The sequence below is a fragment of the Thomasclavelia ramosa DSM 1402 genome, from assembly GCF_014131695.1.
Classification (GTDB): domain Bacteria; phylum Bacillota_I; class Bacilli_A; order Erysipelotrichales; family Coprobacillaceae; genus Thomasclavelia; species Thomasclavelia ramosa.
On sequence record NZ_CP036346.1, the window covers coordinates 2,189,761 to 2,651,133 of the forward strand.

The 461,373-nt window shown below is 31.5% G+C and carries 406 protein-coding genes, 19 tRNA genes, 1 other RNA gene, 2 pseudogenes, 1 riboswitch and 1 other annotated feature (2 of these 430 cut by a window edge); of the genes and pseudogenes, 76 read left to right on the forward strand and 352 right to left on the reverse strand.

What is annotated here, in order from left to right; all coding sequences use genetic code 11:
- The 7 genes from EYR00_RS10605 to EYR00_RS10635 form a co-directional block, all read right to left on the reverse strand.
- Positions 1-316 carry the 5' end (the start) of an ABC transporter ATP-binding protein gene (locus tag EYR00_RS10605; RefSeq protein WP_003536346.1) on the reverse strand. It extends 1,418 nt beyond the left edge of the window, so the window shows 316 of its 1,734 coding nt (coding positions 1-316); its start codon is at positions 314-316; its stop codon lies off the left edge, out of view.
- Positions 317-371: 55 nt separating this feature from the next.
- Positions 372-800 carry a MarR family winged helix-turn-helix transcriptional regulator gene (locus EYR00_RS10610; RefSeq protein ID WP_003536344.1) on the reverse strand — a complete coding sequence of 143 codons (429 nt, stop codon included), beginning with the start codon at positions 798-800 and terminating at the stop codon, positions 372-374.
- Between the two features lie 127 nt (positions 801-927).
- Positions 928-1,689 (reverse strand): nitroreductase family protein, encoded by a 762-nt coding sequence (locus EYR00_RS10615; protein ID WP_003536342.1) that lies wholly within the window; start codon positions 1,687-1,689, stop codon positions 928-930.
- A gap of 64 nt (positions 1,690-1,753) precedes the next feature.
- The gene (locus EYR00_RS10620) at positions 1,754-3,349 is read right to left on the reverse strand and encodes an ABC-F family ATP-binding cassette domain-containing protein (protein ID WP_003536340.1); all 1,596 of its coding nucleotides are present in this window, start codon (positions 3,347-3,349) and stop codon (positions 1,754-1,756) included.
- 742 nt (positions 3,350-4,091) lie between these two features.
- The gene (locus tag EYR00_RS10625; protein WP_008791366.1) at positions 4,092-4,706 is read right to left on the reverse strand and encodes a manganese catalase family protein; all 615 of its coding nucleotides are present in this window, start codon (positions 4,704-4,706) and stop codon (positions 4,092-4,094) included.
- Positions 4,670-4,951, reverse strand: coding sequence for a spore coat protein CotJB (locus EYR00_RS10630; protein WP_003536321.1), 282 nt, complete (start codon positions 4,949-4,951; stop codon positions 4,670-4,672). Before EYR00_RS10630 ends, EYR00_RS10625 begins: the two co-directional genes overlap by 37 nt.
- Positions 4,948-5,082 (reverse strand): spore coat associated protein CotJA, encoded by a 135-nt coding sequence (locus tag EYR00_RS10635; protein WP_003536319.1) that lies wholly within the window; start codon positions 5,080-5,082, stop codon positions 4,948-4,950. Before EYR00_RS10635 ends, EYR00_RS10630 begins: the two co-directional genes overlap by 4 nt.
- Before the next feature lie 142 nt (positions 5,083-5,224).
- Here EYR00_RS10635 and EYR00_RS10640 point away from each other — a divergent pair.
- Positions 5,225-5,298: transfer RNA gene (locus tag EYR00_RS10640), tRNA-Trp, on the forward strand.
- A 122-nt stretch (positions 5,299-5,420) separates the two neighbouring features.
- On the opposite strand, the gene EYR00_RS10645 is transcribed toward EYR00_RS10640, so the two are convergent.
- The 4 genes from EYR00_RS10645 to EYR00_RS10660 all read right to left on the reverse strand — a co-directional run bounded on the left by EYR00_RS10645 (position 5,421) and on the right by EYR00_RS10660 (position 9,432).
- Entirely contained in the window at positions 5,421-6,713 is a 1,293-nt protein-coding gene (locus tag EYR00_RS10645; protein ID WP_003536317.1) for a DUF2812 domain-containing protein, read from the reverse strand.
- Between the two features lie 355 nt (positions 6,714-7,068).
- The gene (locus EYR00_RS10650; RefSeq protein ID WP_008791364.1) at positions 7,069-7,386 is read right to left on the reverse strand and encodes a PadR family transcriptional regulator; all 318 of its coding nucleotides are present in this window, start codon (positions 7,384-7,386) and stop codon (positions 7,069-7,071) included.
- Between the two features lie 105 nt (positions 7,387-7,491).
- Positions 7,492-8,529, reverse strand: coding sequence for an NAD(P)H-dependent amine dehydrogenase family protein (locus EYR00_RS10655; RefSeq protein WP_008791363.1), 1,038 nt, complete (start codon positions 8,527-8,529; stop codon positions 7,492-7,494).
- A gap of 72 nt (positions 8,530-8,601) precedes the next feature.
- Complete coding sequence (locus tag EYR00_RS10660) at positions 8,602-9,432, reverse strand: MerR family transcriptional regulator (RefSeq protein ID WP_003536311.1); 831 nt, start codon at positions 9,430-9,432, stop codon at positions 8,602-8,604.
- Positions 9,433-9,549: 117 nt separating this feature from the next.
- Between EYR00_RS10660 and EYR00_RS10665 the strand changes: the two genes are divergently transcribed.
- A complete protein-coding gene (locus EYR00_RS10665; RefSeq protein WP_003536309.1) occupies positions 9,550-11,307 on the forward strand; it encodes an ABC-F family ATP-binding cassette domain-containing protein in 1,758 nt (585 codons plus the stop codon).
- A 140-nt stretch (positions 11,308-11,447) separates the two neighbouring features.
- Here the strand turns inward: EYR00_RS10665 and EYR00_RS10670 are convergent, their stop codons facing one another.
- The 5 genes from EYR00_RS10670 to ftsE are packed head-to-tail and all read right to left on the reverse strand — an operon-like array spanning position 11,448 to position 15,471.
- Positions 11,448-11,804 (reverse strand): prolyl oligopeptidase family serine peptidase, encoded by a 357-nt coding sequence (locus EYR00_RS10670; protein WP_307726363.1) that lies wholly within the window; start codon positions 11,802-11,804, stop codon positions 11,448-11,450.
- Positions 11,762-13,132: a transglutaminase-like domain-containing protein gene (locus EYR00_RS10675; protein WP_003536305.1), complete on the reverse strand. Its 1,371-nt coding sequence runs from the start codon at positions 13,130-13,132 to the stop codon at positions 11,762-11,764. The genes EYR00_RS10670 and EYR00_RS10675 overlap by 43 nt, the downstream gene beginning before the upstream one ends.
- A 15-nt stretch (positions 13,133-13,147) precedes the next feature.
- Entirely contained in the window at positions 13,148-13,837 is a 690-nt protein-coding gene (locus tag EYR00_RS10680) for a GNAT family N-acetyltransferase (protein ID WP_009300018.1), read from the reverse strand.
- A gap of 39 nt (positions 13,838-13,876) precedes the next feature.
- Positions 13,877-14,788, reverse strand: coding sequence for a permease-like cell division protein FtsX (gene ftsX, locus EYR00_RS10685; protein WP_003536301.1), 912 nt, complete (start codon positions 14,786-14,788; stop codon positions 13,877-13,879).
- A complete protein-coding gene (ftsE, locus tag EYR00_RS10690) occupies positions 14,788-15,471 on the reverse strand; it encodes a cell division ATP-binding protein FtsE (protein WP_003536299.1) in 684 nt (227 codons plus the stop codon). The genes ftsX and ftsE overlap by 1 nt, the downstream gene beginning before the upstream one ends.
- Positions 15,472-15,657: 186 nt before the next feature.
- Between ftsE and EYR00_RS10695 the strand changes: the two genes are divergently transcribed.
- On the forward strand, positions 15,658-15,873 hold the full coding sequence (locus EYR00_RS10695) for a hypothetical protein (RefSeq protein WP_003536298.1): 216 nt from the start codon (positions 15,658-15,660) through the stop codon (positions 15,871-15,873).
- A gap of 44 nt (positions 15,874-15,917) precedes the next feature.
- On the opposite strand, the gene EYR00_RS10700 is transcribed toward EYR00_RS10695, so the two are convergent.
- From EYR00_RS10700 to EYR00_RS10715, 4 genes are all read right to left on the reverse strand, one after another.
- Positions 15,918-16,775, reverse strand: a complete 858-nt coding sequence (locus EYR00_RS10700; protein ID WP_003536297.1) for a YitT family protein — start codon at positions 16,773-16,775, stop codon at positions 15,918-15,920.
- 13 nt (positions 16,776-16,788) lie between these two features.
- Entirely contained in the window at positions 16,789-17,886 is a 1,098-nt protein-coding gene (gene prfB, locus EYR00_RS10705) for a peptide chain release factor 2 (RefSeq protein ID WP_003536296.1), read from the reverse strand.
- Positions 17,886-20,519 (reverse strand): preprotein translocase subunit SecA, encoded by a 2,634-nt coding sequence (gene secA, locus EYR00_RS10710; RefSeq protein ID WP_003536295.1) that lies wholly within the window; start codon positions 20,517-20,519, stop codon positions 17,886-17,888. The genes prfB and secA overlap by 1 nt, the downstream gene beginning before the upstream one ends.
- 99 nt (positions 20,520-20,618) lie before the next feature.
- Positions 20,619-20,816, reverse strand: a complete 198-nt coding sequence (locus EYR00_RS10715) for a cold-shock protein (protein ID WP_003536291.1) — start codon at positions 20,814-20,816, stop codon at positions 20,619-20,621.
- A gap of 270 nt (positions 20,817-21,086) precedes the next feature.
- On the opposite strand from EYR00_RS10715, the gene EYR00_RS10720 reads away from it, so the two are divergent.
- Together EYR00_RS10720 and EYR00_RS10725 are read left to right on the forward strand one after the other, a co-directional pair.
- Positions 21,087-22,190, forward strand: coding sequence for a DEAD/DEAH box helicase (locus EYR00_RS10720; protein WP_003536288.1), 1,104 nt, complete (start codon positions 21,087-21,089; stop codon positions 22,188-22,190).
- A complete protein-coding gene (locus EYR00_RS10725) occupies positions 22,157-22,786 on the forward strand; it encodes a ComF family protein (protein ID WP_008791358.1) in 630 nt (209 codons plus the stop codon). The genes EYR00_RS10720 and EYR00_RS10725 overlap by 34 nt, the downstream gene beginning before the upstream one ends.
- 173 nt (positions 22,787-22,959) lie before the next feature.
- Here EYR00_RS10725 and EYR00_RS10730 read toward each other — a convergent pair whose 3' ends face one another.
- Positions 22,960-23,415 carry a MarR family winged helix-turn-helix transcriptional regulator gene (locus tag EYR00_RS10730; protein ID WP_008791357.1) on the reverse strand — a complete coding sequence of 152 codons (456 nt, stop codon included), beginning with the start codon at positions 23,413-23,415 and terminating at the stop codon, positions 22,960-22,962.
- A gap of 125 nt (positions 23,416-23,540) precedes the next feature.
- On the opposite strand from EYR00_RS10730, the gene EYR00_RS10735 reads away from it, so the two are divergent.
- Positions 23,541-25,100, forward strand: a complete 1,560-nt coding sequence (locus EYR00_RS10735) for a ClC family H(+)/Cl(-) exchange transporter (protein ID WP_003536281.1) — start codon at positions 23,541-23,543, stop codon at positions 25,098-25,100.
- A 50-nt stretch (positions 25,101-25,150) separates the two neighbouring features.
- Here EYR00_RS10735 and EYR00_RS10740 read toward each other — a convergent pair whose 3' ends face one another.
- Genes EYR00_RS10740 through EYR00_RS10750 form a run of 3 tightly spaced genes read right to left on the reverse strand, consistent with a single transcriptional unit; the run spans position 25,151 to position 28,531 of the window.
- Positions 25,151-26,590 carry an NAD(P)/FAD-dependent oxidoreductase gene (locus EYR00_RS10740; protein WP_003536279.1) on the reverse strand — a complete coding sequence of 480 codons (1,440 nt, stop codon included), beginning with the start codon at positions 26,588-26,590 and terminating at the stop codon, positions 25,151-25,153.
- Positions 26,591-26,626: 36 nt separating this feature from the next.
- Complete coding sequence (locus EYR00_RS10745; RefSeq protein WP_003536278.1) at positions 26,627-27,904, reverse strand: PTS sugar transporter subunit IIC; 1,278 nt, start codon at positions 27,902-27,904, stop codon at positions 26,627-26,629.
- A 15-nt stretch (positions 27,905-27,919) separates the two neighbouring features.
- Complete coding sequence (locus tag EYR00_RS10750; RefSeq protein WP_008791356.1) at positions 27,920-28,531, reverse strand: AAA family ATPase; 612 nt, start codon at positions 28,529-28,531, stop codon at positions 27,920-27,922.
- Between the two features lie 50 nt (positions 28,532-28,581).
- Between EYR00_RS10750 and EYR00_RS10755 the strand changes: the two genes are divergently transcribed.
- On the forward strand, positions 28,582-29,271 hold the full coding sequence (locus EYR00_RS10755; RefSeq protein WP_003536276.1) for a MurR/RpiR family transcriptional regulator: 690 nt from the start codon (positions 28,582-28,584) through the stop codon (positions 29,269-29,271).
- A gap of 81 nt (positions 29,272-29,352) precedes the next feature.
- Here EYR00_RS10755 and EYR00_RS10760 read toward each other — a convergent pair whose 3' ends face one another.
- Both EYR00_RS10760 and EYR00_RS10765 read right to left on the reverse strand, forming a co-directional pair.
- A complete protein-coding gene (locus tag EYR00_RS10760; protein WP_003536274.1) occupies positions 29,353-29,799 on the reverse strand; it encodes an S-ribosylhomocysteine lyase in 447 nt (148 codons plus the stop codon).
- Entirely contained in the window at positions 29,787-30,668 is an 882-nt protein-coding gene (locus tag EYR00_RS10765; protein ID WP_003536272.1) for a DegV family protein, read from the reverse strand. The genes EYR00_RS10760 and EYR00_RS10765 overlap by 13 nt, the downstream gene beginning before the upstream one ends.
- A gap of 96 nt (positions 30,669-30,764) precedes the next feature.
- On the opposite strand from EYR00_RS10765, the gene EYR00_RS10770 reads away from it, so the two are divergent.
- Positions 30,765-31,364 (forward strand): YigZ family protein, encoded by a 600-nt coding sequence (locus EYR00_RS10770; protein ID WP_008791355.1) that lies wholly within the window; start codon positions 30,765-30,767, stop codon positions 31,362-31,364.
- A 54-nt stretch (positions 31,365-31,418) separates the two neighbouring features.
- Positions 31,419-31,883, forward strand: coding sequence for a dUTP diphosphatase (locus tag EYR00_RS10775; protein WP_003536269.1), 465 nt, complete (start codon positions 31,419-31,421; stop codon positions 31,881-31,883).
- A 4-nt stretch (positions 31,884-31,887) separates the two neighbouring features.
- On the opposite strand, the gene EYR00_RS10780 is transcribed toward EYR00_RS10775, so the two are convergent.
- From EYR00_RS10780 to EYR00_RS10885, 23 genes are all read right to left on the reverse strand, one after another.
- Positions 31,888-32,250, reverse strand: coding sequence for a metal-dependent transcriptional regulator (locus EYR00_RS10780; protein ID WP_003536267.1), 363 nt, complete (start codon positions 32,248-32,250; stop codon positions 31,888-31,890).
- Positions 32,250-32,855 (reverse strand): class I SAM-dependent methyltransferase, encoded by a 606-nt coding sequence (locus tag EYR00_RS10785; RefSeq protein WP_003536264.1) that lies wholly within the window; start codon positions 32,853-32,855, stop codon positions 32,250-32,252. The genes EYR00_RS10780 and EYR00_RS10785 overlap by 1 nt, the downstream gene beginning before the upstream one ends.
- A 57-nt stretch (positions 32,856-32,912) precedes the next feature.
- A complete protein-coding gene (locus tag EYR00_RS10790) occupies positions 32,913-33,491 on the reverse strand; it encodes a TetR/AcrR family transcriptional regulator (protein ID WP_008791354.1) in 579 nt (192 codons plus the stop codon).
- A gap of 141 nt (positions 33,492-33,632) precedes the next feature.
- Complete coding sequence (gene mfd / locus EYR00_RS10795) at positions 33,633-37,067, reverse strand: transcription-repair coupling factor (RefSeq protein ID WP_003536260.1); 3,435 nt, start codon at positions 37,065-37,067, stop codon at positions 33,633-33,635.
- Positions 37,068-37,075: 8 nt separating this feature from the next.
- Entirely contained in the window at positions 37,076-37,630 is a 555-nt protein-coding gene (gene pth / locus EYR00_RS10800) for an aminoacyl-tRNA hydrolase (protein ID WP_003536259.1), read from the reverse strand.
- A 10-nt stretch (positions 37,631-37,640) separates the two neighbouring features.
- On the reverse strand, positions 37,641-39,725 hold the full coding sequence (gene pulA, locus EYR00_RS10805) for a type I pullulanase (RefSeq protein WP_003536258.1): 2,085 nt from the start codon (positions 39,723-39,725) through the stop codon (positions 37,641-37,643).
- A 167-nt stretch (positions 39,726-39,892) separates the two neighbouring features.
- The gene (locus EYR00_RS10810; protein ID WP_003536257.1) at positions 39,893-42,289 is read right to left on the reverse strand and encodes a glycogen/starch/alpha-glucan phosphorylase; all 2,397 of its coding nucleotides are present in this window, start codon (positions 42,287-42,289) and stop codon (positions 39,893-39,895) included.
- 24 nt (positions 42,290-42,313) lie between these two features.
- Complete coding sequence (gene glgB / locus EYR00_RS10815) at positions 42,314-44,176, reverse strand: 1,4-alpha-glucan branching protein GlgB (RefSeq protein WP_003536253.1); 1,863 nt, start codon at positions 44,174-44,176, stop codon at positions 42,314-42,316.
- 208 nt (positions 44,177-44,384) lie between these two features.
- Positions 44,385-45,389 carry a LacI family DNA-binding transcriptional regulator gene (locus EYR00_RS10820; RefSeq protein ID WP_040434197.1) on the reverse strand — a complete coding sequence of 335 codons (1,005 nt, stop codon included), beginning with the start codon at positions 45,387-45,389 and terminating at the stop codon, positions 44,385-44,387.
- A gap of 171 nt (positions 45,390-45,560) precedes the next feature.
- The gene (locus EYR00_RS10825; protein WP_003536251.1) at positions 45,561-47,315 is read right to left on the reverse strand and encodes a glycoside hydrolase family 35 protein; all 1,755 of its coding nucleotides are present in this window, start codon (positions 47,313-47,315) and stop codon (positions 45,561-45,563) included.
- 19 nt (positions 47,316-47,334) lie between these two features.
- A complete protein-coding gene (locus tag EYR00_RS10830) occupies positions 47,335-48,696 on the reverse strand; it encodes a PTS sugar transporter subunit IIC (RefSeq protein ID WP_008791349.1) in 1,362 nt (453 codons plus the stop codon).
- Between the two features lie 310 nt (positions 48,697-49,006).
- Positions 49,007-50,701 (reverse strand): phospho-sugar mutase, encoded by a 1,695-nt coding sequence (locus tag EYR00_RS10835; RefSeq protein ID WP_003536249.1) that lies wholly within the window; start codon positions 50,699-50,701, stop codon positions 49,007-49,009.
- Between the two features lie 77 nt (positions 50,702-50,778).
- Positions 50,779-51,276, reverse strand: a complete 498-nt coding sequence (locus EYR00_RS10840) for a cob(I)yrinic acid a,c-diamide adenosyltransferase (protein ID WP_003536248.1) — start codon at positions 51,274-51,276, stop codon at positions 50,779-50,781.
- Positions 51,277-51,278: 2 nt separating this feature from the next.
- The gene (ybaK, locus tag EYR00_RS10845) at positions 51,279-51,758 is read right to left on the reverse strand and encodes a Cys-tRNA(Pro) deacylase (RefSeq protein ID WP_003536247.1); all 480 of its coding nucleotides are present in this window, start codon (positions 51,756-51,758) and stop codon (positions 51,279-51,281) included.
- A gap of 83 nt (positions 51,759-51,841) precedes the next feature.
- Positions 51,842-52,111 carry a phosphocarrier protein HPr gene (locus tag EYR00_RS10850; protein ID WP_003536246.1) on the reverse strand — a complete coding sequence of 90 codons (270 nt, stop codon included), beginning with the start codon at positions 52,109-52,111 and terminating at the stop codon, positions 51,842-51,844.
- A gap of 136 nt (positions 52,112-52,247) precedes the next feature.
- Entirely contained in the window at positions 52,248-53,339 is a 1,092-nt protein-coding gene (locus EYR00_RS15615; RefSeq protein ID WP_003536244.1) for a phosphotransferase enzyme family protein, read from the reverse strand.
- A gap of 6 nt (positions 53,340-53,345) precedes the next feature.
- Positions 53,346-54,269 carry a nucleotidyltransferase family protein gene (locus EYR00_RS15620; protein WP_003536242.1) on the reverse strand — a complete coding sequence of 308 codons (924 nt, stop codon included), beginning with the start codon at positions 54,267-54,269 and terminating at the stop codon, positions 53,346-53,348.
- A 50-nt stretch (positions 54,270-54,319) separates the two neighbouring features.
- Entirely contained in the window at positions 54,320-56,473 is a 2,154-nt protein-coding gene (gnpA, locus tag EYR00_RS10860; protein WP_003536240.1) for a 1,3-beta-galactosyl-N-acetylhexosamine phosphorylase, read from the reverse strand.
- 2 nt (positions 56,474-56,475) lie between these two features.
- The gene (locus tag EYR00_RS10865) at positions 56,476-57,594 is read right to left on the reverse strand and encodes an ABC transporter ATP-binding protein (protein WP_003536238.1); all 1,119 of its coding nucleotides are present in this window, start codon (positions 57,592-57,594) and stop codon (positions 56,476-56,478) included.
- Positions 57,595-57,606: 12 nt separating this feature from the next.
- Positions 57,607-57,774 (reverse strand): DUF6903 family protein, encoded by a 168-nt coding sequence (locus EYR00_RS10870; RefSeq protein WP_003536236.1) that lies wholly within the window; start codon positions 57,772-57,774, stop codon positions 57,607-57,609.
- An 11-nt stretch (positions 57,775-57,785) separates the two neighbouring features.
- Entirely contained in the window at positions 57,786-58,661 is an 876-nt protein-coding gene (locus EYR00_RS10875; RefSeq protein ID WP_003536234.1) for a carbohydrate ABC transporter permease, read from the reverse strand.
- Between the two features lie 14 nt (positions 58,662-58,675).
- Positions 58,676-59,572, reverse strand: coding sequence for a carbohydrate ABC transporter permease (locus EYR00_RS10880; protein WP_003536232.1), 897 nt, complete (start codon positions 59,570-59,572; stop codon positions 58,676-58,678).
- Between the two features lie 61 nt (positions 59,573-59,633).
- A complete protein-coding gene (locus EYR00_RS10885) occupies positions 59,634-60,983 on the reverse strand; it encodes a carbohydrate ABC transporter substrate-binding protein (protein ID WP_003536229.1) in 1,350 nt (449 codons plus the stop codon).
- A 183-nt stretch (positions 60,984-61,166) separates the two neighbouring features.
- Between EYR00_RS10885 and EYR00_RS10890 the strand changes: the two genes are divergently transcribed.
- Positions 61,167-62,009, forward strand: coding sequence for an AraC family transcriptional regulator (locus tag EYR00_RS10890; protein WP_003536228.1), 843 nt, complete (start codon positions 61,167-61,169; stop codon positions 62,007-62,009).
- Positions 62,010-62,046: 37 nt separating this feature from the next.
- Here EYR00_RS10890 and EYR00_RS10895 read toward each other — a convergent pair whose 3' ends face one another.
- From EYR00_RS10895 to EYR00_RS10945, 11 genes are all read right to left on the reverse strand, one after another.
- Positions 62,047-62,181 carry an IS3 family transposase gene (locus tag EYR00_RS10895; protein ID WP_081446370.1) on the reverse strand — a complete coding sequence of 45 codons (135 nt, stop codon included), beginning with the start codon at positions 62,179-62,181 and terminating at the stop codon, positions 62,047-62,049.
- Positions 62,182-62,637: 456 nt separating this feature from the next.
- Entirely contained in the window at positions 62,638-63,759 is a 1,122-nt protein-coding gene (locus EYR00_RS10900) for a prenyltransferase/squalene oxidase repeat-containing protein (RefSeq protein ID WP_003536226.1), read from the reverse strand.
- A complete protein-coding gene (locus EYR00_RS10905; RefSeq protein ID WP_003536224.1) occupies positions 63,756-64,445 on the reverse strand; it encodes an ECF transporter S component in 690 nt (229 codons plus the stop codon). The genes EYR00_RS10900 and EYR00_RS10905 overlap by 4 nt, the downstream gene beginning before the upstream one ends.
- On the reverse strand, positions 64,442-65,959 hold the full coding sequence (locus tag EYR00_RS10910) for an ABC transporter ATP-binding protein (protein WP_003536222.1): 1,518 nt from the start codon (positions 65,957-65,959) through the stop codon (positions 64,442-64,444). Before EYR00_RS10910 ends, EYR00_RS10905 begins: the two co-directional genes overlap by 4 nt.
- On the reverse strand, positions 65,952-66,824 hold the full coding sequence (locus tag EYR00_RS10915; RefSeq protein ID WP_003536220.1) for an energy-coupling factor transporter transmembrane component T: 873 nt from the start codon (positions 66,822-66,824) through the stop codon (positions 65,952-65,954). The genes EYR00_RS10910 and EYR00_RS10915 overlap by 8 nt, the downstream gene beginning before the upstream one ends.
- Positions 66,825-67,544, reverse strand: coding sequence for a DUF4430 domain-containing protein (locus EYR00_RS10920; RefSeq protein WP_003536217.1), 720 nt, complete (start codon positions 67,542-67,544; stop codon positions 66,825-66,827).
- Between the two features lie 73 nt (positions 67,545-67,617).
- Positions 67,618-67,787: riboswitch (cobalamin riboswitch) on the reverse strand.
- An 871-nt stretch (positions 67,788-68,658) separates the two neighbouring features.
- Positions 68,659-69,702, reverse strand: a complete 1,044-nt coding sequence (locus EYR00_RS10925) for a class I SAM-dependent methyltransferase (RefSeq protein ID WP_008791340.1) — start codon at positions 69,700-69,702, stop codon at positions 68,659-68,661.
- A gap of 4 nt (positions 69,703-69,706) precedes the next feature.
- Positions 69,707-71,131 carry a hypothetical protein gene (locus EYR00_RS10930; RefSeq protein ID WP_003536213.1) on the reverse strand — a complete coding sequence of 475 codons (1,425 nt, stop codon included), beginning with the start codon at positions 71,129-71,131 and terminating at the stop codon, positions 69,707-69,709.
- A 141-nt stretch (positions 71,132-71,272) separates the two neighbouring features.
- Complete coding sequence (locus EYR00_RS10935) at positions 71,273-71,491, reverse strand: DUF6465 family protein (RefSeq protein ID WP_003536211.1); 219 nt, start codon at positions 71,489-71,491, stop codon at positions 71,273-71,275.
- 193 nt (positions 71,492-71,684) lie between these two features.
- Entirely contained in the window at positions 71,685-73,508 is a 1,824-nt protein-coding gene (typA, locus tag EYR00_RS10940) for a translational GTPase TypA (RefSeq protein ID WP_003536209.1), read from the reverse strand.
- Between the two features lie 120 nt (positions 73,509-73,628).
- Positions 73,629-74,246 carry a pentapeptide repeat-containing protein gene (locus tag EYR00_RS10945; protein WP_003536208.1) on the reverse strand — a complete coding sequence of 206 codons (618 nt, stop codon included), beginning with the start codon at positions 74,244-74,246 and terminating at the stop codon, positions 73,629-73,631.
- A gap of 116 nt (positions 74,247-74,362) precedes the next feature.
- Between EYR00_RS10945 and EYR00_RS10950 the strand changes: the two genes are divergently transcribed.
- A complete protein-coding gene (locus EYR00_RS10950) occupies positions 74,363-75,847 on the forward strand; it encodes a hypothetical protein (protein ID WP_003536207.1) in 1,485 nt (494 codons plus the stop codon).
- A 19-nt stretch (positions 75,848-75,866) separates the two neighbouring features.
- Here EYR00_RS10950 and EYR00_RS10955 read toward each other — a convergent pair whose 3' ends face one another.
- From EYR00_RS10955 to EYR00_RS11060, 22 genes are all read right to left on the reverse strand, one after another.
- Positions 75,867-77,867, reverse strand: coding sequence for an FtsX-like permease family protein (locus tag EYR00_RS10955; RefSeq protein ID WP_003536206.1), 2,001 nt, complete (start codon positions 77,865-77,867; stop codon positions 75,867-75,869).
- Positions 77,854-78,621 carry an ABC transporter ATP-binding protein gene (locus tag EYR00_RS10960; protein ID WP_003536205.1) on the reverse strand — a complete coding sequence of 256 codons (768 nt, stop codon included), beginning with the start codon at positions 78,619-78,621 and terminating at the stop codon, positions 77,854-77,856. Before EYR00_RS10960 ends, EYR00_RS10955 begins: the two co-directional genes overlap by 14 nt.
- Positions 78,622-78,694: 73 nt before the next feature.
- The gene (locus tag EYR00_RS10965; protein ID WP_003536204.1) at positions 78,695-79,702 is read right to left on the reverse strand and encodes a sensor histidine kinase; all 1,008 of its coding nucleotides are present in this window, start codon (positions 79,700-79,702) and stop codon (positions 78,695-78,697) included.
- The gene (locus tag EYR00_RS10970; RefSeq protein WP_003536203.1) at positions 79,699-80,364 is read right to left on the reverse strand and encodes a response regulator transcription factor; all 666 of its coding nucleotides are present in this window, start codon (positions 80,362-80,364) and stop codon (positions 79,699-79,701) included. Before EYR00_RS10970 ends, EYR00_RS10965 begins: the two co-directional genes overlap by 4 nt.
- A 49-nt stretch (positions 80,365-80,413) precedes the next feature.
- Positions 80,414-83,371, reverse strand: coding sequence for an EAL domain-containing protein (locus EYR00_RS10975; RefSeq protein ID WP_003536202.1), 2,958 nt, complete (start codon positions 83,369-83,371; stop codon positions 80,414-80,416).
- 88 nt (positions 83,372-83,459) lie between these two features.
- Entirely contained in the window at positions 83,460-84,116 is a 657-nt protein-coding gene (locus EYR00_RS10980) for a GDSL-type esterase/lipase family protein (protein ID WP_009300006.1), read from the reverse strand.
- 47 nt (positions 84,117-84,163) lie between these two features.
- Positions 84,164-85,852 carry an ABC transporter ATP-binding protein gene (locus EYR00_RS10985; protein WP_003536199.1) on the reverse strand — a complete coding sequence of 563 codons (1,689 nt, stop codon included), beginning with the start codon at positions 85,850-85,852 and terminating at the stop codon, positions 84,164-84,166.
- A gap of 3 nt (positions 85,853-85,855) precedes the next feature.
- A complete protein-coding gene (locus tag EYR00_RS10990) occupies positions 85,856-87,646 on the reverse strand; it encodes an ABC transporter ATP-binding protein/permease (RefSeq protein WP_003536193.1) in 1,791 nt (596 codons plus the stop codon).
- A 186-nt stretch (positions 87,647-87,832) separates the two neighbouring features.
- Positions 87,833-88,108, reverse strand: a complete 276-nt coding sequence (locus EYR00_RS10995) for a hypothetical protein (protein ID WP_003536191.1) — start codon at positions 88,106-88,108, stop codon at positions 87,833-87,835.
- 15 nt (positions 88,109-88,123) lie between these two features.
- Positions 88,124-88,960: a PTS system mannose/fructose/sorbose family transporter subunit IID gene (locus EYR00_RS11000; protein ID WP_003536189.1), complete on the reverse strand. Its 837-nt coding sequence runs from the start codon at positions 88,958-88,960 to the stop codon at positions 88,124-88,126.
- Between the two features lies 1 nt (position 88,961).
- Positions 88,962-89,798 carry a PTS mannose/fructose/sorbose/N-acetylgalactosamine transporter subunit IIC gene (locus tag EYR00_RS11005; RefSeq protein ID WP_003536187.1) on the reverse strand — a complete coding sequence of 279 codons (837 nt, stop codon included), beginning with the start codon at positions 89,796-89,798 and terminating at the stop codon, positions 88,962-88,964.
- Positions 89,799-89,825: 27 nt separating this feature from the next.
- Positions 89,826-90,317, reverse strand: a complete 492-nt coding sequence (locus EYR00_RS11010; RefSeq protein ID WP_003536186.1) for a PTS sugar transporter subunit IIB — start codon at positions 90,315-90,317, stop codon at positions 89,826-89,828.
- A 12-nt stretch (positions 90,318-90,329) separates the two neighbouring features.
- Positions 90,330-90,755 carry a PTS sugar transporter subunit IIA gene (locus tag EYR00_RS11015; RefSeq protein WP_008791332.1) on the reverse strand — a complete coding sequence of 142 codons (426 nt, stop codon included), beginning with the start codon at positions 90,753-90,755 and terminating at the stop codon, positions 90,330-90,332.
- Positions 90,756-90,896: 141 nt separating this feature from the next.
- The gene (locus EYR00_RS11020; protein WP_003536184.1) at positions 90,897-92,192 is read right to left on the reverse strand and encodes an extracellular solute-binding protein; all 1,296 of its coding nucleotides are present in this window, start codon (positions 92,190-92,192) and stop codon (positions 90,897-90,899) included.
- Positions 92,185-92,859, reverse strand: a complete 675-nt coding sequence (locus EYR00_RS11025) for a response regulator transcription factor (RefSeq protein ID WP_003536183.1) — start codon at positions 92,857-92,859, stop codon at positions 92,185-92,187. Before EYR00_RS11025 ends, EYR00_RS11020 begins: the two co-directional genes overlap by 8 nt.
- The gene (locus tag EYR00_RS11030) at positions 92,852-94,162 is read right to left on the reverse strand and encodes a sensor histidine kinase (RefSeq protein ID WP_008791331.1); all 1,311 of its coding nucleotides are present in this window, start codon (positions 94,160-94,162) and stop codon (positions 92,852-92,854) included. The genes EYR00_RS11025 and EYR00_RS11030 overlap by 8 nt, the downstream gene beginning before the upstream one ends.
- The gene (locus tag EYR00_RS11035; RefSeq protein WP_003536179.1) at positions 94,162-95,127 is read right to left on the reverse strand and encodes a sugar ABC transporter substrate-binding protein; all 966 of its coding nucleotides are present in this window, start codon (positions 95,125-95,127) and stop codon (positions 94,162-94,164) included. Before EYR00_RS11035 ends, EYR00_RS11030 begins: the two co-directional genes overlap by 1 nt.
- 131 nt (positions 95,128-95,258) lie before the next feature.
- Positions 95,259-96,659, reverse strand: coding sequence for a glycoside hydrolase family 32 protein (locus EYR00_RS11040; protein ID WP_003536177.1), 1,401 nt, complete (start codon positions 96,657-96,659; stop codon positions 95,259-95,261).
- 11 nt (positions 96,660-96,670) lie between these two features.
- On the reverse strand, positions 96,671-98,566 hold the full coding sequence (locus EYR00_RS11045) for a sucrose-specific PTS transporter subunit IIBC (RefSeq protein ID WP_003536175.1): 1,896 nt from the start codon (positions 98,564-98,566) through the stop codon (positions 96,671-96,673).
- A 143-nt stretch (positions 98,567-98,709) separates the two neighbouring features.
- Positions 98,710-99,708, reverse strand: a complete 999-nt coding sequence (locus EYR00_RS11050; protein WP_003536174.1) for a LacI family DNA-binding transcriptional regulator — start codon at positions 99,706-99,708, stop codon at positions 98,710-98,712.
- A gap of 178 nt (positions 99,709-99,886) precedes the next feature.
- Positions 99,887-101,107 carry a YdcF family protein gene (locus tag EYR00_RS11055; RefSeq protein ID WP_003536173.1) on the reverse strand — a complete coding sequence of 407 codons (1,221 nt, stop codon included), beginning with the start codon at positions 101,105-101,107 and terminating at the stop codon, positions 99,887-99,889.
- A gap of 505 nt (positions 101,108-101,612) precedes the next feature.
- Positions 101,613-103,091, reverse strand: a complete 1,479-nt coding sequence (locus EYR00_RS11060) for a family 1 glycosylhydrolase (RefSeq protein WP_003536172.1) — start codon at positions 103,089-103,091, stop codon at positions 101,613-101,615.
- A 203-nt stretch (positions 103,092-103,294) separates the two neighbouring features.
- Here EYR00_RS11060 and EYR00_RS11065 point away from each other — a divergent pair, with 203 nt between their 5' ends.
- From EYR00_RS11065 to EYR00_RS16135, 4 genes and pseudogenes are all read left to right on the forward strand, one after another.
- Positions 103,295-104,617: an aspartate kinase gene (locus EYR00_RS11065; protein ID WP_003536170.1), complete on the forward strand. Its 1,323-nt coding sequence runs from the start codon at positions 103,295-103,297 to the stop codon at positions 104,615-104,617.
- 100 nt (positions 104,618-104,717) lie between these two features.
- Positions 104,718-104,975 (forward strand): hypothetical protein, encoded by a 258-nt coding sequence (locus EYR00_RS15625; protein ID WP_009301278.1) that lies wholly within the window; start codon positions 104,718-104,720, stop codon positions 104,973-104,975.
- Between the two features lie 255 nt (positions 104,976-105,230).
- A complete protein-coding gene (locus EYR00_RS16130; RefSeq protein ID WP_003536166.1) occupies positions 105,231-105,506 on the forward strand; it encodes an IS3 family transposase in 276 nt (91 codons plus the stop codon).
- Positions 105,437-106,021 (forward strand): annotated as a pseudogene (locus tag EYR00_RS16135) (transposase); the annotation flags it as partial. The gene EYR00_RS16130 and the pseudogene EYR00_RS16135, both read left to right, overlap by 70 nt.
- 123 nt (positions 106,022-106,144) lie before the next feature.
- On the opposite strand, the gene EYR00_RS11085 reads toward EYR00_RS16135, so the two are convergent.
- The 41 genes from EYR00_RS11085 to EYR00_RS11285 form a co-directional block, all read right to left on the reverse strand.
- Positions 106,145-107,917, reverse strand: coding sequence for an immunoglobulin-like domain-containing protein (locus EYR00_RS11085; RefSeq protein WP_003536164.1), 1,773 nt, complete (start codon positions 107,915-107,917; stop codon positions 106,145-106,147).
- 16 nt (positions 107,918-107,933) lie between these two features.
- Entirely contained in the window at positions 107,934-108,329 is a 396-nt protein-coding gene (locus EYR00_RS11090; protein ID WP_008791326.1) for an RrF2 family transcriptional regulator, read from the reverse strand.
- Between the two features lie 258 nt (positions 108,330-108,587).
- Positions 108,588-109,193 (reverse strand): recombinase family protein, encoded by a 606-nt coding sequence (locus tag EYR00_RS11095; RefSeq protein WP_003536161.1) that lies wholly within the window; start codon positions 109,191-109,193, stop codon positions 108,588-108,590.
- A 245-nt stretch (positions 109,194-109,438) separates the two neighbouring features.
- The gene (nox, locus tag EYR00_RS11100; protein ID WP_003536142.1) at positions 109,439-110,767 is read right to left on the reverse strand and encodes a H2O-forming NADH oxidase; all 1,329 of its coding nucleotides are present in this window, start codon (positions 110,765-110,767) and stop codon (positions 109,439-109,441) included.
- 123 nt (positions 110,768-110,890) lie between these two features.
- Positions 110,891-112,384, reverse strand: a complete 1,494-nt coding sequence (glpK, locus tag EYR00_RS11105) for a glycerol kinase GlpK (RefSeq protein WP_003536141.1) — start codon at positions 112,382-112,384, stop codon at positions 110,891-110,893.
- Positions 112,377-112,748 carry a DUF1667 domain-containing protein gene (locus EYR00_RS11110; RefSeq protein WP_008791325.1) on the reverse strand — a complete coding sequence of 124 codons (372 nt, stop codon included), beginning with the start codon at positions 112,746-112,748 and terminating at the stop codon, positions 112,377-112,379. Before EYR00_RS11110 ends, glpK begins: the two co-directional genes overlap by 8 nt.
- A gap of 1 nt (position 112,749) precedes the next feature.
- Entirely contained in the window at positions 112,750-113,994 is a 1,245-nt protein-coding gene (locus EYR00_RS11115) for an NAD(P)/FAD-dependent oxidoreductase (RefSeq protein ID WP_003536139.1), read from the reverse strand.
- The gene (locus EYR00_RS11120; RefSeq protein ID WP_003536138.1) at positions 113,987-115,426 is read right to left on the reverse strand and encodes an NAD(P)/FAD-dependent oxidoreductase; all 1,440 of its coding nucleotides are present in this window, start codon (positions 115,424-115,426) and stop codon (positions 113,987-113,989) included. The genes EYR00_RS11115 and EYR00_RS11120 overlap by 8 nt, the downstream gene beginning before the upstream one ends.
- Positions 115,427-115,595: 169 nt before the next feature.
- Complete coding sequence (locus EYR00_RS11125; RefSeq protein ID WP_003536137.1) at positions 115,596-116,465, reverse strand: DMT family transporter; 870 nt, start codon at positions 116,463-116,465, stop codon at positions 115,596-115,598.
- A gap of 40 nt (positions 116,466-116,505) precedes the next feature.
- Positions 116,506-117,948 carry a glycoside hydrolase family 1 protein gene (locus EYR00_RS11130; protein ID WP_003536136.1) on the reverse strand — a complete coding sequence of 481 codons (1,443 nt, stop codon included), beginning with the start codon at positions 117,946-117,948 and terminating at the stop codon, positions 116,506-116,508.
- Positions 117,949-118,012: 64 nt separating this feature from the next.
- Positions 118,013-119,176: a YibE/F family protein gene (locus tag EYR00_RS11135; protein WP_003536135.1), complete on the reverse strand. Its 1,164-nt coding sequence runs from the start codon at positions 119,174-119,176 to the stop codon at positions 118,013-118,015.
- A gap of 46 nt (positions 119,177-119,222) precedes the next feature.
- Entirely contained in the window at positions 119,223-121,736 is a 2,514-nt protein-coding gene (locus EYR00_RS11140; RefSeq protein ID WP_003536134.1) for a purple acid phosphatase family protein, read from the reverse strand.
- A gap of 269 nt (positions 121,737-122,005) precedes the next feature.
- Complete coding sequence (locus tag EYR00_RS11145; RefSeq protein WP_003536133.1) at positions 122,006-122,689, reverse strand: HAD family hydrolase; 684 nt, start codon at positions 122,687-122,689, stop codon at positions 122,006-122,008.
- A 4-nt stretch (positions 122,690-122,693) separates the two neighbouring features.
- Positions 122,694-123,356 carry an HAD family hydrolase gene (locus EYR00_RS11150; RefSeq protein WP_022008080.1) on the reverse strand — a complete coding sequence of 221 codons (663 nt, stop codon included), beginning with the start codon at positions 123,354-123,356 and terminating at the stop codon, positions 122,694-122,696.
- A 73-nt stretch (positions 123,357-123,429) separates the two neighbouring features.
- Complete coding sequence (locus EYR00_RS11155; protein WP_003536131.1) at positions 123,430-124,815, reverse strand: glycoside hydrolase family 1 protein; 1,386 nt, start codon at positions 124,813-124,815, stop codon at positions 123,430-123,432.
- Between the two features lie 405 nt (positions 124,816-125,220).
- The gene (locus EYR00_RS11160) at positions 125,221-126,426 is read right to left on the reverse strand and encodes an ATP-grasp domain-containing protein (protein ID WP_003536130.1); all 1,206 of its coding nucleotides are present in this window, start codon (positions 126,424-126,426) and stop codon (positions 125,221-125,223) included.
- Positions 126,427-126,438: 12 nt separating this feature from the next.
- Complete coding sequence (locus EYR00_RS11165; RefSeq protein ID WP_003536129.1) at positions 126,439-127,176, reverse strand: esterase family protein; 738 nt, start codon at positions 127,174-127,176, stop codon at positions 126,439-126,441.
- A complete protein-coding gene (locus EYR00_RS11170; RefSeq protein WP_003536128.1) occupies positions 127,176-128,366 on the reverse strand; it encodes an ATP-grasp domain-containing protein in 1,191 nt (396 codons plus the stop codon). The genes EYR00_RS11165 and EYR00_RS11170 overlap by 1 nt, the downstream gene beginning before the upstream one ends.
- Before the next feature lie 139 nt (positions 128,367-128,505).
- Positions 128,506-129,363, reverse strand: coding sequence for a type II secretion system protein (locus EYR00_RS11175; protein ID WP_003536127.1), 858 nt, complete (start codon positions 129,361-129,363; stop codon positions 128,506-128,508).
- A gap of 20 nt (positions 129,364-129,383) precedes the next feature.
- A complete protein-coding gene (locus EYR00_RS11180) occupies positions 129,384-130,427 on the reverse strand; it encodes a type IV pilus twitching motility protein PilT (protein ID WP_008791315.1) in 1,044 nt (347 codons plus the stop codon).
- A 9-nt stretch (positions 130,428-130,436) separates the two neighbouring features.
- Positions 130,437-132,107 carry a GspE/PulE family protein gene (locus EYR00_RS11185; RefSeq protein ID WP_003536125.1) on the reverse strand — a complete coding sequence of 557 codons (1,671 nt, stop codon included), beginning with the start codon at positions 132,105-132,107 and terminating at the stop codon, positions 130,437-130,439.
- 17 nt (positions 132,108-132,124) lie between these two features.
- Complete coding sequence (locus EYR00_RS11190) at positions 132,125-133,549, reverse strand: type II secretion system protein (RefSeq protein ID WP_003536124.1); 1,425 nt, start codon at positions 133,547-133,549, stop codon at positions 132,125-132,127.
- A gap of 37 nt (positions 133,550-133,586) precedes the next feature.
- Entirely contained in the window at positions 133,587-134,519 is a 933-nt protein-coding gene (locus tag EYR00_RS11195) for a type II secretion system protein (RefSeq protein WP_003536123.1), read from the reverse strand.
- Positions 134,516-134,980 carry a hypothetical protein gene (locus tag EYR00_RS11200; RefSeq protein ID WP_003536122.1) on the reverse strand — a complete coding sequence of 155 codons (465 nt, stop codon included), beginning with the start codon at positions 134,978-134,980 and terminating at the stop codon, positions 134,516-134,518. Before EYR00_RS11200 ends, EYR00_RS11195 begins: the two co-directional genes overlap by 4 nt.
- A gap of 17 nt (positions 134,981-134,997) precedes the next feature.
- Positions 134,998-135,630, reverse strand: coding sequence for a type II secretion system protein M (locus EYR00_RS11205; RefSeq protein ID WP_003536121.1), 633 nt, complete (start codon positions 135,628-135,630; stop codon positions 134,998-135,000).
- A complete protein-coding gene (locus tag EYR00_RS11210) occupies positions 135,623-136,267 on the reverse strand; it encodes a hypothetical protein (RefSeq protein WP_003536120.1) in 645 nt (214 codons plus the stop codon). Before EYR00_RS11210 ends, EYR00_RS11205 begins: the two co-directional genes overlap by 8 nt.
- An 8-nt stretch (positions 136,268-136,275) precedes the next feature.
- Positions 136,276-137,172 (reverse strand): type IV pilus biogenesis protein PilM, encoded by an 897-nt coding sequence (pilM, locus tag EYR00_RS11215; RefSeq protein WP_040434195.1) that lies wholly within the window; start codon positions 137,170-137,172, stop codon positions 136,276-136,278.
- 10 nt (positions 137,173-137,182) lie between these two features.
- The gene (locus EYR00_RS11220) at positions 137,183-138,376 is read right to left on the reverse strand and encodes a type II secretion system F family protein (RefSeq protein ID WP_003536118.1); all 1,194 of its coding nucleotides are present in this window, start codon (positions 138,374-138,376) and stop codon (positions 137,183-137,185) included.
- Between the two features lie 13 nt (positions 138,377-138,389).
- Positions 138,390-139,154, reverse strand: a complete 765-nt coding sequence (locus EYR00_RS11225; protein WP_009299990.1) for a prepilin peptidase — start codon at positions 139,152-139,154, stop codon at positions 138,390-138,392.
- 226 nt (positions 139,155-139,380) lie between these two features.
- Positions 139,381-139,815 (reverse strand): prepilin-type N-terminal cleavage/methylation domain-containing protein, encoded by a 435-nt coding sequence (locus tag EYR00_RS11230; RefSeq protein WP_040434194.1) that lies wholly within the window; start codon positions 139,813-139,815, stop codon positions 139,381-139,383.
- Between the two features lie 240 nt (positions 139,816-140,055).
- Positions 140,056-140,883, reverse strand: a complete 828-nt coding sequence (locus tag EYR00_RS11235; RefSeq protein WP_008791306.1) for a helix-turn-helix transcriptional regulator — start codon at positions 140,881-140,883, stop codon at positions 140,056-140,058.
- Positions 140,884-141,302: 419 nt separating this feature from the next.
- Positions 141,303-142,763, reverse strand: a complete 1,461-nt coding sequence (locus EYR00_RS11240; protein WP_003536114.1) for a DUF1846 domain-containing protein — start codon at positions 142,761-142,763, stop codon at positions 141,303-141,305.
- Positions 142,764-142,945: 182 nt separating this feature from the next.
- Positions 142,946-144,583 carry an alpha,alpha-phosphotrehalase gene (gene treC / locus EYR00_RS11245; protein ID WP_008791305.1) on the reverse strand — a complete coding sequence of 546 codons (1,638 nt, stop codon included), beginning with the start codon at positions 144,581-144,583 and terminating at the stop codon, positions 142,946-142,948.
- Positions 144,584-144,599: 16 nt separating this feature from the next.
- Complete coding sequence (gene treP / locus EYR00_RS11250) at positions 144,600-146,492, reverse strand: PTS system trehalose-specific EIIBC component (RefSeq protein ID WP_003536112.1); 1,893 nt, start codon at positions 146,490-146,492, stop codon at positions 144,600-144,602.
- A gap of 101 nt (positions 146,493-146,593) precedes the next feature.
- Complete coding sequence (locus tag EYR00_RS11255) at positions 146,594-148,378, reverse strand: MutS-related protein (RefSeq protein ID WP_226814537.1); 1,785 nt, start codon at positions 148,376-148,378, stop codon at positions 146,594-146,596.
- 23 nt (positions 148,379-148,401) lie between these two features.
- Positions 148,402-149,115 carry a trehalose operon repressor gene (gene treR, locus EYR00_RS11260; protein ID WP_003536110.1) on the reverse strand — a complete coding sequence of 238 codons (714 nt, stop codon included), beginning with the start codon at positions 149,113-149,115 and terminating at the stop codon, positions 148,402-148,404.
- Between the two features lie 34 nt (positions 149,116-149,149).
- Positions 149,150-149,908: an HAD-IIB family hydrolase gene (locus EYR00_RS11265; RefSeq protein WP_008791301.1), complete on the reverse strand. Its 759-nt coding sequence runs from the start codon at positions 149,906-149,908 to the stop codon at positions 149,150-149,152.
- 85 nt (positions 149,909-149,993) lie between these two features.
- The gene (locus tag EYR00_RS11270) at positions 149,994-151,013 is read right to left on the reverse strand and encodes a M42 family metallopeptidase (RefSeq protein WP_008791300.1); all 1,020 of its coding nucleotides are present in this window, start codon (positions 151,011-151,013) and stop codon (positions 149,994-149,996) included.
- Positions 151,014-151,179: 166 nt separating this feature from the next.
- The gene (locus EYR00_RS11275) at positions 151,180-152,685 is read right to left on the reverse strand and encodes a L,D-transpeptidase family protein (RefSeq protein ID WP_003536107.1); all 1,506 of its coding nucleotides are present in this window, start codon (positions 152,683-152,685) and stop codon (positions 151,180-151,182) included.
- Positions 152,686-152,790: 105 nt separating this feature from the next.
- The gene (locus EYR00_RS11280) at positions 152,791-153,396 is read right to left on the reverse strand and encodes an HAD family hydrolase (protein WP_003536106.1); all 606 of its coding nucleotides are present in this window, start codon (positions 153,394-153,396) and stop codon (positions 152,791-152,793) included.
- On the reverse strand, positions 153,389-154,570 hold the full coding sequence (locus EYR00_RS11285; protein WP_003536105.1) for an aminotransferase-like domain-containing protein: 1,182 nt from the start codon (positions 154,568-154,570) through the stop codon (positions 153,389-153,391). The genes EYR00_RS11280 and EYR00_RS11285 overlap by 8 nt, the downstream gene beginning before the upstream one ends.
- A 114-nt stretch (positions 154,571-154,684) precedes the next feature.
- Here EYR00_RS11285 and EYR00_RS11290 point away from each other — a divergent pair, with 114 nt between their 5' ends.
- Entirely contained in the window at positions 154,685-155,020 is a 336-nt protein-coding gene (locus EYR00_RS11290; RefSeq protein WP_003536104.1) for a P-II family nitrogen regulator, read from the forward strand.
- 41 nt (positions 155,021-155,061) lie between these two features.
- Here EYR00_RS11290 and EYR00_RS11295 read toward each other — a convergent pair whose 3' ends face one another.
- The 8 genes from EYR00_RS11295 to EYR00_RS11330 all read right to left on the reverse strand — a co-directional run bounded on the left by EYR00_RS11295 (position 155,062) and on the right by EYR00_RS11330 (position 161,735).
- The gene (locus EYR00_RS11295) at positions 155,062-155,673 is read right to left on the reverse strand and encodes a hypothetical protein (RefSeq protein ID WP_003536103.1); all 612 of its coding nucleotides are present in this window, start codon (positions 155,671-155,673) and stop codon (positions 155,062-155,064) included.
- 39 nt (positions 155,674-155,712) lie between these two features.
- Positions 155,713-156,153, reverse strand: a complete 441-nt coding sequence (locus EYR00_RS11300; protein ID WP_003536102.1) for a DUF1307 domain-containing protein — start codon at positions 156,151-156,153, stop codon at positions 155,713-155,715.
- Positions 156,154-156,573, reverse strand: coding sequence for an NUDIX hydrolase (locus EYR00_RS11305; protein ID WP_003536101.1), 420 nt, complete (start codon positions 156,571-156,573; stop codon positions 156,154-156,156).
- Positions 156,574-156,692: 119 nt separating this feature from the next.
- A complete protein-coding gene (trxA, locus tag EYR00_RS11310) occupies positions 156,693-156,998 on the reverse strand; it encodes a thioredoxin (protein ID WP_003536100.1) in 306 nt (101 codons plus the stop codon).
- A gap of 46 nt (positions 156,999-157,044) precedes the next feature.
- Complete coding sequence (locus tag EYR00_RS11315) at positions 157,045-158,601, reverse strand: hypothetical protein (RefSeq protein WP_003536099.1); 1,557 nt, start codon at positions 158,599-158,601, stop codon at positions 157,045-157,047.
- A 2-nt stretch (positions 158,602-158,603) separates the two neighbouring features.
- Positions 158,604-160,493: an ABC transporter permease gene (locus tag EYR00_RS11320; RefSeq protein ID WP_226814538.1), complete on the reverse strand. Its 1,890-nt coding sequence runs from the start codon at positions 160,491-160,493 to the stop codon at positions 158,604-158,606.
- Complete coding sequence (locus EYR00_RS11325) at positions 160,468-161,370, reverse strand: ABC transporter ATP-binding protein (RefSeq protein WP_003536097.1); 903 nt, start codon at positions 161,368-161,370, stop codon at positions 160,468-160,470. The genes EYR00_RS11320 and EYR00_RS11325 overlap by 26 nt, the downstream gene beginning before the upstream one ends.
- Positions 161,370-161,735: a GntR family transcriptional regulator gene (locus EYR00_RS11330; RefSeq protein WP_003536096.1), complete on the reverse strand. Its 366-nt coding sequence runs from the start codon at positions 161,733-161,735 to the stop codon at positions 161,370-161,372. The genes EYR00_RS11325 and EYR00_RS11330 overlap by 1 nt, the downstream gene beginning before the upstream one ends.
- A 183-nt stretch (positions 161,736-161,918) precedes the next feature.
- Here EYR00_RS11330 and EYR00_RS11335 point away from each other — a divergent pair, with 183 nt between their 5' ends.
- The 3 genes from EYR00_RS11335 (at position 161,919) to EYR00_RS11345 (ending at position 165,469) form a co-directional block, all read left to right on the forward strand.
- On the forward strand, positions 161,919-162,785 hold the full coding sequence (locus EYR00_RS11335) for a DegV family protein (protein WP_003536095.1): 867 nt from the start codon (positions 161,919-161,921) through the stop codon (positions 162,783-162,785).
- A 78-nt stretch (positions 162,786-162,863) separates the two neighbouring features.
- Complete coding sequence (gene rnjA / locus EYR00_RS11340) at positions 162,864-164,654, forward strand: ribonuclease J1 (RefSeq protein ID WP_003536094.1); 1,791 nt, start codon at positions 162,864-162,866, stop codon at positions 164,652-164,654.
- On the forward strand, positions 164,651-165,469 hold the full coding sequence (locus tag EYR00_RS11345; RefSeq protein ID WP_003536093.1) for a metallophosphoesterase: 819 nt from the start codon (positions 164,651-164,653) through the stop codon (positions 165,467-165,469). The genes rnjA and EYR00_RS11345 overlap by 4 nt, the downstream gene beginning before the upstream one ends.
- A 13-nt stretch (positions 165,470-165,482) precedes the next feature.
- Here EYR00_RS11345 and argB read toward each other — a convergent pair whose 3' ends face one another.
- The 6 genes from argB to EYR00_RS11375 form a co-directional block, all read right to left on the reverse strand.
- Positions 165,483-166,346 (reverse strand): acetylglutamate kinase, encoded by an 864-nt coding sequence (gene argB, locus EYR00_RS11350; RefSeq protein WP_003536092.1) that lies wholly within the window; start codon positions 166,344-166,346, stop codon positions 165,483-165,485.
- 27 nt (positions 166,347-166,373) lie between these two features.
- Positions 166,374-167,597 (reverse strand): bifunctional ornithine acetyltransferase/N-acetylglutamate synthase, encoded by a 1,224-nt coding sequence (gene argJ / locus EYR00_RS11355; RefSeq protein ID WP_008791291.1) that lies wholly within the window; start codon positions 167,595-167,597, stop codon positions 166,374-166,376.
- Between the two features lie 13 nt (positions 167,598-167,610).
- On the reverse strand, positions 167,611-168,648 hold the full coding sequence (argC, locus tag EYR00_RS11360) for an N-acetyl-gamma-glutamyl-phosphate reductase (protein ID WP_003536090.1): 1,038 nt from the start codon (positions 168,646-168,648) through the stop codon (positions 167,611-167,613).
- Between the two features lie 45 nt (positions 168,649-168,693).
- Positions 168,694-168,905 (reverse strand) — a binding site (T-box leader).
- 84 nt (positions 168,906-168,989) lie between these two features.
- Positions 168,990-170,600: an ABC transporter permease gene (locus EYR00_RS11365; protein ID WP_008791289.1), complete on the reverse strand. Its 1,611-nt coding sequence runs from the start codon at positions 170,598-170,600 to the stop codon at positions 168,990-168,992.
- Positions 170,593-171,306, reverse strand: a complete 714-nt coding sequence (locus EYR00_RS11370; protein ID WP_003536088.1) for an ABC transporter ATP-binding protein — start codon at positions 171,304-171,306, stop codon at positions 170,593-170,595. The genes EYR00_RS11365 and EYR00_RS11370 overlap by 8 nt, the downstream gene beginning before the upstream one ends.
- A 219-nt stretch (positions 171,307-171,525) precedes the next feature.
- Positions 171,526-172,662 carry an AI-2E family transporter gene (locus tag EYR00_RS11375; RefSeq protein ID WP_003536087.1) on the reverse strand — a complete coding sequence of 379 codons (1,137 nt, stop codon included), beginning with the start codon at positions 172,660-172,662 and terminating at the stop codon, positions 171,526-171,528.
- A gap of 159 nt (positions 172,663-172,821) precedes the next feature.
- On the opposite strand from EYR00_RS11375, the gene EYR00_RS11380 reads away from it, so the two are divergent.
- Together EYR00_RS11380 and argH are read left to right on the forward strand one after the other, a co-directional pair.
- On the forward strand, positions 172,822-174,033 hold the full coding sequence (locus EYR00_RS11380) for an argininosuccinate synthase (protein ID WP_009299976.1): 1,212 nt from the start codon (positions 172,822-172,824) through the stop codon (positions 174,031-174,033).
- Positions 174,034-174,075: 42 nt separating this feature from the next.
- Positions 174,076-175,455, forward strand: a complete 1,380-nt coding sequence (argH, locus tag EYR00_RS11385; protein WP_003536085.1) for an argininosuccinate lyase — start codon at positions 174,076-174,078, stop codon at positions 175,453-175,455.
- 84 nt (positions 175,456-175,539) lie between these two features.
- Here argH and EYR00_RS11390 read toward each other — a convergent pair whose 3' ends face one another.
- The 3 genes from EYR00_RS11390 to purM form a co-directional block, all read right to left on the reverse strand.
- Positions 175,540-175,935 (reverse strand): hypothetical protein, encoded by a 396-nt coding sequence (locus tag EYR00_RS11390; RefSeq protein WP_003536084.1) that lies wholly within the window; start codon positions 175,933-175,935, stop codon positions 175,540-175,542.
- Between the two features lie 173 nt (positions 175,936-176,108).
- The gene (locus EYR00_RS11395; RefSeq protein WP_003536083.1) at positions 176,109-176,246 is read right to left on the reverse strand and encodes a MerR family DNA-binding transcriptional regulator; all 138 of its coding nucleotides are present in this window, start codon (positions 176,244-176,246) and stop codon (positions 176,109-176,111) included.
- Positions 176,247-176,338: 92 nt separating this feature from the next.
- On the reverse strand, positions 176,339-177,586 hold the full coding sequence (purM, locus tag EYR00_RS11400) for a phosphoribosylformylglycinamidine cyclo-ligase (RefSeq protein WP_008791283.1): 1,248 nt from the start codon (positions 177,584-177,586) through the stop codon (positions 176,339-176,341).
- 235 nt (positions 177,587-177,821) lie between these two features.
- Between purM and vanR the strand changes: the two genes are divergently transcribed.
- Positions 177,822-178,514, forward strand: coding sequence for a VanR-ABDEGLN family response regulator transcription factor (gene vanR / locus EYR00_RS11405; protein ID WP_003536081.1), 693 nt, complete (start codon positions 177,822-177,824; stop codon positions 178,512-178,514).
- Positions 178,507-179,592, forward strand: a complete 1,086-nt coding sequence (locus EYR00_RS11410) for a sensor histidine kinase (protein ID WP_008791282.1) — start codon at positions 178,507-178,509, stop codon at positions 179,590-179,592. Before vanR ends, EYR00_RS11410 begins: the two co-directional genes overlap by 8 nt.
- Positions 179,593-179,676: 84 nt before the next feature.
- Here EYR00_RS11410 and EYR00_RS11415 read toward each other — a convergent pair whose 3' ends face one another.
- Positions 179,677-180,690, reverse strand: a complete 1,014-nt coding sequence (locus EYR00_RS11415; protein ID WP_003536079.1) for a glycoside hydrolase family 25 protein — start codon at positions 180,688-180,690, stop codon at positions 179,677-179,679.
- A 230-nt stretch (positions 180,691-180,920) separates the two neighbouring features.
- Between EYR00_RS11415 and EYR00_RS11420 the strand changes: the two genes are divergently transcribed.
- Positions 180,921-181,445 carry a VanZ family protein gene (locus EYR00_RS11420; RefSeq protein ID WP_022007501.1) on the forward strand — a complete coding sequence of 175 codons (525 nt, stop codon included), beginning with the start codon at positions 180,921-180,923 and terminating at the stop codon, positions 181,443-181,445.
- 112 nt (positions 181,446-181,557) lie between these two features.
- Complete coding sequence (locus EYR00_RS11425) at positions 181,558-182,286, forward strand: C39 family peptidase (RefSeq protein ID WP_003536077.1); 729 nt, start codon at positions 181,558-181,560, stop codon at positions 182,284-182,286.
- Between the two features lie 24 nt (positions 182,287-182,310).
- Here EYR00_RS11425 and EYR00_RS11430 read toward each other — a convergent pair whose 3' ends face one another.
- Together EYR00_RS11430 and EYR00_RS11435 are read right to left on the reverse strand one after the other, a co-directional pair.
- Positions 182,311-183,135: a MurR/RpiR family transcriptional regulator gene (locus tag EYR00_RS11430; RefSeq protein ID WP_003536076.1), complete on the reverse strand. Its 825-nt coding sequence runs from the start codon at positions 183,133-183,135 to the stop codon at positions 182,311-182,313.
- Positions 183,136-183,138: 3 nt separating this feature from the next.
- Positions 183,139-183,921: a metallophosphoesterase gene (locus EYR00_RS11435; protein WP_003536075.1), complete on the reverse strand. Its 783-nt coding sequence runs from the start codon at positions 183,919-183,921 to the stop codon at positions 183,139-183,141.
- A 103-nt stretch (positions 183,922-184,024) separates the two neighbouring features.
- On the opposite strand from EYR00_RS11435, the gene EYR00_RS11440 reads away from it, so the two are divergent.
- Positions 184,025-184,669 (forward strand): PTS sugar transporter subunit IIB, encoded by a 645-nt coding sequence (locus tag EYR00_RS11440; RefSeq protein WP_003536074.1) that lies wholly within the window; start codon positions 184,025-184,027, stop codon positions 184,667-184,669.
- A gap of 8 nt (positions 184,670-184,677) precedes the next feature.
- On the opposite strand, the gene argF is transcribed toward EYR00_RS11440, so the two are convergent.
- From argF to hflX, 3 genes are read right to left on the reverse strand one after another with little or no spacing between them, the layout of a single operon-like run.
- Positions 184,678-185,664 carry an ornithine carbamoyltransferase gene (argF, locus tag EYR00_RS11445; RefSeq protein WP_003536073.1) on the reverse strand — a complete coding sequence of 329 codons (987 nt, stop codon included), beginning with the start codon at positions 185,662-185,664 and terminating at the stop codon, positions 184,678-184,680.
- Positions 185,665-185,723: 59 nt separating this feature from the next.
- Positions 185,724-185,915 carry a hypothetical protein gene (locus EYR00_RS11450; RefSeq protein WP_003536072.1) on the reverse strand — a complete coding sequence of 64 codons (192 nt, stop codon included), beginning with the start codon at positions 185,913-185,915 and terminating at the stop codon, positions 185,724-185,726.
- Between the two features lie 13 nt (positions 185,916-185,928).
- Positions 185,929-187,158 carry a GTPase HflX gene (hflX, locus tag EYR00_RS11455; protein WP_008791277.1) on the reverse strand — a complete coding sequence of 410 codons (1,230 nt, stop codon included), beginning with the start codon at positions 187,156-187,158 and terminating at the stop codon, positions 185,929-185,931.
- Positions 187,159-187,212: 54 nt separating this feature from the next.
- On the opposite strand from hflX, the gene EYR00_RS11460 reads away from it, so the two are divergent.
- The 5 genes from EYR00_RS11460 (at position 187,213) to EYR00_RS11480 (ending at position 191,222) form a co-directional block, all read left to right on the forward strand.
- Positions 187,213-188,127: a nucleoside recognition domain-containing protein gene (locus tag EYR00_RS11460; protein ID WP_008791276.1), complete on the forward strand. Its 915-nt coding sequence runs from the start codon at positions 187,213-187,215 to the stop codon at positions 188,125-188,127.
- Between the two features lie 120 nt (positions 188,128-188,247).
- Positions 188,248-189,105: a Cof-type HAD-IIB family hydrolase gene (locus EYR00_RS11465; RefSeq protein ID WP_008791275.1), complete on the forward strand. Its 858-nt coding sequence runs from the start codon at positions 188,248-188,250 to the stop codon at positions 189,103-189,105.
- 117 nt (positions 189,106-189,222) lie between these two features.
- A complete protein-coding gene (locus EYR00_RS11470) occupies positions 189,223-189,612 on the forward strand; it encodes a Fur family transcriptional regulator (RefSeq protein ID WP_003536068.1) in 390 nt (129 codons plus the stop codon).
- A 24-nt stretch (positions 189,613-189,636) separates the two neighbouring features.
- Positions 189,637-190,221: a rubrerythrin gene (rbr, locus tag EYR00_RS11475; protein ID WP_003536067.1), complete on the forward strand. Its 585-nt coding sequence runs from the start codon at positions 189,637-189,639 to the stop codon at positions 190,219-190,221.
- A 296-nt stretch (positions 190,222-190,517) separates the two neighbouring features.
- A complete protein-coding gene (locus EYR00_RS11480) occupies positions 190,518-191,222 on the forward strand; it encodes a restriction endonuclease (RefSeq protein ID WP_003536066.1) in 705 nt (234 codons plus the stop codon).
- Here EYR00_RS11480 and EYR00_RS11485 read toward each other — a convergent pair.
- From EYR00_RS11485 to aroE, 4 genes are read right to left on the reverse strand one after another with little or no spacing between them, the layout of a single operon-like run.
- Complete coding sequence (locus EYR00_RS11485; protein ID WP_003536065.1) at positions 191,212-191,862, reverse strand: TIGR01906 family membrane protein; 651 nt, start codon at positions 191,860-191,862, stop codon at positions 191,212-191,214. The genes EYR00_RS11480 and EYR00_RS11485 overlap by 11 nt on opposite strands.
- Positions 191,852-192,361, reverse strand: coding sequence for a tRNA (cytidine(34)-2'-O)-methyltransferase (locus tag EYR00_RS11490; protein WP_003536064.1), 510 nt, complete (start codon positions 192,359-192,361; stop codon positions 191,852-191,854). The genes EYR00_RS11485 and EYR00_RS11490 overlap by 11 nt, the downstream gene beginning before the upstream one ends.
- Positions 192,362-192,949 (reverse strand): RdgB/HAM1 family non-canonical purine NTP pyrophosphatase, encoded by a 588-nt coding sequence (gene rdgB / locus EYR00_RS11495; RefSeq protein ID WP_003536063.1) that lies wholly within the window; start codon positions 192,947-192,949, stop codon positions 192,362-192,364. It abuts the gene before it with no gap.
- Positions 192,949-193,818 carry a shikimate dehydrogenase gene (aroE, locus tag EYR00_RS11500; protein WP_003536062.1) on the reverse strand — a complete coding sequence of 290 codons (870 nt, stop codon included), beginning with the start codon at positions 193,816-193,818 and terminating at the stop codon, positions 192,949-192,951. The genes rdgB and aroE overlap by 1 nt, the downstream gene beginning before the upstream one ends.
- 123 nt (positions 193,819-193,941) lie before the next feature.
- Between aroE and chbG the strand changes: the two genes are divergently transcribed.
- Positions 193,942-194,682: a chitin disaccharide deacetylase gene (gene chbG / locus EYR00_RS11505; protein ID WP_008791272.1), complete on the forward strand. Its 741-nt coding sequence runs from the start codon at positions 193,942-193,944 to the stop codon at positions 194,680-194,682.
- Positions 194,683-194,819: 137 nt separating this feature from the next.
- On the opposite strand, the gene EYR00_RS11510 is transcribed toward chbG, so the two are convergent.
- The 5 genes from EYR00_RS11510 to EYR00_RS11530 form a co-directional block, all read right to left on the reverse strand.
- Positions 194,820-195,572 carry a MurR/RpiR family transcriptional regulator gene (locus tag EYR00_RS11510; RefSeq protein ID WP_003536060.1) on the reverse strand — a complete coding sequence of 251 codons (753 nt, stop codon included), beginning with the start codon at positions 195,570-195,572 and terminating at the stop codon, positions 194,820-194,822.
- 56 nt (positions 195,573-195,628) lie between these two features.
- Positions 195,629-196,375 (reverse strand): metallophosphoesterase, encoded by a 747-nt coding sequence (locus tag EYR00_RS11515; protein ID WP_008791271.1) that lies wholly within the window; start codon positions 196,373-196,375, stop codon positions 195,629-195,631.
- A gap of 141 nt (positions 196,376-196,516) precedes the next feature.
- Positions 196,517-197,521 carry a nucleoside/nucleotide kinase family protein gene (locus EYR00_RS11520; protein ID WP_226814563.1) on the reverse strand — a complete coding sequence of 335 codons (1,005 nt, stop codon included), beginning with the start codon at positions 197,519-197,521 and terminating at the stop codon, positions 196,517-196,519.
- Positions 197,522-197,558: 37 nt separating this feature from the next.
- Positions 197,559-198,098, reverse strand: coding sequence for an ECF transporter S component (locus EYR00_RS11525; RefSeq protein WP_040434193.1), 540 nt, complete (start codon positions 198,096-198,098; stop codon positions 197,559-197,561).
- A 670-nt stretch (positions 198,099-198,768) separates the two neighbouring features.
- On the reverse strand, positions 198,769-199,527 hold the full coding sequence (locus EYR00_RS11530) for a formate/nitrite transporter family protein (RefSeq protein ID WP_008791268.1): 759 nt from the start codon (positions 199,525-199,527) through the stop codon (positions 198,769-198,771).
- A gap of 198 nt (positions 199,528-199,725) precedes the next feature.
- Between EYR00_RS11530 and EYR00_RS11535 the strand changes: the two genes are divergently transcribed.
- From EYR00_RS11535 to EYR00_RS11545, 3 genes are all read left to right on the forward strand, one after another.
- Positions 199,726-200,889: an MFS transporter gene (locus EYR00_RS11535; RefSeq protein ID WP_008791267.1), complete on the forward strand. Its 1,164-nt coding sequence runs from the start codon at positions 199,726-199,728 to the stop codon at positions 200,887-200,889.
- A gap of 38 nt (positions 200,890-200,927) precedes the next feature.
- Positions 200,928-201,086 carry a hypothetical protein gene (locus EYR00_RS11540; protein ID WP_003536039.1) on the forward strand — a complete coding sequence of 53 codons (159 nt, stop codon included), beginning with the start codon at positions 200,928-200,930 and terminating at the stop codon, positions 201,084-201,086.
- Positions 201,087-201,167: 81 nt separating this feature from the next.
- A complete protein-coding gene (locus tag EYR00_RS11545) occupies positions 201,168-203,072 on the forward strand; it encodes an NAD(+) synthase (RefSeq protein WP_040434192.1) in 1,905 nt (634 codons plus the stop codon).
- A 42-nt stretch (positions 203,073-203,114) separates the two neighbouring features.
- On the opposite strand, the gene groL is transcribed toward EYR00_RS11545, so the two are convergent.
- The 13 genes from groL to EYR00_RS11610 form a co-directional block, all read right to left on the reverse strand.
- Positions 203,115-204,731, reverse strand: a complete 1,617-nt coding sequence (groL, locus tag EYR00_RS11550) for a chaperonin GroEL (RefSeq protein WP_003536029.1) — start codon at positions 204,729-204,731, stop codon at positions 203,115-203,117.
- Positions 204,732-204,744: 13 nt separating this feature from the next.
- Complete coding sequence (locus EYR00_RS11555) at positions 204,745-205,005, reverse strand: GroES family chaperonin (protein ID WP_003536027.1); 261 nt, start codon at positions 205,003-205,005, stop codon at positions 204,745-204,747.
- Positions 205,006-205,127: 122 nt separating this feature from the next.
- On the reverse strand, positions 205,128-206,462 hold the full coding sequence (locus EYR00_RS11560) for an MATE family efflux transporter (protein ID WP_003536025.1): 1,335 nt from the start codon (positions 206,460-206,462) through the stop codon (positions 205,128-205,130).
- 112 nt (positions 206,463-206,574) lie between these two features.
- Entirely contained in the window at positions 206,575-207,063 is a 489-nt protein-coding gene (locus tag EYR00_RS11565) for a PTS sugar transporter subunit IIA (RefSeq protein WP_003536023.1), read from the reverse strand.
- Positions 207,064-207,075: 12 nt separating this feature from the next.
- The gene (locus EYR00_RS11570) at positions 207,076-207,567 is read right to left on the reverse strand and encodes a hypothetical protein (RefSeq protein ID WP_003536021.1); all 492 of its coding nucleotides are present in this window, start codon (positions 207,565-207,567) and stop codon (positions 207,076-207,078) included.
- A 15-nt stretch (positions 207,568-207,582) separates the two neighbouring features.
- Entirely contained in the window at positions 207,583-208,911 is a 1,329-nt protein-coding gene (locus tag EYR00_RS11575; RefSeq protein WP_008791263.1) for a 6-phospho-alpha-glucosidase, read from the reverse strand.
- 16 nt (positions 208,912-208,927) lie between these two features.
- On the reverse strand, positions 208,928-210,517 hold the full coding sequence (locus tag EYR00_RS11580; protein ID WP_003536005.1) for an alpha-glucoside-specific PTS transporter subunit IIBC: 1,590 nt from the start codon (positions 210,515-210,517) through the stop codon (positions 208,928-208,930).
- Between the two features lie 179 nt (positions 210,518-210,696).
- Positions 210,697-211,344 (reverse strand): DUF4867 family protein, encoded by a 648-nt coding sequence (locus tag EYR00_RS11585; RefSeq protein ID WP_003536004.1) that lies wholly within the window; start codon positions 211,342-211,344, stop codon positions 210,697-210,699.
- 1 nt (position 211,345) lies between these two features.
- Positions 211,346-211,798 (reverse strand): ribose 5-phosphate isomerase B, encoded by a 453-nt coding sequence (gene rpiB / locus EYR00_RS11590; RefSeq protein WP_003536003.1) that lies wholly within the window; start codon positions 211,796-211,798, stop codon positions 211,346-211,348.
- Between the two features lie 3 nt (positions 211,799-211,801).
- Complete coding sequence (locus tag EYR00_RS11595; RefSeq protein WP_008791261.1) at positions 211,802-212,293, reverse strand: PTS sugar transporter subunit IIA; 492 nt, start codon at positions 212,291-212,293, stop codon at positions 211,802-211,804.
- A 9-nt stretch (positions 212,294-212,302) separates the two neighbouring features.
- On the reverse strand, positions 212,303-213,238 hold the full coding sequence (locus EYR00_RS11600; protein WP_003536001.1) for a DUF7916 family protein: 936 nt from the start codon (positions 213,236-213,238) through the stop codon (positions 212,303-212,305).
- A 1-nt stretch (position 213,239) separates the two neighbouring features.
- The gene (locus tag EYR00_RS11605; protein WP_003536000.1) at positions 213,240-213,890 is read right to left on the reverse strand and encodes a ribulose-phosphate 3-epimerase; all 651 of its coding nucleotides are present in this window, start codon (positions 213,888-213,890) and stop codon (positions 213,240-213,242) included.
- 23 nt (positions 213,891-213,913) lie between these two features.
- The gene (locus tag EYR00_RS11610; protein WP_003535999.1) at positions 213,914-215,275 is read right to left on the reverse strand and encodes a PTS transporter subunit EIIC; all 1,362 of its coding nucleotides are present in this window, start codon (positions 215,273-215,275) and stop codon (positions 213,914-213,916) included.
- Between the two features lie 288 nt (positions 215,276-215,563).
- Here EYR00_RS11610 and EYR00_RS11615 point away from each other — a divergent pair, with 288 nt between their 5' ends.
- On the forward strand, positions 215,564-216,580 hold the full coding sequence (locus EYR00_RS11615; protein ID WP_008791259.1) for a LacI family DNA-binding transcriptional regulator: 1,017 nt from the start codon (positions 215,564-215,566) through the stop codon (positions 216,578-216,580).
- A gap of 102 nt (positions 216,581-216,682) precedes the next feature.
- Here EYR00_RS11615 and EYR00_RS11620 read toward each other — a convergent pair whose 3' ends face one another.
- The 3 genes from EYR00_RS11620 to EYR00_RS11630 all read right to left on the reverse strand — a co-directional run bounded on the left by EYR00_RS11620 (position 216,683) and on the right by EYR00_RS11630 (position 220,074).
- Positions 216,683-217,474, reverse strand: a complete 792-nt coding sequence (locus EYR00_RS11620) for a MurR/RpiR family transcriptional regulator (RefSeq protein ID WP_003535997.1) — start codon at positions 217,472-217,474, stop codon at positions 216,683-216,685.
- A 131-nt stretch (positions 217,475-217,605) separates the two neighbouring features.
- Positions 217,606-218,952, reverse strand: a complete 1,347-nt coding sequence (locus EYR00_RS11625) for a 6-phospho-alpha-glucosidase (protein WP_003535996.1) — start codon at positions 218,950-218,952, stop codon at positions 217,606-217,608.
- A gap of 150 nt (positions 218,953-219,102) precedes the next feature.
- Positions 219,103-220,074: a DUF4352 domain-containing protein gene (locus EYR00_RS11630; RefSeq protein ID WP_003535995.1), complete on the reverse strand. Its 972-nt coding sequence runs from the start codon at positions 220,072-220,074 to the stop codon at positions 219,103-219,105.
- A gap of 480 nt (positions 220,075-220,554) precedes the next feature.
- Between EYR00_RS11630 and EYR00_RS11635 the strand changes: the two genes are divergently transcribed.
- Positions 220,555-222,303: a diguanylate cyclase domain-containing protein gene (locus tag EYR00_RS11635; protein ID WP_003535992.1), complete on the forward strand. Its 1,749-nt coding sequence runs from the start codon at positions 220,555-220,557 to the stop codon at positions 222,301-222,303.
- Positions 222,304-222,443: 140 nt separating this feature from the next.
- Here EYR00_RS11635 and abc-f (EYR00_RS11640) read toward each other — a convergent pair whose 3' ends face one another.
- The 11 genes from abc-f (EYR00_RS11640) to EYR00_RS15900 all read right to left on the reverse strand — a co-directional run bounded on the left by abc-f (EYR00_RS11640) (position 222,444) and on the right by EYR00_RS15900 (position 229,557).
- Positions 222,444-223,919, reverse strand: coding sequence for a ribosomal protection-like ABC-F family protein (gene abc-f / locus EYR00_RS11640; protein ID WP_008791255.1), 1,476 nt, complete (start codon positions 223,917-223,919; stop codon positions 222,444-222,446).
- Between the two features lie 217 nt (positions 223,920-224,136).
- On the reverse strand, positions 224,137-224,487 hold the full coding sequence (locus EYR00_RS11645; protein ID WP_003535988.1) for a hypothetical protein: 351 nt from the start codon (positions 224,485-224,487) through the stop codon (positions 224,137-224,139).
- A 51-nt stretch (positions 224,488-224,538) separates the two neighbouring features.
- Complete coding sequence (locus EYR00_RS11650) at positions 224,539-225,549, reverse strand: ROK family protein (RefSeq protein ID WP_003535986.1); 1,011 nt, start codon at positions 225,547-225,549, stop codon at positions 224,539-224,541.
- Positions 225,550-225,552: 3 nt separating this feature from the next.
- The gene (locus tag EYR00_RS11655; RefSeq protein ID WP_003535984.1) at positions 225,553-226,170 is read right to left on the reverse strand and encodes a PTS sugar transporter subunit IIB; all 618 of its coding nucleotides are present in this window, start codon (positions 226,168-226,170) and stop codon (positions 225,553-225,555) included.
- A 374-nt stretch (positions 226,171-226,544) separates the two neighbouring features.
- On the reverse strand, positions 226,545-226,754 hold the full coding sequence (locus EYR00_RS11660) for a hypothetical protein (RefSeq protein WP_003535982.1): 210 nt from the start codon (positions 226,752-226,754) through the stop codon (positions 226,545-226,547).
- Between the two features lies 1 nt (position 226,755).
- Positions 226,756-227,301, reverse strand: a complete 546-nt coding sequence (locus EYR00_RS11665; RefSeq protein ID WP_003535980.1) for a cyclase family protein — start codon at positions 227,299-227,301, stop codon at positions 226,756-226,758.
- Between the two features lie 36 nt (positions 227,302-227,337).
- Positions 227,338-227,724, reverse strand: a complete 387-nt coding sequence (locus EYR00_RS11670) for a cupin domain-containing protein (protein ID WP_003535978.1) — start codon at positions 227,722-227,724, stop codon at positions 227,338-227,340.
- Entirely contained in the window at positions 227,715-228,167 is a 453-nt protein-coding gene (locus EYR00_RS11675; RefSeq protein ID WP_003535975.1) for a GNAT family N-acetyltransferase, read from the reverse strand. The genes EYR00_RS11670 and EYR00_RS11675 overlap by 10 nt, the downstream gene beginning before the upstream one ends.
- Before the next feature lie 73 nt (positions 228,168-228,240).
- Positions 228,241-228,684: a DUF3021 domain-containing protein gene (locus tag EYR00_RS11680; RefSeq protein WP_003535973.1), complete on the reverse strand. Its 444-nt coding sequence runs from the start codon at positions 228,682-228,684 to the stop codon at positions 228,241-228,243.
- 3 nt (positions 228,685-228,687) lie between these two features.
- Positions 228,688-229,131, reverse strand: a complete 444-nt coding sequence (locus EYR00_RS11685; protein WP_003535972.1) for a LytTR family DNA-binding domain-containing protein — start codon at positions 229,129-229,131, stop codon at positions 228,688-228,690.
- A gap of 303 nt (positions 229,132-229,434) precedes the next feature.
- The gene (locus EYR00_RS15900; RefSeq protein ID WP_008791252.1) at positions 229,435-229,557 is read right to left on the reverse strand and encodes a hypothetical protein; all 123 of its coding nucleotides are present in this window, start codon (positions 229,555-229,557) and stop codon (positions 229,435-229,437) included.
- Between the two features lie 200 nt (positions 229,558-229,757).
- Between EYR00_RS15900 and EYR00_RS11690 the strand changes: the two genes are divergently transcribed.
- The gene (locus EYR00_RS11690; RefSeq protein WP_003535968.1) at positions 229,758-230,378 is read left to right on the forward strand and encodes a LexA family protein; all 621 of its coding nucleotides are present in this window, start codon (positions 229,758-229,760) and stop codon (positions 230,376-230,378) included.
- Positions 230,379-230,414: 36 nt separating this feature from the next.
- Here the strand turns inward: EYR00_RS11690 and EYR00_RS11695 are convergent, their stop codons facing one another.
- The 5 genes from EYR00_RS11695 to EYR00_RS11715 all read right to left on the reverse strand — a co-directional run bounded on the left by EYR00_RS11695 (position 230,415) and on the right by EYR00_RS11715 (position 235,510).
- On the reverse strand, positions 230,415-231,206 hold the full coding sequence (locus tag EYR00_RS11695) for a Cof-type HAD-IIB family hydrolase (RefSeq protein ID WP_003535965.1): 792 nt from the start codon (positions 231,204-231,206) through the stop codon (positions 230,415-230,417).
- A 127-nt stretch (positions 231,207-231,333) separates the two neighbouring features.
- A complete protein-coding gene (locus tag EYR00_RS11700; protein WP_003535963.1) occupies positions 231,334-231,732 on the reverse strand; it encodes a rhodanese-like domain-containing protein in 399 nt (132 codons plus the stop codon).
- The gene (bcp, locus tag EYR00_RS11705; protein ID WP_003535961.1) at positions 231,725-232,186 is read right to left on the reverse strand and encodes a thioredoxin-dependent thiol peroxidase; all 462 of its coding nucleotides are present in this window, start codon (positions 232,184-232,186) and stop codon (positions 231,725-231,727) included. Before bcp ends, EYR00_RS11700 begins: the two co-directional genes overlap by 8 nt.
- Before the next feature lie 218 nt (positions 232,187-232,404).
- A complete protein-coding gene (locus tag EYR00_RS11710; protein WP_008791249.1) occupies positions 232,405-233,085 on the reverse strand; it encodes a fructose-6-phosphate aldolase in 681 nt (226 codons plus the stop codon).
- Positions 233,086-233,098: 13 nt separating this feature from the next.
- Positions 233,099-235,510 (reverse strand): glycyl radical protein, encoded by a 2,412-nt coding sequence (locus EYR00_RS11715; RefSeq protein ID WP_003535958.1) that lies wholly within the window; start codon positions 235,508-235,510, stop codon positions 233,099-233,101.
- A 211-nt stretch (positions 235,511-235,721) separates the two neighbouring features.
- On the opposite strand from EYR00_RS11715, the gene EYR00_RS11720 reads away from it, so the two are divergent.
- Entirely contained in the window at positions 235,722-236,621 is a 900-nt protein-coding gene (locus EYR00_RS11720; RefSeq protein ID WP_003535957.1) for a glycyl-radical enzyme activating protein, read from the forward strand.
- 25 nt (positions 236,622-236,646) lie between these two features.
- Here EYR00_RS11720 and EYR00_RS11725 read toward each other — a convergent pair whose 3' ends face one another.
- The 7 genes from EYR00_RS11725 to EYR00_RS11755 all read right to left on the reverse strand — a co-directional run bounded on the left by EYR00_RS11725 (position 236,647) and on the right by EYR00_RS11755 (position 244,586).
- Positions 236,647-237,399, reverse strand: a complete 753-nt coding sequence (locus tag EYR00_RS11725) for a DeoR/GlpR family DNA-binding transcription regulator (RefSeq protein WP_008791248.1) — start codon at positions 237,397-237,399, stop codon at positions 236,647-236,649.
- 117 nt (positions 237,400-237,516) lie between these two features.
- Positions 237,517-238,179, reverse strand: coding sequence for an MBL fold metallo-hydrolase (locus EYR00_RS11730; RefSeq protein WP_003535955.1), 663 nt, complete (start codon positions 238,177-238,179; stop codon positions 237,517-237,519).
- A 71-nt stretch (positions 238,180-238,250) separates the two neighbouring features.
- Positions 238,251-240,467, reverse strand: coding sequence for a thiamine pyrophosphate-dependent enzyme (locus EYR00_RS11735; protein WP_003535954.1), 2,217 nt, complete (start codon positions 240,465-240,467; stop codon positions 238,251-238,253).
- The gene (locus EYR00_RS11740; protein ID WP_003535953.1) at positions 240,442-241,557 is read right to left on the reverse strand and encodes a 2-oxoacid:acceptor oxidoreductase family protein; all 1,116 of its coding nucleotides are present in this window, start codon (positions 241,555-241,557) and stop codon (positions 240,442-240,444) included. The genes EYR00_RS11735 and EYR00_RS11740 overlap by 26 nt, the downstream gene beginning before the upstream one ends.
- Positions 241,558-241,871: 314 nt before the next feature.
- The gene (locus EYR00_RS11745) at positions 241,872-242,690 is read right to left on the reverse strand and encodes a Cof-type HAD-IIB family hydrolase (RefSeq protein ID WP_008791243.1); all 819 of its coding nucleotides are present in this window, start codon (positions 242,688-242,690) and stop codon (positions 241,872-241,874) included.
- 128 nt (positions 242,691-242,818) lie between these two features.
- On the reverse strand, positions 242,819-243,460 hold the full coding sequence (locus tag EYR00_RS11750) for an HAD family hydrolase (RefSeq protein ID WP_008791242.1): 642 nt from the start codon (positions 243,458-243,460) through the stop codon (positions 242,819-242,821).
- Between the two features lie 10 nt (positions 243,461-243,470).
- Positions 243,471-244,586 (reverse strand): ROK family transcriptional regulator, encoded by a 1,116-nt coding sequence (locus EYR00_RS11755; protein WP_003535950.1) that lies wholly within the window; start codon positions 244,584-244,586, stop codon positions 243,471-243,473.
- A 198-nt stretch (positions 244,587-244,784) separates the two neighbouring features.
- On the opposite strand from EYR00_RS11755, the gene EYR00_RS11760 reads away from it, so the two are divergent.
- A complete protein-coding gene (locus EYR00_RS11760) occupies positions 244,785-245,384 on the forward strand; it encodes a hypothetical protein (protein WP_003535948.1) in 600 nt (199 codons plus the stop codon).
- 215 nt (positions 245,385-245,599) lie between these two features.
- Positions 245,600-245,836, forward strand: coding sequence for a hypothetical protein (locus EYR00_RS11765; RefSeq protein ID WP_003535946.1), 237 nt, complete (start codon positions 245,600-245,602; stop codon positions 245,834-245,836).
- Positions 245,837-246,103: 267 nt separating this feature from the next.
- On the opposite strand, the gene EYR00_RS11770 is transcribed toward EYR00_RS11765, so the two are convergent.
- The 18 genes from EYR00_RS11770 to EYR00_RS11850 all read right to left on the reverse strand — a co-directional run bounded on the left by EYR00_RS11770 (position 246,104) and on the right by EYR00_RS11850 (position 263,704).
- Positions 246,104-247,459 (reverse strand): MATE family efflux transporter, encoded by a 1,356-nt coding sequence (locus tag EYR00_RS11770; RefSeq protein WP_003535944.1) that lies wholly within the window; start codon positions 247,457-247,459, stop codon positions 246,104-246,106.
- Between the two features lie 173 nt (positions 247,460-247,632).
- Positions 247,633-248,820 (reverse strand): nickel pincer cofactor biosynthesis protein LarC, encoded by a 1,188-nt coding sequence (gene larC, locus EYR00_RS11775; RefSeq protein WP_003535941.1) that lies wholly within the window; start codon positions 248,818-248,820, stop codon positions 247,633-247,635.
- Complete coding sequence (gene larB / locus EYR00_RS11780) at positions 248,817-249,557, reverse strand: nickel pincer cofactor biosynthesis protein LarB (RefSeq protein ID WP_003535939.1); 741 nt, start codon at positions 249,555-249,557, stop codon at positions 248,817-248,819. The genes larC and larB overlap by 4 nt, the downstream gene beginning before the upstream one ends.
- Before the next feature lie 3 nt (positions 249,558-249,560).
- Positions 249,561-250,277 (reverse strand): energy-coupling factor ABC transporter ATP-binding protein, encoded by a 717-nt coding sequence (locus EYR00_RS11785; protein WP_003535937.1) that lies wholly within the window; start codon positions 250,275-250,277, stop codon positions 249,561-249,563.
- Positions 250,277-251,044, reverse strand: coding sequence for an energy-coupling factor transporter transmembrane component T family protein (locus tag EYR00_RS11790; protein WP_003535935.1), 768 nt, complete (start codon positions 251,042-251,044; stop codon positions 250,277-250,279). The genes EYR00_RS11785 and EYR00_RS11790 overlap by 1 nt, the downstream gene beginning before the upstream one ends.
- Positions 251,037-252,041, reverse strand: a complete 1,005-nt coding sequence (locus tag EYR00_RS11795) for an energy-coupling factor ABC transporter permease (RefSeq protein WP_008791238.1) — start codon at positions 252,039-252,041, stop codon at positions 251,037-251,039. Before EYR00_RS11795 ends, EYR00_RS11790 begins: the two co-directional genes overlap by 8 nt.
- 57 nt (positions 252,042-252,098) lie before the next feature.
- Positions 252,099-252,509 (reverse strand): DUF3842 family protein, encoded by a 411-nt coding sequence (locus EYR00_RS11800; protein ID WP_003535931.1) that lies wholly within the window; start codon positions 252,507-252,509, stop codon positions 252,099-252,101.
- Positions 252,499-253,272, reverse strand: coding sequence for an ATP-dependent sacrificial sulfur transferase LarE (gene larE / locus EYR00_RS11805; protein ID WP_224209019.1), 774 nt, complete (start codon positions 253,270-253,272; stop codon positions 252,499-252,501). The genes EYR00_RS11800 and larE overlap by 11 nt, the downstream gene beginning before the upstream one ends.
- A 201-nt stretch (positions 253,273-253,473) precedes the next feature.
- The gene (locus tag EYR00_RS11810) at positions 253,474-254,082 is read right to left on the reverse strand and encodes a biosynthetic peptidoglycan transglycosylase (protein ID WP_003535927.1); all 609 of its coding nucleotides are present in this window, start codon (positions 254,080-254,082) and stop codon (positions 253,474-253,476) included.
- An 81-nt stretch (positions 254,083-254,163) separates the two neighbouring features.
- Positions 254,164-254,295: a hypothetical protein gene (locus tag EYR00_RS15905; protein ID WP_003535924.1), complete on the reverse strand. Its 132-nt coding sequence runs from the start codon at positions 254,293-254,295 to the stop codon at positions 254,164-254,166.
- Between the two features lie 134 nt (positions 254,296-254,429).
- Entirely contained in the window at positions 254,430-254,879 is a 450-nt protein-coding gene (locus EYR00_RS11815; RefSeq protein WP_003535922.1) for a GNAT family N-acetyltransferase, read from the reverse strand.
- A gap of 86 nt (positions 254,880-254,965) precedes the next feature.
- Positions 254,966-255,097 (reverse strand): DUF2589 domain-containing protein, encoded by a 132-nt coding sequence (locus tag EYR00_RS16140; RefSeq protein ID WP_003535920.1) that lies wholly within the window; start codon positions 255,095-255,097, stop codon positions 254,966-254,968.
- A gap of 99 nt (positions 255,098-255,196) precedes the next feature.
- Entirely contained in the window at positions 255,197-255,466 is a 270-nt protein-coding gene (locus EYR00_RS11825; RefSeq protein WP_003535919.1) for an acylphosphatase, read from the reverse strand.
- Between the two features lie 440 nt (positions 255,467-255,906).
- Entirely contained in the window at positions 255,907-257,766 is a 1,860-nt protein-coding gene (locus tag EYR00_RS11830; protein ID WP_003535917.1) for a BglG family transcription antiterminator, read from the reverse strand.
- 100 nt (positions 257,767-257,866) lie between these two features.
- Positions 257,867-258,898, reverse strand: coding sequence for an SIS domain-containing protein (locus EYR00_RS11835; RefSeq protein ID WP_009299954.1), 1,032 nt, complete (start codon positions 258,896-258,898; stop codon positions 257,867-257,869).
- Between the two features lies 1 nt (position 258,899).
- A complete protein-coding gene (locus EYR00_RS11840) occupies positions 258,900-260,177 on the reverse strand; it encodes a 6-phospho-beta-glucosidase (protein ID WP_040434186.1) in 1,278 nt (425 codons plus the stop codon).
- A gap of 2 nt (positions 260,178-260,179) precedes the next feature.
- Positions 260,180-261,421 carry a PTS sugar transporter subunit IIC gene (locus tag EYR00_RS11845; RefSeq protein ID WP_022007599.1) on the reverse strand — a complete coding sequence of 414 codons (1,242 nt, stop codon included), beginning with the start codon at positions 261,419-261,421 and terminating at the stop codon, positions 260,180-260,182.
- Positions 261,422-261,703: 282 nt separating this feature from the next.
- Positions 261,704-263,704, reverse strand: coding sequence for an FAD-dependent oxidoreductase (locus tag EYR00_RS11850; protein ID WP_003535908.1), 2,001 nt, complete (start codon positions 263,702-263,704; stop codon positions 261,704-261,706).
- A gap of 104 nt (positions 263,705-263,808) precedes the next feature.
- Between EYR00_RS11850 and EYR00_RS11855 the strand changes: the two genes are divergently transcribed.
- Positions 263,809-264,378 carry a TetR/AcrR family transcriptional regulator gene (locus EYR00_RS11855; RefSeq protein WP_117791992.1) on the forward strand — a complete coding sequence of 190 codons (570 nt, stop codon included), beginning with the start codon at positions 263,809-263,811 and terminating at the stop codon, positions 264,376-264,378.
- A 216-nt stretch (positions 264,379-264,594) separates the two neighbouring features.
- Here the strand turns inward: EYR00_RS11855 and EYR00_RS11860 are convergent, their stop codons facing one another.
- From EYR00_RS11860 to EYR00_RS11915, 12 genes are all read right to left on the reverse strand, one after another.
- Positions 264,595-266,001 (reverse strand): flippase, encoded by a 1,407-nt coding sequence (locus EYR00_RS11860; RefSeq protein WP_040434184.1) that lies wholly within the window; start codon positions 265,999-266,001, stop codon positions 264,595-264,597.
- Between the two features lie 47 nt (positions 266,002-266,048).
- The gene (locus tag EYR00_RS11865) at positions 266,049-267,287 is read right to left on the reverse strand and encodes a nucleotide sugar dehydrogenase (protein ID WP_003535905.1); all 1,239 of its coding nucleotides are present in this window, start codon (positions 267,285-267,287) and stop codon (positions 266,049-266,051) included.
- A gap of 226 nt (positions 267,288-267,513) precedes the next feature.
- Positions 267,514-268,581: a glycosyltransferase family 4 protein gene (locus tag EYR00_RS11870; RefSeq protein WP_003535904.1), complete on the reverse strand. Its 1,068-nt coding sequence runs from the start codon at positions 268,579-268,581 to the stop codon at positions 267,514-267,516.
- Positions 268,582-268,729: 148 nt separating this feature from the next.
- Entirely contained in the window at positions 268,730-269,401 is a 672-nt protein-coding gene (locus EYR00_RS11875; RefSeq protein WP_182481621.1) for an O-antigen ligase family protein, read from the reverse strand.
- Between the two features lie 410 nt (positions 269,402-269,811).
- Entirely contained in the window at positions 269,812-270,858 is a 1,047-nt protein-coding gene (locus EYR00_RS11880; protein WP_003535901.1) for a glycosyltransferase, read from the reverse strand.
- A gap of 9 nt (positions 270,859-270,867) precedes the next feature.
- The gene (locus EYR00_RS11885) at positions 270,868-271,995 is read right to left on the reverse strand and encodes a glycosyltransferase family 4 protein (protein WP_003535900.1); all 1,128 of its coding nucleotides are present in this window, start codon (positions 271,993-271,995) and stop codon (positions 270,868-270,870) included.
- A complete protein-coding gene (locus EYR00_RS11890) occupies positions 271,996-272,601 on the reverse strand; it encodes a sugar transferase (RefSeq protein ID WP_003535899.1) in 606 nt (201 codons plus the stop codon).
- 9 nt (positions 272,602-272,610) lie between these two features.
- Positions 272,611-273,297 (reverse strand): acetyltransferase, encoded by a 687-nt coding sequence (locus EYR00_RS11895; protein ID WP_003535898.1) that lies wholly within the window; start codon positions 273,295-273,297, stop codon positions 272,611-272,613.
- A complete protein-coding gene (locus tag EYR00_RS11900) occupies positions 273,288-274,514 on the reverse strand; it encodes an ATP-grasp domain-containing protein (protein WP_003535897.1) in 1,227 nt (408 codons plus the stop codon). The genes EYR00_RS11895 and EYR00_RS11900 overlap by 10 nt, the downstream gene beginning before the upstream one ends.
- 15 nt (positions 274,515-274,529) lie before the next feature.
- Positions 274,530-275,738, reverse strand: coding sequence for a DegT/DnrJ/EryC1/StrS family aminotransferase (locus tag EYR00_RS11905; RefSeq protein WP_040434180.1), 1,209 nt, complete (start codon positions 275,736-275,738; stop codon positions 274,530-274,532).
- Positions 275,739-275,873: 135 nt separating this feature from the next.
- Entirely contained in the window at positions 275,874-276,374 is a 501-nt protein-coding gene (locus EYR00_RS11910) for a transcription termination/antitermination NusG family protein (RefSeq protein WP_003535892.1), read from the reverse strand.
- An 8-nt stretch (positions 276,375-276,382) separates the two neighbouring features.
- Complete coding sequence (locus EYR00_RS11915) at positions 276,383-276,889, reverse strand: transcription termination/antitermination NusG family protein (protein ID WP_008791227.1); 507 nt, start codon at positions 276,887-276,889, stop codon at positions 276,383-276,385.
- A 262-nt stretch (positions 276,890-277,151) separates the two neighbouring features.
- Here EYR00_RS11915 and EYR00_RS11920 point away from each other — a divergent pair, with 262 nt between their 5' ends.
- Positions 277,152-278,285: a tyrosine-type recombinase/integrase gene (locus tag EYR00_RS11920; RefSeq protein ID WP_003535883.1), complete on the forward strand. Its 1,134-nt coding sequence runs from the start codon at positions 277,152-277,154 to the stop codon at positions 278,283-278,285.
- Positions 278,286-278,527: 242 nt separating this feature from the next.
- Here EYR00_RS11920 and EYR00_RS11925 read toward each other — a convergent pair whose 3' ends face one another.
- From EYR00_RS11925 to EYR00_RS11965, 9 genes and pseudogenes are all read right to left on the reverse strand, one after another.
- Positions 278,528-279,313: an ABC transporter ATP-binding protein gene (locus tag EYR00_RS11925; protein ID WP_003535880.1), complete on the reverse strand. Its 786-nt coding sequence runs from the start codon at positions 279,311-279,313 to the stop codon at positions 278,528-278,530.
- Positions 279,313-280,185: an ABC transporter permease gene (locus tag EYR00_RS11930; protein ID WP_003535879.1), complete on the reverse strand. Its 873-nt coding sequence runs from the start codon at positions 280,183-280,185 to the stop codon at positions 279,313-279,315. Before EYR00_RS11930 ends, EYR00_RS11925 begins: the two co-directional genes overlap by 1 nt.
- A 4-nt stretch (positions 280,186-280,189) precedes the next feature.
- The gene (locus tag EYR00_RS11935) at positions 280,190-281,182 is read right to left on the reverse strand and encodes an ABC transporter substrate-binding protein (RefSeq protein ID WP_003535878.1); all 993 of its coding nucleotides are present in this window, start codon (positions 281,180-281,182) and stop codon (positions 280,190-280,192) included.
- A gap of 1,051 nt (positions 281,183-282,233) precedes the next feature.
- Positions 282,234-282,437 carry a hypothetical protein gene (locus tag EYR00_RS11940; RefSeq protein ID WP_003535877.1) on the reverse strand — a complete coding sequence of 68 codons (204 nt, stop codon included), beginning with the start codon at positions 282,435-282,437 and terminating at the stop codon, positions 282,234-282,236.
- 59 nt (positions 282,438-282,496) lie between these two features.
- Complete coding sequence (locus tag EYR00_RS11945) at positions 282,497-284,527, reverse strand: transglutaminase-like domain-containing protein (protein WP_003535876.1); 2,031 nt, start codon at positions 284,525-284,527, stop codon at positions 282,497-282,499.
- Entirely contained in the window at positions 284,527-285,432 is a 906-nt protein-coding gene (locus tag EYR00_RS11950; RefSeq protein WP_040434177.1) for a DUF58 domain-containing protein, read from the reverse strand. Before EYR00_RS11950 ends, EYR00_RS11945 begins: the two co-directional genes overlap by 1 nt.
- Before the next feature lie 2 nt (positions 285,433-285,434).
- Positions 285,435-286,367, reverse strand: a complete 933-nt coding sequence (locus tag EYR00_RS11955; protein WP_003535868.1) for an AAA family ATPase — start codon at positions 286,365-286,367, stop codon at positions 285,435-285,437.
- Positions 286,368-286,547: 180 nt separating this feature from the next.
- Positions 286,548-287,918: a sodium-dependent transporter gene (locus EYR00_RS11960; protein ID WP_003535867.1), complete on the reverse strand. Its 1,371-nt coding sequence runs from the start codon at positions 287,916-287,918 to the stop codon at positions 286,548-286,550.
- Positions 287,919-288,033: 115 nt separating this feature from the next.
- Positions 288,034-288,885, reverse strand: a pseudogene (locus EYR00_RS11965) (AraC family transcriptional regulator).
- A gap of 354 nt (positions 288,886-289,239) precedes the next feature.
- Between EYR00_RS11965 and EYR00_RS11970 the strand changes: the two are divergent.
- Both EYR00_RS11970 and EYR00_RS11975 read left to right on the forward strand, forming a co-directional pair.
- Positions 289,240-290,187 (forward strand): magnesium transporter CorA family protein, encoded by a 948-nt coding sequence (locus EYR00_RS11970; protein WP_008791220.1) that lies wholly within the window; start codon positions 289,240-289,242, stop codon positions 290,185-290,187.
- 88 nt (positions 290,188-290,275) lie between these two features.
- Positions 290,276-291,151: a LysR family transcriptional regulator gene (locus EYR00_RS11975; RefSeq protein ID WP_003535859.1), complete on the forward strand. Its 876-nt coding sequence runs from the start codon at positions 290,276-290,278 to the stop codon at positions 291,149-291,151.
- Between the two features lie 107 nt (positions 291,152-291,258).
- Here the strand turns inward: EYR00_RS11975 and EYR00_RS11980 are convergent, their stop codons facing one another.
- Together EYR00_RS11980 and EYR00_RS11985 are read right to left on the reverse strand one after the other, a co-directional pair.
- A complete protein-coding gene (locus EYR00_RS11980) occupies positions 291,259-291,567 on the reverse strand; it encodes a hypothetical protein (RefSeq protein WP_226814486.1) in 309 nt (102 codons plus the stop codon).
- 105 nt (positions 291,568-291,672) lie between these two features.
- Positions 291,673-292,875, reverse strand: a complete 1,203-nt coding sequence (locus EYR00_RS11985) for a class I SAM-dependent rRNA methyltransferase (protein ID WP_003535856.1) — start codon at positions 292,873-292,875, stop codon at positions 291,673-291,675.
- 400 nt (positions 292,876-293,275) lie between these two features.
- On the opposite strand from EYR00_RS11985, the gene abc-f (EYR00_RS11990) reads away from it, so the two are divergent.
- The gene (abc-f, locus tag EYR00_RS11990; RefSeq protein ID WP_003535849.1) at positions 293,276-294,862 is read left to right on the forward strand and encodes a ribosomal protection-like ABC-F family protein; all 1,587 of its coding nucleotides are present in this window, start codon (positions 293,276-293,278) and stop codon (positions 294,860-294,862) included.
- A gap of 124 nt (positions 294,863-294,986) precedes the next feature.
- On the opposite strand, the gene EYR00_RS11995 is transcribed toward abc-f (EYR00_RS11990), so the two are convergent.
- The 5 genes from EYR00_RS11995 to EYR00_RS12015 form a co-directional block, all read right to left on the reverse strand.
- Positions 294,987-295,787, reverse strand: coding sequence for an aldo/keto reductase (locus EYR00_RS11995; protein ID WP_003535847.1), 801 nt, complete (start codon positions 295,785-295,787; stop codon positions 294,987-294,989).
- Positions 295,788-295,891: 104 nt separating this feature from the next.
- Positions 295,892-296,821 (reverse strand): AEC family transporter, encoded by a 930-nt coding sequence (locus tag EYR00_RS12000; protein WP_003535845.1) that lies wholly within the window; start codon positions 296,819-296,821, stop codon positions 295,892-295,894.
- Positions 296,822-296,860: 39 nt separating this feature from the next.
- Positions 296,861-297,721 (reverse strand): aldo/keto reductase, encoded by an 861-nt coding sequence (locus EYR00_RS12005; RefSeq protein ID WP_009299925.1) that lies wholly within the window; start codon positions 297,719-297,721, stop codon positions 296,861-296,863.
- A 13-nt stretch (positions 297,722-297,734) separates the two neighbouring features.
- Positions 297,735-297,989 carry a hypothetical protein gene (locus EYR00_RS12010; RefSeq protein WP_003535840.1) on the reverse strand — a complete coding sequence of 85 codons (255 nt, stop codon included), beginning with the start codon at positions 297,987-297,989 and terminating at the stop codon, positions 297,735-297,737.
- A 167-nt stretch (positions 297,990-298,156) separates the two neighbouring features.
- Positions 298,157-299,632 (reverse strand): family 1 glycosylhydrolase, encoded by a 1,476-nt coding sequence (locus tag EYR00_RS12015; protein ID WP_003535839.1) that lies wholly within the window; start codon positions 299,630-299,632, stop codon positions 298,157-298,159.
- Positions 299,633-299,761: 129 nt separating this feature from the next.
- On the opposite strand from EYR00_RS12015, the gene EYR00_RS12020 reads away from it, so the two are divergent.
- Positions 299,762-300,640: a LysR family transcriptional regulator gene (locus EYR00_RS12020; protein WP_003535837.1), complete on the forward strand. Its 879-nt coding sequence runs from the start codon at positions 299,762-299,764 to the stop codon at positions 300,638-300,640.
- A gap of 80 nt (positions 300,641-300,720) precedes the next feature.
- Here EYR00_RS12020 and EYR00_RS12025 read toward each other — a convergent pair whose 3' ends face one another.
- The 15 genes from EYR00_RS12025 to EYR00_RS12095 form a co-directional block, all read right to left on the reverse strand.
- Complete coding sequence (locus EYR00_RS12025) at positions 300,721-301,542, reverse strand: MurR/RpiR family transcriptional regulator (RefSeq protein ID WP_009009267.1); 822 nt, start codon at positions 301,540-301,542, stop codon at positions 300,721-300,723.
- A gap of 56 nt (positions 301,543-301,598) precedes the next feature.
- The gene (locus tag EYR00_RS12030) at positions 301,599-303,089 is read right to left on the reverse strand and encodes a DUF4127 family protein (RefSeq protein ID WP_003535834.1); all 1,491 of its coding nucleotides are present in this window, start codon (positions 303,087-303,089) and stop codon (positions 301,599-301,601) included.
- Position 303,090: 1 nt separating this feature from the next.
- Positions 303,091-303,858: an HAD-IIB family hydrolase gene (locus EYR00_RS12035; protein WP_003535833.1), complete on the reverse strand. Its 768-nt coding sequence runs from the start codon at positions 303,856-303,858 to the stop codon at positions 303,091-303,093.
- Entirely contained in the window at positions 303,848-305,122 is a 1,275-nt protein-coding gene (locus EYR00_RS12040) for a PTS sugar transporter subunit IIC (protein WP_003535832.1), read from the reverse strand. The genes EYR00_RS12035 and EYR00_RS12040 overlap by 11 nt, the downstream gene beginning before the upstream one ends.
- A 15-nt stretch (positions 305,123-305,137) precedes the next feature.
- A complete protein-coding gene (locus tag EYR00_RS12045) occupies positions 305,138-305,815 on the reverse strand; it encodes an N-acetylmannosamine-6-phosphate 2-epimerase (protein ID WP_003535831.1) in 678 nt (225 codons plus the stop codon).
- 196 nt (positions 305,816-306,011) lie between these two features.
- Positions 306,012-306,761: a GNAT family N-acetyltransferase gene (locus tag EYR00_RS12050; protein WP_003535829.1), complete on the reverse strand. Its 750-nt coding sequence runs from the start codon at positions 306,759-306,761 to the stop codon at positions 306,012-306,014.
- Positions 306,762-306,792: 31 nt separating this feature from the next.
- The gene (locus tag EYR00_RS12055) at positions 306,793-308,919 is read right to left on the reverse strand and encodes an EAL domain-containing protein (RefSeq protein ID WP_003535828.1); all 2,127 of its coding nucleotides are present in this window, start codon (positions 308,917-308,919) and stop codon (positions 306,793-306,795) included.
- A 433-nt stretch (positions 308,920-309,352) separates the two neighbouring features.
- Positions 309,353-309,763, reverse strand: coding sequence for a hypothetical protein (locus EYR00_RS12060; protein WP_003535827.1), 411 nt, complete (start codon positions 309,761-309,763; stop codon positions 309,353-309,355).
- Positions 309,764-309,875: 112 nt separating this feature from the next.
- Complete coding sequence (locus EYR00_RS12065; RefSeq protein WP_040434172.1) at positions 309,876-310,616, reverse strand: class I SAM-dependent methyltransferase; 741 nt, start codon at positions 310,614-310,616, stop codon at positions 309,876-309,878.
- Positions 310,617-311,775: 1,159 nt separating this feature from the next.
- Positions 311,776-312,128, reverse strand: a transfer-messenger RNA (tmRNA) gene (gene ssrA / locus EYR00_RS12070).
- A 3-nt stretch (positions 312,129-312,131) separates the two neighbouring features.
- Positions 312,132-312,584, reverse strand: coding sequence for an SsrA-binding protein SmpB (smpB, locus tag EYR00_RS12075; RefSeq protein ID WP_003535825.1), 453 nt, complete (start codon positions 312,582-312,584; stop codon positions 312,132-312,134).
- A gap of 17 nt (positions 312,585-312,601) precedes the next feature.
- Complete coding sequence (rnr, locus tag EYR00_RS12080) at positions 312,602-314,872, reverse strand: ribonuclease R (protein WP_003535818.1); 2,271 nt, start codon at positions 314,870-314,872, stop codon at positions 312,602-312,604.
- Between the two features lie 49 nt (positions 314,873-314,921).
- Positions 314,922-315,152, reverse strand: coding sequence for a preprotein translocase subunit SecG (gene secG, locus EYR00_RS12085; RefSeq protein ID WP_003535816.1), 231 nt, complete (start codon positions 315,150-315,152; stop codon positions 314,922-314,924).
- Between the two features lie 113 nt (positions 315,153-315,265).
- Positions 315,266-315,745, reverse strand: a complete 480-nt coding sequence (locus EYR00_RS12090; RefSeq protein WP_003535814.1) for a GNAT family N-acetyltransferase — start codon at positions 315,743-315,745, stop codon at positions 315,266-315,268.
- Positions 315,738-317,426: an MraY family glycosyltransferase gene (locus EYR00_RS12095; protein ID WP_003535811.1), complete on the reverse strand. Its 1,689-nt coding sequence runs from the start codon at positions 317,424-317,426 to the stop codon at positions 315,738-315,740. Before EYR00_RS12095 ends, EYR00_RS12090 begins: the two co-directional genes overlap by 8 nt.
- A gap of 104 nt (positions 317,427-317,530) precedes the next feature.
- Between EYR00_RS12095 and EYR00_RS12100 the strand changes: the two genes are divergently transcribed.
- On the forward strand, positions 317,531-318,679 hold the full coding sequence (locus tag EYR00_RS12100) for a DUF871 domain-containing protein (protein WP_003535809.1): 1,149 nt from the start codon (positions 317,531-317,533) through the stop codon (positions 318,677-318,679).
- Positions 318,680-318,722: 43 nt separating this feature from the next.
- Here the strand turns inward: EYR00_RS12100 and EYR00_RS12105 are convergent, their stop codons facing one another.
- The 6 genes from EYR00_RS12105 to EYR00_RS12130 form a co-directional block, all read right to left on the reverse strand.
- Entirely contained in the window at positions 318,723-319,511 is a 789-nt protein-coding gene (locus tag EYR00_RS12105) for a Cof-type HAD-IIB family hydrolase (protein ID WP_003535808.1), read from the reverse strand.
- A 56-nt stretch (positions 319,512-319,567) separates the two neighbouring features.
- Complete coding sequence (locus tag EYR00_RS12110) at positions 319,568-320,737, reverse strand: YibE/F family protein (protein WP_040434168.1); 1,170 nt, start codon at positions 320,735-320,737, stop codon at positions 319,568-319,570.
- 66 nt (positions 320,738-320,803) lie between these two features.
- Complete coding sequence (locus EYR00_RS12115; RefSeq protein WP_008791198.1) at positions 320,804-323,041, reverse strand: purple acid phosphatase family protein; 2,238 nt, start codon at positions 323,039-323,041, stop codon at positions 320,804-320,806.
- Positions 323,042-323,312: 271 nt separating this feature from the next.
- Complete coding sequence (locus EYR00_RS12120; RefSeq protein WP_003535797.1) at positions 323,313-323,585, reverse strand: hypothetical protein; 273 nt, start codon at positions 323,583-323,585, stop codon at positions 323,313-323,315.
- Between the two features lie 448 nt (positions 323,586-324,033).
- Positions 324,034-324,912, reverse strand: a complete 879-nt coding sequence (locus EYR00_RS12125; protein WP_003535794.1) for a MurR/RpiR family transcriptional regulator — start codon at positions 324,910-324,912, stop codon at positions 324,034-324,036.
- Between the two features lie 55 nt (positions 324,913-324,967).
- On the reverse strand, positions 324,968-330,235 hold the full coding sequence (locus EYR00_RS12130) for an Ig-like domain-containing protein (protein WP_040434166.1): 5,268 nt from the start codon (positions 330,233-330,235) through the stop codon (positions 324,968-324,970).
- Positions 330,236-330,618: 383 nt separating this feature from the next.
- On the opposite strand from EYR00_RS12130, the gene EYR00_RS12135 reads away from it, so the two are divergent.
- Positions 330,619-331,485, forward strand: a complete 867-nt coding sequence (locus EYR00_RS12135; RefSeq protein WP_003535792.1) for a MurR/RpiR family transcriptional regulator — start codon at positions 330,619-330,621, stop codon at positions 331,483-331,485.
- Positions 331,486-331,523: 38 nt separating this feature from the next.
- Here EYR00_RS12135 and EYR00_RS12140 read toward each other — a convergent pair whose 3' ends face one another.
- From EYR00_RS12140 to EYR00_RS15915, 7 genes are all read right to left on the reverse strand, one after another.
- A complete protein-coding gene (locus tag EYR00_RS12140) occupies positions 331,524-336,392 on the reverse strand; it encodes an immunoglobulin-like domain-containing protein (protein ID WP_003535791.1) in 4,869 nt (1,622 codons plus the stop codon).
- A 187-nt stretch (positions 336,393-336,579) separates the two neighbouring features.
- A complete protein-coding gene (locus tag EYR00_RS12145; RefSeq protein ID WP_040434163.1) occupies positions 336,580-339,609 on the reverse strand; it encodes a carbohydrate binding domain-containing protein in 3,030 nt (1,009 codons plus the stop codon).
- Positions 339,610-339,777: 168 nt separating this feature from the next.
- The gene (mreB, locus tag EYR00_RS12150; protein ID WP_003535789.1) at positions 339,778-340,767 is read right to left on the reverse strand and encodes a rod shape-determining protein; all 990 of its coding nucleotides are present in this window, start codon (positions 340,765-340,767) and stop codon (positions 339,778-339,780) included.
- 106 nt (positions 340,768-340,873) lie between these two features.
- Positions 340,874-341,515, reverse strand: coding sequence for a M23 family metallopeptidase (locus tag EYR00_RS12155; RefSeq protein WP_003535787.1), 642 nt, complete (start codon positions 341,513-341,515; stop codon positions 340,874-340,876).
- Positions 341,516-341,559: 44 nt separating this feature from the next.
- Positions 341,560-342,477, reverse strand: a complete 918-nt coding sequence (gene spoIID, locus EYR00_RS12160) for a stage II sporulation protein D (RefSeq protein WP_003535786.1) — start codon at positions 342,475-342,477, stop codon at positions 341,560-341,562.
- A 43-nt stretch (positions 342,478-342,520) separates the two neighbouring features.
- Entirely contained in the window at positions 342,521-342,721 is a 201-nt protein-coding gene (locus tag EYR00_RS12165) for a DUF1146 domain-containing protein (protein WP_003535784.1), read from the reverse strand.
- The gene (locus EYR00_RS15915) at positions 342,721-342,852 is read right to left on the reverse strand and encodes a hypothetical protein (RefSeq protein ID WP_003535783.1); all 132 of its coding nucleotides are present in this window, start codon (positions 342,850-342,852) and stop codon (positions 342,721-342,723) included. Before EYR00_RS15915 ends, EYR00_RS12165 begins: the two co-directional genes overlap by 1 nt.
- A gap of 84 nt (positions 342,853-342,936) precedes the next feature.
- On the opposite strand from EYR00_RS15915, the gene EYR00_RS12170 reads away from it, so the two are divergent.
- From EYR00_RS12170 to EYR00_RS12190, 5 genes are all read left to right on the forward strand, one after another.
- The gene (locus tag EYR00_RS12170) at positions 342,937-343,851 is read left to right on the forward strand and encodes an aldo/keto reductase (RefSeq protein ID WP_003535782.1); all 915 of its coding nucleotides are present in this window, start codon (positions 342,937-342,939) and stop codon (positions 343,849-343,851) included.
- Complete coding sequence (locus EYR00_RS12175; protein ID WP_003535781.1) at positions 343,851-344,378, forward strand: GNAT family N-acetyltransferase; 528 nt, start codon at positions 343,851-343,853, stop codon at positions 344,376-344,378. The genes EYR00_RS12170 and EYR00_RS12175 overlap by 1 nt, the downstream gene beginning before the upstream one ends.
- 51 nt (positions 344,379-344,429) lie before the next feature.
- Positions 344,430-344,825, forward strand: coding sequence for a hypothetical protein (locus EYR00_RS12180; protein WP_003535780.1), 396 nt, complete (start codon positions 344,430-344,432; stop codon positions 344,823-344,825).
- A 105-nt stretch (positions 344,826-344,930) separates the two neighbouring features.
- Positions 344,931-345,614, forward strand: coding sequence for an ABC transporter ATP-binding protein (locus tag EYR00_RS12185; RefSeq protein ID WP_003535778.1), 684 nt, complete (start codon positions 344,931-344,933; stop codon positions 345,612-345,614).
- Position 345,615: 1 nt separating this feature from the next.
- Positions 345,616-348,102, forward strand: coding sequence for an ABC transporter permease (locus EYR00_RS12190; protein ID WP_040434160.1), 2,487 nt, complete (start codon positions 345,616-345,618; stop codon positions 348,100-348,102).
- A gap of 111 nt (positions 348,103-348,213) precedes the next feature.
- Here the strand turns inward: EYR00_RS12190 and EYR00_RS12195 are convergent.
- The 9 genes from EYR00_RS12195 to EYR00_RS12235 form a co-directional block, all read right to left on the reverse strand.
- A tRNA-Glu gene (locus tag EYR00_RS12195) sits at positions 348,214-348,289 on the reverse strand.
- Between the two features lies 1 nt (position 348,290).
- A tRNA-Asn gene (locus EYR00_RS12200) sits at positions 348,291-348,366 on the reverse strand.
- A gap of 2 nt (positions 348,367-348,368) precedes the next feature.
- Positions 348,369-348,442: transfer RNA gene (locus tag EYR00_RS12205), tRNA-Gly, on the reverse strand.
- Positions 348,443-348,596: 154 nt separating this feature from the next.
- Positions 348,597-349,109 carry a hypothetical protein gene (locus EYR00_RS12210; protein WP_003535775.1) on the reverse strand — a complete coding sequence of 171 codons (513 nt, stop codon included), beginning with the start codon at positions 349,107-349,109 and terminating at the stop codon, positions 348,597-348,599.
- Between the two features lie 67 nt (positions 349,110-349,176).
- Positions 349,177-349,899 carry a M15 family metallopeptidase gene (locus EYR00_RS12215; protein WP_008791190.1) on the reverse strand — a complete coding sequence of 241 codons (723 nt, stop codon included), beginning with the start codon at positions 349,897-349,899 and terminating at the stop codon, positions 349,177-349,179.
- A 98-nt stretch (positions 349,900-349,997) separates the two neighbouring features.
- Positions 349,998-350,660, reverse strand: coding sequence for a hypothetical protein (locus tag EYR00_RS12220; RefSeq protein WP_003535769.1), 663 nt, complete (start codon positions 350,658-350,660; stop codon positions 349,998-350,000).
- A complete protein-coding gene (locus EYR00_RS12225) occupies positions 350,650-352,089 on the reverse strand; it encodes a sensor histidine kinase (RefSeq protein ID WP_003535768.1) in 1,440 nt (479 codons plus the stop codon). Before EYR00_RS12225 ends, EYR00_RS12220 begins: the two co-directional genes overlap by 11 nt.
- Positions 352,089-352,745, reverse strand: coding sequence for a response regulator transcription factor (locus tag EYR00_RS12230; RefSeq protein ID WP_008791188.1), 657 nt, complete (start codon positions 352,743-352,745; stop codon positions 352,089-352,091). Before EYR00_RS12230 ends, EYR00_RS12225 begins: the two co-directional genes overlap by 1 nt.
- Before the next feature lie 100 nt (positions 352,746-352,845).
- Positions 352,846-352,919: transfer RNA gene (locus EYR00_RS12235), tRNA-Gly, on the reverse strand.
- Positions 352,920-353,100: 181 nt separating this feature from the next.
- On the opposite strand from EYR00_RS12235, the gene EYR00_RS12240 reads away from it, so the two are divergent.
- Genes EYR00_RS12240 through EYR00_RS12250 form a run of 3 tightly spaced genes read left to right on the forward strand, consistent with a single transcriptional unit; the run spans position 353,101 to position 355,750 of the window.
- A complete protein-coding gene (locus EYR00_RS12240; protein ID WP_003535766.1) occupies positions 353,101-354,039 on the forward strand; it encodes an ABC transporter ATP-binding protein in 939 nt (312 codons plus the stop codon).
- Between the two features lie 2 nt (positions 354,040-354,041).
- Positions 354,042-354,788: an ABC transporter permease gene (locus EYR00_RS12245; RefSeq protein ID WP_003535765.1), complete on the forward strand. Its 747-nt coding sequence runs from the start codon at positions 354,042-354,044 to the stop codon at positions 354,786-354,788.
- 11 nt (positions 354,789-354,799) lie between these two features.
- Positions 354,800-355,750 (forward strand): ABC transporter permease, encoded by a 951-nt coding sequence (locus EYR00_RS12250; protein WP_003535761.1) that lies wholly within the window; start codon positions 354,800-354,802, stop codon positions 355,748-355,750.
- Positions 355,751-355,796: 46 nt separating this feature from the next.
- On the opposite strand, the gene EYR00_RS12255 is transcribed toward EYR00_RS12250, so the two are convergent.
- The 7 genes from EYR00_RS12255 to EYR00_RS12285 form a co-directional block, all read right to left on the reverse strand.
- Positions 355,797-355,870, reverse strand: a tRNA-Gly gene (locus tag EYR00_RS12255).
- Between the two features lie 5 nt (positions 355,871-355,875).
- Positions 355,876-355,964 (reverse strand) — tRNA-Leu (locus EYR00_RS12260).
- A 19-nt stretch (positions 355,965-355,983) separates the two neighbouring features.
- Positions 355,984-356,059: transfer RNA gene (locus EYR00_RS12265), tRNA-Lys, on the reverse strand.
- An 8-nt stretch (positions 356,060-356,067) separates the two neighbouring features.
- Positions 356,068-356,143, reverse strand: a tRNA-Gln gene (locus EYR00_RS12270).
- A 5-nt stretch (positions 356,144-356,148) separates the two neighbouring features.
- Positions 356,149-356,231: transfer RNA gene (locus EYR00_RS12275), tRNA-Tyr, on the reverse strand.
- A 4-nt stretch (positions 356,232-356,235) separates the two neighbouring features.
- A tRNA-Thr gene (locus tag EYR00_RS12280) sits at positions 356,236-356,311 on the reverse strand.
- Positions 356,312-356,326: 15 nt separating this feature from the next.
- Positions 356,327-356,402, reverse strand: a tRNA-Val gene (locus EYR00_RS12285).
- A 590-nt stretch (positions 356,403-356,992) separates the two neighbouring features.
- Here EYR00_RS12285 and EYR00_RS12290 point away from each other — a divergent pair.
- The 3 genes from EYR00_RS12290 to EYR00_RS12300 all read left to right on the forward strand — a co-directional run bounded on the left by EYR00_RS12290 (position 356,993) and on the right by EYR00_RS12300 (position 360,663).
- Entirely contained in the window at positions 356,993-359,044 is a 2,052-nt protein-coding gene (locus EYR00_RS12290) for an elongation factor G (protein ID WP_003537358.1), read from the forward strand.
- A 102-nt stretch (positions 359,045-359,146) separates the two neighbouring features.
- The gene (gene galE, locus EYR00_RS12295) at positions 359,147-360,145 is read left to right on the forward strand and encodes a UDP-glucose 4-epimerase GalE (protein ID WP_003537357.1); all 999 of its coding nucleotides are present in this window, start codon (positions 359,147-359,149) and stop codon (positions 360,143-360,145) included.
- A gap of 98 nt (positions 360,146-360,243) precedes the next feature.
- Positions 360,244-360,663: a hypothetical protein gene (locus EYR00_RS12300; protein ID WP_003537356.1), complete on the forward strand. Its 420-nt coding sequence runs from the start codon at positions 360,244-360,246 to the stop codon at positions 360,661-360,663.
- Between the two features lie 75 nt (positions 360,664-360,738).
- Here EYR00_RS12300 and alr read toward each other — a convergent pair whose 3' ends face one another.
- Together alr and EYR00_RS12310 are read right to left on the reverse strand one after the other, a co-directional pair.
- Positions 360,739-361,812 (reverse strand): alanine racemase, encoded by a 1,074-nt coding sequence (gene alr / locus EYR00_RS12305; RefSeq protein ID WP_003537355.1) that lies wholly within the window; start codon positions 361,810-361,812, stop codon positions 360,739-360,741.
- A gap of 86 nt (positions 361,813-361,898) precedes the next feature.
- Positions 361,899-362,885, reverse strand: a complete 987-nt coding sequence (locus tag EYR00_RS12310; RefSeq protein ID WP_003537353.1) for a LolA family protein — start codon at positions 362,883-362,885, stop codon at positions 361,899-361,901.
- A gap of 92 nt (positions 362,886-362,977) precedes the next feature.
- On the opposite strand from EYR00_RS12310, the gene EYR00_RS12315 reads away from it, so the two are divergent.
- The gene (locus tag EYR00_RS12315; protein ID WP_008791142.1) at positions 362,978-363,178 is read left to right on the forward strand and encodes a DUF378 domain-containing protein; all 201 of its coding nucleotides are present in this window, start codon (positions 362,978-362,980) and stop codon (positions 363,176-363,178) included.
- Between the two features lie 12 nt (positions 363,179-363,190).
- On the opposite strand, the gene EYR00_RS12320 is transcribed toward EYR00_RS12315, so the two are convergent.
- The 8 genes from EYR00_RS12320 to EYR00_RS12355 all read right to left on the reverse strand — a co-directional run bounded on the left by EYR00_RS12320 (position 363,191) and on the right by EYR00_RS12355 (position 374,221).
- Positions 363,191-363,814: an HAD family hydrolase gene (locus tag EYR00_RS12320; RefSeq protein ID WP_003537348.1), complete on the reverse strand. Its 624-nt coding sequence runs from the start codon at positions 363,812-363,814 to the stop codon at positions 363,191-363,193.
- Entirely contained in the window at positions 363,814-364,515 is a 702-nt protein-coding gene (gene deoD, locus EYR00_RS12325; RefSeq protein WP_003537346.1) for a purine-nucleoside phosphorylase, read from the reverse strand. Before deoD ends, EYR00_RS12320 begins: the two co-directional genes overlap by 1 nt.
- Positions 364,516-364,517: 2 nt before the next feature.
- Positions 364,518-364,985: a hypothetical protein gene (locus EYR00_RS12330; protein WP_003537344.1), complete on the reverse strand. Its 468-nt coding sequence runs from the start codon at positions 364,983-364,985 to the stop codon at positions 364,518-364,520.
- A gap of 87 nt (positions 364,986-365,072) precedes the next feature.
- A complete protein-coding gene (locus EYR00_RS12335; protein WP_022007392.1) occupies positions 365,073-365,513 on the reverse strand; it encodes a hypothetical protein in 441 nt (146 codons plus the stop codon).
- A gap of 12 nt (positions 365,514-365,525) precedes the next feature.
- Entirely contained in the window at positions 365,526-366,182 is a 657-nt protein-coding gene (locus EYR00_RS12340; RefSeq protein WP_003537341.1) for an ABC-2 transporter permease, read from the reverse strand.
- The gene (locus tag EYR00_RS12345) at positions 366,182-367,030 is read right to left on the reverse strand and encodes an ATP-binding cassette domain-containing protein (protein ID WP_003537340.1); all 849 of its coding nucleotides are present in this window, start codon (positions 367,028-367,030) and stop codon (positions 366,182-366,184) included. The genes EYR00_RS12340 and EYR00_RS12345 overlap by 1 nt, the downstream gene beginning before the upstream one ends.
- A gap of 3 nt (positions 367,031-367,033) precedes the next feature.
- Positions 367,034-367,405, reverse strand: coding sequence for a GntR family transcriptional regulator (locus EYR00_RS12350; RefSeq protein ID WP_008791138.1), 372 nt, complete (start codon positions 367,403-367,405; stop codon positions 367,034-367,036).
- A 123-nt stretch (positions 367,406-367,528) separates the two neighbouring features.
- Entirely contained in the window at positions 367,529-374,221 is a 6,693-nt protein-coding gene (locus EYR00_RS12355) for a glycoside hydrolase family 3 N-terminal domain-containing protein (RefSeq protein WP_003537338.1), read from the reverse strand.
- A gap of 155 nt (positions 374,222-374,376) precedes the next feature.
- Here EYR00_RS12355 and EYR00_RS12360 point away from each other — a divergent pair, with 155 nt between their 5' ends.
- The 4 genes from EYR00_RS12360 to EYR00_RS12375 all read left to right on the forward strand — a co-directional run bounded on the left by EYR00_RS12360 (position 374,377) and on the right by EYR00_RS12375 (position 376,897).
- On the forward strand, positions 374,377-375,075 hold the full coding sequence (locus EYR00_RS12360; protein ID WP_003537337.1) for a GntR family transcriptional regulator: 699 nt from the start codon (positions 374,377-374,379) through the stop codon (positions 375,073-375,075).
- An 87-nt stretch (positions 375,076-375,162) separates the two neighbouring features.
- Positions 375,163-375,528, forward strand: coding sequence for a hypothetical protein (locus EYR00_RS12365; protein ID WP_003537335.1), 366 nt, complete (start codon positions 375,163-375,165; stop codon positions 375,526-375,528).
- 15 nt (positions 375,529-375,543) lie between these two features.
- Positions 375,544-375,969, forward strand: a complete 426-nt coding sequence (locus tag EYR00_RS12370; RefSeq protein WP_003537333.1) for an NfeD family protein — start codon at positions 375,544-375,546, stop codon at positions 375,967-375,969.
- A gap of 13 nt (positions 375,970-375,982) precedes the next feature.
- Positions 375,983-376,897, forward strand: a complete 915-nt coding sequence (locus EYR00_RS12375; protein WP_003537330.1) for an SPFH domain-containing protein — start codon at positions 375,983-375,985, stop codon at positions 376,895-376,897.
- A 103-nt stretch (positions 376,898-377,000) separates the two neighbouring features.
- On the opposite strand, the gene EYR00_RS12380 is transcribed toward EYR00_RS12375, so the two are convergent.
- The 7 genes from EYR00_RS12380 to EYR00_RS12410 form a co-directional block, all read right to left on the reverse strand.
- Positions 377,001-377,153, reverse strand: a complete 153-nt coding sequence (locus EYR00_RS12380; RefSeq protein WP_167309590.1) for a hypothetical protein — start codon at positions 377,151-377,153, stop codon at positions 377,001-377,003.
- 93 nt (positions 377,154-377,246) lie between these two features.
- On the reverse strand, positions 377,247-378,005 hold the full coding sequence (locus tag EYR00_RS12385) for a MurR/RpiR family transcriptional regulator (RefSeq protein WP_003537326.1): 759 nt from the start codon (positions 378,003-378,005) through the stop codon (positions 377,247-377,249).
- Complete coding sequence (locus EYR00_RS12390; protein ID WP_003537324.1) at positions 378,005-378,760, reverse strand: MurR/RpiR family transcriptional regulator; 756 nt, start codon at positions 378,758-378,760, stop codon at positions 378,005-378,007. The genes EYR00_RS12385 and EYR00_RS12390 overlap by 1 nt, the downstream gene beginning before the upstream one ends.
- A gap of 113 nt (positions 378,761-378,873) precedes the next feature.
- Complete coding sequence (locus EYR00_RS12395) at positions 378,874-379,362, reverse strand: PTS sugar transporter subunit IIA (protein ID WP_003537320.1); 489 nt, start codon at positions 379,360-379,362, stop codon at positions 378,874-378,876.
- Position 379,363: 1 nt separating this feature from the next.
- A complete protein-coding gene (locus tag EYR00_RS12400; protein ID WP_003537319.1) occupies positions 379,364-380,695 on the reverse strand; it encodes a 6-phospho-alpha-glucosidase in 1,332 nt (443 codons plus the stop codon).
- 19 nt (positions 380,696-380,714) lie between these two features.
- The gene (locus EYR00_RS12405) at positions 380,715-381,206 is read right to left on the reverse strand and encodes a hypothetical protein (RefSeq protein WP_008791127.1); all 492 of its coding nucleotides are present in this window, start codon (positions 381,204-381,206) and stop codon (positions 380,715-380,717) included.
- Positions 381,207-381,231: 25 nt separating this feature from the next.
- Positions 381,232-382,791: an alpha-glucoside-specific PTS transporter subunit IIBC gene (locus EYR00_RS12410; RefSeq protein WP_009301236.1), complete on the reverse strand. Its 1,560-nt coding sequence runs from the start codon at positions 382,789-382,791 to the stop codon at positions 381,232-381,234.
- 249 nt (positions 382,792-383,040) lie between these two features.
- Here EYR00_RS12410 and asnB point away from each other — a divergent pair, with 249 nt between their 5' ends.
- Positions 383,041-384,870, forward strand: a complete 1,830-nt coding sequence (gene asnB / locus EYR00_RS12415; RefSeq protein WP_226817383.1) for an asparagine synthase (glutamine-hydrolyzing) — start codon at positions 383,041-383,043, stop codon at positions 384,868-384,870.
- An 8-nt stretch (positions 384,871-384,878) separates the two neighbouring features.
- Here asnB and EYR00_RS12420 read toward each other — a convergent pair whose 3' ends face one another.
- From EYR00_RS12420 to EYR00_RS12445, 6 genes are all read right to left on the reverse strand, one after another.
- The gene (locus EYR00_RS12420; protein ID WP_003537312.1) at positions 384,879-385,256 is read right to left on the reverse strand and encodes a hypothetical protein; all 378 of its coding nucleotides are present in this window, start codon (positions 385,254-385,256) and stop codon (positions 384,879-384,881) included.
- A 64-nt stretch (positions 385,257-385,320) separates the two neighbouring features.
- Positions 385,321-386,079 carry a type I 3-dehydroquinate dehydratase gene (aroD, locus tag EYR00_RS12425; protein WP_003537310.1) on the reverse strand — a complete coding sequence of 253 codons (759 nt, stop codon included), beginning with the start codon at positions 386,077-386,079 and terminating at the stop codon, positions 385,321-385,323.
- A gap of 146 nt (positions 386,080-386,225) precedes the next feature.
- The gene (locus EYR00_RS12430; protein ID WP_003537308.1) at positions 386,226-387,110 is read right to left on the reverse strand and encodes an ROK family protein; all 885 of its coding nucleotides are present in this window, start codon (positions 387,108-387,110) and stop codon (positions 386,226-386,228) included.
- Between the two features lie 240 nt (positions 387,111-387,350).
- On the reverse strand, positions 387,351-388,262 hold the full coding sequence (locus EYR00_RS12435; RefSeq protein ID WP_003537306.1) for an ABC transporter permease subunit: 912 nt from the start codon (positions 388,260-388,262) through the stop codon (positions 387,351-387,353).
- Positions 388,243-389,178, reverse strand: a complete 936-nt coding sequence (locus EYR00_RS12440; protein ID WP_003537304.1) for an ABC transporter ATP-binding protein — start codon at positions 389,176-389,178, stop codon at positions 388,243-388,245. The genes EYR00_RS12435 and EYR00_RS12440 overlap by 20 nt, the downstream gene beginning before the upstream one ends.
- Entirely contained in the window at positions 389,171-392,290 is a 3,120-nt protein-coding gene (locus tag EYR00_RS12445; RefSeq protein ID WP_003537302.1) for an FG-GAP repeat domain-containing protein, read from the reverse strand. The genes EYR00_RS12440 and EYR00_RS12445 overlap by 8 nt, the downstream gene beginning before the upstream one ends.
- Positions 392,291-392,580: 290 nt before the next feature.
- Between EYR00_RS12445 and brxF the strand changes: the two genes are divergently transcribed.
- A complete protein-coding gene (gene brxF / locus EYR00_RS12450) occupies positions 392,581-393,009 on the forward strand; it encodes a BREX-3 system P-loop-containing protein BrxF (RefSeq protein WP_003537301.1) in 429 nt (142 codons plus the stop codon).
- A gap of 17 nt (positions 393,010-393,026) precedes the next feature.
- Here the strand turns inward: brxF and EYR00_RS12455 are convergent, their stop codons facing one another.
- From EYR00_RS12455 to EYR00_RS12505, 11 genes are all read right to left on the reverse strand, one after another.
- The gene (locus tag EYR00_RS12455; protein WP_003537300.1) at positions 393,027-393,635 is read right to left on the reverse strand and encodes a V-type ATP synthase subunit D; all 609 of its coding nucleotides are present in this window, start codon (positions 393,633-393,635) and stop codon (positions 393,027-393,029) included.
- Between the two features lie 2 nt (positions 393,636-393,637).
- Positions 393,638-395,080, reverse strand: coding sequence for a V-type ATP synthase subunit B (locus EYR00_RS12460; protein ID WP_008791119.1), 1,443 nt, complete (start codon positions 395,078-395,080; stop codon positions 393,638-393,640).
- Between the two features lie 13 nt (positions 395,081-395,093).
- A complete protein-coding gene (locus EYR00_RS12465; protein WP_003537298.1) occupies positions 395,094-396,845 on the reverse strand; it encodes a V-type ATP synthase subunit A in 1,752 nt (583 codons plus the stop codon).
- 15 nt (positions 396,846-396,860) lie between these two features.
- Positions 396,861-397,457: a V-type ATP synthase subunit E gene (locus EYR00_RS12470; RefSeq protein ID WP_003537297.1), complete on the reverse strand. Its 597-nt coding sequence runs from the start codon at positions 397,455-397,457 to the stop codon at positions 396,861-396,863.
- Positions 397,458-397,469: 12 nt separating this feature from the next.
- Positions 397,470-397,778 carry a V-type ATP synthase subunit F gene (locus EYR00_RS12475; RefSeq protein WP_003537296.1) on the reverse strand — a complete coding sequence of 103 codons (309 nt, stop codon included), beginning with the start codon at positions 397,776-397,778 and terminating at the stop codon, positions 397,470-397,472.
- A gap of 19 nt (positions 397,779-397,797) precedes the next feature.
- On the reverse strand, positions 397,798-398,229 hold the full coding sequence (locus tag EYR00_RS12480; protein WP_003537295.1) for an ATP synthase subunit C: 432 nt from the start codon (positions 398,227-398,229) through the stop codon (positions 397,798-397,800).
- Between the two features lie 20 nt (positions 398,230-398,249).
- Positions 398,250-400,142: a V-type ATP synthase subunit I gene (locus tag EYR00_RS12485; RefSeq protein ID WP_003537294.1), complete on the reverse strand. Its 1,893-nt coding sequence runs from the start codon at positions 400,140-400,142 to the stop codon at positions 398,250-398,252.
- 12 nt (positions 400,143-400,154) lie between these two features.
- Complete coding sequence (locus EYR00_RS12490; protein WP_003537293.1) at positions 400,155-401,516, reverse strand: V-type ATP synthase subunit I; 1,362 nt, start codon at positions 401,514-401,516, stop codon at positions 400,155-400,157.
- Positions 401,517-401,529: 13 nt separating this feature from the next.
- Positions 401,530-402,561, reverse strand: a complete 1,032-nt coding sequence (locus EYR00_RS12495) for a V0D/AC39 family V-type ATPase subunit (RefSeq protein ID WP_003537292.1) — start codon at positions 402,559-402,561, stop codon at positions 401,530-401,532.
- 12 nt (positions 402,562-402,573) lie between these two features.
- Entirely contained in the window at positions 402,574-402,882 is a 309-nt protein-coding gene (locus EYR00_RS12500) for a hypothetical protein (protein WP_003537291.1), read from the reverse strand.
- A 231-nt stretch (positions 402,883-403,113) separates the two neighbouring features.
- Complete coding sequence (locus EYR00_RS12505) at positions 403,114-403,575, reverse strand: DUF2798 domain-containing protein (protein WP_003537285.1); 462 nt, start codon at positions 403,573-403,575, stop codon at positions 403,114-403,116.
- Positions 403,576-403,803: 228 nt separating this feature from the next.
- Here EYR00_RS12505 and EYR00_RS12510 point away from each other — a divergent pair, with 228 nt between their 5' ends.
- Complete coding sequence (locus EYR00_RS12510) at positions 403,804-405,549, forward strand: M24B family metallopeptidase (protein ID WP_008791117.1); 1,746 nt, start codon at positions 403,804-403,806, stop codon at positions 405,547-405,549.
- A gap of 92 nt (positions 405,550-405,641) precedes the next feature.
- Here the strand turns inward: EYR00_RS12510 and nrdG are convergent, their stop codons facing one another.
- From nrdG to EYR00_RS12560, 10 genes are all read right to left on the reverse strand, one after another.
- Complete coding sequence (gene nrdG, locus EYR00_RS12515; protein WP_003537283.1) at positions 405,642-406,157, reverse strand: anaerobic ribonucleoside-triphosphate reductase activating protein; 516 nt, start codon at positions 406,155-406,157, stop codon at positions 405,642-405,644.
- Between the two features lie 7 nt (positions 406,158-406,164).
- Positions 406,165-408,468: an anaerobic ribonucleoside triphosphate reductase gene (locus EYR00_RS12520; RefSeq protein WP_008791115.1), complete on the reverse strand. Its 2,304-nt coding sequence runs from the start codon at positions 408,466-408,468 to the stop codon at positions 406,165-406,167.
- A 153-nt stretch (positions 408,469-408,621) separates the two neighbouring features.
- Positions 408,622-410,247, reverse strand: coding sequence for a B12-binding domain-containing radical SAM protein (locus EYR00_RS12525; protein ID WP_003537281.1), 1,626 nt, complete (start codon positions 410,245-410,247; stop codon positions 408,622-408,624).
- A gap of 40 nt (positions 410,248-410,287) precedes the next feature.
- Positions 410,288-411,535: a M15 family metallopeptidase gene (locus EYR00_RS12530; RefSeq protein ID WP_003537280.1), complete on the reverse strand. Its 1,248-nt coding sequence runs from the start codon at positions 411,533-411,535 to the stop codon at positions 410,288-410,290.
- A gap of 29 nt (positions 411,536-411,564) precedes the next feature.
- Positions 411,565-412,119: a Fe-S-containing hydro-lyase gene (locus tag EYR00_RS12535; RefSeq protein WP_003537279.1), complete on the reverse strand. Its 555-nt coding sequence runs from the start codon at positions 412,117-412,119 to the stop codon at positions 411,565-411,567.
- Positions 412,116-412,958, reverse strand: coding sequence for a fumarate hydratase (locus EYR00_RS12540; protein WP_003537278.1), 843 nt, complete (start codon positions 412,956-412,958; stop codon positions 412,116-412,118). The genes EYR00_RS12535 and EYR00_RS12540 overlap by 4 nt, the downstream gene beginning before the upstream one ends.
- 36 nt (positions 412,959-412,994) lie before the next feature.
- On the reverse strand, positions 412,995-413,810 hold the full coding sequence (locus tag EYR00_RS12545; protein WP_003537277.1) for a MurR/RpiR family transcriptional regulator: 816 nt from the start codon (positions 413,808-413,810) through the stop codon (positions 412,995-412,997).
- 297 nt (positions 413,811-414,107) lie between these two features.
- On the reverse strand, positions 414,108-415,079 hold the full coding sequence (locus EYR00_RS12550) for a dipeptidase (protein WP_003537276.1): 972 nt from the start codon (positions 415,077-415,079) through the stop codon (positions 414,108-414,110).
- A gap of 11 nt (positions 415,080-415,090) precedes the next feature.
- Positions 415,091-415,945, reverse strand: a complete 855-nt coding sequence (locus tag EYR00_RS12555) for a DegV family protein (RefSeq protein ID WP_003537275.1) — start codon at positions 415,943-415,945, stop codon at positions 415,091-415,093.
- A gap of 14 nt (positions 415,946-415,959) precedes the next feature.
- Positions 415,960-416,220 carry a hypothetical protein gene (locus EYR00_RS12560; protein WP_003537262.1) on the reverse strand — a complete coding sequence of 87 codons (261 nt, stop codon included), beginning with the start codon at positions 416,218-416,220 and terminating at the stop codon, positions 415,960-415,962.
- Between the two features lie 66 nt (positions 416,221-416,286).
- On the opposite strand from EYR00_RS12560, the gene EYR00_RS12565 reads away from it, so the two are divergent.
- Both EYR00_RS12565 and EYR00_RS12570 read left to right on the forward strand, forming a co-directional pair.
- On the forward strand, positions 416,287-416,523 hold the full coding sequence (locus EYR00_RS12565) for an RDAC family protein (RefSeq protein WP_003537261.1): 237 nt from the start codon (positions 416,287-416,289) through the stop codon (positions 416,521-416,523).
- Positions 416,524-416,666: 143 nt separating this feature from the next.
- Positions 416,667-418,085 (forward strand): 6-phospho-beta-glucosidase, encoded by a 1,419-nt coding sequence (locus EYR00_RS12570; RefSeq protein WP_003537260.1) that lies wholly within the window; start codon positions 416,667-416,669, stop codon positions 418,083-418,085.
- Between the two features lie 84 nt (positions 418,086-418,169).
- On the opposite strand, the gene EYR00_RS12575 is transcribed toward EYR00_RS12570, so the two are convergent.
- The 4 genes from EYR00_RS12575 to EYR00_RS12590 form a co-directional block, all read right to left on the reverse strand.
- On the reverse strand, positions 418,170-419,915 hold the full coding sequence (locus EYR00_RS12575) for a DUF2207 family protein (protein ID WP_003537259.1): 1,746 nt from the start codon (positions 419,913-419,915) through the stop codon (positions 418,170-418,172).
- Position 419,916: 1 nt separating this feature from the next.
- Positions 419,917-420,471, reverse strand: coding sequence for a LemA family protein (locus EYR00_RS12580; RefSeq protein ID WP_003537258.1), 555 nt, complete (start codon positions 420,469-420,471; stop codon positions 419,917-419,919).
- 128 nt (positions 420,472-420,599) lie between these two features.
- Complete coding sequence (locus EYR00_RS12585; RefSeq protein WP_040434256.1) at positions 420,600-425,294, reverse strand: glycoside hydrolase family 2 TIM barrel-domain containing protein; 4,695 nt, start codon at positions 425,292-425,294, stop codon at positions 420,600-420,602.
- A gap of 259 nt (positions 425,295-425,553) precedes the next feature.
- On the reverse strand, positions 425,554-429,696 hold the full coding sequence (locus tag EYR00_RS12590) for a DUF4832 domain-containing protein (protein ID WP_003537254.1): 4,143 nt from the start codon (positions 429,694-429,696) through the stop codon (positions 425,554-425,556).
- 291 nt (positions 429,697-429,987) lie between these two features.
- Here EYR00_RS12590 and EYR00_RS12595 point away from each other — a divergent pair, with 291 nt between their 5' ends.
- Positions 429,988-430,701, forward strand: coding sequence for a GntR family transcriptional regulator (locus EYR00_RS12595; protein ID WP_008791108.1), 714 nt, complete (start codon positions 429,988-429,990; stop codon positions 430,699-430,701).
- A gap of 23 nt (positions 430,702-430,724) precedes the next feature.
- Here the strand turns inward: EYR00_RS12595 and EYR00_RS12600 are convergent, their stop codons facing one another.
- Positions 430,725-430,922, reverse strand: a complete 198-nt coding sequence (locus EYR00_RS12600; protein ID WP_003537250.1) for a hypothetical protein — start codon at positions 430,920-430,922, stop codon at positions 430,725-430,727.
- Positions 430,923-430,997: 75 nt separating this feature from the next.
- A complete protein-coding gene (locus tag EYR00_RS12605) occupies positions 430,998-431,783 on the reverse strand; it encodes a MurR/RpiR family transcriptional regulator (RefSeq protein ID WP_003537247.1) in 786 nt (261 codons plus the stop codon).
- Positions 431,784-431,937: 154 nt separating this feature from the next.
- Here EYR00_RS12605 and EYR00_RS12610 point away from each other — a divergent pair, with 154 nt between their 5' ends.
- Positions 431,938-433,083, forward strand: coding sequence for an MFS transporter (locus tag EYR00_RS12610; RefSeq protein WP_009300738.1), 1,146 nt, complete (start codon positions 431,938-431,940; stop codon positions 433,081-433,083).
- 49 nt (positions 433,084-433,132) lie between these two features.
- Here the strand turns inward: EYR00_RS12610 and EYR00_RS12615 are convergent, their stop codons facing one another.
- The 10 genes from EYR00_RS12615 to EYR00_RS12660 form a co-directional block, all read right to left on the reverse strand.
- On the reverse strand, positions 433,133-436,603 hold the full coding sequence (locus EYR00_RS12615; protein ID WP_003537243.1) for a DUF4082 domain-containing protein: 3,471 nt from the start codon (positions 436,601-436,603) through the stop codon (positions 433,133-433,135).
- A 329-nt stretch (positions 436,604-436,932) separates the two neighbouring features.
- A complete protein-coding gene (locus EYR00_RS12620; RefSeq protein WP_008791104.1) occupies positions 436,933-438,438 on the reverse strand; it encodes a family 1 glycosylhydrolase in 1,506 nt (501 codons plus the stop codon).
- 2 nt (positions 438,439-438,440) lie between these two features.
- Positions 438,441-439,772, reverse strand: coding sequence for a PTS sugar transporter subunit IIC (locus EYR00_RS12625; RefSeq protein WP_008791103.1), 1,332 nt, complete (start codon positions 439,770-439,772; stop codon positions 438,441-438,443).
- A gap of 295 nt (positions 439,773-440,067) precedes the next feature.
- The gene (locus tag EYR00_RS12630; protein WP_003537237.1) at positions 440,068-441,990 is read right to left on the reverse strand and encodes a BglG family transcription antiterminator; all 1,923 of its coding nucleotides are present in this window, start codon (positions 441,988-441,990) and stop codon (positions 440,068-440,070) included.
- A 585-nt stretch (positions 441,991-442,575) separates the two neighbouring features.
- Positions 442,576-442,659 (reverse strand) — tRNA-Leu (locus tag EYR00_RS12635).
- Positions 442,660-442,667: 8 nt separating this feature from the next.
- Positions 442,668-442,743, reverse strand: a tRNA-Thr gene (locus EYR00_RS12640).
- Between the two features lie 12 nt (positions 442,744-442,755).
- Positions 442,756-442,831, reverse strand: a tRNA-Val gene (locus tag EYR00_RS12645).
- Between the two features lie 4 nt (positions 442,832-442,835).
- Positions 442,836-442,911 (reverse strand) — tRNA-Glu (locus tag EYR00_RS12650).
- A 1-nt stretch (position 442,912) separates the two neighbouring features.
- A tRNA-Asn gene (locus EYR00_RS12655) sits at positions 442,913-442,988 on the reverse strand.
- A gap of 102 nt (positions 442,989-443,090) precedes the next feature.
- On the reverse strand, positions 443,091-443,957 hold the full coding sequence (locus tag EYR00_RS12660) for a hypothetical protein (RefSeq protein WP_009300724.1): 867 nt from the start codon (positions 443,955-443,957) through the stop codon (positions 443,091-443,093).
- A gap of 131 nt (positions 443,958-444,088) precedes the next feature.
- Between EYR00_RS12660 and EYR00_RS12665 the strand changes: the two genes are divergently transcribed.
- Together EYR00_RS12665 and EYR00_RS12670 are read left to right on the forward strand one after the other, a co-directional pair.
- On the forward strand, positions 444,089-444,949 hold the full coding sequence (locus tag EYR00_RS12665) for an SPL family radical SAM protein (RefSeq protein WP_008791054.1): 861 nt from the start codon (positions 444,089-444,091) through the stop codon (positions 444,947-444,949).
- Positions 444,950-445,126: 177 nt separating this feature from the next.
- Positions 445,127-445,202, forward strand: a tRNA-Lys gene (locus tag EYR00_RS12670).
- Positions 445,203-445,300: 98 nt separating this feature from the next.
- Here EYR00_RS12670 and EYR00_RS12675 read toward each other — a convergent pair.
- From EYR00_RS12675 to EYR00_RS12695, 5 genes are all read right to left on the reverse strand, one after another.
- Entirely contained in the window at positions 445,301-446,779 is a 1,479-nt protein-coding gene (locus EYR00_RS12675) for a family 1 glycosylhydrolase (RefSeq protein ID WP_003537231.1), read from the reverse strand.
- 3 nt (positions 446,780-446,782) lie between these two features.
- The gene (locus EYR00_RS12680) at positions 446,783-448,174 is read right to left on the reverse strand and encodes a PTS transporter subunit EIIC (RefSeq protein ID WP_003537230.1); all 1,392 of its coding nucleotides are present in this window, start codon (positions 448,172-448,174) and stop codon (positions 446,783-446,785) included.
- 81 nt (positions 448,175-448,255) lie between these two features.
- Complete coding sequence (locus tag EYR00_RS12685; protein WP_003537228.1) at positions 448,256-449,125, reverse strand: PRD domain-containing protein; 870 nt, start codon at positions 449,123-449,125, stop codon at positions 448,256-448,258.
- A gap of 15 nt (positions 449,126-449,140) precedes the next feature.
- The gene (locus EYR00_RS12690; RefSeq protein WP_003537226.1) at positions 449,141-449,608 is read right to left on the reverse strand and encodes a PTS sugar transporter subunit IIA; all 468 of its coding nucleotides are present in this window, start codon (positions 449,606-449,608) and stop codon (positions 449,141-449,143) included.
- Between the two features lie 672 nt (positions 449,609-450,280).
- Positions 450,281-450,356, reverse strand: a tRNA-Thr gene (locus EYR00_RS12695).
- 133 nt (positions 450,357-450,489) lie between these two features.
- Between EYR00_RS12695 and EYR00_RS12700 the strand changes: the two genes are divergently transcribed.
- Complete coding sequence (locus EYR00_RS12700; RefSeq protein WP_003537224.1) at positions 450,490-453,696, forward strand: SNF2-related protein; 3,207 nt, start codon at positions 450,490-450,492, stop codon at positions 453,694-453,696.
- 113 nt (positions 453,697-453,809) lie between these two features.
- Positions 453,810-454,031, forward strand: coding sequence for a hypothetical protein (locus EYR00_RS12705; RefSeq protein WP_003537221.1), 222 nt, complete (start codon positions 453,810-453,812; stop codon positions 454,029-454,031).
- Positions 454,032-454,187: 156 nt separating this feature from the next.
- Here EYR00_RS12705 and EYR00_RS12710 read toward each other — a convergent pair whose 3' ends face one another.
- From EYR00_RS12710 to EYR00_RS12720, 3 genes are all read right to left on the reverse strand, one after another.
- The gene (locus EYR00_RS12710) at positions 454,188-456,179 is read right to left on the reverse strand and encodes a glycosyl hydrolase (protein WP_003537219.1); all 1,992 of its coding nucleotides are present in this window, start codon (positions 456,177-456,179) and stop codon (positions 454,188-454,190) included.
- Positions 456,180-456,191: 12 nt separating this feature from the next.
- Complete coding sequence (locus tag EYR00_RS12715; protein WP_003537217.1) at positions 456,192-460,583, reverse strand: fibronectin type III domain-containing protein; 4,392 nt, start codon at positions 460,581-460,583, stop codon at positions 456,192-456,194.
- Between the two features lie 285 nt (positions 460,584-460,868).
- Positions 460,869-461,373 carry the 3' portion of a MurR/RpiR family transcriptional regulator gene (locus EYR00_RS12720; protein WP_008790974.1) on the reverse strand. Its footprint extends 263 nt past the window's final position, so only the last 505 of its 768 coding nucleotides appear in the window; the start codon falls outside the window, past its right edge; it ends in the stop codon at positions 460,869-460,871.

The window sequence follows — 461,373 nt, forward strand, 5'->3', positions numbered from 1 at the left end:
CAATATTAGCAAAAGAAAAATCTTGAATATTGTAATACATTGCCTTTCTTAGATTTTTAGCAAAACCTGTTGAGGCCTTAGCGGCATATTTACCAGCCAAACCTCCTGCCGCTAAAGAAATAAAGGAAGCGAGCAATGTAATGATTCCTAATTTAACAACCATATTCATATCTCTAACTTCTATTCCCTTATCAATGATCATCGCCATTAAAAGTGGAATTACAACTTCCAAAATAACTTCAACCACAACAAGTACAGGTGTTAAGATCGTATCTTTTTTATACTCTTTTATTTGGGCTAAAAGTGTTTTTAACATTTATATACCTCCCTAAAAATTAAATAGCGTGCTATGAATAACAGTAAAATAAATATTAAGAATTACTTCTTAATATCTTAATCAAATAACTTTGTAAATTGTCTATTTCTTCTTTTGATAATGATTCAACTAATTTTTCATCAGACTGTTGGAAAACAATCCGTAGCTGTTTATCCAGTTCTAAGGCCTTTTCAGTTACTTCAATATTTTTAGCACGAGCATCATGACGACACGGTACCCGGGTAATTAATCCCTTTACTTCTAAACGATTCAAAATTCCAGTAACTGTAGGATTAGAAATATCTAATTCTTTTTCAATATCTTTTTGATTCACACTAATTCCTTTGTCGTGAGATTTAAACAAATAAATTAATGTAAATGTCTGTGAAGCAGTTAATCCAAATTTACTAAATTGTTTATTTAAATGCTGTTCATGTAAATAAAAAACTTGTTTGATTAAAAATCCAATTTTTTTATTTGGCATTTTACCACCTCCAAAATAAATAGCACGCTATATATTATATGCAAATATTAGCAAATGTCAACTATCTTTCAATAATTATTTATCATCTTTATAAGAGCTGATAAACGATAAAAAGCTAAGAATCATCTTAGCTTTCTTCATCCTCTTTTCCCCATTGTTCAATCCATAATTTAGATGAACGAGACATTTCTTCAATAAATGGATCAGTCCATTTGCGATTATAAATATCATCGACAAAACTTCGTCCCCCACTGCTGCGATTAGCTAAAACTGCTCGATCATCAAACATTTTTACTAACTTTTCATCATCAAATTTTTCATAACGATCAACACTAACAACATATTTAGAATCAAAACGAGCAGGCTTAGTTCGATGTTGCTGCTGTTCTGTCGGATAACCCATTACAAGCATCCCCACTGGAGCTGTATATTGAGGTAAATTTAATAATTCACGATGTACTTCATACTGCTCAATGATATCACCGATAAAACAACTTCCTATTCCTAAACTTTCAGCTGCAACAACGGCATTTTGAGCTGCAATCAAAGTATCACTAAATGCTAATAAAAAATCACCATATGATGGCGAACGCATCTGTTCTTCACCATGATAATATTTAAATGCATCATACCATTTTTGATAATCAGCAACAAAGATTAAAACTAGGGGTGCTTTTGCAATAAACGGCTGATTATCACACGTCTTCGCTAATTTTTCTTTAATAGCCTGATCTTGTATATCAATAATCGAATATAATGTCATATTCCCTGCAGTCGGAGCCTGAATGGCTGCATTAAAAATTAATTGTTTTTCTTTAGCCTCAATTGGTTTATCTTGATATACACGAACCGATTTACGCTCAAATAACTGCTTAATTGTATTATTCATAATTTTCCTCCTGAAATCCCTATTGTCTATATTATACACAAAATAACAAGTAGATACCTAGTATCTACTTGTTATTTTCTTTATATTCTAAATATTCATCATATGTTGATAAACGATCTAAAATACCATTTTCATTAAATTCAATAATTCGATCAGCAATTGTTTGAACAAACTGATGGTCATGGCTGGTAAATAAAATATTCTCCTTAAAATTAATAAGTCCTTGGTTTAGGGCTTGAATTGATTCCAAATCAAGGTGATTAGTTGGTTCATCTAAAACTAAAACATTAGCTTCGGCCATCATCATCTTAGCCAGCATACAACGAACCTTTTCGCCTCCTGATAATACCGAAGCTTTTTTTAGCGCTTCTTCACCAGAAAACAACATTCTTCCTAGCCAGCCCCGAAGATCTTGCTCATATTCATCTTTAACCGAGAATTGACGCAACCAGTCTACTAAAGTTAAATCACAGTTATTAAAAAACTCGGAATTATCTTTAGGAAAATATGATTGTGACGTCGTTACTCCCCATTGGAAAGTTCCTTCATCCGGTTCAATTTCACCCATAATGATTTTAAAGAATGTCTCTGTTGCTTTAACATCGCCGACGAAAGCTACTTTTTCTTTAGGATTAATTGAGAAACTAACATTATTTAATAATTTAATACCATCAACTGTTTTTGATAATCCTTCTACTTTTAAAACAATATTTCCAACTTCTCGACCTGGTTTAAAAGCGATAAACGGATAACGACGAAGAGAAGGCTTAATATCAACCATTTCTAAGTTATCTAATAATTTTTTTCTTGAAGTTGCCTGCTTAGCTTTAGAAGCATTAGCACTGAACCGCGCAATGAATTCTTCCAATTCTTTTTTCTTAGCCTCTGCCTTTTTATTTACTTCTTTAGCTTGTTGTAATTGTAATTGGCTATATTCATACCAAAAATCGTAATTACCAACATATAATTGAATTCGCGAGTAATCAATATCAGCAATATGTGTACAAACTTTGTTTAAGAAATAACGGTCATGGCTGACAACAATAACAGTATTTTTAAAATTCAATAAGAAGTTTTCTAACCAGCGAATACTGTCTAGATCAAGGTGGTTAGTTGGTTCATCTAATAATAAAACATCAGGATTCCCAAATAATGCCTGAGCAAGCAAAACTTTTACTTTTTGGTTTCCATCTAATTCTTTCATTTTTAAATTATGTAACTCTTCACCAATCCCTAAACCATTAAGCATGATTTCTGCATCTACTTCGGCATTCCATCCATCCATTTCTGCGAATTCACCTTCAAGTTCAGCTAACTTGATTCCGTCTTCATCATTGAAATCAGGTTTAGAATATAATACTTCTTTTTCTTGCATAATTTCATAAAGACGTTTATTACCCATGATAACAGTTTCTACAACACCATTTTCATCATAAGCAAAATGATCTTGCTTCAAGACCGATAAACGTTTATGTGGTTCTAAAATTACTTCACCTTTATTAGGCTCAATTTCTCCAGCTAAAATTTTTAAAAAAGTACTCTTACCAGCTCCATTAGCACCGATGATTCCATAACAATTACCATCAGTGAATTTAACACTTACATTTTCAAACAAGGCACGATCACCATATTGTAAAGATACATTTTGTGTAGATATCATTAATTAAACTCCTTTTTACTAAGTCACATTATTATGTCATAAAGCAATGATTAAATCAATATAATTTATCATAAGATTGTTCAAATCAAGCTAATTATAACAATATTAGTATCTATCTTCATCATTATTTATTTTCCATAACAAAAAATAATTTAAATCTCCCATCTAAAATCAATATCAATATTTTAATGATGTAAAAAAAGCCGAGCTAATAAAATCCTTTGCCCAACTGAATTTATTACAACGAAAATCGAACAAATAATAGAATAGAAGAATAAATTCAGTGATCTATTGTCCCTCCCATTGAACCGTATGTACGGGTCTCGTATACGGCTCTACATTTATATCGCTATCACAAACTCTTAAGATAGTAATCGAGGGGATTGACTAAACCTAGTTTGTCTCTTTTCTTTATACCTAAAACTTTTGATGATATTGTAAAATTTACGACATTCATCGCACTTCTTCTATACCATCCTAATCTTGTATTCACACATTTATATATTTCTTCTTCACTAAACCCGCATCGACATGCCTTGTTTAGCTTCATTAAATTTCTATTCGTAACCTCGAAGATTTTGTTACACTACTTCTTTCACCCATAACATCGCTGTTAATGACTTGCGGTTCACTATACTTGGCGGTAAATACCCGTGGTTGGGCTTTCACCAACTAGATGTATGCCATGCGCGGCACACTTAAAAAAACAATACAATGAAGTATCTCATTGTATTGTTTTAATTTACTTTTTATTGCATTTACCATTTCTAAATGCTGGATTATAGGCATAGTAATTATCACTGTTTAAATGCCCTTTAACGATCTCCAACGCTTCAGCAAATCTTTGATAATGAATAATTTCACGTTCTCTTAAGAAACGAATCGGTTTTTTTATTTCCTCATCATCAACAAGAGCTAAAATGTTATCATAAGTTGTACGTGCTTTTTGCTCTGCCGCCATGTCCTCCGTTAAATCAGTAATTGGATCGCCTTTAGATTGGAAATAGGCCGCTGTAAAAGGTACATTACTTGCACCTTGTGGATAAATTCCCAAAGTATGATCAACAAAATATTTATCATAACCTTGTGCTTTTATTTGATCAATTGTTAAATCTGTAGTTAATTGATATAAAATTGCACTGATCATTTCAACATGGGCTAATTCTTCAGTACCAATATCTGTCAATAACGCTTGAATTTCTGGATATGGCATTGTATAGCGTTGAGATAAATATCTAAGTGCCGCTCCAAGCTCTCCATCAGGTCCGCCTAATTGGTCAATAATAACTGCCGCTGCTTTTGCATTCGGTTTAGTAATGTTTATAGGGTATTGCAAACGTTTTTCGTACAACCACATTTATGATCACCTACCCATGGCCAAGGTGCAGATAAGTAATCGTTTTGGTAAGCTCCAACTTCTCGATTTACTAAAGCATGACCTTGTTTTTGATATTCTTTTTTTGCTGCTTTTAAACGTGTTGCTGCCTCATTAAAATAATTCATCGCTTCTTTATCACAGGGATGAGTATCAATAAATAATGCAGAATCTTGCACTGCAAAATCCAACATCATGATTTGCATTAATAGATCATCATTTTTCATCGGCATAACTCACCCCATGGCAAATCTAACTCTTCAAAGATAGTTCCAGAGTGAAAAGCTTTAACAATTGGATATATCTTTCTAAATTCTTGGCATTTTATTGATGAAATACCTAACTCTAATTTATTCATTAAATTCCTCCTTCTACTCTAAATTATGAATATTGAAATAATTCGTATAGGTTAACATCACAAGAAACTTATTTATAATATTTATTAATTTTTTATTTACAAGATTTTACAATTATGTTATTATTAATTGGCAGTTGGAAATAGAGGTATAGTTCAATGGTAGAATACCGGTCTCCAAAACCGTTGATGTGGGTTCGACTCCTACTACCTCTGCCAGTAAACAAATAAGTGGCTAATTAAGCCACTTTTTTATTTATTAAAAAGAATTATCTGGAAATTTTATCATCACTTTTTCAATCAATAACTTTATCAACAACTGTTTGAAGTAATGAATCATTTTAAGATAAATAGTACTTTAGAATCTCATCGATTTTGGTATCTTCTTTTTTTACTATTAATAATATTTGTTTATTTTTAATTGCTACAAATGTATTATCAAAATAATAGCATTTATCAGCATACTCAGTTTGAATATACTTAAATTTTTTTATCGCTTGTAAATAATTTAAATATTTTACATCATTAGTAGACCATTCCCCTGTCGTTTCAACAATTGCATCAATTTCTATTTCATCAGGAATCCTGCTATCTCGCTCCACGCCACAAACTATTTCTTCAAATACCTTATTTGCAATATAATTATTTAAACATTCATATTTACTTTCTAAAAAAATCAATTGCTCTCCTTCATAAGAAGTATTAACATAATTACTAACTAAAATCGACCGCGTTGAAGTGCTCTCAACGTTTATTCCCTTTTGTAAAGGCTGAATAGTTTTAATATTAATATCAAAATCAATATTTTGCATTGCAATCACAAATACTACAACTAATACCATTGCAACAGCAGTCTTCCCTCGTCTAAGTGTACTATTAATTTCATGGTAAGCTTTCTTATTGATATAATAATTATATATTTCAAAACCACCAATTACTATTATCAGGCCGATCAAAACAAACGGGTTATATACTACAATATCAATTATCACTAAAGTTAAGATAAATAATAGAATCAGCCCAATTAACTTTTCAATTATAAAACATAGTTTTATCCATTTTTTTAACGATTTTTTATTTTCTTGTTGGCGATTGATACTTAGCTTCATCAAGAATAGTGCAATACCATCGATAACAAACATTAAAGCTATAAAGATATATAAATAATGACCGAAAAACAGCTTTGTATTAAGAAAGAAACTGCCAAGAGTATATCGAATTACCAATAAATTCATTTTCCATATACTTGAGTTTATAATCAATAATATTAATGCACATCCAATTATTAAAAAAACATGGAAATATTTATATATGTTGCCTAATGCCATTAGCCTTGCTGCTTCATCTGTATGTAGATTCGCTGCATTAATATCTTCATTATAAAAGAATGAAATTTCTCTATAATTGTCAACAAAGCGATAGCCTTCTAAAGTGATCATTTCAAGATAATCAGGTGTTAAAAGATTATAATCCATTTGATATTTAACTTTTCTGGGCGACCGCCGTTCAAATTTAAAAAAAGTTGTTCCCACTTTCACTAAATACCAGCCATCTTGTGCCATTTTTTCTAAATAGGTAATACATTCATCTTCATAAAGTAACAAATCATTGAGCAATCTATATTTAACCTTCACTATGTTCTCCCACTTTCCATAATTTAAAATAAAATTTCCCCATGTAATTTTTATTAAAAAAAGCCATTAAATAAATTAACAATTGCCAATATCAATACGCAAATCAACTACCGCTAAATCTTCGGTATAAAAATTTTGATACATTTATAAATATCTATAAACATATACCAGTTATCAAATCTTTATATTCATCACTATGCAGGTGATAATCAACTTGATATTTTAAATTCTGAGATTTTTCCCTTACAAAAATAAAATTTAATAGTTCTTAAAATCCAGCCATTTCTTGCCTAATAAATTTAATTGACTTAGATATTCCTCCTCATCTATAAACAGCATATCATATCTTTTTATTTTAATTTTTATCTTGATTTACCTCATTCAAAGCTTTTATCTGCATTTCCAGTTTCCGCTTTTCCTCTTGCAGTTTATATTTACCTATTTTTGTAATCTGGTAAATTTTTTTTCGATCAATCTCACTTACTAATTCAATATAACCATCATTTTGAAACCGCGATAAGAGAGTATATAAAGTTCCTGCTCCTACCCTTATCTCATCATTTGTAATTCGCATAATTTCATTCATAATTTCATAGCCGTGTCGAGGAACATTCAATACTACTAAAATATAGAACATTTGAGGCGTGAGTGTTTCAAACTCTTTTCTTGCCATTTTTACCACCCTTATATCGATTATCGATACTCTTCTTACTTTTATTATACACTAACTATGTTGATAATCAATATAGTTAACTAAAAAAAGAATCCCAAAGGATTCTTATTCATCACAATACAAATGCATTGGATATGATAGATATTCTAATTCATCTAATTTTTCAACTGTCATATATCCTGGTGGCGCTAATAAAATAGATGGGATACGATTAACTACGGTTGCACATGTATGTTCAACTGTCGCAGGTTTTTGAACATAGAAACTTACATCAGGTTCACCTTTAATTTTCCAGTCGCACATATCACCATCATCAGGTCCATAGACTTTACCAATACATTGAGTTTCAATGATTGGTCCTTGGAAAGTTTCTGTTGTAACTACCGCAGACATTCCGATACAATTTCCTTTCGGAATTGTTTCACCCAATGTTTCTGAATATAAATCAGTATCATAAAAATATGGTACACATTTTTGTGTTTGCGATTTGATTGTCCATCCCATTTTATTGCACAACGCTTCATTTGAATTCCATACATAAGCTGGTTCTAATGTCTCAGGATGAGCAAGTTCTTTTTCAAATTGTTCAGGACTAAATCCAGCTCCATGAGCTTTAGCAAGTGCTAAACCATAATCTTCAACATTATAAGAAACTGCACCCTCAATTTTATCAATACGTTGACATCCAGCAGCAACTGTTCCAATCATATTGATCCAGTATATATCCTGCATTCCTGAACCAACGATTGTGCACCCTGTTTCTTTAGCTAATTCATCTAATTTATTAGTAAGTTTTGATGAAGTAGTCCATGGATAAATTGCCTCTTCACATGTTGTTACAACATTTATTCCACGGCGAACACATTTTTCAAAATGAGGATAGCAATCTTCCATAAAACTAAATAATGTGACTACTGCAATATCTGGATCACATTCATCTAACACAGCATCTGCATCATCACTGATCGTTACCCCTAGATTAAATCCTAATTCTGCAAATTCACCAATATCCTTGCCTACAACATCAGGATTTACATCGATAGCACCAACAATATCAGCACCTTTTTCATATAGATAACGGATTATATATTTTGCCATTTTTCCGCATCCATACTGTACAACTCTAATTTTTTCTTTATTCATCTTGATTACCTCCATATACTCTAAGTATAAACTTTATTGTTACCATAAGGTCAAGAATTTGTGAAATAATTATCAAATTTTTATTGGAACTTGTAACCTTAAATACATATTTCTTTGTTTATCGTTAAATATCAAAATATCATTCAAACTTTCGCATAGATAATCCCCGACTATTGTATAATTTTTAGATTCAATTTCATCAAAAAGACGATGTGCATATTCCTTTTCTTTAGTAAAATCATCACAATAAATACATAGATACATATTAGCTGGAATTGTTTCTTTTTTTAACGGAATTTCTTTTTTATCATCAATAAAAACAAAAATTTCAGTTGCACAAAATTTTCTTTTCAAAACATATTCCTTACGCAAAATAGTTCCTGGATTAAAAAAGATTGTTGGAGGTAAAGCTTGTTTAATGAGATCATCTTTAAATTCCCTTAATAATTCTTCATAAACATCTAGATCATAATCATAAAAATTTACTTTTTCATCAACATAGAGCATCGTTCTTTTATTTATAAATTCTAATGTGATCATTCCAACTTTTGGGGCAGCTTTAAAAAGTTCAAATGAATCAATTGTTTTTTGAATTGCTGCTTTTTGCTCATTTAATTGAATAATTTGATTGTTAATCTGTAGCTTACTTTCTTCTAGTTTTTCCTGTAATAATTCTAAATTTTTTGAATCAAAAATTTCTTTGATTTCTTTTAAAGTCATTCCCAAATTCTTTAAATACTGAATTATGTCAAGTCGTGCAGACTGACCAATATCATAGAGTCGATATCCGTTATGTTCATCTACATAAGCTGGTTTAAATAAACCCATTTTGTCATATAATCTTAGGGTTTGTTCAGTTACGTTATTTAATTTTGCCATTTTCCCTATTGTATAACGTTTCATTTAAATCACCCATAAACATTATACCAAGAATAAGGTTTTTTGGTAATTGAGATGATAATATTTCGTTTACAAATTTCTATTCCATGATAGAATAGAAGAAGGTTTAAGGAGACGTATATGTTAATAAGTGCAAATAATTTATCAAAAACGAATGGTATTAAAAATATTGTTGATAATGTTACTTTTTCAATTGAAGAAACCGATAAAGTTGCTTTGATTGGAGTTAATGGTACGGGGAAAAGTACCTTGTTGAAAGTCATTGCTGGAAATGAAAATTATCAGGGAGATATTATTAGAAAAAAAGATATGACAATCTCATACTTACCACAAAACCCTGATTTTGATCCTAATAACAGCGTTATTAAACAAGTTTATAAATTAATTGATGCCAGCGAAGTTAATGAATATGAAATCAAAGCAATTTTAAATAAGTTTGGAATTACTAATTATGAACAGTTAATTAAAGAATTATCAGGTGGTCAGCAAAAGCGTATTGCGCTTGCAATCACCTTGCTAAAACCATGTGATCTCTTAATTCTCGATGAACCAACTAATCATCTAGATAACGAAATGATTGAATATTTAGAAAAATATTTAATTAAGTTCAACAAAGCCATTCTAATGGTTACCCATGATCGTTATTTTCTTGAACGAGTTACCAATAAGATCATGGAAATTGATCGTAGCAAAATTTATGAATACACTGCTAACTATTCAAAATTCCTTGATTTAAAAGCACAACGCGAAGAAGCTGATCTAGCTTCCCAAAGAAAAAGAAAATTATTCTTAAAAAAAGAATTAGAGTGGGTTAGAGCTGGAGTTCAGGCTAGAACTACTAAAAGCAAAGAGAGACTTCAACGATTTGAACAGCTCAACAATATTTCTGATATTCAAACTATTAATCAAGTAGAATTAATCAATACTGCTTCTAGACTTGGTAAAAAGACAATTGAGTTGAAAGATTTGAGTATGTGCTACGATGATCATACCTTGTTTAACAACTTTTCTTACTTATTTAAACGAACAGATCGAATTGGAATCCTCGGAATAAATGGTTGTGGTAAAAGCACCCTTCTAAAGATTATCGCTAAAGAGTTAGAACCAAGCAGTGGATCAGTTACTCATGGAGATACAATTAAAATCGGATATTTTAAACAGATGAATGATGGTCTTGATGAAAATATGCGCGTGATTGACTATATCAAACAAACAAGTAATGATTTAAAAACCCTTGAAGGCAGCTTTACTGCTAAACAAATGTGTGAACGTTTCCTTTTTGATTCAAGTTTACAACATACTTATATTGCTCGTTTATCAGGTGGAGAAAAACGTCGTCTATATTTGTTGAATATTTTGATGCAAGCTCCCAATGTACTATTGTTTGATGAGCCAACTAACGATTTAGATATTTCCACTTTAGCTATTCTTGAAGATTATCTTGATAGTTTTAATGGCATAGTCATTACCGTATCTCATGATCGTTATTTTCTTGATCGTATTTGTGATGGCTTATTCGTTTTTAAGAATCAACAAATCACTTATTGTAATGGTGGCTATAGCAGTTATATCGATATTTCTGAACAACAAAATAAGAATAAAAGCGACGGAGCTTTAAAATATAAAGAACAGAAAAAACTTCAAAGTGCTATTCGCTTAAGTTTTAAAGAAAAACAAGAACTTGAAAATATGGAAAAGGTTATTCTTGAGTTTGAACAACAAATCAAAATTATTAATGAACAAATGAATGAGTATCAAAGTAATTATAATAAATTGTCAGAATTATCAAATCAGCGTGACTATTTAAATGAACAACTTGAGATTAAAAATGAACGCTGGTTAGAGCTATTAGAAAAACAAGAACAAAGTCAAAAATAAAATAGCGCCTTATGCGCTATTTTATTTATATTGATTTAAAAAATTATGATAACATCAAAGACCGCTCTAACATAAAAAATTGAACGCTCATGATCAGCTTTAGCAACTTTGCATAAAGTTGCATTATAACCATACTCTTTTTATTTTTGATATAATTCTACTGATTGTTCAAAAGGAACAACATGATCCTTAGAACCATGCAGAATAAGAATTGGTAGCAAATTCATTTTCGCTTCAAGATAAGATACCGGTGATGCTTCACGATAGAGAACTTCATCATCCTCGCACCAGCACCCCAACAAATCATAAATATTTGTCATTTCTTTTTCATTATATTTACTAAAACCTTGATTGAAAGTTAAAAAGTTAGTCACACCATATAAATCGATCATTCCCTCAACATCTTGGGGATATTCTAGAAAAGTTTGATAACTATAATTTTTAACTTTTATAATTAAACTTTCTTGATCTCTAGTACTTCTAAATGTAAATCGTATTCATCTAAATACAGCCCACGATCTTCAAACTCAGCCTCACCAGTTTGATTATCATATGGATCTTGACGAATAAATTGTTTCGGTGGATAAAGATCGTATTGATATTCACTATTTGCAGGCATTCTAAACGGATCAAGGTGTCCAAAATAATACTGCCATCGTTCCTGATCACCATTACGATAAGCAGAACCTCCAAAAGAACAATCAGCATATAACCAGCCATATGGAGCAATATAAAATCTTGCCCAATCATGATTACCGATATCCTGTGGAGTTACATATAAACCTGCTTGCCAACGGGCAGGAATCCCCACGCAACGACATAAAGTAATAAATAATAGTGCTTGAACACCACAATCACCTTTTCCACCTAAAGCAGCATACTCAGGAATATTGGGAATTGTGTAATAATTCCGAACAAATGAATAGGTTATGTGAGTTGTAATATACTCATATATTAATTTAGCTTTAATTAAATTATTTGTCTCGTCTTTAACTATTTCTTTTGCCAAAGACTTTAAATAAGGGGTAAAAACAATATGCGGTGCTTGTTCATGTAAATAAAAATTAGGTTGACTTTCTAAAACATCTTCGGGTTTAAGTTCTACATATTTCATCTCATTATCATATTCATACTCCACATAAAAATCTTTAACCTGATCAATATTTTCTTCAAAATAGATAGTTCGCTGTGGATGACTTCCGTCATTTAAATATTTGTATTGCGGCATTGTCGCAATTAATTTAAAATTCTTAACTTGACAATCTTCTAACGGCAAAGGAAGATGAATTTTAATTTTTTTATTTGAATCTGATGCCTTGATCTTAATTCCCGTCTTTAAACGAAAATGATATGTTAATTGTCCCTTTGTTTTAATTTCATGTATTGCATTATTAAGCAGTGCAAAATTTGCTTCACGACTTTCAACTTTGCTTTTATCAAACAAACGTGCAGCATAATCATTTCTAGTCTTTAAAATGTTATCAAAAAAATCAGCTCTAAAGTATGGTTGTCCTTCTACAAAAATCCATTCTACCGCATTTTCATCTTGTAATTTTTCTAGTTCCTCATCACTAAAATCATTAAAATTATTATGACAAATTTTTAAAGCTTCTTCATATGATAACGGATATTCTTTAGGTATTCTACGAATAATTTCTTTTTCATGAAGCAGTCGTTTTTTTAAAGCTATTGGAATATCATTAGCTAATTTTGCATCAATTATTCTTTTCATTCTTGTAAAACTACCATGCCATTTTAATTTTAATAATTCCTCTGGCAACGGAATTTGTAAATACTGTAAGTCATCAAAATTATAATTTCCCATTATTCTTTCCTTTCTTTACATATACCAGGTGATAATATCATCAGAACGCTCATAGCCTAATTTTTCATGTAGTCGCATTGATGGATAATTATCTACTTCTACTTGTAAATAAATAATTTCGTTTTCAGCAATTAGTTTTTGCATTAAATACTGTTCTAGAGCCTGAGCTATTCCAAGACGTCGATATTCTTTAATTACTTCAACAAAACCAATTGTTCCCTCTATATGACGCCCAGCAAATCCAACAATCTGCTTTTCAATAAACGCACCCACAAATACATTAGCATCAATTCGTTCAAGCAAATATGCTTCTTCAATCGGAGTAGAATAATTTTCTTTAATAAATTCAAAATATTCCCTCCCAATTTCTTTAATTTCAACGATTGGGTTATTAATTATTCTAACATATTTTTTTAAATAGCCATACTGGTAAGCTACAATTTCTTTATTTAATCTCCATTTTTGATTAATTATATTAAAATATTTATCATTGTGAATTGCTAGCATTGAGCACTTATCTATTTGTTTAAGTAATTGTTCAGCAATTTTTTCATCTTTGAATGCAAGCATATAGATATCCTCAAATTTAAGCATTATTCCTGCCTGATTATAATATTTTATCTTAGCACCATGTTCAAGAGCATATATTAAATCTAAATTATTAAGATAATCTTGTTTAAGAAATTTTAATATCTCATTTTTCATCATTCCTACTCCTATTAAAAAAACAGGCACTGCCTGTTTTTAGAATTTTAAGAATCGTCTAATTGAAACAAAGCTTCCAACCAAACCAACGCCAGCCCCTACAGCAGCAATAACTAGTGAGAAATCGCGGATAAATGGCATTGGTGGTTTTAGTGCTAACATTGCTGACATTAATGCACCATTAGCGTAATCATATACCATTCCATAACCATAAACTAAAACAATAATCGGGATAATTGATCCAATTAGACCAATCAACATTCCTTCAAGCATAAAAGGAATACGGATATACCAGTTACTAGCACCGACCATACGCATAATACTGATTTCAGTTTGACGCGCTGTGATCGTGATTTTAATTGTATTAGCGATCATAAATAATGCAATAATGGCAAGTCCGACAATAAAAATCGATCCTCCAGTTTGAATAGTTTTCAAAGTTTTTACCATATCTTGTGTTGATTGTCCACCATAACTTGTTTTATTGACATTTGGTATTTCTTGAATCTTTTCAGCGATTTTAGCAATATTTGCTGCATCATCAACTTCTACTTCATAAGCCCCACCTAATGGGTTATCTGCTCGGTATGATTCAAATAAAGCAGCACCTTCATCACCTTGAGTTTCAATTAATTTATCTAATTCTTGATCTTTAGTATAATAAGTAATCTTTTTTACTCCAGAAATAGCTTCTATTTGTGGCCCAACTGCTTGTTCAGCAGCTTCGTCTATATATCTATCTAATTTTACATAAATACTAACTCCCTCTTCAATGTTCGAACTAATATCTTGAACATTTAAAGCTAAAACACCAATTACACCAATTAAAACAAGCGTAATCGTAACAGCGAAAATTGATGAAAATGACATTACACCATTACGCCATATATTTTGAACTGCCGTTTTAAAATGTTTAGGCAGATTTTTCACACAACTAATCAACTCGTTCATTAAATATCGTAACCTCCTAAACTAGTGTCCGCATTAACACATCCATTTTCAATCAAAATAGTTCTCTTTTTATGTTCTTGAACAATTTTACTGTCATGAGTAACTACTAGAATAGTAGTATTCTGTTGTTCATTAATTCTCTCTAAAAGATTAATAATTTCTTCAGATGTTTCTGGATCTAAGTTTCCTGTTGGCTCATCAGCAATTAGCACTTTTGGTTTGTTGACAATTGCACGAGCAATTGCTACACGCTGCTGTTGACCACCTGAAAGTTCATGTGGAAAAGCATTGACTTTATCCTCAAGTCCTACTAACTCTAAAGTGGCTCTAACGCGACGACGGATTTCTACACGTGGAGTATCAATTACTTCTAACGCGAACGCAACATTTTCGAAAACTGTCTTTTTTGGTAGAAGTCTAAAATTTTGAAATACAACCCCGATATTACGACGAAAATAAGGAACTTTTCGATTTTTAATTTTTGATACATCGCGCCCTACAACCTCTACTTTCCCTGAAGTTGCTTTTTCTTCGCGATATAAAAGCTTTATAAATGTTGATTTACCAGCACCAGTAGTACCAATAACATAAACAAATTCACCTGGTTCAATCGTAAGATTCATATCATTTAAAGCTCTTACACCAGTTTTATAGATTTTCGTTACATTTGTAAGTTTTATCATATTTATTGCCGTATTCGACTAACCCCTTTCTATTATTATATTTATATATATTCAATTTTATTATATTCAATTTTCCTAGAGTCCGATTTTACTCCACGCATATTATAGCATACTTTATCGAATAAAGGCACAAATACTATTATTATATCGCAATTTTATGATACAATAAATTAAAGAGGTGACAGTATGAAAAAAGTGTGCCCAGTTTGTCAAACCACGCTTAAAACTAACTGCTTTATTAAGGATAATGGCATTTCTACACTTAGCTATTTAGAACTTATTATTAAAGATGATGATTTCAAAAAAACTAATTATGAATTGAAAAGCTGCTATTGTCCTAACTGCGGTCATGTTGAATTTTTTGTTGATTTAAATAATCCTGAAAAAAATAAAAATGATTGATCACAAAAAGTACAACAAAAAAAGAAATCTTATGATTTCTTTTTTTATAAATCAATTGGTGGCAACGTGAAACCACGCCCCCTTACACTATGAGTAGCATTACTAATAATAAATGCAGTTGGATCAATCGCTAAAATCATGTCATTTAATAAATGCAGCTCACGTTTCGACACAACAGCCATTACCGCATATTGATTTTTTTGATGATATCCAGTTGTAACATTTAATAATGTACAGCCACGATTAATATCCTCAAAAACAATTTTTCGGATTTCCTGCCATTTAGGAGAAATAACAGTTACTTGTACTTTAGTTTCCCCCAACATCATAACTTGATCCATCACAATCGTTGTAATAATCACTACTGTAATTCCATATAAAACCTGTTCAATTGTAATTGGACAAAAAATCACCTGAAAAAGCAAAATTGCACAGTCAAATATATTAATCAGCCAGGCAACTGAAAAGCCGGTTTTTTTATTAACAATCAATGGAGGAATGTCCATTCCCCCAGTACTGGCTCCAACTCTTAAAACTAGTCCTAACCCTAAGCCAATACATAATCCGGCATATAGAGTTGATAATAAAGCATCACTAGTAATCGTTGATAAAGCAGGTACGCGTTCTAAAATTGCTAAAAAAGTTGGATATAAAAATGTACTTAACAAGGTTCCAGCTGCAAACTTTTTACCAAAGTAAAAATAACCAACAACAAACATTACAATATTTATTGCATACACAGTATAGGAAATATTTATTCCTGTCAATGATTTGACAGCAATCCCGATACCTGAAGCACCACCTGTAATCAACCCAACCGGGGTAATAAAAGCACAGATTCCTAACGCTAAAATAAAATTACCGACAATAATAATCAGTGTTTCATAAATATGCTTCTTCACGATGTCGTCCTCCTTACAATGCTGATTTTAAATAGGCATATATAAATCCATCAAGATCCCCATCTAAAACAGCTTTGGGATTATTAGATTCATATCCACTACGATTATCTTTCACTAGCGAATACGGATGAAGTACATATGATCTAATTTGTGAACCCCATGCTATTTCTTTTTGCTCTCCTTTTAATTCTTTTAATTCACTAGCTTGTTTTTCCAGCATCAACTGATATAACTTGCTTTTTAACATTACCATTGCTTGTTCACGGTTTTGAATTTGACTTCGCTGGCTTTGACAGGTTACAACAATATTAGTAGGTAAATGTGTAATTCGAACTGCTGAATCAGTTTTGTTGATGTGTTGACCACCGGCTCCACTAGCTCGATAAGTATCTATTTTCAAGTCAGTACTTTGAATCTCAATTTCAATCTCGTTATTAAATTCGGGCATTACATCAACCGATGCGAACGAAGTATGACGGCGTTTTGCTGAATCAAAAGGTGATAAGCGCACTAAACGATGAACTCCCTTTTCTGCCTTTAAATGTCCATATACATTATCCCCTTTTATTAACATTGTAACCGATTTTATTCCTGCCACATCACCATCTAAATAATCTAAAACCTCGACTTTCCAGCCTTTATTAGCAGCATAACGTTGATACATCCTAAATAACATTTCTGCCCAGTCTTGACTCTCTGTTCCACCTGCTCCAGGATGAATTTCAACGATTGCGTTTAAATCGTCATGTTCACCAGACAATAACATCATTGTCTCAAATTTTGATAATTCTTTTTCAAAAACAGTATAATCACTTTCAAGAATTTCCTTAAATTCTTGATCCTCAGTATTCTTTACAAGCTCATATGTTTCATCTAAACTAGTTAATGTCGTTTCTAATAAATCATATTGATCAGTTGTTTTTTTCATCTTATTTAACTTATCATAAGTCACTTTAGCTTTATTAGCATCATCCCAAAATCCCTCTTGTAGTGTGATTACGGTGAGCCCCTCAATCTCTCGACGATATGCTTCAATATCAATTGATTGATAAAACTCCGTCATTAATAAATGGGCTTTAGTAAGCCCATTTTTAATTTCGTATAATTCCATTACTTAAATGTAAGTTCCATCTTTAGATGAGGGATAGTTTGTTCTACTTCACTACCAGGACGGATTCCCATATGGACAATATTACGAGAAATTGCATCTGCAATACTTGATGTCATTTGTTCAAACATGTAGAAAGCTTCTTCTGTATATTCAGCTAAAGGATCTTTTTGCGCATAAGCTCTTAAATAAATACCATTACGTAATTTAGTCATAGCATCAATATGATTGATCCAAGTATAGTCAATCACTCCTAAAAGAATACTTCTTTCATATTGTAATTTCTTTTCTGGCTCTAACTCTTTATTAAAACGACTAATATACTGATTGAAAACTAAATCCGTTAATGTTTCAATTAATTTTTGTGGATCTTTTTGTAATGCTTCACAGTTACTAGCTTCTACTTCAACTAATAACATATAGTTTTTAGCAACAAAATCAACAACTCCAGCAACATCTACAATATCATCTTTTCCATCATGTTTTGTAAATTGGCGGACAGTCATTTCTATTGCTTGATTAAACATTCCTTTAACGATAGCATCCAAATTTTCTTCAGACATAATATCATCACGCTCTTTATACATGATTTCACGTTGTTGACGCATTACATCATCATACTCAAGAATATGTTTACGAGAATCGAAGTTTTGACCTTCAACACGTTTTTGAGCACCTTCAATTGCTTTAGTAACCATTTTATTTTCAATTGCTTGATCATCTTCTAAATAATCTGTAAATGATTTTAATCTTTCTCCAGCGAAACGTTCCATTAAATCATCTTCAAATGATACATAGAAAACCGAATAACCAGGATCTCCTTGACGACCAGAACGTCCTCGCAACTGATTATCAATACGGCGAGATTCATGGCGTTCTGAACCAATTACTGCTAAACCGCCAATTTCAGCAACACCTTCACCTAATTTAATATCGGTACCGCGACCAGCCATGTTGGTGGCGATCGTTACCGCTCCACGTTGTCCAGCTTTTTCAATAATTTCAGCTTCTTTAGCATGATTTTTAGCGTTCAAAACGTTATGTCTTATTTTACGACGATCTAACATTTTTGATAATACTTCAGATGTTTCAACAGAAACAGTCCCAATCAAAATCGGTTGACCATATGAATTACGAGCTTCTACTTCTTCACATAAAGCTTTGAATTTATTAGCTCTAGTAGAATAAATCTTATCATTGCGATCATCACGAATAACTGGACGGTTAGTTGGAATCTCAATAACACGCATATTATAAATCAATCTAAATTCTTCTTCTTCAGTTTTAGCTGTTCCTGTCATCCCTGCTAATTTATTAAATAATCTAAAGAAATTTTGATAAGTAATTGTTGCTCTAGTTTCTGTTTCTTCTTTAATTGGAACACCTTCTTTAGCTTCGATTGCTTGATGTAATCCATCAGAATAAGCACGACCAGGCATAACACGACCTGTAAATTGGTCAATAATCATAATTTTTGCATTACGAATATCACGAGTACCATCTTCTGTAGCAACCATATATTCAACATCGCGAGTCATTGTATAGTTAGCTTTCAAAGCTTGATTAATATGATGCACTAATGCAGTATGTTGTGGGTCATATAGGTTATCCAACTTAAAACCTTTTTCAGCTTTAGCAATTCCATCAGGTGTTAAAGCAACCGTCTTACTTTCGATATCAACTTCATAATCTTTATCTTGTTTCAAAGATTTAACAAAACGGTCAGCTTGTAAATATAACGCTGCTGTATTTTTACGACCACCAGAAATAATTAATGGTGTTCTTGATTCATCGATTAAAATTGAATCGACCTCATCGACAAGGGCATAATTTAACCCTTTTACTAATACTTTATCCTCTAAACGAGTTACCATGTTATCTCTTAAATAATCAAATCCTAATTCGGCATTGGTTGTATACGTAACATCACACCCATGAGCTTCTTGTTTTTGTTCAGGTGTTAGCTCCCGTTTATTCAATCCAACTGTTAATCCCAAAAAGTTAAATACTTTGCCATTATTTACAGCATCACGTCCTGCTAAGTAATCATTAACAGTAACAACGTGAACACCATTACCAGTTAAAGCATTTAAATATACTGGAAAAATCGAAGTTAATGTTTTACCTTCACCAGTCTTCATCTCTGCAATATCACCTTCATGTAATGTGATACCACCCATCAACTGTACTTTGAAAGCTTTTAGGCCTAATTGACGATAAGCAGCTTCACGAACTGTAGCATAGGCATCAATAATTATGTCATCAAGCGTTTTACCATTAGCTAGAGCCTCTTTGAAAATACTAGTTTGACCCGCTAATTCTTCATCACTCATCGCTGCATATTTTGATTCTAAAGCAATTACTTCGTCAGCCATTTTATCTAATTTTTTTAATTGTTTTCGTTCATCGTCAAAAACACCTTTAATTCTCCCAATAAAGCTTTTTTTTGTTGAATGTGGTGTTGTATTAAATGGAATTACTTCACCATTATAGATTCCTTGGAAATCTTCAACCTTTATATCTTCACCGGTTTGATCTTGCAAATCAACGATATTTGTTACTGCTTCAGGATTTAATCCCTCTTTTTCATTTTTCTTTTTTAACTCTTTTCTTATTTGCTCTTTTCTACTAGCCATGAAATACGCTCCTCTTTAATAGGTTTAGTCTACCGTATTATAACATTTAAATATATTATTTTAAAGTCCAAATTAAAAGACAAGGTTTTATCCCTTGTCTTAGATTTTAACAACATGTTTTGCTTGCATCCCACGGTCACTTTGATAAAGCTCAAATTCTACTAGTTCACCTTCATTTAAAGTCTTATACCCATCTTGAGTTATTTGACTATAATGAACAAATACATCTTTGCCTTCACCACGATCAATGAATCCAAAACCTTTTTCTGCGTTAAACCATTTCACTTTTCCTTGCATCTCATTCACCCCTTTAATAATATGGTCAATGTTAGTATATTATTATTGTTTTCAAAGATGAATTCATTTCACTCGACAAAGTTTGCCAATATAAGAATTTTGTTCTATTTTGATAGAACTGTTGTCGCGTCAAGTATAAATTCGGTAATCAAAGTCGATATATGCTCTATTTTCATTTAAAAAAAATAAAACTTTCTTGAAACAAATTTAGCATCAAGTTGAGACCCTTTTATTAGCATCTTGAGTTACAATATAAGTGGGTGATATAAGATGATTTGTCCACGATGTAAGAATCAAGATTCACAATATTTTTATACTTTCAAAAATATTACTTATTGCCGTAAGTGCGTTAAGATCGGTTCAACTTGTTTTTCTCCTTCACAGTTACCTTCTATTATTAAGACAGTTGATTATCAGCTCGACTACGAATTAACACCATTACAAAATAATATTTCCAGACAATTACTTCAACGTTATCAACAGCATCTCAACACTTCCCTTAAAGCGGTTTGTGGTGCCGGTAAAACAGAAATAACTTATGAGGTCATTAAATATGCACTAAACCAGGGGCAGCGAGTCTGCTTTACTACACCGCGAAAAGAACTAGTAATTGAATTAGCAAAGCGATTGCAAAGTCAATTCAAAAATATTTCAATAACCACTGTTTATGGCGGTCATAGTGAATTGGTAGATGGGCAATTTATTATTTGTACTACTCATCAGTTATATCGCTATCCCCAATATTTTGACTTATTAATTTTAGACGAATTGGATGCTTTCCCTTACGTAAATAACGAAGTCTTAATTGGTCTACTCCAAAACAGCATTAAAGGCAACTATATTTATATGTCTGCAACTCTAACCAATCAACCAGATTTATTAATGACCAAACGATATCATGGTTATCTTCTAGATGTTCCCAAGTGCTATCTAACTTCATCTTTGGTAATGTATCTTTGGGCAATTAAAAAAATTAGAGATTTTGTCAGAAAGAAAAAACCCGTACTTGTTTATGTTCCCACCATACAATTAACAAATACAGTTGCCCGCATCTTTAAACTGTTTAAACTTAAAAGTCATGCTATCAGCTCTAACACTAAAGATATTCAAAAATTTATAGAACGTCTTAGACATCATCAATTAGATGTTTTAGTTACAACGACTATTTTAGAGCGCGGCATCACCATCGATAATGTTCAAGTAATTATTTTATACGGCAATAATCGGATATATACAACTGCTACATTGATTCAAATATGTGGACGAGTAGGTCGTAAAACAGCACATCCCAGTGGAAGTATTAGTATTTTTACTCCATACAAGACCAGGGCAATTAAAGAGTGTCTCAAAACAATCAAGCAGGACAATGCTTAATCTGTTTTAATGATCTCAATAAATCACCTAGCTTATATCATCTTTATTATCATGCTACACTATGTTTTCATTGTCTTAACCAATTTTCAATCTATAATCGAACTCATGACTATCATGGTTACAAACTTACGATTTTATATTACTATAACGATTTCTTTAAACAATTGTTATTTCAATATAAAGGACAAGGTGATTATGCTTTAAAAGATGCTTTTTTGAATGCATATCCTCATTTTAAAACCAAATATCGGCGTCATCTCATCGCGCTTGTTCCCAGCAGCCAACAAGACGATCTAAGACGAGGTTTTAACCCAAATGAAATGATTGTAAGAAGTTTTAGTAATCATATTTTTACTGGTTTATACAAAAATTCCGCCTATAAACAGACCAGCCAAACTGATCGCAGTCAAGTAAGTCAGATTATCAAGATTAAAGATGGTCAGCGGTTATATAATCAAAATGTGATAATTTTTGATGATGTTATTACCTCAGGCAATACTATTATGACTTGTGCAAAAGTTATCAGTTCCTATCAGCCCAAAACAATTAGTATAATCGTTATGGCAAGTAATCAATTAGATAAATTATTTAAATAAATATTACACACTAAAACTTGTGTTTTACCACTAATAATATCGTTTTAAATAACCATTAAATATAGTGTAACGTAAATACTTTTCTACTTAAAGGGCAAGAATTTAATTTCTTGCCCTTTTATTCCTTATTTTTTAATCATATTTATCTTTAAGCAAAAAAAGTGGCTGCCCACTTATTTTTCTTCTAATGCCTTTTTATAATTATCCAAATCCAACTTAATCTTCTTTAACGTATTAAAGACCCAGTCAACTCGATCGTCAGGAATTGCTGATTTGTATAAATCTGCCAATTCATGATGGAACTGTTCATGAATAGCCAATGCTTCATGTCCCTTATCCGTTAACTTTAGATAATAAACTCGTTGGTCTTTACTTGATCTCTCTTTAACTAAAAAACCTTTTTCAACTATTTTCTTTACTGCTGTTGTCAATGTTCCCATCGTTACACTTAATGACTTAGCCACATTAGTCATTGAAGGAAATTCTACCTTATCCACTGCATCAAGGACATGAGTTTCACTCATCGATAATTCCTTAAATTTGCTCTTCTTGAGGTACAATTCTTGTATAACCATTGCTTCATTAAAAACATCAACTACTGTCTCGATTGCATCTGAGCGTTTGTCCATTCCTATCACCTCCTTAATTGTACAATATTTTGTCAATAATTGAAACATTTATTGTTTCTGCTTCAAAACAACCTTTGAATTTTACTACTAATCGTTCTATAATGTCCTAGGAATGGGGAGTAGATATGAAAAATAGATTAATTAAAACATTAAATATCAAAAGATTTAAATTAGTATTATTACTAGAAGGTTTGCTGGTCGGAATATTAGCGGGATTAGTAATTGTTGGATATCGAATTTGTTTAACTAATGGAGCTCTTTGGTTACAGCGAATTTTAGCCTATTGTAAACAATCAATATTCACAATAATTATCTGGTTTGTTATCCTATTTGTGATAGCACTAGTTGTCACAAAATTACTCGATTGGGAATCATTAATTTCTGGAAGCGGGATTCCACAGCTTGAAGGAGAATTGGCAGGTAAGATTGATGCCAAATGGTGGCGAGTTTTGATTGCTAAATTTTTTGGTGGTTTCTTAGCTAATTTTTCTGGTTTAGCCCTTGGTCGTGAAGGTCCTTCAATTCAATTAGGGGCAATGGTTGGTAAAGGAATTGGTAAAGTTTTAAAACGTGGTAAGACTGAGGAACGCTATTTACTTACTTGTGGTGCCAGTGCCGGATTAGCAGCTGCTTTTCATGCCCCGCTGGCAGGAGTAATGTTTGCCCTTGAAGAAGTACATAAACATTTTTCTGCCCCACTATTGATTTCAGTGATGACCTCATCAATTGCCGCCGATTATCTTATGAGTTCTATTTTAGGAATGGCTCCTGTATTTTCTTTCAATATTCATGGAACTCTGCCTACCCAATACTATTGGATGGTTATTATTTTAGGAATCATTTTAGGGCTGCTTGGCGCTTTTTATAATAAAGCCTTACTATTTGTTCAAAGCCTCTATAATCACTCAAAGCATTTAAATAACTATACTAAATTATTAATACCTTTTATTTTGGCAGGAATTTTAGGATTCACTGTTCCTCAGCTATTAGGTAGTGGCGATACTTTGGTCGACTTATTAATCGAAGGAAAATTAACAATGTCCTTAATTCTTCTTTTGCTGGCAGGGAAATTCTTATTTGCAATTACCTGCTTTGGCTCAGGAGCTCCAGGTGGAATTTTCTTCCCACTATTAGTAATTGGCTGTTTGATTGGTGGTGCTTTTGCTAATATCTCCGTCGATTACTTAGGTTTAGATCCTATTTATATTAATAATTTTATTCTACTGGCTATGGCTGGTTATTTTACTGCAATTGTAAGGGCTCCAGTGACAGGAATTATTCTGATTTTTGAAATGACAGGTTCTTTAAATCACCTCTTATCAATTGCTATTGTTACTATCGTTGCTTATGTTGTTGCCGATTTATTAAAATCTAAACCAATTTACGAAAGTTTGTTAGAAAATTTATTAAAGAAAAGAAGTCTTCCAACTCCACAGGGAGTTGGAGAAAAAGTATTATTAGATTTTATGATTTTACATAATTCTCCATTGGATAATCATTTAGTTAAAGAAATTCAATGGCCTAATCACTGCTTGATTGTTTCACTTAGACGTGATGGACAAGAATTCATTCCCCATGGTGACACTTATTTAAAAGCCAGTGATAGTATTATTGTCATGTGTGATAAAATAGATGAAAGCTATATTTATGATACTCTTTCAGCTCTAACAACTGAACAAATTTAATTAATAAAAGATAGTTATAAAATAAAGCGTGAAATCTAAATTAAATGATTTCACGCTAATTTACTATCTCTATTTTTTATTGTCCCAATAATATGACGTGCTACGATGATTCCGTTTGCTCCTGCCTGAGCCAGCCCTCTTGTTAATCCGGCTCCATCACCTGCTACATACAGATCATCTATTTCACATTCAAACCCTTCTCTTACCTTTGGCCGCGCTGAATAGAATTTCGCTTCCACTCCATACAGCAACGTATGCTCATTCGCTATCCCCGGTGTTACATTATCCAGTGCCTCAATCATCTCGATAATTGATTTCATCGTGTTGTACGGTAATACCAGCCCCAGATCTCCCGGTACCGCCTCTGCTAAGGTCGGCTCTGTATACCCTTCTTTCAAACGCTTGTAAGTCGTTCTTCTCCCTTTCTTGATATCTCCATATCTTTGCACCATGACTGATCCGTTTGACAGCTTGTTCGCCAGTCTGCTCACCTCATGTGCAAATTCATTCGGTTCATTGAACGGCTCGCTGAAGGTATGGGATACCAGCAGCGCAAAGTTGGTATTCTTGCTCCCCAGCTTCGGATCATGATAGGCATGTCCGTTCGCCAGCATCGTCCCGCTGTGATTCTCTATTACTACATGCCCTGACGGATTTGAACAGAATGTTCTTACTTTTGTTCCGACACTTGTATTATAGACAAATTTACCTTCATACAGATTGCTGTTGATCTCTTCCATTACGATATTGCTGGTCTCTACCCGCACTCCTATATCGACCTGATTATTATAAAGCTCCAGTCCATGCTGTTTCAGTACTTTTGTCAGCCAGGCAGAACCGTCTCGTCCCGGTGCCAGTACGATCTTCTTCGCTTTGATGACCTCATCATTTTCCAGAACTACCCCGACAGCATGTCCGTCTTCAACCAGTACTTCCTTTACAGCTGTTCTAAATGCCATATCAATATGTTCTTTCAGTTCCGTTGACATTTCTGTCATGATCCGCAGATTCTCTTCTGTTCCTAAATGTCTTACCTTGGCCCGCAGCAGTTTTAATCCTACTGCATAGCCTCGATGTTCAATTTCTTTGACCTTGTCAGTCGTAGGATCCGTTATTTCTCTGGTTGCTCCGTGTTTTAAATAAAGATTGTCAACATAGTTGATTACATCTTCAACCTCATTGGTTGAAAGATAGTCAGTCAGCCAGCCGCCAAATTCACTGGTAATATTGAATTTACCGTCAGAATAGGCACCGGCACCGCCAAATCCGGCTGTAATCGAACAGGCAGGAAGACAGCCCGGTTCATTGTTCCTGATGATTGGACAGGACTTGATCTTCTTTTCCTTGATCGGACAGTGACGTTTCATAACATCCTGACCTTTATCTATAAGCAATACGTTCAATTCCGGCTGTTTCAAATACAGTTCATAGCAGGCCATGATTCCTGCTGGTCCCGCTCCAACAACCACAACATCATAATTATTTTTCATCTTTCCTCCATATTAAAAGTGGCATCGGCCACTTTATTATTCTGCTTCATTTGCAAGTGTGTTTTTTTCATAAACTTTAAAAAATGGATAATATACTCCAACTGAAATAATAATCAAAACAATCATGAAGATTACATTACGAATATCCAATGCTGACAAAAAACCTTGAGCAAAAAATGGCGTAAATGATGGATCAACTATATATCCCATTGAAACTAATCCAATTTTTTGAACTAAATACCCTAAACCAATCGAAATACACGGCATTACTAAAAACGGTATCGATAAAATTGGATTTAATACAATCGGAGCCCCAAACATGATTGGCTCATTAATTCCACAAATCCCAGGAACAATACTTAAACGACCAATCGAGCTAATATGCTTAGATTTAGAACGACACATTAATAAAACCAATCCTAAAGTATTACCAGCTCCACCTAATAAAGCATATCTAAACATCTGTAAATTCATGATTGCTGTTGGATCTTTTCCTAAATTTACTAATTCACCATTTAGTCCCGTATTCGCAATCCCCAAAGCAAAAACTATTGGAAATACAATTGAAGAACCATTAATTCCAAACATCCAAAGAATATTTGAAAATAAATAAATTCCCATAAACATCCAAACATTATCAACCCCTGAAATTGCAGGTGTTAAAAACGACATAATTAAATTTGGCATACTTTTCCCTGATAAAGCTACTAAAATCAAATTAGCCCCATAAATAACAATGATATTTAGCGCTAATGGCATTAAACTATTTACAAAATTAGTCACTGCACTAGGAACACTATCTGGAAAAGTAAAGACTATTCGATGACTGACTACTCGTGAAATCTCTACTGATATTAATGAAATTATTAAAGCAACAAATAGACCATCCGCACCTAAATAACTCATTGTAATAGCTCCATCCTTTAATGGAGCTGCAACCATTAAAAAAGTACACATCGAAATTATCCCATAAACCGAAGCTTTCATCTTATAACTTTCAGCTAAGCAATAAGCAACCCCAAAAGCTGAAATCAAACCAACTAAGCCCATTGTATAATTATATGGTAAAGTTAAAACATCATAATTAGCTAAAGCAAATTGTTTCCAGCTAATTAAAAACTTTAAAAAGATATTTCCTGTATTCAAATCAACCAAGTCTAAATTAATTGGCGGATTGGCAATAATTAAGAAAACTGACCCTACTACGATTAATCCTAATGACATCATCATACCCGATGAAATTGCTTGAAGATGTCGCTGCTGAGCCAATTTATTTGCAATTGGTCCTAATAATTTCTCTAATTTACTAATCAATTTTTTATCCCCCTATTAAAATTGCCAACCATTAAAAGTGAACGCTGTTTCACTAACATTCTCTGGATCATATTCTTCAAGAATTTTTGCATAGCGTTCTTTATAATCGTTATCCACCTCCATTTGTGGAATAACTTTACTAGCTTCATTCAAGAAATGGAATGAATCACGCCCCATGGCTTTTCCTCTTACTGTATGCTTGTCTAAAGCAACATCAGGTATTTCCGGTAATTTTCCCATCGCAAAAGATTTAATACAGATATTTTTTAATAAATCACTAGAACGATCTTTTTGACAACTGCATAAATATCTAATCGCGTGGATAAAATACATTGGTTGATCACCATCAGCATAATCAAAATGTTTTGACATTTGATATAAATTATTTACTAATACTGCAGCCATCGGATCTCCCATTCCAATATCTTCTACCGAAATAGTTAATAATCGACGCCACATTTTTTCTAATAATTCCGGTGAAGAAATATACATTTCATAGGCGAACATACATGCCTGTTCTTCTAAACTGCGACGAATTGATTTCTGTAAAGCTGATATTACCTCATCTCCAGCATAACCATTTCTTGTAATAATCTTTGACCATGGGTCGTACATCGTTTTTGCCATAAACTTGCTCCTTTTTCTAATCTGTGACATAATCTAATTGAGGTGATAATATGAATATCGAACATTTAAGAGATAAATTTGATTTAAATGAACTTGAATTAGCATTAGTTAAATATCTTGAAGATAATCAAAATAATTTAAAAGATATTACGATTCGGCAAATGGCCAGCGCTAATTTCACATCTACTTCTGCAATTTATCGTCTTTGCAATAAATTTGGTTTTAGTGGCTACAGTGATATGATCTATCAGCTGTCATCATCGAATAATACCCAGCTTTTTTCTCCTGATGATCTTGAACAATATATTCCAGCATTCATTGAATTATTAAATAAACATCGTCAACATAATATCATCGTTTTTGGGATGGGATTCTCTGCTCCAATTGCTGATTATTTGCAACAGCGTCTAACCCTAAATGGATTTTATGCAATGAATGTTGTCCATACTGAAATGCTTGATATTAAATATCAAGATAATTCCCTATTTATTGTGATTTCTAATTCTGGAATTACACCCCGATTAGTTGAAATTGTCGATAATGCTTTTAAAAATAACATCGATATAATTAGTTTTATTGCCAATGAAAATTCTAATCTTTATCAAAATGTAACACTACCAATTATTGTTGGTTCTTATAATTCATTTACTCATAACAATTTAGTACCAAATACCTTCTTTGGTCAGGTTCTAATTGTTTTTGAATCACTCCTTTATACATATTTGTCCTCTATAGAATAATATACGCTTATAATGACAAAATTAAATAGATGTTCTCGATAAAAAAACATGTTTCAAAATTCGAAACATGTTTTAATTTAACTATAAATAATGATATTCATGCTGCCATTCGCTAGTAACAAAATGTTTAGCCGCAGCTTTAGCTTTTTCTAAATCCATAAATGAGTAATTGCCACATTCTTCCATCTTCGCTCCAGGTATGGGTTCTTGCCAATTTGCAATCTGTTCAAATAATTCACGTACAATTTTGATTACTCGAGCCAAATCTAATTCTTTTGTAATTAAATAAAAACCTGTCATACATCCCATTGGTCCAAAATAAATTATTTTATCTTTGTTTTCGCCGTTACGAAGTAATGTTGCCCCGATATGTTCAATTGTATGAGCACCACGAGGATCTAAAGCAGGCTCTAAATTAGGTGTAGTCATGCGGATATCAAATGTTGTTAATTCACCATCTATCCGAGATACATAGACACCTTTTGTTAACTTTGTATGGTCAACACTAAAACTTGTTATTCGTTCCATGTTAATCCCTCGTATTTTTTTATATATTGATATCCAACACCACCAACACCCATATGTGCTCCTACAACCGCTGGTAACTCTCGAACGGTAATCTCACATTCACCAATTCGATCAATAATCGCCTGTTTCATTTGATGAGCTAAATCATCAACTAAGACATGTTCAATAGCAATAATAAAGTCTTTATTGTTCAATCCACATTCATTAACTAAATGATCAACTATCTTTAAGTTGGCTTTTTTCACCGTTCTAACTTTATCTAAAGTATCGATCTTACCGCCCAACTCATAATTTAATTTCATTACCGGCACTATTTTTAATAAGTTCCCCAATAGTGCTACCGCTGGAGTGATTCGTCCGCCTTTCTTTAAATGGTCTAAATTAGGTGCCATAATCACAGTCGCTGAATCCTCAACCATTGCTGTTAAAATCGTTTCAATTTCCGCAACACTTTTACCATCATCAATTAATTTTTTAGCAACCCTAATTAAATAGCGATGATTACTAGCCGTACCCTTAGTATCAATTAACGTAACTGGTACTCCCACCATATCACAAGCCAATTTCATTCCATTCAAGGTTGAAGATAATCCAGTTGCAATCGGCAAAGCAATAATATGATCATATCCCGCATCTTTAATTCTATGAACTGCATTTTGAATTGAACCTGTTGAAGGCTGTGATGTCATCACCATTTCCCCAGTTTTATTCATTCTTTCAAATACTTCATTAGCACTTATTTCTTCTAAATCTAAATATGTTTTATTACCCATTGTAATCGTTAAAGGTACAATATAAATTCCTTGATCTTCTAACGAACCAATTGGTAACTGGCATCCACTATCTGCTAAAACAGCTATTTTTTTCATGGTCTCGCCCTCCCTATAATTACGTAACTAATATACCAAATTTATCATACTTTTGCTAGTAATATGTGTTATGATAATAAAGAAATGAGGGATTTAATGAAATCAGTACGTGAAATAACTACATATAAATGGATAATTAAAAAATCAGAATTTATTTGTACTTTAATACCGTGTAATGACGAAACTGCAATTGATAATATTATTAAAGAATATCAAGAAAAATATCATGATGCTACTCATAACTGTATTGCTTATATCGTTGGTACCCAAAAACGTGCCAATGATAACGGGGAGCCGAGCGGAACTGCCGGTCTACCAATGTTAGATGTTTTAGAAAAAAATAAACTTACTAATATCATTGCTATTGTTACAAGATATTTTGGCGGGATTAAATTAGGAGCTGGCGGTTTAACTCGAGCTTATCGTCAAAGTGTTGCTGATGCTTTAAAAGGAGCTGAGATTGTAGAAAAATTCAGTGTTCCTTTATATAAAATTACAGTGGATTATTCATACACTAAAAAATTTGAACACTTAATTAAAGTACATCATATTAAATGCATTAATACCGAGTATTTAGATCGGGTTAGTTATACCTGTTATCTTGAAAATGAATCTTTTCTAACTATTATTCAAGATCTAACCAATAATACCTATACAAAAGAATATTTGCGTCATGATTATATTGAATTATCATAATTCATGAAAATGTCACATAAAAGAGTATAATAATACTTAAGAGGTGATAATTAAATGAATGAAATTAATAAAATCTACCAAGCGCATATGAGCCACGAATTAAAATTGGTCGTTGATCCTAATCATGCTGTTTTAAATAAAGATAAGGTTGAAGCAAAAGTACTAGCTTTTCTTTGTGAATTAGGTAAAGTCGGTGAAGAAGCAAAAGTATTTAGCTTTTGGGATAATTCATCTGCCAATAACAAAGAAATCCTTAACTATTATACTGATGCCCTTCATATGTTGATGTCAATCGGATTTGAATTGCACGTTGACAAACTCAAGAACTATCAAGAAATCAACAACTCCAACAATATTGCCAATCAACTAATCAAGGTTTATCAAAGCGCATTGAAAGTTAATGAAACCTACAGTTTTGAAGCATTCCAAAACTGTATTGATGATTATTTTACATTAGGTTTTAAAATCGGTCTTGATTTTGATACGATTTTAGCAAATTACAGTTCACAAAAAGACTAAACAATTAATTGTTTAGTCTTTTGTCTTTAAGTAACATCTCAATAAATTTTTGATCAAAATCACTTTCTAATTTATCCGCATATAATCTTGCTTCATATGAAGTTAACCCTAAAGCCAATATCCATCGATAAACTTGCTGATAACTTTTCAAACTTTCTTGTGCCAACATACTTCCCCGCTCTGTTAAAGTAATGTTATTTTTAATAAGATCAATATACCCTGCTTTTTTCAATTGTTTAATTGCAATTGAAACACTTGAACGTGCGTATCCTAGAGATAAAGCCAAATCAATTTGACGTACCTTTTTTCCCTCCAACAATAATTGATAAATATATCGTAAATATTTACGATTTGTTGCTTGTATCATTATTTTACTCCTTTGATCATGTAAGCACTATTCGATACCTTTATCCATTTTATTTCATGAAATAATTCTTCCAAGAACGAAATCATTTCTTTTTTTGAATAAATTCTAACATCCCCATCTTTATTAAAGCGAATAAAATAATTCATAACCTGCCGAGCAATGACTGGCAAATATGTGTCACCAATAATCAATGTTCCCCCAATTTTTAAAACACGATATATTTCTGCAATGGCTTTTTGAGGATTTGGATAGTGATGAAATGAATCATTACAATAAACAATATCAAAAGTTTGATCAAAAAATGGCAAATTCTCACTATCTCCTACTACTAAAGTCGCCTTATTCTTAAGTTGGTGTTTAGCCTTTTCAATCATTTGTGATGATAAATCAATTCCTGTAAGATGTCGATGTGAATCCTCACTAATAACTTGTTTCATTAAAGCTCCTGTCCCGCATCCTAAATCAAGTACTTCCTCACCATAACAGCGAATAATTTCATTTAAAAGATATGGATAAATTTTACGGGCATGTTTTCCATAAAAAGTAGTATCATATTTTGAAGCCTGTAAGTCAAATGTTTGTCTAGATTGTTCTTTTTTATTCATAATGCCCTCCTTAAATGAACGATGTTCATTTTTTTGTTTTAATTTTAATCCCTAGAGTCAGGGATTAAATTTCATTAATTGATTAACATACTGATTCAATAATTTTGCAACTTCATGATGATCAATATTACTTTTAGATAATAATCCAACTTGACCATATATAATAAAACTAATTAATGCCTCAGGATTTTCAATATATATTTCTTTAGCTGCAATAGCTTTTTTTACTGCTTCTAATAAATGTGGATACATATATTTGCATAATTTGATTGATAATTGTTCATGTAATTCTTCATTTTCAACACGATGAAAAAAATCATAATATTGCATATTTGAATGCTCATCACCTATTGAAGTAAATAATGCATCTATCTTATCTTTAATCGTAATAGTAGAATCATGTAAAATAGCAAGATAACTATTACAACACTCTTCAATATAAAGATCGATTGCTGTATTAAATAGTATTTGTTTTGAATCAAAATAGCGATAACACAAACCTAACGAAACTCCCATTGTCCTAGCAATATCACGCATTGATGTTTGCGCGTATCCTTTTTCACTAAATAATTGCATCGCAGCTTTGATAATCTCTTTTTTTCGTTCAATTGTTTTATTAAAACGCTGACTAGTCATCTCATCATCTCTTTTCACACTTATTATATGCTATCATCAACAAGCATTCAATGAACATTGTTCATTTTTTGTTAGTTTTTCTAACAAAAAAAAGAGATTTGCTTTAAAAACAAATCTCCCTATTCAAGAATACTCTGTTTGCTAACTGTTTAATGTCGTTATCAATTGATTGATTCGCTCAAGCCATTGATCACCTTTTGGCAAGACAATTACAATTTTACCACCTAATTGCCTAAACACAGGTTTAGTGAAAAGTCGATTGACTAATTCAAACAATTGATCCCCTTTAACATTTTGACTATATCCTTTAGTAAAAGTAATTTCCATCTTCCCTTTAACTTCCGCTAAGTTTTCAATAATTTCAGTAGATGCTAAAATATCTAACTTCCGTTTTTCTACTAATGTACTTACTTCCTCTGGTAATTTACCGTAATAATCAATAAATTCTGATTTTAGATAATCAACACCGCTTATCGTTTTGGCATTATCTAGACGCTGATATAGTTCAAGTTTTTCAATATCACTAGATACATAATCATGAGGAATATATCCATCAACTTTGACATTAACACTTTTGATTTCTTTTTCTGCTTCCACATCCTCTTTACCCATTTTTTCGTTAATAGCATCTTGAAGAATCTTCATATACATCTCAAAACCAATTGAATCAATAAAGCCTGATTGTGTACCACCCAAAATATCTCCTGAACCGCGAATTGCTAAATCACGCATAGCAATTTTATATCCACTTCCTAATTCAGTAAACTCCTTAATTGCCTTAAGCCGTTTACTAGCTTCTTCATTTAAAACTTTAGTAGGATTATATAACAAATAAGCATATGCACCACGATTACTTCTCCCTACGCGCCCTTTAATCTGGTATAACTGACTTAATCCAAATTTATCAGCGTCTTCAACAATAATCGTATTTGCATTAGGAATATCGATTCCTGTTTCAATAATCGTTGTGCAAACGAGAACATTAAATTCCTTGTTCACAAAACGCATCATTACATCTTCTAATTCATTTTTATCCATTTGCCCATGACCTACCGCTACCCTTGCCCCAGGTACTGATAAAGTAATATTATAAGCAACATTAGCAATCTGACTAGTTCGGTTATACAAATAGAAAACCTGTCCATCACGAGCTAATTCTCGTTCAATGATCTGTTTAATTAAAACATTATTTTTTTCAATAACATATGTTTGAACTGGCTGACGATTCTTAGGAGGAGTTTCAATTTGTGACAATCCGCGAATTCCCATCAATGACATTTGTAAAGTTCGAGGAATCGGGGTAGCTGTAAGGGTCAAAACATCAATAGTTTTACGATACTCTTTAATTTTCTCTTTTTGTTTAACACCAAAACGCTGTTCTTCATCTATACATAATAATCCAATATCTTTAAAAACAATATCCTTTGATAAGATTCGATGTGTCCCTACAAGCAGATCAATATTTCCTAATTTTAAATCACTTAGTATCTGCTTCTTTTCCTTAGTCGATGTAAAGCGATTCAATAAAGCAATTTTGACAGGAAAATCCTTAAATCGTGCAATCATTGTTTTATAATGCTGCATTGATAAAATTGTTGTGGGACACAAAAAAGCAACCTGTTTATTTCCTAGAATAGCCTTAAATGCTGCTCTTAAAGCAACTTCCGTTTTCCCAAATCCAACATCTCCGCATAGCAAGCGATCCATCGGCTGACTCTTTTCCATGTCGGCTTTAATTTCTTCAACTGAACGTAACTGGTCAACTGTTAATTCATAACCAAATGAGCGTTCAAACTCCAGCTGAATCTCACTATCACTTGGGAAAGCATAGCCAGGCTGATTAATACGAGCAGAATAAATTTCAATTAACTTATCAGCAATATCATCAACTTTACTCCGTGCTTTGGCTTTTGTTTTCTGCCATTGTGAGCCTCCCAATTTATTAATTTTAGGAACTTTACCCTCATTACTTGAATACTTCCTAATCATCTTAAATTGTTCAACCGGTATATATAAAGTATCGTCTCCAGCATAGGCTACATATAAATAATCTTTATGAAATCCTTGAACTTCTAATGTTTTAATTCCTAAGTATTGCCCTATCCCATGATTATCATGTACAACATAATCACCAATATTTAATTCTTGATAATCTTTTAAAACCTTTGCATTCTTATACTTAAAATATTTTGGTTTTTTAATATTACGTGTTTTGAATAATTCATTTGCACTTATAATAACAATTTTTTCATCAACTAATTCGATTCCAAAACCAATTTTATTTACCGCAATATTCAACCCCGGATATATTTCATCTTTTATCCCAATCAAAGTATATGCCATTTCATGACGATCAAATAATTCAGTCATTAATTTTAATTGATGATCATCATCTAAAGCTACAACAACTTTTGATAACTTTAAATAAGCTCTAATTTGATTAATAATCATTGCCTCATCATCATTATTGATCATAATAGCACGAGCATTAAACAACACATCTTTATCACTTTGAGCAAAAGGTTTAAAATTAACTGATTTTCTATCAATCACTTCATATAAATCTCTAAATAGATTCAAACCTTTAATAGTTTTCCCAATACTAGCCAATTCTTGATAATAATAATGATTTTCTTCTAAATAGTTCTTATAAGCAAAATTAATATCATGATTGTTTGCTTGGATGATTAGCGGGGTATCGAGATAATCTAATAAACTAGCTGTCTGATTAAATAAATTAAAATAACCATACATCGTAAAACTAGTATCATGATTCCGCAAATTTTCTTGATCTATTGATACTTTACTTAAATAATCTTCTTGATATAACTCATCAAGTTCTTCAATCTGCCGGTCTCTTAAATCATTGATTTTACTTAAAACAGCCGGGACTTCTTGTTCATCATATAAAATATCACTAGCGGGAATAATGGTTACTTCTTTAACCTTTTCTATCGTTCTTTGACTATTTTGATTATAAAAACGTATATTATCAATCTCATCATCAAAAAATTCAATCCGTAATGGATTATCATATTGAATTGAAAAAACATCGATTACTCCACCACGTTTAGAAAAATAAAACGGCTGATCTACTCGCGGTGCTGATGTATAACCAGCCTTGATCAAAAGTTTTTGCAAATCATATATATCAATTTGCATTCCTGTTTTTAGATTTAAACAATTATCTAAAAATAACTGTCTACTTGGTAAATACCGTACCAGGGCCTGTCCATGAGTAATTAAAATTTTAGGCTGATCAGTTGTCAATTGATATAAAGCATCAATTCGCTGTCCTAATAGTTCTGGCGATGAGGCTAAAGCTTCAATTCGATATGACTCATCAACTGGAAAAAATAAGCTGTCTTTTTCATTAATCAATGAAATCTGTTGATACAACAAGTTAGCCTCATACTGATTTGGTTTAATTACAATAATATCTTTTTGTAATGTCAAAAAGGCACTAGTTACTAATAGTGCCTCATCGTTAAGATCATTAACAATGATATTCCCCTCTCCCTTTAACAATGTTTTAAAGGCAGGGTTTTGTTTCAATATTTCATCTATCTTCTTCATATAAACCTCTAATTATAACGATTCATAATGTAATCAAAATCATGATCAAGATAATCCAAAACAGCATCACTAGCCTTATCAATTCCTTGATTGATTGCTTCAGTCTCCTCTTTTGCAAACCTTGATAAAACATAATCAACTACTTTCATATACTTGTGACGATCAATTCCCACACGAATTCGTTTAAAATCTTGACTAGATAAATGAGCGATAATGTTTTTTATCCCATTATGCCCCCCAGCGCTGCCAGTTTTACGTAATCTTAATTTACCAACCGGCATATCCAGATCATCATAGATAACAATAATATCTTCTTTATCCAGTTTAAAAAAATTCATTGCAGCAATTACTGACTCACCAGAAAGATTCATATATGTTTGCGGCTTTAATAAAATAACATCTTCTCCATGATATTTTACCTTTGTATATAAACCTTTGAATTTATTCTGATTTATTTCTGTATTTAATTTATTAGCTAATTCATCTACTACCATAAACCCACAGTTGTGACGAGTTCCTTCATACTCTTTCCCAGGGTTTCCTAATCCTACAATTAATTTCAATTTAATTCTCCTATCTTGCTAGAACAACAATCGTTCTAGCTCCTATTTGCTGATCAGTAATTTCACCATAAAGGTGCTGATAAGCAGTTTCTTCATAATCAAATGTAAAACTTGATGGGTTAATGTAAATAACAAATTCACGATATTCACCTTCATCTTGTTTTAGAGTATATTTTAACATTTTAAAGTCAATATTTTCAACCATAACATTTGCTTCAATCTCTTTTCTAGTTGCATAGCGAAAACACTTATTATCTTTACGTAATTGAATAATTTTTCTTATCTCATTAATATCATCTTTATAAATATCTCGAAAATCCCAATTAATACAGTTAATATTATCAGGTGAATTATAAGTATTCCCAATCCCGCCTTTAGTTCGATAAAATTCTTGTCCCGCATGGATAAAGGGAATTCCCTGCGACAATAACACCATGATCGTAAGATTCTTTTGTCGAGTTATTATCCCATCTAAACCTTCTTCAACATTAGAAATATACAATTTATCAAAAACCGTCGCATTATCATGACATTCAACATAATTAATTGATTGGTCCGGACTTGTATAACGATTAGTCGCTGTAATTACATTTCTTGCCTTTTCTGTTTCGTAAAGATTTCCCGTAATAAAACCTTTATTAACTAAAACATTATCACTGCTTCCACCTTTAATAACCTCACGATATTCATCATTAAAAAAACTAATTTTCGGCATTTTTGCATGATTATCCTGCATCGCCTTTTGCTCATCTGGTAAATTAGTCGGCATATTCCAACCCTCCCCATAAACCATAAATGAAGCATCGTAAGCAGAACAAATTTGATAGACACGATTAATCGTTTCAATATCAATAATTCCCATTAAATCAAAACGATACCCGTCAACACCATAAAAACTTTGCCAGCGTCTCGACATATCTATAATATACTTACGCACCATATGTTCACCACTATCCAAATCATTACCACACCATGAACCATTTGATAAACTCCCATCTGGATTTTTTCTAAAATAGTAGCCAGGTACGATTCGTTCAAAAGCACTCGCATTAACATCATACATATGGTTATAGACAACATCCATCACTACCCGAATTCCTTTCGCATGCAGATCTGCTATCATCTGTTTACACTCAACGATCCTGCTGTAACCATCATTAGGATCTGTACAATAACTTCCTTCAGGAACATTATACTGAGCTGGATCATATCCCCAATTATATAGTACTTCCTGGTGATTTTCATCGACAGTCGCAAAATCATAGATTGGCAATAATTGTATATGTGTTATTCCTAATTCCACTAAATAATCTAACCCTGCACTATTACCATGTTTAGTCAATAACCCAGTTTCTCTAATTCCAGCGAATTTTCCTTTGTACTTACTTAAACTGTTTTCATACATCGTAAAATCACGGACACTAGCTTCATAAATAATCGCATCTGTCTTATTTTTTAATGGCTTTAAACATTCCCGATTCAGGTCGATCTTAATCTTATTTAAATCAACAATATAACTACTTTTACCATTTGATGAAGATCCATAAGCATATGGATCCAATGCCTTAATATAACTATCATGATGTCGTACTAGATAAACATACTCACAGTTATCAAAATTTCCCGCAACATATGAACAAAAAACACCGTTACCAATTCTTTTCATTTCATAACTATATGTAGTATGGTCTTTAGTAATTGCAACTTTAACAGCTAACGCTGTTGGAGCCCATACTTTAAAAATCGTATAATCTTCATGATATGAATTTCCTAAATCATTACCATCATAATAGTTATTTTTTAAAAACTCAGCATCATAGATCAGTTGAGTATATTGGAGGGTTTCCGCTAAACCATATGCATCTACAATTTGATAAACATGACAAAAATCTATTTCGACATTATCGAAATAGTAATGAACGTATTCTTCTTCTACAAATTTAGCGGATATTTCTATTTCTATCAAAGTATTATTATTTAAATCTCTCAAATAAAAACGAGGACAATTTCCTTCGTAATATCTTCTAATCAATTGTACTTCGATTTTATTTACAGATACCATCTTTGCAATCATTCTAATGGCACTTTTTTCCATGATTTTCACCCTTTCATCTCGTGTTCATTATATCCTATCACTTCTCAGATAGCAATGATATAAAATGTAGATAATCAGCATTTTTTTAGACTATATACAGATAATTTGGGTTTTATCAATAACTTATATACCAATTTTAATCAAAAGAAAAAGGGATTTTCAATCCCTTAAAATTTTACTTTATCTAAATGCCAAATATCGTCAACATATTGTTGAATAGTTCGATCTGATGAGAAGAACCCACTCTTTGCAATATTTGTTAGACATACTTTTGCCCATCTTGAACGATCTTTATATAGATCACGCACAGAACTTTGAGCTTGGCAATATGCTTCATAATCAGCCAAAACAAAATATTCATCATTTTTATTCATTAACTCTTCAAAAATAACCCGGAATTCTTCACGATTCTCATGGAATGTACCATCCATCAAGCTATCGATAATTCTCTTTAATCTTGGATTATTATTATAATAATCCCATGCCTTATAAGCACCACTCATTTGTAATTCTTTAACTTCATGATCTTTCATTCCAAAGATTACACAGTTTTCTTCACCAACTAATTCTGCAATTTCAACATTTGCTCCATCCAAAGTCCCTAATGTAATCGCACCATTCATCATAAATTTCATATTTCCCGTACCACTAGCCTCTTTACCAGCAGTTGAGATTTGTTCCGATACATCAGCCGCTGGCATGATTTTTTCAGCTAAAGTAACTCCGTAATTTTCTAAAAAGACTACTTTTAAGTATTTATTAGTTTCCGAATCATTATTTACAACATCGCCAACACTATTAATTAACTTAATAACTTTTTTAGCAAAATAATATCCACTTGCAGCTTTTGCCCCAAAAATAAATGTTCTCGGTTCAATTCTAAAATCAGGATTTTCTTTCATTCTTAAATACAGATCAATAACATGAAGAATATTTAATAATTGACGTTTATAAGCATGAAGACGTTTTACTTGAATATCAAAGATACTGTCAACATCAACAGTAATTCCGTTATGTTCTTTAATATAGTCAGCTAAAATTTGTTTTCTTTCTTTTTTCACCGCCAAGAAACGATCTTGAAGGGTAAGATCATCTAAATGCCCCATTAGATCTTCTAATCTTTCCGGATGCTTGATCCATTCATCTCCGATATATTCACTAATTAATGATGATAGTTCTGGATTGCAATATGCTAACCAGCGACGATGTGTAATCCCATTAGTCTTATTATTAAATTTTGATGGATATAATTGTGCAAAATCTTTTAATTCACGTTCCGCTAGAATATCAGAATGTAATTTTGCCACCCCATTGACACTAAAACTTCCAACAATTGCAAGTCGCGCCATGTAGACTGTACCATCGCGTAAAATCATTACTCGATTCAATAACTCTTCATCACGGTCACTTGCCATTTTAACATACCCAATAAAACGTCGATGAATTTCTTCAATAATTTCATAAACTCTTGGCAATAATGACTGCATTAAACTGATTGGCCATGTTTCAAGCGCTTCAGCTAAAATCGTATGATTTGTATAAGCAAACGTCTGTGTCGTAATATCCCATGCTTCTTCCCATTCATATCCTTGTTCGTCAATCAAAATACGCATTAATTCAGGAATTGCTAAAACAGGATGTGTATCATTTAATTGGATAACATTTTTTTGATGGAAATTATTCAAATTTGGATATTGTCTTAAATGCGCCCTTACAATAGAATTTAATCCTGCACAAGTAAAGAAATATTCTTGTTTCAAACGCAACATTTTTCCCGCAGGAGTTGAGTCATCAGGGTATAACATTTGACAAATATCTCTAACATTTTGGATATATTGCCTAAAATCTTGATTTGCAGGAATATTATCACTTGCTTCAGCACTCCACAAACGAAGCGTATTAGTATTTGTAGTATCATTACCGACAATAGGGACATCATAAGGAACTGCGTACACTTCCTCAGCATCAACATGTTCATATTTCCCTGTCGTTTCATTAAAAATAATTTTACCAAAGAACTTTACTGGTACTCGATGTTTCGGCTTTCTCACTTCCCAGTTAAATCCTGTTTGCATCCATTGATCTGGTAATTCGATTTGATAACCATTTTCAATTTTTTGTTTAAATAATCCATATTCATAACGAATCGTATGCCCATGCCCCGGATATGCTAGTGAAGCCAATGAATCCATAAAGCAAGCTGCTAGTCTTCCAAGACCACCGTTTCCTAGACCAGCATCTGTTTCAAGCTCCTCTAAATCATGAATATTGATTCCATATTCTTCAAGACCATCTTTAGCAATCTGATATATTCCTAAGTTCATCATATTATTTACTAATAATCGTCCCATTAGAAATTCCATTGAGAAATAATGCATTTGTTTTTGATAGTTATTACGAATAATCGCTTTACTAGTTGCCCAGTTTACTGAAGCATAGTCACGAACCATTGTTTCCAAAACTAAGAAGCGTTCAGTAATATGTGCTTCTTCTACAGTTCGTCCATAAGATTCTATAATTCTTCTTGAAAATTCAAATTTAAATTCTTCTTTATTCTTAAACATTTTATCTCCTCTTATACCAGTTCATTATTTAGAGCCTTTATATTCGAAAATCATGCTGCCAAATGGCGCAATATTTACTGGTATGTAATATTCCTTATTTAAAGTTTGACCCTCTTTAGCTTTTATAGCCCGTTTATTAACGAAATTGCTTCCAGTATAGATATCAGTATCACTATTTAAAATTTCTTTATAACTTCCTGGCTGATTTACTGGAACCATATATCCCTCATGTTTGTTTCCTGTAAAATTCATAACAGCAATTAAAGAACTTCCATCCGTTCCTTTTCTTTCAATTGCAAATACACTTTGTGCTCGATCATCAACAACTAACCATTCAAAACCATCCATTCCATAATCCTGTTCATACATACATGGATATGTTTTATAAACTTCATTTAATCTAATCATAAATTTATGAAAGGAATCATGAATAGGATACTTAAGAATATTCCATCCTAAAGCTACCTTTTCATCCCACTCTTTATATTCACCCAATTCATTTCCCATGAAATTTAATTTCTTTCCAGGATGAATCATCATATAAGTATAAAGTGTTTTTAATTGGGCAAATTTTTGTTCATTATTACCCCAAATTTTATCAATGATAGTTCCCTTACTATGAACTACTTCATCATGAGAAAATGGTAAAATGAAATTTTCACTATAAAAATAAGCCATCGAGAACGTTAGTAAATTATGATCACCTTGACGGTAAACTGGATCTAGTTTCATATATTTTAAAGTATCATTCATCCATCCCAAATCCCATTTATAATCAAATCCAAGGCCACCAATATCTGGTGCTTTTGTAACGCCATTAAAATCACTTGAATCTTCAGCAATCAACATCACACCAGGATAATAACCCTTCATATGATTATTCATACGTTTCATGAATTCTAACGCACCATCATTAACTCCAGCTTCTTTATTGCCTTTCCAATAGATCAAGTTACTTACCGCATCAAAACGTATCCCATCAATGTGGAAATATTCAGCTAAAAAGCCAACACTACTCATTAAAAAGCTTCTAACTTCTTCACGCCCAACATCAAAATAAACACTGTCCCATTCAGTATAACGACGATTAATATCTGGATAATCATATACAAATCCACCATCAAACTTATAAAGACCATGTCCATCTTTTACATAATGTGCAGGAACAAAATCCATAATGACACCTATTCCCGCCTTATGACAAGCATTGATAAATTTCATTAAACCTTTCGGTTCACCATAACGACTAGTTATACTAAAATACCCAGTTGCTTGATACCCCCACGAACCATCAAACGGAAATTCTGTCAGTGGCATTAATTCCAAATGAGTATAGTTATTTTCAACTAAATATGGAATTAGAAGCTCTATCATCTCTTCATAAGAGTAGAATTCACCGTCTTCTTCTGCCGTAAAATCCTTTTTCATTTTCCAAGAACCAATATTTACTTCATAAATATTCATTGGTTTATCAAAATTCTTTGTTCGGCTATTAAGCCATTTTTTATCAGCCCAACGAAACCGTTCAATATTGTAAACCCTTGACGCTGTTCCTGGTCGTAACTCACTATAAAACGCATATGGATCAGCACGATCTACTGTCGCAAAATTTTGTGTTTCAATCCGGTACTTATAAAGAGCAAATTCTTTTACCCCAGGAATAAATAAAGTCCAGATTCCTCCATCTGTATACCTTTCCATATAATGGTTTTGCCCATCCCAGTCATTAAAATCACCTACGACTTGTACACTTCGTGCATTAGGTGCATAGACGGTGAAGCGGACACCTTTTTTGTGGTCATTTGTTTCTAAATGAGCACCAAATACTTTATACGCTTCTAATGTATTTCCTTTGTGAAATACGTGAATTAAAAAATCATCGAGCATGTGTCACTCCCCCTTTTCTTAGATATTCCCATTATAACATAATTTATCTGGTATTTCATTAAAAAGATAGCGCTTTCATTACGCCAATAATTGATAATATAATACTAAATTCAACATTTATTTAAGTAAAATAAAAAAAGCGGCCTAATAATCAAACATTCTTGATTTTAAGACCACAGCAGCAAAAACTATCCTAATAACACTAATTTTATATAATTTTCTTACATGATTTACGTTCTAGTAACGAGCATGGCAACTGTACTCGCATCGGAAATAAAGCTTTTTTCTTTAAAATCATTTCATGTAACAGCATCGCACCAAGATTTCCCATCTCCTTTGAAGGCGCATAAACAGTCGTTAATGATGGTGTAGTAAAATTACCAGCTTCAATATTATTAAACCCAATAATAGAAACTTGTTCAGGAACTCTTATTCCCTGATCTTGTAATGCCCGCATTGCACCTATAGCAATTGGATCGTTGACAGCAAAAATAGCCGTTGGAAGTTCCTTGGTTTTAGCTAAATTATGTATCAAATTATAGCCAGCTTCACTCGTTAATTCATTTTCCAGCAGCAATTCAGTATATTTCAAGCCAAAATACTGGCAATATTTAATAAAACTACTCTTTCTAGTACTAATATGAAGTGATAATTCTTCGTACTCGCCCCGTCCTAAAAAACCAATATGTTTATGACCTAAACGGTTAAAATAATCAACCACCTGAAACATTGCGTTATCAAAATCCAAAGTTACACAACATTCAGTTACAGGGCTGATATCCATATCCAACAAAACAATATTTTCAGTGTACTCCTTTAATTCTTTTACCACTTCAAATTCAAACTTACCAATACAGATAATTCCTTGAACATTTTCCAAAACCTTATTTAAATCCATATCGTCTTTTCTAATTCTTTTAGCAATGATTCCATTTGTTTTTAAATAATTTTCAACACCTTGAATCAAAGATAAATAATATGTATCGCGCATTTCTTGTTCAAAAGAATACCACTGGATAACTGCCACTGTCAAAGCTTCATCATGATTTCCCTTACGTTTTGATTTAGGAATATAGTTTAATTGTTCAGCTGCTTTGATGACTTTTTCTTTCGTTTCTGGTAAAACAGTCAATGAATTATCATCATTTAATATTCGTGATACAGTTGCGATTGAAACATTCGCAAATTCAGCAACCTCTTTTAATGTAGCCATATTAACCCTCCTCAATCGATAAAACAGCTCTTTCATAGTATTATAAGTGAATTCTATCATAATTTCTAGATATTCTTTTAATAATCATTTCTCATTAAAATTATTAGTAAAAAAAGTTTAAATTCACTTGTCTAGAATTTAAACTTCTTTTAATCAGAATACTTCTACTGTTTATAGATATTTTGGCTGACCAATTAATTCAATCTTGTCACGATAGCAGCCTTCTGTTTCAAAAATAATAATTTGATTAATCCCTTTTTTTAAAAACGGACCTGGTATATATAGTGATAGTGTTGGTCCGGCCTCATAGAATCTGCCACAATGATGACCATTTACAAAGACCACACCCTTTCCAAAGCCTTCCAAATCAATAAAAGTTTCTTTAACTTCATCAGCTTCAAAAATATATTCATGGAAACCTGGGCCTGATTGATAACCATTTTCCCAGTTCAATAAATCAAGATGCTCAAAATTAAGACAGTAATGTTTCCATTTTTTGGTAAAATGGATATCTAAAATTACCCCATTACGGATTCCTTTTTGTTGCGTCTCAGCTTGTAACTTAGAACCATAATTGACCCGACCCATATTTTCCATTAATATCTTTAAATCATGAGTATCATTGCTATGTGTCGGTAAATTAATCTCATCACCAATTTCTTCTTGATATTGAGTAGCAATCTCTTGATCATCCAGATATATTTTTGCTCGATCACGTCCATCAATAATTCGCATCCGTAAATCATCAGTATAACTTTTAAAAGTATGTTGATAGACCACGTAACCATAATAATGATCTAACTCTTCCATCGTTAAAGGCCAATCAGACTGATGACAGGCAGCAATACAATCAAGCGTACTAAATAAAGAGACACTTCGATTTTTTATTATTTGACCATAATTTTTAGTTTGACGCCGCTCTGGTAAACGCTCTTTTTTTCCAGTGATTACTTCTCTCAATAAATGGTATTTCTCTGTTTTAGCACCATACTCAGTTAGAATCGCATCATAATCATATGAAGTTATTTGGGGCAAATCATGTTCTTTTCGAGCCGAACAGCCATTCATCCATCCAAAATTTGTCCCGCCTTGAAACATATAAAAATTGACACTGCCCAACGACAACATTTCTTGCGCTGAATTTACAAATTCTTGGGGATCTCTTTTAATTATTTCTTGATTCCAGCGATTAAACCAGCCATCCCAAAATTCCATACACATTAACGGTGCCGTAATTTGATAGGATTCCATGAATTTTTTTAACACCGTAATATTTTCTTTTGCTTGTGATCCAAAGTTTCCTGTAGGAAAAACTTTTTTTTCCAATAAAGAACCCGCATTTAAGGCTTCATGCCATGTTCCATCAGCTGTAAAGAGAGGTACTTCAATTCCATATTTTCTCATCATCTGATACACAGCCAATAAATATTCTTTATCTTCACCGTATGAACCATATTCATTTTCTAATTGAGCCAATATTATCGGCCCATTTTGAGTAATTTGATACTTACTTAATTTAGGTAATAAAATTGAAAAATATTGATCCAGACATTTAAGATATTGTTTATCATTAGTTCGTAAACGAATACGAGGATATTTTAACAACCATGCTGGTAAACCACCCATTTCCCATTCAGCGCATATATAAGGTGAAGCTCGTAATATAACAAATAATTCCAATTCCTCAGCTAGTTTCAAAAATGTTTCAATGTCTTTAATACCCGAAAAATCATATTTTCCTTGATATGGTTCATGTAGATTCCATGGTACATATGTTTCAACAGTATTGCATCCCATTGCTTTTAAATCCAAGAGTGTGTCGCGCCAATACTCAGGTACAATTCGAAAATAATGCACTGCTCCAGAAATAATCTTAACTTTATTTCCATTGATGAAAAACTCTTTATTTACTTCAATACTACCCAATATTATTTACCTCTTCCACTTATTTTTCTTCAAATTTAGGATTGTTTGCCAACTTAACAAACGGTAAATAAATAATTACAGCTAAAGCCAGATTTACAAGTGATAAAATAATTGCTCGCCAATCAAAACCAGTTGCAAAGAATCCATAAAGAACCGGCGGCATGACCCAAGTAACATTTTGTGTAACTGGTGCAACTAATCCTAATGCTGTTGCCCCATAAGCAACTGCTGACAATACAATTGGTGCCAACAGGAAAGGAATGAACATTAACGGATTCAAGACAGTTGGCAGCCCATACATAACAGGTTCACCAATATTAAACATTACTGGAGCTATACCTAATTTAGCTACTTCACGATAATGTTTATTTTTAGATTGCCAAAAAATTGCAATTAACAGGCCTAATGTTGCATACCAGACAAAGGCACCATATGATACACTCGTCCATAAATATGGTATTTCTGTTCCTTTTTGGAAAGCTTCAAGATTCGCCAATAATGCAACACCAAAAACACCTTCCATAATCGGTGCCATAACATTCCCACCGTGGATTCCAAAAAACCAAAATAATTGAGTTAAAAAAGCTACTAAAATAATAGAAAGCGGATTTTGAGAGAAGCCCAACAATGGTGTCTGTAAAATATCATAGATCCAATCAATAATTAATTGACCTGTCACCAAATTAAATCCATAAGTAATTGCTGCTACAGCATACATAGCAATAAAAGCCGGAATAATTGAAGTAAATGGCACCGAGATTGCCGGAGGTACAGAATCAGGTAATTTAATCGTCCAATTTTTCTTCATGAATTTACTATAAATCACTACCGCTAAAAAACCAATAACAATTGCTGTAAAATAACCACGTGAATTAATTTGGTTTCCTGGTAATAAGCCATTGATCGTTACTGATAAATTTCCATCACTAAAATTCAAGCCAGTGACCTGATTAATAATTTTCCCAATATCAGCACTAACACCCTCTAATTGAAATGTTTGAGTAATACTTGTTCCTAAAGAAATAACAAATGATGATAAAGCAACTAATCCTCCAGATAATTTATCTGTTTCGTATACTTTAGCGATATTATATCCTAAAGCAAAAATAAAGACTAAGGAAACAATTGCTAAACTCCCATTAAAAATCAAATTATTAATACTAATCAACCATTGAAATGCGTCAGTGATTCCTGTCCACCCAAATTCAGCAGGAAAATCTACAAAAAAAGCATTTAACAATAATGCGATCGATCCCGTCATAACCACAGGCATCGTTGCAATAAATGAATCACGTAATGCGACTAAATGTTTTTGTGAACCAATTTTAGTTGCAATAGGCAATAATCTTTCAGACATAATATCCATAAGTCTTTGATACATTTTCGTTCTCCTCATATATTTATTTTTAGATATTTGTTCATCGATGTTTTTATATCTATTTATATTATATAATTATAATAAAATAATGTAAATATTTTTTACTGATTATTTTACTTATTTTTTACTTAATTTTATTATATTTTAACTAAAATAATTAAATCTTATTAAAATTATACTAATAAATAAAAGCAAAACAGTAAAATAATAATTTTTTTTACTGTTTTTTACTGATTTTAAATAAAAAAGATGGAGCTAAAGAGTTTTTACTCAAATTAGAGCATAAACTCTCTAAAGTCCATCTTTTTATAATCTATTCACCAATAATACTTAATATATCTTTTTGGAAAACTTCTGTTTTTACACTCGCATCATCAGCATCATTACCTTTTATTGAAAAATAGAATTTACATTTTGGTTCTGTTCCACTAGGACGAGCCGCAATCCATGATCCATCTTCCAAATAGTATTTTAATACATTTGATTTAGGTAGATCAATAACTGTCGTAGTTTCATTTTCAATACGTTGACTACTTTGATAATCTTCTACTGCTAATACTTTATATCCTCCAATCACACTTGGAGCATCTTTTCTTAAATTATCCATAATTTCTTTAATACGTTTTGCACCTTCAGCTCCGGCTTTGCTTAAAGCAATTTGCGATTCTTTAAACGTACCATGTTTAGCATATAATTCATTTAAAACATCAATTAGATCTTTTCCTTGATGTTTATAGAAATTACCAGCTTCTGCTGCCATTACAACCGCTTGAACTGCATCTTTATCACGAACGAAATCCTTAACTACACAACCATAAGATTCTTCATATCCGAAGATAAATTCTTTTTCTTTTGTTTTTTCATATTTACGAATCTTATCACCGATAAATTTAAATCCTGTCAATGTTTTTTCAACCTCAACACCATAAGATTTAGACACCAATTCACCTAAATCACTAGTAACGATCGTATTATACATTACTGCATTAGCTGGTAATTTACCTTGCTTTTTAAGTTCGCTTAAAATATATTCTAAATATACTGCAGCACTTTGATTTCCAGACATCAATACATATTCACCATCATGTTTAGCAACAACACCTAATCTATCACCATCAGGATCGCAAATTACAACGACATCTGCATCAACTTCTTTAGCTTTTTTAATTGCTAGATCATATGAGCAGTCAACTTCAGGATTTGGTGATTTAGTATTTGAAAAATCAGGATCTGGTGCACACTGAGCTAAAACCGGAATAACATTATAGCCTAAACGACTCAAACAATTTCTAACTGGTAGATTTGAAGTACCGTGTTGTGGTGAGAAAACAATTTTGAAATCTTTTTTATCCATACCGGGATTAATTTCAATTGCCATTACTTCTTGATAATATGCTTCATCTACTTCTTCACCGATCCATGTAATATATGGATAAGCTTCTTCATCGCTAATTACTTCTACTGCCAATTCATCTTTAACTTCATTTACATATGCAACTACTTGATCTCCCCATTCAGGAATTAATTGGCATCCAGTATCATCATATACTTTATAACCGTTGTATTCTTTAGGGTTATGACTTGCAGTGATCATAATCCCACCAGCACATTTTAAATAACGTACTGCATAAGATAATTCTGGAGTTGGTCTTAAACTTTCAAAAATATAAGATTTAATTCCATAAGTAGCTAAAACTTTCGCACTTTCAATTGCAAATTTGTAAGACATGTGGCGGTTATCATAACCAATTGCGACTCCACGTTCTTTTCCTTCTGGTAAACCTAATACATATTTAGCAAAGCCAACATTAGCCTTTCTAATTGTATAGATGTTCATTCGGTTAGTACCAGCCCCTAAAATTCCTCGCATTCCTGCAGTTCCAAACTCTAGGTTCATATAGAATGCATCCTCTTTTTCCTTTTCATTCATGCTTGCTAACTCTGCTTTTAGTGATGGATCTAAATTTTCACAATTTACCCATCTTTGATATTCTTCATTGTAGTTCATGTTTTTCACCTCTTAATTTAATTATAACAAACCTGTAAAAAAATAACTACTTGTTTTATAAATGAAATTACTACAAATTAGAACTCAATTCCTTTACGCGCTTTTATTCCTTTATCATATGGATGCTTATGTTTCTTAATTTCACTCGAATAATCTAGAATCGGTTTTAATTTATGACTAGGCTGACGCCCTGTTAAAATTACCTCGTGAGTTTCTTTTAAGCTTACCAAGCAATCATACACTTTCCCTTCATTTAATAAATTTAAAGCAATTGCATCAAGAATTTCATCTAAAACAATTCCTTCATAACTTTCATCTATTTGTTCAAATAACTCATCTTCTAAACGACTCACCAATTTTATCATCTCTGGATCATGCATATCAATAAACATCTGAGGCATTTTAGCATACAACACTTTAATTCCACACTTTTTCAGCATCTTTATTTCACTGCTGTCACCGTCTTTCAAAAATTGTAGAAATAATACTTTTTTATCTGCCCCAGCCATTCTTAATGCTTGTCCTACTGCAGCAGTAGTTTTTCCTTTACCATTACCATAATAACATTGAATCATCGCTATCTCCTTATCACATCACCAACTACCGCATCTAAATATGCTAGTAACTGCTTTGCTTCTACAATCATTTGATATCCTCTTTTTCCAGCACTGAGAGCAATTTTATCACACTCATTAATTGAGCAATCAAAATAAGTATCAAATTTTTTCTTCATTCCCACTGGACTACAGCCTCCACGAATATATCCGGTCGTTGCTAATAAATCCTTCATATGAATCATTGCTACACTTTTATTATTAGATAACTTTGCCAATTTTTTTAAATCTATTTCCTCTAATACCGGTATACAGCATACTAAAAAACCACGGTTTCCTTTTAAAACCAGTGTCTTAAAAATATCTTTAGCCGGTATTTCAACTTGTGCAACAATATGTTCACCACTTAAATGATCTTCATCATATTCATATTCCTTTATTTCGTAATCAATCTTTGCTTGATCTAATAAACGTAAAGCATTAGTTTTAATTTTTTTAGCCATAAAAACCTCCTAACAACATTATTATCTTAATCCAAACATAAATTTTAAGCAAATAAAAAGAAGTCCGAGGACTTCTAATTTTCTTATTCAGCTACTTTTTGTTCTTTAATAACTTTTGCAATTGAAGCAATTACATCTTTTTCGTCATCACCTTCAGCTACGATTTCTACTGTAGCTTTAGTAGGAACACCTAAAGACATAACTCCCATGATTGATTTTAAGTTTACTTCTTTACCATTGTATACTAATTTAATATTGCTTGTAAACTTACTAGCTTGGTTAACTAAGATAGTAGCTGGTCTTGCATGTAATCCTACAGGATCAGATACTACGAAAGATAATTTTTCTGCCATTTTATGACTCCTCCTTAAAATTTCTATAAATCAATTATAACACCTAACCCCTTGGTTTTAAAGAACTTTTTACATAAAATTTAGCGCTTACAAATTATTCCCATATATTGCTAAAAATTTACCTTCTTTAATATAATCACATATATTTTTCAACGATTTTATTCATCATTTCCCATTTTGATTCCATATCTTTAACAAGCTTAAATTGAGTTCTACAACGATCAAGATTATGATTCTTGCGATGAATTTTGAAATAAATATCACCCTCCAAATAATCAGTTAAAAAACGTATCCCACATTCAAATGTCATAACCTTAGCCCCGATCGGTAATGCTTTGATTTCCTCTTTCGTTAATTTACCATCACAACCTTTGATAAAACCTTTAGCATAAATTTCAAACAACGCCATATCACATTCGATTTTATCTAAATCAATTTCATCCTCTGCCCCTGTACTGGCTCCAAATCGAATCGAATCACCAAAGTCATTGACTGCTAAACCCGGCATAACAGTATCTAAATCAATCACACAAATACCTTTATGAGTTTTATCATCAATCATAACATTATTTAACTTCGTATCATTATGAGTGACCCGTATTGGCAAATTACAATTTGTTAATACATTTGCCACATCTTCACGAGCTAAAACAAATTCAATCTCTGTTTGAACATCTTTAGCACGATTACAAATATCATTGGCAACTACTTCTTTAAAACGTTCAAAGCGAGCTTTAGTATCATGAAAACCTTTGATTGTCTCATGAAGTGTTGCTGCCGGATAATCAGCCAAAAGGCTCTGGAAGTGTCCAAAAGCTAATGCACTTTGATAAAAATCTTCAGCACTCTCAACTTGATCATAACTAGTTGCACAAGTAATAAATTTGTATGCTCGCCAATATCCACCAGCTGAATCTACATAATATGGTTTATGATCCAAAGTATAAATAATATTGAGTGTTTCTCTTTCGGGATCACCCTCACTAGCAATAATTTTATCTCGTAAAAATCTTGTTACGTTAGCAATATTTTCCATCAATTCAATCGGTTTAGTAAAAACCGCAGTATTCATTCGTTGCAAAATGATATCAATCATTCCCATTCTTTCAATATCAAAAGTCAATAAAAATGTATCATTGATATGTCCGCTTCCATAAGGCTTTTTTTTCTTCAACACACCTTCAAATGAAAATGCTTCAACTACTTCGTTTAATAACTCTTCACTCACTATTGATCACTCCTTCCAAAGATGCTTAGGATAAACACCTGCATCTTTTAATTCTTTAATCGCCATTTGAATTATTGGTTTATCCTCACGATAAGTGACACCGTACCAGCGTTCTTGAGACTCTAGAACCGTAACCTCTACCTTATTTTGATCAAGTAATTTACTTACAACTGCAGGAATAAAATACTCACACTTTAACGGATTTTCTTTTAAACCGATTTCAAAAAAACTATTTATTCCTTTTTCTATCTCTAATAAGATACTCTTATTATATCCCCAAAGATTCATTGAAACAATTGTTCCTTTAGGCAGTTCAACCCAACTTTGACCATCATCCTCAGTATACTTTGCACCTGCGCCATTTCGAACAATTTGTGTTCTTTCATGAATATCAACCAGCAGTTGTTTATCATTTACCTGACAAACACCCCGAGCCACATGACCATTTTCAGTTAATGTATTTTCAATATAATAACCTACCATTGCATAATTATATTTTACCCCATCAGGATGATTTAATAGAAAATCATAGATTTGTTTATACGCTGTAACTCCGTAATAATCATCAGCATTAATCACTGCAAATGGCCCATCTATTAAATCTTTACAACTCCAAATCGCATGAGCAGTTCCCCATGGTTTCACACGACCAGCTGGTAATGAAAATTCCGCTGGAATATTAGCCAAATCCTGATATACGTATTTAACATTCATGATTTGCTCCATTCTATCTCCAATAACTTCTTTAAACTCTTCTTCGTTTTCCTTTTTTATAATAAATATAACAGTTTCAAAACCTGCTCGTCGAGCATCATAAATCGAAAAATCAATAATTATATGACCATCCTCATCAATTGGATCAATCTGCTTTAATCCGCCATAACGACTCCCCATACCTGCTGCCATAATTACTAATACTGGTTTATTCATTTTTATCCTCCTTTTAAAAGACCCACTTTCAAAGAAAATGAGTCTTTCAATTAAATATCAAGCCAACGCATTTCCATTGGTGCTAATCTTAATTTTTCTCGTAAATTTCCTTCTACATATAGATGGGTATCCAGAGCATCTAGTGAGTTATTAATAACTACGATCTTTCCTACCGCTTCAAAAGCAGCTACTTCAGCATTGACATTATCTACATAGTATTTTTTCATTTCATCTTCTTTAGCTGCCGCCCAATAGATTGCTCTTAATAATAAACGACAATTTTGCGGTGAATAAGGAAGTCCAGCTAAATAAACACTACGCCCAGCACCGTAAGTATTTGTAACTAATTGAGCAAACTCTTTATGTTGACGAATAATTTGATAGTTTTCACCATGTCCATAAATGCTAGCCATTCCTTCACCAAAATCAATTTCTCCTTCAATATCTTCAACAATAAAATGATTAGGATCAACTGTATTGTATTTATCATGACTTAATGTAAAGCCAACTTCCTTATCAACACCAAGAACATCACTTAATTGAAAGAATTTTCCCTGATATTGATAAGCGGTTGGTTCTCCAACCCCGATAAAACCGCCACCATTATCTATCCATTTTCTAATGGTTGTAAGAACCTCTTCATCAATCCAGTTTTCTGCTCCTGACCATGATGTGTAAGCCGTACCGGCATTAATAATTACTTTAATATCAGGATTAATTCCTTTTTTTATATCATCAAAATTAATAAACTCAACATCGATCGGCATCCCGCTTAAACATTCAATTATCCCTACATAAGAATAAATTTCACGATACCAGATAGCATGATGAACCTGATTATTCATCCAACGTCGAATACTTCCCCAACAGTTTAGTATTGCCACTTTAAATGGAGAGGTATAGGCTTTTGTTTCTTTTGTTAAATCATGAATTTGTCTAAATTCATCAACTACTTGGGTAATTGTATCAACAAATCCCGGCCATTCCACTGCCAATTTCAAATATCCTCCATAACCGATTCGATCTAGCGGACTTCTTAAAATAGCTCTTCTTGCTTGTAACCAGTTATCTTTTGCTTCTTTAATCGGATCACCACCCTCACAGAAAACATCAGGGAAGAAATATGGTAAAAAACGCCCTTCTGTATAACGTACGCCTTTAATATCGGAAATCATTCGCATCGTTACACCATTTCCTACAGAACCAACTACAGCATCCAAACCAATTGTTTCAAAATATTTACCATACGGTTCTGTTCCAATCCAATGATCACCCAAAAACATCATAGCCTCTTTACCATAACCATGAACAATATCAACTAATTCCTTAGCTAATTTACAAACCTCAATTTGTTGGAACTCAATAAAATCTTTAAATTGTTTTGATGGTACTCTAAATAATGAATTATGATATCCTTGATCAACAATATATTCAGCGCGCCATTTATAACCTGCCCATTTTTCAAATTGCTCTAAAATGTAAGGACTAACGCTTGCACTATATCCAAACCATTCTACAAATTTTTCTCTTTTTTGATCATCAAATGTTAAAGTAAATTGATGAAAAAAAGTGGTGAAACGAATTACATCAACATGTTTATTTTCTTCACAAAATTTCCGTAATTTATCTTTAACAAATTCCTTGGTCTTAGGTTGACGGACATCAAAGGTTAATTGATGCGGCGCATCTTTCCAATCATTTGTAATAAAATTATACATATGAACAGGATCCCAAATTAAAAATGCCAAAAAACTAACTGTATATTCATGATAAGGTATAGTCGAAATTGTTACTGCTCCAACTTCTTTATTAAATTCCCATTGATCAACTGCTACTACTTCACCAGTAGTACGATCAATTACTTCCCACCAGCGTTTAGGATCATCAATATCATTAACTTTCAGCTGCTGAGTATGAAAACCTTTCATTAACTCAATCGTTAAACTAGTATCACGAGCAGTATAACGGTCCGTTATCAAATATTCTTGTTGGATCTCGTCTGGATTAGCTTCAGCCCACTCATTATCTTTTCTTGTAGTATAATATGTTGCATATATTTTAGCATCCAAATTCATTAATTCTTGAGGCATGTCGGTCCCATCACAATCTCGAATTGCATCAGCCCCAAGTTTATTTTTTAATTCAATCGTTTGGTCAATTACATCTAAATCAGTAGGTAACGTTAATCTCCCGTATTTTTCCATGTCTACTCTCCTTCAATTATAGCTTCTTCACTGTCTATGTCAAAGAAATGCATTTTGTCCATCTTATAAGCAAATCTCCCAATTACCCCATTTGTCAGAGTTGTTCCGCCAGGGGCTTTAACAATAAACGGTTTTTCATCTTTAACCATATGGATATAACTTTCAGAACCCATAAATTCAACTACTTCTGCTTTCCCCTCAAAACAATCCTCCTGATGCTCATTAATGTAGTCATTATCAACACTGATATCTTCCGGCCTTATTCCCATTATTACCGTCTTGCCTAAATATCCTTTTTCTCTAAGCTGCTTAGCTCTAGTTGATTCAACCTTTAAACTAACATCACTCAGTTCAATAATAATAGCACCGTCCTTTTCATTAATTTTACCATTTAAAAAATTCATTTGTGGACTCCCAATAAAACCAGCAACAAATTTATTGACGGGATGATTGTATAAATATGCTGGTGATGCTACTTGTTGAATCCGACCATCTTTCATCACAACAATTCTTGTTCCCATCGTCATCGCTTCAGTTTGATCGTGAGTCACATAAATAAATGTTGTTCCTAATTGCTGATATAATTTTGAAATCTCTGTTCGCATCTGAACTCTTAATTTAGCATCTAAATTACTCAATGGCTCATCCATTAAAAATACTTTTGGTTCTCGAACGATTGCTCGCCCTAATGCTACCCGTTGTCTTTGTCCACCGGATAAAGCTTTAGGCTTACGATCTAAATATTGTTCTATATCTAAAGCTTTAGCTGCTTTACGAACCTTTTGATCAATTTCATCTTTTGGCTTTTTTGCTATTTTTAAACCAAAAGCCATGTTATCATATACACTCATATGAGGATATAATGCATATGATTGAAACACCATTGCAATATCTCGATTTTTTGGAGCCACATCATTCATCAATTTTCCATCTATATATAGCTCTCCTGCTGAAATTTCTTCTAATCCCGCAATCATTCTAAGTGTAGTACTCTTCCCACAACCAGAAGGACCAACAAAAACAATAAATTCCTTATCTGCGATTTCTAGATTAAAATCAAATACAGCTTGAACATTATTATCATATATCTTATCAATATGTTTTAAGCTTAAATTCGCCATCTTGTTTCTCCTTTACTTATAGCCTTTATTATATGTGTAAATTACTCCGATCAATCCAGCTAAGCCCACCAGTTCAGTCGCTAATCCTGTATAACCAACATTTTTTTGTCCAATAAAAATCAAAGCCATTGAAACTATAAATACAACAACCATGATAATTATTTTAGTTTTTCCATCCATAGTTTTCTCCTCTAATCTTTCAATCCACCCAAGGTCATTCCTTGTGTAAGTTTCTTTTGAACTATAATATATAGAATCAACGTTGGCAGCATAACTACTACTAATCCAGCATACATCATACCATACTCAGCCTTCCCCCGGGTTGCCTGCATCAAATTCAACAATCCTACAGGTAATGTTTTTGAAGTACTTGGTAATAATGTCAAGGCAATAATATATTCATTCCAAAATGCTAAAAAATTAAATAAAATTACAGTAATAATACTTGGTTTTGCCATGGGAATCATTACTCTAACCATTGTTTTATAATATCCACATCCATCTATTAACGCTGCTTCTTCATAAGCCTTTGGTAAAGTCTTAAAATAACCACTTAATAAATAAACGGTAAACGGAATAGCTGTCGCTGCGTATACAACAGCTAAAACAAAAATATTATTTAAAAAGAAATTTCCTCCGAGTAATTCATAAATAAAATCATCCCAATCTAATAACATTAAAAAGATAGGTACAACAATATAATTTACATTAATAAATAACCCTGCCATAAATAAGGTGTTAAAAAATCTTCTTCCCTTAAAATTATAACGCGCCAATACATACGCCGCTGGTAATGAAACGACTAATAAAATCACCAGTGCCATCGCTGTTGTTAAAATAGAATTAAGTAAATATTCTCCCATATTCGCTTGTTCAAATGCATTAACAAAGTTTTGCAAATAGATTCCTGCCGGAATAGACCAGGGATTTCCATAAAACTCAGAATTCTCTTTGATTGAAGCCATAAATACCCATGCTACCGGTACAATAATAGAAACCGCAAGAGTAATCAAAGCTACATAAATAAATATTTTATAAAGTTTATCACTGCTAAATAACTTTTTCATTTTCCTGCTCCTTTCTATAACTCTAACGTATCACGCTCTGTAGCACGATTAATAATAAAACTCAAAATAAATGAAAAAATAAAAACTACTGCGGCAATCGCCATTCCATATCCATATGATGCGTTGTTATAAGCTTGTTTATATAAATAACTTAAGACCGTTTCACTAGCTCCATCAGGTCCACCACTAGTCATAACTTTAACAAATAAAAAACTTAAGTTAATCGTCGAAATAATAAAGAAAGTTAAAGTTGTTCGGATATTATCCCAAATCAAAGGTAGTGTAATTGAAAAAAATTGTTTGATTTTCCCAGCTCCATCAAGTGCTGAAGCTTCATACAAGTGTTCGGGAATCGAACTCATCGAAGCCATGTACATAACCATATAATAACCTATAGCTTGCCATATCATTGTTCCTATGATGGCATAAATAACAATACTTTGATCTCCAAGAAACTTAACAGTTTCCCAGCTTTCTGGTTTAAATAACATTAAAACACTATTGATCATACCATTTTCTGAGGGATCATAGATTGCAGAAAAAATCGAAGAGATAACGACTACTGATAATATATTAGGAATATAAAAAATTACCCGAAAGAAATTTTGTCCTTTTATTTTTTCTCTAACTAAAATCGAAGCAAAAAGAATTGCTACAGCCATCGTAATTACAGTTACAACCGCAATAATCAAAATGGTATTTTGTAAAGCACGAATAAAATTCATATCTTGCATTAATAACACAAAATTATTAAATCCAACAAAAGTCTTATCGGCTGATAGCCCGCCCCATTTTAATGTTGACATCCAAAAGACATTAAGGGTCGGCAAAATCATGAACACTCCAAATAAGATTACCGCTGGGGCAAGGCATAAAATAATGAATCTGCGTCTTTCTTTTTTCTTATTCATTGCTGCACCTACTTTCTAAAATAGCGGTGGAATGACACCACCGCTATTATTTTATCAATTATTATTTGTCGTATTTTTTAACAGCATCAATCACAGCATTATACCATTCATCAACTGTTTTATCTCCTGTTACAACAGAATTAACTGTTCCATAAAGAATACCTTCAGCACTAGTTAGATCAACCCCTTCAATTGCATCAACAGATTTAAATCCAACCGTACAACTCTTAGCCCCATTATCATAAATTTGGTAGAATAGTGTTTTTTGATTATCAATTTCATTACCATCTTTATCTTTTACTTTTTCTGGTAAATATGATGAAGCAGTTGTAGTTGGTAAAACGCATCCAGATTCTTCAGCAAATAATTTTGCAGCTTCGTCACTGTACATAAATGTAATAAATTTTTTAGCCAAATCAGCATTTTTGGCTTTTGAAGGAATATATACTTGTTCAGAGAATGTAGAAGAATATGAATCTCCTTCTGCACTTACTTTTGGTAATGCCATAAATCCCCATTTGAAACCTTCAGCACGTGGTGCTTCAGACATTTCATCTGGCAACCAAGTACCATTTGGACAGAATAATGCTTTATTATCTAAAATTAATTGTTGATTTTTTGTGAAATTATCTTTATTAGCATTTGCAACCGTATTAGCTTCAGTATATTGTGCTAATTTTCCGACTATTTCAAATGCTTTTTTAGTTTCAGCAGATTGCCATGTTTTAGTATCATATTCCATTAACTTAGTATAAGCGTCAGCACCTACAGTTTCGTTTAATAACGCTGAGAAAAAAGCATCAAAATATCCAGTTGTTGGATAAGTGAATAAAGCAATTCCTTCTGCCTTTGCTTTTTCACCTAATTCCCACATCTCATCCCAAGTTGTTGGAACTGTCCAACCTTTTTGTTCAAATAAACCAGCATTATAGAATAAGCCGCAAGGATCATAAGTAAATGGTGCTAAATATAATTTTCCATCACCATATGGCTTAGTTGCAAATGAATTAGTAAATCCAGGGATAATTTTATCTTTAACTTTTACATCTTCACCATAAACTTTCATATCTAAAACATCACTGATTTCAGCGATTGCTTTATCAGAAATCATTGTATCTACTAAACCACCTTCAGATCCTACTGATAAATAAATCAAATCAGGTACATCTTTTCCTGAAGTAATTACCGGTCTTAAAGTTTCAGCAATATTTTTTTCTAAATTTAATTCAACTTTAACCCCTTCTTTTTTTTCAAAAGCCTTAACTACAGCTTCCCATCCTTTTGTCCCATAACCACCATTTAGTCCCGAAATTTTTAAAGTATTGGTGTCATCTGATTTCCCGCCACCACAACCAGTCAGCATCCCTGCTGCTAACGATAATACAAGGGCAGTACTTAAAATTTTCTTCATAATATTCGTTTTCCTCCTTGTTTATTATGATTAATTACAACTAAATTATATTTTAATGTAAGCGCTTTTACTAGGCGATAATTGCTTACTTTTTTATATATCTTGCTTTATTTTATTATAAAAATATAAAAATTTATATAAATTTGACGTTATATTAGTTATAATAAACTCGAGGTGAAAATTATGAGCAATGAAAGAATTGAATTTATCGAAAAGCCGGCATTAATTAATAATCAAGCTCGCTTACTATATGTTAGTAGTTCAAAATATGAAGGTGACTGGCATTCTCAGTTACACTCCCATCACTTTACTGAATTATTTTATGTAACTAAAGGATGCGGTGGCTTTAAAATCGGAGCAGACGAATTTAATGTTCAAGAAAATGATTTTGTTATTATCAACCCTAACACGATGCATACTGAAGTTTCTCGTGATCGAAATCCATTGGAATATATTGTAATTGCTATTGATGGGATTAGTTTTGAAATACCTGAGAATAGTTTAAAAGATTATATTAGCTGTAATTATGCTAATTATAAAAATGAGATTCTTTTTTACTTAAATTTAATGGTAAAAGAATCACAAGCTAAGAATGAACTATATGATGATATGTGCCAACAACTAATGCAAGTCTTACTAATAAATATTTTAAGATTAAATCGTATTAATGTATCTTTAACACAAGGTAAGACTATTCGCAAGGAAATCTTTATGATCAAGAACTACATTGATCGTAATTACCATAAAGAAATAACTTTGGATACTTTAGCTGAAAAAACTCATATGAATAAATTCTATCTTGCTCATGAATTTAAAAATGATGTCGGTGTTTCACCAATCAGCTATCTACTTCAGCGAAGAATATATGAGAGCAAATATTTACTTAGAGATACCGACCTATCAATTTCACAGATTTCAACAATTCTTGGTTTCTCCTCGCTTTCATATTTTGCTCAAGCATTTAAAAAAAGTACAAATTTTTCTCCTTTACAATATCGTAAAAACCACCAAAAATATAATAAATAAAAAAGTGCTTTTGTAGTGCCCCGAAAAGTTGGACACGTTAAATTAAAGTTAGATCTTGAAAGGATTGTTGTCTATATACAAGTGGACTCAATCCTTTTCTTTTTGTATTGATTCTCTCGTTATTATAATATTCGATATATTCACTCATTGCAGCTTTGAATTGTTCATGCAATTTTCTTTATCACTTAACCATTTTTGATAGGCTTTATGCTGTGACAATGTCATTCTTGATCTAAATGAAAGATTAATCCTTTAAGGTTTGAATAATAATTGCAAACTAAGATGTTCAGTTTTTTATTAATACATCGTCCTATACTGGCAGCTAAAGCTACTAACCGATAATTTTCTCTGTTTCCAACTCTATTTATCAGTTCCATTTTTTGTTCGATGGATAAAGTCAGCTTATATGTTCTAATTTTATTCCACTCGTTGAGTCAAAAATCCTTATGACATACACCCGATAGATCTTTTAGATATTCCCATCCTTATATTTTTAAATATATTTTAATTTAAATTTTTTACTATTCCGTATAAAAAGTGACCTCCTTTTTGATGTGTACCTTCTTTACTGGACAAACCAGTAAGGAGGGTACATATCATTTTGGGGGTCACTACATTTTACACTTTTTTAAGATTCTTTTCTAATAAACAAATACATTCCACCACTAATAATCAATGAAGATACTGTTAGTGCAATGACTGCATCATCACCTGTCTTAACTGATGTAATTGACTTATCAGCAGGTGTAGATGGTGTAACCGGAGCAGGAGCTGGTGTTGGTTCTGGCTGATCATTTTTAGGATTCAACATCTCATCATATTGAGCTTTAATATTGTCAATTAAGGAACCATTTTCATATACCCCAACAGTAAGGGCCGCTTGAACTGTTGCATAAGCATTGCCATAATCTACATCTAAACTAGCGCCAAATGAACCATCTTCTTGCATAAATTGTAATAATAGATCATATGGATTGCCTGTACCCTTATTGTAAGTACCATTTTTTACACCTTGAATATCGTATTCTAAAATTCCCCATACGGCACAAGCTTGACTATTACAATTAACGCCAAAGCCACTATAACCGCCATTATCAATTTGAATTGATGCTAAATAAGCTAAAGCTTTATCAATTGAAGCCTGATATGTATTGTTGCATAATGAAAGAGCAGCTAATGCCCATCCAGTAATATCAGGTCCACCCCAAGCTCCATTATAGCCCCAAGAGCCATCACTAAGCTGCATCTCAGTCAAGTTTAATCCTAGTTTATCAAGATTATAACTTTCATCAACAATAGCTAAGGCAAACATTGTATATGCAGTACTTGATTCTGGATTTGCTGACCCATAATCAACATTACCATTTTCATCAATTTTTGATTTTAATAAATCAATTAGATTAATCGTTGAACCATCTTTTAGTTTTAACTTAGCAGGATCTGATTTTATTGCCGCTAAAGCCATAATATTTTTAGCCAAATAACCAGCATCCATTTCTTCATAAGTAATTTCATCACCATAAGAATTTGTTGGTGCTTCAAAAGAATAGTTTAAAGTAAAATTATTCTTTTCATCTTCAACATCTAATCCTAAAGATTCTACAGCCAAAACGGCATCCAGTCCAGATAATTCATTGTTATTCAACCAATAGCTTTGAGCTTTGGCTAAAGTTGAAGATTGCGCATTGATTGGCACAATGCAAGCACAAACAAGCGCTAACGCCACAGTAAACCGCATTAATTTTTTCATTCAATTTTTCCCTCCGTTATTCCATATTTTATTTTTACCCTTTGTAAGATCTGAAACATCGTCTTACTAAGTAAAAACATAAAAATTATATTTGAAACAATATATATTAACGTCGTTGGTAATGAAGTTAATACTATTGCCAAATATCGTGTTAAATTAAAACTTGTTTCAAAAGCAAGAACTGACCATAAATCCATTACCATGGAAAAAGCAAGTCCACAAATAGCACTATATCCATATAATAAAAATTTATTTTTAAACAAATTTTTACTAAAAATTCCAGCTCCATAACCAATTATTCCCCATGCGATCATTTGGAATGGAGTCCATGGTCCTATTCCAAAAACAAAGTCTGATAATGTTGCTGACAACGACCCACACATAAAACCAGATGCCGGACCAAAAACTATCCCACAAATAATAACCATTGCAGTTACAGGTTTAAAACTGGGTGTTAACATAAAAATCGTTCTAGAAACAACTGTTAGGGCAATCATTGTTGCCAAAACCACAACTTCCCTTATTTTAGGTTTGCTATTTTCATATTTAAAATAAAATGGTAAACAAGATAATGCGAACGAAGCAATAATAATTAAATTATATTTTTCACCTTTATATAAAACAGTTCCTAAGATCGTTATTAAAACAATAACCATTAAAATAAAGATACTTTTTTTTATTTTCATAACCCTAAATCCTCTAATAAAACAACTTCAGAGTTATTATTTCTTACTATTTTATTAATCGTTGTAGTATAAAATAAATTATTACTAAAGAAATTTCGCATCGAGTCTACTGATTCCATTTGTCCATTAAAAATCATAGCAACTCGATCACTTATTTTAGCGACAAATTCTAAATCATGACTAACAACAATTATCGTCATATGTTTGCTTAAACTACGAATCAAACTCGCCAAATTATCTTTGCTCACTGCATCTATTCCTTTAGTAGGTTCATCTAATAACAACAATTGCGGTCTTGTCAGTAAAACTTTTCCTAATGCCAATAATTGCTTTTGACCACCGCTCAAATCAAACGGGTGCATATCTCGTAAATTACTAATTCCAATATTCTCCATTTCAATTTCAACTGTTTTTAAATTATTTTCTACTACTAATAATTCATTTATAACTTTATCGGTTATAAACAATGTTGTGGGATCCTGGGGTAAATAACCAATTTTTTCTACAACTCCTACTTTAGTTATATTACCTTGATACTTAACTAACCCTGCGATACATTTCAAAAATGATGATTTCCCACTACCGTTAGCTCCTACTACTGATAATATCTCATTTTGTCTAACATCTAAATCAAGATTTTCTAAAACCGTACTATCGTAGGCAAAGCTCAAATCACGAATTTTCAATAAAAGTCCAGTATCGACAACCTCCTGCTCCTTAATATCAAAATCATGATAGTCTTTTAGTGCTTCACGTGCTTGTTTTACAGTTAAACAAAGTGCATTAGCTAATGTTGAAACTCGTACATAATTAGGTAAAGCAGCTACAAAAACATCCTCTGTTAACATCTTTTTTACTGCCTTTTCAATTTGATCATCAATAACTTTTTGGCCATGATCAAGCAAAATCAAACGATTTGCAACATCCAACAAGCCTTCTAATTGATGTTCAACTAAAATAATCGTAATATCAAAATCATCATTTAGCTGTTTTAAAATTCTAATAAATTCATCACGATTAACTGGATCTAACTGAGCCGTAGCTTCATCAAGTAAGATAACACTAGGATTCATTACCATTACACTAGCTAAATTAACAAGTTGTTTTTCTCCGCCAGATAATGATTGTGTATCATTGTTAATAATATTTTGTAAATTAAAATAATTAACAATTTCACCTACTCGACGTTTCATTTGTTTTAAGGGGATTGCCTGATTTTCAAGTCCAAAAGCAATTTCATGCCAAACCTTATCCATAACAATTTGATCATCAGGGTTTTGAAAAACAAAGCCAATCTGAATATCTTTTTTTATTTGTTCGTCTAGTTCAATTGTTCCTTCAAGTGTTCCTGTCGGTTGTAAACTTGATTTTAACAATCTCAACAATGTTGTTTTGCCACAACCACTCTCGCCACAAATAACAACAAAATCCCCTTTATTTATTTCAAAGGAAAGGTTATCAATCACTTTTTCATTATCAGGATAAGTAAAACATACATTTTTTACTTTATACATTTTTCTTTCCTCCTAAATAAATTGGTAATAACATTAATCCTATATAAACTAGCATAAATAAACCATCTTGCCACTGTAAACTAAATTCTTGAATAAGTGGAAAATAATAAAAACTACGATAGCGGATTAAAAATCCTAATAAACTTATCATAAATAGTCCTATTATTACTATTAATTTTAAAGCATCATCTTTTCTAAAACTATACAGATGAAAACTAGTTCGCTTACCTTGTCCATAACCCCTAGCTTGCATTGAATTCATCATATCAAGCGATGATTCAAAAGCATATGTAACTAATACAACTATCATATTTCGGTAGTAACCCAACTTATTTTGACTGGGCATATTTATATTAGCCTCTCTAATTTTTTGATATTGATTTTTTAATTTACTAATCATATTCAAACACATCGATATAACTAACCCTAAGGTAGGTAATATTGAACCAAATAAATAAACAATATGACTATCTGTTAAGCATGTTTTCATTATGCGAAACCACAATAACATGCATGATAACAGCAAGCCAAATACTAATCCATAAAATAGAGCTTGTTTAGTAATCGTGACATAGTCATTTTGAAACCAAATATCAAATCCTTCCGTTACAAATAAAGGATTTGTAATCATTATAATAACCACCAAAACAACAGTATATTTCATATCTTTAAAAAAAGTTAGGTAATTAAAATAATAATCAATTATTATCGCACTAACTATCGACAAAATGATTAAATAATAATTTTGTTGAATAATTGTTAGAGTAATAACTGAAAGAAAATAAGCAAATAATACTACTGGATGACTATTTTTAAAAGGTTTGATTACTAATTTGTTTTTTATTATATTAATTTTACTGAGCATTTAAACATCCCCTTGTTTGCAAGTAAAACGCCATTCTATTTTATCACCATCTTTTAATCGATAAGAACTTGCACCATATTCAGGAAAATTACCATTAACTTTATACATCCAGCCACTCGATGAACCGCATATTTTTTCTTCAATTTGACCAATCCCTTTTACATAGAGCCCAAAACCTGAAGAAACAGTAACCAGTTTTATCTCATTTTCACTTGTTGCTTTCTTTAAAACATCTATTACGGTTGTATTTTTTTTAACTTTAAATTGTTCAGTACTAAGAATCATTCCATTAGTTGGGATAAATTGTTCATAACCATCTTTTAGATCATTCATATTATTTAAAATTGTTTTACAATCAATTGAAATGCTAACATTAATCATTTGATTATCATTATCAGCTGGCTTATTATTTGGAGAATTATCTTTATTACCAGCATCAGTATTAGCACCATCATTAGATGTCTGATTAGAATCTAAAGCAGAACTATTTGTTCCCTTATTATGCTCATCACCAGCATCTGTAGCGCTATCTGTCTGACTATTTTCACTTATGACTGTTACATTACCAGCTGCATCAATTGTTGCTGTCACCTCATTAGCCCATTGTTGTTCAGTTGATTCTGTTTTGGTTTTCACAATATTATTGCCCTTTGTTACTGTTCCACATCCAGTCAATAAAACCAAGATAAATACTAATGAAATTTTTAAATATTTTGACATAATAAAAGACCCTTTCTAAAAAATGGCGCACAAAAGGATCACGTTTATGTAGAACTACTCTATCGTCCGTAAAGTGTATCCTAAGATAATGGCAAGTATTCCGGCTTAGATTCATCGTCTTAACACCTTCCCAGTTTTCACCAGTGGTCTATCGTCTTAACTCCTCATTACGGCGGCGGGACCGCTCTTGCTTCTAACAAGATTCCTTATTAATGTACAACAACCATTAAATATGCGTTATTAAATTACTTTAATTATACAATAAAGAATCAAAAATGGAAGTTAAACTTCCATTTTTCGACTAATGATCTGATTTAAAATACTAGATCTTTAATTTTATTATCTCCTGCCAGCATTATTGGATGAATAAAAATAACCTCATCATCTTTATTAACTATTTTCTTCAATCTAATTTAAATAATCTCTAAATAACTCATCTTGATAATTTTACCGCATTGTATTAGCTACATAACTTGCATCTTTTGTTTATTGATCATACGGTGTGACAAGTGATACTTTTCTTAACCTTGCTTGATATTTGATTTAATTACTGTTTAGCCATGTTACTTCATGAATTTAATGTTGTATATTAAATTCAATAATATAATATTCTAATTAACAATTCTTTTAGTGTCGAGATTGGAAGTATACCTACCTTATCAGCTCCTAAATCTTTTTAGATTTAAAGCCTTTTTCTTAACAATCATAAAACCATCTCTTTTTATTCTATCAATACTGTAAAAAATCCTTTAATACAATTTTAAATATGAATTTACGACATTTTTTTAAGCGTTTGCCCATAATCAGTTACCCATTACTCCTCCGGCAATGAGATTCTAAACAGCTTAATATCCACTTCATAACAGCAGTACATATTATTTCTGATACGTGAACCAACATCGTTACAAAAAGCAATAATTTTCTAGTCACAGACTTACATATCTCAATATGATCTTAGACAACCCTGCCAACGTTATAAACACCTTCTGTTCATAGCGCAGATAAAACTCTCCTAAAAAATTGTCTGGTAGTTTAATTATCATTTTCCGTAATAATTAATTTTTCTCCATAAAAAAAGGTTAAATTGAAAATTTTTTTCAATTTAACCATACTCTTATAACTCTTTTTTTCTTGCCACTACCATAAAACGATGAGTCGTTAATTCAAAATATTTCTTATCTTTGATCTGTTTCAACACATGACTATAAAAATTCATAAAACGATCTTGAGTAATATCAGCTTTAGTGATTCCTTTCATGAACTGAATAAATGATGCCAGCGTGTCAAAACGAACATACCCATGTTCTTCCACACTATCAATAATCTCCAAACCAATGTCACTCAATGTCTGACAACTAGCCTCACGATCCCAACGACCATGTAACTTAAAAGGTAAGAAAATATTGATCAATTCTTTATAATTATCACTACCCATTTGATTAACAATAATATACCCACCTGGTTTTACGACCCGATACAAATCATACTTATCATAATTAGATAATTCATTAACAATGACATCGATTCGCTCATCTTTAAATGGTAATTTCCCTTCATTTGTTAATTTTGTTACTTTAACATTGCGATCAGCTAATTTTTCTTCAGCTTTTTCATATTGAGCTTCTACAACATATGTAAGTGGTGGTAAATGTTCAAAAGCAGCAACATATTCTCCCCCATCAAATGAGATAGTCGCTAAATGAGTGTCATCATTAAAATAACGGGCGGCAATCTCATGGCTTGAATAAGTTGGTAAACTTTGCTGTACCAGCGCATTAGCTGTTTCATTCATCGCTTTGGCAATTTCTGATTTCATCAATAAAGCCTCATTGATTTTCTTCCTAAAACGGATTTTATTGTAATAAAATCCAATATACTGGCTAATCCCATCACAAATAACTCCAACTGCGATAAATCCTAACATTTCAACAAACCATTCAGTTGTAAACATCGCCTGAACTGACGCAATAGCATAACATATCACACACATAAAGATAATACTTTTTGTTCGAGTATACTTAAACGGTTCATTTAATTTAGTATACCAGCTTAAAATACTTTTCTTTTGTGCCGTTCTACCTTCTAACTCACAAAAAATCAATTTGATTGCTGTCAACATTACTGCCAACGAAATAAGCATGTAAATATAATATTCCATTTCTTTACCTCTTATAAATTTTCTCGCCTTTCAATGAATAATAAGCATCACCATCAACTGTTACAAAATACCCTTTTTCATTGAATTCTAAATCACCTTCAACTGAGAAAACCACTTCATTTTCATTCATATCATAAATATAACTGCTTCCACTCTTGTTGAAGATACCATAAACTACATCATTATACACAAAGGTTGTCCCTTCGTCCATAAAATAGTCATTAATTACTTTATTTCCTTCTACATCAAATACTTCATACTTACTGCCAGTAGTATATCCAGCATAATATTTTTCACCTAAATACATAATTCGTACATATTGTTCAGATACTTTTTTGCCTTTATTATTAATTAAATAATATTTATCTTCTTTTTTAGAAACGACAGCAAGATTATTTTCATCAAAAGCTTCAGCACTCTTATAAGATTCCTTTATTGCTTCCTTACCATCAAAACCATAATATTGGTAACCTTCATCACGCACATACACCGGGAAAATCTTACTCTTTGTAAATGATGCCATTGGGTCTAACTGAATCCCATTTACCTCTATTTCTTTACCATCATTAACGAATTTATGTGGTCCGTAAATCATTTCTTTATTCTTTACAACATAATTTTTATAGTTACGATAGTAACTGTTTGATGTTACTGTTTCACCATCTTTGTTAAATAAATATGTAGTTTGATTTTTTACTCCAATAATATTTTTTGAATTATCATAATATAAATCATCTAATTCAAGTGTTGTAGTAAAAATTATTTTTCCTTCTAAATCCAATGCATTGATCTCATGAGTTTTACGATTATAAAGCAAATAACCTTTTTTACTACTATGATCCATCAACTGATTATTGCCACCAATCTTGATTCCTTCAATATGCTTTTCATTAACTAAATTGTAAATAGATGAGGTCTTTTCAAAATTAATAACCGCATAATCACTATCAACTGTATATGCACTTATAATCTTCTCCTTACTCTTTTTTAATACCTCACCATCATTATATAAAACAATATATTCTTTACCTTGATGAATAACCGGTAACCCGAATAAAGAAATCTCTGTTTTTTTATCTTCCTTGTATAATTCTTTTCCTTCACCATCTAAAATACTAATTTTTTCATTCTTATCATAACCAACAATCATATTTCCAATTGATTCTAGTTTATCATATTTTCCTAATTTGATTGCTTCTTCACCATCACGAAGAAGATATCCATACTTTTTATCCTTAATTACAATATAACCAGAACTTCCAACTTCTTCATACTTATCATAAATAAATTCAGTCTGCTTATCACCTTCATAATCCATAAGCGCATATTTTTCTTTATTATTAGCTACAAACAATGTTTGATCGTTATCTATATTTGAACATCCTGTTAGCATTAAAAATGCTAATAAACCAGCTGTAATTTTTTTCATTTTTTTCACTCCTTCAAAACAAAATAATTATAGCATGTTTTTTGTCGATAAACCACAAACCTTTGATGATAATAAAACAAAAAACGATAATCTAAATTATCGTTTCTTGCTTTGGATATATTTTTGGATATTATATTAAGACTACTCAATAACTAATGGTTCTTCGTTATTTACAGATTTACCATCTTTTGTAGTCGCAACGTAATAAACTGATGAAGTTTCTGGTGTATAATATATTTGCAACGTATCAACAGTTGAAATTTTAACTCCCTGTGATTTAACGTCCTCTTTTACCAATTTTTCAATATCAGTTGCTGTTACGTTTTTCCCATGATATTGTACTTCTACGATTGCTTTCATCTTTAAATAATTCCCCCGTTTCTTCTTGAATCAATAATATCATATTCAAGCCAAATATGCAAATTTTATAGTGTTAATCATCATTTTTTAAGAATTAACGATAAAAATATTATCTTTTTTTAGAAAATTCCTACAAAGTTTGTCTAACAAAATTGAATAAAAAAGAAAAAACAGAAAATCGAAATTTCCTGCTTTATGAATTATTTTGTTTTAAACGGTTTTGTTGTTTACGTGCTTGTTCTGTTAAATAACGTTTTCTCAAACGAATGTTTTCAGGTGTTACTTCAACTAATTCATCATCATTAATATAATCTAAGCAAGCTTCTAAGTTAAATGTCCGAGGTCTTTTTAAAACAACTGTTGAGTCTTTTGATGAAGAACGGGTATTTGTTAGTTGTTTACCTTTTGTAACATTAACTACTAAATCATTGTCACGACTATGTTCACCAACGATCATCCCTTCATAAACATCAACACCAGGACCAATAAACATAACTCCACGATCTTCAACCCCACCTAAAGCATAGGCTGTAGTTTGACCATTATCTATCGAAACTAAAACACCAAGTGATCTTTCTCCAACTGATTCACCTTCCATTGGGCGATATTCTAAGAATGAATGAGAAATAATTCCATAACCTTTTGTCATTGTTAAAAAGTTTGTCATAAAACCAATCATCCCTCTTGAAGGAATTGTATATGTGACACTTGTTTGTCCTTCATTACTAACCATATTTTCAAGTACACCTCGACGATATCCTAATGATTCTATAACATTACCAATACAGTCATCGGGTGCTTCAATATTAACTTCTTCATATGGTTCACAAAGTACACCGTCAATCTCTTTAATAATTACTTTTGGTTTAGAAACTTGAAGTTCATATCCTTCGCGACGCATATTTTCAATTAATATCGACAAATGCAACTCTCCCCGTCCAGAAACGATCCATTCTTCACTGTTAGGAATTCTTTCAATCTTTAAAGATACATCACGGTTAGTTTCTTTAAATAAACGTTCTTCAATTTGACGAGCTGTTACAAATTTTCCATCTTGACCTGCAAATGGCGAAGTATTAGTACCAAAAACCATTTGAATAGTTGGTTCATCTACTTTTAATAATGGTAAAGCTTCTTCTTTTCCCGTAGTACATACAGTCTCACCAACACCGATATCAGCTAAACCAGCAATCGCCACAATATCTCCAGCCCCTGCTTCTTCAATTTCAATTCGATGCAAGCCAATAAAACCAAATAATTTTTGGATTCTAAATTGACTGTGTGAACCATCAGCACGAACACAAGTTACGCTTTCATTAACTCGTATTTTACCACGTTGAATTCGTCCAACACCGATTCTTCCCACATAATCATTATAATCTAATAAAGCCGGCTGGAATTGTAATGGTCCTTCTTCATCAACTAATGGTTCTGGAATCTCATCAATGATCATATCAAACAAACAGTCCATACTTGGTTCTTGAGTTGATAAATCAGGGTCCAAACTAGAAGTTCCTTGTAATGCTGAAGCATAGACAGTCGGGAATTCTAACTGATCATCATCAGCTCCTAATTCCATAAATAATTCTAATACTTCATCCATTACTTCCTGAATTCTTACTACTGGACGATCTACTTTATTAATTACTACGATTGGTTTTACTTTAGCTGCTAATGCTTTCTTTAAAACAAAACGTGTTTGAGGCATTGTTCCCTCATAAGCATCGACCACTAATAATACCCCATCAACCATATTCATGATTCTTTCAACTTCACCACCGAAATCGGCATGACCAGGAGTATCCATAATATTGATGCGATAATCCTTATAATTGATGGCTGTATTTTTAGCCAATATAGTAATTCCACGCTCACGTTCAATGGCATTACTATCCATTGCACGTTCTGCTATTTGTTCATTATCTCTAAATGTACCCGATAATTTTAATAATTGATCTACAAGTGTTGTTTTACCGTGATCGACATGGGCAATAATCGCAATATTTCTTATCTTCATTTACTCAACCTCTCTTATAACTTCATCATTATATCACAGAATTGTATTTTGTCATTATTTTTTTTAATTGATATAAAAATGGGCTTAAATAGCCCTTAATTTCATTTTTTGTCATTGAATTCAATCAACGATGATTCCCAATAAACTAGCTAAAGCGATTGCCTGATACATATCAACATGGATTCCTTTTAAACTATAATCATCGATTCTAATTCCCTCAATATTAGTGGTCTTAAAGTCCATCCCTTTTAAGCTTGTTTTAAATACCTCTCCAGCAATAAAACTAACTTGTTTAAAAACAAGATTTTTAACATTCACTTCCATAAAACTACTTTCATCTAATGTACTATCATTAAACTCAACACAACGAATATTTCCAAGACTAATATTCATATAGCGTCCTTGTACTCCCTCAAATAAAAGATCTTGTAAAGAACAGTCAATAAAATTTAGCCCTGTCATCTTACAGTTAATAAAGTGACAACGATGGATACTAACCTTATTAAATTCTAAATTTGATAAATCACAGTTTTCAAAAATACAATCTGTTATATGAGTATTAACTAATTCGATCATATTAAAATCAATCTTAATAAATTTACATTCCTCAATCGTTAAATTTTTAATTGGAATAACTTGTTGAGGATTTTCATTAAATAAACACTGATAATAATTATCTTCTATTTCATGAAATGAACACTTATTTAAATCATGAATTACCGGCTCTCTTCTTTTCATCTTACACCTCACCTGATTATTATAAGCATAGCTTATCTTTATTGTAAAGATTCTTTGTATATCATTTTAAACTCCCAGCAAATTGTAGTATCCTATAAGTATAAGGAGGTGGTTTAATGAAACTAGTTGAATTAATTACAACACCTGAATGTCAGCATATTTACCAGCGTTATTTTAAGATTGTTGCCACCCCTAAACCACCGCATCAAATTACCTCAAAACAGATTTATCAAGAGATCGTAGCATACTACAATGGCAGTATTCAAAATGTTTTAGATATTTTATGTTATGACGAAATCGTTTTCTTACAAAATTTTGAAAAAACCAAAAGTTATCGTAAAGATATCCCTACAATCAATACATTGATCAACAAATGCTTACTAATTAAAAATCCTAATAATAATAACTATTTAGAAATCCCTGAAGACATAAAGATAAATGTTATTAATGCTGTAGAACAAGCGGATATTGACAAGGTCATTCAAATAGATCAAATCAATGAATTATTGATTGGTATTCTAGCCATTAGAGGTATTATTGAACCACAAGAATTAGTAAATATTTATCATAGTTATGATCCTTCACTTTCACGTAATGAAGTAAACACTCATTTAGATACAAATCACTATCTATTTCAGCATTACTTTATTTATCAAGGGGAAACTGAATTATTATTAGCTTATGAGCCATATCGGCCGATTATCCAAAAAATTGAACAGCTCCAAACATTAGTAAAAAAAACTCCTGCGGCTTATACCGCCAAACAATTAAGAACGATCGCTAAATATGGCTTTGACTTAAGTGAACCAGCCATCACTAACCTCTATGAAGCAGTCGAACAAATTGATAATCTTTTTGTAAGAGAATTATTTAGAGATAGTATTATGCTTTTTTGTCAAATTCATGGTGACCTTAACGATTTGATTTATATGATTAATGAATTAAAAATTACAAATAATCAAGTTATTGAACATCTTGAAAAGAATTTACGTGCTGCAGTTCCTTTAATTCATAGTGCTGCTTTTTATGGATTATCCCCGTATGATTACTATTTGACAATCAACAAAGATTCTTATTTCAGTGAGCAAGAGAGTTCTACCTTTTATCAGCTGTATTTAAGTTTATTAGAGTATACTAACCAAGTTTTTAAAATTACAGATATTTCAATGAAAAATCTTGATTATATTGAGCAAGATGATTTTTCTCAAATTCGAACCTTACTATTTGATAATCCAAATATAATCGACCACTATATCAGTGAAAATCCTGAGCACCTAACCAATTATGAACTGACTATTATTAATGATTTTAAAGCTGGCTTTATTGATGACTTTTTAATTTTAACAAATCTTGATGACTATACGCTCGTTAGTAATGAAACTGGTGTTTATGCTATTTATGGGCTTGTTAATCATCTTAAAGAAATTTATCCTAATTCAACTTTGCCCCAGGTCTGTAATTTAGCACTGCTCCCCTATCGACACAAGATTGTATTTGATGGATTGTTAGAAGATCGCCAGTCTATTTTACCTCATAAACAAATTCGTACATACAGCCATGACGATATAATCTACGAACTTCCGCATACGCTCTTAAACTAAAAAACCCATAACGGGTTTTTTATTCATTAATGATTCGATTACTAGCTAAATAAGTCGCTAAATAATAACCTCCATATACAATTACAATAAAGATCGTCGTAACCAAGATGTTATCAGCGATATTAATGCTGACCATCAAACTAATAATATAATTTATTTCTTTTAGTGCAACAAAACTATGAATTAAAGCTACGATTAATGGAAACATAAATGTGATTCCAATTTGAACTAAAAGGCTTCTATTTACCATTGGTTTACTTGCACCTAACTGTCCTAAGATACGATAACGTTCTTTATTATCAGAAGATTCTGATAATTGTTCAATTGCTAACACAGTACCACTTGCAAGTGCAAATACAATTCCTAAATACAGTCCAACAAAAGTAAACAAAGCACTCGTTCCAATTCCCGATTGCCCTAATCCAATCCGGGTAAAACTAATAACTGTTGGACTGCTTTCAGTCCTTAACTGTTCATTAAAAGATTTAAGCAAATCTTGGAATTGTTCCTCACATTCTTCCTTATCACCTTGATAGTCTGCCACTAGATAAGTTAAATAACTTTCTTGTTCTTCCACATATTTATTTGCAATCTGGTCATTTACAACAACAAACCCTTCATTGCCGCTATCGTTAGTAATTGCCAATTCTACTGCTTGATCCGTATTACTTTGAAGCGTAGTATCTCCTATTTTGATTGTACTATCGCCAGCTAGAAACTTATTATAATATTCAAGTGCTACAGGATAAGTTGCTACTAATTCATATTGATTATTAGCCAATTGTATTTTTTGATCTTCTTTACCATTTAATTCCATGATTTTATTAAAATCACTTTCTTTGATTACACGCATCGGTTGATTTTTTACTGCTTCTATATTAGTATAAGCATTATCTTTTGAATCAATAAAAATACCTTGTTTTAATCCTTGTAAATTAAGATAATTGAACTGATAATCCTCTTTGATGATTTGTTGATACACCGGTTCCTGTTTAAATCTTTCAATAATTTCAGTATTACTAGAAAATACAGTAACATCACTTGGGCTATTTCCCTCATAAGTAGTGTTCATTGCTGAGGCCATCGCTAAAGACGATGATAATATCCCGATCGTTAACAATAACATTAAGGAAATAACTGTTGTAGAAATAACATGTGTATTAATCTTATTATTTACTTGTTTTAATACAAACATATTCAGACCATTATAATAAGTCTTTTTGCGCATTTGAACAACTTTTAATAAAAAACCTGATACTGATAAGAAAAACAAGAAAGTTCCAATCGTCCCCAGAATAATCATGATCAAAAAATCAGAACCCACAACATATAAAGCGCCATCATACAATAACTTATATGCGTACCCAATCAAAACAATAGAGATAATAAAAATAATAAAAATTAACCAGCCATTTTTTATTTTAACCTTTTCATTTTTGCGATTTGCATATAATAAATCAATCAACTTAAATCGATTTAGTGTGATAATATTGAAAATCATTACAATAATATAAATAAATCCAAAATTAATAATCGCTGATAAAAGTGCTCCACTAGAAAAAACAAATGTAAATTTGGTCATATCAGCTTCAAACAATTTTGCAGTAAAAATTGATAACAATTGAGATAAGCCAATTCCTAAGAGTAAACCGATTCCTAATGAAATCACTCCAACAATAACTGTTTCAAGTACTAAAATCGTAGATACTTTTAACTTTGACATTCCTAAAGTCATATAAATACCGATTTCTTTTTTTCGGCGTTTAATTAAGAAATTATTTGCATAAACAATTAAAAATCCTAAAACTACCGAAACAAAAACCGAAATATATGATAAAACATTTACTAAAGACTGCACAATTTCCATTGTTGATTTGCTAATTGACATCATTGCTGTTTGACTATCAATCGAATTAAAGATATAAAATATAGCAACAGCAATAACTAGTGTAATAAAATAAATTGAGTAATCTTTTATACTCTTTTTAATATTTCTAAGTGCTAAACTAAATAACTTCATTTAGTTCACCACCTAATAATGTTTGAACATCCATAATACTATTAAAGAACATTTTACGAGAATTATCACCTTTAACAATTTCGTTAAAGATTTTACCATCTTTGATAAAGATTACTCGATCAGCATAACTAGCTGTAAATGAATCATGAGTAACCATCAAAATTGTTGCATTCAATTTTTCATTTAACGCATTCAAACTATCTAATAACATTCTTGCTGATTTACTATCAAGAGCTCCAGTTGGTTCATCCGCTAAAATCAAATCAGGATTAGTAACGATAGCTCTAGCACAAGCAACTCTTTGTTTTTGACCACCAGATAATTCATATGGATACTTTGATAAAATTTCTTTGATTCCTAAAGCTGCTGCAACCTTGTTTACTTTCTCATCTACTTTTTTATAATCTGATTTTTGAATCGTTAAAGCCAAAGCAATATTTTCAAATGAAGTCAATGTATCTAAAAGATTAAAATCTTGAAAGATAAAGCCTAACGAATCCCTTCTAAACTTTGTTAATTTATATCCCTTTAGTTTAGTAATGTCAGCATCCTTTAAATAAATATGACCACTAGTAACTTTATCAATCGTTGAAATACAATTTAGTAAAGTACTTTTCCCACTACCACTAGCCCCCATAATGGCTACAAACTCACCACCGTTAACATCGAAACTAATATTATCGACAGCCTTTGTAATGTTGTTTTTATTTCCATAATATTTTTCAATTTTTTCAATTCTTAAAATTTTTTCCATTTCTCTTCACCTCAACAACTATTATAGCCGTCATAATAATTTCTACCATCGAATAAAATAACATAACCTTACATTATTGTAAGGTTATGTGTGAGCTGTACGGAAAAACCAAAGTTACTACCGTACCATGTGAATTTGAATCTATTTTAATTTCATGATTTAATCGATAACATAATTTTTTACATAAATATAAACCAATTCCCGTACTCTTTTGTTTAGTTCGTCCCGTTGTTCCCGTAAATCCTTTATCAAAAACACGATTCAATTCATTTTCTAAGATTCCAATTCCATTATCTTTTATCATTAATTCAACACGATCTTTATATTGTTTTGCAAATAGTTTAATTATTGGTGTTTCATCAACATATTTAATTGCATTATTAATAATCTGATTTAAAATGAACTCTAACCATTTTTTATCACTAGCAACATCTATTTCAAGATTCTCTAATTCAATTTTAACATGTTTATTGATTAAATCTTTTTTATTACGTTTAATTACTGAATTAACTAATTCACTAAGTTTAACATCTTTAATTAAATAGTCTTTTTCAACATTCTCACTTCGAGCATAAAAGAGTACTTGTTCAACATAATTATCTATCTTTATGAGTTCTTCTTTAATACTCTCATTAACTGGATTTAGATTATTTTCAATAATCATTTGACTTGTAGCTACAGGTGTTTTTACTTCATGACACCACATCTCAATATACTCTTTGAGTTCACTTTGTCGATAAATTGCATCATTTAAATGTTCTTTCATTGATTTATCAATTTCATAAATACAGTTAACCATAATTTTACCATCTAGAAAATGAGGATTTCCAATCAATTCAGTAATAAGATACTTTTCATCAAGATGATCTAAGATTCCTATCAAATTATTATAAAAATTTCTACGCCGAAAAAAATTATACATTAATACTACTACAAATGAGCTAATGAGCAGAAGTGGAATGTAGACTACTAAAAAAGTTGGACAATTAAAAACTGCCAAAATCAACATTACCAAACAAGTCACAGAAATCATTACTGTAACCGTAATGATTTCATCTTTTAAATAATCAAATAATCTCATAAAATGATATACCCCTGACCACGTCTAGTATGAATTACATCATTTAAACCAATATCCTCTAACTTTTTACGTAAGCGATTAATATTAACAGTCAATGTATTATCATCCACAAACATATCACTATCCCATAAATATGCCATTAATTCTTCTCGAGATTTAATTTTCCCACGGTGCAGTAATAAAAAGTAAAATATTTTTAACTCATTTTTTGATAATTCAATCACTTTATTTTTATCAATAATACTACTTTTAGATACATCTAATTTTATCTTTTCATAACTAATCAAAACATCACTTGTAGGCTGTGTTCGTTTTAAGACCGCTTCGATTCGGGCCAATAAAATTAATGGATTATACGGTTTCGTGACAAAATCATCAGCACCATAATTAATACACATCAATTCATCCATCTCATTGTTGCGACTAGTTACAATAATAATTGGTTTACTTGAATTCTTACGATATTCTTTGCATAAAAACTGTCCATTTACATTGGGAAGATTAATATCCAATAAAATTAAATCCCCATCAAACTGATTCATTTGTTCTAAAGTATTTTCAAAAGACTCAATTACTTTAGTCAAATATCCATTATTATTTAAATATACTTCCAGTTCTTGGCGCAATTTAACTTCGTCTTCAATAATCAATATTTCTGCCATTATTATGACCTCCTAGATACAATTATACACAAGTATAAAATAATAGCACTTAAGTGCACTGTTTCGTAGTAATGCTAATAATTACCAATTTACCATTTTCTTTAACTGGCGAAAGATTATAAATAGTTTTAGCCTTAATAATCTGCTTTTCACAAGTTTTAAGTGGATGATAAAGCGTCTGTTCTTCCCCAGTTTCAACACACTTTTCAATTGCCTGATGAATTTGCTTTTGAACATCCAAATCGACGCTCCGATAGTACGTACTAAGAAAATTAGTAACATTTATATCATCAATATTTAATATCTTACGGTATGCTTCATTAATAAATAGCAGCTGGGGCTGAGACTCATATGTAAACATCAATATTCCATCATTCAATTTTTCCATAACACGATTATATGTTAATAATATGCTATCTAAACGATTAAAAATTTTCTCTTTATTTAAATAGACATTTATCCCCTTTACTAATTCTTGTAATGCCCAAAGTTCATCATCGCGCCATTGTCGATAATCATTTATCATTGTAAAAACAATACACCCGATAAATTCACCAATATCATCGTTTAGACTAATGATAACAAGTGTCTTTACTTGATTATCAAAGAAATTTTTATTAATTTGTTTACTAAATTGATTACCTTCATTTTTATTAACAACAATTATTTGATGCTCCTTAAAATATGTGACTATTTCTTGAAGCTCTGTCCTCACTATTGAGAAAGTATCACTAATCTCAAGCTCAATCGACTCATCTTGCCATGCATAGACAGAACGATAATTGTTTCCTTCTTCTAGTAATAACGTAATCCGATCAAGTAAAAAATCATCCCCGATCTCTGCCAAAATATGGTTGATTGATGAATCAAAATCAGTTGACTGCTCCATTACTGATAAAACATTCATCATTTGTTCATTAAGCTTTTCATCTGAAATAACACGACTTACACCAATACATATTTTTGGTTTGTTATCTTCATCATAAATTATTCTTCCTGTATCTTTAACCCAAGTATAACCAGAACCATGGTTAATCATAAAACGTCGATAGATAACCTTAAATTCCTGATTACCATTGAAAACAGTCTGATATCTTTTTACATCTTTTGAATGTACGATTCTACCAATACTTACATTGTAAAGATAATTGGGAATTTCCATCTTAGCTAAATTAGAACCATTTTCCTTTGTTGGAGTATCAAAAACAATCATATTATCACGCTTAAAATCATATTCGAAAACTTGAGCATTTAATTCTAATAGTGCCTGTCGATACCAATCTACTTCCCCTTGCTGATAAACAGTCGTTAAAATATCATCAATATTAACTATTGCACTATCCTCATCTTTAGTATCACCTACTCCGATGACACCATTTTCAACCATATAAGCAATTTTTGAAGCACTAGCTGGTTTAGCAAAACGATACCCTTGAGCACGATTACAACCTAGTTCTACTAAAAAATCTTCTTGGCGTTTGGTTTCTACTCCTTCAGCAATTACTTCCATATTAAGGCGTTTCGCCATTTGAATCACTGATTTTAAAATCTTTTCAGCTTTATTATTTTTATCAAAATGTTCCAAAAACGCCAAATCAATTTTAATTATATCAAACGGCAATTCCTTTAAGATATTCAACGATGAAAAACCACTACCAAAATCATCCATTAAAATAGTGAAGCCAAGTTCCTTTAACTTTACTACAGCCTCAATCATTTGATTACTATCCTGCATATATGCCGTTTCAGTAATTTCTAATTGAAATAACTCAATCGACAGCTCATATTCCGCTAAAAGTTTTAAGATAGTATTTCCTAATTCCGGATCATATAATTCAATTCGAGAAACATTTACAGATACAGGTAATAAGACATGTCCTTTTTGGCGGGCAATAACCATATCTTGACATACTTTACGCCAAATTACCCGATCTGCTTTAGAAATAAAACCATTCTTTTCAAAAACTGGAATAAAGGTACTTGGTAACACCATTCCTCGAGTCGGACTCTGCCAACGCATCAATGCCTCATAACCAATATATGTCCTCGTTACCATATTAAATTTGGGTTGATAATAAGGAATAAATTCATCATTTTCAAATGCACGATCCATTTCATCAATAATTCTCTGTTCTTCTAAAACTTGATCTCGAAGTTCATCATCATAAGTTGCATAGCTGGTATTGTATTTATCTTTTACTTTTTTTATCGCCATCATTGCCCGATCACACATATTATTGACTGGTAATGATAGATCATCAATATTATAATAACCAAAACTGACTACAACCTTGATTCCAAGATCAAAGTTACCAATGTCTTCATTCATTTGTTGAAGCAACAGGTCTTCAATATTCGCTTGATGAGGAACTACGATTGCAAATAAATCCCCACTTAAACGTCCAATTAATCCGCCAAGTTTCTTCATCCGCTTAACTCCCGTGTTAGCAATATAAATCAATAGTTCATCACCGACACTACTACCATAAATATCATTAATAATCTTAAATCGATCAATATCAAAACAAGCAAGATCATAATTAATATCTTGGTTTTGCGTAATTAATTTTTTAGCTTCGCGATAAAAAGCAGTACGGTTATAGATCTTGGTTAAAGTATCAAAATCAGCCATTATTCTATATTCATTATCTTCGGCCCGACGAATTGCATTATTGATTCGTAATTTAATAATTGCTTCATTATAAGGCTTAACAATTACCTCACTAACTCCTAAATTTAATAAATTAAGAAGATTTCCCGTAAAGTTCCCACCTACGATTAAAGGGATTTGAATATTATCAATATTTTTATAACTAGAATACTTTGCGACATTAACTTCAGTCGCATCATCTAAGTCCATAATAATAGCAACGATTCGATTATCATTAAGGTTATCAATAATATTTTCAAGTTCACTACATATAACAATATGATAGTCACTACTTAAAAACTCCTTTAATCTTAAACAATCATCACTATCTTTTATAACGATGATAATTGTATCCATAATATCTTCCTCCCCAAATCAACCATTAGTAGTATTCTAGCATCATTGTTGTAATTAAACAATCTATTAGCTATCCCCATTTTCTAATTCAATCTATCAGTTTTTCTTTGATTACCCCTGTATAGGCCCGATATCCATCATCATTAATGTGAAGACCATCAAGATAATAATTTTCAACTGGTTGGCCCTTTTTATTGCAAAGTGCCATAAAAGGATTAATCAAAGTAACATAATCATACGGAATAATATTTTTATACTCTTTAAAGACCATCTTTAAGGTATCATTACTGCGTAATCCTTGCTTTGTTGCTTTATAACCATGAAGCATTTCTAAACATGGTAATGGTGCTACAAGATAAATTTTAGTATCCAAACAATTATAATGAATAATTTCGATTGTTTCTTTAACATTTAAAGCAATATCACGGGGGCTCTCCATGACCGTATTACCAAGATCATTTGTTCCAATCATCAAAACCACGTTTTTAGGTTGATATTTGATAACCCCTTCGTCGATGAAATTTAAAAGCATTCCTGAAGTAATCCCCGCTATTCCACAATTATATTTAGTCTCTATCTCAGGATAATACTTGTCCAGATCACAATACTCAGTAATTGAATCCCCATAAAAAACAGTTCCTCCAGGAGTTATATTTTTATTTTGATTAATAATTTCTAACATTCTTATTAAAGTAAATTCTCTTAACTGATAATGGTTAGTTAAATATTTCATATTTTCTTTCACACTTATTTCCTCCTGAACATATTTTAGCATATAAAAAAAGAAAAGCCTTAAGCTTTTCCTCCTAATTCATAAATTTGTTTATTTTCTAATTTAATCACCCGATCACATCCCGTCAATGAAGAAGGTCGATGTGACACAATTAACCATGTCTTATTTTCAAATTGTTCAGCCAATGTCTTCAATAAACCTTTTTCATTAATAACATCTAAACTACTTGTTGGTTCATCCATAACTAAAAAATCAGGATCAACTAATAAAACCCGTGCAATTCCAATTCTTTGCTTCTCACCACCTGACAATCGATTCTGAAGTTCTCCCATCATAGTATCGTATTGTTCTGGTAAACTAATGATCAATTCATGAATTCCTGCCATTTGAGCAGCCTTTACGATTTCTTCTTTTGTCGCCTTTGGTTTTCCTAAAGCAATATTAGCAGCAATAGAATCATTAAAAAGAAAAGTGTCTTGTTCAAGTGTTCCAATTCGTTGACGTAAATCTTGCAAAGAGTATTCTTTGATATCTATACCATTAATTAAAATTTGACCACTTGTAACATCATAAAAACGTAATAACAATCTAATCAAAGTTGATTTGCCAATTCCACTTTCTCCAACAAGACCAATTTTATCTTTAAAATTAATGGTAAGATTCATATTTTCAATAATTTTTCTATTAATTTCAGGATAGCTAAAACTTACATTAATAAATTCAATTTTGTCGATATTTTTCAATTCTTTAGGCTCAACAATTTCATTTACGACGGGAACCATATCTTCCAAATCAAAATAGCGTTGTGCCGCCGCATAAGTTTCAAGTAAACTTGAAACTACAGTCGTTAATGATTGCGTCGATGAAAATGAAGCCGAAACTAAAAATGATAAGATAATAATTCCGGTTGTATCAATATTTCCTTTTAAAGCAAGATATGAAGCTACTGCAATTACAGCAATTCGAGCAAGATAAATGAAAAACGTTGGCGTGGAAACAACTAATTGGCGGTGATAAGCAAGTTGATGAATTGAACGATTTATATTGCGATTAACAGCTTCTAATTCTTCATTACGACGTTTTCCATAATCAAAAATTTGAATTTCTGATAATCCATATACACTATCTAATAAAAATATTTTTAATTCTCCTAACTTTTGACGATAACCAATTCCTATATTACGACCCAGTTTAATGGCTAAAATAGGAATAATAACACTAATAATTAAATAGATTGGTAACAGTGCATAGACAAAGAGCATATCAATACTTCCTGCAATAATCAAAGTCACTAACGGAAGTAAAATAACGGTAAATAATGGCCCAATCGTATGTGCAAAGAAAAATTCAATACTTTCGATATCAGCAATTGCAATTGCCATGATATCGCCATTATTCCGTCCGATCAAACTCCCTGGTGCCAACTTGCGTAAAGTTCCAAACATGTCAACTCGCATTTTAGCTAATAATTCATACGAACCAGCATGTGAAAAATATCCTTCAAGATAACGACAAGTAACAATTAAAATTCCACTTATAATCATTAAAATACAATATGTGACGCTATTGGCATATTTTAACTTTCCGGCAACACTCAAAATAAAAGCAGCTCCAAATCCCATTAGCCCCATTTGAGAAATATTTCCAATTATACTGACAATTGTAGAAATAACAAAGAATTTTTTTAATGTGGCAGCAATTTTCAATAATCGTTTGGTTAAGGTTAATAATGATTGTTTATGTTCCATAATCTATCCTACCTTTCCCGCTGCTTCTAAAGCTTCTTGTTCTTTTACCAACTGATAATATTCACCATGATATTTTAATAATGCTTGATGATTCCCTTGTTCAACTAATCTTCCTTGATTTAACACAATGATATTATCAGCACGTTGAATTGTCGATAAGCGGTGAGAAATAATAATTAATGTTCTAGTTAAACCAAGCTCATTAATACATTGCCAAATCTCATCTTCACTATCACGATCAACACTTGAAGTTGCTTCATCAAAAATTAAATATGGAGCACCACTTAATAGAGCTCTGGCGATTCCAATCTTTTGACGCTGCCCGCCAGATAATTTAGCACCACTATCACCCAAATCTGTCGATAAGCCTTCTGGCAAACTTTGCAACCATTGATATAAATGCACTTGTTTTAAAACGTTTAATAATTCACTTGTTGAAGCATTTGGTGCAGCCAGTTTCAAATTTTCTTCTAATGAACCACTAAAAATACTAACCCGTTGTGGTACCATAACAATATTTTTTCTAACTTCTTCAGGCGTTAAACTAAAATAACTTTGACCATCAAGAAATAAATAGCCTTGATCTGGGTCAATAAAACGCATTAGCATACTTGCCAACGTACTTTTTCCACAACCACTCTTACCTACAATTGCAGTTGTTTTACCTTTTGGTATTTCAATACTTAACTGCTTTAAAACTTGGCGCCTTTGATGATAATTAAAAACAATATCTTTTACTATGATCCCCGAATAATCCTGCAAATAAGCTAAAGTATCCTGACTGTATTTAACCGCTATTTCGTGAGCTGTTTCAGCCTCACTCTTATGAATTCTTGAAGCATCTAAATTTAATATTTCATCTACTTTTATTGTTGCCGCAATCCCTGATAAAGCATCATGAGTCGCAGACATCAATTGTCTAATTGAACTAAAAAAACTATATGACAACATTAACAATAAAACTGCCTGTGCTAAATCAATCGTTCCTTTAGCCAATTGTGAACAGCCAATTACTACTGCCAGAATAACACCTAAATAAATTAATCCATCTGAAACCAAAAATGATGAAAAGTTCATTTTCATAATCGACATTGTACTTTGATTAAATGTATCCGCTTTTCGCCTCAAATTATCATGTCTACGTCGATCTTGATTAAATAATTTCAAAGTAACCAAACTTTTTAAGCTTTCTAAATAATAACTTGTTAAATCTTGAAAACTAGTCCAATATTCTTTCTTTAATTGATCAATCATTTTTCTAAAATAATTATTTACTAACGGTAAACTTAATGAAATAATCAGTAGTATTGTCGCTACTAGCAGCGAAGTATCTTTTAACTGAAAAAATAAATAAACTGGCGCAAAGAAACAATACAGCAAACTTGGTAAATACTTAGTGTAATAAACCTGCATTAGCTCCACTCCATCGCCAACACTACTAATTGTATTACTTGCTCCAATCCTTTCAATTTTACCAACATCTAATTGAAGCATTTTTTCAAAAATCTCTTTACGCAAATTAATCCGTGCTTTGGCCCCACAGCGATATTCGGCTTCTCCAGTTAATAGATCAGCTATTAAAATCAAACATGAAGCAATCAATGCACTGATTATTGCTGCCAGCAACTGCTCTTGTGACATTTTCGGATGATATAAATCACTTAAAAAGGATGAAATAGTTTTAGCAAACATTACTGTTCCTACTAATGTTAATATTTTAAGTCCGGTAATTATTGCAATCCAACCTCTAATTCCTTCGGACATTCTAATTAATGTTTTATTTATTAACAGCATAGTACACCTCCAATGTACTTATGTTACTCAAGATTTAATAGTGTGTCAAACTAAAAACAAATGTTTCGAAAAAAACTAGGAAATTTTAAAATTTCCTAGTTTCCAGCTAATATAAGCTCTATTAAAATCATCAGAGCCCCTTTTTTACTAAACCATAAATACTCCTTTAGGGGCTTGTTTAATTTATTATTTAATATGTTCCATTTTAATAATAATATTGTTTACATTCATTGAACCATTACGAATCGCCAAGTTAATAATAATCAAAGAAATTATGATTATTATTAAAGCAATGTATGAAATCACAGTAATAATCATACTTATTTTATCTACAAAAAATATGATAGCTATAATAAGAGAGGAAATAATTAATAAATTTTTTAGCCATATTTTTAATCGATTAATTTGTTTAGTCTGATATTCTATTTCTTCAAAATATGCTTTTTTTACTCTTTGATCCATTTTAAGTTCTCCTTTTTAATATGTTAATCCCGGGTTAAAGAATCCAACCAATACTCCAATAAGAGCAATAACCACTAATAATAACATTACTTTGATTGGTGACATTTTCTTTTTAGACAATAAATACCAACATAATAACACGAATAAAGCAGTTAAAAATCCAGGATAAACACCATCTAACGTCTTTTGTAAATCTAAAAACGGTTCTTTAGCTCCAGCAGCAGTCATCGAAAAACTTGTTTTTACACTAACCCATGTAGCTGCTACTGCCCCAATCACAATACCACCTAACATTGTAATTGATTCTCGTAAAGCTTCTCCTTGAGGTCCAACTAGAAAATCTACAGCTTTACCACCCAATTCATAACCTTTAAAATATAATAACTTCATTCCAAAATAAGCAAATAAATTCCAAACAATAATATAGAAAATAGCCCCTAATGGTGAACCACCTGTAGACATTCCCATTGCAACCCCTAATAAAATAGGAATTATCGTTCCAACTACTAAAGAATCTCCTATTCCTGCTAACGGTCCCATCAATCCTGCACGTAATCCATTTATTGTTTCATCATCTACATCTTCAGCACCATTAGCACGAGCCTCCTCTAACCCCGCTGTCATTCCAACGATCACGGAACCTACTTGCGGTTCGGTGTTAAAAAAGGCAGTATACGTTTTAATGGCTTTTGCCCGAGCATCTTTTTTATCATACAATTCTTCAACAATTGGTAACATTGAACACAAATAGCCAAATGTTTGCATATGTTCTTGAGAAAAACATGTTAAATTCCCATAATACCAATTATGAAAAGATTTGGTTAGGGTCTTTTTTGATAATTTCTTTTCCATCTTATATATCCTCCTCGTCATCATCAACTACAGCAACTGCGACTTTACCAAGTGTCAACATTTTAATTCGATAATTGATCAATGCGAACATTCCCGCAACAACAGTTGCAGAAACTAAGTTAATTCCTAAAGCAGCTGCTAAAGTAAAACCAAAGAAAAATGGAATAAAATCAATTGCTTTAGTAACGATTTGTTTTAATAAGATTGCAATTCCGACACATGGTAATAATGAACCGACTGTAAATAATGTTTTCATTGCAACCCCATCCATTGGTAAATAGGTTTTTATCAAGTCAACCATCGGAGCTCCCATTTTACACATGATCATCGCAGGAATAAATGAACATAAAATATGAGAAATCCAAGGTAATACCATATCTACTATATATAATTTTTTATAATCTCCATTTTCTACTGCCCGCCAGCCAATATGCTGCCATGCTAGATTAATCGTTGCAGTACCATAGAATAAAACTGTTCCTAAAGTTCCAACCATTGTTCCAAATGATGTTGCAAGTGCAGCTCCGTCACTTGAGGCAGCATCTAGACCATAGCTTTTAATTGCAATCATAGCAAGTGGAATCCCTATATAACTTACTGCCCGTACATCAGCCGAAACTGTTCCCCCTGGAGTAACAAGAGCGATATAAACTACTTGCATTGCAATCCCTACTAAAATTCCAGTTTGAATATCACCTAAAATAATTCCACAAACTAAACCACCAACTAAAGGTCGACCTAATGTGTAGTTACCAAATGATGTTCCCCCTAAACCTGGCATACTTGATAAGCAAGCAAATAATCCAAGTAAGGCGGCTTGAATCCAACTTATTTCCATAATAAAAATCCCCTTTACATTTATATTTTAATAACCAAATTTACTTTTGAAATCATCCCATGTCCCAATCGAAACGTCTGGTAATAAAGCAAATTTTATTGTATAACCAGCTTTATGGATACGTTCAAACGCATCAGCCTCCGCTTGAGTAATTGACTGGTTATTACCTAATTTAGTAGCCCCTTCACGATCATTACAAGGTCCTACAATAACAGTTTTAACACCAGGATCAAATCCCTGATCTACTAAAATCGTACACATATCAATTGGATTTTTAGCAATCAAGAAATATTTTGTGTCACTATCTAAAACTTTTTGTGATTTTTTTGCGAAATCTGCTAATGTCCAAACAAATGTTTTCTTACCACTTGCTGCTTTATAGGCAGCTTTTAAAACATCATTAGTTGCTGCTTTATCATTTACAGCAATTAATCCATCACAAGGATATTCTCTAGCCCAACGCGTACAAGTTTGACCATGAATCATCCGATCATCAATTCTTACAAATGAAACTGACATAATCTTCTCCTCCTAAATATCATCATCTTCATCATTTGTTTCTAAAACAAATTGTTTAATTGCACCTGTTGCCTCACTCGTCACATTTGTAATTAAAGCATCAGTATCTAAAACATCTTTCATTAATATTGTTGTTAAAGCTAATGGTAAATTCATTCCCCCAAGTACTGTCGTTTTATCAATCAATCCTGATTGTGCCAATACATTCATTGCAGTTGATAAAGGTGAACCACCTATGATATCAGCTAAAACAATAATTTCACTTTCTTTAGGAATTTTAGTGATTATCTCAGTAAAGTCTATAGCAAACTGATCAGCTGTAATTCCATCTTTTAATCCTATTGCAATTACATCATCATGATTACCTGTAAGCATTTTTAAAGAATCTAGTAACCCTTCAGCGAAGTTCCCATGACTAACTAATATTACATATTTCATTTTTAATCTCCCTTTCTTTTGACATCTATATCTTATCAAGTAACCCCTTTCAATACATCTGAGCATTGTCATTTCTTTTCATAAACAAATGTCATTTTTTTAATGACATTTGTCATAATAAAAAACGAATAGTCATACTTGCTACTCGTTTAAATAATTAGTTATTTCTTTTTGTAAAGCAGTTAATGAAGTATCTAAATCCAGATTGTTTTGAAGTGCTTGATTAATCTGATTATCAGCAATCTTCATTGCTGCCTCATATTTTCTAAATCGCGTATTTGTGGTTGGATACTCCATTACCTGGCTTAATACCCGCATATCAATTTTACTATCACCAAGCGTATCTTCCTCTAACAATTTCAAAACCTGTTTAGATTCGGTCACCTCTTTTAATGGAGATACCCCTTGACTATATTCATAAATATCCTGCTGTGAAGCTTGACTATAAGTAAATTCTTTTAATAGTTGCCAAGCTAACTCAGGAGCACTAGTTCGCATCGACATCCCCATCATTAAAGATGATAATTGTGTTAAATGTTGCTCAGAACTTTGAGGCATTTCAATCACATCCCATTCAAATGTAGAATATTTACTTACTCGATAAGGATAAGGCTTATATGTTCGATATTGAGAAAACTGCATTGGTGCAAAAGCTACTTTGCCTTGATCGAAATCATTGGAAGTAATATTAAAGCCGCGATTTAAAGCATTCAGTTTTTCAATAAATTGAATAGCACTTTTTACTTCGTGATTATTAAAATCACAGGTCGTTCCAGTTTCATTAAATAACTCTATTCCACTAGCATAAATAGCGTTGATCCATTCATAATTATAACAGCCGTATTGATCGATAATTCCGTCATTATTACTATCTTTAGTCAATTGTCGACAGACATTATAAAATTCTTCTAGCGACCAATTGTCCTTTGGAAGACTGATTCCTTCTTGTTGTAGCAAAGTTTTATTTACAAACATTAAAGTAGGATTTACTTCATAAGGCAAAGCATATTGTTTACCTTGATACTGTCCTGCCTGATAAGTACTTTGATAAAATTCATCACTATTAAAATCTTGATCATCAGTAATGATCGAGTCTAAATTTTTTAATGCGCCTAATGCTGATAGGGAATTAAAATCTTCATTTAAAATCATGTATAAATCAGGCTCAGCACCAATTAATAACTGATTTGATAACCATAAAGAATAATCTTCCTTAAGAATTCCACTTTTATATTGAACTTCAACATTGGGATGCTCTTTTTCAAAACGGACAATTATTTTATCAATCATTTCATAATAATCGAACGTAGGAACATCCCAATTACTTCCCGCAAATATTCCGATTGTTAGAACTTTCTTTTGATTGTGGTAATATATTAACCCGATTCCCATAACTAAAACTAAGACAATAATCATTATTTTATTCTTTTTAATCATCGTCAAGATCCTTTGTTGTTTGACCTGTTTGGACTGCCCAGATAGCTAACTGAGTACGATCACGAAGTTCTAGCTTTGATAAAATAGAGCTTAAATAATTTCGAACGGTTCCTTCAGATAAAAATAATTTTTGAGCAATTTCCTTATTTGATAAACCAAAACCAACTTGTTGAATTACTTTCCATTCTGGTTTATTTAATTCCCTAACATTATCATCATTAACATTGATTGCATAATTAGTATTTGCCATCTTCGAAAAAAGTCTAAATACTTTTGTCGCAATATCCGGATTGATCATTGCACCTCCAGAAACAACAGTTAAAATAGCCTGATACAATCCATCCATTGATACTCCTTTTAAAAGGTATCCACTAGCTCCAAATTTTAATGCACTAAAAACAAAATCATCATCATCAAATGTTGTCAAAATAATTATTTTAACATCCGGATAGGCTTCTTTAACCATCTTTGTGCAATATACCCCATCCATTCTTGGCATTCTAATATCCATTAGAATAACATCTGGAATATTTCGTTTTAGACTGTCTAATACACCAAAACCATCTTCTACTGTATCGATCACTTGTAAATCTTCGTGTGTATTTAAAACAATTTTCAATGATTCCCTAATTAATTCTTGATCATCAGCGATTAATACCTTAATCATATCGTTCCCCCTCTTTCATTGGAATTGTAACCTTAACTGTAAAACCTTCTTTACTATAGTATTCTAAACGTCCATTTAAAATAGCAGCCCGTTCTTGCATTTGTTTTAACCCATAACCTAATTTTAGATCATCGCAGCCAACTCCATTATCTGCAATAACAATTTCTAAATCAGATACCCTTTGGTAAATATTGATTTCAACCTTTTTAGCTCGTCCATGTCTTAATGCATTTGTAATACTTTCTTGAACAATTCTAAAAATAATATCTTCTTTAGTATTTTCAAAATCAACTTTATCTAACTGATAATCAAGCATAATCTCAACCTCTGAAACATCGCTAAATTCTTTAATCATTTTTTGAATTGCTTCTTTTAATGTGTGCTCTTCTAAAGCTCCGGGCCGCAATTTATTAAGTGACCGCCGGACATCACTAATCCCCTCACGGACAACCTTAGAAACAACTAAAAGCTGTTGTTTAGTTACATTAGGATCGATATCAATCATTGCAATACATGCATCAATTCCAGCTGCAATTCCTGTCAAAGCATGACCGAGTGTATCATGAATTTCTCGTGCCAGTCGTTTTCTTTCATTACTCTCGCCAATTTTTTCTGTCACCGCAGCATAATCCTTCAATTGTTTATTAACTTCGTTGATCATAGAAAGTTCTTTTGAAATATTCTCATTTTCTCTAATTTGATTTGCAATATAGACAATTAAAAACATAATAAACAAGACTAGGTTTGTTGATTCAAGAATATTTTTAGCTATTAAAATCGCAGTTTTCGTCGCGGCATCATAAACCTGTATATAGCTGTCTAAAGAAACCATTGGAATTATATTAGAAATAATGTCATAGTTAGATAACAAAAAAATAATTAAAATAAACCCGATAATAACCATTGTATTGCGCCCATTTTTGGTATTAAAAATTATATCTGCAAACACTAATAAAGCTATTCCATTATAGCCCATATAAAGATTATAAATAATCCAGAAACATAAAATTATTTCTAATCCATTACAAATGACTCGTCCATTTCGAACTTGAAAATTCTCAGATTTTCTAATGAACATAATCATTACCAACAATGCAAATCCTATAATTGAATAAATAAATACTTTAGTCGGATTCTTTGGTAAATATGCTAATGTATCTAAAAAATCGCGCCCCATCAAATTATTACAAACATATTTTGTTGAAAATAAAATAATACTAGCTTCAAATAAAATAATAATAAAATTGATTATGATCATCATATTTTTAATTGACGATACAGAGCGATACTCACTGTATTGCATCATTGCCACCCCGTTAACTCAAAGTTAGAAATATTATCACGGCTAATCAACTCTACTGGTACTTCTATTTTCTTTTCAATCTTCTTATTTTCTAATAACGCTTTCGCTTTTTGATAAGCTAACTGTCCCATTTTGACAGGTGATTGAGCTGCTGTTGCCTGAATCAGTCCAGTATTGATCAATTCTTTAACATCAGGCGAACCATCGACTCCATAAACTAAAACATTATCTATTTCCATTGATTCAATCGCTGCCAATGCTCCTAAAGCACTACGATCATTTAATGCCATAACAACATCTACAGCAGGAGTTTCTTTTAGCATCTGTTTCATCGTTGGCATTGCAATCTCAATTTGACCATCACAGTCAGCACGATTTATAACTTGATAATTAGCATTACTAGCAATAGTATCAAGAAATCCCTGAATACGTTCTACCGCAGACTTTGCAGTAGCATGCTCTAATAAAATAATCTTAGCATGATCTCGTTTACTCATCATATCTTTTGCACATAAAACACCTGCATCATAATTGTTAGAAGCAATTGAACAATTTACTAATGACTCATCATAAATAGGGGCATCAACTACAATAACCGGAATCTTAGCTTTTTTTGCTGCTTTTAATCCAATTTCTATTTTTTTAGCATCAATCGGATTAACAAAAATCGCATCAACACGCTGGTCAATCAAATCTAATATTTGTTCATTCTGCTTATCAACATCTAAAATTGGATCAAGTGTAATCAAGACATCTCCATTCGCTTCAACCGCTTTTTTTATCTCATTATTAATCACTTCAAAAAATGGATTATTCATCGTCATATAGGTTGCCCCAAAACGCTGTTGTCCTACTGTTGCTTTAAAATCTGGATAACTATAAAATCCAAAAATCATCAACGTAATACAGAGGCAAAGAAATACCATCATTTTAACAATTGTTTTTTGATTATTTTTGATTTCCATAAATTCCCCCTATTTCTTTATACATTACATTTGTAATTATATAGTAACTGCTTTCATCACAATTTTAAAGTGACAAATGTCATACTAAGAAAATAAAAAAGTCGTAACCTGGTCACGACCTCTTCAGATACCTAAACTATCTGATAACTATTTAGCTCATAGTAAGTACATTGAATTTCTGTGTCAATAGATATTTCAAGGTTGCTACTATGATCATATATACGTGTTGTAAGTGCATATTCTCCATCATTGAAAAATATTTCTAATGATGAAGTATCACTATAAATCGTCATATTTGATAGATCATCAATAACGATATGTCGTGAATCACGACCATAACCACTTGCACCCATTGAAAATGTCAACAAATTACTGTGATAATCAATAACTGCATCATTTCGTAATGTTAGAGTAAAATCACGATTATTTATCGGTAAATATAACTCATATATATTGCCTTTACAAGATATTTTTTCATGATTAGACAAATTAATTATTTCTTTAGCTTTTCTCAACGATTTAGTTTCACTTATTGGTAATTGATATACTTTATTATTTTTAAAGGTTAGCTCACGTGGAAGCGTAAAAGCGTGTTGCCAATTATATTTGGTTGTTGGATTCGTATAAGGGACATCGGGCATCCCCATCCAGCCAATAATAATAGTTCTTCCTTGCTCATCAATAAATAATTGTGGAGCATAATAATCAAAGCCATGATCAAATTCAATAAATTCACTTAATCTATAATCTTTTTCAAGATCACCGTTGATTAAATAATAACCGTTCTGATATAGATTCTCATAATCATAACCTGCTGTTTCTACTCCTTGCGGACAGCAAAATAAAATCATCTGCTCATCAAATTTAACTAGATTAGGGCATTCCCACATATAGCCAAATGGTTCATTAGAAATAATGCGATTAACTAGTTTGTAATTAACCAGATCATCACTTCGATATAATAAACAACAGCCAACATCTTGATTTGTTCTAGCTCCTAAAATCATATAATAATGATCACCATTTTTAATAATTTGCGGATCTCGAACATGCAAAGTCAAGTCATCTGGATAATCGTCATTTTTCATTAGACATACTTTTTCACCAAAATTAATTCCATCATCACTTATAACCATAATTGTATTATGGTCACGACCAGTATGAATATAATCATGTTTCCCAGGATATTTTACGTTACCGGTATAGTAAACATACATTTTATTATCCTTGATTATTGTTGAGCCAGAATAAGCACCTCCAGCATCTAAAGAACAATCAGGAAACAGGGCAACAGGTTCATTTTTAAAAGTAATAAAATCCTTTGTACTATAATGTCCCCAATATTTATCACCTCCAAAGCAATCGTCTGGTGCATATTGATAGTAAAGATGATAAATCCCTTCAAACTGACATAATCCATTAGGATCATTTAACCATCCAGTAGGTGGCATTAAATGATAATTAAGGCGATATTCATCATTACTTGCTTGTTTTTCTAATTTTTTGATTTGTTCATTATTTAAACAGGTCATAACTATTTCTCCTAGTCTAATTTGATTATATCTTGATTTAAACTACATGTTCCAAGATTAATAATTTCAAATTGATTTTGACTTGTAATAACTAATGGTGTCGCAATTGGACATCCTGCTGCTTCAACCATCGCAAAATCAATTTCCATTAATTTATCACCTTGTTTTACTTTTTGACCTTCAGTAACAAATAAATTAAATGGTTTTCCTTCAAGTTTTACAGTATCCAAACCTACATGAATAAGAATTTCAATTCCATCATTACTTTTAATTCCTAAAGCATGCTTTGTAGGAAAGATCATTGTAATTTCACCATCAATCGGAGCTGCTAAAATATTTTCTGTAGGAAAGATAACTACCCCATCACCCATCATTTTTTGTGCAAAAATCTCATCTGGTGCTTCCGTTATTGAAGCTACTTTCCCAGCTAGCGGTGCAGTGATAATGTTTGTTTTTACTTCTTTAGCTTCAGTTGGCAGTTCACTATCTTGAGTAGGTTGTTTAGCCATATCACGTTTATATAATATAATTGTTAAAACAAATGACACTGCAATACTTAAGACCATCCCAATTGCAAAATTCAAATAATTCTTAGGATCGATTGATAAGAAACCTGGTATACCTGCTGCCCCTAAAGCATTAGCAAGTGTTTTTGTTGCCGCTAAATAAGCACTTCCAACTGCTGAACCTACCATAGCTGCAATAAATGGATATTTAAGTTTTAAAGTTACTCCAAACATTGCAGGCTCAGTAATTCCTAATAACGCTGAAATACCTGAAGCTGAACAAATACTTTTTAATTTTTTGTCTTTAGTTACTAATAAAATTGCAATAACTGCTGCCCCTTGAGCAACATTTGACATTGATGCAGTTGGAAAAATGAATGATCCACCTGTTGTCTTGATCGATGCCAATAATTGTGTTTCAACTGCAATAAAACTATGATGCATTCCTGTTAAACAAATTGGTGCATAGAAAAATCCAAAGATTGCACCTCCGAATAATCCTAGCGTATTATACATCCATGATATTCCATCAGATAATAAGACCCCGGCTTCTCTTAATAATGGGCCAACTAAAATAAAAGTAATAAAACCAGTAATTAACGTTGCTAATAATGGTGTTGTAAGATTGTCCAGCCAAGTTGGTGTCACTTTGTGTAAACGTTTTTCAATGTTAGCTAAGATCCAAGATACCCCTAATACAGGTAAAACCGTTCCTTGATACCCTACTGCTTCAATTGATAGTCCAAAAATATTCCATACTGGTACTTCTACTCCTGCTTTACCATACGAATAAGCATTTAGTAGATCCGGATGAACCATGATCATTCCTAAAGCTGCACCTAAATATGGATTCCCACCAAACTTTTTAGTAGCACTAAATCCAATTAACACTGGTAAAAAAGTAAATGCAGCGTTTGAAAATAAATTAATCATTGATGCTAAATCAGCCCATTGCGGATATGCTTCAATCAAACTTTTATTAGCAAAAAATAGTCCTTGAGCTGTTAAAATATTATTAATTCCCATTAACAATCCGCCAGCAACGATGGCAGGAATAATTGGAACAAAAATATCACTTAATAACTGAACTGCACGTTGTAATAAGTTTCCTTTTTCTTCTACTTTTTCTACTTGGAGCGTACTATCAGTTTTAATTCCTAAAATATTTGTTACTTCGTCACATACCAAATTAACTAGACCTGGTCCTAAAATAATTTGATATTGCCCTTTAGCTAAAAAAGTTCCCTTCACAACATCAATATCAGTTAATGATTCTTCATCAACCTTGCTTTCATCAACTAGATTTAAACGTAGCCTAGTTGCACAATGCATTGCCCCCGTAATGTTTTCTTTACCACCAACACAATTAATTATTTCTTTGGCAATTTTGTTATAATCCATGTTTTATCCTCCTCTATGGTATCGGTTCCACAAATATACTATAAGCGATTGTTGTGACCCTGTCAATACTTTTTAACAAAAAACTGAAACCGATACCACATTTTTAATAAAAAAAGATGTTTTTTATTAAAACATCATCACTTTTATTTATTTAAATCTTTGACACTTTGTCCCTTAATTAAGGTATATCCAATTAACTGTAAATTATCAACAACATTCCCTTCAATTAAATCAATGATTGTTTGACCTGCTTTAATTCCAGTTTCTTCATTATTAAATCTAACTGTCGAAAGACTGGGATTAATAAATTGAGAAGTCTCATAACCCCCAAAACCAATTAAAGAAATGTCATCAGGCATCTTTAATTTTAACTCATTAATTGCTTTTAAACACCCCAAAGCGATATTATCAGTTGCTCCGATAAATAGAGTTGGCTGTTTCTTTTTTAGATAATCAAGAGCAATAAGATGAGCCTTTTCTAATGAAAAATCAGTTTCTAATAAATCAACGCTGCTTACTCCGTTGTCCCTTAAACCATTGATCACACCATCTTTACGATAAATTCCTACAGCCTCATCCTTACCACTTACACCGATATAACAAATCTTACGATGCCCCATATATGCTGCATATTTTCCAACTTCATATCCAGCACTATAATCATCATTAATGATAGAGACTCCTGCTCCATAACGCTGTGCCACAAATAATAGTGGAATATCTAATTTTGCAGCAATATTTTGATGTGCCATCGTTACTGCCGTTGCCATTAAAATAATTCCATCAACATTCATTCGCCATAGCTGTTCAATCGAAGTTAATTCTCGCATTTCATCATGATTGGTATTTATTATTAAAGTTGTATAACCATGATCTTTTAAATACTGATCCATCGTCATCAAAACACGAGATGTTGTAATTGAATCAAGACAAGGTACTACAATACCAATTACCTTAGTATATTTTGCTTTCAATGATTGCGCTAATGTGCTCGGTTCATAATTATTTTCATCAATTACTTTTTTTAATTTTAAACGCGTTTCTTCTTTGATATAACCACCATTAAAATACCGTGATACTGTACTCTTGCCAACACCAGCCATTTTTGCAATATCACTCATTGTTAATTTTTTATCTTTCATAATTATAACCTCTAACCTAAAGAAAATGACGGGCAGTTCCCGTCTTATTAATATAATCTTACAATATTTTAAGATTACGGTCAAACAAATATTATTCAATAAATAAAACTTAATTCCATTATCATTGATATACTAAAAAAAGCTGAATCATTTTGCGATTCAGCTTTCACTATAGCTATTAATTTTCTTTTCTTTTTGCTAAAAACATTCCAGCAGCTGCTAACCCTGCTACCATCGTCATTATTGCCAATGGGCTGTTATCTCCAGTATTTACTGCATTTACAGGTTTATCTGGGGTTGGCTGTGGGTTTACTGGAACTGTAATTGGAGCAGTTTTTACCTCAACTTCAAATTCAGCTGTCATAGTTACATCTTCAGAACTACTTGTAGAATGATGTAAAGTTTCCGTATAAACTACAACTACATTTTGTTTACCGACTTTATTAGCATCAAATCCAATAATTTTAGCAAGACCTGTAACATCACGACTATATTCAGTATCATAAGTTGAAGTAACTATGATATCTAATGCATCTCCAACAGTATAAGTATTTTTACCAGTAACTTCAATTCCTGTTAATTTAGATTTTGGTAATTTTTCACCATAAGGAATAGAAACTCCAGCAATTTGTGATAAACTGCTAGCTTTTTGTGATAATGTTTCACTAGTTTTATCTTCCCGGTACCATCCTGCATTACCATTTAATTTAATTGGCGTCTTCCCTAACTCACGTGCTCGAATTAATGATTCCGCATAGTATAAGATTGTTCCACGTTTTAAATGATATTGGCTAGTAATCATAGAAATACTCTTAATTGTTGGATGATTATAAAGAATATCAAAACTAAATTCAGCATTCTGTGCTGTATTAGCTGATTTATTTTCAACTAGAATTCGATTATCTGCTACACCATGTTCAACTAACCAGTCGTGCATCCGGTCCCCTTCAGTCCAACCGTTTTTCTTTACACCACCAGTTACTAAAATATATGAATTAGGATATTTTTGAGCACTGGCCAAAGCAGTCTCTAATCGTCCTACTAATTCTGGCTGCATTGTTCCATCACTCTTTAATGCAAAACCTAGTACAACAAAAGCATGGGTATTATCATTTGGTAGACCATCAGGAGCTACACCAATATTTTCGACCATATCGTTTTCAATCCAGTCCCAATAATCAATGATTGATTGCCATTGATCATAATCATCTTTAGAAACCTCTTTTAAAGTATCCAAAGTTCTCAAAACGTCTGTTCTAGCACCATCTCGATAATAACCGATTAAACTGCCAACTAGTGTATCTACTGTTTCCCCTTCAGCATACACTGGAATGAACATACTAAAGCACATCGACAGTGCTAAAGCTAAGCCAAGTATCGCTTTCCCTAACTTCTTCATAACTTTTTATCCTCCTTATGTTATGACTTCTTTATTAATATCATACCACTTTTGTCTATACAAAAAATATTTTTTGCACAAAAAGAAAACATTAAATATTTAATGTTTTTGTTTGCCGAATATGTTAAAATATAAAAGTAGCCAAAAATACTAAAAGGGAATGATAATGAAATATAATCATTATCATTCCCTTTTATTTATATAAGTCAATTGTAAAGAATATTTTTTGATTAAGGATAGAAGTTACCTCTATTTCATCACTATACTAGGTGTTTCAATACATTTTTTGGGCAATCCCGGTATCCAATAATCCTACATAGAAGACATCAGTGCTTTTAAATTATGAACAGCATAATTAATATAGCTTTTAAATCACCCTCATAATTTTATAACTATAATAAATTCCAATCTGCTCATTTATTATTTATCATTTTAAATGAAAAATTAATTTTAAAAAATCCTTGGTATATGTTACAAATGTAACACAATACCAAGAATTATTAAATTATTGATTACTTAAATCTTCTCCATTTGATTTAATTACTTTTTGATACCAATAAAAACTTTTCTTTTTCATTCTTGTTAGTGGTCCTTTACCATCATCATCCTTATCAACATAGATGAAACCATAACGCTTGCGCATTTCTCCAGTTCCAGCTGAAACTAAATCAATACATCCCCATGGAGTAAAGCCCATTAAATTAACACCATCATATTCAATCGCATCTTTCATTGCAGCAATATGTTTAGCTAAATAATCAATACGATAATCATCATTGATTGAGCCGTCTGCTTCAACTTTATCAATAGCTCCCAACCCATTTTCAACAATAAATAAAGGTAAGTTATAGCGTTCTTGTAACCTGTTTAAAGCTAATCTTAAGCCAGTTGGATCAATTTGCCAACCCCAATCACTTGCCTTTAAATAAGGATTAAGTACTGAAGTAGACATGTTTCCATCCGTTACTTTTTTACTTTCATCAGTAGTGACTACAGAGCTTGAATAATATGAAAATCCAATATAGTCAACTGTTCCTTCTTTTAAAATCTCATCATCACCAGGTTCTTTAATCAATTTAACTCCATCACGCTCAAATTCTTTTAATTTATAAGCTGGATAAAAACCACGACATTGAACATCACTAAAGAAATGTCTTTGTTGGTCAGATAACATTAATTTTAATTCATCATCAGGATTACATGTTAAGGCATATGTTGATCCATAAGCTGTCATCATCCCAATCTTGAAATCAGGATTAATTTTGTGCCCCATGATTACAACCTTTGCACTTGCGATAAATTGATGATACACGGCTTGAGCACGGCTTTGTGGATCATTTTTTAAGACTCCACCTGCAAACGGTGGCATAAAATCCATAATATTAATTTCATTAAAAGTCATCCAATATTTAACTTTATCTTTATAACGCTTAAAAATAGTTTCACAATATTTTTCAAAAAAGCCTACTAAGCGACGATCTAACCATCCACCATATTTATTTGCTAAATTTAATGGTGTTTCATAATGAGAAATTGTTACTACCGGTTCAATTCCATATTTTAAACATTCATCAAAAACTCGATCATAAAATTCTAGTCCTTTTTCATTTGGTGTTTCATCATCACCATTAGGAAAGATTCTTCCCCAGTTGATTGATAATCTAAAACAGTTAAAACCCATTTCAGCAAATAATTTAATATCTTCTTGATAATGATGATAAAAATCAATTGCTTGATGTGAAGGATAATATTCACCTTCATGACATTCTAATACCGCACCATCAGGAAGTGATTTAAATGGCATTACTGCTTGACTATGTTTACTTCCATCAGGCATCGTGTATGTAATTCTACGCGCTTCTTGATGCGTTCCATTAGTCATTACATCAGCAGTACTTAGTCCTTTACCATCTTCATTATATGCACCTTCAAATTGATTGGCAGCTGTTGCGCCACCCCATAAAAATCCTTTAGGAAAACTCATTTTTTCTTATTCCTCCTTAATATATTTATCATTATACCGTATCATCCTTATCTCTAATTAGTCCTTTCATCATCTGAAAAATATTTCAATTCATGAAAATACTTTGACAAGTTCATTTATTTTATCATTTTCTTAAATATTTCTTGATGTAACCACTAAAAAATGGTATTTTTTTATTAAACATTTATATAAAGGGGAACAGTATGAATAAAATTGTTAAATTTGGGGGTTCATCTTTAGCTGATGCAACTCAATTTAAAAAAGTAGCTAATATTATCAAAAGTGATAAATCTCGTCGTTTCGTGGTACCATCCGCACCGGGAAAAAGATTTAAAGATGATATCAAAGTGACTGACCTATTATATCAAGCTTATAATGCTAAAGATAATAAGACTTTTGAAGAAACATTTAAATTAATTAAAGCTCGTTATCAAGATATTATTGACGAATTAAAATTAAATTGTTCTTTAGAAAAAGAATTTGAAATTATTAAGAAAGCTTTTCAAGATAAAATTGGAATTGATTATGCCGCTAGCCGTGGGGAATACTTAAATGGAATTGTATTAGCTAACTATCTTGGTTTTGAATTTATTGATGCTAGTGAAGTTATCTTTATTGATGAACATGGTAATTATGATCAAGAAATGACTGATCCAGTTTTATCTAAACGTTTAAGTAACGTTAAAAATGCCGTTATTCCAGGTTTTTATGGTTCTGCTAATGATGGCAGCAAAACAATCAAAACATTTTCCCGTGGAGGAAGTGATGTAACTGGTTCAATCGTTGCAAGAAATGGTCATGTTGATTTATATGAAAACTGGACTGATGTTTCTGGTTTCTTGATTGCTGATCCGCGAATTGTTAAAGATCCTGATACTATTGGTACAATTACATACAAAGAATTACGTGAATTATCTTATATGGGAGCAAGTGTTCTTCATGAGAATTCTATTTTCCCAATTCGTAATGAAGGAATTCCAATTCAAATAAAAAATACTAATCGTCCTGAAGATGAAGGAACATTGATCGTTGAAACAACTTGTCATAAACCAGATCATGTTATTACCGGAATCGCCGGTAAAAAGGGATTTGCTACAATCATGATTGAAAAAGATATGATGAATAGTGAAATTGGTTTTGGTCGTAAAGTACTACAAGTATTAGAAGATAATGATTTATCATTTGAACATACTCCTTCAGGAATTGATACAATGACAATTGTCGTTGAGACTGAATCTTTTATTGATAAAGAGCAGGAAATTTTAGCCGGTATTCATCGTGCAGTTCAACCAGATTCAATTGAATTAGAATCTGATCTAGCATTAATTGCAATTGTTGGGCGCGGAATGAAAGATGGTCGTGGAACTGCTGCTAAAATCTTCACAGCCCTGGCTCAAGAAAATATTAACATAAAAATGATTGATCAAGGTTCATCAGAATTAAATATTATTGTTGGTGTAAAAAATATTCATTTCAAAAATGCAATTCGTGCTATTTACAAAATGTTTATTACTGAAGAAAAATAAAATTAATATAAAAACATCCTCCTAATATGTAGTGAACCCCTCTGTTTGGGCAATGATGCGTACCCTCTTTACTGGGCAAACCAGTAAGGAGGGTTTTTATATGAAATATGATTATGGATTTAAGTTGAAGTGTGTTGAACTATATAAAAATGGTCGATGGCATGAAACACCAGAAGGAATTGGACAAAAAAACTTTAGAAAAGGAATTACTACATGGGTCAAAATCGCTGACTTACATGGAATAGATGCTTTAAAACATCCTACCACCTGCACTGAGTATACTGTGGAAGAAAGATACGCTTTAGTTGCCAGGGTTCTAGCTGGAGAATCTCAAAAAAAGTGTTGCAATAAGTGCTAATATTAATCACAGTCAATTGTCAAACTGGGTAAAACGATATAAAATATATGGATATAATGGTCTCGATTTAAAGAAGGGACGACATAGTAAGGAGCAGCCTCTGAAAAAATCTATAATATCAAGTGAACTTACTCCTCCTGAGAAAGAAGAACTAATACGTTTAAGAGCAGCAATCGTTAAAGAAATTCGCGAAAAAGGATATCGATTAAAGCATCTTCTAAAGGCATGAGATGATGAAACTGATAAAAGAAATCTTTGACCAAAATAAGGGGACGCTATGGAATTCGTCAAGTTCATAGAGAGCTTCTAAATCGCGGTTATCTGGTAAATCATAAGAGAGTGCAACGACTTATGCATAATATGGGATTATTAGGTAAACGTCCTAAAGAGAGATACCATTCTTATAAAGGGAATGTAGCAGATAATATTATTAATAGAATTTTAATGCGAGTAGACCATTACAAAAATGGACTACTGATGTATCTCAATTCAATTTTGCATGGGGAAAATGTTATATTTCTCCAATATTAGATAGGTTTACAAATGAGATTATTTCCTATGATTTATCACCGCATCCTAATCTTAAACAAATTACAGATATGCTGACTCAGGCATATGAAAAGTTTCCCATCCTTGAAGGATTGATTTTCCACTCAGATCAGGGATGGAAATATCAACATGCTCATTATATCAATTCATTAAAAGAACACAGTATAATACAATCAATGTCTAGAAAAGGAAACTGTTATGATAATTCGGTAATGGAAACTTTCTTTGGCCGATTAAAAAATGAAGTCTATTATGGGTATGAAAATGAATACAATTCATTTTCAGAGTTTTCTACTGCAATAAAAGAATACAGAAAAAACAAAATGGATGCCACCTGTTTTGTACAGATTAGCATCCATGGCATAATTTTTTTAAAACTAAATTTAAACGTGTCCAGAAAACTGGGTACACATCACAACCAACTAGAAGGGTTCACTACATTTAATGGGGCTGTCTTTATATTATCAATAATCTATATCTACCCTTATAAGTTTTAGAACATCATAATAGAGATAAATCAATTTTAATCTAATAAATATAAATATTTATCAATTTAGCGTATTTTTAAATCTTGCTAATACTAGATGGCTAATTTAAAAAATATTAATTTTTTTAATATTTTATTTTTCGCTTAGACTATTAGCCTTACTTTTCTTTCTGTTACATCCTATTACGATACTTCCTGACATCATAAGTGTGACCGCTAAGACACCTATATTATTAATATCACCTGTTTGTGGCACCTTACTAGAATTAGAAGAATTTGTATCATTATTTGTCTTATCTACTGGTTTATTTTCTGGTATAACTATTCGTTCTATTACATCAATTGTAATTGTCTTAGTTGATGAAGCACCTTGTTTATCTGTTACTTTATAAGTTACATTATATGTTCCTTCCTTATTTGTATTTACATCATTTGCTGCAATATTTGCTTCCGTTAACTTGATTATTCCATCTTCATTATCATATGCTGTCACATCTTTCAGTGGATCAAATGTATCTCCCACTGTCAGTACTTTATCTTCTGCCACAATTGTTGGTACTTTATTAATAACAGCGGGTGGTACGTTATTCTGTACAACTTCTACGTCTACAAATTTGCTTGAATAATCCGTCTTTTTATCGAAATTCAACTGTTCTGTAAAAATCGATAATTTATATTCTCCTGAACTAAATGATTTAGAATTCAATCCAATTTGATTTAAATCAATCGTCATTGTTCCTACATTTACTTTGTCTAGATTATCTTTTATATTCCCATAATACATAACATTATTATTTTCATCTTGAACTACAACACTCAAGTATTTTCCGTTTCCTATTGCTTCAAAATCAAAAGTTATCTTATCACGTTCGGTCTTAATATTTTCTATATTTAATTTTTGTTTATCATCAAGTAATGTTAATTTAAACTCATTTGTCTTACTATCGTTGACTGCTTTAATACCAATAATCTCTTTTTGATTATGACTTTTAACCAGCATAACTTTAGAAGTGTCTATGTTCATTGCTGGACGCATACTTTGTACTGTGTACATATTTCCATAATTTAATCCTCCAGCACAATTTGCACCATATACACTGTTACTATTTAACACAAATACAGGATGATACCGCATTCCATTTTCCATTGGCTTTGTCCAATGTTCCTCATATGAACGTATTAAATAATTTTTATCATCAGAACTAACACGACTTTTATCTCCAGTATGTAATCCAAGAGGTGCTTGATTTCTATTAAATGGAACACTGCTAAAACCATAACACTTATTGGTAAGCTCTTGTATACTTAAAGGAAACCATTTACTAGCAGTCATTTCTGTAGTACCTAATTTTTCCAAACCAACCGCTACATTTTGTGCATCTTCACTACTTTTTGAAGAAAAAATAATGCCCTCATTTTCAATTGACGAAAACTTATTTTTCATTTCATCTTCCATATTAGTCTTTAAATCACTTTTGTCCCATTCATAGCCTTTTTGCCAATATATAGGAGTTTCCCCTGGCTTTACATTACTATAATCAAAACCATAATCATTTTCACGATACCAAAAACTAGTTCCAATAGTCTTATCAGAGAACAAAAACATAGTACTATTTGCATTCTTACTAAAATCCTTATTATCTGAATCTAGGAGTTGCCATTTCAATGCTGAACCATCCGTATCTTCTCCATAGTAGATATAATCACCTTGCCAATTATCCTCTAAACTCTCTGTATAAATCGGGTCAAATAGTCCCCCACGTTGAGACTGTATCATTGACATAACATTCTGATGAACCAGCGTATTCTTTTCTAAAGCAAATACTGTATAATTATTTCCAATAATATTTATAAGTCCTACTACAAAAGATAATCCAACTATTAATATTCTTTTTAAATACAACATTCAGTTTCTCCTTATTTTAAATCAAATCTAAAATTTTTATTTTCTTTAAATATTCTTCAAAATGTTTTTGCATTGTACAATAAACTTTTCGAACAGGGCAAGTTTCTGTAGCAAATCTGCTACAATATTTATCTTCCTCAAGACAACTGTTAATTCTTATCGTTGGCTCAAATATATCTATAATGCTAAAAATACTTATATCCTTTGGGTGTTTTTTTAATTTAAATCCTCCCTGTATCCCTGTAGCAATGCTAATTATTTCATTATCACTTAGTTTCTTCCCGATTTTAAATACTGTACTTTGGGGAATCCCAAGTGTTTCTGATAATTCTTTCGACTGGACAATATCCTTTTTTATAGCGATATATAGAACTATTCGTATTGCATAATCAGTAGAAACCTTCAACTGCACCTCGTTTTCCTCCTTCCTTTCTAACTTAACCGATGTTAGGTTAGTTTCAAAATCCAGAAAAGTACAGCTATCTTTCCGATGGAAAATAAAGTAGACATTATTTTCCACTTTATATATAATAATTAATAGAAAAATACAGTTATATTTTTATGTGTTTCTAGCATAATTATTGGAAATAATACACGGAAATAAAAGTCTACCATGTTTGTCAATCGTGGATAAAAAAATCTACCTTATTTTACAAATACTTCTATTTTTCTATTCTTTTTTTAATTCATACCGATTTACCCAATTAGAAAATGTCGTATGATTGGTACTTAACCGTCTTGCACACTCTCTTTTGCTTATCTGTTTTTCCTTATAACACAAATAAATCTCTTCAAAATTTTCTGGATAAGGTAATTGAGGGCGTCCAAATCTGACCCCTTTTTCTTTTGCAGCCTTAATCCCTTCTGCTTGTCTTTGTTTTGTATTTTCTCTTTCTATTTGTGCGACATACGACAATACCTGCAATACTAAATCAGCAATGAATTTTCCTGTAATACCATTAACTTGATTTCTAGTATCTAAAAGTGGAAAATCTAACACAATTATCTCCACTTCTTTCTTCTTTACCAAATATCGCCATTGTTCAATAATTTCATCATAATCACGTCCTAATCGATCAATAGATTTAATATAAAGTTCATCACCTTTTTTTAGTTTTTTCACCAATTTCTTATAACCTTTTCGATTAAAATCCTTACCAGATTGTTTATCGATGAACATTTGTCTAGTACCTAATCCAATTTCTTTCATCGCAAATTTTTGTCTATCAATATTTTGATCTTTGGTTGATACACGGATATAAGCGTATTTATTCATTCACATTCCTCCTTATAAGAAAATAATACTTAGAGAATAAAAAAATGTATATATCTATTTAGAAATATACATTTAATCAAATATAAATGAAATTTTATAATTACAAACAAGTATTCTCTATTTATCAACAATATTATTCATTTTCTATACCTCATAATATTGATTAACATAGATACTTCAGCACAATAAAAATACATCCAAAAATTGCTTTTGATGCAAATCATTGAAATGTATTTTTGTTATTTCTATTTAGCAGTTAATCCAGCCATTGTTATATAATTATAAGGTTGATTAAAATGTGGCAAGAAGAAGATATCAAGCAATGCCAATTTATCAATTGTCAAATGCTCTTGAATCGCTAATGAGAACATATGAATTCCCATCGAAATATCATATTTTGATGCCATTTGACACCCTAAAATCCGCCTTGTTTCTTCATCATAAACAATTTCTATCATTACTTCTTGATTTTCTTTTATAAATGCCGGTTTTTGAAGATCACGATATGATACTGAAGTAGCCTTAAAACCTAATTTTTTTGCTTTTGATAAAGTTAACCCCGTTGATACCATCTTTAAATCATAGATACAAATTCCATTTGAGCCTTGAACTCCAATACTTTCTAGTGGTTGACCACAAACATTATGAGCAGCAACAATTCCCGAACGAACTGCATTTGTTGCCAATGCGATATAGTTAACATCATCAATCGTATTATCATAAACAGTCGCACAATCGCCAATTGCATACACATCTTTTAATGATGTTTCTTGTTTTTTGTTTACTAAATATGCCCCGTTAGAATATAGTTTAAGTACATCTTTTCCTAACTCATTATTAGGTTTAAAGCCAACCGCTAAAATAACCATATCTGCAGCATATTCACCTTTATCTGTTACAACTGATTCAACTTTTTGATTACCCTTAATTTCTAAAACAGATTGATTGAATGCCAATTTAATTCCATGTTCTGTTAAATTTTGATTCATTAAATCAGTAAATGAATGGTCATAATACGCTCCAAGGCAAGTATCAGCACAATCAATTAAAGTAACCTCTTTATCACAACGTCTAAATGCCTCAGCCAGTTCTACACCAATATAGCCACCACCAACTACTACAATGTTTTTTAACTCAGGATTATTTAATTTTTCAATTACATCTTGAGCATTTTGATATAATTTTACCATTTGAACATTTTCTAAATCACTACCAGGAATCGTTGGACGCATTGGTAAAGATCCACATGCTAAAATTAATTTATCATAACTTTCTTGATACTCTTTACCGTCCTTACCTTTTGCATAGACAATCTTTTTTTCATAGTCAACATGTTCCACTATCGTTTCCATGTATATAATTGCACCTTTTTCTTCCAATAATTCTTTACTTGAATAAAATAGTCCTTCTGGTCCATCAATTTGTTTTCCGATCCATAATGCCATTCCACACCCTAAAAAACTAATATTGCTGTTTCCATCAAAAACAACTACGTCATCTTCATAGTTATCTAGAATCGTATTAATCGCAGCTGTTCCTGCATGATTTGCCCCAATAACAATAATTTTACTCATTTTTTCAGTCTCCTTATTTTTTATATTATTATCATACCCATCATTTGTATTTATTTACAACTGATATGCACCAAAAAATTAGGAAACTATAACTACTAAAATAAAAAAGAGAGCCTTGCTCTCCTAAGCATCTTTCCACATTAACGCAAAACGTACAGCCTTAGCCCATCCTTCCAGACTTTTTTCACGTCTAGATTTGTTGATCCTTGGAACAAATTCATAATTTAATTTCCAATTATTCTTTATCTCCTCTTTACTAGCCCAAAAACCTGTTGCTAAACCTGCCAAATATGCTGCTCCTAATGCTGTCGTTTCTACAACCTGTGGACGATGAACTTTACAATTTGATATATCACTTTGAAATTGCATTAGAAAATCATTTTGACTTGCCCCACCATCTACTTTTAAACATCTCAACTCAATCCCAGTATCTTCTTGCATTGCTTTTAAAACATCATTAGTTTGATATGCAATAGATTCTAAAGCTGCTCTAATAAAATGTTCTTTACTGCAACCTCTTGTCAGTCCAACAATAGTTCCTTGAGCATAAGGATCCCAATATGGAGCACCCATTCCTGTAAAGGCCGGCACTAAATAGACACCATTAGTATCTTCAACTCGATTAGCATAATCGCTTGACTGAGGTGTACTTTTTAACATTCTAAGGCCATCACGCAACCATTGCATTACTGCTCCGCCAACAAAAACACTGCCCTCTAAAGCATAACTAACTTCATTGTTATCACTTGCTGCAATCGTTGTAATCAATCCGTTTTTAGAATGATATATTTCATTACCAGTGTTCATTAGCAAAAAACACCCTGTTCCATAAGTATTTTTAGCTTCGCCCGGTTCATAACAACATTGTCCAAATAAAGCTGCCTGCTGATCTCCAGCAGCACCCGAAACAGGAATATGTCCACCCAAAATTCCTTCTTTTGTATATCCATAAACGCAACTTGATGGTTTAACTTCAGGCAACATACTCTTAGGTATTTTGAAATATGCTAATAATTCATCATCCCAGCACAGCTGGTGGATATCAAACAACATAGTTCTTGAAGCATTTGTATAATCAGTGACATGAATTTTACCACCTGTTAAATTATAAATCAGCCAAGTATCAACAGTACCAAATAGTAATTTATTTTGATTGGCTAATTCTCGAGCGCCATCGACATTTTCTAGGATCCAAGCAATTTTCGAAGCCGAAAAATATGCGTCAGGAATTAAACCAGTCTTAGCAATAACCATTTCTTCTAAACCATCTTTTTTTAACTGCTCAATCATTGCTGCAGTTCTTCGACATTGCCAAACAATCGCATTATAAATAGGCTCCCCAGTATCTTTATTCCAAACAATTGTAGTTTCTCGCTGATTAGTTATTCCTATTCCTGCAATTTCGTCAGCTTTAGTATTATTCAATGCCATTGCTTCACTGGCTACTGCTAATTGTGAAGACCAAATTTCCATAGGATTATGTTCTACCCAGCCTGGTTGAGGAAAAATTTGTTTAAACTCACGTTGAGCCATCGCACTTATATTTCCTTTTTGATCAAATAAAATACAACGTGAACTAGTCGTTCCTTGGTCTAAAGCCATTACATATTTAGCCATAAAGCTCATCTCCTCCAATCGATTTTGTTGCAACAATATCTATCCCACTATCTAAAATATTAGCAACAATTATTTCATTCATACTAATTGGGGCTTGTACTTCGATTTCCTTTAGTATCTGTATACATTCAAAAATTTTATCTTTGGCAATTCCCCCATTACTCTTAACACTTAACATATAAGGACTATTTTTCACTCTAATTGTCGTTGTTAGAATTCTAGTAGGATTAGAAATTTCTGCTAATGCATATTTTTTACCACGGATACAACGATTACCTGTAACCACATATTCCTCATCAATATACCGAACTTCTAAAGCACACCCTAACGGACAATTTATACAAGTCAGTTTAATCACTTCCATATCATTCATCCTCCAATGTAATTAAGATTTTTTTAATATGTTCGTTTAACCAGTCTTTTTTTATTACAATTTGTTCCATTTCACCAGGTGCAAGTACTAATTTACGTTGATGAATCTTCCTATCACCATCTAGATACAATGATAGATATTTATTTTGATAAACCTTATCAACTCTAAAACGAACAATAACATTATCGTCATTATTAGGATGAATTACTGAAGGAACTACATAGCGAATACCACATTCATATGAAATCGTAATAGTTTGACACAAAACAAGATGGTCTCGCAAATATTTAGCCGCATTTATTCCCGCCAGCTTTGCCTCATTAGATACATAATCAACTAAATCATGAACATGCAGAACATTACCACAGGCAAATATCCCCGGTTGATTTGTCTGCAAATAATCATCAACAATCGCTCCCTTAGTTAAACTTGAAAGCATAACATTAGCTTTAGTACTAATTTCATTAGCAGGAATCAACCCTACCGAGAGTAATAATGTATCACAACAAACGCGTTCCTGACTGCCTTCTATTACGTTAAGATTTTCATCCACCTTTGCAACAATAACAGCCTCAAGTCGTTCCTTTCCTTCAATATCAATAATTGTATGTGACAACTTTAAAGGAATATTATAATCATCTAAACATTGAACAATATTACGTTTCAACCCACTAGAATACGGCATTAGTTCGATAACCATCTTTACATTTGCACCTTCAAGTGTCATTCTTCGTGCCATTATTAAGCCAATATCTCCTGAACCAAGAATTACTACTTCTTTCCCCGGCATATAGCCATCAATATTAACAAAATATTGCGCTGTCCCAGCACTATAAATACCACTTGGACGGTAACCAGGAATATTTAATGCCCCACGACTCCGTTCACGACATCCCATAGCTAAAATTATTGCCTTAGCATGAATCATAAATGTCCCACTTGTTCCATTCATCGCAGTTATAACCTTGTCATTCAAGTCAATTACTACTGTATTTAATAGATAGGGTATTTTTAATTCATCTATTTGACGTCGATAACGTTCAGCATATTCCGGACCAGTTAATTCCTCATTAAATGTATGTAAACCAAAACCATTATGAATACATTGATTTAAGATTCCCCCTAAACACTCATCACGCTCAATAATAATTAAATCTTTTACACCTGCTTCATATGCCCCTAAAGCAGCGGCCATTCCCGCCGGTCCACCACCAATAATCACTAAATCTTTATTCATGATTGACCTCCTTATTTAATCCCACCAAATAGGTTGAATGTTTACCATTTTTAGTAATAGTAAAAATATCCTTATTTAATTCCTGACTTAATAATTTCATTGATTTATTTAAACAAAAACCGGATTGACATTTTCCCATCCCGACACGAATTCGTCTTTTTAATCCATCGATCGTAGTTGGGGATAGTGGACGATTTATTGCTTCAATTATTTCTCCAGCACTAACATTTTCACAAAAACATACTATTTGGCCATACAATGGATTCTTTGCAATCAATTGGTTACGTTTTTCAAGTGGCAATTCCATCACCTTAGTAATTCCTTTGCGATATTTAATAAAATTTTCTTTAGCTTTTGCAGGATACTTTTCGCCAACTAAATCATAAACATATTTGCCAATCGCTGGAGCACTTGTTAATCCCGGTGATTCAATTCCCGCCACATCAAAATATCCTGGATTATCTAGATCCTCTTTAATTATAAAATCTCCTGTTGTATTATGAGCCCTTAATCCAGCAAAAGAAGTTATTTGATTTGCATAAGGAACCTGCTTAATGCTTAAAGATGCGCGATCAACAATATCCTTTTGTCCTTCTATCGTTGTATTGATCTCTTCACGATTACAATCAATTGCATCAGGACCAATCATTAAATTACCATGTACAGTTGGAGTAACCAATACCCCTTTTCCTAACTTAGTCGGTAATTGAAAAATCGTTTTGCTTACCATTGAGCCAACGGTTTTATCAAATAAAACATATTGCCCTTTACGCGGAACTATTTTCATTTTCTCATTGCAAATTAGGTTATGAATCAAATCACAATTAACTCCCGCAGCATTAATAACGATCTTACTTTGATAACACTTATCCATAGTTTTAACAATATAATGATCAATATTTTTTTCAATTCCCACAACTTCTTGAGTAAATTTAAATTTCACACCATTAGCATAAGCATTTTCGGCTAATGCCAAAACAAGATCAAAAGGGCAAATAATGCCACCAGTTGGAGCATAAAGACCTTTTAAAACATTAGGATTTAAATTTGGTTCCATCTCAAGTAATTCTTTAGTATCTAAAACTTTCAATCCTTTTACCCTGTTTATTAAGCCTTGCTGGTATAATTCTTCCAAAGCTTCAAATTGACTTTCATCAAAACATAATACTAATGAACCATTTTGGACAAAGGGAATATCTAAATCTTTAGCTAACTGCGGCATCATTAAATTCCCTTCTAAATTTAATTTTGCTTTCAAGGTTCCGGGTTTAGCATCGTGACCAGCATGAACAATTCCAGAATTGGCTTTAGATGTACCTACACAAACATCACTACCTTTTTCAAGAACAAGAATTTTGCGTTGATCTCGAGACAATTCACGAGCAATCGCACAGCCCGTTACTCCCGCTCCAATAATAATTATGTCTTCCATAAAGTGCTCCTTTCTAAACAAAAATAGGGACGATTAAAAAATCCCCCTGCGTAACTTTTCCTATTTATAATTTTATCACAAACAACTCGTTTAAACACCATATATAATTATTATTACTTGTTTTTTTAAACATAAATAAAAAAGCAGAAGTTTTCCTCCTACTTAAAAATTATTCAGTTTGCTTCCCGTTAAAAACAATCAGACCAGTAATTGCACTTAAAATAATGAAACATCCAATTAATTTAACGATTGTTAACTGTTCATGGAGAATAATAATCCCAAAAATAACACTTGTTACCGGTTCAAACATACTTAAGATTGACGCTGTAGCTGCACCTAAATATCTAACCCCCTGTTGTAAACAGATAATTCCAACGATTGATGTTAAAACTGCAATCAAGAAAGAATAGCCATATGCTTCAACTGGTAAAATCAGTTCAAGCTGACCACTGATCAGTCCAATCATTAATAATGAGATTGAAATAACGATTGCAAAATAGAAATTTAATACATAAGGATTCAAAGACTGTAATCCTAACTTTTCAATACCTACCATATAATAAGCAAATGTTATACCTGAAAACAGAGCCAAAAATAGTCCTAAAAAAGATGAACCACCCAATTCGATAAAAAATAAAATTCCAAAACTAGCTGTTCCTAAACATATTTTAACAGCTTTAGATAATCTCTCTTTATAATAAAAGAAACATATTAATGAAACAAACATCGGGTAAAGAAAATGAAGTACCGTAGCACTCCCAACTTGAATAAAACTGTATGAAGTATATAGTGCCGCTACAGTCAAAGCATTACCAATAATTCCTACTAAACAAATATTCTTTAACTGATGTAAAGTTATTTTATAAGGCAATCTTTGGCATTTCATAATTAAAAATAAGATTGGTATTACAAATAAATGTCGAAAAAAGGCCATTGTAATTCCATTGCTCCCCATTGAATAAGTTATTTTAGCAAGAATCGGGGTAAAGCCAAAAATAACTGCTGATAAAATTGTTAAAAAATATCCTTTAGTTTTCATTTTTCCTCCATAAAAATAATAGATGTGCTATGCACATCTATTATCCCAAATCTTCACCATTAGTTTCAATAACTTTTTTATACCAATTAAATGATTTTTTCTCTCTTCTTGAAAAATCACCTGTTCCATCATCATATCTTTCAACATAAATGAAACCATAACGCTTAGCATATTCTCCTGTTGATGCAGATACCAAATCAATACATCCCCATGGTGTATAACCAATTAAATCCACACCATCTAGAATTGCTTCATGCATTTGTTCAATGTGACTTCTCAAATAATCAATCCGGTAATCATCATTAATTGAACCATCTGCTTCGATTTCATCATATGCTCCTAGACCATTTTCAACTACCATTACTGGAATTTGATAACGATCATAGATTTCATTTAGTGAATAACGTAATCCTTTAGGATCAATTTGCCATCCCCAATCAGATGCTTTTAAATATGGATTTGCTACACCGCCTAAAATATTACCTTCACCAGCCCCTTTAGTTGGATCGGCTGTTTGACATACTGACATATAGTATGAGAATGTATAGAAATCAACTGGTCCAGCTTTTAATATTTCTTCATCCCCAGGCTCCATCGTTACTTCAATATTATTTTCTTTAAAATAACGCTTCATGTATGTTGGATAATATCCACGGCATTGAACATCACTACAGAAATAGTTCATGATATGATTTTGTTGTTGATTTTTAATGATATCATCAGGATCACAAGTTAATGGATATGATGTTGCATAAATCATCATATTACCAACTTTATAATCAGGATCAATTTCATGGGCTAATTGAACTGCTTTAGCACTAGCAATAAATTGATGATGCAATCCTTGAAAACGTAATTGGGGATCATCAACCTGATTTGTAAAATCAGTGCTTTTTTCTTGTTCATTTAAAATTCCTTGTGATAAAAAAGCTCCCATTGGCATCGTTGCGCTATTAATTTCATTAAAAGTTAACCAATATTTTACTTTACCTTTATAGCGTTCAAAAATAGTTTTACAATAATTCATGTAATAGTCAATCATTTCTCGTGATGCCCAAGCATTGCATTTCTTTGTTAAACCAAACGGTACTTCATAATGTGAGATTGTGATCAATGGTTCAATATTATATTTTAAGCATTCATCAATTAAATCTTCATAAAATTTTAATCCTTCTTCATTTGGTGTTGTTTCGTCACCATTAGGAAAAATTCTTGTCCAAGCAATTGAAAAACGATATACTTTAAATCCCATTTTAGCAAATAAAGCAATATCTTCTTTGAAACGATGATAATGATCAATTGCCATATGTGATGGATAGAAAGTCCCTTCTTCTAATGTTGGTGTAATTCTTTTACTTTGAGTATGGCTTCCACCAGTACAAATGTCAGGGCATGAAATTCCTTTTCCACCTTCGTTCCAACCACCTTCTAATTGGTTAGCAGCAGTTGCACCACCCCATAAAAATCCTTTTGGAAAACTCATATAATACCTCCTTGTTTATGTCATGTACATTTTAACTGATTATTCAGATATTACAAAATTTTTTTCAACTCTTGAAAAAATTGTTATTACTCTTTTTATTAGTTAATGCCCAGGCACTAATAAACGAAGCAATTGGAACAGTTAATACGATTCCTAAAGTACCAGCAATTCCTTGAGCAAATTCTATTGCAATATAATTAGAACTTAATAGTTGTTTAATGTCGACATTGTATGAAAATAAGACTAATAATGAAACAAATGCACTACCAGTAAATGCTAAAATCAAGGTATTTGTCATCGTACCAATCATATCTTTACCAATTTCTATTCCTGAATCAAAAATTTGTTTTTGAGTCAAGTTTGGCTGATGATGAAATAATTCTGATAAGGCAGAAACAATTGACATTCCAACATCCATAATTGCCCCTAATGATGAAATTAAAATCCCTGCAAATAAAATATCTTTAATCGATAATCCCGTAGCTTGATTAATTAACACAAGACTTTCTGCCTCATCAACACTAAAACCATTAACTTTTAGTACTAATGACATTAAATAAAATCCCCCTGCCGATAAAACTACCCCTAAAACTGTTGCCACAATTGCACTGTAAGTCTTTTTAGAAGCACCATTTAACAACATTAATGTAACAATCGTTGATAAAGCAACACAGATAATACTCATTAATACTGGTGAGTAACCTGAAAATACAGTTGGCAGTAATAGAAAAATTACTAAATATAATGTATAAGCTAATCCTAAGATTGCTTTAACCCCTTTTCCGCGCCCAATTGCAATGATAACAAGCAATAATACACAAGTAAAAATAATCATTCCTAAGCCACGATCAAAATTATAAACCGTATAATACGAGTCTATTCCATCTGGTTCATCAGCTGAGATAATCACTTTCGAGCCAATCGCAACTTCAACATTATGAGCAGCTGTTAGATAATTATCGATCTCTACTCTTTTTCCTGCACTTTTTCCTTCAAGAATCTCAACCACAACTACTTGTTTTCCAAGATTTATTTTTAAATCTTGATCATATTCAAGATTACTGCTCGTTATTTCTACTATCTTCCCGCTAACAAAATCAGTTGAATCGTTATTAACCCGAGAATAATCCTTAGCTAAATATTGATTAAAAAAACCAGCTGCAATTATCGTAATGAGCATAATGATAATAACAACACGATTCTCTTTTAATTCATTAAATATCTTCATAAATGACCTCTAATAAAAGTTAGTGGTAATCAATGATTACCACTAGTTATTTTAACTTTTCTTCTTTTTTTGATTTATAAGCAACTAATGAACATCCCAAAGCTGTAAACAATAATGTTCCCCAAGCAATAAGATTACTATTATCACCGGTTACAACCTTATTATTTGTCGTTGTAGTAGAATTATTTGTATTTGATGGCTTAACTGTTGGAAGATTAGTATTTGAACCATTACCTGTATCTGGCTTTTTATTTTCTACATTGTTAACTAAAACAAATTGTCCTAATGAAGCTGTTTCAATAATAATCCGTCCATCTTTAATTGTATATGTAATCGAATTTAGTGTTATATCATTGTTTTGACTATCTTGTACTTGATAGATCAATAACTTACTAGCATCATATCCCTCTGGTAGTGCTAATGATAATTGAACCTTTCCTAATGGATTTATAATATTTCCATTTTTGATTAGTGATAGATCAAATACTTTAAAATCCTTATCACTACCTAAAATAGTATTTAAGGTATTTTTAATTCCTTGATATAAGTCACCCTCATTCACTTCAACTGCTGATAAAGTACTGTTTTTTTCAACTGTTCCTACTGGAGCAACTACTCTAATATCATTTGCTGTTTCTTCTGGTACTAATGTAATTTCTTGATTGTTTGTTTCAACTGATTTATTAATAGTGAATTCATCTAAAGTTGACCATTGATTATCATTACTGTTGTATAAATAAGTTGTTACTTTAAAACTATTTTCACTAACTTCAATATTTGAAATTGAACGTTGTTTTGATTGATCCATTTTAGCAACAAAGTCAGTACTAATATTAGTCTTGATATCATAATACTTGCTGCCACTTGCTGAATTGGCAGTTAAATATAAGATTCCTTCAGGATCTGTTACACTAGTTAAATCCTCTGTTTCTTGACTAACTTTCATTCCTTTCATCATATTACTACGTACATAAACATGGTCATGTCCCATTAAAACAACATCAATACCTAAATCATCAAATACAGGTGTTAATTCTTCACGACGTTTTAAAATAGAACTCTCTACTGAATGAGAAGCAACTGAATAAACTGAGTGATGGAAAACAACTACTTTCCAACGAACATCTTGATTTTCCTTAATTGCTTCTTTCATAAATGCTTTGTGTTCTGCGGTACTTGTATTATTTGTATTGATATTCATAAATAAAGTATTATTATAAACATACCAATAATCAGTTCCTGCTGCAGTTTCCCCTTTAGCAGTTTCATTTGGCAAATTGAAATGTTGTGTATAAGCATTTGAACTACTATCATGATTTCCGATTGTTGTTGCCTGAGGTACACTTGTTAATTCTTCATGATCTAAGTAGCCACTGTATTGATTCTCGTCACTTGCAGTATTAACTTGGTCACCAGCTGAAAGAATGAAGTTTGGATTAAACTTATTAATTGAATCACTTAATGTTTTATCCCATCCTTCTGTATCTTTTGAAGCACTACCACTTGCTCCAATTTGTGGATCACCTGCAAAGATGAAGTTATAACTTCCATCAAAATCTTTAGTTGTGAAATCATAAATTTTGCTCACTTGATCACCATTAACAACGCGATATACATATTTAGTATTTTCTTCTAAGTTAGCCAATGTTGCTTGGTTATAGTAAAATCCCTTATCGTTTGCCTGATTATTCGTAGCTTCAACCGTTGTAAATTGACTTGGGAATTCACCATTGATCATAGCTCCTGCTTTAGCCAGCTGAACAGTTCCCGAAGTATTAGTATTAGCGTACCAGGTAAGATTCATTCTTGTTTCATCTTCACCGATAGTTAAATTAAGCGCCTTTTGTTCAACTGTTGTTTCTTCTTGGCCGTAATCAACTTGAAGATTATTAAACTCAAAATAGATATCTGAACTGCTCGCACGACCCTGATGTAATTCTACAGCAATCGTATTTTGACCAGTCTTAATAACATCTTTTAACTGTTCTTTTGTTAGTGAAATAACTCCTTCTTTAGGATTACTAGCATTTGAACCGCCATAAGACATGTTTGATTCAAAGCCACCCTCTGGTTCATCAAACGATGCTACCTTAACACCGTTGATATAAACAATTGCTGCATCATCATAATAGAGTTTCCCACTTAGACTACTGAAATCATCTAAATTACTAATATTAACTGTAGTTCTAAAGAAGAATGCTGGAATATCATCTCCATTAACTCCATTAATATATTGATTTAATAAAACTGTTGGTACAAAACCATCGCCTAAATCTTCTAATTTTCCTTTTTTTGCACCAAATTTTCCAGCTTCACTTTTCCACTCTGAATCGTTATAATCTGCTTTTGTCCAGGCATAACGGTCAGTTTCAGTTCCCGGATCAACATTATTGTCTAAATATTTCCATGTTGTTGCCGTACTAATCAATTGCGCTGAATCTCCAATTTTTGTTGTTTCAGCATAAGTTGGTGTAACTTGATAATCTTGCGCTACATATCCAGCCGACATCAACAATGCTAATGTCGCCATTGAAACTTTTAAAACTTTGTTTTTTTTCATTGTCTATTCCCCTTTATTTTTAACACCAACATCTTATCATTCATAAAATATAACAACAATACGGTTTACAAAGACTTAATTAAATTAACACAATATCTATTTTAGATACAAAAACTAAAAAAACGTTACCCAAAAAGTAACATTTCCTTAAAATATCCTCTATTTTTTTACATCTGCTTTACCTAAATGAACATAATATAATTAGTGATATATCATTATAATATATAATTATTATCCTTATTTTTTAATACCGCACAAATTCATTTCATTTACAAAAAACTGCATACCCGATTTTCCTCAAAAATTTTCATAATCTCATTTTTCACCTCGACTAATGATGGTAATACAGCAGATGTACGAGCTAATACTTCTTTACAATCAGGAAGATAATCTGGAATACAAACCACTGGAATATTAGCGGCATTTGCTGCCAATATTCCATTTGTTGAATCTTCTAAAACAAGAGCATGATCAGCCGCTATTTTAAAATATTTTAAAACTTTTAAAAAAATTTCCGGATCTGGTTTACCATGTTCAAGATCATCACCGCCAACAATCAAATCAAAAATATTCTTTAAACCAGCTAAAGCTAAATATTCATTAATCTTACTATAGGCAGAAGAAGATGCAACTGCTATTTTTATTCCTTTATTCTTTAAATATGTGATTAATTCAAATAAGCCAGGTTTAATTACGATCCCATGCTTATATAAATAATCGCTTCTAAGTTTTTTTGATAATTCATGAATCTCTTTTGCTGGACAATCTTGACCAAATTTTGATTTCATCAAAGCATAATGATCATTGGCATTGATTCCAATCAGCTTATAGCGAAATTCTTCTTCAATTATGTATCCAAATTGTTTAGCCGCACTTGCAAAACAGACTGCTCCCAATGGTTCTGTATCAAACATTAAACCATCCATATCAAAAATCACCAATTCCAATATCATTGTTTTATTTAGTGATTATCTTTTCAATTTCTAATTTAACTTCATTCAATGAAGGTAATGTGGCATATGTTAATTTAGTAATATCTTGACCATGTTTAACTAAGTCAGGTACACAGATCACGGGAATATTTGCATTATGAGCGGCCATGATTCCATTACGAGAATCTTCTAAAATCAAAGCTTCATTTTTTTTCAACTCAAAGTGTTCAAGCACTTTTAAAAAGATCTCCGGATCCGGCTTACTATGTTCAACCATATTTCCAGCAATAATGTAATCAAAGACATTATCAAATCCAGCAAGATGATTATACTCATCGATTGTCTCTTTACTTGACGATGATGCTAAAGCAAGCTTAATTTCTTTTTTTTGTAAATAATTTATTAATTCACATAAACCAGGTTTGATTATCATTCCATTTTTTCTTAAATAAGCCATTCGTGTTTTACGTGATTCTTTACTAATTAGATCATAAGGATAATCAGCACCAAATTTTTCTTTAACTAATTTTTGGTAATCATTAGCATTCATGCCAATTGAACTTAATCCAAATTCTTGATCAATAACATAACCAAATTTTTGAGCTGCATTGATTAAACAATCCATTCCAATTTGTTCAGTATCATACATTAAACCATCCATATCAAAAATCACTAATTTTAAATTCATCATTCTTCCCCCAATATAATAAAAGAGCGTTTTTTCGCTCCCTTATCTTACTATATTTTCTTTAATAATACAATTAACTTAAATCATCACCATTAGAGGCAATAACTTTTTTGAACCATTCAAATGATTTCTTTTTAGAACGTTTTAAAGTTCCATGACCTTGATTATCTTTATCAACATAGATAAAACCATAACGTTTCTTCATTTCGCCAGTACCTGCTGAAACAATATCAATAGGACCCCAGTAAGTATATCCAATCAAATCAACACCATCTTTAATTGCTTCCTTTAAAGCTTCGAGATGATCTCGAATATAGGCAATTCGATAATCATCATTGATTGAGCCATCCACTTCAATCTGATCAATATTTCCCATTCCATTTTCTACAATAAACAAAGGTACTTGATAGCGATCATAAAGCTCATTGCATACATAACGTAATCCTAAAGGATCAATTTGCCAGCCCCATGGTGTTTCTTTTAAATATGGATTAGCTTTTCCAATGACACCGCCAGTATTACCTAAAATTGGCATTCCATCTTCATATGTTGTTGTTCGATAATAACTAAATCCTAAATATTGTGAAGGGTAATCTTTAATTAATTCAAAATCTTCAGGACGTGTGTCCAACTGAATATTATTTTCCTCAAAAATTCGTTTAATATAACTTGGATATTTACCTCTAATCATCACATCACTGAAAAATAATGAACGACGACGTAAATTATAAGCACCCATTACATCTTCAGGTTTACAAGTAGCTGGATAAACACCACTTAATGACAGCATACAACCAATCTTTGCATCTGGAATAATTTCATGACACAGCTTATTTGCTCGACTACTTGCAACAAACATATTATGAGCCGCTTGAAATTTATCTTGTAGATTACTATCATGACGGATTGCTCCAGCAGCAAAAGGAATCGTATGAACATTATTTATTTCATTAAAAGTCATCCAATATTTTACTAAATCTTTATAACGATTAAAAAGTGTTCGACAATATTTTTCAAAAAAACAAATCAGTTCTCTAGATTTCCAGCCACCATATTGTTCTACTAAATGTATTGGTGTTTCATAATGTGAAATCGTTATAACTGGTTCCATTCCCAGCTCCAGCATATAATTAAACATTTCCTCATAGTAATTTAACCCTGCTTCATTTGGCTCTTCATCATCACCATTAGGAAAAATACGCCCCCATGAAATACTTGTTCTAAAACAATTAAATCCCATCTCACTCATCAATTGCAAATCTTCTTTATACCGATGATAAAAATCAATGGCCTCATGACTAGGATAATATTTACCAGGAATAACACGATAGTCAGGTACATTGATTAATCCTGTACTAACGTCAGTAACATTAAGCCCTTTCCCATCTTCATCATAAGCCCCTTCAGCTTGATTGGCAGCAATTGCACCACCCCATAAAAAATTCTTTGGAAAGTTCATTGTATAAATTCCTCCTTGATATTACTATCTTAGCATTATCAATTTTAAAAATTATTCTTTTTCATATTTATAAAAGGCTTTTCAAAATATGAAAAAAGTGTCACGGTTTATATGGGAGAGGGGCCGTGACACTATACATGATATTATATCAGTCTTAAAAAAAGTTGTCTAGACTATTTCAATAAAAAGGAGTTAGGACTGGGATGTCCTAACTTTGTGGGGAGGGAAGAATAAATTCTTCCTTCATTTTGTGCTTATGCACATTTGGGATAAAGTGGTTCATTACTGAACCGCCCTTATAATAGCATATAAATTTCAAAAAGGAAATTTATTTTAACACAAATTTAACAAATATTGATAATATGGTAATATTTTTAACTTGAACACCTTAAAAATGTATTTAAATTATCGCCAATTACTACCATCACATCGCTTCAAAAATTCATTAATTAAATAGTCTAAATGCTCTTGATTTTCTGTTCTAACCATGTAAACATGATTACCCATCGCTGCACTTAAAACTTCAGGGACATCAACATCAAGCATAATATTTCCACCGAACTGACTAATTAACTGGTCATGATCAAACATATAACCAATATCATTACGACGACCAATATATGCAACTAAATATTTCTGCTTTAGTTCTATAAAACATTTATCATAAATTACCATATCAGCCCAAATTGTATAAACGTCACTTTCATAACTGAAATTTATCATATCTGGCATATAAGCCCCCGGAGCTCGCATATTGACTTCTAAACCAACTAAATCACCTTTTTTCCCTAAACCTTCTTTATCTGAATCAAGTCTGAAAAATTCGAAATGGAAAAAACGACTTCTTGTATCAAAAGCTTTAACTACTTTCGTTCCAATTTCTTCTATATCACTACCAGCAACAAAACGATTACAAAAAGCAGTGTCACAATGCTCATTTACATTATCCATAATTGAATTTAACATAATCGTGCTATTGGCGATTAAAACATTTTTATTACTGTCGGTAATTCCGTCAAAAGTTTCAACATGTCCGTTGACATATTCTTCCATAATATAAACACGCTCATCTTTAGTAGCAAAAAAATATTCTAATTCTGCTTGATTATTCAGTTTATAAGTAGATGTAGCTCCAACCCCATTATCCGGCTTTACCACAACTGGATACCCGACCGCATCAATAAAATTCAAAGCATTTTCAAAAGTATCAATTAGACAATATCGTGCCACATTCAAACCAACACTTTCATAAACGGCTTTCATCTTTGATTTGTATTTCATCACTGCCAAATCTTCAAATTTAGTACCACTGCATATATTAAAATCACTGCGAATTCGTGCATCAGTCTCCAACCAATATTCATTTTGACTTTCAACAAAATCAATTCGACCATACTTACTAATATAATAAGCTACCGCTTTATATACTTCATCATAATTTTCCAAACTATTAACACGATAATACTCACTTAAACTTTCTTTTGTTTCATTGCTAATCTCACTATATTGAGCATCTCCAATTCCTAAAACATTTACTCCACGGTTTTTTAATCGAGAACAAAAGTTATGAAAATATAAAGGAAAATGCGGTGAAATAAATACTACATTCATATGTAATTCCCCCTATAAAATATGATTTATAAAATACGGCAATTGAATTTGCCACCAGTCCCAATCATGATTAACATCATATCCCCAATAATCAATCCAAGCTGGAATATCCTTATTCTCCAATAATTCTTGCATACGATGAGTTGAATAGATCATTTCATCTTCCCAGGCACCTTGACCACAGCATAGAATAATATCACAATGGCGGTACATTTCTACATATGGATGATCATATGACATTCCTTCTAAATATTGAATAGGACTATTATTATAAAGTCTCTCATCATGATAATTACCAAAAAATAAATCACTATCATAATATCCACTCAAACAAATGCATCCTTGAAATATATCAGGTCGCCTAAACATAAAATTAGCTGCATGAGTCGCTCCCATTGAACATCCTGTAGTATATATTTTTTGACCAGTACCATTAATATCAAAAATTCTTGGAATTAGTTCATTCATAACATAATAGTACCACTGCTCCATCATATAAGTACGATGCGGTCCATTTCCGCCTTCATCAGACCAACATTCCCCATCAATACTATCTAAACAAAATACTTGTATTGATCCCGCTTCGATCTTGTCTGCAATCACACTTACCATACCAAAATTCTCAAAATCATAAAACCGACCATCTTGAGCAGGAAAAACTAATAGCGGAATGCCGGTATGCCCATAGATTTTAAATTCCATTTCTCTATTTAAACAATTACTATATTCTTTAAAATATTCAACTTTCATTAACAGACCTCCTTTAATACCTTATCAATAAAATCATTTACTTCATCCATTGTTTCAAAGCGAGCAGTATATGTATAATTTCCCATCGCTCCTGATAAAATATCCGGCATTCTTTCGTTCATTACAATATGATTACCATACATTGCCATCAAAGCATCATCGTTATAATAATATTTCTTGCCATCACGGCGTCCACAATAGATACAATGATAGGAACGATTAGTATAATATTCACTATGATTGTATGTGACCATATCTGCATAGATATTATAAACATCAATATCATTAGCCCAGTTCATCATATCTGGCGTATAACCACCAGGTGGTCGCATATTAACTTCTAAACCAATAAAATCACCTTTATTTCCTAAGCCAGGTCGATCTTCTAATAATTGAAAGAACTCACAGTGAAAGAATCTAGCGTTCACTGGAAACTCCTTTACTACACTACGCCCTAATTTTTGTAATTCCTCAGGAATTTTTCGCAAAGAATAATAGTGAATATTACTATGATTATTAACTACATCCATAATTGAATTAGGAAAAACATGTGATGTTTCAAATAATACCTGATGCTCATTATTAGCAATTCCATCATATGAAAGAATCAAACCATTAACAAATTCTTCCATAATATATTGGGTAATATGATCAATATTATAGAACTCCTCTAACTCTTGATCATTATTAATTTTATATGTCGCAGCTGCTCCAACACCATTGTCAGGTTTAACAACAACGGGATAACCCACTTCACTTATAAACTTCCTACCATTTTCTAAAGTATTGACAAGATGATAGCGAGCTGTTTTTACCCCAGCTTTTTGATAATAAGCTTTCATTCCTGACTTAGTTTTAAAAATCTTGGTAATATCTTCTTTCATCCCCGTATTGACATTAAAATCTGTTCTTAATTTGGCGTCGAGTTCTAACCAATATTCATTATTTGACTCAAGCCAGTCAATTTTTCCATATTTACTTGCTAAATATGCTACACAACGATATACATTATCGTAATTTTCCATGTTATTAACATAACAGTATTCAGTAACTGAATTTTTAAGTTCTTCACTAATACTTTCGTTTGGCATGTCCCCAATTGCCAAAACATTAACACCATGGTTTTTCATTCGATCACAAAAGTTCCAATAATTCTTGGGAAACATTGGTGATATAAATAAAAAATTCATCAAACCCCTCCTTTATTGTATACAATGACTTTTCATTGCTTAACATAATTATAACATACAAGTTAAAAACATGTTTAAAATATATTAAATCAATCTTTATAAACAAAAAAATCATCAATTATTATAATCGATGATTAATTTATTTAACTGGTTTTAAAGAATTCGCATTAGCTTCAATAACTGCATAAGTATGTCTTATACCACTCGTGTCGTTCTCACTTTTTAAAACAGCTTTGGCTGTTCCGGTATATTTTGAATAATTTCCCTCTTTAATACCTCCAGTAAAAATATAACGAGTTATTTGAAATTCTTCTTTAGTTTCAGCCATTTCATTTGTAATCCGTTTGCTTGAAACCGTTAAAGTAAATGTTGCGTCAGATCCATCACCATTTTTACCATGATCATTCACATAAATTCTAAATGAACATAAACTAATATCAATTCCCATTTCTTTTAGTTTGGCTTCATATTTAATACCAAAATTCGGTCCATTAGAATCCATTACAACTTTTCCACTCTTGCTGAAATATTCTTCCCACATATCACCAAACAATATTAAAAAACCCCGTCGGACACGATCAGCGATATTATCCATATAATAGACTTCGTCTTTAGATATATACAATTTACCATTTTCATATATAACATAACATGAACCATCCTCTACCTTATAACAAAAGAAACCGACATCATCACGTGTATCATTAGGATAGATACTGACCAGCTCCCCTTTCAAGGCCGTTCTTTTTAAAATTTTACCATCGCTATCTTTTAAGGCAATATCATCTAATTTTGTCGCTCCATTGACTTCACTACATAATTTTTTGGCTTCAACTTGTGCTGCAGTCAATACTTTATCACCCTCAGCTAAATATATTTCCTCGTTACTATCACGATAATAATTTGTTAAAGCAGGCCAGGCTAGAGCCGCTAATATCGCAAAAATCATCAAAACAACAACTATTTCAATTAATGAAAAACCTCTCTTGCCTTTCATTCTCTAGCCCCCTTTATAATTTATTGTAAATACTGTTTAAACTCTGAAATATCACTAGCACACTTTTTAGCTGTATCTAAAGTTATTTTTCCTTCACGCACTAGATTTGCAAGAGCATGATTTAAAGATATCATCCCTTCTTTTTTACCCGTTTGAATAACAGAATTGATCTGGTGGCCTTTATTATCACGAATTAAATTTCTAACTGCATCATTAGCACGCATTATTTCTACCGCAGCAACTCGTCCTATTCCGCTTGCATGAGGTAATAAAGTTTGTGTAATTACCGCATTTAAAACACCTGATAATTGAGTTCTAACTTGAGCCTGTTTATGCTGAGGAAAAATATCAATTATTCGATCAATTGTCTTAGCTGCCCCAATCGTGTGCAACGTTGAGAAAACTAAATGACCAGTTTCGGCTAATGTAATAACGGCACTGATTGTTTCGTAATCACGCATTTCACCAACTAAAATAACATCCGGGTCTTCACGCATAGCAGAGCGTAATGCCATATCAAAATCTTTTACATCTTCACCAATTTCACGTTGATGAATTAATGCTTGTTTCTGTTTATAAACATATTCAATTGGATCTTCAATTGTTAAAATATGACAATTTCTCTGTTTATTCACTAAATCAATCATTGCTGCTAGAGTAGTTGATTTACCACTTCCTGTCGGTCCTGTTACTAAAACTAAGCCTCTTGGTTCCATTGCAATCTGATTTAACACGGTGGGCATTTCTAATTGCTCTAATGTTAAAATTTCATCATTAATAACCCTAATTGCAGCACAAATATTAGTTTGTTCATAATAAATATTGACCCGATAACGTTCCTCCCCAACATGATAGACAAAATCTGCATCTTCATGACGATCAACATTATCAATCAATCGTTTTGGAATTAACTCCATAATCATTTTGATTAATTCATTTTGAGGAAACTCAATTGGATAATCTGCCAATAAACCATCCTGACGAACCTTTATTCCTGTATTAGCACTAATATGAATATCTGAACATTTATTATTTCGAGAAGCTTTTAAAATTTCATTTATCATTATTTTCACCTAATCACTATATACCTTAATTTTATTTAATTCTGCGACTGTCGTAATTCCATCTTTAACTAATTGTACCGCTTGATCTTGCAATGTTTCTAATCCTTGTTCTAAATTTAAATACTCTTTGATCTCGTCGATTTCAGCCTTTCTAGAAATCATCCTTCTTACTGTCCCATCAATTAAAATAATCTCATGAACAGCAATTCGTCCCTTATAACCCGTATTATTGCAATATGGACAACCTTTACCAATTGAAACTTTTTTAATATCTTCACCAACAGCAATCTTATCACTAGCCTTCGCTGGTACTTCTTCTTTGCATTTCGGACAAATTGTACGTACTAATCGTTGTGCTACAACCCCTACTAGTGAATTAGCGACTAAGTACGGCTCAACTCCCATATCTTCCAAACGAACGATTGCACTGACTGCATCATTCGTATGCAATGTTGACAATACTAAATGTCCTGTGATAGCAGCTCTAACTGAAATTTCAGCAGTTTCTGCATCTCGGGTTTCTCCAACCATAATAATATCTGGATCTTGACGCATTAATGATCTTAACCCGACTTCAAAAGTTAATCCCGCCATATTATTAACCTGTGTTTGATTAATTCGCGGTAAGTTTTTTTCAACTGGATCTTCAATCGTTGAAATATTGATTTGCCTTTTAGAAATTGATTCTAACAACATATAGAGAGTAGTTGTTTTCCCACTCCCAGTTGGTCCTGTTACATATATGATTCCATGTGGCATATTGATCATACTTTCAATCTTATTATAATTATCAAGCGTCATTCCGTAAGTATCACTTCGTGTAATTGGAGTATTTGAATTTAAGTACCGCATAACGATTTTTTCGCCAAATACGGTAGGAATTACAGATACACGCATATTTAATTCCAATCCCTCTACTCTTCCTACAAAATGACCATCTTGGGGTAATCTTTTTTCAGCAATATCAAGATTAGATAGAATTTTGATTCTTACAATAAGTGAATTTTGAATATTTTTTTGTAGTGTCAAATAATCCACCAACATCCCATCGACCCGCATTCTTATAATTACTTTATCTTCAAACGGTTCAATGTGAATATCACTAGCATTATTGACATATCCTCGAGATAATAACGTATTAACTAGTTTTACAACAGGTGTATCATCTTCAGATTCATTGAAGAGATCAAGTGTATCTTCAACAACAATAGTATTTAACTTAATATCATCTGCAATATCTAATGCTGCAACATCATTATAATAACGATCTATCGCTTTAGATACCTCTGCTTTAGTTGCTAAACAAACATTTAAATGCATTCCAGTAACAAGACGTACATCTTCAATTCCATAGAAGTTCAATGGATCACTTGTTACAATAGTTAATTGTTGATCAGTTAAATCAATCGCAATAATATTATATTTATCAGCCATTGCACGCGGTATCTTTTGTACTGCATCTATATCAACCTTTATTTCGCTTAATTCAATTAACGGTTCTGCCAACTTATCGGACAAAGCTTCTAACATTTGATATTCACTTACAAATCCCAGATCAATTAAATGTTGACCTAAGCGTTTACTTCGATTAGACTTTTGCGCTTCTAATGCCACATTTAATTGCTCATCATTTATATATCCATATTCCTTTAATACTTCACCAATTGGTATATTCCTCATATATTTCGTCCTTCCTATCAATACATAGAATTCTTTTTATTAAAATAACTATATGGATTATCAATATCAATTCTATTTCCATTAATATTTGTACCATTGACTAGGTCTATTGTCAGATCAATAGTTTTATTAAATGTAATAAATATTGATCTACCACCATTTGTAACATAAACTACATCATCTTTAATATACGCACTTTCCAAATACCAATCTCTTGAAATTATTTGCCAGCCAGATGATGCTGAAAGGCCTGGAGCACTGCCATCACCATCAAATACTTTTAAATAATATTGTTTTCTTCCATCAACATCCTCATATACCCAACTGCCTACAGGATACACAACTGTATTTAAATATGCTGGTATTTTGTTAATTTGTTCTTTAGTCAAACTATCTAATTTGTTCATTACCGTTTTTATTCTATTTTTTGTGCTTAACTCTAAGCAGTCATGTCCACTATCTGTAGTAGGATTCGTTGTTCCTAAATCTTCCCAATAATTTTCATGAATCCCATTCCATCCAGTAGGTCCATATCCAGAATCGCCACCTTTATTGTCTAATTGTTTTAAACACTTATAGTAATGTCCATTTTCCGGATAATAAATTACATCATTAACTGTATATGCACTAAATCTATCGTAATTTTTATCAATTTTTTTCCATTTTTGTTCTCTATCCGGTTCTGCACCGAAACCATAATTATTTTCTTGAGTGATTAATTGCCACCAATAACCTTTATAATAAACAAAATCACCAATCATATAATGTCTTTGAACTCCATCAAATACACCTCTATTATTATAAGTATTTATACAATGTACTTGATCAGCTACTGTAATATTATCATTACTTTCATCAGGTTCTTCTACATCAGGCTTATCATTAGTATCTATTATATTTATCCCCTTGATATAATAAATCCTATACGTATCATTTACTTCGACCTGATTTGATGCACTAACTAAATAATCTTCTCCTCCAGCCTCAACTTTTAATTTCAAATTATCAAAAGAATAACTTTTAGCAGTACCATAGACTAGCTCACTTTTTTTATTAAAATCATACTTTACATCTAGACGATACCCGTCATACCCCTTAACCTTAATTGACACGGTATAATTATCATAGTATTTATCATCAAACACCTTTATTCCATCACGATATAATTTACCATCAATTATTGATAAATAGTGCCATCCTTCTCTTTCATACGGTGCCTCGTTATCGATTGCTAAATCTGTAACATAATTAATTTCATTATCAACATACTCAGCAATTCCATCTAATTTTTGTTTATTTTGATCGCTTAATTTTTGATCTCGAAAAAAATTAAGTGATGTAACAAGAATCGAGCCAACGATCGTCAAGAGGACCGTAGAGATCAATAAAACAACTGTGACTTCAATTAATGTCATACCATTATTATTCTTAAATTGTTTCATCTTAATCTCCCCTTCCCTCTTTATTTCTAAACTATGATTACTTTATTTTTACCCACTGACTTTGATCAGATAAATTTATTTTTTCGCTAATACTACCATCAAATAAACTATCTACAGTTGCCTTAGCATTACTGAACCCTGCCACATCCACATAGCTGTTTTGATCACTTGTACCAAATGCAAATACTTTATAATACCAGCTGCCACGAGCATAAATCAAATTAGTTCGCCATTGTGTTCCACCACTAATTCCTGGTAACTCTGATGCCATTAAAAAATAGCCATCCTCGCTATCAATTCCAACTTGCCAGATACCGCCACAAAAATATGGTTTAATATATAGTGTTTTATCACCGATACGGGCCTTTTTCTCATTTTGATTAGTTGCGGTTTGATGAACCTCATCAAAAATCCGATTACATTCATTAATAATATCCTGTTCTAATGTTAAGTGCGCAGCCCCATATCTATTATAGTAATAATAGCGATAACAGTCGTTGTTTTTATACCAGCCATTATACGATGCCACATCAATTCCTTGCTCTGCTATCCATTCATCAAATTGTTTAATAGTTGTAAACGAAAGTACACTATCTAAAAAATCATTACAATTAGCTACTGTTTGTGGCGTATTTGAAAGATTTATGTTATTAAAATTCAATTTTGATAACATAGTTTGACTATCTTTTTTACTTGTAGCATTACTCTGATTTGTCTTAACAGTAATAACTTTATCAGCAACTTTAATAATAACCTTAGCGTCTTCATTAGAAACATTAATATCTTTATCAGTATTCTCATTTCCTAATAAGGCAGCATACTGTTTATTAGTTATATCTTTATACCGAGTACTATCAGCAAAAACATTTGCAGCAGTAGAAAAACCAACCAGCATTATTAATGAGGCAATTGAAATTATTGCCAAAGCTACTATTTCTTCTACTAACGTCATTCCTTTATTATTTATCATGCGGCTTCACCTCCGTCATAATTAATAACTTTCCATATACCGCCTATTTTTTGCATTACTGCTTGAACATTACTGGTACGATCATTATATTCATAAGTAATCTCAATATATATTAACGGGATTATCTTTTTATCATTATCCTTTTCTTGCTCTTTATCTACAATATGGATAACCGCTTGGGATACTTCTCCTTTAGCATTTGGTAAGCTGATTTCAGGATAAATGTTATCTTCAAAAGCACTACTTTTAGGAATTAAATCCGTTTCGTTATCACCAATTGCTTTTATAAGTGAATCTAAAGCACTCTTTGCATATAGATCACATTGTAATTGATTTCGATTATCGATCGAACGATTATAACTTGAATAAGCAAATGTTAAAGAGGCCCCTATAATCAATAATAATATCATTACGATCATTACCGCCCATGTAAGCCCTGAGCCTTTATTATTCTTAATCATATTTAGCCTCCTTCATATCATTTTTCAATCATATATAAATTATATGTTAAAATTGTATATTCTTTAGTACTATCCCTATTATAAGTGTACTGTAATTGAGTTAATGCAACTCCTGTATTTTCAGATATCTTACCTATATAACGAGCAATGTTTGTAGGGCTTCCTGCAACCTTTTGCTGCACATTTGCAACTAACGTTTTAGGGTTTTCTTCTTTTTCTTCGCTCTTATTTGAAGTTGTTTCGCTTTTACTGTTACTTTCAGCTTTTGCTTCTTGTAAGGCCACGCTAAAAGATTTAATTTCTGTTTCACTAGCCTCATTGATTGTTAAATCAACTGGTGTTAGGTTATACTCAGCTGCCAATTCTGAAAAATAAACATCTATTTCATAATCATTCATAATCGACATAAATTTATTATGATAATCGACTAACTCATCTTTCGCTTTTTTAATTGCAGCATTAACATCTATATTAGTTTCATATACCGCCTTTTTACTTTCCAACTCAAATTCAAGATTATCCCGCTGTTGTTTTAATGTTGTATTTTTTGCCATAGCAGGAGAAATCATAAAATACCAGCCCACAACAACTACCATTAGTAATACTAAGATATAAATCAAGATTTGTTCACGTCTACTTAATTTATTCATTGATCCCTCCTCCTAAACTACAGATAACTGTCATTTGATAAACAACTACCTTTTCTGGGGTTGTACTAGGCATATAGATAGAACCAGAATTACTAGATTCATCTTCTTTTTCCACTTCTTTATAACCACTATATCTTACTTTTGTAAAAATATTTAGATCCATCAGGTTTTTAACAATTTGTTTTGTGTATGGAACTTGACTTGTTTCAATAACCAAGGTTAGTTCCCCGGTTGTTTGTTCATAATTACTTGAAGTAATTTTGCCTTGTAAAGCCGCTTTATAACAAGCATTATAAATATCTTCACTTAAGTTAGGATAAGAAGCAATATTAGCATTAACTTTTTTTAGATTATCAATTGTTTTTTGAATTTCTTGCAATGAAGCATATTTTTCTTCATAATCACTATCTTTATAACTTTTTTCTAAATCACTTATTTTTTGTTTAATTTCAGCAATATCATTTTTATAATTACCTTGTTTAACTTTTAAATAGCCAAAAGCACCACCTATAATGAATACTAAAACCAAAGGCAAGATAAGATATTTAAGGTATTCTTGGAAAATATTTTTTTTCTTGGTAGCTAGATAATATTGTTCCAGTAGATCAATATCTTTGCTTTTATTTCGCTTGAACATTATTATCCCTACCTTTCACATAAACTTCCAATAGCATAAGCATACTTATGGAGTAAGAATTCCTTAGAGTTACCACTGTAATAAATCGTATTACTATTAGCTAAGCGCATTGCCCTTATATCGACACTATCACTTACTACTTCAAATAGCATTTTTTCTTCATAATCATCCAATCCACAAAAATATACTCTTTCAATATTTTGATTATAATCAGCCGTTTTAATAAACTGCTTAAACTTAATTAAAATATTGCTTACTTCCATAGTAAAGGAACTGCTTCCTCGCTCAGAAAACAATCTTGAACGGTTCGAGAAAACATACTTACCTTCCTCAAATAAATATAAAGCTATATCATTACCATTAATCACCGCAATAACAAAGTTTCTTTGAGAAAGTCTGATAATATCTTCTATTAACTTATCGATTGCATTAAGAGAAATATCAATTGCAGTTATTTCAATCCCCACATCATCAAAAATATTTAAATAATCTTCTATCATCTGCTTTTTCATTGCACAACAAAGAATCTCAATCCCTGGTTTATCTACTAATTTATCTTTTAAAATTGTATAATCATAGATCAAATCATGTTCACCATTTTCTAAGCTATCAATTTCTTCTTTAACGATTGCATGTATTTCTTTATCCTTGATCTTAGGAACAATTAAATTCTTATGCACGATTTGTCCACTATCAATAACCAGCTTACAATCACCAATTCCTTTTTTATTAATTATGCGCAATACATCTTTTAAAGCATCTTCATCCATGATTGCACCATCAAGCATAGTCCCCTCAGGTAATTGATAATCTTGAAAATCACTAATATCAATTTGATTACTGCCATTACATACACCACTGACCAATTGTGCACTCGTATTCGATAAATATATTATATTTTTCATAAAGTCCCCCCTACATACTTCCAACATTTTGATACATTGAATAAATTGGTACTAACACAGAAATAATAATTACACAAATTACTACTGCTAAAACAATAATCATAGCTGGTTCCAAAATAGCAACCATTTTTTCTGACGCTAACATAGCTTCATAATCAAAATCATCAGCTAGTGAACTCAGTAAGTCTTCAAGGTTTCCACTTTCTTCACCAATATATACACTTGAAGTTAATTTAATATCAAATCCATCAATCATTCCAATTGCAACTGACAATGCCTCACCATTTCTAACCGCTTTAATAGAGTTATCAAACTGCGTTTCAATATATTTATTACCAATCGTAGATTTTACGATCACCATTGCATTAACAATTGAAATCCCACTAGAATATAAAGAGCATAAAGTTCTTGCAAATCTTGAGGTATAAATTATTTTCATTAGTTTCCCAATTATCGGCATTTTTAATTTAAAGCGATCAAACTGATATTTAACTTTTGGTAATTGCAACAATGACACAATTATTAATATTAATACTAGGATGCCAATCAACAGTGCGTACCAGTAACTCATAATAAATTTACTAATTATAATATTGATTTCTGTTATTAATGGTAATTCCATTCCCTCAAACATACTAAAGAACGATGGTAACACAGCTGTATAAACAATCAATAAAACAACAATTGTAACTATTCCTAATATGACTGGATAAGTCATTGCTGATTTAACTTTATTTTTAATCTTATTATCATTTGTAAATTGATTATTTAAGACCATCATTGTATCTTGCATGTTCCCGCTCGCTTCACCAGATCTTACCATTTGAATTAATATATCAGGAAAGGCTTTCCCCTGTTCTTTTAATGCATCTGATAATGTTTGTCCCTGCTGCAATTTTACATATATATCATTATAAATCGCTTTTAGTTTCTTATTATCTTCACGGCTTGCTAAAATTGAAACCGTTCGAATCAGCGGTAATCCAGAATTCATCATTGTTCCAATCTCACGACAAAAATTAGCTAATTCCTTCAATTTCATCTTATAATTTTTAGTTTCTTCTTTAGTTATATCTTTATGAGAAATCAAATACATATCTTTAACACGTAAAAGCTGACTAAGTTCATGCTCATCCCTAGCCTCCGTTTTTCCTGTTATTTTCTTTGCGTTTATATCACGTGCTACATATTTATAAATTGCCATTTCTCTTCCTCACTTATAAATTAAAAAATGATAGATACACCCTAATTATTTCATTTCCATATAATAGTGCTATAAATATCCCTAAACACAAATATGGTCCAAAAGCCATGTGTGACTGCTCTTTTGACTTTTTTGTTACCATCAAATAACTAGCATAAATCCCCCCAGCTAATAGTCCAATAAAACCAGCTAATAAAGTATTTATCCAGCCAAGCATAAATCCACAAACAAACATCAGTTTCATATCACCACCGCCAAAACAGTCTGGTATGGCTAATGTCATTAATAACATAAACCCACTAACTGATGCCATTCCAATAACACGACTACTAATACTAATTTGAGGCTCTAAAACTGCACAGACAATAACTGGAGCAACCAAAGCAATAACTAATCCATTAGGGATAGTCATAGTATCAAAATCAATCATTGTAATCGTCAATAAAATCATTGCTAAAACAAAACTAACTAATGTCATCCAAGTAAAACCATAACGATAAAAGCATAACATTGCTAACAAACCACCACATAATTCAATTAATGGATACCGTGGGCTAATTGGCTCTTTGCAAAAGCGACATTTACCTTTTAGAAACAGCCAACTAAAAACAGGTATCATATCATATGGTTTTAATGTATTGTGACAACTAGGGCAAAAACTTCGTCCATTAACAAAATCCAAATCTCGAGGAATTCGATAAATTAATACATTGATAAAACTGGCAATACAGCTTCCCAAAATAAACATATAGATATAAGCTATTATCAAAAAATCCACATTTTCACCCCTTATCAAACTACTAAAATTATATCATAAATTAATCTTCCAACCTAACATAACATCATCTTGAACACACTTCTATACCAGTAATTTAACTTTTTTCTGATACATCTATAATACTTTCTTAAATTTATAATAAATATCCCTTTAAATAAGTTAATGAAAGAAAAACCGGCCATCTTTAACGACAACCAGTTTTTTATTCTATAATTTATTCTAATGTTTAATTTACTTCATCAATTTTAACATCTTTATTTTTCTTAACTGTTGCTTCTATTTTCTTATCATCATCACTAGTCCATGTAACTTTGTAAGACGTAGCTTTTTCTTCTTTTGGTGTTACATTAGTAGGTGTCGGCGCAATTGTTACATCTTCTAAACTTGTTTTCTTAATTGCTTCTTTCTCTATACTTTCATAAGTTATATCATCAGCAGCAGTTGCTTTAGCTCGTGCTTCTTCTGTTTGTATAACAATATAAATTGAATGTGCTTCTGCAACATATTTTGATTCTTTAGCATCATCAATATATCCCATTACCGCTGGAACAGCAATCGCAGCTAAAATCCCCAAAATTACTAATACTACGATGATTTCAATAAGCGTAAAACCTTTCTTATTTTTAGCTTTTTTCAATCTTTTTAATAATAATTCTTTCATTTTTTCTCCTCCGTTTATCATCAATGAATGTCTAAAAAGTTCTTAACAAAGTAAAACCGGTATTACCTCCTGGTCCCATGCAATACCGATTCTTTTCTTTCTTAACATAACTTTTTACTACAGTCTCATTATATACCCGAAGGTAAAAAATAACAATTAATATCTTAGACTAATCACACATAATTCAACTATTTTAATGTTTTTCGATAATTTGTGATGAACCCGTGATAAATATCATTATTAATCTTCTTGATTGTCTGTACAATTATTATTTTTATGTTGCTTTCGTTGTCTAAAATAATTAACAAGTGAATAATAAACAGGTATCGTTAAAAAAATTAACCAGGTTGGTGACCAAATATTTTCATAGAATCCCTCATACAAAAAATATAAAATCACTAATACAGGATACGGGAATCTGTTAAGGTTGCGGTGTTTAACTGCAGAAATTGCCCCTTCAATAATTGGAACAATTAATAAAAATATCCATAATGGATGCCATAACTCCGTGTATAAGGCTATCCCGATATAAGCAATAATTGCAAGTAATGCAAAAGGAAACTTTGTATAATCTTCATAGTAGTAATCCCAGCCTTTTTCTTTACGAATTTTACGCCATTCTTCTTGATCATATTTTTTATCATCCACAAACACACCAGAACCATCGATATGAATTCTTGAATCTTCTTTTGGATCCTCAACATGAATTCCATTCCAGCCAACATGAACCTCTTCACCATCTTCACCAGTCACATGAATCCCATGTTTTAAACTAATATGAACACTTTCTTTTTTCTTTTGTTTCTTATCTTCTTCTGTTTTTTCTTTTGATGCTTGTTGATTATTACCACTTTCAAATTCTTTTTGATCTGTTTTTAGTAAATCATCCAATGACATTCCATATAACTTGGCAAGTAAGATTAAATTATCTGTATCTGGAGATGCTTCTGCTCTTTCCCACTTACTAACTGCTTGGCGACTGATTCCTAATTCATTTGCTAAAGCCTCTTGTGAAAGATTTTTTTCCTTTCGCAATCTTACTAATCGATTTGCAATTTCTATATTCATAAATTTATTCCTCCCTAAATCACCTACATTATGCAAAATAATGCTTGGTTGCTCTAGATATTCTAGTTTTCAATTTCGCAACCAATGGTTGCAATATGACCATTATATTATAATTTGTTCGATGAATACACATAAATTATAATATTTGTTGAAATATTTTCAAATAATGATTATCATAAAGTTAGGTGATACATTTGTATGGTGTAAAACACCTCCTTTCTGGTTAATGGACTGTTCCGTGCTTGCGCAGTCCATTTTCTTTTACTAAAAAAACCATTTTTTAAACTATACAAGTATTATTAATAGTATGATTTCTAAAAATCCTTTTGTCTTATCAAAATATAAAAACCTCCTAGTCAGTGTTTAATTATTTACACTGTCTATTAGGAGGTTATCATATCATTTTTGATATTTTTACATTACAATTTTTTAGCATCATACGTTACTTGAATTCCAAGGTTACTAAAAACTTTAGCATCCATTGGTCCGATAGAAGAAGTAATGTGCGCTTGGGTCCCCTGTAGTTTAGGTAATTGTTGTAGCGCTAACTTAGCTTTGTCATTATTAACAGCACTTAATGATAATGCAATCAATATTTCATCACTATGTAAACGTGGATTAACACTTCCTAAATATTCAGTCTTTAAATTTTGAATTGGACCAAAGGCTGTTGGTGAAATTAAATGTTCATCATCACTGATATTAGCTAAATATTTAATAGCATTGATTAAAATTGCAGAACATGATCCCATGAAATCAGATGTACGACCTGTAATGATTGTTCCATCATCTAATTCGATTGCTCCTGCATAACAATTAGCTTCTTTCGACTTTTGGTTTGCAGCCGCAACACACTTACGATCTTCAACTACAACCTTTGCCTGATTCATAACAAGTTCTTGCTTATTAACTTCGTCTAATGAACACTCTTCACGAACATAGCGATTCATTGTATTATAGTAACGACGAATTATTTCTTGGCGACTAGCTTCCTTACAAGCTTCGTCATCACTCATACAAAAACCTACCATATTAACACCCATGTCAGTTGGTGAGTTATATGGACTAGTTCCATATATTTCTTCAAACATATTCTTTAATACTGGGAAGATTTCAATATCACGATTATAATTAACAGTTACTTTATTGTATGCTTCAAGATGAAAAGGATCGATCATATTTACATCATTTAAATCAGCAGTAGCAGCTTCATAGGCTAAGTTAACTGGATGATTTAATGCTAAATTCCAAATTGGGAATGTTTCAAATTTTGCATACCCAGCTTTAATACCGCGAATATGTTCATGGTATAGTTGTGATAAACATGTTGCCATTTTACCACTTCCTGGGCCCGGAGCTGTTACAACTACCAGCGGCTTAGTAGTTTCAATATAATCATTTTTTCCAAACCCTTCCTCGCTAATGATTCTTTTAGTATTAGTTGGATAACCATCAATCAAATAATGTAAGTACACGGCAATATTTCTTTTTTCCAATCGGCTTTTAAAAATATCCGCTGCTTTTTGACCATCATACTGAGTGATTACTACACTTCCCACATATAGTCCCTTTGCTCGATATATTTCAATTAGACGTAAAACATCATTATCATAAGTAATACCTAAATCGCCCCGAACCTTATTACGTTCAATATCACTGGCAGAAATTGCAATAACTACTTCTGCTTGATCTTTTAATTGTAATAGCATCTGCAACTTACTATCTGGGGCAAACCCTGGTAAAACTCTTGAAGCATGATAGTCGTCAAACAATTTACCACCAAATTCAAGATACAATTTATCACCAAATTGATTAATTCTTTCTTTAATATGCGATGATTGCATCGTTAAATATTTATTATTATCAAATCCTATCTTCATACTATCCTCCAAATATATTTTATCTAAAATATTCTACTTTATTTAACAAATGATTGCACGACTTTGCATTAAATCCTTCTTAAAGATAAAAAATTATCACGCATAAAAAGATTTACCCTAAGACAAACATTACCAATATCAATTTCAGCAGTTACAAAAAGAAGTTTAATTTCACTAAGAAACTAAACTTCTTTTTTATACAAAGCAACACTTTGATAAGGTTTTAAACAAAGGTTTGTTAAATCAATTTCATTATAATTATTAATTAAAACTTGATAATTGATTACATCAAGATTTAGGAGAACATCTTGACCATAAAAATTATTTAAAACAATTAATTCTTGATTATTTAAACTACGTTTATAACCAAATACTTGTGGATGATTTTCAAGAATAGGAATATATTCACCAGTACTGATTATTTTATATTCCTTTCTCAATTTAATTAGCTTTTGGTAGTGATAAAAAATCGAATCAGTATCTTTAAGTGCCGCATTCACATTTATTGTTTGATAATTAGTATTGACTTGAAGCCATGGTGTTCCATCAGAAAAACCACCATTTACACTTTCATCCCATTGCATTGGAGTACGTGCATTATCCCGTGATTTATCTTGTAAAATTTGATGAATCTCTTTTTCTTCAAGACCTTGATTTTTTAAAATGTGGTAAGCATTAATGCTTTCAACATCTCGATATTGATTAATATTTGTAAAGTAATGATTAGTCATTCCAATTTCTTCGCCTTGATAAATATACGGTGTACCACGCATTAAATGAATTGCCGTTGCCAACATCTTTGCAGAATGAACTCGAAATTTTTTATCATCTCCAAATCTAGAAACACTTCGTGGCTGATCGTGACAATTCCAAAATAAGGCATTCCAGCCTTGTCCTTCTTGCATTCTTACTTGCCACGTATTCAAAAGTTCTTTCAATTCTTGAAAATCAAATGGCATTGATGTCCATTTTTCTTTATTAACATAATCAACTTTTAAATGGTGAAAACTAAAAACCATATCTAATTCTTTATTTTGGGGATTAGTATAACCAATACAATTTTCAACACTAGTGGCTGACATTTCTCCAACCGTAATACAACCAGCTACTCGACCAAATGAACGGGTGTTGACTTCATGAAGATATTTATGAACTTTAGGCTGATCGCAATAAAATTGTTTTCCCAATCCATCAGGACTATCTGCAAAAACTCGTTTATCAATATTATTTATGACATCGAAACGGAATCCCCGAATTCCCTTTTTTAACCAAAAGTTCACAATTTTAATCAATTCATTTCTAACTTCTTCATTCTCCCAATTTAAATCAGCTTGTTTTTCATCATAAAGATGTAAATAATATTCATCAAATTCAGGAACATATTTCCAGGCTTTTCCACCAAATTTAGAATCCCAGTTAGTAGGCAAATTCCCATTTTTACCTTTTTTAAAAAAATAATAGTTTTTATATTTCGAGTTTCCTTTTAAAGCTTCTTGAAACCAAATATGTTCTGTTGAAGTGTGGTTAAATACCATATCAAACATTAAATAAATATTTCTTTTTTTAGCTTCTGCAATTAATAATTCAAGATCTTCCATGGTTCCAAAAATTGGATCAATACTATAATAATCTTTGATGTCATAACCACTATCCCGTTGTGGTGAAGCAAAAATCGGACACATCCAAATCATATCAATTCCAAGTGTTTGCAGGTAATCTAATTTTTCAGTAATTCCCTTAATATCTCCGATTCCATCACCATTAGTATCTTTAAATGATTTTGGATAAATTTGATAGATGACTTTATCTTCGTAATACATATTTTTCCTCGTTCCTTTAATCAATTTTAATAATTTCTGTTTCTAATTTTTTGATGTTACAATTTTCTTTTAATATACTAATCTTTTCTCCACTTGTAAAAATAACCGGTGAGACTATTGACTTCCCATGTTCTTTAATATAAGCAATATCGACTTTAGCTAATTTATCTCCTTGTTTTATATATTCACCAACTTTAACAAATGATTCAAATCCTTTACCTTCTAACTGTACTGTATCCATTCCAAGATGAATCAAGATTTCTACACCATTATTACCTCTTAGGCCATAAGCATGTTTGGTAGGAAATGTCATTACGATTTCTCCGCTAACTGGAGCTAGAACATCACTATCTGTTAATTCAATTGCAAATCCATCACCCATTGCTTTGGTTGCAAAAACTTGATCTTCTACATCCTCAATCTTAATTAGTTTTCCAGTCATTGGTGATACAAATTTCTCATTATCAATTATATCTGTTTCAATTCCTAAGTCTTTATCTGTTAATTTCTTTTTACCAACAATATATGTTAAAACAAATGGAATCACAATTGCAATAATCATCGCAATAGCAAAGTTTCCCATATATTTTGGAATAATTGATAAGATTCCAGGAATTCCACCAACTCCAACTGAAGTTGCCATTGTTCCTGTTGCTACCGAAAACGTTGCGGCAATTGCAGAACCAATCATCCCACACACAAAAGGAAACATATATTTTAAATTGACTCCAAACAAGGCAGGCTCAGTAACCCCTAAATAACAAGAAATACATGCCGGGATACTAACTTGTTGAGCTTTTTCATTTTTCTTTTGCAAAACTATCATCGCTAAAACAGATGATCCTTGAGCAATATTAGATAATGCAATCATTGGCCATAAGATCGTTCCTTTAAACATACTTACTAGTTGCATATCAATCGCATTAGTCATATGATGCAATCCAGTAATTACCAATGGTGCATATACAAAACCAAATAATGTTGCAAATAACCAGCCAAAGTTAGATGTAAGACCACCATAAACCACATCAGAAATAAAGTTACCGATTACCCATCCAATTGGTCCCACTACAGTATGCGCAACTATTACCGCAGGCACTAACGAAAAGAATGGTACAATAATCATACTAATTGCTTCAGGCGAAACTTTTCTAAAGAACTTCTCCAAATAAACTAGAGTAAATCCCGCCATCATTGCAGGAATAACTTGTGCTTGATACCCAATCATCTGTACTTGGGCGAATCCAAAATCCCAGACTGGTATATCCTTAGCTGCTGTTGAAGCTACTGAATAAGCATTTAATAATTGTGGAGAAACTAATGTAATTCCTAAAATAATACCTAGAATTTGACTAGTTCCCATCTTTTTAGTTATTGACCAGCAAATACCAACAGGTAAAAAATGGAATACTGCTTCACCAATTAACCATAAAAATGAGTCTACACCACTCCAAAATTGTGAAATTTGAACTAATGTTTTTGTTCCATTTTCAAACATTGCAATTGAATCAATCACATTTCTAAATCCTAGAATCAACCCTCCACAGATCAATGCAGGAATTAATGGAGCAAAGATTTCCCCTAAATTTCCCATTAATCTTTGAAGCCAGGTTTGATTTGATTTAGCATCACTTTTTACTTGCTCTTTACTAACCCCTTCAATTCCAGCAATCTTAATAAACTCATTATAAAATTCTTGAACATCATTACCAATAATCACTTGAAATTGACCGCCTTGTGTAAATGTACCTTTAGCACTCCCCAAGGTTTCAATCTTGTCTATATCAGCTTTACTCTCATCCCCTAAAACAAAACGCATTCTAGTAACACAATGACTAACTGCTCTAATATTTTCTCTACCGCCAACAAATTCTAAAAGTTTACTTGCATCACTACTGAATTTTCCCATCTTTTTTCTCCTTTTTTACATGTACGTACATCTTTTGTAATTATATAATAACTTGTACGTACATGTAAGTCAATACATTTTTAATAAAATAAAAAAGGAAGCTAAACTTCCTTTGTAATTCCAACCATCTTCAATAAATATTGTGCATTTGTTGTTTGACTTCGACCATATTTAATTAAATAATCGAATTTAATCTTATCTCCTTGATAATATTCATTAAAATGATAATTACTGCATGAAATCTCATTTTCTAATTCACATAATTCAAAATCATGAGTTGTAATAAATGTGAAAATATTATTTGTTGACAATTGCTTGACCGTTTCTTGTGCTCCAATGATTCGATCTTTTGAATTAGTACCTTTAAAAATTTCATCAATTAACGCAATCATCAAATTACCTTGACGATTAGCTTCAACGATTTGTTTTATTCTTAATAATTCAGCATAAAATGATGAAATCCCATTAAGATCATCTTCTATTCTCATCGAAGTAAAAATTTGCATCAATGAGCAATCAAATGATTTTGCCATAACTGGTCCGCCTGCATACGCTAGTACAAGGTTAATCCCAATCGTCCTTAAAAAAGTCGTTTTTCCAGACATATTTGAGCCTGTAATTACACATACTTGGTGATTCATCATAAAACTATTAGCAACAGCTTGTTCATTTGGCATCAATGGATGATAAGCTTCACCAAATTCTAAATATGTAGTTTGATCACCATGAAAATTCGCAAAACAAGTAACATCTTTAGTATGGAGTAATACTTGTAAACTCGTTAAAGCTTCAAATTCGCCAATTGCATCTAACCACCGCTCAATTGAACTAGCATATTGCTTAACCCAACGATCATATCGTTCTTTACAATTGATATCCCATAACAAAAGTCCATTTAATAAAATGAATGCCAAAAGATTATTCCGTTGCTTAACAGCACTACTAATACTTTTTAGTTCATCAAAAGCTATACTTGAAGCCTCTAATCTTGCTTGTAACTCTACCAAAAAAGGTGATGTAAAAGTGGATTGTTTAATCAGATGACTAATATTTTGATAATTATTCAAGCAATGTGATAATTTAGAAACTTGCTCAAAAATTATTCCATGACTGTTTAGATTTATAATTGCAATAATCAGTTGTCCAAAAATTAGCACTGGCACTAAAATTACTGATAACTTGAAATAAAATTCGAAAAGAAACATGACAATGGTAATAATCGTAAGTATCGGAATTAAATATTTAGCAAACCCCCAGCTCCGTTTAACTTTATTTTTTCCTAAATTATTAACAAAATCCTCAATAATTCGTTCATTAACTTTAGGTTTTTCAAGCATTCTGCCATAGGTTTCCAATGATAAAACAAAATTATTATTATTCGATAATTCTAAAACAGCTTTTTGCTCTTCAATAATACCTTTTTCATTAAAACTTGTACGCGTTAATTTATCAAGCAAACATTTCTTACCACGAATCGTACTTGCAACATTAAAATATTGGAACAATGAATTCTTTCCCACTAAATCTAAATCCTTCATCACCCCAGTAACATTATCAACATAGTCTAGTCCCGTTTCATCAAAAGCTTTCCAATCATTATTATAGCGATCTAAATAACGTTGAATTACAATTGCTTGAGCATTTAAATAACTCAATCGTTCCGTTATTTTACTATGAATAACTATTAAAATAATAAAAATAGCAATCCAAATTAATGATGAATATACTAATAACTGATTATTAGTAAAATTGCCTCCTAATAAAAATCCAACAATCAATAATCCAATAATTAAACGAGCAATTGAAATTTTTAATGACCTACTATCTAAATTCGCTTTTTCTTTTCTAATATTGTCTTGGAATAATAAATAATCTTTTTGTGTCATAGCCCCTCCTAAAAAAGAACTCATTAAAGTTGAGTCCTTCTTGCAAAATCAACAAATCTAAACTTATCAGGACGATGTTTCGAAATCGTATATTGAAACAATGAAGCATCTTCTAAATATGTATAAGATTTCACACATACTAATAGATCATATTCATGCATATCTAATAAATTCTTTTCCTCTTCTGTCGCCTTAACAACTGTAAACTCTTTTCTTGCAAAACTGATTTTTAAACCCAATTCATTTTCAATATAATTATATAGTGAATCAGCAGCAATTGTTTCTGTTATATTAGGAACAATATTAGCATTTAAATAATCGGTATCCAATATTACCCGCTCACCATCAAATGAACGAATTCGTCTTATTTTATAATAATTACCACTATCCATATATAGTTCTTTTTTCATTTGAACATCAACTGGGTTTAAAGATAATTCAATAACTTTAGTAACAACCTCGCTATTAATAGTCTTAGCTAGTTCTTTAAAACTCATTACGCCAGAAACTGGAAATGCGACTTTATCAACATCTAAAACTAGTGATCCTTTTCCTTTATTTTTTTGAATATAACCATTTTTTAATAAAATATCCAAAGCCTTACGGATGGTATCACGAGATGCATTATATAGCTTCATTAACTCATTTTCACTAGGCAAATATGAATGTACTTTGATTTCTTGTTTATCTATTTTATCGATTAAATCCTGAGATATTCTTTGATACTTACTTAACACCTTAACCACCTCTGATACATTATATCAAATAAATTTATTTGTGACACTTAATTAATTCTTCAATACATCCATCTATCCCGTCAACTAAATATTTGGCAACATTCTTGACTGTTTGATGAGAACGATTAAATGTAAAAGAATTTTCAACACTCTTTAACATCGGGATATCGTTCCATGAATCTCCAATAGCTGCCATATCTTCATAAGCTAAGCCATAGAACTCAATTATTCGTTTAATCCCCTTCCCTTTAGAGCATCCTTTCGCAGCAAAATCAAGGTGCCGCTCATTTTGATAAACATCAATAACATCACCAAACATATCAATCATTTTAGTGTATTCTTTACCAGCTTCGTCATTATTTTTAAAATGTAAAGAAAAAGCTTCAAACTGCTCCCCAACTTGATTAAATGATGTAATTAGTTTAACCCGTGGAGATAAATCAAAAGTACGATTAAGTACATACATATCTCCTTGGTAAACAATACTAGTATCGACAGCCTCGTATTGTTCATAAATACTTTGAGCAATTTTTTTATCTATAAATTTTTGATAAATTAAATTTCCTTCCTTATCTAATATTTTTGCTCCTGAACATAGAATATAAAAATCGTAATCTATCTGATGAGGATTAAAATCCTCAATTCCTTTATATGAACGACCAGTACAAACTCCAAATAAATTACCTAGACTTTGAAAATGTTTGATGGCTTGAACATCCTCTAACCGATAATATGAACCACTCTCATCGTAAAAAAATAGTGTTCTATCAAAATCACTTGCTAATGCTTTCATTTTCATCCCTCCATTATTTTTAGTACAACTTTTTTCTATCTCGATTGCTTGATTTTCAAATATTGACACAAGAAAAGGCGTATTACTACGCCTGTAGATAAGCCAAAATCAATTCAATCGTATTGTTGATAGCCTGTTGATGAGAGCGTTCCATCCCATGAGAAGCATGTACTCCCGGTCCAATCAAACCACCCTTAATATCATTACCACCTCGTAAGGCCGCACTAACATCACTACCATAGAATGGATAAATATCTACTGCATAGTTAAGTCCTTTAGCTTTAGCAAGTTCAATAAACTTTGAAGTAATCCCATAATCATATGGTCCACTAGAGTCTTTTGCACATATACTCACATCATATTCACTACATGCTAAATCATCGCCAATACATCCCATATCCACTGCAATCAATTCACTAATATTTTCGGGAATACTAGCACTGCCATGCCCTACTTCTTCGTAAGTTGAAATGATCATAATAACATTGTTGGCAGGAACAATATTCTTTTCTTTCAATTCTTTTAAAACAGTAACTAGGCAAGCTACGCTTAATTTATCATCAAGAAATCTTGATTTAAGAAAACCACTATTAGTGTATGTTGTTTTAGGATCAATAGCAATATAATCACCATTATCAATCCCTAAAGCTGTAACATCTTCTTTATTTTTTACAACTTCGTCTAATCGAATATGCATATTTTCACATTTACGAATAGCTGTTTTTGATTCCTCATATACATGAGCGGCAGGATAATTGCTTAAAATAGTTCCTGTATAAATTTTGTTTTCACGTGTAATTACTCGACAGTATTCACCATCTAGAGTCGGGACGATTGGACCCCCAACATTAGTGAAAGCTAATTCTCCATTATCTCTAATACTTCTAACCATTAAGCCTAGAGTATCCACATGAGCACATAAACCAATTGTTTTATCATTCTTGCCATCAACATAAATATAAAGATTTCCTTTATTATTCATTCCTGTACGATAACCTAATTGTTCAACTTCATTTTTAACAAATTCAATAACTTCTTTGCAATAACCTGTAGGACTATCAATATTTAATATTTTAGTTGCAAAATCTATTACATAATTTTCCATCATTTAACTCCTTTATTCTCTTCTTCAAGTATATAACTAATTACTAATAATTTAAACAATAAAAACAGCCTTATTTACTGATACGTTTTGAATAATTTAAAAGGATTAGGGCTACTCTTTTAAACTTTCTTTGAGATCGCAGCAATTTTAAGACTGTTTTACATTATTAATAATAACAAACTACAGGACAATTAACTTCAATACTATTATATAATTGTGAAGCAATTCCCGTAGGTAAATTAATACAACCATGAGAACCATTGTTCATATAAATAGTTCCACCCCACTTAGAACGCCAGCTTGAAGAATCATGTAACCCGATTCCTTTATTAAAAGGCATCCAATAAGAAACTGGAGTTTCATATGGCCATGTTCCATCAGGTAATTTTGTTCCCCGAAGAACACGATTTCTTTCCTTATTATATAAATAATAGGCACCCGCTGGTGTACGGCGATCAGCAATATTGTATGTACCAGAAACAATATCTGACTCTAATACGATCTGACCATTTTTATGATACCACATATGTTGCCCTGATAAATCAATTTCAACAAAAGTATCACCTAATCCACCATTATCCGAAGAAGCTTCACGACCAGTTGTAACAGGTGTTCTGACACCCACTTTATTGGCATAAATATCTTCTAATAAACCGCTTATTTCCTTACTATTTTGGAGTCTTAAACCATAATTACCACCGCTAACTGTAATCGTCCGATTATTAGCCCCAACAAAAGTTCGGCTTCCACCAACACTGTTAATTTTCTTCGCTAAACTTCCAACAAAGTCAGTTACTTTTTCTTTAAATACAGCATCATCACGATAATAATTACCACTTTCATCTATTGATAACCAAGTAACCAAAGTACTACCATCTAACACTACATCTCCAGAACGTGTTTTATAGGTTATCGCCGCAGATGCATACTTTCTAGCTGCATCTAATAAATTTTGTAATTTCGCATCATTAGCTTTTACAGCGGGTTCTACATAACATTTTTTCTCCGTTAAATTTAAACTTTCTTTACCTTCACTAAAGGCTAACTTTATTTCACTAATTAGTTTTTCTTGATCAATCGTTGAACCATTGACCTCGTTGGTGATGGTAAACTCATTATTTAGATATTCCACTTTAGCATCGACCGGTGCCACTTGCACCTCTTCTTGAAGATGTCTCAAAGAAGCCACCTTAGCTCTTAAAACTGTTTCATCAACTTCAGCTAGATCATTAACTACATTTTTCGATTTATTAAAATAAGCTCCAATCCACCCAAAAGAATTTTGCTTTTTCAAAATATTCTTAACATTATTATTACTATTATAGCGAACTCCACATTCGCTTCCTGAAACTGTTTCAGTTGCTTCATCATTAAAAATCAATTTTAAAGAACGAGCATCTATTTGTTCCGCTAACTTTTCATTCGCTTCAGTTAATGTTAAACCACTGACATTGATATCATTAATGTATGTACCACTTAAAAACTTCTTATTGAAATAAAAACTTCCAATTAAATAAATAATGACTAATAATGATACTAAGATTCCAATAATAATAATCTTTTTTTGTACCCCTGTTTTTTTCCCTGATCTTACTTTTTTAGTCATTTCTGACTTTTGCTTTGATTCAATCGTATCGTTTGTGTTACTCATATTTTCCTCTTGTTTATCCATCTAAATTCTCCCAATATAAGCGATTATTTTGTCTATTAGCATTCTAGCATTTTCCCCTTAATTGTCAACCAAAACAGTTGAAAAGTATGGTATTTTTAAGAATTATTAATAATTTATTGGTAAATCATGTTGTTTTTTTAGATATAATCGTAACTTTTTGATATCTCCATTATGCTGATAACCATGCATTTTAGCAATCTTTGCACCTTCAACATTAGCTTTTATATCGTCAATAAAAATACATTCCTCAGCCTTTAAATTAAATTTTGAAAGAAAATGTTTGAAGATTTCAAGATCAGGTTTTAATAATTGGTAGCGTGCAGAAATATAAAAATCATCAAAATATTTAAAAGCTTCGATATTTTGGTAATAATCATCAAATTGGAGACTGCAATTAGATAATAGATAAATATGATAACCTTGCTCTTTTAGTTCTTTAACTAATGCTACCATTTCAGCAAAAGGCTCAAAATAATCATACCAATGCAATAATGCATGTCTAATCAACTGCGGATTGTCGGTTTTTAATTCCTTAAGAGCTTCTTCCACGGTGAGTAATCCTTGATCTAGCTTTTGCCACTGTTTTGAAGCAAATAACTCTCTTTCAATCACTTCTTGTTCTAAACTATCATTTGATAATTTACTAGCAATATAGTGCGGATCCCAACGCAAAATAACATTTCCCATATCAAAAACAATATTTTTAATCATGCATTAACGCTCCTAAAATAGCGACCCCTTTAATAATCTGTTCATTAGTTGGAGTTGAAAAATTCATCCGAAACGATTGGCATGGTTTATTATCATCATCATAGAAAGCATTTCCTGGAACTACTGCTACTTTATGTTCAACAGCTCTTTTAACAAACTCCGGCATATCAATTCGTTCTGGTAGAGTCACCCAAATAAACATTCCCCCATCAGGAATTGTCCATTTACAATCTGGGCTGAATTGTTTTTTCATTTCTTCCAACATCAAATTACATTTTTGCTCATATACTGCCTGTAATTTTTTTAGGTGTACCTCCATATCCGTTTCATTTAAGAAACGAGCCATTACACTTTGCGCCCAAGCATTTGTATGAACATCATTTGTCTGTTTAGCAACTGTGCATTTAGCTAATAGATCTTGATGACCAATCATAACAGCTACACGCATTCCCGGTGCAATAATTTTTGAAAAACTAGCTGCATAAACTACTAATCCTTCATCATCTAATGACTTAATTGAAGGAATTGCATCATTTCTAAATCTTAAATCACCATATGGATTATCTTCAAGAATCAGCACTTGATATTTTTTTGCTAATGTATAAATAGCTTGACGTTTTTCTAAAGAAGTTGTTATTCCAGTAGGATTTTGGAAATTAGGAATCAAATAAATAAATTTTGGTTTTTGCACCCCACTTAAAACTGCTTCTAACTGTTCAAGATTGATTCCATCATCTTCCATATCAATTCCAACTAATTTGGCACCATTACTTTTAAATGCATTTAAAGCCCCTAAAAAGCTTGGATTTTCACAAACAACTAGATCCCCTTCATTACATAAACATTTAGATAAAAAATCCATGATTTGTTGTGAACCAGAAGTAACCATAACACCATCATAGTCTTTCACTACTGTTTCATGCCGTGATAAAAATTCTATTGCTGCTTTTTTAAAGCTTCCGTCACCTTCAGTAATTCCATACTCTAAAATAGAATTAGGACAAGTATTAAAAATATCATCACTAATTCTTTTTAATTGTTCAACAGGAAAAGTCTCACTAGCCGGATTTCCACCACCAAAACTAATAATCTCTGGATCATTCATCATTTTTAAAATTTCCCTAATTGCTGATGCCTTAACACCACTGATCCGATTTGAAAATTCAAAATTCATTTAAATATACCCCCTTATTTGTATACTATTTATTATAAACCAAACATTTACTAATGCAAAGAGCAATAATATGGTTTATAATATATAATAGGATGTACATAAAGGAGGAATTCCATGCAAGCACTTTTCTTAGTTTTACACAAAGTAGAAAAATTAGATGATCTCTTAGCCGCATTACAAAAAAGTGGTATTAACGGAGGGACGATCATTGAAAGCAAAGGGATGCTTAATACATTAAAAAGTAATGATAATTTTATTATCGAATCATTACGAATTTTTCTTGAAGATCCCCGTGAAACAAGCAAAACACTTTTCTTTATTTTAAAAAATGAAGATGTTGAAAAAGCAAGGACCGTTATTGATAAAACTTTAGGCGGCATCGATAAACCCAATACCGGCATTATGTTTGGTATTGATCTAACCTTTGTTGCTGGACTAAACATTGAATAATACTAAAAAACCTTAGCATTTTATTTTGCTAAGGTTTTTATTTACCATTGTAACATTGTCATATACTCACTTGGACTGGATAGTGCTTCCTTATATACAGTAATCTTGACCATTTTTTCTTTTTTTCCATCAATTGAAGCGATATACACACTATCATAATCATTCTCTAACAACAATGATTGTTTATAGTAATCAAGACGTGCATTAGCAATTTGATAAGAACTCTTTCCTTCACTATCTTTATACTCAACAATATCACCAGTTAAAACAAGAATATACGCTTCATGAGTAGGTACCTCACTGCTGTTATTCAATAAAGGAGAGCCCTCACCTGGCGGTAATAACTGCATCACTTTATTAAAAACTTGACGATTTGATATTTTATAGTTTAATACTTCTTCATCTGCTTTAATATCCATTGAAACTTCTTGATACTTATCATCAAAATCCTTATTACTTACAAAATCTAATAACTGAACTTTTAAGACCTGATTTTCAACAACTAATCCACTTAATGTTTCAGTTATTTTTTTTTCTGGTTGTTCACTTTTTGTCCCACCAAACTTTAAAACTAAAAAAGTTATCAATAGTAACGCTATTATCCCCAATAACATTAACGCATTTTTCGTTAATTTCAGAGGTTTTCGTGCCATAATCACACCTCCTTTTACTTATTATATCATATCTCCTGCTTATTTTTCTTTACAAGTTAATTTATTCTCTTTAGCATTTTTTGTTAATTTTTCAAAAGAAACCGTTCCATCACCATTTAAATCTATTAATCCAACCTCATTAAGTTTTTTTAAATCACCATTTTCTATATCAATTATAAATTCCTGACGAACAATTTGATCTTTAGCAGTAAGCTTTATTTCCAACCCATCTATTTCTTTATATACATTTAATTGTGATTCAAGTGTACTAACTAAGGTCTCATCATCATAATCCGTATCTCTATAATCATTAATCGTCACATTCACGATCCTGATAACCTTATCGCCTTTAGTTTCATAAGTATTTTCAATATCGCCATAATCAAAACTTCCTTTACAAACTGTTATACTCTTAGTAGATGAATCACTACATCCAGTTAAAATTCCTGCTATCATCATTACTATAAATATTTTTTTCATTTATGATCCTCTCCGTCTTTTATATTCATCGATCATGTAAGGCTGAATTTCCGGATATGTCCAGCATTCGGGCAGTTCCTTCGATAAAAATATTTTTTCTATCTCAGAATCAGGTAAATCCGCCATTTTTTCAATTTCGGCATAAAATATTGTTCCAAAAGACTCTTTTGATCCAGTTTTCTCAACAACTCCGTAGTCGCAAAGACGTTCAAGCGTATAAGTAACAGCTCCCGTTTCTTCATACAATTCACGTCTTGCACATGCTTCAATGCTTTCCCCATTTTCACGATGTCCTCCAGGTATTTCAAATGTCTTTCGCTGTTTATGTTTACAAAATACCCACTGTTTTAAATAACGGCTAATAATTACCGCAAATTTTAAATCATGCTTCGCTACAGATTCATAAAAAGATACTTTCATCTAAATTCACCTACATTTCTATATGTATAGATTTTATCATATTTAGACTTATTTAGCTGAATTTTTCAAAAACTTTCAAAATATAAAAACCATGGTAACACTACCATGGCTTAAATACATTATAATAAATTCTGTAAATGTTTTACAATTTCATTTTCAGGAACAAAACCAGTAATCTGGTCAACTGCTTTACCATCTTTAAAAATAATTAAATTTGGAATTGCCTGAACCCCATAACGCCCGGCAATATCACTAGAAGCATCAACATTTAATTTATAAAAATTAACCTGCTCCATCTTTTCTGCTAACCCTTCAATAACTGGAGATAACATTTTACATGGTCCACACCAGTCAGCATAAAAATCTACTAAAACGATACCGCTAGCAATTGCGTTATCAAATTCATTACTATTTAAAATTTTCATTTTTATCACCTCATTAACATTATGCCTAATCTATAAATAATTACAACTAATTTGCTTTAATTTTATCATATTCTTGTAAAGCAAGCGACATTGGGTCATTATCGTCAAAAGAAATCGAATCACCTTGATAACTTTCACTACCATCATTAGAACGCTTAAATCTAGTAATTTGACCCGGATTATCATAGTCAACTTTTAATAATAAATTAGGGTTATTTTCAAACTCCGACAGCTTTCTTTGAAGAATATTTTTAAATAATAGAATATCATTTTCTGTTCTAATTTCATTCTCACTTTCACCCGGCAATGCATAAGTAAGATATTGATATGTGTCAAGCTTATTAATAATATAATAATAATTATCAAACCAACTTTTTAAAAGTGCCGCATCTAACTTTTTGATTACCATTAAATATTCTTGATCCGAAATTTGATAACCTCTTGTTACCTTATCACCATTATCCTTATAATAAGTAATTTTTAAGTTATGACTGCCATAATCACTTTTTTGTTTTAAAATTTCCTGATGAATTGCCACTACTGTATCAATTGATTTTTGATCAGTTAATTTACTATTAATCTTGTTGTACCCAAAATTTGAATTAATTTCTACTGCTTTAATATCATGAGGAATATAATTTTCTAAATATCCTTTTGAACCAATAAAAATTACAATTGTAACTAAAACAATTAATGTTCCCTGCACTATGCACAATACATACCTAATACGTTTTGACTGAATAAATTGAATAATAAAAGTCGCAACAAAGGTTGCAATAATATTGATAATAATAAAACTCTTCAAAGATTGAACAGGAATATCCAAAATAGAAGTAATCAGCCAAGAAACTGAAATAATACAAATTAGTTTAATTACTTCACCAATGATTTTATAAGTGAAACCATGATAATTGTTAACACATTCCCGGTTACTGCTTGCTAAAAAAGCCATTATAAATATAACTAGACCATAACCAGCATACAGCAAAAGATAATAAGAACTTAAACCACTAAGTCCACCAATAAATAATCGAAAAGCGGGCAAAATAATACTTACGACCTCCATTGAAAAATCAGCACTAATGATTCCTCTAACAAAAGTCTGATAAACAGAAAATAAACTCATATAAATAATGAATGGCGATATATTAATAACAATTTGTAGAATAATATCCATAATTACTGATGTCGTTAAATAGGCAGCTAGATTACCTAAACTATAATAAATCCAAATCATTAAAATTGCTGAAGAACAATTTTTAAGTACTAATCCTTGTCCTAAAATAACATCAACAATACAATAGATTATGACAGGTATAATTATGCACAATAATCCGCTTAAATATCTGATCATAAAACTTTGTATTTTTGTATATGGCAAAGATGAAAAATGAGTCTGTTGGGTTTGATCAAATAAGTAACTTAAATTAACCATCGGAACAACTAATGAATAGAGTAAGATAATTAGATAAAACATTCCTACAGGAACATCAGAGTGAAAAGAAATCAGACTGATTACCAAACTTAAAGCTAGAAAACCACTAAAAATAACAACTGTATTTTTTAGCTGTTTTAAATCATTTTTTAATAAACTGATCATCATCTTTAACCACCTACCTTTATATCATTAACGATCACGCCATCATCACCTTTCTTTAAGGTAAATTCTAATGGATAAGTATAGTTATTTCCTTCTTTTGTAACAACTTCATAGGTACCTTGATAAATAACTTCATCATTACTAAAGGCTATAACTGTGCTATCACCGTTTGGATAGACCATATCAATTGTTTCGTGACTAAATTGTGTACTCACTACGGCTTTGATTTGTTCTTCAAACTTTGTTGAATCACTATTAATATCATCAATAACATCTCGACAATTTTCAATAAAAACAGCTCGTTCGATCAACTCATCGCTAGTAATAAAATTCGTTATTGCTTCATTACTGCTTATTAAATAATTGACACTATCAGGATTTAATAAATTATATGTTTTAATACTAAATATATTTTTAGGTTTGATTTCTTGATTTGGCAACAATTTAATCAATTCTTGAATTTCCTCTTTATTTAAATAGACTGCATGATCATTAACATAACAAATTAAACTTTTTTCCTTTTTTAAACCCTCAGTATAATTAAGCAGCTTATCAAAATACTTATTTCCTGGTCCATTAAAGAAATCAATTACTGCTTTTTTATTAATATAATAGATACTATAGCTATAATAATCATCATCTAATCCATGTTCATATTGATAAGTATACATCATTGCTAAATCTTGTTGTTCATCATCATATTTTTCAAAATGAAGGTCATCACGATGTTTACTCAAATAATTCAAGAATTCCTTTGTAACCTCATTATTTAAGCTTAAGCTAAGATACTCCTGATTACCAGCTAATTCAGCTACTAAATCAGCAGTAACTTCATATCTCGAATTATTAATTCCTGAAAGATATTGCTTATTGGCAATCATAAAATTAGCACCAAAAACAATTGCTAAAACAGGTACATAGATTAATAAATTACGATAAACATGTCTTCCTTTAAAAATAATTTCAACGATTATCGCTACAATCATCCCAATCAAAATATAGATCAAAAATAAAAGTGACTGACCTTTGAATCCATATGTGATATTAATTTTTGATACTAATAAAATGACTCCAAAACCACATATCGTTACAGCAATAATCAAAATAGCTTTTAAAACAATAATAATTCGGCGAAATACTAAAGGTTCTCCAATATATTCATTTTCACGATTTTTATAAACATAATAGCTGCAGATTAAGGTAACAATTCCTAAAAATAAATGGAAAAATATATGTGGATACGCACTATAAATAAACTGCATTCCAGCAGCTAACGGAAAAGTAAGATAAAGATATGTGTCATTAATTCCAAGATCAAGATTACTTGGAACTAATTTAGGACTAATATAAATAAGCCCCAATAATAAAATTACTGGTAATGCATATGCTGCTAAACTAAACACAACTTGTCCCAAACGATTACCAGACAGTGAACAAACTAAATAAGTAAGGGTATAATAAATAAATAACAAAAGAAATATCGCCATTATAAATCTTATAAATATATTTCCTTCAGTCCCCGCATTATTTAATCCTAAAAACATCATCAAACCTAATCCCTCAATCAATAATGTAACTAGCGCAATTAAATATCCAGCTAAATAATTTGTAAACCAAACGCATCTTGTCGCCAACGGTAATGAACACATCATTGATGATTTCGTTTTATTAACTTGATAACTCTGAATAAAACAAGGGTATATCGTTGTTAGAACAACTGCACTTATTCCATATACAACTATACAAATTTGACTAAAACCACTATTAGAACCAGAAATAAGCGATAAAATAAAGACTCCCACAAAAATAATTAATGATACTTTAGCAGGAAAGAGATTATTTTTAATGATATTTTTTAGTAAGGGAATATTAACCCATGACTTCCTTGAGTTCATCATATTCTCCTCCTAAAGTAAATAAGAAAATCTCTTCTAATGATAATGATAAAGTTTCATTAATTAAAGGACAATACTTTTCCACAGTACGATTGATTGCTTCAATTTCACCAGCAACGATCAAAGTATGAACACGTCCCATCATTTGATGAGATAAAACTTTTAATTCTTTCTCTAAAGCATACATATCATCACCACACTCTAAGACGATTTGTAATTTATGATAGCCTTCTTTAAGATGATCTAGTGCTTCTTCAAAAACAATTTTCCCATTGTTGATCAAAGCGATATGATCACACATACTATCCAATTCATTTAAATGATGACTAGAAATAAAAATTGTCATATTTCGCTCACTTACATCTTGAATCAAAATATCCCAAATAACTTTCCGAATATGTGGATCAAGTCCATCAAACGGCTCATCCATGATCAAATATTCAGGCATGATCGCTAAAGCCAAAATAAACATAACTTGCTTTTTCATTCCTTTAGAAAATTTACTAAAATTTTCTAAACTATCGTGCTTAAACATTTTCATCAATCTTAAATACCGTGCCTCGTTAAAACTTGGATAAATCCCTTGATATAATTCTTTAATATCCCGAATATTATGTCCGAAGGTATCAAAAAATTCATCGGGGATATATACTAATTTTGCTTTTGCTTCAGGATTTTCATAAATACGCATTCCTTCTAATTCAACAAATCCTGTATCACCTTGATAAGCACCTACTAAATGACGAATCAAAGTTGTTTTACCTGCACCATTTTCACCAATAATTCCATAAATTGAACCTTTAGGTATATTTAAAGTAATATTGTCCAAAATTTGTTTGTGATCAATTTTCTTTGATAATTCTTTGACTAATAACATTATTTTCCCTCCCAAGTCTGTTCCATAAATTGGCATAATTGTTCAAAGGTCAAACCAATATATTTACTTTTAGTAACAATCTCTTTTGTGAGAACTTTAATTTGTTGTTCAAACAACTTCGTTTGATTATTTTGTTTTGAGCTAACAAAACTTCCCTTCCCCGGCAAGGAATAAATAAAACCTTGCTCTTCTAAAAGACGATAGGCTTTAACAACGGTATTAGGATTAATATGAATTGATGAAGATAATTCACGGACAGAGGGTAGTTTATCGTCCGCCTGCATTAACCCTGTCGTTATATATTCGAGCAGCTGTTTATAGATTTGTTCATAAATTGGAACACTGCTATTATTATCTATTTGCATAATAACTCCTTTCCTACTACATTCTTACAAATGTAGTATACCAAATATATAACTGTATTACAATATATAATACAGTTATATATTGTAATGCCTTTCATTTAATTATTTTTATAATAATGGTTAAATAGTTTGCATTTTTTATTATTTCAAGTAAAATATGGTTTAGAGATAGGAGGTTTTTAAATGAATAAAGTAGCAATTATCACTGATAGTAATTCTGGAATCACTCAGGCTGAAGGTACAAAATTAGGAATCAACGTACTACCGATGCCATTTACTATTGATGGTCAGACCTTCTATGAAGATATCAACTTATCTCAAGATGAGTTTTATAAAAAACTAATGACAGATGCTGAAGTTTTTACAAGTCAACCCGTAGTTGGTGATGTTAGTAAACTTTGGGATGAAGTATTAAAAGAGTATGATGAAATTGTTCATATTCCCATGTCTAGTGGCTTAAGCGGCTCTTGCCAAACTGCTTTGATGTTAGCAGGTGAATATGATGGACGAGTTCAAGTCGTTGATTCACAACGCGTTTCAGTAACTCAAAAATGGGATGTTCTGGATGCACTTGAATTATCTAAAGCTGGTAAATCAGCAAAAGAAATCAAAGAAATTCTTGAAGCAAATAAATTAAATGCTTCTATCTATATTACTGTTAATACGTTAGATTATCTTCGTAAAGGTGGAAGAATCACTCCTGCTGTTGCAATTTTAGGCGGAATGATGAAAATCAAACCAATCTTACAAATTCAAGGTGAAAAGCTCGATACTTTCTCTAAGACCAGAACAATGTCTAAAGCAACTAAAATTATGATGGAAGCAATAAAAAAAGATATTGATGAACGTCTTGATCCAGAAGGAAAAGGAAAGAATGTTCATGTTTGTATTGCATATACATACGACGAACAGCCAGCATTAGAATTAAAGAAAGAATTAGAAGCTATTTATCCTGATTCAACAATTATTTGTGACCCATTGTCACTTAGTGTTTCATGTCATATTGGACCGCATGCTCTAGCCATTGCTGCATGCAAAAAGATTATCTAGGCAAGAAACTTCGTTTCTTGTCTTTTAATATGTGTTATAATACTTAAAAGGATACAAAATATAATTAAGGAGGTTATTATGCAAGAAAAGCCTAATACAAATAATAAACGACCTGGCAAGTCACCACAAAAAAATCATAATAATAAAAGTAAATCTCGAAACAACACGCCAAAAAAAGCGGTAAATAAATCAAAACAAACAAAAAATAGTATTGATACTAAGGTATTTGCCCTTGGCGGACTAAATGAAGTCGGTAAAAATATGTACTGTGTTGAACACGATAATGAATTATTCATTATTGATGCCGGAGTAAAATTTGCTGAAGAAGGATTACCGGGAATTGATTACGTTATTCCTGATTACTCGTATTTAAAAAGAAATGAAAAGAAAATTCGTGGTTTAATGATTACCCATGGTCATGAAGATCATATAGGTGGAATTCCTTTCTTACTTCAAGTAGTTAAAATTCCTTTCATTTATGCTACACCACTTGCTAGTGCCATGATTAAAAGAAAGTTAGATGAAAAAAGACTAACTAATGCTACAAAAATTATTCAAATCGACGATGAGTATCAAATCAAATCTAAATATTTTAATATTGGATTCTTTAAAACAAACCATTCTATTCCAGAATCAATGGGAATTATTATTAATAGTCCTAATGGACGGATTGTTGAAACAGGAGATTTTAAATTTGATTTATCACCAGTCGGTGATCCAGCAGATTATCAAAAGATGTCTTTCCTAGGTGAAACTGGGGTTACTTTATTAATGAGTGATTCTACTAATTCTGAAGTTCCTACTTTTTCAATCAGTGAAAAGAAGGTCGCTAATAGTGTTCAAGAGGAATTTAGAAAAACAGAGGGACGTTTGATTGTAGCAACTTTCGCTTCCAACGTTCATCGAGTACAACAAATTGTCGAAGCAGCTGTTAAATTTAATCGTAAAATTTTAGTATACGGTCGTTCAATGGAAAACAACATTCAAGTTTCAAGAGCTATGGGCTATATTAAATGTCCTGATAAGTTCTTTATTAAAAGTGAACAAGCAAAAAAATTACCAGATAATGAAATTTTGATTTTATGTACCGGTTCTCAAGGTGAAGCATTAGCAGCATTAAGTCGAATTGCAAATGGAACTCATAAATATGTCAAAATCAAACCCGGCGATACTGTTGTCTTTTCATCAAATCCAATTCCAGGTAACGCTTATAGTGTTAATGTAGTAGTAAATAAATTATTTAGAGCTGGTGCTAAGGTACTAACAAATACCGCTTTCAATAATTTACATACTTCCGGACACGCTTCTCAAGAGGAACAAAAACTGATGATGTTATTGACAAGACCTAAATACTTCTTCCCTGTCCATGGAGAATATCGCATGTTGAAGATTCATGCTGAATTATCTCAAGATGTCGGTATTCCACCAGAAAATTCATTTGTTTTATCAAATGGAGATACAATTTTATTGAATAATGGTGAGGCTCGATTAGGTCCGAGAATTCATGTTGAAGATATTTATGTTGATGGTAATGATATTAGCGGCTTATCCACAGCTGTACTTCGCGATCGACAAATGTTATCTGAAGATGGAATGGTTTCAATTTTAATTAGTATGGATTCTCGTAGTGGAAAATTATTGACAAGACCAGTAATTATCTCACGTGGTTTCGTATATATGAAAGACAGTTTTCACATGATTCGTGAAGCTGAGAAGTTAGTTGAAACAAATTTATCAAAATTGTTACAAGGTAAAACTACTTTCGGAGAAATTAAGAATACTACCCGCGATACATTATCTTCATATTTTTATCGCAAAACTAAACGGAATCCAATGATTATTCCGGTTATCATGAATAAAAAATCATGAGAAAAAAAATAAGAACGATTAAACTACTATTATTGATAATCGTTATTATCGGGAGCGGTTTTGGTTATTATTATAGCCGATATATCGCTCCTGATAGTTATTCTATAAAAAAAACGACTATTACTAATAATAGTTTACCTGATGAATTCAAGAATTTTGAAATTGGTTTTATCAGCGATATTAATCTCCAAAAAAGTAGTGATGTTACTAGATTAAAAAAAATTGTCACTTCATTAAACAAAGAAAATGTTGATATGGTTATTTTTGGTGGTGACCTCTTTTCAGCCACGCCCTTTGATAACGATAAGGTAATCGAATTATTATCCAATATAAAATCTAAATATGGTAAATTTGCTGTTCTTGGTGAAAAAGATTTAGCTTCATCAAATGATGTCAATGCCATTTTAAATGAGGGTGGTTTTGAAGTTCTGCATAACGAATATCGTCCTATTTATTTTAATGGATCTACGATTAGTCTTTTTGGTCTTGAGGGAACAGGAGAATTAAGTGGTCTAATTAATGAAAATAATAGTGAAAGTTACAAAATAGTTGCAGTTCATGAACCAGATTATTTTAACACGACTTCAAATAATGAAATTGCTTTACAACTTTCCGGTCATACAATGGGTGGTTATATTCGTCTTCCTTTTATTGGCGGACTATTTAAAAAAACTAACGGTAATACTTATGTTAGTGGTGAACACACTAAATCAAAAAGTCAATTATTGATTTCTAACGGTTTAGGTATGGAAGACGGATACGAATATCGTCTTTTCTGTCCTAATCAAATCAATATTGTGACATTAAAAAAATAAAGGCTCTAAACCTTTATTTTTTTATTTCTGTCCCAACCCCGCTAGTTGTAAAAATTTCAATTAATAAACTATGTTCCAGACGGCCATCTAAAATATGGACTTTCTTTACGTCCTCCTGAACTGCTTCAAGACAATTTTTTAATTTTGGAATCATTCCCCCGGTTATAATTCCTTGTTCAAATAATTCAGCTGCTGACTCTGTATTAATTACTGATATGCGTGTACTAGGATCGCTCGGATTACGTAAAACTCCCTCAATATCAGTTAAAAATACTAACTTACTCGCTTTTAAAGCACGAGCTACACCCGTTGCTACATCATCTGCATTAATATTAAAAGCATTATACTTAGAATCTAATCCTACTGTTGAAATAATCGGTGTATAATCCTTTTCTAACAATGTTTCTAGTAAAGTAACATCAACATTTATAATTTCCCCAACATAACCAATGTCATCCCCTTTTGGCATTGCTTTTTTTACTGTAATCATATTACCATCTTTACCAGATAAGCCAACTGCATGGGTTCCTATTCTTTCCATATGTTGAACTAATCCTTTATTGATCTTCCCTGACAAAACCATCTCAGCAACTTCTAAAGTTTCTTTATCAGTTACCCGTAAACCATTTTTAAATTCACTTTTAATATCAACTTTCTTTAACCATCCATTGATATCATTTCCCCCACCATGAACAATTACCGGTTTAATCCCAACTGATTTTAGAACCGCAATATCTTTTAAAACACTGTGTTTAATAACTTCATTAGTCATGGCACTACCACCATATTTAATAACTACGATATCTCCATGGAATTTTTGAATATAACTTAAAGCATCTACTAATACTTGTGCTTTATTTTGCTCAACTGTATGCACATTATTTCCCCCTTAATTAAATTTTTATTATGAACGATAGTCAGCGTTGATTTTAACGTAATCGTAAGTTAGATCACATCCCCATGCAATCGCTTTACAATCACCATTATGAATATCAATAATTGCTTTTACTTCGCTGCTTGATAAGATCTTAGTTGCTAATTCTTCACTATAATCAGTCGCCATTCCTTTAGCCACCAATTGCAATTCCCCAAATTCACTAGCAACGCTCAAATCAACATTATATGGATCAAATTGTTCACCAGAATAACCCATTGCACATAATAATCTTCCCCAGTTAGCGTCATTGCCATATACTGCTGTCTTTACTAACGGTGAAGTACAAACGCTTTTAGCGATTACTTTAGCCTGTTGAACTGTATCAGCATTATGAACTTGAACTTCTAACAATTTAGTTGCACCTTCGCCATCACCGGCAATTGCTTTAGCTAGATATTCATTAACATAATATAAGGCTTCTTTAAATATTTGATAATCCTGATCTTCTATAACAATTTCTTGATTTCCAGCTAATCCATTAGCTAATAACAAGACTGTATCATTAGTTGAAGTATCACGATCAACAGAAACCATATTGAAAGTATCAGGAATTACTTCTTTCAATGCCTTATTTAATAATTCCTTAGAAATATTACAATCGGTTGTAATAAATCCCAGCATGGTTGCCATATTTGGATGAATCATTCCTGACCCCTTACAGCAAGCCCCCAAAGTAACCGTCTTTCCACCGACTTCAATTTCAACAGCAAGATGCTTTGGTTTCGTATCTGTCGTCATAATTGATTCAGCTACGATTACCCCTGCTTCTTGGCTCTCACTTAATAACGGTTTAACAATTGGTACCCCATTAATGATTTTATTCATTGGTAATTGCTTACCAATTACACCTGTAGAACAAATTAGAACTTCCTCTTTTTCCAATCCAAAATTATCTGCTACAGTTTGAGCAAACTCTTCGTTACATTTTAAACCCTCATCGCCAGTACAAGCATTTGCGACCCCACTATTAACAGCAATGATTCTAACATGATCATAATTATCAACGATCATCTTATCCCATAACACTGGTGCTGCCTTAACAATATTTTGGGTAAAAGTTCCTACCGCTTTGGCATCAACTTTACTATAGATCAATGCTAAATCTTTTTTTGCTTTTTTAATACCAACATGTTCTCCAGCACCTAAATATCCTTTAGGCGAGGTTACCGTTCCATTCTCAATTATTTTCATTTTATTTTCCCCCTTATAAGATTGCTGGAGCAAGCATTAGCCCCTCTTTTTCATCTAATCCAAACATAATATTCATATTTTGAATTGCTTGGCCAGCTGCTCCTTTAACTAAGTTATCCATAGCTCCCATCATAATAACTCGATTTGTCCGTGGATCAACTTTATAATTAATATCAACAAAATTACTAGCCTTAACACTACGTACTTCTGGTAAGACCCCAGATTTCAATACCCTTACAAAATACTCATCATCATAACATTGATAAGCCTTTGCGACATCCACTTCATTAACTCCCTTTTTAAGTTTTGCATAAGCTGTAATTAAGATTCCTCGATTCATTGGAATTAAATGAGGCGTGAAGTTTAATAATACTTCTTGATTTGCCGCATAACCTAACTGTTCTTCAATTTCCGGAGTATGACGATGACTTGCAACCCCATAAGACTTGATACTTTCATTTACCTCGCAATATAAGTTTGCGACTTTAGCCCCACGGCCAGCCCCACTAACACCACTTTTAGCATCAATGATCAAAGTATCCATATCAATTAAATCCGCCTTAGCTAACGGATAGACTGATAAAATTGAACAAGTTGGATAACATCCTGGATTAGCTATTAATCGTGCCTGTTTCACTTTATCACGATTTATCTCACACAGCCCATATACAGCTTCATCGATAAATTGTGGTGAAGCATGATCAATTCCATACCATTGTTCATATGTCTTAACATCTTTAATTCGATAGTCTGCACTTAAATCAATCACTTTTACTTTGCTTAAAACTTCCTCATTAAGCATTTTGGCACAAACCCCTTGTGGAGTCGCAAAGAAAACCACATCAACATCATCAAGATATTTTGTAATATCCTCATCAACACACTGCTGATCCAATAATTTAAAATAGCTGGAATAAACCGAACTATACTCCTCATCAGTGTAGGTTCTTGATGAAACCCACTTAATTTCCACTTCTTTGTGAGTTAATAAAAATCGGACTAACTCACATCCCCCATATCCAGTTGATCCCACAATTCCTACTCTAATCATTTCTAGTCCTCCATTTCTTTGTTAAAATAAAAAATCGCCTCTTAAACAAGAGACGATTTAACCGCGTTACCACTCTATTTATCATAAGTTGACCCTATGATCTCTTTCATCGTTAAGGGTGATTACCCGAAAGCGATACTACTATTTCCCACTTTCCTCTCATAAATGCGCTTCATCCTAACTAGATTACCAGCCTTCCACCAACGCCAGCTCGCTAAAACCATTATTAAGACTACTCTTTTAGTCACCGAGTTTGGTTATTATTATATTACTAAAAAAAAATTTGTCAAATATTTATTTGAATTTCCAACAATTTAAAAGCATGTGTCGTAAACACATGCCTATAATTCTTCAAATCTTTTAATTCCCCAAGTATTTAACAAATAGTAGAAAGCAATATCGATAATCAAGAAAAGCGCTAGCATTATATAAACATAAGTTACAGCACCAATAAACTCATTTAAATAACCAATATAAATACCACCTATAAAAACTACAAGCGCCATCGTTCCAAACATTGTAATCATTACAGCAGCACTTTGTTTTACGACAACAGTCTCATTGATCCAATCAAATTTCGGCTTCCATAAATTAATCAATAAACCTAATAAAGCTTCAAAAACCGTAAAAACTATAGGGACGATAATAACTAATAAACTATCTACTAAACTCAATGAAAAAACTACACTTCCGACAATTGAAAATAACAATCCTGGTGGTACACATAAAGCTAAGTGTAGCATCAATTTACTTTCAAGAATATCTTTAGTTTTAATTGGTAGTGATTTAATGATCCATAGACGATTCCCTTCCAACGAGATCAAAGCAGCACTAATAATATTCATTGAATTAGTCCCAATCACTGCCAAACATAACAATGGAACTATAAATTCATTCACCAAAGCTTGATATTCTGGTGGAATTACTCCCAACATATCTAAAAGCTCAGGACCTTTAATCAAGACAGCACCAGCTAAAACAACGGTAAATGCAATTCCCAAAGCAGCATTCATCATGACCATCGGATTAGATGTAAAATGTTTTAACTCTCGTTTAAATAACGCTCCCTTTTGGCTACTAAATTTAATATCTGAATCCTTCAATTTAACTTTCTTTGATGGTGCTTTACTAGTTGCAATACTAATAAAATTCTTCGAAAGAAGATACATTACAATTACAAATGGCCCTACACTACAAACTAAATATAGTAACAAACTCACGACATTGACATCACTGATTGCTAAAGCTAAATGATAGATTGGAAATAACGTATTTTGAATCGCTTCACCAATCGATTTACCATTAGCTACTAATGCAACCAAATATTCCGGAAGTTTATTAATCAAATAAAAATAGAGTCCTAAAAATCCTAACGATAATACCATAGTAATAATTGTTTTATTCCGTATTCGTTTCATTAACATTGCCATTAACCAGCCAAATGCACAAGATAAAGCTAAGGCTAATAACGGCAACGTTATAATGACAATAAGGAAAAAGAGTAATTTTAAAAGATCAAACGGCACCTGAGTAAAATAAACAATTCCACCAGGGATTGCAATCAATGCCTCATATAAATAGTTGATGATTAATACCACAAAAATACGACTTAATAAAATATCACTTGTTTTAATCGGCATTGATAATAATATCTCATTATCTTTAGCACCATAAATTTCTTGTTGGGTTGTAAAAACACTCCCAATAAAGCAAAGTAAAACAATTAATACTGCCATGATTCCAAAATATAACCATTCATAACCAATTGCCGTAAATGGTTCTAAAACCATATTAAACATGTAGCCAAACATTGAACCAAAAACAATGGCAATATAAGCAAACACTAATACCATCAATGCTAATTTACCTATTCCGGCATTTTTATTTTTACTTCCTTTCATCGATCTCATAAAAATTCCTTGAAACCGAATCTTAATCAATGACTTAAGCATTGTCATCCTCCAACTCTAGGAACACTTCTTCTAATGAATCATCCCCAATGACATCTTGGGTGTTCCCGGATACGACAAGTTTACCCGCTTTAATAATAGCAATTTTATCACAAAGTTTCTCAGCTACTTCAAGAACATGAGTTGAAAAAAAGATTGCTCCACCACGATCGCACAAATCCCGCATCAAACCCTTTAATAAATGAGAAGCCTTAGGATCTAAGCCTACAAACGGCTCATCCATAATTATTAATTTAGGCTCATGGATCAAGGCTGATATTACTGCTAATTTTTGCTTCATCCCATGAGAATATGCACTGATCGGTTCCCCCAAAGAATCTGTTAGTTCAAACATATCCCCATATTTTTTGATTCTGTCAGTTCGTTCTGCCTGACTGACCCCATATACATCAGCAATAAAATTCAAATATTTGATTCCTGTTAAATATTCATATAGATCAGGATTATCAGGAATATAGGCCATTACCTTCTTACATGCTAACGGCTCCTCTTTAATTGATTTATTATCAATATAAATATTCCCTTGATCAAATTCCATAATTCCAGCAATCGACTTTAATGTAGTCGTTTTACCAGCTCCATTATGTCCAATAAAACCATAAATATGACCATTTTCAATCTCTAATGATAAATTATCGACGGCTTTTTTTTGACCATAAGTTTTTGTCAAATTTTCAATTTTTAACATTTTAATCTCCTCATTTCATAAATAAAATTATTTTTATTATTTATATTATCATAATATCCTACTTATATCCTAATTGCAAGTGATATTGTAACTATTTAGAATATTATCTAAATAGATTGTAACATAATATTAAACTATTTAGAATATTTTCTAAATAGTTATTAAAAAAATATCCTGCTTTAACAGGATATTCATTTCATTAATAAAAATTACTTAGATTTAATTATTAGTTATTTTAGGTTTAGTACCGCTTTTATTAACATGCCCCTTAATAAGAGCATAGACTACTGAAAGAACCGGAACACTAAATAACATTCCTGTAATTCCCCATAATCCTCCACCAACCGTTACTGCAAAAAGTACCCAGATCGACGGTAAACCTACTGAAGAGCCTACTACTCGTGGATAAATTAAATCTCCTTCCAGTTGTTGTAACACAACTAAGAAAATGATAAAAATCAATGCTTGCATTGGATCAACTGTCAAAATCATAAATGCCCCTATGCCACCACCGATAAATGCCCCTACAATTGGAACAAAAGCCGTGATCCCTACTAAAGAGCCTACCATTGGAGCATAAGGCAGATTTAACACAGCCATTCCAACGGCACACAAAGTTCCCAAAATGAAAGCTTCAACTGTTTGACCAATCACAAAATTTGAAAAAGTTGTTCGAGCGAGTGTCCCCACTTCTAACAATTTTACTGAAATACGTTTTGGAATATAGGCATCGATCAATTTATGACTTTGGCGTTTTAAAGTTTCTTTACTCATTAATATGTAGAGGGCAAATACAATTCCCACAACTAAATTAAGAATACTTGTAAAGAACATTGAAATGACATCAACAGTTGAACCGAGCATTCCAGTAAGTCCAATTTTAAATAAACCACTTAATTCACTTGCAATACTGTTTAAATCAACACTATTGATCCATGTTTCTAACTGCGGAAAACTATTGCCATTTTGATTGATCCACACTTGTAACTGTTCAAATGTTTCTGGAAAAGATTTAACGATTACTTTTATCGCATTTGTTAATTCTGGAATAATTAAAGTAATAATTATTCCAATTACCCCAATAACAATCAACAATGAAACAATAATACTGATCACACGTTTAAAACTAGTATACTTTTTATCTAAAATAAATCTAGATAAAATCTTTTCGATTCTAATCATTAATACATTTAAGATAAAAGCAATCATAATTCCTAATAAAAAAGGCATTATTACTGCAAGAATACTATTAAAAATATCTAGTATTATTTGAAAATTATTTAAAGCCCAATAACATCCGATACCAATCAATACTATTTCTAATATTTTTTTATAGTCGATTTTCACTCCGTCCATTTTATCCTCCCGATTACTTTAGTTAATCTTATTTTACCACTATTGCTTAAATATGAACAATCAACAAAATATTGCATAATTACGAGAAAATATTGCAATTATGAATTCTATAGTTTATTATAATGATAATTTAAAGTTATTTTAAGGGGGAATTAAATGATGAAAGAAAAAGTTATTCTTGCTTACTCTGGGGGACTAGACACTACTGCTATTATTCCTTGGTTAAAAGAAAATTATGATTATGAAGTAATCTGTTGTTGTATTGATGTTGGTCAAGCTGAAGAATTAAACGGATTAGAAGAACGAGCTAAAGCATGTGGGGCAACTAAATTATATATTAAAAATGTAGTTGATGAATATGTCAAAGATTATATCATGCCAACAGTTCAAGCTGATGCTGTATTTGAATATAAGTATTTATTAGGAACAGCAACAGCTAGACCATTAATTGCTAAAATATTAGTTGATGTTGCACGTCAAGAAGGAGCAACAGCTATTTGTCACGGTGCTACCGGTAAAGGTAACGATCAAATTCGTTTTGAACTCGGTATCAAAGCTCTTGCACCTGATTTAAAGATCATTGCTGCATGGCGTGATCCAAAATGGAATATGGACTCTCGTGAATCTGAAATTGAATACTGTCAAGCTCATGGTATCAATCTACCATTCTCTGCTGATTCAAGTTATTCACGTGATCGTAATATTTGGCATATTTCTCACGAAGGATTAGAACTGGAAAATCCTGAAAATGCACCAAATTATGACCACTTATTAGTGTTATCTACATCGCCTGAAAAGGCACCTGAAGAACCAGAGCATGTAGTTATCGAATGGGAAAAAGGATTCCCTGTTAAATTAAATGGTAAAGCAAAATCATTGACTGCAATCTTAGAAGAATTGAATGAAATTGGCGGAAAACACGGAATTGGAATCATTGATATTGTAGAAAACCGTGTTGTTGGAATGAAATCTCGTGGAGTTTATGAAACACCAGGAGGAACTATTTTAATGGAAGCTCATCGCCAATTAGAAGAATTAGTTTTAGATCGTGAAACATTAAAATATAAACGGCTAGTTTCTGTTGAATTTGCAGAATTAGTTTATGCTGCTAAATGGTTCTCACCTTTACGTGAAGCTTTAAGTGCTTTTGTTGATAAAACTCAAGAAGTTGTTAGTGGTACTACTAAATTCAGATTATATAAGGGGAATATTATTAAAGAAGGAACAACTTCACCTTATTCATTATATGATGAAGATATTGCAAGTTTTGCTACTGGTGATCTATATGATCATCATGATGCTGAAGGATTCATTACTTTATATGGACTTTCAACAAAAGTAAGAGCAATGAAATTAAATAATAAAGACTAATAAAAGGGCTAATGCCCTTTTATTATAACAGGAGGAAATGAAATGAATTTATGGGGTGGACGATTCACTAAACCAACCGATCAGCTAGTTTATGATTTCAATGCATCAATTAGCTTTGATCAAACTTTTTATACCCAAGATATCCAAGGAAGTATTGCTCATGTCAAAATGCTAGCAAAACAAGGGATTTTAACAAGTGCTGAAGGAACTGAAATTGAAACTGCTCTAAATCAAATATTAGAAGACCTTAATACTGGTAAATTAACGATTGATAATAGTCAAGAAGATATTCACAGTTTCGTTGAATCTACTTTAATTGAACGAATTGGTAACACTGGTAAAAAGTTACATACTGGAAGAAGCCGTAATGACCAAGTTGCACTCGATATGCGTTTATATACACGCGATCAAGTTGTTATATTAAATACTTTAATTCATAATCTATTAATAACGATTAATGATATAATGAAAACTCATATTGAAACAATCATGCCTGGTTTCACACATTTACAAAAAGCTCAACCAATTACATTAGCACACCATCTCGGAGCTTATTTTGAAATGTTTAAACGTGATAGCAGCCGATTAGAAGATATTTATAAACGAATGAATATCTGCCCATTAGGTTCTGGGGCTCTAGCAGGTACTACCTACCCATTAGATCGCGAATATACTGCTGAACTATTAGGTTTTGATGGACCTTGCTTAAATAGTATTGATGGGGTAAGTGATCGTGATTATTTGATTGAACTATTAAGTGCTATGGCTACAATGATGATGCATATGTCAAGAATCAGTGAAGAAATTATTATTTGGAATACTAATGAATACCAATTCGTCGATTTAGATGACACTTATTCAACTGGCTCTTCAATTATGCCACAAAAAAAGAACCCTGATATCGCTGAATTAATTAGAGGAAAAACAGGTCGAGTATATGGAGCTTTAACTAGTTTATTAACTACGATGAAAGGTATTCCTCTTGCTTACAATAAAGACATGCAGGAAGATAAAGAACTTGTCTTTGATGCACTCACAACGACTAAAGGCTGCTTACAATTATTAGACGGAATGTTAAAATCAACAACATTTAATAAAGATAAAATGCGTAAATCTGCTACTGGTGGATTTACTAATGCTACTGATGCAGCAGACTATTTAGTCAATAAAGGGGTCCCATTTAGAGATGCTCATGGAATTATTGGGCAGCTAGTCCTATATGCAATTGATCAAAATAAAGATCTTGATGACCTAACAATTGCTGAATTTAAAGCCATTTCAGAGGTTTTTGATGATGATATTTATGATGCTATCAACGTTGAAACTTGCGTTAATAAGCGTAATACTATCGGTGCACCTGGTATAACGGCAATGAAACAGGTTATTGCCTTAAATGAAAAATATTTAGCACAATTTAAATAGTACTAGCAGCTGCTAGTACTATTTTTTTATCCCCCTCTTTTTAAGTGATGTCTCAAAAAATTATTATCTCGGGGATTATCAAGACTATCTTTTTTTTGCCCACTTTTTAAAATTAATGTCTAAATATTTATTTAATGCTACTGGATCTTTAGTTCGATATAATTCAATCAATCCATATCGATCATTTAGCCTTATCTGCTTTTTCTGCAAATAATCGAACATCTTTACAACTTGACTATTGTTTAATATTTGAAAAGAATAAACATCATAATCAGTACGGACATCTATATCAATATAATAATTTAAAAACACTCTTAGTAATGTAATTTCATATAAAACACTACACATTGAAATATTGAAATCAATAATTTCATTAATAGGAATAACTAGATTATTATATTTAATTTCTTCATTATTAAAAAATAAGGTATCACGGTCGATCCATTGTTTAAGTGATTCGTTATTAAAAGAAATTTTCACCTATCTACGTTTATTTTAATTGTTTATTTTTTTCAATATCTTCTAATTGAATTTTTGTATTTTCAATAAACTCTTTTTTGTTTTTAAAGCATCTCTAATTGAAAATTGATTATTTAAGATTAATTTTATTTCATCAATCGATATTTCCATCGACCGGAGCAATAAAATCAATTCTAAAATATCAAGTTCTTTTTTAAATAATTATGATAATTATTACTATTCCTCTGAGGTGTAATAAAACCCTCTTTTTCATAATAAATAAGTGTCTGTTTTGCTATTCCCAACATCTCTTCAATTTCATGTGTTGTCATACTATCACTCCTTTTTCAATTATATTAAACACTATATTCTTAGTATACAGTCAAGAATAATTAAAATAAAAGAACAGCATTAATGCTATTCTTTATAACCAGTTTAATTTATTTTCAAATTCCACTTTATCTTGGCCATTTTCAATTACACCAATTTCATAACAAGGATAGTACTCTGAAAGATGTTCCATGACTTGCCTTTTATCCTGTTGACTTACAACAACATTGAAACCAACCCCACAGTTAAATGTATTTAGCATCTCCTTATCATCAATATTACCACGATGTTTTATATATTTAAAAATTGGCAAAATATTAATCTTTGCTAAATCAATTTTAGCTGTTAAACCATCGGGAATAACTCGACATAAATTTCCTTCAATTCCACCACCAGTGATATGTGCCATACCGTGAATCGATACCTTCGTAAACAATCCTTTTAATGCTTGATAATATGGTGTGTGTGGTTTCATAATTTGTTCAATAAATGTTTCATTCATGATTCGTTCTAATTTAATTTGAGGATATTTATCCATTAACATTCTAACTAAAGAATAGCCATTTGTATGAAGACCATTTGAAGCAATTGCAAGTATAACATCCCCAGCACTAATTTTGGAACCATCAATTACCTTGTCCTTTGCAACTATTCCAGCAATACTTGATGTTAAGACATAAACACCATGTTCAACAACTTGAGGTTGAATTGATGTTTCTCCACCCACTAATGAGCATTCATTATTTTGACATGCTTGCGAAATTCCTTTCACCAATGAGGCAATCGTTTCTTTTTCAGCATTACCACAAACAATCGTATCTAATACCGCTAAGGGCTTTGCTCCCATAACAACAATATCATTAACCAAATGATTAATCATATCATGACAAATCGATTCACTATATCCATATTCCATCGCTAGTTTTTGTTTTGAACCTGGTTCCTCCGATTTAAGAACTAAAACGGGATGTTTAATATCTGAAAATGAAATATCATATAAAGAAGCAAACGGTCCTAACCCATTTAAGACCCGTGGATCACTAGTTTTTAAATATTGTTTCATTTCTCTTTTTATGGCATCACTATATGCAATATCTACCCCTGCCTTACTATATGATAATCCCTCTAGTTCTTTTTCTACACCTGCTAATAATTCATCAACAGTAATCTCTAGTAATGCGGCCAAATCTGATAATATCTCAACATTAGGCAAACCGCCATTTTCCCATTTTGAAACAGCCTGGAAAGAAACAGATAGTTTATTAGCCAATTGTTGTTGAGTTAAACCTTTTTCTTTACGTTTTAAAGTAATGAATTCACCTACTTTATTTACATTGATCATATTTATACCACCTTTCTCTTTAATTATAAACATTAATATTAAATAAAAAAATAATCTTGCATTTGAGTTATCCCTTATAATTCAACTCTTAGTTGAAACAAAATCTTATCACTATATCTTACTAATCAATAAAAATTATTAAACTAAAAACCTAATTCTTACGATTTTCTTAAATATTGGTGTTTAAATTGTTTTTTAAGACAAAATAAGCTAAGATGATTTTTGAGGTGATAATATGGTTTATAATATCTTAGTCGTTGATGATGAACAATCTATCGCTGACTTAGTGGAATTATATTTACAAAATGAAAGTTATCAAGTTTTTAAATTTTATCATGGTCAAGAAGCTTTAGACAGCTTGAAAAAAAATCATTATGATCTAGCAATTCTTGATGTAATGATGCCCGATTTAGACGGGTTTAGTCTATTAAAAAAAATTCGTGAAGATTATTTTTTCCCAGTTATTATGCTTACTGCTAAAAATAATGACATGGATAAAATTAACGGTTTGACCTTAGGCGCCGATGATTATTTAACTAAACCCTTTAATCCTCTAGAATTGGCAGCTCGTGTTAAAACTCAATTACGTCGTTATACCCGTTATAACACTAACGAACCAGCGGTTAATCAACAAATATACGATTTTAATGGTTTAATGATCAATAATGATAATCATAAGTGTACATTATATGACCAGCCATTAAATTTGACTCCAATTGAATTTTCAATTCTTTGGTATTTATGTTCAAAACGTGGCAGTGTCGTTACATCAGAAGAACTTTTTGAAGCAGTATGGCAAGAAAAATATTTAGATAACAATAATACCGTAATGGCTCATGTTGCTAGACTGCGGGAAAAAATGAATGAGAATGCAAGAAAACCCAAATTTGTAAAAACTGTTTGGGGCGTTGGTTATACTATTGAATAATACTCATTTTAAGCAAAGTCTTACTGCTAATCTACTTAAAAAAATTGGAATCACAATTAGTGTCACGGTCGTAACTTTTGTTATTTTATTACTTTATTCTTATGAAGTATATCACCAGTATATTTGGCAAGAATATGATCTTGTCTACCAGGTAGCACAAATCATCAAGGATAATTTAGTGACTATTTCAATTACTTTGATTGCTTTTGATACTATTATTATTTTTTGGCTTCGCTACCGTGAATCTTTACAGTATATTGAAAAAATGCTTGAAGCGGGAAAAACTTTAGTTGCCGATAATAATTATCTGATCAGTTTACCATATGAGTTAAAAGAAATTGAAGATCAAATGAATCAAATTAAACGTGAATCTTTACAAAATAAAAAAGCGATTAAACAAGCAGAACAACAAAGGAATGATTTATTACTATACCTGGCCCATGATTTAAAGACACCACTAACCTCGATCGTAGGATATTTAGACCTACTAATGAATCAGCCTAATCTCACAATCGAGGAAAAAAGCAATTATACCAAAATTGCCTATGATAAAGCTATTCGTCTTGAAGAATTAATCGAAGAATTTTTTTCTATTGCTAAATATAATCTTAGTGATATTTCTTTAGAACGAAAAGCTGTTAATCTTTCAATGATGTTGGTTCAAATCTCTTATGAATTTATGCCTTTATATCATGAAAAAAATATCAACTGTGTTACCAAGATTGAAGACAATCTGTCTCTTGAATTAGATATTAATCAATTTGAACGAGTCTTTGATAATCTTATTCGTAATGCTATTAATTATAGTAAAGAAAATTCAGATTTAATAATCACTGCCAAAAAAGAAGTTGATTGCATTTTTATTCAGGTAGCAAACTTTGTCAAACATATTAGTGAACATAATTTAGAACGTATTTTTCAACCTTTTGTCCGCTTAGATGAAGCTCGTAATAGCAAAACAGGCGGTTCAGGACTTGGCCTTGCAATTACTAAAAAGATTATTGAGCTCCATGGTGGTACAATTGAAGCTGATTTAACTGATGATTTAATTACATTTACCATTAAACTACCAATATAAATAGGCTTTAATTTCCTAAAAGTCAGGAATTAAAGCTTTTAATTTATATAATCTTTCTAATAAAAAACAATAAAGGAAAATCCTTTATTGTCTTAATCTACCTTCCTTTAACAAACGAAGAAGTTCTAAATTTTGTTTTGCACTTCCAGTATAATCATATATCCCATTTTTTCTTGCTAACTCTCTTCGAGATGCGAATGAAGCATCTACCCCGATTTGGACCAATGCATCTACAAAAGAATCTCCTCGGTAGGTCGGATTAGATAAATACTGCATCATTCCCGTTATACTATCATTATTCACCCAGCCGAGTCCATTTCCAATCAAATATGGATTTCTCGCTCCCTTTACGACTCTTCGAATCGTTCCGTGGTTTATATATGGAATCAATGGTGTCGTGCTGTCAGAAGAAACAAACACATGATCGAATGTAACATGATCTCCTACCTGATAATTAGTAATCGGAGGAATTGTTTCGTCACCTTCAAAGTTATTAAATCCACCTGCTATTATTTCTGCAGGAAAATCTCTATAAGCATAATTTCGATCAACCGGTGCATTAATCCCCTCAACAAATCCTTTATCAGTATATTGCCACATATCAAAACCTTCGGCCCCTAATTCTTCAGCATACCGTGCTACCCACTTTGTATAGCGATCAAATAAAGGTCCAGTTAATTTTTCCGTCCACCAATAATATGATGCATAAAATCCTGGAAAATATCTATTGTTTACTAGTTCTTCAGCCCATACACGACTATTTCTTTCAATCTGTTCATTCGATAATTGTCCAATTCTTGGATCTTCTAAATCTAAATATACTGGGTATTCCATCTTATATCCTTCAACCAATCGCATAACATGTCGTGCTTCAGACAATGCTTCACTTTCAGTTGTTGCATAAGAATACAAATATACCCCAAAAGGAATTCCTAACCGTGTACACTCATCAGCATTTCTTTTAAAAGTAGGATCGTCTTGACCAGGAATATCTTGACCATAACCACACCGTAAGATTGCAAAATCAATATGATTTTTAACTAACTCCCAATCAATTTGACCTTGATATTGTGAAACATCAATACCTTCTCTAACCATTTATTCACCCCCTCAAAATACTATATGATTTTTTTTATAAAATGACTTTAAATTCAACTCTATTTATAATTTTATTTTTATATTATATAGCCAGCTTCTTTTTAGACCATTTTCTATATACTTCGCTGTAAGAAATTTGTAAGATTTTCTTTAGAGTATCTAAATATATATTCTATTGTCACTTGATATAATAATCATTGTAGAATAGGTTTTTTGATTGGGTGATAAAAATGGAAAAGAAAAATAACTATTTGATCAACATCACAATAGCTCTTTGTTCAATATATTATTTTTGGATGCTGATACGAATAATCATTTTAAAGAATGGTTTTATTGATATGGGCTATAATAGTAATCTAGTGTTATTCGATTTCATTAATCAATATCACCAGTCAGGGCTAACAAAAGTTCTACTTGTAAATATTATTGGCAATGTTTCCCTATTTATCCCTTTAAGTATTATCTTGAGACACTATTTTAGTTTTCTAAATAATTACAACATTGCCTTTATTGGTTTTTTTACTAGTCTATCTTTTGAACTAATTCAATTAGGCACCGGATGGGGAGTTTTTGATATCGATGACATTTTCCTAAATACTCTTGGCTGTTTAATTGGAATAATAATCTATCATTTTATTAATCAGCATCGTCAAAATAATGTTTCGACTAGTTTATTCTTACTTAGTTTCGGGAGTATCGGATTAATTTCTGTTTATAACTACGCTCCCCTTCTTCTCACTACATTCATCATTTAAGGAGCAATATTATGGAAAAAAAATTAAATAAAAAAGAAAAATTCTTTATTGTATTGGTTTTGGGGGTAATTACTATATTTTCAATTGTAATTAAATACTATTCAATGCATTTATGAAACTTAAAAAATTAAAAAAAATTCCTGCTTTTATCGCTTTTATCATTATATTTATATTTGGTTACTTATGTCTCCAAATAATCCCTCCCCTACTATACAATGATAATTCAGGTGCACTTGATAAGGTAGACTGCCCCCAATACATTAATGAATTTGTTGATAAAAATCCTCAAGCAATTGAACTGAAAGAAAATTATCAACCCAATGAAAACACCGATCCTATTATCTTAGATAGTCCTAATGGCATCCCTTTATATATCCAATGGGATAAGCGCTGGGCATATACTACATATGGTGATGAAATTATTGGAACTGCCGGTTGTGGCCCTACCTGTCTATCGATGGTTGCTGTTGGCTTAACTGGCAAAACAACTTATAACCCACGCTATGTTGCTAAATATGCTATTAAGAACGATTTTCTTGAAGGCAGTATGACAAGATGGGCATTGATGGAAAGCGGCTGTAATGAATTTGGCTTAATCGCTTCTGCTGTGCCATTGAGCAAAAATGAAATGTTTAAGCAATTAGATGCTGGTCATCCAATCATCGCCAGTTTACGTCCTGGCGATTTTACAACGACTGGTCACTTTATTGTCATTACTAAAACTATTAATGACAAGTTTTTAGTTAATGATCCTAACAGTAAAGAAAATAGTCATAAGCAATGGTCATATAGCCAATTAGCTCCTCAAATCAAAGCTATGTGGGCTTATAATACGATTTAGGACTACCAAATGGTAGTCCTTTTTTTATAATTCCCGTTTTTCTTTAACTCCGTATTTTAAATGATACAGGGCTTCTAAAACCTCAAAAATATAGGTTATTGAAAATTTACCAATCAGTGAATGATGATCTGTTCCAACCTTTAAGATCATATCGATACTATCACTATAAACAAATTCATCCAATTGAGAAATAACAATCTTATAGGCCGGACTCTTAGAAATTACTCGCATAACATCTGGATGATCAGTCATAAATCCTCCTGCAATACTTGAAACAATAATTACATCATTTTCATCTAATCCTTCTACCGTCAAAATTTGCTGTTCTAAAGGATACATCCCACTACATTCTTTACCCAAATATGATAGTTCAATCTGTAATTGCATCGATACTGATTGAGTAAAAAAGTTTCCAGCAAAACAAACCTTATTTGCATCATGAATTTTATCGACAATAAATTCCAGGTCTTCATAAGATACACTCTCGTATGTTTCTTTTAAATTATCTAAAATATTATCAAAATGAGCTTTAAACACTTCTTTACCTTTATGTAAATACTGCCTTTGGGGCAACTGATGATCAAACTGTAATCTGAGTGTATCGCGATTAAAATAATTTAAATTCATGGTAATATCCATTTTAAAATCAGCAAATGATTCATAATTTAGTTTTCTGCATAATCGGGAAATCGTTGCTGTTGAAACAAAACAAAGCTCTGCTACATCAGTTATTGTACTTCCCGGAATCACATAGATATTTTGAAGAATTTTTCTTGCTGCATTAGCATAAACATCATTTATGCTCGTTGTATTAATAAAATTAACTAAATTATAAAAAGCTCCGCGCATTCCCTACTCCTCCTTATTAACAATAATAATTTTGCCATCATCTAGGCATAAACAATTTAACTGTCCAATCACACCACAAGCCAAACCACCATCAATTCCAATTTTATTTTGATGGACATCATCAACCCAAATATCAAAACTCCGATCCTTGTTTAACATCGCTGTTGGAGTATGACCAAAAATATAAATCTTTGTCAAATCACCTCGTGCATGATAAAAATCATCTCGAATCCATAAAAGAGAATTTAATTTTTGTTCTTTTAGTGGATAACGAACATCGATTCCAGCATGAACTAACACATATTTTTGTTGATTTACCTCAATTTCTAAATAATTAGGAAGATTAATCAAATATTCATACAGACTTTTAAAAAAAGCTGTCCGGATAACACGATAATCTTCATATCTAAATTTATCTTTTTGAAGATATTCACGAATATTTCTCATCGTTGTATCACCACCATTGGCTAACCATAATTTTAACGCCCGTGAAGGATAATCAAAATCATCATAATAAACTCCATAATATAAAGCTTCTTGCCACATGTATTCATGATTTCCTTTTATTAAAATAATATTATTATGATCTTGAATATAAAATAATATTTTTAGACTGTCAGGTCCACGATCACAAATATCACCAATTATATATAAAATATCATTTTCACTAAATGATATCGTTTCTAGTAATTTTATCAATAAGTCAAAGTGACCATGTAGATCACTGATGACATAAGTTTTACCCGTCATTTTATCACCTAATCTTATCATATCATACTTTAGCATTAAAATATCACTTGATTTATTTGTAAGCGCTTTACTATTTTAGAAAAAATTTGTCTTTACCTTTATTTTTGATTATACTTATATTTGTAAGGAGGGGATAATTATGGTCGACGAATTCTATTTGGACGTTAATCTTGAATTGTTTGTACAATGGTTATTTGGAAATAAAAATAAGTATGATCATAATATACTATGTACATTAAAAAGCAATGAACCTTACGGGAAAACTATCACTTTTAATTATTATAATATTAGTGGTTCAATTGTTATTTGGGCTAATGGTATCATTGAAGAACAAATCTTTGATGATGAAGAAAATTTATTATTCTATCTTCATTACAAACTCGTTAGTTTAGCTCAAGGACAAAAATTATTTTACGACTTCTACGATTCATTGACCAAACATACAAAATGTCCCCCACTTAAAATAATTTTATGTTGCTCAGGCGGTTTATCATCATCATTCTTTGCAAATAAGCTAGCTGAACTAATCTCCTTAAAACACCTTAATTATGAAATTATTCCTCTTGGCTTCTATCAGTTAAATAGTAGTTATTTGGACTGTGATGCAATTTACCTAGCACCACAAATTTCATACTTAGAACCACAGGCAATGAATATTGTTAAAAATACCGTGCCAGTACACTGTGTTACACCAAGTGTTTATGCAACATACAATTATCGTGGGTTATTAGATATGATTACAAATGAAAATATATCTAAAACCAAAGAAAACGGAACTATTTAGCTCCGTTTTTATTTACCTAAAGTCGCTACCATAACTGCTTTGATAGTATGCATTCTATTTTCTGCTTCATCAAAAACAACCGAATTAGCACTTCTAAAGACTTCATCTTCAACTTCACGAATATCAATACCTTGTTCGTATTTTTCTTTTGCAAGAGTAGTTTCAAAATCGTGGAATGAAGGTAGACAGTGCATAAATAAAGTTTTATCATTACCTGTTTTAGCCATCATTGCCTGAGTTACTTTATATGGTGATAATAATTTCACCCGTTGTGGATATAATTCTTCTGCTTCACCCATTGAAACCCAAATATCAGTATAGATAACATCAGCATCTCTTACCGCTTCATCAACATTATCTGTCACCATAAAACTTCCACCAGATTTTTCGGCCTCAGCTTTACAATAGGCTACTACTTCCGGATCCATTTGTAGTTCACTAGGCCCTAATGCAACAAAATGCATCCCCATTTTAGCTGCTCCATACATCAAACCATAACAAACATTGTTACGAATATCACCCGTAAAAACAAACTTCACTTCGTTAAGCGGCTTATCTAAATGCTCTTCAATCGTTAAAAAGTCTGCTAAAGTCTGAGTTGGATGATCTACATCTGTCAATCCATTCCATACTGGTATTCCTGAATATTTTGCTAACGCTTCAACTGTACTTTGTTCAAATCCTCTAAATTCAATTCCATCATACATTCTTCCAAGTACTTTGGCAGTATCTTCAATTGATTCTTTTTTCCCCATTTGTGAATTACTTAAAAAAGTAACATGAGCCCCTTCATCTAATGCTGCCACTTCAAAAGCACATCTTGTTCTCGTTGAAGTTTTTTCAAATAACAAAACAATATTCTTACCCGCTAAGCTATTACTCGTTTTTCCTTCCTTTTTATCTTTTTTTAGCTGATGAGCTAAATCAAGAAAATATCTAATCTCTTCTTTTGAAAAATCTTTAAGTGTTAAAAAATTTCTACCATACAAATCCATTATAAATCCCCCTTTATAATTTTATTCTTAATTCTAACAAAAATAAAAGCAATAATCAACTAATTGATTATTGCAGGTTCACTATCTTCTTTTTCAAACATTTCTTTAATATTATCTTTCGACTTGATTACCAACTCTCTAATTTGTTTTAATGTTTCGTCTGTCACTAAAATATCAAAGGCTTCTTGAGCTGAAGTTGCTTCTACAGCAATTGATAGATCTAAGCGAAACAATTTCTTTTCATTATCCATTTCAAAACCTCCTTTAATGTTTTAATAAATATTGATCATACTGTACCATAAATCTTGGATGAGCTTCGATTTTCATATAAATACTATTTTCTAAATACTGAAATTCTAACACTAAACAATGCTGATGTAAATACTTAAATACTTCACCATCTTGATAAGGAATATTTAAATCATAGATTGCATAATCTTTAAAAAGGATATCGCTGATTGACTTTTCTAATACTTCTAGTCCAATACGTTCCTTAGCAGAAATAAATGCATATGGCTCTAACGGTACAATAAAGCCATATTTATTTAAATCAACTTTGTTATATGCATAAATCATCGGCGTATCCTTTATCCCTAATTCTTTTAAAACTGCATTAGTAGTATTAATATACTGCTCATAATTAGGGTTGGAAGCATCAACAACATGAATCAACAAATCGGCTTCAACTACTTCTTCTAAAGTTGAACGGAAAGCTTGAATCAAATGATGCGGTAAACGCTCAATAAAACCAACTGTATCTGTCAATAAACAGGGGTGCTGATTGATCGTAATATGCCGTGTCGCTGTTTCTAATGTTGCAAATAGCATATCTTTTTGCAATACCTGCTTATTTTTATTTAGACAAAAAGCATTCATTAAAGTACTTTTGCCGCTATTAGTATAACCGACTAAAGCAATAACCTTCATCTCATTGTCTTTTCGTCTTTTTCGTTGATTTTGACGCTGTTTAACAATATTAGCTAATTGCTTTTTAGCATTAAAGATTTGATTTGAAACCAAACGACGATCTAATTCAATTTGTTTTTCACCGCTTCCTCTGAATCCCGAACCACCCTGCTGGCTGTATAAATGTTCTTTCATGCCCGCTAGACGTGGCAATAAATATTGACCTTTAGCTATTTCAACTTGCAGTTTTGCTTCTTTGGTTTTCGCTCGAACTTCAAAAATTCGTAAAATTAGAGCAGTTCGGTCAGTTACTTCAATATCTAAAATATCTGTTAAATTTTTTACTTGTAGTGGTGATAATTCTTCGTTAAAAATCACTAGGTCAAGATTATCTAACTGTCCTTTAATTTCTTGAACCTTTCCAGTACCAATATATAATGAAGGATTAATCTTATCAAGATTTTGCACACATCTTTTTATCACTTCAATATTACATGCTTTACATAATTCCTCTAATTCAATTAATGAATTATCTAAATCATAATTCATTTCTTTATATCTAACACCGACTATTAATGCCTTCATCATTTCACCCCACTCCATTTTACCTTATCTAATCTTATATTACTAGAAGGAAAGCATATGAAAAAATTCAATTACTATTTTACTTTACTATTAGTTGCCTTTATTACACTATTTTCATTCTTTAACATGTTTCAAATTGTTTCACTCTCTAATAATGTGATTAAAATAATTATTAATAATCTATTACCTTCATTATTACCATTTATGATCCTTATTTCACTCTGTTTATCTTTAGGGTTATTAAATCTCTTTAGCTATTTAATCCAATGGATCTTTAAACCATTATTTAAATTATCACCAATCATGTCTTCTATATACTTCATCTCATTTTTTTGTGGTTATCCAACTAATGTTAAAATGATCAAAGAAGCATATGAATTAAATTATATTAATTCTCAAGAATTACAACATCTTTTATCTATTGCTTCATTTGCTTCAATTTCCTTTATTTTTGTATCATTGCATCTTGAATATCCATTGATCATATATTTTTGTCATCTAGCACCTAGTATTATTAAAGCTTTATTTTATCACCAGCATTATGAGTTTCAAAGTTTGAAGGAATCAATCATTAGACTAAAAAAGCCCCATGTCAGTTTTGTGGAAGCTTTGAAACAAAGCATTTTAAGTTCATGTTATGCTTTTATTTTCATCCTTGGTTATATGCTGGTTTTTCAATTTGTAGGATATGCTATTGGTCATATTATTAAGGACAGCTTCATTAATGCTATTATTCAGGGAGTTCTTGAGTTTAGTTCTGGAAGTCTTCAACTATTACAATTTAGTCATACCCCGCTAGTATATAGCTTAATTTGTTTTAATCTATCTTTTAGTGGTCTTAGTGTAATGATGCAAACGGATAATCTTTTAGATGGAATTGACTATAGTTTTAAGGCTTATTTCAAAGCTCGCTTATTTCATGGTCTTTGTTCATTTACCTTATGTCTATTAATTTTAACTTATCTGTTATGAGCTTATCATTTTTTTAACCATCTTATTATTTTTAATGAAATAATTTTTTCATTTATTAAAAAGAATCGTCCTCGACAAATATTTTCAGTATAATAGAAAGATGTAAAGAGGAGAATGATTATGGAAAGCAAATTTAAAATAATTATTATGGATGTTGATGGAACATTAACCAACAGTCAAAAAATTGTTACCCCAAAAACTAAAGCAGCTTTAATGAAAGCACAAGAGTTAGGTATTAAATTAATTTTAGCTTCTGGGCGTCCAACATCTGGCCTTATTGGATTAGGGCATGAATTACAAATGGATAAATATCATGGTTTATTCGTATGTTATAATGGTAGTAAAGTTGTTGACTGCCAAACAAAAGAAGAATTATTTAATCAACCATTGAGCATTGAAGAAGGCAAAGCTGTCTTAGAGCATATGAAGAAGTTCGATCGTGTACGTCCAATGATTGACAAAGGTGAATATATGTTTGTCAACAATGTTTATGATAACTATATTAATTTCAATGGTGCACCATTCAATGTTATTGAATATGAATCACGTGGTGGAAACTATAAGTTATGTGAGATTGACGATTTAGCAGCTTTTGCTGATTTTGAGATCAATAAAATCTTAACTACTAGTGATCCTGAATATCTTCAAGAACACTATCAAGAAATGATGGAACCATTTAAAGATAGTCTAAGCTGTATGTTTACCGGTCCTTTCTACTTTGAATTTACGGCTCAAGGAATTGATAAAGCTAAAGCTTTAGATACTGTTTTAAAACCAATGGGTTATAGCCAAGATGAAATGATTGCTTTTGGTGATGGTCATAATGATGCATCAATGGTTAAATATGCAGGAACAGGTGTTGCTATGGCTAATGCCGTTCAAGACTTAAAAGATATTAGTCAATATATAACTTTATCTAATGATGAAGATGGTATTGCTGAAGCATTATATAAATACATTCCAGAATTAAAAGATTAGTACGCTGAAGCGTACTTTTTCTTTTATTAATAATAATTATCAATAAGCTATTGACATATACTAACAAAAGATATACTATAATAGTAACCATTACTATTATAGAAAAGGAGGTAGCGTATGCCAAAGACAAGATACTCTAAACAGCGTGAATTGATTTACGAAAATTTAAAAGCAAGATGCGATCATCCTACTGCTGAAGCTATTTATAGTGATTTAAAAAAAGATAACCCCGGCTTAAGTTTAGGAACTGTTTATCGTAATCTTAACTTTTTAGCTGATGCTAAAATGATCAGAAAATTAGATGTTGGTCAAACAATCGTCCATTTCGACGGGGACATTAGTGATCATTATCATTTTATCTGTAATGAATGTAATCAAGTGTTTGACATCACTTACCATGATGAAAACATTAGTAATGTAGTACAAGAACATACTAAACATCATATCGAAAAAACGGATATTGTTTTTAGCGGTATATGTGAAGAATGTTTAAAAAAGAAAAATTAAAGAAAATAACGGAGGAAACTAACTATGACACTTAAAGGAACTAAAACAGCTAACAACTTAATGCATGCATTTGCGGGAGAAAGCCAAGCACGTAATCGCTATACTTACTATGCTTCAATCGCTAAAAAAGAAGGATTTGTACAAATTCAAAATATTTTCTTAGAAACAGCAAATCAAGAAAAAGAACATGCCAAAAGATTAATGAAATTAATGAATAAAGATTTAGCCGGAGAAACATTATATACTGATGGAAACTTCCCAGTATTATTAGGTACTACTGCTGAAAACTTAAAAGCAGCTGCTGCAGGAGAAAACGAAGAATATACAGATATGTATCCAAGTTTTGCTAAAACAGCTCGTGAAGAAGGATTTGAAGATATTGCTACAGTTTTAGACAGCATTGCAATTGCTGAAAAACATCATGAAGAAAGATATTTAAAATTATTAGCAGCTTTAGAAGCTGGTAATACATTTAAAAGAGAAACACCAGTTGTATGGAAATGTAATAACTGTGGATTTATTTTCGAAGGTTTAGAAGCACCAGAAAGATGTCCAGCTTGTGATCATCCTCAAGCTCACTTTGAAGTAAATACTTTCTTTTTAGGATAATTATTTAAAGCCCTTACTAGAGGGCTTTTTATTATTAATATTAAAAAACTGCTTTGAATAGTTTCTTTTGTACAGTCTAACTGCTATCTATATAAATCAACTATTTTAGTGATTAAAATATAATTGAAAACTAAATTTGATGATAGCAATTAATTCTTTTATATTTTTCATTCTTGCCACCTCCTACACTTATATAATAATCTATTTTAATAGTACAAACCATCGAACTTCATGACAATATTCTTACAATTTTGTAATATTTAATTTTATGATATAATGACTAGCGAGGTGCGACAATGAAACTAATTATCTTATGGCTCATTAATACAATTTTTGTTTTACCCTTAAAAATAATTACTATACTTTTTAAACTAATATATAAAATAATTAAAAATATTTACTTTAATAATTTAGATTTAGAATATATCAATACAATGGATGGTCATGATTTTGAGTATTTCACCAAAACATTATTAGAAAAAAACGGCTTTAAACAAGTGAATGTCAGCCAAAGCAGTAGCGATTATGGAATTGATGTCTTTGCATATAAAAACAAATATACATATGCTATACAATGTAAACGTTACAGCAAAACAGTAGGAATCAAAGCAGTTCAGGAAGCAAAAAGCGGTTGTGAATACTATCAGTGCGATATTCCAGTAGTCTTCACTAACAATACTTTTAGCAGTGCTGCAATTAATCTCGCTAAAAATACAAATGTTGAGTTATGGGATCAAGATACTCTTTATCACTATTTAAAAAAATCTAAGATTTTAACTAAATCATTACCACTTTATTATCCTCTGTTTACCTTCATTACTACCGCCATTTTATCTTATTACTATTTACAGCATCAAGACTATTTACTGATTCCTTTATTGATAAATATGTTTTTGTTTATCAGTATCATTGTTAAAATTTTGAAAGATAAAAAAAAGACTCCTATTATTTTAAAAGAGCCTGAATATACGATTCATGATTATCACGATACTATTCAATAGTATCGTTTATTATTTGCTTTTGCTTATGATAATAATAAAATAAACATAACCCTGCTAGAGTAATTACAATTATAACAATCATAATAAAACAATGCATAAAAAAGGTTTCTGGTAAAATATTGATTACCGGATCACTACGATAATCAAATACCCAATAATTGTTTCTAAATACAATTTGATGAAAAGTTATAAAAGCACTTTCAAAATCTAATGCTACAACAAAACCCAACATTGCTGGTACAATAATAGTAATCAGCCCAGTAAGCTTTAAAAAACGATATTCTTTTTCTTTAAATCGTCTAATTACTAACGGTAATGAGATCAACCCACTAACTACCATAATTACCTGGATTGCCTCAAAAATTGTTTTTACTTCTTCAAAATGAATCCTACCGTTTGTTGACATTACAAAATCTGGCAGATTCAACGTTCCCCGATAAAAGATCGACTGATATGCAATTAAAACATCGTAATTCTTTTTTATTGTTTCAACTGACATTCCACTCGTTAAATCAATTCCTAAATAATTAATATCTAAATAATACAGCTGTTTAAAAAAGACAGTGAATACTATTGCTAATGAAATAATAAATAACATTAACATCGTTGCTAAAAAAATGTCTTTTTTATTATAACTCATATAAGAAATCTTCCCCTTTTTGAACTTCAACTTTTGAAAGATTTGGATAACTTTGTTGTCTTAAAACCTCGTAAATACAAATAGCAGCACAATTTGATAGATTCAAACTTCTAACTTTATCACTCATCGGGATTCTTAAACAACGATCTAAATGCTTGGTTAAAATTTCTTTAGGTATTCCATCATGTTCATGACCAAAAAATAAATAATGTTCTTTTTTATCATCGCTAAAGTCTTGATCAGTGTAACAAAGATGTGAATAACGCGTAAAAAAATGATATTCTCCAGGATTTTTTTGTTCAAACTCTTCATAGTTTTCATAAACATACAAATTTAGATCTTTAACATAATCTAATCCCGCACGTTTCATTTTTTTATCATCTAATTCAAAACTCATTGGTTTAATAATGTGTAAACTAGTGTTAGTAGCGACACACGTTCTCATAATATTCCCTGTATTTTGGGGAATGGCTGGATGAACTAATACGATATGATTCATTTATAATATCTCCTTTAAAATCGTATATAATTTTTTTAAAGCTTTAGCTCGATGTGAGTATTTATTTTTTTCCTCCATTGACATCATTGCCGAAGTCATCTGACATGGCGGAAAATAGAAAATTGGATCGTATCCAAACCCATTAGCTCCTTCAATTTTATCATTGATCAAGCCTTCCATCGTTTCTTCAATTAAAATTGGTTCTTGACCAGGTATAACTAAAGCCAGCGCACAAACAAAGCGAGCAGTACGCTCTTTATCTTTAAGCGCATCAATTATGTATTGATTTTTAATATTATAACTAGTATCTGCACCTAAAAAACGTGCTGAATAAATTCCTGGTTGTTTGTCTAAAGCATCAACTTCTAGACCACTATCGTCCGCTAAGACCGGCTTGTTAACAATATTTGCAATTGTTTGAGCTTTAATCAGTGCATTCTCTTTAAATGTTGTTCCTGTTTCTTCAATTTCCAATTCTTGCTCTAAAACATCTTTCATCGATAATACTTCAATATCAATATCTTTAAGCATTGCTTTAATTTCTTTGATTTTTCCTTGATTAGTTGAAGCAACAATTATTTCTTTCATTATTTTACCTCGATTCCTAGTACTTTTTTTACTTCATTAATTGGCATTTCTTGACCTGTCCATATTTTAAATGATTCAACTCCTTGATAAAGCAGCATCAATTCACCATTCATCGTTGCACAACCCGCTTCTTTTGCTAATCGCAGCATTTTTGTAACTGCAGGCTGATAAATAATATCAGCTACTTTTAAATCTGGTTTAAAATAAGAAGCATCTGGTACTACTGATCGTTCTAACATCGGTTCCATACCGACACCAGTAGTATTGATAAAAAGATAACTGCTGTGCATATCTTTTTTCAAACTTTCTAAATCACTTAAAGATTTTAAGGTAATCGTACAACCTGTTTCAATAATTGTATTATTGATTATCTCCTGAAACTCTGTACGCATAGTTCGGTTATAAACGATTATTTCTTTTACCCCATCTAAAGCAAGCTGTACCATAATTGCAGTTGACGCACCGCCGGCTCCGACCATAGTTATCTTTTTGTCTTTAATCAACCATCCTTGCTCTTCAAGACTTCTAGTAAAGCCAATTCCATCGGTAATCGTACCATAATATTTTCCATCTTTAAAAGTAATTGTGTTCACTGCATTACATAATCTTGAAGCTGTTGATATTTCATCAAGGTACGGAATAATATTTTGTTTATGAGGCATTGAAACATTAGCTCCTCTAACTTTCATCGCCTTAAACCCAGCAATCGTATCTTTTAATTCCTCACTCTTTATATCAAATGCTAAATAAACACTATCAAGGCCTAATTGTTCAAAGGCTGTATTATGCATCGCTGGTGATTTAGAATGATGTGCAGGACTAGCGATAAAAGCATATAAACTTGTTGTTGCACTAATTTGTGATTTCATGATCTCCCTCCATTTTTTAAAAGTATTATAGCATGGATGACAGAAAGTTTGCAGTTTTTGAAAAAAATATATATTATTTTTATAATAGCCTATAATGGAGATATAGATACGGAGGACTATGAAATGATAAAAAAATTAATTGTTAATGCTGACGATTTTGGTATGACCGAAGGAAATTCAATTGGTATTTTAATGGCACATGCTGATGGAATTCTTACATCAACTACATGTATGATGAATATGCCATTTGCTAAATTTGCTTTAGATCAAGCTAAAAATTATCCAGATTTAGGTGTTGGGATCCACTTAGTCTTAACAGTTGGGAGACCATTAGTAGATGGTGCTAAAAGTTATACTGATAAAGATGGTAACTTTATTCGTCCAAAAGACTATCCAGATCATCAACCCCATGCTGATCCTGAAGAATTATACACAGAGTGGAAAGCTCAAATAGAGAAATTCATTGAAATAGCTGGTAAAAAACCAACTCATATTGACTCTCATCACCATGTTCATCTATTACCGCAACATCAAGAAGTGGTAATTAAATTAGCAAGAGAATATGATCTACCGATCAGACAACGGGACCAAATCATTGATAATTATGAATATGTACGTTGTAATGATCAAATGTATGATGATTTGATCACTTATGATTTTATGTCTAATTCAATGAAAGTTGATGAAGAAACTTTAGAATATATGTGTCATCCTGCATATGTTGATCAACGTTTATACGATATGACTAGTTATTGCTTACCACGAATGAAAGAATTGGCATTATTACGTAGTGAAGAAATGAAAAACTTTATTAAGGATAATAACATTCAATTAATTAACTATAGTGATTTAAAAAAGATATAAATGGATTTAAAAATAAAAATTAATTATTATATAAAAGGCTGTAAAACAGTCTTTTATTTTTTATATAGATTAAAAGGATCTCCATTTTGGAAATCCTCTTTTAATAATTAACAAAAAAAGATAAATTATTATTCATTTTACAAATAGTATTGTTGATAATAATGTACTCTTAATAAATCACAAATAGTCATAATTTGATAATTAAAATTGATTCCATCAAATTTTCCCGGGACTTGAATTACATAATCAGAAATCTTATATTCATCTAAAGCATATGTTTTATTTTGAGTAATTAAAATAGAGGTTGTTAAATCAACCCGTAATTCTTTTTTTATTTCAACAAATGAATTCATTGACCTACCTGTTGCAGACACAAAAATAGTAACATCATTTTCATCAAGCTGGATATCTTTATCAAAATTATGATACTGAATTACTGGTTTCCCAAAACTAACTAAGTCAGTTTGAAATTCTACTGCAATAGACATCGGATATAAAGCTCCTATTAAAACAACACGCTTAGCTTTAAAGATAGCTTCACAAATAGTCGAGATATATTCACTCATTACTTCATTCGAACAAGATTTTTCCATTTCATCAATCAGCTGCTCACTATTAACCCCAAGCATTCGAGCCCGAATCTGATCTAAACGAATCATATGTGATCTCAACAGTTCGGCTTTAAATGTATCATAATCATCAAAACCAAGCAAAGCACAAAACCTTAAAATATCCTCTTTACTGATTTGACTTTTTTCACTAACTTCATTGAAAGATAAATCCTCTAATTCTAAGTAATGATAAACAATGAATTTACAAAAACGATAATGTGAATCATAAAGCAATGTCCCATTTAAATACGTTAATATTCTACTTATTAATAAATTCATAAAATACCTCCCTTGATTTAATTCTACTCTTATTAATTTTAAAATTAGAGTTTTTTCTATTCCTGAATAGCCAATTCACTTTTTTTAATTACAAATACTTCTTGAGTATTTAAACATAAACAATTTAGCTGCCCTTTATCAAATGGTCCTAAACCGCCATCAATCCCGATCTTATCTTTAAAAACCGGATCATACCAAACATCAAAACAGCCACTTGCCTGATGAATATAACAAGTTGGCGTATGACCAAAAATAATAATCTTATTATCCAAACCTTTTGACATAAAGAAATACTCGCGCATCCATGCACATTCTTCTTCAGTTTGTTCATATAACCCCTTTTCAGGATTGATTCCTGCATGAATCAATACATAATCTTGACCATTACAATTCAGTTCAATAAATGAAGGACAACGGTCAATGTAATCAATCATCATCTTATAAAACGCCGCTTTAATTACTTTATAATCACAGTCATTAAATGCTTTTTTATGTAAATATTCATGGTAGCTGTGAAATGTTTTATTTCCACCATTTTGAGCCCACATCCGGCCTTGTGATGAAGCAGGGTCATCAACTTTAAAAGCATCACGCATCATAATCTCGTGATTTCCCTTAATTAAATGAATGTTATCAAATTTTTGAATATATAAATAAATTTTTAAGCTATCTGGACCTCGATCACAACAATCCCCTAAAATATATAGAACATCATCATCAGAAAAATTAATTTTTTCCAACATTTTGATAAAAATATTGTAGTGGCCATGAAGGTCAGAAAGTACATATATATTTTTAGGCATTACTATCACCCTTTCTTATTTAAGTTTATCATTAAACAAACATTTTTTAAACAGATATGCTAAAAGTAATCAGTAATTTTTTGATTTAATAAGGCTTTTTCACAAAATAAAAACAGCAATTTATTTCCTTAAAATTGCTGCTTAATTACTATAATATTGCAAATCCGCAACATTAAAAATATTATACTGATCAAAATATTTATTCTCTAAAGGAATCCAGATTTTCTTAAATTTCTCATACATCATCTCACCATTACGCATTAAAATACGCTTAGCTTGAATATCATCAGATACGTTCAAAGCAATCGTGAAATCATAAAACATTCCAAAATACGGATGCATACTGTAAGTTCCCTCAATAACATTAAAGCGAGAATATGGAATTAATTCTACATGAGCTTCTAAAGCCATCTTTGAACAATCAAAACGCTGATATTTAACGCTTTCCTGATGTTGCAAAGGAACAATTACTGTTTCTTTAAAACGTTCATAATCAATATTTCCACCCGGTTCATTTAAACGAGCAGCAGTTCGTTGAAAAGGCTGTAAGAAAAAATCATCCATTTTAAAAAGATTTGTTTCAAAAATTGCCTTAATCATTTCACCAAGGGTCGACTTCCCTGCACCACATTTTCCATCAATAGCAATATTTAAACGATCGGTTGTTTGCAATAATTGATTAATTTTTAAAATTACGGGAAAATAGCTATAAATCTGTTTATTAATAACTCGATAATGTGGCTGATATAGTTCCCGATATGTTGATGAATGACTAATAGGAGGATAATTAAGTTTCTCGTAATTTTCGATTTCTAAACAAATTTGCCTATAATCAAAACTAATTGTCCCTCTTTGACAAGCACTCTTTAATTGCTCTAACTTATTAATGAAGGAAATAATACTCCCGTTCATTAGTTTAGCAGAATATACAAATAATTGATTTAATGTAAGCAGTTCTAATTCACCAGCATTTCCTAAGTAAACACGAACCAAATCATTCCCTATGTCTTCTTCAATAAAACTATTATTTTTTAACTGCTTTGCCTCATCTTTTAAACGCTTTAAACTAGTCTCAGGATCATCAATCATATGTCCACCACCAAATTCATTTTGATAAATCAATTTAATAATATCCTGAGCCTTCATTTGGGGATATTTCTCTAGCTGAGTTTTAACGAGTGCACTAATCATTATTATATTTAATTAAATGCGCATTTTCTAATGCCATAATTAATATTGGAATCACGATCAGCTGTAATATGATTCCAGGAATTGCATTGGTAAAAGCTCCAGCTATAAAGATTGCAAATTCAAATGGCTGTCCTGCCATTCCATATAATATTGCACTAATAATTCCCCAGATTACTCTTCCACCAATCATCGCTATTCCTAAAGCAATATAAGTATTGAGCGGCTTTTTAGCTAAACGATTATAAAATAACCCTGTTAAAGCTCCATAAGCAGCTAATTCAAAAGCCATAGCTAATGCAGTTGGATACATTGGCGGCATTGTAAATAACATACTTCTAAGCAATGGTAAGATAAAGCCAACAATTAATCCTAACGGCCACCCGCAAACAAACCCACAAATCAATACTGGGATATGCATTGGTAACAACATGTTGCCGATACTTGGTATCTGCATCGTAAAAAACGGTAAAACAATTCCTACTGCCAAGAAAAAACCAGCTAAAACGATATTTCTAACACTTAAATTTTTCATTTTTCCCTCCTTATAAAACATGAAAAAAGCCATAAAAATACCTGTTTTTCAAAACAGTCTACTACCTTCATGGCATAATGTTATCTTCTTGACAACGTCTATTCTTGCTTTAATCATGTATAAAAATTTTATCGATAAACCACAGTTTTGTCAACATCAATAATCAAGTTCAATCGCTTAGGCAATAATTTTTTTTAAATAAAAGAGTTATTGATGACTGTCAGTAGAAATTGTGTATGTATGCACCACAAAATAATCTTAAATTAACTATTTTCCTATATTCAGGTAAAATAAAGGTTACCAAAAATTTAATCTTTTAATTGGACTAGCTTCATCAAAATAATTAATTTCCTATCAATATCAAGCTAGTATTATTGAAGAAGATGAGCGTTTTATCTCTATAGGCACATTTTAAAAGAGCAATTAACTATACTGATACTTAAAAATAATCATCAAAACATACAATTTCTACCAATCAATTAACACCTCTATGTTATCGTACTTTTATCAACAAAGATGATTATGATGTTATTCTTAGTATTAATAAAGCTGATTGATTAGGTATTTTTGATATTGATATAATTTATTCCCGAACAAAAATTTAAAACCGTAATAAATGCAAATAAAAAAATCTATTAATAATGAATCATAAATTCATTATCATAGATCTTTATTTATTTGGCTTAATCATTAGATATAGTGGTAATCCTAACAAAACTCCACCACCAATCATATTACCAAAAGTTACTACGATCATATGTATAGCAATCAAACCAAAGTTAGCACCACTTCCTAAAGCCCCTATCGTTAAAGTGAAAGAACCCATATTAGCAATACTATGTTCGAATCCAGGTAAAACAAATGCCATAACCACAATCATCATAATAATTGTTTTGGCCGTATCGTCCTGCATCTTCATCCCTACGTAAGCACCTACACAAACGATAAAGTTACATAAAACTGCTTTGACTAATAATTCAATGATATCAAAACTTAATTTTGTATTTGCACAACTAACAACATATTCCGAAAGCAGTTCATGATTACTACCACTAATAAAAAATAAATAACAAACTAGTGCAATTCCTACAAAATTCCCAAAATAACAAACTATCCACATGGGAATTATCTGACGAAACTTCAATTTCTTACCATAAACAGGAATCATTGTTGTAAAACAATTTCCTGTAAATAACTCTGATCCTAAAATTACAATAATTACTAATCCGATTCCAAATGAACCTGCTACAGCAATTTTTGAAGCAATTAAATTATCTTTAAATAGCAATGTTCCTAATGTTGTTGATAAGATCGTCGCTAATCCTAAATATAATCCCGCAACTACTGAACGAGCAAAGAAGCGCCCAATATCATCACGACACATTTCATATTTTTTTATCCCTAAATCTGATAACATTTCAAAACTCATATTGAAACCCTCCAAACCTGTTTCATTATAAACCATTATTCTTCCAAGTTCAACAAATTACTTGTCTGGTGCTATGTTGTAAAAAATATAGCTCTTATACCGGATTCTAGATATTCTTTTCCAAAAAATGAAAAAGCGCTTACTTAAAAAATTTCAGTGATAAAATCGAAGCATCAAAAAATATTTGGAGGGTCATACATGTTCAAAAAGGGAAGTTATATCTACTACGCCTTAGGAAATGGGATGTTCTATTTTTCATGGGCAATGTTTTCTTGTATCATTTCTGTCTATCTTGCTGGAATAAACTGCTCGGCTACTGAAATTTCATTAATCACTTCGGCTGCGGCTTTGTTTGCAATGGCGACTCAACCAATTACAGGTTTTCTAGCTGATAAATTTAAAAGTCCAAAACTAGTCGCAATTATAACTGGTGCATTAACAATTATTTTTGGTTTACTATTTGCTTCAACAAAGTCTTTTATCTTTTTATTTTTATTGAACGGCTTCACTCAAGGTTGTTTAAACGGAATTACCGCCTTAACAGATCGTTTAGCTACTGCCTCACCATATCCATTTGGAGCAATCAGAGTTTGGGGATCTATTCTTTATGCTATTGCTGCTCAGGTAAGCGGTATTGTTTATGACTATATTTCACCAACTGCAAACTTCTATATTTTTGCAGCTGGTCTATTGCTCATGTTGTTTTCTTTTTATATGATGCACGATGCTAAACCGCTTATCGTTGGTAAAGCAGCCAAAGTAACAACTAAAGAAGTTTTAAAACATTTATGGCACAACAAACCTTTTAAAATTTTTATGTTAATCTATATTCTTTTTCAAGGCCCAAGTTCTGCCCAAATGGTTTACCTCCCATTAGTAATCAAAGGTTTAGGAGGGACTACTACGATTGTAGGAACGACTCTGTTATTTAGTACCTTATCAGAGATCCCTGCTGTCTTATTTTCAGATCGTTATATGAAAAAGATTTCATATAAAGCTTTAATGATATTTGCCTGTGTTTTATCTATCATTCGCTTTGTCTGGTATTCAACTTGTCCAGCACCATATTTGATTATGTCTGTTTTCTTTTTTCAAGGTCTAACAACAATTGTTTTTATTCTTGTTGCTGTAAGAATTATATTAGATTTAGTTGATGAACAATATGTCAATAGTGCCTATGGTATTTCATCGATGTTAGCCAAAGGCTTTTCAGCTTTGATTTTTCAAATCATTGGAGGTCGAGTTTTAGATATTTTCCCAGGAAATAATGGCTATACCATTATGTATCTAATTTTTGCTTCTTCAATTACAATTGCTTTGATCTTATGTTTTAAATTCAAGTTTACTAAAAAAGTTGAATAATCTAATCATGAAATGCAATAATTATTAATATTATAAATATGGTGGAAAATTTTGACAATCATAAAAAAGTAGATGAACAAAATCGCAAAATCGTTTTACAATTAGAAGCTGCCACTTCTTTATATCAAATGCGCGGCTTCCAATTCACCGACGAACTTGATTTAAAAAATGAAAAGGTCATGGTTTTAAAAAAGTAATCTAGTCAATAATTAGATTACTTTTTTCAGCTTGTTTAGAAACATTTATCAGTGTACAATATAGTCATTGGAGGAGATATAATGAAAGATGGATACATCCGTGTCGCTGCTGGTTCTTTTGAAACTAGTATTGCTAACGTAAAAAATAATAGTGAAAATATTTGTAACTTAATTAATGAAGCTTATCATAATGATGCTAGAGTTTTAGTTCTACCCGAGCTTTGTTTAACCGGATATACTTGTGAAGATCTTTTCAATCAAGATCGCTTATTAAATGAGGCTAAACAGCAACTGCAAACAATTATCACTGCAACAAATAATAAAGATTTAATCACCATTGTCGGTTTACCTTATCAACATTTAAATAGTCTTTATAATGTAGCTGCAGTAATTCATCAAGGGGCGCTGCTTGCCTTAGTCCCTAAAACACATATTCCTAATTATCAGGAATTTTATGAAGCTCGTCGTTTTGAACAAGCCCCAAAAGAAAATACACTGACAAACTTTAATGGTCAAAAGATACCTTTTGGAACTCACTATGTTTTTGCTTCAACAACTAATTCAGATTTTAAATTTGGAGTTGAAATTTGTGAAGATCTTTGGTTACCAGATGCCCCAAGTACTAAACTGGCTTTAAATGGTGCTAATTTAATTTTAAATCCTTCTGCCAGCAATGAAATTACAACAAAAAGCGATTATCGTCGTTTACTAGTAAGTTCTCAATCAGCTCGTTTAGTTTGTGGCTATGTTTATTGTAATGCCGGTAATGGCGAAAGTACCACAGATGTTGTTTTTAGTGGGCATCACATTATTAGTGAAAATGGAACAATGATCAAAGAGAGCCGAGGTTTTGACAGTGAACTGATCTATGGTGATCTCGATTTAAAGAAATTATCAAGTGAACGTCGAAAAATGACAACTTTTAAATCATATCATAATTATGAAACTATTTATTTTGATTCAACAAATATCGATTTAAATACCACATATTATTATGATCCCCACCCATTTGTCCCTAGTAATCGAGACTTACGGGCTAAACGCTGTAAAGAGGTATTTGATATCCAAACAAGAGGTTTAATGCAACGCTTAAAAGCCACCGGAATCAAAAAAGTCGTTATTGGTATTTCGGGGGGGTTAGATTCTACCTTAGCCTTATTAGTATGTACGATGGCCTTCAAAAAGCTAAATTATGATACAAAAGATATTATTGCAATTACAATGCCTTGTTTTGGAACTACTTCAAGGACTAAAAACAATGCCTTAGGATTAATGGAAGAATTAGCTGTAACAAGTATTGAAGTTGATATTACAGAATCTGTCCGTATTCAATTTAGAGATATTGAACAAGATGAAAATATTCATGATGTTACTTATGAAAATGTTCAAGCAAGAACAAGAACAGAAATTCTCATGAATAAAGCTAATCAAGTTGGTGGTCTTGTGATTGGAACTGGAGATTTATCAGAAGTTGCTTTAGGCTGGTCAACATACAATGGCGATCATATGTCAATGTATGCAGTAAATGTCTCTGTTCCTAAAACCTTAGTTCGTTATTTAGTTGATTACATAGCTAGTTTGTATCATGGAGAAAAATTAGAAACAATCTTAAAAGATATACTAGATACACCTGTTTCACCAGAGTTATTACCTCAAGAAAATGATCAGATCGTTCAAAAAACTGAAGATATCGTAGGTCCATATGAGCTGCATGATTTCTTTATTTATCATATGGTCCGTTTTGGTGATGAACCACGTAAACTATATCGTAAAACTAAACTAGCTTTTAAAGATAAATACGACAAAAAAACTATTAAGAAATGGCTAACTAAATTTTATTGGCGTTTCTTTAGCCAACAATTTAAACGTAGCTGTATCCCAGATGGTCCTAAAGTTGGAAGTGTCTCTCTCTCTCCTCGTGGTGACTGGCGAATGCCAAGTGATGCAAACGTAAGTAACTGGATCGATGAAATCGAAAAAATATAACAAAAAGGTTTTGTATTTAAAATCAATACAAAACCTTTTTTATTAATACATTTGATTTGGCATCATTGGAGCCTCTGGTGTTTCAGACTTAATTTCTGCAACACCAGCTTCAGTTGTAATAAATAAAGCTGAGATACTTGCAGCATTTAATAATGCACTACGAGTAACTTTAGTCGGATCAATAATTCCTTTATCAAACATATCAACCCATTCACCATTTTTGGCATCAAATCCTTGATTTTTAGCTGCAGATTTTTGCATATCAACAATATCTTCGCTGTTATATCCAGCATTTTCAGCAATTTGACAAATTGGTGATAATAATGCTTCCATCACGATATTAATACCTTTTTGAACATCAACATTATCATTTTTAAGCACTGGTTTTAATTCTTTATAAGCTTCAACTAATGCTGCTCCACCACCAATTACAATACCTTCTGCAACTGCTGCTTTAGTAGCATTTAAAGCATCTTCAATACGTAATTTCTTTTCTTTTAATTCACTTTCAGTAGTCGCTCCAACTTTAATTGTTGCAACCCCATTTGTTAACTTACCAAGGCGTTCTTGGAATTGTTTTTTATCATAATCACTAGTACTGCTAGCAACTCTTGTTTTTATTTCTTCAATTCGTGCCTTTAACTCAGGATTTTCTTCATTACCACTGATCATAGTAGTATTATCTTTAGTCACAATAACTTTTTTAATAGTACCAAGTTCTTCTAATTGAAGTTCTTCCAACTTCATATTTAAGTCTTTATTATAAAGTTTTGCACCTGTTAATGCAGCAATATCTTGCAGCATTTCTTTTTGATTATCACCAAAACCAGGAGCCTTAGTTGCAACAACATTGAAAGTACCACGTAATTTATTTAAAACTAAAGTTGAAATTACTTCATTTTCATAATCTTCAGCAATCAATAATAATGGTTTGTTTGTCTTTAAAACTTGTTCAAGTACTGGTAAAATTTCTTGTAAATTATTAATTTTATGATTAGTTACTAAAACATATGGATTTTCTAATTCGACTTGCATTTTTTCACGATCAGAAACCATGTATGGCGAAACATATCCTTTATCATACTGCATTCCTTCACTGATTTCTAATTCATTATCAAATCCATTACTTTCATCAACATTAATAATCCCATCACGACCAACCTTATCCATCGCTTCAGCAATTAAATCTCCAATTTCTTTACTACCAGCCGAAATCGTTGCAACACTAGCAACATCTCCACTAGTTTCAACTTTACGTGAATTCTTCAAAATAGTTTTTGCTACCTCTTTGCTCGCATATTCAATACCTTCACGCATTAGAACAGGATTACATCCTTTATCAACGGCTTTCATCCCGCTATTGATCATATTACGAGCAAGAATAGTTGCTGTTGTTGTTCCATCACCAGCAACATCATTAGTATTATTAGCTACTTCATATACTAATTTTGCTCCCATATTTTCAAATTTATCTTCTAATTCAATTTCTTTAGCAATACTAACACCATCATTAGTAATCAATGGTGAACCATAACTTTTTTCTAACACAACATTTCGCCCCTTAGGACCTAACGTAATACATACAGCGTCTGCAAGAGTATTTACTCCTTTTAACATTGACTTGCGGGCGTCACTTGAAAATCTAACTTCTTTTGCCATTTCTAATTACCTCCTAAGCAATATAAGCTAAAATATCTTTTTCTTCGATGACAATATAATCTACTTCGTCAATTTTAATATTAGTTCCTGAATATTCTTTGTAAACAACTTTACTATTTTCTTTAATTTCGGATTTACAATCAGGACCTAAAGCAACAACTGTTGCTACACTGGGAATCTTTTTTGTTTCGGTTGTTAAAATAATTCCGCTAGATGTTTTATTTTCTACTTCATCTTTTTTCAAAATAACATTATCATGTAATGGCTTAATCATTTTAATCACTCCTTTTTAGCACTAGCCATTCCTAAGTGCTAAAATTATTATATCCTTTTCTAGCACTTTGTCAATACAAGTGCTAATTTTTTACAAAAAAAGATTCTTCAAAAAAGAAGAACCTAGTCATATAACCAGTTAGCTTTATAATAATATATGCCTAATACAAGCGAACTAAAAATCCAAGAAACTGGCCAGCCTAAATTTACAAAAACAATGTTATGGAAAATGTTAGTTGTTACTGTAACCCAGATTACTCTAAAAATACACCAGCACCCAATTAGAACAAACATTGGAATATTGGTTCTTCCAACACCCCGCAAAACACCACAAATACATTGGGATAGAGTTAAAAATAAATAGCCTGGAGCAATACATAACATCATCGTTCGTCCATATTCAATTACTTGGGAATTTGATGAAAAAATTCTTAATAAATACGGGGTTGTAAAAACAATAATGATTGTCAGTGTCAAAATGATCCCACAGCTGATCAAAGTTCCAATACGTGCCCCTTTTTTTATTCTTTCATATTCTTGTGCACCCTTATTTTGTCCAACAAAAGTTGTTAATGCCATTGCAAAACTTAAAACCGGTAAGATAGCAAATCCATCGATTTTAGTATATGAACCTGTTCCAGCCATCGCATAAGCACCAAACACATTAATATTTGACTGCATAATAATATTTGAAAAAGAAACTACCGCATTTTGCATTGCACTAGGCATTCCAATCTTAGCTGTCTTTTTTAAAATATCGGGATAAAAATGAATCTGCTGCAATTCTAGTTTATACATTTCTTTAGATCTCACTAAAATATAAATTGATAATAATGCGCTAGTGATCTGAGCAATCGTAGTAGCAATCGCCACCCCAGCAATTCCCATCTTAAAAATTACAACAAATACCAAATCTAAAATAATATTTACAATCGATGAAACAACTAAAAAATATAATGGATATTTAGAATCACCAACCGCTCTTAAGATTCCACTAATCATGTTATAAATAATTAAACCAATTACTCCTAAAAAATAAATCCGTAAATAAATAATGCTCTGCCCAATTACGGATGAATCAACTCTTACCCATTTTAAGATTATTGGGGTGAAAATCACTCCGACTATTGTTGTGATAAGACTTGAAACAAGCGCTAAAGCCATTGCTGTATGAACACCTTCTTTAACTCCCTGACAATCTTGAGCTCCAAAATAATTAGAAATTAAAACACCGGCACCTAATGATAACCCCATAAAAAAACTAACCAGCATATCAATAATTGGTCCACTGGAATTTACTGCTGCTAAAGCTTGATCACCAATAAAATTACCTACAACGATACTATCGACTGTATTATACAGCTGTTGAAATAAATTTCCAACCAATAATGGTATCGCAAACACGATCAGCTGTTTTGCAATATTGCCATGTGTCATTAAACCATTTTTCCCTTCCATTATTTTCCCTCCAAATATCTACAGTATACTCCAGTACACTAATGATTAAAATAGCTAACTAAAAAACTGATCACCAAATGATGATCAGTTTTTAACCAATAATACTTTTCTATTATTTTTTATAAACCATGATCGGATCGTTAGCCGCTTTAACCTCTTTATTTGTTAAGAACTGCTCCGGTTGAAAATCACCAGGATTAGTTACAACAACCATTGTAAGAGTATCCATCTCTTTTGATTTCAAAAATGCTTCATCGAATTTTATTAATGGATCACCCGACTCTACTTTAGCTTCAACTTCTGTTAAAACTTCAAATCCTTCCCCTTCTAACGAAACTGTATCCATCCCCACATGGATCAATATTTCTAGACCATCCTCACTCAACAGACCAACTGCATGTCCAGAATTAGGCATTAACATTTTAACTGTCCCCTTAAACGGCGCTACAACTGTATCTGTAGTAGGCTTGATGGCAATTCCTTCCCCCATCATTTTTTCTGAAAAGACAGGATCTGGCACTTCTTCAATTGAAAGTGTCGTCCCGGTTAGTGGTGCTAATACTTCTACTGATTTACTTTTTTTCTTAAACAAATTTAACATTCCTGATTCCTCCTAGAATAGTATTCCTAATCTAATTTTAACAAATAAAACTAATCCGTACAACATACCAAGCGGAATCAATCCCACTAACATCGCTTTAGTACTATTATTTATAGTGAATTTTTTTATTGCAAACATTCCTTTACCATACTCTTGGAAAGTACCATAAATGATGAGAAAACTACAAATCATATTAAATGAACTAACTTGATAGACAATTAAGATCCATAACGGAATTAATAATCCATCACGTTTTTTTCGATCTTTAAGATCTTGACAGATATTGCGCATTGCAAGATAACAAAATGGCATTGCTAGAACGAGTAATAATTGTCCCACAATCAAAGGTTCATTAAACATCTTTTCAATATCCCCTTGGGCCATAAATAAATACAAGAATCCAAGAATCAAGATAGGAATACCCACAAATAGATATTTTACAATATCCAAGGCACTCATTCCTTTAAAAAATTTAAATATTGATTGTAGTTTTCCGTACACCATTTTCACTTCCTCCTATTATTTTAATTCTGGCCAATATCCTTTATTTGCTTCAATTAAATCATCTAAAATTTCTTTTGCTACCTTAGCACTTGGTACTGTTTTTGATAATGTTAAAGCTTGCCACATTTTTTGATAACTTCCTTCGATCCAAGCTTCAACACATAATTTTTCAACTGATACTTGTTGTTCCATCAAACCTTTTTGGAATTGTGGAATTTCTCCCATTTTTAATGGTTCAGCACCTTCATTACCAACGATACATGGAATTTCAACCATTGCTGTTGGATCAAAGTTAATTATTGCACCATCGTTAGGAACAATCAACAACATTCTTTCTTTTGTATTAAAAGCAATTGCACAAGCTAAATCGACGATATAAGCAGCATGTGTATCCGTACTAAATCCACAATCTTTAGCAGTTTGTTTCGCTACAATATCAGCAGCTGCCCCAAATACTCTTTTTTCTCGTCCATCCATAACTTCATTAGCACGTGTATATTCTTTATTTGAATGTTCAACTACATAATCTGGATATAAATAATATTTTAAATAAGTATTTGGTAATGTATCAGGATCAACCGCATATACATCTTTAACTTTAGTATAAGTATCAATCCAAGATTGATCGCGATGTTGAAAATCTTCAGTATCAACAGCATAACCAAATTGACGACAATGTTCTTTAATTTTTGGCATTAAATCATTACCTTCTTTATCAGTAATTGATGTCCACCAGCCAAAGTGATTTAAACCATAATATCTTACAATCATATCTTTACGTGATTCTAAGCCTAAAATAGTAGCAAAATTTCTTTCAATTCCAATTGGCATATCACAAATATTAATAATTTTAGAATTTGGTCGTAATCTTCTAGTTGCTTCAGCTACGATAGCAGCTGGATTTGAATAATTCAACATCCAGGCATTAGGAGAATACTTTTCCATATAATCCAAAATTTCTAAAACACCACCAATTGAACGCATTCCATATGCTAAACCACCAGGTCCACATGTTTCTTGACCAACAACACCATGTTTTAATGGGATTTTTTCATCTAGTTCACGCATTGCGTATAAACCAACACGAATATGTGCCATACAAAAATCAATATCCGTAAATGCCGTTTCTGGATCAGTTGTCCAAGAAAAGGCAACTTCTGGATATCTTTCTTTCATTAAAATTCCTAATGCTTCAGCTAATTTATTTTGTCGCTCTGCATTATTATCATATAATTTAATTTGACGAATTGGAAAACGTTCTTGATTTTCCATAAGCATTAGAACAATTCCTGGGGTGAAAGTACTTCCACCGCCAGCAATACAAATAGATGATTGTTTTTTCATTCTTCTTCTCCCCTTTTTATAATAACTTTTCAAATTCTTCTCTTACATAAGGTACTGTTAATCCAACGATAACCTGGAACGCTTTACCTTTAGCAACTAAACCATGAGCACCAGCCTTTTTAAAGACTCCAACCGGTTGTACTAATGTTTCATCTTTAACTGATACTCTTAAGCGAGTTGCACAGTTTGTAACTGATTCTATATTATCTTTACCACCTAATGCCGCTAAGAAAGCTGCTGCTTTACCAGCATCGCCACCTTTAACTTCAATATTTCCAGTTGGATCATTGCTTGTATCCTCTTTAGAAGCTTTATATTCAGCTTTTGAAACCAACTTAACTTCTTCATCATCGTCTTCACGACCAGGTGTTTTAAAATCAAATTTTTCAATGATAAATTTAAATACAATAAACCAAATTCCTGAGAAAACTAGACCAATTACAACTGATAATAAATATTGTTGCCAATGTGCTGATCCAAGTGGAATCCAGTTCAAGGCCGCATTAGAAATAATTCCACTTCCAAAGTCACCACTAATTCCAATTAAATATTGTGCTGTTGCTAATGATGCTGCCAAAACAGAATGCACTGCAAACATTACCGGCGCAATAAACAAGAATGTAAATTCAATTGGTTCTGTAATCCCTGCAAACATTGCTGTTAAAGTAACCGGAATCATTAATCCTAATACTTCTTTTTTCTTGTTTTCTTTTGCTGTTGCATAGAATGCCGCACTAATACCTAGTGGAGCGAACATTTTAGAGAAACCATATAATGCATAACCACCAGCTGGGAACAATGTTCTTAATGAAGCTGTTGATTTAGCGATTTCTGGCATTGCTGCTACCCAAGCAGTTTTGATTCCGCCTTCAATTGCAACTGAATCATACATAAACGGCATATAAATAAAATGGTGTAATCCTGTTGGAATCAGAATTCTTTCTAAGAAAGTATACACCCATACCCCTAAGGCGCCACTGCTAATAATAAATGTTTGAACACCAGCAATTCCATGTTGAACTTGTGGCCAAATAAAGAAGAAAATAACTGCTAATCCAATCATTACAGGAAAACCAATCATCGCCACAAACGAAGAACCTCTAAATACTCCTAACCATTCAGGCAGTTTTGTATCGAAATAACGGTTATGCAACCATACTGCAACACCAGCAACAATCAATGCACCAACCATTCCAGTATCTAACGTTTTAATACTTGCTACACTAGCAAGACCTGTACCACTACCAGCTTCAATTGCGTAATCAATTCCTACAAATGAACCCCAATTGCTTAATAGTGCTGCTAATGCATAATTAAAGGTACAATATAAAACAAATGATTCCATACATGCTCTAGCATTTTGTTTTTTAGCTAGACCAATTGGTAACGAAATAACAAATAATAAGTTGACTTGTCTAAAGATTGTCCATGCTGCTTCTTTTACAACATACCATACTTTAAACCAAGTAGTGTCCGATGCTGCAATACTTCCCATGATGACATCACTTTGGAATACTGTACAAACACCGATGACAATTCCTGAAAAAGCAAATAACAAGACTGGTGTAAACATCGCCCCACCAAATCTTTGAATTTTTTGCATCATATTCTAAACTCTCCTCACTTTTCTAATGTATAGGTCCCTATATGCCTATCTTAACAATAATTAAAAGCGCTTACAATATTTTGAAGGCTGTTTGTACCGATGTTAAGATAATAGCCCATTATCACATTTTAACGTGAAATTTCACAAATAAAAAAGAAGCAAGATTATAAAAATCTTGCTTAATGATCAATTATGATTTTTCTGCCTAATAAACCCGGATAATCCCCTGAGGCAATCTTTTCTAGGTTATCCTGATGAGCAATAAACCATTTATTTTTCTTCTTTAAAATCTTTTTACGCTTTTCTAAAATATCGCCAGTTCCTTTTAATAATAAACAAATAGTTATAAAGCCTTCTTTACTAACCGCTATAGGAGTGTAATGTAAAGTAGCACTATAACATTCAACGATCGTACCTTTCGGAACATAGAAAAGTTCACATTTAGAACTATTATATGTGTCATCTTGCATATCCCATATATGCCCAACTACTAAAATATAATCAGTGACTGCAATAATTGTTTCACTTCCTTGATGATATTCAATTCCACTTAATTCAACATTATCACCGGCGACAATACCTGCAATTATTTCTAAATAACCATAAACACGATGTGACAGCTCAATAATCGAAGACAATTGTTCTACTTCTAAAACGCTAGGAAGATAAAAGTTATCTTGTTTAGCTGCCTGAACAAAGTCTATACAAAATTCAATTGCTTCATCAATATTATTATCAATAACCTTACCATAAGTTCTAAAAGCTTCGTCAGTAATACTTTTGATTGTATATTCAGGATTTAAAGTTTGAATTATTTCTAATGACATCTTACTTACATTGCCTCACTTCAATATCTTTGAGCATATCAATTCTAACTTGATGACGCCCACCTTCATACTCACCAGTTAACCAGGCATCAACAATCATTTTTGCAAGTTCAATTCCTACTACTCGTGCGCCAAAAGCCAGCATATTAGTATTATTATGCTCTCTTGATAATTTGGCTGAATATGGCTCACTACATGTCACACAGCGAATTCCATTTACTTTGTTGGCAGCCAAAGAAATTCCTACGCCTGTTCCGCAGATTACGATACCTTTATCAACCTCACCATTTACAACTGCATTAGCGACCGCTTCACCAGAAACTGGATAATTAAATCTTTCACTGCTATCAGTACCATAATTGATTACTTCATAGCCATATTTTGCTTCAATATACTCTCTGATCACATTTTTATATTCAACTGCAACATGATCATTTCCAATTCCAATTTTCATTTTCTACTCCTCTATCTCAATAATAATATCATTATTACTTTTATTTCCTAAATTACATTTGATTTGTGCATATTGAGCAGTATTTGTCACTACCATCAAGACTGTTGGATCGTAACCAGCTTCTCTAATTGCATCAAAATCAACCTTTAGTAAAATATCGCCACGTACAACCGTATCACCTTGTTTCTTCATTGAGATAAAATGTTTACCGTTTAATTCAACAGTATCAATTCCAACATGAATCAATAATTCTACACCTTTATCCGTCTTAATTCCAACCGCATGTTTTGTAGGAAAAAAACTTACAATTTGACCACCGATTGGGGCAGTTATTTGTTTCTCTGATGCTATGATGCCTACTCCTTTTCCCAATGCTTCACTATTAAATACTTGATCATTTGTATCTTTGATATCAATTACTTTTCCAGCTACTGGTGCACTAATACGATATGGTTCAACTTCTACTTTTTTCTTCCATTTATTAAATAATCCCATTATTTTCACCTATTTATTAACACTTGCCATTCTAAAATATGTATAAGGTCGCCCTTTAATTGAAATACTCAATTGGTGAATATTCTCTGGTGAAGTACATCCCGAAAAGCCACCATCACCAATAGCATGAATATCAGCACCAGTTTCTTTCATCTTTAACGCAATCAAGCGTACCGTATCTGGGTCAGCCCCTTCAACTGAACTATTCAAAAAGCTCATTGCCAGAGTGCCTGGTTTATAACTATGAATGTATTCAACTAGTTCCCGAATCATCGTGACACTGATGCCTGCTCTACTTCCTGGGGCTGGTAAATCAATACAATCAGCTCCCGCATCAATCAATTCTTTAATTATCTCTTTAGCATCTCGATTAGCCAGAGGATCTCCGAGCACCTTTTCGTTTATACCATCTTCCCATTTTCCAGCAAAGACGAATAATTGATCACCATACTTTTCCTTGATCCATTTAGTACAAGCAATTACGTCATTAATTGAAGTTCCACTACCAGGATTACCACCCAAAACAATAAAATCAACTCCCATGTCAACACATTTTTGAACATGTTCAGGTGTACAAAGCATTCCTTCACGGCGATATAAAGCTTTTTTACCACCGTCTTCAAATCCCGCTTTGGGACAACCTAAATAAATCCCAAGTGGCCTTTTACAACGTTGCCTTAAGGTTTGGTAAGATAATCCTTGAAGTCCTTTATTATTTTCCATATTATCTAAATCCATTGTATTAAGCATAACCATATCAGCACCAAAAGCAAACATCACCTCAGAATTAGTTATTCCTCTAACTAATCCTTCACCAGCAAATAATAAATGCTGTCCCATGATTACCCGCCCTTCTGATTTAAAAATTGATTCTTTCAATTCCATCGGTGTCATTTTTTCAAAATCACTGCCTGAAGCACTAATTAGTCTAATTACATCGCTCATTTTATAGTCCTCTCAATTCTTTAATTATTTCTTGATAACTCTTCTCTTTACCAAATAAAGCACTCGTTCCTAAGATAAAACCTTCTACCCCAATACTTGACAGCATAGCAATCCGCTCCGGCGAACATGCCCCATCAATCATCACTTTATAGCCAAATTCTTCTTTTTTGGCACAAAATTGTTTAAATTTATCATCAACAAAATTTAAATACTTTTGACCAGCAAAACCTGGATTAACACTCATTACCATCACATAATCGACAAGCGATAATGTTTCTTTTACACTTTCATAAGATGTCCCAGGATTTACTACGATTCCAGCTTGCGCTCCAGCATCTTTGATCATTTGCAAAGTTCTAGTTATATGCACATCACTTTCAGGATGGACATATATAATCTTTACCCCTAATTGTGCAAATTTTTTTACATATGCCCCAGGATTTACTACCATCAGATGAACATCACAAGGTTTATTTGCTGTTTTGCAAATATATTCAATATCTTGCAGTCCCATTCCAAAATTTGGAACAAAACTCCCATCCATTACATCAAGGTGAAAAATATCAATTCCACTTTCCTCTAATTTTCTTATTTCATTTTCAAGATTACCAAAATTAGCACACATCATTGATGGACATAATAGTTTTTTCATATTTTTTCTCCCCTAAATGTTTCTTAATCATTACTGCGATCGTATCCAAATAGATAAGTCAAAACAGCTGAAGCGACAAATGCAAATACCATTGCAATACAAAATCCTACAAATCCTTCACCAAAAAATAATGGGAATGATAAAACTCCAACTGGTCCCCCCGCTAAAGCTGCAGCATTAACAAATCCAGCAATCCCACCAGAAACTGCTGCACATCCAACTGCAATATAGAAAGGCTTTTTATATTTCAAATTGACCCCGTAAATAGCCGGTTCTGTAATTGAGAAGAATCCAGTTACTGCTGCTGACATTGCATTTTGTCGAATTTGTGAATTTTTTGATTTTAAAGCAACACCTAAAGCTGCACCTGCTTGTGCCCAGTTACTTGGACCAGTCACGGCATTGATAGTATTTCTTCCATACATTGCTAAATTTATTTGTCCAAGTGGAACAATTCCCCAATGTAAACCAAAAACTACTAATACCTGCCATAATCCACCTAAAAGAATTCCACAAATAGTTGGATTTAAATTATAGATCCATGTATAGCCTTCACCGATAAATGATTGTAAATAACTTGTTACTGGACCAATGATCATAAACATTAATGGCACTGTAATCAATAAAGTAATTAATGGCGTTAAAACATTTCGAGCTACTGCATGAATATATTTAGTACACAATTTTTCTAATTTTGACATGAAATATATTGTTACAATAATTGGAACAACAGAAGAACCATAACCTTGAGCTGGGAATAATACATCAAACCCAAACATTTTCATCCCTGTTTCACCTTGAACCAATCCTTGAATCGTTGGACTCACTAAAGCCAAACTAATTGCTACTGCAATATATGGATTACATTTAAATTTTTTAGCTGACGTATAAGCTAAATAAATTGGTAAAAACGAATATACTGCATTATATACTTCATTTAAAACAATGTATAAACCACTTTCAGCAGACATTCCTAAAATGCTAGTAGCAAACATCAATAAAGCCCTAATCATCCCGGCTCCAATCAATGCCGGTAAAATTGGAGTAAAAATTCCTGTAACTAATTCAATTACTTGATCAATAAATTTTCCTTTTACCTTTAAATCATCTTTTTCCACTACATCAATTTCTTTTCCTGAAATCCCTGTCAATGCTTCGATTGCATCAAAAGCTTGGGCAACCTCATTACCGATTATAACCTGGAATTGTCCCCCGCTCTCTACTACATTAATAACTCCCTCAATTTTAACAACTTTGTCTTTTGAAGCTTTTCCTTGATCTTTTAATTTAAATCTTAACCGTGTTGCACAATGAGTTAAAGAAGCAATATTTGCTTTACCACCGATATGCTCAATAATTTGAGCTGCCATCTTATTAAAATCCATAAACCCTTTCCTTAGCCAGAATGATCTCTATTCTACTATTTTCCTCTCTTATAGTTTAGATGCAATTTTCTTGCATTTATTTGCGTAAACGTTTAACCTAACTGGTAAAAAAATAACGGCGCCATCACTTTACGTAAACGTTTACCTAGATTAAAAATACCATACAAATAGGTAAATGTCAACATTTTTACGTAAACGTTTACGTAAAAATTAATAAAACCTGCTAATATTTACATTCATAGCCTATTCATGTATAATTTATATAATCTTAACAAGCAAGGAGATAACATGGATAATCATAAAAAAAAACTATCAATTAAAGATATTGCTGCAATTTCTGGAGTTAGCATTGCAACTGTTTCCAGAGTATTAAATAATAAAGGCGGATATTCAAAAGAAACAGAAGAAAAAATTAATGCTTTAGCTAAATCATATGGCTATGTTTCTAATATGAATGCCAAAAGTCTTAGAGAATCGAAATCACAGACGATTGGTTTAATCGTTCCAGACATCAGCAATGATTTTTTTGCGACTCTAGCATTACATATTGAAAATTATTCAGCAAAACATAACTACTCTGTTTTTATTTGTAATAGTGCAAATAATGTTCAAAAAGAAAAAGATTATTTTAAAAGTTTAGCAAGCAAGTGTGTCGACGGCATTATTTGTATCAGTGGTTTAAATAAATTAACAGAAGACATCATTTATAATGACATTCCCATTGTATGTATAGATCGCTATCCTGAAAATAATAAAACTATTCCTCGAATTTCTAGTGATGATATTCATGCAGCTTTTTTAGCCACTGAACATTTGATCAAAAAAGGCTGTAGAGATATTGTTTTTATTTCTAGTTTCACCGCTGATTATGAGAAAAAAGAGCGTTATTTAGGATATAAAAAAGCTTTAGATACTTACGGTATTCCACTTGATAAAAATTATATCTTACAAACTCAAGGAAAAGAACCAAGCCAAATTGAAGCTGAAATATTAATAACAGACTTTTTAAAAACACAGCGCAGGATTGATGGTATTTTTGCTTCTAGTGATTTAGCTGCCTTAGGAGCCTTGTATGCACTAAAACGAGCAAATCTTAAAGTTCCCGAACAAGTCAAATTAATCGGATTTGATAATACTTTATATTCACGGTTACCTACCCCCTCAATTTCAACAATTGAAAGGAATCCAAAGATGCTTGCTGAAAAGGGCTGTGAAGTTCTATTGAATATGATTCAAGGAAAAGACATTGGTTCGATCGATACAATTGTTCCTGTTGTCTTAGTAGAACGAGAGTCAAGTAAATAAAAACCTCCGCATCAATGATCAATCTTTTCAAAGGGGCAATGAAATAATTAAGTTTCATCAGCTCTAAATACAAGATTGTACCACTAAGCGCAGGTTTTTTAGTTATTCAGCATAATTTTGATTTCCTTGTTGAAATAACTTTTTTTGTTGATAGTTATGGTAATTTGCAAACAATAATTCCGTTAATGCAAAAAACATTGTTGGTGAAGTATATGCTGTTTCGAAAACAATAGGAAAATCACCAAAAAAGATATAAATTGGTTCATCAGCCAGCAAAGATAAACTGTTAGCATTTATCCTAGTAATCGAGATTGTTTTGCTTCCTACTGTCTTGGCCACCTTAGCAATTCTAATTACCGATTCACTTTCTCCCGTCAAAGAAATAATAATCAATAAATCATCCGCAGTGATTGCTCGTGCTAACATATTAATTTCACTATCACCATTAACTAATGTCATAATAATTCCTAATTTCAAAAATTGGCGCGACAATTCTTTTGCCACTGATCTTTGAATCGTCCCACTAGAAACTACAAAAATACGTTTAGCATGATCAATCATACGACAACAGGTATTGTAATCACGATTTTGTAATTCTCTAATCATTTTAGCGTGATTTTCAAATAATGCATAAATATTTACTGTCTTGCCTAATCCTACATCGGCAAGGGTCTGTTCATTGCGCAAGTAATATTTTAGCTCTGCAAATCCCTCTAACCCAATTTTTTTAGAAAAACGTAATATCGTTGTCCTTGAAACATTACATTTTTTTCCTAAATCTTCAATTGTGATTTTTGTGCATACTTCACGATGATTATTAATATAATTCCATATATATAAATCACTTTCATTCAAATCATCAAAATGAAGATTTACTAATTCGTTTAATTGCATCTTTTCATCCGTCCTTTATTATTTAAGTATAACAAAAAAATTTTTTGCAATAAATGATAAAATAGCGAAGTTAAAAACTTCGCTATTACTACAACAAAATTCAAATAAAGAGATATAGTAAGGGAGTGTTATTATTTGAATTCAGGCCAAAATGCTTTATTAGCTTCAATTAGGTCATCTAGAATCACTTTAGCTAAATCCGTATCAACTACTGTACGATTTAATACTAACGCCTGTAATAATTTCAATTTATTACATTCTAAGAATCCATCAACTGTTAATTTTTCATATGCATATTGATTTTCTAATAATCCTTTATAGAAAGTATCTACTGGATCCATAGCTAGTGGTTCAACACCATTTGCCCCAACCCGACAAGCTACTTCTACCATCATCTCACTATCTAAATTTGGAATACATCCTCTATTTTTAGTAATAATTAAGAAAATATCGTTTGTATTATTAGCTATTGATGTTGCTAAATCAACAATGTAAGTAGCATGAACACCGCGATTAGGATCTAATTCATATTTAGTTCCCTTTAAAGCGCCTAGTTTAATTACTTCTTTCATCATATTATAAGTATCTTTTTCTTTACCATCCATTACTTCATTTGCACGAGTGTAATTAGGATCTGATTCTTCAACAACATGACGAGGATATAAATAATATTTTAAATATGTATTTGGTAAATACTCAGGAAAATCCTTGACCATTGTTGACATAAAATTATAAGTATCTACCCATGATTTTTCGCGAACATGTTCATCTTCTGAACCTTTTTTAAAAATTTCTCCAGCCATTAGTTGCTCCCGAACAGAAGGCATTAAATCTGCTCCCGTCTTCTTATCATATAAATGAGTAAACCATCCAAAATGGTTTAGTCCAAAATATCGTGGTTCAAAATCTTTACGTTGACATCCTAATAATTTTGCATAAGCATCCATAATTGCAATTGGCATATCACAAATGTTTAAGATACGATAATCATCAGGGAAAATTCGTTTTGTTGCTTCCGCTACAATTGCTGCTGGATTTGAATAATTTAAAATCCATGCTTCTGGAGAATGTTTACGAATTTGTTTAACTAACTCAATAATTGCAGGGACACTGCGTAATCCATAGGCAAAACCACCTGCCCCACATGTTTCCTGACCAACACATCCATGTACTAATGGGATTTTTTCATCCTTTTCACGCATTGGCAAACGTCCCGCTCTAATTTGCATTAAAGCAAAATCTACATCTTTAAAAGCAACATCAGGATCAGTAGTGTAAATAAATTCTTCCAATTCAGGATAATATTCCCTCATTAAAATTTCACCATATTGTCCCATGATTTCTTGCCGTTCAGCTTCATTATCATATAGAACTACTCGCTTTAAAGGAAATACATCTTTTTTACTTGCAAGCATGGCCATTAAATCTGGATTTCGGTGACTACCACCACCAACAATTACTACATTATATTTTTTCATCTCAAATACCTTCTTTCTATGACTTTACTTTAGCACTTGCTTTAAGGTCTCACAATACTTTCAAAGCTAATCGTGCAAAGACCATATACTTAGGTATTCTTCACAAAAAAGCGTGACTTTTCACAAAAAAAGATCTAGCAATACTAGATCTTAAAGATTAACAATAAATACTTTTCCATTATATGTGATTCTAACTGATTTCTCCCCATTTGCAACAGCATCACTAACTTCAAAAACAAAATGAATCATCCCACTTTGACCCGGAGTCAATACAGTAGTGCTGGCACTAGCTAAATTACTACGATCATCTTTTTCATAAAATGAATTTGCTGGATATTCATTACTATCTTTATCAACCAATTTAGCTACAGCAATATTAGATGCTGTGATGTCACTTTCTGAAATATTTTTTATCGAAGTAGTCAAAACAACAAAACTATTTCCATCATTTTGAACTTGATAATAAGTATATAAACCAACCGGATTAGCAGGCTCCAGCTTTTTTGTAATATTTACTGCTTGTAAAGCAATTTCACCGCGACCATCTAATACAATCGTATCATTTAAATTCTTACTTTCATAATTTTTAGCAATATCCGTTAATTTAAAACTCATATTCGCTTCTTTAGGATTTTCTTCATCAACAGTAGTAAGCTTAAATTCTATATTATTTTTTAACAAACTTGGTTTAACTTCGGCATAAAAATGCACTTTATTAGTCCCCTCAGCAGCTAAACTTCCACCTTGACTAATTGTTTTTCCATCTTCACTTACCATTGCTGTTGAAGCGACATAATCAGTTTTATCAATAACAAATGTTCCCTTCAACGTACTAGATAGCTTCATTTCCTTTTTTTGTAGATTAGTCATATACATAGTCACATCAATTAATACATTTGTTGACTTAGATGGTTTATAGTATGTATAAAAACTTCCAATTACATCAGGGGTAATTTGCTGTGGTCTACTAATCGTTTCAATTTTATATGAAACTAAATCATCAAACTTATTTTCTTTTCCCATTTCAATTTTTGCCGGCTCATTCTCTTTACTCCCACCACTACACGCAGTAAGACCTAAAACCATCAAAAATACTAATAAAATTTTACTCAATCTTTTCATTATATCGACTTCCTCCCTTTAATACCTTAATTGTACTTTATTGAATTGACTTATTCAACCGCATCATTCCATCAATAAAAAAAGCATTGATATATTCAATACTTTTTTCACCCCTTAAATTTAATTATACTATAAATTATATAAAAATAAATAAAAACAACAACATTTGAAAGATGCTTGAAAAATCATCTTTTTAGGTATATATTTGAAGTAGATAAAAGGAAGAGTTCTAAAAAAACATAATAATAAAAAATTAGAACAGGAGCCTTTTAAAGAAACGTTAAAACAACATGATAATATAAGGCAAAGTAATAGAAGATGCGTAGATGAAAAGTGAAATTAAAAAGTTGTTGAAAACGTTTCGAAAATCAAAAGAATTGTGGCTGAGTAAACCACAATTCTTTTTTTATTTGAAATCTTCTTATTAACATTACTAATAATAAGTGTTACTATTAAACTAAACGTAAGGGGGTGCAAACAATGATCAAAGACGACTTTTTAACTCTAACTGCTCAAAAATTTATCAATACATATTTCACTAGCAGAAATTTTGATCAAGTCAAGAATATGTTTGCTCCAGAAGGCTCATGGCTAGGGGCTAGTAATAATACTATGGCAAACAACCTTAAACAATTTGATCAATACTTTAAAGAGGGGTGTAACGAGGGTTATGTTCCTGAAATTACCTTTCAAGATTGTTATGTTATCTACAACGACGATAATATTGGAATCGTTTATTGTAATTATCATTTACATATCGAAAGCAAAGGAGCCCTTTTTGATATGGATCAACGGGTAACGATTGTTTTAAAACAATTTAATACTACACTTAAAATTATTCATGTTCATGCCTCGACCCCCAATGATGCAATTAGTCAAGAAGAATTCTATACCAATGAAATTGCTAAACTCGGATATAAAGAGTTACAACAAGCTTTAAAGAAAAAAAATGAACAAATTGAAATGATTATCAGAACAACCGCCGGGGGAATGAAAGGTAGTCTTGATGATGAATTTTATACTTACTTTTATGTTAATGAAGAGCTCTGTAAAATGCTTGGTTATACTTATGATGAATTCATGGAAATGAGTCATGGTACTGCTGTTGGCGCAGTCTATCCACCTGATTTACCTGCTGCTTTAGCAGATTGTAAACGATGTTTTGCCATCGGACCAGAATACAAAACAGAATATCGGATTCGAAAAAAAGACGGAAGTTTATTATGGGTAATGGATAGCGGACGTAAAGTTACAGATGAAAACGGTCAAGTAGTAATAAATAGTATCATTACTGATATCTCTGAACTTAAAGAAATGGTCAATCGTTTAAAAATTGATCAAGAACGCTATGAAATTGTATCTCAGTTATCTGATGATATTATTTTTGAATATGATGTTGAAAATAATTCACTAGTATACCAACAGCTACAAGCTGATACTCCAGTCAAAAATATATTGACTAATTTTTTGACAGTTGATTTAAAAAATACTCATTTATATCATGGTGATATCGAACGCTTTAAAAAGGATTTGAAGATAATTTTATCAAATCAAGTTTCTAATGAATTATATAAATTGGAATATCGTTTTGCAATCGCACCACAAAGTTATACTTGGTACCGTCTAACTTTTCGACGGATATTTGATAATGATAATAAATTAACTAAAGTTGTCGGCAAAGTTGTTGATATTTCCTCAGAATTACGATTAAAACACCAGTCAATAACAGATCCCCTAACCGGAACATATAACCGTTTATATATTACTAGCGCGATTCAAGAATATTGTCATATCTTAAAAAATAATCTTTCCTATGCTTGTATCTTAATTGACATTGATTATTTTAAAAAAATCAATGATACTTATGGTCATATCATCGGTGATCGTTTTCTAATTGAAATTGTAAAAATAATTAAGTGTTTCTTTCGAGCAAGTGATTTAATTGGAAGAATTGGTGGTGATGAATTTTTAATCTTTATCAAAGATATATATGATAAAGAGATCGTCCGCGAAAAGGCAAATGCTTTAATTAAAAAAATTCATGAATATGTCACTGCCAATAACTATCCTAAAGAAATTAGTATTTCTATGGGAATTCATATCGATAATCGACCAGAGATATCTTTTACTGAATTATATAATAAAGTTGATATTGCTCTATATAATGCTAAACACAATGGACGAGATCGTTATGTCTATTACCATGAAGGTATGACTTATCCTAAATAATTGTTAAAGACCATATAAAATGAAGCGCCCCTAAAAGCTCGACATAGCCAACTAAAAGGGGTTGCTTCAAGATTTACATAGTCTTTAATTATCATTATTACTTTTGTTTTCTTCTCATATTCTAACTCACTTGACCTTCTTTATAAGTTAAGCGTTTTAGTTTTAATTTGATCACAAAAATATTTATCATGTTCAACAAATAATACTGTCGGTTTAAATATTAGCAATAATTCCTGAACCTGCATTCGCGTAAAAATATCTAAATAATTTAATGGTTCATCTAAAATAAATAAATGAGCTTCTTGGCATAACACTCCCGCTAACATTACTTTTTTCTTTTGACCTTTACTATAAGTACTAATCTCCTGAGTAAATAGTTCGCGAGAAAAATCTAATTTTCTTAAAATAGCTTTAAACAAACTTAAATCAATATCAAGACTATTTGCATAATCATCCAGCTTTCCTTTTAAATGACTATCATCTTGACTTAGATACGCTATTTTTAGATTATTTCCAATATTTACCTTTCCTTGATAATTATTACTTTCTTTCATAATAATTTTAATTATACTTGTCTTCCCTGAACCATTTTTTCCAGCAAGATTAAGTCGATCTCCCTGATTAATATCAAAACTTAAATTTTCAACAATAATATGTTTATCATAACTAATCGTAACATGATTAAAATAACATAGTTGCTGTTTTGAGTATTCAAGTGGAAAGATCTTTAATTTTTCGATTGTTTCAATATTTTTTAATAAATCACTTTTTTCTTCGATTGCTTTACTTTGACGTCGTTCAATATTTTTAGAGCGTTGCATCATTTTAGCTGCTTTATGACCAACATAACCTTTATCTGGTTTTAAACCAGCAACCTTTACACTTTTAGTAGCTTCCACTTTATTTGACCAATCTTCATTTTGACGAGCTGCCTTTTTCAAACGCCCAATATCTTTTTTTAACTGCTCATTCTTTTCTATTTCCCTCTTATCATTATTCATTTTCAAATCATACCAAAGGGAAAAATTCCCTTTTATCACTTCGATACTATTACGATTTATAGCTAAGACATGATCTATACAACGATCTAAAAAATCACGATCATGGCTTACCAATATAAAACTTTTCTTTCGTTTCAAATATTTACTTAGTAAAAGTCGACCGTGATAATCCAAATGATTTGTTGGTTCATCAATTAAAATAAAATCATGAGGCTTGCAAAAAAGAATGGCCAATAATACTTTAGTTTGTTGTCCTTTTGATAAGGTAGCGAAATTTTGTTCTAAAACCTCATTTTCCACATCAAGTAATGATAATTCTCTTTGTACTTCCCATAATTCAAATTCACCAAGAATATTCTCAACAATTTTTAAAGTCCTAATATTTTCATTTTCAATATGATACGGAAAATAGTCAAAGATATAATTAGGGGTAATATAGCCCCGATATTCATATTTAGACATCAATAATTCTAACAACGTAGTCTTCCCTTTACCATTTCGACCAATCAATCCAAGTTTCCAATTTGTATCAATTTGAAAACTAACATTATCAAATACCTTTTCAATCTGATTATCATATTTAAACGATAAATTCTTTACGTCTAATAAACCCATTTCCACTCCTCCTAACAATATAAAAAGCTACAAGAAAATATACACTCGTAGCTTAAATAGAATCTTAGAATCGGATTTAGTTAAAAGGATATATTTTCTCGCGCACAAAAACAGTAACTCAAAGTATACTGTTATTAAATTTTAGCAAGAAAATTTATACATCCTTCCACCTCGTTTCTATATAATCATATCAAATTTATTTAATAATACAAGGCTTTTATTGATACTTACTATCAATCATATCAATAAAACATTCTAAAGCACCAATCTCATCATTAAAATAATATAAACTTAAGATATCTTGTTTTGAATAATGATTTTTAATGAATCGATAAAAAACATCCCGCTTGTATGGAGGTAATAAATTTATATCCAAATGCTGCTCATCAACAAATTTTTCTACTTGTTCCATCATTAAATCATATTCATCAATCAAACAATCCTGCCCATAATTTCGTGCCATGTATTCAGCATAACCTAAAAATAGTTGTTTAAACCTTTCACCATCAATATTTTTAATATATTCCTTTAAACACATGACCAATAATTGTATATCTTTTTCTGACATCTTATCACCAATTAAATTATTAACAAGAAAAGCATCTTTTATTATAGATGCTTAAATAATCGATTGTTTTTTTATGACAAGATTTGTTTTTAAAGAATCTTTACAAATCAGTTGTAAACCAATTAAAATATACTCACTTAAATTAGTTACTTTTTTTATCTTAGGAAGATATTTAGCCGGAACCATCTGTTTCAATGTTTCATCTAAATCACTAGCACGCTCAAGATTAGTACAACTAATAGCTACGATTTCGGGATTTACGATCGCGGTTAAACAAATTACAATCTTACTCAACAATTCAATCGTTCCGTGGGGAGACTGAAGCAATTTCAATTGATCATCTTGACTCAAGGGTAAATATTGTATCTCACCAGCACAATTAGTTTTACCTGTTACAAGTTGACCGTTAATTACTGTTCCAACACCACCATACCCTTCACCTGGTTGAAATAACAGACAGACATTTTCATAATTTTTTTCTGCTAGATAAAAACCAATTACTGCTGTATTTACATCATTACCCAATATGATCACTTGACTATATTTATTGGTTAGTAATGAATATAAATCAATATCATTAAAATTTGTTAATCCAGTTGAAGTAACTCGCCCATCATTAATAATCCCTGGCATACTTATTCCAATAACTTTTATATTATCAAACTTAGCTAAAACGATGTTAATAATATCATAAATATCATTAACTTTAACTTCCTTTTTGATTACTTCATCACTAAAAACTATTTCATCTGCCAGATTATAAACCCGATAAATCAAGTGTACCCGCCGGTATTCTTTATTAACCGAAATCGTTAGCATCCGAGAATAATCGCTATTCAAAGAATAAACAACACTCTTTCTTCCTCCCGTCGATTCTAACTCACCATCTTTTAATACTTCATTACTTGCCAGCAATTCCTTTAAAATATTTGTAATTGTAGCTAAACTTAGCCCAGTCGCTAAAGCTAATTGATTTTTAGTACAAGTTTCTTGCTCCATAAAAATATCCATGACTTTATCCCGATTTATTTGTCGTAGATTTTTAGTATTACTGATATTCATAGGTTATTTTTCCTCCTTGTTTTGATACCAATCATAAATGATTTTTAATGCTCCTGAATAATCATTTGTTGCAAAAATGCGTGTTGGTATCGTTACTACCTCTTTATCTGGCAAACGTCGCTTAGCTTGTGGCAGCATATAAGCAACTTGCGGTGCAATTAAAATAATATCATAATCATTAGCAATCTCAAATAAGCGTGAATATCCTGTTGCAAAAATCTCATATGATAGATTTTCCAATTTTGCCAGCTCTTGCATTTTACTTGCAAATAAAGTTGTTGTCAGACCACCGCTACAGCATAATAAAACTCTTATTTGCGGCCGATTAGTTGCTTCTAATGCACAATTAATCATTTCTTTAAACAACTCCACTGCATGATTAAAATGTGTTAATTGAAAATGAAGATAAAAGATTTTTTCCTTTGTTTGACGATCATTTAACTCTTCCTCAAAAATTCCCTTGCCATAATAAATTATTTTCCCAATTACTATTTCATTACTGATGATGATCGTATTATTATCATTGTCATCAACTTTGATATTTAAACTATAATGATTGTTTTGCATTAATATCCATTTTAAATAAATCGATGCATTGATTCCCTGCAAGAACTCATCCATTATGAGCACCTCCCCTAACTTATGACAAGTATTGTCATAAGTATTATAATATATTTTGTATCCGTTTACAATCAATCTATTAAGTTAATAAAACAGGCACTAATTTTGTTAATAAAACTAGCGCCTCTGAACAATACTGCTATTTGCTTAATTCTTCAATTTGATGGTTTAAATAATTATTACAGTTAAAAATTCTTTAACAACTATCATTTTTTGCTCATCTTGTCATTTTAAAAAAGTTATATCACGTTCAATATACTTTTGATGTCGTGCCTGCTGCTCTAAAAATAAATGTTCTCTGGCAACTGTAAGTTTAAAATATATCTCTTTTTTATTATTATCATTTTGATATGTTGTTATTAAATTATTAGAAACTAATTTTTTGATAATTTTACTAATTCCCCACGAGTCATTTTTAGGTGTTCTGCTATTTTTGTAATGTTAGGCCCATCAAGAATTCCAATTGCATCAAGACAATGAATTACTGAATAACCATAACCTTGCAAACTGCTGCTTTGGGTTAGCTTTGATAATATATCTTGTTTTTCGTATAGTTCAGTAAATAAATCGAGAATCACTTGCATTTTAATCTACCTTGGCAACTACCCGACATGGCAAGCCTGTCATTTCACTAAATTTCATCGGATAAGTATTTATAGTAAACTCATTTTGCATTAATAAACTTTCTAGATTATCTAAATTTTCAACAACAAATGCATTATGATCAGCACAATATTGATCCATCGGCGTATGTTCTTTACCGCGACGAATCCCAGCACAATCAATTCCAATAATACTAACTTTCTTATCTAACAATTTTTCAATCAGATTATTTGATAATTGAGGGTGGGCTTGAAAATATTCTTTAGTACCATATCCTGCCTTTTCTAAAAATCCTGTATAAAAAATCACAAAATCACCAGATCTAATTTTTTCCAAATCAATCACTTCAATTTCATCAATACCTCGGACATCAAAAATAACTCCATTTCTTTCTAAATAAGATAATGGAAACTCTTTGTTCATCACATCAAAATGAGTGCCTAAATGCCCAAAATTAGCTTTACTTTCATTTCCTTTAGCATCCTGAGTTAGTTTTGGAGTAACTTCTAAAGTTAAATCAATAAACATATTCTTCCTCCTTATATTGTTTCTTTGGAAACAATTCTACAGCATATTTACAACCTTTTTGTCATTCTTGATTAGATCACGTTTATTCTTACCATCAAGTACTAATCTAAAAACAACAAACTTACATTCTTTCGTACTACGATTAATCAATGTATGAATACTATCTTTAACTAATATTAAATCATTTGGCTGAACTCTTTGCCGCATTCTCTTATCATTATCTAAATAGTGGATTTCTATCTCTCCTTCAATAATTAAGATTACTTCCTCGATAGCTTGATGAAAATGCCATACTTGTTCAGTTTGCGGTGGTAAACTGTTTAAGTGAACTTCATACTCGTCAAACAAATAATAGGCAACATGAGTTCCATCTTTTTTATTTACGATGATTGCATCATCAGGCTTTTTAATTATTAGTCCCATTGTTTTATCATATACCTTTCTTTGGTTTTAAATCCTAGTTTTTGATATAGTGCGATTGCATCTTTTGAAGAATTCAAGCAAATCATTCCACATTTACCTTGTCCTTTTGTTAATAAGTCACTAACAATTCTACTAGCAATACCTTGATGACGATATTTTTCATCTACCCATATATTTGTTAACTGCCCCATAATTCCTGAAGGATTTTCATTTGATGGCATTAAGGAATATAAGTATAATGTTCCTGAAGCAGCCAATAATTCATTATCAAATCCTAATAATGTAAAACAGGTACCATTGATAATACCTGTTTTGTAGAAATCACGAATCTTGTTAATTGTCTGTGGTAAGATTTCCTGATTAGAAAACAGTCTTAAATCACGTGTCCTTAACTCCACTAAAAAATCTAAATCATTTATATCAGCATAACGAAAATTTAACATTATTATCACTCACTTTCACTATTATTCATTATATCATGAAAGCTTTACTTCTGATATTCCTTTAACAATAATCTTAATTATCATTTTCTTTTTCTATTTCTTTTATCTTAGCATTATATTTTTTAGCTTCATTTCGATTATAAAAATAAAAACCCGTCCAAATACTTGTAAAGATAATAATTGCCATTAATATAAAAGTGATAACATAGCCGATATTGCTAATTGGCATCCATCCCAATTTATATGCTATTAATAAATATCCACCCAGCCCAATCGTAAAATGAAAAGCTATTTGTTTTCTTAAACTTAAACTTTCAATTTTATAAACATATGAAGTCGAACCACAACAAACTCCAACTACCATTGCTCCTACTGCATGCATGACAAAATTTTCCATCAAAGGTTCTAAAAACGTGCTGCCAATCACTGTATAACCAATTAGATTTATTACTACCAAAAACGTACATCCCCAAGCAATCCCACCAAAAAAATAACTCACTAAATCTTTAAAGCGCATTCTCTACACCCCCAATCTTTCTTTAAACAGTTTTCGATAACTACGGGTTATGATTTCTTCAAGACCATTCTTCATAACTATTTCCATCGTTCCATTAAAAGATGCTTCAACATGATTAATACGCTTAATATTGATGATTGCAAATTTTGATATACGTACAAAATCTTTTCCTAATTGTTCTTGTACTTCATAGAGCGGTTTATTTAAAACATAGCGTTCTTTTTTCAAATCATATAATGCTAATTCTCGCCCTTCAGTACGAATCAGCTCAATTTTTACTGGATCGATTATATAGATCTTACCATTGTTTTGAGCCGTAAAAATCATTTCTTCACACTCTTTTTCCAAAATTGTAATCGCAGCTTGAAGCGATGGTGTCAGCTTAGCTACATTTATCACTGCCCAAGGCTCTTGACAATTAGGATCAATCTTTAATTCAACTTTCACGCTTTTCACACCTTTCTTTAATACATCTATTATATCATAATCATTTATTAGCTTCGTGCATTTTACCTTTCTATTTGGTAACTTGAAAGTTAATAACTACATGATAAACATTAATTCTCTGCATATCTATACCATAAAAAAACAGCACCATAAAGTGCTGTTCTCTATTCTTGAGCATTGGAGTTATCAAGATATTGGTCATCATATTCCATAATATGATTTTCATAATCAATTTCATCTTGATCTTTAATTTCTTTATCTCTGCGTTTCACTTAGCAGCTCACCTCATTACTAGTATGCGCATTAAAGCATAATTAAATCCAACAAATAAGAACTTAAGGTTGCAATCGTAGAACCCATAATTATTATCCCCGTAATAACCGTTAAAATTCCTTTACCACTAAAATTCATTTCTTTGTTTTCCATAATCTTTCCCTCCATCATTAGTATCTATTTATTCATCTTTTTATATCAATATTTTTTAAGTGTCTTTATAAGACACTTTTAATATACATCCATTCCATTATTTTGTCAACAAAAAGTATCTTTTTTCGACACTTTTGTTAATTAATGATTGCACAACTAGTTATTTAATAGTAAAATTAAGACACAAGGAGTGAATACAAATGACCGGTGAACGAATAAAAAAATTACGTAAAGAAAAAGGCTTAACTCAAGAGCAATTAGGTAACTTACTTGGGGTTAAAAAATCAGCCATCGCAAAATATGAAAACAATCGAGTTGAGAATTTAAAAAAGGACACGATTCAAAAACTATCTGAAATTTTTGATGTTCCTGCTTCATACTTTTTAGGAATTGACGAGAGCAATCAACCTATTATTACTGATTCAATTACTATTCCTTTATACAGTGATATTAGTTGTGGAACTGGTCTTTTTGTTGATGACAATGTTGATGAATATATATCCTTACCTGAAACATTACTTTCACCCAGTAAAGAATATTTTTGTCAATATGCCGATGGTGACAGCATGATCAATGAAAATATCAATCAAGGTGATTTAATTGTATTTGAAAAAAGTAATCAAATTAGAAATGGTGAGGTTGGCTGCTTTACAATCGATGATAATGTTGCTACATGTAAAAAATTCTACCGTGATGATAATAATCACTGCATTATATTACAACCAGCTAATCCTGAATATACACCCATTGTAATAAATCAAGAAAGTCAAGCCGGCTTTAGAGTAATAGGTAAACTAACTTTAGTTATTAATAAAAGGTAGTTTACCTTTTTTCGTGTAAAAAAAAGCCTAGCAATACTAGGCAAGATCCAATACTTCTTTAATTTTAATTAAGACTCCCTGTTCATCATTGGATCTAGTTGTACCATAAGCAATCTCCTTAATTGGCAGAACTGCATTATCCATGGCATAACCATATTTCACTTGCTGTAATAACTCATAATCATTCATTTGATCCCCAAAAGCCATACATTCATCAGGTTCTATTTCATAGATTGCTTGTAAAAAACGCATTCCAACACCTTTGTTAATATCACGATTATGAATATCCATCCACATATTTCCTGCTGTTACAACCTTAACTGCGACTGGTAAATGCGGCTCCAATGCTTGCAAATATTTTTCTATCTGTTCTTCTGGATCATTAATAGAAATCTTCATGATTTCATCATCGATATGATCGAATGAATCAACAAATTGATAATTACAATAATGTAATCTCACCAATGATTCAAAATGCTTATCACGGCTTAAGACATAAGCCCCTTTCCGACCACACATGATCATAAATAAATTATCATATGGGGCTAATGCTGTTTTGATCAATTCAACATTATCGTGTGTAATTGTATTACAATACAATTCTGTCGCTCCCTCTGCGATGTAACAACCATTTTCAGCAATAAAATACATTTGTTCACTTAATGGTAAAAATTTTTGATATAATCGATAATACTGATTACCACTAGCAATTACAAATTTGATTCCCTTTTCCTTTAGTTTATAAAATATATCAATAAATTCCGGATCAAAACGTTTATCTGAATCCAAAAATGTTCCATCCATATCTGTTGCAATTAATTTTATCATCATAGCCTCCTTATCAGGATGTAGTATAGCATAATCTCTATTTAGATAAAAGAAAAAGGTGCCAAAATATAGTGATCATTTCTAGTTGCTCACTCAACTTTTAAAGTTCACTACAAATAGCACCCTCTTATTTAACTACTTCACCATCCCAATCAATGATTCCACCAAAATCAATAACATTTTCATAACCAAGTTTAATCAATTTGTTTGCAGCCTGACGACTTCTACTTCCACTGCGACAATATACTAATATTTCTTGTGATTTATCTGGTAACTCTGCAATTTCTTTATTAGAAATTAATTCATTGGGAATACAGATAGCATTTTTTATATGCCCGGTCTTATATTCATCTACTGTTCTTACATCAATAATGATAATATTACTTTCTTCATCCATAATCTTTTGAGCTTCACTCGCCGAAATCCTTTGATAAGCAGTTTCTTGGCGATGATTACGATACACTAATAAAACAATAATAATGATAACTAAAATACCAATAATTAATTGCATCTGTCTTTTATTCACTCTCAATCTCTCTTAACATTCGCTCAGCATCATCTGCTGCTTTAACCTTTGTAAATGCCTTTTCTATAATACCTTCTTCATTAATTAAATATGTAGTTCGCACTACACCCATAACCATTCGACCATACATATTTTTTTCTTTCCAAACATCATAAGCTTGTAAAACATCTAATTCTGGATTAGCTAATAAAATAAATGGAAGCTGATATTTTTCTTCAAATTTTTTATGTGATACAACCGTATCTTTACTAATCCCAATAATTATTGTGTCTTTTTCTTTGAATCGAGGATAGTTTTGAGCATATCCACAAGCTTGTTTAGTGCAGCCTGGCGTATTATCTTTACTATAAAAATATAAAATTATTTTCTTTCCAACAAAATTACTCAATGAAACACTGTCACCATTTTGATCTAATAAGGTAAAATCTGGAGCAATACTTCCCACTTCTAACATCTTTTATTTCTCTCCTTTATTTTTCTCTAATAAATAGCATACCTATTTTTGATACCAAATGCAAATATTATGACTTATAAATATTATACGATTATATCAACATTTTATACTATTTATCATCAGTTATCTGAGCATTCTTTCACCACTGATTTTTAAACTTCTTAAACCACTCATTTTTCTTTAATAAAAAGAAAAAGTGGAATCCTCCACCATTTCTTTTATAAATCACAAATTCCTTTATTTTCTCCATAAACACTATACCAGTCTTGATTAAAATCATCTACAGCTTTTTCAATATTTGGATTATTAAAAATCGCTTTTAGAACACTGACTGGTGCTGTAATTGCTTGGGCTCCACTATTAAAAGAATCTCTTACTTGCTGGACACCTTTGAAACTGGCTGCTAAAATCTTACAATCATAATCATCCATCACGATTCGATTTGACAACTCATTGATTAATTCAAACGGATCACTACCAAGGTTCCCAATTCGATTAACATATGGAGCAATATAATCAGCTCCGGCTGCCAATGCCATATATGCCTGCATCAGGTCGTAAACAGCAGTTGCTGTAACATTGATGCCTTCTGCTTTTAAAATCTTGATAGCTTTGATTCCTTCATATGATACAGGAATCTTCACATAAACTCGATTATCAATTTCCTTTAAAATTCGATGTGCTTCATTAACCATCTCATCACAATTTTTAGAAATCACTTGAACATGTAAGCTTCTATCTTTTCCAATAATATCTCTTACTTTTCTCATGTGATCAAAGAAGTTTTCTGGTGCAGTTGCTTTTACAATAGAAGGGTTGCTTGTCACTCCTACGATTGGCATATGATCTATAGCATCTTTAATTTCCTCTAAATTCACAGTATCAATAATAAATTCCATTTTTATTCCCCTTTTATAATGTTTGTTCTGTTCTTTCAATTATATCATCTTGAGTTGCTCTTGATAAGACATTAAAGAATGCCGAATACCCTGCAACCCTAACAATCAAATCACGATGCTTTTCTGGATTCTTTTGAGCATCAATCAATGTTTCTCTAGAAACTACGTTATATTGCACATGATAGCCATGTAATCGATTAAAGAAAGTTTTAATTATCATTTCTAATTTCTCTTTATTTTCTTCTGTCGCTAACATTTGTGGTGTTACTTTTTGATTTAATAAAACACCACCGGTAATTTCATGTGTTGGTAATTTTGAAACTGTTTTGAATACCGCTGTAGGTCCATTTTTATCCATTGCATGAGCTGGAGAACAACCTTCAGCAAGTGGAGTATGGGCTTTACGACCATCTGGGGTTGCCATTGTCCCATATCCTTGTCCAACATTAGCAGAAATTGAGGAAGTACCTGCATAGCGAATCCCTCCAACAGGTCCTCTTTGATATCGAGTACTTGGATATTTTTTGATTTCATTAATATATGAATCATATGCCTCTACAACCAATTGATCAACATAATCATCATCATTCCCATATTTAGGAGCTTCATTAATTAACATACTTTGAATTTTTTGATTTTCTTCACTCATAAAATCATCTTGTAAAGCATCCCATAATTGTTGCGGTGTAATCTTTTTTTCCTCAAAAACTAGTTTTTTTATTGCTGCCAAACTATCTGCCATATTAGCAATTCCAATTTGTAATCCAGAAATGAAATCATAGACTGCTCCACCTTCTTTAATTGTCTTCCCTCTACCAATACAATCTTGAGTCAAGGTTGAACATAAAATATCTGGAACATCACGCTCTGAGGCAAGATCGACTGCATTTTCTACAATTACAGATAATCGGGTAATTTCTCTAATTGACTTATCCCAGGCATCTTGCAACTCTTCAAAAGACTTCATATCTCTAAAATAGCCGTAACCCTTTACAAATCGTTTACCAGAAGTTACATCTACTCCATCATTCATCACTGCTAATAAAATTCTTGGGAAATTTTGATATGACATTCCTGTACAACGATATCCCCATTTCCCAGGAACAGCTGTTTCAACACAACCAATTGCTGAATAATTATAAGCATCTTCCTCTTTTACTCCCAGATCAATAAACGAAGGAATAATAATTTCATCATTATTAAATGCCGGCATTCCTGTTCCTAACTTCATAACTTCGATACATTCATCTAAAAATTCTTTATTTAAACCATTATAATATCTAACAGTCAAATTAGGCTGTGGCAATCTTGTTTGAGCAACAGATTTCAAAACTAAAAACGAAAGTTTGTTCACTGCATCTTTTTTATCAGGAGTTTGTCCACCAATAGTTACATTTTGGTACATTGGACTACCAGCACTGCTAAATGTGTGAGCCTGGCTTCTGACCTTATTAATAGTTAATGTTTTGATCCATAAATTTGTTAGCAACTCAACAGCTTCCTCATCCGTGATTACGCCTTTTTCTAGATCCGCTTTCAAATATGGATACATATATTGATCGAAACGTCCATATGATAATGAATGTCCATTAGATTCAATTTGCAAAATCAATTGAATAAACCAAACTGATTGAATCGCTTCTTTAAAAGATGAAGCTGGTTCATAAGGCACTTTAGAACAAATATTACTAATTTCTAATAACTCATCCTTTCTATGACTTTGAGCATTTTCAGCCATTTCTTGAGCAAGAAGACTAAACCTATCAGCATAAGTTTTAACTGCTTCAATTACAATCAATACAGCTTTATAAAAAACATATTTATCAATATTTTCCGGAACACATAGATCCAACTCTGCTTTTAATTGTCGCACTCTTTTTTCATAACCGACTAATCCTATTTTTAGTAACTGTTCATAATCAACCGCAAGATGAGCATCTCCAGAATTTAATTTTCCTTCCATTCCAAAGAAACCAGTTTCCATAAAAACATTTACTTCTTCAGGTAGTAAAGCTTCCCCCTTAGCTCTTAAATTATTATTCTCCCAAAATGGTGCAATTGAACGTAAAGCTGCTTTTGTTTCTTCAGTAATATAAAAAACATCACCATCTCTTTTTTCAAATTTGTCCAATTCATCAATAACAAATTCTAACGTATATTCGGGAAAAATTGGAGCATCTTTATTTGAAGCAGCCTGATTCCCAACTATTAAAGTTTCATCTTCAATATAAATTGACATTTTCTCTAAAATATTTTTTAACATTAGTGCCCGTTTCATAACCGGTGGCTGATTTTGATATAATCTATAAGATTCTGTAGCTAATAATGCTCTCTCTGCACAAATATACGGTTTTTTATCTAAAACCTTTTCTCTAAAATCATTCATTCTAGGTGTTAAATCACCAAAATGTTCAATGTTTTTCATATTTTTCCTCCAAAGTTACTAAAATAAATTATTAAGTTTCGTTCATAACATAAATTCACTTCATTTACACCTATATATTAACATATACGAACAATAAGTCAATATTTTTATTTCAAAAGCAGTATATATCGGTTTCAAATGAAATATAAACATTTACAATTTGCAATCAACATGATATTATAAATAATGAAAAGATAAGGAGATATTCATAATGGAAAATAAGGGGATAATTTTTAATATTCAAAAATTTAGTATTCATGATGGTCCAGGAATTAGAACAACTATATTTTTTAAAGGCTGTCCATTAAGATGTAAGTGGTGTTCTAATCCTGAATCACAACTAAAAGCAGTTCAAATTTTGTGGGATCATAACAAATGTACGCATTGCATGACCTGTATCAATAATTGTCCTACAGGTGCGATTAAATTAATTGCAGATAAAATTATTATTGATCAAAATAAATGTAATGGATGTTTGAGATGTGTTAATAAATGTCCTCAAATTGCCCTAAAAAATGAAGGTGAGTATAAAACAATTGATGAAATTGTGACAACCTGTCTTCAAGATAAAGATTTTTATGAAGAATCTAATGGAGGTATTACTATTTCCGGTGGAGAAGGAATGTCACAACCAGCATTTTTATTTCACTTAGTTAATGAACTAAAAAAACATCAGCTTCATTTAGCAATTGAAACAACCGGATATATTGAACATGAGCTTTTTACTAAACTTGCTCCATTATTTGATCTGTTATTATTTGATGTTAAACATTATGATCGTGAGCAGCATTTTTTAGGTACAGGTGTTTATAATGATTTAATAATTAAAAATTTAAAGTGGGCATTACAAAACAAAATAGAAGTATTACCAAGAATTCCTGTTATTCCAGATTTTAATGATTCATTAAATGATGCCAAAGGACTAGCAAGACTCTTAAAAAATATCGGTGTTTTAAAAGTTCAATTATTACCATTTCATCAATTTGGTGAAAAAAAATATGAAATGCTCAATCTAGAATATAGTTTAAAAAATAAAAAAGCCCTCCACAAAGAAGACTTAAAAGAATATCAAAATATTTTTATCAATGAAGACATCAAGTGTTTTTTCTAAAAAGCTTACTATAAAATAAGCTTTTTTAATTTTCTACTTTCTTAACTTCAATTCCATGATCTAATAAATAATTTTCGCATTCTATTGGAATATGAGTATCAGTTACAATACATGCGATTTCCGCAGTAGGAATCAAAGTTACAACCCCTTTTTGCAAAAACTTAAATGAATCTGTCACAATTATAACTTTATCAGCTTGTTTTGCCATATCTCTAACTGTTTCGCTACGCATATAATCATTCCCAGTAAAGCCTGAGGTTTCAGTAAAGCCATCAGTTCCAATAAAAAGTTTATCAACAAAAAAAGATTCAACACATTTTTTTGTGATCGGTCCTACCATTACTTGTGATTCATTTTGATATTCACCACCAAGTAAAATAATTCTAATTTTAGCAACTTTACGAATATAATCGGCGATAAAAGCAGAATTAGTAATAATCGTAACATCTTTTTTGGTCTGCGCAATTTCTAAAGCAACCAATGCGCAACAAGAACCTGACTCAATCATTACGGTTTCACCATCTTCTATTGATTCTACCGCTAATTTAGCAATTCTTTGCTTAATATCATAATGATAAGCTAAACGATTATTTATATCATCACTAGAATTTAAAGTTGCAAATCCATGCTCACGAACAATCAATCCACTATTTTCCAATTGAATTAAATCTTTTCTAATTGTTACTTGTGAAACACTGAGTAACTGAGAAAGTTTAGTTACTTCCATTTTCTTATTCTCTGTTATTAATTCTAGTATTTTTGTATGTCTTGCCAACATCTTAACCATCCTCATCACCGCTCTTTTCTTTTATTACCTTATCATATTAATATTTCAAATACAATAAAAACAACTTTCGTTTCAATCATATTATTCTCAAAACGAAAGTTATTATTTCTAATAATAGAACGAAATTTTTTTACCACGATATTCCCGACATGGTAAAAATTGATGTTTAACACCTAAAAGTTTATGTGCCTTTAACAATCTAGCATCTGATAGACAATGACCAATATACTCCTTAGTTAATGGATAACGATTATGACTAGGCAAAATTGTTTCAATTTGATTTTGATATGTATTTAATTTTTCTAAGCTATGAATATACAAATCTAAATTTCGATGCTCACCAAACATATAAATCGGTCCTAATTGTACAGTATCACCAACAATTAATAATTTCTTCTGAATATCTAAAAATGCAATACTTCCATAAGTATGTCCAGGTATCTCAATTACCTCAAAACAGTAATCACCAATTTCAATCAAATCCTTTTCTTTTAAACAATTAATTTTTATTGTTGTTTTAATTAAACCCTTATCTCCCTGATGTACATAACATTCTTGAAAACTATCAAGTCCCCCACAATGATCTCCATCACCATGAGTTAACAGTACTTTAAGCGGAAAACTAGTAAGTTTCTGAACTTCATTAATTATCTTCGTCTCAGGAAAACCAGTATCAATCAATATCGCTTCATTTCTACCGATAATTAGAAATTCTCGTACCTGACCATCATCTAAAATATATAAATCTTTAGCATATTCAGTTACTTCCACAATTAATCACCTTCTTTTACTCATTATAAAAGGTTATTGACACAACAAGCAATAACCTTTTATATTATTTATTAAATTTGATCATCTGCCCTCTTTTTCAAAATTTCAAAACGTCGATCAACTTCATCTTGAGCAGCCTGAACAATTTTTGTATACTTTGGATCACTTAAATGTTTAGTTCGCTGCATCATTGCAAACCAATCAATTAATGGAATCTTTTTCTTTGCTTTCTGTGGATCATATGTAAGATTATACTTACCCTGCTCAATTTCAAACAAAGGAAAATAACAACTATTTACCCCTGCTTCAATTACACTTTTTTCTAAATTTGGCTGATCACCCCAATTTAACGGACAAGCAGATAAAGTTCTCAAATATGCTAACCCAAACTCTTTAGCATAAGCCTTAGCTTTAATCGCTTTTCTAACAAAATCTATTGGATTAGATTCAGCTACAGTAGCAATATATGGAATATTTGTTGCAGCCATGATTGCTGGCATATCTTTATTAAAAAATGATTTTCCAAACTGATCTTGACCAAGATGAGAAGTCGAACTTTTAGCCCCTAATGGTGTTGAATATGATAATTGATAACCTGTATTCATATAACCACCATTATCATATTCAAAAATAATCATGTGATGGTTTCTTAAAGCTGCACCTAGTGCACTTCCCATTCCAATATCCATTCCTCCATCACCACTAACCATGATAAAAGTAATTTCTCCTTCGGGATATTCATGTCGTTTTACTTTTTGGTTAAACGCTTCTACGATTCCTGAAAGTGTCGCTGCCCCATTTTGAAATAAATTATGAACATACGGTACTTTAAAAGAAGTTTTTGGATAGGAAGTTGTTACAACCATTCCGCAGCCTGTTTGAAATAATAAAACAACATTTCCACTGATTGCACTTAATAATAAATTGACATTGACGGGAATCCCACATCCTGGACAAGCACCATGACCCCCAGATAAACGTTGGGGCATCTTTGCAATTTGATTAAGCGTAAACGGCTTAACTTCCATTATTTGTTTTTCTTCATTATAAACACACTTGAAGTCATCAGGAGTTTCTTTGATTGGTTTAAAAAATTGAGTTATTGGTTGTTCAATTTTACCGGGATAAATATGTAAATAATCAAATAATTTTACATCTTTTTGAAATCCCATTAATAATAATGCTTTTGCATCATCTTTATAAAAATCACGGCCACCTAAGCCATAAATTCTCGTAATTACACGGGTAGTGATTCCTGCCTCCTGCATTGCCGCCTTTATTTCTAAAGACATATTTCCACCATTGGCACCATAACTATCCTGACGATCACAAACAATCACTGTTTTAGGCACTTTAAAATGCTTAATTAATTCCTTACTTGGAAATGGACGCAGTACATTGATTGTAACTACTCCAACTTTTTTATCATCTTTGCGTAATTCATCAACAGCTCGTTTTGCACTGCTAAATCCAGAACCTAGAACAAACATTAAGACATCACAATCTTCATTTTGATAACTTTCTACATACTGATAAGCCCGATTAGAAATTGTTTCATATTCCTTAAAAATAGCCGGAATAACCTCTCGAGCTTCCTCCATTGCAAGATGAAGCTGGTATTTATTATTCATTAAATCCGGTTCATTCATATAAGAGCCAACTGTGACTGGATGTTCAAAATCAAGAATTTGATATTCAGGCAGATATTTACCTACAAAATTTTGGACAACTTGATCATCTTCAAAGACTTGACATTTATTTTTTTGATGGCTAGTAAAAAAACCGTCAAACGCAATAACTACTGGTAATTTAACTTTTTCAGCAATTTTTAGAGCACAAATGTTCATATCATAAACTGCCTGGGGACTATGAGCAAATAAAATAATCCATCCAGTATTTAACATATACATGATATCGCTGTGATCACCCTTGATTGAAAGTGGACCAGAAACTGTTCGACAAGCTACATTCATTACCATCGGAAATCGTGTTCCAGATTGAACTGGAAACTGTTCTAATGCATATAACAAACCATTGGCACTAGTCGCATTGAAAACTCTTGCCCCAGCAACGCTTGCACCATAACAAATTCCAGCCGCACTATGCTCACCTTCAGCAGCAATTAAAGCAATCTCATGCTTACCCTCAGCTTTCATTAAATCTAAATTCTCAGCAATCTGCGTTGATGGTGTAATGGGATAGTATCCCATTACATGATAATTAATCTGTTTAGCGGCATAAGCTGCCAATTCATTCCCACTTTCAAATACCATCTTTTGTTTTTCCATCACTTTTTACCTCCGTTATTTTTTCTACCTCCAAAAACGAATCACTCGTTATCCACGAATTTGCTCCCACATCTTCATAATCCATATGCTCAACAATTAAATCTTTGTTACGAATAAACCATTTTAAATTTGAATGTTCGCGTTCGACTCCACTAACCAGTGCTTGAGTTGGACAAATTTCAACACACCGTAAACATCCTTTACAATGATGATAATCCAAACCTTTATTTACCATCATCTTACGTCCTTTATAAATACCCGGTTCAAACTGAAAAACCATATCCGGACAAGTAATATAACATTGTGCACATTGAATACATTTTTCTTGGAGAAACAATGGTATATAGCCTTCCCGTGATGCACTTAAATCATTCGAAATAGTACTTCCAAAACAAGGATTCACACCACCAAGTGGTGCATTTTGATAACCCCAGTCATTTTCTATTTCACGATAAGGAATGAACGGATACTTACCATCATCATTAAACGTTTTACTAACAACACCATTATAACCTTCAATTATCCCTTCTTTATTTTTTTGTAATAGCTGAGGATATTTTTTACCCAAAGTAGCTTCAATCAATTCTAAAACTGTCTCTAAAGGAATAAAGCCACTCGCTTTAGCTAGTGCCCCCAGCATGATCATATTGACTTTACATTTTATTTTCATTGCTAAATAAATTGCATCAATACAATATATCGTTCCAGCACATAATTTTAATTTATCTCTAATTACATCTGGTTGCTCACCGCTGTTAATGACAATACAACTATTTTCATCGACTCCTGCTGTTACTTGTAACTTTCCTATCATCGCTTCATGAAAAAGCCCAAGCAAATGGGGTCGCGTAACGGGAGTATTAACAGTAATTTCTTTATCTTCATCACAATAACGAATAAACGCCTTGACTGGAGAACCTCGTTTCTCTGAACCGTAGCTAGAAAAGCTTGAAGCATTAAATCCTAGATAAGCCGCACCTAATTCACCTAATAATTTTCCACATAAATTAGCCCCTAACCCACCAACACTTTCTAAACGAATTTCATAATACCCTTCTTCATTTACTTTACTTAATTCTATCTTGTTCACTTCTTATACCTCCTAATTGAATAATTCCCGCTTTTATCGTCATCATTCCAAAAAAATAAAAAGTCTATTACTAGACTTAATCTTTTGATTTAGCTATTTGAAACAAACACATGAGCCCCCACGATGACTCCTAATTCAAAAATTAAAAATGAATTAATCAATCCATACATTTATATTATCTCCAATACTATAGTTTATCGAAAAGATAATATTTTTAAACTAATTTAATTATTATTTCTAAATAAAAAAACCAACTCTAAAATGCACTATATTGGTTATATTAAAACAATATAGTGCACTTCAATCACCAGACTCTATAAAATATATTTATTAATAAAATTTGCAATTCCATCATGATTATTATCATCAGTTATAAAATCAGCAACACTCTTAGTTTTTTCACTTCCATTAGCCATGACTACTCCAACTCCAGCATTTAAAGTCATATCATAATCATTATCAGCATCTCCAAAAGTACATAAATCTGTCATTTCAATTTTATGCATTGCCATAACTTCTTGTAATCCATGCGTTTTAGAAACCCGAGGATCCATATATTCATATAAAATACTTGCTGTTTTTAAAGAAGCTGATTTATAGTTTGGATTAGAAAAAGTTTTACTTTTTTCAATAACTTTATCCATATAATCAGGTGCACAAACAATGATTAATTTGGCCCGTGGCTCATTTAAAAAGACATCAAAATCTACAACTTTATATGGCACACGATCATCACGTGCTAAATCACGAATATAATCATCATCTTTAGGTGCATATAATGTCCCTTCATACGGAATAGCAAAATTAAGATCCATTCCTTCATGATGTTTAATAATATCTTTTATTAATTCACCATCCAGCGGATAACTTGATTTATCAATATTTAATTGATAATCATATATTTCAGCACCTCCAGTCCCAACGATTGCATCAACCAAGCCACTAATTCCCCATACAGTTAAAAGTGTTTTAACGCTATGAACATCACGCCCTGTTGATAAACCAAATAAAATTCCTTTTTCTCTAATTTTCTTAATTGCTTCAACTGTCGCAGGTGAAACAATACCATCTTGATTTAACAATGTTCCATCAACATCACACATTACTGCTTTTATATTTGTTAGTTTATTCATCACAATACCTCCACTTAGTAAAATTATATAACCTTTGATTTTTATAACAATATTCGTATTTTTTTTTAACAAAAACTTCTCAAAAATAAATAAGTTCCTATCAAATCAATGATAGAAACTTTTCACTATTACTTTAAATATTCAATTACATCTTTTAATGATGAGATGATCTTAGTTGCTTTACTTGCAAAATCAGCTTCTGGATACTTCATATCAGGAATACATAAGACATCGATCTTACCATCATAGGCTGCTAAGATTCCTGATTCACTATCTTCTAACACTAATGCTTCACTTGGTGCTACATTAAGTTTTTTACATGCTGTTAAAAAAATTTCAGGATTAGGTTTTCCATGAATCACTTCATCACCACAGATCGTATCATCAAAATATTGTTCAATTTGTGCATTCTTTAAAATAACATCGACACGTACCCGTGCACTGCTAGTTGCCACAATTGTTTTATAATTATTTGCCTTTAAATATTTTAATAATTCTAATAATCCCGCTTTAAGAGGAACCTCTTTTGCTAAACGTTCATCAAGCCTAATATGTACATCATCCCATACTTCAGTCATTGGAAAGGCAGTTCCAAAATGATCATAAAATACTTGACATATTCCCTGCTTATTTTTCCCCAAACATAAGCGATATACAGCTTCATCAAAAGAATATCCTAATTGTTCTAATTTACGACAATACTCTTCATAAGTAACTCGCTCACTATCGATCATCAAACCATCCATATCAAATATAACTGCTTTTTTCATTATCTTCTCCTTATATTTCTGCAACAAACTTTTTAATATCTGTCAAAGCCGCTCCAATTGCTGCTGTTTCTTTTAAACATTGACCTATTTTAATATCTGGAACAGTAAACTTTAATGGATCCAAATCACTAACTAATTTTGTTAATAGATCAAGATCTTCATTTTCAAACAATGAAGCTATTTTACCACCAATAATTACTGGTGCATCTAAAACCATGGTTAAATTATGAATTGCTAATGCTAGATAATGAAAATAATCATTCCATGATTGCATTGCAGTTTGGTCTTTTTGCCGTAATTGTTTATAAAATTCTTCTAATGTCATATTTGTATGATTTTTTAATAAAGCATCTTCATTACAATAAGCTTCAAAACACCCTTTTTTACCACAATAACACTGACGTCCGTTCTCTACTAATGTCATATGCTCAAATGTCGAACTGTAATTATTTCCCTGGAAAACCTTTCCAGCCATAAATACAGCACTACCTAGATTATGATTTAAAGATAGATAAATAGCATCGTTATTATCTTCACTGAAATTTAATTCAGCAAGTCCAGCAGCATGAGAATCATGAATCATTTTAACTGGTAAATCACTAGATTTTTCAAACTTTTCTAACGTTAATCCCTGATTATTTAAAATTGGACCATAAATAACCTTTTTTCCATCCTGAGATACGATCCCCTGAATAGCTATAGTGATCCCTAAAAAATTTTCTTTTTTAATTTGTAAACAATCGATAAATTCATTTAATGCCTGTCCATATTGTTTAAAATAACTTTCACTATTATCATAAACTAAAGCAACTGTTTGTTTACGAATCAGTTGAGCATACAAATCTAAAGCAACAAAAGTTATTCCTTCTTTTAAAATACTGACACCAATTGCAATTCTAGATTGTTCCTTAATAGAGATTGCTAACGGCTTACGTCCCCCCGTAGACTCATTAATATCTTCTTTTTTTATCAAATCAGCCTGTTCTAATTCCAAGAGATTACTAGAAACAGTGGGCAAAGATAATTTTAATCTTTCCGCAATTTCCTGTTTTGTAATTTGCTTAGCTTGATATATCAGCTGATATACAATCTTACGATTATACTTTTTAATACTATAATCAACCATAAATACCACCTTATCTAAAAAACCTTTATAAAAGTATAACAGTTATCTAAATATATCGCAATGAATATCCAAATATCCTTATTACTTACTTTGAAAATAAAATAAACCATGCTATAATATGAATAAAGAAGACAGTATAAAACCCACTAAGTGATAATCAATGAATGATTATCACTTTTTAAAAATCGAGGTCAATTAATGAAAGAGACATATAGTAAGAATTATTTTGAAAAATATGCTGCATTAACCCTAACAAAAGTATTAGATGTATCAGCTGATAATATTATTCAAGCTGATCGTCCTGACCTTCGCATTCCAAAACGTAATTTTGGAATTGAAGTAACTCAAGCATTAACTCCAGCTGAAGCAGTTGCTGACATAAAAAAACCTTTATATAGTACTTTAAAATTAAATCCTTTCGACCATGATGAAAAAAATTTAGAATTCGTAATCAATAAAATAGATAATGCTCTTGAGCGAAAAGAACAAAAGAGCAAAAACTATGAGATTTATTTAGATAATGGTTTATATATTTTTTCACACTGTCACAATCTCCCTGAACATATGCTCTATGACTTTCTTAATCAATTAAATCTAGCTAACAGTTTTTATCAGCATATCTTTGTTAATTGTGTCGATCATCTCTATTACTATCGATGCCAAGAACAAATAATAATTAAAGTTGATTATAGCTTTCAAGAATTATCAGCCATGAATCAACTTGCTATTGATTTTGAAAAGCATTGTCATAAAGAACGCAGAAAAATTGAACTTCCTAAATCAAATAATGATGCTTAAAAGAATTGATCCAGATAATCATATAGATCAATTCTTTTTTATTTAATGCATATGATTTGATAACTTAATAAGCTCGATCTATAATCCAGTTGTAGTAAGAAAATTAAAATATTTTGTAGATTTACAACAATAAAATTACATACTAATAATGAGGTAAATCATTTAAAACAAAATATTAACTATCATATATCAATTTTATAGAAAGAGGTATAAATATGTTAGAAAAAGGAACAGTAGTATATTTTTTGATGAATGGCTATGTGATGTCTGGAAAGGTTTTTGATATTAGTGGTAATAATGATAATTATGAATTTAGTATTGAAGGTTATGCTGGATGTGCTGGGCCTCACATAATTTCTTCAAGTCAAATACATTTGACTGTTTTTCTAAGTCAAGAAGAAGCTGAAAAATACAAAGATAATCCCCAAATGTATTTACCAGCATATTGTTAATCCATACAAAATTTTATAAAAAATCAGCACACGGTGAACTGCCAAAAAATCAAATAATTGGAAAATCGTTTTTTATGGTAAAGTATAGTTTTAAATTTAAGAATATCGCTTAAAAAGTAGTTCTAAATTATAATTATCATATTATTTAATATCTAAAATTTTTACTTTTTTCAAATTCATATTTTCTTATATTAAATATTTACTATGAAATCTAAATTCATGTATATTTAAAAGCAGGTATATCGAATAAGATACACCCGCTTTTAATCAACTATTAAGACGGTACTTCCAGCCATTTTTTAAAAATCTTCGCGATAATAAGAGACATCTGGCTATATTATCAAATACCATCATAATCCAAACTGCTTCAATACTTTGATGGAAAACATTGATCATTAGCCAAGAACCGGTTACCCTAATTCCCCACATCGTAAATAATGAAAAAACAAATGGTGCCTTAGTATCACCCATCCCATTGAATGTTCCCTCAAGAATTACTAAGATTCCATAAAGCGGTTCTGAAATAGATACTATTCTCAATACTCGAGCCCCCAAAGTGATAACCTCATGGTCAGGAGTAAAAATCCCCATTAACTGTTCAGCAAATATAAATAATGCAATCCCACAAATTATCATTAAAAACATTGTAATACCACTAATCAAATAAGTTACCTCTTTAACTTTATGCTCATCTTTTTGTCCAACTGCATTTCCAACTAAAGTTGCTGCTGCCGTTTGAAAACCATACCCGGGAATATAAAAAGCTTGTTCTGCTTGAATTGCAATTGTATGAGCAGCAAATCGTACTACTCCTAACTTCGCAATCAAGGAAGCAAAAGTTACGTGCCCTAAACAAATAACACTACGTTCCAATACTACTGGAATCCCAATATTCAAACATTCCTTAAACTCTTTTTTATAAAAATGAAAACCACTGTTTTTTAAATCAAATAGTGTATTTTTATAGTAACGTAAGAACATCATAATTCCTCCAGCAACAAATGATATAGCCGTCGCAATCGCTGCTCCATTTACCCCCAGTCCAGCACCGGGAATTATAATTCCAAATAATTCTCGTGTCGGATAAATTAACAAGAAATTTAAAATTATATTAATAATATTCATATATAAATTTATTAGCATTGGTGTTTTCATATCACTGACACCACGTAAAGCCGATGCCAAAATCAAAGCTGCTGTCCTAAATAATAATGGAATTGAAATAATCATAAAGTATGATGCCGCTTCACCTCTAATTGCTTTATCACCATTTAGCCAAGTTGGTAAATATGGTGCAATTAAAACACACATTATAGTTAAAGCTATCCCAACAATTAATGTCAAAAATAGAGCTTGCTGCCCTACCCGCTTTACTTTTTCATCATTATTTGCTCCTACTGCTTGAGCACAAACTGATAAAATCCCAATTCCAAAAGCAACAGCAATACTAGACACTAACCATCCAACCGTTGAGGTCAATCCAACTGCAGCCGATGCCCCAGCTCCTAATGCCCCTACCATCGCTGTATCAACATATGTAACGACAACATTCATGGCCTCTTGAACTACCGCCGGCCAGGCTAAAAAACAAATCGATTTAATTTGTTGACGATATTTTCCCACTATCTCACTCCTACCTAATCTAATAAAAAAAGACCATTAAATGGCTTTAATTGTATATACTATTATACACTTTTTTAATATAGATAGATAGCCCCAAACAAAAGCTTAGTGCTAAAATTAAATTTATTTAATAAATCCTCCAATTCATAATTAAATCGGAGGATCAAAATCTATTATTTTATTAGTTTATATATTTCTTTGACTGCAAGATCATGCTCCTTAGCTAATCGTTTTATACTTTCGTATTCCGGATATACATAAGTCTCATCATTATTAGTTACTTCTTTAGCAGCAATTTTTCCATATGGTGTATCCAGCTCAATTGCTTTTCGAGCTAAAATTTTTCTTTCTTCACGACGATAACGAATTCCAATTGTTGTTGTTTCTCTAAATATAATATTCTGTAATAATTCTAATTTATCTTCTTTACATGCTGTACTCAATCGATAGGCTGGGCGATTCTTTTTCATATAAATCGGTGTAAAGAAGACATCTAAAGCTCCATTTTCAAAAAGCTTTTCAGCAGTATAAGCAAGTATTTCACTCGAACAATCATCTATATTTGTTTCCATTACAATAATTTCATCATTAGTTTTATCGATTGTTCCTAAAGATACTTTCAAAACATTAGGAATATTTAATTCTTTAGTTCCACAACCCCAACCAATCTTTTGAACATTCATAGGAGGCATCGGTTGAAACGATGAACTCAGCTCAGCAATAATAGCCGCCCCTGTCGGTGTCACTAATTCTGTATCAATATCAATCTGACGGGCTACTACATTACTAGCAGCAAAAATTTCCGATGTCGCTGGTACCGGAACTGAAATTGTTCCATGAGCACATTCAATAAAACCATGCCCATCATTAACGATACTGCTATATATTTTATCAGGTGCAATCTTAGTTATTAAGATTGCTGTTCCGATGATATCAACAATAGAATCAATTGCCCCTACTTCATGAAAATGAACATTAGCCAATTCTTCATTATGAACTTTACTCTCTGCTAACGCAACTCTTAAAAAGATTCTTTTTGCTAATGCTTTAGCTCTTTCATTAATCCCACTATCATCAATAATTTTATTAACATCGAATAAATTACGATGAACATGGTGATGATGTTCATGGTGGTGATGTTCGTGATCATGATGATGTGGATGTTCCTCTAAATGAACATCTACATAAGTACCAGTAATACCATTTTTCTTTGTTTTAGTAACATGTAAATGATAGCCATCTATATTCAATTTAGCTAATTCCTTTTGTAAATAATCAGGTTCATCAATAAGTTCCATTAATGCACCTAAAGTCATATTACCACTTATTCCGCTACTACAATCAAAATATAATACTTTCATCGTTTTCCTCCTAAACAATTAATCGTATGAGCCATATACCCAGCTCCAAAACCGTTATCAATATTAACTACACTAACACCACTAGCACAACTGTTTAACATCGATAATAATGCCGAAAGACCATTAAAATTAGCACCATAACCAATTGATGTTGGCACTGCAATGACTGGTTTATCAACTAACCCTCCAACAACCGATGCTAAAGCCCCTTCCATGCCAGCTACAACTATAATAACATTTGCTCGTTTGATCACATCCATCTTATTAAATAGTCGATGAATCCCAGCAACACCAACATCACTAATCAAATTAACTTCATTTCCTAAAAACTCAGCTGTTAACACAGCCTCTCTAGCAATTGGAATATCTGATGTTCCTGCACAAACAACAACAATCATTCCTTTATTTTGTATAGTTTCCGATTGTTTTAAAATAAAAGTTTTGGCTTCTTTATCATAATTAAAATTTGGATATAATTTCTTTAAATAAGCCGCCTTTGTTGCATCAACTCTAGTCGCTAAAATATCAATTTGATCATGTTCTAACATATTTTTTATAATACCAGCAATCTGTTCTTTCGTTTTACCAGATCCATAAATGATTTCCGGTGTTCCCGTACGACGTTTACGATTATAATCAATCGTCGCATAATCAATTGGATTATCAATCAAAATAGCTGCTTCATCAACAGAAATCTCATGGTTCTCTACCATTTCTAATATTTCTTTTACTTTCATCGTCTACCTCTGATATCGTTGTGGCAACTCTAACCCATTTGCCTCCAATAACTCTTGATTAGCTAAAATTTCACAGGGATTACCACTAGATACTATCTTTCCATTATTTAATAAAATTATTTCATCACACAAATCCAATACCATATCTAAATCATGGGTTGCAAAAATAATTTGCTGGGGCAATTCTTTTAACATATTAATAACGATCCTTCGACTCTTCGGATCAAGAAATGCTGATGGTTCATCTAATAATAATATCTCTGGTTTCATTACCACCACACTAGCTAAGCCTACCATTCGCTTTTGTCCTCCAGAAAGATGATTAGCCATTCGATCCAGCAGATCTTCAATCTTAAATAATTTCGCAAATTCCGCAATTCTTTTATCAATTTCAATTTTATCCAGTTTTTGATTTATCAACCCAAAAGCTAAATTATCACGAACTGTAGGTAAAAAAATCATATGATCTGGATTTTGAAAAACAAGACCTGCTACCTCTCTTATTTGTATCAATGTTTCTTTTGATAACATAACTCCATTAATTTTAATCTCACCTTGCGTTTCCACCAGCCCCAATAAGCTTGATAATAAAGTTGATTTCCCCGAGCCGTTTTCTCCAACAATAGCAATACACTTCTGCTGTTCAATCTTTATCGACACATTATCAAGAGCTCTAATTGAATTATTATAAAGAACATTTAAATTATTTATCTCAATCACTAAAATACCACCTTTACCATCATTAAAACTCCTACTGCCATCATTAATAAAAAATAATTTTCAATCTCAAAATCAACATAATTTAAATACGCTTGTTTAACATCAAAGCCACGACATTTCATTGCATTGTAAACTTCATTACTTCGTTCAAAACTCCGAACTAATAAACTTCCCACAAAACTACCCATATCTTTAAAAGCTATTCCTTTAGACTGGGGATTTTTTAATTGATAAGCTTGAATCATTGTTAGCGCTTCTTCAACCAAAACAAAAATATAACGATAGATCATTACTAATTGTAAAACAAAAATTGAAGGTATTTTAAGATGCACTAATTCACAAGTAATACTATCAAACTTAGTTGTTGCCATTAGTAAAAAAACTGCCATCAAACATAAGATATTTTTTATAATGATCGTAATAAATAAAAGTACACCAGTTGATATATTAACACCATAAAAATTAATTATTGTGGTTGAAAATAGTAAATTTGAAAATCCAATACACAAAGAAATAGGTAATCCAATTAAACTTCGTTTAAATAAATCCATAAATGATACTTTACTAAGTGAAATCATTATTCCAATTATTATTGAATATAAGGGTAATTCAAAAAAATCTAAGCAGCTGGTCGAAATAACAAAAATTATATACATTAGTGCTAAAATAATCTTTAAAAGTGGATTTAAACGATGAATCAGTGAATCACCATTAGCTAACTTTTCAATATAGCCAAATTTTAAAAGTGAGCCTTTAAGTTTATTCATATTTTTTCTTTTTTACTACGATATATCCAATTCCACCAATTAAAATTAAAGTTGCTGCACCACCAATAATCCCTGATACTGAAACACCTAATTTACTGTCGCTGCCACTAAAATTATAATCTGGTAAAAATGAAGTTGAACTTTGAACCTTTGCTAAAGTATCTTTTGTACTGCCGCTTGCTTCAATTTCGTCGGTTCCTGTGACTCCTTCAATAGACCACTCTAAACCATCAGGATTGCTTGATGCATATAATGAAAGAACTCCACCAACTAAGATTGTTAAAACAGCAAAAACCGCAACCTGTCTTCTTATATTCAATGTTCCAAAATGCTTGTCATTAAGTGCATGATCAACTATTTCACGTTTATCTTTTAATACATATAAGACAACTGTTGAAGTGATTAAGCCTTCAACTAGACCAATTGCTAAATGAATCGGCAACATTAATACAACAAATGAAGTAAATGGTAATTCCGTAATATTACTTGCAAGAGTTTGTAAGACCACTGCAAAAGCACCCATTTCTAATCCCACTACTACTCCTAAAATACTTGCCAGTAATACTCTTGAAGAAGTTATATTTTTCTTTAATAGTGGCTTAACAATTAATGGATAAGCTACAAAACATGGTAATATCCCCATGTTAAAAATATTACATCCTAACGCCAATAAACCACCATCACCAAAAAATAAGCATTGTATAATTAAAACAGAACATAATGATAAAAAGGCAGGATATTGTCCTAAAATAAGGCACAATAAAATTCCTCCACCGATATGACCACTACTTCCTGTTCCCGGAATCGTAAAATTGATCATTTGAGCAGCGAAAATAAATGCTCCCATTACTCCCATTAAAGGAATCTTTCGATCATCATGTTCTTGATTAATTTTTTTAATTGAAAAACCGATCATGATAAAACTAATTATCATGAAAATAACCCCAATATTAACAGAAATCAAACCATCTGCCATATGCATTAATACTGAATTCATAATTTCCCTTTCCACAAACACTACTGTGCTTCTTCTAGTACTTCTTGTACTTGGGATCTATTTTAAAATATTAACTAAATCTCTAATATATTCTTGAATTGATTTTGGCTCAACACCTAAGACATGTCCAGTGCATTTACTAACTGGAATAAAATATTTTTGAGCTTCACTACAGCTGATTGCTGCCGCCATTGCTGGTGAAACTTCACCATACATCGAGTTAGCAAAAACAAAACCAATTGGTCCAATAATTATCTGAGCGTTTTTAGCATTATAAATAATTGCATTTTCTCCCGTTGCGACAGCATCAGCTCCACCTTTTTTCATATTATTGGTTGCAGTACTATTTGTTCCTACCGCAATAATAAAAGTACCACTAACTTCTTTTTTTAAGGCCTCAATTACACTTCGGCCAATGCCTCCACCTTGACCATCAATAACTACAACTTCCATTTCACTACCTATCATAACTTCCACTAGTTATGCCTTCCAAATCTAATGTTACATAATCAAATCCAAGTTCTTTTATTGCTAAGATTAATTCTTCATCATTAACTAGATTAAAATTGTTTCGTTCAACTTCAATCCGTGCTAATTTATCATGAACTCGAACACGAGCGTAATAAATCCCCTTTTGATGAAGTAAAGCCTCAGCTTGATCGACCACTTCTAATTTTTCTTTAGTGAGATGAGTATCGTAAGGAAAACGTGAAGCTAAACAAGCATTTGCCGGTTTATCATATGTCTCAATCTGTAATTCTTTTGAATACTGTCTTATTTCAGCTTTTGTTAAACCAACTAGTGCTAACGGTGATACAATTCCCAATTCTTCGCAAGCTTTCATTCCAGGGCGATAAACTTTTTCATCATCAGCATTTTTACCATCAAGGGTTATCTTAAAATCATGGCTTTGAGCTGCTTCAATTACTTTTGCCATTACTTGTTTTTTACAGTGATAACATCGATCTTTACGATTATTTGTAAATTGCTCGATTGTAAATACATCTAACGGCACTTCTATAAATTGACCTTTACCAGCCATCATTCTAGCACTATCGATGTCCTCCTTGGACATCATTTTCCCTACACATAATACTGCTAGAACATTTTCTTTACTTAAGGTTTGTAATGCTACCTGATATAAAAAATTTGAATCGCAGCCACCACTATAGGCAATTGCAACTTTTTGATAAGATTTTAATAATTCTTTTAATTTATCTAACTTACTCATCTCTTCACCTTTATACATAATAATATCACAATCCCCATCTATTTACTAATTAGACCATGCTATGATCGCAACTACACTATACACCCTAAAGTACACTTTAAGACAAGTATTTTTTATTTAGAAAATAAAAAAAGTGATTTCAATATGAAGCAAACCCTCATTGCTAATTCAACATAGAAAATTCACTTCATCACTATCACTTTAATTTTCAGCTAACTTAGAAGGATTATAAACACTAGGGGCCTTCAATGTCTTTACCAATACTTTTGCCTGTTCCTCATTAAGTTCTATAGGCTCAATATTGTAATAATAATTACTAGCTTCTTTAATTCCATAATTTCCTTCACCTAAATATGTAATATTCAAATACATTTCAAGAATTTCATCTTTCGTATAATCATCTTCTAATTTTTGAGCAATAAAAACTTCAGCTATTTTCCGGTCTAAGCTCTTTTCAAAAGATAAACAAAGATTTTTAGCTAACTGCTGAGTAATCGTACTACCGCCTTCTTTAAACGACATCGTCACTACATTCGTTACCATTGCTCGAGCTAATCCAATGTAATCAACTGGGCCATGTTGATAAAAACGCTTATCCTCACTTTCTATTACTAGTTCTTGATATATACTTGATATTTGCTCCAATTTAACATAGTTATCTTTACTTCTTAATTCTTCAACTCGCACTGTTAAACTCTTTTCTTCCATTGTATCTTGGTACATCACATAGCCACGATAGCCATAATATCCTAAAAAGGTTAAGGCAGCTAAGAAAAGAATAATAATTAGACGTGATATTACTTTTTTCATATACATCCCTCTATTCCTTATTTTACACCTCTATCATAGCCTAAGCTGGTTGGTTATTCCATTGATTTACATTACAAAATCTTACATTATTGTAATATTTATCATTAATTCCTTGAAATCATTATCGATCAGCATAGTATTTAAATTTAAAATTTTCTTATTTTGATGACCACGAGGAATTAAAACACAATTGCATCCTAATACTTTTGACATTTCATAATCATGAATTGTATCACCGACAAATAAAACATCTTCTTAGTTTAAATGATTATTTTTATAATCTTGTTTAGCTAAAGCTACTTTACTACGAACAAAATTATCCACAATTCCAATCCCAAATTGGATATTTATATCCCTACTTGATCACTATCCTTTAAAACTTTTATTAATTTGTATGATGATTTAATAAAATCATTCTTTTGATAAAATTGATGTGCTTCTATACGTTTAAAATTACTAGTAAGTTCAATTACTTCACATTGATGCTCCAAAGCTAATTTTGTACTGAAATCAACTAATAATCTACCTATACCATTTCCACGATAACTGTTATCTATAACTAATTCTTCGATTGTTGCAACTTTATTCTCATGATGTAATTGATAATCGATATTAACACTGACAAATCCAACAATCATATCATCAGATACAGCTACTAAATAGTGACTCTTTTCATCATTAAGTTTATTTTCATATACTAGAGCAAACTGTTCATGATTTAAATTACATTCCTCTAATTCACAAATCAGTTTATAAATAGCTTCCAGATCCTCTTTTTGACAATATCTTATTTTCATATTTTTTGCTCTACTTTCATTTAAAAATATTTTTATTCACTTTATCTTATCATTTTCAATAAATTAATTAGTTAAAGTAAAATCATCTAGTTTTTGACTTCTATATTAAATAAAATATCTACTTCATCTATATAAAGATTGGGTATCAAAACAATATTAAGTACTAGAACATCTATATTAGATTCATTTTCTAGATATTTAAACTGTTTTATTATCATCCTATTTTAGTGATTATTATATATTAAGTATATTTAATGAAGGCTTCTACAATAAAAGACTATTGGCATATATCAATTCCAACGGTCCTTTAAAATTATTTAGTTTTTCATTCCAAATGAAGTTTCATGTTTTAGAACTGCTATTTCTTCCATCTTAATTGAATCTATTCTAATAAAACGATCATGCTGTAATTCATTGATCAAATAATCAATCAACTTCTCCTCACCTTGAATACAAGCTTCTACAGAACCATCTGATAAATTACAAACCCAGCCAGTTAATCCAAGATTTTTTGCTTTTTGATAGGTAGTAAACCTAAATCCTACACCTTGGACACGACCATAAAATAAATAATGCCTTCTTATCATTCTACCTTCACCTCTTTAACAAAAACTTCTATTATAAATATCGTACCACAATAACTTCAACCTGCAACTTCAACTTTCTTCTTTAATATATCAAAATTATCGATTTCAAACACTATCCCGGCTATCATATCTAACTGTTTACTTATCAGCTCTGACTCTCTCTGTTTCGCTAGTTCTCATATCTCCTCGCATTTTTAAATTGATCCTACATCGTTATCATTTATGTTTTTTCTCTTCGTCTCTGATTATACCATTATAATCATTTTTTATAAACAAACAGCATAGTCGCTCCAATTTTTTACGTCCTTTAAATTCACTAAAAACAGTAATAAAAAAAGGAAATCAGTTTATTTCCTCAATTATATATAATTTCAATTCGATTAAAAGTAAACTACTTTATACCATAACTATATTTATGTGTATCGTATAAACATTTACAATTATAACTTATTATGTTCATCGCCTTCTTCTAAAAACATATTATTTAAAAATGTATCCATACATTCTTTTTGAAAGAAGAATTCTTGTAAGCTTTGTAAAAGCTGTTCACTATCGATTCCTAATTTCAATACAAAAATAATTTTAACTAATTTATTTTTCCATACAATCGGTTTCGATAAAAGATAAGCGTTTATTGAACTCTTTTGATTATAGATAGGCATATAATGAATAACAGTTTGTAAACTTGTTTCAAAACCAATTAATGGATTTGTATGATAAAATGTTTCAAATGAGACACTTTCATGTTCAAATATATATGAAATAACATCATCTTTTGTTTCACAATCAATAAAATAAGTATCTTCTTTTTTTAAAAAATCAGATAATTTATACTCATTAATTTGTCGAAAATACTTATTTAAAACTTCAAAATCATGAGTAGTTATTATAGGATGAATATGTATAACAGGAATATCAAGGCTTTCATCAAGTGGTACAGTTGTAATAATATAATCATAACTTTCTAAATGATATTTACTAAGTTCCCCAGCAGAGATTGTTTTTTCAATAACCAATGAATCTTTATATCTTTTTAAAATAGAGAAACTTAATAATTCACTCATTGCCACATTGTACTCATTAATTAATAAAACCCGTTTCTTCGCAATATTTCTTTTCCTTCTCTCTAAAGCATATTGAAAATGAATAGCGATATAGCCTATTTCATCTTCAACGTTTATATAATCTGCATTATTATAAATAGCAAGCCATGCTTCCATACTCAAGATATATGCTAGAGTATAATTTTCTTTAATAACATAAATCAGCGGATTTCGTGAATAAGTATTAAATTTCAAACGATTTTCCATTGGATTGATATGAATCCCCAATGCTTTTCTTAAGTACATATCATTGTGAAAATCAATATTAAAGACTTTTTTAACCTGATTGAACATTTTTTCTACAATTATATCAATTTCTTCTTTTAATTGATCATTGATACAGCTTTCGATTGCACTAGTTGAATTGCTTTTTTTTCCTAAAATATGAATAGCTAAATAGCATTGTTCCTCTACTGATAATTCAATATGAAAATATTTATTAATAACTTTTGAAACATCCTTTGCTACTAAAAACTCATATTCCATTTTCATTTTTTCAATCTCATTATCATGAAATGAGATATAACATTTTCTTTGAATACGATTCAATTGAACTTGAATATGTATAATAAAATTTTGAAATACCCTTTGGGGCATCGTAATACCATCATTAAAAATAACTTTTCTTAATTCATCTATAAATTCATGATCTTCACCAATTTTCGTTGATAACATCCCTATCTTATGATAAATATATTCCGCCATACATAATCGATAACGAAATTCTTCACCTTCTATTTTTAATCCTTTACCGGTTTTTTGCACTATTTTTAAGTCAAAATCATTTAGCCGTTCTCTTATGTATTTTAAACTTCGACTAACAGAAGTTCTATCAATAAATAAAATATCAGATATATCATCGATTTTAATAAACTCTTGACTTTCGAGCATTAAACCTAAAATATAATAAGCCCTTTCTAAAGGATTTGTAGGAATAAAATAACTCCATTGCTTAGATACTTTATCAATCCAACAATTAAACAAATCATCATCAAAAATACTAATTTGATAACCATGAGAAGGAATTGATTGAATAAGTGCAAAGTTATTCATCAATTGATTAAGTATTTTAATTTCATTTCTAATAGTTTTAGAACTCACATTCAATAATTGAGATAGTTTTTGTCCAGTTAAATATCTATTAGAATCCATAAATACTTGCAAAAGATTTAATTGTCTCTTAGTAACAACACTCATATTTAATTCCTCCTTCTATTATTTCAATTATATAATAAGTTTTATTTATTTGTAAAATAACAGATAGACAAAATAAATCAGCCTTAATGGCTGATCTATTTTATTCAATCCGTGTCCCTACTGTAGTAGCAAAATCACTGTATACAGGATCAGATGAATTAATCCCATTACATTCTGGTAAATAAGTACACATAATTTGAAAAGGTATCACAGCATTTAACCATGAAGATGTATATGAATGCTGATTAATGTGAATAATATTTTCATTACTTGTTTTTAAAGTTGAAATAATAAGATAATTGCTTGTTTTAGTTTTTATAAAATCAATAAAATTATTCATCAAAATCTTTCCACATCCATCAGTATCAATAAGAACAATATAAGAATCTTTAATAATCGTTCTATGCGGACCATGCATAAACTCTTCCATATCAAAATTCATCACAGGAATTTGCATTGTTTCTAAAATCTTTAGCGTTCCTTCTCTAGCAGTTGGATAATTCACTCCAAAACCAACGATACTCATTGCTTTTGCTAAAGCCCAATGCTTATTTTTTTGGCACCAGCAAAGGGAAGCTTTTATATTTTGAGGTAATTCTTGGATACTTTGATAATATTCTTGAGTGATAGATTGATACCGTGGATTTTGAGTTATTTTCAACAATAGCAAATGCAAAGTTAGTACTGTTGCACTATATCCTTTAATTTTAGGACCAACATTTTCTTCTCCACACAACATATCAATATGAATATTGGCTTTTTTTGCGATTGGGCTATCACCATTAGCCGTTATTGAAACGGTTGGTATATGATGCTGTTTAGCTATTTGTAGACATTCTAATGTACCCGTACTTTTCCCTGTTTGAGATATAACTATAAGTATATTTTGGGGGTTATATAAATGTTTTGAGTAATATCTTAACTGAAAAGGATTTTCCACTATAATCGAGCAATCCGCTTCTTTTTCAATCAAACATTTCACTAACATTGCAGCGTTTAATGAGGTACCTGATGCAGTAATTATAATTTCTTTAGGACTTATAAATGTCTTAGAAAGAGTAGAAAATGTATCTCTTTGTAAAGAAAGAATATTTTCCAAAATAACTTTTTGCTCATCAATATAGCCCCACATCTTATTTTCCATGATGATAAAATTGTGGAAGATATTCCTTATGGGCTTCCAGCATCTCCTCTAAAAGTGGTTTTGCTACATCATAATCTCTTACTAATGGATGAGCAACAAGAGCCTCTAATGCTAGTTTTTTATTTCCCGTGATCGCCGCTTCAACTGCTAATGATTCATATGTTTTTACTGCACTAATAAGTCCGATAACAGCTTTAGGATAGTGAGCAATTGTTAATGGTTTCATGCCATTTTTACTTACATAACAAGCTGTTTCAATAACAGCATCATCATCTAAGAAACGAACTGTTCCATTATTAGCAACATTGATAACCATCCATTTTCCACTATCATTATAAATCGCATCCATAACACCAATCGCAACTTTGGAATATCCACCACCGCCACGTTTAGCTAAAGTTTTTGGTTTTTGATTATTTAATTCGTCTGCATACTCCCTAAATATTTGTTTTTCTAATTCAAGAATAGCTTCACCTCTAGTCTTGTCTTGTTCTTTTAATTGTTGTACTCTTTCTTTCGTATGAAAATAATATTGTGTATACTGACTCGGAATTAAGTGTAATGTTTCCATCCATTCTTGTGAAACAGTTGTACATTTTTTTATAACTTTACTAAATTCTTCATCAGTAATCGGTCTTCCATCAATAGTCATATTATAAGAAAAATTCATATGATTTAATCCTAAATAATCATAATAGATTTTTTCTTCTGGAATATTTAAAGCTTCAGCAGCCCACCATCTTGGTCGCATTCCTCCAGCACATAATCCCGCCACTTTAACATTACAAACTTTATTTAGTGCTTCAGTTACTAATTCTGTTGGATTTGAATAATTGATAATCCAAGCATCTGGACAATATTTTTCAACATCTTTAGCTATTTCAATCATAACTGGAATTACTCTAAATGCATTAAACATTCCTCCTACTCCAGTTGTTTCTTGTCCAATCAAGCCATATTTTAGTGGTATTTTTTCATCCTTTATTCGCGCCTTATTTCCCCCAACTCTAATTTGTGTTGAAACAAAATCAGCATCAGTGAATGCTTCTTCTCTTGATGTTGTACTCCATACTTTCACATCATAATTCAAATAACCAACATATCTTTTTACAAACCCTTCCATAATTGAAAGTCTTTCTTCATTTATATCTAATAAAACAATTTCTTTTACTGGTAATGTTTCACGGTGTTCCGATAATCCTTCAATTAATTCAGGGGTATACGAACTCCCTGCTCCAACAATTGCAATTTTTAACTTTTTATTCATACTCATGCTCCTATCCTTTTTTCTACTGCTAAACGTTGTCTTTCCATTGCTTTAAAGAATGGATAATATATACATCCTGCTATTAATAGTGAAATACCTCCCCAAATAACAGCAGGAATATTCCCACCAGTAACTAAATAATGTGAAAATAATGGTGGTATTGTCCATGGAATATTAGCTACTGGTCTTCCTATAATATTGAAGAGCATTAATAGATATGTTCCTGCTGATAAAATTAATGTTGACAAAGTATAGGGTATCATCATGTATGGATTCATAACTAATGGTACCCCAAAAACAACTGGTTCATTAATTTCAAATATACTTGCTGGTAAACATAATTTTCCTAATGTACTGAATCCTTTTTCTTTTGAACGGATCATCATCAAGACAAGCGGTAAAGTAGCACCACCGCCACCTAAGAAAACAAACATAGTAAATCCACTGGCAGTAATATAAGGTGGCTGAGTTCCAGCTGCAAAAGCAGCAGCATTTGCTCCAAACATAGTTAGAAAAAATGGATCAGCTACAGCCAAAACAGCTCCACCGTGAATACCAACACTCCATAACATTGAGCGAATAAACATGAAAACCAAGAATCCCGGTAGAGTATTTAATGCAAAAACAAATGGTGAGAAACAATCCATTAAAATTTGATTAACATTAATACCTAAAATTACACGAATTATCCATATAATTGTCAAAATGACAAATGCTGGAACCAATGACATAAATGATTTTGATACTAGAGGTGGTACTGTATCAGGAAAATGTATCACAAGATCTCTCTTTTGAAAAAAATGCATAATCATTCCTGACATTAATGCTACTAAAATAGCTGTAAATAATCCTTTTGTCCCAAATAATTCAAGATTAATCGCATACTCATCTGTTAGTGTCGCCAATAAAAACGCGGCAACAGAAACAAATGCTGTAATTAATGGATCAATTTTAATATCCGTATAGCCTAAAGCAAAATAATAAGCTACACTAGCAGCTCCAACCAGCCCAACAATCCCAATCGTTATTGTATTAACTGTTGTAATCATAGCAGCGTATGGTTCAAAAAATGATTGAATCGGATCAATTGGAATATTGGGAATTAGCAAAAAGATACTTCCGATAATTGTTAATGGAACTGTAACCATCATACCGTTCTTGACTGCATTCAAATGATGCTGATTAGCCATCTTATTTAATGGTGGTACTAGTTTATCCTCAACAAACATTAATATTTTATTCATTATTTTTCTCCTCTCATTTCCACGAGCGCTCTTCTTTGTACAATCTAATAATAAAGAGAAAGTATGTTTATTTGAATAGTTAAAATTTCCCTTGGCTAGTGGAAATAATTGCATAATTAAAATTATTTTATCTTTCTTCTATATATCTTCTTACTTACTAATTTATTTTTCCTCAATTCATACTAATATGAAAATAAAAAAGAGTTTCAATTATATATTGAAACTCCCATCTTAAAAAGTACTAATTAAATAACCTAAATCTTTTTATCATTTGCCCTATTATTAAAGATTTCGTGCTACTTCATAAGCGTCCCAAATAGCACCACGAATATTTCTCACTTCTTTACTATCACCTAAATTATATACATATGTGTATTTATTTTTTAATTTATCAAATAAATCATGTTTAGATTTATAACCGACTGCAACGATAGTTTGTTCAGTAGCAATAGTTTCTTCATTATTATCTTGAAGAACTTTAATTTCTTGATTACCGATTTTACTAACTTTTGCATTTCCCACAATTCGAACATTATTAAATGCTAATAGATCACGAAGCATCCATTCATTCATTGGCGGTAAAGCAATACCTGATTTTAAAATATCTGGTAAGGCTTCGATAATTGTTACCTTCTTACCATTTTGTGCCAAATGTAACGCTAATTCACATCCAACAAGACCACCACCAATAACTACTACGTTATCTTTTGCAGCTACTTTATTAGTCAATACTTCATTAGCTAGTACCGCATTTTCAACACCATCAATTGGAGGTATCACTGGAATAGAACCTTCACAGATAAATAAACTATCTGGTTTTAATGCATCAATCGCCGCCTCATCAGCTAAAGTATTTAGTTTAACATCTACACCTAATCTTTCTAATTCATTTGTATAATAAGAAGCTAGCGCTAAATCATCTTCTTTAAACTTAGGCATACCACCAACTAATAATTCACCACCAAGGCGATCTGTTGCTTCAAATAAAGTAACTTTATGACCACGAAGAGCAGATACACGAGCTGCTTCTAATCCTGCTGGTCCGCCACCAACAATAACAACATTTTTCTTTACAAATGCTGGTGCGACACCCACAGTATCTTCTCGTCCACATTCAGGGTTAACCGCACAACTACCTAACCCAGATTGTAATAAACGTCCAAAGCAGCCATCATGACATCCTAAACATGGGCGAATTAATGCCTCTAATCCATCTTTTAATTTATTTACATAATCAGGATCACTTAATAAAGGACGTCCCAATCCAACTCCATCAATAGTTCCTTTGTTTAGAGCATCAACAGCCATTTTTGGATCATCCATCCTTCCGGCAATCAATAATGGTACTTTTGCAGCATCACGAATTTTTTCAACTAATGGTAAATACATACCTTTTTCAAAATACATTGGTGGATGAGCCCAATACCAAGAATCATAAGTACCAGCATCTGCATCAAAAGCATCATAACCAGCTTCTTGCAATATTTTTACAGCTTCAATAGCCTCATCAATATCTCTTCCTAACTCTTTAAAATCTTCACCTGGTAAGCCACCTTGCCGTAATTGTTTAATATAGCTCTTAATTGAAAAACGCAAAATAACTGGGAAATCTTTACCACATTTATTTTTAATTGTTTCAACAATTTCTGTAGCAAAACGTAAGCGTCCTTTTAAATCTCCACCGTATTTATCGGTTCTTTGGTTAAACAAAGTCATTGTAAAACAGTCCAATAAGTATCCTTCATGGACAGCATGGATTTCGACCCCATCAAAACCTGAATTTTTAGCAATAACTGCTGCATCACCGAACTTCTCAATAATATGTTCAATTTCTTCGGTCGTTAGTTCACGGCAAGGTGCATTAGGAATCCAACGATTTGTTGTTGGACTTGGAGCAACAAAATCTTTCATATCAACGAAATTAGGCAGCGCCGATCTACCTAAACCAGCAGTTAATTGTAAAAATATCTTTGTTCCAAAAGCATGAGTACGATCAGTCATTTCCTTAGCCTTATGTTCGTATTTTAAAGGTAACATATTTGGGCAAGGAAAACTGCAGCGAGCATGAGGTTCCACGTCATTTTCAACCCAGTTAGCTCCTGTTATAATCAAACCTACGCCACCTTTTGCTCTTTCAACATAATAATCAATACTTTGTTGGGTATAACAATAATCTTCATCAACATCTACGATTGTTGCCATCGGTGCCATAAAAAACTTATTTTTCACCTCAACATCCCCAATTTTTAGCGGTTCAAATAATGGTTCATAAATACTTTTCATAGTAGTCTCCTTTCAAAACTGAACTTGTTCATATTTATATTTTAACACTCATTGTTTGCGCTTACAATGTTTTTAAGATAAAATGTATAATGAAAGGATTAATTATGAATAACATTAAAACAAGTAAGGCAGAAAACACTAAAACTAATATTATTAAGGCTTTAGAACAGTTATCTAAGGATCAAAATCTTGACAATATAAAAATAAGGGATATATGTACATTAGCAAATATCTCAGTAGGAACCTTTTATTTATATTTTAAAAGTAAAGAGGAAGCTATTTTATATATTTATCAACAATGTGATGAGCAGTTTAGAAATTTAAAACTAACTAATGATCCACTTGATAATATCTATCAGATCTTAGATACCTATTATCATATGGTTGACATTGATAACATAAATTTTGATCGTACTATTTATAAATGCCACCTAAATCATTATGATGAGTACTTTTTTTCAGAAGAACGGCCAATCTTTATTTTACTAAACCAACAGATTATTGATTATACAAAAAAAGCTGATTGTAAAGATATAACTTGGGATATTCTAGAATTTTCTCGTGGGCGTATTTATAATGCCTGTATTTCTTTTAAGGAGTTAGATAATACCTGGTATAAACAACAAATAAATAAAACAATCTCTTATTTAAAGCATTTGAATAATGCAACATGAATGATAATTGTTCGGGCTATAAGTAACTTATTGGTTATTTTTTATTTACTATAATTACATTAGAATTTTATTATATATATTATAAAATTAATATTCATTAATAAATAATAAAAATAGATGGCAGTTAAAAACCGACCATCTATTTTTATTCAATAGAGTTTTATTGTTTTAGATTTAATTTGTTATAAATAACTTCAAAGAGCATCTAAATAATATTTAGTTCCTTAATATATTTTTAAGTCCTACCTTATAATACAATAGAACAAAGAATAAAAATATGAACACTCCAACAAGTATTTTAATAATTAAAGTTATTAAATTGCTTGACATAAATGGAACATTAACTACTCCAATATACATAATAACTCCACTAATCAGTAATGGTAGACTTTGTTTAAAATATCTCCAAACTTTTATTTCATTTCTTACCATGTATGTTTGATAAGCACATACACTAAATTCAGCACATAAGGTACCAATTGAAGCTCCTAAAGCTTGAAAATATGGTATCAATAATAAATTTATTACTATATTTACAATTGCACCAAGAAATACAGACACAATATAGATTTTATCTTTTTTGTTAGGAATCAAGTACTGTGTTCTAATCACATTTGCCCACGATATGAATATTGATGACAATACTAATATAGTGATTATATCAGCACATTTATTAAACCCTTGACCATAAAACAATGGAACAAATTCTTTGCTAACACTACTTAACCCAAATGCCATAGAAGATGATAACAAAACAGAAATTATTAATGATTTTTGAATATATTTCATTGCCTCTTTTTTCTTCCCATTAGCAATTAGATTTGACATCCTTGGAAGCATAACAGTTCCTAAAGATGTAATTGCCATTGCAGGAATTGATGTCAATTTGTTAGAACTTTCATAATATCCCACTTCGGTCATTGTACTTAACGCACCAAGCATCACTTTATCCATAATTGTATAAAGACTAATCGCAATAACAGGAATAAATAATGTTAAATTAGGAATTAGATGGTTCTTAATTTCGCTAAAAGTTACTCTTTTAATTTTTACATATTTTGGAACAAATGGCCATAGCATTAACTGGCTAATTAACATGCCTAAAACCATAAGTAATCCATAAACATAAATATCATTAGCAGTTTTAACAAATATAAAAATACAAATTAAGTTCAGAATTTTAATAACAGTATTTCTAGTAACTGTCATTTTAAACATTTCCATACCAAAGAAAAACCAATTAATATCAAATGCAACGGACACTAGATAAATTGTTTGAATTGATGCCATTATTTTATTTTCAGACAAAAAAATAACATATATAATATAAATTACTAAAAGTAATATTGCCATTAGTAACTGCATTACATAAATACTACAAAAAGTTCTAGATAAATTTTCTTTATTATCCTTTACTCCAGCTATCGTTCTATTGCCATAATTGTTTAATCCTAATAAAATAAACAAACCAAAGTACGATGCTATCGAGTACGCATATGAGTAAATACCAATTTTTTCTGCTCCCATTATTCTAGAAATATATGGCGTAGTAATAAATGGTAATATCAAAATCAACACATTGTAAAACGCATTATATAAAAAATTTTTCTTAATACTATTAATTCAAATCACCCATTTCTTATTTATGTAAAACTATCTTATTAATTACACTAATCTCTCCTAAATAAATCTCTTGTATATACTCTATCTTCTACATCATCTAAGCAACTGTCATATCTATTAGCTATGATTGCTTGTGATTGTTTTTTAAATTCTTCTAAGTTATTTACTACTCTACTTCCAAAGAATGTTTCACCATCTTTTAATGTTGGTTCATAAATAATAACTTCTGCACCTTTTGCTTTAATCCGTTTCATTACACCTTGAATTGATGATTGTCTAAAGTTATCAGAGTTAGATTTCATTGTTAATCTATAAACTCCAATAACTACATTTTTCTCTTTATCAGGACTATACTCATTATCTTCGTCATAACTATAATATCCTGCTTTTTCTAATACTCTATCAGCAATGAAATCTTTTCTGGTTCTATTACTAGCTACTATCGCACTCATCATCTCTTGAGGAACATCCTGATAGTTAGCTAGTAATTGTTTAGTATCTTTTGGTAAACAATAACCACCATATCCAAATGACGGGTTATTATAATGTGAACCAATTCTAGGATCTAGACATACACCATTAATGATTTGCTTAGTATCTAAACCTTTCATTTCTGCATATGTATCTAATTCATTAAAGTATGACACTCTTAAGGCTAAATAAGTATTAGCAAACAGCTTTACTGCTTCTGCCTCTGTATATCCCATAATTAATGTTTCAATATCTTCTTTGATTGCTCCTTCTTGCAGTAGACCTGCAAATGTATTTGCAGCTTCTACTAATCTAGGATCATTCATATCTGTTCCAACAATAATTCTAGATGGATAAAGATTATCATATAATGCTTTTGATTCTCTTAAAAATTCAGGAGAGAAGATAATATTCTTAGATCCTGTTTTTTCTCTAATACTTTGAGTATACCCTACAGGGATAGTACTCTTAATAATCATGACAGCTTCTGGATTATATTCCATTACTAACTTAATTACTGCTTCTACTGCACTAGTATCAAAGAAGTTCTTCTTTGAATCATAGTTTGTAGGTGCTGCAATCACTACAAATTCAGCATCACTGTATGCTTCTTTAGCATTTAATGTAGCTACTAGATTTAAATTTTTTGTACTTAAAAAAGCCTCAATTTCATTATCCTGAATAGGAGACTTTTTATTGTTAATCATATTAACTTTTTCTTCAATAATATCCACAGCCATCACTTCGTGATGCTGTGCTAATAATGTAGCGATACTCAATCCTACATATCCTGTTCCTGCTACTACGATTCTCATTTTCACCCTCCATTATTTATGGTAAATTTACTATCTTTTCGATTACATAAAACCAACTATCTACAATTACTTTATGAAAAATTCTTCCTACGCGATTTATTTCGATAAAACAACACTTTATTTTGCTTAAAACCATCATCATTTATGTATACACAACTTTCTAAAATATTTTAATAAGCTATAGAAAATAAACAATCTATTAAATTATAATTAGGATAAAAATATGTTATATTCTTACTTCTTTATAAGCTTCCAATAATTTATTACTAAAGATTTCTTTTGTAAATCTATTTTTAAATTCTAAATAAAAATAGTCTTTATCTTTTTTTAATAGATCTGAATCATTGTAGTACTTTAAAATAATTTCAATGCAAGCCCTTAAATCACCAATATTATATAAATTTTTATGTATAACAGAAGGTACTCCACCAGAATTTGTACCAATCACTACACATTTTTGTGACATAGCTTCAATCAACGTTCTACCAAAAGATTCTTTTTCAGATGTTAAAATAAAAATATCGTTTTCACTATAAAATCTTTTCATATCTTTTATTTTTAAATTATCATAAAAAGTGACATTACTATTTTTTATTCTATCTTTGAATTTTCTTATTTCTTTTTCTTGACTTTTCTCCCACACAATTGCTAAATTAAAATGTATATTATATTCCTCTAAACAATTAATAATTTCAATAACATCTTCCCACCTTTTATAAGGGACAAATCTTGCAGAAAACCCTATACATAAATCTTTATTTTTCGAATTCAAAGAAACGACTTCTTTCCAATCGTCTTCTATAATATTTTCTATTACTTTGAATTTTAAATTTGGAAATCTATTTTCCCAACATTTCTTATTTTCTTCGGTTGTACAAATTACTTTATCAATTGATTTTTCAATAAATTTTAATAATATACTTACTGTAGTGCCATATGCTTCTAAAAAACCTCTATCTGTATAAATTACTTTATTATTAATTAATCTTAATTTTTTTAACAAACCAACAAAAATTATACTACCAATATATTGACAATTTATTATATCTGGTTTTTCACTTCTTATATATTTATATATACTATAAGTATTTAATATTAAATTTATAGCCCTATAATTATATCTCTTATAAAAATTATATTTTACATTTTTTAATTCTATACCGTTTTCTATATATGGACTAACCAACGACACATGATAACCAAAATTAGCGGTCACTTCTAAACATGTTTTTACCGATTTTTGTCCACCTCCAAGAGTAGAAATGTCATACCCTACAACATACATAACTTTCATATTAATTACCTACTTTCTAAAAAAAATAATATTACAAAGATATTCAGAAATCTAGAACTGACAATATCTGGTATAAACATAGCTCCCAATAAAATTACAAATAAAACCCAAGTACTATTTTTCTTAATATTAATTTTTTTAAACAATTCTAAAAAAAGAACACTAAAGGAATTATTCCAATAAATCCTAATTGTACAAGGTATTGAACAATTAGATTATGAGGAACTGTACCTGTATATTTTACAACTGTATCTAACCCCAATCCTACTCCGAATAAGAGATTATTGAAAATTACAGGTATGGATTCTATTATTAATTCTAATCTATTTGACGAATCAAATAATGATTGTCCTCCTCTACCAGCCAAGATAATAGTTAATATTTTAGGAAAAACAATTATCGCAGCTATTGCTATAACAATTGTAAAACCTATATTTATCTTGAAGTTGATTAAAAGAAAAACAATAGAAACAGCAACAAACGCATATAAACCAGTTCTAGCATTAACTATTAGTGTCCCTATTCCCAAATAAACAATACATGTGAAAAAATATAATAATTTTATTTGCCTTTTATAAACCCATATAAGCAGTATCATCATTCCACTTACAATGTAAAGTGAAGAAAAGCTATAATCTGAAAAAAGTGCTGCATAAGATATTCTACCCGTTCCCATATATGATATATTTCCAATAGCTATATGCAGATAATTATTACTAATGTATTGAGCAAAAATTTGTAGTGTATAAGAAATCACACTTATCAAGTACAATTTTTCACTTGTTTTAAATAATACATGTTTTTCTTTATCATTTGACATATTATTTCCTATAATAAATGAAAGCATGAATAATATTATCATCATTGCCTGTTTAATAAGACCTATAATCGTTACACTTTTAAATATGCTAAACATGCATATTAATAAGAATAACAGTATTGCAAAAAATATTTCTTTTTTACCCTTTTTAAAGAATAAAAAAATAATAGTAAAGAAAATACGATAAACCATGATAAGGGAAATATACTTGTTGGTGTTCCTAAAATTGACAAAAATGATCCCGGTATAGATAGTATCATACAAAATAAAATAATATTTTTTTTATTTTGTATATTTTTATTTATCAAATAAAAATATACAAAATATAGTAATTGAATAACTAAAATCAAAAAATTATTCTTAAACGATAATAAAAAAGATTATATATAAAATAAAATATGATATTAAATCTAATAACCATTATATATCCCTCTAATAATTTCCTTATATTCATTCACATTATCATAATTTAGACTTCTCTTTATACTATTAGTAGATTTCATATTTAAACATATTTGATTACTTAATAACCCTTTTAAATTATTTACGTAATCATCCATATTATTGCAAATAAATCCTTCATTCTCAGAAATTATATCTCCTAAAGCTCCTTTGCCAGAACACAATACAACTGTACCAACACTTAATGCTTCTACTGCAACTAAGCCAAATCCTTCCCATTTTGAGGGTATACAAATTGTTTTTGAATTTCCAATATATTCCATAACATTATCTTTAAATCCTAGCAATTCAATATTTCTATTTTTGTTTATTTGTATCATTTCTTTTAAATCTTTGTAAAGACAGCCGTCACCAATAAATGCAAATTGTTGATTTGGATTAGAAACACTGAATTTATTAAATACATCGTATACCAAAAAAGGATTCTTTACATCTTCTAATCTACCAACAAAAATTGAAGCATATTTTCGATTATTTAAATTAATATTGTATTTTGATTTTTCTTTAATATTTATTGGATTTTGAATAACAATATAATTACTATCTAATTTATTCTTAAAAATATAATCTATGTAAATATGTTCTGACACTAGAATAATTTTTGAAAATTTATGTGCTACATATGCATATAAAATTGATTTTAAATTCAATTTTGATAACCAAGGTGCATTATGATGTAAATGAGATATAATCTTGGCTTGTTTATAAAATAATGAACAAATAACAGAAGCTCTAAAATCATGAGCATGTATAACATCCGGATTAATTTCATTAATAATCTTTTTTAATTTAAAATATGTTAACTTTTCCATCGGTAAATACTTGATATTTTTTTTATTTAATACATCTTTTATTTTACCATTTGGACTTGTGTAAAAGAATATTATATTATCACTTGCTTGATTAAACATTTTTATTATAGTACAAGCAACATTTTCAGCGCCAGAATATTTAGAACTTTGCAATACATGAAGTACTTTTCGCTTTTTTTCCATAAATATCCCCTATTCATTACCTAATAATTCTGTTTTGTATATTTCATTAATCTGATCCCTTACTTTCAAAAAATCATATTTTTTTATTACTTCTAAATTTTTAACTTGCATTTTTTTTGCTAATTGTTTGTCACTAATTATAGCTTCCAATTTCTGGGTACAGTCTTCAATGCTTTTAATTAAATATCCATTTACATTATTTATTATTAAATCTCTATTTCCCCTAATATCACTTATAATACAAGGTAATCCACTTGCCATTGCTTCCATTAAAGATCTAGGTAACCCCTCTTGTAACGACGTAAACAAAAAGCAATCTGAGATTGCTAATAATTCTTTTATATCCGTCCTATAACCTAAAAAATGTACTTGTTCTCGAATACCTAAATTTTTGGCTAAATCTTGTAAATTATTTTTCTCGGGTCCATTGCCACAAATCAAATAATGAATTTTAGGATTTTTACATAATGCAATTCCTCTAAGTGCCATTTCATAATTTTTTCGTTTAATTAAATCTCCCATTGCAATGCAAACAAAGTCATCATTTTCTAAAGATAACCAATTTCTATAATCTTCTTTGTTAATATTAATATTTTGGTAATCAGTTGTATTTATACCCACTCCATTTACTTTATATACATGCCCACTTTTTCTTAATTTCATAGTTTTAGCAACATGATAATCTTCCTCATTCATAGTTATAATCACATCAGAATAATGTGCTAAATATTTTTCCATGGGTTTATATATACAATTATTTACCAATGGTGCACCCTTATAAAAATGAAAACCATGTGCAGTATAAAATATCTTGATATGTTTTGTTTTCTTCCCGCAAAGTCTTCCTAATGCTCCGCCTATTGGGGTATTACAATGAATTACAGAAATATTTTCTTTTTTTATTAAATTATTTAGTTGTTCATATGCTTTAACATTTCTAATATTAAATGGAAATCTAACCAAATCTATATGATGAAAATGTATATTTGGATATTTGTCCATAGTTTCTTTGGGCAGATTATTAAAATTGGCTGCAAAATGGAATTCATATCCTAAAGCAATGGCAGCATCTAATGAAGCTGTATGAAAATTAGTAATATTCTTACATATATTAGAAATAAATAATAGCTTTTTCAATTACAATTTCCCCCTTTTCTTAGTATTTGTATAAATATTTTCCTTTTTCAAAACTGTAATAATAGTTTTAAAAAAAATCTTAGTATCTAGTAAAAAGCCCATATTATTAGCATACCAAACATCATACTTTCTTTTATCCCTTAAAGATAAACTATTTCTATAGTACGCTTGCGTATATCCTGTTATTCCTGGTTTAACTTTCATTTTATCTAATTCCTCTGGTAAGTAATCGTTTAAAGAATTCCATTCACTTGCTCTTGGACCAATTATACTCATTTCACCAATTAACACATTAAATAATTGTGGTAATTCATCTAAACTTGTTTTTCTTAAAACTTTACCTATTTTAGTGACTCTAGGATCATCCTCAGAATTATAAGTACTTCCATCCGCATTACGTATATCTTCGCAGTTTTCCTTCATCGTTCTAAACTTATACATTTTTATTTTTTTACAATCTTTGCCAATTCTTTCAGCACTATAAAAAATGTTATCCTTATCATCTAATTTTATCAGTAAGGCTATGATAAACAAAAAAGGCATCAACATTACTATACTAATTAATGAAATAATAAAATCCATTATTCTTTTTAAAAATTTATACATACATAACTCCTATTTTTTTATCAATTTTATTTCATCACTATTTTTGTCCAATATTAGTGATTTTGCTGGTACAACAACTTGTTTAAAACCCACATTCCTTTGTACATATGATCCAGCTCCAATTAACGAATAATCATTAATTTCTAACCTGTTTTTTATTACCGCGCCCATACCAATAAAACAATTGTTGTTTATAACTACTTCGCCTCCAATAGTGCTATTTGCTGCAATAAAATTATTATTATAGATAGTGATATCGTGAGTAAGTACACTACCTGCATAAATAACATTATTATCTCCCAACGTTACATTAGTTCCAATATATGCGCCTGGAAAAACAATATTGCCCACACCAATTTTGTTTGACGAAACAATTGCTTTATCACTAATAAAATTAATCAATTGATAACCTAATTCCAAACATTTCTCACTCATAGCCTGACGTGTTCTATTCATATTGCTATATCCAATTGTATTCAATATCTTAATTTTTTCATACTTAAAGCAGGAAGTTAATTCTTCAAAAGGTACTAACTTTGTATCATTTTTAAAGCAAATATTATTATATTTATTAACATCTTTTTTACTTACGGTGTGGCATAAAATTGTATATTTATGCTCACTTTCAATCATATCATGTATCATAAATGAGTACTTTGTAGCGCCCAATATTATAATTTTTTCTTTTATCTCCATATAGGACCCTGTTCACCCCTATCAGTTAAAACAACAATTTTTAACTTTTTCTTTAAAAATTGTACTCTTTTCATAAGTTCTTCATGATTACTTGCTGATACAATTGAAAAAAACCTAGCAGTTTTATCTGTAAAAGGTTTCGTTTTCATTCCCAATTTTATATTCGACAAATTGTTATGATAAATATAATCAAGTTTGCAAATTTCTTCAATTCCATTTATTGCAATAACTTTTCCAACAGGTAAAAAAAATGACACATAGCAACTACTTCTATCTAAAGATAAATGTTCAGGAATACTCGATATTTTTCCGGTAGCTAAATCTATTAAAAATTTTTCTGTATTTAAGCCTGTTTGTAATGAGATTAAGTCTGAAGAAATGAATACACCTCCACCTCTTGCTGCTGCTTCTATTAAAATAATATCGTTACCATTAATAATAAATTCACTATGTGTTATACCTTGTTTTAAGTTAAAACCACTAATAATTTTTTTATTTAGCTCAAGTATTTTGTTTATTAATTCATTATTGGCTTGTGATGGAAATTCTCGCATAGTTGCAGAAAAGACATCAGGAATATTAAAATAATGAGTATCTCCAATTATCAAATTTTCAAACTCATGATTTACACATATTCCTTCTACTACAAATTCTTGTCCAATAACAAATTCTTCCAAAAGTATTTTTTTCTGTTTCGAATATCTAAGCGATTCTTGAAATTTTTGAATAAGTTCTTCAACATTTGATACTTTATATACACCTTTACTCCCTTGATTATCAATAGGCTTTATTATTATTGCTCCATTGATTGAATTAAAAAAACTAATGGCATCTTCTAGATTTACACACAATTTGTATTTTAAAGTTTTAATCCCTAGTTCTTTACATCTTTCTCTCATCAAAAATTTGTCAGTAAATAAACATGCTACAGAATAGTCATTTCCAGGTAATTCCATTTTTTCAGCTACATAAGCAATTGTACGTACTGGCAAGTCAGTCTGATCTGTAATAACACCACAAATATTATATTTTTCTGCTAATTTAACTATGTTTATTTCATCTCGAATATCATAATATTCTGAATATTTAGATATTTTATGTCCTGGTTCTTCCCTATTTGGAGAAATAACCAAGGTATTATATCCTAATTGATTTGCTCTTTCAATCAAAGGTATTTGAAGTGTGTTAGCACCCAATATCATTAACGTATCCTTCATATTTTCTCCTCATTTCTAAAGTAATTCACATAATTTTTTTAAAATATAATTAATATCATCATCACTTAACTTTGTATGTAATGGTAAAGTCACTTCATTTATAAATTGATTATATGCATTTGGATAATCCTTGATATCAAATCCTAACTTTTTATACGCTGTTAGTAATGGTAATGGTTTATAATGTACATTACATGCAATTCCTTTTTTTGCCATCTCTGTAATGATTTCATTTCTTTGTTCACCAGATATTCCATTAATTCTCACTAGATATAAATGACCTGATGAGTTATGATTCTCATCATAATGATTTAATATTTGAACATCTAAATCTTTTAATCCTTCATTGTATTTATAAATAATTTCTTTTCTTCGTGATAATAATTTCTGATATTTATCTAACTGTGCTAATCCAATACCAGCCATAATATCTGTCATATTACATTTATAAGCTGGTGAAATAACATCATATTCCCACGCCCCTAACTTAGTCTTGGCTAATGCATCTTTGGATTGACCGTGAAGTGATAATAACTGATATTGTTCATAAATATTTTCATTATCGATATTTTCTATATCTTTCCAGACTACCGCTCCCCCCTCAGCAGTAGTTAAATTCTTTACCGCATGAAAACTAAAAGAAGTGAAGTCAGCTACTTCACCACACATCTTATTATCTTTAGATGCTCCAAATGCATGTGCTGCATCAGCCATCACAATAATTCTACCAAATGCTTTTTGAATTTCATTTGAAGCCTTAAATAAATCTTTTTTAGCTTCAACTATTTCAAATATTTTTTTATAATCGCACATAATACCAGCTAGATCAATTGGAATAATAACCTTGGTTCTTTCAGTGATCTTGGCATTCAATTGATTATAGTCCATTTCAAATGAGTCCTTAGCCACATCAACTAATATTGGTGTTGCTCCAACATGACATATTACTGAACAAGTTGCAGTATAAGTGTACGCAGAAGTAATTACTTCATCTCCAGGACCAACACCAAGTAATCTAAGCGTTAATTCCATACAAGCAGTAGCACTATTTAGACATACTGCCCTTGAAGTATTACAATAATCAGCAATTCTTCTTTCAAACTCCTTGGTTTTTGGGCCTGTTGTAATCCACCCTGATTTTAAAGTATTTATTACACCATTGATTTCCTCCTCACCAATATCAGGTGGTGAAAAAGGTATATTCTTTTTTTCTATAATATCCATAATCTCTCTCCCCTCCATAATAAAAAACTGCTTTATGCAGTTAAATTGTACAAAAAAAGAATATAGTTCCCCCTACCCCAAGTAGAAGAAACTATATTCAAATTATTAAAATGTGCGGTAAACCAGCTACATTTATTAAATTTTACTTTTTATTTCAAGCCCAGCTAAGATATGTCGATTTAAAAACTCGATATCTAAAACCGCTATTCTGTTGTGCTTATCAATCTTAACAATATGATCTTGATAATGAATTAATGGTCCATATATAACTTTAGCTTTATTATCTTCTATAAATGCTTGGGACATTTCTAAGATACCTTCGCTATTGAGTAGTTTATTAAACATCTCGATTTCTTCATCTCTTAAAGCTGTAACTCCATCATCTTTAAGCTGCTTAATCAAACCATCTCTCTGTTCCCCTAATTCATATAACAGATTATCAAAATCACTTTGCTTCATCTCACTTCTAACAAAAATATATCCTGGAAATAACATTTTTAATGTATTTCCTTTAATATCTCGACGATAGTATTCAATCTTTGGAATAAAAGCATCAAGACCTTTTCTTCTTAGAACTGAACACAACTTATTTTCTTTTGCAACTAATGCAAATAATACATACCAGTTATCTTTCATAACAACTCCTATGTTTTACTTGTAACTTCCAAAGGAACTTTCATTGTTTTACCAAAAACATCACCAATAAAAGCAACTCTTTTATGACGATCAATTTTCTTAATCATTTCCTCTTTACCAACTAATGGTCCTTTTTGAACTATTAACTTAGAATCAGTAATAGTTCCCATTGAACGGGTTATTAAATGATCATCATTAAATAACGATTCTAAAAGTTCTTTTTCATTATTGGCTAATGATAAAACTTTTTGTTCATCACTTTGCATAATTCTCATCGTAGAATCCATATCTTTTTCTAAACTTTCAATAATCTGATAAAACTCCTGTGAATTAAATTCACTTTCAATAAAGATATAATTAGGAAACATCGGCACTTCTGCAAATACCTTCTTTCCATCTTTTTTCATTAACTTTTCAATTTTTGGTACAAAAGCAGTCATCTCAGGATGATTATTAAAATAAAGTAAAAGATCATTGATCTTATTATCATTTGCAAAAATAATATACCAATTCATCATAATCCTCCTTACAATATAAACTAACTTTTGGTCACAAAACTGTCTTATATTAAAGTACTCTACGAACAAAAAAATTCTATAGTTACGTAAGCATTTTATCATTATCGAACAAAAAATGATAGGATAAATTGTCAAAAAACACCGATAAAACTAAATTATAAATTTATTTACCAAATAATTAATGTTTTAAATAGATTTAAGTACTATTTCTAGTCATTTTTTTGGTCAAAAGAATCTAAAAGAAAGAAGAGTATAATATATGCCAAGAAGAGGAGAAAATATTTTTAGAAGAAAAGATGGCAGATGGGAAGCCCGGTATGTTAAAGCAATAAGTACTAATAATAAAAAACTATATGGAAGTGTTTATGCTAGTACCTATACTGAAGTTAAACAAAAAAGAGAAAATATATGTAATTCTTTAAACAAAGAAAAAATTAAAAAGTCGAATATTAATAATCAAGTATTAGAATATTATATAGTTGAATGGTTAAATGTGTATCGAATTAAATTTAAAGCCCCTACTTATGTCAAGTATTATAATGTAATCTATAATTATTTATTACCATATTTTAAAGATATAAAGGCGAATGAATTAAATACCAAACAAGTTGAATTATTTACCGCTTCTTTATTAAAAGAAGGAAAAAATGGTAAACCACTATCACCTAAAACAGTAAAAGATATTCTTTCTTTGTTTAAATCCATTATAGGATATATAGAATCCGAACATAATATTAGTATAAATACTAAAATAATATATCCTAAAAAACAAAAAGAAAAAGAACGCATATTATCCAAAGAAGAATTTATAAACTTGAATCAAACTTTATTACAAGAAATAGATTCATGCAAATTTGGTGTACTTATAGCCATGGCTACTGGATTACGAATCGGTGAGTTATGCGCTTTAAAATGGAAAGATATTTCACTAAAAGAAAACTATATCTATGTTAACAAAACAATGCAGCGAATAAAAAATATTTACAGTGATAATCCAAAAACAATAATCATTGAAGATTCACCTAAAAGTTCTACATCAAATCGAAAAATTCCAATTCCAGCTAATCTTATTACTCTATTTAAACAATTTAGGCAAAATGATGATTGCTATTTATTAACTGGCAGAAGTGACAAATTTGTAGAGCCCCGATCATTAGAAAGAAAATTTCGAAAATATATTAAAAATGCAGGAATTGAAAAAGCTAACTTTCATATGCTAAGACATACTTTTGCAACTATGTGTATCGAGGGTGGTTTTGAAATCAAATGTCTTAGTGAAATTCTTGGTCATAGCGGTTCTCAAATTACCTTAGACCGCTATGTTCATTCATCATTTGATCTTAAAAAAAGTTGGATTGACAAGTTTTCAAATCAAAACATTTCTTGTCACTAAATATGGTCATAGTCAAAAAGTACTTATAAATAAGTACTTTTTTAGCTTTGTCGTAGAGTACTTTACTCTACGACTTTCTTTTATTATTTACAAAAAAAATATTTTTATTCAAAAAATGTAGAATTTGATAAACTATATTATCTATTTAAGTATCTAATTCTAATACTCCTGATACTGTATCCCATAATTATTTCAATAAAAAAACATGAACTCAAGGTAAATCCTAAGTTCATGTTTTTTGTTTATTTTAATAAAACTCGATCCGTATATTCTTGAGAAGAAGTAGAATACAAATGAATCAAGCCCTCTACGGTCATTTCTTCTCTTTCTTTGCCTTCAATCATTGCAATGATTTGTCCATCTTTCATAATCATTGTTTTATTACCGTATTTTAGAGCATCTTCCATATTATGAGTAATCATCAGTGTAGTAATCTGATGCTCTTCAACAATTTTTTGTGATAATTCTAAAACCTTTAATGCCGTTTTTGGATCTAAAGCAGCTGTATGCTCGTCCAATAACAATAAATCTGGAGTTACTAAAGTTGCCATTAATAACGTCAATGCTTGTCGCTGTCCTCCAGACAACAATCCAACTTTAGAATCTAATCGTTCTTCCAAACCTAACTCTAATTCCATCAGTGCCTTTTTAAACTCTTCACGATGACGATGAGACATTAGACTTAAACTAAAATGTTTACCTCTTTGATTTGACAAATGAAGATTTTCTTCAATTGTCATATTTGGGGCTGTACCCTTTAAAGGATCTTGAAACAATCTTCCAATCCCTTTTGAGCGCTTGTACTCAGGCTCAAAAGTAATATCACGACCATTTAAAATAATATTTCCTCGTTTTGTATCAACTGCTCCAGAAATAGCTTGAAATAAAGTTGATTTACCAGCACCATTACTTCCAATGATTGTAACAAAATCCCCTTTATCAAGTGCAAGATTAATATTATTAAGGGCGACTTTTTCATTAACTGTACCTTCATTAAAAACAACTGATACATCCTTTAATTCTAACATTAATTGCGCCCCCTTTTCTTACTTCTAAATGCTCCATTAGTTGAAGCAATTGCCACAATAACAAGAACTGCTGATAACAGCTTTAAATATCCTGAAGGAAGTCCCAGCTGTAGAGCAACTGTTAGGACTGCACGATAGAAAATTGCTCCAAATACAACTGCAACTAACTGAAAAATAATTTTTTCTTTCTTTATAAATGTTGTTCCGACAATAATACTAGCTAAGCCAATTACCATCATTCCTGTTCCACTGCTAATATCTGCAAAGCTTTGATGTTGGGCAAATACAGCACCACTCATAGCGACTAAGCCATTTGCTAATGCTAAACCTAAAATCTTCATTTTATCAGTATCAATAGAGCTTGCTCGAACCATATCTTCATTATCACCACAGGCTCTAAGTGATAATCCTAGCTGAGTTCTTAAGAAAAAATCTAAAATCACACAAATAACAATTACAATCAAATATATTAAAATAATTTTCCCATAAGGATCAAATGCAGTAAAACTGCTAAAAATAGTATTATTACCAAACAGTGATAAATTAGGAGTATCATTCATAATTGCTAAATTAATTGAATATAATCCAGTCATTGTTAAAATCCCAGATAAAAGCGGCATAATTTTGAATTTTGTAATTAATAGACCAGTAACTACCCCAGCTGCTGCACCAATCACAAATGAACCTATTAATCCTACATATGGCATTGAATTAATCGTAAACATCCCGCTAACAGCACATCCCAAAGCGAAACTTCCATCAACCGTTAAATCTGGCAAATTTAACACTTTATAACTGATATATAAACCAAGTGAGAGAATGGCAAAAATTCCTCCTAACTCCAGTGCTCCTAAAATAACCGTCTGATTCATAAAACTACTCCTTTATTTCTACATATGCTTTATCATTTTTAATTTCATTAGGCAAAGTAATACCTAATTGTTTTAATACTTTTGTATTTACATAAACACTTAAATTTTCTTTAAATACTTTAACTGGAATATTTTCCACTTTTTCACCTTTTAAGATTTTATCAACCATATTTGCAGTTTCTTTTCCAAGATCTTCGTAATTAATTCCAACACTTAAAAAACCACCATCTTGAACCATTGAATCAGCGCCTACATATAAAGGTACTTTTGCTTTAGCACAAGCAGGTCCTACCATATCCATTGCATTTGCTACAGTATTATCATTTGGAGCAAAGACTGCATCACATTTACTAGTTAATACATCAATTGCACTTTGCACTTCATTTACTCCAGTAACAGTTGTTTCAATCATTTCAATTCCTTTATCATCACAAAAAGCTTTTGCTTTAGCAATATTAGTAACTGAATTTACTTCACCTTTATTATAAATGACTCCTATTTTTTTCAAATCCGGATTAACTTGTAAAGCTCTTTCTAAAATCATTTCAACTTGAATCTCATCACTCGTTCCCGTAATATTTTTATCTGGTTTTTCAAGAGATGTAGTTAAACCAGCTTTAATTGGATCAGTTACCGCTGCAAAAACAACTGGTGTATCAGTTGACATTTCAGCTGCTGTTTGAGCTACAGGAGTTGCGATTGCAACTACACAATCTTTTTTACTAGATTTAAAATCTTGAATAATCGACGGAGCTGTGTTCATATCTCCTTGAGCATTTTTAAAAGTATACTTAATATTTTCACCTTCTTTATATCCCAAAGCCTCCATCTGTTCATCAAAAGCATCTTTAATTGTATTTAATGATGTATGTTCAACATATTGAATAATCGCTACCTCTTTTACATCACCATTACTACTGCTATTTCCACATCCTGTTAAAGCTGTCATTGTTAAAGCTGATACTGCCATTAATTTAAATAGTTTATTAATTCTCATTTTTATGTTCCCCTTTTTCTTTATAGTTTTTATCTTTTAAATTATAAAGAGCTACACCATCGCTTATCTAATCTCATTTTTCTTCCCCTTTCGAAATCACATTTAAACAAAAAAACACCTGTCCTAAAAGGACAGATGTTAAAATCTGCTATACCACCTTATGGTCTTTGTCAAATGCTATCACATTTTTGCTTTGTAACGTAAGCTAACGTCAAAAGATACTCAAATTACTTCTTTCCCCTTTGCCTTCATGGGTCCATTTACCAAAGTCGCATCTCTATCTAGCTTCCACCACCCTAGACTCTCTACAAGCGCGTTCGATGTTTTATCTCCCAATCACAAGTTTATCTATGAATAAAATCTATCACACATATTTCTCTTTGTCAATACGATTGAATGCAAAAGCAGACTAATTATTAGTTTTAATCTGATATAGTTTCTCTAATTCATTAATCATTTGAATTGATGTAAACCTTTTTTATTTCCTAAAAGAAGACTGGCTTTAAAAAGATAATAAAAGAATTAAACTTAAATTTCTTTCCTAAAAACATCTCAAGAGAATATTTTAAATAGACTTTTAAAAGTATTTTTAATAAATCAAGAATAAGATAAAAATTTAATGAAATAGTTGATTAAAATATAATTTATTAAAGTCTATGTATCAAATATGATAAAAAATCGACTTAAACAGTTTAAAGATCAGCTTAATTATTTCAATCACATTTACTATCTAAGACTTTTGTCAGTATAGATTTACACCTATACTATTATAATGCCTTCGATATCTGTCATCACTATTCAGTAAATATTCTACCAAATAGCAATTAACCTATAATTACAAAAAGCTCTAACGGGCAGTGCTATTACAATTAGAAAAAATATATTATTAGAACAAAAAAGTCTTCAGAATATGGATCAGATCATGAATATTATTCCCTTATTCCGTTAGAAATAACGAAACTAGAAAACTTCAAGCTTTAATAACTTATTTGGATTGCATATAAAAATACAGTGTTTTAGCAACTTACAATCAGTTAATAAGCACTATATTTTATTTGCGACTATTAAAAGTTTGACTAATCTCCAAAAATTCACGTTTTCCTATTATATAATCATAATAAACTTCCTGCGGTGAAGTACCTGCAAAAATCTTACAAACTCCACAATTTTCACAGTCCCCATTTTTACATGCAAAAAGCTTGTTAAGATAGTTTTCTCGTTCACTTTTAGTAGTTTCTTTAATCAATTTAGCCATTTTCCTATCTCCTTAATTCAATTATAGCAAAAGCACACAATTAATTCGCGTGCTTTGCTCTATAAAACGGCTATTAAATAACGTAAATAGATTTTTTTGAACAAATTTGCTTGTTTAAAATATGCATTTGTTTTATCTTGATAAAACTGCTCTACTATTTCAAGTTCTTCAATAGATATTTGATGTTGTGAAAAACGAGCTTTATCAATTATTGTCTTTATCACATCACAATTAATTTTCAATTTAGTTAAATAGTAATAATAATAACAGACTTTTTGATTACTATTAGCAGCTCCTTTAAACATTCGTTTTTTACGAATTCTTGCTTGAAATAAAACTATAAAGATAAAGATCATCCCTCCTGCTAAATAATAAATATAAACAGGAATTTGAAAACTATCATTTTGAGAAATTTGTTGAATATTCGGTTTTTCTGGCTCCACTGGCTGTGGTGTTTTATCACCTTGGTTAGGTGCAGGAGTAATTGTATCAGTTGGTGTATTCGGATTTTCACTACTTGTTGGAGTCGCTTCAATTGGTATCCAGCCCAAATATTCATCATAAATTTCAACCCAAGCATGAGCATTACTATCCCTAACTATCAATTTACCAGCATTGTTCTTACTTCCCGGCACTTGATAGCCAACAACAAAACGTGCGGGATATCCCCTACTTCTTAACATTAATGCTAATGTTGAAGCATAGTGAACACAATACCCTTTCTTATTAGTATTTAAAAAATAATCAACAACATCCACATTATCAGGTGTATTTCCCGGTCTCAAGGTATAAGAAGTATTAGCCGCTAAAGCATTTGTACACTGTGTAATATAATTGAAAATATTACCATTATCAATAACATTATGCTGCTTTAAAAAATTCTCAATAATCGATTTTGTTTCCTCAGGAACTGATGTTAATTTTTCATCATCTTCATTCCCTTGTCCAAAATATTCATCGTAGTAGTCCTGTGTTCCATTACGCTCGGCTATTTCCTTTAATAATTCTCCTTTGGCTTTATAATCGATCGTTGATAATAGAGCATTAAAATCATCATTAGGTATAATCATCTCATATGTTTGAGGGTTTTTACCCTCATAGTGGTCACCATAATATGTCATATCGTCATTAATGATAAAGTATGGTGTATAATTACGTTGACTATAACCACTGATTTGATTAACTTCAATAACTTGACGAGAAGTCTTTGTAATATTTGCAATCTTCTCTAGGTTATTTTTAAACCATTCTGTTTCAACGCGACTATGAGAAGTCCCCCATTTACCATCTTCATACAAGTCATAAGCAATTCCTCGAATCTTGAAATTATTTAAAGTCACTTCACCAGCAATTGTAAAATCTAATGAGTTACGATAATGACGATCCCCTTGGCTATTGACATTGTATTCCTCTTTTATATTTCCAGGAGTTGAAATTGGTGTTCTGGCATTATCAAACAAACTATACTTTGAAGGACGATATGTACTTATTGGAAATGATATATATGTTATTGCCATGGCAACTACACTAATGATAATCATTGGTATTTTTAATATAGCCCCTTTTTGCAAAGCACCAATCAATAAAATCAAAACATATAAAACATAACATGCTAGAAAATACCATGGTGGTGTAATCGTAAATAATAATTCAATAAAAACACCTGGTAATAAAGCCAAAATAGCTAATGTATATTTTTGTTTATCAATTGCAATTACAGCTGATAAAAATAATGGGATAAAAATCAGCAAAAAAGCTAAGATACAAATTTGGGGATCATCATAAAAAATATACGTACTTTCAAAATTAAAATCATATACAGAAACTTCACGATACTTATAAATAATAATTGAAGTTATGTATGTTAAACAATCCATCGTACTAGGAATCAATAATAAGATTCCATCAGCAATAATACTCCCGATAACAAACTTCTTTTTACCTTGAATATAATTAAATCCCAAATATATTAACAAACCTACTATAATACAAGAAATAAAAATAAAATGATTGTTCGAACTAAAATTAAAAGAATAAACTAACGAGCCTACTGAACCAATAATTCCTAATAAATAAATTAATAACTTCATCAGCGGCCACCTTCCACTTTCATGATTCCATTATAGCTAATAACAAACTCATAATTATGTTTAGAAATATCTGACTGATACTCTTTATTCCATAACAAATATTTAAACATTTCGTCATATTCTTGAATACTTTTAATTTCCTTATTTGATAATAGAAAGCCAATTTGTCGTTTTAATAAAAAACCACAAAAGGTATCAAGATAACCAAAAACTAAATCATTATGATCATCATTGTCATCAAAACTAACATACAGATTAATTACTTCACCTACTAACATCGCATTATCTTTAACTAAAATATCTTGATAACGGGCACTAAGTTTCCAGTGAATATTTTTCAACTGATCCCCCTCTTGATATTTGTGAATATCATATATTTCTGTAGGATCATCTCCTTTACGATTCACAGCATAAACTTCGTCACCAACTCGTGGTAGTTGATGTGCGTACTCTTTGAAATCTAATTCTACCCTCTTTGGATAAATAGTAATTGGTATCTCATAATGGCATCTCTTTTTTATGCAAAATAGATTTAGACAATCGTATTGGTAGTATGTATTAATAATAAAATTTCTTCCCCCACAATGTTTAAATACTAAAGTTAATCCGTCTTGATTTCCCTTGATCAAATACTTTTGATCCTCAACAACAAACTTTATTGCTCCAAGCCCTAAATTATCCTTAATTATTTTAATCTTTACAAAGTCATCTTGAATAACTTTTTGATTCAAAATAGCAAAATCCAGCTTAGTAAATTTAAAACTCATAACTAAATAAAAAAGTGATAAAACTGGTAAAATCAGAATCAATAAAAGAAAATAATATGAAAAATATCCAACAAAAGCAATATAGAAAAATACCCCAAATCCAATTAATAACAAATAAGCAAGACGATAGCGAAACATAACTACTTATATGCAATTGGTGCAATCTTCATCATGATATCTTCCATAATTATTTGAAAATTTTCACGATTCTTTTTAACACTTGGCATTAAGAAAATCCGATGATTTAGGGTTTCATATAAGTTTTCGTTAATATCTTCAACAATAACATAGTCCCGACCATTTAAATATGCACTAGCTTGAGCCGCTTTCATCAATGCAATCGAAGCACGAGGAGAAGCCCCTAATTCAATTTTTTCATGAATTCTTGTCTGTTGAACGATTTGAACAATATATTTCACTAAACTTTCATCTAAATGAATTTTAGTAACTGCTTCTTGCATCATGAGCAATTCCTGAGGCGATAAAACCGGGTTGATTGAATTAATTGGATTTCCACTTTTTTTTCGATTTATAATTTCAATCTCACTCATTTCATCAGGATAACCTAATGATAAACGCATCATAAAACGATCCAACTGAGAATCTGGTAACATTTGTGTTCCAGCACTTCCAAACGGATTTTGTGTTGCAATAACAATAAACGGCTTAGCAGTTGGATAAGTTAACCCATCAACACTAATCATTCCTTCTTCCATAACCTGCAATAGTGCTGATTGTGTTTTACTTGACGTCCGATTAATTTCATCAGCCAAAAAGATATTTGTAAATAGCGGTCCTTTTTTAAAAGTCATTTCTTTTGTTTCAAAATCATAAACAGAATACCCTAATAAATCACTTGGTAAAACATCAGAGGTTAATTGAACCCGCTGATAATCTAACTGTATTGCCTTTGTTAAAGCAACCGCTAAATTAGTTTTCCCGACCCCAGGAATATCTTCAAGTAGAATATGTCCATTAGCTAATAGAGCAATAACTACTTTTTTTAAAACATCATCTTTTCCTAATACAGCCTTTTTTACTTCATTAATCAATAGTTCTAATTTTTCATTCATAGTCCCTCTCCTTATATTTCTACTACAATATCTAAACTAAACCCTAAGTTAATGCCATTACTATAAGACTATTTTATCATATTATTAGATTATTTAATTATTAATTTGTCTTAACAAAAAAATATCTCACCTTCACCACATCAAAAAAGCAACAGATGCAACTGTTGCCCATTATTATCTTTATGCGAATAGTTTCTCCCATAATCCAAATAGAAAAATAAAAATAACAATTAGGGGGAGAATCCAACTAATGTAAAATTTGGCTTTTTCAGGAAAATGCAAGCCCTCACCGGCATTAGCCTCGGTCATAAACTTCTTCCAACCCCAACCTAGACGCCGAGTACAGAAAAACAAAAATACAAGTGATCCTAATGGCATAATTACATTAGAAACTAAAAAGTCTAATAAATCTAAAACTGCACTCCCCGGTCCAAATGGCTGAAATCCAGATAAAACACTATATCCAACTGCACAAGGAATACTACCAAGAACAATAATAATAAAATTTAAAATGACACTTTTCTTCCTTGACCAATTTAATAGATCCATTGAAAATGAAACAATATTTTCAAATACGGCAATAATCGTAGAGAGAGCCGCAAAATTCATAAAAACAAAAAACAAGGTACCCCAAATTTGACCATTTTCCATAACATTAAAAATATTTGGCAGTGTCACAAAAACTAATCCCGGTCCACTTCCTGCATCCACCCCAAAAGACATACAAGCTGGAAAAATAATCAATCCTGCCATTGTTGCAACAAAAGTATCTAGCGCTAAAACACGTAACCCTTCGCCAGTTAAAGAATGTTCTCTACCAATATAACTACCAAAAATAGCCATTCCCCCCATTCCAATACTCAAAGTAAAAAATGCTTGTCCCATTGCACCATAAACAGCATTAAAGATTCCATTTTCCATCAATAAATTAAAATCTGGAACTAAGTAAAATTCAACTCCTTTTATTGCACCGTCTAAACTCAAAGACTTCACAACTAATAAGAGCATCACTCCTAGCAATAATCCCATCATTACTTTCGTTACTTTTTCAACACCTCGTTGAAGACCAACAGCACAAATTCCACAGCCGATCACAACAATCAAGATCATCCAAAAAATACTAGCTTGTGGATCTGCTTGAAGACTGACAAAAACATTATTGACTTCACTTGGATTTAGTCCAATAAAATCACCATTCAACATTTTAACAAAATAGGCTAGCATCCAGCCGGCAATAGTCGTATAAAACATTACTAACAAATAATTTCCCACCATTGCGACATACGAAAATATGTGCCATTTTTGTCCTTTCTTTTCTAAAACATGAAAACTTTTAGCAATACTCTTTTGAGAAGCGCGTCCAACTGAGTATTCCATTACAATGATTGGTAAACCTAATATGATCAGGAAAAATAAATAGACTAATACAAATGCCCCTCCACCGTATTTTCCAACCATATACGGAAAACGCCAAATATTTCCTAATCCAATCGCACATCCAGCAGATAATAAAATAAAACCTAGACGTGATGATAATCTTTCTCTGTTCATCAAATTGTCTCCTTTTTAAAACAATGCCTTAATTGTAAAGGAAATCATAAAATCCGTCAATCAATAAGAAAAAGTTATGATAACGATTTAATTTATCATAACTTAAATATAATAATTATTTTTTCTTTACCGGAATCCAAATTTCTGAATAATAATTTTCATCATGATTGCCTCGTGGATAGTCCTCACACGGTGTATACATTTCAATATTATAATGCTCAGCAACTTCGTATGTATCATTATTTGGTAACCATTCAGAAAAAATCTTTGTATTCACTTCTTGCAATGATTTAGGTACAGCACCATGACAAGCAAATACTGCCCATGTTAATTATGGAATTTCACAAACTTCATACCCATCTGGAATTTCACTGTCCAAAACATACTCATCAGCAATCAAATATTTAAATCCTTCATCTTTTTCATCTTCAATGCAAACCCCGTATACACCACACACTTTTTTATCAGCGGACTGCATATGCTCTCCCCAAAATTTAGGAATCTCATTAAATGCACAATCAAAATCAAACCTTCTTGCCTTACCTAAGACTGTAAATGCTTCTTTTTCAATAATTTTGTAATCCATGGTTGAACCACCTTTCAAAGTAAACTGTATTTTTAACGGAGCAAAAGATTTAATCATCAATTGCTCTTTTCTTGCGACAGTCGGAGTAACTCCGTGAAATCGAGTGAATGCTTTAGTAAAACTATCTGGTGAATCATAACCATATTCTAATGCAATTTCAATAATCTTCTTATTCGTAGTAATGACCTCACTACCAGCTAGTGATAATCTTCGATAACGAATATACTCTGCAACACTAAAACCACATAGAATTCTAAATGCTTTTTGAAAATAAAAACTTGAAACATATGCTTCATTTGCAACATCTACAATCTTAATATCTTCTTTAAGATGTTCTTCAATGTATTTTAAAGCATTACTAATTCCATCAGTCCAATTCATTGTGTTCCTCCTTTGTCAAATCAATCATAACAAATCTTCAATCCTAACATCCCGACATTTCTTGCTCACTTTTGTCTAGTTGATTCATATACATATTATAGTGAATTATTTCATAATCAATGAAATATTTAGAAGATTATTTGGCAATAATTTATCTAATGATTAAATTTAACTATTTTTTTATCATTTTCTAACAAAACATAGGGGTAAAATTGATAAATTTGTGATATAATTAACCGTCGAAAGAAGGTGTTTTTATGTCCCCTGTGCCCGAGCGATTGTGCGCTAAGAAAAAGAAAATAAAATAGAGAAACAGGAGGCATAAACATGAACCTCCTGTAAGTGGAGGTTATTATGTTAGAATTTTACAAAACTTTTGGAACTGAAACAAAAAAGATCGATAAACCAGAACCAGGCAGCTGGATCAGCGCTATTGCTCCAACTGAAGAAGAAAAAAACTATTTGATTGAAGAAATGGGAATTCTACCGGAATTTGTTAAATCTTCATTAGATGCTGAAGAAAGCTCGCATATCGACTATGACGAAGATTATAATCAGACTCTAGTAATCGTTGACTATCCTAGTGCTGAAGAAGTAGAAGATGGTTACGATAAAAATATGTTACAATATACGACATTGCCCTTAGGTATTGTGATCATGAAAGGATACGTTGTTACCATTTCCTTATATGAAAACTTAAATATCGATGATATGGCACAAGGTCGGATCAAAGGTGTCAATACTGATTTAAAAACAAGATTTTTATTACTATTATTATTACGAATTTCTCAACGATATTTAATTTATCTGCGCCAAATTGATCGGATCTCTTCTCGAACTGAACAAAGATTACACAAATCAATGCAAAATAAAGAATTGATTCAAATGTTAGGACTAGAAAAATCATTAGTATATTTTTCTACCTCATTAAAAACGGACGAAATAACATTAAATAAAATTATGCGTGGGAAAGCTATTAAATTATATGATGAAGATCAAGACCTATTAGATGACGTTTTGATTGAAATCCATCAGGCAATTGAAATGTGTAATATCTATTCAAATATTTTATCAGGAACAATGGATGCATTTGCTTCAGTTATTTCCAATAACCTGAATATTGTTATGAAAGTATTAACAGTTATTACGATCGTTATGGCTATTCCAAATATTATTTTCAGTTTTTATGGAATGAATGTTGCAGGTTTACCATTTCCACAATGGTGGTTCCCAACGGGACTAGCAATAGTTGCCTGTATTATCGCCACAATTATTTTCATCAAAAAAGATATGTTTCATTAAATAAATTCTAGATTATATGTATTTATAATCTAGTTTTTTATACTTGTTAAACATAAATGTACTATAATATAACTATGGGGTGATATTAATGGAAATTAGAACACTACAATATTTTCTTACCATCGCAAGGGAAGAAAGTATTTCTGGGGCAGCTGAATATCTACATGTAACGCAGCCAACATTATCAAGACAAATGAAAGAGTTAGAAGAAGAATTAGGAAAACAATTATTTATCCGGGGAAAACGTCGTATTACTTTGACTGATGAAGGCATGATCTTAAGAAAACGGGCAGAAGAAATTCTTGGGCTTGTTGAAAGGGCAGAAGCTGAAGTCAAAGCTAATGAAGAACTATTAACAGGTGATATTTATCTAGGATGTGGTGAGAGTGAAGGAATGCGTCCGATTGCCAAGACAATTGCAACGATGTTGGAAAAATACCCTCATGTAAAATTTCATTTGCATAGTGGAAAAGCTGAAGAGGTAATGGAAAAAATTGATGCTGGAGTTCTAGATTTTGGAATCGTTATTGAGCCTGTTGATTTAAATAAGTACGATTATTTAAGGCTTCCTTATAGCAATGTTTGGGGGATTTTAATGAAGCGGGATAGTACTCTAGCATCACTTGACAAAATAACCCCTGATGATCTACGTGGAAAACCTCTTCTTTGTTCAAATCAAGGGATGGTAAAAAATGAATTAGCTGGATGGATTGGTGGAAATCAAAGGAAATTAAATATTGTGGGAACTTATAATTTATTATTTAATGCATCTTTAATAGTTGAAGAAGGAAATTTATATGCTTTATGCTTAGATAAAATTTTTAATTCTAATAACAGTTCATTATGCTTTAGACCACTTGAACCAAAATTAGAAGCGAATATGCTAATAATTTGGAAAAAATACCAACTCTTTACCAAAAGTGCTGAAACATTTTTAAATATGATAAAAGATAATATTACATAAAGATAAAAAGAGAACTAAAATTGTTATTTCTCTTTTTACAATAAATTATTTTTTCGTTTCGCAATAATGTCACTTATATCAAATGGTGTTTCATCTTTAGGTAATGATCATACATCTAAAAATGGAACATCTGCAACTGACCTTATTGGAAATTCAAACTTTGCTGTAACATTCTTCATTTTACATTCAATCACTCCGATATATATTGGGAGTATCGTCTTTCTACTTTCCAAAAGGACAATTTCACGATGGTTGCAGGTGGATAATAAATTATATCCTTTTTTAATTTTGTAATCATCATTACCATCAATTAACTTGATAGTTCCTTTAGCAATTATTGAACGATAATCATGATAACGCCCCTTATACTTGTAGTCTGGAAAATCATGAAACAAACCAAATTCAATACACAACAAATAAGATATTATTCAAAAAAATCTAAATTATTTTCCTAAATAAAAATCGACTATTAAACTTTAAAATTAAAAGCCTATTCAGTCGATTCGTAAATCCTATTCAATCTAAATAATTTGAAAAATATAAAATTTTAAATATGACGTTTCTTCCATTGTCCATAAAATTGGATGGTCTGGGTTTTGTTGAGTAACTGATACTTGTTTAAGGGTTACTCCAGCCTCATGCGCTGATTCACGAAGCATCTTTTCAAAATTATCAGTCTCCATAAAACGTGAACAACTACATGTAATTAAGTATCCACCTCTGCCTAATAATTTCATTGCTTTCATATTGATTTTCTTATAACCATTATAAGCATGATCTACCGTTCTTCTCGATTTCGTAAAAGCAGGTGGATCTAAAACAATAATATCAAACTGTCCCTTTTTACATTTATCTAGATAGTCAAAAACATCATCTTTTACAAAAGAAATACATCCTTGTAAATTATTTAGTTTAGCATTAGCATATCCCTGATCAAGAGCAGTTTGTGATACATCTACTGCAACCACTTCTTTAGCTTTACCATAAGCCGCATTTAATGCAAAGCCCCCAGTATGACTAAAGCAATCCAAAACTTTTTTTCCATACGCTATATTTCTAAGTAAAACACGATTTGCTTTTTGATCTAAAAAGTAACCTGTTTTTTGACCATTTTCAACATCAACACTTAAATTGATTCCATTTTCATTAATAATCGTCGTTGTCGGTAAATTAATATTTCTCCAATATCCTTTTTCTAAAGGCAGTCCTTCTTTTGCTCTAACCTTAATATCATTTCTTTCATAGATACCTTTAACATCTTGCCCATCTTCTGTTAAAACCTCTAGTAATATTTCATAGATCATATCTTTGATTTTATCTAATCCGTATGAACTAATTTGGCAAACTAAAATATCATTATAGCGATCAACTGTTAATCCCGGCAGTTCATCTGCTTCTCCAAAAACCAAACGACAATTAGTTAAATTTTCTTTTTCTACTGTCTTGCGAAAGTCATAAGCAAATTGTATTCTTCGCTTAAAAAAGTTTCGATCAAATATTTCATTTATATCTTTAGATAAAATTCTTACCGTAATGTGACTATTTTTAGAAATAAAACCTGTTCCAAGGTAACGGCCAGTAGTAGTAATGATATCTACCAACGCTCCATTTTCAATTGTTTCATCAATATTAACAGCATTATTTCTATACATCCACATCTGACCTTTATCAAGCCATTTTTCTCCTTCTTCAGATATAATGACCTTAGGATATTTTCTTTTCATTAATGTACCTCTCTTATAAATATTTTCTTCTTCACTATTCTACTATAGTTCGATTTCATAAACAAATATATTTCTTATTTATCAATAGATTCTTCGATATTAATCACTAAATATCCAATACTTAATGATTTTCATTATTAATTCAGTGTTTTTATAATTTAGATATGATAGAATTAATAAAATAATAATATTTTAGGGAGGTGGTCATGATGATTCTAGGTTATGTTTGCCGTAGAGTCGAAGGCACTGTGCTTCGTACAGAGTCTGTTAATCAATAGGCTAGGCGATCAGAGTATAATGCTCTAGCTGTGCGAAGCGATTAGAAACAATCGCCTGATCCTATTAATCTTAGGCTCTGTTTATTTTAAATAAATTTATAAAATAAAGGAGCAAATATACAATGATTGAAATAGGAATGCATAAAATTTATAAAAATTTTGGTTATAAACAAGTATTAAAAGATATTAATTTTGAGATTTTAACTGGTGATCGTGTGGGAATTGTAGGCAAAAATGGTAGTGGCAAATCTACAGTGTTTAAAATGATCATGAAAAAAGAATTCCCTGATACAGGAAATATTACTATTCGCAAACAAGCTACTATTGGCTATTTAGAACAAATTCCAACAATCAGTGATAATGATATAACAGTAAAAGATATGCTGATGTCATCTTTTTTCGAAATTCATGCTATTGAACAACGAATGCGAGCACTTGAACAAGATATGATGCATAATAATGTCGATGAAGCGATATTAAACAAATATGCTAAAATACAAGATCAATACATAGCCCTGGGCGGCTATGAAGTTGAAGAAAAACTAAACAAAGTCATTACCGGCTTTAAATTGCATAGTATTTTAGATAAGCCGTTTGCTATCTTGAGCGGTGGTCAAAAAACAATTATTAATTTAGCCCAATTAATTTTAACTGAACCTGATATCTTATTATTAGATGAACCAACTAATCATTTAGATATTACAATGTTAGAATGGCTAGAAAATTATTTAAATAAGTATCGTGGGACTATTGTGATTATTTCACATGATCGCTATTTTTTGGATCGAGTAACTAATAAAACTATTCTTTTAGATAACAGTGAAAATCGTTTATTCCACGGTAATTACTCATACACCTTAAAAGAACAAGAAAGATTATTATTACAAGAATTTGAACAATACAAAACTCAACAGAAGAAAATCGAAGCAATAAAAGCTTCTATCAAGCGTTATCGAGATTGGGGTAATCAAGGTGATAATGAAAAATTCTTTAAAAAAGCCAAAGAATTAGAAAAACGTTTAGAAAAGATGGAAATCCTCGATAAACCACAATTAGAAAAAAAGAAACTGCCACTTAACTTTTTGGGTGAACGCAGTAGCAAAGAAGTGCTTAAAGTCATTGATTTTGGAATATCTTTTAATAATCTATCTTTATTTTCAAAAGTGAATTTTACACTTTATTATCAGGAAAAAACAGTCCTACTAGGAAATAATGGTTCAGGTAAAACATCATTTATTAAAGCTCTTCTTGGAAACCTTAATAATTATCAAGGTGAGTTAAAAATGGCGGAAACAGTCTTAATTGGATATATACCTCAAGAAATAAATTTTATCAATAACAATGATTCAATTCTTCAAACATTTTGTCATGAATATCCTTGTTTGGAAGGTGAGGCTAGAGGGATTCTAGCTAAATATTCTTTTTATCAAGATCAGGTTTTCAAACGAGTAGGAAACTTATCTGGTGGTGAAAAAGTATTATTAAAAATGGCTATTTTAATGCAACATAAAGTCAACTTATTAATTTTAGATGAACCAACTAATCATATTGATATTGAAACTCGTGAAATTTTAGAAGATGCACTTTCAAATTATTCAGGAACATTATTATTTGTATCACACGATCGTTATTTCATCGACAAACTAGCTCAACGTAAATTAGTTATCGAAAATAATACAATCAACAGTGTTTATTGTGACTACAAATAAACTATAAAAAAGGACGACTAATGAAGTGAATCTCCCTTATTTGGACATGATAGGGAAGGTTCATTTCTTAACATCCTCCTTTTTTTGTTATTCTTCTCTAACTACCGCTAAATAAATTATTTACTTATTCATACCAGCTAAATAAGCTACAATCACAATCTAATAATTCAATTTCTTTCATTTCATCATTTGTTAATTCAAAATCAAAAATCTCCCAATTTTCCTTTATTCTATCTTTATGGATCGATTTAGGTATAATCGCAATACCTTTTTGATTTAAAAATCTTAAAGCAACCTGAGCTGTTGATTTACGATGTGATTTAGCTATTTTTTCTAATATTAAATTGCCAAAGATATTATTTTTTCCACATGCCAGTGGTGACCACGCTTCAAGCTTGATTCCATATTGGTTCATATCTTTTTGAAAAACTTTTCTTTGATGAAAAATATGTGCTTCAACTTGATTGACCATAGGAATTATTGTACATGAACTAATAACAGTATTAAAATCATGAATAAAAAAATTTGATAAGCCAATCGCTTTTAACTTGCCGGCCTTATAATAATCTTCCATCGCTCGATATGTTTCTGTTATATTTCCAGATGGCCAATGAAACAACATTAAATCAATGTATTTTGTCTGTAATTTATTTAACGCTTCATCAATATACTGACATGCTTGACGATAACTATCAGCCCCATATATCTTAGTTGTTAGAAAGATTTCAGCTCTCGAAATACCTGAATCTATAAGCGCCTCTCCAACTTCTCTTTCATTACCATAGTTCCTTGCGGTATCAATATGTCGATACCCAATTGCTAAAGCATCTAAGACACATTGCTTTGTCATTAATAATGGAATTTGGTATACACCAAAGCCTATACTTGGCATTTTAATACCATTATTTAATTGTATATATTCCATATTCAATCTTTCTCCTAATTTTTAATTTATATTCTTATCAAAAGGTCAAATGGACTATTATTTATCTTAAAGCTCCTCTAAATCAATAAGAAAGCACGCTTATTTTAAGCAATAAAAATAACAACCAAAGTATAGACGATCAGTGTAATAATCATAAAGATAGAAACAAAGGCACTTGTAAATGAGGCATCATCTTCATCTTTATATAATGGGGCAATAACAGGCATCAATCCAAATCCAGTGGGACACATAAAATAGATAATTGGAGCCATCATAAAAGTCTTATCGGCCATTTGGGCAGGAAATAAAATAAAGAATCCCGCAATAACCATCGCATAATAAACAATTTTAATTCCCATTAACTTAAGAATCGGTACTAATGTTTTTTTATCAACATTTAAATCATAGCCTAAAATAAATAAAATCATTGAAACGATCGGTGTTGTGGCTTGTGATAATGTTCCTGTAATCATTTCACCAAATTGCGATGCTATCAGTAAATCATAAATCCCCGTAAAATTCAAAACAAGACCGACAATCACAGCAATAACAAAAGAATTTGTAAAAATACTTTTAATCATCTCTTTCATTGAAGAACCTGTTGCCGCTTCTTTAGCTATTAAAACTGGAAAAACAATAAAAGCAATAACTGTTCCAGCAATATCAAAAATAACAGTATTACTAGATTTTCCAACAATAGAAAGATATAACGGTAATGCCACATTTCCTCCCTCTACTACTGTAAGTAAATAAGGTGAAAAATGAGCATATTTCTTGCCCGCAAGTGGTGCAAGTAATTTACCTGCAACTAAAGCTAGAAGGTAAACACCAAAAACATAACCAATAATTTTAATATGGTCTGTTTCAATCGTTGCTGTACACATCAAATTAAGGACTAAAATAGGAAATAAAATTTTAAATATTATTGCATTAGCTCCATTTTTCTGTTCAAGTGTGATCCATCCCTTTACTCGTGCGATAAAGCCTAGTGCCAGCATAAAAAATACTGGAAATAACGTTGTTAAAGCTGCCATAATAATCTCCCTTCATTTATATAATTTCTTCTTTATGAGTTAAATTTTCCCATATACCGGAAATACACTAAACTCTCCATAATTTTTAATTTTATTAATATTTTTTAAAAGCATCATATCTTCATCACTGATAATAAAATCTAAATCCGCATTATTTTGCATATGTCCTGGATCAGCAGTTTTAGGTAGTGGTAAGGTATCTAACTGTAAACAATACTTAATACACAATTGAGGAATTGTAACCCCATATTTATCAGCAATTAATTTAACTTCATTATTTTTTAACATTTCTCCATGACCTACTGGTGAATAAGCTTCAACTAAAATATCATGTGCTTGACAATAATTAATTATATCAAATGGGGTATTAGAAATATGTGCCAAAATTTGATTAACCGCAGGTTTTATTTCACAATTATTTAAAATGTTTTCAATATCTACGATTTCAAAATTTGATAAACCGATTGCTCTAATTTTCCCCATTTTATAAAACTCTTCCAGTGCTTTCCAAACATCTATATTTTCTTTAAAATAATGATTTTCTTCTCTAAATTTTGTCCATGGTTGTGGTGCATGAATGATCATTAAATCAATATATTCAAGCTCTAATCTCTTTAATGAATCAATAATAGATCGTCTCGCTTCTTCATATGTTTTAAAATCTGCTTGAATCTTTGTTGTTATAAAAAGATTCTCTCGCTCAACACCACAAGTTTTAATTCCAATTCCAACACCATTTTCATTCTCATATCCTTGGGCAGTATCGATATGGCGATACCCTAGTTTAACAGCTTTCTTTACTGCATCAGCTACTTTATTATCAGCAATTTCCCAAGTTCCTAACCCTAATTTAGGTATTTCTACCCCATTATTTAATTTATAATTTTCCTTTAAGATCATAATTTTTCCTCCATTATTTTTTATCAAATATTCCTGCCTGATTGAGTGTTCTAGTTAAATAATCTAAACAATATAATTTCTCTTGACCATCTCGAATCTTTAATAATAATTCAGCTCTTTGGCTTAATAAAATATTTTTACTTTTTTGAAAATATTCTGAGTTAATACTTTCAATAAATTCATTGATTTTTTCCGTATCCATACCAGCATCGAGCAGTGCTATAACAATTTCTTTTTCACTAATTTTCTGCACATTCAATTTAACCATCTCCTTTCAAGCCGTTTTATTCTACACTTATAATTATCAATAAAAGCCATGAAAATACAAATACTTATATTTTATGGTTTTCCATGCTTTTTATTTATGCAAAAAACTGTATCGTCATCTTTATATGACAATACAGTTAATCATTACTTATAAAATTAAATACTCAATTAATCTAAATCTTGACCATTACTTTGTATTACTTTTTGATACCAATAGAAAGAATCTTTAGGACTACGTTTCATCGTTCCAGTTCCATCATCATGTTTATCAACATAGATAAAACCATAACGTTTTCTCATTTCACCAGTGCCTGCCGAAACTAGATCGATACAGCCCCAAGTCGTATATGCAATTAAATCAACACCATTATTAATTGCTTTATCCATAGCCAAGATATGATCTCGATAATAATCGATACGATAATCATCATGGATTGTTCCATCTTCCTCAACTGTATCAAAAGCTCCTAAACCATTTTCTACAACCATCAATGGCCTTTGATAACGATCATAAATCATTTCAAGATAATATTGTAATCCATCTGGATCAAACGCCCATCCCCAATCAGAATATTGAAGATATTCATTTCGTGCTCCTGTTGTAAAGTTTCCACCTACTGCATCAGCAATCTCATGAGTTGTAATCAAAGAAGACATATAATAAGAGAAAGTATACATATCAACAGTACCTTCTTTTAAATCGATTAAATCTTGTTCTGTAATATCTAATTTAACATTATGTTCATCCCATAAACGTTTAGCATAAGTCGGATATTTACCAAAACATTGGACATCACCGCAATAGAAGATTGATTTTTCCCATTGATGACGATTTGCTAAAACATCCTTAGGATCACATGTTGCTGGATAACTTGTAATACCGCAAATCATACAACCAATCTTATTTTCGGAATCAATTTCATGACCTATCTTAACCGCATGAGCACTTGCAACAAATTGATGATGTAAATGTTGATAAGCACGTTGATAATCCTCTTCTTTAGCCTCATAGAATAAACCTAATCCCATGATTGTATTATTAATTTCATTAAAAGTTAACCAATATTTAACTAAACCTTTAAACTCTGTAAAAACTGTTCGTGCATAATGATCAAAAAACTTGATCAACTTTCTATTTGACCATCCTCCATATTTTTCAATTAAATATAAAGGTGTATCAAAATGCCAAATTGTAACTAAAGGCTCAATATTATATTTTCTTAATTCCTTGAAAACACTACGATAAAATTCGATTCCCTTTTGATTAGGGGTCTCTTCATCACCATGAGGAAATAGTCTTGACCATGAAATAGACATTCTAAAAGTTTTAAAACCCATTTCCGCAAACATCTTAATATCTTCTTTATAATGATGATAAAAATCAATACCATCATGGTTAGGGTATAAACATTCATCTAAACAAGCAAAATGGGCTCCTTCAGGTAATTGAACCTGCCCTTCACTAGTAACGATCTTACAATGTTTACCATCCTTGTCAATATAAGTAACCTGTCTACTTTCTTTAACTGATCCTCCTGTAGTAACATCTGTTAAAGCAGGACCACGTCCATCTTCATTCCAGGCTCCTTCACATTGGTTCGCAGCAGTAGCTCCGCCCCATAAAAAATTCTTTGGAAAACTCATTTTTTCTCCTCCTTTATTTATCTTTTCTATAATTATCTCACAATTTAAAAAAACTACAAATGCTTATATTATATATATTATTATACCTTTTCTTTATGGTATAATTTTTTAAATGGAGGTGCAATATTAATGGAAATACGTATTTTAAAATACTTTCTTGCAGTAGCTCAAGAAGAAAGTATCACAAAAGCCGCTGAAATTTTACACACTACCCAGCCAAATTTATCCCGTCAATTAAATATGCTTGAAGCAGAGGTTGGAAAAAAATTATTTGAAAGAGGTAGCCGAAAAGTTACTCTAACAGAAGAAGGGATGTTTCTTAGAAAACGAGCGAAAGAAATAATTGATTTAACTGAACGAACTGAATCAGAACTTAGCACCTATGGGGAAACAACATCCGGTGATATCTATATTGGCGCCCCAGAAACTTATGTAATGCATTCAATTGCTGAAATTTTTAAAAGGATGCACAACCAATACCCTAATATTAAGTATCATATTTTTAGCGGAAGTACTTTAGAAGTTTCAGAACAGTTAAATAAAGGTCTCCTAGACTTTGCCATCTTAATTGAACCAATCGATCTAGAAAAATATAATTATCTTAAGTTACCATATACAGATACTTGGGGTGTACTGATGCGAAGAGATAGTCCATTAGCAAAACTAAATGCAATCACTCCAGAAGATATCAAAGACGAACCTATTTTCCTTGCCCATCAACAATCAAGTGCAAACGTATTATCAGGCTGGTTTAAAGAATATTATCGTAATCTAAATGTGATTGGCAGCTTTAATCTTATCACTACCCCAGCAATGATCGTAGAAAGTGGTTTAGGCTATGTTTTTACATTTGATAAATTAATTAATACAACCGGTAATTGTAACCTCTGCTTCCGACCATTAGAACCAAATTTTGAAACTGGATTTTATCTTGTCTGGAAAAAATATCAAATTTTCAGCCGTTCTGCTAAAATGTTTTTAGAGGAACTGCAAAAAGTTCTATTTTAATTAATTATTCACAAAGAAAGCTAACAAAGCAGCACTCTGTTAGCTTTTTAATATGAGCTTACCAATATCCATATACTAGATTATTCTTCTAATTCATAATTAATATGTTCTAATGTCATTTGCAGCTTTTCTTTTTTATTATCATTGTTATAATTAAGATAATGTGAATATAAGATATCAACCACGATCAAGGCGGGAATTTGGGGTGAGATTTTATCAGAAATAGCTAAATTTTTTAACCCCCCAATCAAGATCAGTTCATCATAATAAGAACGATATTCATATACCCGAGCAGCAGATAACATAATTGTTTTAGCTCCTTTTTCTTTTGCTTCTCGTAATCCTTCTATAACTTCTTCGGTTTTTCCACTTACACTGATTCCAATCACTAATGATTCTTGATTTACTCGGGTAATATTCATCCGAATAGAATGTGATTCTGCTAAATAATCAACATCTAATCCTAATCTCATAAACCTTAATTTAAATTCTCTTGCAACAACTGACGATGAGCCAATTCCATAAATATAAACTCGATTATATTCATCCAGCATCTTAGCTATTCTAACCATTTGGTCATTATCAATCAATGAATAAGTTTTCTCTAAAACTTTTTGATAAGAGTTTAAAACTTGTTTAGTTAATAAATCTAAATGCCGGCTTGATTGGTGAGAATCTTGATAAGCAAATAGAAATTGTCGATATCCACTAAACCCTAACTTTTTAGCAAACCGTGATAAGGATGCTTCAGATACATATAATCTTTGAGAAACCGCTTTTGATGATAAATCTTCATCTTCAACTTGATCAATGAAATAATTAGCAATATTTTTTTCCACATTCGTTAGTTCTTCATAAGCTGATTCAATAATTGGAATCACACTTCTATTATAAGATAACACCTAACCCCTCCTTTACTATACAAATGATTATAGCATAAAAAGGAAACTTACGTTTCCTATAACTTAATTTCCATTCCAATTTCAAACATCCGTTTCCACGGCATATATATTTTTGTTATATTAAAAGGATAGCGCTGACTAAGATGAAGATGTCCAAAATTAATCTGTAACTTCTTTTTAATAATATTCTCTACATCCGTTTGTTGATCTTTAAAATCATAATAAGATAATCCTTTATGTGGTAAATCATTTTCGACAACTTCTTTTCTAACTATTGCTTGATAAAAAACATCTTCGATAAGACGATAACATAAATTATTAATTACGTTTTCCTGACCAATAAAAGCTTGAGATAAAGTTGTTCCTAAGGAATTACAATTTGTATTCCATCCTGCATAGCTTACTAATTGATCTAAAATATTTAGCTCATCTAAATATTCAATTAATTGTAGATCACCACCATTACTAAAAGCACTGTCGCATAACGCCACATGATAACCACTATTTATATAATCTTGAATTTGTTCAGCAAAAGCCAATAAATAACGATAACTTGTATAAGTTACATCTAAATCATTTTTATCAATAAAAGCTTCTTGCATGATCTTACCTGGCGAATTTATCGCTAAAACCACATCAGCATCTTGAGGATTGTTGACCAGCTTAGCTTTACATACGCGTACATGTGATTTTAGACTTTCATACATTGGTCGATCTTCATATTTAGGAATAATCATTGGTCCTAATACCGAAGCGTAAAAAGGATAAACTTTTGGTTCTAAATGATAGTATTCATGATAAGCACGTGCTAATAATGACAGACCTACTTCGTCAGCTCCAGGATAGATCATTACTTTCTGATCTAATCTTTTTTCCTTTAAAGCATTAATAACGATTTTTTGGGATATTGCAGTATATCCATAAGGTGACGAGTCATCTTGTGGAATAACCAGAAAATCAAGATAGCCAGCTTCAAGAAAATCAATAACCTTTAAATTAATCTTAGTATTAAACAAACGACGCTGCTCATAATCAGTTATAATTTCCTGAGGAATATCAATACCGAGAAGTTCATCTTTTTCTTTTTGATTTAACCCATGTCTTTTTTTTAGATCAAGAAGATATTTTCTTCGAAAAAGAGCAAAGCCGTAACTTTCATAATAATCAGGTTCTTCTTCACTCGAATTATAACTTGGTGCACGCATAATACAATGATAAGCATATATTTTTATTTGAGGTTTCAACTGTTTTAGATATTTAATTAGTTCTAAACGTTGAAGCGCATCTGTTTCACTCAAATAGTGTAATCGTGATGGAATCAATCCACCATATACGATCATATCTATCGAGATAATACAATTATCACATCCTTCAATATTTTCATCGATAAATTGTTTAAAATATTCCACCTGAGCCGGCTTCTTTTTATGACCTAAAAAACTTTTATCCGGTTCAACTAATTCGATTTGTTGATTTGACTGGGCAATCATTAAAGGAAAATTATAATTGCATGGTCGTTCATCTAAAGGAATAAATAATGTTTTCATTTTATCTGTCCTCTTTATTTATTTTTATTATATCTTTTAACGCTTCTAAAATACTTTCTTTTTGAGCACAGGGAAATTGACAAGGCTTATTTGCAACCAAGTAACCCTTTTTAGCAATTGGAAACATATCAAAGTCATTTGGGGAATCACCTATTGCATATACTTCACTTTTAGGATATAGCATTTTTACGGCATTTCCTTTTGAGGCATCTTTATGCATGATTTCCAAAGATGTTGAAGAAGTCATCACTGCTTTTGTCTTTTGATATGTTGTATTTATATATGTTTCTATTGAGCGAAGTTTATCTTCAGTACCAATAACAAGAAACAAAACTGCTGGCTGATACAGTATAAGTTTATCAAAATCTTTACAAATGATATGGGAATCATATAATTCACTAGGGAAAGCTGGATCTCTTTCACTTTTCCAATAACGATTAGATACTGTATTTAACTCGATTCGAATATCTTCTTTTTGAATCTCCTTATAGATATTTATAGCTTCTTGTTTATCAATCAAGGTAGCTATCAATTGTTGTCCTTTCATACAAACCGCACCGTTTTGAGAAATACGATGCTCTATTTTAAGTTTGTATTGTTCTTCTATTTTTAAAATATCATGATCTAACCGACCTGTACATATTGCTAATGTCCATCCCATTTGTTGGAGAGAATCAAGACAATTCAATGTCTCGGTTCCTCCAATGATTTCATTATTGGCACCTAAAAGTGTACCGTCTAGATCAAAAACAATAACTTTATTCTTCAATACTCTCAATTCCTTCTTTATTCATAACTTTTACAAATGGGATATAGATAAGAACAGATACTACCAAAATAAGTAGACCAATGACCCCTGACATAATATCTCCTCCAGTAGCTAGAAACGCACTGATTACTGGTGGTGTCGTCCAAGGGATCAATACGTAAGTATGAGCCATAATACCAATTTGTGTAGCTAACGCTCCAATTCCTAAACCAGCAAGAGTTGTTAAAATCATTGGAATGATCAAGATAGGATTCATAACAACAGGTAATCCAAACATCAGCGGTTCTGAAATATTAAATAATGCTGGTACAAAACCTAATTTTCCAATCACCTTATAATCATCTCTTTTAGAAACTATAAAAATAGCAATTACAAGCGCTAACATATTACCAGCGCCACCCATAAATGCAACGGAATCAATAAATGGTTTAGTAATAATTTCGGTAGCTGCTGTTCCACTTGTAATAGCAGCTTCATTGATTGCTAGACTTGCCAAATAGATTGGTTCTAAGATTGGATTAAAAATATATGCCGAATGAATTCCAAAGCCCCATAAAAGCATATACAAAACATAAATAACAATCAATCCGACCGGTGATGAAACAATTGCAGTAAAAGGTGTTTGAATCCAGTTAAAAATCAAATCATTAAGCGGCGCCCCTATTGCATCGGTTATAATTCTCAGGATTGCAAAAATAATAACCGTTAAAGCTACAGGAATAATTGCATTAAATGATCTAGCAATTCCAGTAGGTACACTTTCCGGCATTTTAATAACCAGTGCTTTGAACCCAAGCAAAAATCTCATTAATTCAACTGAAATCAAGGCAGAAATAAATGCTGTAAACATCCCAGCTGCCCCTAAATAATAAGTAGTCACATATTCACCAATTTTTGCATCACTTACAAATGGTGTTAGACATAAAAAGCAAACAACTGCTGTTGCTCCAGCAACCGAAGTATCCATTTTATATTCATTAGCTAAAGCTTTAGCAGTAGTAAAAACTAGCAAAACTGCCATAATTGACATTGAGGCTGAACTAATTACACTACCGATTTTAGCAAAATCATTACATGGTGCTCCAAACCATTGATCAAAGTAATGCCCCTCACCTACAAATACACTATTGATCAATGTAAATAAAGACGCAGTAATTACTAGCGGCATGATTGAAACAAAACCATCCCTAATTGCTGTCAAATAACGATTTTTAGAAAGTTTCTCAGCAATCGGCAATAACACATTAGACAATTTATCCATCATAATCTCTTTCCTCCCTTATCTTGAAATCTCATCTACAAATTTCTTTGTAATTAACTGTGGTCTTGTAATCATTGATCCTACAACCACACTATAACAACCTAATTCTAATGCCCTTTTTACTTTAGAAGGAGTATCTATATTTCCCTCACCAATCACAGGATGCTTAACATTCTTCACTATCTCTCTAATAATTTTAAAATCATTAGCATCAATTCGACTATTTTGGCTTTGTGGTGTATATCCGACTAAAGTTGTTCCAATAAAATCAAATCCAATATTATCAGCATGGATTGCCTCTTCCACAGTGGAGCAATCAGCCATAAACAATTGATGAGGATATTTTGCTTTTACCTCCTTAAAAAATTCAGTAATTGTTTGATTATGAGGTCTTAACTGCATTGTCGCATCCATCGCAATAATATCTACCCCTTCTGCCACTAGAGCATCCACCTCTTTCATCGTTGTAGTAATATAAATATCTGTATCCTCATAATCTTTCTTGATGATACCAATAATTGGCAAATCCACTTCCTTTTTAATTTCATGGATATCTTGAACACTATTTGCTCTTATTCCTTTTGCTCCCCCCATCTTTGCAGCAAGTGCCATTTTTGACATGATCAATGATGAATGCAGCGGTTCATCTTCTAATGCCTGACATGAAACGATCAAACTATTTTGAATCCTCTTCATTAAATCTCTCCTCCTTGTTTATAACTTTAATGGCTTTTATTTTATTAAGCAATATATTCACTTGCTTTAGTAATTACTTTCATTTTTATTTTTTATTCCAACTTATTTTTAATGTTTTTGAAAGTACTTTTAAAATAAAAATTAAAAAAATGGCTTATTCAGCCATTTAATTCCAATCTTTATATATTTATAATCTCTATTTTTTTAATAATCTTGTAAGAGTATTTTTATCTAGCAGATTCACAGTTTCAAATTTCCCATGATAAAACACTGCCCAATTATTAAAAACACAAGGTAAATCTTTAGCTTTTTGTAAAGTATCAACTTGAATCATCAGAATAGGTACATTATTAATCTCACAATACTGTTTGACTATTTCAAGACTTTGATAAACAAAAGGGCATTGCATATCATAATAAATAGTTAGTTCTTTATTTTCAATCTTTTGCTTTTTAGCCTTTTGAGTAAATCGAGGGAAAGTTCCATCAAAAGACAACGCTAATAGTTCATATCCATCATCAGTAGTATCAACGACCTCAAAGCCATTACTTTTAGCAAATGACTGATCTGTAAGCCAATGTTTTTGTTTTTTTGAACCTAGTAAACAGACACCTGATTTTCCTTTTGCTTTAGCATCCGCCAAACAATAATCCATCAGTGACTTACCATACCCTTTGCCTTTATAGCTTCCCATAACCCACAAGCAATATATGTAGAAATAATTATCACCAACAATAGGAACCCATGCTTTTTCCAATGGGGCATATTCAATAAAAACAGTACCCCTTTCATTCAATTTTCTAAAAACATGTCCTTCATTTAGGCGTTTTGAAAGCCATTGGCGCTTTGCATCTATTCCAGGATGAAACTTTTTACTCCGTATAATACAACATAAGTGTTCATTAAAAACATTTTCTGTCGTTATATTAATAAATTCATCATCCATATTTTACCCCCTTAGTTTTATTATCAGAACACTAAACTTTCTCATTTATTGGCGATCTTATAATACCATTCCTTGTAATAAGACAATATTGTAAAAATTCATCTAATGGTACTGCCTTAGCATAATAGTAGCCTTGATAAATCTTACATCCAGCTTCTTTTAATACATTAATCTGTTCCTCTGTTTCAACAAATTCTGCAACTACACTAAAATTTAACCGCTTGGCTATTTGAGTAATACTCATAATAATTTCGCGTGTTCTGTCATTTTCCAATAGGTGCTGTACCAAACTACCATCCAACTTAACTTCATCAAATATATTTTCCTGCAAATAAGTTATTGAACTGTGTCCCATTCCAAAATCATCTATACTCAACTTAATCCCACTATCTCGCAATTCTAATATGCGCTTTGTAATAATATTAGTAGTATTCAATAAAGCTCGTTCAGTAACCTCAAAAACCAGTTCTATATATTGCAAATGATACTTATTAATAATTTTAAGTACGTTAGAAACAAAATCAGCATCCTCCAGCTGCTTTGGAGAAATATTGATTGACAAATTCATCTTCATCGCTAATCTATCTATCTGCTCAGCATCTTGACAAGCCTTTTCTATAATATATAAACCTAGTTCATTCAAAAAACCACCTTGGTAAGCCAAAGAAATCAATAATGAAGGTGCAACAAAACCACAAACTGGATGATTCCATCGCAACAACGCTTCTACACCATATACTTGTTCCTCCGCAGTCATTTGTACCTGATAATATAATTGCAGCTGATGTAAATACATCGCATTACGCAAATCCATAGCAAGTGTTTTGGCGGGAAAATGATAGTGATAATGATCTGATAAAAAAACGGGGATACTACCATTTTGTTCTCCTTCAATCATATCATTTTCTAAGGCAAGAATAGATTCTTCAAATTCTTTACTTTGGATCTGCTCACTATACTTTACAAATGGAATATAAAGCATTGTTCCGATAATAATATTAAATATTTGGAGAAAACTACCTGCGATAGATCCCGTTGCCTGATATCCACTTAAAATAATCGGAACTGTCCATTCAACCGATTGACTTATATACGGAACTATACCAGTTGACATTGCAATACTACTGATTATTGTTAAAACTAACGGTGTCAAAATAAAAGGAATCAGCATAATAGGATTAAAAATAACGGGAAAACCAAAAATAACAATTTCATTAATGTTGAAAAAAACAGATATACCTGCAACCTTCGCAAGTTTCTTATTATTACTTTTTTTAGCAGCAATAAAGATTGCTAAAATTAAACATAATGCTGTTCCACAACCGCCAATAAAAACAAATATATCTAGAAATGTTTTTGAAAATAATTCTGTTGGTAATTGACCATTTTGTATTAACGCTTGATTAATTTGTACTCCCGGCTCAAACAACTGCTTAGCAACCATATCCAGTGTATTAGTCCCATGTATTCCAAAAAACCATAAAAAATGTACAAAAAATACATATAACAAGGTCCCAATAATTCCATTACCAAACCAGCTAAACAAATATATAAAGAAATATGAGCCAAAATTAACAATATTGATATCACCTAATAAACCTTTCATAATCTGCCCAGCACTCGTAAATATAATAATGATAAAGACTATCGGGAAAATTCCTTGTATTGCTCGATTAAAAATATAATTTGTCCCTACCGTATACAATTTTTCTAAATGATTTACAAGGTGCATTCCCTTTTTTAACATCGCACAAGTTAAAAGGGTTATGCACATTGCCGTAAAGACCCAGTCAGATTGAAAAATATATGTCTTTTCATGCAATCCGCCACAAAAAGAAAGGTATGAAATTATTGCTGTAATAGGATAAAAAAAGACATCATCTTGACCATTTAATTTTCCGTATGAAAGTGAGATGGTAATAATTAAAATTAACGCAATAGAACCTAAGGAACAGTTATAAATAATGCTTAATCCGTCTTTTAAGCCTCCATCTAGAAAAGCCGCTAAAAAGACTTGATAATCGGGGATTGGAAAGCTATTAAACAACAAAGCAAAAGAGCCAAGAATGAGGAATGGTATTGCTAGCATTAATCCGTGTTTAATTGCCAAAATATAAATCGAGTCATAAAATTGCCGTCTTGTTTTCTTAACTTTCATATTCCCATCCCTCTACTTAATTACTACCGTAAGACATAAAATCAATATATTATAATCTATCAAATAACAATAAATCTGTTGTCCCAAACTAGTTAAATAGACCTGAATTATTTTTACAAAGTAATTACCAGGCACATCCCCTTATCTAATCCATAATTATTCTTTTAGTTTTTCTCTCTTATTTAAAAAATGTGCTTATTAAAATTTTCAATCATGAGCCAGTATTGTCTAACTCCTTTATTCACTTAAACTAATATTTTCTCTCATCTATACATTAATTTTTTGTTCTATTTATCTACCATTTCTATAATTATATCAAGTAGCAAAAATTTAGTAAATGACCTTCACTAAATAAACCATTAAAAATAGAACAATAAAAAATTTAAGAATAGTATAAATATTAATTTGATTCTTATAGCATAAACAATAATTATTATAAATCAATATCTATTTTATATGGATCGTCAATAAGTATGTAATTCATCTTACTTTTTTGGGCAAGTTTAGAAAACTGAGCATTATCCTTCAACACACTATCCAGAGTACAATTTTCATCATCTAGACGATTTTCAATGACATTACCATATTTTTTGATGTCATCAAAATGATTTCTAATATAATTTTCACTCATTATAAGACAATAATACCTTATATTATCCAAATATTTTTTTGTGAAATTTTTCTTCCAGTCAAAAGGAATATAACATCCTTCAATAATAAGGCTTTGCTTATTTTCAATAACGGTCTTAATCATTTCACAAACAATTGGCCATAAATATTTAGTTAGAGCATCATTATCACTCATAGGTGTTAATTCAGTGTTTCCGCTACGAATTAGCCCCATTTTCAGATGATCATGGAAATTTATACTTTTCAAGCAGCTTTTGAGCAAGCGCTGTCTTACCTGTATACGAAGCTCCTGTGATTAAGACTATCATCTTTATCCATCCCTTTTTTTAAAATGAACACTCATACAAGAACATTTCTGTATGATTATTTTTAGCAATTACTTTTTCATATGATGAATACACTGTTACACTTGTAAATCCTATATCCTGTAAATATTGTTCTAGTTCACCCAATTCATATAAATGTGTCTGAAAATCCATAATTTCTTGTTGCAACAGTTCTGCTCCTTTATATAGTTCATAAATACCTGGAGAAAACTGGGTATGCGTTTTTTCATCGTAATAGTTTTTATTTTTAAGAATCAAATCATACCTTTCTTTAGTCTTTATAGCTATTGCAGTCCGATAATCAGAATCATCAGGACATCTATTCGCTACTGTATCAACTGCAAAAACAAATTTGCCACCTTTTTTTAACAACCACTTCATTTTTTTTAAAATTTTTCTACATAATACCATATCTGTAAATAATGATACAGAACCAGAAGAAATAAAGATGTAATCATATTTTTCTACAGTATCATACTCCAGTATATCACTTTGAAACACTTTAGCATTAGGTGACTTTTCCTTTAATTTTGCAAGCATTTCTTTAGATAAGTCTATTCCCTTAATATCATATCCTCTTTCTAGAAATGGAACTAAAAATCTTCCACTACCACATAAAGGTTCTAAAATTGACATATCTTTTCTAGTATAAGATAGATAAAAATCTAATTCGTCTTCTGGTGCATCCTTATGCAAGATCTCATACATTTCTGTACACAAACTACCATAATAATTTTTCATATCTATATCCCCATAATTTATACTTCTTAATTCTATAATACTATATTTAATTCCAAACAATAATTTATTTCGTCTAATTTTCTAAAAAATATTTTCATATAAAAGTTACTAACAGATTTTTAAATTAATGTTATATATTTTCTTTTAAGACTTATCTCTTAACCTCGAACTCTATTTTGAATATCATATCTTCACTTACCAAATCATAATCTATCATTTGTATTTCCATAAAATATATTTTTTACAAAGATAAATCAGCTAAAAAAGATTAACATTTAATCCTTTTCACTTTTACCTCAACCATCAATTTCTTAATACTCAGTTTAGATATTATTAAGACATAATAGCCCATAAAAAAAGAATAATCTTATTGATCTAATAATATTACTCTTTCTTGAATTAGCTTTTCTAATTGTTTTAAACGTTTATTTGATAATTTATATTTTGTTTTTCTATCAAACTTATAATTTATTAACTTTCCAAGTTTATTTTTGCATGTTTGACATTAATGATTCAACAAATCCTATAAAATTTTGATAGGTTGCTGGAAGACGAGTTGAAACATAAGTATTTATGTCTTTAAAATCACTGTCCATTGCATAACTATAAGTTCTTGATAATAATCATCTCCAATATTTTTATAATAATCTATAACTGCTTCGATACTACCAGTTTTAACTAATCTACCAATAGGGGTAAATGAAATATCTTGACTTATAAAGCATCGCCTTGCCTTTTTAATTTTGCAAGCATACCATTAGTTGTAAACTCAGGTGATAAACGGAAGGAAGATCTAGTATAGCTTCCTTACCTAGTAAATGTAATAGAAGCAATTTTTGTATTAAATGAATTTATATATAGATTTTTATCACTAAATATATCTAGATAATCTTCTTTAACAAACCAATAACTATTATTAAGTCATAATCCTTGACATATTTCAATAATTCCTTTTGTATCTTTTTCGTTTAAACCTAGTAGTTTGATACATATGCTCTATTTCTTAGAATAGTTCTTTTCTCCAAACATCGTTTGTATAATCCAATGAAAAATACAATGAATCATTATCAAATTAGTTTAAAATATAATTCATGAGAAACACATTCTTTTTATATAAAAAAACGAATAGATTGGTTATCTATTCGGTCAATTGCTTTATTGGTGGAGGTGAGGGGAATCGAACCCCTGTCCAAGCATAATCCCTCCAAAGCGTCTACAGTTTATCTCATTGAATTAATTTAATTAGGCTACAATCAATGAGCAATTTTCCACCTAACGAGCTTATGAGATTTTCGAAGTATTTAGCTAAGCAATAAATACCCTTATCCTATGAGTTTATGATACCAGTTAAATAGCTATAGGCACGCTAAATAGTGGCAGCTTTCATGTCTATGTCGACTAAGCGAAAGCGTAATTAGTTTGTCTGTTTCCAGTTATTTGTTTGTGCATTTAACGAATGCCTTCGACTGCAGCTAAGGTCAGACATACACCTGTCGAACCCAGGACACCCCCAGATCAGTAATTCTTAAGAGCTTTTTCAATTTCTCTTTTAGAATCTCTTTCTTTTAAATCTTGGCGCTTGTCGTATAATTTCTTACCGCGAGCAATTCCAATCTCCAATTTTACTTTACTTCCTGTATTAAAGTATAACTTAGTTGGTACAACTGTCAAGCCACCTTCTTTTAATTTATTTGAAATTTTTAAAATTTCTTTTTTATGAAGTAATAGTTTTCGATTACGTAACGGCTCATGATTAAATTGATTACCATGGCTATAAGGAGAAATGTGCATATTTTCAATATAAGCTTCATTATCTTTAATTCTTACAAAAGCATCTTTAAGATTTACATTACCTAAACGGACCGATTTAATTTCTGTTCCTTTTAGTTCAATCCCTGCTTCATATGTATCTAAGATAAAATAATCATGATAAGCTTTCTTGTTATTTGATACAATTTTCATGCCCATTTCCCCTTTCTGATTAATTAAGCGCGATGCTTAGATTTACTCTTTTTAGAGCGTTTAAAATGATTATTTGTAAAACGTGGTTCTTCATGACGCTTTTTACGACGATCATTCCGTTTTCGATTGTTTTTACGATCATTATCTTTGCGCTTATTTATTATAACAGTTTTTGTTGTCTTTTTGTTGGATTTCATGCCAACAATTTCAAAATCTACTGATTTATCTTTTTTAGATGCACTTGATACTCGAACTTTAACTCGATCAGACATCTTAAACACCTTGCCTGTTCGCTGACCAATATAACGAAGATTCTTCTCATCAAAGAAATAAAAATCATCAGTCAAATCAGTTACATGGACTAACCCATCAATTGTATTATCAAGTTCAACAAAGAAACCAAAATTAGTAACTGAACTAATAATTCCTTCAAATTCCTCACCAATTTGTTTTTCCATAAACTCCGCAATTTTCATATCATCAACTTCACGTTCAATCATAATCGCTTCACGTTCACGAGCCGAAGTTTGTAGTGCTATTTCAGGCATCAATTCTTGATAATGCATGATAGTACGACGATCTAAACGATTTTCGAACATGTACTTTCTAATTAAACGATGAACGATTAAATCTGGATAACGTCTAATTGGTGAAGTAAAATGTGTATAATATTCATCAGCTAATCCAAAGTGTCCTAGACACTGTTCATCATAACGCGCTTTTTGCATACAACGCAATAATAAAGTTGCAATAATTGTATGTTCCGGAGTATCCTTACTAACTTCTATGATATTGCTTAATTCACCCGGATAAACATTTTCTAATGAACCTTTGATTGTATAGCCTAAAGTTTTAGCAATTCCACTAAATTGTAATAACTTTTTCGGTTTAGGATTTTCATGAACCCGATAAATGAACGGCAGCTCTAACCATTTAAAATGCTCTGCAACTGTTTCATTTGCCAATAACATAAATTCTTCAATAATACGATCACTTGCCCCACGTTCTCTCAATACAACATCAGTAGTATTACCTTTACTATCAACTAGTACTTTTGCTTCTTTAACATCAAAATCAATCGCACCACGTCTAGCTTTTTTCGCTTGAAGAATCATTGCTAATTCCTGCATTAAGAAAAATAAATCTTTGACATGACTATACTGTAACTGAAGCGTCTGATCACCATCAAGAATTTTATTTACATTAGTATAAGTCATCCGTTCTGTCGAATTAATTACTGCTGGAACAATATCATGTTCTACAACCTCACCATTTTCATCAATTTCCATAAAACAAGAAATTGTGAAACGATCAACATGCGGATTTAATGAACAAATGCCGTTTGATAACTTATGTGGCAGCATTGGGATAACACGATCAGCTAAATAAATTGATGTTCCACGTGCAAATGCTTCTTTATCAAGCGGTGATTCTTCTGTAACATAATAAGAAACATCGGCAATATGCACCCCTAAATGATAATGACCATTATCTAATTTTTTTAATGAAATACCATCATCTAAGTCTTTGGCGTCATCACCATCAATAGTAACAACGACCTCATCACGCAAATCAATCCGTTGACCAATATCAATTCCTTCCAAACTATCAGGAATATTCTCTATTTGATCATAGACAGCTTGAGGAAACTCAACTGGCGCATCGTGTTCATATACTATCGATAAGATATCAATCCCAGGATCATTGCGATGCCCTAAAATCTTTATAACATCACCTTTTAAAATCGGTTTATAAGTCTTAATTTCAACTTGAACTTTGTGTCCCGGCATCGCTCCGTGTAAATGAGCGCGATCTACAAAAATCGGTTTATCGAACATCGGATCATCAACATCAACAAAGCAATCACGTTTTCCTTTTTTGATTTCACCAACTAATCTTGTCTGTCCTCTTTTTATAACCCTGATAACTCGCCCCTCAGGACGTTCCTCATCACTGTGCTTCTTTAATTCAACTAATACAGTATCCTTATTAAACGCATCCTTTAAGTCATCGGGACTAATAAAAATATCTTTCTCTTGATCTTCAACGACTACAAACCCAAAACCACGTTTATTAATCGTTAATGTTCCTAGAATCATGCCAAACTGATTTGGAAGATAATAATGATTATATTTATTTCTAACTACTTTACCTTCATCTTCCAACTCATTCATAAGTTTAACTAAGTTTACAAATTTATCACTTTTATTACAATTCAATTTAGCAGCGATCAAATCAATAGAACGCTCTAAATAATTTTCATCACTTAACAATTCCAAAATCTTTTCTTTCATTCATTCACCTCCCGATTCCAAAATAAAAATAGGACCTTAGCCCTATTATTTATGACATTCTTAGAATGATTGCAATAACGAAAAATGCAATTGCTAAACCAGTAGTAACTCTTGTCATCACTAAATCTGCACCACGTTCTTTTTGCTGTGCAAACAAGTTTGAGCTTTGACCAGTTAAAGCATTTACAATTCCATCAGATTTACCACTTTGTAATAGACATAATATAATAAGTGCTATTGAAATAACAACTAATAAAACATTTAGAATAGTCCCAAACATAATATACCTCCTATTAGATACTTTGATACATCGCTAGAACATAATAACATAATATTTTTAAAATTACAATGATTTCATCGACACTTTAATCAAATCTTCTTGACAGCTGCCTACTATATTCTTTTCTCTAATACAATTACTGGTAAATCACCATATTTAGAATTACCAATCTCATTAAATCCACACTTTTTCCAAAATACTAAACCAGCTTCATTCCTCACTAAACAAGCCAATTGGATCCGTTCACAACGTTGCTTAAATTTTTTTAAACAATCATTAAACAGCCTCTTCCCCAATCCACAATTTTGTTTATCCTGATCAATTAAAAATAATCCAATCCATACACATTCATCATCATGAATCATCGAATAACGATAGCCATATTGATAATCGACTAATCCAACTAGTTCACCTTCTAAATAACATTTTTCTATATAATGATCTATTTCATCAAAACCGTCAGGACATCGCATCTCATTAATAAGATATTCTCTAGTAACTACCTGTCCTTCCAAAGAATAATAATTCTTTTGACGTAAATGAAATTCAATCAATTCATTATCAATATTCTCTACTTTTAAATAACTAAGCATTATCAACACCAACTACATAAAAACGATCATTATCTAAAACTAAAACTATATTTACACTTTTAGGTAATTCGTCAACCTTACGATTGAATTCCATTGAGATTAATACGTTATAATATTCATTATCATCTAGATCATCAATCACTACCTTAGATGGTGCAAAAGAAATAATTTCATAATTCTTAACTTCTAATTTTGGATACGTTTCTCTATATGTATAAAATGATTTTGAAGCAAATGAGCTAAATTCACTCTGCAAGCTTGGATAAATATAATCTAAACCACCAATTTCACCATCTTTTTTATCTTTTAAAGTAAAATAATCAACAGCAAAATAAGATGCTACTAATTGACATTCCTCGCTTGTTAAATTATTTTTATAAGCTTTATCAAGTCGAACATATATATCATTTAAAAGCTCATTTCCTTCCTCATGTATATACGGCGTCTCAACAGGAACCGTCGCAGGGTTATTTTTAGAAGCTCCTTCACGACTATAAAGAATATAAGTACCTGCTCCCCCAATTACTATGAGTAAACAACAAAGCATTACAACATGATCAATAACTTTTCGTTTTTCACTGCGATTAGCCCGATATCTTTCTAAGAATTTAATCTTAGGCAAGCGGTCGCTCTGAATAAAGACATTTGCTAATGTTAATACCGGTTTATACTTTTGACTTACCATACTTGTTGTTTCAATGAATAATTCGAAAATAAACATTAGAATGACAAACATTAAAGTTCCTAAAGTTGCATCATATAGATAAATATATGATGTTAAAGAGAACAAAAAAGTAACACCGTATAAAACTAAAACACTTTTACGATGCCCTAGTTTCAATTTGAACATTAAATTATGATGTAAATGCGCCCGATCAGCTTCACTAAATTTTTTATGATTAACTTTTCGTCGAATGATTGCAATCAACGTATCCATTATCGGAACCATCAAAACAACAATCGGTGCCCCTAAGGTAAAAAATGTCGATACATTATAACCAAAACCTAATAATGAAATAACAGAAATCATAAAACCAATATATAAAGCACCACAATCTCCTAAAAAAATCTTAGCTGGATGAAAATTATAAAATAAAAATCCCATAATTGCCCCTGCTAAAACTAATGACAACGAAGCAATATCAGTTCTTCCACTCGTAAGCGAAGTCATTGAAACAGTAAACAAGACAATAATTGATATTCCAGATGACAATCCATCTAATCCATCAATTAAATTGATTGCATTAGTAATCCCTACAATCCATAAAACTGTTATAACCCCTGGAATAATCGGTGGCCAATTACTCGGCATAAAATCAAAACCTTTTAAATATATATCACCATATACAATAACAATCAGTGCTGCAATCAATTCAACTGCTAATTTCGTTTTCGGTGATAAATCATGAACATCATCAATCAAACCTACAAAGAATACCAAGAAACCAGCAATTAGAATTGCATTGATTTGAGGATCAGTCTTTAAAAAGATGACCGCCCCAATTAAGGAACTGATGTAAATTGCATATCCACCGATTCGAGGTACTTCGACCTTATGAACTGTTCGCTTATTTTTGTGTGCTACGATTCCTAATTCTTTACCCGCCTTCATAACTAGCGGAATTAGAATGGCTGAAACGATCATAGTTACAACAAATGACATAATCAAACTAGGATTCATCTTTTCACTTCCTATCTTTTGTATATTATCAATTATTTTTGCATAAAATACAAGACAAAACCAATAAATAGTTTTATAATAATGGTGTTAAGGAGGAAAACGAAATGCATAAATTAGGAATATCAGTATACCCTGATAAATCACCAAAAGAAGAGGTATACGCTTATATGGAAAAAGCCGCTAAATTAGGGTTTAGTAGAATCTTTACTTGTTTCTTATCAATCCCTGAAGATAAGCGCGAAAGTTATTTAGTAGAATTTAAAGAATTCATGGATAAGGCTCATGAACTAGGGTTCGAAGTAGCAGCTGATACTAACCCTGAAGTATTTAAAATTATTGGAGCTACACCAGGAAATTTAAAACCATTTGCTGATTTAGGATTAGACATCATCCGTTTAGACGGAAACTTTGGGACACAAGGTGATATCCAAATCACACGTAATCCATATGGTATTAAAATTGAATTCAATGCCAGCATGGACATGGGTGTTGAATTACTAATTAATCATGGTGGAAATAAAGATCAAATGATCATGTGCCACAACTTCTTCCCTGAACGTTATTCAGGATTAGATTTCAATCTATTCATGGAATATAACCGTTATTGGAAAGAATTAAACTTACATACAGCTGCTTTTGTTTCTAGCAACAACGCTAATACAATTGGACCATGGGAAGTATTCTGTGGTTTACCTACAGTCGAAATCATGAGAGGTTTACCAATCGACTTACAAGCTCGTACATTATTAGCAACTGGTGACGTTGACGATATCTTAATCGGAAACTATCCGGCTACTGATGAAGAGTTAGAAGCTTTATCAAAAATTAATTATCAAGCAATTGAAATTCGTGTTGATGAAGTACCTGAAATTACTGACAATGAAAAATTGATCATGTATGATTTTGCCCCTCATTGGGATCGTTATGATCACTCATCATTCATGTTACGTTCTTCAATGCCAAGAGTTAAATTTAAAGAAAAAGCTACAGTTCAAGATTCTGGATTTACTTCAAATACAGAAATCGCAGGCAGTAAATCAATCCCTCATCATGATTGTGGTAAAAAAGTGTTCACACGTGGTGATGTCTTGATTGTTAATGATAACTTAGCTCATTATCGTGGTGAATTGGAAATTGTTTTAACAGAAATTCCAAATGATGGTGAACGTAATTTAGTAGCAACAGTTAAAGAAGAAGAAATGATATTATTAGATTTTGTAACACCTGGTCATCACTTCGTTTTAAAAAAATAGTAAAAAATAAAACCGAGAATTTCATTTGAAATTCTTGGTTTTTTTATCCAAATAAATCATTTAAAACTTTTTCAAGTCCATTATTATGAACCGAATCACAAACCAAATCGCTAACAGCTTTTAATTCATCAACAGCATTTCCCATTGCAACTCCTGTTCCAACTGTTTGAATCATCTCTAAATCATTTAAACCGTCGCCAAAAGCATAACTATCTTGAACATTCAAATTTAAATATTCAAGGACTTTTTGTACCCCAGTAGCTTTTGAAATAACATTAGAATAGATTTCAAAAGCATTATCTGTTCCATGTTTATCATAGTTAAAATCATTTAAGATAATTTCTTCAATCTTTGCTTGATGCTCATCGGGTACACTAACCTCTAATTTTAAGCATTCTGCAATTATATCTTCTCTATTAAAGTCTTCAATTAAAAATTCTTCATTAATATTACAACTTATGAAAAACTTTTCTAAAACTTTAAAACTCGGATCTAAATATGCTCCACGTTTTGTTTCAATAATATATTCAAAATTATTTTCATCCAGATGATTTACTAAATCAATCGTCTTTTTTAAATCTGTAGGCTGATGATAAATAAATTGTCCATTCATTTCCACATGTGCTCCGTTACACAAAACAGCACCATCAAATCCAAAGTTTGTTAAAATCTCAGGAATAAAAGCATAAGGACGACCACTTGCTAAAAATAACAAATAACCTCGTTCTTGTAATTCCTTCATTTTTCGTTGGGCTCCGGCTGGAATTTCTGGCAATCCCCCATGCGTATCTGTTAATGTTCCATCAATATCAAAAAATAGTACTTTTGTCATATATCCACCTCATTTTTTTATTATAGCAAAACCGCCAGATAACTAGCGGCTTTTTACTATTTTGGAAAATCTCCTTTTTTCTTTTTTGTCATTAAAATCGCAGCAATTATCGAAACAAATGGAACTGTTAGAATGACTCCCAATGACCCTGCAATACCTTGAATGATCTCAATTCCCATATCATAGGAATTGAACATTTGTAAAAACGGCATATCATAAGCATAAAAAACAACTAATGTACTTAAAGAGCCACCTGTAAAAGCTAAAATTAAAGTATTTGACATCGTTCCCATCATGTCTCCACCTATTTTAATACCACTTTTAAATAAATCTTTACGTGAGATATTAGGATTGTGATATTTAATTTCCTCAATCGTAGTTGAAATTGACATAGCTACATCCATTACTGCTCCAAGCGAAGCAATTAAAATACCTGAAAATAAAAGACCACTAATATCTAATTTACTGTTTTGTCCTATATAAAGTAACGTTTCAATATCATTAACATTATAGCCGCTAACATGCCCAAGTGCCCCAAAACTGCTTGCAAAGATTCCTGCTACAACGACCCCCGCAATCGTTCCTAGTACCGAACATAAAGTTTTCATTGAAAAGCCACCTATAAAATACATTGTTACAAGAGTCGTTAAAACAACTACAGCAACTGCACTAAAAAACGGTGAAAAACCTAAATACAACATCGGCAGATATAAAAAGATAATACAAATAAATGTAAAAATTAATCCTAAAGCTGAGGTAAAACCTTTTCGTTTACCGATTACAACTAATAAAATCAAAAAAATTGCGACCATTGTATATAGTGTATTAGTGCGATCATAATTATAAACACTAGCACTTAAGGTTCCATTATATTCACTAAGCTGCACTATCACCCTAGTTCCCACCTTACAATCAGCACCGTACAAATAACTATCAATATTCGTAGTCTCTACTATTTGACCTTTATAATCACCTGACAAAATCTCCGTATTCACTATTTGCGTTCCTTGCTGAAGTCCATTTTCTGTACGATTTTCAGATATAATTTCAGTCACTCGGGCTTTTTCAAATACAGCACCTTCTTGATCCATCAATGGTGTTTTTTCAACAGCATTATTAAAAAAATATAAAAAAATTAAAAATGCTAAAATTGCCAGCCAGACTCCAAAATGACCTATTTTTTCTTTTTTACTTAACTGTTTAAATTCTTTTAATAACTCTTTCATAACTTCTCCCATATATAAAACAAGACAGAACAAGCTCTGTCTTGTTTATTTCATTATTTATCTTGACTATTCTTCAATTTTTCTTTTTTTAAATAATTTTGTTCCAGCAATTCCTAGCAATGATACGAAAGCAGTAATACCTGCTAAATTGATTGACGTATCATCACCAGTTTTTACTTTGCTGCTAGTTGTTTTTACTGGTGTTTTACTTGGCGTTGTTGAAGGAGTAACAATTGGAGCTGTTGTAATATCTTCAGTATTTTTCTTTGCTAAAAATTCATTTGTCACTGTATCTAATTGTGTACTCAATTCATTTAATGCAGTCTTAGTAATAGTTGCTTCATTGAAGTCAACTTTTAAAGCTGCAATTGATTTCTTGAAAGCATCTACATCTGCTCTAGTATACTGATCTTTTTTATCTCCGATACTAATTTGTGCTAAAGTACTTCCAATTTGATCAAATTTAGTCTGTACTTCAGCAAACTCAGCTTTTGTCACGACTTCGTTTTTAGCTGTTGCTAATTTATTATATGCTTCATCGATAGTTGCAGTTGTAACAGCTTTATTACTATCATTTTCATATAACGTTTTGTCTAATAAAGATGAATACCCTCGTTTTAAGGCAGTACTATTTTCATTTGCAAAACCATTTTGGGCATAACCGTAATAATTTAATGGATCACTTGTAGTATTCCATTTATTTTGTAATTCTGTTTCAGCTGTACTATCATCACGTGTGTCTAAAGCAGTATTTACAGCTATTAAAGCTTCATCGATTCTATTTTTAGAGCCACTTGTTACATTGACTGTATCAATCGCAGCTACTTCATTCTTCATTTCTTCAATTGATTTAGCATTACCATCTTTTGATAAAGTTACATCATTTGCATATTTTTGACCATTGTAATCATAAGTTTTAATTGTTAAAGAATCTCCACTAAAATCAATTGTTGAAAAGGTTGGTTCTGGTGTATTAGAACGTTCAGCAATATAATATTGTTTAACTGTATTCAATGTGTAAAATTTACTTCCTGAAGCAGATCCTGCGGCAATATATAATGTTCCTTCTGGATTATATGCTTTACTAGCATTTTCACTAACACCGTCGGTTTCAATTACCTTTCCATCTAGAATTTGATAAGTACGAGCGTAAGAATGATCGTGACCTGTTAAACATAAATCAATGTTAAATTCATCCATTAATGGCGCAAATAAAATTCTTAAGTTAGCCCCATCAACATCTGAATGCGGTGAACCAGAACCATAGATATCATGATGGAATAAAACCACTTTCCACTTTGCATCTTCATGACTAGCTACAGCTTCTTTCATTAACTGACGATGTTCTTCAACATTACGACTATTACTATTTAAACTAATAAATAGAGTATCTCCATAGCTATAATAATAATCTCCACCAGATTCTGTAGAACCTAATGTACTTGCATTAGGATTATTATAATGAAGACTGTAATCATCGACCATTGACTCATGATTACCAATCGTTGTTGCTAATGGTGTACTTCTCAACACATCAGGATATAAGAAACCTGCATATTCTTGTTCTCTTATAATCTCTCCAGAACCATTAGTTCCGCTTGATGAATAATCAATTTGATCTCCTGCTGATAAAATGAAGCTAGCATTTTCTGCAATGCCTCCAGCTCCTAATGCTTTTTGCAATGTCTTATTCCATGCATAGGTATTAACTGCAATATCAGTATCATCTTGAGTACCTTGTCCGTTACTTCCAGAAGCTCCAATTTGTGGATCTCCTACTAATACTGCCTGATAATCACTAAAACTGTGTGTTTTGTAAGTATATGTATCACTCCAATCAACACCGTTTGTACTATATTGGTAATAGTAAGTCATATTTTCCACTAGATAATCTTTAAGTGCTACCTTATTACTAGCAGTATAGTTTTTGAAACTATTGTTCTTGTTAATCTTGTCAGCACTGCCCGTTACAGTTTTTGCTCCTGACATATCTTGATTGGTAGAAATTTTTACTGTTGGTGTTCCCGTTTCTTCTGAGTACCAGGCAAAATTTAGATCAGTTGCTTTTGCTCCCGGTGTCAATACAATTTTTCCAGTATCCATTTCACCGGATTCTTGATTATTCCATTGGTTATTATACCAATCATTATAATCACTAGTACTAGTCAGCCCATTATTTAGTTTTTGTGTTCCATCATTACCTTGATATTCACCATAAGCTGATAATGGTACCATTGCCAAACTAGAAAAGGCTGATACTGTTGCCAAAGAAACAATAATACGTTTTTTCAAATTCTCATTCATGTCATAGTCCCCTTTTTTTAAGTTATAAATCTGTACTACGCCACCTATTTTACACACTGAGATTTTAGCGTCAACGAAGTTTACAAACACTTTATCAACTTAACCAAAACCATAAAAAAGACGATTATAGTTAAGCAAAACTTAACCAAATCGTCACTTTCTTTTGATTGAAATTATTATCTAAATCTAATTATACTCTATCAGTACATCATCTCGCCTTTTTTCTTCTGATATACTCTATTCCCCCTAAAGTTACAACCATACCGATTAGTCATGTTCCAATTATCATGTTATCACCAGTTTTAGCTGCCTGTTCATTTCCTTTTGGAGTTTTCGGCTGTTCTGGTTCTACCAGTGTTACTTCACTCTTCTTTTTTAATCCTTCGTATGCTGTCTGTAGTTTTTCTGCCAGTTTTGCACATATTATATCATTTTCGAAATCAAAAAATGGCAAATACACTTCTTGGTCAGCTCTTGCACCGGTTCTAAGGCGCATTTGATTAACCCCGATTTTCCCAACTGCTCCAGAACCATTCCAGTTCAATGAAATATATGTAATCTTACTTGGATTATCAACTTGATAAATTGCGTATCCATTTTTTTGACCTGAACTTATTATTGCACCATTATTTTTAGGAACCAGTGTTGTTGAAATCCAAGTAGGAAAAATATCTATAAAACTATCAACTAAAGATAAATTTCCATAATAAATCTAAGCTGATGGTGCTTCAGTATCAAAGTTATCTACCAAGGTTTTAGAATTTTCGAACTCCTTAACTCTTGTTGTAGATAGCGAAGAAATTATTAAGCACACAATAAATACAAGCTTTACTGCTCTTTCCCATCTCAATTTAATCACTCCGTTATGATAATCTTATTAATCTTTGATTTGGTATCCCAGACTTTTACTTTTTATTATATTTATTTATGAAACATGGTTTCATAAATAAAAAACGATATGATTAAAATAAACTTCCATATCGTTTTAATAATTATTTAAATTTATCTATTGCAATGCTTGATTGACGATGATCAATTAGATTATCGGTTTCAATCTTATAATTTAAATTATCCTCATAATTTTTAGAAAATACACAACCATAAATAATATCTAACAATAAATGTAGTGAGAGAGTCGAAGAAAAAGTTGCGATTTTAGAATAAATAAATTCTGATGAATTTAAATATAAGACTCTTTGGGTATATTTTACAAGACGATTTTCTCCAAATGAAGTTATTGCAATTGCAGGAATCTTACGTCGATATAAAATCTTCGCTGCTTCAATTACTTCTTCTGTTTCTCCGGAATAAGAAATTAAAATAGCCAAATGTTCTGAAGTACTTTGAGCAGCTTGAAACAACTGTTCATTGATCATTTGTGAAATCCGCACATCTTTACCTATTCTAAACATCTTATACTGAAAGTCACTTGCAATTCTAAGTGGACCTGAAACCCCATAAATATCAATGACCTTCGCTTTAGTAATCATCAAAACAACTAGCCTTAATTCTTCTAAATCTAAATTTTTCATTGTAATATCAATGCTTTCTTTTGATAGATTAGCAATATTGCTAGCCACAGTATAAACACTATCAGTTCCTTTAAAAGGGTAGTTTGCATTAATATCATCATTGCTAAGACGACTATATTGTAATTGAGCTGCTAATGCAATTTTAAAATCATTATATCCTTCATATTCAAGTTTTCGACAAAAACGAACAATACTAGCTGGAGAAGTAAATGTTGCTTTGGCTAATTCTTTAGTTGACATGTTTAATACTTTTTCACCATTTTCTAAAACGTATTTACCTAAGATCCGTTCTACTGATGAAAAGTTATTTGCCAATTCAATTTTCTTTAATAACCCCATATTACTCCTCCATCTATAAGTGGTTAAGAACTACTTTCTCTATTTAACCCCATTTTTATTTTTCTAAACTCCTTCTTTTATTTAGGAATATAACTACCATTACGGCTGCTGACATTGTAATTAACCATGTTCCAATTATCATGTTATCACCAGTTTTAGCTGCCTGTTCATCTCCTTTTGGAGTTTCCAGTTGTTCTGGTTCTACCGGTTTTACTTCACTCTTCCTTTCTAATCCTTCGTATGCTGTCTGTAGTTTTTCTGCCAGTTTTGCATATCTTACTTGGTCTACCCCTTCTAACAGCTCTTCTTTGATCTCTTTTATTACTCTTTCTAATTCCTTTACACTTGCTTCACTGTATCCGCTCAGATCCATCTCTTCAATTCGTTTTATTAATTCTTCTACACTTCCCGGCTCATGATTCAGTTTTAAGCTGCTGTATTTTTCATTAAGTCCTGCCAGTTCTTCTTGCAACTCTTCATTCGTAATATTTTCATTCTTTAATGCTTCTTTTGCTCCTGCTATCTGTTCTTTTAAGCGAGCTGCGGTCGCTTCACTGTATATGCTCAGATCTTCTTTTTCTATTTCTTCAATCCGATCTTTTAGATTGTCATAATTGATCTGTTCCACTAATCCCAATTTTGCCTCATACAGTGCTTGAACTGCATCATTTACTTCTGCTTCACTGGCATCTTCGTTTTCACTGACTGTCTCTGCTTTTTCTAATGCTTTTTCCACTCTTGCCACTGATACTTCGGTATATACTTTGGTATCAAGTTCTTCTAGTTCTTTAATCAGCGCATCAAGTGTCTTTTTATCACTTTTGATCTCTAATCCCTTAAATGCTGCTTCAAGATTTTCTCCTGCTTTTTCAACTTCACTGACTAACAGTACTTCTGCATTTAGACTTTCCTTGACTGCCTGCAATTTCTCTTTAAATGTTTTAACTGTACCTGGTTTATATACTGTCCAGTCTGTTTCTTCGATTTCTTTGATTCGTTTTTCCAACAGCTCATATTTATCTCTGCTACCTTTAACCATCACTTTGATTTCATCAGTATTTGCACTGTCTTCACTGCCGTCTTTAGATACAGTTACAACAAGTGCCACTTCTTGATCTTCAATCGGTAAGTTAACACTTCCGTCTTTGGCAATAACTTTTTCCAGATCAGAACTGAATACACTGAAGCTGTAGCCGTCAACTGTCGGGAAGTCCACACGACCATTTTCAACAGTTAATGATGTCAGCTCCTGAGCAATCTTACGGGCATTATCTTTAACAACAGTAATTTCTTTAGTTATTTTTTGACCGTTGACATTGGCACTAATTGTTGCTGTTCCTTCACCAACAGCAATCATCTGATTGTTTTTACAAACAACAACGAACTCATTGCTTGAAGTATATGAAGCATCCTGATATGTTGCATCATCAGGAGTTACAACTACATCAAGTGCTGTATTTTCACCAAGATACAGTTCTGATGACATTTCTTTAAATTCAACACTGCTTGCTAATTTTAAATCTGAATTATTATAAATTTCAAATTCATAGATTGAATAACCATACTTAGTTGCTGGTGTTAATCCCTGCATTCTTACATATCTTGCTTCAACCGGATCAAATGAAATCTCATTAGTTAATTTATTTTTATCCTCATCACGTAATTTTTCAACTATATCATATTTTGAACCATCAGTAGACACTTCAATATTAAAATCTGTTGCTCTTGCTGATTCCCAATAAAGTTTAACATTATCAACAGTTGTCACTTCACCTAAATCAATTGTAATTTGTTCTTTAGTGATTGATGTCCCATCTTTAGAAACCCAGCGTGTATCATAATCACCATCATTAACCAGTTTACCTGTTGGATTTTTATTCCATTGATTTGTTTCTGTTGAAGCACTAACATCTTTATTTAATGCCATATTTTCACCAAGAACATTAATCACACTCGTAGCATAAATTTCATCATTATATTTTGCATAGATAATTGTACTCCCTACCTTTTTAGCAGTAACGATACCGTTTTGATCTACACTTGCAATATCTTCGTCACGGCTTGACCAAGTTAATTGCTCATCTGCATATAATGGTGCTAATTTTTTAACTAAAGTTTTGCTTTGTCCTACATTAATAGATAACTCTTTTTGATCTAAAGTAACATTTGTTACTTCAACATTTTCAATTGGATTATAAATAATCTTTGTTTTTCCTAACATTGGACAATAAATTATTTCATCATTTTTCAATTCTAACTTAATATAATTTACATTATCACCTAACTCTTTAGTCGATACTTCATATAAATAATATTCAGTTGAACTAGCTGCTTTACCTGCATTTACAACATTTTTCTCTACTTTATTATAAGTTAATCCGTCACTAGAAGCATAAATATCTACTGAATCATTTACAAATGAACCATTTTTATAGATTTCAAAAGTAGCTTTTTCAATATCACTTAAAGCATAAACAATACTTTGATTACTATCTGATAATCTTTTAATCCTTGTTTTATCAGTGAAATTTGATGATTTAGGATCATCAAAAGCAAATTCACCATATTGATACATTTTACTAAAATCTTCAATTTCATCTACAAAATAACCATTAATAATATTAATATGACTATAAGCACTAACATCAGTATCTTTAGCAGTTGCTACAACGACAACTTCTCCTTTAGCCTTAGCAGTCAATATCCCATCTGGACTTATTGTTGCAAGTTCAGTTGGTTTTCCCTCAAGAGATAATACTTTCCAGCTTACTTCTTGGCTGGCAATACTTGGAAGTACTTCTGCTTTAAACTGTAATTCTTGTCCTTTAACAATAAATTCATTATGACTTTGAATATCGATTTGTGATGCTCCCTGGTAATCATAATATATTGATCCACCAGCATATTGAGGATCATATGTTTTATAACCTGACTTACTTGTGATCGTTACCCGTAAATATTGATATCCATCATCTTTTATTACCGCTTTATTTTTAATTGTATATGGATACCAGCCAGAACTTAATTTACTTCCTTGAATAAACTCACATTCAACTGGTGACCAGCTATCACCATTTTGAGAAACTTCTACTACAAAATTTCCAGATTTATCAAGATTATTATTTAATGAATATGCACTAAATTCAAAATCATAAATGTTATTTGCTTGATATGTAATAATTCCTGGTTTACCATTTGCATTACTATCACTTCTTTTAACTGTTTTATCACCATTAAAATTAGCTGAATTATCATCTTTTATAATATCTTGATAAGATAAAGCAACTCCATTTTCAAGATCATTTAACTCATCAACTAAAATACTAGAACTTGTTGCCTTAAATACTAATGTATCCTGTATTTCTGGTTTTCCTTTTAAATTACCAATCACTTTAAATTGACCAGCTTTTTTTACTGTTAAAAGTCCATTTTCATCAATTAATGCTTTATCACTAGCATTACCAAAATAATCAACAACTGACCATTCCATTTCACCTTTTGAAATAGATGGAATATAATTAGCTGCTAATTGATAAGACTTACCAACTTCTAATTGGTTAGCATTAGTAGTTTCATAAATTTCAACCTTTTCAACATCAGTTGTTTGACCAGTTGTAAAACTCATTGGATGACTTTCACCCTCATATCCTAAAGAAGTTAAGATCATACATGATTTTGCTGGTAAAGTGACATTAACACCATCCTTAAGATTAGCATTTTCAATTGTGTCATATTGTAACAATTGACCCTTTTCATTGACCGGTCTAGTTTTCCCATCAATTTCACCATCATAATAGAAATATTGATTAAGATCAACTTTACTAGCTGCATTAGGCATATTTACTTCTAATGTTTTTTGAGATGATGAATTATTAACAACTGCAATACTAATATCACCTTTATCATCTGCAACTGGAATAATTCCTGATGTAACTCTTAACTGATCAACATAACTGTCTGTAGTTTCAAGAATCTTTGTTCCAGATGGAAAATAACGGCATAACATTGACCAAGTATAATACCATGGTTTTAGATTCTCATCACTTGCTTTTACTGTATTAGCTCTTCCCGTAACATTATGCTCAGCATTTTGGGCTGCCATTTCTTCACCAAGTTCATTCCAAAATCCCCATATCTTGATATCATTATCAATTGAAGGATCTCCTGTTGGCGTATGGACAACATAATCTCTACCTTCTTCTGTTGTTGCAGCAGGTCCATATTGATCTTTGAAATTATTAACAATATCATTATGCTGAACATGCATACTATCTTCAAAGCCCCATACGCTACCAAATTTTAATCCCGCACGAATAGCTTGGACACCATAATCAAAAATATCCACTCCATAATCGTATTTTCTCGCATTCAATTGCGAATCTCCAGGACCAGTTCCTGAAATTCCCATTTCACCCAAAGCAAATCCTTCCTCAGCAACTTCAGGATCAAGACTTTCAGCCTGTTCTTTCCAAGTCTTTAATTTCTTTTCAATAAGTCCACTTTCTACCTCACTTTGTGGGGCATATCTATGCACTTCTGTTAATTCTATTTTATCTTTCATCTCATCACTTGTTGCTTGATTTATCCAAGCTTCTTGTGAATCATAAACATCCGGCCCTACAATTTTGATATTTTCAATTTTTTCTATACCAGAACTGTCCATTTCATTTCTTAAATTAGTAATTGCCTGCTTCCATTGATCATATACATATTCATTTGTGACATCACCATGATCTCGTTTATAATAATTTGGTTCATTAATCATGTTATAGTATTTAATACAAGTATAACCTTTATCAACAATCAAATGCTCTAAACAATCACCAATCATCCTTGCCCATGTAGGACTACTCCAATTTACCGTTTTTCCATGATCATCGTAAGATAAATATCCTCTTTCACTAATACTTCTCCATTCACCTAACATGATTGGAATATCATTTTGTTGAGCAAAATCTAAAATTTTATAAACACGCTTCATCATAACAGACTCCCAATCATAAATCGGAGTTCCATCGTCTTCAAAGCCAATACAATAACTGTCCCCATCATGGAGCATGACCCGCATCACATTAGGGCTTAAAAAGCTAGCTTTTTCATAAAAAGATGACCATTGTTCATCAGTGTAATCAAATAAATCACTAGGATCCCATTGTACCCCAAATCCTTCAAAATCTTTAGTTAATACATTATCACTGTTAATATAAACTTTTGAATCCAGTTTAGGGGTATTATCAACGGCTTTTACTGGTCCAATTCCAGAACTAGCAACTACCGCTAATGATAATAATGAAGTCAAAAATCGCTTAAATTTCCTATTCATAATATTCCTTTCTCCTTTATATTTTTCCCTCATAAATTAATTAAATTTTTCTCCTCCTTACTAATCTCTATTTATACTTTTAGTTTAATTGTCTAAACAATGATTGTAAACACTTACACAAATAGTTGCAATCTCCTTTCAAACTTTTATTATTTTATTGGGCAATTTATGAAACGATATTTCATAAACACGAAACAAGAAGTTTTGCAATATATAATTCTTCGCTTATCCAAAAAATTAAATATTAAAAATTGTGATTATTAAATTCAATTTTGATTAAAAAAGCATTTCATATTTATGAAAAAAAAGCAATTTTTTGATTTATCTAACTAAATAATTAAACTTAATAATAAAAAAATGGTATACTAAAATTGGTGATAAAAATGAGTCTACTAAGAAAACTAGAAATGGCCGTTGACTTCTCAACTTCCGAAAAATTAATCGCAACATATATTTTAAAAAATGGACCCGATGTTTTAAATATGTCTACTTCTCAGTTAGCTAAAGCAACGTATACTTCGCCCGCTACAATAACTAGACTATGTCAAAAATTAGAGTATAAAGGATATAATGATTTTAAAATTGCATTATCAGCTCAGTTACAATATACGTTTGATAGAAATAGTGAAACAAATCCGAATTTTCCTTTTAAAAAAAGAGATACGATCCATACAATCAAACACAGCATTGCAACACTAGCTAAAGATTCAATCAACCTTACTGTAAATAATATTGACAATGATATCTTAGCAAAAATCATTATTATGCTCGATCAAACTAAAGTTATTGATATTTATGGTGTCTCAGGTCCACTTAGAATTGCCTCTGATTTTCAATATAAGATGTTTCGAATCGGAAAAAATGTTCAGATTGCACCAATGGTCAATGAACAACTATTTCAAGCTGCCCAATCAAATAAGGATCATTGTGCCATTTTAATTTCATATTCTGGTGAAACTAACGAAGTAATCGCTGCCGCAGAACTATTGAAACGCCGTAAGGTTCCGATGATTGCAATTACTTCATTTGGAGAAAGCCGCCTTTCAAAACTATGTGACTATGTTTTATTCTTAGATTCTCGAGAACGAATTTATTCAAAAGTTTCTACTTTTGGTTCAACGATTTCCATCCATATCATGCTTGATATTATCTATAGCTGCCTATTTGCTCGACACTATGATGAAAATCTAGAATTAAAACTTGAAACCGATCATATTATCGACCATCGACATATTAAACAAATAAAATAACCCAAGCTTACTTTTTTTCAATAAGCTTGGGTTTTGTTTTATCCTCTTTTTTTCATTCCATAAACTAATGATAGTGCCAATAATCCTAACACAGCATATTCCGCATAATAAACTTCATCACCAGTTTTAACTGCTGTTTCAACCTTATTTTCTGGCTTATTTTCATCAGGTTCTTTTGTTTCTACTTTTTGTTCACCAACTATTGCAAAAGTACCTAACTGTTCAACCATAAAAGTAATTTCCTTACCATTAACAGTCATTGGAACCTCAACTACATTTCCATCCTTATCTAGCATCAGAACTTTGAATCCCTGCATCTTTGATGTAACATTCCATACAATCGTTAATTGATTATCGGTCAGTACATATTCTTTGTTATTTAACATCATTGCCAAATCATAACAGCTAATAATTATTTGGTCATCAGTTAATTTGCTATTGAGCTTATCTAAAATAACTTGTTTATCTACTTTAACAATATTTAAAAATACATCTGGGTCCAGGTCCTTCAAACTAGTAAGATCAACTTGATACTCTGGACAGCTGATTGATTTAATTCCTCTAACCTCAACATTGCGAGTATGGCTATGCGTAATATTTTTACTATCAGTTACTTCATATGTAACAAAATATTTACCATGATGGTTTAAATCAACATTATTACTTATGATCCGTACATTCTTTGTAATATCTGTATCATTTTCAAATACTTTAATATCTGCTAGTGGATCAAATTCTTGATAAACTTTTAAAACAACATCAATAATATCAAATTCAATCATAACTGTTTCATCTTTTTTAGCAACAGTTACAATAATATTTGCGGTATCAGATACTACATTCGTAGCCTTATTCTTTACTGCTAAGACCAATGCTACTTGTTCATCCTGATTACTTGGTGTTACTTTACCATCTAAATCGATGATATTAGGGATACTTGAGCTTTTAATTGTAATTTCATAACCTTCAACAACCGGTAAAACGATTTGATTATTAATAATCGTTAACTCCTTAATACTATCTGCAATTTCCTTTGAACTGTCAATCACTTCTGTAACTTCAATCGTACAGTCTTGATAAATTTCTGGATTATCCTGAGAATAAACACGAACTGTTGTTTTACCAGCTTTAAGCCCAGTTACTAAACCATCTTTATCAACAGAAACAATTTCATTATCAGCAGCATCAAAAATAACTTTAAATGGGAATACTGCTTCTGGATAAACCTTAGCCCCAATTATTTGGCTATTTCCAACTGCTAATTTCAAATCTTGATTTGCTAATTCAATTTTATTAACAACAGAATTAAACGGTTTGTCTTGAATACGTACATCGCCAACTTGAATCTTCCAATGATCTGTTAATGTTCCTTCAATAGCAATCTTTAAATAATCATAATCCTTAGTAATTGCTTCTTGAGGAATAATATTTGCATAATGCCAATATGGATTGCTTAAAGCATTTATACCGTCTACTTTGATTTCTATACTTTCCCAAGTATTTCCATCTTTGGAAGCGTAAATTTTAATTTGTTCAAACAATTTATCATTACTATCTGCCACATATCCTCTAATTGAAAAATCCTTAATACCCGCTAACTTATAAATTACATTTCCTCCATCATTAGTTCGCGAAAATGTTGTATCATTAGCATCTGCCATTAAATCATACTTCATATTATTAAGCTGATATACTAATCCATTACCATCTTCAACAGAATCATGGAAAGCATATACATTGACAATGATACTTCCAATTATTTTTCCATCTCTATAAACATTAACTAAAGCACTACCTGAATTAACTGCCTTAAATGACATATCAGTAATTTTAACAATATTTTCATCACTGCTCTTTAACGTACAATTTTCAGGTAAATTTTCAAAGCCGCTTATTGAATAAATGCTCATTATATCATTTGTAGCAAGTTGAACATCTTTCATAATTTCTTTATATTCACTACTTTGAGCATCATCAGGTATTTCTAATTTGAGCGGTTCACTGAATTCACTTTGATTCGTTAACTCTACTTTTCCAACTTGAATATCTGTACTTGATACCTCGTTTCCTAACTCAATTTTTATATATTTATATTCGATTTCTGACTCTGGAGTTAATACTGCAAATTTCCATCCCTTAGTTAGTGAATACTTCTCTATTTCATTTATTTTTATTTCTGTCCATTCATTTTTATCATTCGAACCATAAACTTTAAAATTACTTCCAACTGCTCCTTTAACATAACTATGAATTCTAAAATTTTTAATTCCTTCAGCCCTTTGATATACCAAAGAAGCTTTATCTTTGCCGGCACGATTAATCCTTGTCACATCCCCAAAAATATCCTGATTCATATTAATTCGATTTTGAGCATTATTAGGATGTTTTTCATATGAGTTAAAGCCAATATTTTGATAATCAACCGTATTTTGTAATGACTGCATTGAGTCACTAAAATATCCGCTATCCTTACTATTGAACTTATTTTCACCCTCCATAGTAGTTAAAACCAGATTACCATCAGCTGGTAAAGTTAAAACAATTCCTTCCTGCAAATCAAGATTCTTTTTAAAATCAGAACGAACAGGATATCCGTTTTCATCTTGATTTAAATCATCTTTAAAATAAGCATAAACACTTAAATCCACTTTTTTAGTCGCCTCAGGAATTTTTACCAACACTTGCTGTTCTTTACCTGAATGATTTACTACGGATATTGTTAAATCATCTCCATTGATGGCAGCCGTTGAATACACTTGCTGTTCAGTTGGACTAGTGTAAATTATTTGTGACCCTTTAGGCATAAATTTACTTGCTAATGCCCAAGGTACATACCATGGTCGTATATCCTCCGATACTCCCTGATATTCACCTAGTGAATTCCATAGTCCCCAGACTTTCATCAATGATTTTTGATCTACTGAATAATCATAAGTCATTGGACCATTAATATGCACAGAATCATCTAGTGACCAGGCTGTTAATCCAGACATTCCCGCCCTTGTTCCTTGTACAAGAATATTAGCCATCCATAATCCATATTCAAAGCTGTCTATATTTGTTACTTGATCAACATTATTCAAATAATCGCGCATTCCGACTTCACCCATATAGACCTTTTTATCAGGATTATCCTGACCAGCGGCATTATTAACTAACATCCGCATTTCATTTTCAAAAACTCCATTTTTTAAATTAACTTCATTTACATACCAATGGAATTCATACTGTTCGAAAACATCATGAAGATCAGCAATACTTTGGTTATACCATAAATCTAACCAGTAACTTAGGTCCGGTGTCAACGAAATTGTCTTTTCTAAACCTCTTTGCTTTAACTGATCATAAAGATTTAAATTTGCTTGTTTCCATTTATCATACTGATATGATCCAGGATTTATATTTACCTCATTACCTAAATCATATTGTTCAATACAAGTATAATTTTTATCCTTTACCATATGTTCAATAAAATCCGCTGCAATTTGAGCATAACGGGGATCATCTAAAGTTAAATTATATTGTTTTAAATTTTCACCTGGCACATAATACCATTCTGCTGCTTCAGGATATTGCCATTCACCTGTCATTACAGTAATATTATTCTTTTTAAAGAAATCAAACAATTGATATAAACGTTTCATCCTTTTGATATTCGGTTCAATGTTATTTCCTAATGGGTCAATTGGATAACCATCACGAGAATAATATTTTGGACTACCATCTTCGTTCAAACAATCCCAAACATAAATAGGATTATTATGATCATCAAATCCTGTACAATACCAATAAGCTGCTAACATACATCTGACAAAGCCTAACTCCATATATTGAATTCTTTGAAAATAACGTTCCCAACGAGCATCATCCATATCAAACCATTCAATCATCTCAAGTTCCATGGCTCCACCCATATAATCTTTTACAATAATATTATCAGGATCAACAGTAATAAGATTATCTGTTTCTTCACCATTTCCTTGTTTAATATAACGGCTATCACCTGTATCATCAGCTGGTTTAGTATACTTAGGTGAAATATCCAAATTTTCACCAGTTCCAATCTTTATTTCATACCTAAATACTTCAAGCTCCCCGGGTACTATCCCTTTCAAATAAGCAGTTCCATTACTAACACCAATAATCTGATTATTTTCATATTTTACGACTTTAGGATTACTACTTTCAATCTTTACATCATAAATTGTTGGATTAATTAATTTTATTGTTTTATTTTCTGATATTTTTAATGTAGAAGTCTTGCTATCATCAAATCCTTCTAACTTAATTGTTTTTAAATCAGTATTTGTATTAGTAATTAATCCAGCTTTACTATCCGTCAACTCTACTTTACCAATTTGAACAGCTTTAAGAAAATTAACTTCATCACTGCCTTTTACTGTTTTTGTTTGATCAGCATTTTCATTATTCTTTATTTCTATTTTTAAATATTTGTTCTTCCCATCTAAAATATTCTTAGGCATAAGATCAAATGTACCCCAAAAAGCTGAATCACTAGTTTTAGCGCTGGTAATAGTATAGTCTACTGCTTCCCAGCTGCTTAAGTCATTAGACTGATAAATATTTACGAGATAACGCAGATTTCTTAAATAACTATGCATTCTAACTTTAAAATCTGTTAGATTATCTAATTGATAAACCAAATATTGCGCACTATCTTCTGTCCTAATCAAGCGACTTGAATCACCAAAAAAATTATTTGGCTCATCAATGACTGTTTGCCACCCGTCACTATGATTTAAGACTTTAGAAAAATCATCTAGTTCGTCTACTTGATTTGTTTCCCGAACTGACGGTGCAGTATTGGCCCATAGGGGCATTACGTTAGACTGCAGCAATGATGCACTCAACAATAAAGCTATCGCATGTTTATGCATTCCCTTCATATTACCTTTCCTCCATATCCTTTTTATTTGCTCTCCATAATCTTATTTTTAATCAATCAATCAATAATGTAAACCCTTACATAAACAATTGGAATAGCTTTTCAAAATATAATATTTTTAATTCACTTAAAATGAAATAGCATTTCATAAAAATGAAAGCAAACCAAATTTGGTTTGCTTATCACTACTATCCTTTTTTCTTCATGCCATAGATAAATGCCGTAGCAAGTAATCCAGAAATCATAAATCCAGCAGCCTTTAAATCATCACCTGTCTTGATTGCTACCTCATTTTTGTTTTCATTATCTTGTTTAGAATCGTTTTGATCAACTAATTCCTTTTTAGCATCTTCAATATCAATAGTTGAGAGCATCACCACACCACCAGATGGTAAAGAAACTTCATATCCTTCTTCAAGATTGACATTTTCAAGTACCTTACTAGCGACTGGATAACCATTACTATCGACCTTACGATCATTATCAAAATAGTCATATTTGAATAATTTTAAGTTATTAGCATTAAGATTTTTAACATCAATGGTTACTTCTTTGGGACTGTTTGAATCGTTGACAATCATATATGTCATTTGACCATCTTTTTCCATCCCAACTGTTCGAAGACCATTTAATTCTTTATTTGCTGTTGAACCAATGATCTTGCTATTACGTGGGAATAGATTTGCCATTAATGACCAAGTATAAAAGAATGGTCGTATCTCTTCTTCTTCTGGTTGATTAAAAACTCGTCCAGCAACAGAATTCCAAAATCCCCACTGTTTTAAAGAACGAATATCTGTAATGGGAAATCCATTTTGCTGATCATGCATAGCATCATCTAAATCCCAAATTGCTAAACCAGAAAAACCACCACGCATAACTTGACTTGCGGCATCAGCCATAATAACTCCATAACTAAATTCTTTAGTATATGGTTGTGAATCCCCATCACTTTTGCCAGTAACCATTCCGATTTCAGTCATATAAAAGTCTTTTCCCGTCACACAACTGCGTTGTTCCGCTACCATTTCTTCAATAGTACCATTTGTAATTTCATCAATTGTTGGATACATATGAGTATCATATAGCCCTATTTTAGCACCTAAATCTTGATTTGAATTAATCTCTTTTAACCAAGTATTATCACTATCCCATACAGTATCAGGTCCCGTAATTTTTATTTTTTCATTTAATCCATATTTATCTAATTCAGTATGAAGATAATTAATTCCTGTTTGCCATTTATCAAAATCACCGCAATATGACCAATCACTATTAGCTTCATTTACATAGTTAAAATATTTAATACATGTATAACCTTTTTGGTTAATTAAATAATCTAAAAATCCGCCAATAATGCTTGCCCAGCGTGGATCATCAACAGTAATTCCTTCGAATTCACCACCAAAACGACCTGGTGTCTCCCATTCACCTAAAACTACTTCAATATCTCTACTTTCTAAATAATCTAATTCTCTAATCAATGCCTGATTTGCCAAACTATCAAAATCATAAATAGGATTTCCCTCATCATCAAAACCTTCGCAATATGTATTAGCGTAGATCATGCATCTAACAAAAGCTGGATTTAAGAAATCTACCCGCTTAGTCACTGTTTGCCACTCTTCATCAGTTAAAGGGTGAACAACATAAGGATCCCATTGAACACCTAAACCTTTAAAATTATTAACTAAAACATCATTTCCATCAAAAGTCACATTAGTCGTTTGTAATTCACCAGTTCCTGCACCAGAACCAATTTTCTCTATCTTGATATTATCAAAATATAAAGTTTCTCCAGCCAAGCTGTCACAATGTTCATTGGGACCTAAATTAAACTGGATCTTAGCATTTTTTTGAGTCCCTAATAAATTATCAGCATTAATCTCAAACTCAAAATTATATGTTTGAACATCTTTTGTGAAATCAACCATTGTTTCTGGGTAATATTTTGTTGCGTAATCACCAGTATCCTCAACATCAAAGTAAATAGTCCCAGCTTTACTGCCTTTTAAATCATAAGATAAACGATAGATTCCATTATCTAAAAGAATATCTCCTTGAAACAATTGACAATCCCAATAGTTACTGCCATTTGAGTTTGGAAAAGTTACTTCTAATTGTTGATTTACTGCATTGATCTTCAAATTTGAACCATTACTGTTATACGTATTCCAGCCACTTGTTGTATTTGTCTCAAAATCACCATTTACAACATATTCATCACCTAAATCATTAACTTCCTCTATACGAACATTTCTAATATTAATAGTCTCATCCTTGAAATTACTAATTCCATCTCCTTCATTTAATAAAAATACAATTGAAACATCATCATTATCTTTTTTTATAAAATTAAAACTGTACTCTTTACTCGTAGTAGTTAAATCAAAATTCTGTTTATCTAAATATTTGACATTATAATCTGCTGATTTTTCAATATCAATACCAATTGTTCCAGCTTTTGAAGCTTTAGCATCAAAAACTATTTTATAAATCTTATTTCCACTTAATACTAAATTCTCCTTTTTTAAAGATAAAGCCCACCAATAGTTTTCTTGATTAATACTAGTAACTTTAACCTTAAGATCATTTGGCTCACCTGACAATTTACCGTTCGCTCCATCTCCTTCATTTAAATACCAATCACCTGCTTTTTGGATTTCAATATCGCCAATTTCAATAATTGTAACATTAGAAAGCTTGATTATTTGATTACTAAAATCACTGATTCCATCGCCTTTAGCAAGATGATAAACTAAAGTGACAGCATCATCGTCTTTCTTTTCAAAATCAAATGTATATGTTTTCTTTTGATTACTAATCGCTATCATTTGACGATCTAAGTATTTTTTATTATAATCGCTTGTGCTTTCAATATCCAAACTAATATCTCCACTCATTGATGCCTCTACGTCAAATGATAACTGATATTTTTTATTTGCTGATAAGGCAATATTATCCTGCTTGAGTGTTAAGGACCACCAATAGTCATCACTATTGACCTTTTCAATCTGTACCTTTAAAGAATGATTATCACTCGACATCATTGCTAACGAACCATCACTTTGATTCATACTCCAATAATTAGTTCCTTGACTAAAATCACCATTTGATACCAAATTAGTTGCTTTTGCATAAGTCCCAACGATCAAAGTACTCAACAAAACCAACATACTTAATACCACTATACTAACCTGTTTAACTCTATGTACCATTGCTCTTCCCTCCATTTATTTCTATATTCAAATTTTAACAAGAAATAAACTTAAAACAATCTTCCAAAGTCATTTAGGTACTGCGTTTCAGCATTTCATATCTATGAAACGTATTTCTTGAAATGACTTTTCAGTACAAAAAAAGGATATGTTTCCATATCCTTAAAATTATTTTACATAGTGAGTATTTTCTAACATGACACCACAACCATTTGCTACACAGTTTAAAGCGTCATCAGCTACAAATACTGGTACCCCAAGCTCATTTTCTAATAAATGATCTAATCCTGTTAATAAAGCGCCTCCACCTGTTAAGAAGATACCACGTGACATAATATCAGCAGCTAATTCTGGAGGTGTTTGTTCTAAGACATGCTTAGTTTCTCTAACGATTGTTTGGCAAGTTTCACGTAATGCTAATTCTGTTTCATCAGCTGTAAGAGTGATTGTATGAGGTAATCCTGTAACTAAGTCACGTCCTCTAACTTCAAATGTTTCTTCGCTGATTCCTTTGATTGCAATTCCAATTTCCATTTTGATTTGTTCAGCAGTGCGATCACCAATCAATAACTTATATTTATCTTTAACAAATTTAATAATATCTTCATCCATTACATCACCAGCAACTTTTAAAGAACTGCTAGTAACAATATCACCTAATGATAATACTGCGATGTCAGTAGTTCCCCCACCGATATCGATTACCATATTTCCTGTTGGTTTAGAGATTTCAAGCCCTGCTCCAACTGCAGCTACTTTTGGTTCTTCTTCAATAAAAACACGTTTAGCCCCGCATCTTTCAGCCACATCTTTGATTGCACTTTTTTCAATTGATGTAATATTTGATGGACAACAAATTAAGATCGTTGGTCTTGAAAAAATCCCTTTCAAGTTTAATTTATTAATAAAATGAGTAATTAAGATTTCAGTAATTCTAAAATCAGCAATAACTCCATCTTTTAATGGACGGATTGCTTTTACTCTTCCTGGTGTTTTTCCTAACATATCTTTAGCTTCTTGACCCACAGCTAAAGGTTTTTTTGTTTCATCATCTATCGCTACTACAGAAGGTTCATTTACAACAATACCTTCACCTTTGACATAAATTAAAATATTTGCAGTACCTAAATCGATACCAATTTCTTTTGATAATGCCATCATTCGTCCTCCTTATTTTTTCTTAACTATTGTACCATGAATTTAGATATTTACAAGGCAAAAAACCAAATAGCGATAATTTTTTTAATTATCACTATTTGGTTGATTATACCGCTATTTTTGAGACCTCTTGATTAAAATATTTTTCGGGGTTTAATGCTTGATTGTCCTTCTCTAAAATAAAGTGTAAGTGGTTCTTTAATTCAGATTCATAGACGTTTTCACCACTAGTTCCAATCTTATCACCCTGTTTAATCACCGCATCTTTTTCAACATTTACTTCACTTAAAGATTGGTAAGTTGCAGAGACACCAGTTTCGTTAGTTACCGTTACAATCCAACCTAACAGTGCATCATTATCTTTCTTAGTTACTGTTCCCGAAAAGGCCGCAGTTACTTCAAAAGCTTTATTGTCTTTTGAAAAATCAATACCTAGATTAGGGCGATAAACACCTTCAAAATAAACTAATGCTTTTTCTAATTCTTCATCACTTAAACTTGAATCATAAAATTTTTTTACGATTTTAATGTCATCACCAACCGGCTTTACCATTTTTTCTGCTGGTGCTTGGGGATCCTCTTTGTCAGTATCTTTATCTTTATTATCTTCCACTTTTACAACCGCAGTGTCTTTAAGCGGACGATATTGATTTACGACTAACTGAATTACCCCTACTCCGACTAAAAATAACATCACTACCGTTGTAAAGACTAAAACCCGTCGATTTCTTTTCATAAATAGTTTCATTGTTTCACCTCATTTGTAGTGTTTCCACTAAAATCAGGTTTATACTAATTATTTACAATTTCAACATTTGTATAAAAATGATTTAAAATTTCTTTATAACTAGCTCCCTCGAGAGCCATTCCCTGAGCACCGTATTGACTCATCCCAACTCCATGACCGCTACCGAGTGTATTAAATGTATATTTACCATTTTCATATTTAATCGTAAAACAACTTGAAGCTAATCCAAGAATCTCGCGAACTTTGCGTCCGCTATAATTTTTCCCACCAACACTAAGGGTTCCAACACGTCCACTTTTTTTATACGCAATAATATTAAAGTCTAAGCTATCACAATTAAATTTTTCTTTTAGTTCTTGTTTAGTAAAAGTTTTTGACCGACTATTAGTTGGATCAATCGATAAATCCCAATGACAGTCAACACTTCGCAAATAAGGCAAAGCACTCGAATCAAAATAATCTTCTACATTTTCAGTATAGCCATTACTTGAAGAAAAAAACATTGCCGTAATATATTTTCCCTCATATTTCATTACTTCATCGTTAGTATCATTGATAGCCGCAACAATTTTTTGATGATACTCATCATACTTATCACCCCAGTTTTCCCGCATTTTATCCTCAGTCAAATAAACTTGACTATTAGTAGTATTATCAACGCTTAAATTGCGATTGTAAACAAAAGTCCGACTCGCGACAACTTGCGCTTTTAATGCTTCTGTTTCAAATTTTGCCGGCATTTCTCCTGCAACGACTCCTAAAAGATAATCATCTAAATCGATATAATTAACGTTATTATCAATTGTTACTGCTACTTGAACTGCTTTTTCCTCTTTTTCTTCTTTTTTTTCTTTAGTCTCTGTACCTTTGATTGTTTCATCTTTTTTTACCCCAACATTAATTGATAAAAAGATTACTGCAATTAAAAAAACGACTCCCAATTTAACACTTATCTCTTTCATATAATTACCTCACATAATTATATGGAAGAGATTTAAAAATATGTTAAAAATGAATCGTTGTAAATTCTAAAATAAAAGAACCTAATAAATATCCTAAACATAATGAAGCAATTAAAAAGAATAAATAAAATTCTCTTACCTTTGCTTTACGAATTACATTATCAAAATTAAAACAACTTAAAGACCACATTGACAGCATCACCGAAACTACATAAACAATCATTTTAATAACTTGATATGACATTATCCTTCACCTCGATCATGATTACCATTATTACAAACTCTGACATTTACACCGTGTTTAACTGGTGAAAAGATAAATCCTATAATTACACCACTTAAAAAGCCACAAAAAATCTTTAATTTTACATTCATATTATCACCTAACCTTGGATATAGTATACCATGATTTTTACAATCATGATATAATCAAATGTATCTATATAAGGAGGAAATAAAATGGAATATTATAGTTTACCACAAACCAATTTAAAGGTTTCAAAAGTAGCGCTTGGTTGTATGCGCATCGCATCAAAAACTCCCGAAGAAGTTGAAAACCTGGTATTAGAATCATTAAAAGCTGGTATTAACTTCTTTGATCATGCTGATATTTATGGTGGTGGAAAATCAGAAGAATTATTCGGTAAAGTATTACAAAAACATCCTGAATTAAGAAAAGAAATGATTATTCAATCAAAATGCGGGATTCGCCCTGGAATTTGTTTTGATTTTTCTAAAGAGTATATTTTAGCAAGTGTCGATAATATCTTATCAAGATTGCAGACAGATTACTTAGATATTTTATTACTACATCGTCCAGATGCCCTAATGGACCCTCAAGAAGTTAGTGAAGCTTTCGATGAATTATATCAAGCAGGAAAAGTAAGATATTTTGGTGTTTCAAACCAAAATCCCGGTCAGATCGAGTTACTAAAAAAATATTGTAAACAGCCAATCATTATTAATCAATTACAATTTGGTCCGGCACACGCTCAAATGATCGATAGCGGTATCTATGCCAATATGGATGAAGGAATTGACCATGATGGCGATATTTTAAACTACTGCCGATTAAATGACATTACGATTCAGCCATGGTCAACGATACGATCTTCATTAAGCGAAGATACTTTTATTGATAACCCTAAATATCCTAAACTAAACGAACAGCTAGATAAACTTGCTGATAAGTATAACGTTTCAAAGGTAGCAATTGTAACAGCCTGGATCTTGCGTCACCCGGCACAGATGCAGCCAATTGCCGGAACAACTAGTATAAAAAATATGCTTGATACTATTAAAGGAGTTGAGGTTAAATTAACTCGTGAAGAATGGTATGCTATTTATACTGCAGAGGATAAACCTTTACCATAATGGATTTACGATTAAGACCTTACCAGCTAAGTGATCAATCTGCCTTAGCCGCTTTGGCAAACAACCCTCAAGTTTCTGCAAACTTAAAAGATATTTTTCCTTATCCTTATACACCACAAGACGCTCAAAATTATTTAAACTTTATTACTCAAAACAGTAATAATAACCTAATCGAATATGCTATTATTGTCGACGGATTATTCGCAGGAGCAATTTCTATTACTTTTGGTGAAGACATTTATAGCCACCTAGCTGAAATTGGTTATTGGCTTGGAGAGCCTTATTGGCATCAAGGTATAATGAAAAAAGCAGTAAAAATGATTATTAAATATATATTTGATAATTACGATACTAAGATTATTAAAGCAGAGATTTTCAGTCGTAATATCGGCAGTAGAAAAGTTCTGCTTGCAAATAATTTCGAATACCTCGTAACATTAAAAAAACACGCTTACAAACGTGGTGAATTTTTAGACCTCGAGCTTTTTGAATTAACACGTGATAAATATCAAGATAATCAATTGTAACAGATTGGTTATCTTTTTTATTTTTGTGCATATATTAAAGCAGGTGATAAAATGGATAATACCGTAATTAAAAATTTAATTTATAATCAGCTTTTTGCTGCAGCAAATTATGATCTGATTGCAACAATCGCTCCCGATGATCCAACTAAAACACGTATTTTGAATTTTTCCGCCGATTGTAAAAATAATGCCAATATGCTCGATCGTATTTATCAAGAAGAAAATACTTCCAGCTATCATCCAATTGTTCAAAAACCACAATTTCATGGCAGTTTTATTGAATCTATTCATTGGATGTTAAATTATGAAGGAGACTCATTTAGATTATTCCATATTAATTCATTCTATGATGTCTACACAACAGCCCAACGGCAACTATTGACATATATTGCAGGAATTTTAAATGATCACGCTATCGGCTTGACTCACATATCACTAACAAAATAATGTTAGTGATATTTTTAATTTAAACTGTATTATCTATTGTAATACAGTTATCTCTGTGCTATTATCTAACTGTACTATAAACAATGATACAGTTAGGAGAAATATATGAATATATTAAGTGTAAAAAATTTGTCTAAAATATATGGAGATGAAAATAACCATGTCATTGCCCTTGATAATGTCTCTTTTGATGTTGAAATAGGTGAATTCATCGCTATTATTGGTGCTAGTGGCAGTGGAAAAAGTACCCTATTGCATCAAATCGGTGGTGTTGATCATCCAAGCAGCGGTAAAGTAATTATTAATAATACTGATATTTATACACTCAACGAAAATGATTTAGCTATTTTTAGGCGTAATGAGATTGGCTTAATTTATCAGTTTTATAATTTGATTCCCGTTTTAAATGTTAAAGAAAACATAACCCTTCCCTTACAGTTAGCACACCAAAAAGTTGATCAGAAACGATTTAATACCCTTATCGAACAACTTGGCTTAAGCAATCGTCTCAAACATTTGCCCAATCAACTATCCGGCGGTCAACAACAAAGAGTTTCAATCGCTCGGGCTTTAATTAATCAACCTTCATTAGTTCTTGCTGACGAGCCAACCGGCAATCTAGATAGTAAAAACAGTGATGAAATCATACGTCTTTTAAAAGAAGCAAATGAAAAATATCATCAAACAATCATTATTATTACACATGATAATAATATCGCTAAACTTGCCAACCGAGTAATCACTATCAAAGATGGCAAAATAATCAGTGATTTAAAGCGAGGTGGCTAAGATGCATATTATTAATAAACTTACTCTAAAACAATTATTAGCCAACAAAAAAAGAACCGTTGTAACCATTGTCGGAATCATCATATCAGTCGCAATGTTTACCGCAGTAACTACATTCGTAACCTCATTTATGGAAATGATGCGCCTTGAGGTATCTAGTTATGATGGAAGCTGGCATGTTGCTTATGATAACCTCACCTCACAACAGATCGACAGCTTAAAAAATGATGATGCATATCAAAATAGTGTCTTGTTCCAAAAAATTGATACTTTATTAATTGATGAAAACAATCCTATTTTCATTGAACTAAATCAATTAGACAATTACTCCAAAGAAATAAAACTACTGAAAGGAAACTATCCAGCAAATAGTAATGAAATCATTATTTCAAAGTATTATCAAACTCAAAATGGTGTAAAGGTCGGTGACGAAATTACTGTTAAAACTGGAGCAACACAAATTTCTGATAAATTTATTGAAACCGAACAACTAGAATCTACTGCTGCCCTACCAGTCAAAACATTTAAAGTTGTCGGTATTTATCAATCTACTTACCTCGATCAAGCATCGTATTATAATTCCTTTTATACCGCTAACAGCAGTAGCATTATAAGCAGCAAAATGTATTTAACCCTTAATCATGTCGACAATGATATTTTTGATAACGGCTCAAATACCGCACAATCATTAGGAATAGACAGTGGAGATATTAGTTATCATCAAAATCTTCTTTATTATTACGGAATCAGTAATAATGATGGTTTTAACCAAGCAATGATGACAGCCGTTGGCATTGTTGTTGTCATTATCATGATTGGTTCTATTGGTTTGATTTATAATGCTTTTGCAATTTCCTTAAATGAACGCAGTCGTTATCTTGGAACTTTATCAAGTATCGGAGCAACAAAACGACAAAAAAAACAATCTGTTTATTTTGAAGGCTTAGTAGTTGGCATTATTGCTATTATATTAGGTGTGATAGCAGGAGTTGGAGGAATGGCTGTTACCTTTAAAGTCATCAATCCAATCTTAGCTAATCTTGGACAAGAAATCGGATTTCCTTTAGCAATTTCATTTAAAGGTATCTTGATAGCTGTTATTTGCGCAATTATCACAATTTTTATCTCCAGTATTATCCCAGCTTATCACGCTAGTAAGATTTCGCCGATTGCAGCAATCACTAATCAACAAGATACTAAAATCAAGGTGCGAAATATTAAAACAAGTTTCCTTACTCGCCGAATATTTGGCTTTGAAGGTGATTTAGCGATGAAAAATATTAAGCGTAATAAAAACCGTTATCGAATCACCCTATTTTCATTAATCATTAGTTCTATCCTCTTTTTAACCGCTTCTGGATTTACTTATTATCTTAAAGAATCATATGATATGACTTCAATCAATATCAACTATGATGGCTATATTAATATCAATTCACAAAATCAAGAACTGATTAACGAATTAGCCCATCTAAAAAATACGACTCAAATTGCTGTTGCTAAAGAAACATCATTAAATTTAGAAACTAGTTTAGATAATATTAATCCTGAATTATTATCATTTCTAACAGAAAATGAACAAAACTATGGAAATACTTATTTCCTTGATCTTAATTTAGTTACTTATAATCAAGAATATTTAGATAGTATCCCTAATTTAAATAAAGAACTTCAAAATCAAATTCTAATCAACAAAGAAAATAATATTAAATTAAATCGGAAGTATAAGCAAACTGATATCTTAAAAGAAAATCTTGATCACTTAATCGGAACTACATTTAATAACAATGGTGATGAAATTGAAATTACTTTAAATAAAATTAAATATACTAATCAGTATTTACTTGGGCAAACTCCTCACGAAACTCACTACTCACTAAATCTTTTAGTCAGCAATGATACTTTTAACCAATTAATTAATCAGTATCAATTAAACTCAAATAATACTAATATTTATTATACGAGTAATAATAATGAAGCAGTTTTAAAAGAAATCAAAGAAATTACCGATAATTATCCTGAAGAATCACTATACAGCTTTAACCTAAGTGAAGATATCAAGCAGGCAAACCAGCTTATTTTAATCATTAACATCTTCACATATGGCTTTATCATTTTAATCGGTTTAATCAGTATCGCAAACATCATCAATACGATTTCTACTAGTATGGCATTAAGAACAAAAGAATTTTCAATGTTAAAATCTATCGGAATGACACCAAGAGCATTTAATAAGATGATTTATTTTGAAAGTCTATTCTATGGCATTAAAACTCTAATTTACAGTTTGCCTCTAGGCTTTATCATCATGTACTTTTTATATGAAAATCTAGCTGCAATATTTGAGCGGTCATTCAGTGTTCCAATCAATAGTTTTATCATTATAACTATTGCAATTTTTGTAATTGTTTTTACCACCCTTGCTTTCAGCAGTCAAAAAATTAAGAAATTAAATATCATTGACGGTTTAAAAAATGATAATAACTAATTAATTGTTAAAAGAACCTAGTTCAATTTTATGTTAGGTTCTTTTTCTTTTATCAGTTATTTTTTAAACAAAATAAAAATCCAAGATAAATATCCTGGACTAACTTACAAATGGTGACCTGTACGGGATTCGAACCCGTGAATGCATGCGTGAAAGGCATGTGAGTTAACCGTTTCTCCAACAGGCCATGGCGCTTGAAGTAGGACTCGAACCTACGACCGATCGGTTAACAGCCGATTGCTCTACCAACTGAGCTATTCAAGCAATGGAGCGGGTGATGGGAATCGAACCCACGTAGTCAGCTTGGAAGGCTGAAGTTCTACCATTGAACTACACCCGCATTGTCTTCTTAGCAGAGGTCCTAACGACTACTGCTTGTCTATAATAACATTAATAAAATATGATTGCAAGTAATTTTTAAAAAAATTCGCAATTTTTTTGTTTCTTTTCTTGTTTGCCTTTGTTAAGAAAAAAACCACCGATATGCTCACAGTTCATTGCATTTCGGTAGTTTCATTATTCGTATCATTCGTTCCTTCTTGATCAGAAGTATTTCCATTCGAAGTATTATCTTCAACTGGAGGTTCATCAGTACCAGCATCATCGCTTTGTTGATTATCCTTTTTTTTAGTATCATTCTTATTTTCTTTTTGCTTAGTAGAATTATTTTCTTTCTTGGAATCATCTAACTGCTCTTGCAAATTATCAATCTGCTTTTGTTGATCTATGTAATATTCATAAGCAAAATAACCGCCAACACATGCTCCGGTAATAATAAGCAAGATCAATAATGATAAAATAAAAGTTGAAAACTTAGAACGTCCTTGTTTTTCCTTTTTCACTTTAGTTTTAGTCTTTGTTTTTCGCTTTGTTTTTGTTACTTTCTTTTTCTTAGTTTTTGGACGACGTTGCTTTTTATTTCCCGTCTCCTCCACCGCTTCATCTTGTTCTGGCTCATCTATATCTAACTCCTCTAAATCATCATCAAACTCAAATCTTTTTGTCACTTATATCACCTCACGTATAAATATTATACACTGATGTGAATTCAATATAAACTTTTATCATTTTCCTTTATTTTACATATTCTTCTAAACACACACCCAGCTCATTTATTTTTTTAGCGTGTTCTTTCCCAACATAACGATAATGCCATGGTTCATACCCTACCCCTGTAATACTATTTTTATTAGTCGGATAGCGCAAAACAAACCCATACTTCCAACTATTTTGGATTAGCCATTGTTGTTCAACTGTGTTTTCCTGGCTACGATCAAGGCGCTGATTTTTTGTTGAAACAATATCTACTGCTAAACCTAACTGATGTTCACTAGTTCCCGGTCTTGCCACCCAAAAAGCTGCTTTATCGCTAGCTTCCACCTTTGAATATCCCTGACTTAAATATTCACTTACTTTATTTTGATAAAGTTGTTCTTGCTTCTCATTTGTCCGATAGGAAGAACAAATCAATGGATTTAATCCCTCACTTTTAGCCGCTTGTAACATTGCTATTAAATCATCGTAAATTCGCCGATCGACTGATTGCCCATTATTCAATTGCACTAAATCAACTTTCCAATCTTTAGGTATCGTATTTTCAAAATTAACCAATGTTAATAATTCATCTTTAACCACACTATTAGCCGATTTATTTTGGTTAGTTTTAACCTTATTAGCAGCTATCAGCTGATTATTACTTTGATTAACTTGATCGTTAACTAAAATAAATAAACTCATAACCAACCCAATCATCAACAAAGTAACTACTAACACTTTCATTTTATTAATCTGTTTCACTTCACCTTACCCCTTTCAATAAAAAAACATCTCTTTTACACTTTCAAGTGTATAAAAGAGATGCATAGAAACATCACCAAAGAAGCATCAAAGTTGTATCAATAAATATCATTATAACTAGAAACACTTACTGAATCGGTGCGATTATCAATTATTCCGAATAAATACTTATAAGTTTCTTGTTCAGTCAAACCAAGATATGCTGTTCCAAAAGTATAAATCACTTCATAATTTCTTGCTATATATTTTTTATTATAATAATTATATTGATATATTAAGTGCGTATCAACATCTATAGTGGCATTAAAGATTCCTTCTTCATTCGTAAAATTCACCTGATAAACACTGACACTTTTACTAGAATCAATCACATTACTATAGCGTCTTAATGTATAATTATAACACACATAATTTCCGTCAAAATTAAAATCAGTTAAAATACCAAGATTCTTCAATATAACTAATTGCTCATTAATGATCGTTCGGATTCTCGTAATATTTTCATCACTCATATCTTGAACTTGTGTCGTAGTAATAATATTTTTTTCCTTATTTTCATAGTCACCAATCAACTCTAATTTTTCAGCGACCGTCAACTTACTTGTTTGAATTTCATTATTATCACTTTTTATTTTTTCGACCTGAAGATGCTCAATTAATTTATCATCTTGTATTTTAGAAACTGTTAACGGAACTAACGGAATGATGATCAACAGAATTATTGCAGCTGCAAATTTAATAATATTTTTACTATACCTCATCAACTTTCACTCCTTCTAAAACAACGGTTACAGTAGTTCCCTGTCCCAAAACACTTTCAAAATTAATTGATGCATGATGCAGTTCAATAATCTGTTCACATATCGCTAAACCTAACCCAGCCCCGCCAGCACTTCGTGAACGTGATTTATCAACCATGTAAAATGCTTCTTTAATTTTACTCAATTCCGTTGCTGCAATACCACAACCATTATCTTTGACAACAAACTGATACCCTGTTGCCAATCCCTTTCCTCTTAAATATACTTTACCGTTTTGTCCAACTGCTTTACGGGCATTATCAAGTAAATTTAAACACACTGTCTTCATTAAATCTGGTTCAATATACAATTTTCCAGGCTCAATTTCAATAATAAACTCAATTTGCTGCTCTTTCATCAATAAATCTACAGTATCTACAATTCCTTGAAAAAATGTCTCAGCTGTAACCCAATACATTTTAAAATCCTGTTTTTTCAAAACAATCAATTCAAGCAGTTTCATTGACATTGCCTCAAGACGTCTTCCTTCTTCAACAATCAAATTAGAATAGCCAATAACTTCTTCTTCATTCAAACGTTTCGAACGTAACATATCACCATAACCAATGATCGACGTCAGAGGTGTTTTTAATTCATGGGCAAAATTTCCGACAAATACTTCTTGACGTTCAACCGCTTCATGCAGTTCTTTCATCGTTGTACTCAAACGCTCAGTCATAGTATTAAAATCTTTTGTTAACTGACCGATCTCATCCTCACTGCTAACTACTACAGGAACAATCAAATGTCCATCAGCCACCCCTTTAGTAGCTTTAGACAGCTTTTTGATTGGGCTAACCAACCATCTAGTTACAGCAAAAATAACTGCTCCACTAGCTAATAATAATATAATCGTATAATAAAACAGTGTTCCAAATTGATTTTCACGATTTAAAAAAAGTTCAGAAATATCTCGCGCATTTTCAAAATACAACTTAGTCCCATTCAAAGAAAAGATTCGAAGAGATTGTAACTTATAATGCTCCTTATCTTTTTGAACAATATACCCCCGCTCATTTTGAGATATTTTATCAAACAATTTATGGTCATCATTAAAAGTATCATTTTGATATACTACATCTCCATTTTCCGCTCGAATACAAAACGAAACATTACCATTAAATGTCTCAACTGTCATATTAGAAACTAAGTTTTTAAGCAAATCAAGCCGTTCTTGAAAAGTTCCGCCTTTTATCGTAAGTTCCTCTAGATGCGGGAGCAATTCTAAAGTTAACGAATTAACTAAAATATCATTTTCTTGATAAACACCCTCCACTTCGCGTTCGAAGGAATTATCGAAGCTCGTTTGAATCAGCATATAGCCTCCCACACTAAAACAGGTGAGCGTTATTGCCATGATACTAAAATACAGCTTCCAAAAAAAATTCATCAATCTCCCTCCAAACGATAACCAACTTTGTAAACTGGTACGATTTTATCTTCCAATCCAAGCTTTTTTCGCATTCGCTGTACATGAAGATCAACAGTTCGGCTATCTCCCATATAATAATCACCCCATACCGCTTCATAAATTCGATCACGGAAAAGAGCAATATTTTTATTTTGAATAAACAACAGTAGCAAATCATATTCTTTTACTGTTAGGTTGATTACTTGATCATTTTTCTTCACTACTCGTGAAAGTGTATCTACACTAATATCATAAACACTTAAAACTGTTGATGTTTTATGATAACGGCGCAGTACCGTTTCTACCCGAGCAACTAATTCAATAATCTCAAAAGGCTTAACAATATAATCCTCAGCTCCCAGTTTCAATCCCTTAACCCGATCTTTTACATCACCTTTAGCCGTTAAAAAAATCACTGGAATTTCTAAAGGACGAATATATTCCATTAATTCATAGCCATTAATTTCTGGTAACATAATATCTAGTAAAATTAAATCAAATTGATTATACTCAATTAATTCAATTGCTCCTTTCCCATCATAAGCACATTTGCAGCTATATCCAGCATCTGATAAGTTAATCTTAATCAGTCTACAAATTGCCTGTTCGTCTTCAACGATCAAAATTTTATTCATAGTATCACCTCTATTACTTTCATCGTACATCAAAATTGCATCTTATTAGCATCATTTCACAAAAAAACACACTTACTAAGTAAGTGTGTTAACTCCATTATGGAGCGGGTGATGGGAATCGAACCCACGTAGTCAGCTTGGAAGGCTGAAGTTCTACCATTGAACTACACCCGCATTTCATTTTCGTTACTTATATATATTAACATTATCTCTATATGATCTGCAACACTTTTTTATAAAAAATATCATTTTTTTATTCGCAACCAGCTTTGCAACCAATAGTTCCTTAAAAGCAAAGTAGAGTTTGTAGTCTCTACAAACTAAATTAGCTATATTGTAGATAGGAGGAAATAATATGAAAAAAATCTTAGAAGTTAAAAATATTAATAAAAGCTACCAGCATAACAAGGCTATCAATAACTTATCTTTCAACGTCTATGATGGTGAGATTCTTGGCTTATTAGGGCCTAATGGTGCTGGTAAAAGTACCACAATCAATATTCTATCAACACTTTTAACCAGTGATACTGGCACCATTAACATATTTAACTTGCCCTTAACATCTCACTCTAATAAAATAAAAGCTCAACTCGGTATTGTCCCTCAAGAAATTGCATTATACGAAGATATTTCAGCCTATCATAATGTAGCCTTTTTCGCTTCATTATACGGTGTTAAAAAGAAAGATTTACCAAAACAAGTAATGAATGCCTTAACTTTTGTCGGCTTATCCGATAAAAAAAATGATGATCCTAGAACCTTTAGCGGTGGAATGAAACGACGTTTAAATATAGCCTGTGCAATTGCCCATAATCCTAAATTATTAATTCTAGATGAACCAACCGTAGGAATTGATCCACAATCACGAAATTATATTTTATCCTCATTAAAGGAGTTAAAAGAAAAAGGTACAACTATTATTTATACGACCCATTATATGGAAGAAGTTGAAGAAATCGCTGATCGAATCGTTATTATGGATAGAGGCACTAAGATCGCCGAAGGAACATTAAAAGAACTTTTAGCCAAATATAAAGACACTCTTATCTACACCATCTATGCTGATAATTTTCCAGCCGATCTAGCAATATCACTAAGTACTATCAATGGTGTTGAAGAGATCAAAACTAATGCAGATAATTTTAAAATCACAGTTTCTAAAAATTACGACGCATTAGATAAGATCATTATGCTTTTTGTTCACAAAAAATGTCATATTAATAAAATGGAAACAGAAGAAGGAAATTTAGAGATGGTATTTTTAGGTCTAACTGGGAAGAAGCTAAGGGATTGATCATGATAAAATTTTGGACTTTATTTAAACACGATCTATATAATCTTATTTCCAGCCCAGGTACCTTATCTGTTTTTCTTATTTTTCCTACAATCTTAATTTTATTAATGGGGTTTTTATTTGATAATTTATATCATACAACTATAATCAGTTCCTATGATTTTTACGGTGTAACAATGATATTTTTTATTGCGATGATGGGCGCTACTGTCCCTGCTAATGCTTTTCTAGAAAAGCATATCAAAAACGGAAATACCCGAATCTTTTACAGCCCTGTATCTCGCGTGTCGATCTACAGCTCAAAGATTCTCACATGTTTTTTATTCATGGCACTTGCCTTAACAATCAATATCATTATTTTTGATACGATATCATTGGTAAACTTCGGTAGTGATAAAATCGGATATGTAATTCTCTTAATAATAAACTTTGTTCTATTCCTTACAATATTAAGCAGTGCTATTTGTGTTACTCTTCATAGTGAAGAACTCACAAATATTATTTTATCAAACTCAATGTCTGTATTAGGCTTTCTATCTGGAATCTTTTTCCCAATCGCGAGTTTAGGTGCTATTTTTGAAAAGATTGCAAGTTTTTCACCAATCAAATGGACTGTCGATTGTATTTTTCAATTAATTTACGATGGACAAAGTACTAATTACTGGTGGATCATGTTTGCTCTTTTGACACTATCTTCACTTTTACTACTTGTTGTCCACAAAAACTATCGTCCAGAAGACTATATTTAGGAGGAAAAAGAATGTACAAACTCATAAAACTAATATTATATCGAATCAAGCACAACAAAGCATTTCTAATTACTTATCTTGTTTTGATTCCTATTATCATTGCACTTGCAATATACTTTACCAACTGCATTTCTCATACAATACAAATAGGAATCGTGGGAGATATAGACACATCTCAAAATTCTCAGATCAAATATACTTATCTAGATACTCTTCCTAGTACCTCCGAACTTGTCTTAAATCAATATGATGCCGTAATGGTCCAAGATGATAAAAATATTGATGTCTTATCCACTAAAGGTGAAACGTATAACCAAACTATCACCCTCTTAGTAAATGGTCAAATAAACAGCTTACCCGTTAATGATAATCAGCGTGGCAGTGCTTCAAATATATTAGGCTTCTTAATGATGGTGATACTTCTTCTTGGCGGACAAATTTATAAATATTACTTTGATGAACGAACTGGCATCAACAAACGCATCTTGAGTACTTCAGTAAGTTGTTATCAGTATTTATTGAGTCATTTTATTGTTGTTTATATTTTTCTTTTTATTCCTGCCACGATAATCATTTGCAGTGCTCTTTTTGTTTTTAAGATCACTTTATCGATTGCACTCTGGAAATTCATTTTAATCTTAGCACTTTTATGTTTCTTTGCAACTTCATTCGGTCTTTGGAGTAATGTCTTATCAAAATCTTTGGAAGAAAGTATGATGTTTGGAAATATGTTTGCAATTATTGGAACTATTGTCTCTGGCGGGATCACTCAAGTAACAAATAATGAAATTTTTAATTATGTTGTTCAATTTTTCCCTCAAAAACAAGTTATGACTACGCTTTCAGCTCTAGAAAACAAAAACGTTTTACCGACTTCAGGAATAATTTATTCCCTTTTACTTTCACTTGTTTTAATTATATCAGCAATTGTTATTGAAAAAAGAAAGCTGTCAGTTAGGTAATAATACAAAAAAACACACTTACTTAGTAAGTGTGTTAACTCCATTATGGAGCGGGTGATGGGAATCGAACCCACGTAGTCAGCTTGGAAGGCTGAAGTTCTACCATTGAACTACACCCGCAAAAATGGTGCCCAGGGCCGGAATCGAACCGGCACGGATTTTAAGGTCCGCAGGATTTTAAGTCCTGTGCGTCTACCAGTTTCGCCACCTGGGCGTGGCTATAAAAATTTAAATGGTGACCCGCAGGCGATTCGAACGCCTGACCCTCTGATTAAAAGTCAGATGCTCTACCAGCTGAGCTAGCGGGTCATTATTAATGGCTGGGGTACCTGGATTCGAACCAGGGAGATGACAGAGTCAAAGTCTGTTGCCTTACCGCTTGGCTATACCCCAATGAATGGTGGAGGAGGGCGGATTCGAACCACCGAACCAAAGGAACTGAGTTACAGTCAGCCGCGTTTAGCCACTTCGCTACTCCTCCATCATGGTGCCGGCTAAAGGACTTGAACCCTCAACCTACTGATTACAAGTCAGTTGCTCTACCAATTGAGCTAAGCCGGCCTATTTTATTTTAAATGGTGGAGGTTAACGGGCTCGAACCGCTGACCCTCTGCTTGTAAGGCAGATGCTCTCCCAACTGAGCTAAACCTCCAGTGTCTCGTTGACTGCCATATAAATATAACAATTATCAAACAAAAGGTCAACACTTTTTTGCAATTTTTTTAATTTTTTCTGTTAAAACTCATTTTATAATGAGCATTTATTAAATAGATAAAATATCCTCATATAACTATTCATATTGGAAACAACTTGAAATCTAATCACTCCATAAATTTTAGAGATAGGTAAAATAAAAATTTATAACTATATTTGACTTAACTGTTTTTTGATAAAATCCTAGACTGAACAGATTAATAAAAATACTCAGCATGATAATACTAAATATGTTAAAAATGAAAAAGTAATCTAATCATTTACTTGCTTAGCTATTTTTCAATAATCAATACTCCTTTTAATTGAATATCTTGCCAAAAATAAGTCTTTAATTAAAAGTTTTAGGAAAAACTGCGCACGTGTATGCATTGAAAGCTCTAAACAAAATAAACAATTCATTATAACACTAAAAGAAATTTACAAACCAACATATGTAAGCGCTCTTTTTTATTATTATATTACAATAATTTTTTCTGTCATTATGATAAAATAAAAGAAAGAAGTTCATTTATAGAAAGGTGGTATTTTATGAGAACTTATCATGCGAACGAAATCGGAAATGTTGCTGTCTTGGGGCACTCTGGATGCGGTAAAACAAGCATCGTTGAAGCAATGGCATATCGCAGCGGCATCATTAATCGAACCGGAAGTATTAGCGAAGGCAATACTTTAAGCGACTATAGTGAAGAAGAAATAAAACGTCAGTCATCTGTCAATTTAGCTGTTATTCCTGTTGAATGGAATAACTGTAAAATCAATTTAGTTGATGTTCCAGGAATTTTTGACTTTGTTGGTGAATGCGAAGCAGCTCTAAGTGTTTGTGAATCAGCTTTGATCGTCGTTCCTTCTTCAGCGGGAATCAGTGCCGGTACAAAACAAGCGATGTTTAGAGCTAAAGATAAAGCCAAAATCATCTATATTAACGGATTAGATAACCCTAGCAGTGACTATGCAACTAAACTGCAACAATTAAAGGATACGTATGGCAAAGCCATTGCTCCCATCCAAGTACCAATCATGGATAATAATAAAATGGTCGGTTATGTTAATGTAGCTAAAATGGAGGGACGAATTTTTGATGGAGAGCAAACCAAGGCAACTGATATTCCTATTGAATTGATGGAACAAGTTCGGCCAATTAAAGAAATGATTGACGAAGCCGTTGCTAATACCAGTGATGAACTATTAGAAAAGTATATTAATGAAGAACCATTTACGAAAGAAGAAATTTCCTGGGCACTTCGTAAAGGGGTAATGGAGCGCACTCTTATTCCCGTTTTATGCGGAACTGATCAAATTGGTATTCAAATTATTTTAAATTCAATCGTTGCATTCTTTAGCGCTGCTGGTGACATGACAAATTCATTAATCGTAAAAAATATCGACACTGATGAAGAAGAAATCATCGGTTATGACGAAAGTCTTCCTGCAAGTATTTTTATCTTTAAAACAATTGCAGATCCTTTCATCGGCCGAACTACATTGTTTAAGGTCGTTACCGGAACCCTTTATAGCGGTAGTTCATTATATAATGTAAAAGAAAAAGAAGTCGAACGAATCGCTAAACTATATCAACCTAGGGGGAAAGATTTAATCGAGGTCGATTGTCTTCATGCTGGTGATATTGGCGCAGTTACAAAACTTAGTTATTCAAAAACTAATGATACATTGTGCATTGCTGGTTATCAAATTATTGTTCCAGAGATTGAATTTTCAACTCCATATTACGGTAAAGCAATCGTTCCCTTAGGTAAAAGTAATGAGGAAAAAATTGCAAATGCAATTAATAAACTCTTAGAAGAAGACCCTACTTTAAAATTCGAAAGTAATCCTGAAACAAAACAACAATGCATCTATGGAATTGGAGACATTCATTTAGATATGATGTTAAATAAATTAAAAAGCAAATTTAAAGTCGAAGCGACTTTAGAAAATATCAAGATTCCATATCGAGAAACAATTAAAAAGAGCATTACCCAAAGAACCAGATTCAAAAAACAATCAGGTGGTCATGGCCAATTCGGCGAAGTCGAAATTACTTTCGAGCCTACCTACGATTACAGTCAATCATATCTTTTTGAAGAAAAAGTATTTGGCGGTGCAGTTCCTAAATCTTATTTTCCTGCAGTTGAGAAGGGATTAATAGAAAGCGTTAAAAGTGGTGTTTTAGCCGGTTACCCTGTTTTAGGCATTAAAGCTACTCTGATTGATGGTGCCTATCATAACGTTGATTCATCGGAAATGGCCTTTAAAACTGCAACTGCAATGTGCTTTAAAGAAGCTATCCCAAAAGCAAGTCCCGCCTTATTAGAGCCATATATGAAAATGAAGGTGGTCGTTGATGAACAATACACTGGTGACATCATGAGTAACTTTAATACTAAACGTGCTCGGGTAATTGGCAGTGATGTTTTAAATGACGGTCTAATCAAAATCGTTGCAGAAGCACCAATGAGTGAAGTGATGAATTATGCCGTTGATCTACGTTCAATCACACAAGGTCAAGGTGTCTTTGAAATGGAATTTTTAGATTATGAATTTGCTAGCGATAACATAGTTAAAGCAGTTCTCAATAAATAAAATGTCGAGCATATCTTCAATGATATGCTCGATTATTTTATCTAATCCCTTTTATTAAAAAGTTAAAAATGGTATTATTAAAACATATTAGGAGGTATAGTGATGAACGTACTTGTTTGCGGTGGAACCGGATATATCGGGAGCCACATTTGTGTAGAATTATTAAATGCTGGTTATGAAGTTACTGTGATTGATGACTTCTCTAATTCAAGACCTGAAGTATTGGGGTATATTAAACAAATCACTGGTAAAGAAGTAAAATTTTATGAATTTAATATTTTAGATGAGGAAAAAACTGAAGCTGTCTTTAAGGAAAATAAACTTGATGCCGTAATTCATTGTGCAGCATTTAAAGCTGTCGGAGAATCTGTTGAAAAACCAATTGAATATTATACTAATAACTTAACAACAACTTTGATCGTTAGTAAAATGATGAAAAAATATCATGTTAATCAAATTGTTTTTTCATCTAGTGCTACAGTTTATGGTGACCCAGAAACCGTTCCAATTACTGAAGATTGTAAGTTAGGTGAAACAACTAACCCATACGGTACTAGCAAAGCAATGATGGAAAGAATTTTAACTGACGTTCAACATGCATGCCCAGAAATGTCAGTAACATTGTTACGTTACTTTAATCCAATCGGAGCCCATGAATCTGGATTGATTGGTGAAGATCCTAAAGGGATTCCTAACAATTTAATGCCATATATCATGAAAGTTGCAACTGGTGAATTAGAATGCTTAGGTGTATTTGGTGATGATTATGATACACATGACGGAACTGGCGTTCGTGATTATATTCATGTTGTTGACTTAGCTAAAGGGCATGTAAAAGCAATTGAACATTATGCTAATCCTGGAGTCCATATTTGTAATCTTGGTACGGGTACAGGATATAGTGTTCTTGATTTAGTTAAAGCTTTCGAAAGAGTCAATAATGTAAAAGTTAAATACGTTATTAAAGATCGTCGTCCTGGGGATATCGCTACTTGTTATGCTAATCCTGCTCGCGCCAAGGAAGAGCTTGATTGGGTAGCTACCAAAGGAATTGACGAGATGTGTCGCGACACTTGGAATTATGCTTTAAAACATAAATAAGTTTAACTATGGGATATGTCACATCATATCCCTTTATTATATATTGTTTTTAGCTGAAATATTTGTTATTATATAAAGGTATATTATGGAGGCTAATCATGGAAAAAGTAAAGAAATTGTGGAAAGAAATTAGCATCTTTGGAATCGTATTAGTAGTGTTCATTGGATTATTTGTATATCGGAAAATAACCCATGTTGAATACACAACGATTACTCAAAGTGCATTAGTAGAAAAAGTTAAAGATAAGGATAGTTTTGTCGTAGTTATCGGAAATAATAGTGATAATACAACATTATCATATCAACAAACCATGACCACATTTGTAGAAAAAAATCGTAGTAAATCTCTATACTATGTAGACGTTTCTGGTGACAGTGATTATACTACTTGGCTAGAAGAAAAACTCGATATCACTGATGGTACGGTACCACAAACATTAGTATATGAAAAAGGAAAAGTCAAAACAGCTAAGACTGGTGCTTTATCATATTACCGATTAAGTCAATTGTACAAATAAAAAACAGCATAATGATGTATCTATTATAGTCAGTCTCTCGCTAACATTTAGATTTTACATCATTGTACTGTTTTTTTATTTTATATATAAACGGTCAACTCGTTTAGTAATCAAACAAATTATTTCATAAGGAATCGTTTCAAGTTCTCTTGCCATGCTCGCTAAACTTATATGCGCTCCAAAAATCTCTACCTTATCCCCTTCTTTAATCGTTTCATCTACCCGAACCATTATTTGATCCATGCAAACACGACCAACAATTTCAAAATATTTACCATTAATATAAACGTTCCGCCCCTGATTTTTACGAATCAATCCATCAGCATAGCCAATTGGGATCGTTGCTAAATATTCATCTTCATCAGCAGTATAAGTCAAGCCGTAACCAACTCGGTCACCAGCTTTAATTTTTTTAATCAGAGCAACTTTAGAATATAAAGACATTACCTGTTTAAATTCCTTTGTTTCATTACCAGCTGGATCGATCCCATACATAATAATTCCAATTCTCCCTAAATTAGAACGATCATCATGATGATAAGCCATTGCCGCACTATTACAACAATGAATATATTTAAATTTATGATCAGCTACTAAATCATAAAAAAGTTCTCTTTGCTGGTCAAAAGCTGCCTGTTCACCATCAGCTGTTGCATAATGCGTAAAAATTCCTTCTAAGATAAACTTATTGTAATCAATAGTATTTAACATCTCATCCAACTGTGCTTTGCTAGTTAAGCCAATACGATGCATTCCCGTATCTAATTTAATATGGATTTTCAACGGCTGTTGATCTATCAATGTTTCTAGATGATGCATGTAATCCAAGGAGATCATTGTTAAAGAAATATCATATTTAATTGCTAAATCAATTTCTTCCTTAGAAGTTGGAACAGCTCCTAAAATTAAAATTCCTTTAGTAATACCTAATTCACGTAACTCAATTGCTTCCGGTAAGGTTGCTACTGCAAACATCTCAAGATATTCAATATCTTTAATATATGTGGCCACTTCTCGATATCCATGACCATAAGCATCCGCTTTAATTACCGCCATTAACGGACGTTTAAATTTTTTATATGTTGTTTCAATATTTTCTTTTAAATATTTTAAATTAATTTCTGCATATGTATCACGATGTAAACTCATATGACACCTCCATCTTGTCTAAGTATAATCCAATCTAATTGATAATTCAAATATTTTCATAATTATGTATTAGAGGCATTTTGCCTCTATTTTAAACTCGATGTCTGCATACTACTGATTACATTGACCATTTCATCTTTATTTAAATCTTGAGAATACAATTTGCATAAAACACCTGATTTCATCATCATTAATTGACCATCATTATAAAATGCCACACCATCAACAAGATCAATTACTTCACCACTTACCGTTTCAACTGCAACTTCTTCACTAGCAGTTACCGGTGTTTCAATTACTGTAAAATTCTTATCTCCAGTGAATTTTAAAATATGGTTAGTTGTCCCATCAATCGTTGAAACTTTTTCACTATCTAAAGTGCTTCCCATTAAGGCAACTGGATATAATGGTAACTCACTAGAAACATTAGAATACTCATTAGTACTCTTTTCTAAAACCTTCTTCTCATTAAAATTATCTTTTCCCAATTTAACATCTGTCTTAAAATCAGTAAAATCAGCGGTAATTATTTCAGCTTCGTCTTTATCTAAAACGGTTACTTGCTTTGGCGCTAATGATTTATCAAAAATAATTTCTTGAGCTACCACCCGTGAATCATTTGGATAAGTCACTTCACATTTAACTTGATAACCTGTTTTTATTTTTTCCACTTCGCCTTTTTCTAATAATTCAATTAGAGATTGATAGATGTATGGTTTTGGGGAATTATTCGGCCACTCACTTTGAAATTTAAAGATTTGATTTAAAGTTGGTGTTAAAACAAAAACACCATCAGGGTTCTTAACAATGATTTGTGATTGATTCAATGATTTATCATATAATTCTACTTTATAATATTCATTCTTTTTTTCTTTTAAATAACTAACATTGACTAGATAACTTTTAAGTTCATCATTTTCAACCATTTCCATATTACAAGTAAGTGCATATTTATCATAAGCCTTAACCTTTTCAATCACCTTATCTAAAGAACTATCTTTCATTTTAAAGAAAGTTAACGCTGCGATTACTATCACAACTGCCGCGGCAATACCAATATATATTTTTTTCAAATTTACACCCCCAATAATAAATATGTTTAAAAATAAATATTATGTATAAAGATATTTCTAATGGATACACTTTAATAAGGAGGATGAAGATAATGAATATATTACAAAAAATTTCATTAGTATTAACAATTATCGGAGCGATAAACTGGGGCTTAATCGGTTTATTCAATTTCAACCTAGTTGATTCTCTATTTGGTGTTGATAGCTTTTTATCAATGTTAATATATATTTTAGTTGGTATTGCCGGTATTATTAATATTATGCTACTATTTACTGATTTAGATACAAAATAAAAGAGTAGTAATCTACTCTTCAATTATGAATGGAGTCATTTCTCCATTTTTTTTATTTATTCTAATTCTATTTTTAACCATTTTTAACATTGGAATATCGTGCATTGAATCAGAATAAGCATATGAATTTTCATAGTCTATCTCAACCCCTAATTTCGCTATAACCGCAGTTAACCGTGTTACCTTTTCTTCGTTTTTACAATTATTACCAATCATTCGACTTGTATATTTGCCTCCGATTACCTCTGTTTTCGTTCCTAATATCCCATCTACCGGCAGATCACAAAATCTTAAGTAACCTTCAATCGATGCTGAACAGATATAAACAAGATAACCGTCATTTTTTTTATCTTTTAATTCTGCAACTACATTAGGATAATATTTAGGAATAAGACATGTTTGATAAAAATCATTAAGCTCTTCATCACTTAAATTATCCATTGGAAACAACCAGGCACTTTTAGCCGTTTGAAATTTTACTAACCCAATTATCGATAAAGGAAAAGCAACTGCTACCTTTAGCAGTCTAAATACTGCTAAAGGATGTTTTTTTAAATAATATTTTAATAGTGCTCTTCCTGAATCACCATGAATCAAAGTATCATCATAATCAAAAAACGCAAACTTTTGCTTCATTAAGCAATCTCCAAAGCAATTTCCATCATCGCTGTAAATGTCTTTTCTCTTTCCTCAGGGGACGTTTCTTCATTTGACACCAATGAATCAGATACTGTTAACAATGTTAAAGCACGCTTATTTAAATAGGCTGCAGTAGCAAATAAAGCATATGATTCCATTTCTACTCCAAGACAACCCATTGATGCCCATTTTTCAACTGAACCTTGATCAGCATGATAAAAAATATCTGATGCTAAAACATTACCAACATGGTAAACAACGTCTTTTTCTTTAGCTTTATTAACTGCCCGCTCTAATAAAGCATAACTAGAAATAGCACTATAAGTACCCGGTAATTCATATTGATGAGCAAAATTAGAATCCGTACAGCACCCTTGAACAATAATAATATCTCTTAAATGCACATTTTCTTTAAAAGAACCACATGAACCGATCCTTATAATATTTTCTACATCATACTGACTAAATAATTCATAACTATAAATTCCAATCGATGGCATCCCCATTCCCGAACCCATGATTGATACTTCTTTTCCTTTATAAGTTCCCGTATATCCGAACATATTACGAACTGTATTAAACTGTTTTACATTCTCTAAATAAGTTTCTGCTAAAAATTTTGCTCTTAAAGGATCTCCCGGCATCAATACTGTTTTTGCTATTTCTCCTTTGGTCGCTTGATTATGTGGTGTGGCCATATTTATTCCTCCTTTACCTTTCCATCTCTTAAATAATAATACGTATCAATCTCTCCAGGTTCATTTAATTCTTCACCTTTTATTGCTGCTATTAGATTTTCTAAATAATCATCAACATCACTAACTCCTAATTGAGCATAATATCCCTCAAGAACTAAAAAAGGACCAAATCCATAATCATCTTGATTAAAATCAATAATGCTATTGATTACTTCATCATAGGCAGCCTTTACTTCTGTAAGAGTCTCTGTATCATCCATATCATATTCAATAATTTTCATATGATCACCAAACTCTTCTTTTATTAAAGGTAAACCATTTTTTGTGAAGTTCTCACAATTAGGACACCCTTCTAAATAAAAGTACTGTAATGTATATGTTTCTGTATAAACATTCTTTTCCTTTTTTTGACAACCAAATAAACTTACAGTGAGTACCAAGGTTATCATGATTTTAAATATTTTTTTCATATTACACCTCACTCGTTATTATAACCCAAAATTATCTAAATGTATACTAATGCAAAAAGCATCTACTCATTAAGAATAGATACTTTTTTAATTATCTTTAAAATAATAGTATTTTTCGATTTTTTCTGGTGCCATCAATTTCTCACCACTAACTGCTCTAATTAAATTATTTAAAAATTTTTCAATATCATAAACTCCTAATTGAACATAATGATTCTCGAGGACTAAAAACGGCCCAACACCATATTGATCATAATCAAAATCCTGAAGCTGTTCAAGATCATGATCATAAGCTTTTTTAACTTTATCAAACGAAGTTGCATCATCCATATTATATTTAACGATCTTCATATGTTTTCCAAATTCTTTTTCGATTAGAGGAATCCCTTTTTTTGTAAAAAATTCACAATTAGCACAACCTTCAATATAATAATACCGCAAAGTATATGTTTCATGATACTTATCTTGACATCCTAGTAAACTAGTAACAAAGATAACAATCACTAATATCTTTAATATTTTTTTCATTGCTCATTATCATCAAAACTCTTTTTCTGTCATAATTTTACAACTAATCAAATACGATATTATCCCCGCACCAGCAACCATTAAGAGTAAAATCATCAACAACCCGCTTAATCCAATCGTGCTTAATGCATCAATCATCGCAAATACATCAATTCCAAAATTTGAAAGAACTGACACAACTAAATAGCCAATTGCAAAAGCACCACCCATAACTAACAGCATTGCTACATTTCCTTTACTTTGACCAAATTTAAGTTGAACTGGAATTATTATTAAGACCATCATTAATGCCACTAACAAGATCATTGCCGCAGTTAAAAACCACTCCAAAATAATAACCTCAGTTCCTTGAATAAAAACAACCACTATCGATAAAATTGTAGCTGCCAGCCATGCCCCGGTCGCCAAAGTAGCTGCAAATAAATATTTTTCTTTGACATATCCAGTTCTTGTCACTGGTAAAGTAAAGAGAAACGCATTGCCATTATTAAATTCATCATAACTAATACTGCTTATAACGAACATTGCGGCAATAAAAGTAGCATAACTAATTACAAAAAATATATTTGTCTGGGTAACCGCAAAAAATATTGCCATTGCTGCAATTACGATAAAAAACATCTTTTGATTCATCATTAATTTAAAATCTTTAATATATAGGCCTTTCATTATTTTTCACCCCTAATCATTAATGTCATTACCTCATCAATACTACTTTTTTCAATAACCACGTCAGGATAATTTTCTAAATAAAATTGTTTCTGATTAGTTAAACAGCGGTATCCAAAACTTTCTCTCTTTTGACAAAGCAAATATTGTTTATCTAATTCATAAAACTGTTCCTCATCAACTTTCAAAATCGCATAGTCACTTAATAATACATCTGTTTCTTCATGCATAACAATTTTACCCTGATCAATCATATATAAATCATCACATAGTCCTTCTAAATCACTGGAAATATGAGAACTAATAATGATTGCACAATCTTCATTTTGTTCCATATAATCACGAAGCATATCCAGCAATTCATCTCGCACAATAACATCTAAGCCTGCTGTTGGCTCATCTAAAATCAATAACTTACTTTGGTGTGATAAAGCAATCAAAACTTTTAATTTTACTTTCATTCCCGTTGAAAATTCTTTGATTTGTTTGTTTAATGGTAATTCAAAATGACGAACTCTTTCAATAAACATCTGTTTATCAAAATGACGATACAGTGATTCCATAATAGGGATGATATCTTCAATCCTCAGATATTCACTAAATCCCGAATCCGATAACACGACCCCAATATTTTGTTTATCTTCTATACTTAATCTTTTAATATCTTTGCTAAATAATTTAACAGTCCCACTATCTACTGAAATCAGACCCAAAACAGCTTTAAAAGTAGTACTTTTACCAGCACCATTTTGTCCGATCAGCCCAGTAACACAACCAGCCTTAACTTCTAAAGAACAATTAAGCTTAAAACGTCCATAATCTTTTTGCACATTAATTAGTTCTAACATATCTTATTCCTCCATAATCAAATTAAATAAAGCTTTTATCTCATCGTCGTTCATCCCGTAACGTCTTCCTTTATCAATGGTACTTTCCAGTTCAGTTTCGACTTCTTTGCGCCGCTCCTCCAACAACAACTCTTGATTCGCCCCTTTTACATAAGTACCTTTGCCATGAATCGTTGCTGTAAATCCTTCTGTTTCAAGATGATCATACGCCTTTTTAACTGTTAATGCGCTTATCTTTAATTCTTTTGATAACGCACGAACTGATGGTAATACATCATTTTCATGCAATTGACCATTTATGATTTGAGCTTTTATTTGTTCAACAAGTTGTTCATAGATTGGCTGCATCGATGAATTATTTATGATAATCTTCATCTTCTCCCTCCTCTTCACAAACAGTATATAACAGTGTATAACTGATTGTCAACTGTTATATGCTGTTATAAAAAAAGATAAGGACCCACAATGTGAGTCCTTATCGCAAGGAGAGAGTTTTATCTAACAATCACAAAATTTTCTTTTTCTTGATCCAATCCATCCTAATCCAGCTAATACAAGTATACCAAACATACCCGTGATATTTACATCATCACTAGTCTTAGCTGCTTCAACTACTTGTCCTGGAATAGTCTGTTGACCACTATTATCTGATGGTGTTTGCTCATCAGGATCAACTGGTTTAACATCTGGTTCGATGTCCTTAACTTCAACCATTCTTCTAAATTCTACTTCATTACCTAAAGCATCAGTTATTCTGTAAATAACTTCATAACTTCCCGCTTTACTTGTATCAACACCATCACTAATTACAATAATATTTTTAGTAATATCCGTACCATCAACATCTAAAACTTGTATACCAGCTAATGGATCAAATTTATCGCCAACTGTTAATACTTTATCTTCAACAATTAATTTTGCAGGTTCAACTACTTTAACTGTAAATTCTTTACTTGTTTCATTACCAGCTTCATCACTTACAGTCACTGTAATCGTATAAGTTCCTGCAACATTGTAATTATATTCGCCACTAATTGTTACTTTATCTAATAAATCACCATCAACATCATCAGTAACTATTAACCCTAGTAAATCTTTAATATCTGTTGCATCATTTACATAGATAACTGCATCATTACCCGTAATTTCTGGAGCAGTGACATCCTGTTCTCCTTTAAATGTTAATTGGAAATTACGATAATTAAAGCCGTCTAGATCATCATAAATACGAATAAATTGTTTACCAGCTTCTAATTTAATTTGAATCGTGTCACTATCTTTCCAATTTGACCAGCCACCAGAATTCTTTAAAGTAACTTCACCCAAAGTAGCAGTTATTTTTCCATCTACTGTCATGATAACAGCTTTAGTATCGCCACCGCAATCATGACTATAATTAACCTTTACATCGTATAATCCTGCCGTCTTTACATCAAGATAATAATCTTGATAAGCTCCTGCAGATCCAAAACCAATATTTTTAGTTGTTGAACCTTCAATTCCCCAACCAATTTCTTTAGAACCATCAACTACCTTGTCAGCCGTTATCGTCGTTGTTTGATCAAGCGTATCACTAACTTCAATTGCTTGAGTTAATTTTTCGATTTTTAAATTAGTTAATTCAAAACCAGCACTATTAACTTCAAATCTTAAAGTCTGTTCACCAGCTTTTAAATTCAACATCTGTGCATAACCTTGTGCATTTCCCCAATATTTACCAAAAGAAACACTGCCAAGATTATCAGTAGCCAATCCTAAACCACCACTTAGTTTTAAACCATTAGTAATTGCTTCACTATCTTTAATCTTATATGTCAATACATAATTTCCTTCTTCTTTAATATTCAAATAGAAGTCAATATAATCTCCCTTAGCACCATTAACCAAAGTACCTTTTTTACGATATGCATCACTTTCTTTTAATCCTACCGCAACATCACCAACATCAATACTATCTGGTAGATTATTTGTTTTTAATAATTTAAGATTTGCTGTTAAATCGACGTTGCCATCGCTATAACCGTTTGATTTTATACTAATTGTCCCTGCAACATCTTCATAATTAGTATTTTTACGTTCTAATGTTACTGTTACTTTGTTTCCATCAGCACTTACTTTTATCGCTTTAACAGTCATATAATTAGCTGCTTCTTCACTTAAAACAAGATCATTTACTTTTAAATCTTGATTGAATTTTCCGCCTTCAATCATTAAATCAAATTCAGTTGTTCCAAAAGCAAGATCACCAATATCTAATAATGTTTCGTCATCATCAACTGCAGCAATCATTACACTATCACTCAAACTATAACCAGTATCACCAATCTCACCAGCATCAACTTTAACAGTCACTGTAAGATTACTATCATAATCTACAACTTCATTACCTTTTAATATAATTACTGCTTTTGTATCATTTATTCTCTTTAAAGAATAAGTAATACCTGCAGGCAATCCTTCAACCACCCAATTAGCTTGATTTAAATCAGTTTCAAATTTTCCATCTTTTAAATTAACAGTAATTTCTTTACCAGCTAATTTACCTTCTTCTAATTCATCACTAGAAATTTGAATATATGAGCCAAACGATAATGCTTTCAAGTTAAAACTTACACCACTTTGTGGGACAAAACTAATTTGGCTTTCACCTTCAGGCAGATTAATCTCTACTACCCCAGTACTGTAAGTGCTATCGTTACCAGTACTAGAGAGTGTTGCTTCACCAATTGAAGCAGAGATACCATTTTGAATTAAATCCATCCAAAATTTTGCTTCTCCATCACTAGCATAGTTCATCTTCATTTGATAAGTGCCAGCTTTTTGTACATTAACCCGATAATTAACTCGGTCGTACTCACCAAAGAAACCAATATTTCCATCTTCTACAATAATTCTTTCACCGTAACAGTAATCTGTAGCACTAATGTACCCAGGCACATCATGGCTGTATTTTGTCTTATTGATCTTAATTTCACTTAGATTCATACCGCCATCTGGCAATTCGATCGTTAGAGTTTGAATTCCTTTTTCCAGATTTGCTTGAACTTGGATATAACGGTAATCTTGCCATTCACCACCCCAGAAATTAAATCTTTGTGCCACAGTAGTACCAACAACTGTATCACCTGATTTAACGTTTACTGTTTTATTTTCCCAATCTTCACCAGAAGCAACTTTAATCATAACATTATATGTTCCGGCTTCTTTTACATCAACCAAATAATCTATACTCGCATTTTTATTTACATAATCAATAATATGGTCTGTTGTATTAATATTAGCATTAGTAGCTGAACTACATTTATCAGCTGTAAATGTTCCTGGAACATCTAATGCATTTATTTCAATATCACTACCATCCCAAATATATGTTGCAACATTACCAGCCGGTAATACCGCATTAAATTGAGCACCCTTCATCATTACTTTGAATTTTTGATCAGTACCACTTCGGTTTGCAACAATCATAACAATTTTTCCTGTTTCAGGATCTTTAAACGCAACGTTTGTTACAGTTGAACTAGAACCATTATTTGTATCAACACGGACATATCCCGGTTTTACATATTTAGTAAATTGCGACATGATATATACTTCTGGAGTAGCCCAATATCTTTGAGGATTATTAGCATCCTGCACAAATAACGTTGGATCTGGAGTTCCAACCCAATGATGAGTTCCAACATTACTATCTAACATCGTAACCCAGCTATTATAACTTTCAGAACCGTTTCTTAACCAAGTAATAATATCATTAGCACCACTAGTACCCCATACTGATCTTTCCGTTAAGTTCATACTTAATTGATCTTTATATCTATCATAGAAAGAACCCATTGTTGAAGCATTACCACCATAAGGATGGAATGCAATACCATCAATATTTAATTGATCACCAGCTTCTTTAAAGAAATCAGCCATAAATTTATCAGCACCATCAAAATTATGATCAAACGCCCATAGTTTAACTTCTTTTTCATTATCCTTTAACACAGTGCTTTTCGCTAATTCAGCTTTGATTGCTTTAGCAATTTTTGCTTCTTGGGTTCCTGTCATTGCACAACTAGGATAATTAATTTCTAATAATGGCTCATTCTGAATCGTCATTGCATAGATAGGAATACCACATTTTTGATATTCTTCAACATAACGAACCATATATTTAGCTAAATCATCAATATAATCATCATTTAATTTACCACCCTTCAATAATAATTCATTATCCTCATATGAATTACTACTTGAAGTAGGTAACTTCATCCACCCTGGTGGTGTCCAAGATGAAGCAAAGAATTTCAGATTATCTTCTACTCCTAATTCTTTTGCGATAGCCTGCATCTCATTAATAACTTTAATAATTCCTAAATCTTTATCTTTTTGAATACTAAATCCTTTACCAGTAACATTATTCCAATCTGGTTTACCATCTAATTCTTTTCCTGTACCATCATAATAAGTGTAGAAGTCTTGTGCCGTAAAATCTGATGTTCCCACTGTTACCCGCATTAACGACATTCCCATACCATTAACAGGATCTAATAATCTTCTTAAGAAAGCTTGACGATTTTCATCAGTCATCTTTAATAAATTGTAAATTGTTGATTCTTCAATTGAAGTTCCCATTCCTAAAACACTTTGATATGTTTTTTGGTCATTTACAACAATTGTTGTTTGACTAGAATCATCTGCAACACGTAAATCAAGAGGATCTTTTGTTGCATTTTTATTAGAAATCTCAAATTCACCTTTATACCAAGCCATATCTTGTGAATTTTCAGAAGAAGACATGCTTACTTCAACTGCTCCTTCTTGTAACATTGCTCCAGTTCCCTCATTTGTTACTTCATCAGGAATGATTGGACCAACATAATCACCAGCTTTTTCAAAAATATAATAATCAATATTAAAATCTTTATCGCGTGCTACAAGTTTAAGTTCGTGTATCCCCGCTTTTAAACTAACCAAAGCTGTCATCTCTTGAGCTGTGAACTTAGTCCAGCTGCCCGTTGAAACAATTGGTGTATTTTTCTTTTCTAGTACCAATTCATCATCTAAATATAATTCAAATGCTCCATCAATTGTCGCTGCATATTCACGTGCTGCTTGAACAGTTAATTTATATGCTGCTTGTTCTGGCACATTAATTTTATAAGTCATATGCCGTCCATCTTGTAAATACCCTACAGTTGTACCATTATTTTCTAACTTAATTTCACTGTGTGCATCCACAAACGCCTCGGCTTCTAATTTTCCATTAGTTTTCGCTAAATCTATCACATTAGGATCAGCTGGTGCTGTAAAATCACCGGTTTTTTGAGCTTTTTTCAATCCATATCCAACCCGATATAATACTTTGCTTGAATCATCATACTTACTAGTAATATCTTGAGGATACCATGTCCAAGTAATTGGATTTGTTCCTACAAAATCTTTATCACCTAATAGTACATCAGCAACCCCATCACCTTCACTACCTGGTAACCATGCATTAACAATCCCTTTGATATGATCATCATTAACATAATCAGCCATTGCAATTGGTCGCCCTGTTGTTAAAACTAAAATAATCGGTAAATCAGGATGACTATTTTCAATCCGTTTAATTGTACTAATATCATTAGCTGGTAATTTTAATTGTCCAGCACTGCGATCACCATTACTTTCAGCATATGGGTCTTCACCAACTACAACTATTGCTGCATCAACTTTATTGTCCGAATTTGTAAATACACCATTAGCATTATAGCTGATTGTTCCACCCTTTTTATCCATCGCTGCTTTTAAACCACTGAAAATAGTTGTACCAGGTGTTGTATTTCCAGTTGCCCCTTGCCAAGTAATTGTCCAACCACCACATTGTTTACCAATGTCATCACCAGCACTACCAGCAACCACGATATTATCCATATCTGCTAAAGCCTGCATCACTGTTTTACCAGCATTAACTTCATCATTTTTTAATAAAACTAAAGATTCACTAACTGCTTGTTTAGCTAATGCCCGATGTTCACTACCACCAAATTTAGCTTGATCTGCCTCATCAGCATATGCTTTTGAAGGATTATCTAAAAATCCTAATTCTTCTTTAGCAGTTAGAATTCTTGCAACTGCATCATTTAAGCGTTCTTCACTAATTTTTCCTTCATTAACAGCTTCAACTAAAGCATTATATAAATTTTTCCAGCGTGGTGTTGAACCATCTTTTTCTGCTACCATCAAGACGTCAACACCAGCATTGATACAAGCAATTGCCTTATCTTTATAAGTTGCTTGATTCTCAATTTGATCAAGACCGTTATAATCGCTAATAACAATGCCATCAAAACCAAGATTTTCTTTTAATAACGTTGTAACAACGTCCTTATTTCCATGACATCTTTTACCATTGATACTATTATAGGTAACCATAATTGATTTAGTTCCTTGTTTAATAGCTTCTTTATAAGGTGTTAAAAGTTCCTTAACCATTGGATTATTCATATTTGCATTGATTAGATCTTGATAATCAGCATCACTAAGCTCTACATTACCTTGGTTAGCTCCATTAGTAGTTAATCCTTCTCCTAAATAATGTTTTGCTGACGATAGAGTATCACCATCACTTTCAATTCCTTTAATATATGCAGTACCTAAATTAGTTACCCGTTCAACATCATCACCAAAAGTTTCATATGTACGCCCCCAACGTTCGTTATGAGGTACACCTAATGTTGGTGTAAATGTCCAGTTGGCTCCCATTGCTCTAACTTCACTTGCAGTAGCCTCCCCAATTTGTTCAACTAATTGAGTATTATTAGCTGCTGCCAATCCAATGTTATGAGGATAGATAGTCGCTCCATACAAATTGTTATTTCCATGAACCGCATCTATTCCATATAACAATGGAATACCACCACTATCAATTACTGCTTTTTGATAACTATTTGCTGAAGTTACCCAATTACTTAATTCATTTCCACTAGTTGGTGCTGCTCCCCCACCACTAAGAATTGAACCAATCTTATACTCCGCCACTTCAGCTGGAGTGATCCAGCGAGTATCCGCCTGAATCATTTGTGCGACTTTTTCAACCGGTGTCATACTATCAATAATTCTTTGTACTTCGGCTGAAATCTTCGACTCTGCTTTAACCCCAATAGTTGATGAAACAACCATTAGAGCTACTAATGCTCCCTTCAATATTCTCTTCATCTTTTCTCCTCCAAATTTATTGGTACAAATTTATTATATTCCAATGAAGAATTAATGTAAAGCGCTTTCACAATAAAAATAGAATAAATTATATTCATACCAATAAATATTGTGAAACTTGACTAATATGATATAATGAGTTTTGAGGTGATTATATGTTAAAGTATGAAATGATTGTAAATGATCTTCAAAAAAGGATAATGAATGAAGAATTTGAAGAGACTCGAAAATTACCTACTGAAGAAAAACTGATTGAAGAATATGGGGTTAGTCGTAATACAATTCGTAATGCAATTAAAATATTAATGAATTTAGGCATTATTTATCCAGTTCAAGGAAGCGGGATGTTTGTTCGGGCCCCAAAGAAAAAAGGAACAGTGTATCTTAACTCGACCCGTGGGGTGACAATGGATAATCCCGGTAATAAAATCATTAATAAATTATTAGATATTCAAATAGTTGAAGCTGATGAAAAGTTAAGTGAACAGATGAACTGCAAAGTTGGAACTCCAGTTTATTACTTAAAGCGTCTTCGTATTGTCGACGGTATCCCATATGCTTTAGAGCGAACATATTATAATAAGGAAATCGTACCCTATTTAGGTAAGGAAATTGCTGAAGGATCAATTTTTAATTATTTAAAAGATGATTTAAAAATCTCTTTTGGTTTTGCTGATAAATATCTAACTGCAATAAAATTAAGCAAAGAAGATGCTGCTTTACTAGAACTTGAAGAAAATGATCCAGCCATTATGATCAATGATAATATTCATTTATCAAACGGACAGTTATTTAACACTTCAAATATCATTTATAATTATCAAACTACTAATTTCTATAGTGTTGCTAAATAGCAGAAATAACTGCTATTTTTTATTTCAATAATTTTGTTGAATAAAAATAATTTTTATAATATAATAGTGATAGAAAGGGTGATACTTATGGAATTTGAATGGTCAACTAATGATATTGCTAAAAAAACAGTTACTATCTACAGCACCAATCTAACATTAAATAAAGCAGCCTGTCGGCACTTTGAAGAAGTAGATTTTGTTTTATTAGGAATCGATCGAAATAAAAATGTTTTGGGAATTAAGCCAGTTGGTAAAAAAGAAATAAATGATGCGTTATATCCAGAAGATCAATTGCATAGAATTTCCATTGGAAAAAGCTACGGACGAATTTCAAATAAAAACTTTATTAGTGAACTATCAAAAGAATATAATTTAGATTTAGACAATAACAACTGTGTAAAGTATACTGCTAAGTTTGATGTAATACATCAGATTCTGTTAGTGGATCTTTAAGGAGGGGGATTATAAATGATACCTATTTGGTTAGGCATTATCATCGTAGCAATAATTGTTGAAATTATTACTATTGATCTAGTAAGCATCTGGTTTGCTGCAGGTGGTGTTGTTGCCCTAATTGCTGATTTATTAGGGGCTAGCCAAGCAATTCAAATTGCCTTGTTTGTAATTGTCACAACGATCGCAATCTTTGTTACAAGACCTATTGCTAAAAAATATTTAAGAACAAATATTGAAAAAACCAATTACGATCGTGTAATTGGTAAGCATGGGCTTGTAACTAAGACGATTACTGCAGATACTAAAGGTGAAGTAAAAGTTATGTCAACATCATGGCTAGCTGCAAGTGTTGATAATAACACTATTAACGAGGGTGAGTACTGCGAAATCATGGCAATCGAAGGAGCTCACTTAGTTGTTAAAAAAATAGAAGAATAGAGAGGGAAATATTATGGACGGAATTGTCGCTATTGTATTATGGGTTTTTCTAGGAATTATTGTAATTACGATCATTGCTTCAACAATTAGAATTGTTCCACAATCACGGGCATATGTCGTAGAAAGAATCGGAGCATATAATCGTACATGTAATGTTGGATTGCACATCTTGATTCCTTTCTTTGATCGAGTTGCCAATAAAGTTTCATTAAAAGAACAAGTTGTTGACTTCGCACCACAACCAGTTATCACTAAAGATAACGTCACGATGCAGATCGATACTGTTGTTTATTATCAAATCACTGATCCAAAACTATTTACTTATGGTGTGGATCGACCAATCAACGCAATCGAGAATTTAACAGCAACTACATTAAGAAATATTATTGGGGATTTAGAATTAGATGAAACTTTGACATCAAGAGATATTATTAACTCAAGAATGCGTAGTATTCTTGATGAGGCTACTGATCCATGGGGAATCAAAGTACATCGTGTTGAAGTTAAAAACATTATTCCACCTCGGGATATTCAAGAAGCAATGGAAAAACAAATGCGAGCTGAACGCGAAAGACGTGAAGCAATCTTACAAGCAGAAGGAAAAAAGACTGCTGCTATCTTAAATGCTGAAGGTGATAAAGAATCAATGATTTTACGTGCAACAGCAGATAAAGAAGCTAAAATTGCAATTGCTGAAGGAGAAGCAGAAGCATTAAGATTAGTTTATGAAGCCCAAGCCAAAGGTATCACATATATTAATCAAGCAAACCCAGACAGTGCATATGTAACATTACAAGGGTTTAAAGCCTTAGAAGAGTTATCTAAAGGTGAAGCCACAAAAATTATTATTCCTAGTGAGATTCAAGGTATTGCCGGTTTAGCTAGTTCTTTAAAAGAATTAGTAACTGATAAACCAAAAAAAGATTAATTAAACATTGTGGACGTCATATTACTGACGTCCTTTAAAACATTTATAAGCTATTTATTTCTTAACAAAAAGCAGCTATATAAATAATATAGCTGCTATAAAACTATTTAACTGTAATAATAACTCTTTGACAATGTTTCAACTGATGTTTACCATTATCTTGAACTTCTACGACCACATGAATAGTATCGCCATTTTCAGCATCCTTCGGTACCTCGTAATTCTTCGTAAAGCTCACCATCAATAACTTTACCATCTCCCATCAAAGCATAATTAGCCATTAAAGGGCCTTTATCTTTAACTAAATTTTCATAACTCTTAAAGTTTCATTTAATCATCCTCTTTACATCTATCCTTTCTCTTGTGAATATTCTAAGTATCTCAAAAATAAAAAATCTGAAATAATAAAGAAGTGGGCGGTACTACCATAAAGAATATCTGACATCCCTACTTTAAACGTTTCATATCTAAAAGTAATCATATCATCACAATACTTTGATAATAAAGTATTTCCAACCTTAGCAATTCCAATTCTTGGAATATGTAACCCTCGTAAAGCGCGTGCTAAAGTTACTGCTGTTTCATTATCGCCCGATAATGAAATAATAATAAACAAATCATTTTTAGTTACATTATTTAAGATTGTATCGATTTCCGTTCCGTTACCTACAGCATGAAAAACCTTGTTTGTATAAAGAAAAACCCGCCGCAGTTCACCGGCCATATTTGCTTGAACAACTCCAGTTCCATAAACAAAAACTCGTTCAGCTTTTTCAATCATTTCCATGATATTAGTTAAATCTCGATTTTTCATTCGTTCCATTGTTTCAATAAATTCATGATAAGTATCGTCTATAATTCGTGGTTTGAAATTTGGCTTTTGCGCCAAGTCCCATTTCAAATGCACCTTCAATTCACTAAACCCCTCAAGCCCCAGCTTTTTTGTAAAGCGTAAAATACTAGTATGCGATACATTGCAATTACGTGCTAGATCTTTAATCGAAATTCTTTGACATTCCCGTTTATGATGTAAAATATATTGCCAGATATATAAGTCATTTTCATTCAATTGATGGTAATTATCTTCTACTAATTTATCTAATGTCATTATTCATTTCCTCTACTTTTAGCATATTCAATATAATTGGCAATAATAAAATCAATTAAAATAAAATAGTTCCCCACCAGATCTTCACGACGCCCTTGATTTGTCATGACTGGTAATGTCTTTACATGCAGACTATAATCGGCCACATGAGATAAAGTACAATCATTATTAGCAATAATAGCCACAACAATGACTCCCTTAGCTTTTAAACGATAAACATAATCTAATAAGCGTTGATTTTCACCAGCATAAGAAATAGCAATAAAAACATCATTACTACCAAACAAATTAATATAAGCCTCAAAATCTGCTAATACATCAATGTCTAAAAATAACTTATTCACCATTGAAAATGAACGTTTTAAATGTTGCGCTGTATTATCTTGAATTACCCCAGTTCCATAAACATAAAGATTTTTAGCTTCATAAATACTTTGTACAATTTCTTTATAATGATAATCCCGATATTGTTCTAAAGTTTCTATATAATGATTAAAGATATTATCTGTTAAAGCATTTTTATCATTTTTTTGATTATCGATCCGTAAAAAAACTTTAAATTCAGCGTATCCTTTTAAACCCAGACGCTTAGAAAAGCGTAAAATAGTACTTCGTGAAACACTACATCTTAAAGCTAGTTCATCAATCGATAAACGCTCACACTCTTTACGATGATGAATAATATAATTCCATATATATAAATCATTATCATTAAGTTGTTGATAATTCCTATTAACTAGTTCTTCTAATTTCATATCATACCTCTACATGTATTATTATAACAATATTTTAAGTAAAACAAAATCAATAACTAAATTAGAAAAAAATTTATCACAGTAAAGAAAAACCACATCAATTTGATGTGATTTTATTTGTATTCGATTAAAGGAGATTCTATTATATGAACATTTTCATTAATATTATATTTTGTGATTTCATGACCACCATTTTCAACAATAACTAACATTGTTATATCATTGATTCCTTTAGTCACAAAATCTGTTTTATCATAAGAAATTAATAATTCACCAGTTTCTACACTGTCACCGGCAGATACATGAGTAGCAAAACCCTCACCCATTAAATTAACAGTGTCTAAGCCAACATGAATTAATAACTCCATACCATCTTCGGTTTCAATCCCCAAAGCATGTTTCGTATTATCCATCACCATTGAGATTTTCCCATTACATGGCGCATAAATTTTACCATCATCTGGAATTACAGCAATTCCATCACCCATCATTTTTGTTGAAAAAACTTCATCTGGTACATCTTCAATGGCTACACTTTTTCCGTTAGCCATTGAAGATAGTACTTTATTTTGTTTTTCTTTCTTTTTAAATAGTTTTAACATCTTATTTCAATTCAGGCCAGAAATCTTTATTCGCTTCAATTAAATCATCTAAGATTAATTTCGCTACTCTTGCACTTGGTACTGTTTTTGATAATGTGATTGCTTGCCATAATTTTTGATAGCTTCCTGTTATCCATGCATCTACTACTAATTTCTCTACTGATACTTGTTGTTCCATTAATCCCTTTTGGAATTGTGGAATTGATCCCTGACAGATTCTTTCATATCCGCTGCTTCCTACGATACATGGAATCTCTACCATTGCCGTACGGTCAAAGTTTTCTACTGCTCCTTCATTCGGTACGATCAATAACATTTTTTCTTTAGTGTTTTTAGCAATTGCACAAGCTAAGTCAACAATATATTCAGCATGCGCATCTGGTTCAAACCCTCCGTCTACAGCTGTTCCTTTTTCGATGATCTTTCTACAAGCTGTAAAGATATTCTTTTCTCGATGCTCCATTACTTCATTTGCCCGTGTATGTTCCGGATTAGTATGTTCTACTACATAATCAGGATATAAATAATATTTTAAATATGTGTTTGGGATTGTTTCTGGATCTAATGCATAAACATCTTTTGCTTTTGCGAATGTTTCAATCCAGCTTTGTTCCACGTGCTGATTCGTTCCTGACAGTGCATCTGCAAAACCATTAGCTGCCATATGCTTCTTGATTTCCGGCATTAAGTCATTACCGTCTTTATCTTCAATTTTATGCCACCATCCAAAGTGGTTTAATCCATAATATCCAACAGACATCTCTTTACGTGACTTTAACCCTACCATGTTAGCCATCTTTTCTTCAAGATCGATTGGCATGTCACAGATATTTAAGATCTTAGAATCAGGACGTAATCTTCTTGTTGCTTCAGCTACGATGGCAGCTGGATTAGAATAATTTAACATCCAGGCATTTGGAGAATATTTTTCCATGTAATCCAGAATTTCAATAACCCCGCCAATAGAACGCATGCCATAAGCAATTCCACCAGGACCACAAGTTTCTTGACCAACAACATTATATTTCATTGGAATCTTTTCATCTTTTTCACGCATTGCATATAATCCAACACGAATATGACACATAACGAAGTCAACATCAGTAAAAGCTTCTTCTGGATCAGTAGTATAAGCGAACTCAACTTCTGGTGCATTTTCTTTTAAATAAATTTCACAGGCTTTAGCGATGGTTTCTTGACGTTCCGCAAAATTATCATAAAATTTAATTTTTCTAATTGGAAAACGATCCATATGATCTAACAATAATAAACAAATCCCAGGTGTGAAAGTACTTCCACCACCAGCAATAACAACTGAATATTTCTTTTCCATTTTCTTTTTCTCCTCTGTTTTACATTAATCTAAGCGTCGCAAATAAACAAACGGTTGAAAAGGCTACTACAATGAAGCTTCCTCCACCATACTGGAAAGTGTACTTCATTGTAAATTCCTTAAGGGTCTTGAATACTTTAATATCATATGTTTTAACTGTTACATAGAACAAGTAAGCAATAATCATAAAATATAAACTATTTAATGTTAAGGCCTGAGCTAAAAGCAATAATACGAAGTTAATACAAGCAAATTTAATGTCACCTTCTTTTAATTTTCTTTGTGCAATATTTAGTAAATAAGCAATATATGGATTAATCATTGCAATCAAGAAAATTACTGCTACACTTGGCTCACTGCTCAGCACTTCTGGCAAAGTAATTGAACGCATCATCGCTAACAACGATAAATATAGATAAGCAATAAACGGTGTAACCATTAAGAACACTTTAGCGATCATATAATATCGATCTAATCTTTTTAACTTCTTTTCATTAATTCTTTTTGCCATCTTCAAGACCATCCTTTTCATTTATTTATAGTAATGCTTCAAAATCTTCTCTTACACTTGGTACTTTTAATCCAACAATTACTTGAATATTTGTCTTAGTAGCTTTTAAACCATGAGTACCAATTGATTTAAAATAGCTATCAGATTGAACTAATTTTTCATCTTTTACATTAACTCTTAAACGAGTTGCACAGTTAGTAACATCAACAATGTTATCTTTACCACCTAATCCTTCAAGGATAGCAGCAGCTAAACTTTGTTTTTCTACCTTTCCACCAGCTTGTTTTTCTTTAAAATCAGCTTTAGTGTGGAATTTAATTTCTTCTTCATCATCTTCACGACCAGGTGTCTTGAAGTCAAATTTTAAAATCAAGAATCTAAATACAATGAAATAAATACCTGTAAAGACTAAACCTACTACCAATAATGTTAAATATGTTTGCCAGTGTGAAGCCATTAATGGTATAAAGTTAAGGGCTGACATTTCGATCAAACCACCTGATAATACCCCAACAACACCTAGCGCATTTGCTACTGTAGCTAAAGTAGCAGCTAATACTGCATGTACTACAAACAATACTGGTGCAATAAATAAGAATGTAAATTCAATTGGTTCTGTAATTCCACAAACAATAGCTGTTAATGTGATTGGAATTAATAGACCAGCAATTTGTTTTTTCTTCTTATCTTTCGCTGTCGCATAAAATGCTAGTGCGATACCTGGACATCCAAATACTTTAGATAAACCTGTAAGTGTTGGCCATGCCCAAGGTGCTAATGATTTTAAAGAATCACTTGAAGCCGCTAAATCTGGTAAAGCTGTTGCCCAAGCTGAATAAACTCCACCGTTGATAATTACTGAATCGTAGAAGAATGGGAAATACATTAAATGATGTAATCCAAATGGAATTAAGATACGTTCCATGAAGATAAAGATCCATACCCCGATTGATCCAGCACCAGCAACAAATCCTTGGAATGCACGCATACCATCTTGAACGATTGGCCATAACCATGCAGATAAAAATGCAACTGGTAATAAAGCAAAGAAACCAACAATTACTACGAATGATGAACCACTGAATGTTCCTAACCATTCAGGTAATTCAGTATCAAAGAATTTATTGTGTAAATATACAACGATACATGAAATCATTAACGCTCCGATCATCCCCATATCTAGAGTTTTAATACTAGCAATCATCGTAAGACCACTTGTACCTCCAGTTTCTGCTGCGAAGTCAACTCCGAAAGTTCCTCCCCATTGGCTTAAGATCGTACTTAAGAAATATTGAAATGTTAGATAAAGTACTAACGCTTCCATACAACATCTTGCTTGTTGTTTTTTCGCAAGACCGATTGGTAATCCAACCACGAAGATTAATGGTAACTGATTGAATACTGTCCATCCCCCTTGAAGAATGACATTCCATACTTGATACCACAATCCATTAGGGTCAGCTAGACCACCCATAATTGCTTCAGTTGTAAACAATGTTCCAATCCCGATAGTTGTTCCTGCAAAAGCAAATAACAGTACCGGCGTGAACATTGCCCCACCAAAACGTTGAATTTTTTGCAACATATTTTGTCCTCCCTTTTCTCTTGACACATACATCGTATCAATTTGAAAGCCGTTACACAATACTTTGACCAAAGTTAGAGACAAGGTGATATTTTCTATTATTTATCACATTCACCGTGATTTTTCACGCTAGTGCAAAACCCTTGATATACCTAATTTTTCGCATTTTTATGGAGAATCAAAAAAAGAAAACACGGTTAAAATTATCTTTTGACATAATAAAAAGTATCATTCATATAATGATACGGGGTGATTAATTTGTGTGGATTTTTATGTATGTATGACTATATGAACGATTTAACTAATCAAGTTCAAAACTTTAATAAGATGCTTACATTATTAAAATATCGTGGACCTGATGATTTTAATATCGCCAGTAGTGAACATGTTTTATTAGGCCATTGTCGGTTATCAATTATTGACTTAAATGGCGGTAAACAACCATTTAAATATACTTATAATGATATTGAGTATACGATTGTATATAATGGTGAGATTTACAATATGAATACGATCAAAGAGCAATTAATTGATGAAGGGTACCATTTTACTAGTCAAAGTGATACCGAGGTAGTTGTTGCTAGTTTTATTGCTTACGGTCCACGTTGTCTTAATTTATTTGATGGAATTTTCTCTTTTGTAATTTCATATCAAAATAAACTTTTTGTGGCTCGTGATCAACTTGGTGTCAAACCGCTTTATTATTATCAAAAAGATGATTTATTTATTTTTAGTAGTGAAATAAAATGTATTTTAATGTATTTAGGGCGTTGTGTCGTTGATGAAACAGGACTTAAAGAATTATTAGGACTAGGGCCAAGTGTTTCGCCTGGTAAAACTATTTATAAAGATATCTATAGTCTTCGACCAGCACATTATATGAATGTCTTTAACGGTTACAAAGAAATCAATCGTTATTGGGCACTTGAGCGACGTAATCATAATCGGAGTTACGAAGAAACAGTTCATGATATCCGCTGTCTCGTAAATCATAGTATTCGCCAACAGTTGTTGAGCGATGTCCCTGTATCATGCATGCTATCTGGCGGCCTTGATTCTTCGATCATCACTGGTGTTACTAGCCAATATATTTCCAAATTATCAACTTATAGTGTCGACTATCAAGATCAAGACAAATACTTCCAGCCTTATGAGTATCAAACAACACGTGACGACCACTATATCGATGAAGTAAAAACACTGTATAACACCAAACATAAAACAGTAACTTTATCCCAAAAACAATTAGTGATGTCGTTAAAAGAATCATTGATTGCGCGTGATGCTCCTGGGATGGCAGATATTGATTCAAGTTTCTTATTATTTTCAAAAGAAATTTCTCATAATCATAAAGTTGTACTTTCCGGAGAATGTGCGGATGAAATTTTTGGTGGCTACCCATGGTTTTATCGAAAAGAACTTTACAGTATTGACGGCTTTCCATGGATGCGTGATTTAGATAAACGAATGGAACTATTCTCTGATGAAATTCAAGCACTGAATATCAAAAACTATGTCATGGATAAGTATCATCAAACATTAAACGAAATTGATTATCATGATCATACTTATGAAGATGCTAATAAGCGTAAAATGATCTATTTAAATATGGAATGGTTTATGCAGACTTTATTGACTCGTTCTGATAGTCAAACGATGCGCAGTTCTATTGAATTACGAGTTCCTTTCGCTAATAAAGATATTGTTTCATATTTATATAATGTGCCATGGGAATATATGTATCACAATGATATTGAAAAAGGTCTATTACGAGATGCTTTTAAAGATTTTCTACCAAGTGATATCTATAATCGAAAAAAGAATCCTTATCCTAAAACCCATTCACCATTATATCGTGATTTAATCGTAGAATTGTTAAAAGAATCATTAAATGATAAAAATAATCTACTTCTACGTTTATTTAACCGTGATAAATTAATTGATTTAATTAATAGTGGCGGAGAATCCTTTAAATATCCATGGTTTGGTCAACTGATGACTGGTCCTCAATTATTAGCATATTTCTATCAGATTTATCTCTGGGGTCGGATTTATCATGTTGAAATAGAACTAGAATAATCTTACGATTATTTTAGTTCTATATTTATATATTCATCTTTTAAAGATATCTCCCGAACATACTCATTATCAATAATAATACTTTCATCATTGATCGTTAAATATGGCAAATCCTTGACCGTTTCCTTTAAAACTTTATTTAAATCTAAATTAATAAATCCATATTTAATAACTCCGTTTATATCAATAATAATCTTATCTTCGACTCTTACCCGAGCTATTGCTCTCAGCTTTGTTTCTATATTATAATAATTTAAATTTGCACTTAGATGTAAATAGTCGTCGATCTTAATATTTAAGTCATAAAGGCTAATATCTTTATAATCAAAAAATTTTGGATATAAATATTTACATAATTTTTCTAATTCATTCTGATTTATTAACATTTAACCACCTATTTTATTTTATGTGTAAATTATAAAAAGGTGCAAAAAAAAGGACATATAGTCCTTAATTATTATGGTGAATCACTTTTAACACTTCTTTTAAAGCATGAACTTCAATTTGACCTGGAGCAGAGCTATTGTTATCTTTTCCAAATGTGATCGCTGAGCCAAATTGTTCACCTAAAATTCTTGTTGCAATTCCTTTGCTTGACATAGACATTGTAACAAGTGGTTTATCATATAACTCATTAGCTTTTAGTGTTGTTTCTAATAACAATAAAACATCACGATAGTCTTCTGGCATCACTGCAATCTTAATTATATCAGCTTCTAAAGAATCCATTTGTTTTATCTTTCCTAACATTGTATCAATACTAGGAGTACGAGTAAAATCATGACTAGACATAATGATTTTTTTATCATTTTGATGAATTAAATTACTTAAATTAATAATGGTATTAGTTCCACTAGATAATTCAACATCATAAATATCAAATGCTCCACTTTCAAGAGCAATTGAATATAATTGCATGTATTCATCATTACTTAATTTACCATTTCCTCCTTCAGGAACACTTCGGTAAGTTAAAATAATTCCTTGTTTAATTGCCATTGAAGCAATTGCTTTAAATAATTCGGTTAATTTTTGATGATCTAACAGTTCATTGAAATAATCAATTCTAAGTTCAATCAAATCTATATCTAATGACTGTAATCTAATCAAGTCTGTTATGATATCTTGATGATTGTTGCTAACAACTGGTACACATATCTTTGGCATACCCTCACCAATTACAATATTTTTAACTTTACAAACACCCATAAATCATCCTCCTAAAAACCATATTCATTTTAACATCAATATGTTTCTTTTAATAAGAATACTGAATGAACATTCCCCAATATTCACCTTTTATACTATAACACTATTGATGATAATATGATACTTTTTTAGGGTAAAAAAACAAATTATTTTATGCTAAGAAAGTATGATAGCGCTCCAATTAAGTTTGCTTCATTATAAAATTTACATGTCGTTACATTTGGTTTAAGCAGCTGATTAGTCTCGTTAGCAATTATTTCAACCGCCTCTTTAATCAGCTTGATCAATAGAGGTTGTTTAGAAATTCCTCCACCAATACAGATTACTCCTGGATCATAACTATACTGAAGGTTATACAACTGTATTGCAATATCCAGACAAAAATTTTTCAGTACCTCCAGAACAACTTCATCCGCATTGTTAGCCAATTCAAAAACACGTCTTCCATCAATTGACGTGACTGCTAAAGCTTCCGCTGCCCGCTTACATAAAGCTGTTGTAGAAGCAATGTCCGACCAGGTCAATACTTGATTAGTCTCTTTATCATAATCAACGATCAGGGTACTTATTTCACCAGCAAATAAATGTGCACCATGATGAATTTGTTTATTTTTTATAATCGCTCCACCAATTCCAGTTCCTAAAACTACAATTATTGCATCATCATAAGCTTGTGCACTCCCAATCCAGGCTTCAGCCAATCCAGCGCACTTAGCATCATTTTCCAAAGAAACCTTTATATTATCACAAGCTTTAGAAATTAGCTCAGTTAAACAGATTCCCTGTAAATATGGATACGCAACAACGACTTTGATCGTTCCATTAGCTGCATCAATAACACCGGGACATGATAAAGCAATTCCTTCAACTTTCCTATTACTTTCGTGGTATATTTTAGCAACTGTTTTTATAAATTTATCTAAGCTGTCTACTGCTGTTGATAAAATTTCTTGTTTATTAAAAATTTCTCCCGCTTCGTTCATCCAGCAATATTTTATTGCTGTTCCACCAATATCAAATACTAGATACATCGCTCAATCCTCCTACTAATTAATAATATCATAGATTTTAATCGGAGTGTTTATTAATCTTATTTTGAAAAAAGTTCTCATAAAAAAACTAGAAAATTATTATGTAAATAACTTCTAGTTTTATAATCCGTAAAGGAACCTCTATTGTTCAAAGGGATATACAGCTTTGCTACTAAAAAAGCGGTAGTCAAAAACATTACTCAAATAATAAGATTCATTGTATTATTATATAGTACTAAATTAAATGTCTTTTTTATCCATCCGGCGATAAGATAAAACATACAGTCCACTAGCTAAGGCTAGATAAACTGCTGTAATCAAACCACTATTTAGTGACTGATTCAATGTATAAACAGCACGATTTCCTAAATCAAAATCAGTTACACCATATGAGTAAAGATTTGTGAACATTCCAAACATGCTTAGATCACCTAACATTGTATTAAAATCTCCAACCAGCATTAAAAATTGATTAAAAATCAATGAAAGATGATAATTAATATCAAATAAATATAAATGATAGGTATCATATTTTCCAGTATTCGTAAGGAAAATTCGGGCAAAAGGGATAATTCCAAAAATTAGTGCAGCTAATGCTACTAGAATTAAAATAGCAGGTACTTTCTTTTTAAAACATGATGATAGAAAAGTCGCTAATCCCCCAAGAATAAAAATTAAAATTATTCCATAACTAATGAAGGCAAGAGTAGCTGCTAATACCATCCGTAATATATCTTTTTCAACACCACTTAAAATAATAAAGACCATTAAGAATGTCGCAAAAAAAATAACCAAATAAACAAAACTGCCCACTAGCATACCACCTACTTTACCGATTACTAACTCTAAACGTGATATTTTTTTTGATAATAATAATCTCATTGTCCCCTCGTGAATTTCACTTGCGAAAAGTCCCGAACCACTATTCGAACAAATAATCCAGATCAACATTCCTACTAATAAAACGAAAGCTAAAACTGCATAAAACATTAAAATATCTTGTGATAAAGAAAGATAAGTTGGCTTTTGACTCATTAAACCAAGATATTGATTTGATAGTATAAAACCAAAAAAGCCACTAATAATCACACACGCAACAACCGGAATAAGCTTAAACATTTTAATAAATGTCTTACTGAATAGTACTTTCATGATCATTTTCCTCCACTAACTGCTGATATAGTCCTTCTAGAGAAATCGTATCCTCTTTTAATAAATCTAATTCATAATCATTTTCATAAATAAACTTAACAATTTCTTTTTTACATTTTTGTTTATCATCTATACTTACTCTTAAAACTCCATTATTGAGCGTATAAAAATACCCTTTAGTTTCTAAATATGTTTGTAAATGCTCATTATGATTACAGCTTACAAGTATTTTTTCTTGATTAAATTCATTTTGAACTACATCAATAGGTTGATTTAAAACTACATGACCTTTATTGATCATAATAACATGATCAATGATCATTTCTAATTCCGTTAAAACATGTGAACTAATTAAAACCGTCATCTTCCGCTGCTTTACTAAACGTTTTAAAGTTTGAATAATTTCATAACGACTAGTTGGATCTAAATTAGCGGTTGGTTCATCCAGTAATAAAATCTCCGGCTTATGCATCATTGCTTGAATCAATCCAACTTTCTTTTTCATCCCTGTTGAAAATTTAGCAACACGTTTCAACTGATGTTCAACTAAATCAAATTCTTCTAATAATTCCTTAGTTCGTTTTAAAGCTTCATCATAGCTAAGATCAGACAACATCCCCATATAGACTAAATATTCTAAACAGCTCATATCACTATAAAAATTAGGAAATTCTGGAGAATATCCCATTATTGCCTTTGCTTCATTAGAACCTAACGGATACCCTTTGATCAAACCACTCCCTTTGGTCGGAAAAATCAAGCCCATCAGCAATGACATAGTTGTTGACTTTCCTGCTCCATTCGGCCCAATCATACCGTAAATTTTTCCTCCCTCTAAACTAAAAGACAAATCATCAATTGCTTTATAATTACCAAAAACTTTATCCATATGTTCAATCACAATTAATTTATCCATGTTTAACACCTGCCTTTTTCATTAATCGATATTTTGGGTAGAAGACTAAACCAAAGCCGCCAGCAACAATTCCTATTACCAGTAACATAATCAAATAACGACTAATAGTGCTTTTTTCCACTGTAATTACAGTAGCATAATGAGTAACCTTTCCTTGACCATCATTATATGAAAAGATTAAATCATGCTCTCCTGCTAATAATTTAACATTAAAGTTTTTAGCTGTTGTCTTTTCAATCAAATTTCCTTGATCATAAACATACATCAAACCATTCTTTTCTGTTTTATAACTTATTTTTAAATTCCCATCATTTACATCTTTTTCATTAAAATCAACTAATTCAAAATCTCGTTGATCAGTAAAACTATATAACTGCCCTACATTATCTTCAAGCTGCAATAGCTGATTATTTAAAGTTCGAGCACTCGTGACTGCCATTTTTAATCCCGCTACTAAACTATCATTTCTATAATCATATATTTGTGATAATGTACCATCATTATAGATTAATTTTGATTGTCCGATCACTGTAGTAATTTGACTCGAATCATAGTTTCCTTTACCAAGGATCTTACTTTTTAACTCCTCATAATTACTTCCATTTAAAATCTTTAGAATATTCTTTGTACCATAGTCAGAATTATCATAATCCCTAACTAAATACGCTAACTCTTGAATCCCGTCATCATTAAGATCATTGATTTTAACTACACTATTTCCATTTTCAATTAAATTAAAACTAACTATATTTTCCAAAGGAACCGGATCACCCATAGAATTATCCCAATCATTATGATAATCAGTAATTAAGTATTCAAATAACTTTTCACCAGTTGCTCCACTAAGAACAGTCCTCATTTCATCATAAATACCATAAACAAGATCATCAACTCCATCATTGTCATAATCAATTCCTGTCACACTAAAACTATCTTCTTCATTTTCATAGATAACACCATCTTTTAATAATGAATATCGTACCGATAAGTCTTTCCCTTTAATGACTTGGAAACATTGACAGCCTTTATCATTATAAGCATTGATTACAAAATCTTTGATTCCATCATGATCAAGATCGCCTAGCACTTTAACATGAATATTGTTTTGCAATTTTTTATCATAACTTTTAGCAATATTAGTTTTTTGATAAGTTATATCATAACCATTCTTTAACGAATAATATAATCGCATTTCACTTTCACCAATATTGACTAGATCACTTATTCCATCATTATTCACATCACCTACGTCAATAATCGTAGTAGCACCTTCAAATGATTTATTATAAACACTTCTAAATGTTAACAATGCCCCATCAAGAATATTCTCATCAACAATAATTTCTGATTTGCCATCATTATTCATATCTGTAAAATATCTAATTGTTTCACCAATTAAATAATGTTCATAATACTTATTATTTTCATCATAGCCTTTTTCTAATAATACCTTTTTATCTGCCAGCGTATTTCCGTCATTTAAATTCATAATTACGATATGACTAGCAATTACCTCACCATTAGCGTTTAGTTCACTGACTAAACTTAAAAGATGATTATGTTTTTCATCATAATTAATCGCTTCAAAACCATTATTATGATAACCATCTGGAATGTTAAACGTAACTAAATTATCATCACGGCCACCTAAACCCATTTTTTTAATTTGCGTTATTTTACCATTATTCAAAACAGACACGATTGTACCATCACTAAGATCAACAACTTTATTAACAACTTTAACACTACCTAAGTACTCTATTGTTTTCAAATCTTGATCAACAAGCAGTGACACACCCCCGTCAACTTGTAATAAATAACGTTCTCCTTGATTAGCAAAATGAATTTTCACATTTTTACTATTAATACCATTAAGATTCAAATTAGTTTGTTTTAATACTGTACCATCATTTAATGAATAAGCGACAAGTCTTAACTTTCCAGTACTAGCATACGTTGGAACAACCAAAGCAGGCTGATTATCAAAAATACCTTTAACCGCTCTACTATAATCTAAATTATATTGCTCAACAGGAATATCCAGTTTAACCTCCATCTTTTCAAGATCAATAAGTATTAAATGAGGTATCTCTTTTTCACTATCTCCTTCATTTAATTCAATTTGTGGACTCCCCAAGTAAGCACTTATCAACATTAAATTATTATCTAATAAATCCATTCGATAACTCATAAAACTAATATTATGGATTCCTGTAGGAACTAGTTGACCGCTCCATTTATTATTGTTTTTTAATAAATTTCCTAATTTCTCATCAATACCCTCTTCTAAATTTACTGTTTTAATAATTTTCCCATTCATTTGATCAATTTGATATAATTTGGCATCTTCTGTAGTTACATACAATTTATCTTTAATATACACAATATCCCAAATATTTAAATTGACTTTCCCCAAAGTATCATATCGTGGATCTTTAATTTCTTTAGGTGTTGTTAATGCAACTGTATAATTTAATTTTCCATTAGTTTTATTAAGACTTCCCAATTCTCCTAATTGTGTCGTAAAAATAACCTGATTATTAACTAATGCCATTTTCCAAATATTATCTTTCGCTTCATAATCAAATACAACCTGATAATCTTTTGTACTAATTCCTACTAAATGATAATTATAAATTAAATAGACAATATTATCATTAAATAGAATTTGTCTAATTGTGGCATTCTTATTCACTGCCTCATTATTATCATTAATCGTGTTATAAGAATATTTTGTAGCATATAATACTTTTGAAGTTTTTGAACTAACGATTTTAAAATCATCATAATCATCTTCACTATCAATATAAACAGCAACATCTTTAAGACCATCATTATCAACATCATCAATTATTTCAAATTCTTTAACCGGCTTACCAACTTTGATTTTAAAATCATCGTTACCAATAAAAACTAACTCTGATTGATTAGATACCATCAATCCGCTTAGTCCTTCGCCTAAATCAACATTTTTCCCATTACAGCCACCTTCAATTTCATTACCTTCACCATAACTAACTAAGCTATTTATGCCGGTAATTGCCTGTAGTGGCATCAACGACATACCCAAAATCAAAATCGTAGCGATTAAAAAAGTAAGCATTTTCTTCATTCTAAGCATCTCCTTTTAATATCATGTTTCATAACAAAACTGTATCATTCCCTATAGTACAGTTTCATTATATCATCGCATTAACTGTATCACAATAGATAGTACACCTTTTTAGAAAAACTTTAGAAATACTTAATGACTATAAATCGTCAATATTTCCTAGGAAATACTAGTAAAATTATGATATTGCTAGGAAATGACAAATATAAATGATAGAATGAAAATAGATAATAAGTCGATTTTAACAAGGTTTTTTGGATTAAAGAGAATATAAAAAGGAGGACAGACCCATGAACCCGTTAACAGCAGAAATCGCCACCGCCCAAAATAGTGATAATAAACTAATTTTAATTATCGGTGGTCCTGGGAGTGGTAAATCAAAACTTATTCATGACTATAGCAATGAAACCGGTATTCCAATTCTAAATCTTGATCAGATCTTTAAAGATGATTGTAGTGAAATCATCACTGTAATGAATGACTTTATTGATAACTACGATAAAGAAGTTCTTTTGTTGGATAATAAAAGAGTCCTTTATGCTAAGGACTCAAATATCGATATGTTAACATTTTTAAAAGAATTAGCTAAAAAAATAATTGTTGTAGCAACATGGAATGGTACTATTGCTGATAATAAACTAATTCATATTCGTTCTAAACTACCAGCTAATCTCGAATATTCTTTAAAAAATGAACAAATTAAATTTATTAAATGTTAAAAATAGAAGCATAGCTTCTATTTTTTCATTTCTTTAATAACTTTTTGACGTGTAAATTCTTCTCTTTCTTTTTCTTCCAACGCTTCTGAAATAACCTTAATAGTTGATTCGAAGCGCGGAATCGAAATATTTCTTAAAGCGTTAGCACGTTTTTGGGTTTTACGAATCGTATTAGCTAAACGATAAACACTATTTTCTACCTCTGCTAATAAAACTGTTAATTGTTTTACGTTGTAAAAACAATTATAAGCATAATCGACTTTTGAATTTGAACGTTCAATATCATAAGTCATCTTTAAGGGTTGTTTATCATAAGCAATCTTAGGAATCTCAACCCCCATAACACTTCGATAAGCAATTGAAATCCCATAATCCTCAGGTGTACTATTAACAATATCTGTAATTAACCCCATTGAAATATTAGCCTCTTGAAGTGCATCATATGCTTCTTGATATGAAGAAGTAATTTGATCACGAATAAGTTTTACATCATCTAATAAAGTCATCATTTCTTTGATTAAAACGTTACGTTTTTGATCCATTAGATTATATCCAAGGTTCGCTAATTGCAATGATTTTTTCATTGCAATTAGATTACCTTTAGTTGGAACTACTTTCAAGGCCATGATTATTCACCTTCTTCTTGTAATTCTTTAATAATCTTCTTTTCTTTAATGTTAAAGCGTTCAACCGCTTTTTCATGATTATAGTATTGATCTAACAGAGCATTATCTAAACGGTCTAAGGCCTCACGAGGAAGAACTGAAACTAGATCCCATCCTAAATCTAATGTTTCTTCAATACTACGGTTAGTATCAAAACCTTGGTTAATAAAGTATTCTTCAAATAAACGACCAAAGCTAATGTATTTTTTATCCATATCTGATAATTCATCTTCACCAATAACTGATGTCAATGAACGAACATCTTGAACATGGGCATAGCATGCAAATAATTGGTTTGCAATATCTTGATGATCTGCACGAGTAAACCCTTCACCGATTCCATCTTTCATTAAACGACTTAATGAAGGTAATACTCCTACTGGAGGATAAACTCCAGCTGAGTTTAAATCAACATCTAAAGTGATTTGCCCTTCAGTAATATATCCTGTTAAGTCAGGTACTGGATGAGTAATATCATTATTAGGCATTGTTAGAATTGGAATTTGGGTTACTGAACCTTCAGCATCTTTGATGATTCCTGCTCTTTCATATAATGAAGCCAAGTCAGAATATAGATATCCAGGATATCCTTTACGACCAGGAATTTCACCCTTACTTGAAGAAAATTCACGTAAAGCTTCACAATAAGAAGTAACATCGGTATAAATTACTAAAACATGCATATTTTGTTTAAATGCTAAGTATTCAGCAGCCGTTAAAGCACAACGTGGCGTTAAAATACGTTCAATAATTGGATCATTTGAAAGATTTAAGAACATGACTACTCTTTCCATAACCCCAGCTTCTTTAAAACTACGTTTAAAGTATTCAGCTACGTCATTAGTTACCCCCATAGCTGCAAAAACAACAGCAAATCCTTTACCCGCCTCATCAGCAATTTTCGCTTGTTTTACAATTTGAACTGCTAAACGGTCATGTGGTAAACCAGATACTGAGAAAATTGGTAGTTTCTGTCCACGAATCAATGTCGTTAAACAGTCAATTGAAGAAATTCCAGTATTAATATAGTTACGTGGATATACCCGTGATACAGGGTTTAATGGCAATCCATTGATATCCATTTCAGCTTCAGCATATACTTCACCTAAACCATCAATTGGGCGACCAGCACCAGAGAAAATTCTTCCAAGAATTTCTTTAGAAACTGGTAATTCCATCGGTTTACCTAATAGCCTTGTTTTTGTATTTTCAAGTGACAAGCCATTTGTTCCCTCAAATACTTGAACAACAACTTTTTCACCTTCGATTTGAACAATTCGACCAGCTCGAGTTGTTCCATCTTTTAGTTGAATATCAACCATTTCATCGTATGAAGCACCCTTAACGTGGTCTAAAACGACTAATGGCCCATTTATTTCATTTAAGCCTACATATTGTAATGACATAATCATTTTCCTCCTACGCTACAGATTTGATTGCTTCATCAATATCATGATAATAAGTATCTAATTTTGCAATATTATCATTTGGAATATCATATTTCATTTTAATAACTTGATCAAAGATTCCAGTATCTACGATACGTCTTACGACTTTACCTTGATTTACCGCTTCTTTACAACGTTTATTTAAATATAAAATTACTTCCATCATTTTTAATTGTTTTTCCATTGGTACATAAGTGTCATCTTTATGGAACGCATTTTGTTGCAAATATCCAACTCGAACTACCTTTGCAACCTCAATAATTAATTTTTGATCTTCTGGCAATACATCAGGACCCATTAATTGAACAATTTCGTTCAATTTTGCTTCTTCTGCTAAGATATAAGCAATTTCTTGACGATCACTTACAAATTTAGGCCCAACATTTTTACTATACCACTTTTCAAGATCATAGACATAATCACTATAACTTTGTGTCCAGTTAATTGCAAAATAGTGACGAGCATAAGCTAGAGCTTTGTCTAATGCCCAGAAACAACGTACGAAACGTTTAGTATTTTGAGTAACTGGTTCTGAGAAGTCTGCCCCTTGAGGTGAGACTGCTCCGATAATTGATACTGAACCTTCTTGTCCATTTAATGTTTCCATATATCCAGCCCGTTCATAGAATTGTGATAAACGAGATGGTAAATAAGCTGGGAACCCTTCTTCAGCAGGCATTTCTTCTAGACGACCAGAAATTTCACGAAGTGCTTCAGCCCAACGAGATGTTGAATCAGCCATAATAGCAACATGATAACCCATATCACGATAATATTCTGCTAAAGTAACTCCAGTATAAATACTTGCTTCACGTGCCGCAACTGGCATGTTTGATGTATTGGCAATTAAAACCGTACGGTCAGTAAGTGGTTTACCACTCTTAGGGTCGATCAATTCACTAAATTCTTCAAGAACTTGAGTCATTTCGTTTCCACGTTCACCGCACCCAACATAAACGATAATGTCTGCATCGCACCATTTAGCAATTTGGTGTTGGGTCATTGTTTTACCTGTACCGAAACCACCTGGAATAGCAGCTGTTCCTCCTTTAGCAATCGGGAACAGCGTATCGATAACCCGTTGACCAGTTACTAGAGGTGTTCCAATTGGTAATCGTTTTGTGACTGGGCGTGATTGTTTAATTGGCCATTTTTGGCATAATGTACATTCAATGATCTTACCATGAGCATCTTCAATTTTCATGACCACATCATTGATTGTATATTGACCATCTTCAACCACTTCAACCACTTTACCACTAATCAATGGACTAACCATACATTTATGAACGATTAAATCAGTTTCAGGTGTTGTTGCATAAATAGTTCCACCTTTGACTTCATCGCCAACTTTAACAGTCATTGTAACATCCCACTTTTTAGCAATATCTAAAGAATCAACATTGCTTCCGGCTTGGATAAATGCTCCTGATTCTTTTTCAAGTGCTTTTAGTGGACGTTCAATCCCGTCAAAGATATTTCTTAAAATTCCTGGGCCTAACGTTGCACAGATTGGCGAACCAGTTGAAACAACTGGTTCACCTGGCTTAAGACCAGTAGTAGTTTCATATACTTGGATGGTAGTAAATTCTTTAGAAATTGAAATTACCTCACCCATTAATGAATCATTACCTACATATACCATTTCCAACATGGAAAAAGACACTGTATCTTTTACTTTTACAACGGGTCCGTTAATAGAATAAATTACATTATTGTTCATATATTAACCCCCTGTCTATTTAATCATTAATCCTGATGTTTTATAGAACCAATCCTTTTGGTTTTCTAAAGCAAAGTCTAATGATTCATCAACAACGACATTAGTAGCTTTATTTTTAACAATAAATCCACCAATCGTAATCTTATCACTTACTTCTACTTCTAAAGCTGTACCATAAGCTTTAATCAATTCATCTTTATATTTCATATCAGCTTCTCTAAGTTCAAGAGTTGAATCACTCATTGGATATAATTTCCCAATTTCTTCCATATGTTTAACTAGATACGCCTGATAATCTTTGCTATTTGCAAAAGCAACTAATTTATCTTTAGCTTCACTAAAGATATTAGCTACATATTCATCTCTTTTTTCAACTAACTTCTTAGTCTTTTCTTCTTGTGATGAAGAAGCTTCAACACTAGCATTTGAAGAAATTTCTACTAACTCTTTAGCAAGTAATGCTTCGGCATCTTTCTTAGCTTCAGCTTTAATTTGGTTGTATGCTTCTTCTTCAAGACGCTTTGCTTCATCTAAGATTTTTTCTTCTTCAAGATTTGCTAATCTTTCAATCTCTTCTTTCATATAAAGAAATACTTGTTCTTTCTTTTCCATAGCATTCCCCTTCTATAACTTCACACCAATTGCTTCTGAAACATATTTGTCAATCGTTTCACCAATTTTTGATTCACCATGACGGTCTGGTATTTCAACAAGCAATGGTTTTTGTTGTTTTAACTTGATTTCTGAGATAACATCAGGCGCAAGTTCAATTAAGTTAGTAGTGATCAAGATGATTCCGATCGAATCATCTTTTAATTTTGTTTCTAGTAATTCAAGAAACTCTCTTCTTTTATGAACTACTTGGCCTTCAATTCCTACTAATCTAAGTCCTACTTGGGTATCGACGTTATCACTTATACAATAAAATCGCATAATGATCACATTCTTTCAATTAGATTTTGTTGATAATTAAGATAGAAATTAATAACCCGTAAATAGCAACCCCTTCACCTAAGGCTACGAAAATTAATGATTTACCAAAGTTCTTTTCATTTTCAGAAAATGCTCCGATAGCCGCAGGAGCAGCAGCAGCAACAGCGATCCCAGCTCCTAAAGCTGATAAACCAGTAGCTAAAGCAGCAGCTACGAAACCTAAACCTTGAGCAATTGTTCCAGTAATTACAGCTGTTTCTTCAGCGTATACACCGTTAGTTACAGCAGCCAAATATAATGCTAAACATACTGCTCCAGCAAATCCAGCAACATGAGTTGCTAATCTAATTTTAGCGCTTTTTACGCTTACTTTTCCTGTGAATACTTTAATTAATGGTAATGATAATAAGATAACTACTAATGCTGGTAAAATAAATTCTAAAACTGTCATAATGACTTCCTCCTCGATTTTTAATCCTCTTTAATAGTTTTAAATGAAATTCCGTTTCCTTCGTAGTATCTACTAAACATTTCGTAGAACTCTAACCGTAAAACTTGAATTCCGACAATTAATCCTTCTAAGCACATTACAAAAATGTTACCAAAAATTATAACGGCTAGCTCACCAACGCCACCGACCATTTCAGCCAATGTATATACAACCAACATCATTCCGGCATGTGATAAAACAAATCCTCCAACCCGTAAAAATGACATTGTGTTAGTGATGAAAGATAAGACTACTTCGAATAATTCGAAGAATCCTTCAACAAAGAACGCACCAAAACCATTTGGGAACATTGCTTCATGTTCTTCAAATTTTCTAATTAGTGGTTCCTTTAGGAAAATTAGAAATAGTGGTAATGCAATCAATCCAACTACATAAATAACATTAACAAATCCTAATCCTAAAAACATATTTATAACTAATCCCAAAATAGAAATATAAAAGACTAATCCACAAATTCCATTTTGACTTAGCACTGCTTCTCCAAAATTCTTCTTTTTAAAACTCAAAATAACATTAAACGCCATCGAAATAATAATTAAAATTATTCCTAAACAAATCGCAGCGATCAATAATGTCATCGTGTTGTCTGGCGACATTGCATTGAATAACGGAATCAAAATTTCCTCATTTCCAAATACCGAACCAAAGACAACCCCAAAAAGCATACTGGAAATTCCTAAACGGACTCCAACCGCACCTAATTGTAAACCAAACTTTTTATAAGCCACAAATCCAACAAGTGATAAAATAACCCCTTGTCCTACGTCACCAAACATAATTCCGAATAACAAGGTATATGATAATGCCACTAATAAAGTTGGATCGGCATCATTATATTTAGGTACCCCATACATTTCGACGAACATTCTAAACGGCCGTGAAAACCAATTATTTTTAAGCAATGTTGGTGGCGATAAACGAACATCACTATTAGCTGGTTTAATATCAACTGTTACTTTCTCTAATGTTTCAAAATCTTCTTTGAATTTTTTAACACTACGTGTTGGAACAAAACCATTGACAGAAAGTTTATCACCGATTACAACAACATATTTTTGCATGATAAAGACATCATTTAAATGTTTTGCAATCGTATAGATTTCATTCAACTTATCACGGTCATTAGCAAACATTTTATCAATTCGCTCTTTTAATTTTTCACTTTGTTCTTTAGCAACATCAGCTTCTTCTTGAATCTCACCAATAGCAAGTTCTGGTGAACCGTGAACAAAGGCCGGAATATGAATCCGTTCAAAATACAATGATGAGAAAATATTATCAACTTCTGGTGCATCACCAGGCGTTGTAATATACATACACCAAGTATATTGATTATCATTGTGAAATGCTTTAAAGACAAATGGTAATGATTCATAATAATCTAATTTAGAAACATTATTTACTGGAATTTTTCCAAATCTAACCTGAAGATATTTACAGCTAAACAAATCATCAAAATCAACATCAATATCAGCAACATGTTGTAACTGAATGATTGCTTCCTGATTTTCAATAATCATCCGATCTAATTGTACTTTTACAGCATCAATTCGCTCAACATCAAGCAGTAGATCATCTAAATATTCTTTTACCCGCAGCACATTGATTTGATTAGTTTCAACTGGCACTTCTTCTAGCTTAAAATGATACTTATTTGATGCATCATTCAATCGCACCAAGATTTCTTCATAAAGATTATCTTGATTGTAAACACTTAGTCCCGTTACACTATCAATAAACTTAGAGGCCAACTCAGGATGAAAGTCATCATGGCTAAAAAGCTTTAATAAAACTTCATTGTAACGATACTTATCAAAATTAATACTAACTAAGTTTAATCTTGAAATCGCCATTATATCCCTCCTCTATATCTTGATTGATTTTCGCGTAACTTTTTTCACAATAATTAAAATCACCATCGCAATGATCCAAAGACTGAATCCAAATAAGAAAGTATGAATAACATGTAATGGTAAACTTGCTAACGGCTGGTACAATTCAATTCGATAAAACGCCGTTCCATAAAATAAACCACCAATTAAAACAGCAGCTCCTAAACGTTTTAACATACCACCAAAATTATTAGGTTTTTTAATTGTAAATAAGAACCCTAATACAATTAATAAAGCTCCAACACCAATATCACCAACACAAACAGCACCGATAAGCATCGTTAATAAAGCAACTATCGTCGTTGGATCAAAAGTGTCACCAAGTGTTACACTCAAGACATTTTCAAACGGTTGCATTAAACTATTATTTCTTACTAATACTGGTGCCACAATATTTCTATTTTCATAGATATTAACTGGTAGTTCCATAACTTTTACACTATCAATATCATCAAATTTTGCTTCAGCTTCTTTTAAATCAAAACTACTGAAAGTGTAGATCGAAGCTTTTTGTGAAAAGTCCACAACATAACGACATTTATCAAATAGTCTTTTTAAGTTATATAATCTTGTAAATGTTTCTAAAACCTCTTCTTTATATTCCTTTTTTATATCCTCTAGTTTAGAATCCATTTTAGCAATATATTGTTCCATAGCTGTTGACTCTTCAGTTAATTCGTCAATTGCTTCATGAACTTTACCATGAGCAAACTCCGGTAAGCTAATTGGCTCAAATGACATTGATGAAAATGCATTATCAATTTCAGAAATACTGCTTGTAAGTCCAGCATAAACGATCCAAACATATTGTTTAGAACGATTCAATTCCCTAAAAATAAATTCATAATCACGATAATATTGAATTTTTGTAAATTCATTCACAGGAATCTTTCCAAATCGACAGGTAATATATTTAGTATTCTTAACATCATCAACACTTATTTTTGATTCTTCTAGATTTTTCAACAAAATGATTGCTTCATCATTTTCTTCTTTTTCTTTTGTAATATCTTCTTTAATTTTGACAATATTATCAATTTTATCATTAATATCATCTATTAATTTATTTGCATTATGCAAGTTGATTTCTTTAAATTCATTATCTTGAACATTACTTTCAAGATTTAAACGATTTAAGATGTGATAAATGTTATCTAGTGGTTCATTATACGGATTAGCTTCATCCATAACTGATACCCCTTTAACATTATTTGCTATTTTTTTAGAATCTTGAGGAAACATTTCATCTTGATACTCGGTCATCTTAATTAGCATTTTCATCAAATCTTTATGTTCAAAGGAAATATTAAAGAAATGTGTTTTTATAATAGCCATTCATTAATCCCTCCTATGCAAAGATCAGCATCTCTTCAATACTAGATGCATCTCGTCCATATCTAATTCCCTCAATAATATGTTTTAGATTATCAACCTCTACCTTTTGTAAGATTGAATATGTTAAATATACTAACGGTGCGTTACTAGAAAAACGCATATATCTTTTAGCGATATTATATCTAACTTCTTCAACATAATATTCGATATAAGCATAGTCTTTATCACCTAAATACAGCTTATATTTAGAATTAGCTAATAATTCCATCAATTCTTTTGCACTACGAGCTTCAATTAATGTATCCAACATTGATGAAGACATTCGACAATGCTCTAAATATAAAGAATTTTTAATTGTTTCATTCGATTCTTTAAAATATTTTTTGAATCGATAGATCTTCGTAATATTGATCAACTCAATCGATGTCGATAAAATATCTAATAATTCTTTTTGTTCTTTACCCTTAAAATTCTTTTTAATGGCAGCCACATAAGTACTATAAAATAGTGATTTCATCTGACGTTCTAAAGCATTAATATCAATCGGTGCTGTAAAATCAAAATCAGCTAATATTTTATAATACCTAGTATCTCTTAAATATGTTACTAGATCCTTATAGTTATCAACATTGATCAATCCATAAATATTGAAACTCATTTTGCTTGCTAAATAATCAGGTATCTCCAAAGAAAAACTCGCTTGATCTTTTTCTTTAATACTGACAACCTTATCAACAATCAATTGAACCTCAATTCCAATGACCTCTTGGCTATAGAAATCTTGATTCTTTTTTGGTGCATACTTCATTAATCTCGCACAACGTTCAAAGTATTCTTTATTTAAAGCAGCCTCTACTTGGCGACGGTGAACGTTACGGACATTAATATCTTCTAAAACACCACTATACTTTGTTTGCGATTTTAAGTATGTTACCATCTCACTAAGTGACTGTTTCCGGCATAGATCACTATAACCTTCCTCACCAATGCGGTATCCATACATCGCTTTAGCCTTAGCACATAGTGCATTTGACGATAAAGCCATACCTTCACCTTCTTACTTTAAACATCTTTCGACAATCTGATTGATCCATTTGTCCTTATTTTGATTATAAAGATTCTCTAAATTAGCTACAGTATCATTATAATCTTGATCAAGCTGCTTTGCTTCTTCTTTGTTTTTATTCATTAATTCAGCTTTATGCGCCTCAATCTTTTTGTTTTGTTCGGTGACAAAACCATCATATATCTCTTTTCTTTTTTCATTCATGTTGGTTTGCGCATCTAATTTCTTAGCTTTTGCAGCTTCAACACGTTCGACACATTTACGGTCTATTTCTACTAACCTTTGAATTACATCATCCATAGTATAAGCCCCCTTTGCCTGAGATAAGTATACTCCTATATTTTAAAAATGCAACGATAATAATCTATCAATTGAAAAAAATAGTCATTTTCGCTGTATCCCTAGTCTGACAAGGGTTTACAACGATTTAACAAACTTTTTAAAGACTTATATTTTTTTCGTGAAAAATAATTATCATGCTTTTTTAACATGATAATTATAGCGCTAAGTTTGATAAAATCACTAGACAATCTATGCGATTTGTCTAGTAAACAAGATTTTGAAAACGCTTCGAATAAAAGGTCCTGCAATTAACAGTTGTAGTGGTAAAGCTGCAATAAAATTTTTTGGAATATTTGTCAACCACACCATTAAAGTCTGTTCACTGATTCCAGCCTGTTCAACTGCACCGTATAAAGACATTAAAATAACCATGCCACAGACCATAAAAAACGAGATCATAATAATCTTAATAAGTGGTTTACTTTTAGGATTTACAACTTTAAAAGCTAAACTTTTAGCAAACTTAGATATTATTACCCAATCACATAAAATCGCAAATAAATAGGCTAATGGGAATCCCAACCATGCTTCTTTGATTGCTTCGCTTGAAAAGCCGAAGTGTAAACTGACATTATAGACACTCATCCAAAAAACCATAAAGGCACACATAAACATTGTAAAAACTAAACTTTCTTTTCTATTTGTTGGCATTAATTTTTCCTCCTTTTAACATAAAAAAGCCAGTTAACAAAACCATAACTTTCGCTACAATCTTTGTCAGCTGACTTAATCATCACTACCATTATTTAGTAATATTCTTTTAATGCAATGCTATCCTAGCATAAAAAATTTATTTGTGTAAGTTTTTTTTTTATTTTTTTTATATTCATTGAGGGAGCTAATCAGTTGTGATAAAGTATTGTTAGTGAGGTTATGAATATGATAAAAGAAAATATTGCAAAAATGCAAACATTAATGAAAGAAAATGGAATTGATATTTATATCATTCCAACTAGTGATTTTCATCAAAGTGAATATGTTGGTGAATATTTTAGAGGACGTAAATTCTTATCAGGATTTACCGGTTCTGCTGGAACATTAGTAATCAGTCTAGATGAAGCACGTTTATGGACTGACGGGCGTTATTTTATCCAAGCAGAACAACAATTAGCTGGAAGTGGCATTATTTTAATGAAAATGGCTATGCCTGGGGTTCCAACAATCAAAGAATATCTTGATCAAAACACTGATAAGACTGTTGGTTTTGATGGACGAGTAATGTCATATCAAGAAGTTGCTCGTTTAAGTAATAAACTAATTACAGATGTTGACTTAGTTGATGAAGTTTGGAGTGAACGCCCTAGCATCTCTCATGAGCCAGCTTTTATTTATGATGAAGAATATTGCGGTGAATCACGTGCTTCAAAACTTGCACGTTTGCGCAGTGCCATGGGAGATTGCCAACACCATATTATTACTAGCTTAGATGATATTGTCTGGTTATTTAACATTCGTGGTAACGATGTAGATTGTAATCCCGTCGTACTATCTTATGCTTTGATTAATCAAGATAATGCTATTCTATATGTTCAAGATAACGTCGTTGATGTTAAAACTGAAGCTATTTTAAAAAGGGATAGTATTATCATCAGAGCTTATAATGATATTTATGAAGATGTTAAAAAACTAACTGGAAAAGTCTTATTAGATGATCAAATTGTTAATTATCAAATCTTCAATAATCTAAATTGTGAAATAAAAACAGCACCTAATCCAACTCAACATTTTAAAGCGATAAAAAATGAAACTGAAATCAAAGCAACCAAAAATGCCCATATCAAGGATGGTGTCGCTATGACTAAATTCATGTATTGGTTAAAAAACAACGTTGGAAAAATCGAATTAGATGAAGTTACCATCTCTGATAAATTAGCAGCATTTAGAAAAGAACAAAATGAATTTTTTGATCTAAGTTTTGATACTATTTGCGGATACAAAGCTAACGCTGCTTTGATGCACTACAAAGCAGAACCTAGAAATTGTGCAAAAGTAACTAATGAGGGAATGCTATTAATCGATTCTGGTGGTCAATATTTAGATGGAACGATCGATACAACAAGAACCTTTGTTTTAGGTCCTATCAGTGATATTGAAAGACGTGATTTTACCGTGGCTTTAAAAGCAATGTTTAGACTACAAGCAGCTCATTTCTTAGCGGGAACAACTGGACCAAACCTAGATTTATTAGCACGTGGTATAGTTTATGAATACAATCTTGATTATCGCTGCGGAACAGGACATGGAGTTGGTCACTTCTTAAACGTCCATGAAGGACCAAATGGATTCAGACCCCATGATCGTCCAGGATTTGCTAAAATGTGTGCTTTTGAACCAGGAATGATCACAACAGATGAACCTGGTATTTATATCGAAAATAGTCATGGTGTTCGTCATGAAAATGAATTGTTATGTGTTGAAGTCGAAACTAATGAATATGGTCAGTTCTTAAAATTTGAACCAATTACAATGGTTCCATTTGATTTAGATGGTTTAGATCTTGAATTATTATCTAATCATGAAATCAAACAAATCAATGATTATCAACAATTAGTATTTGATCATGTTGCACCATTTTTAACAAATGAAGAGAGAGCTTGGTTACAAGCTAACTTATTAATTAAATAAGTATAGTCTAAAGGCACACTTGCATAGTGCCTTTTTATTTGCTTTATAAACTAATCACCAATCTTTAAAACAAAAAAGGAAGCTGTGCTTCCTTAAATCTTAATTTCATTATTCTCATCAGCCAAATATTCAACTACCTCTCCTTGGCTTAGAGATTGTTGAATATTAATCAATCTTTGATTAGATGAACCACGATAAAGTAAAGCTAAACTTTTTTTATCTAATTCAAATTTGCCATCGATTAGCATATCACAAAGTTCCAATAATGCTTTTTTATTAGGATCATCCATAATTTGTTCGAATGTAAAACCACTATAAATAACAATATTTAGTTTTCTAAGTCGAGCAGCTTTACAAAGTTCTTTTAAAGGCTCGATTTGTAACATTGGTTCACCACCTGATAACGTGATTCCATCTAATAAAGGATTTTCATCAATTTCATTAATTATTTCACTAGTATCTCTAATATACCCGCCATTAATATCATGGCTTTTAGGATTGTGGCAGCCTAAACAATTATGAAAACAACCTTGGGTAAAAATCGCATATCTTAAGCCCGGCCCATCAACAATAGAATCATTAACCGTACCAAATAATCTAATTTCCATTAATTATTCATTCCTTGGTTTCGTGTTTTACACGATCACTTTCTTCAGCCTTTTTCCCATCATTAAAACGATCTAATGTTCCTACTAAATAACCAGTGATTCGCCGGATTCGTTCAAAACCATGATGTTCTTCCTCGCTTCTTCCACATAACGGGCAAACATCATCAATAATTCCATTATAACCACATACTGGATCACGATCAACTGGATGATTGATTGCTCCATAACCAATTCCATTATCATGCATTGCTCTAACAATTTTTTCGAATGCAGCAATATTTTTAGTCGGATCCCCATCCATCTCGACATAACTAATATGACCACCATTAGTTAATTCATGATATGGTCCTTCTAATTTTATTTTCTTAAAAGCACTAATTGGATAATATACAGGAATATGGAAACTATTAGTATAATATTCACGATCAGTAATCCCGTCTAATTCTCCAAAAAGTTTTTTATCCATTTTAACAAAACGACCTGAAAGTCCTTCTGCCGGAGTAGCAATCAAACTAAAATTCAAATTATATTTTTCAGTTGCTTTATCCATTGCCTTGCGCATATGAGCAACAATTTGTAATCCTAAGATCTGAGCTTTTTCACTTTCACCATGATGTACCCCAATCAAAGCTTTTAATGTTTCCGCTAATCCGATAAATCCGACTGTTAAAGTTCCATGTTTTAAAACCTCACGAACTTCATCATCAGGTTTTAATTCATCACTATCAAGCCAAACTCCCTGCTCCATTAAAAAAGGATAGTTTTTAGCCTTACGACGACATTGAATTTCAAAACGTTCTAACAATTGCTCAATACATAAATCTAACATTCCATCAAGCTTATCAAAAAACTCATTTACATCTCCTTTAGAACGAATTGCCAATCTTGGTAAATTGATAGAAGTAAAACTTAAATTTCCACGCCCAAAACTAATTTCTTTGTCCGGTGCATAAACATTTCCCATAACTCGTGTTCGACATCCCATATAAGCAATTTCAGTTTCTGGCGTTCCTTTATAATATTGTTTATTGAAAGGAGCATCAACAAATGAAAAATTAGGGAATAAACGTTTTGCAGAGGTACGACAAGCTAATTTAAAAAGATCGTAATTAGGCTCACCTTCATTATAGTTGATTCCTTCTTTTACTCTAAATATTTGAATTGGAAAAATTGGTGTTTCACCATGACCTAGCCCAGCTTCTGTTGCTAATAATATATTACGCATTACCATGCGCCCTTCACTTGAAGTATCCATACCATAATTGATTGAACTAAACGGTACTTGTGCTCCAGCTCTTGAATGCATAGTATTAAGATTGTGAATAAACGCCTCCATCGCTTGATATGTCTCTCGATCAGTTTCTTCATAAGCGCTTGTAATTGCAAATTCAACGATTTCATCTACAAATTTATCTACTTTATTAGCTTTCAGTGTTTCTTTTAATTGTTCTTCAAATGCCTCATTTTTATCTAAAGTAGGTTTTAAACGCATTTCTCCCTTTACTTTAGTCGCAATATCTTCACCATCTAATTTTACTAATAAAGTAATTGCTTTAGCTAAATTATGATAAAAATGCTTTAAGTATGATTTTGCAACACCTGGTGCCATACTATAATCAAAATTAGGAATTGCCTGACCTCCATGTTGATCATTTTGGTTTGACTGGATAGCAATGCAAGCTAGAGCAGCATAGATACTAATGCTATTTGGCTCTCTTAAAACTCCATGGCCAGTTGAAAATCCTCCTGCAAATAATTTAATTAAATCAATTTGACAACAAGTTGTGGTTAAAGTTAAAAAATCCATATCATGAATATGTATATCCCCATTAATATGAGCACGTGCATGTTTAGGATTTAATACAAACATCTCATTAAACTGTTTTGCTGCTTCAGCTCCATATTTCAGCATTGTCCCCATCGGAGCATCTGCATTCACGTTAGCATTTTCTCTTTTTAGATCACTATCTTTACTATCAGCAAAAGTAATCTCTTCAAAAGTCTTCATTAGCCGTGACTTCATATCCCTTTCACGCGTACGATTAGCGCGATATAAAATATAGGCTTTAGCCACTCGTACATATCCTTGTTCAATCAATACTTCTTCAACCGTATCTTGAACTAATTCTACCGTTGGTAATTCACTCTTCTTTTTTTCTAGCTTTGTTTCAACTGTTTTAGCAATATTCATGGCATTTTTTAATTCATATTTACCACCACTTGCTTCAAATGCTTTGTATATAGCTCCTGCAATCTTATCTAACTCAAATGCGACTAGGCGCCCATCTCTCTTACGAATATTTTCTATCATTCTATATCCCTCCATGCACTATTAAGTATATCTTATTTGTATTTTTAATTCATGTTATATACTCCTTTACCCAGCCCTTTTTATAATCATAAAATAAAACGCTCTCCCATTACAGGAAAACGTTATCTAACGTAATATAACCGTTTATCATTATCAAGAATACTTTTTCACACTAACCTGATAATTTTGATAAATCGCTAATAAGTAGCCATCAGTTACCTTTTCAACCACCCCATATCTAAAGACTTCTTCTTGGTCTAAGTCATATTTTTCTATCAAATAATGCATTGTTTCACGTGCTTCGCTTTTATCTAAACGGGCCTTCCACCAGCGTTTAGGTTTTATTTTTGATAACCGTAAATAGTCTTCAATCAATAAATCCTGATACTGCCGATTTAAATATTCGTCTAAATAACTAAATAATTCATCATTTTGAAATTTAAACATTTTAAATTGTTGTTTCAAATAATAATTGCCCAGGTCTAAGAAAAAATAAAAAGGTGAAGCGACTGTTCTTATCACTGTATTCATTGTTATTGGCATCTTGCCACTATTCCAGAATTTCTCTAACATTTCTTCTGCCAAATGAATTTTCCCAATATCTTCAGGGCTTAAATCATTACTATAAAGCAATTCATAGGGTGGATTTTCATCATATACATACCCATATTTTTCTGCCTCTTTTCGAAGACTTGTTCCTCTCAATAACTTTAAAAAACCTAATTGCAGTTCCTTTGGATAAAAAGCAAAAACATCATCAAATGATCGGGCAAATCTCTCTAGGTTTTCTAAAGGCAAACCTGCAATCAAATCTAAATGAAAATCAATTTTATGATTTTGCTGTAACTGTTTAATTACTTCACTTAACCGTTCAAAATTTTGATATCTTTTAACGATTTCATTTGTCGGCTCATATGTTGACTGAATTCCTATTTCAAATCGTAATAATCCTCTTGGAGCATAATCATTAATATAATCAATAATTCGCTGATCTAGTACATCACCATTAATTTCGAATTGAAATTGAATTCCTGGTCGATAATGCTTAAAAATAAATTCTAAAATCGCCAAAGCATGAGCTGTTTTAGCATTAAAGCTCCGATCTAGCAGCTTAATTGTCTTAACTCCACTATCAAGCAATAATGATAATTGCGCTTTTAAATAATCTAAACTAAAGAAGCGTAATCCTTTTTCTAATGAAGATAAACAGTACTGGCATTGATATGGACAGCCGCGACTTGTTTCAAAATAAAGAATCCGCTTATCCATATCAGCAAGATCACGTTTTAATAAATAAGGTGATTCAAGTGTTTCAAGATATTGTAGATCAACCGGCTTAGTTTGTTGATAATCTCGCTTATCTTTTCTGCTAATTCCTTGAATATTAATCGGCTGCTGTGTTTCTAAACAATCTAACAGTTCTTTAAAAGCCACCTCACCTTCACCACTAATTAAATAGTCAATTTTAAAGTTATCTAGAAAATAATCAATTTCATAACTTACTTCCGGTCCTCCAATTACAATAACTAATTGTGGGTCCATTTTTTTTAATTTATCTATCAATATTTTTATTAAATCAACATTCCAAATATAGACACTAAAAGCCACAACCTGTACTTTTTGTTCAATAATATCATTTGCAATTGTATCAAGATCCTCTTTGATCGTATATTCTTTAAAATCCACCTCATGATATTCTTTAGTAGCTACATAAAGCAATCTTAACGATAAAGACTTATGTATATATTTTGAATTTAAAGTAGTAATTAATGTTTTCATTTCTTTACCTCATTAAAATAATCTAGAGGTAACCCCTAGATTATTTTTTCGTAACTTTTGGCATTACATTGTTATATAAACAATATTCTTCAAAAGTCCATTCCTTTTCAACGATTTTTTTTGCTACATCTTTACCAACATAACGTAAATGCCAAGGCTCATGAGCAATTCCCGTTATTCCGTCAGTACCATTTTCAAAACGGATAATAAAGCCGTATTTAGCACAATTTTTAATTACCCATTTATATTCATCAGTATCACCAAAAGTGATTTTTTTACCTTCTACAACACTTTGACTAGTTAAATCAATTCCTAAACCAGTTTGATGTTCACTTGCTCCAGGCTGAGCGACATATTCATTTGCATACTGCCCGCCAAAACGTCTTTCAAAATCAGCCATTGTATCAACTTGTGTCTGATATGAACGATACGCACTATTAACAACTAATTCTAACCCTTCTTTTTTAGCTGCTTCATACATTTTAGTTAAAGCATCTGATGTTTCTTTAGTCATTTTCGGATTTTGACAATCTGGAGCTACTGGAATTTCCGGATCTACTAATTTAGGTTCATAGCTTTCTGGTAAATAGAAACCTTTTTTTACTAAAACTAATAAATCATCAGGATTAGTAATTGTATAGCTTTCTTTAGGCTCACCATTAGATGAAATCAAAAATGGATAGTTAGTAATACATACTGCATAATTATAGTCTTTGTAATTATTATAAGCGTTGATATACGCTTCAAGATTTTGAATTTGATAACCTTTTACTTTGCGATAAGGCTCTAAATCCTTGGCAGTATAATTATGATCGATCAAATATTGTAAATCTTCTTTTGATACTTTATCACTAATCAAATTCCAAATAACTTTCTCACTATACCCCATACTTTTTAGTTTAGGTACTTCTTCTTTAAATAATCCATTAATATATGTAACAACATCAGCATATTCCATCTTTTTATTCATGCCTAGATATTTTTCGTATTCATCATATAAAGAAACTTTTTTAGAATTTGCTATCCAATTAGTAATATGATCAAGTTTATCATGGGATAAAATTTCATTTTCTTGTTCTTTTGTTAATGACAAAATTTCACTTGCTTGTGAAAATGAATAGCCCTTGATTAATAATTTAATCCGTGTCAAATTTAACACAACAACAATTCCAATAACTAAGACAACCCCAACAGCCCCAACAAGAGCAACGCGTCCAACCTTAAGGCGACTTCGACTACTTGTTCCATAACTGCTGTAATATCCATAATCTCTTTTCTTTTTAAACATTATTATATTACCTCTTTAATACTTTCTCTTTATTTACATGTACTTAAATAATCGTTACGCCCTAATTCATATTGATCGTTACCATTACTATCAATCACTACTACTAATGGCATATCCTCAACTTCTAAACGTCGAATCGCTTCAGGTCCAAGATCATCAAAAGCAATTACTGTACATTCTTTAATGCAATTAGACATCATCGCTCCGGCTCCACCGATAGCACCAAAATACACTCCATGATATTTAATGATTGCATCTTTAACTGCCTGCTGACGATATCCCTTACCAATCATCGAACGTAATCCTAACTTGATCATTGTTGGTGCAAAAGCATCCATTCTCCCAGACGTTGTAGGTCCTCCACTCCCAAATACTTTACCAGGTTTACTTGGCGTTGGTCCCACATAAAAAATTACTTGATCCTCTAAATGAAAAGGTAATTCCTTTCCTTCTTCAATCAAAGCCATCAAACGTTTATGAGCCGCATCACGACCCGTATAGATAGTTCCGCTTAGTAACACTTCATCACCAGCATGTAATTGTTTTATTTTTTCAACGGTAAGCGGTGTTGTCAATTTAATCATAATGAAGCCTCCTTATGACGCGCTACATGGCAGCAAATACTTACTGCAACAGGCATTCCAGCAATATGAGTAGGATGAGTCTCAATATTCAATGATAGAGCCGTAGTTTTTCCACCATAACCAGCTGGTCCAATTCCTGTAGCATTGATCATCTCTAATAATTCAGTTTCTAAAGCAGCATATCGGCTATCTTCGTGATGGGTTCCAATTTCACGCATCATTGCTTGTTTTGACAACATCGTAACTTTGTCAAATGACCCTCCGATCCCTACACCAATCACCATCGGCGGGCAAGCATTAGGTCCAGCGTCATTAACCACTTTCATTACAAAATCTTTAACTCCCTGCAATCCATCACTTGGTTTTAACATTTTAATTTGTGACATGTTTTCAGACCCAAATCCTTTTGGAGCTACAACAATTTTAAATTCATCACCACAAACAAGATCAAAATAAATAATTGCTGGGGTATTATCTTTAGTATTGATCCGTTCAAATAATGGATCATCAACTACTGATTTACGAAGATAACCTTCCTCGTACCCTTGACGCACTCCTTCATTAATAGCAGCTTTTAAATCACCATCCACATGAACTTCTTGTCCAATTGTAATATACACAAAAGCCATACCAGTATCTTGACAAATCGGCATCATATTATCTTTAGCTAAATCAGCATTATCAATCAATACTTCCAAAGTCTTTTTAGCTAAGGGATATGGTTCTGTATCTGTCTTATCTTTAAGTGCCTTAAACACATCACTGGGTAAATTACAAGCTGCTTCCATACATAGTTGTTTTACTGTTTTTGTAATATCTTCACATTTAATCTCACGCATAACTTTTTCCTTCCATAAAAAAAGGTTAAAACCTTTTTAGATAATTTTTTCCTGAATTCCTGGATAATATAAAGAATAATATCGCAGTGACATCAATTCAACTGCTGTTAATAACGTATGTTTACCAATCTTTCGCTGTTCGCTATCACCTAATACAATCGTATAATTAACGTTTATTCCAATATCTATCCCTGGATTATTTGTCATTAAAACAACCTTACATTTTGATTTCTTTAAATACTGTAAAACTTTCGAATTACTCCGTGCATAAAATCCATTTACTGTCACAATAATTGCAACACTATTTTCATCCATCAAACGCGCACAATCAATCTGACGTTCTGTTTCCATATATGCCATTGTAAACTTTTCCAGCATTAGTAAATCAGTTTGAAAATGCAACGCTGCAGAATGAGAAAACTGAGTTCCAAAAAAAGCTACTGAATCACTATCATGAATAGCCTGTAGAACTTTATCAATCACATTCCAGTCTAACCGCTGTGACAATTTTGAAATAGCATCACATACTTGATCACTATAATATTTAGTACATTCTTGAGGTTTATCTTTCATCATGTCCAAAGGAACATTAATTAAATTATTAAACTTTTTGCTATCTGAAGCAAATGAAGAACATTCTTGTTTTAAATGAGCATAATTTTCATATCCTAAAGCACGACAAAAACGTGAAATCGTTGCCGGGGATACATAACATTCTTTAGCAAGCTGACTAATTCCCATTTTGGCCACTTTCGAAAAATTATGAGCCATATACCAGGCAATATTATAATTTGTATCAGCTTCACTAGCTGTATCTAAAAAGATAATTAAACGATAAAATAAGCTTTTCATCCTCATTCCTCCACTTATGTGTATTATACACTATATTTCGCCATTTTAAAATAGCTCGATATCTATCCGAACGAATAATTATCACATATTTTAAGATATTCTATATACATTTTCACCATTGTTTAGTTATATACTAACAATGTAGTCAAAAGAAATATTCGATTTTCCCTTCAATATAATGACTACAAACAATATATAAAGATATCCTTCCCTGATATCATGTATTATTAGTATCCTTTCCCTGATAACTAATAATAAAAGCGACAAGTGATTTCCCCACTTGTCGTTTTTCTGTTTCTATAAAATTTGACTATAAACACGTAAAACGTTCTTATAAAAAACTTTCTCAATTTCATTTTCACTAAAGCCAGCTTCCTGCAGTGCAGCAGCTAATTGGGGCATCATCGAAGCATCAGCTAATTCAAGGTTTTGATCAATACCATCAAAATCACTACCTAAGCCAACATAATCTATCCCCACCAGTTCCTTAATATATAAAATATGTTTAACCATATCTTCAATACATGAACGCATCCCGCCATGACTCGATGGTTTTAAGAAATCTCCGCAAAAATTAATTCCCATGACGCCATTACGTTTCGCTAACTGTTTGATCATATCATCAGACATATTTCGAGCAACTCCGCAAACGCTACGAGCATTACTATGTGATGCAACAAACGGTTTTGTCGTATATTTTAATACATCATAAAATCCCGCATCACTCAAATGTGAAACATCAATAATGATTCCCAACCGCTCCATTTCCTTGACATAAGCAATCCCAAAATCAGTTAATCCATCTTCTGTATTTAAATGATATAAATCTTTAAATTCCTTAGTACTAATCAAATTAGGATAACCTATTCCGTTAGGATGATTCCAAGTTAAAGTAATCATCCTAACGCCTAGACGATAATAATTACGTAAGATTGCAAGATCATTATTTACGACTGCCCCTTCTTCCAATGTAAGCATCGCTGACATTAGACCATTTTTTTGATTATTAAGAATATCTTCATAACTATATACTGGTTTAATCAGCTCAGGACTTTTTTCTAGTTCTGTATAATATAGATCAATTAATCGCTGTGCCTTTGTTAGTGGATCAAGATGATCACTTAAGTTTACAAACATCGCAAAGTTTTGCAACAAATAATCACCTTTAACCATTTTCTTTAAATCAATATTAAAATCATTTTTTGATAAACAGCCACCTTCATCATAAAGCCGCAAGATGGTATCACAATGCATATCAACAACTTTCATTTTCTCACCTATTACATCTTATGTATATAATGCACAGATATACATTTCATCCCGCCATGACAAGTCAATACAGCTGGTAACTTGTTTACGATAACCTCAATATTATCAAAAATATCTTGTAATAATCGTTTTGCTTTCAGCGCTGATTCTTCATTATCAGCATGAGAGATGTATAATGTATAATCCTTAGCATTAACACCAGCATTTTTAAATTTGTCAATTACAGTTTTAACAATTTTTGATTCTGTCCTACTCATCGCATATTTATCGACACAACTACCATCTTCCTTCAAATAAAGTAAAGCTTTTACTTTCAAGATTGATGCCATTTTAGCAGCTACCGGCGATAACCGTCCCGAGCGCGCCAATTGCTTAAAATCAAATGGGGCTAAAAAAGAAAAACTATTTTTAGTTTTCATTTCTAACATTTCAAAAATTTCATTTACATCATGATCATTATCAGCCATCTGTTTAGCCGCTAATGCCATATCCATGACAGGTGCACCAACTTGGCGGCTATCATAAATATACATATTATTCATTTCTAACTGATTTTTCACAAGATTAAATCCACTCCAAGTTCCACTTAAATCACTACTGCAGGTGATAATGATAATAGCTTCATAATTTTTAGCTTTCCAATTCGCCATTAATTCATGTAAATATCCAGTATTTGGCTGTGATGTCGTAGGGATACATCCAGCTTCCAGTTTTTTATATAATTCTTCCGTTGAAATATCAATTTGGTCTTTGTACTCGATCCCGTCAATCAGTACACTTAGTGAGACTAACTCAATTCCAGATTCTTTCGCTTGAACCCCGTTCATCGCACTTGTTGTATCGGTAACAATTAAATAATTTTTCATTATTCTTTATCCTTTCATAATTCCAATTCTTTATCTTGGTAATCTTTAGTGAGATGTTGATAGTCTTTTAGCCAAGTAACTCCTTCTAAATATTCCTCTTCACTCAAGAGTTCATCTAAAATGTTAAAGTGAACTAGCATACAAACATCATAAATGCTTTGCCATAAAGCATCAAATTCATTATCACTAGCCTTCAAATCACTTTGTTCACTCTCTATGTATGCGACTAACTCATGAGCCAGCTTGGTTGCTTTTTCTTTTTCAGTTGCAGCCATTATATATCCTCCTTGACTTTTATATAATGAAATTATAACATTATTTTAACAAAAGGAGTTAAAAACATGAAAACAATTTCAATTTTCCAAGTCCAAGACATCAATAATTTATTAAAAGAACGCCAATTTGACTACATTCTCAAATTACGTGATGCTTGTGGCAGTCAAAGTCTCTATCTTGAATGTACTGGTGAAGAAACCGATATTAATATATTATGCAATGTAATCAATGAATTATTAAAAAATGATTATTTACAAGTAATTCCCGGAACTATCAATCCATACAACCTGTTATTAAAATAATATATTAATTATTACCATAAGCACGATAACTTATTATATTATTTTCATAAAATGAAAGCGGTTTTCATCACCTGAAAAAAGACCACTTTCTTTTCTTTTGCCGTTATAATAGCCTTGTAACAAAAAACAAAGGAGATTTACAAATGGCAAAAAGACCTGTAAAAATTGCTACCATCGGTGGCGGGAGTTCATATACTCCAGAATTAGTTGAAGGATTTATTAAAAGATATGATGAACTACCTATCAAAGAACTGTGGTTAGTTGATATTGAAGAAGGTAAAGAAAAGTTAGAAATCGTTGGAGCAATGGCACAAAGAATGGTAAAAGCTGCGGGTGTTCCTATGACGATTCATTTAACATTAGATCGTGAAGAAGCTTTAAAAGACGCTGATTTCGTTACTACTCAATTTAGAGTTGGCTTATTGGATGCAAGAATTAAAGACGAAAGAATTCCCTTAAGTCATGGGATTATTGGGCAAGAAACAAATGGTGCCGGAGGAATGTTTAAAGCATTTAGAACTGTTCCTGTTATCTTAGAAATCGTTGAAGATATGAAAAGACTATGTCCAAATGCCTGGCTAGTAAACTTTACTAATCCTAGTGGAATGGTTACTGAAGCTGTTATCAAATATGGTAAATGGGATAAAGTTGTTGGTTTATGTAATGTACCTATCTCTTGCCGTAAAATGGTTGGGAAAGCTTTAGATAAAAACGAAGAAGAATTATTCTTTAAATTCGCTGGATTAAACCATTTTCACTGGCATCGAGTATGGGATGTTGATGGAACTGAATTAACTGATAAAGCAATTCAAAAACTATATGTTGAAAACGATGGTTTAAGAAAATTTGGGGCTAATGCTACACGTGCAAAGGAAGAAGAGGAAAAAGCCGCTAAACGTGCCGCTGATGCCGGAGTAGCAAATATTAAAAATATTTCATTTGTTGCAGAACAAATCCAAGATTTAGGATATCTGCCATGTATGTATCACCGTTACTACTATATCACTGATGATATGCTTGAAGATGAAATTGCCGACTTCAAAGAAAATGGTACTCGTGCTGAAGTTGTAAAAAGAACAGAAGCTGAATTATTTGAATTATATAAAGATCCTAATTTAGATTATAAACCAGAACAATTGACAAAACGTGGTGGTACTTATTATAGTGATGCTGCTTGTGAATTAATCAACTCAATCTATAATGATAAACGTACAACTATGGTCGTATCAACACAAAACAAAGGGGCATTAACTGATCTTCCATATGATAGTGTAGCTGAAGTATCTGCTATCATTACAGCAGCAGGACCAATGCCAATTTCTTGGGGAACATTAAAACCTGCAGCTCGGGGAATGGTTCAAATTATGAAAGCAATGGAAGAAACTACAATTGAAGCTGCCGTTACTGGTGATTATGGTAAAGCATTACATGCATTTACAATTAATCCATTAGTTCCAAGTGGTCAAATTGCTAAAACATTATTAGATGAAATGTTGATTGCTCATAAAAAACACTTACCTCAATTTGCTGATAAAATCGCTGAATTAGAAGCACAACAATAAAATAACCTGGAGTTTTGAAGCGAACCTCCTAAGTTGAAGCAACAACTTAGGAGATTCATTTCATTCTTCCAGGTTTTCTTTATTTTATCGGCTTCCGCCTCCGCCGCCTCCGGAGAAACCACCTCCGCCTCCGCCAAAGGAACTAAAACCACCGCCACCGCTATACGATGAACTATGAGCTGCACTATATGCATTAGCTGCACTACGAACACCACCGTACATAAATGTTCTCGTTGCTAACATCGTATAAGTGTAATCAATATTTGAATATTGATTAAATTCTGGGCAGAGTTTACCAATTTGTTTTTCTACCTCGTCAGCAATACCAAGAATTGAAGCAAACATTAAATATTCTTCCCAGAGTTTTACTTCAATTACTTCTTTTTCTTCAATACTACTAAAGTCTAATAAAAAGCGTTTTAATCCCTTAGTATAAATGATATCATCTCTAAATGATGGTTCATAAACTACTTTTTCATTTGCAATATCTATTCCTAAGAACTTTTTATAAGTTGTTTGCTTTTTCATTAAGCCCTTTTCTTTTAATTCTTTTTCTTCAAATTCAATCAAATCATTAAACCAATCTTCGATTTCTTCATAATTCCGTTTACACCAACGTTCAAATTCTTTATTCTCTAAGATTTGATTATCACCACTTGCTTCCCGAAAATAACCTAACATCTTTTCTTCTAAAATATTTTCTGTTGGAATCTCACCACTGAAATCAATTTCATATTTATCTTTTTTAAACCAGCCAGTGCCCGGTTCCATGGTAAAATTCACATAGCCATCTCTGATCCATTTTAACAACATAGCACACAAGATACCTGAACGATCATCTTGCTGGATAATCCCTGCTTTTGTTGCAACGTAATAAAAATAGTAGATATCTTTATGACAAGGAATATCACGGAACGGATTAACATGTTCCATTGTCGGAATTTCATTGTTACCGTCACTAAAATATAATTGTTTATTTTTGTTTGCTTTAGATACAATTCCAACAATTACTGCAATTATCCCAGCAAGTACCGCAACACTAATACCAATAAACATAAATATTGAACCATCACTAGAATCTTCTTGATAACTTGAGCCATCACGTGCATCTTCTAAAACAGCTTCAAATGATTCATTTTTGGTTATTACATTGCTAAAAGTTCCATCGGGTACTCTAACTAAAATATTGACATAATTAATATCGCCTCGACGATTATTGTTTAAATCACGATTCGATATAATTATCGCTCCATGATCATCAAAAATAACTTGTCCTTCATAGCCAAAGCCCCAAATATCACTATCTTGATCATAAAACTTGTAATCAGAACTAATCGTTGCTTCAAATTCAGCTGGTTTAGGATTCATTTCCTGATTAAGTAATTGCCAATTAAACCCCTGAGCATCACTATATTGATTAACAAATGGAGTAATCGTATAAGTCATCGTATATGTGTGTTGACCATAATCACCTATCCCATAACATAACTCATAACCATCACTCTTTTCAATGATCCCACATTTATTTTTCTTCTCTTGACGACTAGCATCAATATCCCAATTATCAACATATTGATATTTTGTTCCTTTTTCATCGACAACAGAAAAATCACTGATCGTAGCCCCATAAAGATTATTAAATGCCTTGTAGTTTTCTGTTCCTTCAATCGCATCCATCTTCCAAGTTTCCTCAACTTTTGCTGAACCATCTTGATTAATATAAATGTTCATATTAACCGCTTGAAGGTCATTCCCTGATGCCAAAACAGGTAACGGCATCAAAGAAACCAGAAAGATTGAGAGTGCTAAAAATAATTTTTTAAGTTTCATTTTAAAATTTAACCTTTGGTACTTCTTTATCTGTTTCTTGAACCTCAAAATAATCAAAAGTTCCAAAACCAAATATTTTTGCAATAAGCACTGAAGGGAAAACTTCTGTTTGATTGGTATATTTATTTACTGAATCATTATAAAATTGTCGTGCATACGTAATTTTATCTTCTGTAGCTGTCAATTCTTTTTGTAATTCCATAAAATTAGTATTAGCTTTTAAATCCGGATAAGCTTCACCTAACATCATTAATCGGCTTAAAGCCTGATTTAATTCACCAGAAGCTGCAAGCTGATCTTGAGGACTATTGGCAGTCACATAAGTATTTCTTGCTTTTATTGCATTTTCTAACGTTTCCTTTTCGTGACTAGCATACCCCTTGACTGTTTCAACAAGGTTCGGGATCAAATCAGCCCGCCTTTTTAATACCACATCAATTTGTGCCCAGTTAGTTTTAACCCGGTTCTTTAATTTAGTTAATGTGTTATATGCAACTATGCAGTAAATCACAATTAACGCCACTACTATAAGTACAATAATTATTGGTATACTCATTTTTAAACGCCTCCTTTTTCTATACTTATATTATACAATCTTAGTAAGAATATACAACGAATACGATAATCATAAAAATGTCAAATTTCCAAAAAAGGATGTCATATTAAAACATCCTTCTATTATTATTAATTATTTTCTTTTCTTCTTTTCATCCATAAAACCAGACTCGCAGTTGAAACCATTAATGCAAATATACCAGCAAAATTAGCCGCATCACCAGTTTTTACTCCTTGAGAAGACTCTTCGCTAATCGCAACTTTCTCTAATTGTTCTAGTGCATTTTGTAAAACCGTTTTGGCTTCATCAACAGCTGCCAGTGTCGCCTTTTCATCTGCTAAGACAATTTTGGCTGCTGATAAAGCTTTTTCTAATCGTTCCCAAGAAGCCCTTGTATAATCTTTAGCAGATAATTTTTCAGTCCGCTCAACTAGCTCCTGTAATTTAATCTTATTGAAATCACGAATATTTAAATTTTCAATTGCCACATTTAACCGTGTAATAGCAGCATTTACCTGAGCTTGAGTTACATCATTTCCAGTATAAATATCTTGTGCTGCTTGTAAAGCGGTCTTAAACTCTTTAACTAAATCAGCATCAAGATTACTTAAAATATCTTCAGTAATCTTATCAGTAATAGCTAAAAGTGCTTCTAACTGACTCTTATCAACTTTTTCTTCAGTCTTTTTAACTAAAGCTTGATACATAGTTTGTAATTTTTCATAACTATCATCAACTTGTTTTTGTGTTGCCTGATCATCTTTCAAAATCACTATTGCTTGATCATATGCTTCCTTAAATTCTTGATACGATTGGACTGTATATTCTTCACTTGTTTCAAAAACTTTCTTTATTTCATCGCTTTCAATATAGTTTTCAAGAAACTCTTTGTTTACCGAGATAATATATTTAATAGTATAATTTTCTATCGTTTTACCATCTTCCGCTCTAACAATGATCTTTACTTCATTATTATATACTGGTAAAACAGTAATTGCTTCATTATTATTACCTTGAGCTATAACTGATGGGGTATCAGCTGTTTTCAAATCAACAGTATATGTTTTAGTAAGCTTATCATACCCTCGATAACCATTAAATTCTTTAATATTAACCCCATCTAATTTTAAATCATCTAGATTTGCAGATGAATTTGCAGTTACTGGTAAAATATAATCATATACTTCTATTTCTGTTAAACCAATACATTTATTAACTTGCGGTGACTTCATCCATATGCGTAATTTATTAGTTGTAATCGGGTGAATAAATCCATATGGAGTATCACCAGATGTATATGGTACTTGTGTAATGTGCGAAGACTCAATTTCTTGCCATGAATTTGTTGGAACATCATAATATTCAAACCGGACATTGTTATCACCTGGTAAAACACTGAATTGATTATCCGTAAAATGCCACAGTTTAATATTTTGCATCAAGTATTCTTTTTGCCATTCTAATTGTACATAAGTATCCACCGGAGGATTTTCATTTCTTAAACTCCAATTTGTCCACCGTGCGCTTTCGCGTCCACTTTCATTAGTAATCCCATCATTTAATTCACTCAATGAATCATTGATTGGCGTTGCTGTTGGTTCACTTGGAACACCATTGACCATTTTCCCATTTGTAAATAATGGTGTATCTTGATAATTCTTTGAAGCAATATTCTGTGAATCAGCTAATTTTGGTGCTACTCGAACAGTTGCTGTAACATCTTTTACTTCATTTAGAACATTGACTGTACCTTTTACTGTTACCATTCCTTCATTTTTAAAAGCATCAGCAGGAATATTCCATTTAACCGGAAAAGCCTCACTATAATTTCCATTTTCATAAAGTCCTCGAACCGTTTGTGGTAATACCGGTGTAATTCCTGCACTAGTTACTGTTGAATAGTTTTCCATGGCTACGACATTACCAATTACATGAACCGTTACAGTTACTACAGCTTCACTATCCTGAAGTTTTCCTGTTATTGTGAACTCACCAATTTTATTTAATGATTCTTTATCATATTCATTCCATTTAATCGTTAAGTCTCTTGTCTCCCCATTATTGTATGTTCCTACAACTTTTGCAGGCAGATCAGGTTCTTCACCAACATTAACATATAAATTTTTAGCAATTGTGTAACTTTGCAGATAAGCATCACCCTCAACAGCATTTTTAACCGTCTTGACAGAAATATTTGAACCACTTAAACCATCACTGCTGGCACTAAATGTAAATGATCCCTCATCTTTAGTAGATTGAACAATCACTAATGCCTTTCCTGAAAAGGCTTTTCGTGAAGTTCCCTTATAACTATCAGTATCAGCTGCATTACCATTATCAACCCCAACAATTTTACCATTTCCTTCAATCTTGAAATTAATACGATTATCAGCTCCAGCGACAATATTTCCATTCATATCTTTAACATCGACAGTAAGATAAGATAAACTACTGCCATCAGCTAAAATTTCCTTTTTATCAGCACTTATCGCTAATTTTGCAGCTTTGGTATTAGTCGTTACACTGCTTCTTCCTTCAGTTTCTGTAATTAAATTACCTTTTTTGTCATATGCTTTAGCACTCAACGTTCCTGAAGCCCAGGTTACATTAAAGCTTGGGTAAAATTCTCCATTTGAAAATGTTTGATACTTATATCCTAAAGCAGTAGTATGCGTTGTTGCTGTATCCTCCCCCACTTTATTCCCATTTAAATATAACTCCACTTTTGCAGCATTAGTAAATACATCGACCTTGACCTTACCATTATTATTTTTGACTATTTCATCATTGTTCCATGTTGACATTAAATGCAAAGTAGTTGTATCTTCGTCCCACATACTTTTATATAAATAATAAGTATCTTTTACAAATCCTGCAGTATCAACAATTCCAAAATATGATGATTTAGGTTTAGCTCCCTGACCACTTGCACTTCCTGCTCCAGTTCCATTCCATGGCGTTGGTTCACCAATATAATCAAAACCAGTCCACACAAACTCTCCAGCATTGAAATCATTCTTAATAACAAATTGCCAGGCATCACTTGCTGAATGTCCCCAGCCAACTTTTGCCTCATCATTATCATATTCTGACATTTGTAAAGTATTATCATCTTTACCCGTAGTATTATAAACTCCACGACTATGGACAGCACTTGCCGTTTCAGAACCGTATAGTGGCCAATCGCTATAAGTATTGTGCATAGCTATAGTTTGATCACCATTTGCATAGTTCATTCCAACCACGCCACCAGCTTCATATATTTTTTGATTAATTTGGCTGAGCATCGCATTTGGATTAGTATTTTTGCGATTATCACCATTTGTGACTGGACGAGTTGTATCAACCTCTTGAACCCATTTAATTAAATCATCAACTAAATTTAAATAATGTGAGGTATTTCCTGATACTCCTTCATCAATTTCATTACCTAATGACCACATAATTACACTTGGATCATTTTTAGCACCATCAACCATTGCTTTAACATCAAATTCGCCCCACTTCATTCCAGCTTTTCCATTAACAATTTGATTATCGGTACTAATTACTTCATTAAAATGTGAAGTGTAGTCATTAACATTTCCATTTTTATATTCGGTCCAGCCATCAAATGCTTCATTAATAACTAACATTCCATTTTCATTACATACTTCTAATAAAACTGATGCCGCAGGATTATGGGTAACACGAATCGCATTGCATCCCATTTCTTTTAATATTTTGACCTGCCGTTCAATTGCATCACGATTAGCAACTGCTCCTAGTGCACCCTGATCATGGTGCAGACAAACACCTTTTAATTTTATTTTTTCACCATTTAATGAAAAACCTGTATTATTATCAAAATCAAAATAGCGGAAACCATACTCAGTTTCATAAGTATCTAAAACTTTATTATCCGCCACGATTTCAGTTTTCATTGTATATAAATTTGTATCCTCAGTGGACCACAATTTAGGAGCAATAACAGACACTTCCTGTTTTACATCTTTTGTACTTTTAGCTGCTAATTCAACTTCATTAGTGACGGTACTACCCGCGGCATTTCCTTGAGCATCCAATAAAGTATTTTTAACTGTGATCGTTTTATTTGTATCGCTATCATTATCGATTGTTGCTGTAACATCAACTTTAACATTATTGTCCTTAGTATTTTCTAAATCTTTAGCAATGATTTTAGTTCCATTATAGCCAACATGAACCTTATCTGTAACTGTTAACTTTACATCTCGATAAATCCCACTTCCAGAGTACCAGCGACTACTTGGAATTTTATTATTAGTTTTTACTACTAAAACATTTTCAGTCTCACCATCGCAGATTAAGCCCTCAGTCAAATCAAATGCAAAAGCAGTATATCCATATGGATGCTCACCTAATTTTGTCCCATTTAAATAAACTTCAGCATTCATATAAGCGCCATCAAACTCAATCATCAATTGTTTTTCTTGATATTTTTTAGGTACTACAAAAGTTTTTCGATACCAGCCAACGCCACCTGGTAAAAAACCACTCTCTGCTTCTCCGCTTGTTGTGAAATCTTGATCAATACTATAGTCATGTGGCAAATTCACCGTTTCCCAAGTTGAATCATTGTAATCTTTGTTTTGAGCATCATTTATATCACCACGATGAAACTTCCAATTTTCATTAAATAGCGTGGTTCTTTGCCCATCTCCAATGATATCAACATATACTTCTTCGGGGTCTGACTGAGTAATTCTTGCATTTTCTTGTGCTAATACCCCAACTGGTGCTGATGATAACAACATTGAAACAGTTGCTACAGCACATAATTTTTGATTCCATCTTCCTTTCATAACTTCCTCCTTTTCCCGTATAGAATAGCTATTTTGATTAGTTAAAGTTCCCAAATAAATATAAAAGACCTGATTGTTCATCACGCTTATAAACGCTTTAAACAACCAGGTCTTGCCTAATCAAATAGTAACAATCCTATGCACTAACAATTATAGTTAATCACGTAAACCATGTCAATTAATTTACTAATAAAAGATTATTATTTTAGTAAATATAATTATATGTGGAAAAAGCAGGTAAATTACCTGCTTTTATATTTTAGCTCTGATGTTTAAATTTCCTTTTCAACTCAGCTAATAAAACTAATGCTCCGATAAACATTCCTATATATCCAAATAATTGAACCTCATCTCCCGTTGCTACTACTGAACTATCCTTAGACTCATCAGGTTTTACGGTTACTTCACCAGCTTTTTTAAATGAGGCCCTTACACGAATATCAGCCGTAACATTTTTAATCATATATGAGTTATCCTTAATTTCAACTGCCTTTTCATTGATTAGTAATTGATCAAGTTCATAGCCTTGGTCAGGAACAACTTTTAAAGTAACGCTTTCACCAGCGTTAACAGTTGACCTATCAGCTATAACTTTACCATTTACAGTATCTTCAATAAAAATACCAAATGTTGTATCTGAATCATTTATATTTTTTACATTAATACTATCTAAAACATACCAGCCCTGCTCTGTCACTTCCGCATCTTTAAGGGCTAAAGCAATTTCCGGAAGATTATTATTTTTATCATTAACAATTGCTGTTGCTAGTTTGTATTCACCTGATTTAATACTATTTGGCAATTTAAATGTAGTCTCATAATGATTATTTCCATCTTCGAAAAGCCAATCACCCGGGTTTACTTTATCAGTATCTTCATTATATTGATAAATAACCTGATTTGTTTTTGGGTCCAATAATGCGAAAGCAACATGATATTTATTATCCCAATGTTTATTTTTATTCGGCAACATGCCTAGCCCTAAATTACGCCACGCTTGTTTAATCGTTATTTCTTCCCCAGTCGTGAAAAGCTCAGGAACTTCTAAACTAGTCAAAGCGAGGCGATAGCCACCATTCAAACCAAATTTATTCAATAAACCAGAACCGTTTTGTTGATCATTCTCTAGCCATTTCTGACAGTCCATTACAACCCGAGCATCTAGAGTATTTGCTCGACATGCCAAAGCATCAGCTACGACCTGACGTAAAATACCATCCAAAGTCGGATAACCAGCATTATTATACCAGTATTCTCGTACTTTAAATGAATGATAACAATTTTCTGCAAAAACTGGTATTCCTTGATTAAACCATTCTAATGTTTGATTTCTAATTGCATCCGTCATCCAGCCAAATGTATCACGGCGAACAACAAAATCATATTCTTTGTCAAATGCTCCAGTATAAGGTTTGTCAGTATTAATGATCTCATCATTTTCTTGAGTCCCATAATTTTCTGGTTGTCCTTCTTGAGCTCCCAATAAAACATCCGGGAAATATTTATCATATATTTTAATCACTTTTTCAACCGCATCATAAACATTATCATCCCACTCAGTACTAAATTTAACGTGATGTGCTTCACCCCAGTTACCAAAGCCCATACCATCAATAAAAGCAATATCTAAATCATTATTAAACTCTGCACCAAATGCTTTAATAAACTTATCTAATTTTTCTAAGAAAACAGGATCATTAATATATGGATCTTTAGCATCGATTTCTGGTGCCGTATCATCAGTTCGATCAGTTTTATACCAGCTTGCTCCTGCTTTAAATACATATTCTGGTGTTGCCTGCTGAAAAGCATCACTTGAATCCACCAATACCCTAAAAGCTAATTGAATTCCTCGCGCTCTTGCTCCACTAATTAATTTACTCAACCTGCTATCAGGATCATTCCATGCATAATTTCCTTCTGATGGTTCATACCAGCTCCAAGGATTACGAATATATAAAATATTTGTCTTTAAACCTTGAGCATATAATTCATCCATTTCAGCCCAATATTTATCAACATCGGTATCTTGGAATTCATAATATTGAACCCATCCCATTGACGGATTATTATAAATCGTTTCATTATCAACAATAGTTGAAATCAATTTATTGCCGGGCAAAACTCTTCTTGGTACAACAACTTCAAACTCATCTGTGATACCAACATCCTGACCATCTTCACTACTAACCTTTAATGTTATTTTAACTTTTGTATCTGTCAAAGGTGCATTAATATTACCATTTAAATCAATGATTTCCTCATGATCAGAACTATTGATCGATACCTCATAGCCTTTTAAATGAGGAATTGGAAATTTGCTTTCACCTTGATTTACAACTATATTGGTATCAATACTTTCAGCATAGTACTGAGCATTATTATTTATTGTTCCAATTGCATTTAAATCTGTAAATAAATAGGAATTATCCCAAACTAGATTAGCTTTATTTACGATCAAGCGAATTTTACTAGTTGTAAGTTCATTAAAAATAAGCTGCTGTGATTCTCTAATTTGATTATCGGTTTTATGTTTAAAATCAAATGTATCAACATTTTTCCAACTATTACCATCCCAAATTTCCACAGTCAAATTACCAATACCTTGTGAATTAGGAAAATGTGCCGTATAAACAAGTTCATTAGTTGTAATTGTCCGTGGTGAAAAATCTAAGATATACTCATCACTATCAGAATATGTAGTTTTATAATAACTACTTACATTATTATCAACCATTCCAGCTGCATCAATATTTTCACCATTATGATAAACTCGGGCATTTGATAAAAGATTATCTTTTAAATATACACCTTCTGTTTCAATTTCATTGATTACAATATTTTCATTACTTTGTAATTCTAAAATAAATATATTTCCCAAAGATAAATAACCGGGATCAACTTCAAAATAATCCCCATTTTTATCACTTTTCCAGTCTGGTTTAAAATCACCAGCTAAATCATTGATCATCCCATTTTCATTGACATTAACATTACGATAATAATTAGTATTCGCAATACCTTTTAAGGTAACAGTTTCAATGTTTTTATTACTCGTATAAATTCTCATTTTCTTTAATGCAATATTGGCAAACTTATTATTTTCAGGTTTAACTTCAAACAATAAAGACGTATTCCCATTATTACTCCAACCGCTTTTTATGTCACCATCAGTTATACTTGTAATTTTATAGGCTTGATCATTAACCAAAGAAATATCTAAATATTTAGAACAGTTTTCAATATTTATATCTTGATCTAACGAAATACGATACTCATCACTATAAAGATCTAATCCCTCACAAGTAACATGAATACTATATGTACCCACTGGTACTGTCTTAGGAATTACAAATTCATAATTTAATTTACCATTTTTCATCTCAACTTGATATTTGACTGGTCTTGCTAGTGATTGATGAGATTTAAAATCGACTAACTCTAAATTTATTGTAGTAGATTTATTCTTATTTTTTATTACCATTGGTACAATATTTTTCACACCATAATTTCCTTGTGAAGAACTTATTTGAATAGATGGTAACTCTCCAGATTTATAACCCCATACCTGTACTTCAACAATATCATTCGTATTTTCCCAACTAGTATATGAATCTAATGTTTTTAACATGATTTTATTAGTTGAATAAACTTGATCAAATTGAATTCGAAATGGCTCACATTCAATATTCTTATCCCACCTAAATTCAAATTCACGACTGCCATTATTTAAAATATTTTCCCAAGTTTGACTACTATCATCCCAATATAATATTTCTGCAACTTTAGGGCCTTGGTCATTTCCATATGTTGAATATAGATCTAAAGAATACACATCTATTAAATCCTCTCCATAATCAAATGTAAAAATTCCTGGATTTTCTCTAGTTGGCTTATTTGTAACGGGCGTATACATTGCCCACTGAATACCATCAATTAAATCGCCTGTTACTCCTGAATATCCAGTAACGTTGGTACTGATCTTACTGCTTAAATTAACATTATTTAATAAAATTAGACCATTTGTAACACTTTCACTATCAATCGTTGTTCTTACTTGATATTGACCCCCTGACAATGTTCCTGGTACTTGCAGCACTAATTGAGTAGTGTCACCATTGATTACCCCATTTTGCTTTGTTGCTTCTACTTCTCTTGCTTCTTCATCAATCAGTACTGTGTTATATTCTTTACCACTCAATCCCGTTCCAGTTATCGTAATTGTCAGATTAGCATTTGGTACTACCGGTTTATTATCTTTATAAACCTCTGTATAACCCACTTTCAAGATAGTTTGATCTAAATGCTGTTGCCAATTTCCTTGAGCCTTGATTGGTACAATATAACTAAAAAACATCGCCACTATAACTAATAACGAAACAATCTTACCTCTCTTTTTCATAATAAAGTTTCCTTTCCAAAATAAACACTATTTCATTCGTTTATCCCCTTTATTTCCCCAAACTACTAACACATTTATTTATTATCAATATTCACACTCCTTTTCTACATCTTTTGCGATTGTTACCAAACAATTTTATTGTTATCTACTTTTAGAATACAACGTTTTAATACCAGTGTCAATACAAAATGTAAGGGGTTTCTTTTTTGTCCTATATATGCAAAATTGTTACCAAACACTTTACAAAATAATAATTAAATGATATTTTTATAAATAAGGATGGGAGATATTATGAGAAAGTACGAAACAATTTCCATTGATTTAAAGAAACGAATTGAAAATGGTGAATTTGAAGAAACAAAAAAACTGCCTACTGGTGGGCAGCTGATGAAAGAATATGATGCTAGTAAAAACACCATCAGCAATGCTATTAATTTGCTGGTTAATGATGGATTGTTATTTGCTATTCATGGTAGTGGTTTTTACATTCGAAAACCAAATAAAGGAACTATCAAATTAAATAACACAATCGGTTTTTCAGCTGAACATCCCGGTGAAAAATTAGAACGTGATATTTTAAGTTTTAAATTAATTGACTGTGATACTGATCTAGCAGAACATTTAGAATGTAAAGTTGGTACTCCAGTTTATGCAATAAAACGATTAATGTATATTGATGATATCCCTTTTGCTGTTGAATATACTTACTATAACAAAGACATCATTCCTTATCTTAATGAAGACATTGCAAAAACATCAATTTTTTCTTTTATTATTAATGATTTAAAACTTACGATCGGCTTTTCTGAAAAATACATTTTTGCTAAACCACTATCAAAAGAAGATCAAGAGCTTTTAAACCTAGAACCTGGTGCCTTTGGTTTAATTATCGATGATAACGTTTTCCTTTCAAACGGCAAAAAATTTAATTACTCGAAAATCTGGTATAATTATAAATATGCTAATTTTTTCAACAATGATAAATCAACTCGTAAAAAATCATAAACAGTATTATAGTTTATGATTTTTTATTTAGGCTGATTATGATTTCTATGATGACTATCTTGATTATGCCCTGGCTGACACCCTTCAGGAACCTCCTCTTGATTAAATATAGCTAAAATATTATACAGTTCTTGAACACTAAACTTATTAAGTTCAGCAAAAGAATATTGTGAAGTATAAGACATAATCGTTTCAATAATTTGATATTTACCCGCAGACATATGATGTGATGAAGCGTTATGATGAGTTTCTTGATCAACTTGTGAACAATGATATCGATTAGTTCCAAGCAGGTTTTATAATTTGAAATAAATCATTTCACATAACAATCGATTTAAATATGGCAAAGAATAATAACCATCATTATAACTGTCAGGAATTCCATAAACATATAATAAATCAGCATACTCCTTTAAATAATCTTCTTCTTGAACAAAGGCAATGATTTTTATTTTACGTTCCTTTGCATAATCTAAAATCTCTTTTTGAGCATCAGAAAACCATTCCTTATATACACCAATAAAAACAATAGTATCATTATGATCTAACTGGTTTAGATACATCTTTTCAAACTCATAAAAATTAATCAAATATGCCGGAATATCGTTGACTAACATCTCTAACTGCAGCGTATAAAAATCCGCCAGTTCATGACTATCACCAATAAATGTAACACTTTTTGAAGTTTTGAGTAACTTAACAATTTCTTTTAACTTATCAATATCTAAATTTAATTTAGTCTGTCTTAAGTTAGCAAGACCATCAACATATAAAGATTCACTCATATTTTCAATCGTCGTCCGCATAAATCTTTGAGTATGAGAAATAATTCGGCGCATTTTAACATCCCTAGTAAACAACTCAAATTCATATTTAAAAGCCTGAAAGGATTCAAAACCAGCTTTATTGATGAAACGACTAACTGAAGCAGGAGAAATATTAGCTTCTTCTGCAATCTTCTCTAATGATAATATTTTAATATCCTCAATGTGATTAATAATCGTTCTAGCAATATTATAATCATTACTATTTGCGATTCTTTCATTACAAAATTTAATAAAACTAAAACAATCATTCTTCATCTTTTTTTCCTCCAAATTATCTTTATATTTTTATAATACAACAAAATTAACCTTAAATATTTAATTTTATCTTAATATTACAACTTTTTCACACAATTATTGCTTTATAATTTAATATTTGCTAATGTTAATTAAAAGGTGGTATCAACATATAATGAAAAACAAACTGATCTTGTTATCAATATTATCTGTGGCATTAGTTTCATCGATTAGAGGCTCAATAATTCCAGGAATGAATTTGTTATATCAAGAATATTCTGCTTATCCTATGTCTACTGTCTCTTTAATCATCACGATTCCCTCTATAGCTGTTATCCCTACCTCATATTTTTGTAGTAAGTTTGTTGGAACAAAAGTTTCTTATCGAACTATATTGATTGCGATGAACGCTGCTCTTTTATTTGGTGGGACTGGTCCATTCTTTATTGACGAGCTCTATTCAAGATTATTTTTACGACTGCTCTTTGGTATTGGAATCGGAATTGCCATTTCTTTAAATAAATCCATCATTTTAGAATATTACACTGATAATCGTCAAATCAAGTATTTAGGTTATACAACGATCATTTCCAGTCTAGGTGCAATCTTCTTCCAAACATTAGTTGGCTATTTAAGCAAGATTTCAACTGACTTTATGTTTCTTGGTTATTTACCTTTAGTAATAACACTTATTCTATCTTTTTATATTCCTGATATTCCTTTAAAAGCACCATCCAAATCAACTATCAAAAAAGAAAAAAACATCAAACTTCTCACCATCAGTATTTTCTTTCTAATCTTAAATATGCTGATGTCATCGATTGGTATTAATTTGTCAACTTTGTTTGCTACGAAATCATTTGCAGACATAGCTGTAATAACAGTCCATGCTAATAACATTAATTCTATTTGTTCAATCAGTTCGGGTCTATTATTTAATAAGATATATAATAAATTCAAGAATAATTTCCTCCCCATTTCCTTATTTCTTTGCGCTTTATCTTTAGCAATTTACATTTTTGGGAAAAGTTACATCAGCATGTATATTACTTCGGGAATCTTCGGCTTTACCTATAACACCATTATTTTATACATCTTCTTGATTGCAGCGCAGACCGCTAAAGAAAAGGGTAATGCAGCTGTGGGCGGATATATGGGAATAGCTGCTGGAATTGGTGGCTTTCTTCCCTCATTTCTAGTTTATCTTTGTCAATTATTCTTTAATGAAAGTATTTATTCTGTTTTGTTTATTGCTGTCATGTTTTTAGTTTTTGTCGGATTCATCACTATTAAGTTTTTACCTGCAAAAATAAAATCGTAACATATAATTTTAAACAGGTGCAAAAGAAGAATTCCTAGGAATTCTTCTTTTAATAAATATTCTTTCTTTTCTTTATGATTACAAACAGACCTGCCATGATCCCAATTAAAGAGATATAGAGACTCATTAAATTCTCATCCCCCGTATTTGGGACTACTGGCTTTTTGTCAACTGGCTTAATCGAGTTAATTGGAGTAACACTGCCCTCTTTCTTTTCAAGAGTATCAATTGCATCATTAATTGCTTTTGCCATAGCATCAACTTCAGCTTGCTGTGTAATATTTTTTCCACGAACTACAGCATTTATTGCTGCTTCTACTTTGGAAAAATCTTTATAATCATCCTTGTTTAATTTTTCAGCAGCTACAATAGCCGCATCAACAGCCTGATAATCAGCATCTAAATAAGTTAGTTCATTTTTTGCTGCTAAAAGTGCCTCGTACAATGCATCGCATTGTTCTTTAGTAATATTTTCAACATTATAGCCACTAATTGCTGCATCTAATGCTCGACTGAGTTTCGCATAAGAGTCTAGTGTATAGAGCTTTGCATCTAACACCTGAATTTCATTGATTAATTCTTCTAATATTTGAAGTGAATATGTTTTTGTTAATTCTGGATAAGCACAGCTCATTGCATAATGCTGCCAAGAAGCATGCTCTTGGTTTCCAACATCTGAAAAATTTCCATTTGGTTGATATGTTTCGGGATAAACACCACCAGGAGTGGAATGATCTAAAATAAAACTAGCTAAATAATCTAACTTTTCATTATCGTCTTTTACGCGATTAAACATAATTTCCCATGCTAACCCTTTACCAATAATATGATTTCCACTTTGTTGAGTATCAAAATCATAGACAACATCTAACATCTTATAATCATCATAATCTTGACTATCGTATTTTGCATAAATATCATAAGTATTTTGCATGATTTTTTCATCCATTGCATACCATTGAGCTGCCATTGGAGCCCAATTGACCCATGACATTCCTTTAATAAACTTCATGTTATTATCAATATCATATAATTCAGCATAAATTTTAACTCCATCAACTTCAGTTGTTAAATATTCATTGATTCCCTTTGTTAAAGTTGCGGAAGTATCAGCCCATTTAATTGCTGAATCACTATCGCCAAATTCTTTTGCTAAAGCACTTAGTTCATACAAAGCTTGTGATGCAAATACATTTGTAATTAAATCATAAGATTTCCAATATCTTCCCTCACGTGAATGCTCAAAACTGTCATTTCTCATTAAATTATATTCGTCACTTATGTATCCTTGATCAATATAATAATTTGCAAATCTTTTAATAATTGGATAGGATTTTTTGATAAACTCTTGATTTTCTACCGTCTTTTTACATCCATTAACAAATTGAGCCCATGCATGGATCAACATATAATTCCCATCAATTTGAACATGATTGGATAAAGTATGAAGATTGGATTTATATGCAACATAGCCTGCCTCTCCAGCTACTGCAGTCCCGTTATATAATGTTGCTAAATTATCCACATTTTTACTTCCATACCAAGTAATTGTATTATCACTATTTTGTGGAGCTTTAATTTCTAAATAATAAGATTGCGTTTTATCGACTTGTTCCAACGATAAACTAAATTCTAAATGTACCATTTGCCCACTTGAAGATAGCTTAGAAATATCAATCGCAGCGTCATCTACTTTGATTGCTTCTGCACCATATCCTTTATATAAAGTTGCAATAGCAATTCCCTCTTCTAAATTATTTTTACCTAACAATACATCTACAGCCGTTACATATTGATCTAAAGATGGAATTTCCTGAATCCCAATATTTTTATCTCCAATTGTCATAAGCGGTACTCGATAATCACCCGAATATAATGGTAGGATATCTAACTCAAAATCAAAATCATGACTATCCCAATTATCACCATTTAAACTATAGGCGCTTGCTTTAAGAGCAGGGTTATAATTCCATTGTACATAATCATTATTTTCAGCCCATAAAACAAAATAATAATCTTTATCGGCAGCGACTTTAACTTCTTTTCCAAAATCAATTTGATAATTTTGTACTCCAGCTTTTTCAATTGCTATCTCCCCTGAAGCAATAGCCTTACTATTTAAACTTTCTCTTAATTCACCAATCAAATTACCACCTGCCACGTTAGCATCAGCAGTAAAAGAAACGGCTTGAATTGCATCACCATTTAATGAAATTTTTTGAGCATATGGTGATTGAGCAATATTAACTTCTGAAAATACTTCCGCTGCAATAACATAACCAGTTTGTGACCAAACATTATTTTCCCAGTTCATAGATGCTACAGAACCCGCAAACATTGAAGAACCACAAGCAATAACTTGACCGCTGGTTGTTGTAATATGAACATAATATTTTTGTCCTGGTGTCACAGGAATATTTTCTCCAAAATCAACTGTTTGCCAGCCATTACTTGATACTGTTTGTGAAATAGTTTTTATTGTTTTTGCCTCATTTCCAGGTTCAGTTGTCAACTTAAAAGTAACAGGAGCACTTCCGGTTAAATAAACTCGAAACGAACAGATAGAATCACTATTTGGCACAAATGCAAAAGCAGAATTATTAGTAGTTGCATTAATTAAAAATAAAGCAATCGAATGATCTGTATTTGACATAAATGAATTATCTGTTTTTTCATCATCATTTCCGTTTAATTTAAATGCCGGATATGCGCTTTCTGCAAAGCCGCCTAAAACCGGAACATCATAATTATAACCCATAATAGCATTATCCGCAGGTTTCCCATCAGCCTTTCCGAACATAGCAATACCATTATTAGATTGTACAAAGAAATGATAAGTTTCTCCTTTTTTTACAGTAATTGGCTGGTCAAATGTAAATGTCTGCCAGCCACTAGCAGTAACTGTAATCTCTTTACTTATCAACTCTGTTGAAGCATCTGTAATATTTGTTCGCAAACTTCCAGTTAAAACATCATTTCCAGTAGAATTAGTGAAAATAGAAATTGATGTTACTTTATCACTATCTGTTTGAAATGCTACTCCACCACCGTTATTTGGTCCTTTTAACCCAAATAACGCATGATCAGAAAAAGTCTGTGAGGTATATAAATTTTGTGTCTGTGCTGTTTCTCCCTGGGATAGATAGGAGTTCCCAAATTCTTCATCTTCATAATCAGGAACGATATGCTGAGCATAATCTGCCCCTAGTCCTTGTTGATAGCTCAACAAAAAATTTAATACTTGCCTTGATTTTTGATAATCACCATAAGCATTTTGTGCCATTACTTGAATCGAACTATCACGAATAAACATTCCCTCATAAGCCCCTGTCAAAGAAGTCGGTGCATAACCCCGATTCGTAATTCGATTCGTTAAATTAGCATATGTATTCTTATACATTTCTTTAGCCGCATCGCTTGTCCCTACATGTTCAACTGCAAAAGATGGTGTTCCTAATAATGAAATTACCATTCCAGCAGTTAAGACAATAGTCATTATTTTTTTTAACTGTTTCTTCATCTTCCTCACCTCTCTAATTTGTGTGTTGTTTACTCAATGTATATTGTCTACTTTTATTATTCCCTCCTTTTAGAACAGGTATTTTAATCAAAAAGACAAGACTAAAAAGTATTACACTTTTTTGGTCTTGCCTACCTAAAGTAACAACCCACTAGTATATCTTTAATATACTATTATTTATTATCATTTTAAATCTGTCTATACAATTTTGGTACAATATTTCATTAAATAGTATAATTCTGGTACATTGTTTCACTATCCCACTAAAAAGGAAGTGATTTTAGAAACCATTCCCTTTAAATAACATAATTTTAAACAAATAAAATAATCTAGCCTAGAATTTCGCCATTTGATTCAATCACTTTTTGATACCAGTAAAATGAATCTTTTTTCTTTCTTTTAAAAGTACCATTACCTTTATCGTCCAAATCCACATAAACAAAACCATATCTTTTTGCCATTTCTCCTGTACCCGCCGATACAATATCAATACACCCCCAGGTCGTGTATCCGAGTAAAGGAATTTGATCTATCTCTACTGCCTTTTTGAATTCAACAATATGACTACGCAAATACTCAATACGATAATCATCATGAATCGCTCCATCTTCTTCAACAATATCATAATTACCCATTCCATTTTCGACAATGAATAGTGGTTTTTGATAACGGTCATATAATTCATTTAAAACAAACCTAAGACCTTTGGGATCAATAGGCCATCCCCACGCAGTTTTTTGTAAATAAGGATTGGGTGATGCTTGCTGCCCTCCTGTCGTTGTTGTATTACTTGCATCACAATCAAATGCTGTTGTACGATAATACGAAAAAGCTAAATAGTCAGATGTATTTTCTTTTAGCACCTCATCATCACCCAGCTCTTTTTTTAAAGTGAACTTATATTCATCAAAAATACTTTGAGCATAATTAGGATAATATCCTCTCATCGTGATGTCTGAAAACATCAACGCTTTTCTTCTAAATTCATATGCTCCAAATACATCTTCTGGTTTGCAAGTCATAGGATATATTCCTGATAAAGCACACATTGTCCCGAGCATAAAATTAGGATTTATTTTTCTAGCTATTTTATTTGCCTTAGCACTTGCCACTAATAAATGATGAATTGCCTGCAGCTTGATTCCAGCATCCTCAACAGGTGTTTCCCCCTGATTAGAATTACTTTTAGTCTTCCTATTATTTGATGCAAGACCTAATGTCCAATATCCACCTAAAACATTAATCTCATTTACTGTAATCCAATATTTGACTTTTGTTTTCCAGCGTTCAAACAGTGTAGAAGCAAAATTCAAATAAAATTCTATTAATTTACGATTTATCCATCCACCATATTTTTCAGCCAAATTCAATGGCATATCAAAATGAAGAATTGTCACTAAAGGCTCGATGTTATATTTTTTCAATTCATCAATAACAGCATCATAAAATCTTAGACCATCTTCATTCGGTTCTTTGTCATCACCATGAGGAAAAATACGTGTCCATGAAATAGATAAACGATATACTTTAAACCCCATTTCTGCCATTAATTTAATATCTTCTTTATAACAATGATAAAAATCTGTAGCATTATGACTTGGATAATATTCTGATTCCTTAATAAATGGGTGAAATCCAAATGGAATACATTCCCCAGCCTGAATACTTGTAATATTACCATTATCAGCTTTACAATAAATTCTTCTAGGATTTTCTTGATTTCCATCAGTTAACATATCGTGAACAGCAATACCTCTTCCCCCTTCTTGCCATCCCCCCTCATATTGATTTGCAGCAGTTGCGCCACCCCATAAAAAATTTGTAGGAAATTTCATAATCATTCTCCATTCATATTTTTATCTTTTTCAGATTTTTCTGTTGCATCTTCAATTGCCGCCTGTTTATTTGATACTGAAACAAACGGAACCCAGACAAAGAAAGTTACAACTAAAATGATTGCCTGGATAATAATTCCATGTAATCCATAGCTTATAAACCCTGTAATAAAAATCGGTAACCCAGGAGGGCAATCCACAATGCCACATGTCAAAAAGCCTATATTAGTCGCAAAAATAGCAATTAACGCAGCAATCGCAGAGTTACAAATAAATGGAATAGCAAAAATTGGATTTAATACTAATGGTAAGCCAAAAACTACCGGTTCATTAATACCACAAATACCTGGAACAATTGAAAATTTAGCAATTGCTTTATGATCTTCACGTCTTGAAAATAATAATATAGCTATTAATAATGACAGTGTGATTCCACCACCGCCTACAACAACAAAACTTGTCCAAAATCCCCTTGTTAAAATATTTGTTGCAACATGTCCTGCTGAAACCGCAGCAATATTATCTGCCAATCCAGCAGCTGATAATGGACCTCTAATCCCTTCGATAACCATTCCTCCATGAATTCCAAGAAACCAAAATAGTTGATTGACAAGAGATAATACCACGATTCCAATCGTTGTATTTGCTAATGCTTGTAATGGAATTTGAATAATGTTATAAATCCATACATTTAAGTAATTACCAGTGAACGATTCGAATAAACATCCACAAATAGCAAACAATGCAATAATAATAAAAATTGGAATTAAAATATTGAATGAACGTGCTATTCCTGTTGGTACTGAATCAGGCATCTTTATTTTAATGGCATCTATTTTTGATAATCCCTTTAATAATTCTATAGCCATGATTGATATGAGCATAGAAACAAATAAGCCCTGGGCCCCAATAACTCCTGAACCCAAACCACTGATTATAATAGGATCTTTCAATCCCTCAACAGCCGTACTAATGGCATTAGGACATACTGCTAAATATGCTAATAACCCTATCAATCCACTTTCTAAAGTTGGCAACCCTTCTCTTTGTGCCAATTTAGTACCGATTAAAAAAGCAATAGGTAATGCCATACATGAAATAGTAACAAAATTCATTGCTGTAAAAGCTGGTGATAGCTTTATTAACCATGGAAACCATTGTGCTAAACCACTAGTCCCCGAAACTAAAATATTTAACATACTTCCAAATGAACCAATAATAATAAAAGGTACATACATCGTAAAGGCATCCTTGATTGAGCCAAGATATTTATTTGCTTCAATCTTAGCAGAGAATGCTAATAAACCATTTTGTAATTTTTCAGATAACTTCATTTTATCTCCTCTCTCCTTTTCCAAAAAATATAAGTTTTCATTCCTGCAGTAAACTATTTTCTTATATTCCTTAGCTATAATTATAAAATGAGTTATTATGGAACTCCATGCTTTTAATTTCTATTTATTTGTGGAAGTTATCAAAAAATAAATATTACATATAAATTATAAGGAATCTCATTAAGTATAAAATTTGTATCGTGCTAATTTATCTTTGTAAAATAAAAATAACTGCCGATTTAATCCGCAGTTACCCTATCTTCTTATTAGATAGTTTAGTAAAAACAGCTAGTTATTATCGTTCTAAAACCGTTTCGATTTCTTCAAAAATCGCAATAATTTCTTCATAAGTTTTCTTTCTGATGATCCTTTTAACATATAAAGGATTTTTAATCATATAAGCTAATTCATGATACAAATTTAATATTTTTGAATTTATCGGTTCTCCTATCAAGGGAACAATTATTAATTGAACCCTCTTTTCATTCCATAGAATTGGCTTTGATAAAATACCAATAATTACTTCTGTTTGATTATTTGCACTTATTCCATTTAAAGATAAAATAGAAATCATATTATCTAATTCATGATTAGCTACCTTATCATTTTCAATTATTTCTTGAATTATATTTTTATCATAATTAGTGCTATTGATTATAAATGATATAGCTTCTTCCTTAGTATCCGCATTGATTGATGTTAATACCATTCGCTTATCTATATAATCTCTTATCTTAAATACTTCTTGATCACACAGTATTGTTTCAATTCTCTTTTTATCATTATCACTAAAAAAATAATTGACTTCAATACTTGGTACAGAAAAATCACGTCTTAGTGGAATACTGGATATTAATAAATTAATATTTGTAAAATCATAATTATTTAACTCAATATAATCAGCTGTCTTAACCTCATTAATATATTTTCCATACATCTCTTTAATTTGATAAGCCAATGTATGAGCTGTCCCTCTTCCTAGACCACTTACAACTAAAATATTTTTCTTGTTTTTTATTTGCGTACGCAATAAAGCTAGATTCATATGTAATGCAATATAACCCATCTCATCTTCACTAAGGCGGTTGCCATGATAATCACTGAATTGATCACAAGCTGTTACTGCCATTTGATAGGCAAAGATATTTTGCTGTTTAATTTTATCAATTAGCGGATTATGAAGCACTACATTATACCGCGAACGAACCTCCAAGGGGATTAAATGTAACACTAATTGTGATTTTAATTCTTCATCTTGAGTTAAATCGATTCCCCATTTACAGTTAATATTATTAATCATATTATTGACTAACTTATTAACATCAAAATCTTCGATAATGCGATGGATACTTTCATCAAAATGACGAATAATTCTTTTTGCTGCTAAATGTATAGAAAGTGATACTATTTCTTGATCTTTCATTTCTATTGTCAATTCATCATTAATTAATTTTGCCAATTCAACAGCCACTATACTATCAGTCCAGCGAGCTATATCGATAACCATCTTATCAGTTGATTTTAAAAATATTCCTTTTTTAATTCTTTTTAAAGAGATATAAATATCAATTATAAAATTTTGAACTGAAACTTCAGACATTGATATTTGATATCTAGTTAATATTCTATCTACAATATCTTCAATCTTCAAAATCAGCTGGAGCTCATCATTGTTAAATTGTGTTCCAGGAAACCCTTCTCTTTGATCAATATGTGTAATATAAATCTGTGCGAGGCAGAGTCTTTTATTAAACTCCCTGCCTTCTACCCTCATTCCATAATGAGGTTTTTGTAATAATATTAAATCATATTTTTGAAAAGCCTTTCGTACGGATTTAATATTTTGTGATAATACCGACTGAGAGATAAAAAGCTTTTCACATAGAGCTTCTGCCTTGACCCAACCATTATTCTCAATCAGATATTTTTGAATCCATTCCTCTCTTTCTGTCACACTATAAATTGAAAAATCGTTAGTATCATTAAAAGAATTACATAAATTTATAAATTCTTCAATATCGTTAATTACCAGCTTAATACCACGAGATGGAGTGACTTCTATATAATTATCTGTTGCTTTCATATCACAATTCAAAGATTTTATATCTTTAAGTATGGTTTTTGTACTAACATTATTCATAGCACTTAATGTTTCAGAAGTTACATATTCCTCTGTTTCTTTTAAATATTTTAATATTTGGTAGTTTCGCTTATTCATAGTAGCATTATTATATCACAACATATACTTTGTCTCTATCAAATTAAACCAAACATGACCCTCATTTTTTATCACTCTGAATTTCCATAGAAAAACTGTAATCTCTAAAAGAAAATTATTTTTCATTATAGTTTCCTGATAAAATGATAATAGTAAATGGTCTTCTTTAAAATATATCATCTATAATTATATTCAATTTACTTTCAATTCTATCAGCAGCTTTTTTAACAATTTGATTTTCATGGTATAGATAATTAATAACTAAATTCTGCATATAAAAGATAAAGATTATGATCAGAAAATGTACTGTTTTTTTTACAGTCTTTTGCGCTAATGTAAATTTATTTTATCTATGCTTTATAGTATATAAAATATCATATCGTAATTAATGATAATCGATTTATATTTTTTCTACATAGGGATTTACACATTTTTATACAAAATATTTGCAATGCCATCAACATTGATCCGATAGTTCTTATTTAGCAGTCTCTTAGGCACAATAACTATTCCACTCCGTCTTTTATTAGAAATACAAAAAAGCGATAAACAATTTACATGTTTATCGCTTCAACACATTCAATATGGTGCGGGTGACAGGAATCGAACCTGCACGCCGAAGGCGCTAGATCCTAAGTCTAGTGCGTCTGCCAGTTCCGCCACACCCGCATATTTAATGGTGCCGGCTAAAGGACTTGAACCCTCAACCTACTGATTACAAGTCAGTTGCTCTACCAATTGAGCTAAGCCGGCTTATAACAAAAATGGTGGAGGTTAACGGGCTCGAACCGCTGACCCTCTGCTTGTAAGGCAGATGCTCTCCCAACTGAGCTAAACCTCCATAATGGTGACCTGTACGGGATTCGAACCCGTGAATGCATGCGTGAAAGGCATGTGAGTTAACCGTTTCTCCAACAGGCCATGGCGCTTGAAGTAGGACTCGAACCTACGACCGATCGGTTAACAGCCGATTGCTCTACCAACTGAGCTATTCAAGCAACTTAGTGCCCTAATATAATATCATTATCCCTAGAATGATGCAACCCTTTTTATGAAAAAAATTTATTTTTTTATCAAAAAAGAAAAAAGTAGTAAAAATTCTACTTTTGACTAAGATATTTAGCATACATATTCTCTTCATTCATTTCATCAATCGAAATACCTTCCATCTTCATCTCTACCAGACTATCTTTTGTAGTCCTAGTATATTTAAGAACAATTCCAGTTTGTTTATCGACCAACATAGAAAAAGTGCTATCACTATTATAGAGACTATCATTTATTTTCCCCTCTACTCTATAAGTATCTCGATTAAGATATTTTTCTTCTCCCTTTATTTCATAATTATTATAAGCAGTACCTATTTGTCTGAGTGCAATATCTTCAGGTAATAAATATGGTGCTACATCGCCAAACAAATCATTAGCTACTCGACTAATATCCATATTTTCAACCCTTTCCTCAAGTGTCAAATCTTTATATTTAAATAAGCTATCATCTTTACTTACATCCTCAACTGTCATCATTTGCTTATTGATTAATTCATCTAAGTTATTATTTAAACTCACTAAATCTCCAACAAAAAAATACATTCTTTCACTATCTCTAAAAGTTACTTGGCTTTCTTCATTTTTTGAAGGAACTAAATAAATATATGACTGATATTCTGGAACATTAACTTGAAAAATATACTTGCTTTCACTTTTTTGTCCTTGATAGCTTAACGTTGAAAGCATTGTTCCACTAATTAAATTATAATGATCCACACTATTAGCCATCAACATTAATAAATCATGCTTACCCTGATCATTATTCGCAAATATTTTATCGTTTTTATCAATTTCTCTTTTGCCATTTAGTTCTGCAATATTAATCGTTGTATCTCCTACTTCCTTTGTTACCTCTTCCCTACAGCCACTAATAACAAACATCATTGCCATCAATACTAGCACATATTTAGTCTTCATCACCATTCATCCTTTTTATTTTTATTTAATCATAACAATTATTAGAATTATGTAGAATTAATATTCCCAACAACGATTCTTTACATACATATTTCAAGCAATATGTTATGATTAAATCAGAAGGTGATAAAATGAAATATCAACCATTAGAATCTAAAAGCGCCTTAAATAAAGTTAGTGGGCGATTTCCCTTTAAGTGGGATTTAAATATCTATCGCGGCTGTCAACATGGTTGTATTTATTGTTATGCCATTTACAGTCATAAATACCTTGACAACAATGATTATTTTGGCACGATCTATTATAAAGAGAATATTTTATCTTGTTTAGAAAAAGAATTATCATCACCTAAATGGAAACACGAATTAGTTAATATTGGGGGTGTTTGTGATAGTTATCAGCCTTTAGAAGAACAATTACAAATAATGCCAGAAATTTTAAAATTAATGATTAAGTATAAAACACCTATTATTATTTCTACCAAATCATCATTAATCCTTCGTGATATTGAACTAATCAATGAATTATCAAAAATAACCTATGTTAATATTGCTTGTACTATTATTACTGTTGATGATGACTTACGTAAAATCATCGAACCAGGAAGTTCACCCATTATTGAACGATTTAAAGTAATTGACCAAATCAAAAAGGAAACTAAAGCTCATGCTGGTATTCACATTATGCCAATTATCCCTTATCTCACTGATCAACCCGGAAACTTAAATGGATTATATAAAATGGCAAAAAAAGTAAACGCTGATTATGTGTTACCCGGTACTCTCTATTTACGAGGGCAAACTAAACCCTATTTCCTTAATTGTATAAAAAAATATAATTATGATTTATATCAAAAAATTGCTTCTCTATATTATCAAAAAAATGCTTTAAAAACTTATAAACCTAAAATCTATCAAACGATCTCAGAGCTACGAAAAATATATGACCTTCCCGCCCAAGCAAAAAGAAGTCCTAAAGATCAAAATCTTTAGGACTATTTATTATATCAGCTAGTTCTTTTACTAATTCATGTTCTCTTTATGCTGAATAATTATAACAATTTTCATCATTATAAGAAAAACATTGCTAAATTAATTTATTTTTTCCCAAAATAGCTTTACATTATTTCAAAACTATGTTATTTTTATATGGCACTGTTAAGTGTCTATGACCCGCTAGCTCAGCCGGTAGAGCATCTGACTTTTAATCAGAGGGTCAGGCGTTCGAATCGCCTGCGGGTCACCATTTGAAACACTAAGATGAACTTTTGTTCATCTTTTTTTATGGTTAATTCCAATTTAAAGAATCAATGAACTTTATAAATGAATAAACAGAATATTAACTTAATCTAATTTTCTTCCGTTTGAAGCAATTACTTTTTTATACCAGTAAAATGAATCTTTTTTATATCTATTATATGTTCCATTCCCCAAATTATCTACATCAACATAAACAAAACCATATCTTTTAATCATCTCGCCAGTAGATGCAGCCACTAAATCAATACATCCCCATGGTGTATAACCAACAAGTTCAACACCATCATCAACAGCTTCAGACATGGCCTGAATATGTTGTTTCATATATTCAATACGATAATCATCATGAACCGTTTTATCTATTTCTAATTTATCATCTTGTCCTAATCCATTTTCAACAACCATAATAGGAATATGATAACGGTCGTATATTTCATTTAAAAAATAACGTAACCCCAAAGGATCAATCTGCCAACCCCACTGACTCTTTTCTAGATATGGATTAGCAACTCCAAATATTAAATTACCATTTGTTTTTTCTAAATTTTTATCTGTTGTTACACAACCAGTTGAATAATATGAAAAGGTAAAGAAATCAACTGTTCCGCTTTTTAAAATATCTTCGTCATTCTCCCCAAAGTTGATATGAATATCGTTTTCCTTCAAATAACGATGTGCATAGCGAGGATATGCTCCATTTATTTGAATATCAGGACAATAATAGAAAATATTTCTACGTTCTTTCTGTACTAATAACATATCTTCAGGTCGACAAGAATATGGATATTGTGTAATTCCAGCAATCATGCATCCTATTTGGTATTCACCACTAATTTCATGAGCCATTCTGGTCGCCAATGCACTAGCAACAAGTTGATGATGTAATGCTTGATATTGTTTCACAATATCATTATGTTGTTCTACTGTTGATAACGTATCTAAATCTTCAATAACGCCAGCTCCCATGTCCTTTTTTGATGACGAAAGAATTCCACCAGAGAAATATCCATTACCTCCAAGAATCAAACTATTAATTTCATTAAACGTTAGCCAATATTTAACAAGTCCTTTGTATTCATTGAAAAGTGTTTGACAATATTTTAAATAAAAATCTATTGTTTCACGTGCATACCAGCCATCATATTTTTCTGCTAAATGATAAGGCATTTCATAATGTGAAATTGTCACAAGTGGTTCAATATTATACTTTTTCAATTCTAAAAATACATTCCTATAAAATTCAATTCCCTTTTGATTTGGTTCCTCATCATCACCATGCGGGAAAATACGGCTCCAATTAATTGACATTCTATAAACCTTAAATCCCATTTCACCCAGTAAAGCAATATCTTCTTGATAACGATGGTAGAAATCACTCGCCTTATGTGATGGATAAAAATATTTATCCTCATCTATTTTTTCAGTGAATAACCTTGGCTCTGTTCTTGAGCCTAATGTAAAGTGATCAGCAGTTGAATCTAATTTACCATCTTCATTCCAACCACCTTCAAATTGATTAGCAGCCGTTGCGCCACCCCATAAAAAATTCTTTGGAAAAGCCACTCCCTACACCTCTTTCTCATCTATTCCTAAAATATAAGTTAATATAAATGTAATAATCATTCCTACCAATGCAGCAATTAAAAAGAATATCAAATTATTTCCTGGACCCGCAAAAGTAACTACTGCAAACATACCTCCTGATCCTGGAAATGCATAACAGGCAACTTTTAATAGTCCAGCAATTAATCCTCCAGCTGCATTTCCAATCATCGCTGCATACAATGGTTTTTTATACTTAAAAGTAATCCCGAACATAGCCGGTTCTGTTACCCCACCAACAATTGCAGTAACCGCACACGACATGGCAGTAGATTTTACTTTTTTTGTCTTAGCTTTTAATGATACTGCTAAAGTCGCTGCAAATTGATTCATATTAGAAAGAATCATAGCTGGTAAAAAGAAAGGATCATATCCTAAAGAGGCGAAGGCCGAAGTCCAATATGGTGTCATCATTGTATGCATACCAGTCATAACCATTAAAGGTAACAATGCACACAAAATAGAAACCCCTAAGAAACCAATTGTTTCATAAATCCAAATAACCGCTTCTGCCACATAAGTTCCAATATAGTATCCCAACGGTGCCGTTACTACTAACATAATTGGTAACATGACTAATAAAGAACCTGTAGGGACAACAAATGATTTTAAAATATCTGGACAATATCGATTAATTAGTTTCTCAACTTTACTTAAAATATAAACAGTTAAAATAATTGGAATAACGGTAGTTGAATAATTTGCAACATAAACCGGTAATCCAAAAATTGACATAGCAGCTCCTTCAGTTGCCATTGCAATAAAACTTGGATAAATAAGCAATGCACCTAACAACATTCCTACACCTTGGTTTGCTCCAAATTTTTTAGCAGCTGTTGCGCCTAAAAAAACGGGAAAGAAATAGATAAAAGCATCCCCCAACCAATATAAAATTTGATATGTTGAGCTTGTTTCAGGCAAGATTCCTACCATATTCGCAAGCATATAGAATACTTTGATCATTCCTCCACCAATCATCATTGGAATAATCGGCGTGATACATCCTGATATCCCATCCATAATTCCCATAAGTACAGATTTTAAAGCGACTTTTTTCTTTTCTGCATTTCCATCAAGATCTTCATCAATTGCTTCTTCTCTTTGGAGATTGCCAAACTCACAAATTTCCGCATAAGCATCAGCAACTGCGGGTCCAATAATGATCTGCAATTCATCATTGGACCATTGACTTCCTAATACCTGATCTACATTTTCTATATCAGATATCTTCACAATACTCCTGTCCTTTAAATTAAAACGCAATCTGGTTGTACAATGTTGAAAATATGTAATATTTTCTTTTCCACCGATTGAATCTAAAATCGTTTTAGCAAGTTTTTCATATTTCTTTGCCATTTTTTCTCCTCCTTTTTATATACAAAACATTATCTTGCGCGCCAAATAATGTAATGAGTAAAATAAAACCCCATCAAAGTATTACTTTTCTGGGGTGATGCCCTTTCGGTGACAATCCTCTTTTATATACAATCTATTAACATGGACTAATAAATATAATAGTTCCTCGGTCGTACATTTTTCTTTATATTCCTGATAAAAATAGTTATCTATCTTACTGATACAATCATAGGTATCTGGATACTTTTCTATCATGCTCTCATATAATTCACGATTGTTATCTGTGAACATTTCTCTAGCTTCTTTTCTTTGAACAAAATATTTTAGATGATTTTTAAACCTAAAGTAATTAAAACTCTTCTTGTCTATATTAAAATTAAAATGTTTTTCTACTATGTTAGTAACATTAAAGATAACCTTTGATATCTTATTTTCAATATTACCTTCATGCATTTTCGTATTTGTACCTTCAAGTGCATTAATAAAATGCATAGTTATACTTGTAACTTCACCTTTTGGTAAATGAGTATCTAATTCCTCATTAGTTTTTTTTACCATCCACTTTGATATTTTTGTTAATAGTGGATATTCATACTCTAATTCATAAGAATATGGTAACGAAATATCCATACCATTTTTCTCCCTAATAACAGCAAAATTAATATGATCAGCTAAAATAAACACTAAATTAGGACTTAATTCATCTTCAATATTCTTTTTTGCAACATCCACCATTTTTGTAACTAAGTTAAAAATGTTATTTGGTATTTCCTTAAGTAGACCATAATATCTATTGTCAACATCATAGAAGGTTCGCTCAATAACAGAGAGATCTTTTATTTCATAGGGAATATTTCCATATCCAATTCCTTTAGCAAATACAATAACTTCATTGTTTTCCCCATCAACTGCAATTGCTATATTATTATTTATTTTTTTGATGACTTTCACGAAGTATTCCTCCTTCTATTTAATCAAAGTATCTCCTCTATGAACTTCCCTATCATAACATTCTAATTTTATACTTTGATTATAACCTGCTGTAAATATAACCATAGTTGTTTTATCTATATTCATTTCATCCATAATATTATCATCAAATTTTAATATAGGCATATTCTTCTTTACCTTATCGCCAACTTTGACAAATATCTCAAATCCTCTACCTTTTAAGTTTACAGTATCCAAACCAACGTGTACTAATATTTCAACCCCACTTCTAGTTTTAATTCCAAATGCATGTTTACTATTTGGTATCATAACAATTATTCCATCAACAGGTGAAACAACAATATTATCTGATGGAATAATTGCAAAGCCATCACCCATCATTCTTGTTGAAAATACTTTATCTGGAACATCCTCTATATTTATACATTTTCCATCTATTGGTGAAACAATTCCTCCATCTTGTTTATTCATAAATTTAAACATATTAACTCCTCCTTTTATACAAAAAAACTCTTTGATTCATTATCCTAAATAATAGGTCATGCCTCAAAGAGTTACAATCCTTCTGTTCAATTTTACACCAATATAATAACAATTATTTAACCTATTGTCAATAATATATGATAACTATCAATGATATTATTAATTTTTAAATTATCGTATACATTTAAAATCAGCTAATGTACATAAAATATTTATATATCTTGAAATATCATTTTTAATCAGATGATATTCTAGTAAAATTTGAGCATATACACATTTTATCTAATCAAACCTAAAAGCTTTTTCTATAGTTGTTAATTCTTTAGTCCATCATTCCCTCTGTCAAAGAACTTGCATCTGTATACGTAGAACCATCATTTATTTTAAAATCCTGTATAATATTCTTAATTTCATCATCAAATAAAATTAGATATATATAATAATCATAATCTACTTCTTCACATATTCTTCATGTAATTAAAAAATCAATCTATAATTAAATGTTTGAATTTATAAAATCGATTACAACTTTATATTACATTTATTAATTTTCTGCTTTCTTTTAAAATATGATAAAACGAAAAAGCGACAAATTGAATACAGTTTATCGCTTCATATATAGACATTCATAACTTTTCTAAATAATCAGATAAAGTTATTGAAATAAAATTATGGTGCCGGCAACTGGATTTGAACCAGCAACCTATCCATTACGAGTGGATTGCTCTACCGTTAGAGCTATACCGGCATAAGTAACCGCATTCATATTATAACACTTTATTCCTTGTCATAAAATATCTTTTTTTATTTATCTTTTTTTAATGTTATCTATTTGGTAATCATTAAAATAATGATATAATATTCTATCGGAGGGAAAGAACATGTATATTAAAGATGATGAAATAAATAGGATATTTAATGAAAAAAACTGGAAAATTGCTCACAGTTATTATAAAGATAATGTAATCACAAACATGTCCGTTCTAAAACAGGGAAATGAGTACCACATTGATGGTACTGTTGAAATATATGGTCGTAGTAGTACTTGTCATATCGTCGTAGATACTGGAGGAAAAATAAATAATTTTGAATGTGATTGCCCTTATTGCCATAATGATGAATTAGCATGTGGTCATATTGGGGTACTATTATTAAAATTTTATAGTTTAGAAATGTCTGAAATTCCTTTTCAGTTTAATCAAAAAATTGATTACAAAGCAAAAATTGAAGCCTTTGAACGCGTTCGTGAAGAAAAATTAATTCAAACAAAACTCGAAGAATCAAAAAAATTAATTACCGACTACACTAATCAGCAAGATCCTCAACTAACAAATGATTCATTGATTGATTTAATTCCTAATATTAATTATTCATTTAATCGAATCTTGATTAGTTATCGAATTGGTCAAAATAAAACTTACTTAATAAAAAATCTTAAAGAATTCATATATAACTATCGTTATCACAATGTATATACTTACGGTAGTCAGTTAACAACCGATTACAATCGTAAATCATTTAGTTCAGAAGCATTAAAACAAATTGATTTTATTCGGGATAATAGCGAATTTATTGATGATATTGAAAGATATCGTTCTATTGATATTAACAAATATAATATTGATGAATTTTTTGAAACATATCTCACAAATCTTAACATCAATATGTTTTTTACCACTATTGATCTAAATAATTTAACAATCAACATCGAAGATAAAGAAGATTACTTTGAAATATCACTTTTGCCATTAGGCGGCCAATTAATTATTGGTAACCAATATTTATATTATTTAGACAAAAACATTTTAAATCGTTACAGTCTTAAAATGTCTAAAATTACTAAAAAACTGATTTCTAAATTAGATAAAGAAAATCTCATTGTCGCAAAAGAAGATTTTGGTTATTTTGGCAAATATATCATTGATCAAATCTTACCTTATATTGCCATTACAGGAGCTAATATCGACGATTATATGCCTAGTGTGATCACTTTACTTACTTACGTTGATTTGAATAACTTTGGTGATTTAACAATCAATCTTGAATATCGTGATGATGAAGGTAATATATTATTTGACGGTAAATATATTGACAGTTATGAAACCAAGCTGCCACTCAACGTTGATACAGCACTAGCAATGATTGAAGATTACGCGCAATATGATGAACTAACGAATATGTATTTAATCACCAATAACGATGAAGATATATACTATTTTATAAAAAATATTTTGCCTAAATTAAATAGATATTGTGATGTATTTGTCAGTGAAGACATTAAAAATATTAATAAACCTAAAAACATTTCTTTAAACATTGGTATCCGTTTAAAAAATGATCTATTAGAGATTGATTTAGACAGTATTAATGTTTCAAAAGATGAAATCCGAGATATTTTAGAATCATACCAAAAACACAAAGCCTATCATCGTTTAAAAAATGGTGAATTTGTGAATTTAGAAGATCAAACTTTAAATGAAGCCTATAATTTAATTCAAGATTTAAATCTTGAAAACAAAAATATTCAAGATGGCGCTATCATAGTCGATAAATCCAAAGCATTATTCTTAAACGAATTAATACAAGATAGCGAAACAATTAATTTTAACCGTAACCAACAATTCCAAGAACTCATCAACCATCTAACTAACTGCAATATCAATAATTATCCTGTTCCTGAACCATTCAGTGATATTTTAAGAGATTACCAATGTACTGGTTATAAATGGATCAAAACAATGAGCGATTATGGATTCGGAGGAATTCTTGCTGATGATATGGGATTAGGAAAAACCTTACAAATGATTACTGTATTAGAAGACGCTAAAAAGAATCACAAAGCTAGTATTGTAATAACCCCAGCAACCCTAATATTAAACTGGCAGGATGAAATAAAAAAATTCTCAAACGATCTCAATGTCCTATGTATTAGTGGAACATTATCCGTTCGTAAAAAGATGATTGAACAAATAAACAACTACGATGTTATCATTACATCATATGATTATATAAGAAGGGATTTTGAATTATATAAACCATTTAAATTTGAATATATTGTTCTCGATGAAGCTCAATACATTAAAAACCAAGCAACAAAAAATGCCAGAGCAGTAAAAGAGTTACATGGTACTCATCGTTTTGCACTAACAGGTACCCCAATTGAAAACTCACTTGCAGAGTTATGGTCAATTTTTGATTTTTTGATGCCTAACTATTTATATAATTACAATTATTTTAGAGAACATTTTGAGCGTCCAATCGTTCGCGATGAAGATAAAGATGCTCAAATTCGTTTAAAGAAAATGGTTGAACCATTTATTTTAAGAAGAACAAAACAAGAAGTTTTAGAAGAATTACCTGATAAGATTGAGAATAACATTAAGATTGCTTTTAATAAAGAAGAAGAAAATCTGTATATAGCTAATTTAAGTCAAATTAATAGCGAACTTAAGACAGCATTAGACGTTGAACGAATTGATAAAATTCAAATTCTAGCAATGATGACACGATTACGTCAAATCTGCTGCGATGCTAGAATTCTATATAATGAAATTATTGGTCCTAGTTCAAAAATGAAAGCTTGTCTAGATATAATAAAGAAAGCTAAAGAAAACAATCAAAAAGTTCTATTATTTTCATCATTTACCAGCTCTTTAGATTTATTAGAAAAAGAACTTCGTAAAGAGGATATATCATATTACGTTTTAACCGGGGCAACCAATAAAATCAAACGTCATCAATTAGTTAACGCTTTTCAAAATGACAATACAGATGTTTTCTTAATTTCTTTAAAGGCCGGAGGAACCGGTCTAAATCTAACCGCAGCATCGATTGTTATTCACTTTGACCCATGGTGGAATATGTCGGCTCAAAACCAGGCAACTGACCGTGCTTATCGCATTGGTCAAACCAATAACGTACAAGTTTATAAATTAATCATGAAAAACAGTATTGAAGAAAAAATCCAAGAACTTCAAGCTCAGAAACAAGATTTATCAAATATTTTTATTGAAAATAATGACGGGAGTATTACTAAGATGTCAACAGCTGATATCATATCTTTATTTTCAATCGATCAAGAAGGCTAAAATGCCTTCTTTTTGTTACATCTAATGTAACTATTTTCAACAATCATTCCACCTATATTATTTACCTTTTAATTATGATATTTTAATATCATAAAACAAGAGGGGGAAAGGTAATGATATTTGATGAACTATTGAAAGGTCAATTGTTGACAAATGACTGCAATAACTATTTAATCGCTACAAATACTGGAGAAATAATCGAATCCTGTTATCGATGCCTGCATCGCCGTGAAAAAAAGGCATTAGAGCTCTACAAAAAAGATATCAGTATTATAAATACTAAAATAATTGATAATAATTTTGAAAGAACTCTTTGCATAATCGTTGATTTATAAACAATATTCAAACAATAGTAAATACTGTTTTTATTTTCACAAAAAAGGAAGTGGCCTTCACTTCCCTTTTAACATCTTGAACTACTTGTATTTAATTTGATAAATTTCAATGAGGAGAGGTTTTTTATCAAGTAGTCAATTATATACATAATATCTTTATTTATTATATTTTTTTTGCATCATTACAATTGCCACCATTACTCCAATCAAACCTAGGACATAACCTTGAATTGCAAAATTATCGCCGGTTTTAACACTATTAATTGAAGTGGTTTGGTCTTCTTTTTCCATTGGATCAATTACTTTTTTCCACTTAGTATAAATCGTCACATCTTCTAACAATGGCTTAGCAAAATCAAACTCTTTAGTACACGCTTCATCACTGTACCACCCTGCAAAAGTATACCCATTTTTTATTGGCATATCTGGCCTTGATAAAACTGTACCACTTTCAATCAGCACTTTATTATTATCAACCGAAACCGTTACCAATTTTACCCATTTTGAATAAATTGCAATATCGCCTCTAATTGGCTCATTGAAATCAAATTTATTATTATATTCTGAATCACTATACCATCCCTTAAATACATAACCATCTTTAACAGAAGGAAGAGGCTTAACCGCTGTATTGCCATCAATTACTTTATTATCTATACCATCAATTGTTACTGTGTGCATCTTAAGCCATTTTGGATAAATTGTGACATTATCAGTGACAATACTATCAAAATCATATTCTTTAGTACACGCCTCATCACTATACCACCCGCTAAATACATATCCATCTTTAACAGGCGTATCGATTTTATCAAATTTACTACCCAATACCACGTTTTCACTTCGACCATTAATCATGACATTAACATAATCATCAACATATTCATCTTCAATAGACGGTTCTATTTCCCCCATTAAGTTTGGCAATATATAACCTTCCGGATTACCAAGATTACGATAATCATTTCCTAAAGTTGTTAATGTCCCAATTTTTAACATGCTATTTTTATCATGATCTGCTTTAGTATTAAATAATCCTGAATCACCACCATAACGATCTAGTGCATCAAATGAAAACCAGGCATATCGCTCAACAAATTCTAAATCATTTAGTCCTACATTATTATCGAACCCATTAATAACGTAATTCAAAAACTTTCTCACTTCAGCTTTATTCGCTTCGTTAGCACCATTATAACCATCCCAATATGGATTCCAATTAGCTACCGCAAATTCTGTAACCCAAATCGGTTTATTAAATTTATTATGTGTTTCATTAATAAAATTTAATAAACTTTTAGCATTGTCTTTAATTTCTTTATCAGTAACTCCAATATTACCAGGATAATTATGAACAGGTATAAAATCAATATCATCTGTATTAATTCCCTGCCAATACTCATTAAACCATTCAGAATTAGGAGCCTGAATAGCCGTTGCCGGTGCCCCAATTCTCATACCACTATTTGTAAAATAATGTTGATTTGCAATCGCTGTAGCTACTGGAACATTCGATTGATCTACAAAATCCGGTTCATTATAACCCAATACTGTTTTATATCCCGCATTTTTAATTGTTGTTAATTGCTCGTTTGAACCATTATAGGCACCCCAGATCATAGGAACAAAATCTATCTTTTGATTTGGACAAGTACCAGCATACGTTGGTGCCGTTCCCCAATTGTAATACCAAGACAATCCCATATTTTGTGCATCTTGAATTGCACTGTAGCCGTTACCACTATAAAAACCCATACCTTTTTTAGATATGTAAAAATTTCTAGCACTAGTTGAAATCTTAGTATTATTGCTCAATTGAGCTAATATTTTAACTTGATGCTGTGCCACTTTAGTTGTATAAACTTCACAACTAAAAATATCACCTTCATCAATAATTGTTGAATTTTGAAGAACATTATCAAGATATACCTCATAACCAATTACTTCATGACTATCAATACTTAATCTATCCCAGGTTATTGTAATTGGTCCCGCTGGAACTAACTGCCCATTATTAGGATAATTAATCGCTGAAGTTTTCCAATCATTATATGGATTACTTGAAATAGCTCCTACATTATTTAATGTGAGCAATACCGCACTAAATAGTGCGAGTATTGCTACCTTTATAATTTTACTTTTTTTCATAATTCTTCTCCACTAGCTAGTATGATGTCTTTTTAACATCATTAAACCACCCAGTGCAAGGAGAGTAACAATTCCATAACCATAAATCATTTGATCATCGCCTGTTTTAGCACTACTGCTATCACTTGGTTTTGTTGATTGACCAGGCTCATTTGGTTTTACAATTTGCCCCGGTTCTTCAGTTTTTAATGTTAAACCTTTAATCGCAGTATCTAATGCCTTTACTACTTCATCAACCATACCTTGATCAATAATTGTTAAATTATCAGCAAGACTACTTAACACTTCATAAGCTTCATCAAACAATGCTTTCGATTCTTCTGTATAGTGACCTTTAGTGTAATTATCACTTATCAAAACTTTTTCAGCTTCCTTTTTAACTACATCTAATTTACTATAATCGGCACCTTTTAATGTTAAACCATTAATTGCTTCAGTCAATAATTCAATTGCATCATCAACTTTATTCTGTTCTAAAATCGTTAAATCATCAGCAAGATCATTTAATGCTTTATTAGCTTTATCAAATGTCGCTCTTGTTGCCTCTGTGTAATAATCTTTAGTATAGTTATCACTTGCTAAAACTTTTTCAGCTTCAGCCTTGATACTATCAACTTTACTATAATCAGCACCAACTAATACTAAATTATCAATAGCATCATTCAATACATCTTTTGCACTATCAAAATCTTTTTGATATGCATATTTTAAATCAGCATTCAATTGTTTACCAGCATCATCTAACGCTTTCACAAATACCTTCCAGCTATCAACTGTATAATTATTTTCATTTTTATCCTTATTCACATTATATAGATCACTCAATGTTTTTGTATCAATATTATCATCACCTAATGCTTTTATGTTTTCTTCAGTTACTGTTCCAATAAATTTTCCTTTTTGATCAGCAGCTGGCATCTTACCATAAACAGCAGTTCCATCACAATAATTTAATAAGAATTTTCTTGACCAGCCTTCACCTTTAATAGCAAAATCATCTTTATCAGTTCCACTGCTTACACCAGGACCAACATCATTAATAATATGATTAAATTTTTGTAATACTTTATTTTCATCAGCAAATGTTTGTAAACATGCATTTTCAATAATTACACCTTTGCTATTTGGTACTTCAATTGCACTATCCATTTGAATTTGCACTTTTGAAGAATCATAATCTTCACCAGTATAAATAAATACATTATAAATTCCCAATCCAACTGCATAATGCTCCTTAACATCATTAGCTACTTTATAAGCAGCATATCCATTTACTGTTCCATTATGTGACATCCAAGCCTCTTGACTAATAGGATCATAACATTTTTCATTTTGATAAAAATATGTTGCACCATTTTCACCGTTCCATAATGTATCATATTTATTGAAATGCTCATTGAATAATGCATAACATGTTACATTATCACCATTAACAATCAAACCATGATCAGCAGCATTACCACTCCAGCTTACACCATTACCATGGTCAGCACGCCAAATCCAGAAATGATCAGTAATTACATCGTTGCTATTAATTTCTAATGCATTTTTTGCACGTGTTGGATTAGCTGTAGTTCCACCAACTCTAAAGAATAAATCTTGTAGTATAGTTGGATTAGCAGAATGATCTTTATCACTATTAGCAGGTCCAACTTTTAACAAATAATTTGAATCCTTTTCACCAGCATCAAAAATCAAGCCAGCTACTTTAATACCATCTACATCAGCAATTTCCATTGCTGCTTCATCATTATCAGGAATAATTGAAGTCATACCTGTACCTATTAAAATCGTATTTGCTTTATTAACCTTAATTGATTCTTCAGCATGATATGTTCCAGGTGTGAAATAAATATTTTTACCTTTATCTAATTGTTCATTAATTGTTTTAGCCGAATCACTTGGCTTAGCTATATAGAATTCACTTAAAGATAAACTTTTCCCTTTACCCATATCACCATCTTTAGTCCAGCTTGTACCAGATGTATCTTTTTGTAAGTCAGGAACAAAGATCTTATATTCACCATTATCTAAATATAGGAATGGCTTTTCACTAAGTTTCTTTGTTTTTTCAACATTTGTGAATACTTGCTGTTCCCCATTCGCAGCTTCTTTACCCCAATTTGAATATCCATTGCCATTAGCTAAAGCATCACCATCTTTTTCAGTTGGTAAATTAGGAGCATCAACACCTTGGAAGAAATTATTTAAAGTAGTTCCATATCCGCCTCCTGTCAATTTACTATTTCTAGTATAGAATTGTTGTCCACTATATGTTCCAGCTGATAATTGATTTCCTTGATCTTCAAATACACCTTCAAACATACAATCTGCTACGTATCCACCACTAGCCCATCCATAATTCCAGTCATATCCAACCGGACGACTTGAATATACTCTACGAAGCGGTGCAGCTTGAGCTACTGCCCAGTTAAAATATTCTGGTCGGGCAAGATTACAATCGAAGCCAGCCTTTCCTTGTTCATTCCCAGTATTTATAACAGCTAGATTCTCTGCAGAACGCCAGAAATTACAAGTAGCATTATTACCATCTAGATAAGATGGAATTGCGATATTATTTAACTTAACATCCATTGGTGTTTTTCCCAAACCATTAAATGATGTATAGAACCCTAAATACATACATGTAGTTTCAGTATAATCACCTGGTTTGAAATAAACTTGGTATTGTTGCCCTTTAAATTGAGCATCTGCTCCTCTATCATTTTGTTGATTGAATAAATCTAATAATATTTTATCAAGTTGTGCTACATCATCTTTGGGTGAGAAGAACAACGTATGTTCTCCAAATATATTCTTTTCTAGAGATACATACTCAGAACGTTCCGAAATTTCAGCATTTGATAAATCATCATCATTATTTTGTCCATTATTTAGAGCAATGATGCGATAATAATTCTCGTATTTATCACCTATAGGTGCAACAGTAACAGAAGTACTATCTCTAGTTACAGTCTCTACGACATTATATTCCCCAAGCATACTATCTGCTCTTAACAATTGATAGTGTGTTGCATTTTCAGCAGCTCCCCAGCTAATTGTGAACTCACCATCTTTTTCAACTAATTTAACATCTGCTGGTGTCGCTGGTTTTGCTCCTGCTCTTGTACTAACTTTCAATTCAGCACTTTCATTTTTCGGATTATTAATATCTGATAAATTTCCATTTCCATTTACATATTCTAATTTAAAACTATATTGCATCCCCGCTTTCAAATCAGTTACTTGATAGCTGTTTTTTCCAGTTACATCAGCAACTTTATCAAACACTACTTCATTTGAAGCTTTTTTAAATAAGGTTACATCAGTATATAAACTATTCGGATTTGTCCAAGTAAGATCAATTGTGGTTTCAGTTCTTGAGCTATCATCAGCTTTTAAATCTGTGACATCAGCAATATCAATAGCATTATGGATAATAAATTTTTCTCGATCAGTTAATTCCCCTTCATAACCACCTTCTAGAACTTCATCATTATTTGCAGTAACCAATTTTCCTGTAGCTGCATCCTTTAATACAAACAATCCATTTCCAATCGGTTCAACTGCGATAGCTTCCCAGCCACCACCCACTTTTTTATATGACCCAATGGTAGGTACAGCGCCATCTACCCACTTAGCTGATGCAATTTGATAACCTGGTTTACTAACCGATTCAAATGAAATTACATTTTTAATCCCATTGTCATTAGTGTGAAAAGTAACTTTAAACTTTTCAGTATCACCTATATTACCAGCATCTCCAGTTACCTTAATTGCAGAAAAGTTTTCATCTGGCTGATCAGCAAATGTTACTAACTTTCCTGTAGCCACATTTTCAATCCAAGCGATATTACTGATAATTCCAGGATTTTTGACAAAATTAAATTTTTCAGCCAAATCTCTATCACTTGTATAGACTAATTTTCCTTTACTATCAATTGAAAGATATTCATTGGTTCTTTTCATACTTTCAATAATACCTTGGTTATCGGCCGTTTTAGTTATTTTATACTTAGCTGTGGTATCTTCATTTCTAGTATCAGCCCATACATATGTTTGCCCAGACTCTGTTCTTAAGTAATAATCTTGCCCATCATTTATACCAGTATACTTAATTGTTACTGAACCATCATTTTCATTAATAAACATAAATTGTGATGAGTTACTTATTTTATTTGTCTTAGCATTATATTCACCATCTGCTTCTGCAGGTGATGTCCAGCTAGCTGTTTTAATATTTAATGCTTTTCCAGTTGTAGTTGAAACAATTGCATAAATTGAATCCTGATCAAAATTCAAGTATTCGTCATTCGCTGCAACATTTACAGGTGCTATCATACCAATTGCCATCGCAAAGGTCAGAATAGCTGCAAAAAAATTCTTGTTTAATCTTTTTATCATTTTCCATTTCCCCTTCTTAATATATTTCGTATATAAGCAATATTTGAATTGTATCAAAGCGGCCTACTTCAATACAATCCATAACAATTAGAATATCAAATACTATAAGCGCTTAATGATTATTTGATATTCAATGCAATGTGCTTAACATTACACCTATAAAATAACATAATTAATAATAAGAAGGAATGAACGCAAGAGGTTATGTAACGGGTTACATTAAATGTAACAAGTTTGCTTATTTTTTTATAAAAAAAACTACTTATTTTTTAGTAGTTTTCCACATTATAAATTACGGCTGGTAAACTTCAACGGCAGCGATTTTTCCTTAGCATTTTGTAACTCATGAGTAACACGCTCAAGAATATAAAGAACAGGAACTTGAGATGAAATATTATATGTTTGTGGTAAAATAATATCTTTAACATAATAGTAGATTCCCAAATCTGCCATTTGATCAATTGTTGACCCTGGCTTATTAGTGATTACCACAATTTTTGTATTCTGACTCTGATACATTTTAAGCTGATCAATTACTTCTCGAGTTTCACCACTTTCGGTCAAAGCAATTAATAATGAACTTTCATTACCATCAACTGGTGGGGGATAATAAGGATCATCGATACTTTGTGAATAATACCCTACATTTGAAAAATAACGAGCCCCATATTTTCCTAAAGTACCACTTGTTCCAATTCCTAAAAAACAAATCGACTTAGCTTCCTTGATATACTTAACAAATTTATTAATTTTCTCCTTAAAATCTACACTTCGTGCATAGTTAAAAAAT

What these genes read in the sequence shown, in the direction of transcription:
- EYR00_RS12485 (WP_003537294.1), bottom strand. Translation starts at nt 400,142, where the DNA reads ATGGCGATTTCAAGATTAAACTTAGTTAGTATTAATTTTGATAAGTAT.
- EYR00_RS11295 (WP_003536103.1), bottom strand. Translation starts at nt 155,673, where the DNA reads ATGGCACGAAAACCTCTGAAATTAACGAAAAATGCGTTAATGTTATTG.
- EYR00_RS12460 (WP_008791119.1), bottom strand. Translation starts at nt 395,080, where the DNA reads ATGTCATTACAATATGTAGGCTTAAATGAAATAAATGGGCCATTAGTC.
- larE (WP_224209019.1), bottom strand. Translation starts at nt 253,272, where the DNA reads ATGAGTAAGTTAGATAAATTAAAAGAATTATTAAAATCTTATCAAAAA.
- EYR00_RS12245 (WP_003535765.1), top strand. Translation starts at nt 354,042, where the DNA reads ATGATAAAATTTTGGACTTTATTTAAACACGATCTATATAATCTTATT.
- EYR00_RS11760 (WP_003535948.1), top strand. Translation starts at nt 244,785, where the DNA reads ATGAAAGAGACATATAGTAAGAATTATTTTGAAAAATATGCTGCATTA.
- EYR00_RS10965 (WP_003536204.1), bottom strand. Translation starts at nt 79,702, where the DNA reads ATGAGATTATTTGATTATTTAAAAGATGAAATCATTACGGTTACAGTA.
- EYR00_RS15620 (WP_003536242.1), bottom strand. Translation starts at nt 54,269, where the DNA reads ATGAATAAACCAGTATTAGTAATTATGGCAGCAGGTATGGGGAGTCGT.
- treP (WP_003536112.1), bottom strand. Translation starts at nt 146,492, where the DNA reads ATGGGAAAATTCAGTAGTGATGCAAGTAAACTTTTAGAATTTGTTGGC.
- EYR00_RS11490 (WP_003536064.1), bottom strand. Translation starts at nt 192,361, where the DNA reads ATGAATCATATCGTATTAGTTCATCCAGCCATTCCCCAAAATACAGGG.
- EYR00_RS11655 (WP_003535984.1), bottom strand. Translation starts at nt 226,170, where the DNA reads ATGGATGAGTTCTTGCAGGGAATCAATGCATCGATTTATTTAAAATGG.
- EYR00_RS11175 (WP_003536127.1), bottom strand. Translation starts at nt 129,363, where the DNA reads ATGAAAGGCAAGAGAGGTTTTTCATTAATTGAAATAGTTGTTGTTTTG.
- rnr (WP_003535818.1), bottom strand. Translation starts at nt 314,872, where the DNA reads ATGAAAGAAAAGATTTTGGAATTGTTAAGTGATGAAAATTATTTAGAG.
- EYR00_RS12060 (WP_003535827.1), bottom strand. Translation starts at nt 309,763, where the DNA reads ATGGGGCTAATTCGTAGCGGAAACACTGAATTAACACCTATGAGTGAT.
- EYR00_RS11190 (WP_003536124.1), bottom strand. Translation starts at nt 133,549, where the DNA reads ATGAAACAATTTAAGAATAATAATGGTATGACATTAATTGAAGTCACA.
- EYR00_RS11280 (WP_003536106.1), bottom strand. Translation starts at nt 153,396, where the DNA reads ATGATTAAAAATATTGTTTTTGATATGGGAAATGTTATTTTGCGTTGG.
- EYR00_RS12065 (WP_040434172.1), bottom strand. Translation starts at nt 310,616, where the DNA reads ATGAAAAATTATTATGGTAGTTTGTGTACAGAAATGTATGAGATCTTG.
- EYR00_RS12015 (WP_003535839.1), bottom strand. Translation starts at nt 299,632, where the DNA reads ATGAGTTTTCCAAAGAATTTTTTATGGGGCGGAGCTACTGCTGCGAAC.
- EYR00_RS11825 (WP_003535919.1), bottom strand. Translation starts at nt 255,466, where the DNA reads ATGATAAGAAGGCATTATTTATTTTATGGTCGTGTCCAAGGTGTAGGA.
- EYR00_RS11710 (WP_008791249.1), bottom strand. Translation starts at nt 233,085, where the DNA reads ATGGAATTTATTATTGATACTGTGAATTTAGAGGAAATTAAAGATGCT.
- EYR00_RS10830 (WP_008791349.1), bottom strand. Translation starts at nt 48,696, where the DNA reads ATGTATCAAAGACTTATGGATATTATGTCTGAAAGATTATTGCCTATT.
- rnjA (WP_003536094.1), top strand. Translation starts at nt 162,864, where the DNA reads ATGCAAGAAAAGCCTAATACAAATAATAAACGACCTGGCAAGTCACCA.
- EYR00_RS11330 (WP_003536096.1), bottom strand. Translation starts at nt 161,735, where the DNA reads ATGCAAATAGATAATAATAGCAGTGTTCCAATTTATGAACAAATCTAT.
- EYR00_RS12505 (WP_003537285.1), bottom strand. Translation starts at nt 403,575, where the DNA reads ATGCCAACAAATAGAAAAGAAAGTTTAGTTTTTACAATGTTTATGTGT.
- EYR00_RS11030 (WP_008791331.1), bottom strand. Translation starts at nt 94,162, where the DNA reads ATGCAATACAGTGAGTATCGCTCTGTATCGTCAATTAAAAATATGATG.
- rbr (WP_003536067.1), top strand. Translation starts at nt 189,637, where the DNA reads ATGACACTTAAAGGAACTAAAACAGCTAACAACTTAATGCATGCATTT.
- EYR00_RS12225 (WP_003535768.1), bottom strand. Translation starts at nt 352,089, where the DNA reads ATGAATTTTTTTTGGAAGCTGTATTTTAGTATCATGGCAATAACGCTC.
- EYR00_RS11600 (WP_003536001.1), bottom strand. Translation starts at nt 213,238, where the DNA reads ATGAGCGATGTAATTAGACTAATTAGTGCTTCAGGCAGTGATTTTGAA.
- EYR00_RS12220 (WP_003535769.1), bottom strand. Translation starts at nt 350,660, where the DNA reads ATGAGGTATAGTAAAAATATTATTAAATTTGCAGCTGCAATAATTCTG.
- EYR00_RS11690 (WP_003535968.1), top strand. Translation starts at nt 229,758, where the DNA reads ATGACCGGTGAACGAATAAAAAAATTACGTAAAGAAAAAGGCTTAACT.
- EYR00_RS12445 (WP_003537302.1), bottom strand. Translation starts at nt 392,290, where the DNA reads ATGAAGAAAATGCTTACTTTTTTAATCGCTACGATTTTGATTTTGGGT.
- EYR00_RS12525 (WP_003537281.1), bottom strand. Translation starts at nt 410,247, where the DNA reads ATGAAAACATTAATTACTACTTTAAATTCAAAATATATACATAAGTCT.
- EYR00_RS11305 (WP_003536101.1), bottom strand. Translation starts at nt 156,573, where the DNA reads ATGAAAGTATCTTTTTATGAATCTGTAGCGAAGCATGATTTAAAATTT.
- EYR00_RS12380 (WP_167309590.1), bottom strand. Translation starts at nt 377,153, where the DNA reads ATGGTAAAGTTATTGATGGTGAGCTTTACGAAGAATTACGAGGTACCG.
- EYR00_RS11210 (WP_003536120.1), bottom strand. Translation starts at nt 136,267, where the DNA reads ATGTTCAAGCGAAATAAAAGCAAAGATATTGATCTACTGGAACAATAT.
- EYR00_RS12540 (WP_003537278.1), bottom strand. Translation starts at nt 412,958, where the DNA reads ATGCGTGAGATTAAATGTGAAGATATTACAAAAACAGTAAAACAACTA.
- EYR00_RS10610 (WP_003536344.1), bottom strand. Translation starts at nt 800, where the DNA reads ATGCCAAATAAAAAAATTGGATTTTTAATCAAACAAGTTTTTTATTTA.
- EYR00_RS12330 (WP_003537344.1), bottom strand. Translation starts at nt 364,985, where the DNA reads ATGAAAAAAATATTTAAAATCATGATAACCTTGGTACTCACTGTAAGT.
- EYR00_RS11325 (WP_003536097.1), bottom strand. Translation starts at nt 161,370, where the DNA reads ATGTTATTAGTCAAAGAATTATCAAAGAAAATTGATCACAAACAAATT.
- EYR00_RS11795 (WP_008791238.1), bottom strand. Translation starts at nt 252,041, where the DNA reads ATGAATTCAGTATTAATGCATATGGCAGATGGTTTGATTTCTGTTAAT.
- EYR00_RS11320 (WP_226814538.1), bottom strand. Translation starts at nt 160,493, where the DNA reads ATGAACTCAAGGAAGTCATGGGTTAATATTCCCTTACTAAAAAATATC.
- EYR00_RS11830 (WP_003535917.1), bottom strand. Translation starts at nt 257,766, where the DNA reads ATGAGTGTTGTTACTAAGAGACAATTAAATCTTTTGCAAGTATTTATG.
- EYR00_RS11995 (WP_003535847.1), bottom strand. Translation starts at nt 295,787, where the DNA reads ATGGAATATATACAATTAAATAATGGTATTAAAATGCCAAGTATAGGC.
- EYR00_RS11115 (WP_003536139.1), bottom strand. Translation starts at nt 113,994, where the DNA reads ATGAATAAAGATTTAGTGATTATTGGTGGTGGACCGGCGGGAATGGCC.
- EYR00_RS11095 (WP_003536161.1), bottom strand. Translation starts at nt 109,193, where the DNA reads ATGAATAAATACGCTTATATCCGTGTATCAACCAAAGATCAAAATATT.
- EYR00_RS11450 (WP_003536072.1), bottom strand. Translation starts at nt 185,915, where the DNA reads ATGGATAATGAAAAGAAATTGTTTCGCTTAGATCTATCAATTGCTGTA.
- EYR00_RS11205 (WP_003536121.1), bottom strand. Translation starts at nt 135,630, where the DNA reads ATGAATAAATTAAGTAGACGTGAACAAATCTTGATTTATATCTTAGTA.
- EYR00_RS12020 (WP_003535837.1), top strand. Translation starts at nt 299,762, where the DNA reads ATGGAAATACGTATTTTAAAATACTTTCTTGCAGTAGCTCAAGAAGAA.
- EYR00_RS11725 (WP_008791248.1), bottom strand. Translation starts at nt 237,399, where the DNA reads ATGTTGGCAAGACATACAAAAATACTAGAATTAATAACAGAGAATAAG.
- EYR00_RS12400 (WP_003537319.1), bottom strand. Translation starts at nt 380,695, where the DNA reads ATGGAAAAGAAATATTCAGTTGTTATTGCTGGTGGTGGAAGTACTTTC.
- mfd (WP_003536260.1), bottom strand. Translation starts at nt 37,067, where the DNA reads ATGAAGAAGATAGATGAAATATTGAAACAAAACCCTGCCTTTAAAACA.
- EYR00_RS11290 (WP_003536104.1), top strand. Translation starts at nt 154,685, where the DNA reads ATGCAAGCACTTTTCTTAGTTTTACACAAAGTAGAAAAATTAGATGAT.
- EYR00_RS10790 (WP_008791354.1), bottom strand. Translation starts at nt 33,491, where the DNA reads ATGACTAGTCAGCGTTTTAATAAAACAATTGAACGAAAAAAAGAGATT.
- EYR00_RS11910 (WP_003535892.1), bottom strand. Translation starts at nt 276,374, where the DNA reads ATGAAAGATAACTGGTATGTATTATTTGCATTAGTTGCAAAAGAAAAT.
- EYR00_RS10730 (WP_008791357.1), bottom strand. Translation starts at nt 23,415, where the DNA reads ATGGACAAACGCTCAGATGCAATCGAGACAGTAGTTGATGTTTTTAAT.
- EYR00_RS12555 (WP_003537275.1), bottom strand. Translation starts at nt 415,945, where the DNA reads ATGAAAAATTATTTAATTGTTACCGATACAACAAGTGCGATGAACGGG.
- EYR00_RS11270 (WP_008791300.1), bottom strand. Translation starts at nt 151,013, where the DNA reads ATGGAAAATTATGTAATAGATTTTGCAACTAAAATATTAAATATTGAT.
- chbG (WP_008791272.1), top strand. Translation starts at nt 193,942, where the DNA reads ATGATAAAAAAATTAATTGTTAATGCTGACGATTTTGGTATGACCGAA.
- EYR00_RS11875 (WP_182481621.1), bottom strand. Translation starts at nt 269,401, where the DNA reads ATGTCAAATGATAAAGAAAAACATGTATTATTTAAAACAAGTGAAAAA.
- EYR00_RS11005 (WP_003536187.1), bottom strand. Translation starts at nt 89,798, where the DNA reads ATGGAAATAAGTTGGATTCAAGCCGCCTTACTTGGATTATTTGCTTGC.
- EYR00_RS11375 (WP_003536087.1), bottom strand. Translation starts at nt 172,662, where the DNA reads ATGGACGGAGTGAAAATCGACTATAAAAAAATATTAGAAATAGTATTG.
- EYR00_RS11440 (WP_003536074.1), top strand. Translation starts at nt 184,025, where the DNA reads ATGGTCGACGAATTCTATTTGGACGTTAATCTTGAATTGTTTGTACAA.
- EYR00_RS11975 (WP_003535859.1), top strand. Translation starts at nt 290,276, where the DNA reads ATGGAAATTAGAACACTACAATATTTTCTTACCATCGCAAGGGAAGAA.
- EYR00_RS10885 (WP_003536229.1), bottom strand. Translation starts at nt 60,983, where the DNA reads ATGAAGAAAATTTTAAGTACTGCCCTTGTATTATCGTTAGCAGCAGGG.
- EYR00_RS11595 (WP_008791261.1), bottom strand. Translation starts at nt 212,293, where the DNA reads ATGGGATTATTTAATAAATGGAAGAAAAAAGTAGAAGTTGAACCATAT.
- smpB (WP_003535825.1), bottom strand. Translation starts at nt 312,584, where the DNA reads ATGGGCATGAAAATTGTATCAAATAACAAGAAAGCTTATCATGATTAT.
- EYR00_RS10925 (WP_008791340.1), bottom strand. Translation starts at nt 69,702, where the DNA reads ATGGAATATTATATTTACATGCTTATTTCGTTGGCAGTAATGTTGACA.
- EYR00_RS11890 (WP_003535899.1), bottom strand. Translation starts at nt 272,601, where the DNA reads ATGTATAAATTTTTAAAAAGAATAATGGATTTTATTATTTCATTAATT.
- EYR00_RS11955 (WP_003535868.1), bottom strand. Translation starts at nt 286,367, where the DNA reads ATGAATGAAAAATTAGAACTATTGATTAATGAAGTAAAAAAGGCTGTA.
- EYR00_RS11380 (WP_009299976.1), top strand. Translation starts at nt 172,822, where the DNA reads ATGAAAGAAAAAGTTATTCTTGCTTACTCTGGGGGACTAGACACTACT.
- EYR00_RS12180 (WP_003535780.1), top strand. Translation starts at nt 344,430, where the DNA reads ATGGATAATACCGTAATTAAAAATTTAATTTATAATCAGCTTTTTGCT.
- EYR00_RS10820 (WP_040434197.1), bottom strand. Translation starts at nt 45,389, where the DNA reads ATGGCTACATTAAAAGAGGTTGCTGAATTTGCGAATGTTTCAATCGCA.
- EYR00_RS12355 (WP_003537338.1), bottom strand. Translation starts at nt 374,221, where the DNA reads ATGAAGAGAATATTGAAGGGAGCATTAGTAGCTCTAATGGTTGTTTCA.
- EYR00_RS11035 (WP_003536179.1), bottom strand. Translation starts at nt 95,127, where the DNA reads ATGGAAATCAAAAATAATCAAAAAACAATTGTTAAAATGATGGTATTT.
- ftsX (WP_003536301.1), bottom strand. Translation starts at nt 14,788, where the DNA reads ATGAACGAGTTGATTAGTTGTGTGAAAAATCTGCCTAAACATTTTAAA.
- EYR00_RS12660 (WP_009300724.1), bottom strand. Translation starts at nt 443,957, where the DNA reads ATGAAGACTAAATATGTGCTAGTATTGATGGCAATGATGTTTGTTATT.
- EYR00_RS11520 (WP_226814563.1), bottom strand. Translation starts at nt 197,521, where the DNA reads ATGAAGGCTCAGGATATTATTAAATTGATTTATCAAAATGAATTTGGT.
- alr (WP_003537355.1), bottom strand. Translation starts at nt 361,812, where the DNA reads ATGAGTTTACATCGTGATACATATGCAGAAATTAATTTAAAATATTTA.
- argH (WP_003536085.1), top strand. Translation starts at nt 174,076, where the DNA reads ATGAATTTATGGGGTGGACGATTCACTAAACCAACCGATCAGCTAGTT.
- EYR00_RS12125 (WP_003535794.1), bottom strand. Translation starts at nt 324,912, where the DNA reads ATGGGGTTATTAAAGAAAATTGAATTGGCAAATAACTTTTCATCAGTA.
- EYR00_RS11515 (WP_008791271.1), bottom strand. Translation starts at nt 196,375, where the DNA reads ATGCCTAAAAATATATATGTACTTTCTGACCTTCATGGCCACTACAAT.
- EYR00_RS10880 (WP_003536232.1), bottom strand. Translation starts at nt 59,572, where the DNA reads ATGAATAAGAAAAAAGAAAGACGCAGATTCATTATTTTATGCCTTGCC.
- EYR00_RS11715 (WP_003535958.1), bottom strand. Translation starts at nt 235,510, where the DNA reads ATGAAAAACATTGAACATTTTGGTGATTTAACACCTAGAATGAATGAT.
- EYR00_RS11765 (WP_003535946.1), top strand. Translation starts at nt 245,600, where the DNA reads ATGTTAGAAAAAGGAACAGTAGTATATTTTTTGATGAATGGCTATGTG.
- prfB (WP_003536296.1), bottom strand. Translation starts at nt 17,886, where the DNA reads ATGGAATTATACGAAATTAAAAATGGGCTTACTAAAGCCCATTTATTA.
- EYR00_RS10910 (WP_003536222.1), bottom strand. Translation starts at nt 65,959, where the DNA reads ATGTATAAAGTAAAAAATGTATGTTTTACTTATCCTGATAATGAAAAA.
- EYR00_RS12145 (WP_040434163.1), bottom strand. Translation starts at nt 339,609, where the DNA reads ATGGTACATAGAGTTAAACAGGTTAGTATAGTGGTATTAAGTATGTTG.
- EYR00_RS12030 (WP_003535834.1), bottom strand. Translation starts at nt 303,089, where the DNA reads ATGAAAACATTATTTATTCCTTTAGATGAACGACCATGCAATTATAAT.
- EYR00_RS12370 (WP_003537333.1), top strand. Translation starts at nt 375,544, where the DNA reads ATGATACCTATTTGGTTAGGCATTATCATCGTAGCAATAATTGTTGAA.
- EYR00_RS10750 (WP_008791356.1), bottom strand. Translation starts at nt 28,531, where the DNA reads ATGGCAAAAACGATGTACGACCCATGGTCAAAGATTATTACAAGAAAT.
- EYR00_RS11750 (WP_008791242.1), bottom strand. Translation starts at nt 243,460, where the DNA reads ATGAAAAAAGCAGTTATATTTGATATGGATGGTTTGATGATCGATAGT.
- EYR00_RS11185 (WP_003536125.1), bottom strand. Translation starts at nt 132,107, where the DNA reads ATGAGGAATATACCAATTGGTGAAGTATTAAAGGAATATGGATATATA.
- EYR00_RS11435 (WP_003536075.1), bottom strand. Translation starts at nt 183,921, where the DNA reads ATGCTAAAGTATGATATGATAAGATTAGGTGATAAAATGACGGGTAAA.
- EYR00_RS11015 (WP_008791332.1), bottom strand. Translation starts at nt 90,755, where the DNA reads ATGAAATATGTAATATTAGTTAGTCATGGGAACTTCGCTGAAGGGTTA.
- EYR00_RS11470 (WP_003536068.1), top strand. Translation starts at nt 189,223, where the DNA reads ATGCCAAAGACAAGATACTCTAAACAGCGTGAATTGATTTACGAAAAT.
- EYR00_RS12365 (WP_003537335.1), top strand. Translation starts at nt 375,163, where the DNA reads ATGGAATTTGAATGGTCAACTAATGATATTGCTAAAAAAACAGTTACT.
- argF (WP_003536073.1), bottom strand. Translation starts at nt 185,664, where the DNA reads ATGGATTTGTATGGTAGAAATTTTTTAACACTTAAAGATTTTTCAAAA.
- EYR00_RS10865 (WP_003536238.1), bottom strand. Translation starts at nt 57,594, where the DNA reads ATGGCGAATTTAAGCTTAAAACATATTGATAAGATATATGATAATAAT.
- EYR00_RS12005 (WP_009299925.1), bottom strand. Translation starts at nt 297,721, where the DNA reads ATGATCTTAAAGGAAAATTATAAATTAAATAATGGGGTAGAAATACCT.
- EYR00_RS12470 (WP_003537297.1), bottom strand. Translation starts at nt 397,457, where the DNA reads ATGGAAAAGAAAGAACAAGTATTTCTTTATATGAAAGAAGAGATTGAA.
- EYR00_RS11150 (WP_022008080.1), bottom strand. Translation starts at nt 123,356, where the DNA reads ATGAATTTAAAATTAGTGATTTTTGATATGGATGGTTTAATGTATGAT.
- larC (WP_003535941.1), bottom strand. Translation starts at nt 248,820, where the DNA reads ATGAAAGTATTATATTTTGATTGTAGTAGCGGAATAAGTGGTAATATG.
- EYR00_RS11605 (WP_003536000.1), bottom strand. Translation starts at nt 213,890, where the DNA reads ATGAAAAAACTATTATGTCCATCAATGATGTGTGCTAATTTTGGTAAT.
- EYR00_RS11985 (WP_003535856.1), bottom strand. Translation starts at nt 292,875, where the DNA reads ATGAAAAGAAAATATCCTAAGGTCATTATATCTGAAGAAGGAGAAAAA.
- EYR00_RS10625 (WP_008791366.1), bottom strand. Translation starts at nt 4,706, where the DNA reads ATGTGGTTGTACGAAAAACGTTTGCAATACCCTATAAACATTACTAAA.
- EYR00_RS12175 (WP_003535781.1), top strand. Translation starts at nt 343,851, where the DNA reads ATGGATTTACGATTAAGACCTTACCAGCTAAGTGATCAATCTGCCTTA.
- EYR00_RS12230 (WP_008791188.1), bottom strand. Translation starts at nt 352,745, where the DNA reads ATGAATAAAATTTTGATCGTTGAAGACGAACAGGCAATTTGTAGACTG.
- EYR00_RS10650 (WP_008791364.1), bottom strand. Translation starts at nt 7,386, where the DNA reads ATGGCAAGAAAAGAGTTTGAAACACTCACGCCTCAAATGTTCTATATT.
- larB (WP_003535939.1), bottom strand. Translation starts at nt 249,557, where the DNA reads ATGAAAGTAAAAGAAATATTAGAAATGGTAGAGAACCATGAGATTTCT.
- EYR00_RS11580 (WP_003536005.1), bottom strand. Translation starts at nt 210,517, where the DNA reads ATGATGCAAAAAATTCAAAGATTTGGTGGGGCGATGTTTACACCAGTC.
- argJ (WP_008791291.1), bottom strand. Translation starts at nt 167,597, where the DNA reads ATGAAAATAATTGAGAATGGAACGGTAACCTCGCCTAAAGGATATTTA.
- EYR00_RS11430 (WP_003536076.1), bottom strand. Translation starts at nt 183,135, where the DNA reads ATGCGCGGAGCTTTTTATAATTTAGTTAATTTTATTAATACAACGAGC.
- EYR00_RS15905 (WP_003535924.1), bottom strand. Translation starts at nt 254,295, where the DNA reads ATGTCAAAAGTATTAGGATGCAATTGTGTTTTAATTCCTCGTGGTCAT.
- EYR00_RS11585 (WP_003536004.1), bottom strand. Translation starts at nt 211,344, where the DNA reads ATGTCATTAGAAATAATTCAAACTTTAAATCCTGAATATACAATCAAA.
- EYR00_RS12140 (WP_003535791.1), bottom strand. Translation starts at nt 336,392, where the DNA reads ATGAAGGGAATGCATAAACATGCGATAGCTTTATTGTTGAGTGCATCA.
- EYR00_RS12545 (WP_003537277.1), bottom strand. Translation starts at nt 413,810, where the DNA reads ATGAAAAGCTTATTTTATCGTTTAATTATCTTTTTAGATACAGCTAGT.
- EYR00_RS11790 (WP_003535935.1), bottom strand. Translation starts at nt 251,044, where the DNA reads ATGAATAAACTTAAAGGCTCACTTTTAAAATTTGGCTATATTGAAAAG.
- EYR00_RS11835 (WP_009299954.1), bottom strand. Translation starts at nt 258,898, where the DNA reads ATGTGGGGCTATATTGATGAGCAAAAAGTTATTTTGGAAAATATTCTT.
- EYR00_RS12290 (WP_003537358.1), top strand. Translation starts at nt 356,993, where the DNA reads ATGAGAACTTATCATGCGAACGAAATCGGAAATGTTGCTGTCTTGGGG.
- EYR00_RS11850 (WP_003535908.1), bottom strand. Translation starts at nt 263,704, where the DNA reads ATGAAAAGTATTTATGAACCATTATTTGAACCGCTAAAAATTGGGGAT.
- EYR00_RS11315 (WP_003536099.1), bottom strand. Translation starts at nt 158,601, where the DNA reads ATGATGATCAGTTTATTAAAAAATGATTTAAAACAGCTAAAAAATACA.
- EYR00_RS11220 (WP_003536118.1), bottom strand. Translation starts at nt 138,376, where the DNA reads ATGGCAATTTATAAATATGTAGCACGTGATATAAACGCAAAGAAAATA.
- EYR00_RS11480 (WP_003536066.1), top strand. Translation starts at nt 190,518, where the DNA reads ATGAAACTAATTATCTTATGGCTCATTAATACAATTTTTGTTTTACCC.
- pulA (WP_003536258.1), bottom strand. Translation starts at nt 39,725, where the DNA reads ATGGAAAAAAGTGCCATTAGAATGATTGCAAAGATGGTATCTGTAAAT.
- EYR00_RS10720 (WP_003536288.1), top strand. Translation starts at nt 21,087, where the DNA reads ATGATTTGTCCACGATGTAAGAATCAAGATTCACAATATTTTTATACT.
- EYR00_RS12240 (WP_003535766.1), top strand. Translation starts at nt 353,101, where the DNA reads ATGAAAAAAATCTTAGAAGTTAAAAATATTAATAAAAGCTACCAGCAT.
- EYR00_RS11870 (WP_003535904.1), bottom strand. Translation starts at nt 268,581, where the DNA reads ATGAAAGTTATGTATGTTGTAGGGTATGACATTTCTACTCTTGGAGGT.
- EYR00_RS10945 (WP_003536208.1), bottom strand. Translation starts at nt 74,246, where the DNA reads ATGAAAAGAAGAGAGCCGGTAATTCATGATTTAAATAAGTGTTCATTT.
- EYR00_RS12040 (WP_003535832.1), bottom strand. Translation starts at nt 305,122, where the DNA reads ATGATGGATAAATTGTCTAATGTGTTATTGCCGATTGCTGAGAAACTT.
- EYR00_RS11570 (WP_003536021.1), bottom strand. Translation starts at nt 207,567, where the DNA reads ATGGTGTACGGAAAACTACAATCAATATTTAAATTTTTTAAAGGAATG.
- EYR00_RS12090 (WP_003535814.1), bottom strand. Translation starts at nt 315,745, where the DNA reads ATGCTTAGTTATTTAAAAGTAGAGAATATTGATAATGAATTGATTGAA.
- EYR00_RS10915 (WP_003536220.1), bottom strand. Translation starts at nt 66,824, where the DNA reads ATGCTCAGTAAAATTAATATAATAAAAAACAAATTAGTAATCAAACCT.
- EYR00_RS11865 (WP_003535905.1), bottom strand. Translation starts at nt 267,287, where the DNA reads ATGAGAATCGTAGTAGCAGGAACAGGATATGTAGGATTGAGTATCGCT.
- EYR00_RS12410 (WP_009301236.1), bottom strand. Translation starts at nt 382,791, where the DNA reads ATGTTGCAAAAAATTCAACGTTTTGGTGGGGCAATGTTCACGCCGGTA.
- EYR00_RS11255 (WP_226814537.1), bottom strand. Translation starts at nt 148,378, where the DNA reads ATGACACAAAAAGATTATTTATTATTCCAAGACAATATTAGAAAAGAA.
- EYR00_RS10680 (WP_009300018.1), bottom strand. Translation starts at nt 13,837, where the DNA reads ATGAAAAATGAGATATTAAAATTTCTTAAACAAGATTATCTTAATAAT.
- EYR00_RS11540 (WP_003536039.1), top strand. Translation starts at nt 200,928, where the DNA reads ATGGTGGAAAATTTTGACAATCATAAAAAAGTAGATGAACAAAATCGC.
- EYR00_RS11125 (WP_003536137.1), bottom strand. Translation starts at nt 116,465, where the DNA reads ATGAAAACTAAAGGATATTTTTTAACAATTTTATCAGCAGTTATTTTT.
- EYR00_RS15900 (WP_008791252.1), bottom strand. Translation starts at nt 229,557, where the DNA reads ATGGAAAACAAAGAAATGAATTTTAGTGGTAAAGGAATTTTAACGGTT.
- EYR00_RS12300 (WP_003537356.1), top strand. Translation starts at nt 360,244, where the DNA reads ATGGAAAAAGTAAAGAAATTGTGGAAAGAAATTAGCATCTTTGGAATC.
- EYR00_RS12595 (WP_008791108.1), top strand. Translation starts at nt 429,988, where the DNA reads ATGAGAAAGTACGAAACAATTTCCATTGATTTAAAGAAACGAATTGAA.
- EYR00_RS10615 (WP_003536342.1), bottom strand. Translation starts at nt 1,689, where the DNA reads ATGAATAATACAATTAAGCAGTTATTTGAGCGTAAATCGGTTCGTGTA.
- EYR00_RS11620 (WP_003535997.1), bottom strand. Translation starts at nt 217,474, where the DNA reads ATGCAATTAAACGAATTAGTAAATCTTCATTTTGATGATTTGAATGAA.
- EYR00_RS11650 (WP_003535986.1), bottom strand. Translation starts at nt 225,549, where the DNA reads ATGAATATCAGTAATACTAAAAATCTACGACAAATAAATCGGGATAAA.
- EYR00_RS12440 (WP_003537304.1), bottom strand. Translation starts at nt 389,178, where the DNA reads ATGGATAAATTAATTGTGATTGAACATATGGATAAAGTTTTTGGTAAT.
- EYR00_RS10985 (WP_003536199.1), bottom strand. Translation starts at nt 85,852, where the DNA reads ATGGAACATAAACAATCATTATTAACCTTAACCAAACGATTATTGAAA.
- EYR00_RS11230 (WP_040434194.1), bottom strand. Translation starts at nt 139,815, where the DNA reads ATGAAAGAATTATTATTAAAAAGATTGAAAAAAGCTAAAAATAAGAAA.
- EYR00_RS11370 (WP_003536088.1), bottom strand. Translation starts at nt 171,306, where the DNA reads ATGTTAAAAATTGAAAATTTGACAAAAACTTATGGTCAAAAAAAAGCC.
- EYR00_RS11630 (WP_003535995.1), bottom strand. Translation starts at nt 220,074, where the DNA reads ATGAAAAGATTGAGTAAAATTTTATTAGTATTTTTGATGGTTTTAGGT.
- EYR00_RS11120 (WP_003536138.1), bottom strand. Translation starts at nt 115,426, where the DNA reads ATGGAAGACATAATTATTATTGGAGCGGGAGTAACGGGCTGTGCGATT.
- EYR00_RS15915 (WP_003535783.1), bottom strand. Translation starts at nt 342,852, where the DNA reads ATGAATGTAAAATTAAAGATTTTTTGTGGCTTTTTAAGTGGTGTAATT.
- EYR00_RS11695 (WP_003535965.1), bottom strand. Translation starts at nt 231,206, where the DNA reads ATGATAAAATTAATTGCAACAGATATGGATGGAACATTTTTGGATTCA.
- EYR00_RS12465 (WP_003537298.1), bottom strand. Translation starts at nt 396,845, where the DNA reads ATGAACAATAATGTAATTTATTCTATTAACGGACCCGTTGTAAAAGTA.
- EYR00_RS12455 (WP_003537300.1), bottom strand. Translation starts at nt 393,635, where the DNA reads ATGGCCTTGAAAGTAGTTCCAACTAAAGGTAATCTAATTGCAATGAAA.
- rpiB (WP_003536003.1), bottom strand. Translation starts at nt 211,798, where the DNA reads ATGAAAATTGGAATTGGAAATGATCATGTTGCAGTTGAATATAAAAAT.
- EYR00_RS11720 (WP_003535957.1), top strand. Translation starts at nt 235,722, where the DNA reads ATGGAAAATAAGGGGATAATTTTTAATATTCAAAAATTTAGTATTCAT.
- EYR00_RS11510 (WP_003536060.1), bottom strand. Translation starts at nt 195,572, where the DNA reads ATGAATTTATTAATAAGTAGAATATTAACGTATTTAAATGGGACATTG.
- EYR00_RS11265 (WP_008791301.1), bottom strand. Translation starts at nt 149,908, where the DNA reads ATGAAAGCATTAGCAAGTGATTTTGATAGAACACTATTTTTTTACGAT.
- EYR00_RS11810 (WP_003535927.1), bottom strand. Translation starts at nt 254,082, where the DNA reads ATGAAAAAAGTAATATCACGTCTAATTATTATTCTTTTCTTAGCTGCC.
- EYR00_RS11170 (WP_003536128.1), bottom strand. Translation starts at nt 128,366, where the DNA reads ATGAATTTTTTATTTATATCACCAATGTTTCCCAAGAATTATTGGAAC.
- galE (WP_003537357.1), top strand. Translation starts at nt 359,147, where the DNA reads ATGAACGTACTTGTTTGCGGTGGAACCGGATATATCGGGAGCCACATT.
- EYR00_RS10715 (WP_003536291.1), bottom strand. Translation starts at nt 20,816, where the DNA reads ATGCAAGGAAAAGTGAAATGGTTTAACGCAGAAAAAGGTTTTGGATTC.
- EYR00_RS11165 (WP_003536129.1), bottom strand. Translation starts at nt 127,176, where the DNA reads ATGAAAGTTGAATATTTTAAAGAATATAGTAATTGTTTAAATAGAGAA.
- EYR00_RS12435 (WP_003537306.1), bottom strand. Translation starts at nt 388,262, where the DNA reads ATGAAAGTACTATTCAGTAAGACATTTATTAAAATGTTTAAGCTTATT.
- EYR00_RS12115 (WP_008791198.1), bottom strand. Translation starts at nt 323,041, where the DNA reads ATGAATGAGAATTTGAAAAAACGTATTATTGTTTCTTTGGCAACAGTA.
- EYR00_RS12055 (WP_003535828.1), bottom strand. Translation starts at nt 308,919, where the DNA reads ATGAAAGTTAAGAAAACAAGACGGCAATTTTATGACTCGATTTATATT.
- EYR00_RS11945 (WP_003535876.1), bottom strand. Translation starts at nt 284,527, where the DNA reads ATGAAGTTATTAATTTATTTATTAGGAATTATTGGTTCAGTAGGCTCG.
- EYR00_RS11085 (WP_003536164.1), bottom strand. Translation starts at nt 107,917, where the DNA reads ATGTTGTATTTAAAAAGAATATTAATAGTTGGATTATCTTTTGTAGTA.
- EYR00_RS11555 (WP_003536027.1), bottom strand. Translation starts at nt 205,005, where the DNA reads ATGATTAAGCCATTACATGATAATGTTATTTTGAAAAAAGATGAAGTA.
- EYR00_RS10620 (WP_003536340.1), bottom strand. Translation starts at nt 3,349, where the DNA reads ATGATATCTACACAAAATGTATCTTTACAATATGGTGATCGTGCCTTG.
- EYR00_RS11285 (WP_003536105.1), bottom strand. Translation starts at nt 154,570, where the DNA reads ATGAATTTTGAATTTTCAAATCGGATCAGTGGTGTTAAGGCATCAGCA.
- EYR00_RS12250 (WP_003535761.1), top strand. Translation starts at nt 354,800, where the DNA reads ATGTACAAACTCATAAAACTAATATTATATCGAATCAAGCACAACAAA.
- EYR00_RS10930 (WP_003536213.1), bottom strand. Translation starts at nt 71,131, where the DNA reads ATGAAAAAAATTACAGCTGGTTTATTAGCATTTTTAATGCTAACAGGA.
- EYR00_RS11905 (WP_040434180.1), bottom strand. Translation starts at nt 275,738, where the DNA reads ATGGATATTATAGAAAAAAAGAATATACCTTTTTCACCACCTGATATT.
- EYR00_RS11855 (WP_117791992.1), top strand. Translation starts at nt 263,809, where the DNA reads ATGAATAACATTAAAACAAGTAAGGCAGAAAACACTAAAACTAATATT.
- EYR00_RS10835 (WP_003536249.1), bottom strand. Translation starts at nt 50,701, where the DNA reads ATGAACTACAATGAAGAATATCAAAGATGGGTAAATTGTGAAAATTTA.
- EYR00_RS12360 (WP_003537337.1), top strand. Translation starts at nt 374,377, where the DNA reads ATGTTAAAGTATGAAATGATTGTAAATGATCTTCAAAAAAGGATAATG.
- EYR00_RS10890 (WP_003536228.1), top strand. Translation starts at nt 61,167, where the DNA reads ATGAGCAATGAAAGAATTGAATTTATCGAAAAGCCGGCATTAATTAAT.
- EYR00_RS10655 (WP_008791363.1), bottom strand. Translation starts at nt 8,529, where the DNA reads ATGAATAAAGAAAAAATTAGAGTTGTACAGTATGGATGCGGAAAAATG.
- EYR00_RS12165 (WP_003535784.1), bottom strand. Translation starts at nt 342,721, where the DNA reads ATGTCATATCAAGTTATTAAAATGATTGTTTATGTAGTTTCGGTGATG.
- pilM (WP_040434195.1), bottom strand. Translation starts at nt 137,172, where the DNA reads ATGAAAAATATAATATATTTATCGAATACGAGTGCACAATTGGTCAGT.
- EYR00_RS11930 (WP_003535879.1), bottom strand. Translation starts at nt 280,185, where the DNA reads ATGAATCAGACGGTTATTTTAGGAGCACTGGAGTTAGGAGGAATTTTT.
- EYR00_RS12550 (WP_003537276.1), bottom strand. Translation starts at nt 415,079, where the DNA reads ATGAAAGTTGTTGATATGCATTGTGATACCATCTTGCGGCTTTATGAT.
- EYR00_RS12565 (WP_003537261.1), top strand. Translation starts at nt 416,287, where the DNA reads ATGAAAACAATTTCAATTTTCCAAGTCCAAGACATCAATAATTTATTA.
- EYR00_RS12605 (WP_003537247.1), bottom strand. Translation starts at nt 431,783, where the DNA reads ATGAAGAATGATTGTTTTAGTTTTATTAAATTTTGTAATGAAAGAATC.
- EYR00_RS12350 (WP_008791138.1), bottom strand. Translation starts at nt 367,405, where the DNA reads ATGAAGATTATCATAAATAATTCATCGATGCAGCCAATCTATGAACAA.
- EYR00_RS12690 (WP_003537226.1), bottom strand. Translation starts at nt 449,608, where the DNA reads ATGTTTAAATTTATGAATAAACAAGATGGAGGAATTGTTTCACCAATA.
- nrdG (WP_003537283.1), bottom strand. Translation starts at nt 406,157, where the DNA reads ATGGAAATTAGATTATTTGGTACGGTTAATGATTCTATTGTTGATGGG.
- EYR00_RS11460 (WP_008791276.1), top strand. Translation starts at nt 187,213, where the DNA reads ATGAAAAAATTCAATTACTATTTTACTTTACTATTAGTTGCCTTTATT.
- EYR00_RS12680 (WP_003537230.1), bottom strand. Translation starts at nt 448,174, where the DNA reads ATGGCAAAGAAATATGAAAAACTTGCTAAAACGATTTTAGATTCAATC.
- EYR00_RS12600 (WP_003537250.1), bottom strand. Translation starts at nt 430,922, where the DNA reads ATGTCTGCGGGTAAATATCAAATTATTGAAACGATTATGTCTTATACT.
- EYR00_RS12135 (WP_003535792.1), top strand. Translation starts at nt 330,619, where the DNA reads ATGAGTCTACTAAGAAAACTAGAAATGGCCGTTGACTTCTCAACTTCC.
- EYR00_RS12705 (WP_003537221.1), top strand. Translation starts at nt 453,810, where the DNA reads ATGATATTTGATGAACTATTGAAAGGTCAATTGTTGACAAATGACTGC.
- rdgB (WP_003536063.1), bottom strand. Translation starts at nt 192,949, where the DNA reads ATGAAAGAAATAATTGTTGCTTCAACTAATCAAGGAAAAATCAAAGAA.
- EYR00_RS12630 (WP_003537237.1), bottom strand. Translation starts at nt 441,990, where the DNA reads ATGAATAAGCGAAACTACCAAATATTAAAATATTTAAAAGAAACAGAG.
- EYR00_RS11900 (WP_003535897.1), bottom strand. Translation starts at nt 274,514, where the DNA reads ATGAAGGATACGTTAATGATATTGGGTGCTAACACACTTCAAATACCT.
- EYR00_RS12395 (WP_003537320.1), bottom strand. Translation starts at nt 379,362, where the DNA reads ATGTTAAAACTATTTAAAAAGAAAGAAAAACAAAATAAAGTACTATCT.
- EYR00_RS11145 (WP_003536133.1), bottom strand. Translation starts at nt 122,689, where the DNA reads ATGATATTGGAATTGGTGATTTTTGATATGGATGGTTTAATGTTTGAT.
- EYR00_RS10995 (WP_003536191.1), bottom strand. Translation starts at nt 88,108, where the DNA reads ATGGATCAAAGAGTAAAAAAAGCATATTTTGAAGAAATAGAATATCAG.
- EYR00_RS11615 (WP_008791259.1), top strand. Translation starts at nt 215,564, where the DNA reads ATGGATAATCATAAAAAAAAACTATCAATTAAAGATATTGCTGCAATT.
- mreB (WP_003535789.1), bottom strand. Translation starts at nt 340,767, where the DNA reads ATGGCATTATCAAAAGAAATTGGTATCGATTTAGGTACTGCAAATATT.
- EYR00_RS11020 (WP_003536184.1), bottom strand. Translation starts at nt 92,192, where the DNA reads ATGATTAAAAAGAATAAAATAATGATTATTGTCTTAGTTTTAGTTATG.
- EYR00_RS10920 (WP_003536217.1), bottom strand. Translation starts at nt 67,544, where the DNA reads ATGTCAAAATATTTAAAAATTTCATTAGTATTTATCTTGGTTTTATTG.
- EYR00_RS11660 (WP_003535982.1), bottom strand. Translation starts at nt 226,754, where the DNA reads ATGCAAGTGATTCTCGATTTATTTACTGAACTATACGAAAAACAAGAT.
- EYR00_RS12010 (WP_003535840.1), bottom strand. Translation starts at nt 297,989, where the DNA reads ATGGTTAAATTGAATGTGCAGAAAATTAGTGAAAAAGAAATTGTTATA.
- secA (WP_003536295.1), bottom strand. Translation starts at nt 20,519, where the DNA reads ATGGCTAGTAGAAAAGAGCAAATAAGAAAAGAGTTAAAAAAGAAAAAT.
- EYR00_RS11680 (WP_003535973.1), bottom strand. Translation starts at nt 228,684, where the DNA reads ATGCGCTTTAAAGATTTAGTGAGTTATTTTTTTGGTGGGATTGCTTGG.
- EYR00_RS11940 (WP_003535877.1), bottom strand. Translation starts at nt 282,437, where the DNA reads ATGGCTAAATTGATTAAAGAAACTACTAAAAGTGAACGAGAAAACTAT.
- EYR00_RS12405 (WP_008791127.1), bottom strand. Translation starts at nt 381,206, where the DNA reads ATGGCAAAAAGAATTAATGAAAAGAAGTTAAAAAGATTAGATCGATAT.
- EYR00_RS12520 (WP_008791115.1), bottom strand. Translation starts at nt 408,468, where the DNA reads ATGATAGAAAATATTCGTAAGAGAGATGGGCGCCTAGTCGCATTTGAG.
- EYR00_RS12610 (WP_009300738.1), top strand. Translation starts at nt 431,938, where the DNA reads ATGAAAAACAAACTGATCTTGTTATCAATATTATCTGTGGCATTAGTT.
- EYR00_RS12430 (WP_003537308.1), bottom strand. Translation starts at nt 387,110, where the DNA reads ATGTATCTAGTATTTGATATTGGTGGAACAGCAATAAAATATTGCTGG.
- abc-f (WP_003535849.1), top strand. Translation starts at nt 293,276, where the DNA reads ATGATTGAAATAGGAATGCATAAAATTTATAAAAATTTTGGTTATAAA.
- EYR00_RS11000 (WP_003536189.1), bottom strand. Translation starts at nt 88,960, where the DNA reads ATGGAAAAGAAATTATCAAAAAAGACCCTAACCAAATCTTTTCATAAT.
- spoIID (WP_003535786.1), bottom strand. Translation starts at nt 342,477, where the DNA reads ATGAAAGAGATAAGTGTTAAATTGGGAGTCGTTTTTTTAATTGCAGTA.
- EYR00_RS12390 (WP_003537324.1), bottom strand. Translation starts at nt 378,760, where the DNA reads ATGAAATTAGAAGAACTAGTTAATAGGAATTATCAACAACTTAATGAT.
- EYR00_RS12095 (WP_003535811.1), bottom strand. Translation starts at nt 317,426, where the DNA reads ATGAATCCTAGTTTGATTATGTCATTTGTTGTAACTATGATCGTTTCA.
- purM (WP_008791283.1), bottom strand. Translation starts at nt 177,586, where the DNA reads ATGATCAATGTAAATAAAGTAGGTGAATTCATTACTTTAAAACGTAAA.
- EYR00_RS11915 (WP_008791227.1), bottom strand. Translation starts at nt 276,889, where the DNA reads ATGAATTGGTATATTATTTTTGCAAATGATAATAAGATCAATGATCTT.
- EYR00_RS11755 (WP_003535950.1), bottom strand. Translation starts at nt 244,586, where the DNA reads ATGGTTGATTATAGTATTAAAAAGTATAATCGTAAGATTGTATATCAG.
- EYR00_RS11275 (WP_003536107.1), bottom strand. Translation starts at nt 152,685, where the DNA reads ATGGATAAACAAGAGGAAAATATGAGTAACACAAACGATACGATTGAA.
- EYR00_RS10740 (WP_003536279.1), bottom strand. Translation starts at nt 26,590, where the DNA reads ATGAAAAATAATTATGATGTTGTGGTTGTTGGAGCGGGACCAGCAGGA.
- EYR00_RS11200 (WP_003536122.1), bottom strand. Translation starts at nt 134,980, where the DNA reads ATGATTAAGAATAATAAAGGCTCAGGGCTTACATGGGCGGTAATGATC.
- EYR00_RS12170 (WP_003535782.1), top strand. Translation starts at nt 342,937, where the DNA reads ATGGAATATTATAGTTTACCACAAACCAATTTAAAGGTTTCAAAAGTA.
- EYR00_RS11545 (WP_040434192.1), top strand. Translation starts at nt 201,168, where the DNA reads ATGAAAGATGGATACATCCGTGTCGCTGCTGGTTCTTTTGAAACTAGT.
- EYR00_RS10765 (WP_003536272.1), bottom strand. Translation starts at nt 30,668, where the DNA reads ATGAAAAAAATAGCTGTTTTAGCAGATAGTGGATGCCAGTTACCAATT.
- EYR00_RS12335 (WP_022007392.1), bottom strand. Translation starts at nt 365,513, where the DNA reads ATGAAAAAAATATTAAAGATATTAGTGATTGTTATCTTTGTTACTAGT.
- EYR00_RS12495 (WP_003537292.1), bottom strand. Translation starts at nt 402,561, where the DNA reads ATGGCTTTATCGTCAAATGCACTATGTGCTAAGGCTAAAGCGATGTAT.
- brxF (WP_003537301.1), top strand. Translation starts at nt 392,581, where the DNA reads ATGAACCCGTTAACAGCAGAAATCGCCACCGCCCAAAATAGTGATAAT.
- EYR00_RS12480 (WP_003537295.1), bottom strand. Translation starts at nt 398,229, where the DNA reads ATGACAGTTTTAGAATTTATTTTACCAGCATTAGTAGTTATCTTATTA.
- EYR00_RS11025 (WP_003536183.1), bottom strand. Translation starts at nt 92,859, where the DNA reads ATGATTAAGGTATTAATCGCTGATGATCAAGAATTAATTAGGGAATCA.
- EYR00_RS12320 (WP_003537348.1), bottom strand. Translation starts at nt 363,814, where the DNA reads ATGAAGCAAAAGTTTGCGTTTTTTGATTATGATGATACTTTGATTCAT.
- EYR00_RS11800 (WP_003535931.1), bottom strand. Translation starts at nt 252,509, where the DNA reads ATGATAGGTAGTGAAATGGAAGTTGTAGTTATTGATGGTCAAGGTGGA.
- EYR00_RS11530 (WP_008791268.1), bottom strand. Translation starts at nt 199,527, where the DNA reads ATGAGTTTTGAAATGTTATCAGATTTAGGGATAAAAAAATATGAAATG.
- EYR00_RS11465 (WP_008791275.1), top strand. Translation starts at nt 188,248, where the DNA reads ATGGAAAGCAAATTTAAAATAATTATTATGGATGTTGATGGAACATTA.
- EYR00_RS10970 (WP_003536203.1), bottom strand. Translation starts at nt 80,364, where the DNA reads ATGGCAGAAATATTGATTATTGAAGACGAAGTTAAATTGCGCCAAGAA.
- abc-f (WP_008791255.1), bottom strand. Translation starts at nt 223,919, where the DNA reads ATGGGTTTATTAGACGTAAAGAATTTATCGTTTAAATATGATAATCAG.
- nox (WP_003536142.1), bottom strand. Translation starts at nt 110,767, where the DNA reads ATGAGTAAAATTATTGTTATTGGGGCAAATCATGCAGGAACAGCTGCG.
- EYR00_RS12580 (WP_003537258.1), bottom strand. Translation starts at nt 420,471, where the DNA reads ATGAGTATACCAATAATTATTGTACTTATAGTAGTGGCGTTAATTGTG.
- EYR00_RS11845 (WP_022007599.1), bottom strand. Translation starts at nt 261,421, where the DNA reads ATGAATAAAATATTAATGTTTGTTGAGGATAAACTAGTACCACCATTA.
- EYR00_RS12620 (WP_008791104.1), bottom strand. Translation starts at nt 438,438, where the DNA reads ATGAAATTTCCTACAAATTTTTTATGGGGTGGCGCAACTGCTGCAAAT.
- vanR (WP_003536081.1), top strand. Translation starts at nt 177,822, where the DNA reads ATGGTTTATAATATCTTAGTCGTTGATGATGAACAATCTATCGCTGAC.
- EYR00_RS11195 (WP_003536123.1), bottom strand. Translation starts at nt 134,519, where the DNA reads ATGATAAATAATAAAGGAATGACGTTAGTAGAAGAAATAGTAGCTTTG.
- EYR00_RS16140 (WP_003535920.1), bottom strand. Translation starts at nt 255,097, where the DNA reads ATGATAATAAAACAGTTTAAATATCTAGAAAATGAATCTAATATAGAT.
- deoD (WP_003537346.1), bottom strand. Translation starts at nt 364,515, where the DNA reads ATGGCCACACCACATAATCAAGCGACCAAAGGAGAAATAGCAAAAACA.
- EYR00_RS11110 (WP_008791325.1), bottom strand. Translation starts at nt 112,748, where the DNA reads ATGGAAGTGATTAAACTGACTTGTATAAATTGTCCGTTAGGGTGTGCT.
- EYR00_RS11415 (WP_003536079.1), bottom strand. Translation starts at nt 180,690, where the DNA reads ATGGTTAGAGAAGGTATTGATGTTTCACAATATCAAGGTCAAATTGAT.
- EYR00_RS10675 (WP_003536305.1), bottom strand. Translation starts at nt 13,132, where the DNA reads ATGGGAAATTATAATTTTGATGACTTACAGTATTTACAAATTCCGTTG.
- EYR00_RS11895 (WP_003535898.1), bottom strand. Translation starts at nt 273,297, where the DNA reads ATGGAGATAAAAGAAAAAATTATAATATTGGGCGCTACAAAGTACTCA.
- aroE (WP_003536062.1), bottom strand. Translation starts at nt 193,818, where the DNA reads ATGAAATCACAAATTAGTGCAACAACAAGTTTATATGCTTTTATCGCT.
- EYR00_RS12420 (WP_003537312.1), bottom strand. Translation starts at nt 385,256, where the DNA reads ATGTTAATAAATCAGAATGAATTAGAAAAATTATGTAAATATTTATAT.
- EYR00_RS11040 (WP_003536177.1), bottom strand. Translation starts at nt 96,659, where the DNA reads ATGACCTGTTTAAATAATGAACAAATCAAAAAATTAGAAAAACAAGCA.
- EYR00_RS11130 (WP_003536136.1), bottom strand. Translation starts at nt 117,948, where the DNA reads ATGAGTTTTCCAAAAGGATTTTTATGGGGTGGTGCAACTGCTGCTAAC.
- EYR00_RS11950 (WP_040434177.1), bottom strand. Translation starts at nt 285,432, where the DNA reads ATGTTTCGCTATCGTCTTGCTTATTTGTTATTAATTGGATTTGGGGTA.
- EYR00_RS10695 (WP_003536298.1), top strand. Translation starts at nt 15,658, where the DNA reads ATGAAAAAAGTGTGCCCAGTTTGTCAAACCACGCTTAAAACTAACTGC.
- EYR00_RS10635 (WP_003536319.1), bottom strand. Translation starts at nt 5,082, where the DNA reads ATGAATAAATTAGAGTTAGGTATTTCATCAATAAAATGCCAAGAATTT.
- groL (WP_003536029.1), bottom strand. Translation starts at nt 204,731, where the DNA reads ATGGCAAAAGAAGTTAGATTTTCAAGTGACGCCCGCAAGTCAATGTTA.
- EYR00_RS11635 (WP_003535992.1), top strand. Translation starts at nt 220,555, where the DNA reads ATGATCAAAGACGACTTTTTAACTCTAACTGCTCAAAAATTTATCAAT.
- EYR00_RS12385 (WP_003537326.1), bottom strand. Translation starts at nt 378,005, where the DNA reads ATGACATTAGATAAATTAGTAGAAGATAATTACCATCAATTGAATGAA.
- EYR00_RS11485 (WP_003536065.1), bottom strand. Translation starts at nt 191,862, where the DNA reads ATGAGTTATAATAAAAAAGACATTTTTTTAGCAACGATGTTAATGTTA.
- EYR00_RS11670 (WP_003535978.1), bottom strand. Translation starts at nt 227,724, where the DNA reads ATGGGACTAATAATTAAAAAGCCTGATGATGCAATCATCGTAAATAAA.
- EYR00_RS10905 (WP_003536224.1), bottom strand. Translation starts at nt 64,445, where the DNA reads ATGAAAATAAAAAAAAGTATCTTTATTTTAATGGTTATTGTTTTAATA.
- EYR00_RS10870 (WP_003536236.1), bottom strand. Translation starts at nt 57,774, where the DNA reads ATGGATGGAAAAACTAAAATAATTATCATGGTTGTTGTATTTATAGTT.
- EYR00_RS12535 (WP_003537279.1), bottom strand. Translation starts at nt 412,119, where the DNA reads ATGATTAAATTGACAACACCGCTTACCGTTGAAAAAATAAAACAATTA.
- EYR00_RS11050 (WP_003536174.1), bottom strand. Translation starts at nt 99,708, where the DNA reads ATGAAAGATAAAAAATTAACAATGAGTGATATTGCAAAAATGGCTGGT.
- EYR00_RS12100 (WP_003535809.1), top strand. Translation starts at nt 317,531, where the DNA reads ATGCATAAATTAGGAATATCAGTATACCCTGATAAATCACCAAAAGAA.
- EYR00_RS12585 (WP_040434256.1), bottom strand. Translation starts at nt 425,294, where the DNA reads ATGAAAGGAAGATGGAATCAAAAATTATGTGCTGTAGCAACTGTTTCA.
- EYR00_RS12375 (WP_003537330.1), top strand. Translation starts at nt 375,983, where the DNA reads ATGGACGGAATTGTCGCTATTGTATTATGGGTTTTTCTAGGAATTATT.
- EYR00_RS11240 (WP_003536114.1), bottom strand. Translation starts at nt 142,763, where the DNA reads ATGAAGATAGGATTTGATAATAATAAATATTTAACGATGCAATCATCG.
- EYR00_RS11235 (WP_008791306.1), bottom strand. Translation starts at nt 140,883, where the DNA reads ATGAATATAGAAATTGCAAATCGATTAGTAAGATTGCGAAAGGAAAAA.
- EYR00_RS11745 (WP_008791243.1), bottom strand. Translation starts at nt 242,690, where the DNA reads ATGAATAAACTAACAAATATAAAAGCAGTAATGTGTGATGTTGATGGA.
- EYR00_RS11575 (WP_008791263.1), bottom strand. Translation starts at nt 208,911, where the DNA reads ATGAAAAAACAATCATCTATTTGTATTGCTGGCGGTGGAAGTACTTTC.
- EYR00_RS12615 (WP_003537243.1), bottom strand. Translation starts at nt 436,603, where the DNA reads ATGAAGAAACAGTTAAAAAAAATAATGACTATTGTCTTAACTGCTGGA.
- EYR00_RS11665 (WP_003535980.1), bottom strand. Translation starts at nt 227,301, where the DNA reads ATGTTTATTGATTTAACTTTAGAAGTTACTCCAAAACTAACTCAGGAT.
- EYR00_RS11645 (WP_003535988.1), bottom strand. Translation starts at nt 224,487, where the DNA reads ATGTCAGAAAAAGATATACAATTATTGGTCATGTGTTTAAAGGAATAT.
- EYR00_RS12700 (WP_003537224.1), top strand. Translation starts at nt 450,490, where the DNA reads ATGTATATTAAAGATGATGAAATAAATAGGATATTTAATGAAAAAAAC.
- EYR00_RS10990 (WP_003536193.1), bottom strand. Translation starts at nt 87,646, where the DNA reads ATGCTGTTAATAAATAAAACATTAATTAGAATGTCCGAAGGAATTAGA.
- EYR00_RS10900 (WP_003536226.1), bottom strand. Translation starts at nt 63,759, where the DNA reads ATGAAAAAATTAATGCGGTTTACTGTGGCGTTAGCGCTTGTTTGTGCT.
- ybaK (WP_003536247.1), bottom strand. Translation starts at nt 51,758, where the DNA reads ATGGCTAAAAAAATTAAAACTAATGCTTTACGTTTATTAGATCAAGCA.
- EYR00_RS12105 (WP_003535808.1), bottom strand. Translation starts at nt 319,511, where the DNA reads ATGACAAAAGTACTATTTTTTGATATTGATGGAACATTAACAGATACG.
- EYR00_RS12345 (WP_003537340.1), bottom strand. Translation starts at nt 367,030, where the DNA reads ATGTTAGAACTAATTAATGTGCAAAAAGATTATGGACGTTTTAAGCTT.
- EYR00_RS12665 (WP_008791054.1), top strand. Translation starts at nt 444,089, where the DNA reads ATGAAATATCAACCATTAGAATCTAAAAGCGCCTTAAATAAAGTTAGT.
- EYR00_RS11060 (WP_003536172.1), bottom strand. Translation starts at nt 103,091, where the DNA reads ATGAGTTTTCCTAAAGGATTTTTATGGGGTGGCGCAACAGCTGCCAAT.
- EYR00_RS11535 (WP_008791267.1), top strand. Translation starts at nt 199,726, where the DNA reads ATGTTCAAAAAGGGAAGTTATATCTACTACGCCTTAGGAAATGGGATG.
- EYR00_RS10950 (WP_003536207.1), top strand. Translation starts at nt 74,363, where the DNA reads ATGAAACTAGTTGAATTAATTACAACACCTGAATGTCAGCATATTTAC.
- EYR00_RS12710 (WP_003537219.1), bottom strand. Translation starts at nt 456,179, where the DNA reads ATGAAAAAAAGTAAAATTATAAAGGTAGCAATACTCGCACTATTTAGT.
- EYR00_RS11735 (WP_003535954.1), bottom strand. Translation starts at nt 240,467, where the DNA reads ATGGAAAAACAAAAGATGGTATTTGAAAGTGGGAATGAATTGGCAGCT.
- EYR00_RS10770 (WP_008791355.1), top strand. Translation starts at nt 30,765, where the DNA reads ATGAAATCAGTACGTGAAATAACTACATATAAATGGATAATTAAAAAA.
- EYR00_RS11155 (WP_003536131.1), bottom strand. Translation starts at nt 124,815, where the DNA reads ATGAACTTTCCAAAGAATTTTTTATGGGGTGGTGCAATTGCTGCCAAT.
- EYR00_RS12590 (WP_003537254.1), bottom strand. Translation starts at nt 429,696, where the DNA reads ATGAAAAAGAGAGGTAAGATTGTTTCGTTATTAGTTATAGTGGCGATG.
- EYR00_RS11935 (WP_003535878.1), bottom strand. Translation starts at nt 281,182, where the DNA reads ATGAGAATTAATAAACTATTTAAATTAATGGCAGTATCAGCTTTAACA.
- trxA (WP_003536100.1), bottom strand. Translation starts at nt 156,998, where the DNA reads ATGAAAATTTTAAATAGTAATGAATTTGATAACGCAATTGCTAGCGGT.
- EYR00_RS10975 (WP_003536202.1), bottom strand. Translation starts at nt 83,371, where the DNA reads ATGGATACAATTATCATCGTTATAAAAGATAGTGATGATTGTTTAAGA.
- EYR00_RS12625 (WP_008791103.1), bottom strand. Translation starts at nt 439,772, where the DNA reads ATGAAGTTATCTGAAAAATTACAAAATGGTTTATTAGCATTCTCTGCT.
- EYR00_RS11880 (WP_003535901.1), bottom strand. Translation starts at nt 270,858, where the DNA reads ATGGAAAAAAAGCGAAAAGTACTTCATGTATTGCAAAGTTCTAAATAT.
- glpK (WP_003536141.1), bottom strand. Translation starts at nt 112,384, where the DNA reads ATGGCTAAATATGTAATGGCTTTAGACCAAGGAACGACTAGTTCACGT.
- EYR00_RS11065 (WP_003536170.1), top strand. Translation starts at nt 103,295, where the DNA reads ATGAATAAAATTGTTAAATTTGGGGGTTCATCTTTAGCTGATGCAACT.
- gnpA (WP_003536240.1), bottom strand. Translation starts at nt 56,473, where the DNA reads ATGGAAAAATACGGGAGATTAACGTTACCTACTGATTTAGATGTAATT.
- EYR00_RS10660 (WP_003536311.1), bottom strand. Translation starts at nt 9,432, where the DNA reads ATGAAACGTTATACAATAGGGAAAATGGCAAAATTAAATAACGTAACT.
- EYR00_RS11345 (WP_003536093.1), top strand. Translation starts at nt 164,651, where the DNA reads ATGAGAAAAAAAATAAGAACGATTAAACTACTATTATTGATAATCGTT.
- EYR00_RS12475 (WP_003537296.1), bottom strand. Translation starts at nt 397,778, where the DNA reads ATGCGATTTTATTGTATAAGTGATAACGTCGATACCCAAGTAGGACTT.
- EYR00_RS12050 (WP_003535829.1), bottom strand. Translation starts at nt 306,761, where the DNA reads ATGGATGATGAATTTATTAATATAACGACAGAAAATGTTTTTAATGAA.
- EYR00_RS12190 (WP_040434160.1), top strand. Translation starts at nt 345,616, where the DNA reads ATGCATATTATTAATAAACTTACTCTAAAACAATTATTAGCCAACAAA.
- EYR00_RS11970 (WP_008791220.1), top strand. Translation starts at nt 289,240, where the DNA reads ATGTTAGAATTTTACAAAACTTTTGGAACTGAAACAAAAAAGATCGAT.
- EYR00_RS11565 (WP_003536023.1), bottom strand. Translation starts at nt 207,063, where the DNA reads ATGTTAAATTTGTTTAAGAAAAAAAGTAAATCAGTAGAAGTATTAGCA.
- EYR00_RS11395 (WP_003536083.1), bottom strand. Translation starts at nt 176,246, where the DNA reads ATGACAACACATGAAATTGAAGAGATGTTGGGAATAGCAAAACAGACA.
- EYR00_RS12185 (WP_003535778.1), top strand. Translation starts at nt 344,931, where the DNA reads ATGAATATATTAAGTGTAAAAAATTTGTCTAAAATATATGGAGATGAA.
- EYR00_RS11055 (WP_003536173.1), bottom strand. Translation starts at nt 101,107, where the DNA reads ATGAAGAAGTTAGGGAAAGCGATACTTGGCTTAGCTTTAGCACTGTCG.
- EYR00_RS10735 (WP_003536281.1), top strand. Translation starts at nt 23,541, where the DNA reads ATGAAAAATAGATTAATTAAAACATTAAATATCAAAAGATTTAAATTA.
- secG (WP_003535816.1), bottom strand. Translation starts at nt 315,152, where the DNA reads ATGTTTGGGACTATTCTAAATGTTTTATTAGTTGTTATTTCAATAGCA.
- EYR00_RS10630 (WP_003536321.1), bottom strand. Translation starts at nt 4,951, where the DNA reads ATGAAAAATGATGATCTATTAATGCAAATCATGATGTTGGATTTTGCA.
- EYR00_RS12510 (WP_008791117.1), top strand. Translation starts at nt 403,804, where the DNA reads ATGATAAAAGAAAATATTGCAAAAATGCAAACATTAATGAAAGAAAAT.
- EYR00_RS11335 (WP_003536095.1), top strand. Translation starts at nt 161,919, where the DNA reads ATGAATAAAGTAGCAATTATCACTGATAGTAATTCTGGAATCACTCAG.
- EYR00_RS11960 (WP_003535867.1), bottom strand. Translation starts at nt 287,918, where the DNA reads ATGAACAGAGAAAGATTATCATCACGTCTAGGTTTTATTTTATTATCT.
- EYR00_RS10665 (WP_003536309.1), top strand. Translation starts at nt 9,550, where the DNA reads ATGTTAATAAGTGCAAATAATTTATCAAAAACGAATGGTATTAAAAAT.
- EYR00_RS12490 (WP_003537293.1), bottom strand. Translation starts at nt 401,516, where the DNA reads ATGGCTATTATAAAAACACATTTCTTTAATATTTCCTTTGAACATAAA.
- EYR00_RS12575 (WP_003537259.1), bottom strand. Translation starts at nt 419,915, where the DNA reads ATGAAACTTAAAAAATTATTTTTAGCACTCTCAATCTTTCTGGTTTCT.
- EYR00_RS12715 (WP_003537217.1), bottom strand. Translation starts at nt 460,583, where the DNA reads ATGATAAAAAGATTAAACAAGAATTTTTTTGCAGCTATTCTGACCTTT.
- EYR00_RS12570 (WP_003537260.1), top strand. Translation starts at nt 416,667, where the DNA reads ATGGCAAAAAGACCTGTAAAAATTGCTACCATCGGTGGCGGGAGTTCA.
- EYR00_RS12500 (WP_003537291.1), bottom strand. Translation starts at nt 402,882, where the DNA reads ATGGATGATGTAATTCAAAGGTTAGTAGAAATAGACCGTAAATGTGTC.
- EYR00_RS12340 (WP_003537341.1), bottom strand. Translation starts at nt 366,182, where the DNA reads ATGAAAGGCCTATATATTAAAGATTTTAAATTAATGATGAATCAAAAG.
- EYR00_RS12315 (WP_008791142.1), top strand. Translation starts at nt 362,978, where the DNA reads ATGAATATATTACAAAAAATTTCATTAGTATTAACAATTATCGGAGCG.
- EYR00_RS11140 (WP_003536134.1), bottom strand. Translation starts at nt 121,736, where the DNA reads ATGAAAAAAAACAAAGTTTTAAAAGTTTCAATGGCGACATTAGCATTG.
- EYR00_RS11525 (WP_040434193.1), bottom strand. Translation starts at nt 198,098, where the DNA reads ATGAAAAATTTAAGTGTTAGAAATATCGTTTTAGCTGGTTTTTTCTTG.
- EYR00_RS10935 (WP_003536211.1), bottom strand. Translation starts at nt 71,491, where the DNA reads ATGAAAGCAATCGTAGAAGTACAATATCATGGGAAAAACGTAACAGCA.
- EYR00_RS10955 (WP_003536206.1), bottom strand. Translation starts at nt 77,867, where the DNA reads ATGAAGTTATTTAGTTTAGCACTTAGAAATATTAAAAAGAGTATAAAA.
- bcp (WP_003535961.1), bottom strand. Translation starts at nt 232,186, where the DNA reads ATGTTAGAAGTGGGAAGTATTGCTCCAGATTTTACCTTATTAGATCAA.
- EYR00_RS10755 (WP_003536276.1), top strand. Translation starts at nt 28,582, where the DNA reads ATGAATATCGAACATTTAAGAGATAAATTTGATTTAAATGAACTTGAA.
- argC (WP_003536090.1), bottom strand. Translation starts at nt 168,648, where the DNA reads ATGATTAGAGTAGGAATTGTGGGATCAACTGGATATGGGGGATGTGAG.
- EYR00_RS11815 (WP_003535922.1), bottom strand. Translation starts at nt 254,879, where the DNA reads ATGAAAATAAGATATTGTCAAAAAGAGGATCTGGAAGCTATTTATAAA.
- hflX (WP_008791277.1), bottom strand. Translation starts at nt 187,158, where the DNA reads ATGATGAAGGCATTAATAGTCGGTGTTAGATATAAAGAAATGAATTAT.
- EYR00_RS10875 (WP_003536234.1), bottom strand. Translation starts at nt 58,661, where the DNA reads ATGAAAAAGTTATTTAGCAGTGATAAACTTTATAAAATATTTATTTAT.
- EYR00_RS11840 (WP_040434186.1), bottom strand. Translation starts at nt 260,177, where the DNA reads ATGAATAAAAAGTTAAAAATTGCAATTGTTGGAGCAGGGAGTTCGTAT.
- EYR00_RS11160 (WP_003536130.1), bottom strand. Translation starts at nt 126,426, where the DNA reads ATGAATGTAGTATTTATTTCACCGCATTTTCCTTTATATTTTCATAAC.
- EYR00_RS12000 (WP_003535845.1), bottom strand. Translation starts at nt 296,821, where the DNA reads ATGGCAGCTTTAACAACGTTATTTCCAGTATTTTTTATGCTGGCACTA.
- EYR00_RS11365 (WP_008791289.1), bottom strand. Translation starts at nt 170,600, where the DNA reads ATGCTTAAGTCATTGATTAAGATTCGGTTTCAAGGAATTTTTATGAGA.
- aroD (WP_003537310.1), bottom strand. Translation starts at nt 386,079, where the DNA reads ATGGGTGTTTGTAAAGTTAAAAATATTGTAATTGGTGAGGGTATGCCA.
- typA (WP_003536209.1), bottom strand. Translation starts at nt 73,508, where the DNA reads ATGAAGATAAGAAATATTGCGATTATTGCCCATGTCGATCACGGTAAA.
- EYR00_RS11180 (WP_008791315.1), bottom strand. Translation starts at nt 130,427, where the DNA reads ATGATAAATGAAATTTTAAAAGCTTCTCGAAATAATAAATGTTCAGAT.
- EYR00_RS11300 (WP_003536102.1), bottom strand. Translation starts at nt 156,153, where the DNA reads ATGAAAAAAATATTTATAGTAATGATGATAGCAGGAATTTTAACTGGA.
- EYR00_RS11425 (WP_003536077.1), top strand. Translation starts at nt 181,558, where the DNA reads ATGAAACTTAAAAAATTAAAAAAAATTCCTGCTTTTATCGCTTTTATC.
- EYR00_RS15625 (WP_009301278.1), top strand. Translation starts at nt 104,718, where the DNA reads ATGAAATATGATTATGGATTTAAGTTGAAGTGTGTTGAACTATATAAA.
- EYR00_RS11045 (WP_003536175.1), bottom strand. Translation starts at nt 98,566, where the DNA reads ATGGATTATAACAAAATTGCCAAAGAAATAATTAATTGTGTTGGTGGT.
- treC (WP_008791305.1), bottom strand. Translation starts at nt 144,583, where the DNA reads ATGTATTACGAAGATAAAGTCATCTATCAAATTTATCCAAAATCATTT.
- EYR00_RS10780 (WP_003536267.1), bottom strand. Translation starts at nt 32,250, where the DNA reads ATGATACAAGCAACAAATCGTAAATATTTACGATATATTTATCAATTA.
- glgB (WP_003536253.1), bottom strand. Translation starts at nt 44,176, where the DNA reads ATGCTCGATGATTTTTTAATTCACGTATTTCACAAAGGAAATACATTA.
- EYR00_RS11010 (WP_003536186.1), bottom strand. Translation starts at nt 90,317, where the DNA reads ATGTCAGTTTCATTTGTAAGAATTGATGATCGGATGATTCATGGTCAA.
- EYR00_RS11625 (WP_003535996.1), bottom strand. Translation starts at nt 218,952, where the DNA reads ATGAAAAAATATAATGTAGTAATTGTTGGTGGTGGTAGTCACCGAAAT.
- EYR00_RS10760 (WP_003536274.1), bottom strand. Translation starts at nt 29,799, where the DNA reads ATGGAACGAATAACAAGTTTTAGTGTTGACCATACAAAGTTAACAAAA.
- EYR00_RS12560 (WP_003537262.1), bottom strand. Translation starts at nt 416,220, where the DNA reads ATGGCTGCAACTGAAAAAGAAAAAGCAACCAAGCTGGCTCATGAGTTA.
- EYR00_RS12530 (WP_003537280.1), bottom strand. Translation starts at nt 411,535, where the DNA reads ATGTTTAAAAAGAAAAGAGATTATGGATATTACAGCAGTTATGGAACA.
- EYR00_RS11420 (WP_022007501.1), top strand. Translation starts at nt 180,921, where the DNA reads ATGGAAAAGAAAAATAACTATTTGATCAACATCACAATAGCTCTTTGT.
- EYR00_RS11610 (WP_003535999.1), bottom strand. Translation starts at nt 215,275, where the DNA reads ATGGATTTTAATAAGATGGCAGCTCAAATTATTGAGCATATCGGTGGT.
- EYR00_RS11920 (WP_003535883.1), top strand. Translation starts at nt 277,152, where the DNA reads ATGCCAAGAAGAGGAGAAAATATTTTTAGAAGAAAAGATGGCAGATGG.
- EYR00_RS12110 (WP_040434168.1), bottom strand. Translation starts at nt 320,737, where the DNA reads ATGAAAGAGTTATTAAAAGAATTTAAACAGTTAAGTAAAAAAGAAAAA.
- EYR00_RS10840 (WP_003536248.1), bottom strand. Translation starts at nt 51,276, where the DNA reads ATGATTCAATGTTATTATGGTAATGGTAAAGGAAAAACTACTGCTGCA.
- EYR00_RS10785 (WP_003536264.1), bottom strand. Translation starts at nt 32,855, where the DNA reads ATGAATAAAAAAGAACAATCTAGACAAACATTTGACTTACAGGCTTCA.
- ftsE (WP_003536299.1), bottom strand. Translation starts at nt 15,471, where the DNA reads ATGATAAAACTTACAAATGTAACGAAAATCTATAAAACTGGTGTAAGA.
- EYR00_RS12130 (WP_040434166.1), bottom strand. Translation starts at nt 330,235, where the DNA reads ATGAATAGGAAATTTAAGCGATTTTTGACTTCATTATTATCATTAGCG.
- EYR00_RS10775 (WP_003536269.1), top strand. Translation starts at nt 31,419, where the DNA reads ATGAATGAAATTAATAAAATCTACCAAGCGCATATGAGCCACGAATTA.
- EYR00_RS10960 (WP_003536205.1), bottom strand. Translation starts at nt 78,621, where the DNA reads ATGGAAAAAATTTTAAGAATTGAAAAAATTGAAAAATATTATGGAAAT.
- EYR00_RS11560 (WP_003536025.1), bottom strand. Translation starts at nt 206,462, where the DNA reads ATGGAAGGGAAAAATGGTTTAATGACACATGGCAATATTGCAAAACAG.
- EYR00_RS10810 (WP_003536257.1), bottom strand. Translation starts at nt 42,289, where the DNA reads ATGTTTAAGAATAAAGAAGAATTTAAATTTGAATTTTCAAGAAGAATT.
- EYR00_RS11925 (WP_003535880.1), bottom strand. Translation starts at nt 279,313, where the DNA reads ATGTTAGAATTAAAGGATGTATCAGTTGTTTTTAATGAAGGTACAGTT.
- EYR00_RS12045 (WP_003535831.1), bottom strand. Translation starts at nt 305,815, where the DNA reads ATGAAGAGGATTCAAAATAGTTTGATCGTTTCATGTCAGGCATTAGAA.
- EYR00_RS10850 (WP_003536246.1), bottom strand. Translation starts at nt 52,111, where the DNA reads ATGGCAGAAAAATTATCTTTCGTAGTATCTGATCCTGTAGGATTACAT.
- EYR00_RS11675 (WP_003535975.1), bottom strand. Translation starts at nt 228,167, where the DNA reads ATGTTAAATTTTCGTTATGCTGATATAAATGATTTAGATTTTTTAGTG.
- EYR00_RS11135 (WP_003536135.1), bottom strand. Translation starts at nt 119,176, where the DNA reads ATGAAGATATTTAATGAATTAAAAGAGAATCGTGTTGTTATTATCATT.
- EYR00_RS12155 (WP_003535787.1), bottom strand. Translation starts at nt 341,515, where the DNA reads ATGAAACTATTTATGAAAAGAAATCGACGGGTTTTAGTCTTTACAACG.